The sequence below is a fragment of the Pseudomonas sp. PDM09 genome, from assembly GCF_014852305.1.
Classification (GTDB): domain Bacteria; phylum Pseudomonadota; class Gammaproteobacteria; order Pseudomonadales; family Pseudomonadaceae; genus Aquipseudomonas.
The window spans coordinates 1-461,373 of sequence record NZ_JACVBI010000001.1 but is presented as its reverse complement, the minus strand read 5'-3'; the positions used below and the strand labels follow the sequence as shown (position 1 = coordinate 461,373).

The following is a 461,373-nucleotide window of genomic DNA, read 5'->3' as shown; positions in this document are numbered from 1 at the left end:
TGCCCGACGCCGCGTTCGGTGTAGCGGTCGACGGCAGCGCGAAAGCGCACGATGGACTTGAATTTCGACAGGCAACGGTCGCGCCGGACAAGCGCCAGTTCCAGGTCCAGCACATTGCGTTGCAGGAGGATCGACACCGCCGCGATCCGTCCCGCGAGCATGGCCGCCTCGCCACCGCGAATCCCGCCCATGTCACCGGCCAGATGCACGTGGGGCTCGCTGCTTTGCTGCCAGACATTGGCGCTGACCCGCAAATAGCCGTCGGCACTGAAACTGTGATTCAGGCCCATTTGCTGGCTGAGTTGCGTGCGAGGAATGAAGCCGTAACCGACCGCCAGGGTCTGCGCGGAAACTTGCTCGGCGCGGCTCAGGTCTGCAACCCAAGTGCTGGAGTACGGCGCGACGCTCACCGAGTTCAATTCACCCTCGCCCTGTGCCTCGACCACGCCCCAGCCATAGTGCATGGGGATGCCGTGCAATTTCAGGTACGCAAGCATGCTCAAACCGTCGAGAAACAGCTGTGGCTTGTTCAACAGCGCAAGGCTTTCCCGAGCGATTTTGCCGAACACGCACGCCTCGTAGACCCCGGCGACACTCACCCCGGACGTGTGCAGTTGGCAGGCCACCAGCGGCAACAACGGACCGGTGCCCGCGATCACCACCGGCCCCTGCGGTTTAACAACGCCGCTCTTGATTTGCAGTTGCAGACCACCCAATAGAATCACGCCGGGCAAGGTCCAGCCGGGGAACGGCACGCTGCGTTCATGGCAACCGGCAGCCAGCAGCAGCTGCGAATACTCAATCTCCTGCAAGCGCTCATCGGCGTCCAGCAGCACCAGTGCGCGAGAGCCTTCAGCACCGACCACGCGATGGTTCAGGCGCACGTCGATCAAGCCCGACTGCTCCCGGAAATCTCCATGCAGCTTGGCCAGCGCTTCTGAATAGCGCGGCCCCAGATAATCCAGCTGAACGCCATCACGCAACGGTCCGCGATAGACCACTCCGCCGAGCCGCGAGGCTTCTTCCAGCAAGGTACACCGCACCCCATGCCGGGCCAGTTCAATGGCCGCCGCCATGCCCGCCGGCCCGCCGCCGACGATTACCGGATGCAGGCTCATAGCACCTCCTGCCCGGTGATGCAGTTGACCCGGGTTTCGACGTCCATGCCCTCACGCACGATCGTCTGGCAGGCGCGACGTTTGTGTCGGCCATTGATTCTCACCAGACAGCATTGGCATACGCCCATGCCGCAATAGGCACCGCTGACTTGATCATGATCGTTGCGGGCCACTTGGCGTATGCCCAGTGATTGAATGACCGTCAGGACGGTTTCGCCGATGGCGGCGTTGACGGTTTGGCCATTGATGCGCACGGTCATGTCCGCCTGCATCAGCGGCTGGATATCGAAGGTTCTGTCTTGGCGTTGCATCGCGAGATTCATCCTTGAAAAGTTCAGGTAAGGGTTGCCAGCTCCATGCTGCACTTACACCCTGTCGGCCAACCGGACAGCGCAATCATTGCGCGCTGAAGTACTGAAGCCGATGCCGCAGGAGGGTCTGGATTTTTTATGTTAGGGAATATCGCCGAAGCAAATATTGATCCAGGCCAGTGAAAGCGTGTCCTTTCCCCCTGAGTGACTAGCAGAATGCCTTCATCGAATCGCTACCCGGAGCCCAAAAACAAAACGCCGCTTCTACATGAAGTAGAAGCGGCGCAGGCAAGTGCTTCAGAAGGGGCTCACGTCAGCAACGCAATCAGAATGATGATCGGGATCGGTACGCCAAGAAGGAACAGCAATATAGAGCGCATGAGGGTTCTCCCGGGTTAGCGAACAGGTGGCAACGTCGTGGTTGTGGTGGTCACGTAGGCATCGGTTTCCAGGTACTCCACGGCATCCCGACGACGACCGCCGAAGATCGCGGCGAGGCTGGCAAAAAACGCACCGGCCAGCAGCGCGACAAACATCCACAACGCCGTCAAGGCTGCGACTTTGGCTGCGGTGTCAGCCGCTTGTTGCGCGGCCAGCTTGGCGTCGGCGACGGCTTTCTGGGTGCGGGCATAGACTTCATCGACACGGCGTTCGGCGTCCGCTTGAGTGAGGTTGGTCCGTTGGGCGACCAGTTGTGCCAGGTAGGTCCGATCCTCGGGCGCCAGTTGACCATCGTTACGCAGGCTGCGCGCGAAGATCCGGGTGACGGTGCCATTGACGGCGTCCTCGCTGACAGCGACGGGCCGATCATCACGAAACAGGCTGTCGATGAAGTAACCGTACGGGTCATTGTCGGTATTAGCGACCGCGCTACCGGCAGCCTGGGTCATGGCGCTGGCGGCACCGCCGGCGACCGTTGCCCCGGCCTGCACGCCGCCGCTGACGATGTTGCTGACCGAGCCGACCACCAGGGTCGCGGTCACCAGCGTCGCGATACACCAGGCCAGGAAGCCATGGGCGGTGTCCCGGAAGTAAACCTCATCGCCGTGCAGGTAGGCCCACCTCACCCGCAGGCGACCGGCGATGTAGCCGCCGAGCCCGGACGCCACGATCTGGGTAAAGGCCAGCCAGACAATCGTCGAGATACCCAGGCCCTTGGCGCTGACGCCTTCATGGGCCCACGGCGAAACCGCCGAAAAACCCAGGCCAAAACCAAGCAGCACGAGGATCAGCGACAACGCCGCAGCCGCCGCGGCCCCGGCGAAAATAGCGGCCCAGGACACGCCCGAGAGCGTGCTGAACTCATCTGCGACAGGATAAAAACCATCAGAGGATCTGTTCATTGTTGTAGTGCTCCAGGCAGGTGTTACAACTCGTCAAACGAGCAATTGCAGTCAACGTGCCAGTCGCACTACTTAAATAAATCGTTCTATTTCAAATAGTTGAAAACAATGAACTTCTCAGGGTCATGCAGTTTGCAAGGAGCCAGCCATATCGGCGGGTTTTATGCATTGCGCTAAACGAATTACTTGCGCTTGTAGCTCTTGTTGCCGCTGGGCGTCAGGCAATACACCCCGCCTCTTGGCCCGGTGCAGAACGTGCCGGTGCCGCAGGCGCAGCCATCGGAATCCTGCAACAGCGTCTGCGGACGCGCCTGGCTTTCACTACCAAACATCGCCGAGCAGCTTTTCTTCGAACCACTGATGGAACCGTCATTGCAGAGGAACAGATCGCCGTCGCAACGATCGATGCCGCCCTTCTTCCCCGAACATGGCGTGTTGGCAGCCCAGGCAGATGAGCCGACCATGCACAACAACAGCAAAAACATCGGCATCCAGCCACGAACCATTAAAGTGCGCACAGTACAGCTTCCCTTTAGAGTTATGGCCGGATGATATCAACGTTCCAGCCAGGCTCACGAGACAACATGAAAGTTAATTTAAAAAGTCGCGCGTAATTCTTGGCAAAATGAGCCCCACTTCGTATTGAACCGATTATCAGGCAAGCCCTATGACCCGCATCTTGACCATCGAAGACGACGCTGTGACCGCCCGGGAAATCGTCGCTGAACTGAGTAGCCACGGCCTCGACGTGGATTGGGTCGACAATGGCCGCGAGGGTCTTGCGCGCGCGGTCAGCGGTGACTACGACCTGATCACCCTCGACCGCATGTTGCCGGAGCTTGATGGCCTGGCGATTGTCACCACCCTGCGCACCATGGGCGTGGTCACGCCGATCCTGATGATCAGCGCCCTCTCCGATGTCGATGAACGGGTGCGCGGCCTGCGCGCCGGGGGCGACGATTACCTGACCAAACCATTCGCCACCGATGAAATGGCCGCCCGGGTCGAAGTCTTGCTGCGCCGGCAAAACACCGTGACCGCCCAGGCCACCACGTTGCGCGTGGCGGATCTGGAGCTGAACCTGATCAGCCACGAGGCCAGTCGCGACAGCCAGTTGCTGACGCTGTTGCCCACCGAGTACAAGTTGCTGGAATTTCTGATGCGCAACACCGGGCAGATTCTGTCGCGGATGATGATTTTCGAAGAGGTCTGGGGTTATCACTTCGACCCCGGCACCAACCTGATCGACGTGCACATCGGCCGTCTGCGCAAAAAGATCGACCCGCCAGGCAAAGTCCCACTGATTCGGACGGTGCGAGGCTCGGGTTATGTCATTGCTGAACCCCTCTAAAGGCTGGCGTTCCTCCAGCAGCCGCTTGCTGGCACTCTACAGTTCGCTGTTCGTGGCCTGGAGCGGGATTCTCATGGGGGTCATGTACTACGAGGTGTCCAGCTACCTGGACACCCTGGCCAAGCATTCGTTGATGCAACGTCAGCATCTGTTTTCCCGATTTCAGGGCGCACAACTGGAGGACGCCCTCGCCGCCAGTGTGACCTTCGACGTTCGCGGCATCGATGCCTATGGCCTGTTCGATGACCAGCGGCGCTACCTCAGTGGCCCCTTGCGCCAGATCCCCCAAGGCCTGCCGCTGGACGGCAAGATTCACATCCTCAGCGACTGCGTCGACGCCGATGACCCGACTTTACCCGCCGACAGTTGCGATGCCGCGGCGACCCGGACCCTGGACGGGCGCTGGCTGGTACTGGTGCGGGACAACGGTTCGTTGTTTGCGGTGACCCGGATCATTCTGCACGCGCTGCTGTGGGGCGTGTCGCTGACCATTCTGCCCGGTATCGCCGGCTGGCACTTATTGCGACGGCGCCCGCTGCGGCGGATCCGGGCGATCCAGGCCAGCGCCGAAGCCATTGTCGCCGGTGACCTGACCCGACGCCTGCCGCTGTCCAACCGCCGTGATGAGCTGGACATGCTCGCCGCCATCGTCAACGCCATGCTCGAACGCATCGAGCGCTTGATGAACGAGGTCAAGGGCGTATGCGACAACATCGCCCATGACCTGCGCACACCGCTGACGCGCCTGCGGGCGCAGCTGTACCGGATTCAGCAGCAGGCCGATGACGGTTCGACGCTGGCCGGGCAACTGGATTCGGTGCTCGGCGAGGCCGATACCTTGATGGCGCGTTTTCGTGGCTTGCTGCGAATTTCCGAGCTGGAGGATCGCCAGCGCCGTTCGGGTTTCGTGCAACTGGACCCGGTGCCGTTGCTGCAAGAGTTGCATGACTTTTATCTGCCGCTGGCCGAAGAAGGCCAATTGACCTTTGAACTGCAACTGCCCGAGTCCCTGCCCCGGTTCAACGGCGACCGGGCGCTGCTGTTCGAAGCCGTGGCGAATTTGCTGAGCAACTCGATCAAATTCACGCCGCCGGGTGGCAAGGTGATTTTGCGTGGGATGAATGACGCCGGGCATACACGAATCGAAGTACTCGACTCAGGCCCCGGCATTGCGCTGGCCGAGCGTGAGGCGGTGTTTCAGCGCTTCTATCGCGCCGAGGGCGGTAACCCGCAAAGCGGCTTCGGGCTGGGGTTGTCGATCGTCGCGGCGATTGTCAGCCTGCACGGGTTTACGCTGGAAGTGGGCAGCAGCGAACTGGGTGGTGCGCTGTTGGTGCTGGATTGCCGGCAGAGTTTGATTCCTCAGGCCTGACACCATCGCCATCACAAAGAAGATCCAATGTGGGAGCGGGCTTGCTCGCGAAAGCGTTGTATCAGTCGACATCACTGTCGAATGTCAGACCGCTTTCGCGAGCAAGCCCGCTCCCACAGGGGATTTGCTTGGGCCCGGATACTCGATTCAATACCCCGGAACCTCGCGCAAAAACACCGGCAGGTCGGTGATCGGCGGCAAGGCCGGAATCTCGACGTACATCTGGACCACCCAGCCTCGGTGATAACTGGCGTGGTTGACCACATGCAACAGCATCGCGCCGGCGCTCATGATCCCGCTTTCCCCCGAGACGGAAGTGAATTCGATGGGTTGATCCAGCGAATCGTCAGTCTGGGCCGCACTCCATCCACAGAACCATTGATCGATCTCCTGTTGCGCCATTCGCAGCTCGGGGAGTTCGGTATGGAGCAGGTCATGGGAGGTTTTGAAGTCGTGCCCTCGGCCCTCCAGGTGGGCTTGCCAGATGCAGTCCACCACGTAGATATGGTTCAAGGTGCCGATGATGTTGTTGAACACCGACACCCGTTTGCGGTTGAGCTCTTCCGGTGGCAGCGCCATGAGGCTGTCAAAGAGTCGCTGATCGGCCCAGTGCCTGTAATCGGCGAGCATGCGGGCAGTGCGTACGTTGATCATCAGAGGTCTCCCATGAGGATGGGCGCATTGCCAAGAATAGCCCTCGCGGTGAACGGCATCGCAGACACTGATAACCGGCACCTTCACGGCGACCTGCGTAGCAGCTGGCGAAGCCTGCGTTCGGCTGCGCAGCAGTCGTGAATTCAGGCACTGCGGTCTATCAGGTAAACCGCATGGGCAGGTTTTACGACTGCTTCGCAGCCGAACGCAGGCTGCGCCAGCTGCTACAAGGAATGCGGAGCGGCTAGTATTTTTACCACCCGCTCGGCCAGCGCCAGGCAACTGGTCAGCCCTGGTGATTCGATGCCGAACAGGTTGACCAACCCCGGCACGCCATGCACATCCGGGCCGCTGATGATGAAGTCGGCGGCCGGTTCGCTCGGCCCGCTGATTTTCGGGCGAATGCCGCTGTAGGCCGGTTGCAGGCTGTCATCGGGCAATGCCGGCCAGTAACGCCGGATCGCCTGATAGAAACCTTCGCTGCGGCGGGGATCGACGCGGTAATCGACTTGCTCGACCCATTCGACATCCGGCCCGAAACGCGCCTGACCGCCCAGGTCCAGGGTCATGTGAACGCCCAGCCCGGCGCTTTCCGGTGCCGGGTAAACCAAATGCCGGAACGGCGCCGGACCGCTGAAACTGAAATAACTGCCCTTGCACAGCCAAGCCTTGGGAACGTGCTGCGCTGGCAAGCCTTCGATCCGGCCCGCCACGTCAGGCGCGGACAATCCCGCGCAGTTGATCAACTGACGACAGCTCAACGTCATCGGCTGAGCCCCTCCCATATGCAGCTCGAAACCGTGCCCGGTGCAACGGGCCGATTCCAATGGCGTGTGAAAGGCTATCGAAGTACCGCACGCTTCAGCATCTGCCTGAAGCGCCAGCATCAGGGCATGGGAATCAACGATGCCGGTGGACGGCGACCAGAGCGCGGCAACGCAGGACAACCCCGGTTCAAGCGCCTGCGCCTGCCCGGCATCCAGCCATTGCAGGTCATCGACACCGTTGCGCTGCCCCTGCTCCAGCAATACCTGCAAGGCATGGCGCTGATGGTCATCGGTGGCCACGATCAGCTTGCCGATACGCTGGTAATCGACGCCGCGTTCATCGCAGAAGGCGTACAGCCGTTGCCTGCCCTCCACGCACAATTGCGCCTTGAGACTGCCGCTCGGGTAATAGATCCCGGCGTGGATCACTTCCGAATTGCGCGAACTGATGCCCACGCCAATCCCCTCGCCCGCCTCGACCAGAATCACTTCTCGCCCAGCCTGAGCCAGGGCCCTGGCCACCGCCAGCCCAACCACACCGGCCCCGACCACCACGCATTCGATATCGACGCTCACCTGCCCTCCATTCATTCAAGCCAGCCCTCGCCCCGATAATCGCCATCACAGTTGCATTCTATGCAGGCTTCGCCAGCACCTACAGGGTCGGGTGTTCGTCACATACCACGATCCGGCTGCGTGATCAGCTGACTATGGCGCAAACGTGCGGTTCTGAGCGCTCACCTGTGCCTATATCGAATCGGCAGGGAACTCCTGAGCACAGTCAGGCATCCTAAATTATGTGTTACTTCCTTTACGCTTTCGGAGGACGCCGTCATGCGCCGTCTGTTGCTCATATCTTCACTAGTGCTTTGTTTGCCCGTTGGTTCGGCCATGGCCGATGTAGATGCAAAAGATGTCGCCACTTCGGCTGGGGTCTCCGCATCGCTGTACTCGACGTTCAAGGATGACAAAATCGTGATTCCCGCACGGGATGATGCCTCTAGCTTCGTGGCAAGTGGCGGTACGATTCGCGGCGTTTATCTGGAGTCGGTGCTGAAGGAAATTCGACAGAATCATCCCGACCTCAAGGCAAGCGACGAGGACCTGGCCAAAGCGATCCTCGCTCAATAAAGTCCAGTCAGTCGCTGTAACCTGTAAAAGTCAGCCGTGGGGCTCGCAACACTGGATAGTGTTCGGGCCCTAGGTTGCTTGCGCCCCAGCGGACAGGCGCGCCCAGCCCGCGACCAATTGCGCGCTGATGCTGACACCGCCGCACACCACAATCACTACATCATGGGCCTCGGCGATCGCCGGATGATCGAGGTACGCCACTGCCAATGAAACGCCGCACGCTGGCTCGACCAACTGACGCAAGTCGTTGGCGTAACGGACCACGCCCATGATCGCCTCATCATCGCTGAGCACCACGCATTCGTGCGCAAAATCGAGGATGTGCTGCACCGGCCAGGCCGCCACCTGCGCCGCGCCAAGTGAGGTGGCGACGGTATCGATGCGCGGCAATCTGACCGGGTGGCCGGCACTGATGGCGGCCGCGAAAGACGCCGCGCCCTGGGTTTCGCAAGCAACGATTCGACAATCCATGCGCTGATGACGGATCAGTCCAGTGAGCAGGCCCGCCAGTAACCCGCCGCCGCCCACCGACGTCACTAACACATCGACCTGAGGACAGTCCTCGAGAATTTCATCGATCATCGTGCTGTGCCCTTCCCACAGCACCGGATGATCGAAAGCGGGCACGTATTCGGTGTCCGCGCCCTTTGCGAGTTCTTTCGCCCGTTGATTGGCTTCGTCCCAGACCTTGCCATGAACGATCACCTGGGCACCGGTTTTCCTGATCCTGGCGCGGGTGGTTTCCGGGGTGGTGTTCGGCACCACGATGCAGGCTTTCAGCCCAAGGCTGGCGGCGGCCACGGCGGTGGCCAACCCGGCGTTCCCCCCGGAAGGACAGACCACTTTACGCTTGCCCTGCTCCGCGGCCTGACTGCACAGCAGGCCCATGCCGCGCAGTTTGAACGAGCCGCTGGGTTGCAGGTTTTCCAGCTTGAGCCAGATCCGCCGGGTCGGGGTTGACAGGCCTGGGTGCAGAATCAGGGGCGTTCTGATGTGAAGCATCGTGTGCTCCTTGTGACGCTCCCGGCCCAGCGAAATGTTCAACGCGCCGGGAGTGAATAGATAGAATCATCCTTATCCAAGCTTAGTTCACCCAGCCCCGCGACTACCGTCCTGGCGATAACGCGGTACCGCGTCGAATGACCGAACAACCACTGCCGCAGGCTGCGATTTTTTGATTTTTGAGCGATATTGTCAGGGGCAAAATCAAAAGATCGCAGCCTGCGGCAGCTCCTACATGTCCGTTGTGAAGTCAGTCATGAAAATCTCGGCCAAACTCGCGTTTTTCGCCCTCGTCAGCACCCTTGCCTACCTCGCTCTGGCGGTAGTCGGGCTGGGCGGGTTGGCAGCTTTTTTCTCGCACCCACCGTTGGTGGTCATTGCGTTTGCAACCCTGGTGATGGCGATCGTGTCTTTGTTCAGCGAGGGAAACCTGAGCTCCGGCGAACGTGAAGACCGGGCCAATCGCTGGGTATTGCCGGTTTTCGGGGTACTTGGGCTGTTGAGTGGGTACCTGCCAGCCTACACCGACCGGATCGACTTCTGGACCTTCGGTGGCGAGGGCGTGCGCTGGCTGGGCGCACTGCTGTTCATCGGCGGTGGCGCGCTGCGGATGTGGCCGGTGTTTGTATTGGGCAAACGCTTCAGCGGCCTGGTGGCGATTCAGCCGGGGCACCGGCTGGTCACCGAGGGGATTTATCGGACCTTGCGCAACCCCAGTTACTTGGGGCTGCTGATCAATGGCGTGGGCTGGGCGCTGGCCTTTCGCTCCGGCGTCGGGTTGCTTCTTGTGGCGCTGATGTTGATCCCGCTGATCGCCCGCATTCACTCCGAAGAAGCGCTGTTACGCACGCAGTTTGGCAGTGAATATGAGGCTTACTGCGCCCGTAGCTGGCGATTGATTCCCGGGATCTACTGAACCCACCACAATCTACTGTGGGAGCGGGCTTGCTCGCGAAGGCGGTGTATCAGTCGACATCAATGTTGAATGATGAACCGCTTTCGCGAGCAAGCCCGCTCCCACATTAAATGGTGTACAGGCTGATTTGGCTGTGCAGATCCACTCGCGCCTCGACCGAGTCGTAGCTGGCCAGGGTAGTGTGCGGGGTCTGGAGCGGATGAACATGGGTCGCGGTGATGACCATGACCTGGCCGCCCGCCGCTTCACCCGCACGAATCCCCACGGCGGCGTCTTCGAAGATCAGGCACTCGGTGGGCTCGACCCCTAACCGACTGGCGGCCAGCCGATACCCCGCAGGGTCGGGTTTGCCGGCGCTGACGTCTTCGGCGGTGACCATCACCAAAGGCTCGGGAATGCCCGCCGCCGCCATTCGGCGCAGGGCCAGCGTCCGTGGTGCGGAGGTGACGATGGCCCATTGATTGGCGGGCAGCGACTTGAGGAAACTCGCCGCGCCGGCCACTTCGACAATCCCTTCCACATCCTCGATTTCCGCCTTGGTGATCCACGCGGCTTCAGCTTCAGCGTCTACCCCGGGCAAGGCCAGACGAGTGATAGTGTCGATGGCGCGTACGCCATGGATGGTCGGCAGGAAGGTATCGACATCAACACCGTGGCGCAGGGCCCAGGTGGTCCAGATCCGCTCGGCGGCGGCGATGGAGTTGAGGACAGTTCCGTCCATATCGAACAGAAAGGCGCGGTACGAGGTGTTGAACACGGATGCTGACAAAGGGCGACTTCCAGAACCAGGCGAATGTTGTCAGGCAATGTACATCACCCACGGAGCTGCCGCAGGCTGCGATCTTTTGATTTTGCTTTTAGAACGAAGATCAAAAGATCGCAGCCTGCGGCAGCTCCTACACAGGCCGGTTCGAATGCAAGGCGTTTTGCACACAATCGAGCAACTGTCCCACCGCCCAAGGTTTCTTGATGAACGCAACCCGATGCTTGACCCCCGAACTTTTCGGGGTTTCGAAGCCGGACATGATCATGATCGGTTTGTCTGGCCAACGGTCGCCGAACTGATTGGCCAGGTCCGCGCCATTGAGTTTGCCCGGCATGGTGATGTCCGTCAGCAACAGTCCTACCTCCGGCGCGTGCTGCTCCAGAAACTGCGACGCGGCGTCCGCGCTGATCTTTGGTTCAACCGCAAAGCCTTCCTCCTGAAGAATTTCGCAAAGAAACTCCAGAATCAACGGGTCGTCTTCCACCACAAGAATCAATCCGTCAGACAAGTGCGCGCCCGCCGTCGATACTGGACCCATGACTGTGTCACTCCCTGATTACGTAATTGATTTCGCGGGCTGAAATCCGCCACCTACAGGTATGAGCAGCGGACTTCGTGGAAATTCATTTTTGATACAACCGGATGACGAAATCGGGCGAACTGCAAGCCTTGAGCCCTGTATCGATGCGATGTTCAGCGAGTCCTTGCTCTTGCGTTCGCATCAGACTTGAACGTCGCACAGCAACATGACAGCATTCGCAATTGCAACAACTTCCCATTTGCGAATTATCTTCGTTCGAGGTTTCGTCGTGTCGGGTCAGTCCGCTTCGTCTCTTTCCGAGCTTTACCGTGGGCATCATGGCTGGCTGTTCGGCTGGCTGCGCAAAAAGCTCGGCTGCCCCGACAATGCCGCTGACATGGCCCATGACACCTTCGTCAAACTGCTGGGCCTGGATGCTTTGCCGACATTGCAGGAACCACGGGCCTATCTGCTGGTGGCAGCCAATCGTCTGTTGATCAATCAGTATCATCGCCGCCGGGTCGAAGAAGAAACCCTTCGCAGCATGGTCGTTCTACTCGATCAGCAGACCCAACAAGGCCCGGAACAGATCATTGCCGTGCGCCAATTGCTCGGCAAAGTTCTGCTGCTGTTGCTCGAAGAACTGGAAGAGAAACCGCGCAAGGCTTTTCTGATGGCGCGTGTCGATGGCTGTTCCTATGCCGAAATTGCCAGACACCTTCAGGTCTCCGAAAGCAGCGTCAAGCAGTACCTGGCGAAGTCGCTCGCACACTGCCATGCCCGTTTGTTCGACGCCTTGCCCGAGGGGTTGAGCGATGACTGAAAGCCTCACCCAGGATCAGATCCGCGAGCAGGCGGCCCATTGGCTGGTGCGTCTGGACGAGGCGCCCTCAGCTGAAGTTCTGGCCGAATTCAACGCCTGGCATGCTGCCGATGCGCGCCACGCGCAGCTGTTCGAACAACTTCAGCAGCTTTGGCAATCCTTCTCTCCACCACCAAAAGCCCGGCCCCGTCGCGCCCGCCTGATAGGCGCAGCCCTGTTGTTGCCGGCGGCGATCGCCGTCGGTCAGTGGCTACCCGTGCAGAACTGGATGGCGCCCGCCACGCAGGCAACCGCTTCGCTCCCCGCCCCGCTGATTTTCCACGACAGGCCGCTGCCCGAAGTACTGGCCGAAATTGATCGGCATCGTCGGGGAATTATCTGGGCGTCGGATGCGCAATTGCAAACCCTGCGCTTCACCGGCGTGCTGCCCGCGCAAGACAGCGATGCCGCACTGGCCTTGTTGCAGGCGGTCTTGCCGATTCGTATCGAGACCTACAGCAAATACCTGGTGCAGGTGCGGCAGCGCTGAGCAAAAAAAATCTTCAAGACAACTGCCCGATTTCATTTCAGCCCGGTCATTGGAGTTAATACAGTCGATTCCATGAGCAACAACAATGACCCACCAGACCTTCTCCCTCTTTCGCCTGAGCGCTCTGGCACTTGCCTTGGGCTGCGCCGTTCCGGCCTTCGCCGACTCCGCGACAGACACCTATCACTTCGAACTGGGGAGCCAGCCGCTGGACACGGCACTGACGGCACTGGCCACGCAGACCGGGCTATCCATCGGCGTCGACGCGGCGCTGCTGCGTGGCAAAACGGCGCCGTCGCTCAGGGGCGATTACAGCACCGAACAGGCACTCAATAGCCTGCTGCGCGACAGTGGTCTGCAATGGCGCTTCAGCGGTAAAAACAGCGTCACGCTACGAACGGCTCCGGCGCCGCTGGAACTGGGCAGCGGTTCGCTGGCCCTGTCCGACACCGTGGTGTCCGCAACACGTAGCGAGGCCAGCATCGCCTCGATTCCCGGCACCGTGCAGTTGATTCAAGCAAAGGAGATCGCGCAACAATCCGCTGCCGGGCGCAAGGTGGCTGATATTCTCGGCACGCTGGTGCCCGGTCTGGCGCCCTCCTCCGGCACCATGAGCAACTACGGCCAGACCATACGCGGGCGTAACGTGCTGGTGCTGATCGACGGTGTTTCGCAGAACGCCAGTCGCGACGTTTCACGCCAGCTCAACAGCATCGCACCGTCGAGTATCGAACGCATCGAGGTGGTCTCCGGTGCCAGCAGCCTCTATGGCGCGGGCGCCTCGGGCGGCATCATCAACGTCATCACCAAGCGTAACGAGGGGCAATCCCTGGCGATGAGCAGCCGCGTAGGGCTCAGCACCGCCGACAACTTCAATCGCAAAGGTTTTGCCTACGAAGTGTTCCAGAGCGTGACCGGGCGCCAGAACGCCTTCGACTGGTACGTGTCCGCCGACCTGTTGCAACGCAACGACCAGTTCGATGGCAACGGCAACCGCATCGCCCAGGAAGCGTTTCAGGGCAGCAACATGGACACCGAGAGCCATGACCTGCACGCCAGATTCGGCTTCGATCTGGATGACGATCGACGCCTGAGCCTGTCCGTGCAGGAGTACGAGGACAAACAAGACACCGGCTATGTGGCCGGCTCTCGCAATGGCGCGTCGGTCGCGATCAAAGGCTTGCAATTGAGCGACCAGCCGTTCACCCATAACCAGGCGGTGAACTTCAATTACAGCGATCGCGATCTGTTCGGCCAGCACTTGATGGTGGAAAGCTACTGGCGCAAACAGCAAGCGCGGTTCTTCCCATACAACTGGGGTGCCAACGCCGGGGTCGTGGCGTCCGAGAGCGAAGCCGATGTCTATGGCCTGCGCACCGCCGTGGAAAGTACCCTGCCCTCGATTGGCAGCGCCACCGGCAACCTGGTCTGGGGCGCCGACTTCGAGAACGAACAAATCAGCCAGCAGGGCGACCGTTATCGCGTCGACGGCTTGGCCTACACGCCGACAGGCCAGCGCTATGCATTCGGCCCGGACATTGAAACCAACACCACAGCGCTCTTCGCTCAATCGAGCTGGGATATCGGCGACTGGACCCTGCGCGGCGGTGCGCGGCACGAGTGGATTCACAGCGACGTCGCCGACAGCATCGCCTTCGGTGGCATCTGGCAAGCAGGCGTGACTGAGGTGCTGCCCGGCGGCACGCTGAAGTACGAAGACACCCTCTACAACCTCGGTGCGGTCTACCACATCAGCAGTGCGCAGGATGTGTTTGTCAACTTCAGCCAGGGCTTCTCGCTGCCCGATGTGCAGCGCTTCCTGCGTGATGTGCGCGGCAGTTACAACATCCAGGACCTCAACGCTCAGGCGATCAAGGTCGACAGTTACGAACTCGGCTGGCGCGGTGACTGGGAGTCGTTGCAGGCCAATGTCACGCTGTTCGAGAACCGCTCGGACGTGACGCAGTACTACGACTCCGTCACCCGTGCGCAACGGCTGATCGATCAGAAAGAACGCGTGCGCGGTGTCGAGACCAGCCTGACTTATCACCTCGATCAAGCCTGGTCGCTGGGCGGAACCTACGCCTGGACCAAAGGCGAAACCCGCCAGAACGGCGAATGGCTCGACCTGCCGGCCACGCGCATCTCACCGGCCAAAACCACCGCCTTCGTTGCCTATGAGCAAGAAGACTACAACCTGCGGTTGCAGGCGATGCGCCTGGACAGCTACGACGCCGGTTTCAATGATGGAAACGGCCGTAAAATCGAAGGCTATACCACAGTCGACCTGCTGGCCGGCGTGGAATTGCCGGTGGGCAAACTGGACATGGGCGTCTACAACTTGAGCGATCGCAACTACGAAACGCTCTACATGCAGGCCAATGCGGCCGCGCCTTACCCTCATGCCGAAGGGCGTCGATTGGCGGTCAGCTATTCGGTGGATTGGTAAACGCGCGCCGTTCGTTCGTGGGGGGCGAATTGTGGTTAAAATGCCGCCCCCCATGCATGGCCGACTTTGCCCGATGAACCCAGATGCCCTTTCCGTCCTCCACGACCATTTGCTGACTGCGCTTGCCGCTGCGCCGGCAGAAACCCGTCGGCTGTTCCACGGCCGTGGCCGCTGCTGGCCGGGGCTGGAGCAATTGACCGTCGACTGGCTGCAAGGCGTGGTGCTGGTCTGCGTGTTCAAGGAACCGCAAGCGTCACAACTGGACGATTTGAAGCAGCGGCTGATGGCGATCACGCAGTCGCCTGCATGGACGACATCCGGCGCGCATACCTTGCTGCTGCAACATCGATACCTGCCGGAAAGCACCACCGAATGGCTGCTCGGGGAGCCAATCGAGGAGATGACGATCACCGAGGGCGGCCTGCATTATCGCGTGGACCTGGGCCGCAAACAGAACACCGGCCTGTTCTTCGACATGCGCTACGGCCGCGATTGGGTGCGGGCCAATGCTGATGGCAAGCGGGTGTTGAACCTGTTCGCCTATACCTGCGGGTTTTCGGTGGCCGCCATTGCGGGTGGCGCTACGCATGTGGTCAATCTGGACATGGCTCGCTCGGCCCTGAGCCGTGGCCGCGACAATCATCGGCTCAATGGGCATGACTTGAGCAAGGTGAGTTTTCTCGGCCATGACCTGTTCAAGTCCTGGGGCAAGGTCATCAGCAATGGTCCTTACGATCTGGTGATCATCGACCCGCCGTCCTTTCAGAAAGGCAGTTTTCTGCTGACCAAGGATTACCAGCGGGTGCTGCGCCGCCTGCCGGAATTGCTCAGCCCACAGGGCACGGTGCTGGCTTGCATGAACGATCCGGCGTTCGGTGCGGACTTTCTCATCGATGGCGTCACCCGCGAAGCGCCAAGCTTGCGGTTTGAGCAGCGACTGGAGAATCCGCCAGAGTTTCCGGATGCCGATGTTGAGTGCGGGTTGAAGGCGTTGGTGTTCACGCTGAAAAACTGAGTCACCGCCCGCCCCCTGTGGGAGCGAGCCTGCTCGCGATGACGGTGGGTCAGTCGATAACCGTGTTGAATGATAAACCGCTATCGCGAGCAGGCTCGCTCCCACAAGGTATCAACGCGGCTGCAACACCAGCGCAAACAGCTCTCCATGCCCACTCACATTGAGCTTGTGATAGAGATTGCGCCGATGCACCTTCACCGTTTCCGGGGAAATACCCAGTTGCTGGGCGATGGCTTTGCTGGAGAAGCCCTGGAGAATCAGCCGCGCCGTCTCGACTTCGCGCACGACAAACGCGCATCGAAACGATCCAGCAGGGTCGCCAAGTCGCCAGCCATGGCCTCGGCGGTAGGCCCTTCCGGGGGCATCAGTTGCAGGTGACGGCGCATGGCCGCCAGCACCCAATCACGCACACACAGCAGACGGCCCTGCTCTTCAAGGGTGAACGTCGTCGAGCGCCCCAACGATAAACCGAGCACCCGTCGTCGACGTTGACCATGAACTGCAACTCGTCGCGACCCACCACCGAGCGGAAGTAGCTCAGGTAATACTCGCTCTGCTGAAACTGGTCGGGAGCCACGGCGGCCAGGCTGTGCAAGCCATCGGCAATACCGGCACAAGCGGCCTGGTAGAACGGATCGAGCAGGTACATTAGTCCGCCAATTCTTCATGCTAGTCGGCGCCGCCCTTGGAGTCGAAATCAATCAGCAGCCGTGGCACAGCACGTGCCGCCAGCCGCTTATGAAGGCAAAGGCGCCCCCACCTGCGACCACCTGAGGATGGTCAACAACGACCACATCAGCGAGCTGTTCCTGGCCGCCACCGAAGCCGTGGAAGAAGCCATCATCAACGCCCTGCTGGCCTCGAACACCACCGAAGGCAACGGCCATACGGTGCCGGGCCTGGATGCCAACACCTTCAAAGCGCTACGCCAGGCCGGTTGGCCGGGTGGATTAGACTAATGGTACTTGAGTGCCAGCCACCGGCTTCTTACGATGTTGGTACGTAGCGGTTGGAGGTTTAAAGCCGTTGCGTAGGTGGTGAGTGAACTGAACCCCAATAAGCTCACCACTTGTTTCATGCGCATCTTGAGCCTCTGGCTCTACTTCCTCCCCATCAAAGAGCTTTGAGGCTCTTTTTTTGTCTGTCAAAAAGCGTCGGCGCTGAGCGGTCGGCCCGCGTCGCTGCATCTGGATGCACCGAAAAGAGCGCCAGCGCCAATTGCTGGATGTCGCCTGGCAGCTGGTTCGAGAGGAAGGCACGGAAGCCTTGACCCTTGGCCGGCTCGCCGAACAGGCAGGGGTGACCAAACCGGTGGTTTACGATCATTTCACCACCCGCCCCGGGTTGCTGGCGGCGCTTTATCAGGAGTTCGACGCGCGTCAGACCTCGCTCATGGACGCTGCGCTTCAAACCAGTGAACCGACGCTGGCGAGCAAGGCAATGGTCATCGCGTCTTCATATGTTGATTGCGTTCTTCTCCAGGGCCGCGAGATACCCGGCGTGATCGCGGCGTTGACCAGCTCGCCCGAACTGGAAAAGATCAAGCGCGAGTACGAAGCGATCTTCATGGAGAAGTGCCGCAACGCCCTCCTCCCCTTCGCCGGAACGGGTGAAATCGCGCCAGCGAGTCTTCGGGCGATGCTCGGTGCAGCCGAGGCGCTGTCCCATGCCGCCGCGACTGGAGAAATCACGCCAGTGCAGGCACAGGAGGAACTTTTCGCAACGATCATGGCGATGGTCGAAAGGAGCGCACGCCTCGGGGTCGGCCTCGAAACCTGAACGGCTGGCCCCGCCAAGACAGCAGCGTAATGCCACCTATACTCCAAACCACCTTCCCCCACGGGGGGCTGCGCTACCAACAATAAAAGCAGAGGTGGAACATGGTCTGGCAGCAAATCTACGACCCTTTCGATAATCCGATGCTATCAACCATCATGGCGGCGGTGCCGGTGGTGGTGATGCTGGCCTCCCTGGCGTTTTTCCACATCAAGGCGCATCTGGCGGCGTTGTTGGCCCTGGGCTCGGCCTTGTTGATTGCGATTTTTGCCTTCGGCATGCCGGCGAACATGGCGGGCTCGGCCGCGCTTTACGGCGCCGCCAACGGTCTGCTGCCGATTGGCTGGATCGTGCTCAACATCATCTTCCTGCACCGGCTGACCACCGAGAACGGCTCGTTCAAAGTGCTGCAAGACTCCCTGGCGCGCATCACTGACGATCGACGTCTGCAACTGCTGCTGATTGCCTTCTGCTTCGGCGCTTTCTTCGAAGGAGCCGCCGGTTTCGGCACCCCCGTGGCGGTGACCGGGGCCATTCTGATCGGGCTGGGCTTTTCGCCCCTGGCCGCGTCTGGCCTGGCATTGATCGCCAATACTGCACCCGTGGCATTCGGTGCCCTGGGTACGCCCATCATCACCTTGGCCAAAGTGACCGGGCTGGATGAAATGGAGCTGTCGATGATGGTCGGTCGGCAACTGCCATTTTTTTCGGTGATCGTGCCGTTCTGGTTGATCTGGGCCTTCGCCGGCTGGCGCAAGATGCTGGAAATCTGGCCGGCGATCCTGGTCGCCGGGGTCAGCTTCGCCATACCGCAATTTCTCGTGTCCAACTACCACGGGCCGATGCTGGTGGATGTAATCGCCGCGCTGATTTCCATGGCCTGCCTGACCGGTTTCTTGAAGGTCTGGAAGCCGGCCACTGTGCATACCTCCGCCGCGTTGTCAGGCCGGGCCGACGACTCCAGAGTAGAGCCTGACCCGGATGAGAAACCCAGCGCAACCTTTGCCAGCGACGCCAAACCTGCCGTGATGCGGGCGTGGATGCCATGGATCATCCTCACGGTCTTCGTGTTTGCCTGGGGCACCCAGAGCTTCAAAAACCTGTTCGATACCCGCCCGGTCATGGATCCGCAAACCCACTCGGCCAAGCTCGATCCCCAAGGCAAGCCGATGCGCGAGGCCAACCCGATCTTTGCCCCGACCTTGACCTTCGCCACGATTCACCAACAGATCGAAAAGGTGCCGCCCGTGGTACCTACACCTAAAAAAGAGGACGCGGTCTACAAGTTCACTTGGCTCACCAGCACGGGCAGCGGCATCTTGCTGGCGGCGATCCTCGGCGGGCTGCTGATGGGTTACTCGATCCCGCAGCTGCTGCACCATTACCTGCGAACGCTGTGGGTGGTGCGTTACTCGCTGATCACCATTGTGGCCATGCTTGCCCTGGGCTTCCTGACCCGCTACTCGGGCCTCGACGCCACGATGGGCCTGGCCTTCGCCGCAACGGGCATTTTCTACCCCATGTTCGGCACGTTGCTCGGCTGGCTCGGCGTTGCCCTGACCGGCTCGGACACAGCCTCCAACGTGCTGTTCGGCGGCTTGCAACGGGTAACGGCCGAGCAGTTGGGCCTGAGCCCGGTCTTGATGGCGGCGGCCAACAGTTCCGGCGGGGTCATGGGCAAGATGGTCGACGCCCAGTCGATCGTGGTCGCGTCCACCGCCACCCGCTGGTACGGCCATGAAGGGGAAATCCTGCGCTACGTGTTTTTCCACTCCGTGGTGCTGGCGATTCTGGTCGGCGGGCTGGTGACGTTGCAGGCCTATGTGGCGCCGTTCAGTCATATGGTGGTGGGCGGGCATTGATCGAGGCGAATGCTGTTGGCCATGGCCCGGGTTCACAACCCGGGCCATGGTTCAGGCCGGATAACCGCCGTTTACATCAGGCCGAAACTTGCGCATGGCAACAGTAGGCTAAGCTTTCAGCAGCTCATTGCTCACGATGCTCGATTCTGCAGGTTTTGGTTTTTTCTGGAGAGCGTCTGCAACAGCTACTTCAGACAGGCCCAAACCTTTCACGCAGGATTGACGTGATGACCGAGCCCCTCCTCAGCTTTGATGCACTCAAGCGCGCCGCTGCCTCCGGCGAGATCGATACCGTGTTGGTCTGCATGGTCGACATGCAAGGACGACTGGTCGGCAAGCGATTCCAGGTCGAGTTTTTCATCGACAGCGGCCATGAAGAAACCCACTGCTGCAATTACCTGCTGGCTGACGACATCGACATGGAACCGGTGCCGGGTTACGCCGCGGCCAGCTGGAGCAAAGGCTATGGCGACTTTGTCCTGAAACCCGACATGGCCACCTTGCGTCGCGTGCCATGGCTGGAATGCACGGCGCTGGTGCTCTGTGACGTGCTCGATCATCACCACCGGCGCGACCTGCCCCACAGCCCGCGGGCGATCCTGAAAAAGCAGATCGAGCGCCTGCGCGAACGCGGCTATACCGGCATGTTCGCCTCGGAGCTGGAGTTTTATCTGTTCGACGAAAGTTATGAGGCGATCCACAAGCGCAACTATCACAAGCCGAAAACCGCCGGCCATTACATCGAGGATTACAACATCCTGCAGACCACCCGCGAGGAGCCGGTATTGCGGGCGATTCGCAAGCATCTGCAGGCATCCGGCATTCCCGTGGAAAACTCCAAGGGTGAATGGGGGCCGGGGCAGGAAGAAATCAACATCCGATATGCCGATGCCCTGACCATGGCCGATCACCATGTGATCATCAAACACGCCTGCAAAGAGATCGCGCAACTGCAAGGCAAGGCGATCACGTTCATGGCCAAGTGGCGCTATGACGCCGCCGGTTCCAGCAGCCACGTGCACAATTCGTTGTGGGACAAGAATGCCAAGAAGCCGCTGTTCTTTGATCCCAAGGCCGAGTTCGGCATGTCGAAGCTGATGCGCGCCTGGGTGGCCGGGCAGCTCAAATACGCCAACGACATCACCTGTTTTCTTGCGCCCTATATCAATTCGTACAAGCGCTTTCAGGCCGGCACCTTCGCGCCGACGCGGGCCGTATGGAGCCGGGATAATCGCACCGCAGGCTTTCGTTTGTGCGCGGAAGGCAGCAAGGCCATCCGCATCGAATGCCGCATCGGTGGTGCCGACCTCAACCCCTATCTGGCCTTCGCCGCCTTGATCGCCGCGGGCCTGGCCGGTATCGACGAGAAACTCAACCTGGCGCCGCCCTTCGAAGGCGATGCCTACGTCGACGAGCACTTGCCCGAAGTGTCGAAAACCCTGCGTGAAGCCTGCGCCGCGCTCAAGGCCTCGAGCATGTTGCGCGAAGCGTTCGGTGATGAAGTGATCGATCACTACGTGCACACCGCCGAGTGGGAGCAGAAAGAGTACGACCGGCGCATCACCGACTGGGAACTGCAGCGCGGCTTCGAGCGCTATTGAGCACACACCATGACTGAGATCGTTCAACTCATCTCCCCGGTCGATGGCCGGGTCTACGCCGAACGCCGCCGTGTCGATGCTGCGCAGCTCGAGCAGGCACTGGCGGCGGCCGCAGCCGCCCAGGCGCAATGGCAGCGCCGACCACTGAGCGAACGCGCCGCGTTTTGCAGCGCCGCCGTGGACGCGATGCTGGCGATGAAGGCCGAGATCGTGCCGGAGCTTGCCTGGCAGATGGGCCGCCCGGTACGCTTCGGCGCCGGCGAACTGCGCGGCTTCGAAGAACGTGCGCGGTACATGATCGCCATTGCGCCTGAGGCATTGGCAGCAATTGAACCTGCGCCTGTCGCCGGTTTTCGGCGCTGTATCAAACGTGAACCGTTGGGTACGGTGCTGGTCGTTGCACCATGGAATTACCCCTATCTGACGGCGGTGAATACGATCATTCCGGCGTTGATGGCTGGCAACAGCGTGATCCTAAAGCACGCCACACAAACGCTGCTGGTCGGCGAGCGTTTCGCCGAGGCGTTGCGCCGCGCCCATCTGCCCGAAGGCCTGTTTCACAACCTGCTGCTCGATCATAAACAGACCGCCGCGATCATCGCTTCAGGACGCGTGCAGCAGGTGAACTTCACCGGCTCGGTTGACGCCGGCAAAGTCATGGAAAGCGCCGCCACTGGATGCTTCCTCGGCGTGGGTCTGGAGCTTGGCGGCAAAGACCCCGCCTACGTCCGGGCAGACGCCAACCTTGAGCATGCGGTGGAAAACCTGGTGGACGGCAGTTTCTTCAACTCCGGACAGAGTTGCTGCGCCGTCGAGCGTATCTATGTCGATGAAAAAATCTACCCGGCCTTTGTCGAGCGCTTCGTCGCCTTGACCCGCCAATACGTGCTGGGCAACCCGCTGGACGAAGCCACCACCCTCGGCCCGCTGGTCACGCCGAGCGCCGCTGAATTCGTTCGCGGGCAGATCGCCGATGCGCTGGCACAAGGGGCCAGGGCGCTGATCGATCCAAAGGACTTTCCCGCCGATGCACCGGGCAGCGCCTACCTCGCGCCGCAGGTACTGGTGGACGTCACCCACCAAATGTCGGTGATGCGCGAAGAAAGCTTTGGCCCGGTGGTCGGCATCATGCCGGTGGCCAGCGACGACGAAGCCATCGCCTTGATGAACGATAGCGAGTTCGGGCTCAGTGCCTCGATCTGGACGCAAGACCTCGCTGCCGCCGAACGCATCGGCGACGAGATTGCCACCGGCACCGTGTTCATGAACCGCTGCGATTATCTGGACCCGGCCCTGGCCTGGACCGGGGTGAAAAACAGCGGGCGCGGCGTCACGCTGTCGCACCTTGGCTATGAACACCTGACCCGCGCGAAATCCTTCCATCTGCGCCATGAGATCTGAGCCATGAGCCTGACCGCGAACTGGAACTACCCCACGAGCATCCGCTTCGGCGTTGGCCGCATCGCCGAATTGGCCGAGGTCTGCCGCAGCCAAGGGATCCAGCGACCATTGCTGGTCACCGACAGCGGCCTGGCGCGTGCCCCGATCACCACCGCGGCGCTGGAATCCTTGCGCGCTGCCGGCCTTGGTGTAGCGCTGTTTAGCGACCTCAAGCCGAATCCGATTGAAGCCAATCTGGCAGGAGGACTCGACGCCTGGCGCGCCGGCAAACACGATGGCGTGGTCGCTTTCGGCGGTGGCAGTGGCCTGGACATGGGCAAGCTCATCGCGTTCATGAGTGGCCAGACCCGACCGGTTTGGGATTTTGAAGACATCGGCGACTATTGGACACGCGCCGACGAAAGCAGCATCGCCCCGGTCATTGCGGTGCCGACCACCGCCGGCACCGGTTCCGAGGTGGGCCGTGCGGCGGTGATCATCGACGAGCGTACGCACACCAAACGCATCATCTTTCACCCGAAAATGATGCCGCGGGTGGTCATCAGCGACCCGGCCCTCACCGTCGGCATGCCGGCAAAAGTCACCGCTGGCACCGGCATGGATGCGTTTGCCCATTGCCTGGAATCGTACTGCGCTCCCGGCTTTCATCCGATGGCCGAAGGTATTGCGGTGGAAGGCATGCGGCTGGTGGCCAATGCCCTGGTACGCGCCGTACACACCCCCTCCGACCTCGACGCGCGCGCGCAAATGCTGGCAGCTGCGGCGATGGGCGCCACCGCTTTCCAGAAAGGCCTGGGTGGCATGCACGCACTCGCCCATCCAGTGGGCGCCCTGTACGACACCCACCACGGCATGACCAATGCCACGTTCATGCCCTATGTGCTGAAGTTCAACCGCCCGGCCATCGAGGAACGCATCACCCGCCTGGCGGCCTATTTGCGTCTGCCCTCCCCAGGCTTCGACAGCTTTCTGGCCTTCGTCCTCAAGCTGCGCAAAGACATCGGCGTGCCGCATACGCTGTTTGAACTGGGGGTGGATGACAAGCAGGCCGATCTGATCGCAGACATGGCGATTGTCGACCCCTGCGCCGGCGGCAACCCGCTGCCGTTGACACGAACTGGCGCGGCAGAAATTTTCGACGCGGCGTTTCACGGCCGTCTCTAGAGCAATCGTCTGTCCATGGCCAACGTGTGAGCACGCAACCTGGATGGATTTCAACCGTTAGAGGCAGGAGCAGTACAACAGGGGGTTGAAGACAAACCCATTCGGCAACGCACCACGCGGATGGATGTGGATCAAAACCTGAACAAGAGCACACGTTATGAGTCCAGTAAGCCAACCTGGCGCCACCGCGCCACAAGACGACGACCTCAAGGTGTTGCACAACATGGGCTATGCCCAGCAACTCTCGCGACGCATGGGCGTTTTCTCCAACTTTGCCATTTCCTTTTCGATCATTTGCATCCTCTCGGGTGGCATCAACTCGCTGGCACAGGGCACTTCGGGTGCAGGCGGTGCAGCCATCGGCATCGGCTGGCCACTGGGCTGCCTGATCTCCGGGGTTTTCGCCATGGCCATGGCACAGATTTCCTCGGCCTACCCAACGGCTGGCGGCCTTTATCACTGGGGCTCGATTCTCGGTAACCGCTTCACCGGCTGGCTGACGGCCTGGTTCAACCTGTTGGGGCTGATCACGGTGCTCGGCGCGATCAACGTCGGTACCTATTACTTCTTCTTCGGTGCCTTCGGACCGGCCCTGGGAATGGAAGACACCATCACCACACGGATCACTTTCCTGGCGATCCTGACCGGCCTCCAGGCCTTGTGTAACCACTTCGGCATCGGCCTGACCGCAAAACTCACCGACTTCTCGGGCTACCTGATCTTCGCCACGGCGCTCGCGCTGACCATCGTCTGCCTGATCGCCGCACCCAGCTATGAGTTCGCCCGACTGGTGACCTTCGGCAACTATTCCGGCGAGGCTGGCGGCAACGTCTGGCCACAGGTGTCGAACGGCTGGATTTTCATGCTCGGCCTGCTCTTGCCGATCTACACCATCACCGGCTATGACGCCTCGGCGCATACCTCCGAAGAAACCCATCAGGCATCCGTATCGGTACCGGTCGGGATGGTCAGCTCGGTGGCCTGGTCGTTGCTGTTCGGCTGGGTGATGCTCTGCTCGTTTGTACTGATGCTGCCGAGCATGGACGAAGCGGCGAAGCAGGGTTGGAATGTGTTCTTCTGGGCGATGGACACTCAGGTGAACCCGGCGATCAAGATGGCGCTTTACCTGGCCATTTTCATCTCGCAGGTTCTCTGCGGGCTGGCGACCGTGACCTCGGTTTCGCGCATGATCTTCGCGTTTTCCCGTGACGGCGGCCTGCCCTTCTCCAAAGCATTGGCATCCGTCTCACCGACCCATCGCAGCCCGGTGGCGGCGATCTGGACCGGTGCCACGCTTGCGGTATTGTTCGTGTGGGGATCGTCCCTGGTCTCGATCGGCGAAACGCCGGTTTACACGATCGTGGTCTCCTGCACGGTGATCTTCCTGTTCTTCTCTTTCATCATTCCCATCGTGCTGGGCCTGTTTACCTACGGGACTGCGAAGTGGCCGACCATGGGGCCGTGGAACATGGGGCGCGGGTTTTACTCATTGTTCGCCATCCTCTCCATCCTTTCGATGGTGCTGATCTTTGTCATCGGCATCCAGCCACCGAACGATTGGGCGCTGTACATCACGCTCGGTTTTCTGATTCTGACCGCGATTGTCTGGTTCGCCTTTGAAGCCCGGCGCTTCCAGGGCCCCCCCGTAGGCGACATGATCATCAAGCGTCAGGCAGAAATTGCAGCGGCTGAAGAGGCGTTGAACAAACAGGCTGGAAGCTGATTGTCATAGCCATGAACTAATGCCAGTCAATTAAGCAATCCATGTGGGAGCGGGCTTGCTCGCGAAGAGGGCGTATCAGTCGACATTAATGTCGCCTGGCACGCCGCTTTCGCGAGCAAGCCCGCTCCCACAGGTTTCGCATGCTTAACTGCCACAGCCCTCCTCGCCGGCTCCCTGGCTTGATTTTTCAAATACGAATAATGGCGATAAGGAACTTGAAGCTTATGAAGAAGTAACTGAACAGCACTTCCTTCATCGCCAAACTTAATATTGAACACGTCGCCTCCTAACCCGTCGCGATTAATAAAATAATATTAAAAATTACTCTTCAGTTGCCCATTGCATATTTATCCGCGCCTGCTTAACTGCCAAAACTGCTGATGACAGCAGTGCCCGCAAAACACCACGGAAGGAATCGTTATGAGCAGTTCAACTCGCCATAGCATGCCCCCCTATGGGGTGGCCATCCAAAGCGCGATCAAGGCCGGCAGCCTGCCGGAAATGAAGACGCTATTGAAACAACGCGATGCATCCACACCAGAAAACAAAGAGCTAACTACCGCTTACGAGCAATTGGCAAAGGAAGTCGCACGCCTGGAAAAGCACTAACAGCTATTTCCGCTCCCCTTATTGCAATGGAGGCAATAACCATGTCTGGTTCTAATCAACAGCTTGTCGGTTTGTTCCCGCTCGGTTACCGAATTGGTACTTCGGCACCGGGTGCACAAAGTCTGGCACTCAATCTTTTGGTCTTTACCCCTGACGAGACTGTCAACGGCACCGCCGCAATCACTCAGGCGACCAACCCGCCTCTGGATGTGCATTCCGATGTCTGGGGCGAATACACCTACCTGACGGTCATGTCACCCGGCGTCAGCAAAATCCTGATCACCGCACAAGGCAATCACGGCGGCTCAGGCTCGAACTCCATCGTGAATTTCAAGTTGCGACTGGTGGTGGGCACCGACTGGAAAGAAGGGGTCGCCAACTACTCGTACTTGAATGGTCAGCAGTGGGTCGAGGTCAACAATGCTCCCGCCCACCTCATTGAGGCGGTGCCGTCCCACGTTTCCCCGCTGCCGTTGGAACCCGGCCCGGTGATTCCGCCGGAGTCACCGTATCCGCCAATCATGCCGCTGTACGCCGCACCGATCCAAAGTGCAATGGCCAGTGGTGACCTGGCCCAGATGAAAAACCTGTCGCGCCTGGCCCAGCAGCAACTGGATCAGCAACCCCAACTGCAGACGGCGCTTGAAACGGCCAAGGAAGAAATCAGCCGGCAGGAACGCCGCTGACTCGACCACGAAACATGCCCGACTTGTCTTGAACACAAATAAGGGAGTAGCACCATGTCAATCGGACTTTTTCATACCCGCCTCAACATCAGCAGTCACCTGCTGGGCGCACCGGTTTTAACCCTCGATTTGCTGGTGGATACCGCAAAGAAAAAAGTCAGCGGGATTGCCAGTATTTTCCAAAGCACCTACCCACCCCTCAACTTCCGTGCCCGTGTATGGGGTGAGTACTCCGAGGCCAAACTGGTGCCGACGGCGGAGAACCACATCATCCTCACCTTGGCCGGCAGCCCGAGCGGCCCTCTCAGCCAGATCGCCCAGACCTTCGGTTTGAAGGGCATTTTAGGCGGCGATTGGGCGAGCGGTTATGCCGACTACAAGTACGAGAATCAGGGCCAATGGCATTACGTGAAACACGCGGCGGTCAGCCAGGCTCCCGTTATTGTGCGTCCAGAGCATCCGCACCATGCGGTACCGCTCTACGCCGTCGCGGTACAGCAAGCGCAAGCCAGCGGTGACCTGGCGCAACTGAAGGCCGTGGTCAGCCAGGGTGAACAGCAACTGGCCCACAGCGGTGCGCTGCGCAACGCACTGGACCAGTTGAACGTTGAAATCGCCCGGCTGGAGGCTCGCTAACCCGTCGGCCGTAGCAGCTGCCGAGCCTGCGAGGCTGCGTTCGGCTGCGAAGCCTGCGAGGCTGCGTTCGGCTGCGAAGCAGTCGTGAATTCAGGCACTGCGGTCTATCAGGTAAACCGCATGGGCAGGTTTTACGACTGCTGCGCAGCCGAACGCAGCCTCGCAGGCTCGACAGCTGCTACAGATTGCATTCGGATTGGCCAATGCTCGAGCTCAACAACAAAAGGTAAATCCGGTCGCGCCACTGACCCAAGGAAGGCGCGAACACTTCGATGGATTCGTGCCGCGCACACGTTGGTGCGCAAGGATTTCCCATGTCAGACACTCGCCCTGCCCGCTACCTCAGTGAAACCGACCTCAAACGCTACGTGCCGGTGCATGTGGTCTGGGAAATCACCCTGGCCTGCGATCTCAAATGCCTGCATTGCGGCTCACGCGCCGGCCACAGACGCCCCGATGAATTGAACACCCGGGAATGCCTGGACGTCATCGATTCCCTGGCCGCCCTCGGCACCCGCGAGATCACCCTGATCGGTGGTGAAGCCTATTTGCGCAAGGACTGGACGCAGCTGATCCAGGCCATCCACGATCACGGCATGTATTGCGCCATACAAACCGGTGGACGCAACCTGACGCCCGCGAAAATGCAGGCAGCGGTGGATGCCGGGCTCAATGGCGTGGGGGTTTCACTGGATGGATTGGCTCCGCTGCATGACGCGGTACGCAATGTGCCGGGCTCCTTCGACAAAGCGGTTGATACCCTGCGGCGGGCCAAACAGTCCGGGCTTGCGGTGAGCGTCAACACCCAAATCGGCGCAGCCACGTTGCCCGACTTGCCCGAATTGATGGACCTGATTATCGGCCTCGGTGCCACTCACTGGCAGATCCAGCTGACGGTCGCGATGGGCAATGCCGTCGATCACCCGGAGCTGCTGTTGCAGCCATATCAACTGCTGGAAGTGATGCCGTTGCTGGCGCGTCTGTATCGCGAAGGGGTTGATCGTGGCCTGCTGATGAACGTGGGCAATAACATTGGTTACTACGGGCCTTATGAACACATGTGGCGTGGTTTCGGCGATGAGCGTGTGCATTGGAGTGGCTGCGCCGCCGGCCAGACGGTGCTGGCGCTGGAAGCCGACGGCACCGTCAAGGGTTGCCCGTCATTGGCAACCGTGGGGTTTTCCGGTGGCAACGTTCGCAACATGAGCCTGCACGATATCTGGCACTACAGCGAAGGCATGCACTTTGGCCGCCTGCGCGGTGTCGACGACCTGTGGGGTTACTGCCGAAGCTGTTACTACAACGACGTCTGCCGTGGCGGCTGCACCTGGACGTCGCACTCCCTGCTCGGCAAACCCGGCAACAACCCCTACTGCCATTACCGCGCGCTGGACCTGCAAAAACGCGGGCTGCGCGAGCGCATCGTCAAACTTGAGGACGCGGCGAAGACCTCCTTCGCCGTCGGACGTTTTGACCTGATCACCGAACGCATCGACACCGGCGAGACGGTCAGCAGCGTCAGCGACAGCGGCCAGGTGATCAAACTGGCCTGGGCAAACCAGGGCCAGAAATCGCCGGACGAAGGACGCATTCCACCGCAATTGGCGCTGTGTCGGGGTTGTTTGCAGTACATCCATGCGCACGAAGTGAACTGCCCTCACTGCAACGCCGATATCGCCGCCGCAGAAGCCGTGCACCAGACAGACCGTGCCCGGCAACAAGCGATTATCAACACCCTGACTGGCCTGCTGGGGATGCCGCAAAATACCTTGATGTGACCTTTGTCACGCACATAAAAAACGCCATTCTGGGAATGGCGTTTTGTGCATTGGCCAATCAAAGCTGTCATACAGCTGCGACGCACTCTTTGTAGCAGCTGTCGAGCTCCAGCGAGGCTGCGTTCGGCTGCGAAGCAGTCGTAAAACCAGAGATTGCGATACGTCAGGCAGACCGCGTTAGCCAGATTCACGACTGCTTCGCAGCCGAACGCAGCCTCGCTGGAGCTCGACAGCTGCTACAGGTCGCGTTACGGCTTAACTGACCAAGGCGGCCCTTGCGCAAATCTTGCCTCCAGCCATTCCTTGAAGGCCATGAGCGTTGCCGGCGTAAAAGCTGCCGACGCTCGCACCAGATAAATCCCGCCCTGGGCATCCAGATCCCACTCCGGCAGAACGCGAACCATCTGGCCGTTGGCGATTTCCCGGCTCATCAGCCACTCGCCGGCGCCCAAAATACCGACGCCAGCCTTGGCCGCGGCGAGCAACGCCTCGCCGTCGTTAGAGGTCAAGGTGCCCTTGGTGATGACCTTCTCCTGCCGATCGCCCATCGACAAGCGCCATTCAGGGAATGCCGCCAGACCGGTGAAGCCAAGGCAATTATGATCACTGAGTTCTTTCGGGCTGGCCGGTAAACCATGCTGTTCTATGTAACTCGGTGAAGCGCAGAGAATGCGGCGATGATCGCTGAGCTTCTTCGCGACGAGGCGGTTGTCGTTCAGTTCACCGATACGAATCGCCGCATCGAATCCTTCACCAATAATGTCGACGACGCGATCGCTGTAATCCACCTCGACGGAGACCAGCGGATGAGCAGCCAGAAATTCCGGCAGCATCGACGCCAGCCACAGGCGCCCCATCGCCGCAGGAAAAGCCAGGCGCAAGACGCCACGAACCTGCGCCGCGCCCAGTGACGCTTCCTGTTCAGCCTCGATGATCAACCCCGTGGCGCAGCGCAGGCGTTCGACGAGACGGTTGCCGGCATCGGTCAACCGCACCTGTCGCGTCGTGCGCTCCATCAGCCGCACGCCCAGGCGCTTTTCCATGGCCGCCAGGCGCTTTGAAATCACCGTCGGATGGCGTTGCAACAGGCGTCCGGCAGCCACGAACGAATGCGCCGAGGCGACCGCAAGAAGCGCTGCAATTTCATCGATGTGGCGGCTGTCCAGTGGGTTCACAAAACACTCTTTTGTTCAGGTAAAAACAATCACGGCTTGAGGACGATCGCTCCGCGAGATTGGCCGCCTTCCAGATCGGCATGGGCCTTGGCCACGTCGGCCAATGCATAGCGGCCCCAGATGCCGGGCTTGATTATGCCCGCCTCGACCGCGGCCAGTACATCTTCGGCCCGTTGCCGGTATTCGGCGATATCCGTGGTGTGCGCGGCGAGTGAAGGACGGGTCAGGAACAACGAGCCCTTGGCATTGAGCGTGCCCACTTCGACCGCTGTCGGCGCCCCGGAGGATGCCCCGAAAGACACCATCAACCCACGCGGTCGCAAGCAGTCGAGCGACGCTTCGAACGACACCCGCCCGATGGGATCGTAGACCACATCGGCTTTCTTGCCGTGGGTGATCTGCGCCACATCCGCGGCCAGTGTCTGTGCATTGAACACCAGCACCGCATCGCAGCCCAGCGCCTTGGCTGTCTCGACACTCTCGGCCCGGGACACAATGCCGATGACAAAAGCCCCCAGGTGTTTGGCCCACGTCGCCATGATCTGCCCGAGGCCGCCCGCTACGCCATACAGCACCAGAATGGTGCCGGGGCCGACCGGATATGTCGTCTTCAGCAGGTATTGCGCGGTAATGCCTTTGAACAACACCGCGGCCGCCTCTTCAGCCGTCAATGCGTCCGGAATCGGCACCAGCCGCTCGGCCGGAAACAATCGCGCACTGGCGTAAGCGCCAACAGGCCCCGTTGCGTACGCCACCCGATCACCCACCTTGACGTTGTTCACCCCCGCGCCGATGGCGGCAACCCGGCCCGCCCCTTCAAGGCCCAGACCCGACGGCAATGGTAGCGGTACGGCGCCCTTACGCTGACTCACATCGAGGAAGTTGACGCCAATCGCTTCCTGCTCCAGCCAGACTTCACCCGGCCCCGGCTCACGCGCCGACACTTGCTCGATGGTCATCACCTCAGGTGCACCGGTGTGTGCGATACGAACGACAGAAACCATTGCCTGACTCCTTCACTTCAGCGCAGCCCATCTGCGCCATGTGGGGGAAGTATCGGCATTCGATTTAACGTGAACAATACGACCTCACTGCAGTTCATTACTGCATGCAGTGCAGCAGTGTGAAACTCGCAGCGTCAACGCGACAGCAAGGGCCAGGACGATCAACAGCATGGCGACGGCAAACGTTATCCGCATACCGCTGGCGATGGCGGCGGGAGATGCCGTGGTGATGTCTGCCGTCGCCGAGGCAAAGGCAAACACCGCGCCCATGACCGAGGCGCCGGTGATCAGTCCGAGATTGCGCGACAGGCTGAGCATGCCGGCAATCACGCCGCGCTGGTCCGCATGGATGTCGGTCATGATCGCGGTGTTGTTGGCCGCCTGGAACAACGCATAACTGGCAGTGATTACCGCGATGGGCGTGAGGTAACCGAGGATGCCGAAACCCGCCGGCATCATCGATAAAGCCCCCGTGCCGAGCGCCATTGCCACAAGCCCGAGAAGGGTCATGCGCCGAGTGCCAAAACGATCCACCAGGCGACCGGCCGGTATACCGGTCAGCGCCGCCACCAACGGCCCCACCGACAAGGCGAAACCGACAAGTGCCGTGCCGAGCCCAAGCGCACCCGAGAGATAAAACGGCCCGACCACCAGCGTCGCCATCATCACCGTCGAAACGAGCGTGCTCATGGCCAGGCTTGCGCTCAATCCTGGCTCGCGGAACAGCGCCAATTTAATCAATGGCGAGGCGACCCTGGCCTCAACAAATATGAAAATCCCGGCACCGGCAACAGCCGTCAGCAGCAGCGCGATGTTGACCGGCCCAAAATCACCCTGCCCGATCGTCATGGCGAGCGCATACGCCGCGAGCGTCAACCCCAGCAGCAACGTGCCAGTCTTGTCGAATCCTACCCGCAGCGCTTTCGTCTGCGGTGCATCCGCCGGCAAATAGCGATACGCAAGCCAGATATTCAGAATACCCAGCGGCACGTTGAGCAGAAAAATTGCCTGCCAACCGAAACCGGAAATCAGTAACCCACCCAGTGACGGCCCCAACGTGGTACCGATCGCCGACATCGTGCCAAGCAGCCCCATGGCACTGCCGGTCTGCGCTTTCGGCACCGTCTCACCGACAAACGCCACGGTCAGCGCCAACATGATCGCCGCCCCGAGCCCTTGCACTGCCCGAGCACCGACCAGCCACCCAAGCGACGGCGCGACACCACACGCCAGCGATGACAGGGTGAAAATGCCGATACCCGCCAGCAGCAAACGTCGACGGCCGACGAGGTCACCGAGTCGTCCGACGCTGACAATCAGCGTGGTGATCGCCAGCAGATACGCCAGAACAATCCACTGCACTTGTTGAAAGGACGCATCGAATGCCTCGGCCAGTGTCGGTAAACCCGCGTTGGCGATGCTGGTGTCGAGCGAAGTCATCAACATCGACAGCGAAAGACTGGCGAGCGCCCAGCGGACCGAACCTGATTGAGTGATGAGTTTCATTGTCTGACCACGTTTTTAAAGGTAGATCAGCAGCGTATGCCCGCGCATGACAAGGCGGAAGACGCACGCCTTGCACTTGATAGATGCGTTTGACGCCATGTCATCCCCCACGCCGTGCTAACGTGGAGGCATGACGACTCCCGACCTGAATTTGCTGATTACCCTGGATGTGCTGCTCGCTGAAGGCAGCGTCGTACGCGCCGCCCAACGACTGCGCCTGAGCCCGTCGGCCATGAGCCGGGCGCTGGCGCGATTGCGCGAAACGACGGGCGACCCACTGTTGGTCCGGGCCGGACGCGGGCTGGTGCCGACGCCTCGGGCGCTCGAATTGCGCGAACAGGTCAGTCGATTGGTGCAAGACGCCGAAGCCGTTTTGCGCCCCGCCGAACAGCTCGACCTCAAGCAACTGGGGCGTACATTCACGCTGCGCACCAGCGACGGTTTCGTCGAAAACTTCGGCCCGGCGCTGATTGCCCGCGTCAGTGAACAAGCACCCGGCGTGCGCTTGCACTTTGTGCAGAAGCTGAACAAGGACAGCGCCGCCCTTCGCGACGGTTCCGTCGACCTGGAAACCGGTGTGGTCGGCGGCACAACAAGCCCGGAAGTGCGCACCCGTGCGTTGTTCGAAGATCATTTCATCGGCGTCGTGCGCACGGGGCATCCGCTGAGCCAAGGCGAAGTCACCGCCTCCCGTTATGCCGCTGGCAAGCACATCCTGGTCTCGCGACGCGGGCTCGATAAAGGGCCGATGGATGAAGCCCTGGAAGTGCTGGGACTGGAGCGCGAGATCATCACCATCGTCGGCGGCTTTTCGGCCGCGCTGGCGCTGGCTCGCGCCTCGGACCTGATCGCCACCGTCCCTGCACAACACACCCGAAACCTGCGCGCAGGCTTGTACAGTTTCGACCTTCCGTTCGACCTGCCGCCGATCACCATTTCAATGCTCTGGCACCCACGCATGGATGCCGACTCAGCGCATCGGTGGCTGCGTGAATGTGTTCGGGAGGTTTGTGCGCAGCCCGGTTAAGCGACACGCTTTTGTAGCAGCTGCCGAAGGCTGCGTTCGGCGGCGCAGCAGTCGTGAGCCCTGTTAACGCGTTCTACCAGACGTAGCGCATTCTCTGATTTTACGACTGCTATGCAGCCGAACGCAGGCTTCGCCAGCTGCTACAGGATCGCATTCGGCCCAACTGGCATTGCCCTCAAACTTTCCTCTTCTGCAGCCCCTTCAACCGCAAACTCGCCCGCTGCGCCGCCGCCATTTTTTCCGGACGCTTCATGTGCTTCCATTTTCTGATGTCGTCCTTGGTGCGGCCACAACTGACACACAGCTCACCACTGAGCTGGCAAATGGAAATACACGGATTTTCGATATCCTTGGCCACGCTTCAACCCCGCGTCGAGCGCTTGGGCGCCAGGCGTTGCTGCCAGTTGCCGGCATTGGCGCGCTGACATTGCTCTTCAGAATCGAACTGCACATGGGCCGCTACCGGGCTGATGAGTACATCCGCTTCACTTAACGCCACGGCCGTCAGTTCGACCATGCGCTCGCCCTGCCCGCTCGCCAGCGCCTGATCCTTGTTGGCCTGCGTATCGAAGACCCAGATCACCCGCAGACTGGAAGGAAAGACCGCGTAATCGACTTCGTGGGTCAGCCAGCAGAACCCGACTATTTCCGCTTTGGCGGTTTCACACGCCTCGGTCAGGGTGGCGACCAGGCGACGTTCGATTTTGGCCTGATCGCGTTTGCTTAAAGACATCGGGTAAGGAGTCCTTGGGTGGGTGTCGATGGAAAGGGCTCATCATACCTTCGGTCGCTCGTTTCCTCTCTGCGTCATTGCCCGCCCACGACCCCGGTTGGTGTTCAGTGACAAATAGCGCGGCAGACCTGAAAGCTTCTGTGTTTGTGCTGCCTCTTCGCGAGCAAGCCCGCTTGTATGGAAGGAACGTTTTCATGTGCATGACACAAATCCCCTGTGGGAGCGGGCTTGCTCGCGAAGAGGCCCGATTAAACAGCACAAATCCCGACCCGAAAAATATTCAGAGCCGCCCATGGCTCCCGGTCTTTCTCATTTGTATAAGCGCTACACGGCGCCCATCCGGCGACACTCGCGCCTCAACCCCAAACGGAACAAACCCAAGCTGCGGATACAGAAGCAGTCCTGCCGTATTCTCGTTGAAGCACGAAATCTGTACCTCGCTTGCCCGATGACGCTCAAAGGCCAGCGCCACCATCGTCTCCACCAAAAACTTCGCGACACCTTTCCCCCGCGCCCTGGGCGACACGATCACATTGCCGATCGCGCAAACGCCATCGCGCTCAAACGCATAAAAGTTCGCAAAGCCAACAACAGAACCGTCCCCCTCAACCACCGTAGAGTCTGAACGTAGAGCAATCGATGCACGTAGTTGATCTTCCGTCAGCGGGTAGTTCGCCTTCGGGAACATGTAAAACAGTTCTTGGGCGTTTTGCGGAAAGTCGCAAACAGTCAACACATCTTCAGCATCGACGGGGCGGTGGGTGAGTAGCATGGGTTGGGTTCCATCCAAAGGTTGGTGCGACAGATTACGTTTTGCCGATGCTGGATAAAAGAGACTCGTATCAGCGGTTCCATCTCGAGGGCTCAGGTAAAAGATTCTGCCTATCAAGCGTGAATACTCCACCTATTAGCTGACTGCTTTATAGGCGTCTAACCTTAATGCAGCGCTGGCGTGAGCCGGCCGGTTGAGACTTGATAAAAGATACGAATGAATCAGAAGCGTACTAGGCTTGCCGTGGGCCGCCGTATAGGCAACTCGATTGCCGCTATCCAGATTCCCCTTTGACCACGATGAACGGTTGATCGAACGGCTACAGCCTATGTCATTGATTTCGCTCGTCGCTATTGCGCGCCCACCCCGGGCCGGATAGCCGGATGAATACGACCAAAGGTAGCGCACACATGGCAAATGAATCGAAATGCCCGTTCAATCACGCCGCCGCGGGCGGTGGCACGACGAACCGCGATTGGTGGCCGAACCAACTGAACCTGAAGATCCTGCACCAGAATTCGCGGCTGTCCGACCCCACGGACGAGGGCTACAACTACGCCGAAGCGTTCAAAAACCTGGACTTTCAGGCGCTCAAGCAAGACCTGCATGCCCTGATGACCGATTCACAAGATTGGTGGCCTGCGGACTTCGGTCACTATGGGCCGCTGTTTATTCGCATGGCCTGGCACAGCGCCGGCACCTATCGCGTTGGTGACGGTCGTGGCGGTGCCGGCTCCGGTCAGCAGCGCTTTGCACCGCTCAACAGCTGGCCGGACAACGTCAGCCTCGACAAGGCGCGCCGGCTGCTCTGGCCGATCAAACAAAAATACGGTCGCAACATCTCCTGGGCCGATCTGATCGTGCTCACCGGCAACGTCGCGCTGGAGTCCATGGGCTTCAAAACCTTCGGCTTTTCCGGTGGTCGACCAGACGTCTGGGAACCGGATGAGGCTGTCTACTGGGGCTCCGAAAACAAGTGGCTGGGCGGTGACACCCGCTACGAAAAAGACAAGAAGGAACCCATGCAAGAACCCGGCGAAGGCCCACTCGTTGCTGAGCCGGGGGAAAATGAGGACAGCCGTACCGAGGGAGGACGCAACCTGGAAAACCCGCTCGCCGCGGTGCAAATGGGCCTGATTTACGTCAACCCGGAAGGCCCGGAAGGCAATCCCGATCCGGTCGCTGCTGCGGTGGACATCCGCGAGACCTTCGGGCGCATGGCGATGAATGACGAAGAAACCGTGGCACTGATCGCCGGTGGCCACGCCTTCGGCAAGACCCACGGCGCCGGCCCTGCCGACAACGTCGGTGCCGAGCCCGAAGCCGCAGGCCTCGAACAGCAAGGCCTGGGCTGGAAGAGCACCTTCGGCAGCGGTAAGGGCGGCGACACCATCACCAGCGGCCTGGAAGTGACCTGGACCACCACGCCCACCAAGTGGAGCAACAACTACCTGGAAAACCTGTTCGGTTTCGAGTGGGAACTGACCAAGAGCCCGGCGGGCGCCAACCAGTGGACGGCGAAAGGCGGCGCTGGCGCGGGCATTATTCCGGATGCTCACGACCCGTCGAAGCGGCGTAACCCGACCATGCTGACCACGGACCTGTCCCTGCGATTCGACCCGATCTATGAGCCGATTTCACGGCGGTTCCTGGCGAACCCGGACCAGTTGGCCGACGCATTCGCCCGCGCCTGGTTCAAGCTCCTCCACCGCGACATGGGCCCTCTCTCCCGCTACCTTGGCCCGGAAATGCCCAACGAAGAACTCCTGTGGCAAGACCCGATTCCGGAGGTCGACCATGCCTTGGTCAACGACAGCGACGTCGCCGCACTGAAAGGTAAACTCCAGTCCTGCGGCCTGTCGGTCTCGCAACTCGTATCGACTGCCTGGGCGGCAGCTTCCACCTTCCGCGGCTCCGACAAACGCGGCGGCGCCAACGGTGGACGCCTGCGCCTGGCTCCGCAGAAATTCTGGCAAGCCAACCAACCTGAGCAACTGGCGAACGTGCTGGCGAAACTCGAGAGCATCCAGAACGAGTTCAACAGCGGCGGCAAGAAAATCTCGCTGGCAGACCTGATCGTGCTGGCCGGCTGCGCCGGTGTCGAACAAGCGGCGAAAAATGCCGGCCACACCGTCACGGTGCCTTTCACGCCGGGCCGGATGGACGCCTCGCAAGAGCAAACGGATGTCGAATCCTTCGGGTTCCTCGAACCCGCCGCCGATGGCTTCCGTAACTACCTCAAAACCCGCTACAGCGTACCGGCCGAGGCCTTGCTGATCGACAAAGCGCAACTGTTGACACTCACCGCGCCAGAAATGACCGTGCTCATCGGTGGCCTGCGGGTGTTAAACACCAACGTCGGACAAACTCAGCACGGGGTGTTCACGAAGCAGCCAGAAGCGTTGACCAACGACTTCTTCAGAAACCTGCTGGACATGAGCGTGGAATGGAAACCGGTGTCGCAGGCCAATGAAGAGTTTGAAGGGCGCGACCGGAAAACCGGCGACCTTAAATGGACGGGTACGCGTGTCGATCTGGTGTTTGGCTCGAATGCGCAGTTGAGGGCCTTGGCTGAGGTCTATGCCTGCGACGATGCGAAGGAGAAGTTTGTGAAAGACTTCGTCGCGGCCTGGGACAAGGTGATGAATCTGGACCGGTTTGATGTGAGATGATCTGAGCAATATTGCTGAAAACCTGCAACGCCTCCCTGTGTGGAGGCGTTGTGGTTTTTGCTGATCTATCGGCCAGAAGCTGCCCCCCAAGCAGCCATTGCGGGATTTAGTGCGCCAGAATTTTCGACAGCACATGCTCCAACACCACTTCAAGTGGGTGGCGCAGCTGCCTGTTGGCGCGACGCTTTACCTGACTGCGACAGGAGTAACCCGTTGCCAGTGCTTCTCCCGCCTTGTCCAGCTTGCCGGCCCATGACTGCTCGAAAATGGTCCGCGAGGTGTCCTGGTTGCGGGCTTCATGGCCGTAGGTTCCGGACATGCCGCAACAGCCCGTCGCCTCAGTCACCAACTTGAGGCCAAGCCGGGCAAACACTGCTTCCCATTGCGAAGTACTGGCCGGCACATTGGTCTTCTCGGTGCAGTGCGCCAGCAAACGGAATGTCTGAGTAGCCGGATGCGGGTTTTCAGGCAACACATCGAAGAGCCACTCCTGGGGTAGCAAGACCTTTGGGCAATCATTGAGCCCCGGCACTTTCTGGTATTCCTGGCGGTAGACCAGCGTCATCGCCGGATCCAGCCCCACCAGCGGTACCTCGCAGTCGGCTAGCGCCTTGAGTTGACTGGCGTTGCGGATCGCCGCTTTGGCGAATGCGCCGAGGAAGCCTTGTACATGCAAAGGCTTGCCGTTGGCACTATAGGGCGCCAGAAACACGCGATAGCCCAACTGATGCGCCAACTGGATAAAGCTCGCCAGCAACGGTGTTTCGAAGTAACGGGTGAAAGCGTCCTGCACCAACACCACGCTGCGCTGACGTTGCGCGATGGTGAGTTCGCGCAGGGCTGGCACGCTGGCGACCACCACCTTGCAGCGGGTCAATGTGGCCTGCAAGTCGTAACGGTTGATCAGCGGGCTGTCGAGCATGCCGACGTGTCGCGCAAGCAAGCGGCTCATCCATGTTGAGCCCATTACCGCGTTGTACAGGCCCGGCGCATAGGCCATATAAGGAATGGTGAACTCCAGCGAGCCGATCAGGTAATCGCGAAGCGGACGTTGATAGCGACCGTGATAGAGCTCCAGAAAACGCGATCGGAATTCCGGGACATTGACCTTGACCGGGCATTGTCCGGCGCAGGATTTACAGGCCAGACAGCCCGCCATCGCGTCGTAGACTTCGTGGGAGAAATCCGCCTCGCCGCGCGAGCGTGCCAGGTTATTGCGCATCCTCGTTGGCAAGCCGCTCAACCACGACAACTTGCCCCGCGCCGCTTCCAGTACATCGATATTGGCCGCGCCTTGCAGACGCAACCATTCGCGAATCAATGACGCCCTGCCCTTTGGCGAATGCTGGCGTTCACGGGTGGCTTTCCACGACGGGCACATTGCATCGTCGGGGTCGTAGTTGTAACAGGCGCCGTTACCGTTGCAGTGCACAGCGGTGCCGAAACTTTGCCAGACACGCTCGTCGATTTGCCGATCCAGCTCACCGCGCAGCGTCACTTCGTTAACCTTGAGCAAGCCTTGGGCGGCATCCGGCGGAGTGCAGATCTTGCCGGGGTTGAGCTGATTGTGCGGATCGAACGCGCCCTTGAGCAATTGCAGCGCCGGGTACAGCTCGCCAAAAAACTCAGGGACATATTCCGAACGCAATCCCTTGCCGTGCTCGCCCCACAGCAAACCACCATAGCGCCGGGTCAGCTCGGCCACGGCATCGGAAATCGGCTTGACCAGCGCGGACTGGGCCGGGTCTTTCATGTCCAGTGCCGGGCGCACATGCAACACACCCGCGTCGACATGTCCGAACATGCCATAGGCCAGGCCATGGCTGTCGAGCAAGGCGCGGAACTCCGCGATGTAGTCGGCCAGTTTCTCCGGCGGCACGGCGGTGTCTTCCACAAAAGGCTGCGGGCGAATCTCCCCTTCGACGTTGCCCAGTAGCCCGACCGAGCGTTTACGCATGGCGTATACGCGGGTCACTGCTTCGGCACCTTCGGCCAACGTGTGGCCCAGCCGTTCGATCGTCGTGTCGGCCTGCAGATGCGCCACGAACGACGCCACGCGAGCCTTCACTTGCGTCAGGTCCTCCCCGCTGAACTCCACCAGATTGATACCCAGCGTCGCGCGCTCGGCGTCCGTCGGGAAATACTCGGCGACGCTGTGCCAGACAATGTCTTTCATTGCCAGCATCAACACTTTGGAGTCCACGGTTTCGATGGACAGCGGCTTGTGCGCCAACAGCGCATTGGCGTCGCGCAGCGCATCCATGAAGCTGGCGTAGCGTACGTTTACCAACACCGAGTACTTGGGAATCGGCAGCACGTTGAGCTTGGCTTCGACGATGTAGCCCAACGAACCTTCCGCACCGCACAGCACGCTGTTGAGGTTGAAGCGTCCGTGCTCATCACGCAGGTGCGCCAGGTCGTAACCCGTCAGGCAGCGATTGAGTTTGGGGAACACCGACTCGATCAGGTCGGCCTGGGTTTCCTGAATGTGCCGCGCGGTGCGGTACACCTCGCCGATGCGGCCGGATTGTGCGCACACCACCTCCAGCTCCGCATCGGACAAAGGCTGGCTGTGCAGGCGTTCACCGCCGAGCAGTACGCTGTGCAGTTCCAGAACATGATCGCGGGTCTTGCCATAGGTGCAGCTGCCCTGGCCGCTGGCGTCGGTGTTGATCATGCCACCCACCGTGGCGCGGTTGGAGGTCGACAACTCCGGAGCGAAGAAAAGCCCATGAGGCTTGAGCGCGGCATTGAGCTGGTCCTTCACCACGCCCGCCTGCACCCGTACCCAACGCTCGGCGACGTTGATTTCGAGGACAGCGTTCATGTGCCGCGACAAGTCGACCACGATGCCTTCGGTCAATGACTGGCCATTGGTCCCGGTGCCACCGCCTCGCGGGGTCAGCTTGATCTGGCGAAAGCGTGGTTCGGCCATCAATGTCGCGATGCGCACGATGTCGTCCGCGTCCAGGGGGAACACCGCCGCTTGCGGCAGACGCTGGTAAATCGAGTTGTCGGTCGCCAGCACGGTCCGAGTGGCATAGTCGGCGCTGAGCTGACCGCGCAAGCCACTGTCGCGCAGGGCTTGCAGAAATTCCGGGTACTGTGCCGCGGGTTCAACGGTCGTCAACTGGGCGATCATCGCAGGATGGTCTCTTGTAGGTCTAATCACGGAAAAATCAAAACACTTGTCGCCTGAGCATTAATGGGTCAGCCTCAGGTCGTCGGCTATGCCAATGATCCTGCAGGCTCGGGCACCGGACAAACGGATAATCCTGCCGCTATTGATGACTTTTACGAATGAATTACCGTCACCTCACCCCCTCGATGTCGTTGCTGCTGGCCTTTGAAGCCGCCGCCCGACATGAAAGCTACACCCACGCTGCGCTGGAACTCTCCCTGACCCAAAGCGCAGTCAGTCGCCAAGTCCAGGCGCTGGAGCAGCAACTGGGCCTGACGCTGTTTCGCCGTGAAGGCCGCCAGGTGAAGTTGACCGATGTCGGTCGTCTTTATCAGCGGGAAATGAGCGAAGCGCTCGGACGCATCCGTAGCGCCACGTTGCAGGCCATGGCTTATCAATCCGGCAGCGGCACATTGCGCCTGGCCACATTGCCGACCTTCGGCTCGAAGTGGTTATTGCCGCGCCTTCATGACTTTTATAAAAGCCATCCTGGCATGCTGGTGCACATCAACTCCCGGATCGACGCCATCGACTTTGAAACCAGCGGCATTGATGCTGCGATTGTCGTCGGCAATGCTGATTTACCGGGCCTGATCAGCCATCGGCTGCACACGGAAGAACTGATGGTGATCATTTCTCCACAAGCGGCCAAGGCCCATGACGCCTGGCCTGCGGAGCGCATTGGCGGGCAGACGCTGCTCAATGTCGCGAGTAATTCCAACGTCTGGGGCGAGTGGTTCAGCCACCACGGCTTACCCCATCGAATGATGCGCCTGGGGCCGAGTTTCGAACTCACCTCACACTTGATCCAGGCCGTCAGAGCCGGCATCGGAATAGGTCTGGTGCCTCGTATTCTGGTGGCGGACGAATTGGCCAATTCAGAGCTGATCGGCCTGGACCTGCCCTTCGCCAGTCAGCGCAGTTACTACCTGACCTACCCGCCGCGCAACGAAATGCTGCCGTCACTCATGGCGTTCCGTACCTGGTTGCTGGAACAGATATGAGCGCCCTGGATCTCAAGGCGAGAGACGCCCTCTCCCTACACCGGAGAGATCGTGGCAAGCGCACCAATCAAAATGGTCAACACCAGAAATCCACCCAGGAATAATGCCATCTTGCCCATTGGGCCTCCTACGTTATGAGTTTGCGGTGCAGCGGCTACCGCCGCTGCTGACCGTGCTGTCATTGTGAGCCGCAGGCTGATCCCATTACAGATGCAGATGACGAAGGAAAAACCGTATCAGCCCCGACCTTGACTGATTGACCTGGACAAGAGGACGACTCATCGCGCCACTTTCCGGTTAGCGTTTACCTTGGGTGCGGTACGGCGGGAACGCACGATGGGCCAGAACAATTCTTCTTTCCAGCTTATCGGTGACAAGTGTTCAATGCCGTAGGCTGGCGGACGTCGACGGGTAATTTTTGCGGTTCCGAACAGCACGTCCCAAAAAAACAACAGGTTGCCAAAATTGCCTTTGTAATGGGTAACGCCATCCTCGGCCGTCAAACCGTGATGCGCAGAGTGAGTGGAGGGTGTGGAGAAGGTTCGTTCCAAAACCCAGACAACCGGGCGTAATGCGCGGATGCGATATAGTTTGTCGTCCCACGCAACGCTGCTGTGTGCAGCGAAGATCACGGTCATTTTCAGAATCAGATAACCATAATAAACCGGTGCAAGTCCAAGGTAGATCAACACCCCGGATAACCAGATGCCGGGCATCAGAAGATAGTAAAAACTGTTGTTGCGATAGACGATGCGCACACTCATATAGGGTGCGGAATGATGCGCACGGTGCAATGCATAAAGTGCGGGAACCCGGTGAGTCAGGCGATGCCACCAGTATTGGGTCATGTCATCGAACAGTAAAAACAAGACAAATCCTGCAATCCACGGGATTCCAGCCAATGCGTCCTTCATCTCCGGTACAACCTGACTTGATATCTTGCCGCTTAGCCACATGACTAAAGGGAACGTGATCGCCACCAGGATGCCGGAGCCGACGACTTCGATGAGTACGTCACGTTTACTGCCTGACGACTGACGAAACGAGGAACAGGCAAGCTCCAGCAAAATGAAGGCAAGGAAAATCCCGGCCACTATTACAGCAGGGTTATTGGCGAGCATTGTTATATTCATGGCACTCTCGATTCAGGCCCTTGCGGGCAATGCCATGTGATTAGAAACCCAGGAGCCAGCCCTCCCAATGCGCGAAATGGACAGAATCGAGCTAGAACCGGCCAATCGCCCGCCCCAACGCTTTCATCGAGGCCGGCTGGGCCAAGTGCTGGAGCGTTTCCTTGACAGCCAGGTTTCCCGAAAAAGCACGGATTACAGCCTGATCGAACTGGATCAGCTTTGGCGCGAGGCGGCGCGCATTGATCCGGAGATCGGGTTAAAACTGTTCGAGATGTTCACGCCTCAGGACTGGCACGTCCTGGCTTATCTTTGCCTCTATAGCCCCGACGTTTTATCGTCCATGCACCTTTGGGCCCGGTACGCACCGCTTGCATCGGACACCGACAATGTGAGGTTGGTGAATGACGAAAACGGCGTCGGAATCGAGTTGTGCGTCGATGCGCCAGGCGAGTTGGCGCGGTATGTCATCGAACACTACGGCGTGATGTCCATCGCGCAATTGCGACGTGGAACGGGGCAGGATGTGCAGCCGATTCTGGCAAAATTCATGCATTCACGTCCGTCGTATTACAAGCAATACACCCAGTGGTTTGGAGACCGTATCGAGTTTGACTGCCCGGTTAACCGCTTCTATTTCCATGCGCAAAGCTTGAGTCTACCGATGCAGACCCGTCATCACGGGATGTTGGAGTTACTGACTCAGGAGCTGGATCGACGGATTGCCACGCATCGCAATTTCAGCGGTTGGTCAGCCAAGGTTGCCGAAGGTGCGCGACGCTCTCTGGCCAGCGGTGAAACGCCAAATCTGGACAATCTGGCAAAGACGCTGCACCAGACGCCCAGGACATTACGCAGACGCCTGGAAGAACAAGGCACGACCTTCAGGCAATTACTCGATCAGGTTCGTGCAGAACTGGAACTGCATCTTGAGTTGCAAGGCGAGTCGTTAACAGAGATTGCAGCTCAATTGGGCTACAGCGATTTGACGGCCTACCTCCATGCCCGAAGTCGATGGCGTGACAGGAAATAAGGTGACGGCCAGATTATTTCTAGCCTGTCTTTTGCTTTATTAATCCTGCCCTCAAGTCAACTCCTACGCCGACCGCATGCACCCCTGAGGTACGCCATCATTACCCCGCCCGCCACCAAACGACCATTCATCTGCCGCGGTAGTGGTAATCACCACCATGACGTCTTCAGAGTCGATGCCCGGTGCTCGACTCAGTCTCTCGACCAGGTTGCGATAGAAACGCTGTTTCGTCTCGATGTCCCGAGGGCGGCCGGCAGTAATCGCGATCAGCACAAAGTCATGGCTGCGCGGACCGCCCAGGTAGCCGGGATCAAATATCAGTTCGCCCACTTCATGCTGGTGAATGACCTGGAACCGGTCGGCCATGGGCACTTCGAAGCTTTCTACCAATGCGTCGTGCAGCCCCTGTGAGAGGGCTTGTAAATACTCGGCCGACTTTCCCCGGTGCAATGAAATACGTGCAAATGGCATAACGGTCTACTCCTGAAAAACCCACTGACAGGAGAAAACTATCAAGTCGCGATAATTCCGAATATCCGATTTAATAGCGGCCATAGTCCTGAATTAGTGGATGATTCGATGCGCCGTCCAACCTTCGATCTTGATGTGCTGCGTACTTTCGTAACCGGTGTGGAATTCAACAGTTTTGCCAAAGCGGCGGATCGGCTCAATCGCTCGACGTCTGCCGTGAGCGCACAACTCAAGAAGCTTGAGGAACAGATAGGCACGCCAGTGCTGTCCAAATCCGGTCGAGGGCTGGTGTTGACGCCGGTGGGTGAATCCCTGCTCAGCCATGCCCGCCGACTGCTTGAACTGAACGACAGCATTTTCCAGACGCTGCACGAAAGCCAGACCGCCGCAACGGTACGCCTGGGGCTTCAGGAAGACTTTGGCGAACACTTTCTCAGCGACATCCTGCGACGCTACGTCAAGATGTACCCGAGGGTGAGCCTCGAAGTCAGGATCGCGCGTAATACCGAACTGCTTGCATTGATCGACGGCGGTGGCCTGGACCTGGCCCTGTCTTGGGACACAGGGCACATGTCCCCCTATGCCACACGCCTGGGTGAAACACAGATGTACTGGATCGGATCTCGTGATACGCAACCGCTCAACTGCTCTGTAGATTCTCCCCTGCCATTGATCATGTTCGACGCCCCTTGCGTGTTGCGTAGCGCGGCAACCCAGGCACTGGATGAGGCGCGGATTCCCTGGCGAATCGCGCTGACCAGCCCCAGCGTGGGTGGAATCTGGGCGGCCGTTGCGGCCGGTTTGGGCCTCACGTTGCGAACCCGCATTGGACTGCCAGGACATCTCGCCGTCATTGCCGGCCTACCCACGCTGCCGACCCTCGGCTATGTGCTTTATCGTGGAGCAGAACACCTGGCGCCTGCCACCCGACAACTGGCTGCGTTGATACAAACCAGTCTGGAAGAGCAGGCGTTCAGTATCACTGCAGGCGCCTCCGTTTGATGCTGCCTAAAGCAAATCGCCCAAGGTGTCGTACTTGTAATACTGGCTGTAATTCAGCACATCTCGAGGTGTCACCTTTTCCGGAAAAGGGCTGTACATCGGGTCATCAATCCGATGGAACTTGAGTGTATCCGGGGCATTTCCCGCAGGTACGTATGCGGCGGCGGGATGCTTCGCTTGCCATGCAGCCCAGAGCCGGTCGACGTTGCAATGATGCAGAAAGAACACTGGATCGTTCGGCGAGGACGACAATCCCATGTCTCCACCGACCCACACATGAACGTTGTTATGAATGCGTTCTTCGCCTGCCCATCCCTCGATGCTGTTGCGCGCACCACCGGTGGACTGCGCCGCGTTGTAGGGCGCTCTGTCATACACCGGGTTTTCATGGATGACCTTGCGCACATTGGCTCGGCTGGGCAGTGACCCACCTCTTCCCAGATAGCGCACCAGGGGGCGGTTTACCCCGTCGAGTTCCATGGTGCGGCCATTACCCGTCAATCGCACCCGCCACTGCCCATTCACGAACTGCCCAAGGTACTCATCCGACCAGATGAGTGAAGTTCTCGGGTCCTGGAGTTCCGCGTCAGTGTTCCAATCCCAGTACGGGACTCGAAAGTGCGGGTCGTTTATCGCCTTGCGAAGCAAGGTTTCAAGGCGCACGAGAAAGTAGCGATGCCACGGCAAGAATGATGGCCCGCCATGCGCGGCGTTCCTGGCCATCTGCCCGGCAGGCGTTGAAATCATCATGGCCCGGTGGTGCCAGGCCACGAAGGAGTCATAAATCGAGAGGTTGGCCTGTCCGGGCCACGGATTCTGCGCGGGGTCCTTGAGTCGCTTTACCCCTTCAACGTATTTCTTGAGCGCCGGGAGATCATTGACAGCATTAGACCTGATCATGATGTGCTCCATGAGCATGGTGGTCCGTGTGCTCTCCCCCATCGCCATCACCCTTGGCGAAGGATTCCGGATAGGCATCGATCACGGCTGTCATCAAGTCGAGAGCCGATCCGTAAGTGACGAATGGGGTGGCGTGCGTATGGACCTGGCCCGCATCGTCCACAAACAGATGCGCCTGGACCGGGACTCCATCAACCTCCACCTGGTAAGTGGTCACGATCCGGACAACATGCCCTTTGTGGTTAATCTCGCGAACCGTCCTGGCTTCATGTCCTGCATGCGGGTCCACGTACTCAGGAAACTGCTCCTTGATCCACGCAGGGTGCGTTTTGTCAGGATCGGTGATGGATATCTCCGCAAGAGCACCTATGTCAGGCAGGCTCAATAGCGCATTGGGTTTCGTACCCGTTGGTTCGGGGCTGGAGACATTTTTCCGTGTCATGATTCCTCCTGGAGTGTGCCCCCGGACGGTTGCCCAGACTGGCTGGAGAAAGTGTAGTTGGTCGCTGGCAGGTGGGCTGTCTCACGCAACTGCTCGTGAAGCGCGCACTTTCTCGTATCGCGCGAATCCGATCTTGATGCCGACCAGAATGGGGGCGGCGATTACAAACAGCAGGGCCACGGCGAGGAACGCTGTGTCGAAGGCAATCACCGTGGACTGACTTGTCACCAACCGGCCCAGAAGGCTCGTCGCTGCCCGGCCCGCGGCCACTGCATCCATTCCTTTCGCGCTCAGCATGGCTGTCGTGGTCGTCATCCGCTCGATGACCGCGGCCCCGCCTGGGGTGACGTTGGCGCCGAGGACCACGGCATTGGTGACGACGTTATGGTCGATCAGTGTCTGGAGCCCTGCGACCCCGATAAGGCCACCCAACTGGCGCCCCGTATTGAAAAGGCCTATTCCGCCAGCGAGGTTTCGGCTGTTGAGGTGGCTGAAAGCGATCAGCGTGATCGATAGAAACAGGAAGCCAAGCCCCAGGCCGCGTAACAGGATGGCTGCCATCATGTCGTCCGCGCCGCTTTCGCTGGTCGAACCGGACAGCATCCACATCGCCACCATAATCATCAGGATTCCAAAGGGCACGGTGGCGAACGGCGCAACGCGGTGGGCCTGCATGAGATAAGCAGATATGAGAAGCGCGCCGACAAAAAACGCGCCACTGGGCAACAGCAGCTGACCGGCATCGGTAGGCGTGAACCCGAGGACCGACAGGGCGAACGCCGGAATCAGGAACGCACTGCCGAACAAGGCGGCGCCGGCGACAAAACTGACGATAAAGGCGAAAGAAAAATCGCTCGTTTTGAACAGGGTAAAGTCGAACAGCCCCTGCCCTTTGGCCATCACTTGTTGGCCGAGAAATGCCAGCAGAGCGGCTGCGCCGATCACCGTTAGCCACAGGATGCGCGGCTCCTCGAACCAGTCCCATCGGCTGCCCTGGCTGAGAACGTAGGTGAAACACAACAGCGTGGTAGAGATCAGCGAGAAGCCGATCCAGTCAAACGGACGCTGCCGGATCTTGGCGGGCATTGGGCCGTCTGCGATCAGCACAAGCCCGCTAGCCGCCAAAGCAATCGGGACAACACTGAAGAAGATCCATGTCCAGGATTGGCTATCGATCAACCACCCTTGAAGCGCCGGGGCAAGCGTCGCGGGCGCGACAACGGAGCCCATGGCAAACAGGGCCTGGAGGATGGGCTGACGGGACCGCGGATAAGCGCGAAAGATGATCGCCTGGCCCCCGACCAGCAGGGTGCCGCCGGCGAAGCCCTGAATCACCCGAAGTGCAACCAGCAGATCCAGCCGAGCGGTGATGGCGGCAATGCCGCACGCCAGGCCCATGACCAGGGTTGAGCTGATCATCACATGACGCGGATTAAAACGCTTCAGCAGCCAAGGGGCGGTCATGAACCCGATCAGCTTGAGCGCGATGTAGCCGATATCCAACCAGGCAAATTCATCTGGCGTTGCATAGGTGTCGCCGATGATGTCGCTGCGTCCGAGCGCCAGAACGGTGCTGGCGATCGCTTCCGTCAGCGTGGCAAGCACGATGCCCGCCATCAGCAGGACACCGGTCGTAGCGCTGGCGTTGCTCCGCGTGGCGCTGGCAACCGTGTTCATGAGCCGCCCCCTTGCGCAACCTCAACACGCGCGGACAAACCAGGGACGATGCGGCCCGGCAACGGGTTGTGGGCAAGCCGGATTTTTACCGGAACCCGCTGCACGACACGCACAAAGTTTCCTGTTGCGTTGTCTGTGGGCAGCAAGCTGAACGCGGACCCGCTACCCGGTGCGAAGCTGTCGACCACACCTTCAAGTGCCCCGTCGGGATAGCCATCGACCGTGATGCGCACGCGCTGACCGGGGCGGATATGTTCGAGCTGGGTTTCCTTGAAGTTCGCCACGACCCACACATCATTGACCGGCACTATATCGAGCAACGAAACACCCGGCGTAACGAATCGGCCGACCCGGACCTGACGGTTACCGATAACGCCATCAACAGGTGCGTGGACCACGGTGCTGTCGAGATCGATCTGGGCCAGATCGCGCGCAGCCTGTGCCTGCGCCACAGCAGCAACGGCAGTTTCTCGCTGGGCCACAAGGACAGCGATGCGTTGCTGTTGAGCTTCTACCGTTGCCGACGCTGCCGAGACCGTCGCCTCGGCTCTGGATTGTGCCGTGCCGGTTTCATCGACGAGGGCCTGGCTGACCGCGTTGCTGACGATAAGTTTGCGGCTGCGATCATGGGTCTTGGTTGCCAGATTCATCTCGGCGGCGGCCGAGCGTCGCTGGGCTTCGGCCTGTCGGATCAAGCTACGCTGAAGCTGGGTTTCGGCATCAACATGGGTCAGGCGAGCCTGGGCAGCGCTGACATTGGCCACTGCCTGCGCAAGCCGTGCGCGATAGTCCCGATCGTCAATCCGGAACAAGACGTCACCCGCCCGGACGGTCTGGTTGTCCTCCACTTCTACCGCCGTGACATAGCCGGCAACCTTGGCGGCGAGCGAAGTGAGATCGCCGCGCACATACGCGTTATCGGTGGAAGTCGAACCGCTCGAAAGCGCCATGGCCCATCCGCCGGCCACGACCACCACGGCACCGATGCACAGCAGGATGCCAATCATCTTTCTCTTGCTTTGCCGCGCCACCACGACAGGGATCTCAGCGCTTGCGCCGGTGGCAATGGCAGCCTTGTCCTGAAGCGAGTTCATGTTCTTGTTTCCTGTTCAATGCCAAGGATCCGCAGCAGCCACAGGACGGCAGTGACCTGCCGCCCGGCGGTCGAGCGTCGATGAGCGCGTTGATCGGCTCACTTTTTGACGGGGGTGACGAGCTCCTTTTCGTTGGTGTCGAGGACGAACACCGCCAGCAGGCGTGCAGGTTTCGTATCGCTGGCGTTCGCGCTGACTTCGTGCACGGAGCCCGGCTCCTCTACGAAGTTTTCGCCGACGTTGTAGATCTTTTCCGGCTCGCCTTTGACTTTGATGCGAAACGAGCCCTCCAGGACCGTTGCATAAATGAAGGCCGTCTTCGGATGGGTGTGGGACGGCGACGCGGCGCCCGGCCCATACTCGACCAGCACGCCCTTCATGCTCTTGCCTGGGAGGTTGGGAATGGGGCGGTCGAATACGACCGACACCTTGCCTGCGGGCGGCTCGGCGGCCGACGCTGCGCTGATCGACAGTGCCGCGAAGGCAGCGGCCAAGAGAAATCGGGTAACCATGGCAATGCTCCTTGATGCGTAGATGGTGTGAGCGCGCGGCCCGTTACCGAGCCGTCGACTGACCGAGCCAGTCCTCGAAGCGGATCGTCCCCAGGCGCGGGTTCTGGCCGGGCGTCAGCGATTGATCGTCGAGCACCGAACCGAAGTAGCGCGCATGCACATCCGGCACGACCTTGCGCGTGTCCTGAGTGGCCCGCAGGAAGCGCCTGACCAGTTCGTCGAGCGGCATGGCTTCGGGACCGGCGACTTCGACCGTGCCATTGACCGGCGTTGCCAGCGTGACCTCGGTGAGCGCCGTCACCACGTCGTCGGACGCCATCGGCTGGATCAGCGCCGGCGACAGGCAAATCTCCTCGCCGACGGTGGCCGCTTGCGCAATGCCGCCGACAAACTCGAAGAACTGTGTGGCACGCAGGATGGTGTAAGGAATACCGGACGCCTTGATCAGGTTTTCCTGCGCAACCTTGGCCCGGAAATAGCCATTCTCGGGAAGCCGTTCACTGCCGACGATCGACAGGGCCACGTGATGGCGAACGCCAGCGGCCGCCTCGGCAGCCAGCAGGTTACGGCTCGACGTTTCGAAGAACTCGAGAACGGCCTGGTCTTCCCACGAAGGCGCGTTCGCCACGTCGACGACAATATCGGCGCCATCCATCGCCTGGGCCAGGCCCTCGCGGGTGATGCTGTTCACGCCCGTGCTGGGGGCGGCTGCGAGCACGTCATGGCCGCGCTCGCGGAGGTTCTGCACAAGTTTCGATCCGATGAGGCCGGTGCCTCCAATGACGACGATCTTCATGGTTTCTCTCCGCTTCTCGACGGCAACCATTGCTGTCGATGTAGATCGAGAGTGCCAGCGCGCGTCAGGGACGTCCTTGTACCGGCCTTGAGTTTGCCTTCAAGGAAGCTTGGTTTTTCGTCCAGAAAAACAGTTATTCGACGGGTCTCCCTTGCCGCAAACGGTGCAGCGGGTCAGGCGCTGCCGTATTATCGATACCACTTACCAACCGCCAGCTCAGACACGGAGTCGGGGGCGCTCGACCAGGGGATCCTCACCTTGCAATTCGTGTTTGAAGACTACGTGCTCGATCAGCAGCGCCGGGAACTGACCTTGCGCGGGCAAGTCGTGGCTGTCGGGCCGCAGGTCTTCGATCTACTGCTGCAACTCGTCAGCAACCGCGATCGCGTCATGAGCAAGGACGACCTGCTCAAGGCCGTGTGGAGCGGTCGGATCGTCTCTGAGTCGACCATCACCAGCCACATCAATGCGGTGCGCAAGGCCATCGGCGATACCGGCGAAGAGCAGCGCCTGGTGCGCACGGTCGCCCGCAAGGGATACCGCTTCGTCGGCGAGATCAAGGTGGATGAGGTCGGGGAAACGCGACAGCCTGACATCGAAGAACCCACGCCCGTAGACCTGAAGCAAACGCCTACGCCCACCCTCGTCCTGCCGGACAAACCCTCCATTACTGTCCTGCCCTTCCATAACCTGAGCGGCGATCCGGAGCAGGAGTATTTCGCCGACGGCATGGTGGAGGACATCATCACCGCCCTGTCGCGTATCCGCTGGCTGTTCGTCATCGCACACAATTCAAGCTTCACCTACAAGGGTCGGGCCGTGGACGTCCAGGGCGTCGGCCAGACGCTCGGCGTGCGCTACGTGCTGGAAGGTAGCGTGCGCAAGTCCGGGAACAAGGTACGCATCACCGGGCAGCTCATCGACGCAACAAATGGGACGCATATCTGGGCGGAGCGCTTCGAAGGCATGCTCCACGACATTTTCGAGCTGCAGGATCAAATCGCCGAAAGCGTCGTCGGCGCCATAGCACCGCAGCTGGAACGGGCGGAAATCGAGCGCGCCAAGCGCAAACCGACGGAAAGCCTGGACGCCTACGACTATTACCTGCGCGGAATGCCGAAACTGCACAACGGCACCCGCGAAGCCATCGAGCAAGCGCTGCCGTTGTTCTACAAGGCCATCGAGCTCGATCCGGAATTTGCCTCGGCCTATGGCATGGCAGCCTGGTGCCACTTCTGGCGCAAGCTGAATGGCTGGATGACCGATCGGACTCAAGAGATCGCCGAGGGCGCACGACTTGCGCGTTTGGCGGTGGAGCTCGGCCGGGACGATGCGGTGGCGCTGACGCGAGGCGGACATGCACTTGGCCATCTCGCCGGCGATATCGATGGCGGCATTGCCCTGCTCGACAGGGCACGCCTGCTCAACCCCAACCTCGCCCCCGCCTGGTACCTGGGCGGAATCCTGCGCGCGCTGCGCGGTGAAACAGACGCCGCCATTGCGGATTTAACCCATGCCGTTCGCTTGAGTCCGCTGGATCCGGAAATGTTCAGGATGCAGGTCGGGATGGCGCTCGCGCACTTCTTCGCCGAGCGCTTCGATCCCGCTTCTGCCTGGGCGGAAAAGGCGCTGGGTAACCTGCCCTGCCTCCTCGTGTCGGTTGCCCTGATGGCGGCCAGTCATGCGCTCAGCGGACGCATGGACAAAGCGAAGCAGGCGATGCAGCGTTTGCACGAGCTGGATCCGTCCTTGCGCGTCTCTAACCTGAAGGACTGGTTGCCAATCCAGCGTCCTGAGGATTTTGCACGGTTTGCTGATGGGTTACGGCTGGCTGGGTTGCCTGAGTGACTGCGGCCCGGTGAACTGCGAATGGCTTGCCAAAGCCAACGCGGGAATTCCCTACCGGAGCTGCCGAAGGCTGCTAATGCGAACTGCGATCTGTAGCTGGCTTCGCCAACGCTCCAAGGAATGCGCAGGCTCGCAGATTGCAATATACGAATGGAAGCTACACTGAAGTTGCTTGAATCTTGCATCCCCTCTTTCGGGAGAACCAAGTGGATCTAACGATCGAGCCAGGTTCAAAGCAGCAGAAGCCAGTTTTGGCTGGTACGAAACTGCGACTTAAATGCGTTTTAGTTGTTTGTGCCCAGCTGCGGGGGGCAGTGACATCAACCCCATTGCCGCAGCGAAAAAGCAGTCTATTCGGTGGCATGCGTCACTCGAAGGGGTCATGCAGTGCATTAGCGACCATCTCTAGTTAGCCCGTCACCTCTTGAACGATTCCGTTTCGGTAAGGAGATTCAGATGGTCGACTCCGTCAGCAACATCGACAAAGATGCCCTGCCTCACAAAGATACCCAGATCTCTGCCTCCAGCGATAAGTTGAAGTTTGGAGCATTGATCGCTCTGGTCGTCGGCTCCATGGTGGGCGGCGGGATTTTTTCGCTACCGCAGAACATCGCTAAAAGTGCCAGTGCTGGCGCCACGCTGATTGGCTGGCTGATCACTGGCGTCGGCATGCTGATGCTGGCATTCGTCTTCCAGACACTGGCCAACCGCAAGCCCAAGCTAGATGGCGGGGTTTACGCCTATGCCAAGGCCGGTTTTGGCGACTACATGGGTTTCTCATCGGCTTGGGGTTACTGGATCAGTGCCTGGATCGGCAACGTCAGCTACATGGTGTTGCTGTTCAGTACCCTCGGGTTCTTCTTCCCTATGTTCGGAGAAGGCAACACGCTACCGGCAATCATTTGCGCCTCCGTGCTGCTCTGGCTCCTGCATTTTCTGGTTCTGCGCGGAATCAAGGAAGCCGCCTTCATCAACGTGATCACTACCATCGCCAAGATGGTGCCGCTGGCGCTGTTCATTGTCATTGCCGGCGTGGCCTTCAAGATGGATGTTTTTACCAGCGACTTCTGGGGCGCCGGCAACAGTGACCTGGGCACGGTGATGAATCAGGTTCGCAACATGATGCTGGTCACCGTCTGGGTGTTTATTGGCATTGAAGGGGCCAGCATCTTTTCCGCCCGTGCTGAAAAGCGCAGCGACGTCGGCAAGGCGACTGTGGTTGGCTTCGTCGGGGTGCTGCTTTTACTGGTTCTGGTCAACGTGTTTTCTCAAGGGATCATGGCCCAGGCACAACTGGCCGGCCTGAAAAATCCTTCTATGGCAGGCGTACTGGAACATGTGGTGGGTCACTGGGGGGCAGTACTGATCAGCGCAGGGCTGATCGTCTCGCTGGTCGGTGCGCTGTTGTCCTGGACACTCCTCTGCGCGGAAATCCTCTTTGCCAGTGCCCGCGACCACACCATGCCGGAGTTCTTGCGCAAGGAGAACGCTAACCAGGTCCCCGCCAATGCGCTATGGCTATCCAACGGGCTTATCCAGCTGTTCCTGATTATCACGTTGTTCAACAGTTCCACCTATTTAAGCCTGTTGTACCTGGCAACCTCGATGATCCTGGTGCCGTACTTCTGGTCCGCCGCCTACGCTTTGCTACTGGCCTGGCGTAACGAAACCTATGAGGAGGCTCAGGGTGAGCGGACCAAGGACCTGATAGTCGGGGTGATCGCTGTGCTCTATGCCGTATGGCTGGTGTACGCGGCCGGGGCGCAGTACCTGCTGCTGTCTGCACTGCTTTATGCTCCCGGCGCAATCCTGTTCGCCAAGGCCAAGCGCGAACTGGGCCAACCGGTGTTCACCTCCATTGAAAAGGTCATTTTCGTTGCCGTGATGATAGGTGCGCTGATCGCGGGTTACGGCCTCTACAGCGGTTTCCTCAGCCTCTGAAACAAGGGTTTGCATGGCGGATGGAATGCTCCGTCTGCCATGCAGCTTCAATTAAAACCGAGGCGGACTTTTTCAATGGCATGGGCCATCAGCAATCGGTTGTCCGTCACTTAGCCTGATTCGATGGATAAAGACCGGCAAACCGAGCGATCACAACACCAACGTAAAAGACGCCTGAAAACTCTTCGACCATTACCAGTGAGCGAGCGTGATTGGTCAACGGGAGAATATCTCCGTAACCGGTGGTTGTGAGCGTCGTGAGGCTGAAATAGATTAATTTGAAGAACGTGCCAGTCTGTGCGAAGTCGAGTTGGCCAGGCCCGAATGAACCAGCGCTGGATATCTCCACCAGGGCATAAACGAAAGACCAAACGAAAGCCAGCATGATGTAACCCGCCAGCGCACCATGCAGCTTGCCGGCTGTAATTGGCCCGCGCTTGAGAATGTAGAGAAGCACTCCGCTAAACGAGACGGCAAGAGACGCCGTATACGCGATCCCGGCAAGGCCAAGAATCGCGATACTCTCAGTCCATAACGCCGTCCATTGAAGGCCAACCCCAAGCAACGCCAGGCCCAGTTTGAGAATGAACCCCCGCCGAGTCTGCCTGGTGGCGAAAGCCCCCACGAGCAGCACGATCGAAAAAAGAATGCCGAGCAAGGTACGAGCAAATATACCTTCCTCAAGAAAGGGAAACAGAAGGATCAACCCTAGCAAGAGCAGCAATAGATAGGTGTAGGGACCTTTCCCCATAATCAACCGAGCTAAATCCTCGTCGGGTTCGGCGTTATTTTGCGGATTTGTCATATCGGTTTCCCAGAGGCAAAAGTAACGCTCGATATCTGACTGTGCACAGTTGAAATCTGGCTTGGTTTTAGAGTAGTCGGCGGTGAAATCCTTGAGTGGCGGATATGGGTCGAATTCTGCCTGTAAGGAAAAGGCAGCAGTGGGCCAAAAGCGGTCACTGGACAGCCGGTCCATGACTGAGTAGCGTGCGTCCAAAATATCATCTGATCAGAGTTGGCCCATGGTTTCTTTAGCCGTTCAGGAAGAAGTTCGAGATCGTCTTCGCCGTGCTGAGGACGAGCATGACGTGAAGGTTCTACTGGCCGTTGAATCAGGCAGTCGCGCCTGGGGATTCGCCTCTCCCAATAGCGACTACGATGCACGTTTCATCTACGTCAATAATCCTGACTGGTATCTCTCTGTCGGGCTTGAGGAGCAACGCGACGTCATCGAGTATCCGATCATTGACGACATGGACATCAATGGTTGGGATCTGCGCAAGGCGCTAAGGCTATTCTGGAAGTCCAATCCAGGCTTTGTCGAGTGGCTGCAGTCCAGCATTATCTATGAGCACTCCGGGTCCTTTTACGAGCGGGCAAAGGAATTACTGCCGCAGGTGTACTCGGTTGAAAGTGGTATTTACCATTATCGCAGCATGGCCAAAACCAACTACAGGGGATATCTGCAGGCCCCTCAAGTACCGTTGAAAAAATATTTTTACGTATTGCGCCCATTGTTATCGGTTCGGTGGCTGGAATGGTTTGGTAAACCGGCCCCCATCGATTTTGACAAACTGCGAGAAGTCATCGAAGGAGAGTCCGAATTGCAGCAGGCCATCGATAACTTGCTAGCTATCAAACGCGCGTCTCCGGAAATGGGGCTATCGCCCCAGATCGTGCCTATCCAGCAGTTCGTTGAGCGTGAGCTGCATCGACTAGAGACCATCAAGCCGACCCGTAGCGAACGCAAAGAAGTGGAGCCGTTACTTTCGGAACTGTTTCGCTCTGTGCTCAAAGAAGCCTGGGGATGACTGGCAACCTCACCAAGAACTCCATCCAGAAGAACAGCCGCACAAATACGCAGAAAGGATTGAAGCGTGAGCACAATACGAGACTGGCTAAATAAGCTGAAGAACAAGTCTGCGCCCTCTTCCTCGTGGGCGGATCATCGGCGCAACGAAGCGTTGGAACTGCTCGCGGACGTCGAGAGTAACGGGAGACTGGTGGAACTCAGTACCCACTACAATGGCTTCGTTCGAGAAGTCGTTGTCAGGGAGCTGTGCAGCCATCCTTCCCCCGAAGCGTTAGTTGCTTTGATAGAGAGGCTGAATGATTGGGTTGCGCAGGTTCGCGATCTGGCGGCGGCAGGCCTGAAACATTACCTATCACCCTCCCAGGTTAAGGCATTGCTGTTCGCGCTGGAGCCTCTCATTGCGTTGGCTGCGCGTCGGAGGGTCGACCATGGTCCCACTCTGATGGTCGTACGTGCGGTTCTTCAGTCGCGCGATATCCGGGATGAGGTCTATACAAATTTTCTTGCGCGGCAAGGTAAGCCCGCGCGCTATCTGTTTGCGCTTTTGTTGGAGCAAGATACCGCCCCGGAGACGCTAATACGCAGTGCCCTAGCCCATCGTGAACTGACCGTACGGTTGATGGCGGTGTCTGCTTGCCAGGAGTTACCGGCTGCGCAAGCTCGCCAGCTGCTACATGAAGCCTTGTCACGACCTGGTGCTAAAGTCCGAGTTTGCGTGCTGCGTGCACTGCTCCCATTACTCGATGATACGAAGCCGGTTTTGCGTAAGGCATTGATGGATGCCTCACCTTCGATTCGAGGTTTAGCTCGCTGGGCTGCCCCACATAGCAACGTCGATGCACTTATCGTCCTCACTGAGCAACTGAACCAGGATATGCCCTCGGGGAAGCGGAACTGGCTTGGCGTTCTTGGCCTGGCAGCGGAGCTTAATATCGACCTCCCACAACCGTGGCACAAAGAAGCCCTGCGTTCTGCCTACTCCACCGTGCGGCAAGCGGCTGTGCGTTTGCTTCGGGATGACCAATTAGTCGAGTTGCTCGAAGCGCTTGATGATCCGTCGGACAAGGTGTTTGTCGCTGCGATTGCCCAACTTAACAAGCGGCCTTGGAGTTCGATGAGAGCTGGATTGGACACTAAATCAGATCGAGACTGGTCCTACTTGCCGACGGCGCGACAACAAGCGCTACTCCAGCTGCGACCGGGATGGCAGCAGGTGGCATATTTGCTGGCTCGGGTGGACACAGAGCCGGCTTTGCAAGCTTTCTGGCTTCACCAAGTGAACTTGTGGTGCGATCGCCAGTATCAAATGGTCGATCCCGTTACGCCAAAAGCCGAACGCGAAGCGCTGATGGAGAAACTCCAGAAATTGGCCGCACGCGACCTCATTCGCAGCGATAGCCTCGCTCGTGTTAGCGGATGACAGATGCGTAAAATCGCATATCGACTGTGGCATACTGAATATCCAACTTGGCGGTAGATTCACCGTCATTTCGAGCGGGCGTGCCTTGGAATCGACTGCTGCCCTTCGCGACAGGCTGCGGCCAAAAGCGGCGTTCGATCCACTACCTTCCAGTCGAAAAGCGAAAACCTCACAATCTGTGAAAGCTAGTCTCTAAGGGTACGCATTATTTCCTCCACCACCGGCTTCGTGTATTTCTCACTGGGGTCAGTCTCCGGTGGGTCGTTACTGCGGAACCATTCACCTTGATCGAATGCCTGGTAAAGCGAGAAAGCGGGCTGAGGCATGTCGTTAGTCATGGCTACTTCAACCACAGCATTTATGATCCCGTTCATAACGCCGTCGCAAAAATCATAGCGCAAAGATCCTTGTAGATAGCCTTCCGCAACCGCGACGGACAGCTCGTTCAGCACATCTTGCGGTGCAACGCCGAACCTTTCGCAAATAGGGACAAGATCATTCAGCGTTAAACCGTCTGCTTCCGCTTTCACCGACAGCTCATTGAGTTCGATCTTCGGTAACACCATGATCATGAGCTTCTTCCGGTTAGGTGCGAAGGTAGCGCTTGCATCACTCATAAAGCTTTCGGCCAACGGAGTGGCCGCACAGTGCTGCCACACTTCAACTCCATGCTGCAATACGGTTTCATGGTCGGTCAACTTCAGCTACAAGCAATGTCCGCTTTGGGTTGTCGTCCTTCGCGACAGGCAAAAAACGGCCAGAAGCAGTCATTGGCACACCTGGTCAAAGTGAAACAAGACTCGTGCGTGTACTCCGCGAAAAAAGAAGGCAACATTCACTTCCCCCTCTTACCCAACTCTTGAGCAATGGAGCTTCGCGTCAGTATGGAAACTCAAGAGATCAGACAATGCTTGGCCAGGCCGGCCACAAAATTCGTCGCTGGCGGATTTCGACCTACCAAAGAGACTGAGGAAAGCTGGCTTGGAAAAGTAATTCTTTTCCGGCCAGATGAAGTCATACCAAGAAACAAAGCCGGAGATGAGCTGCATCCATATGCACAGTTTCACCTACCAAGCCTGCCATTTAACAGCCCGGTTCTTAAAGGGGTTCGTACACTTACACTGTTCGTTTCTGATCCCTTTCCAGAACAGTTCGAGCCGATGGGTAACAACTGGCTTATCAGAGAGTATGGGGCTGACGATGTGCTTATCCGTAAGGAGCTGTCGGTAGCGGGCTCGTACATCAAGCCCTTTCCCTTGAAGGCTGAATTGGTGGCAGAGGACTTTCCTCTATGGGATGGAGGCGGAATACCGGCGAACATTGAAGCCGAAATACTCAGGCTTGAGCGGACAGGTGAGATACAGAGCTATTACGATCTTATGACTCACACATACGAACACAAGATCGGTGGATACCCCTCATTCTGCCAGTCTGGCGTTGACCCGGGTGATGATTTTGAGTTCGTGTTCCAGATATCGTCAGACCCAAAAATAAACTTGAATGTGGTGGACGGCGGAAGCCTGATGTTCTGGAAAAATAACACCACTGGCACATGGGCTATTTACTATGACTTCTACTAATCGTCATGATTAAGCGCCCAAGATTAATTGAGATCCATCCACTTCGTAGTCGGCTCACACGCCGGCTTCGACAGCAGATCTCTAAGAGGTCTGCTCTGCCCCCAAATGCGACCGTACCCTTTGCACCATCTTCTCCGACTGACTGCAATGGGTCGATTGCTGCCCATCGCACAGGCAGTAATCGGCCGAGGCTGTGTAAAAACGTTTGAGCGCGACAAGTACCCAAAACTGGACTGAAAAATCGCGCTTCTACGCGAAATCCACATCTGCTGACGTGCCGATAAATTTCAGATTTAACGTAGGCGCGCACACTTCAATTTTTTGCGAAGCGTTTTTACACACTCTGGGCCAAAAGCGGCCAGTCGCATTTTTCTTGATGATAAGCGGCGATCCAGAGTTTCACTTAATGCTTACAGGGGTTGAATGCCTCCAACTCACCACGGGGAAGAGGAACTCCAATGTCCCATGGGGCATAGTTGTTCTGCAAAGGAACATTAGAAGACCAGTTTCCGGTTTCACGCACGAACAAGCCGTCTCGCACAGTAAGCAGCGATATCTTTTGGGACTGTAGGTGCCGAACCACTTGCGCCCTTAGCTTGACATTTATTGCCCCTATAGTTTCGCCTGGGCTCAACGCGTAGTAACGCTCCGCCTCGAACAAATGCACGGGCATTGTGTCCTGCTCCCCCCTCCAGATGTAACTGCATTGCACCTCGGGAGAGAGAAGTTCGCCAGCTTGCCGGTAGCGCTTATTATCGAAAACTACCAAACGCAAACCACCACGCTCCGAAACAAGTAGCCCTTGTTTCGGTTCGGCTGGTTTCGCAACCCCATAAGGTACGGACATCCAGCTTGCCGGCACAACGAGTTCAGGCGCCCCTTCAAGTGAAAGGTCTCTCACCAGTTGTGATGTAGCCTCTGGAGTCCCATAGGGCGCTTGGTATGCGCATCCAACAATCAGCGTCGTGGCAATGGCCAGAGCAATTAAATTCTTCTTCATATAACCCCTCCCTGAAAAGGCTCGTATTCAACACCAATTGGCCCGCCTCGGACCACTAGCCTAATGTGCACGACGAGGTGACTGCATCCGCACTGAGGTCTTAATTAAGCCCTCTATCGGCCAGAAGCGGTCAGTCTTAAGGGAGGAGATAGAACTAACCGCACCAACTAAATCATTCAGTGGCTAGCACCATTCCGACCGAGGGCATCCAACCGTAGATGCCGTTAGAGAGCATTCGCTTCCTTTCCGGCCATACAACACCTGCATACGTTTCATGCTTTGCAGCGTTTGAGGTGTAACGCTTTGCCCGTAAATTTTCCCAAGTTTCGCACTGTTCGCCAGCGCTTCTTCATAGCGCTTTTGAGCTAGCATTTCGCAGCCATCGATATCCGTTTTAAAGCTGACGGTTTGTGCCGGCAGGGAAATTCCCGTAAGAACGGTGATAGTTGAATCATTACGTCGGCAACTCTGGCGCGTTCTTGAGCGTGACCATGGAGAGAGGTAGCAACCTACGCGACCATCTCGGCCGACGAGACCTGCCCGCCCACTGGCGGATGATCTGACCTCACGTGTTCAGGTGGCTCGCCCAATAAGGGAAGCGGTTGAGAACATAGGCTCCGATGGCAACCCACTGGAGGTCTCCAACTTTATGCGCTAGAGGCTTCTTTGATGATCGTCCGCTTTGGGTCGTTTTCAGCCGGTCGCGACAGGCTGAAATCGGCCAAAAACGGTCATTCGTGCGTGTCGCGCTTTGTGCAACATCCATTTATCCCCTCTAGGACTGAATCTACGATTGAACAGATAATGATGCGGTCATTTGCGCGTGACACACCGCCAGAATTTCATCGGCCAGCGCCGAGTCGTCAGGACAGGCGCGCGATAGCATGATCGCACCGACCGCGTGCGCCAGCAGGTCGATCATTTTCACCCTCGCCTCACCCGGCGCCGCATCCGGCCCGGTCGGGTATTTATCGCCGAGCGTTTGCAATGTGCGCTCGATGCCTTCAGCGAATGCCGACTTCAGATCGTCTGACTGACGCGCCGCATCGCCGCACAACGCCGCCATGGTGCAACCCGTGGCGCGCCCGTCGCGATGATCCCTGGACACATACACATCGATGAAATCCTTCACGCTCAATGCTTCGGCGCTGGCCAGTGACTGCGCAAGACTGTTGGCCGAGGCTTCGGCCATCAGGTCTGCCTTCGAACCGAAATGTTTATAGAAACCGCCATGGGTGAAACCGGCGGCGGCCATCAGGTCGGCCACGCCGACACCGTCAAAACCGCGCTCGCGAAACACGACTGAGGCCGTTTCGACGATGTGCTCCCGATTTGCCTGGGCCTGGGCCTTGGACACTCGCATGTTCGATACCTCGCTACCGCTGAAAATTCATCACCTGATGATACATAGATGTTGACCATAATCAAAACCATTGACAGTTTAGATTTCGATCATCATCCTAATCGTAAGCGATATGACCATTTTCCCACGGGCACGGAACAAACACCCATGAGCGACCAGAATCTGTTTACCCCTTACACGCTTGGCGCCCTGACGCTGTCGAACCGCGTGGTTCTCGCTCCACTGACGCGCAATCGCGCAGGCAAAGGCTTTGTGCCGAGTGAGTTTGCTGCTGCCTATTACAGCCAGCGGGCCAGCGCGGGCTTGCTGATTTCCGAAGCCTCGCAGATATCCCAACAGGGACAGGGCTATCAGGACACCCCGGGCATTTACACGCAGTCGCAGATCGAGGGATGGCGCAAGGTGACCGATGCCGTGCACGCCAAGGGCGGGAGAATTTTCCTGCAACTGTGGCATGTGGGCCGTGTTTCCCACGTGGATCTGCAACAGCAAGGCGCAGCGCCGGTAGCCCCTTCCGCGCTTCGTCCCGCGACCAAGGTGTTCGTCAACAATCGCTTCGAGGACGTTTCCGAGCCGCGAGCGCTGGAGATTGACGAACTGCCGGGCATCGTCAACGATTTCCGCCAAGCAGCAGCAAACGCCATTGCGGCAGGCTTCGACGGCGTGGAAATCCACGGTGCAAACGGCTATTTGCTGGATCAGTTCATCAAGGACGGCGCCAACCTGCGTACTGATGCCTACGGCGGCTCGATCGCAAACCGTGCGCGCCTGCTGCTGGAAGTGACGGCCGCGGTGGCCGCCGAGATTGGTGCTGATCGCACAGGCATTCGCCTTTCGCCTGTCTCGCCGGCCAATGGTGTATCGAGCAGTGATCCACAGGCTCAGTTCGATTACATCGTCGATCAACTCAATGCTCTGGACATCGTTTATCTGCACGTAGTCGAAGGCGCGACCGGTGGGCCACGCGACGTGGCGCCCTTTGATTTCGACGCCTTGCGCCAGCGCTTCAAGAACACCTACATCGCCAACAACGGCTATGACCTGAACCTGGCCACGGCACGCCTTACGCATGACAAGGCCGACCTGATCGCCTTTGGCCGCCCTTTCATCGGCAACCCTGATCTGGTGGAGCGGCTCAAGAACGGTGCGCCACTGTCCGCCTTCGACCCCTCCACGCTCTACGGCGGCGGTGCGGCGGGATATATCGACTACCCGACGCTTGTCGAATCAAGCGCTGCCGCGAACCAGGCACAAGCTGATCGGGCCTGATTTCGATCGTGCATCCATCCCCATTCATGTTCCCGAAAAAAGAGCTGACATCATGACTACTCACCCTACCGTTCTCATCACTGGCGCTTCCACCGGCATCGGCGCGGTTTACGCCGAGCGTTTCGCCCAACGCGGGCATGATCTGGTGTTGGTCGCCCGCGACCACTCGCGCCTGGAAACGCTCGCCGCAAAGTTGCGTGGCGAACACAACGTCGCCATTGAAGTGCTTCAGGCCGACCTGACTCAACTCAGCGACCTGCACACCGTCGAAGCGCGCCTGCGGGATGACGGGCGCATCGGCATCCTCGTCAACAATGCCGGCGCCGCACAGTCCGGTAACTTCATCGAGCAAAGCACCGACAGCGTTGCGCAACTGGTGGCCCTCAACACCACCGCGCTGGTGCGGCTCGCCAGCGCCATCGCGCCACGCCTGGCCAAAGCAGGTGAAGGCGCGATCATCAACATCGGTTCGGTGGTGGGTCTGGCGCCTGAGTTTGGCATGTCGGTCTATGGGGCGACCAAGGCGTTTGTGCTGTTCCTGTCCCAAGGCCTAAGCCTGGAACTTTCGCCTCAGGGTGTTTATGTGCAAGCCGTGCTGCCCGCCGCCACCCGCACGGAGATTTGGGATCGCGCCGGTATCGACATCAACACCTTGAGCGAAATCATGGAAGTGGGTGATCTGGTCGACGCCGCACTGGTTGGCTTCGACCGTCGCGAACCGGTGACCATTCCTCCGCTGCATGAAGGCGAGCGCTGGGATGCCCTGCAAACCGCGCGTCAGGGTCTTTTGTCGCAGATCAGGCAGTCCGCCGTGGCGCAACGCTATTTGACTCAAGCCTGAGCCATGACGAGCAGGTCGGCCTCGCCCCGCAATTGGACGGAGTAAACATGACTGTTTTGGCTAGAAGCAATCATCCAGGTTCGCAGTCGTCATTTATCAACGCGGCGAACCAGTCGGTTCTGGTTGGCGGGATACCTTTCGCCTATCGTGATCTGGGACCCAGGACGCAGGTCCCGCTGGTCATGTTCAACCATTGGGGGGCAGTGTTGGATAACTTTGACCCCAGGATTATCGACGGTTTGGCAAAAAACCGGCGTGTCATCACTACTGATTACCGCGGTATCGGTGGCTCGGGCGGCGCCGCGCCATTGACCGTCGGTGAGATGGCTGACGATGGCATCGGCTTTATTCGTGCGTTGGGTTTGGACAAGGTTGACCTGCTCGGCTTTTCACTCGGCGGCTTCGTCGCTCAAGACATCGCCATGAAAGCACCCGAACGAGTGCGCAAATTGATCCTCACCGGAACCGGACCGGCCGGCGGCACAGGCATCGACAGCGTCGGTTCGGTGACCTGGCCATTGATGATCAAAGGTTTGCTGACGTTGCGAGACCCCAAGTTCTACCTGTTCTTTACCACCACGGCCAATGGCCAACGTGCCGCGTCCGAGTATTTGCAACGATTGAAAGAGCCCCGGCAAGACCGCGACAAAGGCCCCACACCCCGCGCGTTTTTACGGCAATTGAAAGCCATAACAGCGTGGGGCAAGCAGGCGCCGCAAGATCTCGGTCGCCTGCGCATGCCGACGCTGATAGCCAACGGGGACAACGACATCATGGTGCCCACCGTGAACTCGATTGAGCTGGCGAAGCGAATCCCCAACGCGCAACTGATCATTTACCAGGACGCCGGGCACGGCAGCATTTTCCAGCACGCTACCGATTTCGTGGCCAAGGCTTCGATGTTCCTCGACACCTGACAGCCTGCACGTCTAATCGCATCAACGTTGTCGGGGCCGCGCCCCATTCTCATTTCACCGACAAGAGCAGCTGCAACATGAAGGCATTTTTTATCGACCGCTACGGCAAGCAGAACGGAACGATTGGCGAAGTGCCCGACCCCGCGGTCGGTGTGCATGACGTTCTGATCCAGGTGCATGCAACGAGCGTGAACCCGTTGGACTCGAAGATCAGAACCGGGGAATTCAAACTGATCCTGCCCTATACATTTCCATTGGTATTGGGCAATGACCTGGCGGGTGTGGTCGTTCGTACGGGCTCGGCGGTGAAGCGATTCAAGCCAGGAGACGAAGTCTATGCACGCCCTCCCGAGGCACGGATCGGGACGTTTGCCGAACTGATCGCCGTGAACGAAAACGCCCTCGCGCTGAAACCCTCGAATCTCGATATGGCCGAAGCGGCGTCCGTCCCCTTGGCCGCCTTGACGGCCTGGCAGGCGCTGGTTGAGACCGCCCAGGTGAAAAAAGGCCAGAAGGTGTTGATTCATGCCGGATCCGGCGGTGTCGGCACGTTTGCCATCCAGCTCGCCAAACACCTCGGCGCCTTCGTTGCGACGACCACCAGTACGGCGAATGTCGAATGGGTGAAAGCACTCGGGGCGGATGTGGTCATCGATTACAAACAGCAGGATTTTGCAAACGAGTTGCGCGATTTCGACGTGGTGTTGAACAGCCTCGGTGCCGATGTACTGGAGAAATCGGTCAAGGTTCTCAAGCCTGGCGGACAGCTCATTTCCCTCTCCGGACCACCGACAGCAGAATTTGCCCAAGAGCAAGGCTTGTCCTGGATGCTACGGCAAGTCATGCGCCTGCTGAGCAGCGGTATTCGCAGAAAAGCCCGCAAGCACGGGGTGACCTATACATTTTTGTTTATGCGTGCCAACGGGGTACAACTGCAAAAAATCACCTCGCTTATCGAAGCTGGCGTCATCAAACCGGTCATCGATCGTTCCTTCCCTTTTGAATCGACTGCAGAGGCGTTGCGGTACGTCGAGCAGGGCAGATCAAAAGGCAAAGTCACCATAACAATCAAATAAGCGCACTACAAAAAATGTCAGTAGATAACGTGCATGCCGCCAAATATCAGACTCCAGAGCTTGAACCAGAGGAGCAACCACCGCACAACAGGCCCACACAGGAGCAGTTGCAACCGGAAGTCGCGCCTGTAGAAAAGCCGATGATCATTTGGCGTAGCTTGATGCTTGAGCAGTAACGAGAAATGGTTCACCACTCTTCAATTGAAACAACCGGTTACCCGTGTTCCGCTGCCAACAATGACCTGAACTGCGAAACGCTCTCTGAAGATAGCCCCGCAGCTTCGAACACGGCGCAGGTAAAGCTAACGGGCGCAGGGCCTGGAGCAGTTATGATGCGGTCGGCAACCACAGCTACTTGGCTGCTTCGATAAAGCGCGGCGCCTTCATAACCGATGGCATTCTGGTGTAAGAAGTCAGCGCTGTTCGAGGTATGAGAAACCGAGTCGAGAAGCCCGGCTCTCGCAAGTGCCAGCGTTCCCCCACAGATACCGGCAATTGTCGCTCCACTTGAACGACTCGCCAGCAGAAAGTCCCGAATATCCGGTGCATCCGCACGCTCCCAGATCATTCCACCGATGACGGCAACAACGTCCGGCTTCCAGTCCAGGCATTGTTGCAAGCTGCTATCCACAGTTACAGCCAATCCACCCTGCGAACGGAACTGGCCCGTAGCAGAGGCAAAAAACCTGACGTCAATCCCGTAAAACGGGGATGCGGTTCCTGCAATGAAAGCGTATTCCCAGTCCGCAAAACCGGGTGTCAGTATCAAGCTCACGCGTGCCATAAGTCAGAATCATCCATGAAAACGAATAACATAAAGCGACAACAAATAGATCTCAACTGATATCAGCTCAACAACCAGCGCGACATCAGACGCGTCGTCAGCGGCATCAACCCATAGACCATACTGAATGGGATGCGGGTGAGTTCGCTGGTTTGACAGGAGCCACCGGCGAAATCTGCGACACGCGAACACCATGAACACGTAGGAGCTGCCGAAGGCTGCGATCTTTTGATCTTAAAAACACAAAAGCCCCGTCCCACCTAAATGGGACGGGGCTTCTTATTGCGCATCACAATGAAACAACACCCTCACCTACTCCTGTGGATCGACCTGATCCAACACCCGATTCACCGACAACTCTGCCAGGGAAATCATCTGCTGGATGGCCAGAGCCATGTTGCATTGCGGGCCGGTGAGACTGAACGCCAACTCACTGGCTATTACGTTGGCGGAGGCGAGGGTTTCGCAGGTATGGGCCAGGAGGGTTTCTTTGTCGACGTTGGGGGCGATGACGAAGATTGAGCTGGGACGGCGGTCGGCCAGTTTTGGTTTTGAGGGTGGTGGCGACAGGTAAAAATCGAGCGCGCGGATCGCGGCGTCGTGGAGTTTTTTTGAGTTGAGGCAAGTGTATGGGGAGACAGGATCGGTTTCTGGAATGCTGGGTTCTTCAGGGGTATCTGTATCGTCGTCAATCATATTGGAACTCTCTATGGATTTGAGTCCCTCCGGATTTGCTACCACACAAATAAGGAGGCGACTGTACACGGGGTGGTAGACCGGTCATAGAAACCCGGCAGGCCGAAGCCTCCCATGCACAGCCGCCACAAAGCAGCCAGCATAAAAAAACGCCCTGAGGCGTTCTGGGTCTATGAAGTATCCGGGCTACCACACCCGTTCGCTGAATTTGCAGCGACAGGCAGAGGTTAGCGAGATGGGTTCCGAAGCGCAAGCCCGCCGGAGTGTGGGAAGTTTCCGAGGGTATCCGAATCGAGTCCACACCGCTCAGAACAAGTCTGCGTTTACGAAACTAAGGATCACTTGATGATGGCATTTTGATTTTTTGCAGTGTACATTTATCTCCAAATCATGGTCGATTGGTGAGAGAAATAAAAATGGATAATTACTTTCAAAATACAATATCAAAAATATATGGCGATGATGACGACTTTATCGTAATTGGGCTGACCGGCCGAACTGGAAGCGGATGTTCCACAGTATCAAACATACTTTCCAAGGAAAAATCCGACATAAAGCATTCGCTTTATACGGGAAACAATCCTTCAACCAATAACGAAAGAAAGCAAAAAGTCGTCTATAAATGCTTTGAAAAAAACTGGACACCATTCATTACTATTCAGGCTAGTACTATATTGATGCTCATGCTGGCTGAGCTTGGCGTCGAAAGATCCTCGACATTCGTTGGTGGAGTCGAGGGATTAGAAGAACAAGTAAAATCAGATATCAACAAGGTACTAAGAAACATTCTAGATAAAAATATTTGCAAGGAGGACATTGGGGCACTGAGATACTTCTATACTGAATTCCTCCCAGAAAAAAATGCCGAATTAAAAAAAATAGTTGGCAGCGCTGGCTATGTGAAACTATTTCAGCAATTAGGGAACAATCTAAGGGACTCAGGCAGTGTCAACTCCAGCAAAGTAGAAAGTGGTAGTTTTTTCTCGTTGGCGGAGAGAATCAACAAAATAATAAAAGAGGTACGTGAAGCTCGGAAAGCTGGAGACAAAACATTTATTATAATTGATGCAATAAGAAACCCATTTGAAGCCATTTACTTTCAAGATCGCTACTCATCTTTTTATTTAATGGCCGTCTCCTGTAATGATGATGAACGTAAACGAAGACTGAGAGGGCTTGGCTATACCGACAGCGAAATCGATAAAATCGACGCCGAAGAGTATGGAGACTTAAAACTCACAGAACAAAAAACTTATGTGAAGCAGGACATCCAAGCGTGCCTACAACGCGCAGACTTACATTTAAGCAATCCAGACTCTGGAAATACAGTTTCACACTTCAACTACCTAGCAGACCAATTAATTACTTTCGTATCCTTGATGATCCGTCCAGGTTTAGTGACCCCTACACCGCTAGAAAGATGCATGCAAATCGCGTATACCGCCAAACTAAACTCAGGATGCATTTCAAGGCAAGTCGGCGCTGTTGTGACTGATGTCAATTTTTCGGTACAGGCGGTCGGATGGAATGATACTCCATTCGGACAAGTACCTTGCAGTTTGCGAAATAGATTTGATCTAGTTAGTGGCTTTGATCAAAGCGCTTATTCTGAGTATGAAAAATACCGATCCAAAATACATAGCAAGATTCACTGCAGAAAATGATAAATTCTTCAAAATTTCCGAGTCAGGCAGGAATATCTCTTATTGCTTTAAAGATGAATACAAAGGATTGACCGGGGATAAAAACCAAGTACACACTCGATCACTTCACGCAGAAGAAAATGCTTTCCTACAAATTGCAAAGTATGGTGGCCGAGGCGTAGAACATGGAAAACTTTTTACAACTGCTAGCCCATGCGAGCTATGCTCAAAGAAAGCCTACCAGCTTGGTATTAAAGAAATTTATTATATCGACCCATACCCTGGCATCGCAATGAGTCATATTTTAATGGGTGGCAGTAGGAATCCTGAATTAATTATTTTTTCCGGTGCTATTGGCAAAGCATTTCATAACTTATACACCCCTAAAATGTCCTACAAAGATGAACTCAATGCATTAGTTTCCTCACCTGCCAAATAGAACAAAAAACGAATACCCATAATTATGAAACCGGAAAAGACCTTTAGACACCGCACTGAAATATTCATAAACAAATCCGCCCTACTTTTCCGAAAATAAAATATTGAGCACTATGCAAAAACTAATCAAAAAAATGCAAAAAGGTGAGTTGCACGTCCATTTGAATGGGTTAGCAAGTACATCATTAGTGCAAAAATTATTAATTGAAGAGAAGGCTGAAATCCCAGCAGGATTCAACTTAAATGTAGACCTGCTAAGAACATCCCCATCCACCGATCTTGAAACATACCTTAAACCTTGGCAAGTACTAAGATTGATCCCAAGAAGCAAAGCAGCCCTCGGTTTAGTGATAGATAGCGCTTTTGAAAATTTGCAGTCACAGAATGTCACATTTGTCGAACTGCGTAACAGCGTGATTTACATAGCCTTACTCAACAACATAACAATTTCGACCGCACTTTCCTGGTTGATTCATGAAATCGATCGAGCTTCTGACAAATACAGTATTAAAGCGGGGCTTATAATTACCATTTCACGAGGAGACTATGCGCCAGACCATTTGCGTTCTTTGATGGAAGCATATGTTCAGCTAGGAAGACCTGACCGTGTAATTGGGTTAGATCTTGCAGGAAATGAAGATACAACTTCTCCAGTTGAGTTAGGGCAGCTTTTCCGCAAAGCAAAAGAAGAACAAGGACTAAAAATAACAATTCATGCTGGTGAGACAGGCAACCCTGAAAATATAAGAGATGCCATAATTAATTTTGATGCCGATAGGATAGGCCATGGCACAGCTGCGTACAAATCGCTAGCTGTAATGGATATGCTAAGAGACAGAGATATCTGCGTAGAAGTATGCCCAATTAGCAACAGACTAACCGGGGCAGTAGGTGCGCACGAATCACACCCTGTCTCTGAGTTTATAAAAATGGGAGTTCCATTTGTTATTTGCTCCGACAACCCGTCGATTCACGATTCAAATATAAATGAAGATTATTTGGAGTTTTACAGAGAGACTCATAATATTGACATTCTTGAAAGCATGCTAAACAGACAAATTAAATATACATTTTTAAGGGGAATAAATTGAAAATACGATTTGTCTCAAAAAATGAATTCAAGGTACAGGAAGTGCAATCAATGCTTGCCGGCGCAGACGTGGAAGTGATTGCAGCAAAATATACAATCAATGAAATTCAAACAGAAGACGTTAATAGCTTAGTAAGAGACAAGCTATTAAAAGCCTTCAAAATTATTGGTAGACCGGTATTTGTTGAGCACACCGGCCTATACATTGAAAGTCTAAACGAATTCCCAGGAGGATTAACTCAGATTTTTTGGGACAAGCTCCAAGCAGACAAATTTTGCGAATTATTCGGAAATGGTGATAACACCAATTTAGTTGCAAAAACAATAATTGGTTACTGTGACTCTAGAAAAATCCATTTATTTGAAGGGGCTATAAAAGGAACGATATCGGAGATACCAAAAGGAAACCGCGACTTCCAATGGGACTGCGTATTTACTCCCGAGGGCGAGTCAGAAACATTCGCGGAGATGGGCAACAGAAAAAATGAAATATCAATGCGCAGAATAGCATTTGACAAATTCAAAACATATCTGGAAAAAGGCGGCAGGTAATGGAAGAACTGATTTCATCTTTCAAACAAGGGAATGTTATTCTTTTTGTTGGTGCGGGTGTATCCATGAATCTCGGATTACCTTCTTGGGGGGCGCTAATTGACAAAATTGCCGAAGAATTAGACTACGACCCTGAAATCTATAAAACATTTGGTGACAACTATGCGCTAGCGGAATACTACAGGATAAAAAAAGGTAGTATAGGCCCACTTCGAAGTTGGATGGATAGAAACTGGCATGCATCAGAAATAAAAATAGGCTCATCTAAGGTGCACGAACTTATTGCAAAATCAGAATTTCCGATTATTTATACAACTAATTACGACCGCTGGCTTGAGTATGCATTTGATCATTACAAAAAGAGCTACACAAAAATCTCTTCAGTAGCTGACCTGACAAAGATAAAGTCAAGCAGCACTCAAATTGTGAAATTTCACGGAGACTTTGACGATGACAAATCAATAGTTCTTGATGAAACAAGCTATTTTGAGCGATTAGAATTTGAAACCCCACTCGATATCAAACTTAGATCTGATGTTCTTGGAAAATCCGTACTATTTATCGGGTACGGATTGGCAGACATCAATCTTAGATTTTTGTTCTATAAGCTTTCAAAACTTTGGAAAGCAAACCACAACGGTGAAGCACAGCCACGATCTTATATTTTTTCACCTAGGCCAAATCCGGTGCAAGAGGCAATTCTTGATCAATGGGGTATCAGCATGCTTTCTTCTAAAATTGAAACACCTGGCGAAGCTCTTGAGGACTTTCTCAGTAACTTTGTTTAGCTAACTCTCTCGCCTCAAAGACATACCAGACAGAATGCGACGCCAATGGAATTCTAGTCACAAAAAAACGCTGACCGATGCCGACTTAGCGGTTTTCTAGTGCATATCTAAAAATTCCAGACGCCTCACCCACTTGGCGAGGCGGTCTTTTACAGAGCATATCGGGTTCCATCCGGCTTGTTGCGAACCATCCCTTCGTCACGGACTTTGACCCCGTAGAACATTGAAGAAAATGACCGGGTACATCGGTTCAAGCAGGCGTTGCTACCAGGACTTTTACGGCGACCAACAGAAATCCTGAGCACAAATATGTTCTATGCAAGAGTGCCCATTATATTCTTACACTAAGTCCCCGCCATTATCTTCAGGATCCAAGTCTAGCGGAATAGGCGCACCATGCACCATTACAGAAGCACTACCGGACCCAATCCCATGCAGGACATATTCCTTCAAATTTGTAAAATCCGCATAATTAGACTCCCCACTATAACCAAACATCCCTGACTCATATTCAACATGCGGGATTTTTTCTCCGTCCTTTACCAGTTCATCTATCCAAAAACACGGCGAACTATTTTTCCTTGGCTGAATGGCACATTTAACGCCTCGAATCCGAGAATAAGCTTGCTCAGCGTAATCCTTCATAAAAAATTCGCCATTAGGTTTAATATCCTGCACCAACCAAGTCAACATATGCCCCATAAACTCTTCCGCGTGACTTTCCGCTGGAATTAAACAGCGAGACCAAAAACAACCGATCTTTGAATTTCTTGCCACTCTACCAAGGTGAACAATAGACTCAAACACAGCCACTACAACTTGAGTAGATTTTAACTTGGCAGCATTACAACCTAAGTATGATAGCGTTTCCATGCATCTATATGCAAAATGGGAATTTCCGCTATTCAAGGCAGCTACGCCCAACTCCTTAATATCATAGGCATAAACCGATATATTATATCCATCTAATGACTTAGAAGTCTCATCAGAGTTATCACTCGCGATATTGTAAATATTTATCTCAACAGTTCGATGGATGCTATTCAGTATTTTTATTGGTTCAATTAAACCATGAGAATCGAGCATCTTTTTTCCGACCCATACGCAGTCGGAAGCAATTGCCCTTGCAACATCCGAACAAGGTTTACTTAATAATTCATCACGCATCAAAAAATCACACAACTCACTCGATAAAGACTGAATAAACATGCCACTATCATCACATTCCACAATAGTAGAAATGACTGAACGCAATCTATTTCGCGCAATAAATTTTATCCCCCCCTCAACCCTATAGCCGTGTTCGCCTTGACACTTGAACAAATAAAAACTTAGAACCAGTTTTAGAATTGAGTTCAGTGACTCCCGAAATACCGTATAATCGTTATTTTCAATAGACAATTTTGTAATTACAGCGACCGAATCCCAAACATCATTTAGCTCAAGCCCTAATGTACGGGGCTCAAACTTATAAGCATGGGTTGGTATTTGATATTTTTCTCGACTTGTTAGATATCTCTGATGCTCTTCAAACTCCTGCTCAATCTCTTTAACCAGAAGACTCAAGTACCGAGAGATAGCTCGATCGACTGTAGATAATTTTATAAATTTTTTCGGACTTAAATACCTGCTTGTAAGTAATGCATTATCTATTGAAGAGAACATTAGTATGGGCAGCGTCCATAATGCCACCCTTCCAAAATATTCAGGAGTAATCAAAAAACAAATCAACGGGAAAAATGGCAAGCACAATAGAGCAATTATATTAAACCACTGCCTATTGCTAATATCACTATAGATCGCTTTGTATTTGGAAAGCTGATAGCCAAAAAAAGTAAAATTTATCGAAAAAATGGTGATCGTAAAATTTACTCCCAACAACCAAGGAGTAATTTTTTGAACGTCTGCCCCCAACGATCCAAAAACCAATAAAATCATAAAGAAGAAAAAAATTAAATACCTCAATCGCCCCCCCTAACTTCTATGCTCAATTAGCGAAAACCAAGATCCAATCCAACCATCACCACACAGTAAATTGACTAAACTTCAGAATCCTCATGAAAATCCACATACATAAACCTATCCCCACTTTTTTATTTTTTACTCGGCAAAAAAATATAAAACCGGCAGATTTATTTCAAGAGCCCCACGGAGCAGTCATCACAAACAAACCCGCCTTCTTTCGCAGAGCTTAAACGACAAACAATTCAACACTCAACGAGTTCGTTGTCTTTTAAAAGCAGAGTACATTCTCTCATGAAGCGGACTTTGCGACATATTATAGTCTTTAGCCGACGGATTAATTAGTTCAACAAGATCGAACTCATTAATCGCCTTATAGACAAACATACTAATATTTACCGACGCCATCTGAATATACTCTATGCAACTTGCATAACGCTGACAAAGATCAGAAATAAACATCAAATCCTGAGGTTCTCTAACCCAATAACTCTCACCCAAATTTTCCACAACCCATGCAGTCGATTGATGAGCAGGATGCACTACCTGGCAAAGCTCCGCATACAACCTTTTAATTGGTAACTCATCACTATCCAACTGCGACATGTACTCACCCGCAGTTGCTGCCCTATGACTAGCCGGAGAGTCCTCCCCCTTATTCAACTTACGAGCAAAGCTAAAATGAATAAGCGCATTTTCCAGTTCTTCGCTCACGGCAAGCTTCTTAGCTGGGCGTCGCCCAAGAGCGTCATCAATATAGCCAGATGAGTTAGCTAAAGTTAATGGAACGGAACCTAATGAGAAATATGTATCCGCTGTAGACTCTAGCAGACCTCTCAAACCCGAGCAAAATGAAATATAATTAGGCTTAATCACCGAATTACTAATACAAGCATCAAACCATTTGTCATGCCTAATCAAGTTTGATGTAGCTGCCCAATGTGCCCGATATAAAATCTCGACCCAGTACACATAGTTAATTTCAACTGAATTTAGCGCTTCAAACTGTTTTAATGGCAAAAAATCATACTTCTTATTATAAGCCCCTTCCAGAAGACTTTTAATTATAGGTGGATAAATATTTCCCGCCTTACCAAAAAAGTTTTCTACGGTTACGTCTTCCATAAAGAAACTTCCTTATTACCCAATAAATTCTCTTACAATATTAACCTGCCTACCAAGGACAAAAGATACCTCAAAAAGACATTAAATTGCCACTATTACGCTCAGTTTTTATACCTTTAAACAGCTTAGGTCATCTTGATGCTTGGTTAGAAGAGCAACACATGCGTCTGTCACCTATTAAAAATGGGACAGATTAAATCTGGCGGGTCTGTTTGGTCCTTAGGCAAGTGATATCCTTCGAATAGCTATCACAAAAACACTCCCCCACAAAAAAGCCCACTGACCGTCACCGATCCAGTGGGCTTTGCGATTACGCTTCTACTTACAAAGCCATATCCGTCGCAGCATTAGCCTTCGGCGCCTTGGCCGGAGCGGCCGGAGCAACAGCCGGGGCCGCCACCTGACCAATCGCCGGCGGCGGAGTCAGCTCCAGCACCTTGGAGGTGTAAGCCCACTCTTCAGCCACTTTCGCAGGGTTGCTGTTCAGCTGAGTGCCATAGCTCGGCACGATCTGGTGCAGCTTTTCCTGCCAGGCTGGCGAGGCAACCTTGTCCTTGAACACTTTCTGCAGCACGGTCAGCATGATCGGTGCGGCAGTCGATGCGCCTGGCGATGCGCCCAGCAGGCCGGCGATGGTGCCGTCTGCGGAAGCAACGATTTCGGTGCCCAACTTCAGCACGCCACCGGCAGCTTCATCACGCTTGATGATTTGCACGCGTTGGCCGGCTTGCCACAGGCGCCAGTCTTCGGCTTTGGCGTTCGGGAAGTATTCTTTCAGGGCGTTGAGACGGTCTTCGTCAGACAGCATCAGTTGGCCTGCAAGGTACTCGACCAGCGGGTATTCCTTGATGCCGACCTTGGTCATTGGCCACACGTTGTGCGTGGTGGTGGTGGTCAGCAGGTCCAGGTACGAGCCTTCTTTGAGGAACTTGGTGCTGAAGGTCGCGAATGGGCCAAACAGGATGACGCGCTTGCCGTCCAGGACACGGGTGTCCAGGTGCGGAACCGACATTGGCGGTGCGCCAACGGAGGCTTTGCCGTAGGCCTTGGCCAGGTGTTGCTCGGCAATGGTCGGGTTTTCGGTCACGAGGAACGAGCCGCCAACCGGGAAGCCTGCGTATTCCTGGGCTTCAGGAATGCCGGACTTCTGCAGCAGGTGCAGTGCACCGCCGCCCGCGCCGATGAAGACGAACTTGGCGTCGGTTTCGGTTTTGGTGCCGTCTTTCAGGTTTTTGTAGCTGACGCGCCAGCTGCCGTCTGCGTTCTTGGTGATGTCTTGCACTTCGCTAGACAACTTCAAGTCGAACTTCGGCGTGGTTTGCAGGTGCGCGACGAACTGGCGGGTGATCTCGCCAAAGTTCATGTCGGTACCGATCGGGCTCCAGGTGGCCGCGACTTTCTGGTTCGGGTCACGCCCTTCCATCATCAGCGGAACCCACTTCTTGATCACAGCCGGGTCTTCGGAGTACTGCATGCCGGCGAACAGCGGGCTCGCTTGCAGGGCTTCGTAGCGTTTCTTCAGGAACTTGATGTTGTCATCGCCCCACACAAAGCTCATGTGCGGAGTGGAGTTGATGAACGAACGCGGGTTCTTCAGCACGCCTTGCTGAACTTGCCAGGCCCAGAACTGACGGGAGATCTGGAAGGCTTCGTTGATTTCAACGGCTTTCGCGATCTGAACGTTGCCCTTGTCATCTTCCGGGGTGTAGTTCAACTCGGCCAAGGCGGAGTGACCGGTACCGGCGTTGTTCCAGCCGTTGGAGCTTTCCTGGGCGACGCCGTCGAGGCGCTCGACCATTTCCATCGACAAGTCGGGTTCCAGCTCATTAAGCCAGACACCCAGTGTTGCACTCATGATGCCGCCGCCAATGAGCAGCACATCGACTTTCTTTGCCTCTTCCGCGTAGGCGGACGTGATCCCCATCGACAAAGCCAGCCCCAGCAGGGCCGTGTTCAGTTTCTTAAACATCTGTAGCACCTATGATAAACGCCATCCGCCTCCAACCCTCAACATGAGCAACCCAAGAGTACGGGTACGCAGGCAGCGTGCCGTGGGCTCCTGCATCTATAAGGATTTGAAGGTGGGCACACAAGGCCGACGTGTCTCCATCGACCTCAGTTATATGTCCCTCGTGCACTGACTTTTTATCATTATTGGCTCAGTTACTTGAGCGACATTGATTCTGTCGGACGTCTGTGGACGTACGAACCGAATAAGTCAAACCAAGTTAATGCGACAGAATATCACGCCTCGGCCAGCCTGCGCGCCCGAAAGGACTCATCAGTCTAGACGGGACGGGGTCCGCGACCGGCGTCTTTGCTCAAACGATCCAGCACAAACGCCTTGGCGTTGCGCGTCATTTGGTCAAGATGCCGGTCGCGCTGCTTCTCTGCATCGATCATCGCCCGCTTGCCGTGTTTGTGCAGCAGATACGTATGTATCTGCCGCACCTCCAGAGAACTGTAGATAGATGTGACATCCAGTAAGCCCATCAAGCCTTCGGTGCCGTGATCACGGGTGTTCATCAGCACCTGAGTGCCACGCACGCCCAGCACCTGGAAGCCCATCGACTCGAACCAGGGCACCTTGGCGACGGTGCAGGTCAGTTCGGCATGCGGGTAGCGATCGAGCATGTCTTGCAGCATCGCCCGGGCGACACCCCGCCGCCGGTGGCTGGCCTGCACCGCCATGTACGCCACGCCGCACGCCTCGGGGTCGTCCTTGACCGGCAGGTACAGTAAAAATCCGATGACCTGCTCAGGGTCTTCATCGTCCGTGGCGACGATCAGCTCGACCGCAATGCCTTTGGCACCGCTGAGCGCTTCGAGGTAGAGATGAACCTCGTAGCCCACCGCGTATTGATAGACGTTGTACAACGGGTTGCTCGGCGCGATGCCCACCATGCTGATGTCGGTCAGGTTGTCGACGACCATCTGCAGAATCTGGCTGTTGATGGGCTCTGGGCATGGGGTGGCAAAGTGGGTGAGCTGGGGCATTGCGTTTTAGACTCCGGGTTAAGCCCGCCATTGTCACAGATCGAGCCCTCGCAGGAAAATCAACGCTCGGGCGCGACAATGCGGAAGCGGATGTTGATGTCGTTGGAGACAACATTGTCCGCCCACTCCCCTTCGCCGATCTTGAAGTCCCTGCGTTTCACAATGATGTCGCCATCGAAGATGCCAATGGCCTTCTCCGGCTTCAGCAATACCTTGACCTGCAACTCACGCGTCATGCCCCTGAGCGTGAGGTTGCCGGTGATCAAGTAGCGATGGTCGCCCAGCGCTTTTACCCCGGTTGATTCAAAGGTCGCCACCGGATACTCCGCCGTGTTGAACCAGGCAGGCTTTTGCAGCTCGCTGTTGGCGTCGCTGCCCCCGGCGTCGATGCTGGCAAGGTCGATGGTCATCTTGGCGTGGGCCGCGGTGGGGTTCGCCGTGTCGAAATCGATTGTGGCGTCGAATTTGCCGAAGGTGCCATACGCCCTGGAGCCGAACTGGTTATAGGTGAAAGAGATCTTGCTGGCGGTGGTGTTCACCTGGGTGTATTCGACGGCGTGGGCGCAGGGCAACGTGCCGACCAGGAGAATGGCGAGCAATGCGGCGAAACGCGGGAATCGAGGGGGCATGGGATTCTCCGGTTGAAGCGCCCTTCAGGGATTGAAGTACCGCACCGACGTGGCTGCGATAGCTGGACTTAAGCAAATAATCGTTGGTTACGCTAGGTCCGGGGATAAATGCGATCTGTAGCAGCTGTCGATTGGAAGTCCTCGGTGTAGAGAACTTCCCTGATTTCTTTAGATGATAACGCCACCAACCCGAAGGATCAGGCACCCGGATGGGTATGGTAGATCTTGCTGACGATGGTCCACTTGCCTTCTACCTTCAGCAGGTTGAAGAAGTCGGTGAAGCGGAACCCCGAGACGTTGTCGGTATCGACCCGCGCACTGGCCGCCGTGCCGACGATGTCGATGCGCACGATGGCGGCTTTGGCTTCCGGGGATGGGCGGAACGCGGTGTCGATGACGTCGTAGAGATTCTGGATCGCGCCGCCGACGAGTTTGTCGCCATCGACGCCGAACATCGTGGCCTGCTCGTTGAAGGCGGGCTTCATCAGTGCGCTGTCGGCCTTGGCGCCACCTTCGTTGTACTGGTTAAGCACATCGACAATCGCGTTGTATTCCTGAACGTAAGTAAGATTGCTCATTGCATGACTCCTGATAAGTAACGGGTGTGGAACCTGTGGGAGCGGGCTTGCTCGCGAAAGCGGACTGACAGTCGACATGGATGTTGAATGTTATGACGCCTTCGCGAGCAAGCCCGCTCCCACAGGGATTGCGTTTAACTGACTGGCATTGCTAGGTTTTCTGCACCACCCGAGCTACACCTGAAGGCTCAATGCTGACCTTTTCCCACTTGGCGATGACCAAGGGGGCAATCGCATTGCCCAGCACGTTCAGGGTGGTGGTACCGCTGTCGATAATCCGGAAGATGCCGGCAATCAGTGCGACCCCTTCCAATGGAAGACCGGCAGATGCCAAGGTGGCGGACAGGATGATGATGGCGAATCCGGGAACCCCGGCGGCCCCTTTGGAGGTCAGCACCATCGTCACCACCAGCAGTATCTGCTGGGACAGCGACAGGTCGATCCCATAGAGTTGCGCGACAAAAATCGTCGCCACGCCGAGGAAGATCGACGCGCCATCCAGGTTGAATGCATACCCCACCGGCACCACGAAACTGACGATACGGCGCGGCACGCCATAGTGTTCCAGCTTGCTCATTAGCTGCGGCATGACCGATGCCGAGGCGGCGCTGGAGAACGCCAGAATCAGCTCATTACGGAAATACTTGATCAGTTTGAAAATATTCTCGCCAATCAGGTAGCAAATGCCGCCCAGCACCACCAGCGCAAAGACAATCAGGGCCAGGTAAACCACACCGATCAACTTGAGCAAAGGCAACAGTGAGGCAAAACCGAAGGTCGCCACAGTAGCGCCGATCATGCCGAACACCCCGATCGGTGCATAAGCCATGACAATACTGACGACCTTGAACATCGCATCAGAGATGCCTTGAACCACCGCCACTACCGGTGCGCTTTTTTCTCTGGGGAGCGAGTTCAATGCCAGGCCAAACAACACGGCGAAGAACAGTACCGAGAGCAACTTCGCTTCCGACATCGCGACAAAAACGTTATCGGGAACGATGTTTTGCAGGATGACAAGAGCGCCCTTCGAAGGCTCCATATTGACCGAAGCGGTGCTGTGGGAAATGCCCGAAATATCAGTACCCGTGCCGGGTTCGAAAATATTGGCGAAACACAACCCCATCACAATGGCCAGGCCGGTAATCGCGAAGAAATACCCCAGCGACTTGACGCCCATGCGCCCAAAAGACTTGTTATCACCGCCGCCGGCAATCCCCAGGATCATGCAGCAGAACACAATGGGAACAACGACCATCTTCATCATCTTGATGAAGATATCGCCAAGGGGTTTGAGGATTTCAGAACTGATCCACCCTTGATACTGCGGGTGTGTATTGAAGTACCAACCGACGAGCACGCCAAGCAACAGCCCGGCAACTATTTGCCAAACCAAAGGGATACGTTTCATGTCTAGCCTTCTTGTTGGAATGAAAGGACTGCGTTACGTAGCAGTTGCTAGAGTCATGAGCTTCCAGCTCATTTGAATTCGAATGGCACAACAAGGTTGTGCCATTACTTCTATTACTTGGCGAAGAGCTGGCTCATATCCTTGAACGCCTTGAACTCAAGTGCGTTGCCACACGGATCGAACAGGAACATGGTGGCTTGTTCACCGACCTGCCCCTTGAATCGAATGTAGGGTTCAATCACAAACTCGGTACCAAAGGACTTCAGGCGCTCGGCCAGGGCTTCCCACTGCTGCCACTCCAGGATGATGCCGAAGTGCGGAACGGGGACGTCGTGCCCGTCTACCGGATTGCTATGCACGCTCTCCTGAGAAGCAGTCTTTGGGTGCTCATGAATAACCAGTTGGTGACCGTAGAAATCAAAGTCGACCCACTGCGTGCTGGAGCGACCCTCTTGCAGCCCGAACACTTCACCGTAAAAGGTGCGTGCCGCCGCGAGGTCATAAACAGGGATCGCCAGGTGAAAAGGAGAAAGGCTCATCGGAATTCCAATCAAGGTGTTTTTATCGGTTTTGTTTTTGAGAACGGAGCCAATCGTAGAGCCGCAGAACAAACAAAAAAATCAATATATATTTCTTAGAAACACAATTAATATTTGTGAATGATCAAAGAACTGAAAACACTTATCGCCGTCGCACGGGAAGGCACCTTTGCCGCTGCCGGCAACAGGATCGGGCTGACGCAGGCCGCCGTGAGCGCCCAGATGCAACGTCTGGAGGCCGAGCTGGGTTTCCAGATTTTCGACCGCAAGGGCCGCTCGGCCCACCTGAATAGAATGGGGCACCAGATACTTCTGCAGGCGCAGGAGCTGCTTCGCCTTTATGACAATCTGGGCTCCACCACGGTTGGGCTGCCGGCCAGCGTGCTGGTGAACATTGGCGCCATCGCTTCCGTGCAGCGTTCGTTCTTGCCGGATGCGCTCGCCAGATTTCACCAACAATGTCCGCAATGCCGAACCCGTGTGATCCCGGGTCTGTCGATGGAGTTGGTCAACCTGGTGGATGCCGGCGAGATCGACATGGCGGTGATCATTCGCCCGCCCTTCTCGCTGCAAAGCGATCTGCGCTGGACGACTCTGGCACTTGAGCCCTATCGGCTGATCGTTCCGCGCGATGTGCCCGGAGAAGACTGGTCGGCACTGCTTTCCAGCCACCCCTTCATTCGCTATGACCGGTCATCGTTCGGCGGCAGGCAGGTCGATCGTTTCTTGCGGCAGATGCATTTCACCTTGCGTGAAGTGTGCGAGCTGGATGAACTGGAGGCCATTATCAAGCTGGTCGAAAACGGCGTCGGTGTAGCGCTGGTGCCGCAGACGGCGACCCATCAGGACTGGCCGGCCGGGGTGCGAGTGCTGGACTTGGGGCAACACACCTTCCATCGTGATATCGGCCTCGTCCATCGGGCTCGGCAAAGTTTTACCGAGCCGGTACGGGCATTGGCCCAACTTATTAGTGAGCAGGTTCAGAGCGGCGCTTGAATCAAATCTTCACAGCCCCTTTCCGACTACGAATAAGCCCCAATCATCCACTTCACTTTTTCCAGCGCCTCGCGCAGTGCACCCATTTCCACGGAGCCCAGCGCCAGGCGAAACGCATGCGGGACGTTGGCCGAAGTGGCGAACGGTTCGGCGGTGGAAACCGACACATTTTCACGCATCAACGCCATGGCGATCTGATCGGCTCTTGCGTCTTCCGACAACGGCAGCCAAAGAAAATACGACGAGGGATGGCGAATGCAGCGCAGCCCCGCCAGTACCTCGCCGGCCACGACTTGCCTCGCTTGCGCGTCCTGGCGCTTCTCGGCTTCCAGTTGCATGACGGTGCCGTCGTCGAGCCATGCAGTGGCGATTGCCGTCATCACGCCTGGGGTATTCCAGGTGGTCGCTTTGACCGTGCGCTCCAGCGCGGGCACGTGTTGAAGGGGGGCGACGACGAAGCCGACGCGCAGTCCGGTGGCCACGCTCTTGGAGAGGCCTGATACGTACACCGTTCTCTCAGGGGCGAGGTCCGCCAACGGCGCGGGAGGATTTTCCGCCAGGAAGGCATAAGCGGCGTCCTCGATGATCAATAGCCCATGACGGCGCGCAATCGTCACCAGACAGTCGCGTTGATCGGCACTCATCACCCATCCCAGCGGATTGTGCAGAGTCGGCATCGTGTACACGGCCCGCACGCGTCTGTGCCGACACAGGCTTTCCAGCGCCTCCAGATCAGGGCCGTGATCGAGCACCGGAATGGGCACGATTTCAAGGTGCAGTGAGTCGGCCAGGGCCTTGAATCCTGAATAGGTCAAGGCATCCGCCGCAATCACGTCACCGGGTTGCAACAGCGCCATCATGGTCACGGCCAGCCCCTGCTGGGCACCGGTAACGATCAGCACCTGCTCCGCCTCAACCGCCAGGCCTCGGACGCGCAGATGGCGCGCCACCGAGGCGCGTTCATGCAGGCGCCCCGCGTGTGGCTGATAGCGCAGCAGCGATTCCAGATCGCCGGCCGATGCGAGCTGGCGCAGGGCATTTCGTAGCAGTTCTGCCTGCCCGGGAAGCGCCGGATAGTTGAAGTTCAGGTCCGTCATGCCGGCGGCAACGCTATGCTGGTCGATACTCTGGCCCGGTGACCACGAGGTTTCCCTCACAAAGGTACCCCGCCCCATTTCCCCGCTGACCAGGCCCATGGCTTCCAGCTCCGCGTAAACGCGGCTAGCCGTCACCAGCGCCAGGCCTTCCGTTGCCGCCAACTGACGGTGGGTCGGCAAGCGTGTGCCCGGCAACAGTCGTCCTGAGCGGATGTCCGCGGCAAATTCATCCACCAGTGATTTGTAGCGGGAACGAGGCATGCGCAAGTGTATCCATGACAATATTTTGATTGTACTGAGTTTCGTCCATAGGATGCCTCCCATGCAACCGGGATAAAGGGAGTCCTCAATGGAACGCACATCGAATCTGCAAACCCACACCACGGAAAAGACCGCGAGCGGCTGGCTCAACGGGTTCATCGGCGTGCTCATTTTCAGCGGCTCGCTGCCGGCGACACGGGTAGCCGTTCTGGAGTTTGACCCGGTCTTTTTGACGGTTGCCCGAGCCAGTATCGCTGCCCTTCTGGCGTTATGCATGCTGCTGCTCTTCAACGAAAAACGACCGGCCAAGAGTCAGCTTCTCTCCCTGGCAATCGTGGCCTTGGGCGTTGTATTGGGGTTTCCACTGCTGACGGCGCTGGCGCTGCAATATGTGACGTCTGCGCATTCCATCGTCTTCGTAGGCCTGTTGCCACTCGCCACGGCAGCCTTCGGCGTCTGGCGCGGTGGCGAGCGTCCCCGGCCGGTTTTCTGGTTCTTCTCAGTGTTGGGAAGCCTGCTGGTGGTGGGTTTTGCCGTTTCCCAAGGCCTGACCGCCTCTCCTGCGGGGGACATTCTGATGTTGCTGGCCATCCTCGCCTGCGGATTGGGCTATGCAGAAGGCGCGAAGCTTTCAAGAACACTGGGGGGCTGGCAGGTGATTTCCTGGGCCCTGGTGCTGTCGCTTCCCGTCATGGTGCCGCTGACCTGGTTCCTGGCCCCGCCTTCGCTCTCGGGAATCACCCCGACCGCATGGATCAGCCTGGCTTATGTCTCGCTGTTCAGCATGTTTCTCGGCTTCGTGTTCTGGTATCGCGGGCTGGCCCAGGGAGGGATTGCCGCCGTCGGTCAGCTTCAGCTGCTACAGCCGTTTTTTGGCCTGGCGCTGGCGGCCACGCTGCTGCATGAGCAGGTCAGCCTTGGCATGTTGGGTGTGACCGTGGCGGTGATCCTTTGCGTGGTCGGTGCGCGCAAGTTCTCGAAATAGACGGCTCGCCGTCAAAAACCGACTGTTGGTCGGTCTGGCGGCCGCAGGAATACTAACCTTTTAAGGTAAGGCCTGAATCTGTCGTGGTGGACCGGCCTCCGAGACGTTCCCGGCCCACCGCAGTGCTCGATAGGAGGAATGAAAAATGGCCAATTTCGAGAAGAAAATGCCGGTGCAGACCGACGACGAAAAAACCGATCAGCAACCAATGGCGACAGACCCTTGGCGGCCCCTGGAAAAACTGCGCCAGCAGGTCGATCACCTGTTCGAAGACTTCAATCGTGGCTCGGGGTTGACCCCTTTCCGGCGTGGGCTGTTCGATGTCGAACCGTTCTGGAGTCGGGAATTTATCGGCCGCAGCCTGCCTGCGGTGGACATTACCGAGAAGGATGAAAGCTTCGAAATCACCGCCGAACTGCCGGGCATGGATCAGGAAAATATCGACATCAAATTGTCCAATGGCAACCTGATCATCAAGGGTGAAAAGAAAGAGGACAAGGAAGAAAAAAGAAAGGGCTATCACTTGTCAGAGCGTCACTATGGCTCCTTCCAGCGGGCATTCAGCCTGCCCAAAGGCGTCGATGCCGACAAGATCGAAGCGAACTTCAGTAAAGGCGTGCTGAGCATTTCGCTGCCGAAGAAGCCCGAAGCCATGAACGCGGACAAAAAGGTGCAAATCAAATCAAGCTGAATCGCCCTTCGCGCGACAGAAAGCCCCTTGCCGGGAAACCGGCCAGGGGCTTTTTTGTGGTCTCGGCGATAATTTCACCCGTGGGCAACCTCAAGTACCTGACGGGTCTGGAGGCCCTGACCGGTCTGGTACTCATCACCTGGACGGCATCCTTTCTGTTTATCGAAATGCAGAAATACTGGAAGCGCAAATAAACCCGCCGCCCTTCCCTTGCACGGACCATTTGGCGTATGACAAGCATCAGACAGTGGTGGTCGACGCTGGACGACTACCGTGCAGATACCGCTCGAACCAGTCGCCAGCCAGCCTGGCGACTGTTTCAAGCGCGCCTGTTTCTTCAAAAAGATGCGTAGCGCCCGGCACGACTTCCAGACGTTTCTCACACCGCAAGGCATGACTGCTTTGCACATTCAGATTGATCACCACCGGATCTTGCTCACCAACAATCTGCAGGGTCGCAGCCTTCACGCGGGCCAGCGTCGCACCCGCAAGGTCGGTCCGCCCTCCTCGGCTCACCACGGCATGCACCACGTCCGCACGCTCGGCCGCTGCCCTTAGCGCTGCAGCGGCACCGGTGCTGGCGCCGAACAATCCGATCCGAAGCTCTTGCAGTTCGGCATCCTGGCCAATCCAGTCGATCACCTTCACCAGTCGTCTGGAAAGCAGTTCGATGTCGAAACGCAGCTCCCGGGTCTGATTATCCAGGTGTTGCTCCGGTTCCGTGAGCAGGTCGAACAGTAATGTGCCCAGCCCTCGCCGGGCCAGCGACTCGGCAACTTGTTGATTACGCGGGCTTGAACGAGTGCTGCCGCTGCCATGGACGAAGACCACCAGGCCGACAGCGTTCTTGGGCAGACGCAAGTCGGCAGACAGCGCCACATCCCCCAGGTCCAGCTTTCGATAGCGAGCTTCAATCATTTCAATCCTCTTCTCCAGCCTGTGGGCAGCTGACGTCTCCAATGAATTAGATTCAGCTCCTGAAGATTCGTTGCTGTCCACTGGTCCTCCCGGGCGCATGCCCCACACAGCCCTTACGCTATGATTCACTCATCGGCTCTGGACGGGAGACTGCCATGCCTGACCTGCCTGCGAGTCAGCGGTTGCGCTTGTACGACAGCGATGAACTCGATTGGGTGCTGCAGGCGATGGCGCGCCAGGCCGCGACCCTGTTGCCGCCCGCTCAAGCGGCATTGGTTGGCATACAGCGTCGCGGTGAGCCTCTGGCACAGCGTTTACAGCAACATCTGTCACGTCAGACCGGCCAGCCAGAGCTGCCTCTCTACCCGTTGAAGGTCAAGCGCTATGCCGATGACCTCAAGGTGCTGCATGCGCACACGGCACTGACCGAGAACCCGCTTCTCAACACCCTGGACCTTGCCAATACCACCCTGCTGGTTGTCGATGATGTGCTGTTTGAAGGCCATTCGCTCCTGCGCACCTGCGCGTACCTGGCACAACTCGGTGCTCGTCGGGTCTACACGGCAGTACTGGTCGACCGGCATGTCTGCCAGCAACCGATCCATGCCGATATTGTCGGCGTGCACCTGCAAGTGGCCGCCCATGACATCGTCGAATGCAACGTGCCGCCCTACGAAATGGAGTTTTGCATTGAAGTGCTGCGTCATGGCGCAGCGCTTCACCCGCGAGGGAGAAGCTGAAGCAGGCTATCTTTATTAAAGGGGGTCGGCCGCTGGTCTGCGCAAACAGGGTGTCATCTTTCAATGACTTTTCATCCCCTGGGCGCCGGAACAACCCTGAACGCACGGTCTCGGCCCATCGTAAACGCCCTGAGTGCCCACTCTGAGCCAAGGCCATGAAAAAGAACGACCAGTGGAACCTGTCCTACTTCGCGATCGCTTTTATCGTGCTGAGCCTCATGCAGATGTTCTTTGGCGAGCGTCAAGCCGTGCAGCCCCTGCCCTACAGCCAATTCCTGCAACTGTTGAACGAGCAAAAAGTCAGTGATTTGCGGGTCGACAAGGACCAGATCAGCGGCAAGTTGCAAGAGCCCATCGACGGACGCGAGCGGTTCTCCACCGTGCGGGTCGACCCGGCGCTGGCGACCGAACTGTCTCAATCGGGCGTCGGTTTTACCGGAACCGCCGAAAACACCTTTATGAACAGCCTGTTGGGCTGGTTGTTGCCGTTTATCCTGATCATGGTGTTCTGGAATTTCCTTTTTTTCGCGGGATGGCAGACAAACAAGGTCTTGGCGGGCTGATGAATGTCGGTAAGTCCCGGGCCAAGGTGTTTGTCGAACGTGACACCGGGGTCACCTTCGCCGATGTCGCGGGCATCGATGAAGCCAAGGCCGAGCTGGTGGAAATCGTCTCGTTTCTCAAGGACAGGGAGCGATACGCACGCCTGGGCGCGCACATTCCCAAAGGCACCTTGCTGGTCGGCCCGCCAGGCACCGGCAAGACCCTGGTGGCCAAAGCCATCGCAGGGGAAGCCGGTGTGCCGTTTTTCTCGATCTCCGGCTCCGAGTTCGTCGAGATGTTCGTCGGGGTCGGTGCGGCACGGGTCCGCGACCTGTTCGAGCAGGCCAGGCAGGCGGCGCCCTGCATCATCTTCATCGACGAACTCGACGCGCTGGGCAAGATGCGCGGCGTCGGTACGCTGGGCGGCAATGACGAAAAAGAACAGACCCTCAACCAGTTACTGGCCGAGCTGGACGGCTTCGATCCCCGTGAGGGCGTAGTGTTGCTGGCCGCGACCAACCGGCCGGAAGTCCTCGATCCGGCGTTGTTGCGGGCCGGGCGCTTCGACCGGCAGATTCTGATCGACCGCCCCGACCGCAAAGGTCGGGAGGCGATCCTCAAGGTTCATATGCAGAAAATCACCGTGGAGCCAGGGCTTGATGGCGCACGTATCGCCGAGATCACCACCGGTTTCACCGGCGCCGACCTGGCCAATCTGGTTAACGAAGCGGCCATCGTCGCCACTCGACGCGGTGCCGAAGCGGTCAGCCTGAACGATTTCACCGCGGCGGTAGAGCGTCTCATCGCGGGGCTCGAACGCAAGAGCAGCCTGCTCGATCCCGACGAGCGCCGAGTAGTGGCCTATCACGAAATGGGGCATGCTCTGGCCGCCAGCACCCTGCCGGCGATGGATCCGGTGCATAAAGTGTCGATCGTGCCCCGCGCCATCGGCTCGCTCGGCTATACCCTGCAACGACCGACCGAGGATCACTTCCTGATCAGTTGCCAGACCCTCAAGGACCGGATTGTCGTGCTGATGGCCGGGCGAGCCGCCGAGGACCTTGTCTATGGCCAGATCTCCACCGGGGCCGCCGATGATCTGGGCCGCGCGACTGATATCGCCCGCCAATTGATCACCCGGTTCGGCATGAGCGCCGAACTCGGACAATCGGTGCTGGAGCGGCAAAACGCAACGTATCTGGGAGACCGCATGGCCACGGTGGGCGAGAAGGATTATTCGGAACAGACCGCCCGGGAAATCGACCTGGGTATCCGCGCCCTGCTCGATGAAGCCTACCAACGGGCCAAGGCATTGCTGGAGAGTCGCCGGGCCGACCTGGATGAGGGGGCCCGCCTGTTGCTGGAAAAGGAAACCCTCACCCCCGAGGAATTCCCGCCGCTGATGCCACTCAAGCCTGCCCCGGCATTACCGAAACTGTGATAACCATCAAGCCCGGTTATCCGGCGCCGATGTCCATTGCCACTGCATCACTTCGGGCATGTCTTGCCCGTGTTCGATGAGGTAAAGCTTGTGTTTCTCCATCGTCGCCCAGTAGCGCGCCCGGGCGGTCTGGAGCTGATCATGCAGCCGGGGCACGCGCTCGATGACATCCAGTGCCAGCTGATACCGATCCAGGTTGTTGAGCACCGCCATGTCGAACGGTGTGGTGGTCGCCCCCTCGTCCTTGAAGCCGCGGACATGAAAGTTTTCGTGATTGGTGCGCTTGTACAGCAGTCGGTGGATCAGCGCGGGATAGCCGTGAAAGGCAAAAATCACGGGCCGGTCGACGGTGAACAGTTCATCGAATGCGTTGTCCGGCAAACCATGGGGATGGTGGTACGACGGTTGCAGCACCATCAGATCGACGACATTGATCACCCTCACCCGCAAATCCGGCACGTATTCGCGCAGCAAGGTGACCGCGGCCAGGGTTTCAAGGGTCGGCACGTCGCCGGCACAGGCCATGACCATGTCGGGATCGCTATCATCCTGGCAGGCCCAGTCCCACCGACGAGCCTTTTCCCGCTCATCGATTGCCCCCGTAAACGCCCGATTGAAGTTGCGATCCAAACTATCCTTTACCCACTATCAGGGGGCTACAAGCGATGCCCGAAACCCGGCCCTACCCACATCATTATCGGGTCATGCGCGCGATGGTTTTGCATGCCCCCGGCCAGCCGCTGCAACGGGAGGAGCGTGCCATCCCGATACCCGACGCACACCAACTGTTAATCAAAGTCCTGGCCTGTGGCGTGTGCCGCACCGACCTGCATCTGGTGGACGGTGAACTACCGCAAGCGGTGCTGCCGCGGGTGCCGGGCCATGAAATCGTCGGTGAAGTGACGGCGGTAGGTGCCAACGTCGCGCCCGACTGGGTCGGTAAGCGCGTCGGCGTTCCCTGGCTCGGCTGGACGTGCGGTGAGTGCACATTCTGCCGCTCGGACCGGGAGAACCTCTGCGATCGCGCCCGGTTCACCGGCTGTCACCTGGATGGCGGTTATGCCGAGTACACCGTTGCCTACGCCCATTTCTGTTTTCCCATCCCGGACGCGCTCTCGGCCGCCGAAGCCGCACCGCTGCTGTGTGCCGGGCTGATCGGTTTTCGCGCCTTGCAAATGGCCAAAGGGGCGCGTCATCTGGGTCTTTATGGCTTCGGCGCGGCGGCGCATCTGGCTATTCAGGTGGCACGGGGCCGGGGGCAGCAGGTGTATGCCTTTACCCGTCCGGGCGACAGCGAGGGCCAGGCCTATGCCCGAACCCTGGGCGCCAAATGGGCTGGCCCCTCGGATCAACCGCCGCCGCACCCGCTCGACGCCAGCCTGATCTTCGCCCCCGTCGGTGCGCTGGTGCCACTGGCGCTGGAGGCCACCGTCAAGGGTGGCTGTGTGATTTGCGCGGGCATTCACATGAGCGACATTCCCAGCTTCCCCTATCGCCTGCTGTGGGGCGAACGCAGTATCCGTTCAGTGGCAAACCTGACCCGCGAGGACGGCACGGCGTTTTTTGCAGAGCTGCGTCATACGCCCGTGCACAGCGATGTCACCTGTTTCGCCCTGGACGATGCCAATCAGGCACTGGCAAACCTGCGGGCCGGTCAGGTCAAAGGCGCGATTGTGCTCATCCCCTGATAGGCGATCTCTGTTTTTTTCAACGGTATCCGCCAACAACGCTAGGCTTACAAACAATGTGGTGATCATCGCCATTTTGCAGGGAGCGCAAAAATGGAAATCATTAACCCTTGGCAAAACCTCTCCCTCAGGATGGCCCAGGGAGGAATGCCGCAATGAAGCTTTCCAATCATTACAAATGGACTGCCTTGGGCGCCATTGCACTGACCCTTTTCAGCGTACTGATATTTTTGCTGATCAAATCCTTCTCGTACGATACGTCGACCTACTTCGAGTCGCGTGACTTCGTTCGCCAACTCAAGCAGTTCGATGCCAATTGGAATTTGAAGATTCTGAGAGCAAAAATCGGCATGAACAACAACCTGCTTCTGGTGGCGCACCCTGAAGCAGAGCAACGATGGGAGCAGCTCGACAACCTCAACGCTGCCAGCCCGCTTTCGCCCCTTTGGCAATCTCGACGCCAGGGTTATCTGGATGCGGTGGAAAACAAAACCCGCCTGGTTGAGCAATTCAAACAGCACAACACGGTGTTGCGAACTTCACTCGATGCCCTGCCTGAGCTGGAAGATGACATTCAGGCGCTGCGGGAAGGTTACAACGACAAACATCCGGCGAGGCATCTTGCGACGGCCGCACTGGTGCTCGATCTTACGTTGGACACCCTCGAATACGCCCTCTATGTCTCCACCAAAAGGGCCGAGGAAATCTCCGAACATCTGAAAAATCTAAATGAATATATCGATCAACTGCCGCCGGAACAGCGCCCGCCTTTCACTGCCTTTGTAGACGCCGTGAACGCAATCGTTCGAGAGCAGCCCATCGTCAATGACCTTCTTGATCGCATCAGTGTGATGCCAGTTGCACAGCAACTGGACAGCATCAACGAATTATTGAACGAGACACAACGGCGCACTGGCGCAACAGACCGCCAATATCATCTTTACCTGGGAATATGCGCCGGCATCATGGCGCTGCTGCTGTTGTACCTGGCCGCCCGCCTGATACGCAGTTATGCCGTAATCAACAAGATGAACAATGAGTTGCAAACGGCAAACGAGCGACTGGAACAACGCGTCGAAGAACGCACCCGCGAACTGCTGGAAGCCGAGCGCGAACTGGTCGATGCCGCGCGGATGGCCGGCATGGCGGAGATCGCGAGCAATGTGCTGCACAACGTCGGTAATGTGCTGAACAGCGTTAACGTCTCGGCAGATGTGATCACCCGCAAATTGGCGGTCAGCAAAACCCTGGGTCTGGGTAAAGCGGTAAACATGATGAACGAGCATGCCGAAGACCTGGGGCAGTTCATGACCTTCGATGAAAAAGGCAAACTGCTTCGCGGTTACCTCAATCAACTGGTCGACTCCATCGCGACCGAGCAATCGAGCATCGTTGACGAACTGTCACAACTCACCAAAAGCATCGATCACATCAAGGACATCGTTTCCACTCAACAGGCCTATGCCGGTGCCGCCAGGTTGGTCGAGCCGTTGAACGTCGTCGATCTGTTCGAGGATGCGTTACGCATGAATTCCGGCGCGTTAAGCCGGCACCATGTCGTCGTCACCAAGGACTACCAGGACACGCCGACGATCATCGGCGACAAACACCGACTGCTGTTGATCCTGATCAACCTGATCAGCAATGCCAAATATGCAATGTCCAAGGTCAGCGATCGTCAGCGCCATATGACGCTGGGCGTGAAGATTGTCGATAACGTAACGCTGCGCCTGAGCGTAGAAGATCAGGGTGAAGGGATCGCTGCCGAAAATATGACCCGCATCTTCAATCACGGCTTCACCACGCGCAAGGAAGGTCATGGTTTTGGCCTGCACAGTTGTGCGCTCGCGGCGGTAGAGATGAATGGGCACCTTCGCGTGCATAGCGATGGACCGGGCCACGGAGCGGTTTTTACCCTGGAGATACCGCTGGAGACAGCGCATGCATTGCCGACCACTGGAATGTCAGTTAGTTAAGCGCAGAACCTGTGGGAGCGGGCTTGCTCGCGAAAGCGGTATGTCAGGCGACATCAATGTTGACTGTGCCGTCGTCTTCGCGAGCAAGCCCGCTCCCACAGGGACTGCGCTTGATTCACTGGCATTAGTCGTCCCGCCAACACGACTACCCCACCAAGGCCATCAACTGTTGACGCTGCGCATCCGTGAGCATCGGGCCTGCACCTGCACCGGCGTTTTCCGCCATGTAGCGCGGGTTGCTGGTGCCGGGGATGACACACGTCACCGCCGGATGAGCCAGCAGGAACTTGAGCGCCAATTGCGCCCAGCTAATGACCCCCACTTGCGCGGCCCATCCCGGCAGCGGTTTGCCTTTCAATCGAGCGAGCAAACCGCCGCCGCCGAAAGGCCGATTGCAGATCACCGCCACACCTCGTTCGCGACACAGCGGCAGGATTCGTTTCTCGACGCCGCGGTCGTCCAGGGCGTAGTTGATCTGCAAAAAGTCCATCGGCTCGGCTTTCAATACGGCCTCCACTTCGTCATACGCCGACGCCGTGTAATGGGTGATGCCGATGTAGCGGATGCGCCCTTCTGCCTTCCATTGGCGCAGGGTGGGCAGGTGGGTTTTCCAGTCCAGCAGGTTGTGAATCTGCATCAGATCGATACGGTCGGTCTGCAACAGCTTGAACGACTGTTCCATCTGCGCGATGCCTTCTTCGCGACCCTGGGTCCAGACCTTGGTGGCCAGAAACGCAGGCGAACGAGGCCGATGGATCGACAGCAATTCACCGGTCGTCTGCTCGGCGCGACCATACATCGGCGAGCTGTCAATCACCGTGCCGCCCTTCTCGAACAACGCGATGAGCACGGCGGGCAGTTGCTTGTAGGCGGAGTCGGAAGGCGCGACATCAAAGCCACGATAGGTGCCCAACCCGACCATGGGTAACGGCTCGTTGCTGGAAGGAATGGCTCGGGTCAGCATGTTCTTGCCTCCTGTTTCCGTCGACGGCGCCGATGCGGCATAGGCCGGATCGAAGGTGAAGACCGCCGAAACACCGGCAGCCAGCGTGAGTATTTTTCTACGGCTGAAAACAATCATAGGCAAAGACCAGTCAGTAACACGCAACCCTGTGGGAGCGGGCTTGCTCGCGAAGACGGCGCCACAGTCAACATTGATGCTGCCTGACACACCGCTTTCGCGAGCAAGCCCGCTCCCACAGGGATTGCGCTTGATTGACTGGCATTGGGCACCTCTCCTGTACAGCTGAATTTGCTGAACTACACTTTGCGGCACTCAAGCAATAGCTGTCTCAAGGCCCAAAGCAGTCAATGTCGTCCACTAAACTTAGTCGAATGTCGCGACCCCTGATGTCTCTCTTCGCTTTCATTGCAATTGCGTACCTGGTGCTCTGCGCGGCGCTGTTCGTATTTCAGCGCGCCCTGATCTACTACCCGCAACCACGCGCCATCGATGCGCCCGAAACGCTGCTGACACTGCAAGTCGCCGATGCACAGGTGCTGGTGACCGTCAGGCCGCACGACGGCCCAAAGGCGTTGATCTACTTCGGTGGTAATGCCGAGGACGTTTCCCGCAGCCTGCCCGGGTTCTCGCAGGCCTTTGCGGATCATGCGATCTACTTGCTGCATTACCGAGGCTACGGTGGCAGTTCCGGGTCGCCGTCCGAGGAGGCGATTCAGCAAGATGCCATGACCTTGTTCGACATGGTCTACAACACCCATCCCACTATCGCCGTGGTCGGGCGCAGCCTGGGTTCGGGCGTCGCCGTGCGCCTCGCCAGCCAACGCCCGGCCTCTCGGCTGATTCTGATCACGCCCTACAACAGCCTTGAAGACCTCGCCGCCCGCCAGTTCCGTTGGTTCCCGGTGAAGTGGCTGCTTCAGGACAGGTTCGAATCCTGGAAATACGCCGCTCACATCACCGTACCGACACTGTTGATTGCCGCCGAGCACGACGAAGTCATACCGCGCTCAAGCACGGACCAGCTCTACACCCATTTCGCCAAGGGCGTGGCCTCGCTGCAAGTGATACCGGACACGGGCCACAATTCGATCTCCGAAAGCCCCCTATACCTGAAGATGCTGGGTGCAGGGCTGTGAGGTCAGCGCATCAGGAGACAGTCACAAAATCGACATGAATGCTTAACGTTTTTTTTACAACCCAGCAGGCACGTTATGCGTGGCTGCGGGTGCTGCGGCTCATGATGAGCATCGCGCGGGCCTTTGATAAAACAATGGAGCAAGGCATGGAGCCAACGGTGGTATCGACCCAAACACATACGCTGATCAGCACGCACTCAGGGGTGAATGTCATGCAAAGGCCTCCTTTGCGCACGGCGGGGATTGGTCGCGCACAGGCGCGGGCCTCATGACGGTTCTGGTCACGGGCGCCGCCGGTTTCATCGGGTATCACACCGTCAAGCGATTGTGTCAGGAAGGCCTTGAAGTGGTCGGCATCGACAATCTCAACGACTACTACAGCGTGGAACTCAAACATGCACGGCTCAAGGCGTTGGAATCCTTGCCGGGCTTTCGTTTCCAGACTCTGGACATCGTCGACAAACCGGCCTTGATGGCGTTGTTCGAAAAACATGCTTTCACCGAGGTTGTGCACTTGGCCGCCCAGGCGGGCGTTCGCTATTCGCTGGACAACCCGGACGTCTATGCACAGTCGAATCTGGCGGGTTTTCTCAATGTGCTGGAAGCCTGTCGGCATCACCGCCCCGCGCATCTGATCTATGCCTCGAGCAGCTCGGTGTATGGCACCAACCGCAAAATGCCGTTCAGTGTCGAAGACGCCGTCGATCATCCCATTTCGCTGTATGCAGCCACTAAACGAGCCAATGAACTGTTGGCGCACAGCTACTGCCACCTCTATGGCCTGAAGGCCAGCGGCCTGCGCTTTTTTACCGTTTACGGGCCTTGGGGGCGCCCCGACATGGCGCTGTTCAAGTTTACCGAGGCGATCATCAAAGGCTTGCCGATCGACCTCTATAACCATGGCCAGATGTCGCGCGACTTCACCTACGTCGACGACATCGTCGAAAGCATCGCTCGCCTACGCCCAAAACCACCGGTGCCGAACGGGTCAGAGGTTGGCGTAAACCGAATCTTCAACATAGGCCGCGGCCAGCCAGTGCCGCTGCTGGAATTCGTCGATTGCCTGGAAGCGGCATTGGGCATCAAGGCCCAACGCAACTTCATGCCGCTACAGGCGGGCGATGTGGTCAAGACCTGGGCCGATATTTCGGCACTGGCCGAGTGGGTCGACTTCCGCCCTCAGGTGACCGTTGAAACAGGCGTTGCGGAATTTGTGAAGTGGTATCGCCACTTCTATCAGATATGAAACGTGAGCCCTTGATAATAAAAGACCAAGGCGCAAGGGGGACTCTATGAGCCAAGATATTTTTGTATCTGTATTGATTCCAGCAAAAAACGAAGCAAACAACCTCAAACCTTTACTTGAGGAAATCCGCACTGCGTTGGCCGATGAGGCTTACGAAATCATTGTCGTGGACGACGGCAGTACCGATTCCACCTTGCATGAACTACGACAGATGAAAAACAACGGTCTGAGCACGTTGCGCATCCTGCGTCATGAGCGTTCGCTGGGGCAAAGCACCTCGCTCTACCATGCGGCGCTCAATGCCCGGGGCCAATGGCTGGCGACACTCGATGGCGACGGTCAAAACGACCCCGCGGACATCCCCGGGATGTTGGCGCTGGTGCGCGGTGAACAGGGTCTGGTCGACGTTCAATTGGTGGCCGGGCATAGGGTCAATCGCCGCGATACCGCCAGCAAGCGCTGGGCCTCGCGTTTCGCCAACGGCCTGCGCAGCCACCTGCTCAAGGACGCCACGCCGGACACCGGCTGCGGGCTGAAGCTGATCGAGCGCGCGGCGTTTCTGCGTTTGCCGTACTTCGACCATATGCATCGGTTCATTCCTGCGCTGATCCAGCGTCACAACGGCCGCATGATCGTCCATCCGGTCAACCACCGGCCCCGCACAGCCGGGGTGTCCAAATACGGCAACATCGACCGTGCCCTGGTGGGCATTCTCGACCTGTTCGGCGTTTGGTGGCTGATCAAGCGCACACGGCTGAATACCAATGCACAGGAGATCGAAGGATGAACCTCTCCCGCGAAACCCTATGGCTGGTGATCGGCTTCGGTGGCCAGGTCGCCTTTACCGGTCGCTTCGTCTTGCAGTGGCTGTACAGCGAATACAAGAAACGCAGCGTGATCCCGGTGAGCTTCTGGTACCTGAGCATCGTCGGCAGCACCCTGCTGTTCGCCTACGCCATTTATCGGCAAGACCCGGTCTTCATTGTCGGCCAGGCCTTTGGCTCCATCGTCTATTTGCGCAACTTGCAATTGATTGCCCGCAGCAGACATTTAAAGGACTGAGCCATGCGCAAAACCCTGTCGCCCGGGATCGAATGCCTGGGCCTGATGCTGCTCGCCTTGCTGTTGATCGGCGCCGGGCTGGGGCTGCGTCAACCGCAGAATGTGGACGAGGAACGCTTCCTCGGCGTGGCCCTGGAAATGTTGCACAACGGCGCGTGGTTCATCCCCCACCGCGCTGCGGAGATATACGGCGATAAACCGCCGATCTTTATGTGGACGGTGGCGTTCTTCGCGTGGCTCACCGGCCTGCCTGCCCTCGCCCTCTATATTCCGGGGCTTTTGTCGGCCACGACGGTCACGGCCGTGGTCTACGATCTGGGCCGCAGGCTATGGAATCAGCGCATCGGTCGGACGGCGGCGCTCTTGTACCTGGCCACCTATCAGACCTACAGCATCCTGCGAACCGGGCAGATCGACAGCCTGTTGATTCTGTTCACGTCGCTGGGCCTGTACGGGCTGGCACGGCATCTGCTGCTTGGGCCGGCGTGGCGTTGGTTCTATGTGGGCTGCGCCGCCATGGGCATAGGCGTGATCACCAAAGGGGTCGGTTTCGTCCCGGTCCTGATGCTGATTCCGTATGCCTACGCGGTGCGCAAAAACTGGTCCGGTGTGGTGGCCATGCCGGGCGAAGCGCGCAAGTGGTTCCTGGGCTTTTTGGTTGCGCTCGGCGCCATCGCCATCTGGCTGCTGCCCTTGGCGCTTTCCATTGTGCTCAATGGCACTGCAGATGAAATCGCCTACGCGCGAGAAATCCTGCTGCGCCAGACCGCAGCACGCTATGCCGCCGCCTGGGATCACCGCGAACCGTTCTGGTATTTCTTCGTCAACGTGATCCCGCAATACTGGCTGCCGTTGGTGCTGGCCCTGCCTTGGCTGGTGCCGGCCTGGCGCCGGCAACTGCGCAAACACGACGGTCGAGTGCTGGTGCTGCTGGGCTGGGTCGTGCTGGTGGTGTTGTTCTTCTGCCTGAGCAGCGGCAAGCGCAAGTTGTACATCTATCCGGCGCTGCCAGGGCTGGTGCTGGTGGCCGCGCCGCTGATTCCATGGCTGCTCAAGCGCTGGTTCGGCAAACGCCCGCGCGGTCGGCGAATATTCCAGGCGCTGGTGGTGACCTGGTTTGTTCTGTGGTTCGCCCGCGGTTTCGTCGAGCCGATCAAGGAAGGTCCCAACCCCCATGAAGCGATTATGGCGCAGGCGGCAACCATGACCCACGGCGCTGACCTGGTGCTGGTCAACTGGCGCGAGGGCCACTGGTTATTCGCCCGGCAGCCGATCGTGCATTTCGGCGTTAGAAACTCCTCGGTCGAACAAGCGGCACAGTGGCTGCGCGACCACCGTGAGGCGTACGCCCTGGTGCCGGACGGAGTGTTGAGCCAGTGTTTCAATCCTGAAGCCGCCCATGCGCTGGGCGAAACGTCTCGTGCGCAGTGGTCGATCGTAGGCGCCGATGCCGATAACGGCCGCTGCCATCCCGGGCAGCCACTCAAGGTCTATCGCTTCAGCTGGGACAAGGAAAAGTCATGAGCAAGGCATGGAAGTCGGGAATATTTTTCATTGTTGTATTGCTTGGCGCCTACGCGGTTTCTGCACATTTTATGGTCCACCGGCAACTGTATGCGCACTGGCAAAACCTCTGGCATGGCAATCAGGCGCCGGACAAAAACATCTGGCTGCCGGACTATAAAGCCGTGATCCAGGCCAAGCCTATTGCGAGCGTCACCGATTTGTCCGGCATCACCTATGACCCGGACCGGGATCGTCTGTTGGGGATCACCAATAGTTCTTCCATGGCGATTGTCACGCTGAGCCGTAACGGCGATCTGCTTGAACGTTATCCGCTGATCGGGTTCCAGGACACGGAAGGCATTGCTTACTTGGGTAAGGGGCGAGTGGTGATCGCCGATGAAGTGTTGCAGCGACTGTACGTCGTCACTTTGCCGAGTACCCCTGGCCCTATCCATGCGCAAAACGCACCGTTTCTCGCCATCGAGATCAACCTGAGCGAACACAACAAGGGCTTTGAAGGCGTGACATATGATCCGGTCAATGATCGCGTCTTCGCGATCAAGGAACGCGACCCGCGGCAGCTGTATTCGGTCACGGGCATGCTCGCGTCCATCGACGGCTCGTGGCAGGTCCGCATCAAGGACTTGACGAACTGGATCGACCGCAGCGTCTTCGGCATGGACCTTTCCGAGGGTTACTACGATCCTCGGACCGGTCACTTGCTGCTGCTGAGCGAGCAGTCCTCCAACCTGACCGAACTCGATCAGGACGGAATTTTCGTCAGCATCCGCTCCTTGCTCGGTTTGACGGATGACCTCGAAAAAACCATACCGCAAGCCGAAGGCATGACCATGGACGCCGATGGCGAGCTTTACATTGTGAGCGAGCCCAATCTGTTTTATCGGTTCAGTAAATCGAAGGCTGCTGTGGCGCATTAATGGGTTTTGTGTGGGATGGGCCGGCCTCTTCGCGAGCAAGCCCGCTCCCACATTTGATCTGCGGCGATCGCAAAAACGGGTTCACAGCAGATCCCCTGTGGGAGCGGGCTTGCTCGCGAAGAGGCCCCCAAGAACACCCTCCTGTTTCCGGTTAAATCACACCGAATCAGGCCGAGTTTCAGCCGCCAACATATGCGCCTTCAAAAACCCGATAAACGCCGTCACCTTGGGTGATGGCAAATGCTCCCGAGCTGTCACCGCATTCAGGTCCTGTGGCGGCCCGATCCATTCCGGCAGCACCCGGCGCAGTCTTCCCGCGTCCACATCGGCCTGCATGCTTTGATCCATGCCCAGGCTCAACCCTTCGCCGGCACACAATGCATCTTTTAGCAGGGCAGGATCATTGGCAATGATGGTCGGCTCAACCCGATAACTGCGCATTTTGGCGCCAGCCTTGCGCAACGGCCAAACGTAACCCACATCGCGCCGAGCCTGATGCAGCACCAATGTGCGGTGTTGAAGCAGTTCGTCCGGCGTCGCCGGCAGGCCGTGGCACTCGATGTACTCAGGCGCGGCGTAGATGCCCGTGGCGTAACTCGCCAGGCGGCGGGCGACCAGACTGGAATCCGGCAAGGCGCCGAGGCGCAGCGCCACATCAACCTCCTCGCCGACCAGATCCAGCGGCACGTGGGACGCCAGAATTTCCAGTCTGATGTGCGGATACGCCTGACGAAAACCGGCCACCAACGGTGAAAACCAACTGACCCCGAACGAGTACGGCACCGTCACCCGTAGCCAGCCGCGCGGATCATCGCGCAGTTGATGCACTGCCAGCTCGGCGTGTTCCAGGGTGGTGGCGATGTCCTTGCACTGGTCAAAGTAAACCGCTCCCGCCTCGGTCAGGCTCAACTGGCGCGTGGTACGGCGCAACAACTGCACACCGATGGCTTGTTCCAACTCGCGCACGCGGCGGCTGACGGTCGTCTTCGGAATCTGCAAGGCGTGGGCCGCGGCGGTAAAACTGCCCAACCTCACCACGCGCACAAACACCAGCGTGTCATTCAAGTCCCGGATCATTCGAGCCACCTGTGAGGTAAAACCAACATGCCTGGATTGTGCCACTGACGGCACATTTCATACCGCTTTTATGGGCTAATCAGCGCCGCGGGCGGCACCTATCATCGGGGCTCTCAACTGGAGAACTCCCATGAATCTGAACGAATATGTAACCTACGACGGTATCGGTCTGGCGCAACTGGTGGCGACTGGCGAAGTCACGTCGGCTGAACTGGCGGAGCTGGCCATTGCCGCCGTGCAACGGGTCAACCCGCAAATCAACGCGGTCATTGAACACTGGTCGCCCACTGTCACCGAGGGTACGGGGCCGCTGGCCGGAGTGCCCTTCCTGATCAAGGACCTGGCGATTACCTCGGCCGGCCGCCGCGTTGAGCTGGGCAGCCGATTGGCCCAAGGCCTGGTGGCCGAGTCGGATTCGTACCTGATGCAACGCTTCAACGCCGCCGGCCTCGCCACCCTGGGGCGCACCACCACCCCGGAAATGGCCTTTAGCACCGAGACCGAATCCGTGCTCCAGGGCCCGACCCGCAACCCGTGGGACACTCGGCTGTCGGCCGGCGGTTCGAGCGGTGGTTCGGGGGCCGCGGTCGCTGCCGGCATCGTGCCGATTGCCCATGCCACTGACGCAGCGGGTTCGATCCGCGTACCGGCATCTTACAACGGGCTGGTCGGGCTGAAACCGACGCGCGGCAGAGTCTCGAACGGCCCGGCGCTCGATGAAGTATTTGCCGGTTTCGGCGTACAACTCGGTCTGTCTAGAACCGTCCGCGACAGCGCGGCGTTGATGGACATCGTCCAGGGCTATGCGCCGGGCGATCCTTACTACACCGCTGCACCGGCCGAAGGTTTTCTGGCGCAGGTGGGACGCGATCCAGGACGCTTGCGCATCGGCCTGCTCGACACACCGTGGAACGGCGCCGCACTGGATCCCGAGATTGCCGAGGCCACCTTGGCCGTGGCCCGTGAACTGGAAGCGCTCGGTCATCGCGTGGAACGAGTGACCGCACCACTCGGTACGTCATGGGATTCATTCGTCCAGGCCAACGCCCACATCTGGTGTGCCACCCTCGTGCGCTGGATCGACGGGCTCGCCGCGACCACTTCACGGCCCATCGACCTGAGCACCCTGGAGCCCGCCACCCTCGCCTGCTACGCGTACGGCCTACAGGCCCGCGCCGTGGAGTTCGCCGGCGCGCTGGAAGTGCGTAACCTCATCGCCCGCAGCGTGGCCGGTTGGTTCAACGACTTCGACGTACTGCTGACGCCGACCCTGCCGCGCCTGCCCCACGCCCTCGACACCTACAGCCGTGGAGCGCAAACCATGGACGGTTTGCAATGGACTGCGCGGGTCTTCGAGCACTCACCGTTCACACCGGTGTTCAATGTGGCGGGGACGCCGGCGATGTCGTTGCCGCTGGCCATGTCCCGCCAGCAGGGTTTGCCCATCGGCCTGCAATTTGCCGCACGATTCGGGGCTGAGGAGGTGTTGTTGCGGTTGGCGGGGCAGTTGGAACAGGCGCTGCCGTGGCATGAGCGCAGACCGCGGATTTGGGTCGGCGATGACTGAGTCAATGCCCCGACAACGACAGGGATGACGGCTGGAGATGTCGATTAAACATTGTCTGTTTATCGGTCTGTGGGTTTTGTAGTGGGTGGGACGGCCTCTTCGCGAGCAAGCCCGCAAGAACACCCTCAAAAAGGCAATCCGCTATACGCAGTCCGTTTGCCAATGCCTGTCAGTTAACAGCCGATGCACTCCCTGTAGCAGCTGGCGAAGCCTGCGTTCGGCTGCGAAGCAGTCGTAAAATCAGGCAAACGGTACTTTCAGGTGGGACCGTGTACACCGATTTGCGAGGACTTCGTCCTCGAACGCAGCCTCGCGGGCTCGGCAGCTGCTACAGATTGGACTGCTACTTACGGATAACTAAACCCCTTAACCAACGTCAACTCCCCCACAACCCGCATTGGCACCAGGAACGTTTCCATCTTCTCGTTCGGCGTCCCCTCTTCCGTAATCACCGTAATCTGCGCCGTGGTCAGCGGCTGGACCGCATCCTCCTGCCCCTCCTCATCACTGCGATACCCGCCACCGTAGTAGTTCACGTAGACCAGGTATTGCCCCTTGATCGGCGCCGGCATGGCGAAGATTTCCGGGCCGTAGCCGGTGGTGACGTCGACGTCGAGTGCGCCGCCGTTGGCCGCGACGCGGTCGCCGTACCAGATGTGGCCACCATCAGGCGTGACGACATGCAGGTCGAGGTCGGTGCCGTCGCTGTCCCAGGCCAGCAGCACTCGCAACTTGGCCGGGGTGGCGCCGCCGCTGGTGTTGAGGAACTGGGTACGGTGGCGTTGTTGACCATCAGGGCTGCGGACTTCAACGCTGTTGCTGCCGTTGGGGAATGAGAACGGACGGTCGAAGCGGCCGGCGGGGTCGAGCTTCAGTGGCATGCTGACACCGTTGACGATCAGCTTGCCTGGCTCATTGCCCTTGGGCGTCGCGTTGATCTGGCCAGTGATACGCGCGGTATTGGCTTGCCCCACTGGTGTGTTCACCGAGGACGCCGGGTAATTAACCGTCTGACGAAAGTTTTCACCTTCGCCTTCGGGCGCACCCGTGCGCCAGCCGCCGATGGGGGTGTCGATTTTGACCGCGCTATTGGCAGCGAACGTGGTCGGCCATACGCAAAAGGAACAAAGGAACAGGAGGACCTGTGGGTAACGGAGTTTCATGGCCTATTCCAGCAAGAGGTGGCGGGCGAGCCCTTCGATGTAGGTTTCATCCTGGCCGTTGGGGTGTGCTTCGAAGGCCAGGTGCAGGTATTCGTGAGTCAGGTCGAGGCGGTCTTGCAGCGACAGCACGCCGCGCACGTAAATGCGCTGGCGTTCGCGGTCGACAAAAGGGCGGCCGAAAGCCAGGCGGCAGACGGCGAAGGTGTTGACTTCGTTGTAGCCAACTTCGCTTTCCAGCTGTGGTCGCCAGCCGCGACGCTGCTTTTGCAGCCAGTCTTGCGCGGCGGGCAATGCATCGCAGGAAGCCACTGGATTGTCCCAGCGGCTGAGGCTGGCGCGCGGGTAAGCGTGCAGCAGGATGGCGTCATAGCGTTGACCGGCATTGGCCTGTTCGACGGCTTGCAGCCAGGAGAGCTTGTCCGGCCCCGGTTGGTCGGAGTGATAGGTGACGTTGCTGCCGGCGAGGACCAGATCGCTGGTCCACGCGGCGATGTTGCGTGATTCGGTCGCGGCCGGGCGTGGGGCGACGCGCTGTCGGCTGCTGCTGTCGTCGATGCTCAGGCAGTCGCCGTTGCGGGTGGCGTTTTGCAGCAGGTAGGTGCGGATCGCGACGCTCAGGGCTTTGGCGGCTTCGGCGGGTTCCGGTCTGGCTTCGCGCTGCAGGACGCGGGCGACGTATTCTTCGCGATCCAGGCGGGCGACGAGTTTGTCTTTGAGCAAGAACAACTCACCGTCGCTGTGGATATCGAGTTGATTGCCGTTGGCGAACTCGACGCGATAGTCGCCTTGCAAAGACCCGGGCGCTAACACGCGATCTCCCGACAGCACACGTTTCAGCGGATAACGCGCGAACAGTCCAACCTCGACGCACTTACCCGCCTCGGCGGGCCATGACGAGGGCAACACCGTTGCCAACGCCGGACCATAAGCGCGCAAGACCATTTGACTGGTACCGCGCCCACCGGCCCAGATCGGCGTGCCGTCCGCCGTCCAGCCAGCGAACCCGCCCTGACGCGACGAAGGATCCTGATCCCCCAACCAGCTCCAGGTTTTCACCCGCAACCGGCCGCCAAGCTCACCGACGACATTGCCGTCAGCGGCATTCAGCACCACATCGAGCAACACCCGCCGCGCCTGATCCTGCGCCGGCATCACGGCCAATACCTTCAGCAACTCAGCCACCGAAACCCGGGTCTGCGGTTGCAACGACGGCAAGTCCAGCAGCCACTTCGGTGCTTGTCTCGCCTGCCAATACTCGCGCCATTCAGCACCGGCAATGCCCAGGCGCGCAGGCTCAAAGTACAACCCACAAGACTTCACCAACGCCTGATCGCGCTCAATCCTGCCGCCCGCCGTGCAGCAATACACTTCTTCCTTCGATTGCCCGCGACACTCATATGCCGGCTCACGCGCGCCGGTGTCCACCAGCCAGCCGTAGACAAACAGCTTCCACAAACTGCCCAGCGGCGTCTGCAGATCAGCAGGCAATGGCTCACGCGCGATCACCTGAGTGCGGTTCAACGAAAGCAATTCATCCTTGAAGCCCAGCCGCAACGGTTCGTCCTGCGCGGTCGCCAGCGCAGGGATCAAACACAACAGCCACATCCAGACCAAACGACGGGTCATGTCAGTGGACCGTGACCTGACCGAGTGCCGGTTTCTGTTCCTGAGCCTGATGCTGTGGCGCATAGACCTGGGTGAAACGCACCGGCGGCAGGTTGAACTGACCCTTTTGCGAGAAGCGCACCAGATGACGCAGGCGCAATTCACCGCTCAAGGCATCCACCGGGATGGCGTAGGCCATTTGCCCCGGTTCGAAACGGGCTTTCTCCAGCGAGGTCGGCTCGGTGCCGGCCTTGCCCATCAGCTTGATGCCCCACGTGGTGCGCTCGACGTCCGCACCCGGTGGCAGCGGCACTTCGAGCATGCCGTAGCGCAGCGGTTTCGCAGCCTTGCTGGTGATGATCACTTCGTCCAGGTACAGGCTGTCGCTGGACAACGGTTTGGTCCCGACCGCTTCGAGTTTGAACTCGAACGCTTCGTCACCCGGCACCAGACGCGACAGACGACGAGTGATGGTGACGGCCATCGGGCTCAACGGCGGTTGCTTGCTCTGGAAGCTCAACGCGGCGCGAAGCGGGCGCTCTTGCTCCCCGGTCAGCGACAACACTGTCGGCACGGGCGCAGCACCCTGCCACGTCCAATACATCTCACCGGTATCACCATACTTTTTCTTCCAGCCTTCACCCGGTGCCAGTGCGATGGTGGGCGAGGCCTGTTCGATGCTGCGTTGCAGCCAGGTCAGCGCCAAGGCGCGTTCCAGGGTCGATTGCTGCGGCAACAAGCGTTGCAACAGCGCTTGCGCGTGAGCCTGATCGAAGGCTTGCAGCGACAGGTTCAACGCTTCGACAAACGGCTGGGAGCTGGCGGCCACTTGTTGTTGTGCTACGTCCAATTGACGACTGAACGCCTCCGGCAGATTGACCTTGGCCTGACGCGCCAACGATGCGGTCAACAGCCGAGCGCTGGCCAGCCCCAATGCCGAATCCGGATCGCTCATGACCAGGCTCTCTTCGCCATCGTCCATCACGCTCGCCGCATGCCCTTCGCCGGCCTTCACCAAGTCGTCGATCAAACCGCTGAGCAGTGTGTTCACCGGCAATTGCATCTGTTTGGCAAACGACAGAATCAACGCCCGCTGCAACAGCGGCGTGTTCTGCGACTGCTTGGCGTACACCTCCAGCACCCGCTGCCAATGCTCCGGCGGCAGGCTCAGTTCCAGCGCTTTGCTGGCGTGCCAGTCGGCGTAGTAGGCATACGCGGTGAGGAACGCATCCGGCTCACCGTCAAAGCCCCACCAGGTGAAGCTCGCCGACGGACCAGCCATTTGCACCAGCCGCAGGCGGCTGTTCTGCATGATCAAACGCAAGCGATCGCGAATCTGCGGGTTCGACGATAAGGTCGGATAAGCGATGCTCAACGGCAGCAAACGGCTGGCGGTTTGTTCGACGCCGCCATACGGATAGCTCAGCAGATCATCGAGGGCCGAACGGAACAGCGCTTGCGGGCTGTCATCCAGACGCAGGCGAATATCGGTCGCGTCTGCCGGCAAGGTCAGCGGCGTATCACCGCTGGCCACGTCCAGGCTTTGGCTTTGCGTTACCTGCCAGCCTTCGCCGGTCGCGGTCAGGCGCACGGCCAGCGCATCAGCGGTTTTGCCGTCCTGCACCAGCTCGGCAGTCCACTCGCCATTGGCCACTGTGAACGCCGGCAAGGCGATGTAGTTGATGCCGTTGTTCAAGGTCACCGGCACGCGCTGTTCTGCACCGCCGTAATGAATCACCAGCTCAGCCTTGACCGGTTTCTCAGCCTGACTGAACGCGAACACACCGAGGTCCGGTTTGTCGCTGTTGCGGAACTTGGTCGGGCCGCTCCACTTCAGATACAGCGGTTTTTCCGAGCGCACGAACTGCTTCTTCTGCCCGACCTGACCGTCATCGGCGATGGCGCGGGCGGTGATGCGCCAGCGCGTCAGCGAGTCCGGCATTTTGAAGGTGAAGCGGGTTTTGCCATTCGCATCGGTGATCAATTCAGGCTGCCACGCGGCGGTGTCGACGTCTTCGCGACGTGGCCGCTCCAGCACTTTCACCCCACGCTCGCTGCGGTTGGCTTTGCCCGGCGCGCCTGGGCTGCCCGGCAATGCCACGTCGTAGCTGATGAACGACAAACTGGCGCTGGTGCGCACGTTGTTGCGGCGTGGGTGATAGAAGAACTGGTCGATGGTCGGCGCGACTTCCGGTTGCAGGGCGTAGACCATCTCGTCCACGACACTGACCGTCAGGTGCGCCGGAATGGCTTTGCCGGCGAACTGCGTAGCGAGATCGACGGTAACCGTATCCCCTGGTTGATACGCTTCTTTGTCGGTGGTAATTGCCACATCGATTTGCGGCGCGACAACTTTGATACCGGCGTTCTGGAAGCTGTACTGACCGCCCTTGGTGTAAAGAACCGAGAACGTCAGGTTCGGCGCGAAGTTGTCCTTCACCAGAATGCGCGCGCGGTATTGGGTTTCGCTGAGTTTTTCCATCTTCAGCCAATCGCTGCCCTTGGACAGCAGCGCCGTGGCCTCGACCTTGTCGCGTTCCAGCGACAACAGCGCATCGATAATCGGCTCGGGGAAAGTGATCAACGCGAGGGCTTCGTCGCCGGCCTTGTACTCGGGTTTATCGAGGACGATTTCCACGGTGCCGGGCACGGCTTTGACGCCATCGCCAGTGACCGAATGACCGGTCGCGCCAAGCACGCGGCCGTGATCATCTTTCAACGTCAGGTTGTAAGTGCCCGGACGGTCGAAGGCCAGGGTGAAGCCTTTATCTTTGGCGGTGAGTTTACCTTCGCCAGTGGTCTGATCCTCCAGACGCACCCAGCTGTAGCTGCTCGGGGTGACCGCTTTGCTCTGCTCGCTGCCACCTTCGTTGGCATAGCTGAAGGCAACCTTGCCGCCCACCGCGCTGAACCGCTGAGGCGCGTTCAGGCGGAAACTCGCAGCACCGCGATCGATGAGGATATCCTTGGTGGTCTTGACCCGATACGCCGCGCCATCGCTGGCGAACACGGTGAGCATGTAGCGGCTCGGTTTCTCGGCGGCGGGCAGGTCGAGGCTGGCGTTGCCCTTGGCGTCGGTGGTCAGTTCGGCGCTGGTCAGCTCCACCGGGAATTGCCCGAGGTATTGCAGCTCGTTATCGACCATCGACAATTGTTGGGCGCGCAGGCTCAGGCTCAACTTGGCGTTGGCCACCGGTTTACCGTCCGGGTACAACAGCACCAGACTGCCCTTCACCGGTTCGCCGGTGCGGTAATCCTGCTTGGCCAGGTTCAGGGAAATTTCGAAATGCGGCTTGATGTATTCAGCGACACGGAAGGCGCTGCTGTAGGCCTGATCCTTGTAGCTGAAACGCAGTTCATAACCGCCCGCCACTGCGTTGTCCGGCAACTGGAAACGGCCCTGAGTACCGGCCTTGGAATCAAGCTTCAGCGCCAACGATTGCAGCGCCGTGCCCGTAGCATCGAGCACAGTCACATTCACGTCGGCAGCAGTCGGTGCCACGGAATCCCGCGCATTCTTGAACTCGCGGCCGACGATTTTCAGCGACACCCAATCCCCCGGCCGATACAGCGGCCGGTCGGTGAATGCATAGAGTTTGGTGTCGTAGATTTCGCTGTCGTAGTAGAAGTTCTCGGAGACGAACACCCCGCCCTCTTCGTCCTCGCCGATCACGAACGAACGCTCGGGGCTGACGTGTTTCAGACGCAGCAAACCGTCGGCGTCAGTCGCGCCACTGCTCATCACGCCCAGGCCGTCGGTCCACAGCACATTGACCTTGGGCACCGAACTGCCTTCGTGTTTGCGCGCGGCCCACACCAGCAATTCATCGCCAGCAATCTTGCTCACGGCCACGGTGTTGGAGACGAAAACCATGGTGGTCGCGCGGTATTTGCCGACCAGTGCTTCCACCAGGTACAGGCCCGGCTTCAGGTTGCCCAACGGGATGTACACGTTGCCCGGCGAGACACTGACGAACTCGCTGGAAGAACCGGCCAGGTTCACGCCCTCAGGCGGCTGGATCGGTTTGGCTTGCCACAGCGGATAACGGAATTGGCTGACCACCGGCAGGCCCGGAATCAAGGCGAATTGCGGCTGTGCGTCGTAAGGCGTTGGCGCGGCGATGGCAGTGCCCATCTTCAGTTCCGGCACTTCCTCGGTAACTTGTTTACGCGATTCGTAGGAAAACGCCCGCTGCATCACCCGACGGGATTTGCGGTACCAGTTGTCCCACAGGTACGCGAGGGTGTTCGACAGGCCTTCGCCCTTGAACTGGCCGTCACTGACCACGCGGTGCAGGTTCTTCTGGCGCTTGAGGAAATCCAGCGGCTTGTCGATGCGATACACACGAATGTCTGCGCCGCCGTAAGGCTCCATGCGGAACCGGCGGTAATCGCGGCCCGGCGCTTCGAGGCGAACCATCGCCTGTTCATCGCTGGCGAAACTGCTGTCGGCCAGCAGGAAAAAACTTTCACCGGCCACCGGCGTGTAGCCGCTTGGCTCGACGGTGTCTTCGGCGTTGACCGTGGATAAAGGCGCCAGAAGGGCCAGCAGCAATGGAATTCGAGAGCAAATGCGCAGCATGCGGGCACCGATCATTGGGAGAGGAAGTTCAGTCGATAGACGCCGATGAAGTTGGGGTTGGCTGCGTCGGGTATCCATCGGGTGTCCTTCCATGTCATGAGTTGTTGCAGGCTTGCGGAGCGCATGCCGTTGTCAGTGGGGGTGGTAGTGCCGGTGTGATAGGCGATGAAGCGGCCCATCCAGATCATCAGGTGCTGGTCGTCGCCCTGATCGAAAAACATCAGGTCGCCGGGTCGGGCCTGGGCCAGATCACGGCCGACCAGATGACTGTTGAACTGAATCAGTTTGATCGCGTTGACGTAAGGCCCGACCTTGCCGCCGCCCTGCTGCCATTGCTGGGCGAGGCTGCGTTGGGCATCGCTCAGTTGCAGTTCCGGCGGCAGGTAGCGGTTGGACAAGCCATTGCTGCGCAGCCATTTATCGTCATGGACTTTCAGCGCTTCGTTGGCGGCAAACCGCACCAGCCCGGCGCAGTCCTGCTGATACCAGCGCGGGCTCGGGCCTTGGGTCAGTTGTTCCTGGGCGATGCGCACGAACCAGGCGCGGAACACCTGGGATTGCTGCGGGTCGAGCGCCGGGGCTTCGCTGGCAAAGGTGCGAGTCCCCAGCAGCAACGCCAGCAGGCCGAGGCCTCGGATGAGTGCGGTCACAGGGCTTTCCACTCCAGCGGCAGCCACTGCCAGTGGCCGTCGGGCTCGCTGCCTTTGGGCAAGGTCAGGGCATATTTGCCATAGCCGCCGAGGGTGCGCAATTTCGGGATCAGGTAGGTTTGCGCGGCGTTGTAGAACACCGGCTCCATGTCTTGCGGCAGGCTGTCGAGGGTTTCCTGTTGCATCAGTTGCGCCATGGAGTCCGGGCCGAAATAGATCGGCATCAGCAGGTCTTTCGGCACGACGTCAGCCATGGGCGGGAAGCGTTTGTCGAGGGTGCCGAGGGCTTTGTCGACCAGTTTGTCGTCCAGGGAGAACAGCAGCGTCGAACCGTGGCGCGCCAGGCTTACGCGCATAAAGGCTTTGCCGGTGATCGCGTCGGGTTGCTCGGCATCCTTGGCTTTATAGGGGCCGAAATTGGAGCTGACCTGGCGCTGCCACTGATGGGTCTGGCCTTCCTGTTTCTCGACCACCGGGAACGCGTGCTCGGCGACGTTGCCTTCGTAGGCGCCGACCATCGAGCCGAACAAGTTGCCCAGGTCGCCGTCGAGCTTGGCGCTGTCATCGTCATTCAGGCTGGCCACCAGCAGCGGCGTGTACAGCCGCGAATCGGCGTACCAGCACAAGCCGGCGGCACCGGCCATGTGTTCGGTCAGGGCTTGGGCCACGGCGTCGTCGGCGCCGAGTTTCACCAGCAGCGGTTTCTGTTGCTCGGCGGCCAGCGGCAAGGTCACGCAGGCACTGGCACCCATCGGCATGGCCTGCCAGATCGGTTTGAAGTCGAAGTCTGGCTGGTTTTCCAGTTCGTCCATGGCGAGGAAGCTGTGCCAGCCCTTGTCGTCCATGTCGAAACGCAGGCCGGCGAAATTCGGGATGAAGCGCTGGTAACCCATGGCCAGAACGCTGGAGTTGACCGAAAGGCGTTGTTTTACCTCAGGCGCGCGGGGTTGCAGGCCGAAGGCTTCGGGGAACAGTTTCTGGCCGCCGAGCAGTGCTTCCAGCGATTCGGTCGAGACCATGCCGGGTTCGTCGACTGGACCGTGGCCGGCGTCATAAAGCTTGGCCGGATTGGACAGCACCACCAGTTTGTCGCCATGAGAGGCGAACAGCAGCGCTTTGCTATTGTTGTAGGTGAGTTGATAAAGCGGCACCACATCGCCGGCGACCTTGATTTCAGCCAGCTTGCTCAGCTGCGTATCACCCAGCGCCACTTTCGCCAGCGGCTCCAGCACCTTGGCCAGCCCGCCGCGATCCATCACCAACAGGAAATCCTTGAGACGCCCATCCGCCCCGCGCCACAGCGCCACGTCCGCCGGTTGATCGAACAGCTGCTCGATCAGGCTGTCCTGCAATTTCAGGTCATGCTCGTAAATGATCCGCCGCAGACTGCCGATCAAACCGAGACGATCGGCGTGGGCCTGGTAATAGAAGACGAAATCTTCGGTCAGGGTTTCCTTGAGAAACGGCACCGCCAGCAGATCCTTGGGCAGTTGGCTCAGGGAATGGGTTTCGAGCAAACCGTCCGGCCGGCCCATGCCCAGTTTGTCACTGGCCAGCTCCGCAGGCGGAGCCTTGGGTTTGTTCAGGAACCACCCCAACCCGCCCGCCACGCCGGCCACCAGGCACAGCCCGATGACCAGCGCCGGCCAGCGACGGGAAGTGTTGGCGGCAGGTGCATCGGCGGCCGGGGGAACGGCTGGTGAAATCGTGTTATCGCTCATGTTCACGCTCATGTTTACAAAGCACAATTCATCCGTGGTGCGGGATGTTTAATAGTTGAAAGTCTTGACCAGCAGCAGGTCGCCGATCGCTCGCAAAGGCACGATGAAGGTCTCGCGTTTTTCGTCGACGGTGTTTTCGTTGAGCACCAGATTGATTTGCGAGGTGATCACCTCGTTCTGGTTGCTGGTCTCATCGAAGTTATAGCCGCCGCTGCCGAAGTTGCCCCAATAGTTCACGTAAACCAGATAAGTGCCATGCATCGGCGCGGTCATGGTGAACATTTCCGGACCGGGACCATCGACCCCGTCCGGGTCCAGGCCGCCGCCATTGCTCATCGCCGGGCGAGCCCAGAAGGCATGCTGGCCGTCGGGGGTAATGATGTGCAGATCGAGTTCGGCCTTGGGATCGTCCCAACCCAGCACCACGCGAATGCGCGCCGGCGTGCGCAGGTTGTTGGCTTCGTAGAATTGAACGCGCTTGAGCGACTTGCCCTCGGAACTGCGCACTTCGACGCTGTTGGACCCGGCGCCGAACGCATACGGCCGGGCGAAACGCCCTTGGTCGTCGGTGTACAAATTAAGGGGGTTGCCGTTGACCGCCAGGCTGTGGGGCGGACGCAACGTGCCGAGAGCCTTGAGTTGGCCTTCGATCATCGTGCGATTGCGCTGCACGCCCCGGTCGATGGGCGGCGTGGGATAGGCGACTCGAGGATTTTCACTACGGTCCAGCAGGCCGTGATAGCGCCAGCCGCCTACCGGTTCCGACAACTCGGCCGTGGGCTCGGCCCATGCCACCTGTGCGCAGACCAGCGTGATCAGCAGTGAAAGAACACAACGCATGTAACGCCTCCTGCCATGCATAACGAAGCCTTGCGCCCGATCCTCGGCGCGTTATTTGAACTGACTGCTGGGAAGGCGCTTGAGTAGCCTCAAATAAGCCTTCGAACTTCAAAACATGATGGGTGCAGACGCCCAATGCCAGTCAGTTAAGCGCAATCCATGTGGGAGCGGGCTTGCTCGCGAAGACGGCGGCACAGTCAACATTGATGTCGTCTGATACACCGCTTTCGCGAGCAAGCCCGCTCCCACAGGTTCCGCGCCTTAACTGACTGGCATTGGGGCAGCGGCTGGCAATATAACATTCCCGCCAATCTGTTTTTCCGGTCTTTTTGTGCGCATCTCTGCATTTTTTCAAGTTGACCCGATCGTCGTCTGAGCGAACCACCTATCGGACAACACGAAGCAATTCCATTGCGGGTCTTTAATGGTTGCAGGATTCAACGTCAGCCCCTCGATCTGTCCGGGACTGACATCGCATCGGGAGACTCGTCATGAAAATCGTCGTCATTGGCGGTACCGGGCTGATCGGCAAACACCTGTGCAAAAACCTGCAAGACCAGGGACATGAAACCCTGGCCGCATCACCGAGCACCGGCGTCAACGCCCTCACCGGCGAAGGACTGCAAACCGCCTTGCAGGGCGCCGACGTGGTGGTCGACGTGGCCAACTCACCCTCCTTCGAAGACGCTGCCGTGCTCGAATTCTTCGAAACCAGCGGGCGTAACCTGCTCGCCGCCGAGAAAACCGCCGGCGTCAAACACCATATCGCCCTGTCGGTGGTGGGCACCGAGCGCATGCTCGACAGCGGTTACTTCCGCGCGAAGATGGCGCAGGAAAAACTCATCAAAGACTCAGGTATTCCCTACACAATATTGCGGGCCACGCAGTTCTTCGAATTCATCGGGGCGATTTCGCACTCGGGCGTTCAGGACGGCGACACCGTCCGCCTGACCTCCGCTGAGTTACAACCGATTGCCGCGGTCGATGTCGCGACGGCGCTGGCAAAGGTCGCCGTGCAAGCGCCGAACAATAATACATTGGAGGTCGCAGGCCCTGAACGCTGGCCGCTGGTGGAATTCGTGCGCCTGTTTTTGCAACACACCAACGACCCGCGCCAAGCCCAAGCGGACGACACGGTCCCCTACTTCGGCGCACCCATCGATGACCATTCGCTCACGCCGGGAGAGCACCCCATCATCGGGCCGACGCGTTTCGAAACCTGGCTCAAGAGCAGCGCTTGATACTCAAATGGGTAATTGCACAGTTTGCCCACCCATTTGCATTCGACCTGACCAGTCATTTGCATCGGATTTTAACCAGCATGCTTCGTGGCCATGACCGGCAGAGAACGACCCATAGCAGACGTCAGATTAAGGGCCACGGATGTAGATGAGCCAGGTTATGAAAGCTGCGAATGGAGAAAGTAGAATCAGGCCGCCGACGGCGACTGCCCAGCCCCAGGCAAAACCACTCTCTCCCTTGAAACGGCCCACTCAACAAGCCCAGCACATAAACGCCAATGCGATGAACTACCAAATCTAAAATGAAGTCCATTTGATCCTCGTGTCTCCTTGTCGGTTTTCCTAGGCTCGTCTGAACGACCGCCTCAGGCCGATTGCTGTCTTTTGCGGAGGGCAGCTTTTGGCCGAGGCTGTGTAAAAACGTTTCTGATCGTAATAGGTGGCTGGATTCGACACAAAAATTGCGCTCCTACGCAAATTTCAGGTCTGCTGAGTTGCCGAGTGCCAGCAATCCTAGAACTCCACTTTGTTGTTCGCGGACTGCGTCAAAAACTCGGTAATCAGTGACGTAACCTGCTGTTGGATTACCTCGCGCGGGCGAGCATTGTCGCCATCCCCGCAAATGATGCCATCGCCAGGAATGTCCTCTTCGAGCAATGCCACTGCACCTGGTTTGCAAATCGGCAAGAAGCTGAAATGGCTGGCGTCACTGATCTCGACATAGCGGCTGGACGCTTGGGGCAGGCGTGTGGCCAGGTTGGCGGACTCCAACTGAGCAGGCAGTTCCACCGATGGTGCGCCGGCAGCGATAACTAGCACCGGCACCGGCAGTGCCGCAAGGCTCTCGTCGGTCATCCCGCGCGAGAGTCCCAGGTCCAAAGAAACCACAGCGGTGACGCGTTGATCGCGCAAATCGCCGGCCAGACCAGCCTTTAATGCCGGAGTACTCTCAGGGTTGATCTTTTGATAATTGGTGCAACTGGATAACTGCGGATGGAGTTTGCAGTCACGGACAAACAGGGCCGGGTCGAAACGAGCACCGGCGATCTCCATTGCAGTCCAGCCGCCGAGTGAATGGCCCACTACAGCAATTTGACGCTTTGCGACCACGCCAAATTTTTCAGGTTGAGTGGTGACCGCCTCAATGGCCCGATGCAGGTCAATGGGCCGCTGCCATAACTGCGCCGCCGCTTGCGGGCTGCGATCATGGGTCGTGGTGCCGGGGTGGTTGACCGCTGCGACAATGTAACCCTGATGGGCCAATGCACTCGCCAACCAGTTCTGATTGTTCCAATTGCCTCTGAATCCATGGGAGAGCACCACCAATGGGTGCTCTCCAGCAGAGGGTGGCGCGTTGCGAACCGCAGAAGCACCGACAAACACCACATCGTCGCCGATCAACTGCGGGGTGACGGTCGTTGTACTGGGATACCAGACGACCATCTCCAGCGGACGCTCATTGTGTGGGTCCGGCAGGGTGGAGGATTGGAAGCCGACAGAGTTGACGTCAGCGAGAGCGCTGGTCGTCAGACAGGTTAAAAGCAGGGCGCCGAGAGCTGTTTTCAATGGGGTTTGTCTTCCTTGATTTAGATAGGGGTTCAGAACCTGAAACCCACCGATAGCGTGCATCACATCTCGCAAGTTATAGAAATCCAGCGCCGTGAGCAGGTGAATCTGCACCGACATTAAAGCCGATACTCCGACTGACATGCATAGTTTTCGTTATCTGCATTGACCGGTCAGCAGCCGGGCTTTCGGGGCAAGTCCGAAGAGCCGCGACGGCCAGCAATCGACCAAAGCTGACGGCCGACCAAGCAAGCTCAGAGCCAAAGATGCATTCCCAATAGGAATGCATTGCATAAAATTAATGAATTTTTATTATCGCCCTGTATGACCTAACTTGATTCAAGGACATGGAGAAGCGCCTTGAAATCATTACCGCTCGACTCAGCTGAAAAATTTGATACCCATCGGGCCAACGAGTACGGAAGACAGAGTCGTATCGCATTAGCAGGCTATGACGCCTGCCACGATCTTGTTGCATGCATGCTAGCGGCAAGCCTCGGCGATACAAATTCGGCGAAAATACTGGTGGTTGGCGCTGGCGGCACTGCGCAGGAAATTGTTGCGATGGCAACGCTGGAGCCTGCCTGGCGCTTCACTGCCGTTGATCCATCCGCGCCCATGCTGGAGGCTGCGAAGCACCAGTTGGAGGCCAACGACTTGCTTGAAAGAACGGACCTGCATCTTGGGCATGTTGAAGACCTGGCAGCAGGCCCGTCCTACGACGCAGCCACCTTGATCGGTGTCCTGCATCATCTCGAAGGTGATGATGCCAAGCACCAGCTTTTACGTTCCATTCGGGCTCGTCTGAAACCCGATGCGCCACTGATTGTCGCGGGAAATCAGTACGCGTATGCCAGCCAACCGCTATTGCTGGCTGCCTGGGGCCAACGGTGGCGGCAGCACGGAGCCAGCCCGGATGAAGTGAAGGTCAAGCAGGGAAAAATCCTCCAGGGCGCTGACCCGCCACATTCTGAGGCGGCGGTTCAAAAACTGTTGAACGACGCCGGGTTCGGGGACGCTACGCGTTTCTTCAGCAGCCTGTTCTGGGGTGCCTGGTTGACGTGCAAAAGGGTTTGAAGGTGGACGCGACAGGCCGCAAATGGCCGATTGCTACCTGTCGAGAAGGGCTGCAATGCGCAATTCTCTGCCGATCACGGTTACGAAGCATGACGGTCAAATACCATGCAACCGGTGGTCAGAAGCGATGCAAATTATTGGTCAGGTCGAATGCAAACAGGTGGTCAAGTGGAGTGCAATTTCGCACTCAAACGAAGGCCCTACACCAACCGCTCAATCTTCTGATGCTGCCAGACCATTTTGTAATACAGCGTCTGCAACATCAGCATGCCCAGATAGGCCACCGGAAACGCCATCCACACACCTTGCAGCCCAAAGCGCGCATCCAGCAGATACGCCACCGGCAACTGCACCCCGACCACGCAAACGATCGAAACCGCCACCGGCACCAACACCGTGCCACTGGCGCGCATGATGCCGCCGACAATCGCCTGAAAGCCAAACACCAGCAGACTCCAAAGCATGATGTGCAACAGGTGTTCCGCCATCGCCCGGGTGGAATCATCCGTGAGGAACAACCCCAGCAACCAGTGCGACAGCAAGTAACCCAACACCACCAAACCACCGGTCAGGCACACGTTGATCAACAGCCCCGTGCGCAAAATCGGCCCCATGCGCTCGATGCGCCCTGCCCCAATCGCCTGCGCGCCGAGGATCGACGCCGTGATCGCAATCGACAATGCCGGGAACTGCACGTAATTGACGATCTGCGTCACCGCCCCGTACGCCGCCGTCGCCTGGGAACCGTGCTGATTCACCAGCGCCAGAATCACCAGCTCCGACAACGACAGCACCACCATCTGCAACCCGGTCGGCAGCCCGATGCGCAACACCTTGCTGAGGATGTCCATGTCCAGCCGCATCGACGCAAACATCTCCCGATCCGGCGCCAACGGATGCCCCTTGCGAATCAATCGCCACGCCAGCCACCCCATCGCCGCCAAGTTACCCGCCAACCCCGCCCACGCCGCACTCTGAATCCCCATCGGCGGCAACCCCAACCACCCGAGAATCAACGCCGGCGTCAGCGCCAGCCCGACACACGTCGACACCACCAGCGCCAACAATGGCGACACCGTATCGCTCACCCCACGCAGCAACTGCGTGAACAACACAAACACCAACAGCGACGGCAAGATCCACATCATCACATGCGCATACGCCACCGCGTCGTCCAGCACATCCACCGGCGTGCCCAAACCCTGCAACGCCGGCCGGGCAAACACACTCCCCAACACCGCCGCCACCAACCCGATCATCGCCCCCAACAGCAACGTCGAACCAGCAATCGCCTTCACCAAATGCAACTCACGAGCGCCCCAGGCCTGACCGATCAACACGCCCGCACCGGCGCCGAGGCCGATGACCAGGGCGATGAAGAAGAACACCACGGGGAACATGCCCGATACCGCCGCGAGAGCCTGGGTGCCGAGCAATTGGCCGATGTAGATGCTGTTGATCGTGCCCGACATGGATTGGAGGAAGTTGGAGAGGACCATGGGGGCAAGGAATAGTAGGTAGGTTTGCCAGAGGGGGTGTTGGGTGGTGGGGGTTTGCATTGAGGTTCCGTCTCGGGTAGGGGCTGGCGTTTGGGAAATTCTACGCTACGGAACTGGGAATAACGCGCTCCTATTTTGCGGATTTGGGGAGCATGAATATTGTTTACTTTCGGCAAGCAGCGGCCACTGGAACGTCGTTTGTAGTGGATCGAACCCTGGATTGCGCAAATATGCAGTCAGCAATTGACTTCACCTAGCGAGACCGCCCTATCTGTTTTTTCCAATGTGGCGGAGGTTAATCTGACCATGGTGCAAGTGGATGCAAACCTGATTACTGGCAAACATTCCACAGTGTTTTCGCACAAAAGTTCGGTTTCCACGGGGCGTTTTCTGCCGACTTTGAGAGGCAGAAAACGGCTAAAAAAACAGACAGAGGAAAGGGGTAAAGATTGTCCCCTTTCTCGGCTCCGAGCCAGGCAGCCTATTGTTTCTACTTGACGAACCTGAGGCACGCAAAACCCGTCTTGATGCGCAACTGTTGAATGGGTTCGACGCTCTCCTGAGTCCCGACTTTTTTGACTACGCCAAGTCCGCAGTAATATTGGTCGCTGGTGAAGATGAGGCACCACTTAACTTGTTGTCCCGCTCGTTCCTGTAACATGCCAGCCCCACCACCACGAGCTTTGAAAATGGATTCTCACTCGATTCTGACGTTTACACTGGTCGCCGCGATTGCCATTGCCAGCCCTGGGCCTGCGACCTTGATGGCGATCAACAATAGCCTGGCCCATGGGCAGCGCAGCGCCATATGGTCATCGCTCGGCAACGCCAGTGGCCTGTTCTGCCTGTCGTCCGCTGCCATGCTGGGGCTGGGGGCGCTACTTGCCAGTTCCGAATGGCTGTTCAACGCGGCGAAGTTCATCGGTGCCGGTTATTTGTTCTACCTGGGCATCAAACAATTGTTCAAAAAGGGCCCGATGCTCCCGGACGGGATTCAGGACGACTTGAAGGAAAGCCGGCCGACTCGCTCCAAACTGTACAAAGCGGCCTTCCTGACGGCGGTGACCAACCCCAAGGCGACGATGTTCTTCACCGCGTTGTTCCCGCAGTTCATCGATCAGAGTGCGGCATTGCTGCCGCAATTTCTGATCCTCACCTCGATCTTCATGGCATTGTCGGTGTCGTCCCTGAGCCTCTATGCCGCGCTCGCCTCGCGGGCCAAGGGTGTGCTGACCCGGCCTGCGCTGTCCCGCTGGGTCAGCCGGGTGGTGGGGTCGACATTCATCGGTTTCGGTGCTGCTATCCTGACCATGCGGCGGCAGGCGGCGTAAGGGAGTCGGGCTTGTAACTCCGGTAACAGGGAAGGCTGATAGGGCGTAAGCGTCTGCCCTGCCCATTGAGCCGCGCCGACTGGATCAAACTCATGATCGCAGCCGCACGTTTGCCACTGCGTTTACGCGCAGCCAGCACATGCTTGTTCGATCCAGACGGCTTTGCTTACGTTCGTCGGCACACTCAGCATGCGAAGGCCAGGTGTTTCATCGGGGTTCTCTGTTCATTCGTGTGTGGCGCGCACCAAATCCGGAAGCCTTTTTCAGTATTCCCGAGCGAGAATCGGGCACGCCTGCGCCGCATTAAAACTGATTTAAATCAGAGTTTAGTGTGAAAAAATTGCAAATTGCAGGCGTTGGAGGGTGATTTGCGCCACAAAATAGAAGCTATTTTGAAAATCCTGGTGAGTTTTATGATTTTCGGTAAGTATCATCGTTTGGACTATAAGCGCCTCGCGACACTCGATCTCAATTCAAACAAAGTAAACTGCGCGTGCTATTCGATACGGGGTTGTCGCTAAAGGCCGAGGCGAAACGGGGCAAACTGCACGGGATTTAGAATGAGCTGAAACTAAACGATTTAGGCTTTCGAAATACTGCAACAGTGGTGTTCAACGCCAGAACAAGGCCCGAACGTAGCAGAATGATAGTGAGGGGTAGACGACGCTATCTCCCATAGATTAGAGTGTTGTCGTATCAGAGCATTGCTGCCATGGAGGCATTTGTGTGTATACGTCTTAACTCCCGCCAAAAAACCTTACTCCGTTCCGCTCATGCGTCTAGGTGCCAGACACTATTGCGCACGATATCTAATTAAAAACAAGCCTCTTGGTTCGACTATCTAAATACTCGACCGCAAACATAGACTTTTAAGCGCCACGACCAATGGAGCAGTTCATTGCTTGTTGCTGCTCGCAATTTCAACCTGTGACGTTGTACGTTATAGCGAGGCTAAACCATGCCTTCTACCAACAATGATTTATCTATAAAACAAAACACCCAGTCTCTAAAAAATTTTTGGGCCGACACCTTCGCGCTAAATACGTTTTGCTACTTAATCTCCATACCTATCGAACTAGGTTTTGCGCAGATGACACTTAGCACACACCTAAGTGCTAGACTCGTAGGGCTTTTCATTATTACCAGCACTGCTCGCCCCTTCGGTATATGGCGCGACTTTGTCTTTAAAAAATTCAAGATTTCCGACAGGGACAAAGGTATAAAACCTTACCTTGTCGATACCTTGGCCTATCTTTCGTTCGAGCTACCACTCTACATAATAAACATGAGCATAAGCGGTGCAACCTTAATGCAAGCCATCAAGGCCGCCTTGATATTTTGTATTATTGCAGGTTTTGTTGGCAGACCTTACGGAATCTATAGAGCACTCATTAGAAAAAAACTATTTAACCTGAACTGAGAACACAAAATGGATATTGACTCAATAGTTCACACCATCACCTCAGAGAAAAATCTAAGAGAAAACATTGTAATCGATTGCGGTCACACGACCATATTCTCATCTCACGACGGCTATTCATTTGGAATACAAGGAGAACCTAGTCCGACGGAGATTCTCACATTCGAACTGGGGATTGCATTACATGACGCCTTAAAGCGTCATAACAAAAACGTATCCATAAACCTGTACCTTTCTGACCTTATAGGCATCAAAGGCGGGAATGATGAACGGCGGAAAATCACTCAAGACATCCAACACCGTGAGAAAGCCGCTTATATCCCCAGTGCCTATCAAAAAATACTTGCCGCAAGTGAAATACCCTTAGAAAAAGTAGCAATTCATTTGCAATCCAAAGGCAACGATCACTTCCGGAAAATCATCCGTCGGACTCGCTCCGGAATTGAACAACTCAAGTCAACCAGTCAAAACTACATCCACGAGGTATTCAATAAAACAAACGCACTATTCCTCTCTACCGAAGATCAGGGTCTATTCTCATTGACCACTCCCTACCTGTTCGACACACACGATGAGGACTCCTATTTTGGAGGGTCATGGTGGAAGAACAACGAGAACCAGATTAAACAGAGCGACCTGGAAAACTGCCCTTTGGCCCGTTTGAAAAAGAACCCGGTGATCAATCTCTACGAAACAGGAGGACGAGTTCTTTGCCCTGCGACCTACGGTGGCTTGCTTTGTCAATTTGACAACTCCGTGGATCATATCGCTATTTACGCAAGAGCAGATGACGAGTTCATTGGAGAGAAGGTGTATCGCGGTGTTATATCGGCAAACTTACTGATCGAAAACTTTTCCAGAAATTGCGCGCAGATCATCATCAACAAAGAAGAGCTGGCCGAGTACACTTTCATTGAAAAAAATCTGATTGGCCGCTCAAGCACAGACAGCATAGAGTTTACGAACCAGATACAAGATATGCTGCACAACAACAACATGGAAATAATATAAGGACATACATGATCTATCTTGACAGCGCTGCCTCTGCATTACCTTTTGAAGATGCTGTGACTTTCTCCCCTGAACCTGGAAACCCATCAAGCGATCACTCTGCTGGCTATGCAGCTAACGCAGTGCTTGAAAAAACCAGATCGCTGCTGAGCGCGATGTTCGGAGGGCGGTCAAGCGAGTATCATTTCTGCTCAGGCGCCACCGAAGCTGCTAACTTAATTATTCAAGGAAGATGCCATTTTCTTAAGACGGCCAATTCAACAAGAAACGAAATAATTGTCAGCGCCATTGAACACCCTGCCATATTCAATACCGTAAAACACATGCGACAGTCCGGCTTTATCGTCCATATTGTTCCAGTTGATCATCGAGGAATTATAGAGACTTCTTTCATATATGATTTGCTCAATGAACATACTTCAATGGTATTAGTCATGGGCGTCAACAATGAAACTGGGGCACGCCAACCTATCGACGATATCGCTAAAAAGGTAAAAACCATAGATCCGGACATCTCCTTCATTTGTGACGGTGTACAGACACTGACCAAAGTCCCCTCCCCCGACTTAACGTATATCGATGCCCTTATTGGTTCTGGCCACAAACTCGGAGCGGCAATGGGGGTCGGTTTCTTTTATTTGAATCATCGTTTTCGACTCTCCCCTTTGCTATTTGGAGGGGAGCAGGAGGCTGGCGTCAGGCCAGGAACGGAAAACATCTACGGCATAGAGTCTTTATATAGAGCTCTCGTACATCACCAAAAAAACGCTGACCACTACCATAATCACGTTCGCGCCTTGAGCCTGCTCCTTCAAAAGACGCTTGAGCAGTCAAACATCTCGTTTTCGATCAATACCCAGGATGGAGAGACTTCGGGTTACATACTCTCTATTTGCTTTAACGGTATCGATGCCAGCAGGGCGATCAAGTTTCTCTCGCAAAGAGGTATTTGCGTCTCGAAAGGCTCAGCTTGTAGCAGTGTGTCTCCTACACCTTCCCGGGTGTTAAGCGCCATGAAGCTCAGTCACGCCCAAATGAGTTCCACCCTACGAGTCTCTTTTAGTCCGCTAAACGTCAAGGAGGACGTTCTCACTTTTTGTGCAGCAATGAGTGAATTGCATTCATATAACGTCGAAACCTCAGCTTTAGAGCAACAAAGCCAGATGTAAGCCTCATCGCTGAAAAAAGCAGTACGATGAATACACTCTGCGTTCATCGTACCGCTGCCTTAATTATGGAATTCCCAACCTTGCAACCGCCAAAATCATCACAGACCACGTTTGAGTGCGCAGCCACGGGGGCGGAATAAATCCGAGAATCATCTGGCCGGCCTCCCCTCCTCACGGAGGTGACGCAAAATACAAGGTGCGAACTTAGATAGTTACTGTTTGGCTTGATCACAGTGTCCATCAGCACCGAACCTTCTCACGCTGATTGTCTACGCCAAGTGCCGGGTGATGTGCCGAACTGGCGTTTGAATGCGCGACTGAACGCAGCTTCGGATTCATAGCCAACTGCAAAGCCGATTTGCGCCACATTACCGCGACCTTCGCGCAGCTGTTGAGCCGCCACGTGCATACGCCAGAGCGTCAGATATTGCATCGGTGGCTGTCCGACCAATGCCGTGAATCGTTCCGCGAATACCGAGCGCGACATGCCCACTTCAAGCGCCAGGGCTTCTGCAGTCCAACCCTCGGTTGGACGAGCATGGAGCAGCGCCAGTGCGCGCCCGATATGTGGATCTCGCAAACCCGCCAGCCACCCGCGCCGCTCAGCGGGGAGACTCGCGACGTACTGGCTGACGGCTTCGACGAATAGCAATTCGGAGAGCTTGGCGATGACCGTTGTCGAGCCGAGGCGCCCCGCCGCAATCTCACTGACAGCGAAACGGAATGAGCTTTCAATCCAGGCTCCCGAAGCCGTCGCGCGCAAGTCTAGTTTCAATAAGGATGGCAGCGATGAAAGCAACGGACTGAAGGGGGTTTCAGAGCCGAGGAATCCGCACAATAGCTGCGTGACCTCGCCGCCCCCGCCGTACTTGATTCGTGAAATAGCGCCGACTTCCGGCGGCTGAATAACTTCGCCCGCCGGCATGGGTGCAATGCTCAGGTCGCTGCCAAAAGAATGAGCGTCATTGTGAGGAAGCAGAACGAGTTCGCCTGCCCGCACGTCAATGGCGGCACCGCCGTCGACTTGTAATTGCATATGCCCTGCAGCGACAAAATGCGACGCAATGATATGTCGAGGTGCCGCCAGGAACGGTTTGCAATCGTCCGCAGAGATTCGTCCCTTGATGCACCAGGGCGCAGTGAATTCCGACTCGAGAAAAACCCCTCCAGACAGCCGAATCACCCGCAACACATCAGAAAACGCATCCAACAATTGCCAGCCCTCCTTTCCGGAGTCCGGAGCATGTAATCAGGCGCACTGGTCATTCATCGCCTGAACTGCGAGGCCTAGATTAGCACCAACGCGGACTCCGTGATCGAGACGTTCCTCAGACACTTCACCGATGGTCATTGGCTCCGACGTTAACCGTAATTGCCCCCTTCCAACTCGACCAGGCAAGCAGGAGATCGATATGAACACCGTTGCTACCATGCCCAGCGCAGATTCGGATAACGCCGCCCGTTATGCTCAACTTGTCAGATCATCGAAGAAAGCGGAATGGCAGATCGATCGTGATTTGCTACAGGACCGGAGTTTCGACTTCTCGCGCAAATTCTTGCCCGACGGACTGTCGCGGATCGACCGCCTGACTTTTCTCGACGCGGATGAGGCGCGCCTGCTCAGTCAGATTCAGGGCCGAACCTATGCGTATATCTTTGGCTTGGTCGAGCGTTTTATCAGCGCCAAAATGCTCGATCAAGGTCGGGCCCATGTCTTTGACGATCAACTCGCACTCGAAGCGCTAGTGCGTTTTTCTAACGACGAGATCAAGCACCAGGAGCTGTTCCGGCGCATGGAGACGATGATTAGTTCGCACTTGCCAGCGGGGTATCGTCAAGTTGCCGATCCAAACGATGTGGCGCGCTCGGTTCTTGCGGCCAGCACTTGGTCGGTGCTGGCGTTGACCTGTCATATCGAGCTGTTTGTTCAGGCGCACTACGTGCAAAGCATCGCCCCGCGTGAGGAGTTGTGCCCACTGTTCAAGGATGTTTTCAAATTTCACTGGAAGGATGAGAGCCGGCACGTCGTACTCGATGAACTGGAGTGGAAGGCGGAGCACGCGAAACTCTCGCCAGCCGAGCGCGACCAGGGAGTAAACGATCTGATTGCGCTGGTGGCGGCCGTCGATGGAATCCTGCAGGCACAATCGGCATCCGATGCCGACTACTTTATTCGCAATGTTTCACGGTCATTCAGTGTCGATGAGACAGCGCAAATCAAAGCCTCCGTGCTGAGCGCCTACCGCTGGCAATACATTATCTCGGGCGTGCAGCATCCACACTTTGGCCGGCTGCTTACGCGCATGACAACACCCGCACAGATGTCCACGATTCAGACCGCACTGGCGCCAATCATGAGCAATTGATCGACAAGGGGCGGCCGACCATACGTCGGCCGCGCGGCTGTGGGATGACGTGTTGAAAACGATTTATCGAGGCTGGCAGCCATGACAATACCGATGTGGATGTTGCTTGGATTTGCGGCCAATGAAATTGCCGAGCTACTGCCACCTAGGTGGCAGCCAGCATGATGACCAATGGGATCTAAGCCGGGATCGTTGATCCAAGGTGCAAAACGGTCGCGGGACCCGCCCTGAAGGTGGGACTGTACGCGTCAGCTGCAATCATATGAGGAGTAATGTCATGAGCTTCCAGAGCTGATTTCGACGCCCATCGCTCAATCAAAACAAATTGGTCTTCGTCGTCGGTGACCCTATGAAGGTCGTATTGCAGACACCCTTCTTCATTTCTAACAAGTGGGGCAAGTTTTTCAAATACATCAACTTGCTCTTGTCCTCGTCCCGCCTGTGTAGAAATCAAAATTACCAGCTTCACTTCACTAGACATAAACATGCTCCATGCTGGTGTTCAGAAATTTGATTGCACATTGCTGTAGGCCATCAGTGTGATGGTCATGGCAGGAAAGCATGATTTCGCCTCATGCAGCAAGCTAGAGCGGACGGTTACTCGCCCTTAGCCTGTAAGAAGGGAGGTGTGTTCGCCCGTCGCTGGCCGCTATTGCTGCCGCATAACTGGCAACCGCCTAGACTGGGTTAACTCACTAACCGAAGGACATAAAATGCTCATTGTCTTCAGCGGCCTTCCGGGTACCGGAAAGACGACTATCGCAAGTGACCTTGCCACCAGAACAAGTGCTGTGTATCTGCGGATCGATACGATTGAGCAGGCTATCCGAAATTCCGGTGCTCTGGCACAAGACGTGGGGCGGAGCGGTTACATGGTCGCTAATGAGCTTGCTCTAAGCAATCTTCGTTTTGGCAGCACGGTCATAGTCGACTGCGTTAACCCAGTAATCGAAAGCCGAAAGGCGTGGAGCGAAATCGCCACACGCTCTGGTGCTCCATTAGTGAATATCCAGGTGGTTTGCTCTGATAAACATGAACACCGGAGACGGGTAGAAACCAGGAAGATTGATATTCCTGGGCTGACGCCACCAACCTGGCAGTCTGTATTGGATCATGAATATGAGGCGTGGGATAACGCCCCGTTTAATATAGACACAGCCCTGACATCTCCAGCGGAGGCAGTGGCAATGATCACCAAACGATTTTTATCCGGGGAGTAGCACCCGCTAAAGCCCAACGTGGCAAGGTGTGATCAACCGACGCGCCGCCACCCACTGATGCGGCAGCAGTTGCCCTATCTCACTCACTCGCTGTGTCGGCAGGCGTGTGGAGCGAATCACAGCCGGACTGAATTGGTGAGCGCTACGTCCCGAACAGGGTCATTCCAAGCGATGGGTGAGAGGAGGAATACTACGATAAGGAAAGCTACCTGGGACAGGTAGAACGGCTCCAGCCACTGTTGCTTCAACGCGACGTAAAAAGTGTTGTGGATTACGTCGACCAAAATAATCGCTGCCGTAAGCACGATTCCGGCTCTTGGCTTGATGAATAGTAGCAATGCTGCAAGCGGGTCAAAAAACGTAAGCGCCCCCCAGAAAATACGGCTGCCCAAGTAAGTGCCAGGCCCGTATCCGTAGTCCCAGAACAATCCATGCGAAACGTCTGCACGGATGTGATTAGCGGTTGCGATCAAAAGGCAGCATGCGAACAAGATTCTGACGGCGAATGACAATTTCGCGGCTATACCGAGCCATGATCTCAGCCCTGAAAGATAAGTCTTAACGTCGTCAGCTTTCATAATCACCGGGGCTCAGCGAAGCTGAAATCTTAGCCCCGCGACGCCAATATACTGATCCTATTTTTGGCTGAGTGCCGCTATCGATACTCCCGAAGCAACGAAGGTGAGTCCTGCCCCTACGTTCAGGCCATTTACCAGTCGTGGCCTCTGACGCAAAAATCGGGACAGTGCAGTGGCAAATACGCCCATAAGTGCGAATCCCACTGCCGTCAGTGCGGCGAACCATATGCCGTACACCAGCATCTGCACGCTCACTGAGCCGCGTTGTGGGTCGACGAACTGAGGGATGAACGCAAGAACGAAAAACCCGGGCTTCGGATTGAGTGCTGCCGAGAGTAATCCCGTGAGGAAAATACTCGGCAGTGATTGCCGAGTCGTTGGCTGGAAGCTAATCAGGCTACGAGAGCGTAGGACTTTTATGCCAAGCCAAAGTAGATAACCGGCGCCGATGAGCTTGACGACCCAGAAGGCAACTGCAGACGTCTGCATAAGCAAAGTCAGTCCGAGTGAAGCAGTTGCCACATGAAAGAGAATTCCCGCCCCGGATGCCATGCCCGATACGATAGCGGCTATCCTGCCCTGACTGAGTCCTCGGCCTACGGCCAGCAGATTGTCCGGGCCTGGTGCGAGTACCAATAGCAAGCACGCGGCAGTATAGGTAAGCCAGATATTGATCGGAAACACGGCATTCTCCTTAAGCTTCACCGAGGCATCCATCCTCACGTAGCGCCAGACTGTGCCCGTACCAGATTGCAAAGTCAAAGCCACTGAATTTGAGAAGATCTATTTACCCTTATTCACCCATTTCGGGGCGTCCCCAAGAGGGAACCTTCGATACTTTCTATGGAAATGGCTTCCAGCAGCACCTGCTCCAAAATGACAAAAAAACACTTGATGTGAGCCTGCTTCAACGCCTGCGGCCGGGTCACCAGAAAGACCTCCATATCTGGAAACTGGATCTCCGGGAACACTTCTATCAGGTCCTTCGCCAGAATACGCGGCAGCACTGCCACGCCCATACCTCGCCTCACCGATTCGAGCTGAGCCGCGAACGAGTTCACGCTGATCTGCGTGCGTTCCAGGCCCGCGGCCTTTGCCACACACAGTTGCGGCAACATATCCAGCGGGGGAAGCAAGGCAATATTGACCGCAGTGGCCGGGGTCACTTCTGGAAACCGCTTCAGATAACTTGCATCGGCGAAGACTCCGTAAGCGAGCCTGCCGAGGGGTCGATAAATCAGCGACGGCTCGCCCAGATGAACTGTGCGTACGGCAATGTCTGCGGCGCCGCGGACGATCTTGTGAAAGTCGGCTGTTATCAGCAACTCCACCGAGCATCGCGGGTGCGCTGAGGTGAAGCGACTCGCTGCCTCCAGCACGCAAGAGGAGAACCCCTCCCCTGCACTGACCACGACAGTGCCAGATAACTCTGTGTGTGGCTCGGACATGCCCGTAACGGTTTGACGCCTCAAGCCCGCTTCCGCAGCCAGGGCAACGTCCACGAGGGATTGGCCTCGTGGGGTCAACCAGCATCCTTCAACGCCCCGCTCCACGAGTGGCTCGCCCAGTGCCCTTTCAAGTTGGGTCAGCCGTCGCGACACAGTAGACGCAGCGATCCCCAGCAATTGGCCGGCCTGAAGAAAGCTGCCGCGTCGCGAGACTGCCAACAGCAGGCGAAGATCGTCCCAGTTTGCTTGCAAAGCCATGCTTCATATCTTCCCTGATTTGCAAATGTGCAAAGCCATTATGCAGCAGTCGCTGTTTTTCGGCAGAGGCGTCAACGGTATATCTACACGTCCTCGAAACGAATGGAACGGACTGTATGACTACTGGCCCCAACGACTTTGCGGAACGCGCCGCCAGCGCCTTCAATCGCCGTGATGTGGAAGCGATGCTTACGCTGGTTTGCGAAGACTTCATCTACTTCGATGGGATGGGGATGCAAACCGGTCGCGAATCCATGCGCAAGCGAGAAATCGCATTACTCGAAGCCTTCCCCGATGCCCAGCTGACCTTCAGCCCATTTGCCGTCAGTGACGATCGTTTGGCACTGACCGCCTTCCTGACCGGCACCTTCACCGCACCATTAGTGATGCCGGACCGGGTGATTCCACCCCATGGCCGCCATATTGCCGTGTACTACGCCGCACACTTCACCTTCAAAGACGGGCTGGCCATCCGTGAAGAGGCCTTCTTCGACAGTGCGGTGTTGATGTCATTTTTTAGCCGATCAAACTGAGGGTTGAACGATGCAAAGCGTATTCGTTACTGGCGCAACAGGCTTGCTGGGCAATAACCTGGTGCGTGAATTGGTCGCTCATGGCTGTACGGTCAAAGCGCTGGTCCGATCAAGGGCCAAAGGTGAACAGCAATTCAACAACCTGCCGGGGGTGGAACTGGTCGTAGGGGACATGGCCGATGTCGACGCATTCGCAGCGTCGCTGCAAGGCTGCGATACGGTATTTCACACCGCCGCATTCTTTCGCGACAACTACAAGGGCGGCAGCCACTGGAAGGAACTCGAAAAGATTAACGTGGAGGGTACGCGACGCCTGCTTGCCCAGGCCTACAACGCTGGTATCCGACGCTTCATCCATACCTCTTCCATCGCCGTGCTCGACGGCGCTCCCGGCACGTCAATCGATGAAACTTGCCTGCGGGCCGACGCCGACGCGGATGACTACTACCGTAGCAAGATCCTCGCCGACCGTGTCGTCTTGTCGTTCCTGGAACGCCATCCCGAGATGCATGCCTGCATGATCTTGCCTGGCTGGATGTGGGGCCCTGCCGATATTGGCCCGACCTCCTCCGGACAGTTGGTTAACGATGTCGTGCGCGGCAAATTGCCCGGATTGATCCCCGGCAGTTTCTCTGTTGTCGATGCCCGCGATGTGGCATTGGCGCAGATAGCCGCAGCCAGACATGGACGGCGCGGTGAGCGCTATCTCGCGGCGGGCCGGCATATGACCATGCGTGAGCTGGTGCCTGTTCTGGGACGTATAGCGGGTGTCAAGACGCCCATTCGACAACTACCGCTGCCCTTTCTATACGCCTTGGCGTCGGTGCAGGAGATTTATGCGCGTGTCACCGGCAAGCCCATTCTGCTGAGCATGGCCACACTGCGCCTGTTGATACGAGAGAAGGACCGCACCTGTTTCAACCACAGCAAGAGTGAACAAGAGCTTGGCCTGAGTTTCCGGGCGCTGGAGCTGACACTCAGTGACACCGTGGCGTGGTACCGCGATCACGGTTGGTTTGAAAAACGCACATCCGTCATGGTCGACGACTGACTTTCGCAGATAAGATGACCGTCGAGCTCCACATTCACCGCATACCAGGACAAGGACGTAAACATTCTGTGAGTAGGAAAATAATCCTGATGCGTCACGGCCAGCCAAAGTTGGTCGCAACCGACAAAATGTCAGCGCTCGATATGAAAGAGTGGATCGAACACTACAACCGATCCGAAATCACCAGCCAGCCCGTCCCGGATGCCAGCATGCAGCTCGCCGCAACCGCCACGGTGATTGTCTCAAGCAACTCGCCTCGTGCGCTGACTTCCGTCCAGGCTCTTGGCCTGAAACCCGCCCTCGTCGACGCACTTTTCTGTGAAGCACAACTGCCTTACGGTCACTGGAAACTGCCACGACTATCGCCGTTTACCTGGGCATTTATCCTTCGTGTTTTATGGTTGTGCGGTTACTCACGCAGCGTCGAATCCGTCGCCACTGCGAAGATGCGCGCCAGCACGGCAGCTAAACGACTTCAGTCCCTTGCTGCCAGCGAAGGACCGGTTCTACTGCTCGGTCATGGCTTTATGAATCGAATGATCGCCAAACAACTGGTGGCAGATGGATGGACTCGCCAAAAACGTAACGGCAGCCAGTATTGGAGTGCGACGGTGTATCAATATGGCGGTGTTTAAAAGGTGCCTATCACCTCGACGTACGTTTTTACACACTCTGGGCCATAGGCGGACCTCAACGATCAATACAAGTAGTAGCCGTCACGCAGGTCACGCCCCTCTTGCCAACAAGGGTACCGTACAGATACTGTCAACTTTATGAATCAGCCACGCATTACCTCGACCACCACTACCACGACCGCCCGGGGCGGGTCGTGAGAGGTGTCGTGAGCCAATAACGCACGAACTTCAAAAGGCCCGCCAGTGATGGACAGGGCCTTTTCTTTTGCCCTTGTGTCGCTGGCCCAAATGCAAGGAAAGCACTATGCATGCACTGTTGATTCTCGATATGCAGGTTGGATTGTTTCATGGCCCGGATAAACCATGGAATGGCGAAGCGCTGCTGAACACTTTGAATAGCCTGTTGAGCAAAGCCCGCAGGGCAGGCGCGCCTATTTTTCTTGCTCGTCACGTAGGTCCGCTCGGCTCGCCTATCGACCCTGGAAGCCCGTTGACACAACTGGTGCAGGAACTGTTACTGGAAGGCGACGAGGTGATCTTCGAAAAAAGCCGACCCAACGCTTTCCACATGACGGACCTCGCCGATCAACTAAAAGCTTGTGGATCTCAAGGCGTGGTTATTGCCGGAATGAAGACCCAGTATTGTGTCGACAGCACCTGCCGCGCCGCACGAGATCTTGGGTTCGATGCAGTGCTGATCGCCGATGGTCATACCTGCACCGACACCCCTGCGTTGAAGGCCGAAAATATCGTCGCTCATCACAATGCAACCCTGGCGGGCCCATTCTGTCGCGTCGTTCACGCTGAGGAATGGCGTTTCTAACCAGCAAAAATACGCGTCGACGGCTCCTTTACCAAACGTTAGTCACTTGCCCAACCTTACCGTTACGGAGCATATAAGATGTCAAACATCGTCGCATGGACCCTGTTCGTCTTGGGCGCCTTCCATATTCCATTCGGTATTTTCAAGTTCAAAACAGCATTCGCCGCCGCTGTAGACTCAGGCTTCGTTGACCAGTTCAGAGCGCACGAAGATCGGCGTACTGCCCTCTGGTTTACCCTGCTGGGGCCGCTCTTTATGCTCGCAGGGCATACAGCGATTCACGCCGTAGCAGTTGCCGATCTCGCGCTACTTAAAATTGTTGGCATCTATGTACTTATGATCTCGATCATTTGCGTCATTGCTGTTCCAAAATCGGGGTTCTGGGCAACGCTGCTGGTTTCTCCGCTGATCATCGCGGCAGGATATGGCTTGTACGCCTGACAAACGGTTCAACTCGTTCGCCCTCTTCCGAAGTCCCACGATTTTTTTCAGCAAATGGAGTCACTTACATGGAAGTCATCAATCAATTACAACCCGCAGAGTGTGAAGGCATGGAGGACATCCGACGCGAAATCGATGCCCTTGATCACGCCGTTATCAAGCTGTTGGGCAAGCGTTTTCAGTACGTGCTGGCGGCCTCGAAGTTCAAGACCTCGGCGACTTCGGTGCGTGCGCCGGAGCGTTTCAAGGCGATGCTGGCGACACGTCGCGAGTGGGCCGAGGCCGAGGGCTTGAGCCCGGATGCCATCGAGAAGATGTACAGCGACCTGGTGAACCACTTCATTGCCGAAGAGATGAAACACTGGGCGGCTCATCAATCCGAAATCTGATCCATAGCGCAACGACCAAGTAGTTCTACCAGAAAGGGACGCGACCTTATGAAACCCGTCAGAATTCGTACCCTCCAAAGTACTGATGCTGAGGCGTTGCTGACATTTGAATTGGACAATCGCGAGTGGTTCGAGCGTTTCATTGACGCGCGCGATGCTGCTTTTTACACGGTGCAGGGCGTCACCGACCACATTGCGGCTTATTTATCTGGTTTTACCGCCGGAACCTGGCACCCATTTGTCCTCGAAGATGTTGACGGAAAAATAGTTGGACGAGCGAACCTGAAAGGCATCGATATGTCCGAGCGGTCGGCAGAAGTTGGCTATCGGATTGCTCAAAGCGCTTGCGGACGGGGACTGGCAACGCTGGCGGTGAGGCATCTGATTCAGGAGGCGCAGTTACATTGGAACCTTAAACAACTGGTTGCCAACGTCTACGCTGGAAATATGGGTTCGGCAAAAGTACTCGAACGGTGTGGCTTTTTGATCGAACCTCTATCCCGGCAAGAAACGACAGAGCATGAATATCGGTTTGATCTTTCGATTTAGATGATTGAAAAACGGGCGCCTTGTCAGGTGTCCGTTTTTTTTACAGTTGATCATCGCAGTTTCTGACGACGAACCTGGCTGATACACAGAGGTCAAAGCAGGTGATGACGTCGCCAATGATCGAAGGCCTCATTCAAGGGCGAAGTCAGTAGCTCACATATTTTAGGGTGCGCCGGATAGTTTCAGCAGGCTCGGATTGTTCCGAGGGGCAAGTGCTGACTGCTGCTCATATCCAATGCTCCCGTATCGGAGTACTAACATGACTCAGTCAATGCGGTTCTTCCTATCGATCGTCCTTGCGACACTGGCATCGGCCAGCTTCTTGAACACTGCTAGTGCGGCAACTGCCGAGGATCTGGATGTCGACTCTCGGCAAGCGTTGCAAACGCTGTACAAGTCCACGCCATTTGCTGAAAGTATTTCGCACAACGCCAAAGCGATTCTTGTCTTCCCGAAAATCATCAAGGCGGGCCTTGTGTTTGGCGGCAGCTATGGTGAAGGCGTGTTGTTGAAGGACAAGAAAGTAGAGAATTATTACAACTCCGTAACCGGGTCCTGGGGGCTGCAAGCAGGCGCCCAGTCGTATGGCTATGCGGTTTTCCTGATGACCGACAAAGCCGTGGACTACATACGCAAATCCAAGGGTTGGGAAGTCGGCGTAGGACCCACCGTTGTAATGGTTGATGAAGGGGTGGCGAAGAATCTGTCCAGCACGACCGTGAAGCACGATGCCTACGCGTTCATTTTCGACCAGCAGGGGTTGATGGCCGGGATCAGCATCGAAGGAACCAAGATTTCGCTGATCAAGCGCTAACACCGGTTGTTTGGCGCAGGGATGCGCCAATCCATAAATGCGCCCTCTTGAAGCCATGCGGGGTCCAGTTGCTGATTCAAGCGACCTGCCCAGTCAACGACCTACACCAGCACGGTTAACCAGGCCGACACCAACAGCAAACAAGCCAGTGCAGTGTTCATACGTTTGAATGCCTGCGGCGAACCAAAAGCCCGGGCACTGCCCACGCCGAGCAACGCCCACAGGGTCATGCACGGTACGGAGACCAACAAAAATATCAGCGACAACACCATCAGCCGCAGGGTCTTGTCACCGCCACCGACAAATACGCTCACTACCGCCACCGCCATCATCCAGACCTTGGGGTTGACCAATTGCAGGGTGGCGGCACCGAACACGCTGACACCTTCGTCGCGCGAGGTGGTCGGGGCCAGGGACGGCGGTGCGCTTTGAAAGATCTGCCAGGCGAGCCAACTCAACCAGAGCACCCCGGCCCACGCCATTGCCTGCTGTACACGCGCAAACCGCAGCAGCGTTTCGCCCACGCCGAGCCCGACCGCAAACACAATCAGCGCCGCCGCCCCGCAAGCAGCAAAAATGATGGGCAGTGTGGCCCCCAGCCCCCGCCGCGAACTGTGGCTCAACACCAGAATATTGGTCGGCCCCGGGGTAATCGAGGCAACGAACGCAAACAGCAGGAAAGGCAGCAACGATTCCATGGCATGGACTCCTTGATCAGATAGGAATCCATGGTCGCGGATCAGCGAAATTCAGTCTGGAAGGTTTGAGCAGCGCTTGCGGTAATCCGCGGGTGTGAGCTGGTAGGCACGGCGGAACCAGCGCCCCATATGACTTTGATCGGCGAACCCGAGGGCACTGGCCACCTGTGCCGGCGACTCGCCCCGAGCCAGCAGCTGTCGCGCCTTGGCCAGGCGCAGCTGGATCAAATAAGCATGAGGCGCCAGCCCAAAGGCTGCCTTGAAGGCCCGCGTCAGACGAAAGCGATCAACACCACAGGCTTTGGCCAGATCATCCAGCCCAATGTCTTCATAGACATGGGCATGCAAATAGTCACGCGCAACCTGGGCCACCCACGGCAGGCGCGGATCAAAAGCCTGACGCTTGCGCCAATCAAGGTGGCCAGTGAGCGCCCCCAACAAGGTGTCGATGGCGCTCTGGCGCACAATGCGCAAATCGCCCTCATGGAGCGCGTGGAAGGCTTGAAAAATGGCAGTGGCCAGGCGCGGATCCTGGCTCAGGGTGTCGGCAAAACCCGGCTGACTGTTGGCCGGCGCATGTTCGAACAACGCGTGCAACTCCCGCTCCAGCCAATGTGGATCGAGGTAGAGCATGGAATAGGTAAACCCCTCCTCGGTCGGCGCGTGCCCATCGTGGATTTCCCCCGGCTCCAGCATGAACACCTTGCCCGGTGTACTGAGGTGGCGAACGCGCCGGCAATTGAACTGCTGCACGCCCTGCTCGGTGACCCCCACCAGAAAACTGTCATGCCAATGCGGATCGTAGGCATGCCCCTGAAAATGGGCACGAATTGATTCAACCCCGGTATCGGCGTCCTGGGATAGCTCAATCCAGTTGCGTCTATCCACGGATAGGCTCCATTGGTAACGGTTCAGCGTTGATCTGTACGGACGACTAAATTACCGCGCAATGGAAATGACGTTTAGAAGATTTGTGCAGGTTCCTCGGCAAATGGCAGCTACGCAAAATCTGAGCCCGGAATCCTCTACTCAAAAAAGTAAAGATTTCAATCTCAAGCGTGTACTTTTCTGCCATGGGAACCATGGTCGACTTTTTCAACAGAATCGGCCAAAAACGGTCATTCAGTTCAAGGTGCCTTGCAGTCCAGCCGACTAAAGTGTCACCGCATGCTTTCGACCAAGGCTGTCACCAAAACCACGGATCACCTCCAACAAGGACTTCACCCGCAGCGGCAGATTCCCGGCCGGGTACACCGCATGCATCTGCGGGCTTTCACCGCCGCTGGAGGTAAGTTTGTACTCGGGACAGACCCGCCGCAGGCGCCCCGCTTCCACTTCGGGCTCCGCAATCCAGTCCGCCAGTCGAGCGATCCCGACGCCCGCCAGCGCCGCCTGGAACACCGCCAAACCGGAGCTGAAACGAAATTTGGGATGAACCCGGAAGCTGATGGCCCGCTCTTCACTGCGAAAATTCCACTCCTTGAGAATCCGCGGCGCCGTGTGCAGGATCAGCGAGTGCGACTCCAGCGCCTCGATGGAGTCGGGTATCCCGCGCCGCTCCAGATACCCGGGGCTGGCATACAGGTAACGTGAATAATTCCAGAGCGGATAGCCGATCAGGTCACTGGATTGCGCAAACGCGCCGCGAATCGAGAAGTCCAGCTTGCTCTTGGCCGGGTCGATGAGCTCATCGGTGAAAATCACATCGACGTTCACGTCTGGATAACGCTCGCTGTACTGCGCGATCAACCGGGGCAATACCCCGTGTCCGAGAAACTCGGGGGCGGAAAAGCGGACCCAGCCGTAGGCCTGGCCGCTAATGCCGGCCAGGTCTTCATCCGCCTCACGTTGCAGATCCAGCATTTTGTAGGCGTGGGGCAACAAGCGTTCACCCGCCTCGGTCAAGCTCACGGCATTGGACGAGCGATTGAACAACTTGACCCCGACACTTTCCTCCAGGGCTTGAACGGCACGGGTCAGCGCGCTGGGGGAGCGCCCCAGAGTACGTGCCGCCGCGATGAAGCTGCGCTTGCGAGCCACCGTCGCGAAGGCTTCAAACTCCCCCAACATATTCAATGCCATGCGCCACCTCGTTGCACTTTTCACAACGTGGTATTGCAACACATTAAAAGCCCTTCCGTTAACCTTCCTGCTCAAGGACGCAGGCAAGCCGATGCGATGAAACACGTAGAAGCCGCCGGACGCTCACCCCCCTTCAACGTCAGAGCCTGATTTCATGATCGATATTGTCATCCTTTGCGTGTTCGCCTTCGCCGCCGGCCTGATCGATGCGGCGGTGGGCGGCGGCGGACTGATCCAGATACCCGCGTTGTTCAACGTGCTGCCCACGGCACAACCGGCGGCGCTGCTGGGCACCAACAAGGTCGCGGCAGCCTGCGGCACCGCATTCGCGGCCCGGTCCTTCGTGCGTAAGGTGGTGATCGACTGGGGTCTGGTGATCCCCGCCGCCTGTTCGGCCTTTGTCATGGCCTTCTTCGGAGCGGCCACGGTGTCGTTCGTGCCCCAGTCGATGATCCGGCCAGCGGTGCTGGTGTTGATCGTGCTGATGGCGATCTACACCTTCTGGAAAAAAGACTTCGGCGCCCTGCACAAACCCATGCGCATTGGTACCAAGGAAAAATTGCTGGCGATCGCCATCGGCGGTGCCATCGGCTTCTACGATGGACTGTTCGGTCCCGGCACTGGCAGTTTCCTGATCTTCCTGTTTATCCGCTGCTTCGCCTTCGACTTCCTTCATGCCTCGGCGTCGGCCAAGCTGGTGAACATCGCGACCAACGTAGCGGCGCTGATGTTCTTCATTCCGACGGGTAACGTGCTCTACCTGATCGCAATCCCCATGGCGGCATTCAACATCCTGGGCGCGCTGACCGGCACGTGGCTGGCGGTTCATAAGGGCGTGCCCTTTGTCCGGACTCTGTTCCTGGTGTTGCTGGTGATCCTGATCAGCAAGCTGTCCTACGACCTGTTCGTGTAAACCTGAAGGAAAACTACATGCATCCGGCGATCTGTAGCAGCTGGCGAAGCCTGCGTTCGGCTGCGTAGCAGTCGTGAATCCGGCTAACGCGGTCTGCCTGACGCACCGCAATTTCTGATTTTACGACTGCTACGCAGCCGAACGCAGGCTTCGCCAGCTGCTACAAGGAGTGCGTCACGCCTTAAACGGCTTAACTGACAGGCATTGTGCTTTGTCGTTGAGACGTGTGCGCTTATGGCGCCGGTTTGCCCGGCATGGACGCGGCACTTGCCCACGACCTTTCAACCATTGCTGGCATCGATAGTCACCATCACGTCAATGAAGTTCTCATAAAAAATCCTCGGCGTAACATCCGCTCCATACCCAACCAATAACACCCCGGAGCACACCATCATGAAACGCCAAATCATCCTCAGTATCGCTTTCTCGGTTTTTGCAGTTAACGCTTTTGCCGCGTCTTCTACTCACCCGGTTGTCGCTGAAGGCGGCTCGGATCGTCTGATCGAAAGTCGCATCGCTGAAGGTGGTTCGGATCGTCTGATCGAGAACCGCGTCGCTGAAGGTGGTTCGGATCGTCTGATCGAGAACCGCGTCGCTGAAGGTGGTTCGGACCGTCTGATCGAGAACCGCGTTGCTGAAGGTGGTTCGGATCGTCTGATCGAGAACCGCGTCGCTGAAGGTGGTTCGGATCGTCTGATTCAGAATCGTGCGGCATGAATGAGTGGCTTTATCGCAACACTCAACCAAAAAACCCGGCCTCATCAGCCGGGTTTTTTCATGCGTTTTTAGTGCCCGACGGGATCATCAAAGATAGTCAGCGCTGGTACTCGAGCATCGCTGACGGGTCTTCACAGTGACATTCTTTTTGATCTAAATAACAGTTCTTTCTACAGCAGCGTTTTGCCTATAACAGTCATTTAGTGTTTGGACATAAGGCCATGAAGAACGCCCAGCCTTAGTCCCGGTTCGGAAGGACTCATGTGCGATATGCCGAATACCTTGAACGCCGCCAGCATGAGCACCAAGCCACCGGGCAAGATATTCAGCCGATGGGGTGGCAAGCCCGCCAATTTGAGTTGTTTAACATGCCCCACTTCCAGCAGACGCAACGATAAGCGCAACAGGCCGCCGTAGGTGATACCGCTTTGACCATTGTCATTCAAGCCATTGGCCTTGAGCACTTTGGCCAGCATCCGTGCAGTACCTGAAGAGCCAATAGTTTGCTGCCAACCCAGCGCGCGATAACGACGGGTAACTTTTTCAAACTGCAGAGTGGCCACGCGCTCGGCCTCCAGGAGCGCCTTCGTCGATATACAGCCGCCCTGAAAATAACGCGCGCCAAAAGTGCCGCTGCCAATGGCAATGCTCTCGGTCAAGAGAGGCTGAGTGCCCTGCCCCAGGATCAATTCAGTAGAGCCGCCGCCGATATCCACGACCAGGCGCATACTTTCTGTAGTGGGTATCGTATGGGCAACACCGGCGTACACCAGTTGCGCCTCTTCATGCCCAGAGATGACATCTATACGAAAACCCAGGTGCCGCTCCGCGCTGGCCAGAAACAGTTGGGCATTATCGGCTTCGCGGACGGCACTGGTCGCCACTGCCCGCACTCGACCAGCCTCAAAGCCGCGCAGTTTTTTGCCAAATCGCGCGAGCGCTTGCCATCCCCGATCCAGCGCCAACTCGTCCAGCGCCCCTCCCTGAAATCCTTCCGCCAAACGGACAGGCTCTCGCAAGGTTTTCACTTCCTGGATCATGAACCCCTGATTGCGCCTGACCGACTGGCCGATCATCATGCGAAACGCATTGGACCCCAAATCAATGGCCGCAAACAGGGAGGCGTCTCCTTTCATAGGGGGATTCCTGGCAAATGCATCAGCCCGCAGACGGCGTTCCGTCTGAGCGCTCAAGACGGTTTGCGAGGAGCTTGCCATTCGTTCGATGACACCGTGATGACACCCTCTAACCTTTTCGAAAGAACAGACACCGGGCAAACCTGCCTGGGTAACCGTGATTTGCCACTCAATAAACACGACAAGGAATGCCCGCTTATGAAATTTGGCTACATGATCATCTACGTCCCGGACGTTGTTGCCTCACTCCAGTTCTTTTCGTCAGCCTTCGGGCTTGGCGTTCGCTTCCTCCATGAATCCAACACCTACGGCGAACTCGAAACAGGGGAAACTGCGCTGGCATTCGCCGCCGATGAATTGGCAGCGATGAACTTCAGCACGGGGCATGTCTCGGCACACTCGTCCCCCAAACCACTTGGAATCGAAGTAGGCCTGGTGACCGAGGACGTTCCGGCAGCGCATGCCAGAGCGTTGAAGGCGGGAGCCAGCGAAATCTCTGCACCAAGCGCCAAGCCCTGGGGACAAATCATCTCCTACGTTCGATGCCCCGACGGAACGTTGGTAGAACTCTGCACACCGGTACAGCAATAATCGGGGATCGGTGAGTCGGCATCGCCTCTATAGGCGATGCTGGCGAGTCCCTTTTTGAACGTCCAAAACCGCGCAGCATAAAGCTGCCTTCATCACAGAACAGCATGACTTCAGCCAACAAACCCTACCCCTTCGCCTTGCGCTGAATCATCAAGAACGACCGTCCGTAACTCTGCCCCGGCAGCCTCGAACCCTTCGCTATTCTTAACCACATACCACCGCTGGCACGGCTGAACGCACGGCTTGCGGCATCATCGTCAGGAGTAAGGATCCGGGTAAGGAGCACGCCACCTCAACAGAGTATCGAATAATGAAAATGCTACTGATGGTCGAGTTTCCCCATGAGCCTTTCAACGCGCTTGTCAGGTCGGGGAAAGTCGGCGAAATCATGAACCGCGTGCTGGAAACCATTAAGCCGGAGGCGACTTATTTCACTGAGCAGGATGGAATGCGAAGTGGGATTTTTCTGATCGATGTAGAAGACCCTTCCGAGATTCCCGGCTATGCGGAACCCTTCTTTCTCAACTTCCAGGCCAACTGCAAATTCCGAGTGGTCATGAGTGCGCAGAACCTGCAAGACGCGGGTCTGGAGGAGCTCGGAAAAGCCTGGGGGTGAGGTGCGATCAGTGAATCGGGTGATGGCATTTGGATTTGCCTCACCCTCGGCTGATGTACTCCGAATACCTACAAAAAAAGCCCGGATCAATCGTCATGCCATTCAGTTAAGCCGTAATGCGATCTGTAGCAGCTGGCGAAGCCTGCGTTCGGCTGCGTAGCAGCCGTAAAACCAGAACTTGCGGGGCGTCAGACAGACCGCGTCAGCCGGATTAACGACTGCTTCGCAGCCGAACGCAGCCTTCGGCAGCTGCTACAAGGAGTGCGTCGCGGCTGAAATGGCTTAACTGACCGGCATTACGAGCTGAACCGGACTCTTTCACATCAAAGCCCACTCGCCGGGCAGGCGGAGTACTGCGCTTACTGAACAGTTTTCAGCTTGATCACATCACCGGAGATCTTGGTGGTGTAACCGGTCAGAGCCCAAGCCCAGAACCAGTTTTCCTGCACTTGGGTGTTGATCATCGCGTCGCCGCCACGGGCTTTGATCGCAGCGTTCTGAGCGCGGATGAAACGGTTGTTCTGCTGAATCGGGATGAGGCCGAACAGCAGGAGGCCAGTGGCGGTCGCTTCACTGTGGCCGACAACGGTGTACTGGTTGCTGTCGTACTGCTGAGTCTTCATCGGGGTGCCGGTGCAACCCGCCAGAACCAGACCGAACATGGCTACGACAACTACTTTGCTGAGGTAATTCACTGAGTCACTCCATTAGAAATACCCGGGATCCGTCTCTCGGGCAGCACATACTTTAACGGATGAAGTGGCTCATTGATATCACTTGTACAGACTTTATGCGGTATCCAAAAACGGGTTGATAAGACACCGATTACTGCGGCTGAAATGTCTGAAGGTAGGCCAAAAGGTTTTCGATCTTCTGCGGATCGCTCAGGCCCCAGAAAATCATCCGGGTTCCGGGGACTACTTCTTTTGGCGCTTCGATGTAGGCGGTCAGTGTTTCGCGAGTCCAGACAAGGCCTGATGATTTCATCGCGGATGAGTATTGGTAGTCCGTCGTGCTTCCCGCAGGGCGTCCGAAGATGGCATTGAGTTGCGGACCAAAAGAGCCCCGTGCCGAAGTCCCTACCTGATGACAGCCGCCGCAGATACGGTTAAACAGTTTCTGACCGGCTTCAGCATCCCCCGCCGCTTCGGCTTGCATGCTGAATAACCCGGTAGTGAGCATCAAGGCGAAGGTAAGTACGGCGGCATTTTTCATGTGGTGCTCCCAATCAGGTGTTGCTGACAGCAAAAACGGGCGGCTATTTCATCATGACTGGCTGCTACACCGAAGCCTTGAAGTTAATCTATAACCCTCTTCGTCCCTTTAACGTCGTTGCAGGAGAGCCAGAATGAAACCCGTCGAACCCTTTTATCGGGACGCCGGCAAGGGACCGGGCATTGTCTGCTTTCATGCCAATGCGAGTCACTCGGTGCAGTGGCGTGGACTGCAAGATCACCTGGCCGCAAAGTTTCGGGTTCTGGCGCTCGATTCGTTTGGCGCCGGCAAGAGCCCGGCGTGGCCCAGCGATCGAATCGTCACCCTCAGTGAAGAAGCGCGCTTCGCCGAACCGGTACTCGCCCGTGCCGGCGGACCGCTCATTCTGGTCGGTCATTCTTATGGCGGGGCGGTGGCATTGATCGCGGCGTTGCAGAACCCTGGCCGGGTGCGCGCCCTGGCTTTGTATGAGCCAACATTGTTTGCCCTGCTCGACGCCGAATCGCCCCCACCCAATGAGGCAGATGCCATTCGTGAAGTCGTCGCAAACGCCGGGCTGGCACTTGAGGCGGGTAACCTGGACGCAGCGGCCCGGCACTTCATTGACTACTGGATGGGTGCCGGGGCCTGGGAGCAAACCCCGGAACAACGCAAGCCTTCCATCGCCGCCGCGGTGGCCAATGTGCAGGGCTGGGCTCACGCGCTGTTGAACGAGCCGACGCCATTACAGGCGTTCCGCTCGCTCAACCTGCCGGTGCTTTTCATGGTCGGCAAGGATTCACCGGCATCCTCACGGGCAGTGGCGCGGCTGCTGACCGGCACACTGCCGAACGTTGAAGTGGTGGAACTCGAGGGGCTCGGTCATATGGGGCCCATTACGCATCCTGAGGTCGTCAATCAGGTCATCGTGCAATTTATTGAGCGCATTTGACCTGACTTCACACCGCTACAGTGCAGGACGTTGCAGTTTGACCCACTCCTGCACCGTAGGCCGCTGCCATTGACGCTGCGCGTATTCCACCAGCGCGGATGGCACGGCGTCACCGTTGAGTATCAGCCGGTTGAGCATCAACGCCAGATCCACATCGGCGATCGACCATTGCCCGAACAAGTACTCGCGACCGTCAACCAGCAGCGCTTGTGCGGCACCGATCAGCTTGCGCTTTGCCGACTCGGCAGCGGGCGACAAGGGCGCTGATTTGAGGCCATAAAACACCACCAGTGTGGAACGTTCCTGCCGGATGGGCAGCAGGTCACTACGCAGCCACGCCTGGATTTGTCGTGCCTTCGCGCGCTGCCTCAATTCTTGCGGGTAAACCGGCGTCTGAGGAAAAACGTCTTCCAGGTATTCAGTGATCGCCGACGATTCAGACAAGGCAAAATCGCCATGCACCAGCGTCGGTACGCGCTGGGTCAGCGAGAGGCTGGCATAGTCTTCGGACTGGTTTTCGAAGACGTCGAGGTCCAGCGGACTCAGTTCGAATTCGATGCCCTTTTCGCGAAGGGCCACGAAAACCGACATGGCATAGGGGCTGGTGAATTGAGCATCAACGTACAGGCGCAGGCGGGAATCATTCACGAGGACATCTCCATAGGGTGAGCAAACACGCTACGAGATCCGATGCCATAAAGAAAATGCATGATTTTTATGGGGGCATTCCTGAGCGGAATACCGGGTTGGCGGGCAATCGCTGAAATGACTGCCCCAGCGCATGAATGATCCAATTGCGCTTTTCGCATGAAAAAAGTCATTTGTGCACCTATCTCGCTCACAATCCTCGCCCTAAAGTGCATCGATCTACTCAACCCTCGGCATCCTTATGAATCTCTGGTTTCGACTGTTCCTGATGCTGTTTCGTCGCCCATGGCGCAAGCCGGTTGATGGGCTGGCCACTACTGTCATCCGCATGCGCGTCTGGCCGCTTGATCTTGACCTCAACCGACACGTCACCAATGGCCGCTATTTCACCTTGGCCGATATAGGGCGCATGGACTTCGTCCTGCGCAGCGGCGCCTATCGAGTGGCCCTGCGCCATAGGGCGGTGCCGATCGTCGGGGATACCTGGGGCAAGTTTCGGCGGGAGCTGAAGCTGTTCGAATCGTTTGAGATTCATACCCGAATGCTCGGCTGGGACGATAAGTGGAGCTTTATGGAACACCGCTTCGTGAGCAAAGGACGGGTGATCGGCGTCGTCATCATGCGAGGGCTGTTCCGCGCGGCCAAAGGCACGGTCCCACCTGCCGAGTTTGTCCGGGAACTGGGATTGGCTGAACGGTCACCCGAGATGTCGCCGTGGCTGACAACCTGGTCGCAAAGCTGCGACGATATGAGCCGCCAGCTCCGAGAGGAAGAAGGTCTGACGGCTCAACTGCGTCCTGTCCCTGAACCCTAGCAGGTGGCCAAATAATAACTAATATTCACCTCAATCCCCTGCGAAGGACTGCAACCATGAGCCGGCTCGAGCTACTGACCAAATGGAATCGCATGATCGTTCGGTTGCAGATTGAACACGAAATCAGTGCCCGGGATTTCGAGAAATTCAGCTGGAAACTGGGCATCCCCTGCGTGGTGCTGTCGGCGATCGTCAGCGCCAGCGTCTTTGGCTCGATCAGTGACTCCTCGCCCGTATGGCTCCAATACGTAGCCGGTGTCCTGTCACTCCTGACCCTGGTGTTGAGTTCGGTTCAGACCTTCCTGAACTTTGACACCCGGGCTGCCGGGCACAAAGACACCGCCGAGAAACTCGGGGCGATATCGCGTGAGATTCAGGACGAAATCGCCAGCGGCAAGGACGAAGCGATCCTGGGCCCAATCGTTTTTGACATCCGCAAGCGCATTGATTCGATTCTGCTTGATGCGCCGACCTTGCCCAAGTCGACGATAAGGAGACTGGGGGATGTTCGCGTCTACACAGAGCCACCGCCAGCGGGGCAAGACACCGTCCCGGCTTGATCAACGGCCAGACTTGGCCCGCAGCATCGTGAAAGGAGGCGTTTGAAATGCAACTCATCACGTTGAAAATCGACAAGCCGCAAGAGACCAACTTCATTTTGGGGCAGACGCACTTCATCAAGTCCGTCGAAGACATCCACGAAGCGTTGGTCAATGCCGTGCCAGGTATCCAGTTTGGCGTGGCCTTTTGTGAAGCCTCCGGCAAATGCCTGGTGCGATGGTCCGGCACCGATACCGCCATGATCGAACTGGCGCAGAAAAATGCGCAAGCCATCGGCGCGGGCCATAGTTTCATCATTTTCCTGGGCGACGGTTTCTATCCGCTAAACGTGTTGAACACCGTCAAAATGGTGCCAGAGGTGTGCCGTATTTTTTGTGCAACGGCCAATCCCACCGAAGTGATTCTCGCTGAGACGGAACAGGGACGCGGGATTCTGGGCGTGGTGGATGGCTTCTGTGCCAAAGACATTGAAGGTGATGAAGACATTCTGTGGCGCAAGAACTTGTTGCGGCAGATCGGCTACAAGTTGTGATTTGAGTCCTCAGTTAAGCCGTAATGCGATCCGTAGCAGCTGTCGAGCTCCAGCGAGGCTGCGTTCGGCTGCGAAGCAGTCGTTAATACGGCTGACGCGTTCTGCCTGACGTACCGCAATCTCGGGTTTTACGACTGCTTCGCAGCCGAACGCAGCCTCGCTGGAGCTCGACAGCTGCTACAGCGAACGCAGCCTTCGGCAGCTGCTACAAGGACTGCGCCGCGGCTGAAATTCATTACGCCTTGTGCAGCCTTGCACCTCACCTGCCAGAATTCTGCACCAGTTGCTCAACAAAAAACTCCACATGCCCTCTCGGATGAGTGGGCAACGGCCAGCTATCGACATTGTGAGCCAAGGCCTGGAAGGCTTGAGCGCATTTGGAACGGGGAAAGGCTTCAAACACCGCACGCCCCTTCTGCACGGCTTTGTGCGCACATTCATCGTTGGGTATCGCGCCGACGTATTGCAGCGAGACATCGAGGAACATGTCGGTAATCTTTTCCAGCTTGGCAAACAGATTGCGGCCTTCCGACGGACTGCCCGTCATGTTGACCAACACCCGAAAACGGTGCAGACCGTAGTTCAGGTTGAGCAGCTTGATCAGCCCGTAGGCGCCGCTGATCGAGGTGGGTTCATCGCACACGACCACCATCACTTCCTGCGCCGCGCGGATGAAGTTGACCACTGAGCCACCAATACCGGCGGCGGTATCGATCACCAGCACATCCAGCTTGTCGCCAATATCGCTAAAGGACTGGATCAGTGCACGGTATTGCGCAGGCTCCAGATGAATCATGCTCTGCAAGCCCGAAGAGGCCGGGGCAACACGAATGCCTCCAGGCCCAGGCAACAGTGCCTCGGACAGTTCGCAACGCCCTTCGATGACATCGGCCAGCGTGTAGCGCGGCGTCAGCCCCAACAGAATATCGATATTCGCCAGGCCCAGATCGGCGTCCAGCAATACGACACGCCGCCCCATTTTGGCCAGCGCCAACGAGAGGTTAACCGCCACCGTTGTCTTGCCCACGCCACCTTTACCGCCAGTTACAGCGATAACTTGCACGCAATGCACATCATCCATTTTGTCTTCCTTCCTTGCGCATCGTGTGCCAGTACGTCATGGCCACCGTCCAGATGCCGCAAGAATAGCTGAAAAGCGCGAAATAGCCGCGTTGTCTTCCGACGAGAGGCACTTCGCCACCTGCCATCGAACCTTTTCAACGAAAACGCCGCTAATTCGTTGATTCAGAGAATGACACTGCGCTCCTGAATGCTTGCTGGCAGATGTACCGATAGAGGCGGCTGAACTGGTGCCATACTCTCAGGCGCCCTGCTCACCCCATAGATGACGAAACTACCAAGACGTCTAAATCCAGACGTCATTGATTGCGGTTCTTTCTCCCTCCTGATCGCCGGTATTCAGCACGCCACGCGGCTCGATCAGTAACATCTTCACCTCTCGCCCGGCGTAAGGCTTGTGTTCGACGCCCTTGGGGACAACGTACATTTCTCCCTGCCGAACCACGACGGCCCCCTCTCGAAGATCAATGCGAAGCTCGCCTTCAAGGACGATGAAGGTTTCATCGGTGTCGGCATGGGAATGCCAGACAAAATCGCCTTCGATTTTCACCACCTTGAACTGGTAGTCGTTCATTTCGGCAATAACTTTGGGCGCCCATTGCTCGCTGAACAAAGCAAATTTCTCGGCAAAGTTAATCGCGGTGCAGGTTGTCACGCCGGGTTGGGAATGCATTTGAGTCGCCCTCACTAGACACGTTATCGAGGTCTGACTTTAGGAGAGGATCAGCACTGCGTATTGCATGATTGTGCAAGTCGAGCGCCCTTAAACAAGGCCCAGCCTTTTCATCCATCGACCGGGTGAGACACCATACGTCTGGACGAACTGACGCGTCATGTGGCTTTGATCGAAAAAGCCTGCGCAGACGGCCGCCTCTGCCATCGAGTAGCCGCCGAACATCAGTGCTCTTGCCAGATCGAGACGTCGTTGAGTCATGTATCGATAGGGGCTAGTACCGTACAGCGCACGAAAATCACGGCTCAGGCTCCAGCGGTCTCGACCACTGGCCTGCGCTAACTCCTCCAGGGTAATGACTCGATCCAGCGACTCATGAATCAGCGCACGCGCGCGTTCGGCCGCTGCGAAATCAAACGACTTGCGCCGCCCGCGTTGCCCCGAGTTCACATCCAACGCCTGCGCGAGATCGTAAATGGCATCGTCTTCTTCCAGGGGCTCGATGCAAGCATCGAGGTTTTGCAGTAGCACCTGGGTCGCAGCATAAAGCCGTGGGTCGTTGGATATACCACCCTCGATGAAGGGCAAGGGCTTGCCGCCTAATACTTGCTGAATCAAAGCAGGTTCGATGTAGATCATCCGATAATGAAAACCCGCTTCGGTGCCGGCTTCACCGTCATGCACCTCGTCCGGATGCAAAACGATGGTTTTCCCGGGCAGGCTGTGACGTTTGGTGTTGCGGTACTGGAAGCTTTGTACACCCGACAGCGTTCGTCCGATGGCATACGTATCGTGGCGATGCGGCGTAAACCCATGGCCGCCAAAAAAGGCTTCGATACGCTCCATCTTCAACGGCTGAGCCGAGCGCTTTACCCAATCCTTGTCACCCCTGGCTTTCGTCATGTCCCTGTACCACCTGAATGATGTCAGTACGGTACCAGTCCGCGTGTCCGATGTCCTCCGACGGGCTGACCCGTGCAAGCCTGAATCAGCCCCCACGGCGGCGGTGCTAAATTTGTCTCTTCCCCTCGTGAACCAGTCTTCAGACCCGCAGTCTTAGCCGTGCCGTAAAAGAAGCTCACCCAACGAAGCGCTCCTACGGTCATTGCTCGTTCCTGTCCCCTTATCGTCGTCATCTCATCAGAGCTGTCCGTTCATGCGCCCAACCGTCCGCCGCTGTCGCTTTATCTCGCTGTGCCTGATGCCTTTGCTCCCGCTACTCGCCAGCCCCGCCCATGCCAGTGGGGAGCGGCAACTGGTGGAGGTCATCAACGACTACCGCGCCGATCCCGATCGCTGCGCAGGGCGTACGGTCAAGCCGTTGAGGCCGTTGTCGCTGAAATCGAACCTGGCCTTGCCGGTCGGTTATGGCGGCGGTTTGCGCAGTGCCTTGAAGGCCAACGGCTATCAAGCGGTGACGGTGCGCACCCTTCGCGTGGTCGGCGCGCAAGATGCCGATGAGGCGTTTGACATGCTTGAGAGCGACTATTGCGGGGCGCTGCTCGATACTCAATTCGCCGATATCGGCGTCACTCGCGCCCGCAGCGAATGGCAGATAGTGCTGGCGCAACCGGTGTTAGACGGACGTGCCGGTGATTCGCGAGCGGCGGGCAAGGCGTTGCTGGCACAGGTCAACGCGGCACGGGCCAAGCCGCGCATGTGCGGGCGTCAACGCTTTGCCGCCGCACGACCGTTGGCCTGGAATGCCGCCCTCGGGGCCGCCGCGCAAGGCCACAGCAAGGCAATGGCCTACGGCAATTACTTCGCCCACCGGGATCCTGACGGTGATATGCCATTGGATCGGGCCAAAGCCGCCGGCTATCGAGGCCGGCAGATCGGCGAAAACATCGCCGCCGGGCAAAGCTCACCGAACAAAGCGATGGCCAGCTGGCTGGCCAGCCCCGGGCACTGCGCCAACCTGATGAACCCGATGTTTACCCAGGTCGGCGCAGCCTATGCCGCCGATTCGCGCAGCGATAAAGGTGTTTATTGGACGATGTTGTTTGGTGCGCCTTGAATCAGGCGCGTTCCATAACCCCTGAAATACCAGTCGGTTGATCGCAAAACTCGTAGGAGCCAGGCTTGCCGGCGAAGGCGTCCTTCAGATCGCCTTCGCCGGCAAGCCTGGCTCCTACAAAAAGCGCTCGCGAAGGCGGCGGCACAGTCGGCATTGATGTCGTCTGACACATCGCTTTCGCGAGCAAGCCCGCTCCCACAGGTTCCGACGGTGTTCTTCAGACTCGGGGCATTATTCAAATACTCGACGGCGCTGCCACGCTTTGCCGCCCTTTGAAGGCCAGCGAAAAACAGAAAAATATCGCCAGCGCGAACCCTGCCGGGAACAGCCAGATGTTTTTCCAGTCATGGCTGTCAGCCGACGCATAGTGATCGGTGACCGCCCCGGCCACCCAAAAGCCAATCAGCATGCCCACGCCGTACGTCGCGAGCGTGATCAGCCCTTGCGCGGAGCTTCTGAAACGCTCCGACGCTTTGGCATCGGTGTAGATCTGCCCCGAAACAAAGAAGAAGTCGTAGCAGATGCCGTGCAAGGCGATGCCGGTGAACAACATGAAAGCGAGGTCCCCGTTGTTGCCGTAGGCGAACAACAGGTAGCGCAACGCCCACGCCAGCATTCCCACCAACAGCGCGATCTTGATGCCGAAACGCTGGATGAACAGCGGCAGGAGCAACATGAACAGCACTTCCGAGACTTGCCCGATCGCCATCTTGGCGGTTGGATTGGTCACGCCGATTTCCGCCAGAAACGGGTTGGCATTCTGGTAATAAAACGCCAATGGAATACAGATCAGAATAGAGGCGATGAAGAACACCAGGTAACTGCGGTCCTTCAACAAACCCAAGGCGTCCAGCCCCAGCATTTGCTTTAAGCCGACACTGCCCGGCTCAGGTTTGAGCGGCGCGGTACGCGGCAGGCTGAAGCTGTAGATTCCGAGCACGAATGAGGCAATGGCCGACATCAGAAACGTGTTGCGCAAGCCACCGGATGAGATCGCTTGTTGCGAATCCCAGGCAAACACAAAGCTGATCACCACGCCCGCCACAATCCAGCCGATGGTGCCCCACACTCTGATCCGCGAGAACTCCAGGGCCGGGTCGCGCATCTGCCGGAACGCCACCGAATTCACCAACGCCAGCGTCGGCATGTAGATCATCATGTAGGCCAGCACGAACGGGTAAAACCCACTGAAGTCAGGCGCTCGATAGAGTTGCAACAGCAGCACCGCGCCGATCAGATGCAACACCGCAAGAATGCGCTCGGCATTGAAGTAGCGGTCGGCAATCAAACCGATCACAAACGGCGCGATGATCGCCCCCCAGGACTGCGTCGAGAACGCCATGCCGATCTGCCCGCCACTGGCCCCCAGGTTACTGGAGAGGAAGGTGCCGAGGGTCACGAACCATCCGCCCCAGATAAAGAACTGCAGGAACATCATTACGCTTAATCGCGCACTCATCATGGTCATATCAATCACCGTCTTATTGTTTTTTTTGGAGAAAGGGGCAAACAGGTTTTCAGGCGTCGGGCAAACCCAATAGCCGTCGATTGAAACGCTCGTCGGACGCCACGCTGGCGAAATCGTCAAACGCCTTTCGGGTTTTGCTGATCATGTGCTGCCGGATGAACGCCGCGCCTTCTGCGGCGCCCTGCTGCGAATCCTTCAGGCAACACTCCCATTCCAGAACCGCCCAGCCGGCAAAGTCGTACTGCGTTAACTTGCTGAAAATCGATTTGAAATCGATCTGCCCATCGCCCAAGGAACGGAAGCGGCCAGGCCGCTCGACCCAACCTTGATAACCGCCGTAGACACCCGAACGGGCATCGGGCCGGAACTCGGCGTCCTTGACGTGGAACATGCGGATGCGCTCGTGGTAGCGATCGATGAAGCCCAGATAGTCCATTTGCTGAAGCAGCAGGTGGCTCGGGTCGTAGAGGATCGCGGCGCGCGGATGGTGATCGACGGCCTCAAGGAAACGCTCGAACGAGGCGCCGTCGTGCAGGTCTTCGCCGGGATGGATCTCGTAGCAGAGGTCGACACCGGCCTCTTCGAAACAATCGAGGATCGGCAACCAGCGCCTGGCCAGTTCGGCAAACCCCTGTTCGACCAGACCGCTCGGGCGTTGCGGCCATGGGTAGACGTAAGGCCAGAGCAACGCACCGGAAAACGTCGCGTGCGCCTTCAACCCCAAGCGCTGGCTGGCGCGCGCGGCGAGCTTCAACTGATCGATGGCCCACTCGGTGCGTGCCTGAGGCTGGCCGCGCACATGCGCGGGGGCGAAGTCATCGAACAACGTATCGAACGCCGGATGCACCGCCACCAGTTGGCCCTGCAGATGCGTCGACAACTCGCTGATTTCGACACCTGCCTGGGCGCAGACGGCTTTTAACTCATCACAGTAATCCTGGCTTTCGGCGGCGCGCGCCAGGTCGATGTATTGCGTGCCCAGGGTCGGCAATTGAATGGCTTTGTAACCCTGCGCTGCGGCCCAGCGGGCAATGTTGGCGAGCGTGTCGAAGGGCGCTTCGGCGGACATGAACTGCGCGAGGAAAATACCCGGGCCGCGCAGGCCTGCCGGTGTTGGGGAAGTGTGGTTCACGGGAGGGTTCTCCGGATTCATGGGTTGCAGACCAGTTGGGTCCACTTCGCGTCGCCGCGATGATTGGCGACCACCGCCTCGATGAACGCCATGCCACGCAACCCGACGTCGATGCCTGGCACGCCGGGGGCATCGTTGCCTTCGATGTTGCTGCGGATCGCGGTGGCGAAATCACCATAGAGATTGGCCATGGCCTCGAGATAACCTTCAGGATGCCCGGCAGGCAAACGCATGCGCTGGCTGGCGGCGTCGCATAACCAGGGCTGACCGACACCGGAACGAAGGATGCTCAACGGTTGATCGAGGGAACGATGGATCAGGCTCGCGGGCTCTTCCTGTCGCCACTCCAGCCCGCCCTTGTCGCCATAGACGCGGATTTTCAACGGGTTCTCTTCGCCGGCGCAGACCTGGCTGGCGATCAACACCCCGCTGGCCCCGGCGGCCATCTTGAACAGCATCGCCGCGTCATCGTCCAGTTGCCGCCCGGCAACGTGCGCACCCAAGGTTGCGCACACCTGTTCAATGGGTTGGTCCGCGACGAATTCGGCCAGTGAAAAGGCATGGGTGCCGATGTCGCCAATGCAGCCGCCCAACCCGGACTGCTCGGGCTGATCGCGCCAACTCGCCTGCTTGTTGCCCTGCCCGGCCACATCCCGACTCAGCCAGCCCTGCGGGTACTCGACGATGACCTTGCGCACAGCGCCGATCACGCCGCTACGCACCATCTTGCGCGCCTGCCAGACCATCGGATAACCCAGATACGTGTGGGCCAGTCCATAGAGGCGGTCGCTGCTCTGCACCACCGCCTTGAGCGCCAGCAACTCGGACAGATTCAGTGCCGCGGGCTTTTCGCTGAACACATGAAAACCTACGCTCAATGCCTGACTGGCGATCGGCGCGTGCAAGTGATTGGGCGTGACGATGACCAACAGCTCCATGCGCTGGTCGGCAGGCAGTGCGCGCTCGATATCGAGCATCTTCTGCCAGTCGCTGTAGCAGCGTGAGGCGGACAATCCCAACGCGGCGCCGGTGTCCTGATTGTTGCGGGCGTCTCGGCTGAATGCACCGCACACCAGTTCAAAACGACCATCGAGGCCGGCGGCCTGGCGGTGGGCTTTGCCGATGAAGGCACCCTCGCCGCCCCCGACAAACCCCATTCTTATTTTTGCCGTTGCAACATTCATCGCGAATTTTCTCTTGTTCGGGCGGATTAACGCTTCAGGTTTAACTATGATGTAACCGGTTACATCATGCCGGAAATTTAGGCTCAGTTACTTCAGGTGTCAAACCCGGGATTAAAAATGAAGCTCATTTCAGCGCACGGCCGGACTGCGGTAAGCTCGCCGGTCACGCTTACATCTGCCGGTTCGATAACGAGGTTGTCTTGTCCAATATCCGTGAAGTAGCCCGGCTGGCCGGCGTCTCGGTGGCCACCGTGTCCAGAACGCTGAAGTCGCCCGAGCGCGTACTCCCGGAAACCCGGGACAAGGTCAATGCAGCCGTGGAACAGGCCGGCTACCGGCCGAACCTCATGGCCGTGCAGTTTCGTTCGCGCAAAACCGGCAATCTGGTGATTCTGGTCCCGGCCATCGCCAACACGTTTTTCGCACGGGTGATCAGCGGTGCCCAACAGGCGGCGCAGGCGGCCGGTTATCGACTGCTGTTGTGCGACACCCAGGGCCGCGAGGAAATCGAGCGAGAATTTGCCGCGCTGGCGTACGCCCACCAGGCCGATGGCGTGATTCAGTTGCGCGCCTACGACCCTTTTGAATCGCCCTTCCCCAACGGCGAATCACCGCCCTTGGTCAATGCCTGCGAGGTGATTCAAGGCGGGCGGCATCCGACCATCAGCCTCGACAACCGGGCAGCGGCCAAGGCCATGACGGAGCATCTGATCGATCGGGGCCATCGCCGGATCGGCCTGATCAAAGGCCCGAAAAGCAGCCCGCTCACACGCGACCGAGTGGCCGGTTATCAAGATGCATTGCACCAGGCCGGTATCGCCTCGGACGCGCAATTGATCTGCCACGGGGACTTCACGTTGAAGGCCGGTTTTGATGGCGCGGGAATGCTGCTGGAACTGCCCGACCGTCCAACCGCGTTCTTTTGCGAAAACGATGAAATGGCGATCGGTGCGTTGAAGCGCATCAAACAACAGGGTTTGCGGGTACCCGAAGATATTTCTCTGGTCGGTTTCGATGACATTCCGTTCGCGGCCTACTGTGATCCCGCGTTGACGACCATCGCGCAACCCGCCGAAATCTTTGGCCAAAAAGCCGTTGAAATGCTGATCGCCCTCATCGAAAAAAAGCCCATCCCGGACCGCCATGTGGTGCTGCCGTTCACATTAACCGTGCGTAACAGTACGACCGCCCGAAAGGGATGAGGGAGAAATCATGGACATCAAAACCGACCTGCAACGCATCGCACTCCAGGAAGAAACCCTGAAGTTTGAGCGCTTCGACAAAGCGACGGCCTGGGACTTGGGCACCCGTTTGAAAACCGCCTGCGAGGAGCAAGGCGTGTCCGCCACGATTGAGGTCAGGCTGGCGCGGGACACGGTGTTTTTCTACTCGATGCCCGGAACCTCTGCCAGCAATGCCGACTGGGCACGACGCAAGCGAAATGTCGTGGAACTGATGGAACTCAGCTCATACCGCGTAGGCCGGTCCTTTGCGCTTCAGGGCGACTCACTCGAAGGTTTGATGGGGTTACCCCTGCGTGATTACGCCGATCATGGCGGCAGCTTCCCGATATCGGTCAAAGGCGTCGGGTGCATTGGCGCCGTCACCGTTTCAGGGCTGCCCCAGCGTGAGGATCATGCCCTGGTGGTTCAGGTTTTGGCGCAGATGTGTGGGGCCGACCCGAGCGAACTCGCGCTTGAGGATGAGCCAGTCAGTTAAGCCGCAATGCGATCTGTAGCAGCTGGCGAAGCCTGCGTTCGGCTGCGTAGCAGTCGTAAAATCAGAGACCGCGGTGTGTCAGGCAGACCACATCAGCCAGATTCACGACTGCTGCGCAGCCGAACGCAGCCTTCGGCAGCTGCTACAAAGAGTGCGTTGCGGCTGAAAGAGGCTCACCAGGCAAGGCTCACCTGATCAGCCATAGTGTGCTCTCCCAACAGATCGATTATTTCGGTTGCGCCACCGTGCGCAAATAAGGTTTCAGCGTTTTGAAGCCATCCGGATATTTCTTCCTGGCGTCCTCATCGGAGACCGAAGTGGGAATGATCACGTCCTCGCCCGGACGCCAGTTCACCGGGGTGGCGACGGTGTGCTTGGCGTTCAATTGCAGAGAATCGAGCAGACGCAGCACTTCATCGAAGTTGCGCCCGGCACTCATTGGGTAAATCAGCATCGCCTTGACCTTTTTATCCGGGCCGATGATGAACACTGAACGCACCGTAGCGTTGTCCACGGCAGTCCGTGCACCACCACTGGCATTCGGATGAATCATGTCGTAGAGCTTCGCCACCACCAGATTCTCGTCCCCGATCATCGGATAGTTGACCGCATGCCCCTGGGTCTCTTCGATGTCTTTGGCCCAAGTCTGGTGATTACTGACAGGGTCGACGCTGAGCCCGACGATCTTGGTATTGCGCTTATCGAACTCCGGCTTTAGCCCTGCCATGTAGCCAAGCTCAGTGGTGCACACCGGGGTGAAGTCCTTGGGGTGCGAAAACAGGATCGCCCACTTGTCACCGATCCACTCGTGGAAATGCAGCGGGCCTTCGGTGCTTTCGGCAGTAAAGTCCGGTGCTTCGTCGCCAATACGGATTGCCATGATCGTTCTCCTTACTGTTGAGTCGTAGGGAAGCCGCTGGCTGCTGCTCCAACGGCATTCAGGATCTGTGTTGAACCTGTCAACGCGGATCAGTATAGGAGACGCTTTGAACACACGGGCTCAGAAGGTCTTGCTGGCACTGGCTACCACGGTGGCCGTGCACAGATCGCCATAGCCGTACCAGCTCGCACATTCGCTTTTCGACAGGTCGGTATCGATGTAACTGAGGCCCCAGGTCACGCCGACGAAATCACGGGTCAGTTTGGCTTCCCACTCGGTGTAGGCATCGCGACTTTCACCGTTGGCGGACCAGAAAGCCGGGTCTTTGACATCGTTGCGCCCCACGCGCAGGTCCAGGCCGAGCTCGGCCGGCAATTCGATTTTGTAGCTGAGGTAGGTGTAGAGGGTGTCCTGGTCCTCGCCAAAGAAGTTCGGCGTATTGTTTGAGTAGTTGGCGCCGAGCTTCACGCCATAAACGTCAAGGATGGCGTAGACCTCACTCATGTTGAATTGGCCTTCCTTTGGATAGTCGTACTTGAGGTACCCCAGATCCAGACTGATTGCCTCGGTCGCCTGCCAGTAGTAGCCCGCGTAGTACTCGAGTTCCTGCCGGGTTTTGTAGGGGCCGCCGAAATCGACATTCGAGGTCCAGGCGCCAACGTACAAGCCGCTGCTGTGCACCAGCGTGGCGCCGGCCTGAACCGCCGGATCACCCAGGGTTTGCGAAATGCCTCGGGTGCGGTAGTCACTGACAACGCCCAGGGTCATGTCCAGGCTGAAGTCATCGTTAAGTGTCAGTGCCTGGCTGGTCAGGGGAGCCAATACAAGGCCGGCAAGGGTCAATGCTGAGCGTACGTTCATACAAGTCTCTTATTTTTATGGATCAGCGGGTGATGTCGGGCATGGCGTTGCCCAGCCCCTCGCAATGCGAGGAGCGGGAGCATTTTTTCGGTACTGCAGGCGGGTAGTCGTCAGGACGCGGGCGCGTAAACCTGCTTGCCAGCGAAGAAAGTCTTCAGGACCTTGGTGTCGAACAGTTCGTCGTCGCTGACCTTGAACACATCACGGTCGAGGATGATCAGATCGGCTTGTTTTCCGGGCGCCAGCGAACCAATCTGTTGCTCCAGCCGCAGGGCTTTGGCGGCATTGAGGGTGTAGGCGTAGAACATGGTCTGGCGATCAATGCTTTCTTTGGCATTCAATACACCCAGCGGCCCTTTGCGAGTGCTGGCCTGGGCGATGGCATTCCACGGGTTGGGGCTGGACACCGGCCAGTCACTGCCACCGGCGATGACCGCACCGGCGTTATGCAGGGACCCGGCGGGATACTGATAACCGTAAGCGAACGCGCTGATATACGGTTTGACCAACTCCACCGTGTAAGACTCGCCGGTGGCCCACAGCAGCTGCATGGAAGCGATCACGCCAAGCTGCTTGAATCGCGGAAACTCCTTTGGATTGACCAGTTGCAGGTGAGTAATGCTGTGGGCCATCGGTGTCGGGTTGAGCTTGCGCGCGTATTCAATGCCATTGAGTGACTCACGTACGGCACGGTCGCCGACCGCATGCGTGTGCACAATCCAGTCACGCTTCTCCGCCGCGACCACCAATTCACCGAAGTGTGCCGGGTCGATCAGCAACTGACCGTTTTTTTGACTGTTGGTGAACGGAACAATCACCGCTGCCGTCTGCCCTGGAAACTCCAGGACGCCGTCAGCGAAGACCTTGATACCAGGGAAGCTCAGGTTGGGCACGCCCTCGAATTTCTTCATCACCTTGGCCAGCACTTCCAGATCGGCCGGCCGGCTTTTTGGGTTGGCCAGCAGCAGCGCCGCAACGTGGGCATTGAGCTCGCCCTTCTGCGCCAGTTCGCGGTAAAGCGGCAGAACACCGTAACTCTGCTCGGTGGCCTGGAAATCGAACAGCGAATCACCACTTCCGGCATTCGCTGCCGCGTCCATCCAGGCGGTAACGCCATATTGATTATTGACCTTCACCGCCTCGCGGGCAGCCTTGAGCATGACCTCGTTGCCGGGCGCGGGGATCTGACTGCGTACCTTGTCCCAGCGCGACTCGGCGAACAAGCCATTGGGAGTGAAGTCCGCTGCGTGCCCCACGAAGCTGCGGTCCTGTTCCGACAGACCTTTTACCAATGCCGCGTCGATCTTCAGGCGCTTGAGCATCGCGTTATTGGCCCAGCCGGTATGTCCGTCAATCCCGCTGAGGACCACCGGTTGGTCCGCCCAGCGTCCCTGATTGAAGCGCTGACCGAGCTCGCGGCTTTTCTCCCAATAGGCCGAACTCACCCCGGCAATGCTGATCACGTCACCGGCCCGTGCTCGCCCCGCTTCATCCTGCTCGATCACCCATTGCTCAAGTTCTGGCAACGGCTTTACTTCATCCAGCAGGTTGGCCCCCTGGCTGTTGAAGGCCGCAACGACCGGGTGACTATGGGTATCAATCATTCCAGGCATCAGCACTTTGCCCGCCAGATCGATTCGTTGCGTCTGGGCATCGGCCAGGGCGTTGATCTCGGCATTGCTGCCCACTTTTAGAATCTTGCCGTCTTGCACTGCCACGGCCTGAACCAGTGCTTGACCGGGTTCGGCGGTAAAGACCTTACCGTTGAACAGCACAAGATCAGCAGCGGCCATGGCCTGCGCCGAGGAAAGGGCCAGGGCTGCGGTCAACAGGTTGGGAATGAATAGTCGCATCGGAACACTCTCTTGTTTTTATCGGGCGATTCGGGATGTGGACGCTTGTGACAATGCCTTCGGATCAAGTCCAACGAACGGCGCATTGGCCCCGCTCAGGAAGTGGCCCGAACAGACGGCCGCAAGCCTCTGACAGGCAGGCCTACCCTATAGGGCGCAAGCGTCGGATGGACCTCTACAAATGAGGAGGGGTGAGGCAATTAAATGACCGGCGTCCGATCTGGATAGCGGCGGAACCTGTGGGAACGGGATTACTTGCGAAGACAGTGGCGCATTCAACATAGACCGAAGAGGCTTGTTTAAAAGACCTGAAAGTTACTTCCTGCAAGCTACAAAACCTTGCGCCGTTGCCTACGGCTGCACCAGAATCCGCTGGCTTGTGCGGCTGTGGGTCGGGCTATATCGTTTCCCTATCACTGAAAAACAGTGATCGGGTTTGGTAGCCCGCCCTGTAACAGCCGTATGGCAACACCTTATGCCGTCTCTTTTTTGGGGCTCGGCTTTATATGGTGGTCATGCGTGGGGCTCCTTTGTGAGCGCCGGGTTTCCTGTTGCAGCCGGTCTACCAACCCGCGTATGGCCGCCACTCTTCGTTTGGTAGCGAGGGTGATGGCTCCTTAAAATCTGCAACAAGGAGTTTTCATCTATGTTCAAAGTCACACCCAATCCGCCGGACACTGATCCGATCTCCCCGTACGAACCCGATTCAAAGAAGCTCAACGAGGCCGCCGAGCGGGCTCTGAACTTCCACTTCCCGTCGAATGCCGACATCAAAGCCACTGCGCGCACACCCAGCACTATGTTCTCCGTGGACCCACAGGCCACAGCCGAAACCCTCGCGGTTTTTTTGGTCGAGACACTGGCCTCGGTCGATGTGATGGTCCATCAGTTGGTGGATCATCTGGAGGGTGAGTCGCGCTACGCCCTGCTGGGCATTTCAAACAGCATCATGGTGGCGGAGATCACGGCGAACCGGGTGCTGGATAAAATCAATACACCTTAGAAATATGAACTCCACTCCCCTTGTAGGAGCGAGGCTTGCCCGCGAAGAACGATAACGCGGTGTGCCAGACCTGACGCCTTCGCGGGCAAGCCTCGCTCCTACAAAGGGCGCGTGTTGCAGGCAAACGTTGTTGAATTAGGTCCTTCCTGCCATTTGGCACTATAGTTTATGCCAGATGACAAAGCGGCGGAGACTGCCATGAGCGCCAAGAAAAAAGATGTTGTTGTCGACGAGGCTGTCAAAGATGCCAGCCCAAAAAGAAAGGTTAAACCACGCGAATCCAATGTTGCCGTAACCGTCTTGAGTAATGGCGTGGCAATGCCGGGTTCGAGTCGTGTGCCCCCAATGGTTGCGGTCTTGCTTTCTGGAAAAAACAGCGATGATCGTATGGAGATTTACAGGGCCGTTAAAAACGGTTTCCCGCTGCAGTCGGTGCTCGACATGATCGAAAACAGCGAGGTGTATAAGCAACGCGGCGTGCTGTCGAAAATCGTTGGCGCGTCGGATCGCACGCTTGCGCGGCGGTTGAAAACGCCCAATGAAGCGTTGACCGCGGAGCAAAGCACGCGAGCGCTCAACTATGCGGAGGTCTTGGAAAAGGCAACAGACGTGCTGGGGTCGCGTGAGCTTGCCGAACAGTGGATGGTCAAACCTGCGCGGGGCCTGGATGGTGAGGTACCCATCGATTTGATTTCAAATTCGGTCGGGTATGAATTGGTGACTGACTTTCTGACGCGCATTGAGTACGGGGTCTATTGATGGCTAAAGACCCTTTGAGCAGTGAGATTCACTTCTGGCGCCTGGATCCTGCTGAGCATGCCCCCACCTGGAATTCGGGTATTGGGGCTGAAAAGGTGGGTGGCCGCTGGAACCCTAAAGGTATGGCCACGGTTTACGCAGCCCTGGATGCCTCTACGGCCATCCTTGAAGTTGCGGTGCATAAAGATTTCGATGCGCTGGATTGCAAGCCCCATCGTCTTACGCAGGCCCGTGTGCTGAACTCTTCCAGGATTTATGTCGTGCAGCCCGACAGCATTGCAAACTCTAATTGGCTGGTACCGGGTACCCCGAGTCGCAGCCAGCAACAGTTCGGTGCGGACCTGTTAAATGTGTACCCTTTTGTGTTGGTCCCTTCTAGTGTCTCGCCGCATAGCTGGAATTTGTTGATGAACCCGCAATTGGCTAATGGGTTGTACGAGTTGGTGTTACAAGAGCCTTTTGCCCTTGATGGGCGGCTTAATAAGCCTTTGCCATAAAGGTGTCTTCGCTGACGCCTTCGCGGGCAAGCCTCGCTCCTACAGGGCGCGCGTTGTAGGCGAATTTAATCGCGGCGCGGCGTATCCGCAAGCGAGGTCGCGGAACGCAGGACTGAACCCAGTTCCACCTTGCTCTTCACGCCCAGTTGCAGGTAGCAGTTGCGCAGATAGGTGCGCACTGTCGCAGGGCTCAATTCAAGGATTTTGGCAATTTCCTTGTAGGAATGGCCGGCGGCGAACAGCATCGCTGCCGTTCGCTCCCGTGGCGCCAGCATCGCCCCGCGCGACTGGGCTTCGAGCGACAGGATGACGTGCTCGGCGTTGGGGCTCAGTGTCAGGGCGCAGCGGCCCAGACGCATGACGCAGGGTGCCTTTGGCAGTTGCGCGATCACCTGCGCGGGAAGCATTGAACCGTTCCAGCCGGGTAGCTCACGTTCAATGGCTGCACACAGCGTTGCTCCCACGTACAGCAAGCTGCCGTCCATGCGCGCGACACCAAAGTCAGACGCGCCGTTGCCCGTGTCGAAGCGGATCATGTCCTGCACCTGGAATCGCCACAGCTGCAACAGATGGTCGCAGAAGGCCGAAAACAGATCGGCCTCGCTGTCGTTGAAAGCCCAGGCATCAATGCCTCGATAGAGGCAGACGAAGAACATCAAGCCGCTTTCGGGTAACTCGAAGGTGATGCACATCAGGTAGTAGAGGTCGTGGCGCCGAGCGAAGGCGTTCACTTCTTCATTGGGGTCGGTGAAGCCGCTGTCGCGCACAACCTCACCGGGTCGGCTCATGGTGTCATCGGAGAATTTGTCGTTGCGCGCACAGGTGTGCCACTCGGCGGTAAACGACTCGGGCAGATTGATTCGCCCGTGCATCCAGTTTCTGGTCGAAACATCGACGCCCGGCGCAGACATCTCGCCCCACCAGGCTGAAGCGAAGGGCACTAGTTGGCTGAACGCCTGCAGGCCGTCGGTGATGAAGCAGGAGGCACCGCGATCTCGGGCAAGACGCCCCAGGTGCAAGATGCAAAGGTTGAACGCTTGCAGCGTTGCCATCGACGCCTTGGCGCCGACCTCATCACCCTCCTTCATCGTTCTGATCCTGCTCGCTACATGGCGTATTATTTTTTTGACCATGCCATAGGCGCAGTGATTGCGTCCAGCGCCCTGGCGCGCTAGCTCGCCCGCCATGGGGCCGGCGCTGTTTTCAGATTTTGATTTCACTGGCCGGCATCACGTCGATCCGCGCCACGGAGCCGGTCAGGTGCGCCAGATCCTTGTTGTGTTCGGCGATGATGTCTTCGGCGCTCATCGCGCCGTTGTCGATGGTGGAATGGGCGTCGGCCACCAGCACGACGTCATAACCCAATTGATGCGCCTGACGAACGGTGGCGTTGATGCAGTAGTCGGTTTGCAGGCCGCAGATGATCAGGCGGTCGGCGTCCTGCTCTTGCAGCTGTTCATGCAAGTGGGTCTGGTAGAACGAATCCGGGGTGGTTTTGCGCAGCCGCAGGTCTTGGGGTGAAGTCTTCAGACCATCGGCCAGTTGCCAGCCTTCGCTGCCGTATTGCAGCAGGTCGCCCTCTTCTTCGTGCTGGATCAGGATGACCGGAATGCCGGCGGCCCGGGCTTTGGTGCTGAGGTCGTTGATGGTGTCGATGACGCGCTGGATGTCGAAGCATTCATACTCGCCGGTGCACAGCGCGCGTTGGACATCGATGATCAGGAGTGCGGTGCTCATGGCTTCCTTCCTTGATAAGTCGGTGGCTCGGAGACGGATTTCAACTCCCTTCTTCATGTAGCAATTGTCGTGCTGTAGCAGCTGTCGAGCTCGCGAGGCTGCGTTCGAGCGCGAAGCGGTCGCGAACCAGCAAATGCTGGCTTACCTGAATAAACGCGGTTGCCGATTTTACGACTGCTTCGCAGCCGAACGCAGCCTCGCGGGCTCGGCAGCTGCTACGGAGATCAGGGCCACCCAGGGAGCTGAAATGGCCGGTGATCGCCTGTTTCAGTAACCGAGTGACAACCCGGTATTACGCCGTGGATCGTTCGCGCCATAGAAGCGGTTCTTGCCCACTGGCTTGCCTTCCAGCGAAGGCGCACCTACCAGAATAGCTGCGATATGGTTCGGGTCCTGCGGCCCGGCAAATTTGTGCCCCCAGCTTTCGAGCATCTTCTTGGTGTCCGGGCTGGTGGCGAAGTTCTCCAGGTTGGTTTCTTCCGGCAGCCATTGCTGGTGGAAACGCGGCGCATCCACCGCTTCCTGGATGTTCATGCCGTAGTCGATCACATTGAGGATAGTCAGCAGGGTGGCGGTGATGATGCGGCTGCCACCGGGAGTGCCGACGACCATGACAACTTTGCCGTCCTTGGTGACGATGGTCGGGCTCATGGACGACAGCGGCGCCTTACCGGGGGCGATGGCATTGGCTTCGCCCTGCACCAGACCGTACATGTTCGGCACGCCGATTTTCGAGGTGAAGTCGTCCATTTCATCGTTAAGGATGACCCCGGTTTTGCTCGCCATGACGCCGGCGCCGAACCAGTCGTTGAGGGTGTAGGTCACCGACACCGCATTGCCCCATTTGTCGACGATCGAGTAATGGGTGGTATTGCTGCCTTCGTGGGGCGCTACGCCGGGTTTGATCTCGCGGGACACGCCGGCCTTTTGCGGATCGATGACTTCGCGGATTTTGGTCGCGTAGTTTTTATCCAGCAGATGGGCGATCGGATTTTTCACGAAGTCCGGGTCGCCGAGGTAGCTGTTGCGGTCCACATACGCGTGACGCATCGCTTCGATCTGGTAGTGCATCGCCTGAGCCGAGCGGAAGCCCAGGTCTTTCATCGGGTAGCCGTCGAGGATGTTCATGATCTCGCAGATCACCACGCCACCGGAGCTTGGCGGTGGCGCCGAGACCACATGATAGCCACGGTAATCGCACTCGATCGGCGCCAGTTCGCGGGTCTGGTATTTGTCGAGGTCGGCCTGGGTGATGATGCCCTTGTTGGCCTGACTGGAGGTGACAATGGCGTCGGCCACCCAGCCTTTATAGAAACCGTCGGCGCCCTTCTCGGAAATTTCCCGCAGGGTTTTGCTCAAGTCTTTTTGTACGAGTTTCTGGCCCACCTGCATCGGCTCGCCATTGCTCAGGAAAATCGAGCCCGAGTCGCGCATGTCTTTCTTGAAGACGTCCGTGGCGTACTCCAGCAAGTCGACATCGCCCTGCTCCAGCACAAAACCGTCTTCGGCAAGCTTGATCGCCGGGGCGATCACTTCCTTGCGGGGTTTGGTACCGTATTTCTTCAGGGCCAGTTCCATGCCCGAGACGGTGCCTGGCACGCCAACGGCAAGATGGCCGCGTGTGCTCAGGTCCGGGATGACGTTGCCCGCTTTGTCGAGGTACATGTCGGGGGTCGCGGCCAGCGGGGCTTTTTCACGGAAGTCGAGGAAGGTCTTGCGCCCGTCCGCCAATTGAATCGTCATGAAACCGCCGCCGCCCAGGTTGCCCGCCGCGGGGTACACCACCGCCAGCGCATAACCTACTGCAACGGCGGCATCGACGGCGTTGCCACCATTCTTGAGCACATCGACGCCGACGTGGCTGGCCAGATGCTGGGCGGTGACGACCATGCCGTTTTCGGCCGCGACCGGGGCAACGGAGGCCGCGTGGGCGGTCAGGCAGCTCAGCGCCAATGCGGTTGCCACGAGCGATTTGGTAAAAGGTTCGAACTTCATGAGTCGGTCTCTTTTTGTTTTTAGGTTCTGTTCAAAAACAGCGGGAACGGTTCAAGAGCAGTAGGCAAGTATGGCTGGGATTGCGTATTGCGCCTCCCCGACGAGGCAGTATGCTGGGCCCCCTGTTCAGCACTTTTGCGGAGTCCGCCGGCATGTCCTACACCTTCACCACCCTGGCGTCTCCGGTCGGCGAATTGAAACTGGTGGCGAAAGGTGCACGACTGGCGGCCATCCTCTGGGAAAACGACAAACCGGGCCGGGTAAGGCTGGGGCCGATGACTGAAGCAGCGGACAACCCGATCCTGGTGCGCACCGCACAGCAGTTGCAGGAATACTTCGCTGGCACGCGTAACCGTTTCGAACTGGAACTGGATTTTGCCGGGACGGAATTTCAGCAGAAGGTATGGCACGCGCTGCTGACCATTCCGTTTGGCGAAACGCGCAGCTACAGCGAGATTGCCCGGCAGATCGGCAATCCCAGCGCGGTTCGCGCGGTGGGTGCAGCGAATGGCAAGAATCCGATTTCGATTATCGCGCCGTGTCATCGGGTGATCGGTGCGTCGGGGAAACTGACGGGGTTTGCCGGTGGGCTTGAGGCGAAAGAGCGGTTGCTGACGCTGGAGGGGTACGAGTGCCACGGGGCCGGCAGGATGGATGATTTGTTTATCTAACGGCCCCTACAAAAAGACAGGGAATATCTCTCAGCAATTACCTAAATCGTCGCCCGCAATTCCCGTGGCGACAGGCCATAGTGTGAGCGAAAGCGCACTGCAAAACGTGAGGCCGAGGCGTAACCGCTGGCACCGGCAATTTCACCGATGGGGCGAGACGTGGTTTGCAACCATTGCAGCGCCGTCGCCAGCCGAACGTTTTCCAGAATATTCCTGAAACTGCTCCCCTCATTGGCCAGTTGGCGACGCAACGTCGACTCCCCCAGGTTCAGGTGTTGTGCCACGTGCGCAACAGTCCAGTCTCTCTCCGGGCTGCCCATTACCAGTTGCTGCACCCGTTCGCACAGTGGATCGTTGCGATCCATCAGCAGCGGCCCGGCCTGGCCGCCGAGGCACAGGCTCAGGAGAACCGCTTCCCCATAATGGGTGCGCAATGCATCCGGCGCGTTTGCATTGATGGAGGCCAATAACTGATCCCATGCCTGTGTCGTATGCCGATCCAGAGGGACACATAGGTCTGTCTTCAGGGCGCGGCGATGGCTGATGATCTGCTGACCATATCGGCTGCTGAAGTTACGCAGTGTCGAACCGGGAAAGGTCACCACATCGGCAATGTAGTGACCGTGAAGGCCGGGGAAGTTCGAGATGCCAAGCTCGCGCCCGGCCGGCATCAGAATCAGATGCTGCGGCCCGGCACGCATTTCCCGGTCATCCCATTGCAGCAGTTTTTCCCCCTGCCGCACTCGACACAAGGCGGTAGCGAATATCGACACCCGTTGCAATGTATGGGGCTGTCGCGCCCGTATGACACACGCATCGATAATGTTTTCCCGGTGCTGTATGCCGACACAAGGGCGCATTGTTCTTAACGTCCGTAAGTTGAAGTAATGGTCGCTTTGGCCAAGGCGTTGGCATTGAGCATATAGCCCACCAAGGCGCCACTGGCCTGGTTGTCGAGCGGTAGCTTATCGACTTTCAACGCCCATACGGTGAATTGATAGCGATGGGGCTTGTCGCCTACAGGCGGGCAAGCCCCGCCAAATCCCGGCTGGCCATAATCGGTTCGCCCTTGTACTGCACCGGCAGGCAGGTTCGAACCGACCCCTCTTGGCAAACTGCTGGTTGAAGCGGGCACGTTGACCACCGTCCAATGCCACCAGCCGCTGCCGGTCGGCGCATCAGGATCGTAGACCGTGATCGCGTAACTTTTGGTGCCCGCCGGGGCGTTGCGCCAGGAAAGCTCGGGCGAAGTATTACCACCTTCGCAACCGAAGCCCTGGAACACCTCGCGACTGGTCAACGGGCGGTTTTCAGCAATATCCTGGCTCGTCAGCGAGAAGTCGGCAGCGTGTCCCGTGAGCACGACCCCCATGGACAATGCGGATAGGATTATTCTGATGTTCATCGTGACCTCATCTGAGTGTTGGCGTGAGGCACGAGTTTAGAGAGAGCAAAGGCTGGTTACTGTGCCGAAATGCTCAACCATTGTGCCTGAACGCTCTCTCGATTCAGAGGCCAATCCAATCCTGCTCAAACCGCTCCGAAGATGTTTTTCATCGCCGCATACTGCAGCAGCATGATGGTCTTGGCATCGCAGATCTCCCCGCGATAGAACGCCGCCAGCGCCTCGTCGAACCTCCACTCCAGTACTTCCAGTTCTTCGGTTTCTTCCTCCAGCCCGCCGCCATCACTGACCTTCGAAGACGCGTCGTACTCAGCGATGAAGAAATGCAGCTTTTCAGTCACCGAACCGGGGCTCATGTAGGCTTCGAAAACCTTCTGCACATGGTGGACGCGATAGCCGGTTTCCTCCTCGGCCTCAGCACGAATGCGCTCTTCAGGCGCAACGCCTTCCAGCAGCCCCGCTGCCACTTCAATCAACAAACCATCGTGGCCGTTGACGAACACCGGCAACCTGAACTGACGGGTCAGCACAACAGTTTTCTTCTCACGGTTGAACAGCAAAATCGCCGCACCGTTGCCCCGGTCGTAGACTTCGCGAGTCTGACGCTGCCAGTCGCCGTTGTTGCGCAAGTAATCGAAAGTGATTTTCTTCAGCAGATACCAGTCGTGGGACAACACCCGGGACTCGATGATGTTGACCCGCTCGGCTGTGTTCGACATGACAATCCATCCTTATGTTCGTCAGAAAGCGTCCATGTTAGGCGAAAACAGAAAAGCCCGGCGACTGCCGTAATGGCGCTCCCAAGAGAATCTTGAGTCAGAGAAACCTGTGGCGAGGGAGCTTGCTCCCGCTGGGCTGCGTAGCGGCCCCAAAAATCTGACAACCATTGCGATTTTTGTGAGCGCTACGCACTCAAGCGGGAGCAAGGTATCCGTCCGGTCAACACACCTTCCTGACCTTCAGCCAATCTGCTCGAACCGCCGCCTGGTCACGAACAGCCCCGCGCCCACCGGCACGGCAAGGACCGACATCAATCCCAAGTCAAAGCCCAGCAACTGGGTCTGGCTCACTGCAACGCAGCCGATTGCGCCTGCCACCACCAGCGTCACCCCTAGCCACTTGCGCAGCGGGTACGGCTTAAGAAACCGATCAAGTAGAAAGGCCAGCACCACAACGATGACCGTCTGGGTAATTTCGGACATGTGCTGCCCCACTCAGGTCTTGATGATCAGGGATTCGGAAGAGCGCTGTGGGCCAATCCCACCATTGACCTGCGCCTGGATGCTGACGATTACGTCGCCAGCATGGTAGGTGGGCAGAGTGTCATTGACGTACGAGCGCACACCCGCCGTTACAACAGTACCTGCGGCGACACTGCCTGCAGGTCCGGCTAAACCGCCCACAGTACCGGCAGCGCCACCGAAGGCGGAGGCGGCCAGGTTGGCGATCTTGGTGCGTTGGGCATTGAGGGCATCGCCCTGTTGCCGGGTCAGCGGCTTGGAGATGCCGATCATCATCACGCACGGCAGGCTCTTGGCCTGCATCTTGTCGTACACCTCGACGACCTTGCTGTTGACCTCATAGTGGGCGCTTTTCGCCTCGCCAAAATGCAGCTCGCGCAGGCGTCCGCGTTCGCTGTCGGTGAGGGTGATCTGCGAGACGTTGAAGACGATCCCGTGAGTGCCCATGTATTGGAAAGTCCCTTCCAACTTCATAGTGCGCATCCTTTCGAGGCAAAGATGGCGATTCTCTACAAGGAGCGCATTGGATTCAAATCATTTCACCTTGCCGGCAAGGTGTGTTGGCTCCCTCGCCACAAGTTCTTACTGACTCAAGACTCTCTTGAGTGAACCGCATTGCGGCGCTTTCATCCTCAGGAAAGTTGCGCCTTGTATTCTTTCTGATACTGCCCGGCCAGGGTTTCTTTCTGTTGCTCGTCGAGCAACTTGCCGGCCATCTGGAAGAACTTCTGCTCCTCCTCTTTCAAGTGGTGATGGACCTTCTCCGAAAGCTTTTTCGCCGTTGCCAACCAGGATGGACTGGACATTTCGGTCGCATCCAGCGCTTCCATCATCTCGTCCATTTCGTGGTGTTCGGAGATGGCGTGGCGGCTTAGATCCACGCCGTTGTCGAACTCCATCAGCGGCATGTAGAAATGGCGTTCTTCGGCGGTTTCGTGGGCCTTAAGCTCGGATTTGAGCCGTTTGTAAGCATCAACCCGTTCCGGGGTGTCGCCCTGAGTTTGAATCAGCGCATCGGCATAGCGGCGCTGACGGTCATGGCTTTCACGCAAGGCTTCAAAGATATTCACGGGCTGTCCTCAATGGCTGCGTTCAACAACGATGCTGTTCAGGCTAGACATTCCTGGAGCCCCGGGGGTTCCTTCGGTTGCGGGGGATAGAACAATCGCCACAACCGGGATAGGCTCCGTGTTCACTGCCATAAGGATGTGTAGCCTATGACCCTGCGAATCGAATTGTCGAAAAATGCCTCCCAGGAAGAACGCGAGGCGATCCTCACACCGCTGCGCGCCTATAACGCCTCAAAGGCCGGGGCCACGGTGTCAGAGCAGATTGCTTTGCTGGTACGCAATGACAGCGACGAGATTCTCGGCGGGCTTTATGGCCGAGTGTTTTACCGGTGGTTTTTCATTGAGTTGTTGTCGGTGCCGGAGCTGGCCCGGGGACAAGGGATGGGCTCGAAGCTGATGCAGATGGCCGAAGACCTGGCGCGGGAAAAGGAATGCGTGGGGATCTGGCTGGACACTTTCGACTTCCAGGCGCCGGAGTTTTACAAGAAGCATGGTTACAGCGAGTTGGGGCACATCGCCGATTACCCGCCGGGCCATAAGCGCTTCTTTTTTCAGAAGCGCCTCATTAACACTGATTAAGACGCGCAACCTGTGGGAGCGGGCTTGCTCGCGAAGCTTTTGGCGCCCCTGAAGGCCCCTTCGCGAGCAAGTCGGATCGCCGCACCGCCGCTCCCACATTGGAATGGCATCGGCCGATCGTCTGGGGATTGAGCCTCAAACTGCAGACTGCTCAGAGACAGGTCGCCAACGCCGCCAATCGGCGTTTGGCGACAAAATCGTCATGCTGCGCGTAGTAGCTCAACGCTGTACCCGAGGCGTCGGTGCTCACGTCCACGAAGGACTCGGCTGAACGGGTGTAGACCGTCGAGCCACCCTTCTTGCCCGGCTGCAAATAAGCGCCCGCATCGACGCCAAACACCGCTTCGTCCTGCCAGGCAAACTGCACGCACTGGGCGACGATTTTTTCCGGTTTGTCCGAGGTCAGGGTTTTGTACGGGGTTTTGGTGCGGGCGTCATTCATCGCCGATCCGGCGCAGCCCGCCAGCAAGGTTGCGGCCAGCGCCATCATCAGAATTCGCATTGCATTCGCTCATCAGGAAAAAGCGGACTGTATCACTGCGACGCAGCGTATCGTTCTGCTTTACTTCATTTATACCGCGACACCGCGCAACGATTCGCGCACCCTGTCGCGCCATTAACGCCGCATCGCCCATTTTTTCCGGGCGCATTTTTCTGGAAAGGTCATGACACCCAACGCCGAATACTACAAACCGACCGCTGAATACGCCGACAAGCTGATCAGCCAGATCGGTCAGACGCCGTCCTGGATCGCCAAGCGAATTGGCGTCACCGACAAGCGTATTCGCTACATTCTCGATGGCGAAAGAACCGTTAAAGGCGAAACCACGCCGATCCAGATGACCTACCCCGAGCAATTTGCTCTGGAGTGTCTGGCCGCGGCTGCCAAGGCGAGCAAAAAGCAGTCTTCCAAGGAGTGACCATGGCGGCAACCGAACAGCAACACGAGCAGGCGCTGAAAAAGTTTCTCGATGAGCGTCCTGAGCTGCGCATCGAACTGGACAACCTGAATCCACTGTTGGCCCAGGCCAAGGGCGTGACAGTGGCGCAGTACCGCGACGAGCGTTTGCATGAAGCGTTCGAAGCCGAGGCTGAGCGCCTGGGTTTGTTTGCCTGGGAGCTGACGCTGCAACTGACGGCCGCCACGCCTGAGGATTACCAGGCCCAACGCCTGGAGGTGCACAAGGAAGTCGCGGAGATGGCCGGCATGGACTGGCTGGAGTATTGCGAGTTATATGGGTTAACCAAATAATCTCGCGGTTCAAGGAAGCCTTCATCGATGCTGCCTTCGCCCTCAAGTACCCGGGCCACACCGGGCCATTTGCATACCCATAAATGGCGCGGGCGCATCGGCCTGGCGCTGGTCGCCGGTTTGTCGGTGCTCGCCGGCATGACCGATGCCATCGGCTTCATGGCCAGCGGCGACTTCGTGTCCTTCATGAGCGGCAACACCACACGCCTTGCCGTAGCGATCAGCGATGGCGATCTCGGGCTGACCCTGCGTCTGCTGATTCTCGTGGCCACGTTCGTCATCGGTAATGCCTTGGGCATTGTCGTCAGCCGGTTCGGTGGCCGACGGGCGCTGCCATTGATGCTGTGCATCGCCACGTTGCTGTGCGGCGCCGCAGCCTGGCCCTATGACATGCAACTGCCGGCGCTGTTGGCGACGATCATTGCCATGGGCATGCTCAATGCCGCCGTGGAAGAGGTGAACGGCCTGCCGGTCGGCCTGACCTACGTCACCGGCGCGCTGTCGCGGTTCGGCCGAGGGCTGGGGCGGTGGATGCTTGGCGAGCGGCGCAATGGCTGGCGGGTGCAGTTGGTCCCGTGGACCGGGATGTTTGCCGGCGCGGTGCTGGGTGCTTTACTGGAACATCATCTTGGGCTCAAGGCGCTGTTTGTCAGTGGGTTGCTGGCCGGGGCGCTGGGGGTGCTGTCATTGAAGATACCGCGGCGTTGGCAGTTGGGTTATATGCCGCGCTGAGCAGGTGATCAGATCCTGAATTTATGTTGCCGGGAAGTCCGTCTTCGCGAGCAAGCCCGCTCCCACACTGGATCTGCGGCGGACCACTGTTTTGTGTTCGACATAAATCCAGTGTGGGAGCGGGCTTGCTCGCGAAGGCAGCGACTCGGTCTTCAGGTAAACGCCCTTCGCCGCCCCGCCGATAAAGCTTTATCATGGCCGCAGTTTTGCTGATCGAGCCCATCATGAAATTCGCCATTGCGCTGTTTTCCGCCGCCCATGCGCCCTCCTCGCGCCGCGCCTTGCTGTTCGCCCAGGCCGCGCTGGCCGGCGGGCATGAGATTGTCCGGCTGTTTTTCTATCAGGATGGCGTCTATAACGCGTCCGGCAGCGTGGTCACGCCTCAGGACGAGCAGGATTTGCCCAAGCAATGGCGTAACTTTGTCAGCGAGCATCAACTCGATGGCGTGGTCTGCATCGCCGCCGCCCTGCGCCGTGGGGTGTTGAACGAGGAAGAAGCCCAGCGCTATCAGCGTGAAGCGATAGCGGTGGGTGCGCCGTGGGAATTGTCCGGTCTCGGCCAGTTGCATGACGCGGTGCAGGACGCTGACCGTTTGATCTGTTTCGGAGGCGCGTGAGATGGCTAAATCCTTGCTGATTATCAGCCGTCAGGCGCCGTGGTCCGGGCCGAATGCGCGTGAAGCGCTGGACATCGTGCTGGCCGGCGGTGCCTTCGATCTGCCGATCGGCCTGCTGTTTCTCGATGACGGCGTGTTCCAGCTCGCCAATGAACAGAACGCCAAAGCCCTGCAACAGAAAGACCTGAGCGCCAACCTGCAAGCCTTGCCGATGTTTGGCGTCGAAGACCTGTTCGTCTGCGGCGAAAGCGCCGCGACCCGTGGCCTGGACCCTGAAAACCTGTCACTTGAAGAAGCCCAGGTGCTGACCGCCCAGGAAATCACCGCCCTTATTGACCGTTACGACCAGGTGATCACCCTCTGATGTCGACTTTGCATGTGTTGTCTCATTCCCCTTTCGGCGACGACCGCCTGAGCAGTTGCCTGCGCGTGATCGGCGTCGACGATGCGCTTTTGCTGAGTGGCGATGCGGCTTATGCCTTGCAGCCAGGCACCGCGCCATTCAGCGCGCTGCACGCCCGCGGCCTGAAGTTGTTCGTACTGGCCGAAGATGCTCAAGCACGGGCGTTGCAAATCCCGGACTGGGCCGAGGCCATCGACTACCCGGCCTTCGTCGAACTGTCGATTCACTACGACAAGGTCAACAGTTGGCTATGAGATCCCTGACGGTCGGCGCCCGCGCCATTGAACTGGACAAGGACGGTTTCCTGGTCGAACTGAGTGACTGGTCTGCCGAGGTGGCCGCCGCCCTCGCCGCTGCCGAAGACATTGAGTTGAGCCCGGAACACTGGGAGATCCTCGAACTGCTGCGCAGTTTCTACGACGAATTCCAGCTGTCCCCGGCGACCCGCCCGCTGATCAAGTACACCGCATTGAAACTCGGCCCCGACAAGGGCAACAGCCTGCACCTGAACCGACTGTTCAAAGGCACCCCTGCCAAACTCGCCGCGAAACTGGCGGGCCTGCCCAAACCGACGAATTGCTTATGACCGACTATCCAGCACTGACCCTCGAAACGCCCGCCGAGCACCCGTTCGCCCAGTTCGTGCGGATCCTTGGCAAGGGCAAACGCGGTGCCCGCAACCTGACCCGCGAAGAAGCCCGCGAAGCCATGGGCCTGTTGCTCGACGACAAGGTCGAAGACACCCAGCTCGGCGCCTTCCTGATGCTGTTGCGGCACAAGGAAGAAAGCGCCGAGGAAATGGCCGGGTTCGCCGAAGCCGTGCGTGAACGCCTGAATCCGCCAGCGCTGGCGGTTGATCTGGACTGGCCGACGTATGCCGGCAAGAAGCGTCACTTGCCGTGGTACCTGCTGGCGGCCAAGTGCCTGGCGCAGAACGGCGTGCGCATCTTCATGCATGGCGGCGGCGCGCACACGGCCGGTCGGCTGTACAGCGAACAACTGCTCGAGACGCTGAACATTCCACTGTGCCGCAACTGGCAGCAGGTCGGCGCAGCGCTCGATCAGGGCAGTCTGGCGTTCATGCCATTGGTGGACTGGGCCCCGCAACTTCAGCGGATGATCGACCTGCGCAACACCTTGGGCCTGCGCTCGCCGATCCATTCCCTGGCGCGGATTCTCAACCCATTGGGCGCCCGTTGCGGCCTGCAGAGCATTTTCCACCCCGGCTATCAGGCCGTACATCGCGAGGCCAGCGGTTTGCTCGGCGACACTGCCATCGTGATCAAGGGCGATGGCGGTGAAATCGAGATTAACCCGGATGCCGACAGTCATCTGTATGGCACCACCGGCGGCGAAAGCTGGGATGAAGAGTGGCCGCAGATGTCGACCCAGCGCCACGTCAAACCGGCCAGCCTGGAACCGGAGCATTTGAAAGCCGTGTGGCGTGGCGACGTGGTCGACAGCTACCCGCAAATGGCGTTGATCTCGACCATGGCCCTGGCCTTGCGCGGCCTCGGTCAGCCCCGCGAGCTAGCGTTCGAAACCGCCCAGCAGTATTGGGACGCCCGGGATCGATCGATTTAACCGATCATAAACGCCCAACCTTTGCGCTTTTTGTTCGAACCTATGCGCATAGACTCCTCTCCAACGCTTATCGGTTGAGGAGTTTTGAACATGGGTTTGTTAGTCGAAGGCCGCTGGCAAGATCAGTGGTATGAAAGCAAGGACGGCACGTTCCAGCGTGAACAGGCGCAGCGTCGCCACTGGCTGACCGCCGACGGCAAGCCAGGCCCGACCGGTGTCGGTGGTTTTGCCGCCGAGGCCGGTCGCTATCATCTCTACGTCTCCCTCGCCTGCCCGTGGGCTCACCGCACGCTGATCCTGCGCAAACTCAAAGGCCTTGAAAGCCTGATCGACGTGTCGGTGGTCAGTTGGTTGATGCTGGAAAACGGCTGGACCTTTGACAAGAACCTGGGCTCGACCGGCGACAAGCTCGATCACTTCAATTTCATGCACCAGCGCTACACCACCGATACCGCCGACTACACCGGTCGCGTCACGGTGCCGGTGCTGTGGGACAAACAGACAAATCGCATCGTCAACAATGAGTCGGCGGAGATCATCCGCATGTTCAACAGCGCGTTCGATGAGTTGACCGGCAACGACCTGGATTTCTACCCGGCGCCCTTGCGAAACGAAATCGACGCCATGAACGAGCGGATTTATCCAGCGGTGAACAACGGCGTCTATCGCGCCGGGTTCGCCACCTCGCAGCAGGCTTATGAAGAAGCGTTCGATGAATTGTTTGCTGAGCTGGATCGGCTGGAGCAATTGCTGGGCGCGAATCGATACCTGACGGGTGAATACCTGACGGAAGCGGATATTCGGCTGTTCACTACGATGATTCGTTTCGATGCGGTGTACTTCGGGCACTTCAAGTGCAACCTGCGACGGATTGCCGATTATCCGAATCTGTCGAGCTGGCTACGGGAGATTTATCAGTGGCCGGGGATAGCCGAGACGGTGAGTTTTGAGCACATCAAGAATCACTACTACGGCAGCCACAAGACCATCAATCCGACCGGGATCGTGCCTAAAGGGCCGGCGCAGGACTTCACTGCGGCTCATGATCGGGCGCGGTTGAAGGGGAAAGGGGTTTGGCGTAAAGCTGAGGTCTGATCTGAGCATGGGGGTGGTTTTGAGGGCCTCTTCGCGAGCAAGCCCGCTCCCACATTGGACCGTGTTCAGCCACAGATTCATGGCCAGACACAGATCAAATGTGGGAGCGGGCTTGCTCGCGAAGGGAACAACTCGGTCCTCAGACCTGCGCCTGAGCCCCTTCGAACCACGCCAGTTTCTCGCGCAGTTGCACCACTTCCCCGACGATCACCAGCGTCGGCGCATGCACTTCATGCTCCGCCACCAGCCGTGGAAGGTCGGCCAGGGTGCCGGTAAACACCCGCTGATTGACCGTGGTGCCCTGCTGGATCAACGCCGCCGGGGTATCAGCCGCGCGACCGTGCTTGATCAACTGCTCGCAGATGATCGGCAGGCCCACCAGCCCCATGTAAAACACCAGGGTTTGCGCCGGCGCGACCAGGTCAGCCCATGGCAAATCGGTGGAACCGTCCTTGAGGTGCCCGGTGACGAACCGCACCGACTGCGCGTAATCGCGGTGAGTCAGCGGAATCCCGGCATAGGCCGCGCAACCACTGGCTGCGGTAATGCCCGGGACGACCTGGAACGGAATGCCATGGGCCGCCAGTTCTTCGATCTCTTCACCGCCGCGCCCGAAAATGAACGGATCGCCGCCCTTCAACCGCACCACGCGCTTGCCGGCCTTGGCCAGATCCACCAGATGCTGGTTGATCTGTTCCTGAGGCACGGAGTGATCGGCGCGGCGCTTGCCGACGTAGACTCGCTCGGCATCGCGACGGCACAAATCCAGAATTGCCGGCGCCACCAGACGGTCATACAGCACCACATCGGCTTGCTGCATCAGGCGCAAAGCGCGGAAGGTCAACAGGTCGGGGTCACCCGGCCCGGCACCCACAAGATAAACCTCGCCGGTAGCGACAGGCGCTTCGCCATTGATTTTCGCCAGCATCAAGCGCTCGGCCTCGGCGCCCTGCCCGGCCAGTTGCCGGTCGGCAATCGGGCCCTGGAATACATCCTCCCAGAACGCCCGGCGCTGCTGCACATCCGGAAACAGGCCTTTGACCTGAGTGCGGAAACGCGCCGCCAGACCGGCCAGTTGCCCGTAGGTGGAAGGAATCCAGGTTTCCAGCTTGGCCCGAATCAACCGCGCCAGCACCGGCGCATCGCCGCCGCTGGACACCGCAATGATCAGCGGAGAACGATCGACGATCGCCGGGAAGATCACGCTGCACAGGGCCGGCGCGTCCACCACGTTGACCGGCACGCAACGCCGATGAGCATCGGCGGAGACTTGCGCGTTCAGCGGTTCGTCGTCGGTGGCGGCGATGATCAGCCCGCAACCGTCCAGATCCGCCTCGACGTAGCCACGCACCAGGCACTCGCCACCGCTGCCGACCACCAGCTCACGCAGTTGCGGTTCGATTTGCGGTGCAACCACTCGCAGCAGCGCACCGGCTTCGGCCAGCAGGCGGGATTTGCGCAAGGCAATCTCCCCTCCGCCGACGACCAATACACGACTGCCGCGAAGGTTATGAAACAGCGGCAGATAGTCCATTTAGCCGATGACCTCAAGGCCACCCATGTACGGCTTGAGCACCTCAGGCACACGGATCGAACCGTCGGCCTGCTGGTAGTTCTCGAGCACCGCCACCAGGGTACGACCAACCGCCAGGCCGGAACCGTTCAGGGTGTGAACCAGCTCAGGCTTGCCGGTTTCCGGGTTGCGGAAACGCGCTTGCATGCGGCGGGCCTGGAAATCGCCGCAGTTGGAGCACGACGAAATTTCGCGGTATTTGTCCTGGCTTGGAATCCACACCTCCAGATCGTAAGTCTTGACCGCGCTGAAGCCCATGTCGCCGGTGCACAGCGCCAGGGTGCGATAGGGCAGTTCCAGCAGTTGCAGGACTTTCTCGGCATTGGCGGTCAGGCCTTCCAGCGCTTCCATCGAGGTCGATGGTTCAACGATCTGCACCATCTCGACCTTGTCGAACTGGTGCTGACGGATCATGCCGCGAGTGTCGCGACCCGATGCACCGGCCTCGCTGCGGAAGCACGGTGTGTGTGCCACGAATTTGATCGGTAGCAGTTTCGAATCGACGATCTCGCCAGCGACGATGTTGGTCAGCGACACTTCAGCGGTCGGGATCAGGTACAGATCGGCTTCGCCTTCGCGGCTGATTTTGAACAGGTCTTCTTCGAATTTCGGCAGCTGACCGGTGCCCTGCAACGCAGGCGCCTGCACCAGGTACGGGGTGTAGGCCTCTTCGTAACCGTGTTCGTTAATGTGCAGGTTGATCATGAACTGCGCCAGCGCACGGTGCAGACGGGCGATCGGGCCGCGCAGCAGGGCGAAACGGGCGCCGGACAGCTTGGCGGCGGTTTCGAAGTCCAGCCAGCCGAACTTCTCGCCCAGGGCCACGTGGTCCTGAACCGGGAAATCGAAGGCCTTAGGCGTGCCCCAGCGGCGCACTTCAACGTTGCCTTCTTCGTCATCGCCGACCGGCACCGATTCGTGCGGCAGGTTCGGGATGCCCAGCAGGATCGAATCCAGCTCGGTCTGGATCGCGTCCAGCTCGAGTTTACCGGTGCTCAACTCCCCCGCCATGCGCTCGACGTCCGCCATCAACGGCGCGATGTCTTCGCCGCGCTGCTTGGCCTGACCGATGGACTTGGAGCGCGCGTTACGTTCAGCCTGCAGAGCTTCGGTGCGGGTCTGGACGGTCTTGCGCTGTTCTTCCAGCGCTTCGATGCGCGCAACATCCAGGGCAAAGCCACGGGATGCCAGGCGGTCCGCTACGTCCTGAAGGTTGCTACGTAACAGTTTGGAATCGAGCATGTCGGTTTCTCGTTATCAAAGTTTGGTCAAGGACAGGCCAGCCCAGGTGGCGAGCAGCCCGCCGAATACGCTGATGACCGCATAGCCCAGGGCCAGCGGCACTTGCCCGGTTTCCAGCAGGCGCACCGTATCCAGTGAAAAGGATGAAAAAGTCGTCAGCCCCCCGAGGAAGCCGACCATCAACCCAGCGCGCACCGCAAACGGTACCTCCGGGCGAATCAAAAACAGACCGTATAGAACGCCGATCAGCAAACAGCCCACGATATTAACGGCCAGCGTCGCGGTATAGAAGTGCCGCGGCCAATTCGCGTTGATCCAGTTACCGGTGGCGAAGCGCAATAGCGTGCCGGCGACACCGCCGACAGAAACGGCAACGATCAATGGAATCACTATTTTCTCCGCTGCCGGGGGCTTAGACGATCAAGCTGCGCGAGGTGATTAAGCTTTTCGCCGATTTTCAGTTCCAGGCCGCGGGGCACGGGCTGATAAAACCGTTGCGGTTCGAGCTCGTCCGGGAAGTAGTCTTCGCCAGCGGCGTAGGCATCCGGTTCATCGTGGGCATAACGGTATTCATCGCCATAACCCAATTGCTTCATCAACTTGGTCGGCGCATTGCGCAAGTGCAGCGGCACTTCGAGCGAGCCGTGTTCGGTGGCGCTGCGCATCGCGGCTTTGAAGCCCATGTACACCGCATTGCTTTTCGGCGCGCAGGCCAGGTACGTGATGGCCTGGGCCACTGCCAACTCACCTTCGGGGCTACCGAGCCGCTCCTGCACTTCCCACGCCGCCAGGCACAGGCTCAGGGCGCGAGGGTCGGCATTACCGATGTCTTCGCTGGCCATGCGCACCACACGCCGGGCCAGGTACAGCGGGTCGCAACCGCCGTCGATCATCCGCGCGAACCAGTACAGCGCGCCATCGGGATTGGAGCCGCGCACCGATTTATGCAGTGCGGAGATCTGGTCGTAGAAGGCTTCGCCGCCCTTGTCGAAGCGCCGGCGGGTATCGCCGAGCAGACTTTGCAGCAGGTCGACGCCGATTTCGCTGTTGTCTTCGGCCAGGTCGGAGGCGTTTTCCAGCAGGTTGAGCAGACGCCGGCCATCGCCATCGGCGGCGGACAACAGCATCTGGAAGCCCTCGTCGCTGAGGGTCAGTTGCCGCTTGCCCAGTCCGCGCTCTTCGGTCAGCGCGCGGTGCACCAGCTTGCGCAGGGCGGCTTCGTCGAGGCTTTTGAGCACATAGACGCGTGCCCGGGACAGCAGCGCGTTATTGAGTTCGAACGAGGGGTTTTCGGTGGTCGCGCCGATGAAAATCAGCGTGCCGTCTTCAACGTATGGCAGGAACGCATCCTGCTGGGACTTGTTGAAGCGGTGCACTTCGTCGACGAACAGGATGGTGCGTTTACCGTACTGCCCGGCCTGCTGCTTGGCGACTTCCACCGCCTGGCGGATTTCCTTCACGCCGGCCAGCACCGCCGAAACCGTTTCGAAGTGCGCATCGGAGACTTCCGCGAGCAGCCGCGCCAACGTGGTTTTACCCACCCCCGGCGGCCCCCAGAAAATCATCGAATGCAGGGCGCCCTGCTCCAGCGCTTCACGCAAAGGCTTGCCGCGAGCGAGCAGGTGTTCCTGACCGACGTACTCGTCCAGATTGGTCGCGCGCAGGCGTGCGGCCAAGGGCTGAGCAATCGGGGCGCTGCGAAACAGGTCCATCACTACTTATGAAACCTCACTGGGTCCTGATGCCGATCAGTCAAAGCACTAACACCGCAATCCCCGTGGGAGCGGGCTTGCTCGCGAAGAGGGAGTGTCAGTCGCCATCAATGCTGTCTGACACACCGCATTCGCGAGCAAGCCCGCTCCCACAGGTTATGCGTCTTACTCCTGGATCACGTCCGCCCCTTTAGGGATGTCGAACTTGAATTTGGACGCCGGAATCGGCTCGTTGGCCTTCACGCCAGTGAACAGGATATTGGTACGCTGACCGACGCTATCAATCAGTTGCATGTCATTGACCAGACCGTTGCGGAACGACAGACGCAGGCTGTCGAACAGGGTGTCTTTGGTTTTCGGCTTCAGGGTGAAGTCGATCACGCCGCCGGCTTCCTTGGCGCTGATGTCGAAGCTCTGGCTGATCTTGGACACATCACCGGACAACAACAGGGCCGGAGTCTGGGTCAGGCGCTGGTCGAGGGTCTTGATGGTGACCTGCTCCAGGTCCGGGTCCCACAGGGAAACCTTCTTGCCGTCGGACACCATCAGTTGCTCTTGCGGCGCATCGGTGTGCCAGTAGAACAGACCCGGGCGCTGCAAGGACATTTGACCGGCGGTTTCCTGCAACTGGGTGCCGCTGCCATCAAGCGTCAGCTGGGAGAAACGCGCGGTCAGGGTCTGGGATTTTTCCAGCAGTTGAGTCAGACGCGCCACGTCCTTGTCATCGGCGTGGGCCGAGAGCGTGGTCAAAGCCAGTACCGGCAGCAGCAACATGCGGATAAGACGCATGGGAGTCCTCATAAACATTCGTGGGAGTGCGGGCGGCGTCTCAAGACACCGCCCCTTTCAAAACCGGATCAGTCGCGCACCGGGCCAGGGGCCAGGACTTCACGCGAACCGTTGGTGTTCATGGATGTCACGACCCCGGCCATTTCCATGGCTTCGATCATGCGCGCCGCGCGGTTGTAGCCGATTTTCAGCTTGCGCTGAACCGCAGAGATGGACGCACGACGGCTTTCCAGGACGAACTGCACCGCTTCATCGTAGAGCGCATCGGTTTCGGCATCATCGTCACCGCCACCGCCGCCGTTTTCAAAGCCGCTACCGGGCTCTTCGACACCGGCGAGGATGTCGTCGTTGTATTCCGGCGCACCGCGCAGTTTCCAGGCTTCAACCACCCGGTGAACCTCGTCATCGGACACGAACGCGCCGTGAACACGAATCGGCAGACTGGTGCCCGGCGGCATGTACAACATATCACCGTGGCCCAGCAGTTGTTCGGCGCCGCCCTGGTCGATGATGGTCCGCGAATCGATCTTGCTCGATACCTGGAACGCCATACGGGTCGGAATGTTCGCCTTGATCAGACCGGTGATCACGTCCACCGACGGACGCTGGGTCGCGAGGATCAAGTGGATGCCGGCCGCACGGGCCTTCTGGGCGATACGGGCGATCAGCTCTTCAACCTTCTTGCCGACGATCATCATCATGTCGGCGAATTCGTCGACGACCACGACGATGGTCGGCAGTTTTTGCAGCAGGGGTGCCTCGTCGTGGATGCTTTCGCGCTTGTACAACGGATCGCTCAACGGCTCGCCGGCGTCCTGGGCTTCCTTGACCTTGGCGTTGAAGCCCGACAGGTTACGCACGCCCATTTTCGCCATCAGCTTGTAGCGCCGTTCCATCTCGGCGACGCTCCAGCGCAAGGCGTTGGCGGCGTCCTTCATGTCGGTGACCACCGGGCACAGCAGGTGCGGAATGCCTTCGTAGATCGACAGTTCAAGCATTTTCGGGTCGATCATGATCAGCTTGGCGTCTTCCGGGCCGGACTTGAACAGAATCGACAGGATCATCGCGTTCACCCCCACCGACTTACCGGAACCGGTCGTACCGGCCACCAGCAAGTGCGGCATTTTCGCCAGGTCGGTGATCACCGGCTTGCCGCCGATATCATGACCTAGGGCCAGGGTGACCGGGGACTTGAAGTTATCGTACTCAGGGGTCGACAAGACCTCGGAGAACCGCACGATCTGCCGGTCTTCGTTAGGGATCTCGATACCGACCGTGGTCTTGCCCGGAATCACTTCCACGACACGCACGCTGGTCACGGCCAGGGAACGGGCCAGGTCTTTCGCCAGGTTGGAGATGCGGCTGACTTTGACGCCGGCCGCTGGCTGGATTTCGTAACGGGTAATGACCGGGCCCGGGTGAATCGAATCCACCGAGACCTCGACGCCGAATTCCTTGAGCTTGATTTCCAGCAAGTGGCCGACAGCTGCGAGGGATTCGGGCGAATAATTGAGTTGTTTCTTTTCCGCGGGGTCGAGAATCGAGATCGGCGGCAAGGTGCCTTCCACGGCGCTGTCGACGAACAACGGCGCCTGCTTCTCTTTTTCCACGCGCTTGCTGGGAGCGGCCGGTTTGGGCGGAGCCGGGGCAATCACCGGCGGTACCTGCTTCTCGCGTTCGGACATGTGCTTGCTCAAGGCTTGCTCACGCTCGATCAGGCGCTCCTTGACCTTGGCCTGCTCGCGTTTGTCGGTGACGGTCGGCGCGACCACGTCATGCACGCGATCGTCGACTTCACGCAGTTGGGCGACCAGTTGCTTGCGTTCCATACGGGCCGCCCACCAGCGATTGGCCGCGCCTTGAAACAGTTCGAACAGATCAAGGGTGATCTTGCCGGTGACGTCCATCACCTTGAACCACGACAGGTCGGTGAACACCGTCAGGCCGAACAGGAACAGCGCGATGAACAACAGGGTGCTGCCCTGGATGTTCAGCGCGTTCCGGGCCAGATCGCCGAGGCTTTCACCCAAAGCACCACCCGCGCCGGCCGGCAGACCGGTCGCCGCATGGAAATGGATGTGGGCCAGCGCTGCACCCGACAGCACCAGAAATACCAGGCCGATCAGGCGCCAGGAGAACAGCCAGCCACTCCACTGCCACGGTTCGTGGCGCTGGCGGAAGATCTGATACGCCTTGACCGCCAGCAACAGCGGGAAAATGTAGGCGAAGTAACCCAGGACCATGAACAGGATGTCGGCGCTGTAAGAGCCGGCCGGCCCGCCGAAGTTCTGCACATCGTCGATCTTGCTGTTATGGCTCCAGCCCGGATCGTCTTTGCCATAGGTCAACAAAGCCATCATCAGGAACAGGCACAAGGCGCCGATGGCGATCAATGCACCTTCCTTGAGCCGGTAGTGCAATTGCTGGCGCCAGAGCGGGACGACTGTTTTAGGTGCTGCGGTGGATTTCTTCAAAACGCTTCTTTTCCTGCGCCCATGGCGCGTCCATCTGTTGAATGACTATAAAAACTGCCCAATCCAGGCAGGTAAAAAAGTTAACAGGCGCAACTGGGACTACTTTTAACACTGCGCCCCGGTTTTTCGAAATACGGCATGCACCGCTTTTTTGATACAAACACTGTTACAAGCGAGCATTGTACGGGTTTGTTCACCCGATGCCATGCTTGAGCCCCCTGGGTGCAGCATAGCCAACAGCACAGTACGCGCAGTCCAATTTGAGCATGCATTCTCTTTTGTGACAAAGGCTTATGAGGTGTTTTTATGACTGAAGCGAAGCATTCCCGCCTGATCATTCTGGGTTCCGGCCCCGCCGGTTACAGCGCAGCCGTTTATGCCGCTCGCGCCAACCTCAAACCCGTTGTCATTACCGGCATACAGGCAGGTGGCCAGCTGACCACCACCGTCGAAGTCGACAACTGGCCCGGCGACGTCGAAGGTCTGACCGGCCCGGTACTGATGGAACGCATGCAAAAACACGCCGAACGCTTCGACACAGAGATCGTTTACGACCACATCCATACGGCCAAGTTGCAACAGCGCCCGTTCGAGCTCATCGGCGACAGCGGCACCTACACCTGCGATGCGCTGATTATCGCCACCGGCGCTTCGGCCCAATACCTGGGGCTGCCATCGGAAGAAGCCTTTGCCGGCAAAGGGGTTTCGGCCTGCGCCACCTGCGATGGCTTCTTTTACCGCAATCAGGTGGTCGCGGTGGTCGGCGGAGGTAACACGGCCGTTGAAGAAGCACTGTATCTGTCGAACATCGCCAAGGAAGTCCACCTGATTCACCGTCGCGACAAACTGCGCTCGGAGAAGATCCTCCAGGACAAGCTCTTCGAAAAAGCCGCCAACGGCAATATCCGCCTGCACTGGAACCAGAATCTGGACGAAGTATTGGGCGATGCCAGCGGCGTGACCGGTGCCCGCCTGCGGCACAGCCATACGGGCGAAACCAATGACTTGCCGCTGGCCGGCGTATTCATCGCCATTGGCCACAAGCCCAATACCGACCTGTTCCAGGGCCAGCTGAAAATGCGCGACGGTTATCTGCTGATCAAGGGCGGCAGCGAAGGTGATGCCACCGCCACGGACATTGCAGGCGTGTTCGCCGCCGGTGACGTGGCCGATCATATTTACCGCCAGGCGGTGACGTCCGCCGGGGCCGGCTGCATGGCCGCGCTGGATGCCGAGAAGTATCTCGATGACATCCCCACCGTTTGACGGTTAACCTCCTCAGGCGGGCTCAACGGCCCGCTACCACCCTCCCCTTCTGCAAGCCCGGATGCCATGCTGACTTGGTTACAACGCAACACCCTGACCTTCCCGCCGCTGGAAAAAGCCATGCGCGACCCCAACGGGCTGCTGGCCGCGGGCGGCGATCTGTCCGCCGATCGCCTGATTCAAGCCTATCGTCACGGCTGCTTTCCGTGGTTCTCGGAGGGCCAGCCGATTCTCTGGTGGTCGCCGGACCCGCGCACAGTACTGTTTCCCGACGAACTGCATGTCTCCCGTAGTTTGAACAAACTGCTGCGCCAACAACGCTATCAAGTGACCTTCGATCGGGATTTTGCCGCGGTCATCCGCGCCTGCGCCGCACCGCGCGAGTACGCTGACGGCACCTGGATCACCCAAGCGATGCAGGATGCCTATGTCGAACTGCACAGGCGTGGTTACGCCCATTCGGTGGAAGTCTGGGACGATGGCGCGCTGGTCGGCGGGCTCTACGGCCTGGCTATGGGGCAGTTGTTTTTTGGCGAGTCGATGTTCAGCCGCGCCGACAACGCTTCCAAATATGGCTTCGCCACCCTGGTGCGACACCTGAAAGACTCAGGTTTTGTGCTGATCGATTGCCAGATGCCTACCGATCATCTGCACAGCCTGGGTGCCCGAGCGATTCCCCGCCGCGAATTTGCCGGCTACCTTGCGCGACACCTGGATCAACCGGGCCGCGCCACTTGGGTTTGCTGAGCGACATTGGCGCGTGTGGCTTACACTTAATGCGGGGAAACTCATTGAGAGCGCCCCCTAATCAAAAGCTTATCCCGAGGGTTGATCATGACCGAGTTGGCGCGTTTGAAGTTTTATGCCACTCAGCCCCACTCTTGCAGCTATCTGCCCGAGGAGCAGGCCACGACGCTGTTCCTCGATCCTAGTCAGCCCATGGATGTGCATGTCTACGCAGATCTGTCGGAAATGGGCTTTCGTCGTAGTGGCGATCATCTCTACCGGCCGCATTGCCAGCATTGCAATGCGTGCGTACCGGCGCGCATTCCTGTGGCGCAATTTACCCCCAACCGTCAGCAAAAACGCATTCTCAAACGCAATGCCGACTTACAGGTGCGTCCGGCCAGACCAAAGTTCAGCGAAGAGTACTTCGACCTGTATCAGCGCTACATCGAACAACGTCATGCCGACGGCGATATGTATCCGCCGAGCCGCGACCAGTTTTCGACCTTCCTGGTACGTGATCTGCCATTCTCCCGCTTCTACGAATTTCGTCTCGAAGGCCGCCTGCTGGCCGTGGCCGTCACTGACTTGCTGCCCAACGGCCTGTCGGCGGTCTACACCTTCTATGAACCCGCGCAGGAGCGTCGTAGCCTGGGGCGCTATGCAATCCTCTGGCAAATCGGCGAAGCCCGACGCCTGGGGCTGGAAGCCGTCTATCTCGGCTACTGGATCAAAAACTGCAAAAAAATGAGCTACAAGACCCAATATCGCCCTATCGAACTGCTGATTAATCAGCGTTGGGTCATCCTGAGCTAGTGCCCTGTCTCGCAAATACTGTTCCTTTTTGACGGCGTCTGTTGTCATCATGCTGCGTTGCCGCTCCTTGCCATAGCGGGCTATGACTCGTCGCGGCGCCTTGCCTGACGACAACAGCCACTCGCCAAAAGAGGAACGTATTTGTGAGACAGGACACTAACCCCTTGGCTTAAACCCCATTTTTCGGGCACAATGCACGCCGCTTTTGCCTGGCGCAGTTGCACCGGGCCATTCATTGGACACCGAGGGCTTTACTGCATGTCGAAAGAAGACAGCTTCGAAATGGAAGGCACTGTCGTCGACACCCTGCCCAACACCATGTTTCGTGTGGAGTTGGAAAATGGGCACGTCGTAACCGCGCATATCTCCGGCAAGATGCGCAAGAACTACATCCGTATTCTTACCGGCGACAAAGTGCGCGTCGAGCTGACGCCCTATGACTTGAGCAAAGGGCGCATCACCTACCGCGCTCGCTAATCAAGTCAATACAAAACGCCCGGCTATGCCGGGCGTTTTTGTTTGCGGATCGTTCCCACGCTCTGCGTGGGAATGCCTCAACGGACGCTCTGCGTTCGGCTTTTGAAGGGACGCGGAGCGTCCCGGACTGCATCCCCACGCGGAGCGTGGGAACGATCATGGCAGGCAGCAAAAAGGCGCCAATCGGCGCCTTTTTGCTTTGCTGCGGTTTAACGTCAGGCCATTTCAGCCGTAGTCTCGAACTCGAAGGTCAGCTCGCCGTCCTTGAGGTCGATGTGTACCACACCACCATGGTCGGCCAGTTCGCCAAAGAGGATCTCCTCGGCCAGTGGACGCTTGATCTTGTCCTGGATCAAACGCGCCATTGGACGAGCGCCCATTGCCGTGTCGTAGCCACTCGCTGCCAGCCAGCCACGCGCTGCGTCCGTCACTTCCAGCTGCACGCGCTTGTCTTCCAGCTGCGCCTGAAGTTCGGTAAGGAACTTGTCCACCACGCTTTTGATGACCTCATGGCTGAGGCGACCAAACTGGATAATGGTGTCCAGACGGTTACGGAATTCCGGCGTGAAGCTCTTCTTGATCACTTCCATCGCATCGGACGAGTGGTCCTGATAGGTGAAACCGATCGAAGCACGCGCCGCAGTTTCGGCACCGGCGTTGGTCGTCATGATGACGATCACGTTACGGAAGTCCGCCTTGCGCCCGTTGTTATCGGTCAGCGTACCGTGGTCCATGACCTGCAACAGCAGGTTGAAGACTTCCGGATGTGCCTTCTCGATTTCATCGAGCAACAGCACGCAGTGAGGCTGCTTGGTGATGGCTTCGGTCAGCAAACCGCCCTGATCGAACCCGACATAGCCTGGAGGCGCACCGATCAGACGCGATACGGTGTGGCGCTCCATGTACTCGGACATGTCGAAGCGAACCAGCTCGACACCCAACGCCTTGGCCAGTTGCCGCGCGGCCTCTGTTTTACCTACACCGGTCGGCCCTGCGAACAGGAACGAACCGACTGGCTTGTCAGGCGACTTGAGGCCGGCACGGGACAGCTTGATCGCAGTCGACAGCGAGTCGATCGCCGCATCCTGGCCAAAGACCGTGAGTTTCAGGTCACGCTCAAGGTTACGCAGCAGCTCTTTGTCGGAACTGGTGACGTGTTTTGGTGGAATTCGCGCGATTTTCGCAACGATGTCCTCGACCTGAGGCACTTCGATGCGTTTCACGCGTTTCTCGATCGGCTGCAGACGCTGGTAGGCGCCCGCCTCGTCGATGACGTCGATCGCCTTGTCCGGCATGTGCCGGTCATTGATGTAACGCGAGGCCAGTTCCGCAGCGGCGCGCAGGGCTTCATCGCTGTATTCGATGTTGTGGTGCGCTTCGAAACGTCCTTTCAGGCCACGCAGGATGCCAATGGTGTCTTCCACCGAAGGTTCCGACACATCGACCTTCTGGAAGCGCCGAGCCAGGGCACGGTCCTTCTCGAAGATCCCACGGAATTCCTGGAACGTGGTCGAACCGATGCAGCGAATGTCGCCCGAAGACAGCAATGGCTTGAGCAGGTTCGAGGCATCCATGACGCCACCGGACGCAGCGCCCGCACCGATGATGGTGTGGATCTCGTCGATGAACAGAATCGCCTGCGGACGTTTTTTCAGCTCATTGAGCAACGCCTTGAAGCGCTTCTCGAAATCGCCGCGGTATTTGGTCCCGGCCAGCAAAGCCCCCAGATCGAGGGAATACACCACGCTGTTGGCCAGCAGATCCGGCACCTGGTTGTCGACAATGCGTTTGGCCAGGCCTTCGGCAATCGCAGTTTTACCCACGCCGGCCTCGCCCACCAGCAGCGGGTTGTTTTTGCGGCGACGCGCGAGGATCTGCGCGACGCGCTCGACCTCCAGCTCACGGCCTACCAACGGATCGATACGACCCTGGCGCGCGAGTTCGTTGAGGTTGCTGGCATAAGCATCCAGAGGATTGCCTGAAGAAGAAGACTCACCGCCCTCGTCGTCCTGCATATCTTGTTCACCTTCAGAGTGATCGCCATGCCCTGGCACTTTTGAAATGCCATGGGCGATGTAGTTGACGACATCGATGCGCGCAACGCTCTGCTGTTTCAGCAGAAACACTGCCTGACTCTCTTGCTCACTGAAGATTGCGACCAGCACGTTAGCGCCAGTCACTTCGCGTTTGCCCGAGCTCTGTACATGAAAGACAGCACGTTGCAGTACACGCTGGAAGCCCAGGGTTGGCTGGGTTTCACGATCCTCGTCATGAAGAGGGATCAATGGCGTGGTGGAGTCGATGAACTCCTGCAGATCATGCTTGAGTTTGTCGAGGTTTGCGCCGCAGGCACGCAAAACGGTGGCGGCAGCCTCATTATCCAATAGGGCCAGCAGCAGGTGTTCGACCGTCATGAATTCATGACGCTTCGAACGTGCCTCCTTGAAGGCAAGATTGAGGGTGACTTCGAGCTCGCGGTTTAACATAGCTTCACCTCATACCCAAGTGGTCGGCGATTAACCGTCCTTCTCGATTTCACAGAGTAGCGGATGCTGGCTTTCCCTGGCGTACTGGTTGACCTGCATGGCCTTGGTCTCCGCGATGTCGCGGGTAAACACTCCACATACTGCCCGTCCTTCTGTATGGACGGCCAGCATGACCTTGGTCGCCAGCTCGCGATTCAGGTTAAAAAACACCTCGAGCACTTCGACGACGAAATCCATCGGTGTGTAGTCATCGTTGAACAAAACCACCTTGTACATCGGTGGCGCCTGTAGAGCAGGCTTAGCCTCCTGAACAGCAATGCCTGCGGAATCGTCGTCGTGTAAATCAGGGCGATCCTGATTGAATGTTAGTCGAATCTGGCTGATTGCATGCATGGAAAGAAAGGTTCGTCAGTTGTGCAAATACAGTGGTGGGGGCTGTTATGAACGTTTTCAACTCCGACTGCCCGGTCACCTTGACTATCGGAAAATCGGTGTTACAAACAATAGAGCCCACAGTGGGTAAAAAAGGTCCGCGGAGTCAATCCTATTTGCAAGATAGACTGCGGATTAACTGGATGATACTCCAGTGATGGAGTCTGTTGCAGAGGGATATGGGTATGGCTGTCGGTAAGGTGAAATGGTTCAACAATGCCAAGGGGTTCGGTTTCATTAACACCGACGCCAGAGAAGGTCGCGACGAGGATGGCAAGGACATCGATTTCTTTGCCCACTATTCGGCTATTGAAATGGACGGATACAAAACCCTCAAGGCTGGGCAAATTGTTAGCTTTGAGATCCTCCAGGGCCCCAAAGGACTGCATGCAGTAAAGATCACATCTGTCACCTCTCCGAACGAACAGAGCGCCACTGCCATCCGGCAAGAAACAGTGTCGAGCTGACGCAGCTCATCCAGTCATAAAAAAACCGCCCGAAGGCGGTTTTTTTGTCAGCTGGTTTACATGTGCGAGATCAACGCATCACCAAACGCGGAAGACGACAGCAGTTTCGCGCCCTCCATCAGACGTTCGAAGTCATAGGTCACGGTTTTCGCGGAGATCGCGCCGTTGGTGCCTTTGATGATCAGGTCGGCCGCTTCGGTCCAGCCCATGTGACGCAGCATCATCTCGGCGGACAGGATCAACGAACCCGGGTTGACCTGGTCCTTGCCGGCGTACTTAGGCGCAGTACCGTGGGTGGCTTCGAACATGGCCACGGTGTCGGACAGGTTGGCACCCGGCGCGATACCGATACCGCCCACTTCGGCCGCCAGGGCGTCGGAGAGGTAGTCGCCGTTGAGGTTCAGGGTCGCGATAACATCGTATTCAGCCGGGCGCAGCAGGATCTGCTGGAGCATGGCGTCGGCGATAGCGTCCTTGACGATGACGTTCTTGCCGGTTTTCGGGTTCTTGAACTGCATCCACGGACCGCCGTCGAGCAGAGTCGCGCCGAATTCTTCAGCGGCCACTTCGTAGGCCCATTCCTTGAAGGCACCTTCGGTGAACTTCATGATGTTGCCTTTGTGCACGATGGTCAGCGAGTCACGGTCGTTGTCGACCACATACTGCAGAGCCTTGCGCGCCAGACGCTTGGTGCCTTCCAGGGACACCGGCTTGACGCCGATACCGCAGTTTTCGTCGAAACGGATCTTGGTGACGCCCATTTCTTCTTTGAGGAACTTGATGACCTTGGTCGCTTCCGGCGAACCGGCTTTCCATTCGATACCGGCATAAATGTCTTCCGAGTTTTCACGGAAGATGGTCATGTCGACATCGCCTGGCTTTTTGACCGGGCTCGGTACGCCTTCGAACCAGCGCACCGGGCGCAGGCACACATACAGGTCGAGTTGCTGACGCAGGGCCACGTTCAGCGAACGGATGCCACCGCCGACCGGGGTGGTCAGAGGGCCTTTGATGGAAACTACATAATCCTTGACCGCGTCCAGGGTTTCCTGAGGCAGCCAGGTGTCCTGATCGTAAACCTGAGTCGCTTTCTCCCCGGCGTAGACTTCCATCCAGGAAATTTTGCGCTCGCCGCCGTAAGCTTTCTTAACAGCAGCATCGACAACCTTGATCATGACCGGGCTGATATCAACGCCAATACCATCGCCTTCGATGAAGGGGATGATCGGGTTGTTAGGAACATTGAGAGAATGGTCTGCGTTGACGGTGATTTTGTCGCCGACGGCTGGAACCTGAATCTTCTTGTATCCCATGCTGTACTCCATTGTTTGGATTGAACATCTGGCTGCGTTCGAGCGTACCCCAGTTAAATCGGCGCGCAAACCCTATGTTCCGCCCATCTGCCGCAAAGCTGCACAGTTCGCGACGTACAAGCCTGAAAGCAAAGGGAAAAGCGCCAAACTCAAGCACGGCGAACGACTCTACGCGTCACACTCGCCTGCGACCTTTAGACCAATGGACGAAAAACGTTGCATATGAACCATCGGCAGATTGCCAGCTACCTATGTATAATGCCGCCGCTGACCACAGAGTCACGACGGCCGACCGCTCTATCACACGACGTTGGGCCCGAATAAGCCGGATTGTTACCGCAGTCCACCCGCTTGACGCTCGACTGATGCACCCAACATCACCGCGAAGAAACCTCGACATTCGGCTCATGGATGACTTTGAACGAACGCGCTTACCCGGCGCCCCTCGAGTTTCTGCGCACGCTTTAGCAAAGAAGAGAGAGTTAATCCGAATATGCCCACCCGCTCGAAGATCATCTATACCTTCACCGACGAAGCCCCAGCCCTCGCCACCTATTCACTGTTGCCTATCGTAGAGGCTTTCACCGCCTCGGCTGATATCGCCGTTGAAACCCGCGATATCTCTCTTGCAGGGCGCATTCTGGCCAGCTTCCCCGAGCAATTGGGTGACAAAGCCGTAGCCGACCACCTCGCCGAACTGGGCGACCTGGCCGTTACACCTGAAGCCAACATCATCAAGTTGCCGAACATCAGCGCTTCGGTTCCGCAACTGCAGGCCGCGATCAAAGAGCTGCAAGCCCAGGGCTTCGCACTGCCGGACTACCCGGAAACCGTGACCAGCGATGCCGACAAGCTCGCCAAGTCGCGTTACGACAAGATCAAGGGCAGCGCCGTGAACCCGGTTCTGCGCGAAGGCAACTCCGATCGTCGTGCACCGCTGTCGGTCAAGAACTACGCGCGCAAGCACCCGCACAAAATGGGCGCCTGGGCCAAAGACTCCAAGTCCCACGTGGCTCACATGAGCACCGGCGATTTCTACGGCAGCGAAAAAGCCGCCCTGATCGACGCCGCTGACGCCGTCAAAATCGAACTGATCGCTCAAGACGGCACCACCACCGTTCTGAAAGAAAAAACCACCGTGCAAGCCGGTGAGATCCTCGATTGCGCCGTTCTGAGCAAAAACGCGCTGCGCAGCTTCATCGCAGCCGAGATCGAAGACGCCAAACAAAAAGGCGTTCTTCTGTCGGTTCACCTGAAAGCCACCATGATGAAGGTCTCCGACCCGATCATGTTCGGCCAGATCGTTGCCGAGTTCTATAAAGACGCCCTGGCCAAGCACGCTGACGTGCTGGCCCAGATCGGCTTCAACCTGAACAACGGCATCGGCGACCTGTACGCTCGTATCAAGGCTTTGCCTGCCGAGCAACAAGCGCAGATCGAAGCGGACATCCAGGCGGTCTACGCCGTTCGTCCATCGTTGGCCATGGTCAACTCCGACAAAGGCATCACCAACCTGCACGTGCCGAGCGACGTTATCGTCGACGCCTCGATGCCAGCGATGATCCGTGACTCCGGCAAAATGTGGGGCACCGACGGTCAGCTGCACGACACCAAGGCTGTGATCCCGGATCGTTGCTACGCCACCATCTACCAGGCGGTGATCGAAGACTGCAAGGCTAACGGCGCCTTTGATCCAACCACCATGGGCAGCGTGCCAAACGTTGGCCTGATGGCGAAGAAAGCCGAAGAGTACGGCTCCCACGACAAGACCTTCCAGATCAAGGCAAACGGCGTAGTTCGGGTTTCCGACAGCGCTGGCCGCACTCTGCTGGAACAGACGGTTGAAGCCGGCGACATCTTCCGCATGTGCCAGACCAAAGACGCGCCGATCCAGGACTGGGTCAAACTGGCCGTCAACCGTGCCCGTGCAAGCGCAACTCCGGCGATTTTCTGGCTGGACCCAATGCGCGCCCACGACGGCGTAGTGATCGAGAAAGTTCAGGCTTACCTGAAGGATCACGATACTTCTGGCCTGGACATCCGCATCATGTCGCCCGTCGACGCGATGAAGTTCACCCTGGACCGCACACGCGAAGGCAAGGACACCATCTCGGTGACCGGCAACGTATTGCGCGACTACCTGACCGACCTGTTCCCGATCATGGAACTGGGCACCAGCGCCAAGATGCTGTCGATCGTTCCACTAATGAACGGCGGTGGCCTGTTCGAAACCGGCGCCGGCGGTTCGGCACCGAAGCACGTTCAACAGCTGCTGGAAGAAAACTTCCTGCGCTGGGATTCCCTGGGCGAGTTCCTGGCCCTGGCTGCTTCCCTCGAGCATCTGGGTGTTACCTACAACAACCCTAAAGCGCTGGTGCTGGCCAAGACCCTGGATCAGGCCACTGGCCAGTTCCTGGACAACAACAAGTCGCCATCGCGCAAGGTCGGCAACATCGACAACCGCGGCAGCCACTTCTACCTGGCGCTGTACTGGGCACAAGCCCTGGCCGCCCAGACCGAAGACACTGCACTGCAAGCGCAGTTCGGCGAACTGGCCAAAACCCTGACCGAGAACGAAGCGACCATCGTTGCCGAGCTCAACGCCGTCCAGGGCAAGCCAGTGGACATCGGCGGTTACTACCACGCCAATGCCGAACTGATCAGCAAGGCCATGCGCCCGAGCAACACCTTCAACGCCGCGATCGCTGCGCTGGTTTAAGGTTGTAAGGATGCAAAGAAGCCCCGGCCCAGTGCCGGGGTTTCTGTTTCTGGCGCTCACACCCTTCCAATGTGAACATTGGTCCAATGTGGGAGCGGGCTTGCTCGCGAATGCGGTTTATCATTCAACATCTTTATTGACTGACCCACCGCTTTCGCGAGCAAGCCCGCTCCCACAGGAGCCGCGTTTCACTATTCAAAATTCAAGGAAGTCTTATGGACTGGCTACCCCACATCACCGTCGCCACCATCGTCGAAGACAATGGTCGCTTCCTGATGGTCGAAGAGTTCAAGCACGGACAAACGGTACTCAACCAACCCGCCGGCCATCTGGACCCGGACGAAACCCTGATCGAAGCCGCCGTGCGCGAAACCCTTGAGGAAACCGGCTGGGACGTCGAGCCGACAGGCGTGGTGGGCATTTACCTCTACACCGCGCCAAGCAACGGCGTGACTTATCAGCGGGTCTGCTTCACCGCAAAACCGCTCAAACACCACCCCGACTATCAGTTGGATGATGGTATCGTCGGCGCAAAATGGCTGACGCGTGACGAACTGCTGCAACAGCGCGCAAACTGGCGCAGTGAGCTGATCATCCGCTGTATCGATGATTATCTGGACGGTAAACACTTCAGCCTCGAGCTGATCCGCCCTTCTCTTTAGCCTTGCAGGCTTGAGCCTGCTAGAATCGCGTCCTTTTTCAAGACACTCATTGAATCCCTATGCGTGATCCAGCCCCTTCTGACACACAAAAGAAGCGCGTCATTGTCGGCATGTCCGGCGGCGTGGACTCTTCCGTTTCCGCTCTCCTGCTGATCGAGCAGGGTTATGAGGTGGAAGGCCTGTTCATGAAGAACTGGGAAGAAGACGATGGAACGGAATACTGCACCGCCATGGATGACCTGGCGGACGCTCAGGCCGTGTGCGACAAGATTGGCATCAAGCTGCACACCGCCAACTTCGCTGCCGAGTACTGGGACAACGTGTTCGAGCATTTCCTGGCCGAGTACAAGGCCGGTCGCACGCCGAACCCGGACATCCTCTGCAACCGTGAAATCAAGTTCAAGGCGTTCCTCGACTACGCCATGATGCTCGGCGCCGACCTGATCGCCACCGGCCACTACGTGCGCCGCCGTGACATCGATGGCCGCACCGAATTGCTCAAGGGCCTGGATCCGAACAAGGACCAGAGCTATTTCCTGCACGCTGTCGGCGGCGAACAGATCGCCAAGACCCTGTTCCCGGTCGGCGAGCTGGAAAAACCCGAAGTGCGCGCGATTGCCGAGAAACACGACCTGGCCACCGCGAAGAAAAAGGATTCCACCGGAATCTGCTTTATCGGCGAACGCCGCTTCAGCGATTTCCTCAAGCAATACCTGCCGGCCCAGCCAGGCGAGATCAAGACCACCGAAGGCGAAGTCATCGGCCGTCACCACGGCTTGATGTACCACACCATCGGCCAGCGTCAGGGCCTGGGCATCGGCGGCCTGAAAGACGCTGGCGACGAGCCGTGGTATGTGCTGATCAAAGACCTGGAACACAACGAGCTGATCGTTGGCCAGGGCAATGATCACCCTTATCTGTTCTCCCGCGCCCTGCTCGCCTCGGACATCTATTGGGTCAACCCGATCGATTTGACCGAGCCGCGCAAACTGACCGCCAAGGTGCGCTATCGTCAGAGCGACCAGCCTTGCACGCTGGAGAAGACCGCCAACGGCTACCGCGCGACCTTCGATGACCCGCAACGCGCGGTCACTCCAGGCCAATCCGTGGTGTTCTACGACGGTGAAATCTGCCTCGGCGGCGGCGTGATCGAAGTGGCCGAACCCTGGACCAGCAAGGGTCAGCGCTCATGAGCCCGACTCAAGAGCAACTGACAGCCCTGGGCGGTGTGTTTCTCGCCGCCGTACTGGTCGACAAAATAGCCAAGAGTGGCCAGACCAATGAAGCCGGCCTGACCTGCATGCTCGGCAGCCTGTTGATTCGCGACCCCAAGGACACGCTGGAAGTCTATGGCGGTGACGATATCAATTTGCGTGAAGGCTACCGCGCATTGATCGGTGCCCTGGAGCGCGATCCCAGCACCCTCCAGCGCGAACCGCTACGCTACGCCCTGGCGATGCTGGGGCTGGAGCGTCAGTTGGCCAAGCGCGACGACATGCTGGAAGTGATCGGCAAGCGTTTGCCGCAGATTCAGTCCCAGGTCGAGCACTTCGGCCCGGCTCATGAAAACGTGATCGCCGCCTGCGGTGCGTTGTACCAGGACACCCTGAGCACCCTGCGCCAACGGATTCAAGTGCATGGTGACATGCGCAACCTGCAGCAACCGAGCAATGCCTCGAAGATCCGTGCGCTGTTACTGGCCGGAATTCGATCGGCGCGCCTGTGGCGGCAGTTGGGCGGTCATCGCTGGCAGTTGGTGATCAGCCGGCGCAAATTGCTTAAAGAGCTTTACCCGCTGATGCGCAGCAGCTGAACCGCGCCCGCAATACCGTTTTGTAGTCAGTAACGCGTAATACGCCGGTCAGTTGGCAACGGACCGGCGGATTTTTTTCATGTATGATACGCGCCCCATTTCGTTGCCCGACTGTCCGAGAACACCCCATGCAGCTCTCTTCGCTCACTGCGGTTTCCCCTGTTGACGGCCGCTACGCCGGCAAAACCCAGGCCCTGCGCCCGATTTTCAGCGAATACGGCCTGATCCGTGCTCGCGTTCTGGTTGAAGTGCGCTGGCTCCAGCGCCTGGCCGCTCACCCTGCCATCAGCGAAGTGCCGGCGTTCTCTGCCGAAGCCAACGCGGTGTTGAACACCTTGGCGGAAAACTTCTCTCTGGAGCACGCCGAGCGTGTCAAAGAGATCGAGCGCACCACCAACCACGACGTCAAAGCCATTGAGTACCTGCTCAAAGAGCAAGCGGCCAAGCTGCCGGAACTGGCTGCCGTCAGCGAATTCATCCACTTTGCCTGCACCAGCGAGGACATCAACAACCTGTCCCACGCCCTGATGCTGCGCGAAGGCCGTGATGATGTGATGCTGCCGCTGATGCGCCAGACCGCCGAAGCCATCCGTGAACTGGCGATCCGCTTTGCTGACGTACCAATGCTGTCGCGCACCCACGGCCAACCGGCCTCGCCGACCACCCTGGGCAAAGAGCTGGCGAACGTGGTTTACCGTCTGGAGCGTCAGATCGCTCAAGTCGCCGCCGTTCCGCTGCTGGGCAAAATCAACGGCGCTGTCGGCAACTACAACGCTCACCTGTCGGCCTACCCTGAGATCGACTGGGAAGCCAACGCCCGCGCCTTCATCGAAGACGAGCTGGGCCTGGGCTTCAACCCGTACACCACGCAGATCGAACCGCACGACTACATCGCCGAGCTGTTCGACGCAATCGCGCGCTTCAACACCATCCTGATCGACTTCGACCGCGACATCTGGGGCTACATCTCCCTGGGTTATTTCAAACAGCGCACCATCGCTGGCGAAATCGGTTCCTCGACCATGCCGCACAAGGTCAACCCGATTGACTTCGAAAACTCCGAAGGCAACCTGGGCATCGCCAACGCACTGTTCCAGCACCTGGCGAGCAAGCTGCCGATCTCCCGCTGGCAGCGCGACCTGACCGACTCCACCGTACTGCGCAACCTCGGTGTCGGCTTCGCCCACAGCGTGATTGCCTACGAAGCCAGCCTCAAAGGCATCAGCAAGCTGGAGCTCAACCAGCAGAAGATTGCTGCTGACCTGGACGCGTGCTGGGAAGTATTGGCCGAGCCGATCCAGACTGTGATGCGCCGCTACAACATCGAAAACCCGTACGAGAAATTGAAAGAGCTGACTCGCGGCAAGGGCATCAGCCCTGAAGCGCTGCAGACCTTCATCGACGGCCTGGACATGCCTGCGCAAGCCAAGGCCGAGCTGAAACTGCTCACCCCGGCCAACTACATCGGCAACGCTGTAGCGCAAGCCAAACGCATCTGATCGACCGCTTTACCCGTTTGAGACGCCCGGCAGCGCCGGGCGTTTTTATTCCCGTCTGAAAAGTGCTTTTTTTCAATAGGTTACACATGAATCCTGATATTCCTCTTCAACTTCTGGGCGGCATCACGGCGCGCGAATTCCTGCGTGACTACTGGCAGAAAAAACCCCTGCTGATCCGTCAGGCGATCCCTGATTTCGAAAGTCCGATCGACGCCGACGAACTGGCCGGCCTGGCGCTGGAAGAAGAAGTCGAATCGCGCCTGGTGATCGAGAACGGCGAGCGCCCTTGGGAATTGCGCCGTGGTCCGTTCGCCGAAGACGAATTCAGCAAACTGCCGGAACGTGACTGGACCCTGCTGGTTCAAGCGGTCGACCAGTTCGTGCCGGAGGTCGCTGAGCTGCTGGAGAACTTCCGCTTCCTGCCAAGCTGGCGCGTCGACGATGTGATGATCAGTTTCGCCGCCCCGGGTGGCAGCGTGGGTCCGCACTTCGACAACTACGACGTGTTCCTGCTGCAGGGCCACGGCAAGCGCAACTGGAAAATCGGCCAGATGTGCGACTCCGAGAGCAAGCTGCTGCCACACGCGGACCTGCGCATCCTCGCCGACTTCGAAGCCACCGATGAGTGGGTTCTGGAGCCGGGCGATATGCTCTACCTGCCGCCGCGCCTGGCCCATTGCGGCGTTGCGGTGGATGACTGCATGACCTATTCGGTTGGTTTCCGCGCGCCGAGCGCCGCCGAAGTGCTGACCCACTTCACCGATTTCCTCAGCCAGTTCCTGTCGGACGAAGAGCGTTACACCGACGCCGACGCCCTGCCGGCGGTCGATCCTCATCAGATCCAGCACGACGCCCTTGATCGCCTGAAAAGCCTGCTGGCCGAGCACATGAGCGACGAGCGCCTGCTGCTGACCTGGTTCGGCCAGTTCATGACCGAGCCACGCTACCCGGAACTCGTGGTTGGCCCGGAAGAAATCGAAGAAGACGACCTGCTCGCCAGCCTCGAGCAAGGCGCGATCCTGATCCGCAACCCGAGCGCGCGCCTGGCCTGGTCGGAAGTTGATGACGACCTGCTGCTGTTTGCCAGCGGCCAGAGCCGTTACCTGCCGGGCAAACTGCGCGAGCTGCTGAAAATGATCTGCGCCGCCGACTCCCTGCATACCGACAACCTTGGCGAGTGGCTGAACGACGAAGACGGTCGCGGCCTGCTGTGCGAGCTGGTCAAGCAAGGCAGCCTGGGGTTTGCTGATGAATAAAATTCACGTACGTGTCGCAGACTGGCAAAAGGACAACGCCGAGATCCGGCGCATTCGTGAGACGGTGTTCATCGCCGAGCAATCCGTTCCGCCTGAGCTGGAATGGGATGCTGATGACGCAACGGCAGTCCACTTTCTGGCCTTTGAAGGCGACTTCCCAATCGGCACCGCTCGGCTGCTGCCCGATGGTCACATTGGTCGGGTGTCGGTACTCAAAGACTGGCGCGGCTTGAAAGTCGGCGATGCGCTGATGCAAGCGGTGATCGGTGAAGCCGAGAAGCGCGGGCTGAAGCAGCAGATGCTGAGCGCGCAAGTGCAGGCCACGGCGTTCTATGAGCGTTTGGGCTTCAGCATGGTCAGTGAGGAATTCCTGGAAGCCGGGATTCCGCATGTGGACATGGTGCGTCACTCCGCCTGAGCCCCTGTAACTGATCATTCCCACGCTCCGCGTGGGAAGAATGCCTCTTGGGACGCTCCGCGCCCCCCCTCGCGGCAGTGACGCGGAGCGTCACAGGCTGCATTCCCACGCGGAGCGTGGGAACGATCACGCCCCGCCATCCTCGGATGCCGGGGCGTTTTGCTGTCTACGATTCAACTTGCCCCACCGCGGGCCGACAAACTGGCAATATCAAGACTTTAAAGGCCGGAGATAACGGATATGTCCCTACGCACCCTGCTCACAACGCTGCTGCTGACCTGCAGTTTTTCGGTCATGGCCGCCACCGAGATCGTGCCCCTGAACTATCGCACCAGCGCCGACCTGCTGCCGGTGGCACAGGATTTCATCGGCAAGGACGGCCAGGTCAGCGCCTATGGTAATCAGCTCATCGTCAATGCAGAACAGCGCAAGATCGACGAACTTAAGGCCTTGATCAGCCAACTCGACGTGGCCGCCAAGCGCTTGCTGATCACCGTCGATACCAACGAAAACAACTTCCAGGGTGATCAGGGTTATTCGGTGAACGGTGCCAAGCCGAGCCAGACTCGCATCATCAACCGCAGCACCGACAGCCGCGACGGCGGTATCCAGCAGGTTCAGGCCAGCGAAGGCACACCCGCGCTGATCCAGGTCGGCCAGAGCGTGCCGCTCACCAGTACCCAGACCGACAGCTATGGCGACCTGCGCAGCCAGACCGAATACCGCAACGTCACCCAAGGCTTCTACGTGACTGCTAGCGTCACCGGCGACATCGTTCATCTGGCAATCAGTACCAACCGTGACCGGATGAGCCAGGAACGTCCCGATGTAGTGAACGTGCAAAGTACCGACACAACTGTCAGCGGTCGATTGGGCGAGTGGATCACCCTGGCCGGCGTGAATCGCCAGACTCAAGCTGACAAACAGGGCCTGACCCGCAGCTACTCTACGCAGGGCCGAGATGACATGACCCTGCGGGTGAAAGTCGACACACTGGACTAAAGCACCAAAAACTGACTGATTAGTCGTATTAGACTAAAGATGTAGTGCTTGAAAAAAAGCACTACAAAACGTTTGACGAGCCAAAAAAGCAAAGGCATGATGGCCTCGCTCCCGCTAATCAGAGGCCCTGGCAAGGGCTTTCGAGTCGCTGTTCGCACCTACCCCGCGAGCCGATTCGTGTCTGTACCGCCCACAAGGTGTGTTTGACGAGGTTGCCGACTGGAACGAAGTTGTCCCGAGGGACGGAAGCGTAATTAGGTAACCCGGCTCCACACTGAAGTTCGCACCAAGGCCCACGACGCCCGAATGCGCCCGACAGTTCGCCCTTACCTGCTCACTTTCCCCTCGAGCCCATCGTTCATCCCGTCGCCATCCCCGCCGAACCCGACTTGACCGCCTAAGCTTCTGGTCAGCGAGCAGCCTTTTACGCCCCTTTGAAATGCGCATTTGGCAGGAGCAGGAATTTTCACCAAGAACGACTTTTTATCAAAGACGCGACGAGGTTTATCTCCATGGCACTGACACGCGAACAGCAAATTGCAGCCCTCGAAAAAGATTGGGCTGAAAACCCGCGCTGGAAAGGCGTGACACGCAATTACTCCGCTGCTGACGTCGTCCGTCTGCGTGGCTCGGTTCAACCTGAGCACACCTTTGCAAAAATGGGCGCCGAGAAGCTTTGGAACCTGGTCACCCAGGGTGCCAAGCCGTCCTTCCGTCCTGAGAAAGATTTCGTCAACTGCATGGGCGCCCTGACCGGCGGCCAGGCTGTGCAACAAGTCAAGGCCGGTATCCAGGCGATCTACCTGTCGGGCTGGCAAGTAGCTGCGGACAACAACTCCGCCGAATCGATGTACCCGGATCAGTCGCTGTACCCGGTGGATTCGGTTCCAACCGTGGTCAAGCGCATCAACAACTCGTTCCGTCGCGCTGACCAGATCCAGTGGAAAGCCGGCAAGAACCCGGGCGACGAAGGCTACATCGACTACTTCGCGCCGATCGTGGCTGACGCTGAAGCCGGCTTCGGTGGTGTACTGAACGCTTACGAGTTGATGAAGAGCATGATCGAAGCAGGCGCCGCCGGCGTTCACTTCGAAGACCAACTGGCTTCCGTGAAAAAATGCGGCCACATGGGCGGCAAGGTACTGGTTCCTACCCAGGAAGCTGTGCAGAAGCTGACCGCTGCTCGTCTGGCAGCTGACGTTGCCGGTACACCGACCATCATCCTGGCTCGTACCGACGCCAACGCGGCTGACCTGCTGACGTCCGACTGCGACCCGTATGACCAGCCATTCGTGACTGGCGAACGCACCCAGGAAGGCTTCTACAAAGTACGCGCCGGTCTCGACCAGGCCATCGCTCGCGGCCTGGCCTACGCACCGTTCGCCGACCTGATCTGGTGCGAAACCGCCAAGCCGGATCTGGACGAGGCTCGTCGCTTCGCTGAAGCGATCAAAAAGGAATACCCGGACCAACTGCTGTCGTACAACTGCTCGCCTTCCTTCAACTGGAAGAAAAACCTGGACGACGCGACCATCGCCAAGTTCCAGCGCGAACTGTCCGCCATGGGTTACAAGCACCAGTTCATCACCCTGGCCGGCATTCACAATATGTGGCACAGCATGTTCAACCTGGCGCACGACTACGCCCGCAACGACATGACTGCCTATGTGAAGCTGCAAGAGCAAGAGTTCGCTGACGCTGCCAAGGGTTACACCTTCGTGGCTCACCAGCAGGAAGTGGGCACCGGCTACTTCGACGACATGACCACCGTGATTCAGGGTGGCACGTCCTCGGTGACCGCGCTGACCGGTTCGACCGAAGAAGAACAGTTCCACTGATCTGCTTCATCTGAGTAAACGGCCGTTGCGGACCGAATAAAAGCTAACCGCAACGCTGCACATCTGACGCCCCGACTGGTTCGGGGCGTTTTTTTGTCTGCGTTTTTTTGACCACTGCAAAACCCTGTGGGAGCTGGGCTTGCCCGCGATGGCGGCCTGTCAGTCAACACCTACTGTGTCTGATACACCGTCATCGCGGGCAAGCCCGGCTCCCACAGGGAACGGGTCAACCCACAAAATTTTCCGAAACACATTGATCCAGAGCAGTTTCACGACCCGGAGAATCAGGTAAAACGACCGTGCTCGCTACTTGCAGTAACGCGCATATAAGACAACTTCCCAGCCATTCACCCGTTAAACAGTTTGAAAACCGCGACAAATAATATTGATTATCATTTAGCGGCAAGTATGTTCGTTACATTCCCTACAAAACATATTTGACAAAACCCCCGCTAATGCCCGAGCGGCATGGGCTACAGGGCTTTGGAGGCACGCTATGTCCTTATTCTTGTAAATAATTTCGCTATCTGAATTTTACTTGCTCGGTGTTTAGCCATAAAATCACCGCGATTGATTGCTGCGACATATCGTCACTGCTTTGTTTCTTTTCAAGCTCAGAGACCTTTGCTCTCTGTTAAGGATTTCCAGCATGCCCGAAGCGACCGGACTCATGGCCCACAACTGGGGCTTTGCCATTTTCCTTCTGGGTGTCGGCGGCCTTTGCGCCTTCATGCTCGGCGTCTCCAGCCTCCTCGGGTCAAAAGCCTGGGGCCGCAGCAAAAACGAACCGTTCGAGTCCGGCATGCTACCTACCGGTGGCGCCCGCTTGCGGCTCTCAGCCAAATTCTATCTGGTCGCGATGCTCTTCGTGATCTTCGATATCGAAGCCCTTTTTCTCTTTGCCTGGTCTGTGTCCGTCCGCGAAAGCGGCTGGACCGGATTCGTCGAAGCTCTCGTTTTCATAGCAATTCTGTTGGCAGGTCTTGTCTACCTATTTCGAGTGGGCGCCCTTGACTGGGCTCCGGCAGCTCGTCTGAAGCGGCAAGCGAAGCTGAAACAATGAGGCTTTGGCAATGCAATACAATCTCACCAGGATCGACCCCGATGCTCCTAACGAGCAGTATCCGATTGGCAAACGGGAAACCGTTTCCGATCCGTTAGAAGATCAAGTCCACAAAAACATTTTCATGGGCAAGCTCGAAGACGTGCTCAACGGCACGATCAACTGGGGGCGCAAGAACTCCCTGTGGCCGTATAACTTCGGTCTTTCGTGCTGCTACGTGGAAATGACCACCGCCTTCACGGCGCCCCACGACATCGCGCGCTTTGGCGCCGAGGTTATCCGGGCATCGCCGCGTCAGGCGGATTTCATGGTTATCGCCGGTACCTGCTTCATCAAGATGGCGCCGATCATTCAGCGTCTCTACGAGCAAATGCTCGAGCCCAAATGGGTCATCTCCATGGGTTCGTGCGCCAACTCCGGTGGCATGTACGACATCTACTCCGTCGTTCAAGGGGTGGACAAGTTCCTGCCCGTGGACGTCTACGTGCCTGGCTGCCCGCCCCGCCCTGAAGCTTTTCTGCAAGGCTTGATGCTGTTGCAGGAGTCGATTGGCCAGGAGCGTCGTCCACTTTCCTGGGTCGTTGGTGATCAAGGCGTCTATCGCGCCGAGATGCCTTCCGAAAAGGAAAAGCGCCGCGAACAGCGTATTCAGGTAACCAACCTGCGCAGCCCCGACGAAGTCTGATCCAGATCTGTTCTTACAAAGAAACGAGAAACTGGCTTCATTCTTTACGTTGACCGAAAGCGATAAATAACCATGACTACAGGCAGTGCTCTGTACATCCCGCCTTACAAGGCAGACGACCAGGATGTGGTCGTCGAACTGAACAATCGTTTTGGCCCGGAGGCGTTCAGCGCCCAGCCGACCCGCACCGGCATGCCGGTGCTTTGGGTTGCCCGCGCCAAACTCGTCGAAGTCCTGACCTTCCTGCGTAACCTGCCCAAGCCGTACGTCATGCTCTATGACCTGCACGGCGTGGACGAGCGTCTGCGCACCAAGCGTCAAGGGCTGCCAAGCGGCGCCGACTTCACTGTGTTCTATCACTTGATGTCGATCGAACGTAATAGTGACGTAATGATCAAGGTCGCCTTGTCCGAGAGCGACCTCAGCGTGCCGACCGTTACCGGTCTGTGGCCGAACGCCAATTGGTACGAGCGTGAAGTGTGGGACATGTACGGCATCAACTTTGCCGGTCACCCGCACCTGACCCGCATCATGATGCCGCCGACCTGGGAAGGTCACCCGTTGCGCAAGGACTTCCCGGCCCGCGCCACCGAGTTCGACCCGTTCAGCCTGACCCTGGCCAAGCAACAGCTTGAGGAAGAAGCCGCGCGCTTCAAGCCTGAAGACTGGGGCATGAAGCGTTCCGGTGCGAACGAGGACTACATGTTCCTCAACTTAGGTCCCAACCACCCTTCGGCGCACGGTGCGTTCCGCATCATTCTGCAGCTGGACGGTGAAGAGATCGTCGACTGCGTGCCGGACGTCGGTTACCACCACCGTGGTGCCGAGAAGATGGCCGAGCGTCAGTCCTGGCACAGCTTCATTCCGTACACCGACCGTATCGACTACCTCGGCGGCGTGATGAACAACCTGCCGTACGTGCTTTCGGTCGAGAAGCTGGCCGGCATCAAGGTGCCCGAGAAGGTCGACGTCATCCGCATCATGATGGCCGAGTTCTTCCGGATCACCAGCCACCTGCTGTTCCTGGGGACTTACATCCAGGACGTCGGCGCCATGACCCCGGTGTTCTTCACCTTCACCGACCGCCAGAAGGCGTACACGGTGATCGAAGCCATCACCGGTTTCCGTCTGCACCCGGCCTGGTACCGCATCGGTGGCGTCGCTCACGACCTGCCGCGCGGCTGGGAAAAACTGGTCAAGGATTTCGTCGAGTGGATGCCCAAGCGTCTGGACGAATACCAGAAAGCCGCACTGGACAACAGCATCCTGCGTGGCCGGACCATCGGCGTCGCCGCCTACAACACCAAGGAAGCCCTGGAATGGGGCGTCACCGGTGCCGGCCTGCGTTCCACCGGTTGCGATTTCGACCTGCGTAAGGCTCGCCCTTACTCCGGCTACGAAAACTTCGAATTCGAAATCCCGCTGGCGGCCAATGGCGATGCCTACGACCGTTGCATCGTTCGCGTCGAAGAAATGCGCCAGAGCCTCAAGATCATCGAGCAGTGCATGCGCAACATGCCGGAAGGCCCGTACAAGGCGGATCACCCGCTGACCACGCCGCCACCCAAAGAGCGCACGCTGCAACACATCGAGACCCTGATCACGCACTTCCTGCAAGTTTCGTGGGGCCCGGTCATGCCGGCCAACGAATCCTTCCAGATGATCGAAGCGACCAAGGGCATCAACAGTTATTACCTGACGAGCGATGGCGGCACCATGAGCTACCGCACCCGGATTCGTACTCCAAGCTTCCCGCACCTGCAGCAGATCCCTTCGGTGATCAAAGGCAGCATGGTCGCGGACTTGATCGCGTACCTGGGTAGTATCGATTTCGTTATGGCCGACGTGGACCGTTAAGCATGAACAGCACGCTTATCCTGACAGACCGTTTCGCCCTGAGCGAAACCGAGCGCTCGGCCATCGAGCATGAGCTGCATCACTACGAAGACCCGCGCGCGGCGTCGATCGAAGCCCTGAAGATCGTCCAGAAGGAACGTGGCTGGGTGCCTGACGGCGCGCTCTACGCCATCGGCGAGATCCTCGGCATCCCGGCCAGCGACGTTGAAGGCGTGGCGACGTTCTACAGCCAGATCTTCCGTCAGCCTGTGGGCCGTCACATCATTCGCGTCTGCGACAGCATGGTCTGCTACATCGGCGGCCACGAGTCGGTGGTCAGCGAAATCCAGAGCAAGCTGGGCATCGGCCTGGGTCAGACCACCGCCGACGGTCGCTTCACCCTGCTGCCGGTCTGCTGCCTCGGCAACTGCGACAAGGCGCCGGCGTTGATGATCGACGACGACACGTTCGGTGATGTGCAGCCTGCCGGTGTTGCCAAATTGCTCGAGGGCTACGTATGACCCTGACTTCCTTCGGTCCTGCCAACCGCATCAAGCGTTCGGCCGAGACTCACCCGCTCACCTGGCGTCTGCGTGACGACGGCGAAGCCGTTTGGCTCGACGAGTACCAGGCCAAGAACGGTTACGCCGCTGCGCGCAAGGCCTTCGCCGACATGGCCCAGGACGACATCGTCCAGACCGTGAAAGACTCCGGCCTCAAGGGCCGCGGCGGTGCAGGCTTCCCCACGGGCGTGAAGTGGGGCCTGATGCCCAAGGACGAATCCATCAACATCCGCTACCTGCTGTGCAACGCGGATGAGATGGAGCCGAACACCTGGAAAGACCGCATGCTGATGGAGCAACTGCCCCATCTGCTGATCGAAGGCATGCTGATCAGTGCTCGCGCGCTGAAAACCTACCGTGGCTACATCTTCCTGCGTGGCGAATACACCACCGCCGCCAAGCACCTGAACCGTGCCGTGGAAGAAGCCAAGGCAGCAGGCCTGCTGGGTAAAAACATCCTGGGCAGCGGCTTCGATTTCGAACTGTTCGTCCACACCGGCGCCGGGCGTTACATCTGCGGTGAAGAAACCGCACTGATCAACTCCCTCGAAGGCCGCCGCGCCAACCCGCGCTCCAAGCCGCCCTTCCCTGCCGCCGTGGGCGTGTGGGGCAAGCCGACTTGCGTGAACAACGTTGAAACCCTGTGCAACGTGCCGGCGATCATTGCCGACGGCGTGGACTGGTACAAATCGTTGGCCCGCGAAGGCAGCGAAGACATGGGCACCAAGCTCATGGGCTTCTCCGGCAAGGTCAAGAACCCGGGCCTGTGGGAATTGCCGTTCGGCGTCACCGGTCGCGAGTTGTTCGAAGACTACGCCGGCGGCATGCGCGACGGTTACAAGCTCAAGTGCTGGCAGCCAGGCGGCGCCGGTACCGGATTCCTGTTGCCGGAACACCTGGACGCACAAATGTATGCCGGCGGCATCGCCAAAGTGGGCACCCGTATGGGTACCGGCCTGGCCATGGCGGTGGACGACAGCGTCAACATGGTGTCGTTGCTGCGCAACATGGAAGAGTTCTTCTCCCGCGAATCCTGTGGCTTCTGCACCCCGTGCCGTGACGGTCTGCCGTGGAGCGTCAAGCTGCTGCGCGCGATCGAGAACGGTGAAGGCCAAGCCGGCGATATCGAGACCCTGCTGGGTCTGGTCGGTTTCCTCGGCCCGGGCAAGACCTTCTGTGCACACGCACCGGGTGCCGTGGAGCCGTTGGGCAGCGCCATCAAATACTTCCGCCATGAGTTCGAAGCCGGCATCGCGCCTACCAGCGCCGTCGTCCCGCCTCTGGCAAAGCCGATCGTAGTCGGCGCGTAAACGCTTAAAAAAGCGAAGGGTCCGTGCCCTTCGCTTTGTCGTGTGATGACGCCGTAAACGGCTGTGTTGATTCACACGAATAACAAGATTCCATTAGCCACGCCCGCTGACACCGGGCCAACGAAGAACTTTGAACCATGGCCACTATCCACGTAGACGGCAAAGAGCTCGAAGTCGATGGGGCAGACAACCTGTTACAGGCGTGTCTGTCGCTAGGCCTCGATATCCCTTATTTCTGCTGGCACCCAGCCCTTGGCAGCGTTGGCGCTTGCCGCCAGTGCGCGGTCAAGCAGTACACCGACGAGAACGACAAGCGTGGTCGGATCGTCATGTCCTGCATGACCCCCGCCACCGACGGCAGCTGGATCTCCATCGACGACGAAGAAGCGAAAGTGTTTCGCGCCAGCGTCGTCGAATGGCTGATGACCAACCACCCTCACGACTGTCCGGTCTGTGAGGAAGGCGGTCACTGCCACCTGCAAGACATGACAGTGATGACCGGCCACAACGAGCGCCGCTATCGCTTCACCAAGCGTACTCACCAGAACCAGCAACTGGGGCCGTTCATTTCCCACGAAATGAACCGCTGCATCGCTTGCTATCGCTGCGTGCGCTTCTATAAAGACTACGCCGGCGGCACCGACCTCGGTGTATTCGGCGCCCACGACAACGTGTACTTCGGGCGCGTTGAAGACGGCACCCTCGAAAGCGAGTTCTCCGGCAACCTCACCGAGGTCTGCCCGACCGGTGTGTTCACCGACAAGACTCACTCCGAGCGCTACAACCGTAAGTGGGACATGCAGTTCTCGCCGAGCATCTGCCATGGCTGCTCCAGCGGTTGCAACATTTCCCCGGGCGAGCGTTACGGCGAACTGCGTCGCATCGAAAACCGTTTCAACGGTTCGGTGAACCAGTACTTCCTGTGCGACCGTGGCCGTTTCGGCTATGGCTACGTCAACCGCGAAGACCGCCCGCGTCAGCCACTGCTGGCCAACGGCGCCAAGCTGGGCCTGGACGAAGCACTGGATAAAGCCGCTGACCTGCTGCGCGGTCGCAACATCGTCGGTATCGGTTCGCCACGCGCCAGCCTCGAAAGCAACTACGCGTTGCTTGAACTGGTTGGCGCCGAGCACTTCTACTCCGGCATCGAAGCCGCTGAACTTGAGCGCATTCGCCTGGTTGTGCAGGTGCTCAAAGACAGCCCGCTGCCGATCCCGAACATGCGCGACATCGAAGATCACGATGCGATTTTCGTCCTCGGCGAAGACCTGACCCAGACTGCTGCGCGCATGGCCCTGGCCCTGCGTCAATCGGTCAAGGGCAAGGCCGAAGACATGGCCGACGCCATGCGCGTTCAGCCATGGCTCGATGCCGCAGTGAAGAACATCGGTCAGCACGCGCTGAACCCGCTATTCATCGCCAGCCTGGCTGAAACCAAGCTCGACGACGTGGCTGAAGAATGCGTTCACGCCGCTCCAGACGACCTGGCCCGCATCGGTTTCGCCGTGGCTCACGCCCTCGATGCCAGCGCGCCGGCCGTTGAAGGCCTGGACGCTGAAGCCCTTGAACTGGCTCAGCGCATCGCCAACGCCCTGCTCGCTGCCAAGCGTCCGTTGATCATTGCCGGTACCTCGCTGGGTTCCAAGGCGCTGATCGAAGCTGCAGCGAACATCGCCAAGGCCCTGAAGCTGCGCGAGAAGAACGGTTCCATCAGCCTGATCGTGCCAGAGGCCAACAGCCTCGGCCTGGCCATGCTCGGTGGTGACTCGGTCGACGCAGCCCTGCAAGCGGTGATCGACGGTAAGGCCGACGCCATCGTCGTGCTGGAAAACGATCTGTACACCCGTACCGACAAAGCTCGTGTCGATGCTGCCCTGAACGCCGCGGAAGTGGTAATCGTGGCGGACCATCAGAAGACCGCCACCAGCGATCGCGCGCACCTGGTGCTGCCAGCTGCCAGCTTCGCTGAAGGCGACGGTACGCTGGTCAGCCAGGAAGGCCGCGCCCAGCGTTTCTTCCAGGTCTTCGACCCGACTTACCTCGACGCAAGCATTCTGGTTCACGAAGGCTGGCGCTGGCTGCATGCCCTGCGTTCGACCCTGCTGAACCAGCCGATCGACTGGACCCAACTGGATCACGTCACCGCTGCCGTTGCTGCGAGCAAGCCGCAACTGGCGCGCATCGTCGATGCCGCACCGTCCGCCGCGTTCCGCATCAAAGGCCTGAAACTGGCTCGCGAACCGCTGCGTTACAGCGGCCGGACTGCCATGCGCGCCGACATCAGCGTGCACGAACCGCGTACTTCCCAGGACAACGACACCGCGTTCTCGTTCTCCATGGAAGGTTACTCGGGCTCGGTCGAACCGCGTCAGCAAGTACCCTTCGCCTGGTCTCCGGGCTGGAACTCGCCGCAAGCCTGGAACAAGTTCCAGGACGAAGTCGGTGGTCACATCCGCGCTGGCGACCCGGGCACTCGCCTGATCGAAAGCACCGGTGATTCGCTGAACTGGTTCGCCAGTGTTCCGCGCGCGTTCAACCCGGCTCCGGGCACCTGGCAGGTCGTGCCGTTCTTCCACCTGTTCGGCAGCGAAGAGAACTCTTCCAAAGCCGCTCCGGTCCAGGAACGCATTCCAGCCCCTTACCTGTCGCTGGCCAAGTCCGAAGCCGATCGTCTGGGCGTCAATGACGGTGCCCTGCTGAGCCTGAACGTGGCTGGCCAGACCCTGCGTCTGCCGCTGCGTATCAACGAAGAGCTGGGCGCCGGTCTGGTCGCCTTGCCGGCCGGTATCGCCGGTATTCCGCCAGCGATCTTCGGCAAATCCGTTGACGGTCTGCAGGAGGCAGCGCTATGACCTGGTTCACTCCTGAAGTGATCGACGTAATCATCGCGGTCCTCAAGGCCATCGTGATTCTGCTCGCCGTGGTGGTGTGCGGCGCGCTGCTGAGCTGGGTCGAGCGTCGTCTGCTCGCCCTCTGGCAGGACCGTTACGGTCCGAACCGCGTCGGCCCGTTCGGCGCGTTCCAGATCGCCGCCGACATGATCAAGATGTTCTTCAAGGAAGACTGGACCCCGCCGTTCGCCGACAAAGTGATCTTCACGTTGGCGCCGGTCGTGGCCATGAGCGCCTTGCTGATTGCCTTCGCGATCATCCCGATCACCCCGACCTGGGGCGTGGCGGATATCAACATCGGCATCCTGTTCTTCTTCGCCATGGCCGGTCTGTCGGTCTACGCGGTGCTGTTCGCCGGCTGGTCGAGTAACAACAAGTTCGCCCTGTTGGGCAGCTTGCGGGCCTCGGCACAAACCGTGTCGTACGAAGTGTTCATGGGCCTGTCGCTGATGGGCATCGTGATCCAGGTCGGCTCGTTCAACATGCGCGACATCGTTGAATACCAGGCGCAGAACCTGTGGTTCGTCATTCCGCAGATCTTCGGTTTCCTGACTTTCTTCATCGCTGGCGTCGCCGTGACTCACCGTCACCCGTTCGACCAGCCGGAAGCGGAACAGGAACTGGCCGACGGTTACCACATTGAATACGCCGGCATGAAATGGGGCATGTTCTTCGTCGGTGAGTACATCGGCATCGTGTTGATTTCGGCGCTGCTGGTGACCTTGTTCTTCGGTGGCTGGCACGGTCCGTTCGGCATTCTGCCGCAGATCCCGTTCATCTGGTTCGCACTGAAAACCGCGTTCTTCATCATGTTCTTCATCCTGTTGCGCGCCTCGATTCCGCGCCCACGGTATGACCAAGTGATGGATTTCAGCTGGAAGTTCTGCCTGCCGCTGACCCTCGTCAACATGCTGGTGACCGCTGCGGTCGTGTTGCTCAACACGCCCGCCGTCGCGGCTCAGTGAGGATAGAGAATCATGAAGTACATTTTTGACATCGTGCATGGCTTCTTCACCCAGCTTCGCAGCCTGGTGATGATCTTCGGCCACGCCTTCCGCAAGCGCGACACGCTGCAATACCCGGAAGAGGCGGTGTACCTGCCGCCGCGCTTCCGTGGCCGTATCGTGCTGACCCGCGACCCCGACGGCGAAGAACGTTGTGTAGCCTGCAACCTGTGCGCCGTGGCGTGCCCGGTCGGTTGCATCTCGCTGCAGAAAGCTGAAACCGAAGACGGTCGCTGGTACCCGGACTTCTTCCGCATCAACTTCTCGCGCTGCATTTTCTGCGGCCTCTGCGAGGAAGCCTGCCCGACCACCGCGATCCAGCTGACACCGGATTTCGAAATGGCCGAGTTCAAACGTCAGGACCTGGTGTACGAGAAAGAAGATCTGCTGATCTCCGGCCCCGGCAAAAACCCTGATTACAACTTCTATCGTGTTGCAGGTATGGCGATTGCCGGTAAGCCTAAAGGCGCCGCGCAGAATGAAGCCCAGCCGATCAACGTGAAGAGCTTGCTGCCTTAAGGAAGAAAGATGGAATTCGCTTTCTATTTCGCATCGGGTATCGCTGTTGTGTCCACGCTTCGCGTGATCACCAACACCAACCCCGTGCACGCCCTGCTCTACCTGATCATTTCGCTGATCGCCGTGGCCATGACGTTCTTCGCCCTCGGCGCACCGTTTGCCGGTGTACTGGAAGTGATCGCCTACGCCGGCGCCATCATGGTGCTGTTCGTGTTCGTGGTGATGATGCTGAACCTGGGCCCGGCCTCGGTTCAGCAAGAGCGCGTCTGGCTCAAGCCCGGCATCTGGCTGGGCCCGGTCGCACTCGGCGCCCTGCTGCTGGTTGAACTGCTGTATGTGCTGTTCAGCGATGCCAGCGGTCAGGCCATCGGCCACACCACCGTAGACGCCAAGGCCGTGGGCATCAGCCTGTTCGGTCCGTATCTGCTGGTGGTCGAACTCGCCTCGATGCTGCTGCTCGCCGCAGCGGTTACGGCATTCCACTTGGGCCGCAACGAAGCCAAGGAGCAATGACGATGCCTGCTATCCCTATGGAGCATGGTCTGGCGGTTGCCGGCATCCTGTTCTGCCTCGGTCTGGTCGGCCTGATGGTCCGGCGCAACATTCTCTTCGTGCTGATGAGCCTGGAGGTCATGATGAATGCCTCCGCGTTGGCGTTCATCGTTGCCGGTAGCCGCTGGGGTCAACCGGATGGACAGATCATGTTCATCCTGGTGATCAGCCTTGCAGCCGCCGAGGCCAGTATTGGCCTGGCGATTCTGTTGCAGCTGTATCGCCGCTTCCACACTCTCGATATCGACGCTGCCAGCGAGATGCGCGGATGAACCTTCTCTATTTGACTTTCCTGTTCCCCCTGATCGGTTTTGTGCTGCTGGCGTTCTCCCGGGGACGCCTCTCGGAAAACCTCTCGGCGCTGATCGGCGTCGGTTCCATCGGCCTGTCAGCGATCGTCGCGGCCTATGTGATCTGGCAGTTCAATGTTGCGCCACCGGAAGGTGGTCACTACACCCAGATGCTGTGGCAATGGATGGCGGTGGAAGGCTTTACGCCGACCTTCACCCTCTACCTGGACGGCCTGTCTGTGACCATGCTCGGCGTGGTGGTGGGCGTGGGCTTCCTGATCCACCTGTTCGCGTCCTGGTACATGCGTGGTGAAGCCGGTTACTCGCGCTTCTTCGCTTACACCAACCTGTTTATCGCCAGCATGCTGTTCCTGGTCCTGGCCGATAACCTGCTGTTCGTGTACTTCGGCTGGGAAGGCGTGGGCCTGTGCTCGTACCTGTTGATCGGTTTCTACTACAGCAACCGCAACAACGGTAACGCGGCACTCAAAGCCTTCATCGTGACCCGCGTCGGCGACGTGTTCATGGCCATCGGCCTGTTCATCCTGTTCCAACAGTTGGGCACGCTGAACATCCAGGAACTGCTGGTCAAGGCGCCTGAGCACTTCAAGGCCGGCGACTTCTGGATCGTTCTGGCGACCCTGATGCTGCTGGGCGGCGCTGTCGGTAAATCCGCGCAACTGCCGCTGCAAACCTGGCTGGCGGATGCGATGGCCGGCCCGACTCCGGTTTCGGCACTGATCCACGCCGCGACCATGGTGACCGCCGGTGTCTACCTGATCGCCCGTACCCACGGTCTGTTCGCCCTGGCGCCGGACATTCTGCACCTGGTGGGTGTTGTGGGTGGCGTGACGCTGGTGCTGGCAGGTTTTGCCGCACTGGTGCAGACCGACATCAAACGTATCCTCGCCTACTCGACCATGAGCCAGATCGGCTACATGTTCCTGGCGCTCGGCGTAGGTGCGTGGGACGGCGCGATCTTCCACCTGATGACCCACGCCTTCTTCAAGGCGCTGCTGTTCCTTGCATCCGGTTCGGTGATCGTTGCCTGCCACCACGAGCAGAACATCTTCAAGATGGGCGGCCTGTGGAAGAAACTGCCACTGGCCTACGCCAGCTTCATCGTCGGCGGCGCGGCCCTGGCGGCCTTGCCTCTGGTGACTGCGGGCTTCTACTCCAAGGATGAAATCCTTTGGGAAGCGTTCGCCAGCGGTAACCAGGGTCTGCTTTATGCCGGTCTGGTCGGTGCCTTCATGACCTCGCTGTACACCTTCCGCCTGATCTTCATCGCGTTCCACGGTGAAGCGAAGACCGAAGCCCACGCCGGTCACGGCATTGCTCACTGGCTGCCACTGTCGGTGCTGATCGTACTGTCGACGTTCGTCGGCGCGATGATCGTTCCGCCGCTGCACGGTGTACTGCCACAAAGCGTCGGCCATGCCGGCGGCGAAGCCAAGCACAGTCTGGAAATCGCCTCGGGCGCCATCGCCCTGGCCGGTATCCTGCTGGCCGCGCTGCTGTTTCTCGGCAAGCGTCGCTTCGTCACCGCCATCGCCAACAGCGGCGTCGGCCGCTTCCTTTCGGCCTGGTGGTTCGCTGCCTGGGGCTTCGACTGGATCTACGACAAACTGTTCGTCAAGCCTTACCTTGCGATCAGCCACATTCTGCGCAAAGACCCGCTCGACCAGACCATCGGTCTGATCCCGCGTATGGCCAAAGGCGGTCACACCGCCCTGAGCCGCACCGAGACCGGTCAATTGCGTTGGTATGCCGCCTCGATGGCTGCTGGTGCCGTGCTGGTAATCGGCGCCGTCGTGCTGGTAGCGGTCTGATATGAACCTTGCGAACTTGCGAAAGGAAACGAGCCCGTCATGATTCTGCCCTGGCTAATCCTGATCCCCTTCATCGGCGGCCTGCTGTGCTGGATGGGTGAGCGCTTCGGCGCCACCCTCCCCCGCTGGATTGCGCTGATCACCATGTCCCTGCTGCTCTCCCTCGGCCTCTGGCTGTGGGCCAACGGTGACTATTCATTTGCACCGGCGCCTGGCGCCGATCCGACCTGGGCGATTGAGTTCAAGCACGTCTGGATCCAGCGCTTCGGCATCAACGTGCACCTGGCCCTCGACGGCCTGTCGCTGTTGATGATCCTGCTGACCGGCCTGCTGGGTGTCCTCTCGGTACTCTGCTCGTGGAAAGAGATCCAGCGTCATGTGGGCTTCTTCCACCTGAACCTGATGTGGATCCTGGGCGGTGTCGTTGGCGTGTTCCTCGCCCTCGACCTGTTCATGTTCTTCTTCTTCTGGGAAATGATGCTGGTGCCGATGTACTTCCTCATCGCGCTCTGGGGTCACAGTTCTTCGGACGGCAAGAAAACCCGGATCTACGCGGCGACCAAGTTCTTCATCTTCACTCAGGCTTCCGGCCTGATCATGTTGGTGGCGATCCTGGGCCTGGTACTGGTCAACTTCAACGACACTGGCGTGATTACCTTCAACTACGCCGATCTGTTGAAAACCAAGATGTCGACGACCACCGAGTACATCCTGATGCTCGGCTTCTTCATCGCCTTCGCGGTCAAGCTGCCAGTCGTACCGTTCCACTCCTGGTTGCCTGACGCTCACGCCCAGGCGCCGACCGCGGGTTCCGTGGACCTGGCCGGTATCTTGTTGAAGACTGCGGCGTATGGCCTGCTGCGTTTCGCCCTGCCGCTGTTCCCGAATGCCTCGGCCGAGTTCGCGCCGTTCGCCATGACCCTGGGTCTGATCGGGATCTTCTACGGTGCCTTCCTGGCTTTCGCACAAACCGACATCAAGCGTCTGATCGCCTTCTCGTCCGTTTCCCACATGGGCTTCGTGTTGATCGGCATCTACTCCGGCAGCCAACTGGCGCTGCAGGGCGCAGTGATGCAGATGCTGGCGCACGGTCTGTCGGCCGCGGCACTCTTTATCCTCTCCGGTCAGCTGTACGAGCGTACCCACACCCGCGATATGCGTGAGATGGGTGGCCTGTGGTCGAAGATTGCCTACCTGCCGGCCCTCAGCCTGTTCTTCGCCGCCGCGTCCCTGGGCTTGCCGGCGACCGGTAACTTTGTCGGTGAGTTCCTGATCCTGATCGGCACCTTCGCCAGCGCGCCATGGGTCACCGTGATCGCCACATCCGGCCTGGTGTTCGGTTCGGTCTACTCGCTGATCATGGTCCACCGTGCCTTCTTCGGCCCGTCGAAATCGGACGCGGTGCTGCATGGCATGGACGGTCGCGAACTGATCATGGTGGTTGGGCTTGCGGCGCTGCTGATCTACATCGGCGTGTACCCGCAACCGTTCCTCGATACCTCTGCCGCGACGATGCATGGCGTGCAGCAGTGGCTCGGCACCGCCTTCACTCAACTCGCTTCGGCCCGGTAAGAGCGCTATGGAATTCACGACTCAACACTTTATCGCGCTTGCGCCGTTGTTGATCACCAGCGCCACGATCATCGTGGTGATGCTGGCTATCGCATGGCGCCGCAACCACTCACAGACCTTCCTGCTGTCTGTGGCAGGTCTGAACCTGGCTCTGCTGTCGATCCTGCCAGCCCTGAAAGTCGCGCCGCTGGCCGTGACGCCATTGCTGCAGATCGACACCTTCGCTTGCCTGTACATGGCGCTGATCCTGGTCGCCACCCTCGCCTGTGTGACCCTCGCCCACGCCTACCTCGGCGATGGCGGTTCGGGTTACCCGGGCAACCGTGAAGAACTTTACCTGCTGATCCTGATGTCCGCCGCCGGTGGCCTGGTCTTGGTCAGCGCGCAGCACCTGGCTGGCTTGTTCGTCGGTCTGGAACTGCTCTCGGTACCGGTTTACGGTCTGGTGGCGTATGCCTTCTTCAACAAACGTTCGCTGGAAGCCGGCATCAAGTACATGGTGCTGTCGGCTGCCGGTTCCGCGTTCCTGTTGTTCGGCATGGCCCTGCTCTACGCCGACGCCGGCAGCCTGAGCTTCAACGGCATCGGTCAGGCCCTGGCGGCCACCGGCCTGCCAAGTTCGCTGGCTCAAATGGGCCTGGGCATGATGCTGATCGGCCTGGCGTTCAAACTGTCGCTGGTACCGTTCCACCTCTGGACCCCGGACGTTTACGAAGGTGCTCCGGCACCGGTGGCAGCGTTCCTGGCCACCGCGTCGAAAGTCGCTGTGTTCGCGGTGATGGTGCGTCTGTTCCAGATCTCGCCAGCGGCGAGCAGTGGCGTGCTGAGCGATGTGCTGACCATCATCGCCATCGCGTCGATCCTGTTCGGTAACCTGCTGGCACTGACCCAGAGCAACCTCAAGCGTCTGCTGGGTTACTCGTCCATCGCCCACTTCGGCTACCTGCTGATCGCCCTGGTGGCGAGCAAAGGCCTGGCCGTGGAAGCCATCGGCGTGTACCTGGTCACTTACGTGATCACCAGCCTTGGTGCATTCGGCGTGATCACCCTGATGTCCTCGCCGTACAACGGCCGTGACGCCGATGCCCTGTACGAATACCGCGGCCTGTTCTGGCGCCGTCCGTACCTGACCGCCGTCCTGACTGTGATGATGCTGTCCCTGGCCGGTATCCCGCTGACCGCGGGCTTCATCGGCAAGTTCTACATCATCGCGACCGGTGTCGAGTCGCAGCAATGGTGGCTGGTCGGCTCCCTGGTACTGGGCAGCGCCATCGGCGTCTTCTACTACCTGCGTGTGATGGTCACCTTGTACCTGATGGAACCGAACCTGCGTCGCCACGATGCGCAACTGCACTGGGAACAACGTGCAGGCGGCGTGATGCTGCTGGCGATTGCCGTACTGGCGTTCTTCCTCGGCCTGTATCCACAGCCGCTGCTGAATCTGGTTCAACAGTCGGGGTTGGCGGGTTGATCGCGTAAGCGATACTCGGCAACAAACAAAAACGGCACCTTCGGGTGCCGTTTTTGCGTTTGGGGATTCAACATCAAAAGATCGCAGCCTTCGGCGGCGCCCACAAGCGCGTAGGAGCTGCCGAAGGCTGCGATCTTTTGATCTTCATTGCTCCCCCTCTCCTCCCCCGATATCCAGAATCGCCTCGCGGATGAATCAGCCGCGTCCTACATCCAGATCCTGCCTTCGACTTTAACGTAATGACTTGACCGAATTGGGCAGGAACAGAAGCCTTGACCTATTCGATTCTTGTGATAAAAATATACGCAGGTAACGTACAGAACATGGATGCTCTTTTTATCGAATTACCCGTATTTCAAAAGCATCGAAGTGACTACCTGGATGATGATCTGTTTCACCGTTTCCAGCAGGAGCTGCTGCAAAACCCGGAAGCGGGAGATGTCGTCGAAGGCACCGGAGGCCTGCGCAAAATTCGAGTGGTGGATGAGCGGCGAAACAAGGGAAAGCGCGGTGGGCTGAGGGTGATTTATTACTGGTGGTCCGGTTTCGACCAATTCTGGCTCTTTACCTTGTATGGCAAAAACGAACAGGACGATCTGACGCCACAACAGAAAAAACTGCTTAAAGAAATGCTTTATCGAGAAATCAAAGCGAGAACGAGCGATGAAACGTGACATTTTTTCCGAGCTGGTAGAGGGGTTTGAAACCTTGGCCGATGAGCGCCAAGGTAAAGTCACTCTACGCACGCACAAAGTAAAACTGGCCAAACTGGCTCCGATTACGGCAGAGGAAGTGGTTGGCATCCGCCAGCAACTGAATCTCTCCCGGCCGGTATTCGCGATGTACTTGCGCACCAACACCCGGACGCTGGAGAACTGGGAACAAGGACGGGCGAAACCTAATGCTCAGGCGACAACGCTGATCCGGCTGGTTGAGCGTTTTCCGGAAACGGTTGAACAACTGGCGGCGCTGACTTGAAGTGTTTGCGGCGTACTCAATGACGCCATCGCGAGCAGGCTCGCTCCCACAGGGGACTACGTTCTGTCAGAAAGAATGCGGTTCAATGTGGGAGCGAGCCTGCTCGCGATGGCGGTGGCACAGAGACAAATAAAAACGGCACCTTACGGTGCCGTTCGCCTTTCACATTACAGACGCTTACTTACGCGCCGCCTCCCACGATTTCAGCAGTTCGGCATAGCTCACGGTTTCGCCTTTAGGCTTCTCGTTCGCCAGTTTCGCTTTCGGCGCACCCGGCTGATCGAACCAGTACTGCGCATCTCGCTCAGGATTCATTTTCGGCCCGCAGGTCGGTTGTACCTTGGAGCGTTCCAGACGGGTCATGATCGCATCCTGATCCTTGGCCAGACCGTCCAATGCCTGTTGTGGCGTTTTCTCGCCACTGGCCGCTTCCGCGATGTGGCTCCACCACAGTTGTGCCAAACGAGGATAGTCCGGCACGTTGGTCCCGGTCGGGGTCCATTGCACGCGGGCCGGGCTGCGATAGAACTCCACCAGACCACCGAGTTTCGGTGCCAGGTCGGTCATGGCTTGCGAGTTGATGTCCGACTCGCGAATCGGCGTCAGGCCGACGATGGTTTTCTTCAGGGATACGGTTTTCGAGGTCACGAATTGCGCGTACAGCCAGGCCGCGAGTTTTTGCTTTTCAGGCGTGGACTTGAGGAAGGTCCAGGAACCGGCGTCCTGATAGCCGAGCTTCATGCCCTCCTCCCAGTACGGACCTTTCGGCGAGGGTGCCATGCGCCATTTCGGCGTGCCGTCGGCGTTCATCACCGGCAGGCCCGGTTTGGTCATGTCGGCGGTAAACGCGGTGTACCAGAAGATCTGCTGGGCGATGTTGCCCTGGGACGGCACCGGTCCGGATTCGGAGAAGGTCATGCCCGCCGCTTCCGGTGGCGCGTATTTTTTCATCCAGTCTACGTACTTGGTGGTCGCATACACCGCCGCCGGGCCATTGGTATCGCCGCCGCGGGTCACGCTGGAGCCGACCGGATGGCAGTCTTCGACACGGATGCCCCACTCGTCCACCGGCAAGCCGTTGGGAATGCCCTTGTCGCCAGCGCCGGCCATGGAGAACCAGGCATCGGTAAAGCGCCAGCCGAGGGATGGGTCTTTCTTGCCGTAGTCCATGTGGCCGTAGACGCGTTTGCCGTCGATTTCCTTGACGTCTTCGCTGAAGAATTTGGCAATGTCTTCATAGGCCGACCAGTTCACCGGTACGCCCAGTTCATAACCGTATTTTTCTTTGAATTTCGCTTTCAGATCCGCACGCTCGAACCAGTCGGCGCGAAACCAGTAGAGGTTGGCGAACTGCTGGTCGGGCAGTTGATAGACCTTGCCATCCGGCGCGGTGGTGAACGAGATACCGATGAAGTCTTTGATGTCCAGGGTCGGTGAGGTGTAAGCCTTGCCTTCGTTGGCCATCAAGTCGGTGATCGATTCGGTCTTGCCGTAGCGAAAGTGCGTACCGATCAGGTCCGAGTCGTTGACCCAGCCGTCATAGATGTTCTTGTCCGATTGCATCTGGGTCTGCAGCTTTTCCACCACGTCGCCTTCTTGCAGCAAGTCGTGGGTCAACTTGATCCCGGTGATCTCGGTAAAGGCCTTGGCCAGCGTTTTGGATTCATATTCGTGGGTCGCGATGGTTTCCGAAACCACCTTGATGCTCATCCCGCGAAACGGCTCGGACGCTTTGATAAACCACTTCAGCTCTTCGAGCTGCTGGGCTTCGGTCAGGGTGGACGGTTTGAACTCGCTGCCAATCCATTTCTTGGCGGCGTCTTCATAGGCATCGGCCCAGGCCGCAGCGCTCAACCCGCTGAGTGCCAGCATGGCTGCCAATGAAACGCTATGTCGCAGCTTATTGTTTTTGTCGAACATAGAGACCTCCTGTTTAGGTTTCGGAGCAACATTGCCGATCGATTTCGACTAGCCCCAACGCATCACAGCCAACAGCCACACCAGAGACAACGCGAACGCTACCCAGATGCTCCAGTCGGTGACGCCGATTACCAGCAAATGCAGGTAGGCGCTGCCGAGAAGACCGATAAACAGCCGATCGCCACGGGTAGTGGCAATCGGCAAAAAACCACGCCGAGGGATACTCGGCGAACGCAATTCCCAGGTCGTCATGCCCGTCAGGATCAAGGCAATGACGCTGAAGAACGCCGCCGTGGGGCCCGTCCAACTCATCCATTCCATCATCAGTTCCTCATACCCGGCCCAGGGCAAAGCCCTTGGCCACGTGGTTGCGAACAAACCAGATCACCAACATGCCCGGCAGGATAGTCAACACCCCCGCTGCCGCCAGCACGCCCCAGTCGATGCCGGACGCCGAGACCGTGCGGGTCATCACCGCCGCGATGGGTTTGGCGTTCACTGAAGTCAGGGTTCGCGCCAGCAACAGCTCGACCCAGGAAAACATGAAGCAGAAAAACGCCGTGACACCGATCCCGGAGCCGATCAGCGGGACGAAGATCTTCACGAAGAACTTGGGGAAACTGTAGCCGTCGATGTAGGCGGTTTCGTCAATTTCCTTGGGAACGCCGGACATGAAGCCTTCAAGAATCCACACCGCCAACGGCACGTTGAACAGACAGTGAGCCAGCGCAACCGCGATATGGGTGTCGAACAGCCCGATCGAGGAATACAACTGGAAGAACGGCAGCAGGAAAACTGCCGGTGGCGCCATGCGGTTGGTCAGCAGCCAGAAAAACAGGTGCTTGTCACCGAGGAAACGATAGCGTGAAAACGCATACGCCGCCGGCAGCGCCACGCTCAGGGAAATCACCGTATTCAGGCTCACGTAATACAGCGAGTTGAGATAACCGGTGTACCAGCTTGGGTCAGTGAAGATCACCTTGTAGTTGGCGAAGGTGAAATCCTGAGGAAACAGGGTCAGACCACCGAGGATTTCGGTGTTGCTCTTGAAGGACATGTTCAGCAGCCAGTAGATCGGCACCAGCAGGAACAGGATGTAGATCAGCAACGGGATAAGCTTTCTCTTGCTCATGGCAGGCCTCATCGATTGGCGTCAGAGTGAGTCATGGCGGTATAGAACAGCCACGACACCAACAGGATGATCAGGAAGTACACCAGCGAGAAAGCCGCCGCCGGGCCGAGGTCGAATTGCCCTACGGCCATTTGGGTCAGCGTCTGACTCAAGAAGGTCGTGGCATTGCCCGGACCGCCACCCGTCAGTACGAACGGCTCGGTGTAGATCATGAAGCTGTCCATGAACCGCAGCATCACCGCGATCAGCAGCACGCTCTTGAGCTTGGGCAACTGGATGTGTCGGAAAACCGCCCAGGCCGACGCTCGATCAATCCGCGCCGCCTGGTAATACACATCCGGAATCGCCCGCAAACCGGAGAAACACAACAGCGCCACCAGCGATGTCCAGTGCCACACGTCCATCACCAACACCGTGACCCAGGCGTCCATGGTATTGGACGCATAGTTGTAGCTGATGCCCATGGCATTGAGGCTCGAACCGAGCAAACCGATGTCAGCCCGGCCGAAAATCTGCCAGATGGTGCCGACCACGTTCCATGGAATCAGCAGCGGAATCGCCAGAATAATCAGCACAACCGACGACCAGCGGCCCTTGGTCGGCATGGTCAGGGCGATGGCGATGCCCAAGGGGATTTCGATCAGCAGCACGCAAGCGGAGTAGATGAACTGGCGCAGCAGCGAGTCATGCAACCGTGGGTCGAGCAGCACTTGCTTGTACCAGTCGGCACCGACGAAGTAACGGCTGGACTGGTCGAAGATGTCCTGCACCGAGTAGTTGACCACGGTCATCATCGGGATCACCGCACTGAACGCCACCAGCAGAAATACCGGCAACACCAGCCACCAGGCCTTGTTGTTCTGCACCTTGTTCATGGCAGCACCTCCAACAGGTAATCATCGGCATAGACCATCAGCCATTGCGCCGGAAAACTGATGTATGCCGTGCCTTCGGGCACCGGTTTGTCTTCGGCCAGGCGTACTTTCAGCGGAGCGCCGTCGAGGTTCAGGGTCATGATCTTGTAGGTGCCCAGGTCTTCGACGTGTACGACCTGTGCCTGCATCGCGTCATCACAGGGTTCGTCCCACACATGGACGAACTCCGGACGAATACCCACCTTCAGGGTTTTCCATTCGGACTCGGCGATTCGTTTCTGCATCGCGTCGGACAACGGCAAGTGGGTCCCGGCAAAACCGACACCGCCGGCTTGTGGCTGGACCTCGATCAGGTTCATCCCCGGGCTGCCGATGAAATAGCCTACAAAGGTGTGGCTCGGCCGCTCGAACAATTCCCGTGGCGTACCGAACTGCACAATTTGGCCGCCGTACATCACGGCGATCTTGTCGGCGAAGGTCGAGGCTTCGAGTTGATCGTGGGTGACATAGACCATGGTGATGTTGAACTGCTCGTGGATCTGCTTGAGCTTGCGCCGCAGTTTCCATTTCAGGTGTGGGTCGATCACTGTCAGCGGTTCATCGAAGAGGATCGCCGACACGTCATCGCGCACCAGCCCACGGCCCATGGAGACTTTCTGCTTTTCATCGGCAGTGAGGTTGCGGGCCTTCTTGTACAGCAATGCCTGAAGGTCGAGGACTTCGGCGATTTCCTGCACCTTGGTGTGAATTTTCGCTTCCGCCATGCCCTGATTGCGCAATGGAAAGGCCAGGTTATCGAACACCGTCATGGTGTCGTAGACCACCGGAAACTGGAAAACCTGGGCGATGTTGCGCTTTTCCGGGGTCAGTTCGTTGACCACTTTACTGTCGAACAGTACTTGGCCCTGGGACGGGCTGAGTAACCCGGAAATGATGTTGAGCAAGGTCGACTTGCCACACCCCGAAGGCCCGAGCAACGCATAAGCACCGCCCTGCTCCCAGACGTGGTCCATCTCGCGGATCGCGTAATCCTCGGGGCCGGTTGGCGTAGGGGTGTAGCTGTGGGCAAGGCTTTGCAAACGGATTTCGGCCATCAGGCAACCCTCGCAATGCGGCGACCGGGCGCCTGGACCAGCCGCCCCTGCATATCGAACACAAACAGTTTATGGGTCGGGATATAGATGCGAATCGGCGCATCGACGTCGTATTCGTGAACACCCGGCAAGTGCAGCACCAGCAGGAAATACTCGTTGCGTACGTGCAGGAAGGTTTCCGAACCGCTGATCTCGGCCACCTCGACGGTCACCGCCAACTCCAGATCGTCGTCGTTGCTCGGCACCAGCGAAATGTGGCTAGGGCGCACACCAAAACGGAACTCGCCCTCGCCCACCGGCCGCAGATCGACGTTCAACGGGAAGTGCACGAAGTTGGCGAAACTGACTTCGTTGCCGGCAATGCGCCCCGGCATCAGGTTGATCGGCGGTTCGGAGAACAACTCCGCCGCCAGCACGGTTTGCGGCTGGTGATACACCTCGGAGGACTTGCCGCTCTGAATCACCCGACCTTCGTGAAGAATCGTGGTGGTGCCGCCCAGCGCCAGGGCTTCATTGGGTTCGGTGGTGGCATAGATAGCGATGGTGTGATGGGCCGCGAACAGCTCGCGCATTTCCTGGCGCAGCTCTTCGCGCAGCTTGTAGTCGAGGTTGACCAGTGGCTCATCGAACAGAATCAGCTCGGCGTCCTTGACCAGCGCCCGGGCCATGGCCGTGCGCTGTTGCTGGCCGCCGGAGAGTTCCAAAGGATGGCGCTGGAGGAATTTCTCGATGCGTAGCATCTTCGCGGTTTCCAGCACTTTGCTTTGGATCAGCTCGTTGGAAACGCCGCCCTGACGCAGTGGCGAGGCGATGTTCTCGAACACCGTCATGGTCGGGTAGTTGATGAACTGCTGATAGACCATCGACACATTGCGCAAACGCACCGGGCGTTGGGTGACGTCGACGCCGTTCATCAGGATGCGGCCGCTGTCGGGCTTGTCCAGACCGGCCATCAGGCGCATGAGGCTGGTTTTGCCGGACAGCGTGCGACCGAGCAAAACATTGAACGATCCGGGTTCGAAGTTAAGGCACGCATCGTCGATCCAGGTCTGACCCTCGACGGTACGGCTGACGTGCTCCAGGATTAGTGACATGGCTCGGCCTTTTTATTATTGGAGTCAAGCGACCGGAGCACTACAGCGACATTCGTGCCAGAAATTCCAAGCGGTTGATCTGGCTTGAAAATCCGTCAAATGGAGGAAAAACCGCGTTCGTAGCTGAACAGAAATGAACAACCGCGACTGAACAATTGAACAGTTAAAAGATTGACAATGAACAAATGTGAACAACACTCTACGGATGCTTTACTGCGGGAAATTCTGAATTGCGCACGCCCTGTGTAGCAGCTGGCGAAGCCTGCGTTCGGCGACGCAGTCGTCGTGAAATCAGGCATCGCGGTGTATCAGGATGACCATGCAAACAGGTTTTACGACGACTGCGTCGCCGAACGCAGGCTTCGCCAGCTGCTACATGAATCGCGTTACTCATAACAAAAATAATAATGCTCAGAGATCGACTGCCATGGCCGCACCTGCCCCGCCGCTCTCCCACGACGCCATCATCCAGGACTCCTGGTCCCGCTGCCGCGCGTTCGGGCTCGATCATCAGAGCGCACCAGCGTTCGATCAACTGCCGGCCGATGGCATCGCCCAGTTGCTGGAGAGCCAGCATTCACTGGTGCAGACCACCCATCAGGAAGTCCTGCCGTATTACGAGAACATCCTCAGCAACTCCAATTGCCTGATCATGCTCGCCGACAATCAGGGCCAGGTGCTGACGTCCTGGGGCACCCAGCGTTTCATTGAGCCGAGCCTGACCCGCGGTTTCAGCGCCGGCGCCAGCTGGATGGAACGTTGCAGCGGGACCAATGCGATCGGCACTGCGTTGGCCTGCGAGCAGGCCGTGCACATCGAGCACGATGAACATTTTCTCAAGGCCAACCGCTTCATGACCGGCTCCGCCGCGCCGATTTTCGATGCCGAGCGCAAGGTGATCGCGGTGCTGGATGTGTCCAGCGACAGCTACCTGCCGCCGTCACACACCTTGGGCATGGTCAAGATGATGAGCCAGACCGTGGAGAACCGGCTGATCCTCAACCTGTTCCACGGCCAGCATTTTCAACTGACCTTCAACACCGGGCTGAACAACCTCGACAGCCAATGGGCCGGGTTGCTGATCTTCGACGAAACCGGTCAGGTGCTGTCGGCCAATCGCCGGGCCGACAACCTGCTGGGCATCAGCCTGTCGCGAGTCAGCGTCGAAAGCCTGTTCAAAGTCTCATTGCTGGAACTGCTGAACCAGCCGGACGGCCTGCCGTTTGCCCTGCAAGCCTCGGGGCGCAACCGTTTCCAATGCCTGTTAAAGCGGCCGAAACAGGCGCCGATTCGGGCTCGTCTGTTTTCTGAACCTGAGCGCGCTGAACCCACGGCGCCAGCGCCCACCGCGATCAGCCTCAACACCCTGCATTTTGGCGACAGCCGCGTGGAAAAAGCCGTGCGCCAGGCCGAGCGTTTGCTGGAAAAAGACATTCCGCTGTTAATTCACGGAGAAACCGGCGTCGGCAAGGAAGTCTTTGTCAAAGCCCTGCATCAGGCCAGTTCACGCAGCAAACAGCCGTTCATTGCCGTCAACTGCGCAGCGATCCCCGCCGAACTGGTGGAATCCGAGCTGTTTGGCTATGAGAAAGGTGCGTTCACCGGCGCCAATCAGAAAGGTAGCATCGGGCTGATCCGCAAGGCCGACAAAGGCACCCTGTTCCTCGATGAAATTGGCGACATGCCACTACCGACCCAAGCCCGGCTGTTGCGGGTATTGCAAGAGCGTTGCGTGCAACCGGTGGGCAGCAGCGAGTTGTTCCCGGTGGACATTCGGATCATTTCGGCGACCAACCGCTCGTTGCGCGAACAGGTTCAGCTGGGGCGGTTTCGTGAGGATTTGTATTACCGCATCGGCGGTTTGACCCTGGAACTGCCGCCACTGCGGGAGCGCAGCGATAAGGAAGCGTTGTTCAAACGGCTGTGGGAACAGCACCGCGAACCGAGCCAATGGGCTGGCTTGAGCCGTGAAGTGATGGAGCTGTTCAGCCGTCATCCGTGGCCGGGGAATTTGCGTCAGGTCAGCAGCGTGATGCAAGTAGCGCTGGCCATGGCCGAGGAACAACCGGTGCGGCCGGAGCATTTGCCGGATGATTTCTTTGTCGATCTGGAGATGGAGCCGGTGGATTCGCCGGAGCCAATAACCGTCGACCTCAATGATGCCGAGGAATTGAATCGGCAATTGCAGGCGGCTGGGGGGAATATTTCCCATTTAGCCCGCAGGCTCGGGGTTAGTCGCAACACCCTTTACAAGCGATTGCGCCAGGCAGGCGACTGATCGTTCCCACGCTCCGCGTGGGAATGCCTCAACGGACGCTCCGCGTTCGGCTCTCGAAAGGGACGCGGAGCGTCCCGGGCTGCATTCCCACGCAGAGCGTGGGAACGATCATCAGTCAGCCAATCGCCAGGTCGTCCCGCCCTTGCCGTCTTCCAGCACCACGCCCATGGCGGTGAGCTGGTCGCGGATGCGGTCGGATTCGGCCCAGTCCTTGTTGGCACGAGCCGTCAAACGAGCCTGGATCAGTGCATCAACCTCAGCCGCATCGACCCGCCCTTCGGCACCGGCCTGCAGGAAGTCATCGGCTTCAAGCTGCAACACACCCAGCACGCTCGCCAATTCTTTCAAACGAGCCGCCAGACCGGCCGCTGCATCGAGATCGCTCTCGCGCAGACGGTTGATCTCGCGGACCATCTCGAACAACACCGCACAGGCTTCCGGGGTACCGAAGTCGTCGTTCATCACCTGAGTGAAGCGCTCGACAAAGGCTTCGCCACCCGCCGGTGCCACGTTCGGCAGGCCTTTCAACGCGTGGTAGAAACGCTCGAGCGCGCCTTTGGCGTCCTTGAGGTTGTCTTCCGAATAGTTGATCGCGCTGCGGTAGTGGCTGGACACCAGCAGGTAACGCACGACTTCCGGATGGTACTTTTCCAGCACGTCGCGAATGGTGAAGAAGTTGTTCAAGGACTTGGACATCTTCTCGCCATTGATGCGAATCATGCCGCAATGCATCCACGCGTTGGCGTAGGTCTTGCCGGTGGCCGCTTCGCTCTGGGCGATTTCGTTTTCATGGTGCGGGAACTCGAGGTCGCTGCCGCCGCCATGAATGTCGAAAGTCTCACCCAGGCAGCAAGTCGACATTACCGAGCACTCGATGTGCCAGCCCGGACGACCGTCACCCCACGGCGAAGGCCAGCTCGGCTCACCCGGCTTGGCGCCTTTCCACAGCACGAAGTCCAGCGGGTCCTGTTTCGACTCGTCGACTTCGATCCGTGCGCCGATGCGCAGGTCTTCGATCTTCTTGCGCGACAGCTTGCCGTAGCCCATGAACTTGGCGACGCGGTAGTACACGTCGCCATTGCCCGGTGCGTAGGCGTAGCCCTTGTCGATCAAGGTCTGGATCATCGCGTGCATGCCTGGGATATGGTCGGTGGCACGCGGCTCCATGTCCGGCTTCTTGATATTCAGGCGCGCTTCATCTTCGTGCATCGCCGCGATCATGCGCTCGGTCAAAGCTTCGAACGACTCGCCGTTCTCGTTGGCCCGATTGATGATCTTGTCGTCGATGTCGGTGATGTTGCGCACGTAGGTCAGGTCGTAACCGCTGAACCGCAACCAGCGGGTCACCAGGTCGAACGCGACCATGCTGCGGCCATGGCCCAGGTGGCAGTAGTCGTACACGGTCATCCCGCAGACGTACATGCGCACCTTGTTGCCATCCAGCGGCTTGAAGACTTCTTTGCTCTTGGTGAGCGTGTTGTAGATCGTAAGCACTTTATGTTGTTCCTTGAATCACTGGCCCCACGAATCACGCAAGGTCACGGTACGGTTGAACACCGGAGCGCCCGGTTTCGAGTCCTTGATATCCGCGACGAAGTAACCTTCGCGCTCGAACTGGAAACGGTCTTCCGGCTGTGCATTGCCCAGCGAAGGCTCGGCACGACAACCAGTGAGAACTTGCAGCGAGTCAGGGTTGATGTTGTCCAGGAAACTGGCGCTGTCTTCGGCCTTCTCAGGGTTGGCCGAACGGAACAGGCGATCATACAGACGCACTTCGCACTCGACGCTGGCGGCGGCCGGCACCCAGTGAACCACGCCTTTGACCTTGCGGCCTTCAGGGTTCTTGCCGAGGGTTTCCGGATCGTAGGAGCAACGCAGTTCGACGATGTTGCCCTCGGCGTCCTTGATCGCTTCGTCGGCACGGATCACGTAGCTGCCGCGCAGACGCACTTCGCCGTTCGGCTCCAGGCGCTTGTAGCCTTTTGGCGGTTCTTCCATGAAGTCTTCACGGTCGATGTAGAGCTCACGGGCGAACGGCAGAACGCGCACGCCCATGTCTTCTTTCGGGTGGCACGCCAATTCGAGGTTTTCGACCTGGCCTTCCGGGTAGTTGGTGATCACGACTTTCAGCGGACGCAATACGCACATGGCGCGTGGGGCGCTGTGGTCGAGGTCGTCACGGATGCTGAATTCAAGCATGCCAAAGTCGACCACGCCGTCGGAACGGTTGGTGCCGATCATTTCGCAGAAGTTGCGGATCGATTTCGGTGTGTAGCCACGGCGACGGAAACCCGACAGCGTGGACATGCGCGGATCGTCCCAACCGTGAACGTGCTTTTCATCGACCAGTTGCTTGAGCTTGCGCTTGCTGGTGATGGTGTAGTTCAGGTTCAGGCGGCTGAACTCGTACTGACGCGGTTTCGCCGGTACTGGCAGGTTCTCGAGGAACCACTCGTACAGCGGACGATGGCTTTCGAACTCCAGGGTGCAGATCGAGTGGGTGATGCCTTCGATGGCATCCGACTGTCCGTGGGTGAAGTCGTAGTTCGGGTAGATGCACCACTTGTCACCGGTCTGGTGGTGATGCGCGTGACGGATGCGATACATGATCGGGTCGCGCAGGTTCATGTTCGGCGAGGCCATGTCGATCTTGGCCCGCAGCACGCGTGCGCCGTCCTTGAATTCGCCGGCCTTCATACGGGCGAACAGGTCGAGGTTTTCTTCAACCGAGCGGTCACGGAACGGGCTGTTCTTGCCCGGTTCGGTCAGGCTGCCACGGTATTCCTTGGCTTGCTCGGGGGTCAGGTCGTCGACGTAGGCCTTGCCGGCCTTGATCAGCTCTACCGCCCAGTCGTGCAACTGGTCGAAATACTGCGAGGCATAGCGCACTTCACCGGACCATTCGAAGCCCAGCCATTTGACGTCGCTTTCGATTGCGTCGATGTATTCCTGGTCTTCCTTGGCCGGGTTGGTGTCGTCGAAACGCAGGTGCGTGACGCCGCCGAATTCCTGAGCCAGACCGAAGTTCACACAGATCGACTTGGCGTGACCGATGTGCAGGTAGCCGTTGGGCTCAGGCGGGAAACGGGTGACGATCTGCGTGTGCTTACCCGAGTCCAGGTCCGCCTGGATGATCGGGCGCAGGAAATTGACCGGCACGGCAGGGCCGGTCTTGGAATTCGAGGTAGGGTCGACAGTGGGCTTGCTCATAGGATCCTTGAACGTACAAGTGCGCGGCCAGTTGGCCAAATCAAAGCGGCTGTTATAAATCAAAGGGGCTTATCATAGCCGATGCTGTCAAGTGGCTGACAGAGCAGGCCGGCAATCGGCTGCATTTAATCGGCTGGCAATGAAAAACAGCCTCGAAATTCGCGCCCGGCACGCTAAACTGCGTGCCTTGGCCGACACTGGCCGGACTGGTTGAGGGCCTGAACGCCCCGAAACCCACGAATTCATAGAAAAAAGAGTACCGATCATGACCCAAGTCAAACTGTCCACCAACTTCGGCGACATCGTCCTGGAGCTGAATGCTGAGAAAGCCCCGATCACCGTGGCCAACTTCATCGAGTACGTTAAAGCCGGTCACTACGAAAACACTGTTTTCCACCGTGTCATCGGCAACTTCATGATCCAGGGCGGCGGTTTCGAGCCAGGCATGAAAGAAAAGAAAGACAAGCGCCCAAGCATCCAGAACGAAGCCGACAACGGCCTGCCGAACGTGAAGTACAGCGTGGCCATGGCCCGCACCATGGAGCCGCATTCGGCTTCCGCCCAGTTCTTTATCAACGTGGCTGACAACAGCTTCCTGAACCACAGCGCCAAGACCGTTCAGGGTTGGGGCTACGCTGTATTCGCCAAAGTAGTCGAAGGCACCGACGTGGTCGACAAGATCAAAGGCGTGGCCACGACTTCCAAAGCCGGCCACCAGGACGTACCCGCAGAAGACGTGATCATCGAGAAAGCCGAGATCATTGAGTGATACTGCTGATTTCAGACTTGCATCTGGAAGAGGAACGCCCGGACATTACCCGGGCGTTTCTGGATTTGCTCGCTAGACGTGCCCGCTCAGCGAGTGCGTTGTACATTCTGGGCGACTTTTTCGAGGCGTGGATTGGCGACGATGCCATGACGCCGTTCCAGCGTTCCATCTGCCAGGCCCTGCGCGACCTCAGCGACAGCGGCACGGCCATTTTTCTGATGCACGGCAATCGCGACTTCATGCTCGGCCAGGCTTTCTGCAAACAGGCCGGCTGCACGTTGTTGAAAGACCCGAGTGTCGTGCAGTTTTACGGCGAGCCGGTGCTGTTGATGCATGGCGACAGCCTCTGCACCCGCGACGTCGGCTATATGAAGCTGCGACGTTACCTGCGCAACCCGATCACCCTGTTTATCCTGCGGCACCTGCCCTTGCGCACGCGCCATAAACTGGCGCGCAAGCTGCGCAGTGAAAGCCGTGCGCAGGTGCGGATGAAGGCCAATGACATTGTTGATGTCACACCGGAAGAAGTGCCGCGGGTCATGCAGCAATATGGCGTGAAGACCTTGATCCACGGGCATACCCATCGCCCGGCCATCCACAAGTTGCAGATTGGCGAGCAGGCGGCCAAACGCATTGTGTTGGGGGATTGGGACCGTCAGGGCTGGGCGTTGCAGGTGGATGAGCAAGGGTTTGCGTTGGCGCCGTTCGACTTCGCCCCGCCGCCACAACTGGCAGCACCCGCAAACTAACGGCCGAACACAAAACCCTTGTGGGAGCGGGCTTGCTCGCGAAGGCGGACTCACATTCAGCATCTCTGGTGACTGTCACACCGCTTTCGCGAGCAAGCCCGCTCCCACATTGACCGCGTTTTGCCTCAATGTCCTGCCGAGGCTGGCCCCGCCTTTGCCGCAAACGGCGGTTTCGCAAGCCACACCAGCAGAATCAACCCCATGAACGCCCACCCCAGCAACGTGAAGTAATCCACGGTGGAGAGCATGTACGCCTGGCTGGTCAGCACATGATCCAGTTGCGCGTAAGCCGGGTTACCCGCCCCGCCGAGCGTGTTCAACGCCTCCCGGGTCGCCGGCTCATACGTGGTAATGCTTTCACTCAAATATGCATGGTGTTGATCGGCCCGGCGAATCCAGATCCAGGTGGTCAACGATGCCGCAAAACTACCGCCCAGGGTCCGCAGGAAGGTCGCAAGGCCTGCGCCGTCGGCAATCTGGCTCGGCGGCAAGTCCGACATCAAAATGCTCAGGGTCGGCATGAAGAACAGCGCCACGCCAATGCCCATGAACAATTGCACCAGCGCGATGTGCTGGAAGTCCACTTCGTTGGTAAACCCGGCGCGCATGAAGCAACTCAAACCGATGCAGAGGAACGCGCCACCAGCCAATAGTCGGAGGTCGAACTTGTGCGCGTACTTGCCGACAAACGGCGACAGCAGCACCGGCAAAATACCGATCGGCGCCACCGCCAATCCGGCCCAGGTGGCGGTGTAGCCCATCTGGGTTTGCAGCCATTGTGGCAGGATCAGGTTGATGCCGAAGAACCCGGCATAACCGCCCACCAGCACAATGGTGCCGATACGGAAGTTGCGGTAAGCGAACAGCCGCAGGTTGACCACCGGGTGTTTGTCGGTCATTTCCCAGATCACGAACACCGCCAGCGCAATCACTGAAATAGCCGCGCCGACGATGATGAAGTTCGATTCGAACCAGTCCAGATCATTGCCCTTGTCGAGGATCACCTGCAACGCGCCGACACCGATAATCAAGGTGATCAAACCGACGTAATCCATTGGCTGGTAACTGGTCACCACCGGCCGCGCCTTGAGTTGCTGGCGCACGACCATCACTGCGAAAACTCCGATCGGTACGTTGATAAAGAAAATCCATGGCCAGCTGTAGCTGTCAGTAATCCAGCCGCCGAGGATCGGCCCTGCAATCGGCGCCACCACCGTGACCATCGCCAGCAACGCCAGGGCCATGCCTCGCTTGGCGGGTGGATAGACTGCGATCAACAGCGTCTGGGTCATCGGGTACAAGGGACCTGCCACCAGGCCTTGAAGCACCCGAAAGCCGATCAGCTCCGGCATCGAGGTTGAGATGCCACAGAGAAACGAGGCCAGCACGAACAGGATCGTCGCCCAGAGAAACAGCTTCACCTCGCCGAAACGCCGGCTGAGCCAACCGGTCAGCGGCAGCGCGATGGCGTTGCTCACGGCAAACGAGGTGATGACCCAGGTGCCCTGCTCCGAACTCACGCCCAGGTTGCCGGAAATCGTCGGCAAGGCCACGTTGGCGATGGTGGTGTCGAGCACCTGCATGAAGGTCGCCAGCGACAGGCCGATGGTGCTGAGCAGCAGGCTGGGCGGCGTGAAAGACGCGTTATTGCTCATCGCAAATCCTTTGAAACCTGATTGGCACGGCGCCTATTACTGACGCAGCTGACCTTATGGGAGCGAGCCTTTGTGGCGAGGGAGCTTGCTCCCTCGCCACAAAGGCTCGCTCCCACAGGGTCGGTGTGATGACCAATCAACGGTGCGCGGTTTTACTGACCGCAGCGCTGTTGTCATGGATCAGCTGGGTGATCATCGCGTCGGCCTCGGCCAACTGACGGTCGTAGATGCCGGTGCTGAACGAAGCCTTTTGCGGCGACTGTTGCGCCAGCACCGGACCGCTCTGGTCGCGCAGGTTCACATCGACCTGAGTCGACAGGCCAACCCGCAATGGGTGCCTGGCCAGCTCTTCGGCGTTGATGTGAATGCGTACCGGCACCCGCTGGACGATCTTGATCCAGTTACCGGTGGCGTTCTGTGCCGGCAGCAAGGCAAACGCACTGCCGGTCCCGGCGCCGAGGCTGTCGATGGTGCCGCTGTATTTGACGTCGCTGCCGTAGAGGTCGGCCTCGATGTCCACCGGCTGACCGATGCGCATGTCACGCAGTTGGGTTTCCTTGAAGTTGGCGTCGATCCACAGCTGATCCAGCGGGATCACCGCCATCAGCGCGGTGCCCGGCTGGACCCGCTGGCCCAGTTGCACGCTGCGTTTGGCAACGTAACCGGTGACCGGCGCGATCAAGGTGCTGCGGGCATTGTTCAGGTACGCCTGACGCAATTGCGCGGCAGCGGACATCACGTCCGGGTGCGACGACACCACGGTGTCATCAACCAGCGCGCTGGTGGTCATGAGCTGTTGTTTGGCGTTGGCCAGGGCGTTCTGCGCCGAGGTCAGGTCATCACGGGCGTGGGAAAGTTCTTCCTGGGAAATCGCCCCGCCAGCGGCGAGGTTTTTCCGGCGATTGAAGTTGTCCTGGGCCTTTTGCACTTCGGCCTGTTGCGCATTGACCTGGGCTTTCATTCCGTCGACATTGCTGTACAAACCGCGCACCTGGCGCACGGTGCGAGCCAGATTGGCCTGGGCACTTTGCAGACCGACTTCCGCGTCGTTCGGGTCGAAGTTGACCAGCACCTGGCCTTCGTGGACCAGATCGCCATCGTCGGCACCGATGCTGACCACTGTGCCGGTAACCAACGGAGTGATTTCCACCACGTTGCCGTTCACATAGGCGTCGTCGGTGCTTTCATTCCAGCGACCGTAAAATTCTTGATAACCCCAGACGCCGAGCCCGGCGAGGATCACCACGATGGTCAGTGCAAACAGCATCACTTTGCGCTTGCGTGGATTGCTCGTGTCTTGAGCGTTGTCAGGGGCTTGGGATGTATCGACGGTGGCCATGACGGGTACCTTGAATTAGTTGTGCTGCGTGGCTGGGGTTGCGTTGGCTGCGGTCAGGGTTTCGCCCTGGAAGCCGCCGCCCAGCGCTTGCATCAGTTGAATCGACAGGTCGATCTGCTCGGCATTCAGGTTGGCCAGTTGACGCTGGGCCTGGAGCAATTGCTGCTCGATGCTGAGCACATCCAGGTAATTACCGATACCGGAACCGTAGCGCTGGACCACGGTGTTGTAAGAATCCTGGGCAATGTCGGTGGCGTGCTGTTGGGCGCCGATTTGCCGGCCGATATCGCGCAACTGGTTGATGGTGTCGCTGACATCGCCCAGGGCTTTCACCAGACTTTTGTTGTACTGCGCCACCGCGAGGTCGTAATCGGCGTCGCGGGAATCGAGGTCGGCACGCAGGCGGCCACCGTCGAAAATCGGCACCGAGATCGTCGGCGCGACATTGAAGAAGCGACTGGCGGAACCGAACATCGCATCGCCCAGCAATGATTCGACACCGGCCGCCGCGCTCAGGTTGAGGTTGGGGTAAAACTGAGTCTTGCCCGCCGCGATGTTTTTGCTCGCGGCTTCAACCCGCCAGCGTGCCGCCACCAGGTCCGGGCGACGACCGAGCAACTCCGCCGGCAGCACCGACGGCAACGCCACGGCGCTGGTCTGGAGAACTTTCGGTCGGGCGATTTCATTGCCGCGATCCGGGCCTTTGCCCAGCAGCACCGCCAAGGCGATTTTCGCGCTTTGCAGGCGTTTCTCGGCGTCGATCAGGCTGGCTTCGGCGCTGGCTTCCAGGCTTTCGGTCTGCTGGAACTGGTACTGGCTGTCGATCCCCGAGCTCAGGCGACGCTGGCTGAGGTCGAGCATTTGTTGGGTGCGCTTGAGGTCTTCGCTGGCCAGGTCATGGATGATGTGCGCCTGCCCCAGATCGCTGTAGGCGCGGGCGACATCGGCGGACAAGGTCAGCTGCGCGGCCTGCTGATCGACTTCGGCGGCACGGGCCTGGCCCAATGCGGCTTCCCAGGCAGCGCGCTGGCCGCCCCAGAGGTCGAAGTTGTAATTGAAACTCGCACCGAGATTACGCACGGTGGAATAGGTGCCGCCCTGCCCGCTCGGGTCCTGATCGCGAGCCGGACGCGAACGGCTGACGCCGGCGCTGGCATCGAGGGTCGGCATCCGCGCGGCGTCGGCGGCATAGGCAGCGGCGCTGGCCTGATGGGCGCGGGCGTCGGCGATTTGCATGTCGGGGCTGTCGTGCAAGGCTTCGCGGATCAGACCGTCGAGTTGCGGATCGCCGAGGCTTTTCCACCAGTCGCTTTTCGGCCACGCCGCGGGCGACAGCGTCACGCCGTTGAGGGATTGCCCGGCCTTTAGATTTTTCGCATCGAGGCTGACGCCTTCGGTGGTCAGGCCGCTGTAACTGGCGCAGCCGGCGAGGCTCATGGCCAACAGCACCAGGCTCAGGCCGCTACGCAGGCTTTTACTGTTCATGGCCACCTACCCGCAGCAGGGTGATCGAGTCACCCGCGGCTACCAGAATTTTCTTCAGGATCTGTTCCAGGGTTTTCAATTCTTCCGGGGTGATGGCGCCGGCCAGTTCATTCATGGCGTCGGCGCCGATCTGCGGCAACTGATCGGTCAGTTGCTGGCCCTGTTCGGTCAGCACCAACTGAACCTGACGCCGGTCTGCCTCGGAGCGTTGGCGGGCGAGGAAACCTTTCTGTTCCAGACGATCGAGCATGCGGGTCATCGAACCGCTGTCCAGCGACAAATGACGGCACAGTTCGGCCGGGGTATCGACACCGAACTGGGCCATGATGATCAGCACTTTGAACTGCGCGGCGGTGATGCCGTGGGGTTCCATGTGCGTGTCGATGATCCGGTCCTTGAGCAGCGCGGCACGCCCGAGCAAAAGGCCGAGATGGCAATTATGGAAATCGTATGAGGTGAAATGTTTCATCTGACCACCGATTAGCTGCCTAGGCAGAGAATGTATGTCGAGATGTTACTGCCTAGGCAGAGAATGTCAACGCAATAGTTAGGATGCTTTGTATTTGGCTGATAAGTGGCGACGGGATTTGTAGTGACCGCACTGCCGCCTTCGCGAGCAAGCCCGCTCCCACATTTGATCGCATGCTTATGTAGCGACTCGGTCGAATGTGGGAGCGGGCTTGCTCGCGAAGGCCGCGACTCGGTTATGAAGTGGGGCGGGCCTAGAAATCCCGCTTGTAGAAGATGTCCAGCGAACTGGCCACGCCGCTGGCGGCTTCGAGGTAGACCTTTTTGCTCAGTTTGTAGCGCAAGGCGATGGTGTTGGCCGGTTCGAACACCCCGACGCCATAACGCAGGCTGAGCTTTTCCGAAATATTGCCGCTGGCCACCACGGCGGTGTTGGCGCCGCTGCCTTGGGTATCGAGCTGGAAGTCTTGAATGCCCAGATCCTTGGCCAAGCCGCTGGTCACCCCGGAGCTGCCCATCAAGCCCAACCCGAGGGCGGCTTGGGCGAGCATATTGTTGTCTTCACCGGTGGTGCTCAGCGGACGCCCCAGCACCAGATAGGACAATGCCTGCTCCTGACTCATCGCCGGTTCGGAAAAGATCTGCGTGGTCGGCTGCTCGGCGCTGCCACTCAGGCGAATGCCGGCAATGACATCGTCGGTCTGGCGAATCGCTTCGATGTCCAGATACGGCTGATCGATGGGACCGGCAAACAACAGACGCGCCCGGCGCACCGTCAGTCGCTGACCGTAGGCGCGGTAACGTCCGTCGTTGAGCCACAGCTCGCCACGGGTGTCCATGTTGTCGCCAATGTGCACCTGACCTTGCAGGTTGGCGGTCAGGCCGAAGCCGGCAAAGCTGAGTTTGTCCTGCCCGACCACCACATCGATGTCCATCGCCATGGCCATCGGTGGTTTGCCCTCTTCAGTCTGCTGACCGACGATCACCGTGTCATCGGAGACCTTGACGGTCGATGGCGGCAGTTCGCGCACGGTGATTTCACCCTTGGGCACCAGCACTTTGCCGACGATTGCCAGTCTGTCGTCCTTCATGGAGATCTTCAGGTCCGGTGCGACTTCCAGCGCGGCGTAGGGCTCGACGGTGACCGGCAACTGCGAGCCCTTGAGTGCCAGATCCACCACCAGCGCCTGACCCCAGGCGATGTTGCCATTGAGGCTGCCCTGCCCGCTCTTGCCGCTTTTCCAGCCGCCATTCAGTTGCACGGTTTCGCCGGCAATCACAGCTTGAAGTTGCAAGGCTTCGAGCGCCATCGGCAGCTCAGGCCCGGAGATCTCACCGTCGCGCAGCTCAAGGTTGCCATTGACCAGCGGCGCCAGCAGTCCGCCAGACAGTGTGCCGCTGCCGTTCAAATGCCCGGAGAGTTTCTCGACCATCGGTACAAACGGCCGCGCCACCGACAAGTCCAGACCACTGAGACGGAATGAGCCGGACAGCGGTTTGTTCTTCGGTATCGGATTGATCTGCGCCTGAACCATCAGCTCACCGAGCTTGCCGCCGACAAAGTTGAGGTCGGTGTCGATGCGTTTTGGCGTGAGTTTGCTGGTGAGCTTCAGGGTCTGGTATGGGAAGTCCAGCCATTGTTCCTTCTCGCGCATACGCAAGGTGCCGCCGCTGGCGTCGATGCTGATCTGGCCGTTCGGACCGCTGGCCGGCAAGTCCAGTTGCAGGTCGGCGTTGAGCTTGCCCTTCCAGGCGAAATCCTTTGGTAGCCATTGCGCCAGGCTGTCGATGGGGAACTGCTTGAGGTGGTAACGCAGTTTCGGCTCGGGCATCAAGCGCTGGTCTTCGCCGCACAGGCTGGCCGGGCCAGACATCCAGCAATGGGCGCCGAAGTTTATTTTGCCGTCCGCCAGTCGCTCAAGCTTCGCCGGATTTTGCAGTTTCCAGGCCTGACCGCCGGCCTGGATATCGCCACTGGCCAGACGCCCACGCCAATTGCCCTTGTCCAGCGTGCCATCAAGACCGAGCGCCAGTTTCAGCTTCGGTCCTTGCAGATCGAGGGCGAGCTTCTGGTTTTTGATGTCGCCCTGACCGCTGGCGGTCAACGTGCCCAGTGAGGTGTCGCCGGTCTGGATGCCGCTGCCCTTGAGGTCGATTTTCGCCCGCTGGGCGCTGTCGAGGGTGGCGTCCAGATTTAGGCTTTGCAGGCGATTGTCTTCGAACGCCAGTTGCGTGCCTTGCAGACCGAGCTTGCCTTGTGGCGCTTTGAGCGTGCCGGCGACATCGACCCGACCATTGAGCTGACCGCGCAGTTGCGGCCAGAGCTGGGCCAGACGCGGCAGCTTGATGTCGAGCTGGCCGGTGAGCTTCTGTTGCAGGCTGCCTTTGCCGTTGATGCTGTTGTCGCCGAGGCGAATCTGCAAGGTATTGAGGTTCCACTGCTCGCCGGCGCCATCGGCCTTGGCTTGCAACACCGCCGGTTGCCCGCGCAGCTTGCCTTTCAGGTCCAGATCGGCGGTCAGGCTGAGTTGTTCATTTTTCATCTCGCCTTTGCTGCGCAATGGCCCAGCCAAGGTGCCCGGCAATTCCGCGAGCCAGTACGCCGGGTTGATTGCCGAGAGGTCCAGCGCCGTATCCCAGGCGATACCGTCGGCGAACTGCAGATTCAGGTGCCCTTCGGCCTTGCCCTGCCCGGCTTCGAGTTTGAATTGCGGCAGGTGGATTTTGCTCAAGTCGCCGCTGAACGGGCTGTTCAGACTGAACGCCCCCGCCGGGCCATCCAGTGCGGCTTTGAAGTTACCGATGTAGTTGCCGTCGGTGTAGGAGACTTCACCGTTGAAGCTACGCAGCGCCACTTGCGGCTCGTCGATCAGCGGATAGAGACGGCGCCACGGGAAATCCAGCCAGTCGATTTTCGCTTCAGCACTCAGGCCTTTGCTCCAGTCCACTTGCCCGGTGAGTTTGAGGCTCTGTTTGTCGTTGGCCGTCAAATCAAGACCGGCGATCTGCGCGCCCTTGGCGTCGACCTTGCCTTGCAGCAACAGAGCAACCGGGCCTTGCTCTGCGGGTAACGTGGCTTTGCCGAGCAATTGGTAACCGTTTTTCAGGTCGCCGTCGCCGGTGAGCTCCAGTTGATTGAGTTGCAGGGTGTCCGGCAGATCGGCGCTAGGTTTGAAGCCGTCGGCGGTGATGCGCACGTTGGCCGGGAGGTTTTCAACGAGCGGTTGCAGTTCACCGGTGAGTTGCCCGTTCAGGTAGCCGCTGCTGTCGGCTTTCAGGTTCAGGGTTTTCAGCAGATCGCCGTCGACCTTCAGGGTCAGTGCCCATGGTTCGGTACCCGGAGACGGTAAAATCAATTTGCCTTCAGCGGTCAGCGGCCAGTTGCCGCTTGGTTGCAACAGGCCGGACAGGTTCAGGCTCAGCTCATCACGCTGCAAGTGCACCGAGTCGATCTGCAAACCTTTCTCGGTCCAGTGCGCCGCCAGTTGCAGCCCCTTGAGTTCTTCACTGCCGTTGAACAGCAGGCGGCCGATTTTGACGTCGCCCAATTCGATGGCCAGCGGCAATTTCAAGTCCGGCAGACTGATCGGCCCGCTGCTTTCCTCTTCCACGCCCGGCGGGAATTGCAGGCTGACCTGCTCGGCCTGCAATTGCTCGATGCACAACGTCATGCGCATCAGGCACAGCGGCGACCAGGCGAAAATCGCTTTGTCCAGCTCGACCCGGCTGCTGTCCTGCTGCCACTCCAGATGATCGGCGCTCCACTGCCCCCCCAAACGGCCCTGGAAATTCGCCACGGTCAAACCCGGCACAAACCCGAGCGCCCAGCGACTGCCCGTCGGAGTACCCAGCACGGTGACCAGTGTCAGCACGATCAGCATCAGCAGCGCCGGGATCGCCAGCAGCGTTATTTTCAAACCACGCTTCACAGCTCAGGCCCCATGGAAAAGTGCAATCGAATGCCGCCGTCGTCGTCCATCGCGTGGGCCAGGTCAAGGCGAATCGGCCCCACCGGCGAAACCCAGCGCACACCAATACCGACCCCGGTTTTGAGGTTCGGCAGTTCGAGTGTGTTGAAGGAGTTGCCCTGGTCGATGAAGGTAGCGACCCGCCATTTTTCGGCGACCGAGTATTGATACTCGACGCTGCCGGCCACCATGTAGCGGCCACCGATACGGTCGCCATCGGAGTTTTCCGGAGACAGGCTCTGGTAGTCGTAACCGCGCACGCTCTGATCGCCACCGGCGAAGAAGCGCAAGGACGGCGGAACGGATTTGTAGCCGTTGGTGGCGCTGCCGCCGACCTGCACCCGACCGAGCAAGCGGTGTTTGTCGAAGACCGTGGTCAGGCCTTTAACCAGCGCCGTGCCGTAGAGCAAGTTGGTGTCCGAACCCAACCCTTCCTTGGCGACTTTGGTTTCGAATTGCAGGCGATAACCGTTGTGCGGATCGATGCGGTTGTCACTTTTCAGGTACGAATAGCTCACGCCGGGCATCAGCAAGGTGCTGAGCCCCGAATCGTCACCGAGTTGGTATTCCTCACGCTGCCATTTGAGTGATACCACCCGCTGCCAGCCGCTGGGCAACTTGCTGTGCCATTCGGGGCCGAGGGTCAGCAGTTTGCTGAGGGTATCGGTGCCAGCGATTTCTTCATATTGATAACCACCGGCAAAACGCAGTTTGTCGGTCAATGGTGGGTCCAGCGGAACGTCGTAAAACAGCCCGACGTTCTGCCGTGGCGCCGAAATCTCGGCCTCCCAGCCGTAACTATGCCCTTGAGGATTGACCCAATGCCGCGTCCAGTTGGCTTTGACCCGTGGACCGACGTCGGTGGAAAAGCCCAGACCGAGGCCCATGGTCCGTGGCTTGCGGGTTTCCAGTTTGACCGCCACCGGGATCACGTCATCCTTGGACGCGGTCGGCGCCGCGTCGACGCGCACGCCCTCGAAATAACCGCTCGATTGCAGCGCCTGATTGAGTTCGGCGATCAGTTCGGAGTCATAGGGCGCACCGGCCTTGAACGGCACCATGCGTTGCAGCAGGTCTTCATCGAACGGCGTGTCGCCTTCAAAACTGACCTTGCCCAGCGCATAGCGCGGGCCGCTGTCGTAGATCAATTCGATGTCGGCGACGCCGGCGCGCGGGTCCACCAACAGTTTCTGGCGGGTGAAGCGCCCACTGAAAAAGCCATAACGCGAGGCCTGGTTCTGGATCAGCCGCTTGGCGTCTTCGTAACGGCCATGGTTCAGCACCGCGCCGGGTTTGAGCAGATCGCTTTTCGGTACTCTAAAGGATTTGAACGAGGCCGCCGGGCCGTCGATGCGCACCGTGACGTTGCGCAAATGGATCGGCTCACCGGGGTCGATGTTCAGCACCAGGCGCGGCGTCTTGCCACCCTTCACGTCGCTGTCGATTTGCGGCTGGTAATAACCCAAGGCCTGGGCGGCCTTGCGCGCCTGTTCTTCGGCGCCGCGACTGAAGCGCAGCAAGGCTTCTTCATCGCGATCGCCGAGGCTACCGATATAGCCTTCTATATTGGCCTTCAGTTCATCGTTGGACGGTTTGATCCGCACATCCAATTCACTTTGCGCCAGCGCCGCGCAGCTGGAGATCAGCATCAGCACGCCACTGGTAAATCTTCCGGAAAACTTCATAGCGCGGATGCTATCACGAGCCTGGGGGCCTGATAGAGCCTGACCTGCCGTGAAAGTTCTACTGTTATGCCGTTGCCGTTTGTAACACCTGCGGATTCGCGTGGAAAAACACGTGTTCAAGAATCGGGCCTACTGCTACTTCGCCGATTTCCTCATAGCCCTGTCGCTTATAGAACTCCAGATAACGAGGATTCCCGGTGTCGAGGATCACGCCTTGGGAGTGTTCATCGACCGCGCACCAGTTGTGCACCGCTTGCAGCAATTGTTCGCCGAAGTGCTTGCCCTGGAATTGTGGATGAACCCCCAGCAGCGGCAGGACATGCACCGAGTCAGACGGCACGCACGCCATCACGGCGGCGTGGTAATCGAGGTAGCGTCGGGTACAGCGAAACCCGGTGCTGAGCACCATCCGCAGACGCCAGGCCCAGCTTTCGGTGATACCCAGGCGGCGTTGCGGCGGTGCGATCAGGGCGATGCCGATCAAGCGGTCATTCACTAGCAGGCCGATGGCTGGCAACTCCTGAAGAAAGTGTTGCTTGACCAGTTCGCGCACCGTGGCCCGTACTCGCTGTTCATAGCCGGGACGTTCGGCTTCGAACAGGTAGCCGAACGTCGGCTCGTGCCGGTACGCCTGATACAACAAGGAGCGTGCTTCGCGGGAATAGCCGCTGTCGAGCATGTGAATATCGGCGATGACGGTCGAGGTTTCGGGCATAACGGTAGTTCTCCCCTGGGCGCGGCTCAAAAATGGCGGCGCTCTTATTGTTACGAGCGTGTTGGCGCTGGCACAGTTCCTGACTGATCCGAAATCAGTGGTGGTACTTAAACCGTCATCGCGAGCAGGCTCGCTCCCACAAGGTATAGACCAGACTCATAACCTGTGGGAGCGAGCCTGCTCGCGATTGGGCCATAACGTCCCACACAAAGCTGACGGGCAAAAACGAATCGCCTCACCCCAAGGCTGGCCCCATTCCTACATGTCAGCTAGCATCGCATTTTTGCCAGGACTGCCGACCATGAAGATCGTCTCCTTCAACATCAACGGGCTGCGCGCTCGCCCGCATCAGCTGGCGGCGCTGATTGAAAAGCATCAACCGGACGTGATCGGCCTGCAGGAAACCAAGGTCCACGACGACCAGTTCCCCCTGGCCGAGGTTCAAGCACTGGGTTATCACGTGCATTTCCATGGGCAAAAAGGCCATTACGGCGTGGCCCTGCTCTCGCGCCAGGAACCGATTGCCTTGTACAAAGGTTTCACCACTGACGAAGAAGACGCCCAGCGACGCTTCATCTGGGGCACTTTCGCCGACGCCAATGGCGTGCCGGTGACCATCATGAACGGCTATTTCCCACAGGGCGAAAGCCGCGATCACCCCACCAAATTCCCGGCCAAGGAACGTTTCTACAGCGATTTGCAGCAATTGCTGGAAAGCCAGTTCAGCAACGACCAGCCGATTGTGGTGATGGGCGATGTGAACATTTCCCCCGAAGACTGCGACATCGGCATCGGCCCGGACAACATGAAACGCTGGCTGAAAACCGGCAAGTGCAGCTTCTTGCCCGAAGAACGCGAATGGATGGCCCGCTTGAAGAATTGGGGCCTGGTGGACAGCTTCCGTCACCTGAACCCGGACGTTGCCGACCGTTTCAGCTGGTTCGACTACCGCAGCCGCGGTTTTGAAGATGAACCCAAGCGCGGGCTGCGGATTGACTTGATCATGGCCTCCCATGGATTGTTGCCGCGAGTGAAGGATGCCGGCGTGGATTACGATTTGCGCGCAATGGAAAAGCCCTCCGATCACGCACCGATCTGGCTTGAGTTGAGCTGATCCGGTTTTGCTGATCATTCCCACGCTCTGCGTGGGAATGCATCCCGTGACGCTCTGCGTCACATTCAAGAGCGGAACGCGGAGCGTCCTCGACGGCGTTCCCACGCAGAGCATGGGAACGATCACTGTCATCGTTCAGAAACCTTACTGACTTATTCTCCCGGCACTTTCTTTGGCTTCATTAGGTGCCGGCATGACGCTGCGCGTGTTGTTCCTGTTGCTGCTCGGCGCTGTGCTGCCGTTGCCGGTGTCGGCCAGCGATTTGCCGATGCCCGAGCGTGGCCCGGTGTTACGCATCCAGGGCTCCAACACCATTGGCGCAGCATTGGGCCCAGCGCTGGTCGAGGGCTTGATGCGTGAACAGGGCTTGCTCAAGATTCATCGCGAAGCCCCGGACAAAGCCAACGAACAACGCATCGTCGGCGAAACCGTTCAGGGACGCCGAGTCGAGGTGGAGGTCGCTGCCCATGGTTCCAGCACCGGGTTCAAAGCCCTGAGAATCGCCTCTGCCGATCTCGCGGCTTCGTCGCGCCCGATCAAGGACAACGAACGGCTGGATCTTGAGCCGCTGGGCGACCTGAAAAGCCCGATTGCCGAGCAAGTCATCGCCATCGACGGGCTGGCAATCATCCTTCATCCGCACAATCCGCTGAAGCAACTCAACACCGTACAACTGGCGCGAATCTTCAGCGGCGAAGCGAAAACCTGGGAAGCACTCGGCGGCACCGGTGGGATGATTCATCTCTATGCGCGGGATGATCAATCAGGCACCTATGACACGTTCAAGGAACTGGTCCTCAGCCCGCGTGGGAAAACCCTGAGCGGCAACGCGAAACGCTTCGAATCCAGCGAGCAATTGTCCGACGCCGTCAGTCTGGACCCGCAAGGCATCGGCTTCATCGGTTTGCCTTATGTGCGCCAGGCCAAAGCCGTGGCCATTGTCGATGGCGACTCCCAGGCCATGCTGCCGGTCAATAGCCTGATCGCGACGGAAGATTACCCGCTATCCCGTCGGCTGTTCTTTTACCTGCCGCCGAATGGGAAAAATCCCTGGGCCAAGGCCTTGGTGAAGTTTGCCCAAAGCAGCAAAGGTCAGGCGATCGTCGCAGCCAATGGCTTTATCGCACAGACTGTGCAGGCCATGGCCGTCACGCCGAATGCGTTGATGCCCGAGGGTTATCAGGCACTCAGCCGTCATGCCCAGCGGCTGACGGTGAATTTCCGCTTCGAAGAAGGCAGCGCGACGCTGGATAACAAGGCCCGACAAGACCTGTCGCGGGTACTCGACTATATAAAGCAGCACGACAAAATCAATCGGCAGGTGACGCTAGTCGGGTTTGGCGACGCCAAGAGCGACCCGGCGCGGGCCGATCTGCTGTCGAAACTGCGGGCCATGGCGGTGCGGCGAGAGCTGGTGAAAAGCGGCGTGGTGTTTCGCGAGATTCGAGGTTTCGGCGCCGAGATGCCGGTAGCGACCAACAGCGGGGATGAGGGGCGGATCAAGAATCGGCGGGTTGAGGTTTGGGTGTATTGAACCAGACACCCTCGCGGTGAAAGGTCTGACGCATTCGCGAGCAAGCCCGCTCCCACAGGTGACCGAGTTCTCTCAAGGGAGTGCGGTCAAATGTGGGAGCGGGCTTGCTCGCGAATGGCAGGCGCCGCGGATTTACTGACCGCTACGCATCATTTCCTTCGGCACATATTTACCGATCTCGAACTTGCCGATCGCCGCGCGGTGCACTTCGTCCGGGCCGTCGGCCAGACGCAGGGTGCGTTGCATGGCGTACATGTAGGCCAGCGGGAAATCGTTGGAAACCCCTGCCCCGCCATGGATCTGGATCGCCCGATCGATCACCCGCAATGCCACGTTCGGCGCCACGACTTTGATCTGCGCGATTTCGCTCTTCGCCACCTTGTTGCCGACGGTGTCCATCATGTACGCCGCTTTCAACGTCAGCAGGCGCGCCATGTCGATCTCCATCCGTGAGTCGGCGATCTTGTCGATGTTGCCGCCCAGACGCGCCAAGGGTTTGCCGAACGCGGTGCGGTTGACCGCACGCTTGCACATCAACTCCAGCGCACGCTCAGCCATGCCGATCGAACGCATGCAGTGGTGAATCCGGCCCGGGCCGAGGCGACCCTGAGCGATTTCGAAGCCGCGTCCTTCACCCAACAGGACGTTTTCGTACGGCACCCGGACGTTTTCGAACAGTACTTCGGCGTGACCGTGAGGCGCGTCGTCATACCCGAACACCGGCAGGGGACGCACAATCTTCACGCCAGGGGTATCCACCGGCACCAGAATCATCGAGTGCTGCGCATGGCGCGGTGCATCCGGATTGCTCAGGCCCATGAAGATCAGGATCTTGCAGCGTGGATCGCAGGCGCCAGAGGTCCACCATTTCTTGCCGTTGATCACCCACTCATCGCCATCACGCACAGCGCGGGCGGCCATGTTGGTGGCATCTGACGAGGCCACGTCCGGCTCGGTCATGGCGAACGCCGAGCGAATCTCGCCGCGCAACAGTGGTTCAAGCCAGCGTTGCTTCTGCTCTTCATTGGCGTAACGCACCAGCACTTCCATGTTGCCGGTGTCTGGCGCGGAGCAATTGAACGGTTCAGGACCGAGCAGCGAGCGGCCCATGATTTCCGCCAATGGCGCGTATTCGAGGTTGGTCAGGCCGGCGCCGAGTTCGGATTCAGGCAGAAACAAATTCCACAGGCCTTCAGCTTTGGCCTTGAGTTTGAGTTCTTCCATGATCGCTGTCGGCTGCCAGCGATCGCCCTCGGCGACCTGGCGTTCGAACACCGCTTCAGCGGGATAAACGTAAGTGTCCATGAACGCGGTCACGCGCTCACGCAGTTCTTGCACTTTGGGCGAATAAGCGAAATCCATGGGCAGCTACCTTCTAAAGGGAGGTTGTTCAGGTCATGCAATCGATGCTAGAACAGCGTTGATAATTTACCTAGCCTATTCTCGGCGTGTATTAACATTCATCACCGATATATGATCGACTGATCGAGCCACCTTCCTAAAACAAGAAGCAGAGAGCGCAGCGCAATGAATCTGAGCAAGGTCGACCTCAACCTTTTCATCGTCTTCGACGCGATCTACACCGAAGCCAACCTGACGCGCGCCGGGCAGATTGTCGGCATCACTCAACCAGCCGTCTCGAACGCTCTGGCCCGCCTGCGCGAGACCTTCAACGATCCGCTTTTCGTGCGTACCGCCCAAGGCATGGTGCCCACACCGATGGCGCAGAACATCATCGGCCCCGTGCGCAACGCCCTCTCCTTGCTGCGGGTGTCGGTGCAGGAAAGCCGCATCTTCAACCCGTTGCAGGCGGTCAAGACTTACCGCATCAGCATGACCGACCTCACTGAAGCGGTGATCCTGCCGCCGCTGTTCCAGCGCCTGCGACGCCTGGCGCCGACGGTGATCATCGAAAGCTTCCTGTCCAAACGTCGCGAAACCACCAAGGAACTGGCGGCCGGTCGTCTCGATTTCGCGGTGGATGCGCCACTCAACACCGACCCGCAGGTGCGTCACGTCAAGTTGATGGAGGACCGTTACGTGTGTGCCATGCGCAAGGGCCATCCGTTGGCGGGCAAAGAGAAATTCACCCTCGACGATTATCTGTCCCTGACCCACATCCATATCTCCAGCCGGCGCAGCGGTCTGGGTTATGTCGATCTGGCCCTGGGCAAAATGGGCATCCAGCGCAAGATTGCCCTGCGCTCCCAGCATTACCTGATGGCGTCCCAGGTGCTGCAACAGACCGACATGGTCATGACCGTGCCGGAACGCTTCGCCCGTCGCCATGACCTGTACGCGGTGAACCTGCCGGTCAAAGAAGTTCCGCCGGTGGAAACTCACCTCTACTGGCACGAAAGCACTGACCAAGACCCGGCCAACCGCTGGATGCGCGAGCAAATGATCGAGTTGTGCCAACAGGTTACGGCGCATGAGAAGAAGCTCGATAAGGTGTAGGGCTTTGGACCGCGTCATCGTTCTTCGCGAGCAAGCCCGCTCCCACAGGTGATCGCATTCCCCTGAGAGAACGCGGTCACCTGTGGGAGCGGGCTTGCTCGCGAAGAGGCCGGTGATAACAACGAAGATCCATGCCCCTTGACGTAAACGTCAACCTGACATTAGCTTAGCGCCATGACCTTTTTCGAGCGCTTCCATGAGCAGCCAGACCTATAGCATTTCCGACCTCGCACGCGAGCTCGACATCACCACACGGGCCATTCGCTTCTATGAAGAGCAAGGCCTGCTCAGCCCCGAGCGCCGCGGCCAGGAGCGCATTTATTCGCCCCGTGACAAGGTCAGCCTGAAGCTGATTCTGCGGGGCAAGCGCATTGGTTTTTCCCTGGCCGAATGCCGCGAGCTGATCGAGCTCTATGACCCCTCCAGCGGTAACACCAAGCAACTGCACAGCATGCTGGCGAAAATCGCCGAGCGTCGGGAACAACTCGAACAGCAATTGCTGGACATCGAACAGATGAAACTGGAACTCGATACGGCCGAAGAGCGCTGTACTCAGGCGCTGGAACAGACAATCAAGAGCCAGCAGGCCGTCCAATAACCGTACAACGATTTAATGTGGGAGCGGGCTTGCTCGCGAAAGCGGTCTGTCATTCAACACTGGTGTCGGCTGGCCCGACGCCTTCGCGAGCAAGCCCGCTCCCACAGTAGATCGTCGTTCGCCCACTACTACAGGTGAATCCTCCATGTCCCTACCCACCCACGTACGCCTGGTCGAAGTCGGCCCCCGCGACGGTTTGCAAAACGAAGCCCAGCCCATCAGCGTTGCAGACAAGGTGCAACTGGTCGACGCACTGACCGCCGCAGGCCTGGGCTATATAGAAGTTGGCAGTTTCGTCTCACCCAAATGGGTGCCGCAAATGGCCGGTTCCGCCGAGGTCTTCGCGCAGATCCAGCGCAAGCCGGGCGTAACCTATGGCGCCCTCGCCCCCAACCTGCGGGGCTTTGAAGATGCCATCGCCGCCGGGGTCAAGGAAGTCGCCGTGTTTGCCGCAGCGTCCGAATCGTTTTCCCAGCGCAACATCAATTGCTCGATCAGCGAGAGCCTCGAGCGCTTCGTGCCGATCATGGACGCCGCCAGACAACATGGCGTCAGCGTGCGCGGTTACGTGTCCTGCGTGCTGGGCTGCCCTTACGAAGGGGACATCGCACCGGAACAAGTCGCCCGGGTTGCTCGTGAGCTCTATGCGATGGGCTGCTACGAGGTTTCGCTGGGAGACACCATCGGCACCGGCACCGCTGGCGCGACCCGCAAGATGTTCGAAGTGGTATCGGCCGATGTACCACGTGAAAAACTGGCCGGGCACTTCCACGATACCTATGGCCAGGCCATGGCCAACATCTACGCCAGTCTGCTGGAAGGCATCGCGGTGTTCGACAGCTCCATCGCCGGCCTCGGCGGCTGCCCATACGCCAAGGGCGCCAGCGGAAATGTCGCGACCGAAGACGTGGTTTACCTGCTCAACGGCCTGGGTATCGAGACCGGAATCGACCTGGATGCCTTGATTCGAGCCGGCCAACAGATTTGCGCGGTGCTGGGGCGCCCTACCGGTTCGCGCGTGGCCAAGGCCCGCAGCGCACAGTGACAGTGTGAATGTGTCCGGGTGTTACCGCGTGTTCTGAAACGTGGGCGGAAACGAGTAACACGGAAACAAATTGTCGGGTTTGGGTTGGATGAAAAACCCTACGAAAAACTCAAAGCATTGAATTTAAAGGGTTTTTAAAAGTTGGCACGGCTTCTGCTATCTCTATGGCATAACAAGAATAAAAACTGCAAACCAATAAAAATAAGACGTAACGACTCTGACATAACAAGAACAACACGGCAGAGACGCAGCTAACAGATTTTTTTGGAGAGGATGTGCTTTTCAGGGTGCTTTTCGAAGTAACCCGCAACCGGGCAGAGAACAATAAAACTACCTTCAGGTAGCTCCCGAACTGGTTGGATCGCTTAGCGAAAAAGTAGATCAGCGCTCAAAAAAATACGTTTGCTCTTGATCCCGGATGGGGATCGACAAAAACAGCGGTAAAGGGCCACGGTTGCCAAAAACAACAACAGACCGCCCCTCAATAATAAAAAAAGAGCACGTACGACAAAATTAAAGGGGAGCTTCGGCTCCCCTTTGTGCTTTCTTGCCTTCCGGTTTTTCTCGATCCAAATGTGGGAGCGGGCTTGCTCGCGAATGCGGTGGATCAGTCACCATCAGTATTGACTGACACACCGCATTCGCGAGCAAGCCCGCTCCCACACTGGTTATGTGTCAGTCTTTGTTGATGCGCAGCTCCTCAATGCTGATCTCACGCATCCGGAACTTCTGGATCTTGCCAGTCACCGTCATCGGAAACTCCTCGACGAACTTGAAGTAACGCGGCGTCTTGAAGTGCGCTATGCGCTCCTTGCACCAGGCTTGCAGTTCCTGCTCGGTGGCGCTGTGGCCGGGGTGGAATTTGATCCAGGCGACGATCTCTTCACCATAACGGGAACAAGGAATGCCGATCACCTGCACGTCGGCGACCGCCGGGTGGGTGAAGAAGAACTCTTCCAGTTCCCTTGGGTAAACATTCTCACCGCCACGGATGATCATGTCTTTGTTACGCCCGGCGATGCACACGTAGCCTTCGTCGTTCATGCTCGCCAGATCGCCGGTGTGCATCCAGCCCGCCTCATCGATAGCCTCGGCGGTGCCTTGCGGGTTATTCCAGTAGCCGAGCATCACGCTGTAGCCCCGAGTACACAGCTCTCCGATAGTGCCGCGCGGTACCAGGTTGCCCGCCTCATCGATGATTTTGCTTTCCAGTTGCGGCTGGGTTCGGCCAACGGTGGTGACGCGCAATTCCAGCTCGTCTGACGGACCGGTCTGCAAAGACACAGGGCTGGTTTCCGTCATGCCGTAGGCAATCTGCACTTCGCTCATGTGCATTTCATTGATAACCCGGCGCATCACCTCGATCGGACAGGTCGCCCCGGCCATGATCCCGGTGCGCAGGCTCGACAAATCAAACTCGGCGCGCTTGGGCTGATCGAGCATGGCGATGAACATGGTTGGCACGCCGTAAAGCGCGGTGGCTTTTTCTTCGGCGACGGTGCTCAGTGTCAGCAATGGATCGAAGGCGTCGTTGGGGTAAATCATGGTGCTGGCGTGGGTGACGCAACCAAGATTGCCCATGACCATGCCAAAGCAGTGATACAGCGGCACCGGAATCACCAGCCGATCATTGACCGTCAGCCCGAGGCTTTCGCCGACCATGTAGCCATTGTTGAGAATGTTGTAGTGGCTGAGGGTCGCGCCCTTGGGGAAACCGGTGGTGCCGGAGGTGTATTGGATGTTTACCGCTTGATCGAAATGCAGACTGTCCTGGCGTTCGCGCAATTGCTCGATTGACACGCTGGCCGCCAGATCGGTCAGCTGCGACCACGGCAGGAAACCTGATGGCGGTTGCGTATCCAGGCTGATCACCCCGCGCAGTTCCGGCAGACGTTCGCTCTGCAACTGGCCGATGGATTGCTCCGCCAGTTCCGGAACCAATCCTTGCAACATGCCGTGATAGTCGGAGGTCTTGAAGGCCCCGGCACAGACCAGCCATTGGCAACCGGACTGCTTCAACACGTATTCGAGTTCGGAACTGCGGTAAGCGGGATTGATGTTGACCAGGATCACGCCGATTTTCGCGCTGGCGAACTGGCTGATGCACCACTGGGCACAGTTCGGCGCCCAGATGCCGAGTCGATCACCAGTCTGCAAGCCCAGCGCCAAAAATGCTCTGGCGTGCAGGTCAACAGCTTCTGCCAACTGCTGCCAGGTGTAACGCAGTTGTTGATGGCGCACGACCAGCGCCTCCCCGTTCGGGTATTGCGCGACCGTGTTATCGAACGCCTGCCCGATGGTCATCGCCAGCAAGGCTTTGTCCTGGGAACCACGGGTATAGCTGCGCTGCGGGCTTGCACTGGTTTGATCCATGACGACCCCTATTGTCTTTATTAGTGGGTTGCCGAACGTCACCTGTGGGAGCGGGCTTGCTCGCGAATGCGGTGGGTCTGTCGACATGAATGTTGAATGACAAACCGCTTTCGCGAGCAAGCCCGCTCCCACAGAGTCGGTCCGCTTTACCGTGTCGAAACTGGCTCTACTCTCGCTCAAGTTGACGTTAACGTAAAGGGTCATTGACAGCCATTCGTCACAGGCTTACGTTAACGTAAAGGTGAGAGCCGAATCACTGCCCTCCCCACCCTACAAAAAAGCCAAAAGGTGCCCCATGAGCTACCCATCCCTGAACTTTGCCCTCGGTGAAACCATCGACATGCTGCGCGATCAGGTTCAGTCCTTCGTCGCCAAAGAGATCGCCCCGCGCGCCGCTCAGATCGACATTGACAATCTGTTCCCCGCCGACCTGTGGCGCAAATTCGGCGACATGGGCCTGCTGGGTATCACCGTGCCTGAAGAGTACGGCGGTGCGGGCCTGGGTTACCTGGCGCACGTCGTCGCCATGGAAGAAATCAGCCGTGGTTCGGCCTCGGTCGCCCTGTCCTACGGCGCCCACTCCAACCTTTGCGTCAACCAGATCAACCGCAACGGCACTCACGAACAGAAAAGCAAATACCTGCCGAAGCTGATCAGCGGCGAGCACATCGGCGCCCTGGCCATGAGCGAACCGAATGCCGGTTCCGACGTGGTCTCGATGAAACTGCGCGCCGACAAACGTGGCGACCACTACGTACTCAACGGCAGCAAAACCTGGATCACCAACGGCCCTGACGCCAACACCTACGTGATCTACGCCAAGACCGACCTGGAAAAAGGTCCGCACGGCATCACCGCGTTCATCGTCGAGCGTGATTCCAAAGGCTTCAGCCGCAGCAACAAATTCGACAAGCTCGGCATGCGCGGTTCGAACACCTGTGAGCTGTTTTTTGATGACGTGGAAGTGCCGGAAGAAAACATCCTCGGCGTGCTCAACGGCGGCGTGAAAGTGCTGATGAGCGGCCTCGACTACGAGCGCGTGGTGCTTTCCGGCGGCCCGACCGGGATCATGCAGGCTTGCATGGACCTGATCGTTCCGTACATCCATGACCGCAAACAGTTCGGCCAGAGCATCGGCGAATTCCAGCTGATCCAGGGCAAAGTCGCCGACATGTACACCCAACTCAACGCCAGCCGCGCCTACCTCTATGCGGTGGCCCAGGCCTGCGAGCGTGGCGAAACCGCGCGCAAGGACGCCGCCGGCGTCATCCTCTACAGCGCCGAATGCGCAACCCGAATGGCCCTGGACGCGATCCAGATTCTCGGTGGCAACGGCTACATCAACGAATTCCCCGCCGGTCGTCTGCTGCGAGACGCCAAGCTGTACGAAATCGGCGCCGGCACCAGTGAGATCCGTCGCATGCTCATCGGTCGCGAACTGTTCAACGAAACCCGCTAAACGGAGCTGCACATGGCTATCCTGCATACCCAGCTCAACCCCCGTTCGGCGGAGTTCGCGGCCAACAGCGCGGCAATGCTCAAGCAGGTCGACGCCCTGCACACCCTGCTCGCGCAAGTACAGCAAGGTGGCGGCCCGAAGGCTCAGGAGCGGCATACATCGCGGGGCAAACTGCTGCCCCGTGAGCGGATCAATCGCCTGCTCGATCCGGGTTCGCCATTTCTGGAAATCAGCCAATTGGCGGCCTACGCGGTGTACGGCGAAGACGTTCCCGCCGCTGGCGTGATTGCCGGTATCGGCCGGGTGGAAGGCGTCGAATGCATGATCGTCGCCAACGATGCCACCGTGAAAGGCGGTTCTTATTACCCGCTGACCGTGAAAAAACACCTGCGCGCGCAAACCATCGCCCAACAGAATCGCTTGCCCTGCATCTATCTGGTGGACTCCGGCGGCGCCAACTTGCCGCGTCAGGATGAAGTGTTTCCGGACCGCGAACACTTCGGGCGGATCTTCTTCAACCAGGCCAACATGAGCGCCATGGGCATTCCGCAGATTGCGGTGGTCATGGGCTCGTGCACCGCCGGTGGCGCTTATGTACCCGCGATGGCCGACGAGGCGATTATGGTTCGTCAGCAGGCAACGATTTTCCTTGCCGGCCCACCGCTGGTGAAAGCCGCGACGGGTGAAGTGGTCAGCGCCGAAGACCTCGGCGGTGCCGATGTGCACTGCAAGATTTCCGGTGTCGCCGACCACTACGCCGAGAGCGATGAACACGCCCTCGCCTTGGCCCGGCGCAGCGTCGCCAACCTCAATTGGCGCAAGCTCGGTGAACTGCAACAACGCACGCCGATCGCGCCGCTGTACAGCAGCGACGAGTTGTACGGCGTGGTGTCGGCGGACGCCAAGCAACCCTTCGACGTGCGCGAAGTGATCGCCCGGCTGGTGGACGGCTCGGTGTTCGATGAATTCAAGGCATTGTTCGGCACGACATTGGTGTGCGGCTTTGCCCACCTGCACGGTTACCCGATTGCGATCCTCGCCAACAACGGCATCCTGTTCGCCGAAGCCGCGCAGAAAGGCGCGCACTTCATCGAACTGGCCTGCCAGCGCGGCATCCCGTTGCTGTTCCTGCAAAACATCACCGGTTTCATGGTCGGCCAGAAATACGAAGCCGGCGGCATCGCCAAGCACGGCGCGAAACTGGTGACCGCCGTGGCCTGCGCCAAGGTGCCAAAATTCACCGTGATCATCGGCGGCAGTTTCGGTGCCGGTAACTACGGCATGTGCGGTCGGGCTTACGATCCGCGCTTCCTGTGGATGTGGCCGAACGCCCGGATCGGCGTGATGGGCGCCGAACAGGCGGCGGGCGTGCTGGTGCAGGTCAAGCGTGAGCAAGCCGAGCGCGGTGGCCATGGTTTCAGCGCCGAGCAGGAAGCCCAGATCAAGCAACCGATCCTCGATCAGTACGAAGAGCAGGGTCATCCCTATTATTCCAGCGCTCGACTATGGGACGACGGTGTCATCGACCCGGCGCAGACACGCGACGTGTTGGCCCTGGCCTTGTCGGCATCGCTGAATGCGCCAATCGAACCGAGCCGCTTCGGCGTGTTCCGGATGTGATTTTTTGTGGGAGCGGGCTTGCTCGCGAAGGATTCACCGCGGTTTACCTGATGCACCGCGTTATCGTTCTTCGCGAGCAAGCCCGCTCCCACATGAGTTGTGGAGACGTAACACATGAGCGACTTCAACACCCTCGAACTGCTGACCGACCCGCGGGGTTTTGCGACCTTGTGGCTCAGCCGTGAAGAAAAGAACAACGCCTTCAACGCCGAAATGATCCGCGAACTGATCCTCGCGCTGGACAAAGTGTCGAGCGATGCCAGTCTGCGTTTTCTGTTGATCCGCGGACGCGGCAAGCATTTCAGCGCCGGTGCCGATCTGGCCTGGATGCAGCAATCGGCCGAACTCGATTACCACACCAACCTGGATGACGCCCGGGAACTGGCGGAGTTGATGTACAACCTCGCCAAACTGAAAATCCCGACGCTGGCCGTGGTGCAAGGCGCGGCGTTCGGCGGCGCGCTGGGCCTGATCAGTTGCTGTGACATGGCCATCGGCGCCGATGACGCACAGTTCTGCCTGTCGGAAGTGCGCATCGGCCTGGCGCCGGCGGTCATCAGCCCGTTCGTGGTGCAAGCTATCGGCGAGCGAGCGGCACGCCGCTATGCGTTGACCGCAGAACGTTTCGGCGGGCAACGGGCTCGGGAAATCGGCTTGTTATCGGAGAGCTACCCGATGGCTGAACTGGAACAGAAAGTCGATCAGTGGATCGACAACCTGCTGCTCAACAGTCCGGCGGCCATGCGCGCCAGCAAGGACTTGCTGCGTGAAGTCGGCCATGGCGCGCTGACTCCGGCGCTGCGACGCTACACCGAAAACGCCATCGCCCGAATCCGCGTCAGTCCCGAAGGCCAGGAAGGCCTGCGTGCCTTCCTGCAAAAACGTCCGCCGAACTGGCAAGCCGAAACCACCCTCAAGGAGCCGCGTTGATGAGCGCACCTGTTCTCACCACCTTGCTGGTGGCCAACCGCGGCGAAATCGCTTGCCGGGTGATGCGCACTGCCAAAGCCCTGGGCCTGACCACCGTGGCCGTGCACAGCGCCACCGACCGGGATGCCCGGCACAGCCGCGAAGCCGATATCCGCGTTGACCTGGGCGGCAGCAAAGCCGCCGACAGCTACTTGCAAATCGACAAACTGATCGCCGCTGCGAAAGCCAGCGGCGCCCAGGCGATTCATCCGGGCTACGGCTTTCTTTCGGAGAACGCCGGGTTCGCCCGCGCAATCGAAGCGGCCGGCCTGATCTTCCTCGGCCCGCCCGCCTCGGCCATCGACGCCATGGGCAGCAAGTCCGCGGCCAAAGCCCTGATGGAAACTGCAGGCGTGCCATTGGTGCCCGGCTATCACGGTGAAGCCCAGGACCTCGAAACCTTCCGCGACGCCTGCGCACGCATCGGTTATCCGGTGCTGCTCAAGGCCACGGCGGGCGGCGGTGGCAAAGGCATGAAAGTGGTCGAGGACGTCAGCCAACTGGCCGAAGCCCTGGCCTCGGCGCAACGTGAAGCGCTGTCCTCGTTCGGCGACTCGCGGATGTTGGTGGAGAAGTACCTGCTCAAGCCACGCCACGTGGAAATCCAGGTGTTCGCCGATCAGCATGGCAACTGCTTGTACCTCAACGAACGTGATTGCTCGATCCAGCGTCGGCATCAGAAAGTCGTCGAAGAAGCCCCGGCTCCGGGTCTGAGCCCGGAACTGCGTCGAGCCATGGGCGAAGCCGCTGTGCGCTCGGCACAGGCCATCGGTTACGTCGGCGCCGGCACCGTGGAGTTTTTGCTGGATGCGCGCGGTGAGTTCTTCTTCATGGAGATGAACACGCGCCTGCAAGTTGAACACCCGGTCACCGAAGCGATCACCGGCCTCGATCTGGTGGCCTGGCAGATTCGCGTGGCCCGCGGTGAAGCGCTGCCGATGACTCAAGACCAGGTGCCGCTGATCGGCCATGCGATTGAAGTGCGGCTGTATGCCGAAGACCCGGGCAACGATTTTCTACCGGCCACCGGGCGTCTGGCGTTGTATCGTGAATCCACTGCAGGACCGGGGCGTCGCGTCGACAGTGGTGTCGAAGAAGGCGACGAGATTTCGCCCTTCTACGACCCGATGCTCGGCAAGCTGATTGCCTGGGGCGAAGACCGTGAACAGGCACGGCTGCGTTTGCTGAGCATGCTTGATGAGTTTGCCATCGGCGGGCTGAAAACCAACATCAACTTCCTGCGCCGAATCATCGGCCACCCTGCATTTGCCGCGGCGGAGCTGGATACCGGTTTTATTCCGCGTTATCAGGAACAACTGCTGCCAGCACCTTCGGACCTCAGCGACGAGTTCTGGCAAGCGGCCGCGCAGGCATTTGCCCAGAGCCAGCCGAGCACGACCCGCACTGATGACCTGAGTTCGCCTTGGGGTATCGGCAACGGATTCCGTGCCGGACTGCCAACAGAAATCACCCTGCATTTGAGTTGCGAAGAGCAAGACCGGGCGCTGACTTTGGGCGATGCCGACGCTCATACCGCGCAGCTCAAGGGTGAATACCTGCTGACCGAACACAACGGCTTGCGCCGCCAGCATCGGGCAATCCGCCGGGGCGATACGCTGTATCTGCAATGGGACGGTGAGCTGCGCCGCATCGAGTCGTATGACCCGATCAGTGCCGTCGAAGCCAGTCACAGCCATCAGGGCGGACTCACCGCGCCTATGAACGGCAGCATCGTGCGAGTGCTGGTGGAGGCCGGGCAAACGGTCGAAGCCGGGGCGCAATTGGTGGTGCTGGAAGCGATGAAAATGGAGCACAGCATTCGCGCGCCCCACGCTGGGATTATCAAGGCGTTGTATTGCCAGGAAGGCGAGATGGTCAGTGAAGGCAGTGCGTTGGTGGAGTTGGAACACGCGTGAAATGAAGATCGGTCCTACGCGTTGCGAGGACCGATCTGATTAGAATTTGGCAGTCGCCTGAACCACTACGCCGATAATTCGGCATTCCTCGGTGAAAAGGGCTTTCGGATAGGTCGGATTGAGCGGGACCAGGTAACGCTGCCCGCCCTCTTCGATCAGTTTGCGAAAAACCGCCTCGGCGCTGCCGGGCCATTGGGCGATCACCAGTTTGCCAGGCTCGGGCACGATGGCCGGGTCCACCAGAATCAACATGTCCGCGGCAATGCTCAGCCCCGTGGGTGCGGTCATCGCATCGCCAACCACCACCAGCCAGAACGCTGCGCCCTGGGCATGGTAATCGGACAACTCGAAGCGCGGCTTGCTGACAGTCGATGAGGCACCGTAAGCCGATAGTTCTCCATCGCGCACCTCTCCGGTTTCCCGCCAGTCACTGACCGGGTAGCGAAAGTACGGGTTGTACTTTTGCGTCAGAGAGATCTCCTCATCCTGTGAGACCTGCGGTTCCCTGATCACCATCGCGACTTCCAGATAGTCCATCCCCAGCGCCTTCAAGACACGGTTCATCTCTTGGATGCGGGGCTGACGACGTTTATTCAGCCAATGGCCGACGCCGCCCTGGGACATTCCGATGCGCTCGGCGAGTATTTCTTGAGTGACTTTGAGTTCACTCATTTTGGCCTTGACCAATTCAATCCATTTATCCATGTGCGGCACGATACGTGGGGTACTCCGACCAACAAAACACAAATTGTAGTATTTAAATTCAAGACACAAATACAGTACGTACTAAGCTGGGCTCACGGATTTGAATCTTTCACGGAGCTTGCCATCGTCATGACCATCCCCAGCATTACCCTGCCCGACATGCAATTCGACACCACACTCAACTCGCCAAAAGGCTCGGCTGCCGCGCAGCGGGCACTGGACTATTACTTGAAACCAGCTGTGTCAGAACAGTCCGGCGAAGAACGTTTCTTCGATGTGAACCGTAACATCAGCAGCGAAGAGGCATTGGTCCATGCTTCGGATCTGTTGCGATGTGCCGCCGCCACCGCGCATGAATCAGCCAACCAGCTGCAGGGCGCAAGCCGGGATCTGGCGTTTTCGACAGTCCATATGATCGATATGGCCAAGGCGATGGTCGATCGATCCCTGGAAGGGGCACAGCAGGGCTGAGGCTAATACGCAGGAGTAGAAAGGAAAGAATTTTCCAATCATGCAGATAAAAACATTTGACTTGCAAATGATAATAATTATTATTGCAAGCAACTGGTCGCGAGATCAGTCGATGGACCAGGGACCTTAGGTCGGTCTCCTGGACTATCTCCTCATCAGGCTAATCACGGTTTTTGACCCGGCTTTTTGCCGGGTCTTTTTTTGCCAGTTATTCTGGCTTTGGCTTCAGGCTAATGAAGTCTGTGGTGCTGCAAAATTCGATTGGCGCGGATGATATCAAAAGAATATCTGTTGGCAAGAGAGGCCCGGTAGCATTGGGCCAAACTAACGCAAAATAGCACTTGAGAATCACTTGCACAGTCTCTAAGCTGCATCGGCGTCAAGGAGGACGCCCCCCCTTTTCACCCTCGCAATTTCCCCCGGTTTTTCCCTCCCTTGCGTGTAAAGTAGCAGCCATAAAAACATATTCAGGAATTGATTATGGCCGTGGCTAGATCTTCTTTCGACATCAACGCGAACTTCGACAGTGGCAACATCGAAGTGCTGGACATCAGCAATCCTTTGCAAGCACTGCTGGCGATCAAGCCAGACACTCGCAGCCAGCATTTCCAGTGGTTCCACTTCAAGGCCAGCGGTCTGCACGTCGGACAGGAGCATTGGTTTCGCCTGAACAACGCCAGCAAATCCTCGTACAACAAAGCCTGGGATGGCTATCAGGCGGTAGCGTCCTATGACCATGTCAACTGGTTCCGGGTGCCGACCATCTTTGAAGGCGACTGCCTGCGTTTCAGCCTGGAAGCCACTGCCACCCATGCCTGGTTCGCCTACTTCGAACCTTACAGCCGGGGCCGTCATGACTGGCTGATCGAACAGGCATTGACCAAAGCCGGCACCGAACTGCTGGCCACCGGCAAGAGCGTTGAAGGTCGCGACATCCAGTTGTTGCGCAAAGGGACGGGGGCCGAAAGTCAGCGCAAGGTCTGGATCATCGCCCAGCAACACCCCGGCGAACACATGGCTGAATGGTTCATGGAAGGCGTGATCGAGCGTCTGGAAAAACACGACGACCCCGTGCTGAAAAAACTCCTGGCCAGCGCCGACCTGTACCTGGTGCCGAACATGAACCCGGACGGCGCTTTCCACGGTCATTTGCGCACCAACGCCATGGGCCAGGACCTGAACCGCGCCTGGCAGAACGCCAGCCAGGAAGTCAGCCCGGAAGTGCTGTTCGTTCAGCAACAGATGGAAAAGTATGGCGTCGACCTGTTCCTCGACATCCATGGCGATGAAGAAATCCCCCACGTGTTCACCGCCGGTTGCGAAGGTAACCCGGGCTATACGTCGCGGATCGAAAAACTCGAAGAACATTTCCGCAGTCATCTGAAACATCAGACCAAAGACTTCCAGACCAAGTACGGCTACACCCGCGACGAGCCGGGCAAAGCCAACATGACCCTGGCCTGCAACAGCGTCGGTCAGAAGTTCGACTGCCTGTCGCTGACCCTGGAAATGCCCTTCAAAGACCACAACGACGCACCGAACCCGCTGACCGGCTGGTCCGGCAAACGCTCCAAGCAATTGGGCAAGGACGTGCTGACGACCATCGCCGACATGGTCGATACCCTGCGCTGATTGTCCTTTAACGTCAAAAGATCGCAGGCTTCTGCCGAAGGCTGCGATCTTTTGACGTTTTCACTGGGCAGCGATCCGCACACAATCCTCCGGTCCCAACAAACGCCCATCCTCGGCACGCAACTCCAGCGGCCGCACCGGTCGACCGTTCTCACGATCGACAACCCGCGAATGCGTCTCCCCCGCCTCAAAGAAAAACGCCTCGCCCCACTGCCGCAATCCGATGATCAACGGGAACAGGCCCTTGCCCTTCTCCGTCAGCACGTATTCCTGATACGCGCTGCCGTCCGACGCTGGCACCAGATCGAAAATCCCGTGAGCCACCAACGTGCGCAGGCGTGCCGAGAGAATGTTTTTGGCCATGCCCAGATTGCGCTGGAATTCACCGAATCGCCGCAAGCCATCGAACGCATCGCGCACGATCAATAACGACCACCAATCACCAATCGCGTCCAGTGAACGAGCGACCGGGCATTCGGCGCCTTCCATGCTTGTACGTTTAACCATGACCGCGTCCGCCGGCAAACAAATGTGGTTGCAATATAAAACCAGATTACCTACCGTACAACTGGTTTTATTTTGAAACCACACAAGGAAGCCCGTGATGAAGCCTGACCATCCGTTAAGCGGCGCAGTGGTGCTGCTGTTTGCCCTTGCCTGCGGCCTGGCCGTCGGCAATGTGTATTACGCACAACCGCTGCTCGATGCCATGGCCGAAGCCTTCGCCATGGACCCGGCAACCATCGGTATCGTCGTCACCCTTACCCAGATCGGTTATGGCGTGGGTCTGTTGCTGCTGGTTCCGCTAGGGGATCTGCTCAACCGCCGCCGGCTGATCGTCGTGCAAACCCTGCTGTCGGCGCTGGCTTTATTGATGATTACGTTTGCCTCGAACAGCATCTGGCTGTTGCTCGGCATGGCGCTGACCGGGTTACTGGCGGTCGTGACACAAATCCTGGTGGCCTACGCAGCGACTCTGGCCATCCCGGCGCAACGTGGACGTGTGGTGGGCGTGATTACCAGCGGCATTGTCGTCGGCATTCTGTTGGCACGAACGGTGTCGGGCGGCATGGCCGATCTGGCCGGTTGGCGTTCGATTTATCTGCTGTCCGCCGGGTTGACCCTGGTGATGGCGCTGCTGTTGTTTCGTGTGCTGCCCAAGCACGAAGAGGCGCGACCGGATAGCGCTTACGCTGCGTTGATCGGCTCGGTCTTCACGCTGTTCAAGGAAGAACCGGTATTGCGTCAACGGGCCATGCTTGCCCTGCTGACCTTCGCCAGCGCCATGGTGCTGTGGACGCCCTTAGTGCTGCCGCTGAGTGCCCCGCCGCTTTCACTTTCCCACACCGAAATCGGACTGTTCGGCCTGGCCGGAGCCGCCGGTGCGCTAGCCGCTGCCCGTGCCGGGCATTTGGCCGACCGCGGTTTGGGCCAATGGACCAGTGGACTGTCGTTGCTGCTGATGCTCGCCTCATGGCTGCCCATCGCACTCACCCAATCCTCGCTATGGGCGCTGCTGCTCGGGGTGATTACGCTGGATCTGGGTTTACAAGCCGTTCATGTCACCAGCCAAAGCATGATCTACAGCGTGCGTCCCGAAGCGCAAAGCCGACTCACCGCTGGCTACATGCTGTTCTATTCGATCGGCAGCGCCTTGGGCTCTATCGGTTCGACGGCGATGTACGCCTGGGCGGGATGGATCGGGGTGTGCTGGCTGGGTGCGGGCATCAATGCCGTGGCGTTGATTTATTGGTGGCTGACGTTGGCCACGAAGAACCAACCTGTGGAAGCAACTTCACGCTGACGCGTAGGAGCTGCCGCAGGCTGCGATCTTTTGATCTTGGGGACACCTTCGATTCTTAAGATCAAAAGAAAAGATCGCAGCCTGCGGCAGCTCCTACATTGACCGTGTACATCCGCAGAATTTGGCTGCAGCTGTTGGGATCACCCGCGATCCTTACCCCGCAGCATGCTGTTCAGCACATCGTCGCGGCGCACCCAACCGTGAAACAACGCCGCCGCCAAATGCAGCAGCACGGTCAGGAACAGCAGATACGCCAGATACCCGTGCGCCTTGCGCAGGAACGCAAACACCTGCGCATTCGCCGGCAGAATCGACGGCAACTGCAACGAACTACTGAGCATCACCGGATCACCGGCTGCCGAAATCATCGCCCAGCCCAGCAGCGGCAAAATCAGCATCAAGGCGTACAGCAAAAAATGCGAAGCCTTGGCCGCGAATGCTTGCCAACCCGGCAGGTCCGCAGGCAGCGGTGGTTGGCGGGTCGAAAAACGCACGGCCAGGCGCACGATTACCAGCAACAGAATCGCAACGCCCAAAGGTTTGTGCAGATGGATCAGCCACTGATGGCGCTCGGACACCGAGGCCGCCATACCCGCGCCGATAAACAGCATCGAGAGGATCATCAGCGCCATCAGCCAGTGCAACAGCCGCGCCAATGGCGCGAAATGGTTCGGTTGAGCGCTCATTATTGAGACTCCTGTTTGGCGTTGGGCAACTGCTTCACTTCGCTGGTGCGGCGCAGGTAGGAACGGGCGTAACCCGCTGAGCGAGCGGCAAGCAGCGGGTCGTCGGAGCCTTCGATACCGCTGGGCAACACCAGCGGATCGTAGTTGATGTCACGGCACTCGCCATCGAGTTGCGGCTGAGTACTTTCGAGCACCAGCGTGCCGGCGTTCAGCACTTTTCGGCCGTCGGGCCACGCTTTGCTCGCGTCGTTGACCGGGTCCCCAGGGTTCGCCAAGGTGATGTTCAACTGCCAACGCAGCGGTCCGGCGGACAAACGCTGCACCAGATCTTTCTCTAGGAAATCACCGCCCTCGGGAGCCATCGCACCTGCCGCGTCCTGAGCAACCGGCGTCATGCTCCAACGCACCGCCTGCCGTTGCCCGGCCGCGTTCACCAGGTAAAACGCGTTGACGCTGTTATAGGTTTGCGTCGCGTAACTGGCCGACGGTTTGGCGGTTTTGATCCAGGCCAGAAACGGCGCGGCTTCCGGGTGAGAACCGAAAAACGCTGGAACAGCCGCCGGGTTTGGTTTGCCGGTAGACGGATCCGGTGACTGTGCTTGTTGCAACTGATAGAACGCCTCGGGCGTGCCCACCGGGAAAACCGGCATGCTGTTCATCCCGGTGCGCCACTGCTGGCCGTTAGCCTGAGTAAAACGCAACGCCAGGCTGCGGATCGGCACGCTGTTGTCCGGCGCGTAAGGGTTACCGGCAGGCAGCGCGAAACGCCCGACCACCGGGGTCCGCGCTTCGTTGAACACTTGGGCGCTGGAATACTCGCGCGCTTGGCTGCTGCTCTCAAAATGCCCGATCACGCACACGCCTTTGGCGTGGTTACGACGGAATCCCGGGTGTACGCCGTTGTTTTTCTCCAGCACATTGACCAAGGCTTTCGGCGTCAGGCGCTGTGGGTCGAGTGTGCCGTTGACGTAGGCAAAAGCCCCGGCCAGCGCGGCGACCACCACGGCAATGCCGGTCAGGCGCAACGTCAGGCTCGCGGCACTCAGCGGTGGCCGGTCAGGCCCCGTTGGCGGTGATGAGCGATCTACCATGAATGACTCCAGGGCCATCGGCCACAAGTGAGAAGAATCAGGCAGACGAATCGCGCCAAGGTTTATTCCATCGCCCGGTGTTTATTTTTCCAGGCATGGAATAACCTCGAATGCCGGGCGTCTTCCTGAACACTCACCACAGCGTAGTGACTGGTCAGAACTTCATGAACGATATCGACGAACAACTCAGGGAAGTCATTCCCAGGCTGCGGCGTTTCGCCGTATCGCTGACGCGCAACCCCAGCAGCGCCGACGATCTGGTGCAGGCCTGCCTTGAGCGCGCGCTGTCGAGTTGGGGCGACAAACGTCCCGAGGGCGACTTGCGTGCCTGGCTGTTTTCGATTCTTTATCGGCAGTTTCTCGACGCTCATCGCCGCTCCCGGCGTTATGCGCGCATGCTCGAACTCTTTACCGGCCGTGACGATGCGCAGCCTTCGGCAGAGCGCACCGTGATCGCCCAATCGACCCTGCAAGCCTTCGATCAGCTCAGCACCGAACAGCGCGCACTGCTGCTTTGGGTATCGGTGGAAGGCTTGAGTTATAAGGAGGTCGCCGAGATTCTCGACGTCCCCACCGGCACCGTGATGTCGCGCCTGTCCCGCGCACGCCAAGCCTTGCGCCAGCTCAGCGACGGCGAAATCAACCGCCCTTCCCTGCGGAGACTCAAATGATCAGCATGCCTCCCAGCGAGCGTGACCTGCACGCCTACGTCGATCACCAACTCAGCGATGCCGACCGACATCGGGTGGAGACTTATCTGGCCAACAACGGCGAAGTGGCCGCGCAAGTACGCGCCTGGCAACACGATGCCCAACAGTTGCGCGCGGCCCTGGGCGGCGCCTTGCAGCAACCGGCCAACCCGCAACTCGACCCGGCAATGATTCGCCAGCGAGTCAAACGCCAGTCACGCCGCCATCTGGCCAGCGCCGCAGTATTGCTGATCGCGGTCAGCCTCGGCGGATTGGGCGGTTGGCAGGCGCGACAAATGACCCTGGTCAGCGCCCCGCTGCCGATGACCGACGCCATGCAAGCCTACCGGCTGATTGCCCAGCAAGGCATCCTGCCGGCGGACTACAAAGTCAGCAATGACGGCGATATGCAAGGCTGGCTCGATCAGTACTTCAGCCAGGCCCAACGCCTGCCGAACCTGACCGCTGCCGGATACACACCCATCAGCGGGCGGCTGCTCAGCACCGAACAAGGGCCGGCGGCAATGGTGGTTTATGAGGATCAGGCCGGCCACAAAGTCAGCTTCTACGTCCGCCCGCCAGGACCTAAAAACTTCCTCCTCCCTCGGGGTAGCCGCAGCGATGGTGAGTTGCAGGCCGAGTACTGGTCGGGGGCCGGGTACAACTATGCGATGGTCAGCCCAAGTGACACGCCGACGGCGCAGATGCTCAAGCAAACTGCGCAGTTCTGATCACCACCGCCAATCCCTGTGGGAGCGGGCTTGCTCGCGAAGGCGATTTAACATTCAACGTTTATGTTGACTGACCCGCCGCCTTCGCGAGCAAGCCCGCTCCCACAAGGGGTCGGTGGAGGCCTGAGATTGTGCTTACCCCTGCCCAAACACCTGCGAAGGCCTGCGCAACAGCGGATCAAACGGATTGATCCGCGGCCCGATCAGCGCGGCTTCGCGCTTGAGCATCTCCACCACTGTCGGCAAGCGATCCGGCCCCAGGCGATCGCTGACCGTGGCCACACTCAACGCCGCCACCGCCCGACCTTCGCGATCAAGAATTGGCACGGCCACCCCGGCCATGCCTTGCAATACGCCGGTATTGCGCCCGGCGTAACCAAGGGTGCGCACATTCTCGACTTCCGAGCGCAGGAACACCTCGTCATACAGGTGAAAATCCTTGAGCCGCGGCAAGTTGTAATGAATCACCGTGTCGCGCTCCTCTTCCGGCAGAAACGCCAGAATCGCCAGACTGCCTTGCCCTACGCCGAGCGCCACCCGCCCGCCGATGTCACCGGTAAACGTGCGGATCGGAAACGGCCCTTCACTACGGTCCAGACAGATCGCATCAAAGCCGCTGCGCGCCAGCAAAAACAACGAGTCCCCCAACGACGCCGACAGCCGCAGCAATGCCGGCCGCGCCAGCTCGCGCAAATTGCCGGTATTACCGGCGCGGGCCGCCAAGGCAAAAAACTCCAGGCTCAGGCGATAGCGTTTGCTGCGCACGTCCTGCTCGACCATGCCCTCGTCCATCAGGCTGCGCAGCAAGCGGTGGGTGGTTGGTTGCGACAAACCAATGCGCTGCGCCAGTTGCGTCACGCGCTCTCCGCCCTCGATGGTATCCCCCAGACTGCGCAGCACCGCAAACAGTCTTGAGACGGCACCGACGCCGACTTCATTTTTGTTTTCATTCCGCTCAATGGAATCAGACATGTGATTTCTCGACAATAAATTTACTCACTGAATGAAACTGAAAATAGTCATCGCTTCAGTGAAATAGGCCATTGAGCCCATCCTATTCTTCGTCCTACTCTGCGTCCATCAGGGGCGATTCGAACAACAGCGGCAGCCGACAGAAGTCGAGCGCCAACGCACCCCGGCAACACCCTTTTCGTATCTGCCCATACAAAAAAGCGCGCCTTTGGCGACGCATAACAATCTCAGGTGGAGCGCAGTCATGGCCTTCGTGCAACTTGAAAACCTCGGCAAACGTTACGGTGAGATCGACGCGGTCGTCGCCACCAATCTGTCGGTGGAAAAAGGCGAGTTCGTTTCCTTGCTCGGTCCCTCCGGCTGCGGCAAAACCACCACCCTGCAAATGATCGCCGGCTTCGTCGAAGTCAGCAGCGGGCGCATTGTGCTGGACGGTCGCGACATCACCCACGCCAAACCCGCCAGTCGCGGTCTGGGCGTGGTGTTCCAGAGTTACGCGTTGTTCCCGCACATGACTGTGCAAGACAACGTCGCCTTCGGCCTGCGCATGCGCAAAGTGCCCAACGGCGAGTTGCAGCAACGGGTGGATCGGGTGCTGAAACTGGTGCGTCTGAACCAACACGCCGAGCGTTATCCACGGGAGCTTTCCGGCGGTCAGCGCCAGCGTGTTGCGCTGGCCCGGGCGTTGGTGATCGAGCCGCCGGTGCTGCTGCTCGACGAACCGCTGTCCAACCTCGACGCCAACCTGCGCGAAGAGATGCAGTTCGAAATCCGCCGCATCCAGCGTGAAGTCGGCATCACCACGCTGATGGTCACCCACGACCAGTCTGAAGCACTGTCGATCAGCGACCGGGTGGTGGTGATGCAGGCCGGGCGCATCACTCAGATCGACGCGCCCTACACCCTCTACGAACACCCGCGCACCGAGTTCATTTCCGGCTTCGTCGGCAAGGCCAACCTGCTGCCCGGCGAACGGGACAGCGCTGGCGTTGTGCAGGTCTGCAGTCGTGGCGACGGCGAACTGACCCTGAGCCTGCGCCCGGAAAAAATCGATCTGCGTGATGTTGGCCATGGTCGTTTGCAAGGCAAGATCGTCAGCCGCTTCTTCCTCGGTAGCCAATGGCTGTACGGCGTATCGACATCGTTGGGCGAACTCAGCGTGGTGCGCCGCAACGACGGTTCGGCTCCCTTGATCGAAGGCACGGCGGTCGGCCTCGACTGGGACTCGGCGCTGCTGCGGGTGCTGAGAGTCGATGAGGTGTCGGCATGAGTACGCTTGTCGTCATTCGCCAGGGACGCCAGGGTTATTGGCTGTCAGCACCGGCCCTGGCCTTGTACCTCGGTTTACTGGTCATCCCGTTGGGCCTGACGCTGGTGCTGTCGTTCAACGTTTTCGACTACAGCTCGGGGATCAACAGCGACGCCTACACCCTCGATCACTACAGCAGCCTGCTGGGCGATCCGTACTTCTACGAGATCTTTCTGAGGACGTTCTGGATCAGCGCCCTGACCACCCTGCTCTGCGTGGTGATCGGCGTGCCCGAGGCCTACATCCTCAGCCGCATGGGCGCGCCGTGGCGCTCGATCTTCCTGATTCTGATCCTCACGCCGTTGCTGATTTCGGTGGTGGTGCGCGCCTTCGGCTGGAGCCTGTTGCTCGGCGCCGACGGCCTGGTCAACCAGACCCTGCAAGCCTTCGGTGGCTCGCCGATGAAGTTGCTTTATACGCCGTTCGCCGTGGTGATCGCCCTGGTCCACGTGATGCTGCCATTCATGATCATTCCGGTCTGGACCTCGCTGCAGAAACTCGACCCGGCCGCCGAACAGGCCGCGCTGTCACTGGGCGCCAGCCACCTCACGGTGATGCGCAAAGTGGTGCTGCCGCAAATCATGCCCGGCGTGCTCTCCGGCACCTTGATCGTGTTCGGCCTCGCGGCCAGTTCATTTGCCATTCCCGGACTGCTCGGCGGACGCCGGATAAAGATGGTCGCCACGCTGATCTACGACCAGTACCTGTCGGAGCTGAACTGGCCGATGGGCGCGTCCATCGCCGTCGCGCTGCTGTTGCTCAACCTGCTGATCATGCTGTCGTGGAACCGGATGATCGAAGGCCGCTACAAGAAGTCATTGGGATAACTCGTCATGTCCAGAAACGGTCCTTTCGCCCTGCTGTTCCATACCCTTGTGGTGCTGTTCATGCTCGCGCCGCTGGTGGTGGTGTGCCTCGTCGCCTTCACCCCGGAAAACACCCTGAGCCTGCCGACCACGGAGTTTTCCCTGCGCTGGTTCCGTGCAGTGTTCGAGCGCGCAGACTTTGTCGATGCCTTCTACAACAGCCTGATCCTGGCGTTCTGCGCCGCCACGCTGGCGACGCTGATCGCGGTGCCGGCAGCCCTGGCGATCACTCGATTCGAGTTCCCCGGCCGGGACTTTTTCAACGGGCTGTTCTTGTCGCCGATCATCATTCCGCACCTGGTACTGGGCGTCGCGTTGCTGCGGTTGTTTGCGTTGATGGGTGTCAACGGCAGCTTCGCCTGGCTGATCTTCGCCCATGTGCTGGTGATCACGCCGTACGTGCTGCGACTGGTGTTGGCCTCGGCCATCGGCCTGGACCGCAGTGCCGAACACGCCGCGCAATCCCTGGGCGCCGGACGCTTCACGTTGTTCCGGCAAATCACCTTGCCGATGATTTTGCCGGGGGTCGCCGGTGGCTGGCTGCTGGCGTTCATCAACAGCTTCGATGAGGTCACGTTGTCGATCTTCGTCACCTCGCCGGCCACGCAAACCCTGCCGGTGCGCATGTACGTGTACGCCACCGAATCCATCGATCCGATGATGGCGGCGGTGTCGGCCCTGGTGATTGCGCTGACGGCGTTGACGATGATTCTGCTCGATCGGGTCTACGGCCTGGATAGGGTGCTGGTGGGTAAACAATGAGGTCGCCATGGCTCTGCTGAAACGACTGGCCGAAGGCGACCGCCCGGCCCTGGACTTTATCCTCGACGGCAAGCCTGCCCGTGGCCTGCTCGGCGACACCCTGCTAACGGCCGTGCTGACCTGCAGCGAACACCTGCGCGGCAGCGACTTCAGCGCCGAACCCCGCGCCGGTTTCTGCCTGATGGGCGCCTGCCAGGACTGCTGGGTACGCCTGGGCGATGGCCGCCGGGTGCGGGCGTGCTCGACGCTGCTCGAAGCCGGCCAACACATCCGCCGCGAACCGGGGCGATCGGTATGAAGACCCAATCTGCCTGCACAAACCGGATTCCCTGTGGGAGCGGGCTTGCTCGCGAAAGCGTCGTGTCAGCCACCACACCTATTGAATGTGCCGCCCCCTTCGCGAGCAAACCCGCTCCCACAGGATTGCAGTGTCGATCACTTATGAGGTGGGCATGAAACCTGTAGTCATCATCGGCGCAGGCCCCGCTGGAATCCGTGCGGCGCAAACCCTCGTTGCCCACGGCGTGCACCCCGTGCTGCTGGACGAAGCCGCCCGCGGTGGCGGGCAGATTTATCGGCGTCAGCCGGCGAATTTCAAGCGTTCGTCGCTCAAGCTGTATGGCTTCGAAGCACGCAAGGCCAACGCGCTGCACCAGACAATCGACGCACTGCGCGAGCAACTCGATTACCGCCCCGACACACTGGTGTGGAACGCCGAGGCCGGCGCGCTCGACACCTTGCATGAGGGACGCGCTATGCGTGTCGCCTTCTCCCGGGTGATTGTCGCCACGGGCGCCACCGACCGGATTCTGCCCGTGCCAGGCTGGACGTTGCCGGGGACATACAGCCTCGGTGCGGCGCAGATTGCCTTGAAGTTTCAGGGCTGTGCCATCGGCGAACGGGTGGTGTTCGCCGGCAGCGGGCCGTTGCTGTATCTGGTGGCGTACCAATACGCCAAGGCCGGCGCCAACGTGATCGCCGTGCTCGACAGCTCGCCCTTCAGCGCTCAGGCCCGCGCCCTGCCCGGTCTGCTGGCGCAACCGACCACGTTGGCCAAAGGCATTTATTACCGCACCTGGCTGACCGCCCATGGCATCCCGGTGCACCAGGGCGCTACCTTGAAACGCATCGATGGCGAACACCGCGTGCAATCGCTGAATTGGCATAACGCAGCAAGTGAACATCGAATCGAATGCGACGCCGTAGCCTTCGCCCACGGCCTGCGCAGTGAAACCCAACTTGCCGACCTGCTGGGCTGCGAATTCACCTGGAACCCACTCAACCGCGCCTGGCTGCCGCAACGCGACCGCGCCGGTCGCAGCAGTGTCGCCGAGGTGTACCTGGCCGGTGACGGCGCCGGCATCATGGGCGCCGACGCCGCGGAAATGGCCGGTGAACGGGCAGCCCTGGCGCTGCTTGAAGACATCGGTTACCTGATCCCGCCACAGCGTGCCACCCAGCTGGAACAGTCGCTGAACACTATCGGCAGATTCCGCCAAGGCCTGGAGCGCGCCTTTGTCTTTCCCGAAAGCTGGGCCACCGACGCCGCGGATGAACTGATGATTTGCCGCTGCGAAGAAGTGCGCGCCGGCGACATCCGTCAGGTGGTGCGCGACGGCCATTGGGAGATCAATCGGGTCAAGGCCCATTGCCGGGTCGGCATGGGGCGCTGCCAAGGACGGATGTGTGGCGCCGCCGCAGCGGAAATCATCGCCTGCGAAAGCCAGCGCAACCTGTCCGACATCGGCCGGTTGCGGGCTCAGGCGCCGATCAAACCCCTGCCATTCGGTCTGGAGGTCGAGCCATGATCGAGGTCGATGCAATCATCATTGGCGGCGGCATTGTCGGGGCTTCCGCCGCCCTGTTCTTGAGCAAAGCCGGCCGTCGCGTCGTATTGCTGGAGCGGGACTTTTGCGGTTCGCACTCCAGCGGTGTGAACTACGGCGGCGTGCGTCGTCAGGGCCGGCCGCTGTCGCAATTGCCGCTGTCGCAACGGGCTCACGAGATCTGGGGGCAACTGCCGCAGTTGATCGGCATCAACGGCGAGTACCAGCGCAGCGGTCACCTGAAGCTCGCCCGCAGCCTCAACGACCTGCTCGCCTTGCAGGATTACGCCGCCAGCAGCCAGGGGTTCGGTCTCGATTTGCAGGTACTCGACCGCAATCAGTTGCGCGCACGTTTCCCCTGGGTCGGAGAGGTCGCGGTCGGTGCCTCGTTGTGCCCGGACGACGGCCACGCCAACCCGCGACTAGTGTCTCCGGCCTTCGCGCAGGCGGCGCGTCGGCACGGTGCGCAAATCCATGAACAATGCGCAGTAACGGCGGTGGAGCATGACGGTCAGCGCTTTCACGTCAGCACTCAATCCGGCCTCGAGCTGCACGCCCCCTGGCTGCTGAATTGCGCCGGTGCCTGGGCCGGAAACCTCGCCGCGCAATTCGGCGAAGCAGTGCCGATGCACGCCGGGCACCCGGCAATGCTGGTCACCGAACCGTTGCCGCTGGTGATGAATGCCAGCACCGGGGTCGAGGGCGGTGGCATCTATGCCCGTCAGGTCGCTCGCGGCAATTGTGTGTTGGGCGGCGGCCAGGGCTTTGCCCTCGATGACGCACGCGCCCGGCCTGGTCAGAACGCCGTCATCGAGATCTTGCGCCAGGCCGTCGAACTCTACCCGTTTCTCGAAGGTGCCCAGGCGATTCGCACCTGGAGCGGCACCGAAGGTTATCTGCCCGATCGCCAACCGGTGATCGGCCACAGCAGCACCCAACCCGGTCTGTTGCACGCGTTCGGCTTTGCCGGCGCAGGCTTTCAGATCGGGCCCGCGGTGGGCCAGGCGCTCACCGAGATCATCTGTAGCGGCGCGTCAAAGACGTCGCTGGATGCGTTTTCCATCACCCGGTTTCACTCCATCTCCGTTGCTTGATAGAGGAAGGTCGCGCCATGAATCATTTCAAACGCAGTGCACTGCTCGGTTTCTCTTGCTTGGGCGCCATGCTCACGGTCAACCAGGCCCAGGCCGAACCGACGCTTTACCTGGGCATGAACGGCGGAACCATGGAGCGGCTCTACGCCGACAAGGTGCTGCCGGCTTTCGAGAAAGCCAATAACGTCAAAGTGGTGATCGTGCCGGGAACCTCCGCCGATATTCTGGCCAAGGTCCAGGCCAGCAAAGGCAACCCGCAGATGCACGTGATGTTCCTCGACGACGGCATCATGTACCGCGCCATCGCCATGGGCTTGTGCGACAAACTCGAAGACAGCCCGCCCCTGGCGCAGATTCCGGCCAAGGGTCGCATCAAGGATCAAGCCGTGGCGGTCAGCCTTGGGGTCACCGGGCTGGCGTACAACACGCGGCTGTTCAAGGAAAAAGGCTGGAGCGCGCCGACCTCATGGATGGACATGGCCGACCCGCGTTTCAAGGACAAACTGGTGTTTCAGTCGATGGCGTCTTCGACCTTCGGCCTGCACGGTTTTCTGATGTTCAACCGGATTCAGGGCGGCAGCGAAACCGACGTCGAACCGGGGTTCAAGGCGTGGCCGAACACCGTCGGGCGTAACGTGCTGGAGTACATTCCGAGTTCAGCGAAGATCTCCGAAATGCTCCAGACCGACGAAGCGGCGCTGTTCCCGCTGACGCCGACCCAGGTCACCGCGCTGAAACTCAAGGGCATGCCGGTGGAATATGCACAGCCCAAGGAAGGCTCCGTGGTGCTCAACGTCGCCGAATGCGCCATCGCCAACAACACCCAACCGGAACTGGCGCAGAAACTCGCGGCCTTCCTGCTGACGCCCGAAGCGCAAGCCGCCGCGCTTGAAGACGGCGATCAGATTCCGTCCAACCCGAATACGCCAACCACCGACAAGACCCGCGGTCAGGTCGAGGCGATGAAGCAGTATTTGACGACCGCGATCGCCATCGACTGGGATCAGGTCAACGAACAGCGCCCGGCGTGGAATGCCCGGTGGAATCGCAGTATCGAGCGCTAACGAAAATCCTGTAGGAGCGAGCGGTGCGGCGATCCTACAGGTTCTGCATCTTGACTTACTGGTCTTAGGCCAAGCCCAACTTTCCCGCTATCATGTCGCCCATTTCCAGGCCCCCACGCCCTCCTCCTGATCAATAGCGAACCTGTCCATGGATACCCTCGCCCAACTGCGCGCCGGCCAACTGTCGGGCATCACCCGTCTGGATCTGTCCTGCGGCCTGACCGAGTTCCCCCAGAAAATCTTCGACCTGGCGGACTCGCTCGAAGTGCTCAACCTCAGCGGCAACGCCTTGCGCAGCCTGCCAGACGACCTGCACCGCCTGACCCGTTTGCGCGTGCTGTTCTGCTCGGACAATCAGTTCACCGAACTGCCCGCTTGCCTTGGCCAGTGCACCGCGCTGACGATGATCGGCTTCAAGGCCAACGCCATCGAAAACGTGCCGGGCGCCGCCCTGCCGCCGCTGTTGCGCTGGCTGATCCTCACCGATAACTGCATCACGGAGCTGCCGACCGAACTGGGTGAGCGCCCGCATCTGCAAAAGCTCATGCTCGCCGGCAACCGGTTACAGCGTCTCCCCGAAAGCCTGAGTCATTGCCATCGACTCGAGCTGATCCGCATCGCCGCCAATCAGCTCACCGAGCTTCCCGAGTGGCTGCTGACCCTGCCGAGCCTGACCTGGCTGGCGTACGCCGGTAACCCGCTGGAAACCGAAGCCGACGCGGCTGCGCTTGAAGCCACGGCGAGCATTCCCTGGTCCCAACTGAACCTGGAGAAAAAACTCGGCGAAGGCGCGTCGGGGGTTATCCATCAGGCGTTGTGGGAACAGACGAAACAGGTCGCGGTAAAGCTCTACAAAGGAGAAATGACCAGCGATGGCTCGCCGTTGCACGAAATGAACGCCTGCATCACCGCCGGCATCCACCCCAATCTGATCCGGGTCGAAGGGCGAATCGTCGGCCATCCGCAAGCGCAGGCCGGGCTGGTGATGCAACTGATCGATCCGAGTTATCGCAACCTGGCCGGGCTGCCGAGCCTGGCGTCCTGCACCCGCGACGTCTACACCGACGACACCCGGTTCAGCGCTGGCGCGGCACTGCGCATCGCCAGTGGCATTGCTTCAGTGGCTGAACATTTGCACCGCCAAGGCATCACCCACGGCGACCTCTATGGTCACAACATCATGTGGAACGAGCATGGCGATTGCCTGTTGGGCGACTTTGGCGCGGCGTCTTTCCATGCCACTTCGGACAGCCTTGAAAGCCGCGCGCTGCAACGGATCGAAGTGCGGGCGTTCGGGGTGCTGCTGGGGGAATTGCTGGAGCGCATCAACTCGGGGTTGAGTGATGAACAGCGGGGTGCGTTAGAGGGTCTACAGCAGCGTTGCTGTCAGCCGAATGTGCTGGCGCGGCCGGGGTTCAGCGAGGTTGTGCAGGCGTTGAAGGGACGGTGACCGCTGCGCGGTCAATCGCGAGCAGGCTCGCTCCCACATAGGATTTGTGAACGCCACAGATCGAATGTGGGAGCGGGCTTGCTCGCGAAGACGGCCTGCCAGGCAACAAAAGCCGTCAATGACACACAGACTTAACCCGCCAACCCGACAAACATGTCCTGCACGTCATCATGGTTATCGAGGCCTTCGAGGAACGCTTCGACTTCTGCCATCTGCTCATCGCTCAAACCACTGACCGGGTTCTTCGGCTGGTAGCCCAACTTGGCCGACAACACGGTGAAACCCTGCTCCGGCAGCGCTTTCTGTACCGCATCCAGGTCTGCAGGTTCGGTCAGGAACAGCGTCGCGCCGTCTTCACCTGGCTCGAAATCCTGGGCACCGGCTTCGATCGCCGCCATTTCCGGGTCGGCGTCAGGGCTGTCCGGGGACGCCTCGATCATGCCGACGTGGTTGAAGTCCCAGGCCACCGAACCGGAAGCGCCCAACTGGCCCTTACGGAACGCGACGCGGATTTCAGCGACGGTGCGGTTGATGTTGTCCGTCACGCATTCAACGATCAGCGGCACCTGATGCGGTGCGAACCCTTCATACGTCACGCGATGGTATTGCACGGTTTCGCCGAGCTGGCCGGAGCCTTTCTTGATCGCGCGTTCCAGGGTTTCGCGGGGCATCGAGGCTTTTTTCGCCTGTTCGACCACCAGACGCAGGTGTGCGTTGGTGGTGGTATCGGCACCGTTGCGGGCAGCGATGGTGATTTCTTTCACCAGTTTGCCGAAGATCTTGCCTTTGGCGTTGGCTGCCGCTTCTTTGTGTTTAACCTTCCACTGTGCGCCCATTACTCACTCTCTTGATCTGTGGCGCCGAGACATCTATTGGCCGACGCGTTGCGCAAGTTTATACGGCCTAAAGACGCCAATCGACCAAAAATTCCAAGATCTTCACCCCGTGACGAATCGACATCTTCATCAGTGTTTGTAGGGCGATTCTGAAAAGTCGATTTGCGGTGACGCTTCAGGGCTGTGGTTTCGTACCCTCTGCGCCCATCCTCCCTGGCAGAAGCGCGTTCGATGCACAACGACAAGGAAAGCCCCTTTACCCTGACACTGCTCGACGGCGGTTTGAGTCTGCAGGTGTTGCAGTTCAGCGGCCGTGAAGGTCTCAACCAGCCCTATCGATTCGACATCGACGTGATCGGCCTCGCTCCGGCGATGCACCTCGACCAATGGCTGCAACAACCGGCGTTTTTGCGGCTGGCGGATGACCAGGGCATTCACGGCGTGATCCACAGCGTCAGTCGCGAACATCGCGGCCCGCACCGGGTCGGCTATTCCCTGGTGTTGACGCCCCATCTGCAACACTTGGATCGACACAGTGTGCGTCGGGTGTTTCATCGTCTCAGCGTCCCCGCGATCGTGCGCCAGTTGCTGGAGGAGCATCAGTTGCCCGAGCACAGTTATCGTTTCGAACTGGCAAACGGCGGCTACCCGCCCCGGCCTTTTTGCATTCAGTACGATGAGAGCGATCTGGCCTTCCTGCAGCGGCTGTGTGAGGAAGAAGGCATCCACTATCACTTCGAACATCAGCCCGATGGACACGTACTGGTGCTGGCCGATGACAGCTTGAGTTTCCCCCAGGAGCCACTGTTGATGCCGTTCCAGGACGACGTATTCAACGACTCCGTCTTGCCGGTCATCAGCGAACTGTTCCAGCGCCATGAGCCGGTCCCCGCCCCGGCACGATGGGAAGCCAGAAACCGCGGCGCGCCGATGGTCGGCGATGGAGCGGCTAATCACATGCTCGCCAGAACGGGCCCGGTAACGGAACGCCCTGCACCTGCACAGCTTCATCATGACCAGCTCAGCCGTCGACGGCTGGAGCGCTTGCGTTGCCCGCAACGGCAGATCCACGGCCAAAGCAACCAGAGCGAACTGCGCAGTGGACGGATCCTGCAAGTGGCGCAGCATCCGCTCTCGAGTTTCAACGATCAGTGGCTGCTCACCGATATCCGGCACCAGGGGCAGCAACCCTCGATTCTCGCCGAGGATCAGCCCGGCAGTGCCCGGCGCTATAGCAATCAGTTCACGGCCATTCCCTGGTCAACGGTCTTCAGGCCGGCGCTTAAACAGATCAAGCCGAGCATCCCGGGCTATCAGATCGCCCGGGTACTCGGCCCCGCCGGGCAACCGGCGGCACTCGATGATCAAGGCCGGATACAGGTCAGGTTATGGCCGACGCCGGCGTTCGAGGCGGATGAATCCGTCGGTCTCTGGCTACCGATCGCCCTCGCGGCGCCGGACGGTCGGATCGATCCGGCCAGGCTGCCCACGGCCGGCTCCGACGTGCTGATCAGTTTTCTCGACAGCGATCCGGACCGGCCAGTGCTGTGTGCCGGCATGGGCCATCCAAAGCCTTCCCGGCCTGCTTCCGAGCCACGCCGCGATGGCCGTCTGCTGCTCGATTGGCTGGTCAACCGCTCGGATCTCGCCCCTTGAGTTTCATCCCTTGTCGGCGCACCGGGAGTCTGGTGTAGGCAGGTCCGGCCTCTTCGCGGGCAAGCCCGCTCCCACAGTGGATCTCTGTCGTACACACAATTTGTGTCTGCTGAAGATCAAATGTGGGAGCGGGCTTGCTCGCGAAGGCCGCACCTCGGTTTATCTGCCAGGCGCCAACCCAAAAAACGCCTGGATCAAGCGCAAATCCCGCCGCCGCTCCATGCACCCGATCATGTGCCGATTGACCAGACCCTCGCCAATAATCGGCACCGCCGCCACCCGCGGGTCATGGCTGACTTCCAGCGACGACACCACGCCCACGCCCAACTCTGCGGCCACGGCCTCGGTCACTGCCTCGCGACTGTCCAGTTCCAGTAACACCCGTGGATTGACCCTGGCCTGAGCGCATGCCTCGTCGAACGTGCGTCGGGTAATCGAACTCGGTTCACGCAAGACCATGATCACCTGGTCCAGCTCCTTGAGCTGCACCCCTTTCGACTGCTGCGCCCACAGATGACCCGCGGGCACCAACGCGCAAATCCTCGACTCGCTCAACGCCTGCAGGTGCAGCCCCTTGCGCGGTTCGACCTCGGTCAGCACCGCCACGTCGGCATGCTCCGACAACAACGCCGCCAATGTTTCCTGAGCATTGCCCAACCGCAGGTTCACGGTGATCCCCGGATAACGCGCACGCAAACTGGCGAGCATCGGCATGACCATATGCGGCCCGTCCGCCGCCACTTCCAGGCGCCCGGTCAGCAGCTGCCGGTTGGCCTCCAGCATCACCTGCGCTTCTTCGGCCAAGCCAAACATCGCCCGGGTGATTGCTGCCAGTTTGGTGCCCTCTTCCGTCAGCTCGACGCGCCGCGCGGTACGTCGCAACAAGGTGATCTGGTAGTGCTCCTCCAACGCCTTGATGTGCCCGGTGACCGCCGGTTGGCTGATAAACAGGCGTTCGGCGGCACGGGTGAAGCTGCCTTCCCGAGCCACAGCGTCGAAGGCACGCAGCTGAAACAGATTCATGAATAACTCTCACTGATGGCTGGCATAACAATAAACAATTTGATTGATAGCTCACCGAATTGCAATTTATGTCCCGTAGCTTCATCCCACTGAGCTTTTGCGAGGACACAAGAATGAGTACTGCCGAGCCCATCCTGCTCACCCCCGGCCCATTGACCACATCGAGCCGCACCCGTCAGGCAATGATGGTCGACTGGGGCTCATGGGATGACCGCTTCAACCAACTGACCGCTAGCCTCTGCGAACAACTGCTGACAATCATCAACGGCGGCGACAGCCATCACTGTGTGCCGTTGCAAGGCAGCGGCACGTTCGCGGTCGAGGCAGCCATCGGCACATTGGTGCCTCGCAACGGTAAAGTTCTGGTGCTGATCAATGGCGCCTACGGCAAGCGTCTGGCGAAGATCTGCGAAGTGCTCGGCCGCTCGTTCAGCACCTTCGAAACCGCCGAAGACGAACCGACCACCGCCGTCGACGTCGACCGCCTGCTGCGGGCCGATGCCAGCATCACCCACGTCGCGCTGATTCACTGCGAAACCAGCACCGGTATCCTCAACCCGCTGGCTGAAATCGCCCACGTTATCGAGGAACACGGCAAACGCCTGATCATCGACGCCATGAGTTCGTTTGGCGCCCTGCCGATTGACGCCCAAGATGTGCCGTTCGATGCGCTGATCGCCGCCTCGGGCAAATGCCTGGAAGGTGTGCCGGGGATGGGCTTCGTTTTTGCGCGAAAAGAAGCGCTGGCCAATGCCGCCGGCAATTCGCACTCACTGGCAATGGACTTGTTCGACCAGCACACCTACATGGCCAAGACCGGCCAATGGCGCTTCACCCCGCCGACCCACGTGGTCGCGGCGCTGCACGAAGCGCTGCTGCAATACAACGAAGAAGGCGGCTTGCCCGCACGGCATCAGCGCTACGCCAATAACTGCCAGGTGCTGCTCGATGACATGGCCAAACTGGGACTGCGCAGCTTCCTGCCCGCCGCGATCCAGGCGCCGATCATCGTCACCTTCCACGCGCCGAAAGACCCGCGCTATCAGTTCAAGGAATTCTACGAGCGGGTCAAGGCCAAGGGTTTCATCCTCTACCCCGGCAAACTGACCCAGGTCGAAACCTTCCGCGTCGGCTGCATCGGCCACGTCAACCAGGCCGAAATGCACGCAGCAGTGGCGGCGGTCGCCGAGGTGCTGCGCGAGATGGAAGTCATCGACATCTGATTCACCTCAATCCCCTGTGGGAGCGGGCTTGCTCGCGAAAGCGGACTGACATTCAACATTGATGTCGACTGACACACCGCCTTCGCGAGCAAGCCCGCTCCCACCAAAAACAGCTCCCCTCTTAGCCAGTTGCCACAGGAATTTGCTCACCATGAACTACAGCAACCCAACCAAACTCCAAGCCGCCATCCTCGACTGGGCCGGCACCGTGGTCGACTTCGGCTCTTTCGCCCCGACGCAGATTTTTGTCGAAGCCTTCGCCGAGTTCGACGTCCAGGTGTCCATCGAAGAAGCCCGCGGGCCGATGGGCATGGGCAAGTGGGACCACATTCGTACCCTGTGCGATCAGCCGCAAGTCGCCAAGCGTTACCGCAACGTGTTCGGTCGCACCCCGACCGACGATGACGTCACCGCCATTTACAAACGCTTCATGCCGCTGCAGATCGAAAAAATCGCCGAACACTCGGCCCTGATTCCCGGCGCCCTGGACACCATCGCCAACCTGCGCCAGCAAGGGATCAAGATCGGCTCATGCTCCGGCTACCCGAAACAAGTCATGGACAAAGTCGTCGAACTGGCCGCCACCAACGGCTACGTCGCCGATCACGTAGTCGCCACCGACGAAGTGCCCAACGGCCGCCCATGGCCGGCTCAGGCACTGGCCAACGTGATTGCCCTGGGCATCGACGACGTCGCGGCCTGCGTGAAGATCGACGACACGGTGCCGGGCATTCTCGAAGGTCGCCGCGCCGGCATGTGGACCGTGGCGTTGATTTGCTCCGGCAACGCGCTGGGTCTGGACTACGAAGGCTATCGCGCCCTGAGCAGCAATAAACTGGCCAGCGAACGCAAGCGCATTCACGCCATGTTCGAAGGCTCGCGGCCGCACTACATGATCGACACCATCACCGACTTGCCCGAGGTGATCGCCGACATCAACAAGCGCCTGGCCAACGGCCAGATGCCGCAAACCAACTGATTGCATCCCTCTCCCCACAAAAAAGCGCCAGTTCCTTTAACGGAACTGGCGCTTTTTTGTGGTCGATCACTTGATCCTGAGCATTGAACAGCCCATTGGTCTCAGGCAAATCCCCCAAACAGGATTACAGTTAACCCACGCCGTCGAACAAGAACGGTGACTTCAGACCAGACCTGTGAGGAAACACCGTATGCCCTGGAAGAATTCCGAATCACGCTACAGCACCGTATCGATCGCGCTGCACTGGTTGATGCTGGTTCTGCTAATCGTGGTTTACGCCTGCATCGAATTGCGCGGGATATTCCCCAAAGGCAGTGGCGGCCGGACGCTGATCAAGGAAGCCCACTTCATGCTCGGCCTGACGGTGTTCGTGCTGGTCTGGCTGCGGCTGTTCGCCCGCAGCCTGGGGCCCGCGCCGCAGATCTTTCCCGCCTCGCCTCGCTGGCAAACCCTGCTCGCCAAACTGATGCATTGGGCGTTGTATATTTTCATGGTCACCATGCCGATTCTGGGCTGGCTGATTACCAGCGCCGAGGGGCATCAGGTGATGTTCTATGGCTTCGATCTGCCGTTGCTGATCGAAGAGAACAAACCGCTGGCCAAGCAGCTTGAGGGCTGGCATGTGCTCGGCGGGACGATCGGCTATTGGCTGATCGGCCTGCACGCTCTGGCCGGGCTTTATCATCACTATGTGGTGCGCGATAACACCTTGCTGCGGATGATGCCCAAGCGCGGTTGAGTTCGGTAAGTCAAGACGCAGAACCTGTGGGAGCGTGGCTTGCCCGCGAAGAACGATGACGCGTAATACCTGAAAACCGCGGTGCATTCTTCGCGGGCAAGCTTCGCTCCTACAGGATTTAGCCCTCTCGCCGTGAACTGAAACCCCGACGACCCTGCAAGCCACCGGTATGGATGAAGATCAGTCGCGTGCCCCGGGAAAATTTACCTGCCTCGATTTGTTGCTTGAGCGCCAGCAACGCTTTGCCGGTGTACAGCGGCTCGAGAGGAATGCCACTGGCCTGTTCGGTCTGCTCGATGAACTCGAGTAACAGCGGATCGACCTTGGCAAAACCACCACGGCTGGCGTCCAGCAGTTCATAGGCGGGATCGATCAGTCCGGCGTCCTGCACAATCATCTCGACCTGCTGCGCCACGCCATGGTCGTCAGGCACCGCCAGCGCGCCATACACCGGATGTTCGCCCGCCTCGGCCAGAACCAGACCGGCCAGGGTGGTACCCGTTCCGCAGGCCAGCCACCAGCCATCATAATTGCTCCAACCCAAAGCACTCAGTTGCTGGCAGGCCATCTCCTTCAGCCGCATGCAACCCTTCGCCCCAAGCAAACCGCCGCCACCTTCCGGCACTGGATGTAGCTCGGGGTATTGCTCCCGCCATGGCTGCCAGAAGCCCGGTTCATGTCGCGCGCGATAACCGCCATAACCCAACCAGTGCAAGTGCATGCCGAATGCCTGCAAGTCCTTTACCGTCGGAGTGTCTTGCGGATGCCCACGCAGCAGTCCGACCGCGGTGAAACCAAAGCGTTTGCCTGCAGCGGCCAATGCATGGAGATGGTTGGAATGGGCACCGCCCAGGCTGATGATGCCTTGGGCGCCATTCTGGTCAGCGGCTTTGAGGTGTTCGATGAGTTTGAACCACTTGTTACCGCTGATCAGCGGGTCGATCTGGTCCAGACGCAGGATCGCGACGTCGATGCCGGCAGTGGTGAGCCAGTCCAGGTGAAGGGGCTCGAGGGGGGCTTGGGGTTGCCAGTTGCCAGGAGGAGAAAGCATTGACGCCTGATTGTTCTCAGAAAGAGTCCGCATTCTAGTCGCTCAAAGCAACCCATCGCGAGCAGGCTCGCTCCCACATTGGATTTGCGTCGGTCACAAAATACGTGAACACCACAAAACCTGTGGGAGCGAGCCTGCTCGCGATGGCCATTGGCACGTTAAACCTGCGTATTACAACTCAGCCGCCAACCGCGAACCCTGGTTGATCGCGCGCTTGGCATCCAGCTCCGCCGCCACGTCCGCTCCGCCGATCAAATGCACGTTCTGCCCGGCCGCGAGCAAACCGTCCTGCAACTCACGCAACGGATCCTGTCCGGCGCAGATCACGATGTTGTCCACCGGCAGCACCTGCGGTTCGCCGCTTTCACCGATACGGATGTGCAGGCCTTCGTCGTCGATCTTCAGGTACTCGACGCTGTTAAGCATCTGCACCTGCTTGTTCTTAAGACCCGTGCGGTGAATCCAGCCAGTGGTCTTGCCCAGGCCATCGCCGACCTTGGATGTCTTGCGTTGCAGCAGGAACACTTCACGGGCCGGCGCATGCGGTTCAGCCTTGATTCCCGCAACGCCGCCGCGCGCTTCCAGTTGTGTATCGATGCCCCATTCTTTCCAGAAGGCTTCGCGGTCCTGACTGGTGGCCACACCCTCGTGAACGAGGAATTCCGACACATCGAAACCGATACCGCCGGCGCCGATCACCGCGACGCGCTTGCCCACCGGTTTGCGCTCGAGGATCACGTCCAGGTAGCTCAGCACCTTGGCGTGCTCTACGCCCGGAATCGCCGGCACCCGTGGCGCAATGCCGGTCGCCAGGATGATTTCGTCGTAACCGCCCTCAACCAGCTGCGCCACATCCACACGGGTGTTCAGGCACAGTTCGACGTTGGTGGTCTGCAATTTGCGGTTGAAGTAGCGCAGGGTTTCGAAGAACTCTTCTTTGCCCGGCACGCGCTTGGCAATGTTGAACTGGCCGCCGATTTCGCTGGCCGAATCGAACAACGTCACCTGGTGACCACGTTCAGCGGCCACAGTGGCGGCGGAAAGACCGGCAGGGCCAGCACCGACCACGGCGATTTTCTTGATCTGCCGCACCGGCAGGTAATTGAGTTCGGTTTCATGGCAGGCCCGTGGGTTCACCAGGCAACTGGTCAACTTGCCGCCAAAGGTGTGATCCAGGCACGCCTGATTGCAACCGATGCAGGTGTTGATTTCATCGCCACGACCGGCCGCAGCCTTGTTGACGAAATCCGGATCGGCGAGGAACGGGCGCGCCATGGACACCATGTCGGCATCGCCTTCGGCCAGAATCTGCTCGGCGACTTCCGGGGTATTGATACGATTGGTGGTGATCAGCGGAATGCCCACCGAGCCACGCAGCTTGGCCGTGACTTTGCTGAACGCCGCACGCGGCACCTTGGTGGCGATGGTCGGAATCCGCGCTTCGTGCCAGCCGATGCCAGTGTTGATGATCGTTGCACCGGCCTGCTCGATGGCCTTGGCCAATTGCACGATCTCTTCCCAGCTGCTGCCGCCTTCCACCAGGTCGAGCATCGACAGGCGGAAGATAATGATGAAGTTCGGGCCGACCGCTTCGCGCACCCGGCGGACGATTTCCACCGGCAGGCGCATGCGGTTTTCGTAAGCGCCGCCCCAGCGGTCAGTGCGATGGTTGGTGTGGGCCGCGAGAAACTGGTTAATGAAATAACCTTCGGAGCCCATGATCTCGACGCCGTCGTACTCGGCTTTTTGCGCCAGGCTCGAGCAAGTGACGAAATCGCTGATCTGCTTCTCGATGCCTTCTTCGTCCAGCTCTTTAGGCTTGAACGGGTTGATCGGCGCCTGAATCGCGCTCGGCGCCACTTGTTTCGGGCTGTAGGCATAACGCCCGGCATGGAGAATCTGCATGCAGATCTTGCCGCCCGCCTCATGCACTGCTCGGGTGACGATCAGGTGTTTGAGTGCTTCTTCCTCGGTGGTCAGCTTGGCCGCGCCGGAATAAACCCCGCCCTCATCATTCGGGCCGATACCGCCGGTGACCATCAGACCTACGCCACCACGGGCACGCTCGGCGAAGTACGCGGCCATGCGCTCGAAACCGCCGGGCTTTTCCTCAAGCCCCGTGTGCATCGAGCCCATCAGGGTGCGGTTGCGCAACGTGGTAAAACCCAGGTCCAGCGGGGCCAACAGGTGCGGGTAATGAGCGGCGGCCATCGGTAACTCCACAACGAGCGATCACGGAAAAAATGCAGGAGCTCTTCGGCCCCCGTCAGTCATGTTCGACAGACTAAGAGTCGCACCGCTGTCACTCAATGACCGTAACTGACAACTTATTGATCCAAATGTGCAGCGCCTCTTGGCAAGCGCGGGGATGGGCCCTACCCTAGTCGCGAACCCCGCACACGGCCGTTGACTGTTTCCCCATGCGCAAACTTTTGTACCTGACCTTTTCCATGGCGTTGATCGCCGTCCTCACGACCTACGCCATGTGGGCCGCGGACCGTCCGGTGGGTCATTACCTGTCGGATTTGCGTATCAGCCTTGCGGTCGATCAGGGCACCCCCGCCGATCGCGGCAATCTGCTGGGTATCCAGCCCGAGCTGTTCCCCACCGATTATCAAAGCCCCGAACGCCTGCACCGCAAGCTCGCGGCTTATTTGCAGAAGGCTCAGGATCAGGGCCTGCTGAATGAAAAGACCATCGTCGTACTGCCCGAACATGTCGGCACCTGGCTGATGATCAGCGGCGAAAAAGACGAGTTGTACCAGGCCACCACCCTCAAGGAAGCGATGAACTGGCTGGCGGTGAGCAACCCGTTGCAGTTCATCCGCGCCCTGATCAGTGCCGAGGGCGGTAGCCGTCTCGACGATGCGCACTTGCGGATGAAAGCCAAGAAAATGGCCAAGAGTTACCAGGCGCTGTTCGGCGGCTTGGCGAAAGAATTCCGCATCACTCTGGTGGCGGGTTCCATCGTGTTGCCCGAGCCGAGTGTCAGCGATGGCACCCTGAAGATTGGCCGCGGTGCCCTGTACAACAGCAGCGTGGTGTTCAGTCGCGACGGTTTGCCGATCGGCCAGCCGCAGCGGCAAATGCACCCGACTTTCGCTGGTCACGACACCGTCGATGCCAATTCCGAACACACGATCAACGTCGTCGACACACCGGCCGGACGCTTGGGCGTGTTGATCGGCAGCGACAGTTGGTATCCGGAAAACTATCGCAAACTTGACGATCAAGGCGCGCAACTGGTGGCGGTCCCGGCGTTCGTCGTCGGGCGCGGGTCTTGGGACCAACCGTGGCGCGGCTACAAAGGCCAGTCCACGCCTAGCTCTGTCAGTCTCAAGGCTGGCGAACTCAGCGAAGGTCAGGCCTGGCATCGGCTGACGCTGATTGCCCAACCGTCCGGCAGCCAGACCATCGCCGGCATGAGCGTGTTCCTGCGCGGTCAGTTCTGGGACAAGGGCAGCGCCGGTCAAAGTTTCCTCAGCAGCAACGGGCAACAATTCGCCGACGGCGATGCCCGGGGCGCGCGTTTGCTGAACCTCTGGCTGTAAGCCGATGAAACCGCAGCCGATGCGCCTCGGGGATTTGTCGGTGGGCTTCGTCCATAGCCTGGCCGACGCCGTGCGCAGCCATGGCCTGGACCCACAACCGCTGCTCGAACAGTACGGCCTCGACGCCGCACGACTGGCCGAGGCCGGCGCCCGCCTCTCGATCCCGCGCTACATGCGCCTGGGTCACGGGGCCATTCAACTGACTGACGACCCGGCACTGGGTTTGCGTATGGGCCAGCTCAGCCGTCTGAGCCAGGCCGGCCTGGCCGGAGTCACCGCCGCCCAGGCCCCCACCGTGCGGGAAGCGGCGCGCTGCCTGATACGCTTTGAAGCGCTGTATGGCTCCAACTATCGCGGCCAATCGAGCTTTCATGAAGACGCCCAGGGCGCCTGGCTGCGGTTCTATTCGATCAGTCCCTACAATGCCTACAATCGCTTCGTGGTGGATTCGATCATCGCCGGCTGGTTGCAGCAATTGTCCAGCGTAAGCCCTGCCCCGCTACGCGCCGAACGGATCGAGATCGAGTTTGAAGCGCCGGATTACCGCGAGGCCTACGCCGTGTTGGGGGATTGTCCGATTCAGTTTGGCGCCGAACAGAATCAACTGCGCCTGAACCTGGACAGCCTCGCCCAGCGCAATCCGCAGCACTGCCCCAGTACCTGGCGGCACCTGCTGCAATTGTGTGAACGGGAACTGGAGCAACTGACACGCACCCGCAGCCTGCGTGAACGCATCACTCAGTTACTGGGGCCGTTGCTCAATGGTGGTCGGGAACCCGACCTGGAAGAAGTGGCGGCACGCCTGAAGCTGCCGACCTGGACCTTGCGTCGCAAACTCGCCGAGGAAGGCACGCAATTTCGTGCAATTCTCAACGACACGCGCCGCGACCTCGCCATGACTTACATCCGAGACACCGAACTGGCGTTCGGGGAAATCGCCTACCTGCTGGGATTTGCCTCTGCCGAAGCCTTTCAACGGGCTTTCAAACGCTGGAACGGCCAGACCCCCGGCGAGTTTCGCCGCAGTCATCGCCAATCCGCGTAAGGTTAGGAGGCGTACTCAATAAGTTTCCCCGCTGCGCCCCCTAAAGCTCGGTAGCGTCTTCGGCTGGTTCCAGCGGGTCCAGTTCAAACGCCTGGTATTCGAGTAGTTCTTCTTGATAATCGTCCATTATTAAACCCCCATCGCTTGTTGAAAAAATCGCTTGAATAAATGACCAGCGCCCTGAGCATAAAGTGCCCGCATGAAAGAAAAATGACGGGCACATGACACTACATCTCTACTGAATAAAACGTAGCAGGTGGTCAGGAATTTATCACAGGATTTTTTCGATACGAGCGGTAGGAATACGGCCCGATTTGATGTGGATCAATCTTGAAAGGTGTTGCGGGATCGGAGTCGTCTGACCCGATCCCATAACATTGGCCAATTACTGCCCGGAGACAGGCATGGCCGAAATTGGCTCAGTTGGTGCTGGCATCGTGCTTGAATCCGCCGGTGGAGCCACTGTTTCGGTGGACGAACTCGGCTCGCTGCTCTGCACCGGGGTAATCGGCGCCGTTTCAGCAGGTGGCACAACAGGCTCCGAACTGGCTGGAGCGGTTTCAGCGGGTGCAGGTTCGGCTGCCGGCGCTGGAGCAGGCGCAGGTTCTGCCGCTGGGGTCGAGGTCGGCGCCAACTGAGCCGGCGCAGCCTTGGCTTCGGGCACACCCAGATCAGTCTTCGGCTTCTCGGTAATGTGTGCCGCCTTCTTCGCCTCCGGTGGCAGGAACAACTCGACCAAGGCAAAGAAACGCTCGTAGAACTTGGCCGAGGACACGGTTTCACTGGCGACCTTGACCATCGAATCGTCAGACGAGCCGATCGGCATCGATACCGAGCCCAACACGCCGACACCGAGGCTGGCGGAGTTGTTGGTCTTCTTCAACGCATAACGGTCCTGCAGGGCGTTGGCGAACATTGTCGCGTGATGCCCTTCGCTGCCGTCATCGGCACAGACCACGCTGAAGCTGATCTCCATGTGGGTCTCGCCAGTCTGCTGGAAGCTCTTGTGTCCACTGACCAGCTTCGGATCGGCGCTGGTGATGATGTAACCCTGGCTGAGCAAAGCCCGACGGGCGGCCTCGCAGGTTTGCGCATCGGTCACCGGGTAATTGCGCGAGAACGTTCCGGAGTCATCGAAGTTCTCATGCTCGTAGATGGCGGCTTTCTTCGACGAACAACCGGCAGCGGCGGCCAGCACCAAGGCCAGCCCGACAACACGCATGGGAATTGATTTAAACATTGAACATCCTGAGGAAAACGGTTCGGGGCGTATTGTGCAACAGATCGATGCTTAGCGTCGCACCGTTTGGTGTCTTGAAACAGTTACAAGTCTACTGACTGTTACTGACAGGAAAAAGTCGCGCGGTAAATAAGCAGGCGACGGGTAGCTCATGCCGTTTTTGTTTCACCCATAAAAAACCCCAGCCTTACGGCCGGGGTTTTTGTGTCGCGCAAAGCTCAGTCAAGCATCAGAAACGCTTGATCTCAGCCTCGCTCTCCAACAGTTTGCGGTAAGCCGCGAAGTCTTGCTGGCCAATGCGCGAAGCGAGGAAGCGACGGTATTGAACCTTCTCTTCTTCGGTCGGCGCCGCAGCTTCGTTCACGCCGTTCAGACGCACGATCACCAGGCTACCATCGGCCAGGGTCACGCTGCTGAAGGTCGGCTTGTCTTTGGCAACCGGCTTGGGCATGCGGAACAGCGCTTGCAGCACAGTTGGATCGACCCCTTCCTGAGCACGCGTCGCAGCTTGAGTCACTTTCCAGTTCTGGCCATCGATCGCCTGGTCCAGTGCAGTCTTGCCATCGCGCAGGCTGACGATCAGTTGATCAGCCTTGGTCTTGGCGGCAGCACTGGCATGCTCCTTGGTCAGCTGCGCACGGATGCTGGCAGCCACGCTTTCCAACGGCAGTTGCTCAGGCTTGCGGTGTTCCTTGGCGCGCAGCACGATCACGGTTTCCGGGTCCAGCTCGATGGCGGTGCTGTTGGCACCCTCATCCAGCACTTCAGGACTGAACGCAGCGGTCACTACGGCACGGTTGGCCGCAATTCCTTCGCCACCTTCCCGGCCGAATGGCGCAGACGTGTGGACAGTCAGCTTCAGGTCTTGTGCTGGCTGGGCCAGATCGGAGGCCTCGAACGACGAGTCTTCCAATTGCTTGGTCGCCTCGACGAAACGCTGCTCGACCTGCTGGGTTTTCAGCTCGCGGGTCAGCTTGTCTTTCAGGCTGGCAAACGTCGGCACTTCAGGGGCTTCAACGCCCAGCAGCTTGATCAGGTGGAAACCGAAGTCAGTGCGAACCGGCTCCGAAACCTGATCCTTGGCCAACGAATACAGGGCTTTTTCAAACGCTGGATCGTAGACGCCTGGACCTGCATAACCGAGGTCACCGCCGTTGTTCGCCGAGCCTGGATCCTGGGAGAACTCCTTGGCCAGAGCCTCGAATTTCTCGCCTTTGGCCAGACGCGCCTGCACTTCTTCGATTTTGGCCTTGGCTTGCGCCTCGCTCACCTTATCGTTCACTTCGACCAGAATATGCGCAGCCCGGCGTTGCTCGGACAGGTTCGCGGTTTCTTTCTGATACGCCGCTTGCAAGTCTTCGTCCTTGACGCTGACCTGATCAAAGAAGGACGCCTTCTTCAATTCGAGGTAGTCGATGACCACCTGATCCGGCGTCATGAATTCCTTGGCGTGTTCGTCGTAGTAGGCTTTGACTTCGTCGTCAGTCAGTTTCACCGCCGCAGGATCTGCCTTGACGTTCAAGGTGGCGAAATCGCGGGTCTGTTTTTCCAGACGGGCGAAGGCCAGAACCTGTGCATCGGTGACAAAGCCGCTACCGGCCAAGCCAGCACGTAGCTGACCGATCAGCATTTCCTGAGCCAGCATCTGGCGAAATTGCAGACGGCTATAGCCCAGTTGACGGATCACCTGATCGAAGCGATCGGCGTTGAATTTGCCTTCCACCTGGAATTCAGGCGTTTGCAGGATCACCTGATCCAAAGCCGCTTCGGAGAAAGCGAATTTCGATTTTTCTGCGCCTTGCAGCAGCAGTTTGCGATCGATCAGGCCTTTGAGGGCCGATTCGCGCAGCATTTTTTCGTCGAGCAAGGAAGCATCGAAATCCTTGCCAAGCTGTTGCATGAGCTGACGGCGTTGCATATCAACCGCCTGGTTCAGCTCGTTTTGACTGATTTCTTCACCATTGACCTTGGCCGCATCCTGGCTGTTGGTCGTCGCCTGGAAAATGGCCTCGATACCGGTGAAAGCCATCAGTACAACGATGATCCCGATAATGGTCTTGGCAATCCAGCCTTGTGAATTGTCCCTGATATTCTGCAGCATGCGTCCCCCAGAAACGGTTGAACTTCAAAATTAGGCAACCGTGGAGCGTGGGTAGAATCCGGATAGAAGAAAGGCGCATCCGAGGATGCGCCTTCTCGTAACTGGCGGAGCGGACGGGACTCGAACCCGCGACCCCCGGCGTGACAGGCCGGTATTCTAACCGACTGAACTACCGCTCCGCTGCCAAGTCAGGAATGACCCCGACCCGGATAGGCAATAACCTGAATCGAACTTAGTTGACAGCTTCTTTCAGTGCTTTACCGGCTTTGAAACCTGGTTTTTTGGCAGCAGCGATTTCCAGCGTCTTACCGGTCTGTGGGTTACGACCGATGCGAGCTGGACGATCGGTTACGGAGAAGGTACCGAAACCAACCAGAACAACAGAGTCGCCAGCCTTGAGAGCGCCAGTGACGGATTCGATTACAGCGTCCAGCGCACGGCCAGCAGCAGCTTTCGGGATATCAGCGGATGCAGCGATAGCATCAATCAGTTCCGACTTGTTCACTCTAAGTCCCCTTATATCTATTTGAGTTTGATTCTAAGTTTTTTGGTGAAAGCAAAAAAACGAGTGCTGAATGGCCTACAGACACTTAAGAGCCGCTTTATAACAAGGGCTCTAAAAAACTGTCAACAAGCCCCCCAGGCAAATGCGTACTAATGCGTGCTAATTCTTTCCTTAGAGTCAGTCTCGCGCTTTTCATCCTTTGCAACGATCTCCGGAACCACATCCGGCAAGGGCTCCGGCGCGTATTGCAGCGCAATTTGCAGGACCTCGTCAATCCATTTAACTGGTTTAATCTGTAGATCTTGCTTGATATTGTCAGGAATTTCCTTCAGATCGCGTACGTTCTCTTCAGGAATGATCACCGTCTTGATTCCACCACGGTGAGCAGCCAGCAGTTTTTCTTTCAAACCACCAATCGCCAACACCTGACCACGCAAGGTGATTTCACCGGTCATGGCAACATCTGCGCGTACAGGAATGCCAGTCAATGCTGACACCAGGGCCGTGCACATGCCTACACCGGCGCTAGGGCCATCTTTCGGCGTTGCCCCTTCAGGCATATGGATATGGGTGTCGCGCTTCTCGTGGAAGTCCAGAGGAATCCCCAGGCTCTTCGCACGACTGCGGACAACGGTCAGGGCTGCGGTGATCGATTCGACCATCACGTCACCCAGAGAACCGGTTTTGATCAACTGGCCTTTACCTGGCACGACCGCGGCTTCGATGGTCAGCAACTCGCCACCCACCTGAGTCCACGCCAAGCCTGTGACCTGACCGATCTGATCCTGCGACTCAGCCAGGCCGTAGCGGAATTTACGCACGCCCAGGAAGTGCTCGAGCATGTCGGCAGTGACCTTCACCGAGAAGCGTTTTTCCATCGCATGTTCTTTGACCGCCTTGCGGCAAACCTTGGCAATCTGGCGCTCCAGCCCACGTACACCGGCTTCGCGGGTGTAGTAGCGGATGATGTCGCGGATCGCTTCGGCGTCGAATTCCAGCTCGCCTTTCTTTAGTCCGTTGGCCGTAATCTGCTTCGGCGAAAGGTATTTGACAGCGATGTTGATCTTCTCGTCTTCGGTGTAACCCGGCAGACGAATCACTTCCATCCGGTCCAGCAGCGCTGGCGGAATGTTCATGGAGTTGGAGGTGCACAGGAACATCACATCGGACAGGTCGTAATCGACCTCCAGATAGTGATCGTTGAAGTTGTGGTTCTGCTCGGGATCGAGCACTTCCAGCAACGCCGACGCCGGATCGCCACGCATGTCGCTGCCCATTTTGTCGATTTCATCGAGCAGGAACAGCGGGTTGCGGACGCCCACCTTTGTCATTTTTTGAATCAATCTTCCTGGCATCGAACCGATATAAGTCCGGCGATGACCACGAATTTCCGCCTCATCGCGCACGCCACCGAGGGCCATGCGCACGAATTTGCGGTTGGTGGCGTGAGCGATCGACTCCGCCAGAGAGGTTTTACCCACCCCGGGAGGACCGACCAGGCACAGCACCGGACCACGAATCTTCTTCACGCGCTTCTGCACGGCGAGGTATTCGAGGATCCGCTCTTTGACTTCTTCCAGACCATAGTGGTCGGCGTCGAGAATATCTTCGGCACGGGCAAGATCCAGACGCACCTTGCTCTGGGCCTTCCACGGCACTTGAACCAGCCAGTCGATATACGAACGCACCACCGTCGCTTCCGCGGACATTGGCGACATTTGCTTGAGCTTGTTCAGTTCGGCCTGAGCCTTGGCCAACGCGTCTTTCGGCAGGCCGGCGGCATCGATACGCTTCTTCAGCTCTTCGATTTCGTTGTGGCCTTCGTCGCTGTCGCCCAGTTCTTTCTGAATGGCCTTCATCTGCTCATTCAGGTAGTACTCGCGCTGGCTGCGCTCCATTTGCTTTTTAACGCGGCCGCGAATGCGTTTTTCGACTTGCAGCAGATCGATCTCGGCATCCAGCAACGCCAGAACGTGCTCGACCCGGGCCGACAAATCGATGATTTCGAGGATTTCCTGCTTCTGCTCGATTTTCAGGGCCATGTGCGCGGCCATGGTGTCAACCAGGCGGCCTGGCTCGTCGATGCTGTTAAGCGACGACAGGACTTCAGCGGGGACTTTCTTGCCCAGCTGCACATATTGTTCGAACTGAGCCAGCAGGCTGCGGACAAACACTTCCGACTCGCGCTCAGGCGCGTCGACTTCGTCGATCAGCGAAACTTCGGCACGGCAGTGGCCGTCGACTTCGCTGAAGCGCTCCACGGCGCCCCGCTGCTCGCCTTCGACAAGAACCTTGACCGTGCCGTCAGGCAGCTTGAGCAGCTGCAGAACGGTGGCGATGGTGCCTACGCGATAAAGTGCTTCTTCACCGGGATCGTCGTCAGCAGGATTTCGCTGAGCCAGCAGAAGGATCTGCTTGTCGCCCGTCATCGCTGCCTCGAGGGCTTCGATGGATTTCTCGCGCCCCACGAACAGCGGGATAACCATGTGCGGATAAACCACGACATCACGCAATGGCAGGAGAGGCAATTCGATGGTTGTCTTCATGATTTCGCCTCTACGGCGGCCATAAGGCCGTAAACAGATGGAAGTAAGCTTGAAACCAAGATGGGGGCTGTTTTCAAAAAAAACAAGCGGATAAAAAAACCACTTTAAAGATCGCCGCTTACGGTAGCGCCTGCGTGGGCCCGGATACATCCAAAAAGGTCGGATGTCATGCTGCCTTCACAGCGGTTCGACGATCCGACAAGCCAGCGCCCACAATAGCAAAGGGGCCCGAAGGCCCCTTCTTTATTTCAGCAGTGTGACGCTCAGGCGTCTGGCGCTGCCTTGGCAGCCGGCTCACTGTTTTCGTAGATATACAGTGGCTTGGACTTGCCTTCTATAACGCTTTCATCGATCACTACTTTACTCACCTCGGACTGCGAGGGGATTTCATACATAGTGTCGAGCAATACACCTTCGAGAATCGAACGCAGACCACGGGCACCGGTTTTGCGTTCCAGGGCACGTTTGGCGACCGATTTCAGCGCGTCAGCCCGGAATTCCAGATCCACGCCTTCCATCTCGAACAGCTTGGCATACTGTTTGGTCAGAGCATTTTTCGGCTCGGTGAGAATCTGCATCAACGCAGCCTCATCAAGCTCGTCCAGCGTAGCAAGTACCGGCAGACGACCAACGAACTCCGGGATCAGACCGAACTTGACCAGATCGTCAGGCTCGACTTCACGCAGGGATTCACCGACTTTCTTGCCTTCTTCCTTGCTGCGCACTTCCGCGTTGAAACCAATGCCACCCTTGGTGGAACGGTTTTGAATAACCTTTTCCAGACCGGAGAACGCACCACCGCAGATGAACAGGATGTTACGGGTGTCGACCTGAAGGAATTCCTGCTGCGGATGCTTGCGACCACCTTGAGGTGGAACGGAAGCGACCGTACCTTCGATCAACTTGAGCAGGGCCTGCTGTACGCCTTCACCGGAAACGTCCCGAGTGATCGACGGGTTGTCAGATTTACGTGAGATCTTGTCTATCTCATCGATGTAGACGATACCCATCTGGGCTTTTTCTACATCGTAATCGCACTTCTGCAGCAGCTTCTGAATGATGTTCTCGACATCTTCACCTACATAACCCGCCTCGGTGAGGGTGGTTGCGTCGGCGATGGTGAACGGAACGTTCAGCAAGCGGGCCAGTGTTTCGGCAAGCAGGGTTTTACCCGAGCCTGTCGGGCCGATCAGCAAGATGTTGCTTTTGCCGAGTTCGACGTCGTCATTCTTTTTGTCACGCTGGTTCAAACGCTTGTAGTGGTTGTACACCGCTACGGCCAGAACCTTTTTCGCACGCTCCTGACCAATCACGTACTGATCAAGGATGCCGCTGATTTCTTTAGGCGAAGGCAATTTATGCGCGCTGCTTTCGGCCTGGGCTTCCTGCACCTCCTCACGGATGATGTCATTGCACAGGTCGACGCACTCGTCGCAGATAAAGACCGAGGGGCCGGCAATCAATTTGCGTACTTCATGCTGGCTTTTGCCACAGAAGGAGCAATAGAGCAGCTTGCCGTTGTCCTCGCCGTTGCGGGTGTCAGTCATTCGTTCGATCCAAATCCGATAGGCTTGCAACACAAGATGAAGGCTATTGCGGGCTTTTTCAAGCCCGCCGGTGATCAGACCAGCTGACCAACCCTATTTTGAGCTGCTTATTATTAAGCGGGGCGCTGGTTGATCACTTCATCGATCAACCCGTATTCACGCGCAGCTTCAGCGCTCATGAAATTATCGCGGTTGGTATCGCGCTCGATTTCTTCAAGAGTGCGCCCGCTATGCTTGGCCATCAGCGTGTTGAGGCGCTCACGAATGAAGAGGATTTCCTTGGCATGGATTTCGATATCCGAAGCCTGGCCTTGGAAACCGCCCAGTGGCTGGTGAATCATCACACGCGAGTTCGGCAGGCAGTAACGCTTGCCCTGGGCACCGGCCGTCAGAAGAAACGCGCCCATGCTGCACGCTTGACCGATACAAGTGGTCGACACGTTTGGCTTGATGAACTGCATGGTGTCATAGATCGACATGCCCGCCGTGACCGAACCGCCCGGGGAGTTGATATAGAGATGGATGTCCTTGTCCGGGTTTTCCGCTTCAAGGAACAGCAGTTGCGCACAGATCAGGTTGGCCATGTAGTCCTCTACCGGACCAACCAGAAAAATCACTCGCTCCTTGAGAAGGCGCGAGTAGATGTCATAGGCGCGCTCGCCACGAGCAGACTGCTCGACAACCATCGGGACCAGGCCGCCTGCGGCCTGGATATCAGAGTTCTGCTGAATATAGGAATTACGGAACATGCTCTGCAGTCACTCCCAAATAGTTATGTCTTGAATACGCATAAGCCAGCACGAAGGCTGGCTTATGGTGTGTGCTTCTTACCGCAAAAACGATCAGTCGGCTTGTGGAGCTTCTACCGGCTTGACAGCTTCTTCGTAAGAGACCGATTTGTCGGTCACGCTAGCTTTCTGCAGAACAGTATCCACAACTTGTTCTTCCAGCACAACCGAACGGACTTCGTTCAGTTGCTGGTCGTTCTTGTAGTACCAAGACACAACCTGCTCAGGCTCCTGGTAAGCCGAAGCCATTTCCTGAATCATCTCGCGAACGCGGGCTTCGTCAGGCTTGAGGTCGAATTGCTTGACCACTTCAGCCACGATCAGACCCAGCACAACGCGGCGCTTGGCTTGCTCTTCGAACAGCTCGGCCGGCAGTTGGTCAGGCTTGATGTTGCCGCCGAACTGCTGAACAGCCTGCACGCGCAGACGGTCAACTTCGTTGGACAGCAGAGCCTTTGGCACTTCGATCGGGTTGGTGGCCAGCAGACCGTCCATAACCTGATTCTTGACCTTGGATTTGATCGCCTGACGCAGTTCGCGCTCCATGTTCTTGCGAACTTCGGTGCGGAAGCCTTCCAGACCGGTTTCCTTGATGCCGAATTGAGCGAAGAATTCTTCGGTCAGCTCTGGCAGTTTAGGCTCGGAAACGGTGTTCACGGTCACGGTGAACTCAGCGGCTTTGCCTGCCAGGTCGAGGTTCTGATAGTCCTCAGGGAAGGTCAGGTTCAGAACGCGCTCTTCGCCGGCTTTAGCGCCGACCAGACCGTCTTCGAAGCCTGGGATCATACGACCGGAACCCAGCACCAGCTGGGTGCCTTTGGCGGAACCGCCAGCGAACACTTCACCGTCGACCTTGCCGACGAAATCGATGTTCAGTTGATCTTCGTTCTGAGCAGCGCGATCGGCGACTTCGAAACGGGTGTTCTGCTTGCGCAGGATTTCCAGCATCTTGTCCAGATCGGCATCAGCCACGTCAGCGCTCAGGCGCTCGACAGCGATACCTTCGAAACCGGCAACGGTGAACTCCGGGAACACTTCGAATACGGCTACGTATTCCAGGTCCTTGCCTGCTTCCAGGGATTTAGGCTCGATCGAAGGCTGACCAGCCGGGTTCAGCTTCTGCTCAACCACAGCTTCGTAGAAAGAAGACTGGATCACGTCGCCTACAGCTTCCTGGCGAGCGTCAGCACCGAAACGGCGCTTGATTTCGCTCATTGGCACTTTGCCTGGACGGAAGCCAGCAATCTTGGCCTTTTGGGCGGTCTGCTGCAGACGCTTGTTGACCTGGCTCTCGATGCGCTCAGCCGGCACGGTGACGCTCATGCGGCGCTCAAGAGCAGTAGTATTTTCAACAGAAACTTGCATGGATATTCCTCGTTGCACAGACGTTAGCCGGCCGTTTCCGACCCCAGAATCAAGGGCATGCATTCTAGTGGGTCAAACTCAAGAAGTCACCCTACTGAAAACGGGTAAAAAAGCAGCAGGCAATTTATAGGCGGGGACAAACGGTTGTGCCTCGCCCTGTTAGCAAATACAGCCAGTCATGCCAAGGCTCTGCACCAATCCTTCTATATATAGAAGGAATCGGCAATCCATCCCTGACAGCCGACCCCGCGAGGGGATCGGCGGGCAAATCGTGCATCATCGAGAAACATAAATACGATGAAACGACCCGCCCCTGCGACCCACAACCTGCAGTCGTCGACACTCAAACAACTGAAACAAAAAAGGCGCCAGACTGTTAAATCTGGCGCCTTTCGAAATATGGGGTGGACGATGGGGATCGAACCCACGACAACGGGAGTCACAATCCCGTGCTCTACCAACTGAGCTACGCCCACCATATTGCGTGACAAAGAAGCCAAACAACTTCTTTGCTGAGCCCCAACCAAGCCAAGCGGCAAGAGTGAAGCTTTATTTGGTGCGGATGAAGAGACTCGAACTCTTACGCCTCGCGGCGCTGGAACCTAAATCCAGTGTGTCTACCAATTCCACCACATCCGCGGATTGAAGCTGTTAAAGCAAAGGCGCCAGACTGTTAATCTGGCGCCTTTCGAAATATGGGGTGGACGATGGGGATCGAACCCACGACAACGGGAGTCACAATCCCGTGCTCTACCAACTGAGCTACGCCCACCATATCGCGTTACTTGTGCCAAAGTTGCCTAATGGCGCACCCGGCAGGACTCGAACCTGCGACCATCCGCTTAGAAGGCGGATGCTCTATCCAGCTGAGCTACGGGCGCCTTGTTAATCTGTACCCTTGAAGGACTACAAACTAAGTGCTTTTCAGCCTTGCGGAAGCGTAACTCCGCTCGACCTTCTCAACCAGTGCTAGGCTGTGCCCGACAAGTGCGACGAATAGTATAGAGCCCCCCAGAGGTCGTCAAATCCTTTTTAAAAAAAATTCATTTAATTAAAGGGGTTAGGGGAATTTGCAGACCAAGCGCCTTTGCCCTCACCTCATGACATGCGAGAATGCGCTCTCTTTTTTTCCCCTCTCGATGGTTAATCACGCGCAATGACTGCACAACTAATCGACGGCAAATCGATCGCCGCCAGCCTGCGCCAGCAGATCGCCAAACGAGTCGCCGAGCGTCGCCAGCAAGGTCTGCGCACGCCTGGCCTCGCGGTGATCCTGGTCGGCAGCGATCCTGCCTCTCAGGTTTATGTCTCGCACAAGCGTAAAGACTGTGAAGAGGTCGGCTTCCTTTCCCAAGCCTACGACCTGCCTGCCGAAACCACTCAAGAAGCACTGACCGATCTGATCGATCGCCTGAACGATGACCCGGCGATTGACGGCGTTCTGCTTCAACTGCCCTTACCTGAGCATCTGGACGCCTCCAAATTGCTGGAACGCATTCGTCCTGACAAGGATGTCGACGGTTTCCACCCTTATAACGTCGGCCGTCTGGCCCAGCGTATTCCGCTGCTGCGTCCGTGCACACCTAAAGGCATCATGACGCTGCTGGAAAGCACCGGTGCCGATCTATACGGAATGGACGCGGTCATTGTCGGGGCTTCCAACATTGTTGGTCGCCCGATGGCAATGGAACTGCTGCTGGCCGGTTGCACCGTGACCGTTACCCACCGCTTCACCAAGGATCTGGCGGGCCATGTCGGTCGCGCCGACCTGGTGGTGGTTGCCGCCGGCAAGCCGGGCCTGGTCAAAGGTGAGTGGATCAAGGAAGGCGCGATCGTGATCGACGTTGGTATCAATCGCCAGGAAGACGGCAAGCTGGTCGGTGACGTGATCTATGAAACCGCCCTGCCCCGCGCCGGCTGGATCACTCCGGTACCGGGTGGCGTTGGCCCGATGACCCGCGCATGCCTGCTGGAAAACACGCTGTACGCCGCGGAAACACTGCACGGCTGAGTTCACGCTGGCTTGCAGCGCCGCATAAAGGAACCCCGCCAGTCGCGGGGTTCTTTTTGCCTGCAGAAAAAGCTCGACCACCCGCCGGAAAAGCCCGCTTTTATCAGGCGGCCAGGCACTTTCATCTGAACATCGAACAACCATCGACAGTTCTTCAGCCATACTCCTAAAATGCGTCGCTTTTTAAAGAAACAGCCCGTTACAAAACGGTATATCCACCCTTTATGAGTCCGCCAGCGTGAAAATCCGTCTTTCAATCCTGAGCCTGTTTTTTGCATTTACAGGGACTTTCACCACGCCAACGATCAACGCTGCAGAAACCACTGCCGCACCCCGAGACACTTCACAACTGAAAATCGCTTCCGGCAGTGTCTTGCTGATGGATATGCAAAGCAACAAAGTGATCTATGCCAGCAACCCTGACGTCGTAGTGCCAATCGCATCCGTCAGCAAACTGATGACTGGCCTGGTGGTGGTAGAAGCCCGGCAGAACATGGACGAGTATCTTTCCATCAACATCAGCGACACCCCAGAAATGAAAGGCGTGTTTTCCCGGGTCAAACTCAAAAGCGAATTGCCACGCCGAGAGATGCTGCTGATTGCCCTGATGTCCTCGGAAAACCGTGCCGCTGCGAGTCTGGCCCATCACTATCCGGGCGGCTATGTCGCGTTCATTGCCGCCATGAACGCCAAAGCCAAAGCGCTGGGAATGACCAGCACCCACTTTGTCGAACCGACGGGCCTCTCTCCTCGCAATGTGTCCACCGCTCGCGATTTGAGCAAACTGCTGATCGCCGCACACAAGTATCCGCTGTTGACTCAATTGACCACCACCAAGGAAAAAACCGTTTCGTTCCGCAACCCCAACTACAGCTTGGGTTTCCGCAACACCGACCATTTGGTCAACAAGCCTAACTGGGACATCAAACTGACCAAAACCGGCTTTACCAACGCGGCCGGTCACTGCCTGGTGCTGGTGACCCACATGGGAGATCGGCCGATGGCGCTGGTGATTCTCGATGCCTTCGGCAAGTACACGCACTTTGCCGATGCCAGCCGGATTCGCAGCTGGGTCGAAACCGGCAAGAGCGCCAACGTGCCGTCCGTAGCCCTGCAGTACAAATCCGACAAGAATCTCAAGCATCGCCAAAGCGGTGTGGTTGAAGCATCGAAGTAAACTCCAAACGCCTCCAAACGAAAGCCCCGAATAAAAAGCCCCGAATATTCGGGGCTTTTTATTCGGGATTAATCATTGGGCAACGGCATCTGATCGTCATCCGGAATGCCGTCCCCCGCACTCGGGTCTTTCCAACCTTGCGGATGCTTTGTGGGCACCACGGTCGGTCTGGCTAATGGATCCCGTAACGGACTGTCCGGGTCCATCACCGGATCCAGATCCGCCTCGGGGGTTGTTGGAACACTGTCTGGAGGATCTGGACGTTTGTCGTCGAAGCTCGAATCGGTAGACATATGCACCTCTGACTAGGTCTTGGGTTTCAGATCGCCCAGTGGATCGTAAGGCTTCGCGGGAGCCTTCTTGCCCGCCTCACCCGGTTTTATATCCTTGGGCGCCTTGGCAGGGCCGATGGGATCGACCTGAGGATCGGCGAGGTCCGGAGAATCAGGGTCGAATCCCAACTCATTATCGGACGAATGCTCGGATGAGTGCGGGCCGACAGGGGTATTGGAATGAGCCATGGGCGCCTCCTGGTCACGACCCGGCAAAGTAATCCGGGCCCTTTACATGAGAGGCCAATAACCCTGAGTGGTGCCCTGCAAGATGACGAACGGAAACTACTGCGCGCTCAACGCTTTTTTCGCCCGGGCTGCCGCCTGTTCCTGACCTGACTGGGCAAGATCGCTCGCCGCTTTCAGCCAGCGCTGCTGATCGACATTGGCCGGAATCTCGTCCGGCTTCTGAATCAATACGGCCCAGCCACCGGCATTCTCGAACGCCGATTCAAAGGCGCTGAACCCCATCAGCAACCGACGCTCCATCCCGGCGCGCAGCAACACCGTCTGCTTCTGACGATTGTAACCGGCGAGAATGGCGTATCGCGGCTCTGCCCAAAACGCCGAGCCTTCCGTGAAGCGCACCATCACCGGATAACCGGCGGCGACCTGGGTCAGCAGCGCCGGCAAATTTTTGTCGAGGGGGTAGACCACCATCCCGTATTCGCGGGCGAGATTCTGCATGTTCTGCTGCAACCGGTCTTCGGCACCCGGCAAATGCAGAGGTTTGTCGAGCAGCCCCGGGGTTATCACGATGCCCTGCCGGGACAGCAGACTAGCCAGCACCTGAGGCCCGCTTTGATAACTTTGCCCACGGTAGAACGTACCGCTGAGTTCGACCCGCTCCGGCAGACGCTTGATCTCAGGCGCCACGCTCCCCGCACAGCCAGCCAGGCCGGCAACGCAGCCAACGATCAGCACCAAAGATCGAATTCGAGAAAATACCCGCACCATCATCACTCTCTTGTTCAGACGCCAGGCAATCGCACAGCCGGCTTGGCCGTCGATCATAGGATGCCGCGCGACAGCGGTATAGCCTTAACCGGCAGTTGATTGCATTCGATAGAGCGAACTGGTTGGTGACAGGCGACTTTTGGTCAATAGCCTGAAATACAGCAGCGGCTAGACTGTCACTTACCAAGGACGAATGTGTGCCCGATGCAGGGCAAAGAGGAGGCACTGATGAGCCTGACAATGACCATTGTAATGTTGATCTCCGGCTGGCTGGCCGTGGCCGCCGCCATGCTGTGGGGCGTTTTGCGTATTACCCGCCGACACCATCACCACCCGGTTCAATCGGCGCCTGTGGCGAACACCGATCAGCCGGCTGCCCACCCCGCCACTGCGCACTGACCGGCGCTTTTCGGTCGTCCAAACTAAAACGGCCGCCTGGACTCTTTCGAGTTCAGGCGGCCGTTTCATTTAACGAAGGTTACGCTTGAGCGGCGATGCGCTTCTGCCTGGCCCGACGCGACAGCATGTTCAAGCCTTCGATCGTGGCCGAGAACGCCATGGCCGCATAGACGTAGCCTTTCGGTACGTGGGCGCCAAAACCTTCGGCGATCAGCGTCATGCCAATCATGATCAGGAAGCCCAGCGCCAGCATCACCACTGTCGGGTTGTCGTTGATGAACTTGGCCAGAGGGTCAGCCGCCAGCAACATCACCAGTACCGACACCACCACCGCGATGATCATGATCGGCAAATGCTCGGTCATGCCGACGGCGGTAATGATGCTGTCGATGGAGAACACCATGTCCAGCATCAGGATCTGCCCAATCGCAGCAGCAAAACCCAGGGTCACGGTCGAGGTGGCCGAGGTCGGATCATCCGGCGCCGGGTCCATGCTGTGATGGATCTCGGTGGTCGCCTTCCACAACAGGAACAGGCCGCCGGCGATCAGGATCATGTCTTTCCAGGAGAACGCATGGCCGAGAATCTCGATCACCGGCTCCGTCAGCTGGACGATGAACGCGATGGTGCTCAACAGTGCCAGGCGCAGGATCAACGCCATGCCGATACCAATCCGTCGCGCCTTCTGGCGATGCTGTTCGGGCAGCTTGTTGGTGAGGATCGAGATGAAGATCAGGTTATCGATGCCGAGCACGATTTCCATCACCACCAGCGTGGCCAGGGCGACCCAGGCAGTGGGGCTTGCAGCAAGTTCTAAAAGGTATTCCATGGGTCAGTCCTGACTCGTTTGAACGGTTTAGATTTCCTGGGACGAAGAGTCGGTTTTGTCCGTCTCTTTGGTTGGTTGTTCTTTCTTGCTGATCAAACCGCCCGTGGCATCGCTGAGCGCTTGCTCGGCCGCTTTGTGGGTATCGTCAATCGCCTGTTTGGCGGTTTCGGCAGCCTTGCCCATCAATTGCTGAGCGCTTTTCTCGGCCTGGTCGCAACCGGCCAACACCAGTAAAGACGTGATCAGCAGTGCCGTGGTTTTAAGCTTCATGATGCTTCCCTCGATAGAACAGACAGAACCGAAAAGGCGATCCGTCGATAGCGAGGCATTCTAAGGAAGCAAACACTTCAGGAAAATTCGTATTTTTAGCGGTTATACTTCGGCTATAACGAATCCAGACAGTGTATGGCGTATGCCTGTAGGAGCTGTCGAGTGAAACGAGGCTGCGATCTTTTGTTTTTAACAAGCAAGATCAAAAGATCGCAGCCTCGTTTCACTCGACAGCTCCTACGACAGCTTCTACAGATGATGTGAACAACGGGATTTCACCAACATGCTTAATTATCGACAGCTGCATTACTTCTGGGTGGTGGCCAAGACCGGCAGCATCGTGCGCGCCTGCGAGCAATTGAACCTGACGCCACAGACCATCAGCGGGCAGATATCCCTGCTCGAGCAAACCTATGGCATCGAGTTGTTCCGCCGGGTCGGCCGACAGCTGGAACTCACCGAAGCCGGACGTCAGACGCTCCCTTACGCCGAGCAGATGTTCCAACTCGGTGGCGAACTGGAGTTGATGCTGCGGGCGCAGCCCAATGAGCAACAGATTCTGTTTCGGGTGGGCGTCGCCGATGTGGTGCCCAAATCCATCGTTTATCGCCTGATCGCACCGACCATGGAGTTGAGCGAGCCCCTGCGTATCACCTGTCGCGAAGACAAACTGGAACGCTTGCTTGCCGACCTGGCGATTCAACGCCTTGATCTGGTGATCTCCGACAGCCCGATGCCCTCGAATCTGGACATCAAAGGCTACAGCCAGAAGCTCGGCGAATGCGGCATCAGCTTCTTCGCCACCGCCGAACTCGCCGCGCGATATGGCCAGGACTTCCCTCACAGCCTGCACGGCGCCCCACTGCTGATTCCCGGACCGGAAACCGTGGTGCGCAGTCGCTTGCAACGCTGGTTTGCCGAACAGCAGATCCAGCCACGGATCGTCGGCGAATTCGACGACAGTGCCCTGATGCAGGCCTTCGGCCAATCCGGCAGCGGGATATTCATCGGCCCGAGTGTGATTGCCGACGAAGTGAAACGCCAATGCGACGTGGAGTTGATCGGCCAGACCGACGCGGTGCGCGAGTCGTTCTACGCCATCTCAGTGGAACGCAAGGTCAAGCACCCCGGCATTGTCGCCATTACCGAAGGTGCCCGACGCGAGTTGTTTGTCGAGATGTGAGGCGTCAGGCGCAGATTTCGCGAGGTTTGAAGGTCATCAGCGCCATCGCCAACAGAATCGAGACCAAGATAAAACCGGCCGCCGCGAAACCCAGGCCACCCAGGCCCACACTGTCGATCACTCGCCCACCGACCATCGCGCCCAGACCGATTCCGAGGTTGGCCCCGGCAATGTTCAGCGATGCAGCAAAGGCCGGAGCTTCAGGCGCAGCCTTCATCAGGCGCACGTGGCTGACCAGGAACAGCGCGGCCTGAGTCACACCCCAAATCCCCATCGCTGCCGCCAGACCAAGGGGTGAATGAATGTTCGGCACCAAGGCCACCATGCCGGCAATCATGAACGCACAAAACGTCACAGAAGCGATCAGCGGATGCCGATCCACCGCACGACCGCCCAACGAGTTGCCGATCAAGCCGACCGCGCCAAAGCCCATCAGGCACCAGCCGACCACCGTGCCGTTGAAACCGGCGAGCCGCTCAAGAATGTCCGCCAGGTAGGTGTACGCGGTGAACATGCCGCTGAACACCAGGATCGACAACAGCACATGCCCCAGCATTAACGGGCTGCGCAGAATTTTGAACTGCGAGCGAAAACTCACCTGATGCTGGTGCAGGTTGGTTTTCGGCAGGTAAATAAACAGCAGCAACGCCTTGGCAAACGCGATCACCGCCAGAATGCCGAAAGCACTGCGCCAGCCGAACGCATCGGAAATCAGCGTACCCACCGGAATGCCGAACACCGTGGCGCAGACGATACCGAAACCGATCTTGGAGATGGCCCGCCCGGCATAGTCCGGCCCGACGATGTCCACTGCAGTTTCACTGGCCAATGCCCAGAACACCGGCAGCCCCAGCGCCGGAATCAATCGCGCAATGGCCATCACCCCGATGTTCGGCGCCAGTGCCGCCAGCGTGTTGGCCAGGCCGAACATGATCAGCACGCTGATAAACAGTTTGCGCCGTTCAAACCTGGCGAAGTACGCCGTCAGGAACGGCCCGAAAGCGGCTACGGTAAAGGCGAACAGGGTCACCAGCAAACCCGCTTGAGGGATGCTGACGTCCAAGTCACGGGCGATTGCCGGCAACAGACCGACGATAATGAACTCCGTGGTCAGCACCGTAAAACCGGCGGCGGACAACAGAAGAATGGGCAACAGCATGCAGAACTCCAGGAAAACGACGACACCAGCGACAGCCCGAAGGCTCACTGGCAGAACTTGAAAATGAGGATGGCGAAGCTTAACAGAGTGTTTGCGGACGAGGTTGCACGAACCTGCAAATCGCGTTGAGCAATCGGGTGGCAGATCGTCACAGGCCTGAAGGATCACGGCTACGCTGTGATAAAGTCCGCGACCTGCGGTACTTACACTTTGCTCATCGGCCATTCACTGGCATTGATGTAGCGACCTTCGGTTCCCTCCATGTGGCCTGCCCGGCTTTTTGCTGCATGAGCACAACCCTGCACCCTAATAAAATCAGAGATGCCGTTATGACCGCTTCATCCCCTTCTCTCTTGCAACGCCTGAAACGCAGCAGCCTGGTCACGCAAATCATCATCGGCCTGATCGCCGGGATTGCCTTGGCGTTGTTCGCGCCTGAGCTGGCCAAGTCCACTGCCTTCATTGGCAAAGTGTTCGTCTCGGCGCTCAAGGCTGTTGCGCCGATTCTGGTGTTCGTGCTGGTCATGGCCTCGATTGCCAACCATAAGCACGGCCAGGAAACCCACATCCGGCCGATTCTGTTTCTGTACCTGCTGGGCACCTTCGCGGCGGCCGTGGTGGCGGTGATTGCCAGTACGCTGTTTCCGTCGAGCCTGGTGCTGTCGACCCAAGACGTTGCGGTGACCGCACCGGGGGGCATCAGCGAAGTGTTGCAGAGTCTGTTGCTCAGCGTAGTCGACAACCCGGTCAGTGCGCTGATGAACGCCAACTTCATCGGCATTCTGGCTTGGGCGATCGGCATGGGTGTTGCGATTCGCCATGCCGGCGAGACGACGCGCGAAGTACTGGGCGATCTGTCCAATGGCGTGACCTTGATCGTGCGTCTGGTGATTCGCTTTGCGCCATTGGGGATCTTTGGCCTGGTGGCCTCGACCCTCGCCACCTCCGGTTTCGGTGCCTTGATCGGTTACATGCATCTGCTGGCTGTGTTGTTGGGCTGCATGCTGTTCGTGGCGCTGGTGATGAACCCGGTCATTGTGTTCTGGAAGCTGCGTCGCAACCCGTATCCGCTGGTATTCACCTGCCTGCGCGAGAGCGGCATCACCGCCTTCTTCACCCGTAGTTCGGCGGCGAATATTCCGGTCAACCTGGAGCTGAGCAAGCGTCTGGGCCTGCACGAAGATACCTATTCGGTGTCGATCCCGCTCGGCGCCACCATCAACATGGCCGGCGCCGCGATCACCATCACCGTGTTGACCCTGGCCGCCGTGCATACCCTGGGCATCGCCGTGGACATTCCGACAGCCATCCTGCTCAGCATCGTCGCGGCGATCTGTGCCTGTGGCGCCTCGGGCGTGGCCGGGGGTTCGTTGTTGCTGATTCCACTGGCGTGCAGCCTGTTCGGCATCCCGAGTGAAATCGCCATGCAAGTGGTAGCGGTCGGCTTCATCATCGGTGTGTTGCAGGACTCGGCGGAAACCGCGCTGAACTCCTCCACCGACGTACTGTTCACCGCGGCGGCGTGCCAGGGTGAGGAGCAGAAGACCCAGAAAGCCCGGGAAGCCCAGCGTCTGGCGTAACAACGCACCTGTAGGAGCCAGGCTGCCGCTCCCACATTTCGCCGACAAGCCTGGCTCTCGGCAAAACGAAAAAGCCCGCCAAGGCGTAAACCTTGGCGGGCTTTTTTGTATCTGGGCGGTTTAGAACGCGCCCATGTAATCGCGCTTGCCCACTTCCACGCCGTTGTGACGCAGCAGTGCGTAAGCGGTGGTCACGTGGAAGAAGAACTGCGGCAAACCATAGCTCAGCAGGTAAGCCTGGCCAGTGAAGCGCTTCTCTTTAGGCGTGCCTGGACGGGTAACGATCTCGATGCCTTCCTTGCCGTCGATCTGCTCGGGTTTGATCTCGCCGATGAAAGCCAGGACCTTGGCGATCAACGCTTGCAGTTCGGCGAAGGTGGTTTCGGTGTCATCGTATTTCGGCAGTTCGACTTCAGCCAGACGCGCCGAAACACCTTTAGCGAAATCGACGGCGATCTGCACCTGACGCACCAGCGGGAACATGTCAGGGTACAGACGGGCTTGCAGGAACGCATTCGGGTCGATGTTTTTCGCGCTAGCGTGGGCTTCGGCCTTGCTCAGGTTGTTGCTCAGGGCATTGAGCATTTGCTGGAAAACCGGAACGGAAGCGGCGTACAGGGAAATAGTCATGATGGTCTCGTGTGGTGACAGGAGTAAAAACCTGGAGCGATTATAGCCATGCCCGACCGCCCTGCGGCTTGTCTTTTATCCTGCAAGGATTAGGCTAGGCGGCTTCGACTGCATGCTTCGACTGCATAGGGAAAAGCGCGATGAGCACTGAGCAAGAAACGACCTCCGACGAACCGCGGCTCAACAGCACGGAAATCCGCATTCTGGGCTCGTTGATCGAGAAACAGGCCACCAGCCCGGAAACCTATCCGCTGACGCTCAATGCGCTGGTGATTGCCTGCAACCAGAAAACCAGCCGCGAACCGGTAATGAACCTCAGCCAGGGCCAGGTTGGCCAGAGCCTGCGCGTTCTGGAAGGTCGCGGCTTCACAAGACTGGTAATGGGCAGCCGCGCCGACCGTTGGGAGCATCGGGTCGACAAGGCGCTGGAACTGGTGCCGGCGCAGGTGATTCTGACGGGGCTGTTATTTCTGCGCGGCCCGCAGACGGTCAACGAACTGCTGACCCGCAGCGGCCGCATGCATGACTTCGAAGATGCCGAGCAGGTGGTGCATCAACTGGAGCGCTTGATCGCCAGGGGTCTGGCGCTGTTGATCCCGCGCCAGGCCGGCCAGCGCGAAGACCGTTACATGCATGCACTGGGCGATCCGGCGGATATCGAAGCGATCCTGGCTGCCCGGCAGAACCCGGCGGAACGTGGCACCAGCAGCGGTGTGTCGGTTGAGCGAATCGAAGAGCTTGAAGCGCGGATTGCGGCGCTGGAAGAGCGCTTGGCACGCCTCGAATAGCCCCTTGGCCGATGCGCTGTAGCCTTTAGCCCTGTAGCAGCTGCCGAGCCTGCGAGGCTGCGTTCGGCTGCGCAGCAGTCGTAAACCCTGCACGCACGGTTTTCCTGAAGTACCGAGTCGTCTGAATTTACGACTGCTATCGCAGCCGAACGCAGCCTCGCAGGCTCGGCAGCTGCTACAGGGCTGCGTTGCTACAAGGATGTGCTCAACGCTGACGGCCTACTCGCCGTCCCAATAATCCACGCCATCGGCCTGCCTGGCGACGGCGACGAAGCCCGAAGCATTGCCTTGGGCATCGACCTTGAAGTCGTCCATCACCACGTATTTTCCGGAATCCGGGTATTCGCAAATGTCCGGTGATTGCTGACTGCTGACCGCCAGATAGCGCAATTCGCCGTTGCTGGTGTTGATGATCTGGTGCGCGGCTTCAGGACCACCCGCCGGGCAGGCAATCACATCACCAGCGCGGATCGGAAAGCGTTCGGCACCCAGGCGAATCTCCCCCTCCCCGGCCACGATGTAGAACATCTCCTCGTTGACCCGATGGTTATGAAAAGGACTGCCACGCATGCCAGGCTCCAGGGCATACAACCGATAACCCAGCTTTTGCGCGCCCAGTTGCTGGCCGATGCGTGCTAGGCGTTGCTGATAGCGGCCGGCAGCGTCTCCGGTGGGAGCAAACTCTTTGGGCAGCGGTAAAAGTTCGGCCTGATCCAGGTTGAGAATGGCGGGATGCATGAAAACCTCGGTCACGGTGGCTGGAGAGCAAGTCTTCGCTTGCTGGTGGCCAGTATAGGCGGGGATATTCGTGGGCAAGGCTAGGGCAGGCTGGAAACCGAGTCGCGGCAATCGCGAGCAAGCCCGCTCCCACAGGTGACCAAGTTGGTCCAGACTAATGCGGTCAAGTGTGGGAGCGGGCTTGCCCGCGATTGGGCCAGTACAGTCAACTGTCAGCTGCGGGCAAACGCCACGGCTTTCTGGAACTGCTCATCGGTCGGCCGCACACCGGTGTACAACACGAACTGTTCCAGTGCCTGGATCGCAATCACTTCCAGCCCGGTGATCACGCGCTTGCCTTCGGCACGACCGCGCACGATCAACGGTGTTTCCGAGGGGATCGCCACCACATCGAAGACAGTTTCCGCCGCAGCGATAACATCAGGCTCAAACGCCAGTTGATCGGCCTCCGGCCCGCCGGTCATGCCGATGGGCGTGACGTTGATCAGCATCTGCGGGCGTTGAGCGCCCAACTCCGCCTGCCAGTGATAACCCAACGATTCAGCCAAAGCACGCCCGGCGCGCTCGTTCCGGGCGACAATCAGGCCATTTTTGTAGCCGCCATCGCGCAAGGCACTGGCCACAGCCTTGGCCATGCCGCCGCTGCCGCGCAGGGCAAAGGTCGAATCCTCGGGAACCTGATGGGTTTCAAGCAACTGGGCAATGGCGATGTAATCGGTGTTATAGGCCTTGAGATGACCGCTGGTATTCACAATAGTATTGATCGATTGGATGGCCTCAGCCGATGCATCCAGCTCATCGACCAACGCAATACAGGCTTCCTTGAACGGCATCGATACCCCGCAACCCCGGATGCCCAAGGCGCGAATGCCGCCCACAGCGCCCGGCAAGTCCTGGCTGCTGAAGGCCTTGTAGTAAAAATTCAGGCCCAGTTGTTCGTACAGATGGTTATGAAACCGCAGGCCAAAATTGCCGGGGCGCCCCGAGAGTGACATGCACAGCTGAGTGTCTCTGTTGGGGTTCATCTGCATTGGAATCTCCTTCAATAGCACTTTCGGATGGACGGGATTAGCCACTTCAGCGGTTCTGATTGATCATAAAAGCCAGTCTGCACCTGGCACACAGCCGTAAAGAAGCCGGTACAGACCTTACACAAAATTTACCCAACGGCTGTGCTGATTTTCAAAAAAATGCTGTCTTAGAAGTATCCCCGCGACAACTTGTGTCTATTGCAGACGCGAGCGCCGGGTCGAAGAACCGAGGACTTATCATGATCCGTAAAATCCCCACAGTAGCCTTGCTGATCGGTGCTCTTGCTATCGCAGGGCAGGCAGAAGCAGGTGGTCATGGTCATGGCGGCTGGGAAGGTCCGGCTGTGTTTGGTGCGATCGTCGGCTCGGCAATCATTGGCTCCGCAATAATCGGCCGCGACCGTCCAGTGTATGTGGAGCAACCGGTCTACGTTCAGCCACAACCGGTGTACGTGCAGCCACCGCCTGTTTATTACCAACCGGCGCCGGTCTACGTTCAACAACCGATGTACTACCGCCCGGCACCGATCTATTACGGTCCGCCACGCGGGTATGGTCCACCACGCGGCTACTACGGCCCTCCCCATGGTTATTATCGTGGCGACCGCTGGTAACACGCACATCAGGCCCCGCTATAAAAGCGGGGCCTTTTTTGTGACCACTGGCCGGACGAAGTCTGAATAAATCTCGTCAAGGTCGCTGTCGGGACAGTACCGGCAGGTAAAGTTGGTCATATTTATGTCATGTCCGATCCGCAAGCTTGGATCTGTCCGTAAACAACAGGTTGATAAAAACAAGGACGACCTTCATGCCCACACAAAACCCGCATCGCATTGTCGGCTTGTGCACTTCCGGCAAGGTGTACAACGCACTGACCGAACTCAAGCACCTGGAAGGCCATCGCAGCGCAAAATTCCTCTCGCTACTGGCAGAAAACCTGGTGCGCAAAGGCCTGCTCAATGAGCAGGAAGTGGTGCATATGCTTGATCAAGTGGTGGATTGACCGCAGGACTCATTGGCATCAATGACGACTATCGAAAGCGTTGATTGTCCGTTCAAGCGTCCGATCCGTAAGGTAGCTCCATAGATTAATGGAGGTACTTATGGCTCAGGTTCAGATCATGTCCGTTATCGGCAGCGCCGTTCCCGCACAGCTCAGAGCGCGAGGATTGCTTGCCTGTTGGTATCTGGTGCAGGACGGCGAACCGATCAGCGGCCCGCTCACCTCGCTTCCCGCCGCCCAAGCCCTGTCACAACGTATCGACGCAGGCCAGCTCAGCGCTTAAGGCAGCTGAACCTTGGGCTTGGAATCGATGAAAATCGCCCAGCTCGACACGAACAGCGCCGCGATCAACGGCCCTATGACAAAACCGTTCAGGCCAAAAAGCGCGAGGCCGCCCAAGGTCGAGATAAGGATCAGGTAGTCCGGCATTTTGGTGTCCTTGCCCACCAGGATCGGTCGCAGAACGTTGTCCACCAGGCCGATCACGAACACTCCGAACAAGGTCAGCACCGTGGCCTGCCAGATCGCGCCGCTGAACAGGAAATACGCCGCCACCGGTATCCAGACGATCCCCGCCCCCACCGCCGGCAACAGCGACAGAAACGCCATCAACACCGCCCAGAGCAGCACGCTCGGGATGCCCAGAAACCAGAAAATAAAACCACCCAATGCCCCTTGCGTGATCGCTACCACCACATTGCCCTTCACCGTGGCCCGCACCACTCGATTGAACTTGAGTTGCAAACGACGTTTCTGGTTGTCTTCCAGCGGTATCGCCGCACGTACTTTACGTGCCAGTTCGGACCCGTCCCGCAGGAAGAAAAACAGCAGGTACAGCATGACGAAAAAGCTCACCACGAATTCGAACGTGCCCTGACCAAAGTTGAACGCCTTGGTCGCGACAAACTGGCTGCCTTGCATCGTGCTCTTGATGATGTTCTCCCGAAGCCCGCTCAGCTCACCCATGCCGAAACGGTCGAGCAAGTACTGAACATAGGGCGGCAGACTTTGCTTGAACTGCGACACATAGCCGGCGATGTCCAGTTCGCCGCTTTCGATTCTGTTGTAGAGTGCCGCGCCTTCCTGAACCAGCAAGGTACTGATGGTGATTACCGGCAGGATCGCGATCACCACGCAGAGACTCAAGGTGAACAGGGCCGTCAGGTTGCGTGGCCAGCCGAACCTCTGTTGCAACTGATGCTGCAAGGGTGAAAAAAGAATGCCGAGGATGACCGCCCAGAACACCGCGCCATAGAGCGGCAGCAGAATCCATATGAAGGCAATGCTCACCAGGGTCAGCAAGACCATCAGCGAGGTGTTTTGCAGCTTCGTTTCGTTCATGTCCGATCCATGTCAGTGCACAGGGGCGCCAACGCGCGTCTTGATGTTTAGTCCGCCACGGCTCGCGCGAGTGCCATCCGTTTTTCATCAAGCATAGATCCAGATCAATAAACCCCGCGGGCAAGCCGCTTACCCTTGCCGGCTTTTGCGATCGACACTGCCATGACCAGCACCATAACGCTCACGCCCCCGGAACTGCTCGCCCCCGCCGGCACCCTGAAAAACATGCGTTATGCCTTCGCCTATGGCGCCGATGCGGTGTACGCCGGCCAGCCGCGCTACAGCCTGCGGGTGCGCAACAACGAATTCGATCACGCCAACCTCGCGCTCGGCATCGCCGAGGCCCAGGCTCAGGGCAAGCGTTTCTATGTGGTGGTGAACATCGCCCCGCACAACGCCAAGCTCAAAACGTTCTTGAAGGACCTGGAACCGGTGATCGCCATGGCGCCGGACGCGCTGATCATGTCCGACCCAGGCCTGATCATGCTGGTGCGCCGGCACTTCCCGCAGATGCCGATCCACTTGTCAGTGCAGGCCAACACGGTGAACTGGGCCAGCGTCGAGTTCTGGCAGCAACAGGGCTTGAGCCGGATCATCCTGTCCCGCGAACTGTCGCTGGAAGAAATCGCCGAAATCCGCCAGCAGGTCCCGGCGATGGAGCTGGAAGTGTTCGTCCACGGCGCGTTGTGCATGGCCTATTCCGGGCGCTGTCTGTTGTCGGGCTATATGAACAAGCGCGACGCCAATCAGGGCAGTTGCACCAACGCCTGTCGCTGGAAATACTCGGCGACACCGGCCAGCGAAAATCAGCTCGGCGAAATCGTTCAGCAGTTCCGCCCCGAACCGACCCTGGGCATCGGCGCGCCGACCGATCAAGTGTTCCTGCTGCAAGAAGCCAATCGCCCTGACGACCTGATGCCGGCGTTCGAGGATGAACACGGCACCTACATCATGAACGCCAAGGACCTGCGCGCCGTGCAGCATGTCGAGCGCCTGACGCAGATGGGCGTACATTCATTGAAGATCGAAGGCCGGACCAAATCGCACTTCTATTGCGCGCGCACCACCCAGGTGTATCGCCGCGCAATCGATGATGCGGTGGCTGGCCGAGCGTTTGATCGCAGCTTGATGACTGATCTGGAATCCCTGGCCCAACGTGGTTATACCGAAGGTTTTCTGCGTCGACATGTGCATGACGAATATCAGAATTACCAGAACGGCAGCTCGGTTTCAGAGCGTCAGCAGTTCGTGGGTGAGCTGACTGGCGAACGCCGGGATCGGCTGGCCGAGGTGCGGGTAAAGAATCGCTTTGGTATGGGCGATCACATGGAACTGATGACGCCCAAGGGTAATTTCCACTTCGACTTGCATCAGTTGCAGAACGTCAAAGGCGAGGCCGTTGAAGTGGCGCCGGGGGATGGGCACACGGTGTATTTACCGATACCGGACGCGGTGGATCTGCGCTTTGGGTTGTTAATGCGCGATGTCAGCATGAGCTAGAAAACCTGAGCGACAAGCCCCCTGTAGGAGCGAGGCTTGCCCGCGAAAGCGATGTAATGACTTACGAATACCGCAACGCCGTAGCCGGCTCGACTTTCGCCGCCCGCCATGCCGGATACACCGTCGCCAAAAAGCTCATGATGAAACCGGCGGAACAGATCAACAACACATCCGCACCCTGCAGTTCCGATGGCAAGTTACTGACAAAGTACACATCGGAACTGAAGATGTGCTGCCCGCTGACCCGCTCCATCCAGCCCACCAGCTCACTGACGTTCAGCGCTGCGATCACGCCCAGTACGCCGCCAATCAAGGTGCCGACAACCCCGATCACCGTGCCCTGCACCATGAAGATCGCCATGATCTGCCGAGGCGTCGCGCCGATGGTGCGCAGGATTGCGATGTCCGCGCCCTTATCGTTCACCACCATGATCAGGGTCGCAATGATGTTGAACGCCGCCACCGCGACGATCATCAGCAACAGTAGGCCGATCATGGTTTTTTCCATCTTCATCGCGCTGAACAGACTGCCCTGGGTGTGGGTCCAGTCGTCAGCCTTGTAGGCAGCGCCCAGGCCTGTCGCGATCTCGCTCGACACTTGTGGCGCGGCGTACAGATCCTTCACCGCCAGGCGCACGCTCTGCACTTGATTGGGCTGCCAATGTTGCATTTGCGCGGCATCGGCGAGGTGAATCAGCGCCATTGAGCCGTCCAGCTCGGCGCCAACCTTGAACACGCCCACCACGTTCAGCCGCTGCATGCGCGGAGTGATGCCGCCCGGTGCGGTGCTGATTTCCGGCACGATCAGGGTGATCTTGTCGCCGACGTTCAAGCGAAAGCGCCGCGCAGTGATCTCACCGATCACCACGCCAAACTCGCCGGGCTTCAAGGCGTCCAGACGCCCCTGAACAATGTGGTTGGCAACGATCGACACCTTGCCTTCCAGCGCCGGGTCGACACCGCTGACCTGAATCGGCTGCATCGTGCCCTTGTAGGACAGCATGCCTTCCATCTCGGTGAACGGCACCGCCGCCGTCACTTCAGGATTCTTCATCGCCGCGGCGGCCACCGGCTGCCAATCGTCTATAGGGTTCACGCCGACGATGGTCGCGTGGGGCACCATGCCGAGAATGCGCGAGCTCATTTCGCGCTGGAAGCCGTTCATTACCGACAACACCACGATCATCGCCAGCACGCCCAGGGCGAGGCCGATCATCGAGGTCATCGAGATGAAGGAAACAAAGCGATTGCGGCGCTTGGCGCGGGTATAGCGCGCGCCGATAAAGATCGATAACGGTCTGAACATTCGCTGGGCACCGTATAAAAATAAAAGACCCGACGTACTGTTCAGTACGTCGGGTTTCGGTCAATCAGATGGGTGTCAGGTAACCTTCCTGCAAATGCAGGACGCGATCCATCTGGCGGGCCAGGTTCATGTCATGGGTCACCACCAGGAACGCGGTGCGCATCGAGGTGCTGAGTTCCAGCATCAAATCCTGAATGCCCTGGGCGGTGTGGGAGTCGAGGTTGCCGGTCGGCTCGTCGAGCATCACCAGGCCTGGCTTGTTCACCAGGGCACGGGCAATGGCCACACGCTGGCGTTCGCCACCGGACAATTCCGCCGGTTTGTGCTCCAGACGATGGCCCAGCCCTACCCGCTCCAGCAACGCCGTCGCACGCTGACGCGCTTCCGGGATCGCGGTTTTACCGATCAGCAGCGGCATGCAGACGTTTTCCAGCGCGGTGAACTCAGGCAGCAAGTGGTGGAACTGGTAAACGAAACCCAGCGACCGATTGCGCAGCAGGCCACGGGCCTTTTCATTCAGTGCCGAGAGTTCTTCACCGGCCAGCCAGACGCTGCCCTTGGTCGGCGTATCGAGACCGCCCAGCAGGTTGAGCAAGGTACTTTTGCCCGAACCCGAGGTACCGACGATCGCCACGCGTTCGCCGGGATGCAATTCCAGTTGCAGACCCGCCAGAACCTCTACCGATTCCGGGCCTTCCACGTAGGATTTGCCCAGGTTGCGGCAGCTCAAGATTGCTTTATCACTCATGCCCGACTCACTCATAACGTAGCGCCTCCGCAGGCTGGGTGCGCGCGGCACGCCAGGCTGGATACAGGGTGGCGAGGAAACTCAGAACCAACGCGGCGGCGCAGACCATCAACACGTCCTGGCTCTGCACTTGCGACGGCAGGTAATCGATGAAATACACGTCGGCGTTCAGGAATTTGTGGCCGATCACCCCTTCAAGGGCGGAGATCGCGGCGCTGACGTTCAGCGCGGCGAAGATCCCGACCACCGCGCCAATCAGCGTACCGACCACGCCAATGACCGTGCCCTGGACCATGAAGATCGCCATGATCTGCCCCGGCGTAGAGCCCAGGGTGCGCAGGATCGCGATATCTCCTTTCTTGTCATTCACCACCATTACCAGCGTGGAGATGATATTGAACGCCGCCACGGCGACGATCAGCAGCAACAGCAGGCCGATCATGGCTTTTTCCATGCGGATCGCTTGATACAGATTGCCGTGGGTGCGGGTCCAGTCTCGGGCGTAATACTGGTCTTCGCCAAGTTGCTGAGCGATGGTCCACGCCACGCGTGGTGCCTGGAAAAGATCGTCGAACTTCAAGCGCAGGCCCTGGACCTGATCCGGCTTCCAGCGGTGCAGCTTCGCCAGATCCTGCAGGTTAGTGATGCCCAGATAGCCGTCGATCTCACCGGCCCCGACGTGGAAGATGCCGACCACGGTAAAGCGTTTCATGCGCGGGAACATCCCGGCCGGGGTCACGGTGACTTCCGGCGCGACAAACGTCAGTTTGTCGCCGACCGCCACGCCGAGCTTGGCAGCGGCCTTGTCGCCGATGACGATGCCGAAACTGCCCGGCGCCAGGTCATCGAGTTTGCCCTGCTGCATGAAGTTATCAATGATCGACACCTGCCGTTCCTGCACAGGGTCGATGGCATTGAGCAGCACCTTGGAGACCTTGCCGTTGTTGGTCAGCAGGCCCTGCATCTGGACGAAGGGCGCAACCGCGGCCACCTGCGGGTTCTGCTTGACCTGGGCGGCCAGACTTTGCCAGTCGCTGATCGGCTCACCGGACTCGATGGTCGCGTGGGGCACCATGCCCAGCACGCGGGTGCGCATCTCATGATCGAAGCCGTTCATGACCGACAGCACGACGATCATCACGACCACGCCAAGGGCGAGTCCGATCATCGAGGTCAGGGAAATGAACGACACAAAATGATTGCGACGCTTTGCACGGGTATAACGCGTGCCAATAAATACGAAGAGAGGTCTGAACATGTCGGGGCTTGTTCGGAGGGAAAAGGAACGTCCTTGTGGCGGGGGTCGATAACCAGCTTTACACTCAGACCACCGCCGCTACCATGGGTTCGCCATGTCGACATTAGATGAAGAAGATCGCCGCGAATACTACCGTATCGAGGACACGATCGCACTGGAAATTCGGCCCCTGTCTGCTCCCGAAGCCGCAGGCCAGGAAGTGTTGCAGGATGCTTCCCCACTATTCAACCTGCTCAGCGAACTGCACCTGAGCGAATTCGAGTCGCAACACCTGTTGCGACAGATCAGCGAACGCGACCGGACCATCGCCGCGTTCCTGAAATCCCAGAACAAACGCATCGATCTGCTGAGCCAGGTCGTCGCCCTGACCGTGCTCGGACAGATCGGCGAACCGCAGCCGGTCATCCTCTCCGAAGGAGGTATCGACTTCCAGCATCCGACGCCCATCGCCACTGGCGCGCACCTGTCGGTCAAGCTGGTACTCATGCCGCAAGCCCTTGGCCTGCTGCTGCGTGCCCGCGTCACCCATTGCGACCGCAAGGGCGAAGGCTACGATGTCGGCACCGAGTTCGAATACCTGTCCGATGCCCAGCGGCAATTGCTGGCCCGTTACATCTTGCAGCGACAGGCACAAGAACGACGCCTGGCCCGCGAACAAAACGAATCAGGCATTTAATTTAAGGAAGAACCGTGACTCTCATCTACGGCCATCGCGGCGCCAAGGGCGAAGCACCGGAAAACACCCTGACCAGCTTTCAGGAATGCCTCAAGCACGGCGTACGCCGTTGCGAACTGGACTTGCACCTGTCCAAGGATGGCGAGTTGATGGTGATCCACGACCCGACCCTCAAACGCACCACCGAGCGTCGCGGCAAAGTAGTCGAACATACCGCCGCGGAGCTGGTGACCTACGACGCGCGCAAGGGCGGCCCGGGCTGGATCAAACCCTGCCCGATTCCAACGCTGGAAGAATTGTTCGAGAAATGTGATTTCGATCACTGGCAACTGGAAGTCAAAAGCGCTTCACGCACCCGCGCCGCGACCACCGTGCTGGCGATTCGTGAAATGGCGCAGCGTTTCGGTATGCGGGACAAGATCACGATTACGTCAAGTTCACGCGAAGTGTTGAAAGCCGCGCTGGACCTGGTGCCGGACGTGTCTCGCGGTTTGGTGGCCGAGTACGCCTGGCTCGACCCGTTGAAGGTCGCGCAAAACTATGGCTGTGGGATTCTGGCGCTGAACTGGACCCTGTGTACACCGGAACGCCTGCAGAAGGCGCAGCGTCAAGGGCTGCATGTGTCGGTGTGGACAGTCAACGAGCCCGCGCTGATGCGCAGACTCGCCGACTTCGGCGTTGACAGCCTGATTACAGACTTTCCCGGTTTGGCCACTGCCACGCTCGAGAATTGCTGAAATCGGTCTCCCCGGCCGGCTCAGGCCACCGGCCGGAGCCGCTCAAAAAAGCCGGTTGAGGCCATCGTACGCCGCTACCCGATAGGCTTCAGCCATGGTCGGGTAGTTGAACGTCGTGTTGACGAAGTACTTCAGGGTGTTCTGTTCGCCCGGCTGACTCATGATCGCCTGACCGATGTGCACGATTTCCGACGCCTGATAACCGAAGCAGTGAACGCCCAGTACTTCCAGGGTATCGCGATGGAACAGGATCTTCAGCATGCCTTGCGGTTCGCCGGCAATCTGCGCACGCGCCATGCCCTTGAAGAACGCCTTGCCCACTTCATACGGCACCTTGGCCTGAGTCAGCTCCTGCTCGTTCTTGCCGATCGAGCTGATCTCCGGAATGGTGTAGATGCCGGTTGGCACGTCGTTGACGAAGCGCCAGCTGCCATTGTCGACAATGCTGCCAGCGGCCGAACGCCCCTGGTCGTGCGCAGCACTGGCCAGGCTCGGCCAACCGATCACGTCACCGGCGCCGTAAATATTCGGCACGCAGGTGCGGTAGTTTTCGTCGACTTCGATCTGGCCACGGCTGTTGACCTTCACGCCGATATTTTCCAGACCCAGCTGATCGGTGTTGCCGGTACGACCGTTGCACCAGAGCAAGGCATCGGCCTTGATCTTCTTGCCGGACTTCAGGTGCAGGATCACGCCGTTGTCCACGCCTTCGACGCGGTCGTAGTCTTCGTTGTGGCGAACCGTGATGTTGTTATTGCTGAAGTGGTAACTCAGCGCCTGGGAAATTTCCGAGTCGAGGAAGCTCAGCAACTGACCACGGTTGTCCACCAGCTCGACCAGCACACCCAGACCACTGAAGATCGAGGCGTATTCGCAACCGATCACACCAGCGCCGTAAACGATGAGTTTGCGCGGGGTATGGCCGAGGCTGAGGATGGTGTCGCTATCGTAGATACGCGGGTGATGGAAATCGATGTCCGCCGGGCGATAAGGACGCGAGCCGGTGGCGATGATAATGTGCTTGGCCACCAGTTTTTCAACCACGCCGTTGGCGCAGACCACTTCGATGGTTTGCTCGTCAGCGAAGCTGCCGGTCCCGAAGAACACGTCGACGCGGTTACGGGCGTAGTAGCCGGTGCGCGAGGCGACTTGTTTGGAGATGACTTTTTCGGCGCTTTTCAAAACGTCCGGGAACGAGAACCAGCGCGGCTCACCAATGGCCCGGAACATCGGGTTGGTGTTGAACTGCATGATCTGCCGGACCGAGTGACGCAAGGCCTTGGACGGGATGGTGCCCAGGTGGGTGCAGTTGCCGCCGACCTGGCGACGGCTATCGACCATCGCCACCTTGCGCCCTGCTTTGGCGGCATTCATTGCCGCGCCTTCTCCGGCCGGGCCGGAACCCAACACCACCACGTCGTAGTTGTAGACAGCCATGCATACTCCTCAGAACAGGCCGCGGCGCCCTCGGCACCTGCGGCTAAATCACGCCGATCTGCGGCGTGAAGGAACAATTTGGGGCCAGTGCAGAACCCGGACACAGTCTATAGAAGCGTCAACGCCGGGCACATTAACCCTTGGTCGCGTCGTAGGCTAGTTTTGCCTGCACTACAACGCCATCAAAAACGCTTTTGATGCCGTAATCACTTGGTTTTCTCACCCACCAGGCGCTCAAAAGCCTGATTGGTGCGTGTGACGAAACCTGTATCGGCACGAATCACAAAGAATGCACCAATGTCATGGGTTTGGGCATAGTCCCAACCCCGTTCAGGACCGAGAATCAGCAACAGCGTCGATAGGCCATCGGCCATTAACGCTGAAGGATGAATCACTGTGACTGACGCCAGGGTGTGTAGGACCGGAGCTCCGGTACGGGCATCGAAGGTGTGGGAATAGCGCTGGCCACCCTGCTCGAAATAATTACGGTAGTCACCGGAGGTGGACACGCCATAGCCGTCGATGGCGATGACTTTTTGCGCGACTTGCTGATCGTCTCGGGGCTCTTCCAGGGCGATGCGCCAAGGCGAGCCATCGAGTTTTTTGCCGGCGGCCTTGAGTTCGCCAGTGACTTCAGTCAGGTAACTGTGGATACCCATTGCTTCGAGTTTCGCGGCAATCGTATCGACCGCGTAACCGGCAGCTATGCTGTTGAAGTCGAGCTCGACTGCCACGTCCTTGCACAACTGATCACCGTCGATGCGCAAGTGGCTGTGGCCGACGCGTTGCTGCACCTCGGCGAGCGCCTCGGCACTCGGCACTTTTTCCTCTCGCGCTTGCGGTCCGAATCCCCAGAGGTTGAGCAGCGGCTCCACCGTCAGGTCGAAGGAGCCATCGCTTAGCGAAGACAGTCGCTCGCCGACGCGGACCAGTTCGAGGATTGGCGCGGGCATTGTCTGACAGCGGTTAGCGGGCAAATTATTGAATCGTTCAATGTCGGAGTCGCTGCGATAGGTCGACATTTGCTGATCGATTTCAGCGAGGATTTTTTCAACCTGGATGCGGACTTCCGCCGGAGCGGGAAGATGGGCACGGCGCACGTACTTGATCGAATAGCTGCTGCCCATGGTCGGGCCGCTGAAACTCTCCATCGAATCGCTATTGCCGCAGCCAGTTAAGGCGCCTATCAGGACAACAACACTGCACCATCGCCATTTCAACAAACCCTGCCCCTCCTTGAAACCACGCCAAGACCGGCCATTATGCACCACCCCTTGTAGGAGCGAGGCTTGCCCGCGAAAGCGATGTGTCAGGCAAATCGCCTTCGCGGGCAAGCCTCGCTCCTGCGCGATCCCCACAAACAAAAACGCCCCAACCAAAGTCGGGGCGTTTTCATGTGCGGCTAAGGCTTAGCGCGGGAATGCTGGCGGGTTTACACCGGCCATGTCTTCCATCACGCGAACGACCTGGCAGCTGTAACCGAACTCGTTGTCGTACCAGACATACAGAACAACGCGGTTGTCCTGAACGATGGTCGCTTCCGCATCCACAACACCTGCGTGGCGCGAGCCAACGAAGTCGGTGGAAACCACTTCCTGCGAATTGACGTAGTCGATTTGCTTGTGCAGATCGGAGTGCAGCGCCATGTAGCGCAGGTACTCGTTCATCTCTTCACGGGTGGCGGCTTTCTCAAGGTTCAGGTTGAGAATGGCCATCGACACGTTCGGCGTCGGAACACGGATCGCGTTACCGGTCAGCTTGCCGGCCAGCTCAGGCAGCGCCTTGGCAGCAGCGGTGGCAGCACCAGTCTCGGTGATAACCATGTTCAGCGCGGCGCTACGGCCACGGCGATCACCCTTGTGGAAGTTGTCGATCAGGTTCTGGTCGTTGGTGTACGAGTGAACGGTTTCGACGTGACCGTTGATGATGCCGAACTTGTCATTCACAGCTTTCAGCACCGGCACGATGGCGTTGGTGGTGCAGGAAGCGGCGGACACGATCTTGTCGTCAGCGGTGATTTCACCGTGGTTGATGCCGTGAACAATGTTCTTCAGCTTGCCTTTGCCAGGCGCGGTCAGAACAACGCGGTCGATACCCGGGCAGGACAGGTGCTGGCCCAGGCCGTCGGCGTCACGCCATACACCGGTGTTATCCACCAGCAGCGCGTTTTTGATGCCGTACTGGGTGTAGTCCACTTCAGTCGGGTTCTTCGCGTAGATAACCTGGATCAGGTTGCCGTTGGCGGTGATGGTGTTATTGGCTTCATCAATGGTGATGGTGCCATTGAACGAACCGTGTACCGAGTCCCGACGCAGCAGGCTGGCACGCTTGACCAGATCGTTCTCGGCGCCCTTGCGGACAACGATGGCGCGCAGACGCAGGCCGTCGCCACCACCGGTTTTCTCGATCAGGATGCGCGCCAGCAGACGGCCGATACGACCGAAGCCGTACAGGACAACGTCGGTGCCGGTACGGCCGGAACCATTCTGCTTGCCGACCACATCGGCCAGTTCGTCACGGACGAACGCTTCGGCGGTACGGCCATTACCTTCGGCTTTGAATTTGACAGCCAGCTTGCCCAGGTCTACCGAAGCAGCGCCGAGCTTGAGCTCGCTCATTGCCTTGAGCAGCGGGAATGTTTCGTGGACGGACAATTCACTGTCATCGGACTGGCGATGGCGAGCAAAGCGGTGAGCTTTGAGAATCGCGATGACAGACTGGTTGATCAGACTGCGGCCATAGATCGAGCTCACCACGTTGTTATTGCGGTAGAGCTGACCGATAAGCGGAATCATCGCTTCTGCGAGTGCTTCACGGTCGATCCATTCACCAAGACACTGGTCGGGCTTCTGAGTCACGGTAACCTTCCACATGTAGGGGCAGAAAAAAGGGGCTACATTATGCCGCCGAGTGGCTCCTGTAGCAATGCGCGCCTGTCGCACTGGCGGTAACAAAATCCTGTTCAAAAAAATTACGCCCCGCTCAAGCCCAGTAAAACCGGGGTCTCCAGCATCGTCAATTTTTTGGAGACATCGCCGCCTTGTCCGTAACCATCCGTAACACGCGTTCGTTTTGCCACTACATAATCAGTAATTTTCACTAAAAAACCACTCGATTTTGTCATTACCACTACATTTTGCCCAACCCGCGTAATAGACATATCTGCAACTGACAGCCGGCACCTGAGGCCGTTACAATTGTCGACTTTGTCGCAACGCTTGGAGCTCAACCTTCCGTGCCCGTTCTGCGTCTACCGCTTCTCCCTGCCGCGGCAGGTAAACAGCACTGGGGCAACCTGCCCGGTGCCGCCCTGAGCCTGGCCATTGCCGAGGCCGCCAGCGCTGCCAAGCGCTTTACCCTGCTACTGACCGCCGACAGCCAGAGTGCCGAACGGCTGGAACAGGAGCTGAGTTTCTTCGCCCCGGATTTGCCTGTTCTGCATTTCCCAGACTGGGAAACCCTGCCCTACGACCTGTTCTCGCCACACCAGGACATCATCTCTCAGCGCATTTCCAGCCTTTATCGGCTGCCGGAGCTGGAGCATGGAGTGCTGGTCGTGCCGATCACCACGGCCCTGCACCGCCTGGCACCGACCAAATTTTTGCTGGGGAGCAGCCTGGTGCTGGACGTCGGCCAGAAGCTCGATGTCGAGCAAATGCGCACCCGGCTTGAAGCCAGCGGCTATCGTTACGTCGATACAGTTTATGAGCACGGCGAATTCACCGTGCGCGGCTCGCTGATCGATCTGTTCCCGATGGGCAGCAAACTGCCCTTCCGCATCGATCTGTTCGACGACGAAATCGAAACCCTGCGTACCTTCGATCCGGAAAACCAGCGCTCAATCGATAAGGTGGACACTGTTCGCCTGCTGCCGGCGCGGGAGTTCCCGCTGCAAAAGGACGCGGTCACCCGTTTCAAGGCGCGCTTTCGCGAGCGCTTCGATGTCGACTTCCGTCGCTGCCCGATCTTTCAGGATTTGAGCAGCGGGATTACCCCGGCCGGTATCGAGTACTACTTGCCGTTGTTCTTCGACGAAACCTCCACCCTGTTCGATTACCTGCCTCAGGACACGCAAGTGTTCTCTTTGCCTGGCATCGAACAGGCGGCGGAGAATTTCTGGAACGACGTGCGCAATCGTTACGAAGAGCGCCGCGTCGACCCATCCCGTCCGTTATTGCCACCGGCCGAGCTGTTCTTGCCCGTGGAAGATTGTTTTGCTCGCCTGAAGAGCTGGCCTCGTGTGGTTGCCAGTCAACAGGACGTGGAAACCGGTGTCGGTCGCGAGCGCTTCCCGGCTCAGTCGCTGCCGAACCTGGCCATCGAAGCCAAGGCCACTCAGCCGTTGGCGGCGCTGGCCGGTTTCCTCGACGAATTCCCTGGCCGCGTGCTGTTCACCGCCGAGTCCGCGGGCCGTCGTGAAGTGCTGCTGGAATTGCTGGAACGCCTGAAGCTGCGGCCGAAAACCGTCGACAGCTGGCCAGACTTTGTTGCGAGCAAGGAGCGCTTGGCGATCACCATCGCACCGCTCGACGAAGGACTGTTGCTGGACGATCCAGCCCTGGCCCTGGTCGCTGAAAGCCCGTTATTCGGCCAGCGCGTGATGCAGCGTCGCCGTCGCGAGAAACGCGCTGACGCCAACAACGATGCAGTGATCAAAAACCTCACCGAACTGCGCGAAGGCGCGCCGGTGGTGCACATCGATCATGGTGTCGGCCGCTATCTGGGGCTGACGATCCTGGAAATCGATAATCAAGCCGCCGAATTCCTGACCCTTGAATATGCCGAGAACGCCAAGCTGTACGTCCCGGTCGCCAACCTGCATTTGATCGCCCGCTACACCGGCAGCGACGATGCCTTGGCGCCGCTGCACCGCCTCGGCTCCGAAACCTGGCAGAAAGCCAAACGCAAAGCCGCCGAACAGGTGCGCGACGTGGCCGCCGAGTTGCTCGACATCTATGCCCGTCGCGCCGCTCGCGAGGGTTATGCCTTCGCCGACCCCAAAGCCGATTACGCGACCTTCAGCGCCGGTTTCCCGTTCGAAGAAACCCCGGACCAGCAAACCACCATCGAAGCGGTGCGCGCAGACATGCTCGCGCCGAAACCGATGGATCGCCTGGTCTGCGGCGACGTCGGTTTCGGCAAGACCGAAGTGGCGATGCGCGCGGCGTTCATCGCGGTGCATGGCGGTCGTCAGGTGGCGATTCTGGTGCCAACCACCCTGCTCGCCCAGCAACATTACAACAGCTTCCGCGACCGCTTCGCCGACTGGCCGGTGAGCGTGGAAGTGATGAGCCGCTTCAAGTCGACCAAGGAAGTCAACGCCGCGGTCGCGGACCTGGCCGAAGGCAAGATCGACATCGTCATCGGCACACACAAGCTGCTGCAAGACGACGTCAAAATCAAAAACCTCGGGCTGGTGATCATCGACGAAGAGCACCGTTTCGGTGTCCGTCAGAAAGAACAGCTCAAGGCGCTGCGCAGTGAAGTCGACATCCTGACACTGACCGCCACGCCAATTCCGCGCACGTTGAACATGGCGGTATCGGGCATGCGCGACCTGTCGATCATCGCCACGCCGCCGGCCCGCCGCCTGTCGGTGCGCACGTTCGTCATGGAGCAGAACAAGAGCACGGTAAAAGAAGCCCTGCTCCGTGAGTTGCTGCGTGGCGGCCAGGTCTACTACCTGCACAACGACGTGAAGACCATCGAGAAATGCGCCGCCGACCTCGCCGAACTGGTGCCGGAAGCACGGATCGGCATCGGCCACGGGCAGATGCGTGAACGCGATCTCGAACAGGTGATGAGCGACTTCTACCACAAGCGCTTCAACGTGCTGATCGCCTCGACCATCATCGAGACCGGCATCGACGTGCCGAGCGCCAATACCATCATCATCGAGCGTGCCGACAAGTTCGGTCTGGCGCAGTTGCATCAATTGCGTGGCCGCGTCGGTCGCAGCCACCACCAGGCGTATGCTTACCTGCTGACACCGCCGCGCCAGCAGATCACTCCCGATGCAGAAAAGCGTCTCGAAGCGATTGCCAACACCCAGGACCTCGGCGCGGGCTTCGTGCTCGCGACCAACGACCTGGAAATCCGCGGTGCCGGCGAACTGCTGGGCGACGGTCAGAGCGGGCAGATCCAGGCCGTCGGTTTCACGCTGTACATGGAAATGCTCGAGCGCGCGGTGAAGTCGATCCGCAAGGGCGAACAGCCAAACCTCGACCAACCGCTGGGCGGCGGTCCGGAAGTCAATCTGCGTGTACCGGCGCTGATCCCCGAGGACTATCTGCCGGATGTTCACGCGCGACTGATTCTCTACAAACGCATTGCCTCGGCCACCGATGAGGAAGGCCTCAAGGACCTGCAAGTGGAGATGATCGACCGTTTCGGCCTGCTGCCGGAGCCGACCAAGAACCTGGTGCGGATAACGGCGCTGAAATTGCAGGCCGAACAGTTGGGCATCAAGAAAGTCGACGGTGGTCCGCAAGGCGGTCGTATCGAGTTCGCGGCACAGACCCCGGTCGACCCGCTGACACTGATCAAACTGATCCAGAGCCAGCCCAAACGCTACAAGTTCGAAGGCGCCACGATGTTCAAATTCCAGGTCCCCATGGAGCGCCCGGAAGAACGTTTTAATACTGTAGAGGCGCTATTCGAGCGCCTCATTCCGACCACTGCTTGAAGGACGCCGCATGCGCCTGTTTCGCTCACTGACCTTGTTGATGTCGTTGTTTTCGCCGTTCGCCTCGACGGCGTTTGCCGATGATCTGTATCAGGTTGAAATGATTCTGGTGCGGCAAAACGCCGTGCCCGCCATCGTCAGCCGCGCCGCGCCGGAAGACTGGGATGCCGGCGCCCAACGCATCAGCCCCGACAGTTTTCGCACGCCGAGCCTTAATCCCGAAGTGGAAAAGCTCACCGCCAGCAATGAATACACAGTGCTGATGCACAAGGCCTGGCAACAAAAGCTCGGCGAAGAAGCCAGCAAAGTCGCGATCAGCGAAGGCACCGAGCAGTTCGGCCAGTTCCCGATCGAAGGCACGCTGAGCCTGAAACTGGGGCGTTTCACCGACGTCGATGCAGACTTCTGGGTCAATAAGATTGATGCCAACGGCCTGGTCACCGCCAGCGAACGCCTGAAGCAGGAAAGCCACACCAAGAACGGTCAACTGAACTTCCTCGACAACGGTCACCTGGGCCTGCTGATCAAGATCACCTCGCTGACCGCCCCTGCACCTCGGCCAGTCCCCGATGTAACTCCGGACTGATATGCCCCCGACCCTGAGCAAACCCCTGGCAACATCCTGGGTCAGCCGATTCAAGGAACAGAGCCTGGAGCGTGGCCGCCGCTACGCGCTGGAAAACCGCGTCAGGATCGTCGAAGTCGGCGACGCCACCATCACCGCCAGTTGCGAAGGCTCTGGCGGCAACGTTTACCGTCAGACCATTCGCCTGCGCGAGTCGGCCAAAGGCACCTTGCTGATGATCGACGCCACGTGCACCTGCCCGGTTCATAGCAACTGCAAACATTGCGCGGCGGTGTTGCTGCAAGTGCAGGAAACCCTCGCCTACCCGGCGGCGGCGAAAGACGCCGAACTGCTGGAAAAACTTCAGGCTGTCCTGGAAAACCGTAGCCCGAAAGCACCGCCGCAAGTGCTGGTGGACAACGTGCAACCGGTGCCGCGCCTGTGGCTGGCAAGTATCGAATTCAGTGCCTTTGAACCACGCAACGGCAAGATGCAGCGTTACATCCAGCATCGCGCGGCGCTTTCCTTCAGTTATCTGGACGAATACGTCAGCGGACAGAAAAACACTGACATCCTGATTCGTCAGGAGACACAGACGCTGCGGATAAAACGTCACCCGGAAGTCGAGCAGGCCTACAGGGAACAGCTGCGAATCCTCGGTTTCAAGATCGCCACCCGACAAAGCAAGGCCTTGCCCGAAAGTGCCGGCGAACTCTACGAGATGGTCAACGACAGCGCCTGGCTGACCTTCACCCTCAACGAGCTGCCGAAGCTGCGCACCCAAGGGTGGGAGTTGCAGATTGACGAGGACTTCGGCTTCGACCTGACCGCAGTTGAAGACTGGTACGCCACCGTCGAGCAGGCACCGGAGCGCGATTGGTTCGACCTGGAATTGGGGATCATCGTCAACGGCGAACGGCTGAGCCTGTTGCCGATCCTGTTAAACCTGATGCGCTCCCATACCGAGCTTCTCAACCCGGAACGCCTCGCCCGACGCCGCGACGACGAATTGATTCTGGTGAACATCCCGCAGCGCCGCAGCACCGACCAAGGCCCGCTGCAGGTCGCCCTGCCCTTCGGCCGCTTGAAACCGGTGCTGGCCACTCTCGGCGAGTTTTACCTGCAAGAGCCCGGTGAAACCACGCTGCGCCTGAGCAAGGCCGACGCCACGCGACTGAATCCGCTGGAAGGCCTGCCGCTGCTCTGGGAAGGTGGCGAGCAGATTCGCACCTTTGCCCAGCGCCTGCGTGACATCAAAGACCACACCGCAGTGGCACCCGAAGGCTTGAATGCCACCTTGCGCCCGTATCAGCTGGAAGGCCTGAGCTGGATGCAGTCGTTGCGGCAACTGGAAGTCGGCGGGATTCTCGCGGACGACATGGGCCTGGGCAAAACCCTACAGACCCTGGCACATATTCTCAGCGAGAAGAATGCCGGGCGTCTCGATCGGCCGTGCATGGTGGTCATGCCCACCAGCCTGATCCCCAACTGGCTCGACGAAGCCGCGCATTTCACGCCTCAGCTCAAAGTGCTGGCGCTGTACGGTGCCAGTCGCAAGAAGCACTTCGGCGATCTGGCCGACTACGACCTGATTCTGACCACTTATGCGCTGCTGCCCAAGGACGTCGAACGCCTCGCCGCGCAGCCGTTGCACGTATTGGTGCTGGATGAAGCGCAGTACATCAAGAATCCCAACAGCAAGGCCGCCCACGCCGCCCGCGAGCTGAATGCTCGCCAGCGCCTGTGCCTGAGTGGCACGCCACTGGAAAATCACCTCGGTGAGCTGTGGTCGCTGTTCCACTTCCTGCTGCCCGGCTGGCTCGGTGACGTGAAAAGCTTCAACCGCGATTACCGCGTACCGATAGAAAAGCGTGCCAGCGACGTAAGACTTCAGCACCTCAACGGTCGGATAAAACCGTTCCTGCTGCGCAGAACCAAGGAACAGGTGGCCACCGAACTGCCGCCGAAAACCGAGATCGTCCATTGGGTCGAGCTCAACGAAGCGCAGCGCGACGTGTACGAAACCATGCGCCTGGCCATGGACAAGAAAGTCCGCGACGAGATCACTCGCAAAGGCGTGGCGCGCAGCCAGATCATCATTCTTGAAGCCCTGCTGAAGCTGCGCCAGGTGTGCTGTGATTTACGCCTGGTCAACGATGCTGCCCTGCCCGCGCGCGGTAGCACCTCCGGCAAGCTTGATAGCCTGATGGAAATGCTTGAAGAGTTGTTCGAGGAAGGTCGGCGGATTCTGCTGTTTTCGCAGTTCACCTCAATGCTGTCGTTGATCGAGGACGAGCTGAAAAAACGCGGCGTGGCGTATGCGATCCTGACCGGACAAACCCGCGACCGACGCACGCCGGTGAAGGAATTCCAGAGCGGCAAGCGGCAGATCTTTCTGATCAGCTTGAAGGCCGGCGGTGTGGGGCTGAACCTGACCGAAGCCGACACGGTGATTCACTACGATCCATGGTGGAACCCGGCGACGGAAAATCAGGCGACGGATCGTGCCTATCGCATTGGTCAGGAGAAGCCGGTATTCGTCTACAAGATGATTGCCAGGGGCACGGTGGAAGAGAAAATTCAGCATCTGCAGAAGGAAAAATCCGATCTGGCCGCAGGCGTGCTGGATGGGCGCAAAACCGGAGACTGGAAGTTGCAGAGCGATGATATCGAGGCGCTGTTTGCGCCGTTGCCGGAAAAAATTGATAAGTAGCGGCGATTATTGAATTGCCATCGCGAGCAGGCTCGCTCCCACATTAATTTGTATTGTCTCCATTATGGTGGGCAAACACAGATCCAATGTGGGAGCGAGCCTGCTCGCGATGGGGGCGACTCGATGTAACGACTGATTAACCCTTAAGTACCCGCGCCAACGTCGACTTCACCTTACCCATCCCGTCACGCAATGCCTGCTCGATCTCGGTCATGGTGATCACCGCTGTCGACTTTCCTGCCGCCAGGTTCACCACCAGCGCCAGACAGGCGTAATCCAGTTCCAGCTCGCGGGCCAACGCCGCTTCCGGCATTCCGGTCATGCCGACAATGTCGCAACCGTCACGTTCCAGCCTCGCAACTTCAGCCACTGTTTCCAGACGCGGGCCCTGAGTGCAGGCGTACACGCCTTGGCTGCTGTAGCCAACGCCTTCAACCGCCAACGCCGCGATCAATTGCTGACGCAGGGGTTCGCTGTAGGGATAGCTGAAGTCGATGTGTGTGACCTGTTCCAGGTCATCGGCGAAATAGGTGTGTTCGCGGCCGCTGGTGTAGTCGATCAATTGATGTGGCACGCAGAAATGTCCGACGCCCATCGCAGTGTGAATCCCGCCCACGGCGTTGACCGCGAGAATCGCTTCGGCACCAGCCTGCTTCAAGGCCCACAGGTTGGCGCGGTAGTTCACCTGATGCGGCGGGAAACGGTGTGGGTGCCCATGACGCGCGAGAAACAGCACTTCCTTGCCGGCATACTCACCGATCTGCACTTCGGCCGAAGGCGTGCCGTAAGGCGTGTCCACCGCCAATGACTGACGAATGCTCAAGCCTTCGAGTTGAGTCAGGCCGGTGCCACCGATAATCGCGTAAACCGTCATGACGAAAATCCTCAATCAATCAATTGAGCTTCTTTGAGCGCGCCGATGGCCGCTAGCCAGCGCGGGTCTTGACGGTATTCGGTGCTGGCATACGCCTGCCCGCGCATCCGCGTAATACGCGCCGAAGGTTTGACCTTCAAACGCTGGGCGGCGCTCAAGGCCAGCTCGGCAGCTGCGCGATCGTTGCACACCAGACCCATGTCACAACCGGCGGTCAATGCCGCTTCGATGCGACTGGCGGCATCGCCGACCACATGGGCACCGGCCATCGACAGGTCATCACTGAAGATCACGCCATCGAACTGCAGCTCCCCACGCAGGATGTCCTGCAACCAGCGACGGGAGAAACCCGCAGGCTGGGAATCGACTTGTGGATAAATCACGTGGGCTGGCATGACGGCGGCCAGTTGCTTGCTCAATCGCGCAAACGGTACAAGATCGTTGGCGCGGATTTCGTCGAGGCTGCGCTCGTCGTTGGGAATCGCGACGTGGGAATCGGCTTCGGCCCAGCCATGCCCGGGGAAATGCTTGCCAGTGGCGGCCATTCCGGCGCTGTTCATGCCACGGATGAATGCACCGGCGAGCAAGGCTGCACGCTCGGGATCACCTTCGAACGAACGAGTGCCAACCACTGCACTGCGCTGGTAATCCAGGTCCAGCACGGGGGCGAAGCTCAGGTCGAGACCGACTGCGAGCACTTCGGTCGCCATGATCCAGCCACACTGCTCGGCCAGGTCCTCGGCATTCGGATTATCGGCGATGGCGCGCATGGCTGGCAACCGCACGAAGCCCTGACGAAGCCGTTGAACCCGACCGCCCTCTTGATCCACCGCCAGCAGCAGATCGGGACGAATGGCGCGGATCGAAGCGCTCAATTCGCGCACTTGGCGCGGGTGTTCGATGTTGCGGGCAAAAATGATCAGGCCGCCCACTTCGGGCTGGCGCAACAATTGGCGATCTTCAGCCGTCAGCCAGGTACCGGCGACGTCCACCATCAACGAGCCTTGCAGGCCAGCAGTCATAGAGATTCCTTGATTACGATAAACCCGGCTCGCACGAATTCGCCGCCATGGGCTGTGCCCGGCGGGTCGGCGATTTCAATGACGAGCGGGTTCAGAACGAGAGTCGGCATGGGCGGCTAGCTTAGCGGATGTCCGCTGCCGCGCCCACCCATGTGCGGTTAAACCTTGGCGGCGACCGGGGCCGATTTGCTGCGTGGACGCAACTGCGCGGTGGCCATGGCAGTGTCAGTGACGCCGGTTTCTGCCCGCATGCCAGCGGCCAGGAACGGCACCATCAGACGCATCACCTGTTCGATGGAAGTGTTGACGCCGAAGTCGGTCTCGGCAATCGCACGCAAGGCCTTGATCCCCGACATACTGAATGCCGCGGCACCCAGCATGAAGTGCACACGCCAGAACAGTTCGATCGGGGGAATGCGCGGCGCGGCCTCGTTGACCAGCATCATGTAGCGGCGGAACACCTTGCCGTACATATCTTCCAGATAACGACGCAAGTGCCCTTGGCTCTGACTGAACGCCAGCCCCAGCAAACGCATGAAGATGGACAGGTCGTTGCCGCTGCGCGGCTGCACCACCAGAGCTTGCTCGACCAGAATCTCCAGCAACTCTTCAAGGGTCGGCTTGTTCTCGGGTTTGGCCTGACGGCGCTCCAGCTCTTTATCGAGACTGAGGCAGAATGGCCCGAGAAAACGCGAGAAGACCGCCTGGATCAGCGCCTTCTTCGAGCCGAAGTGATAATTCACCGCCGCCAGATTGACACCGGCCTTGCTGGTGATCAGACGCAACGAGGTTTCAGCAAAACCTTTTTCCGCGAACAACTGCTCGGCAGCATCGAGAATGCGTTCAACGGTTTCCGACTGGGCCATGGCTACTCCGCCTGACAAACACTTGTTTGAAACATACGTTTCAGCCCTGGCCTTGTCAAGTCTGGCGGTTCGTTTTGGGAATGGTCGGTCAGGTATTTAACCATACAACAGCAGCGCATCAATCAGCGAGCGAAATGACCGTCCAGCGCCCGGCGAAAAAAGGGGCATTGCCAAGACCGGTTCACTGTATATAATCCCAGTCACTGTATAAAAAGACAGAGCGATCAATATGCTAAAGCTGACGCCACGCCAAGCAGAGATTCTGGCCTTCATCAAACGTTGCCTTGAAGACAACGGCTACCCGCCGACCCGCGCGGAAATCGCTCAGGAACTGGGTTTCAAGTCGCCCAATGCGGCGGAAGAACACCTCAAGGCGCTGGCCCGCAAGGGGGCGATCGAGATGACTCCGGGTGCCTCCCGCGGCATCCGCATCCCCGGCTTCGAAGCCAAGGCCGACGAGTCCAGCTTGCCGATCATTGGCCGGGTGGCTGCCGGTGCGCCGATCCTCGCCCAGCAACACATCGAAGAATCCTGCAACATCAATCCTTCATTCTTCCATCCTCGCGCTGACTATCTGCTGCGGGTCCATGGCATGAGCATGAAAGATGTCGGCATTTTCGACGGCGACCTGCTGGCCGTTCATACCACCCGCGAAGCTCGCAACGGCCAGATCGTGGTGGCGCGAATCGGTGACGAAGTGACCGTCAAGCGCTTCAAGCGCGATGGCAGCAAGGTCTGGTTGATTGCCGAAAACCCTGAATTCGCCCCTATCGAAGTCAACCTGAAAGATCAGGAGCTGGTCATCGAAGGCTTGAGTGTCGGCGTGATTCGCCGCTAAAGGAGACTTTATGCAGTTCCCACATACTCCACAGCAAGCCCAACTGCCGTTGTTTGAGGCGTTCATGGCGCAGCCATTGACGCCGATCCTGAAGGACGTAGTCGAATCGCCCTGGAGCGCCGAACCCGAAGTCTTCAGCGAGCTGTCACTGCGCGGCGCGGCCGGGAACTGCCTGAACCTTCTGGCACCGATTCTCCGGGAACTGAGCCAGGATCAGGATGCACGCTGGCTGACACTCATCGCCCCGCCTGCCAGCCTGACACAAGCCTGGTTACGGGACGCCGGTCTGAACCGTGAGCGTATTCTGCTCCTGCAACCGCGCGGCACGCAGAGCGCTCAGCAGTTGACCTGCGAAGCCTTGCGACTTGGCCGCAGCCATACAGTCGTCAGTTGGCTTAACCCGCTGAGCACAACGTCGCGGCAACAGTTGATCAGCGCTGCCCGTATCGGGGATGCGCAAAGTCTGAATATTCGACTGGGTTAACTGACAAACACGGTGCGCGCTGAACGGCGCGGGGCTTCTCCAGGGATAGAGAAGCCGATCTGTAGAGGTATTCGAAGAATCCGACGGGCGGGATCAATGAAGAACCCGTGGCCCCTCTTCCTTATCAAATTCGCCTTCCACCAGGCGTCCTGCCATCTGAACACCGACACTCAACATCGCCTTGGCGACTTCCACATGCTGGCCTTGCAGGAAAACCTTGGCATCCTCGGAGAAATCCAAAGTAACCAGAGAACCCTCGTCCTCGGCCCTGCGCAGCTCGATTCGGCCGTCTGGTAACTCGACAATTTCTAGAAAGGACGTTGGCATAAAGGTCTGTTCTCCACGAAAGGCGGGGATTATATAGGCATCAGCCAAGCTTCGCTCGGGATCTTGACCAAATGCCATCACGAAGAGAAATTTCTGACATCACTCTTCCTTGAGCGGACCCGTCCCTAAACACTCAATCTTTCAGCACTCGTTCAACCCTTCGCGAAACCGAATCGCCAGACCTTTAAGGTTCTGACGCCAGCTCTCCAGCTCTTCCCGACTCAGCTCTTCCGGCGCCTCTTCTTCATCCAGATTAACGGCCTGGATTAGCGGCTGCGTCACATCACCCTTGGGCTTATGCGGCGCGCGAGGCGGCTGAAACAGTGCGGCATGTGCCGACAGCAATTTGGCCAGCCAGGTTTCAGGGTTTTGGGCCAGTTCGACCATCTCGGCCATTTCCGGAATAGCGATGGTTTCGAGCACTTCGCGGGTCAGCAGCATCTCTGCCCGCGGCGCATTGGCCTGAGGCAGGCGATAGAAACCGGCGATTTCATGGCACAGCCCCAACAGCGCACCGTACAGGTGAAACAACGCCGATTCGCGCCCGGCCTGAATCAGCGCGAGGGAGTTCATCGCCCGCCCCTCTTCGGCTTTGGCAAGCGCTTCCAGCGACAGGCCGGCGAAATAAATCTTCTGGTTGGTACGGGTATAGAGTTCGTGGGCCATGACGGCAGTCTCCACAACGAAATTATTGCTTCACGCAGGTCAGACAGTGTCGTGGATCACCTGAGCTTCCCGCAAGCCCAAAACAAAAGGCCGCATGAAAACCCGTGGGTTGTCATGCGGCCTTTTGCGTACAGCCTTTTAAGCCTTGGCTGATGGACGCTTGTCTTCAACCGTCCACTTGCCGCCGTCGTAATACGCCTTCCAGCCAGTCGGTTTACCGTCAACCTCAGTCTGCACGTATTGCTCTTTGGTCTTGCGGCTGTAACGAATGACCGAAGGAAGGCCGTCCGGATCTTTCTTCGGCGCTTCGCAGAGGAAATGGTACTTCGGATCGATCTCATCCTTGTGCGGCACGATCTCCATGACCAATGGAGCACGGGTCTCGCGGTTTTTCGGGAACTGGCTGGCCGCCAGGAACAAGCCGGAAGCACCGTCGCGCAAGATATAGGTGTCGTTGACCTTTTCGCATTTGAGCTCAGGCATCTTCACCGGGTCCATCTTCGGCGGCGCCGCGTCACCGCTTTTCAGCAGCTTGCGGGTGTTCTTGCAGGTGGCGTTGGTGCAACCGAAGAACTTGCCGAAACGGCCGGTCTTGAGCTGCATCTCGCTGCCGCACTTGTCGCACTCCAGGCTCGGACCTTCATAGCCTTTGATGCGATAGGTGCCCTCTTCGATTTCGTAGCCAGAGCAATCCGGGTTGTTACCGCAGATGTGCAGCTTGCGCTTCTCGTCGAGCAGGTAAGCGTCCATGGCCGTGCTGCAGATCGGGCAGCGATGCTTGCCACGCAGGACCAGCGACTCGGACTCACCCTCGTCGTCCGCAGCGATTTCATCGCCCGGCACCAGGTTGACGGTGGCCTTGCAACGCTCTTTCGGCGGCAGGCTATAGCCCGAGCAACCGAGGAATACGCCCGTCGAAGCCGTACGGATCTGCATCGGACGACCGCACAACACGCACGGAATGTCAGTCATCACCGGCTGATTGGCGCGCATGCCGCCTTCGGCACTTTCGGCTACTTCGAGTTTCTTCTTGAAGTCGCCATAGAACTCGTCGAGCACGTTTTTCCAGTCGCGTTCGCCCTGAGCCACGTCATCGAGGTTCTCTTCCATACCGGCGGTGAAGCCGTAGTCCATGAGATTGGAGAAGCTCTCGGCCAGACGCTCGGTGACGATGTCGCCCATCTTTTCCGAATAGAAACGACGGTTGTGCAGCGCCACGTAGCCGCGGTCCTGGATGGTCGAAATGATCGCGGCATAGGTCGAAGGACGACCGATGCCGCGCTTTTCCATTTCTTTAACCAGGCTCGCTTCCGAGTAACGCGCCGGCGGCTTGGTGAAGTGCTGGGTCGGATCAAGCTTGATCAGCTTCATCGCGTCGCCCTGGGCCATGTCCGGCAGCACGTCGTCATCGCCAGGCTTGGCAATTTGCGGCATGACGCGGGTGTAACCGTCGAACTTCAGGATGCGGCCCTTGGCACGCAACTCGAAGTCGCCGGCACCAACGGTGACCGTGGTCGACAGGTATTGCGCCGGCAGCATCTGGCAAGCGAGGAACTGGCGCCAGATCAGCTCGTAGAGCCGTTCTGCATCACGCTCCATGCCCGACAGCTTGCTTGGCTCGGTATTGGCGTCGGACGGACGAATCGCTTCGTGAGCCTCTTGTGCGCCTTCCTTGCTGCTGTAGACGTTCGGGTTTTCCGGCAGGTATTTCTTGCCGAACTCGCCTTCAATATAGGTACGTGCCATCGTCACGGCATCGGCCGAGAGGTTGGTGGAGTCGGTACGCATATAGGTGATGTAGCCGGCTTCGTACAAACGCTGGGCCATCATCATGGTTTTCTTCACACCGAAGCCCAGGCGGTTACTCGCGGCCTGTTGCAGGGTGGAGGTGATGAACGGTGCCGACGGCTTGCTGCTGGTCGGTTTGTCTTCACGTTTGACGATGCTGTAGCTGGAAGCCTTGAGCTTTTCCAGCGCGGCCATGGCCTGGGTTTCGTTGAGCGGCTTGAAGGCTTCGCCTTTCTCGCGGGCCACGTCGAAGCGCACGGTCGCACCCTTGGCAGTGCCGAGGTCGGCATGAACTTCCCAGTACTCTTCCGGGTTGAACGCGCGGATTTCACGCTCACGCTCGACCACCAGCTTCACGGCAACCGATTGCACGCGACCGGCGGACAGGCCACGAGCGACCTTGGCCCACAGCAGCGGCGAAACCATGTAACCCACCACGCGGTCGAGGAAACGACGCGCTTGCTGGGCGTTTACTCGATCGATGTCCAGCTCGCCCGGTTTGGAGAAGGCTTCCTGGATCGCTTTCTTGGTGATTTCGTTGAACACCACGCGCTTGTAGCGGCTGTCGTCACCACCGATGGCTTCGCGCAGGTGCCAGGCAATGGCTTCCCCCTCGCGATCCAAGTCGGTTGCGAGATAGATGGTGTCAGCATCTTTGGCGAGCCGGCGCAGCTCTTCGATGACTTTTTCCTTGCCCGGGAGGATCTCGTACTTGGCTTTCCAGCCATGATCGGGATCGACACCCATGCGCGAGACCAGCTGCTTGCGCGCTTTCTCTTTCGGCGTGAGCACCGGACCTTCACCTGCGGCGGCCTTGCCGCGCTTGGCGGCTGGCTCTTTGCTGGCGCTAGCCGAACCGCTGGTGGGCAGGTCTCGGATATGGCCGATACTCGACTTCACCACGTATTGGTTACCCAGATACTTGTTGATGGTCTTGGCCTTAGCCGGGGATTCCACAATGACCAGCGATTTGCCCATGGATCAGAAAATTCCTGAATTCTAGAAGTGAAAGGCGGTTGGCGCCTGACGCGGCACCGCTATATATAGTGGCTACAAGGTGAGGTCAAGCGCAGGGTTCTGCGCGCACTCCCCTTATGGCTGTGGAAAAACGCTCGGTTCGGCTTGCACCAAAGCAAAGCGTGGCACCTGTTCGCCGTCAACCTCGACCGACTCCAGGAACATGCTCAAGGGACGCACCCAAAAGCCGTAATCGCCATACAGGGCTTGGTAGAAGACCACTTCCTCTTCGGTTTCCGAATGCCGCGCAACAGCGAATACGCGGTACTGCGGACCTTTGTAATGTTCGTAGAGCCCAGGTTGTATCGGCATGGTTTGGCCCTCACTGAAATTTTTTCAAAATAAAAACAAAATAAATCCGGAAAAACAAAAACCGGGGCACTTGGCCCCGGCTTCCATCAGCGAAACGCTTAAACGCGTTCGAAGACGGTGGAGATGCCTTGGCCGAGACCAATGCACATGGTGGCTACCCCGAAGGTACCGCCATTCTGCTTCATCACGTTCAGCAAAGTGCCGGAGATACGGGCACCAGAGCAACCGAACGGGTGACCCAGGGCGATCGCGCCGCCGTGCAGGTTAACCTTCTCGTTCATCTTGTCGAGCACTTTCAAATCTTTCAGCACTGGCAGCGCCTGTGCGGCGAAAGCTTCGTTGAGCTCGAAGAAGTCGATATCGTTGATACCAAGACCCGCGCGCTTCAGTGCTTTCTGCGTTGCCGGTACTGGACCATAGCCCATGATCGCCGGGTCCACACCTGCCACTGCCATCGAACGGATCACCGCCATCGGCTGGATGCCCAGGTCTTGGGCACGCTGCGCCGACATCACGATCATGCACGAAGCACCGTCGGTGATCTGCGACGAAGTACCGGCTGTCACGGTGCCGCCCTTCGGGTTAAACGCTGGCTTCAGAGCCGCCAGGCTTTCCAGGGTGGTTTCCGGACGAATGGTTTCGTCGTAGTCGAACAGTTTCAGGAAACCGTTCTCGTCGTAGCCCTGCATCGGGATGATTTCGTCTTTGAACTTGCCTTCCAGAGTCGCCTTGTGGGCGAGCTGGTGGGAGCGCACGCCAAAGGCGTCCTGTTGTTCGCGAGTAATGCCGTGCATTTTGCCGAGCATTTCCGCGGTCAGGCCCATCATGCCCGAGGCTTTCGCCGCATACAGGGACATGTGCGGGTTCGGATCGACACCGTGCATCATGCTCACGTGGCCCATATGCTCGACGCCACCAACCACGAACACGTCACCGTTACCGGTCATGATCGCTTGCGCAGCGGTGTGCAGAGCACTCATCGACGAGCCACACAGACGGCTGACGGTCTGGCCGGCCGCGGTGTGAGGGATCTGCGTCATCAGGGACGCCATGCGGGCGATGTTCCAGCCCTGCTCCAGGGTCTGGTTCACACAGCCCCAGATCACGTCTTCAACTTCGCTCGGGTCGACCTTGACGTTGCGCTCCAGCAATTTGCTGATCAGGTGCGCCGACATGTCTTCGGCGCGGGTGTTGCGGTGCATGCCGCCCTTGGAGCGGCCCATCGGCGTACGACCGAAGTCGACAATCACGACGTCTCTAGGATTCAAGCTCATATACTTTCACTCTCGCTCTAGTGTGGGCGCTTAACCGAAGAAGCTCTGACCGTTTTTGGCCATTTCACGCAGCTTCGCGGTCGGGTGGTACAGCGCGCCCAAATCAGCGTACTGGTCAGCCAGGGCAACGAACTCTGCAACACCGATCGCGTCGATGTAGCGCAGCGCCCCGCCACGGAATGGAGGGAAACCAATGCCGTAGACCAGACCCATGTCGGCTTCGGCGGCGGTTTCGACGATGCGGTCTTCCAGGCAACGCACGGTTTCCAGGCACAGCGGGATCATCATCCAGTTGATGATGTCTTCGTCAGTGACTTCGCGCTGTTCGAACACGATTGGCTTGAGCACTTCCAGTACCGAAGGATCGGCGACTTTCTTCTGCTTGCCGCGCTTGTCGGTCTCGTAGGCGTAGAAGCCCTTGCCATTCTTCTGGCCCAGGCGCTTGGCTTCGTAGAGCACGTCGACGGCCGAACGACGATCGTCCTTCATGCGATCCGGGAAGCCTTCAGCCATGACGTCACGACCGTGGTGACCGGTGTCGATGCCGACCACGTCCATCAGGTAGGCCGGGCCCATCGGCCAGCCGAATTTTTCCATGACCTTGTCGATGCGCACGAAGTCCACGCCGGCGCTGACCAGTTTGGCGAAACCGCCGAAGTACGGGAACAGCACGCGGTTGACCAGGAAGCCCGGGCAGTCGTTGACGACAATCGGGTTCTTGCCCATTTTCTTGGCGTAGGCAACGGTGGTGGCAACGGCCACTTCGCTGGACTTCTCGCCACGGATCACTTCAACCAGCGGCATCATGTGTACCGGGTTGAAGAAGTGCATGCCGACGAAGTTTTCCGGACGCTTGAGGGCTTTGGCCAGCAAGGTGATGGAAATGGTCGAAGTGTTGGACGCGAGGATGGTGTCCTCTTTGACCTTGTCTTCAACTTCGGCCAGAACGGCTTGCTTGACCTTCGGGTTCTCGACAACGGCTTCGACGACCAGGTCGACGTGACCGAAATCGCCATAGGACAGGGTCGGACGAATGCCATTGAGCACTTCGGCCATTTTCGCCGGGGTCATGCGACCTTTATCAACGCGGCCCACCAGCAGCTTGGCGGCCTCGGCCAGACCTTGCTCGATGCCGTGCTCGTTGATGTCTTTCATCAGGATCGGCGTACCTTTGGAGGCCGACTGATAAGCGATACCGCCACCCATGATGCCGGCGCCCAATACCGCGGCCTGCTTCACGTCTTTGGCGATTTCGTCGTAGGCCTTGGCCTTTTTCTTCAGCTCCTGATCGTTCAGGAACAGACCGATCAAGCTCTGCGCGGCAGAGGTCTTGGCCAGTTTGACGAAACCGGTGGCTTCGACTTCCAGCGCCTTGTCGCGACCGAAGTTTGCAGCTTTCTGGATGGTCTTGATCGCTTCGACCGGTGCCGGATAGTTCGGGCCTGCTTGACCGGCCACGAAACCTTTGGCGGTTTCGAACGACATCATTTGTTCGATGGCGTTGAGCTTGAGCTTTTCGAGCTTCGGCTGACGCTTGGCCTTGTAGTCAAATTCGCCAGAGATGGCGCCCTTGAGCAGGTTCAGAGCCGCTTCCTGCAATTTCTCCGGAGCGACCACGGCGTCGACAGCACCGACTTTCAACGCGTCTTCAGCGCGGTTTTCCTTACCGGCGGCAATCCACTCGATAGCGTTGTCGGCCCCGATGATGCGCGGCAAACGCACAGTACCGCCGAAACCTGGGTAGATGCCCAGCTTGACTTCCGGCAGACCGATTTTGGCGGTATTGGCCATGACGCGGAAATCTGCCGCCAGGCACATTTCCAGACCGCCACCCAGTGCGATGCCATTGATCGCGGCGACAGTCGGGACGTTGAGGTCTTCGAAATCGCTGAAAATCTTGTTGGCTTCGAGGTTGCCAGCAACAAGCTCTGCATCCGGCAGCTTGAAGTTGTCGACGAATTCGGTGATGTCGGCGCCGACGATGAACACGTCCTTGCCACTGCTGACGATTACACCCTTGATCGAAGCATCTGCCTTGATGGTGTCTACAGCCTGACGCAGTTCGTTCAGGGTAAGACGGTTGAACTTGTTGACGGACTCACCCTTGAGGTCGAATTTCAATTCGACGATGCCACTTTCAAGAGCCTTAACCGTGATGGCTTTACCTTCGTAAATCATCAACTGATCTCCACGATATGGAAGCTGAACAGTACACGTCGGACGCAGGCGATCGGCTCGGCAAGGACGTTTATCATCGATGCTACGCCAATTCACCCGGCACACCCGCCAACGCGATAGTCGGGATTCTGTAGGAGCGCTCTGTAATACAAACGCTCAATTCATACGCCCGTTTGATTTGGGTATGTCACCTTCACGGAATTTCCGGCAATTGTCAATCGCCCAAAATACTGGTTGAAACGCGACTTTCCGGTCACTTCCGTACCACGAAGCCCTGCAACACGCTGATGCATGTGAGGCCATTCATAGAATCAATAGTTAGAAAAGTCGCCCTAATTACCGGCAGCCTGTGTTTAACAAGCTACGCTGGCGAGACCCTGAAGAAAAAATTTGAACGCTTTGACGAATGCCCAGCGTAAGATCAGCGCACAAAGAATTACCGGCCTGCCTGGCCAACCTCAGCCCGATGATGATGTCGGGCTTTTTATTGCCTCTGTAGCAGCTGCCGAGCTTGCGAGGCTGCGTTCGGCGACGAAGTCGTCGTAGACCCTGAGCGCACGATCAGCCTGATGTACCACGGTGCATGATTTACGACTGCTTCGCAGCCGAACGCAGCCTCGCAGGCTCGGCAGCTGCTACAGGTCGGGTTTCAGGCGAGTGCTTTGAGCGTGGCATCGATCTGTTGCAGAACCTCGGCCTCGCCCTTCTCGCCCCAATACAGGGCAATCATTTGCTTGTCTGCTTCGACCTTGTAGACGTTGGCAGGCAATTTTTCGAATTGATTCAGCAGCATCCCATCCTCACAGACCTCCTGCCACTGATTGACCCACACACCCGGCGCCTTCTGCCAGTAACTCCAGCACGCCGGTCGCGTGCCACGGCGCGGCCGATGGTACTGGGCGCAAGGGCTCGGTGGCTCCTCGTTCAGCCAGTGCGGCCACTCCTGGGGCGTCAGCTGCATGGCCAGGCCAATGCGTCGCGCCTCCATACGCAGGGCCATGCGCCCGCTCTGAGTACGAGAGGGTCGCAACCAGGCCAGCGGGCTCAAGACCACCAGCAGGATTGACACCACTATCCAGACCGTCATATGTGTACTCCCGATTCTTGATGAGCCCATTGAGTCACTTTGAAACCAATGCGCTTGAAACCAGCCATACTTACCAATATTGCAATCCTCAGGAGGAGCACCTCATGCCCTACCACCACATTCTGGTCGCTGTAGACCTAACGGAAGAGTGCGATCCTGTCATCCACCGAGCTCGCGAGCTCTCGGTGAGCAATGGCGCAAAGCTGTCCCTGGTGCATATTGTCGAACCGATGGCGATGGCCTTTGGCGGCGACGTGCCGATGGACCTTTCCCAATTGCAACAGCAACAGTTCGATCAGGCCAAGGAACGCCTTGAGCGATTGATCGTGAAATACCCGGAACTCTCCAAGGAATACAGTCACTTGACCTACGGCCAGCCGCGCCAGGAGATTCACCACCTCGCCAAGGAGCAAACGTGCGACCTGATCGTGGTGGGCAGTCATGGCCGACATGGTCTGGCACTGTTGCTCGGCTCCACCGCCAATGACGTACTGCACGGTGCGCCTTGCGATGTGCTGGCGGTGCGCCTGATCAAAAGCTGACAACACGGAACAATGTGGGAGCGGGCTTGCTCGCGAAGGCGGACATTCAGTCAGCATTGATGTTGAATGTAAGTCCCTCTTCGCGAGCAAGTCGAATCGTCGCACCGCCGCTCCCACAGTGAAGCTATGTCGGCCAGTAGATCGCATTTCATACGAAAAGCCCGGCGTTCATCACTGAACGCCGGGCTTTTTTATCGCCGGATCAATCAGGCATCCAGCTCGGCCCAGCGCTCGACCATCACGTCGAGTTCAGCCTGCAACTGCTCAAGCTGAGCGATCACTGCAGCTGTCTCGGCAACAGGACGCTGATAGAAGCCGGCATCCGCCATCTGCGCTTCAACCACCACGATCTGTTGCTCCATGGCTTCGATCTGACTTGGCAACATTTCCAGCTCACGTTGCAACTTGTAGCTGAGCTTTTTCTTTGCCACCGGCGCCTCTACTGCCGCAGCGACTGGCACTGGTTCAGCAGTGACGACAGCCGAGTTCAGGTCGGCCTTGCCGGACTTGCTCTCGGTCACGCCCAACAGGCGCGGCGAGCCGCCCTGACGCAGCCAGTCCTGATAACCACCGACGTATTCGCGAACCTTGCCTTCGCCTTCGAAGACCAGGGTGCTGGTGACCACATTGTCGAGGAATGCCCGGTCGTGGCTGACCATCAGCACGGTACCGTTGAAGGTCAGCAAGACCTCTTCCAGCAGCTCGAGGGTTTCCACATCCAGGTCGTTGGTCGGTTCGTCGAGTACCAGCAGGTTCGCCGGCTTGCTGAACAGTTTGGCCAGCAACAGACGCGCACGCTCACCACCGGACAGCGCCTTGACCGGCGTGCGGGCACGCTGCGGGCTGAACAGGAAGTCGCCGAGGTAGCTCAGCACGTGACGGCTCTGACCGTCGATATCGATGAAATCGCGACCTTCGGCCACGTTGTCGATCACGGTTTTTTCCAGGTCCAACTGATGGCGCAACTGGTCGAAGTAGGCCACGTCGATGCGCGTCCCCTCTTCCACCTTGCCGCTGGTCGGTTGCAGACCGCTGAGCATCAGTTTGAGCAGCGTGGTCTTGCCGGTACCGTTGGCGCCAAGCAGACCGATACGATCGCCGCGCGTCAGGACCATCGAGAAATCCTTGATCAGGAACGGGCCACCCGGGTGAGCGAAGCTCACATTCTCGAGGACCATCACCTGCTTGCCGGACTTGTCGGCGGTATCCAGCTGAATATTGGCCTTGCCGGTGCGTTCACGACGCTCGCTGCGTTCGACGCGCAGGGCTTTCAATGCGCGAACACGGCCTTCGTTACGGGTGCGGCGAGCCTTGATGCCCTGGCGGATCCAGACTTCTTCCTGGGCCAGCTTCTTGTCGAACAGCGCGTTGGCGGTTTCTTCAGCAGCCAGAGTCGCCTCTTTGTGCACGAGGAAACTGGCGTAGTCGCCATTCCAGTCGATCAGGCCACCGCGATCCAGTTCCAGAATGCGGGTCGCGAGGTTCTGCAGGAAGGAACGGTCGTGCGTGATGAACAGCACGGCGCCCTGGAAATCCTTCAGTGCTTCTTCGAGCCAGGCAATGGCGCCGATGTCCAGGTGGTTGGTCGGTTCGTCGAGCAACAGCAGATCCGGTTCGGAAACCAGGGCCTGAGCCAGCAAGACACGGCGACGCCAGCCGCCGGACAGTTCGGCGAGGGTCTTGTCAGCCGGCAGTTGCAAACGGCTCAAGGTGCTGTCGACCAGTTGTTGCAAACGCCAGCCATCGCGGGCCTCGAGGTCGTGCTGGACGTGCATCAGCTTGTCCAGATCGGCGTCGGTAACGATGTTCTGGCTCAGGTGGTGATACTGCGCGAGCAGCTCGCCAACACCGTCCAGGCCTTCGGCAACCACGTCGAACACGGTCCGCTCGTCGGCTACCGGCAATTCTTGCGGCAATTCGCCAATTTTCAGGCCAGGTGCGCGCCAAACAGAGCCCTCATCGGGCTTCTGGTCGCCCTTGACGAGCTTCATCATGCTGGATTTGCCAGTGCCGTTGCGGCCGATGATGCACACCCGCTCACCACGGGCGATCTGCCAGGACACCTTGTCCAACAACGGCATAGCGCCGAAAGCAAGGGACACATCGCTGAATTTGAGCAGGGTCATGAGCTTCTCCAAAAACCGGGCGCGCATTCTACCTGACTTGAGGCTTCAGAAGGCCGGCAATTTCAATGTCGAAGCACTCTGCACAACAATTGTTGCGAACTTGTGCCGACAGCTCGGCAAAGCTTTCGCCCGCTGCTGGCAAAAGGCTAAGCTACAGACAATTCAGTGCCGCTCTCGCCGGCACTTGTCATGATTTCTCTGCCCGGACGTCTCATGCGCAGTCGCCTTTTCAATCTTTTTTCGTGTTTGCTTCTTACAGCCGCTGCCGCTCAATCCGCCCAGGCGGTGGACCTGTCCACCCAACGCCAGTATTACGATGAAGCCAAGCGTGCCTTGGCCAAAGGCGATTCCGGCCCTTATTTCCGTTACAGCCAGGCTCTGAGCGATTATCCGCTGGAGCCGTATCTGGCTTATGACGAATTGACCGCGCGCCTGAAAACCGCGAGCAACGCCGAAATCGAGAAATTCCTCGCCGAACACGGTGACCTGCCGCAAGCCAACTGGATGAAGTTGCGCTGGCTGCGCTGGCTGACCGAACGCGGCGATTGGGCAACCTTCGTCAAGTATTATGACCCCAAGCTCAATTTCACCGAACTGGACTGCCTGAACGCGCAGTATCAGATCAGCCATAACCGCAAGGCTGAAGGCTATGCCAACGCCGAAAAGCTCTGGCTGAGCGGTAAAACCCAGCCCGACGCCTGTGACGGTTTGTTCGGCATGTGGGCCGCCGAGGGTCAACTGACTGAGCAGAAACGCTGGGAACGCACCAAGCTCGCCGCCCAGGCACGCAACTATCCGCTGGCCAACAGCCTGATCAATGGCCTGACGACACTCGCCCCACGCGGTCGACTGCTGCTGGATGTGGCGCAGAATCCCGAGCTGCTCAATCAGCCGTCGCGCTTCACCCCGGCCGATGAACCGATGTCCGACATCGTCAGCCTCGGCCTGCGCCGTCTGGCTCGTCAGGATCCGGACAAGGCCATGGCCCTGCTCGACGGTTACGCCAACAGCATGCACTTCTCCCGCGACGAAAAAGTCGCGATTGCCCGGGAAATCGGGCTGACCCTTGCTCGTCGTTTCGACGGCCGCGCGCTGGACGTAATGACCAAATACGACCCGGAACTACGGGACAACACCGTTTCCGAATGGCGTTTGCGCCTGCTGTTGCGCCTGGCCCGTTGGGAAGATGCCTATGAGCTGACCCGTCGCCTGCCTCAGGACCTGGCCACCACCAACCGCTGGCGTTACTGGCAGGCTCGCAGCCTGGAGCTGGCGCAGCCACAGAATCCGCAAGCGCAGACGCTTTACAAGGGCCTGGCTCGCGAGCGCGACTTCTACGGTTTCCTGGCGGCCGATCGCTCTCAATCCCCTTATTCGCTGAACAACAAACCGCTGGTGCTCAGCCAGGCGCTGATCAACAAGGTGCGCAATACCCCGGGCGTGCGACGCGCCCTGGAATTCCATGCCCGCGGGCAGATTGTCGACGGTCGTCGCGAGTGGTACCACGTCAGCCGGCACTTCAGCCGTGACGAAATGGTCGCCCAGGCGAAACTGGCTTACGACCTGAAGTGGTATTTCCCGGCGATCCGCACCATCAGTCAGGCGAAGTACTGGGACGACCTGGATATCCGCTTCCCGATGGCCCACCGCGAAACCCTGGTCCGTGAAGCCAAGGTCCGTGGCCTGCACTCGAGCTGGGTATTCGCCATCACCCGCCAGGAAAGCGCCTTCATGGCCGATGCGCGCTCCGGCGTCGGCGCCAGCGGCCTGATGCAACTGATGCCCGGCACCGCCAAGGAAACCGCGCGCAAGTTCAGCATTCCCCTCGCTTCGCCGCAGCAAGTGTTCGATCCGGACAAGAACATTCAGCTCGGCGCCGCTTACCTGAGCCAGGTCCACAGCCAGTTCAACGGCAACCGCGTCCTCGCCTCCGCCGCCTACAACGCCGGCCCCGGCCGCGTACGGCAATGGCTGCGTGGCGCCGATCACCTGAGCTTCGATGTGTGGGTGGAAAGCATTCCGTTCGACGAAACCCGCCAATATGTGCAAAACGTGCTGTCGTACTCGGTGATCTACGGCCAGAAGCTCAACTCACCACAACCGTTGGTGGATTGGCATGAGCGGTATTTTGACGATCAATAAGCGGTAATGCCGGATATGCCGGATAAGTGTAGGAGCCATAGCTCCTACACAGTTCCTACAGGTGAAGATCGGTTTCAACCTTGCCGTCATTGAACTGCAACGCCGCCAGCCGTGCATACAGTGCATTACTTGCAATCAACTCCTGATGCGTCCCCACCGCCACCAGTTTCCCCTGATCCATCACCGCGATCCTGTCGGCGTTTTTCACCGTGGCCAGTCGGTGGGCAATGACCAGTGTGGTGCGATTTTTCATCAGGCTGGGCAGGGCTTGCTGGATCAGGTGCTCGCTCTGGGCGTCGAGGGCGCTGGTGGCTTCGTCCAGCAGCAGGATCGGCGCGTCCACCAGCAGCGCCCGGGCGATGGCCAGGCGCTGGCGTTGCCCGCCGGATAAACCGAGACCAGCGTCGCCGAGGTGAGTCTGGTAGCCGTTGGGCATTTGCTCGATGAAGTCGTGGGCGTAGGCGATTTTCGCGGCTTCCTGGACCTGAGCCAAAGTCGCCGTCGGGCGGCCGTAGCGAATGTTCTCTTCGATGCTGCCGAAGAACAGCGCCGGGGATTGCGAGACGAGGGCGAAGCAGCGACGCAGGTCCAGAGGGTCGAGTTGGGTCAGCGGCACGCCGTCCAGCAGGATGTGTCCTTCGATGGGGTCGTAAAAGCGCAACAACAGGTCATACACAGTCGACTTGCCAGCGCCGGACGGCCCGACCAATGCAAGCGTTTCGCCGGCGTTGATCGTCAGATTAAGGCCATCGACAGCATAGCTTTGCGGACGCGATGGGTAGGAAAAGCGCACATCTTGTAGCACCAGATCGCCCTTCACCCGTTCAGGCAACGTCACCAGCCCCTGGGTCGGTGGCTGGATGATGTTTTCCGAACGCAGTAACTCGGCAATCCGTTCCGCCGCCCCTGCTGCACGCTGCAGTTCGCCGATCACTTCACTCAGTGTGCCAAAGGCACCGCCTACGATCAGGCTGTAAAAGACGAACGCTGCCAGCTCACCCGCGGAAATCCGTCCGGCGATGACATCCATGCCGCCGACCCAGAGCATCACCCCGACCGCGCCCAACACCAACAGGATCACCAGGGTAATCAGCCAGGCGCGCTGGAAAATGCGCTTGCGGGCAGTGTTGAAAGCTTCTTCCACCGTCGTGGCAAAACGCTGCTCATCCTGAACCTGATGGTTGTAGGCCTGCACGGTTTTGATCTGGCTCAGGGTTTCGGAAACATAGCTGCCGATATCGGCAATCCGGTCCTGGCTCAGACGCGACAGGGTGCGCACCCGGCGGCCAAAAATCAGGATCGGTGCGACCACCAGCGGCAACGCGACCACCACGATGCTGGTGAGTTTGGGGTTGGTGATAAACAGCAAGACAATCCCGCCGATCACCATCAGCCCGTTACGCAGGAACAGCGACAGCGAAGAGCCGATCACCGATTGCAGCAGCGTGGTATCGGCGGTCAGCCGCGACTGGATTTCGGAGCTGCGGTTATCTTCATAGAACCCCGGGTGCAGGTAAACCAGATGATTGAATACCCGTCGGCGGATGTCGGCGACAACGCGCTCGCCTATCCAGGACACCAGGTAAAACCGTGCAAAGGTGCCAATCGCCAGACCGACCACCAGCAGCATGAACACGCCGATGGATCGGTTGAGCAAATGCGGCGACTGGGTCATGAAACCCTGATCCACCAACAGGCGAATCCCCTGCCCCATGGACAAGGTGATGCCGGCAGTGACGATCAGCGCCAGCAAGGCACCCAAAGCCGGCCAACGATAAGGCGCGAGGAAACGGCTGGCCAGACGAATGGCGCGGCGGTGACGGGAAGAGAGCATGAAGATCATCCGATGGCGCAACCAATGGTTTTAACTCGACCAAGCCTACACCGGTCAATGGGGTTGAACGCTGTAAATCATAATGAGTCAGGTTAATTATGACCGCCAAGACTAGTGGCTAGAGATTATTGGTCTAAAGTCCGGGTGGAAACATCAGGGTATTTCTGATGGACTGAGGATGCCGACCTGAAGATCGCAGGGAGTTGTCACAGCCCGGTCACCTGGCGGTTCTACAGTAAGCACACAACCTGAAGAGGAGACAGGCCATGTCCTTGCAAAACAGCAGCGATGACAAGATTCCAGTGATCCGCACGCAGCCAGACCAGTCTCTGGGTTGCTCGATTATTGATAAGGATGGGCGCGAAGTACCGATCACTGAAAACATGATCCAGGACGCTTGCCGCGAACTGGAAAAGCGATTGGTCAAGCCTGCCGAACAAGAGTGATATAGCCACCGTCTTCTTGACCCGGCTCTTTTAGCCGGGTTTTTTATGGGTGTTTATCGAAGAATTGCGGTGCCGCCATTCGCGAGCAAGCCCGCTCCCACATTTGATCTCTGCCGTACACAACACGTGTGTTCGCTGAAGATCAAATGTGGGAGCGGGCTTGCTCGCGAAAGGGCCAACTCGGTCTCTTATAGAACCGAAGCACCCAACGCCGCCACGATCCGCTGCAACGCCGGCGAATCCCCCTCGATTCGCACCTTCAACCCATCGATCTCACGCCGCAGCGGATAATGCTTGCGCAGTGCATCGAACGCCGCACGCTGCTCGCTCACATGACCTACAAGGCTGCGACGGAAATTCGCATCGTCACGGCGCGGGTCGTACACGCCACGGCACAACATCGCCAGCGCCCAGGCCGGATCGCTGTCGGCGTTCAACGTCACCGCCGACAACCATGGTGCCGGCAGCAAATCGTTCAGGCGGACCTGTTCCGGTTGCCCAAGGAACTCGCAAAGCGCCTGATAGATCTGCGCCGTCCCGCGCTGTCTGCCGTCGAGGCTGTAACCGGCAATGTGCGGTGTCGCCAGCACACACAACTCGGCCAATGCCACATCGACCTCAGGTTCCCCCTCCCAGACATCCAGCACCGCTTGCAGGTCTTCACGCTCCAACAGCACCTGGCGCAAGGCGGTATTGTCGATGACCGGGCCACGACTGGCGTTGATCAGCCAGGCGCCGGGCTTGAGTTGGTTCAAGCGGTTTTTATCGAACAGATGCCAGGTCGACTGAGGGCCTTGCTTGTCCAGCGGAGTGTGCAGACTGATGACGTCGCATTGCTCGATGATCTGCTCGAGGCTGACATAATCGCCCCCTTCGGCCGCTTGCCTTGGGGGATCGCAGACCAGCACGTTCCAGCCCAGACCTTGCAAAACCTTGACCAGCCGCCCGCCCACTTCACCGGCGCCGACCACACCGTAGGTGCGTTGAGTCAGGTCGGCACCTTCGATTTCGGCCAGGGTCAGCAGGCTGCCCAGCACGTAATCGACCACACCCCGGGCATTGCAGCCTGGCGCGCTGGACCAGGTAATGCCGGCCTGTCGGAAGTAATCCAGATCCAGGTGATCGGTGCCGATGGTGCACGTGCCGACAAAGCGCACCTTGCTGCCTTCGAGCAATGCGCGGTTGACGTTGGTCACCGAGCGCACCAACAGCACATCGGCCTGCTCGACAGTGGCGCGGTCGATGGCACGTCCCGGCACCCGGCGGATTTCACCGAAACCTGCGAAGAAGGCATCGAGTAGCGGGATATTTTCGTCGGCAACAATCAGCATGGCAGGCTCCTTTGGCGGATCGGCAGTTTAGGCGCAGATGAGGGTGTGGGCCAGCGGGCATTGTTCACCTTCAATGTGAAGGGACCACTCATCCTGTGGGAGCGGGCTTGCTCGCGAAAGCGGCGTGTCAGGCAACATTGATGTCAACTGACACTCCCCCTTCGCGAGCAAGCCCGCTCCCACAGGGGATATCGCAACGTCCGAAAACCATTTACAAATCCCTAACACAGGACTTTTCCTGACCACTGCGTCAAGGCGTAGAATGCGCCGCCTCGCGCATCAAAATCTTTTGGACGTTTCGCCTTGAATTCCGTGACTGACCGCCCCGCTGCTATTTCTCTCAACCGCCCGGCCCGGGTTCGCCTGGAGCTGAAAAACCTGCTTGGCCTGGCGTTGCCGATCATGATCGCGCAACTGGCGACCACCGCCATGGGCTTCGTCGATGCGGTAATGGCCGGTCGTGTCGGGCCTCGAGATCTGGCGGCCGTCGCGCTGGGCAACTCGATCTGGGTGCCGGTGTTTCTGCTGATGACCGGCACACTGCTGGCCACCACCCCGAAAGTCGCTCAGCGCTTCGGCGCCGGCACCCACAGCGAGATCGGCCCGATCGTGCGTCAGGCCTTGTGGCTGGCGCTGGTAGTGGGCTTGATGGCAACCGGCATGCTGTTCAGCGCCGAACCGATCCTGCACATCATGAAGGTCGATCCCGAGCTGATCGGCCCATGCATGCAGTATCTGCACGGCATCGCCAGCGGCCTGCCTGCCGTCGCGTTCTATCACGTGCTGCGCTGCTTCAGTGATGGCCTGGGTCGCACCCGCCCGGCCATGGTCCTTGGCCTGTGTGGGCTGGCGCTGAATATTCCACTCAATTACATCTTCATCTATGGCCACTTCGGTGTGCCGGCCATGGGCGGTGTCGGCTGCGGCTGGGCCACGGCGATCGTGATGTGGGTGATGGCGCTAGGCATGGCCGGCTGGGAGCGCTGGGCGCCGGCCTATCAGTCGAGTGAGTTGTTCAGCCGTTTCGACTGGCCACAGTGGTCGGTGATCAAGCGTCTGCTGGGCATCGGCCTGCCAATCGGCATCGCGGTGTTCGCGGAGTCGAGCATCTTCGCCGTGATCGCCCTGCTGATCGGCAGCCTCGGCGCCACCGTGGTCGCCGGGCACCAGATCGCGCTGAACTTCAGCTCGCTGGTGTTCATGATCCCCTACTCCCTGGGCATGGCCGTGACCGTGCGTGTCGGCCAGGCACTGGGCCGTGAGGAACCACGCGAAGCCCGGTTCGCCGCCGGTGTCGGCATGGGCACTGCCCTGGCTTATGCGTGCTTGTCGGCGAGCCTGATGCTATTGCTGCGTGAACCCATCGCTGCGATTTACACCGCCGACCCGACGGTGATTCAGGTGGCCGCGATGTTGATCGTGTATTCGGCGCTGTTCCAGTTTTCCGATGCGATCCAGGTGACGGCGGCGGGCGCATTGCGCGGCTATCAGGACACGCGGGTGACGATGATCCTGACACTGTTCGCGTACTGGGGAATCGGTTTACCGGTGGGTTACGCCCTGGGCCTGACCAACTGGCTCGGCGCGCCGAGTGGCCCGAGCGGGCTGTGGCAGGGTTTGATCGTCGGCTTGAGTTGCGCAGCGCTGATGCTGTCGATCCGCCTGACGCGCAGTGCACGCAAGCGGATCCGCATCAGTCGTTCGGCGGGTTAAGCGAGCGCAAAAAAGGGCCGGCAGATGCAGGTAATGCCAGTCAGTTAAGGTGCGAAACCTGTGGGAGCGGGCTTGCTCGCGAAAGCGGTGTATCAGGCGACATCAATGTTGACTGTGCTGCCGTCTTCGCGAGCAAGCCCGCTCCCACAGGGATTCGGGCTTAACTGACTGCCATTGTGCATATGCAGGCTCTTTTTTTGGCCCGTTAAGCGAGTTTCTTGCGGATCCAGTAGAGGTAGGTGCCTGCCTCTTCGTGCTGCGCGACCAGTTCGTGGTCGAGAAACACGCAAAACTTGGGAATGTCGCGACGGGTCGACGGGTCGGTGGCGATCACCTTCAGCAGGCCGCCAGGCACCAGATCACGGATGTGCTGGTGCAGCATCATCACCGGTTCCGGGCAATTGAGGCCGGTGGCGTCGAGGGTGCCGTCTACCGGCGTATCGATCATTTCACTCATGGTTTACTCCTGAAACTTGCCGGCATTGTCGCGCATTGCCGGGTGTCTAGTCACTGGCAGCTGATCGTTCCCACGCTCTGCGTGGGAATGCATCCCGTGACGCTCTGCGTCCACATCCAAAGGCGGAACGCGGAGCGTCCCCGGCGGCGTTCCCACGCAGAGCGTGGGAACGATCGGACCACAAAGTCAGCGGGACTTGGGTTTCTTCATGTCCAATCGGCGAAGATGGCAGGTCACTTCTTCACGGTCGTGATACAGCTGCTTACAGCCGATCTCGACCCGAATACCTCGTGCTTTGAACCCGTCGGCAATACGTTCCAGCAAGCGCTTCACTTCGGCATAGCGCTGTTTCATCGGCAGCTTGAGGTTGACCACCGCTTCGCGGCAATGCCCCTCGCCAATCCACTCTTCCAGCATTGCCGCGTTGCGCGCAGGTTTCTCGACGATGTCGCAGACCATCCAGTCGACCGGTTGCTTGGGCTTGAAGGTGAAACCGTCAGCCATCAGATGCTGCACCAAACCGGTGTCCATCAGGCTTTCGGCCATCGGGCCGTTGTCGATGGCGGTCACCAACATGCCGCGATTGACCAGTTGCCAGGTCCAGCCACCGGGTGCAGCGCCGAGGTCGACACCGGTCATGTCACTGTGCAAGCGCTCGTCCCACTGGTCGCGGGGAATGAAATGGTGCCAGGCTTCTTCCAGCTTGAGGGTCGAACGGCTCGGCGCTTCACGCGGGAATTTAAGGCGTGGAATGCCCATTGGCCACATCGCCGAATTGTTCGATTCCGCCAGGCCCATGAACACTTCGCGACCACTTTTGAAGGTCAGCAACAACCGCGGTTTGTTGGCGTCTTCCACCAGTTTGCCAGCGGCCATCAGCGCCTTGCGCAGGTGGCCTTCGAACTTCTTGCAGAAGTTCGACAGTTCCTTGCCATCGTTGGTGTCGACCATTTCCAGCCACAGGCTGCCGCACAGCGGGAAGTCCGCCATGTGCGCAAGGATCACGCTGATGCGGTCGGTTTCCGGCAGATCGATGAAGATCCCGCGAGCCCACTGGCGAGGGAAGATCAGATCGGCGAAACGCTGGCCACGCATCAGGCGCTCGGCGCCGTCTTCTTCGGTGCAGATAAATTCGGCGCAGGCGCTGGCGGTTTTGGCCTTGGCATAACCGGCCACGTTCAGCCGCGCGGCATGTTCGGAAATCTCGGAACAGACTTCGCTTTCGAAGCCCGGCCGGCAATGCATAAAGAGGGTGTTCATTCTTACTCCTGGGCAGTTGGCGAAGAATTCAGCCACTGCGCGATGCCCAGACTTGCGTTGAAGCAAAGCCTGTCACGAAAACCGGCGCATGATAGCCGAGATCGGAACCTTGGACTTGCCCGTAGAGTCCAGTTATTAGCCTTAACGTATAAACAGGGCTAGGTTTAGAGCTCTGTCCTTCCCGTCAGTCCGTAGCCGTGCGGATTTAAAGGAGTCATTTCAATGCCATCCCTCGATAGCCTGAGAACCCTTAAAACCTTACAAGTCGACGACAAGACCTATCACTATTTCAGCCTGCCCGAAGCCGCCAAAAGCCTGGGCGATCTGGACAAGCTGCCGATGTCGTTGAAAGTGCTTCTGGAAAACCTGCTGCGCTGGGAGGACGAGAAAACCGTCACCGGCGCTGATCTCAAGGCGATTGCCGCCTGGCTCAAGGAGCGCCGCTCCGATCGCGAAATCCAGTACCGGCCCGCGCGGGTATTGATGCAGGACTTTACCGGCGTCCCCGCCGTGGTCGACCTGGCCGCCATGCGTGCTGCGATGGCCAAGGCCGGTGGCGACCCGCAGCGAATCAATCCGCTGTCGCCGGTGGACCTGGTGATCGACCACTCGGTGATGGTCGACAAATACGCCAGTGCAAGCGCCTTCGGACAAAACGTTGACATCGAAATGCAGCGCAACCACGAGCGTTATGCCTTTCTGCGCTGGGGTCAGAGCGCCTTTAACAATTTCAGCGTGGTGCCACCGGGCACCGGCATTTGCCACCAGGTCAACCTCGAGTATCTGGGCCGCACGGTCTGGACCAAGGACGAGGACGAGCGCACCTATGCCTTTCCGGACACTTTGGTCGGCACCGACTCCCACACCACCATGATCAACGGCCTCGGCGTACTCGGCTGGGGCGTCGGCGGGATCGAAGCGGAAGCAGCGATGCTCGGCCAACCGGTGTCGATGCTGATTCCGGAAGTGATCGGTTTCAAACTCACCGGCAAGCTCAAGGAAGGCATTACCGCCACCGACCTGGTGCTGACAGTCACCCAGATGCTGCGCAAGAAAGGTGTGGTGGGGAAATTCGTCGAGTTCTACGGCGACGGTCTCGCCGATTTGCCGCTGGCCGATCGCGCGACCATCGCCAACATGGCCCCGGAGTATGGCGCCACCTGCGGCTTCTTCCCGGTGGACGAGGTGACACTGGAGTATTTGCGCCTGTCCGGCCGCACCCCGCAAACCGTGAAACTGGTGGAGGCCTACAGCAAGATCCAGGGCCTGTGGCGCCTGCCCGGCAAGGAGCCGGTGTTCACCGACAGCCTGGCCCTGGACATGGGCAGCGTCGAAGCCAGCCTCGCCGGGCCGAAACGCCCACAGGACCGTGTCTCGTTGCCGAATGTCGCGCAAGCGTTCACTGACTTTCTTGGCCTGCAGTTCAAACCTTCCAGCAAGGAAGAAGGTCGCCTCGAAAGTGAGGGTGGCGGTGGCGTCGCGGTAGGCAACGCCGATCTGGTCGGCGAAGCGGATTACCACCACGAAGGGAGTACTTATCGGCTGAAAAACGGTGCGGTGGTGATCGCCGCGATTACCTCCTGCACCAATACCTCCAACCCCAGCGTGATGATGGCGGCCGGGCTGGTGGCGAAAAAAGCCGTGGCGAAAGGCCTGAAACGCAAGCCATGGGTCAAGAGTTCGCTGGCTCCCGGTTCGAAAGTGGTCACCGACTACTACAAGGCAGCGGGCCTGACCCAATACCTTGATCAGCTCGGTTTTGCCCTAGTCGGTTATGGCTGCACCACCTGCATCGGCAACTCCGGACCATTGCCGGAGCCGATTGAAAAAGCCATTCAGAAAGCCGACCTGACTGTCGCCTCGGTGCTCTCGGGCAACCGCAACTTTGAAGGTCGCGTGCATCCGCTGGTGAAAACCAACTGGCTGGCCTCCCCGCCTCTGGTCGTCGCCTATGCATTGGCCGGGACGGTGCGCATCGACATCAGCAGCGAGCCATTGGGCAACGACAAGGACGGCCAGCCGGTTTATCTGCGAGACATTTGGCCGAGCACCAAAGAAATCGCCGACGCGGTGACTCAGGTGAACACCGCCATGTTCCACAAGGAGTACGCCGAAGTGTTTGCCGGCGACGAACAGTGGCAGGCGATCGAAGTGCCGCAGGCGGCGACTTATGTGTGGAACAACGATTCAACGTATATCCAGCATCCGCCCTTCTTCGATGACATCGGCGGCCCTGCGCCGGTGGTCAAGGACGTCGAAGGGGCGAAAGTCCTCGCGTTGCTTGGCGATTCGGTGACCACCGACCACATTTCCCCAGCCGGTAACATCAAGGCAGATAGCCCTGCCGGCCAGTACCTGCGCGAGCAAGGGGTGGAACCGCGTGACTTCAACTCCTACGGCTCCCGTCGCGGTAACCATCAAGTGATGATGCGCGGCACCTTCGCCAATATCCGGATTCGCAACGAGATGCTTGGCGGCGAAGAAGGCGGCAACACGATTTATATTCCGACCGGGGAGAAGCTGCCGATCTACGACGCGGCCATGCGGTACCAGGCGTCGGGGACACCGCTGGTGGTGATTGCCGGGCAAGAATACGGCACCGGCTCGAGCCGCGACTGGGCGGCCAAGGGCACCAATCTGCTGGGCGTGAAAGCAGTCATCGCCGAGAGCTTCGAGCGAATTCACCGTTCCAACCTGGTCGGCATGGGTGTGTTGCCGCTGCAGTTCAAGCTGGATCAGAACCGCAAGAGCCTGAACCTCACCGGCAAGGAAACCCTGGACATCCTTGGCCTGACGGGCGTTGAACTGACTCCGCGGATGAACCTGACACTGGTCGTCACCCGTGAAGACGGCAGCACGGAAAAGGTCGAGGTGTTGTGCCGGATCGATACGCTCAACGAGGTGGAGTACTTCAAGGCCGGGGGGATTTTGCATTACGTGTTGCGGCAATTGATTGCCTCGTAACAGCCTGCTGATAAAACACCGCCTTCGGGCGGTGTTTTTGTTTACGCGGTGTGCGTCTCTATAATCGCCCCGCTCATTGAATCGGCGTCGTTCACCTTTTTGTGTCCGGCCGAGATCCCTTGTGGGAGCGGGCTTGCTCGCGAAAGCGGCGTAGCAGTCAACATTGATGTTGGATGTGATGGCCTCTTCGCGAGCAAGCCCACTCCCAGAGGGGGACCGAGGCAAATTGCAGATTCTCTGAAACAAGGACTTAACATGATCGCTCTGCCATGGACTTATCTGGCACTTCTCTCCATTGGCTACGGCCTGGCTTTGATCTACGGCCATCTCGGCTGGCTCGCTGCTATCTCTTTCGCGCTGCTGCTGATTGCCGGTTTCGCCGTTCGCCAACAACAGATCCCCATTGGCCGCTACCTCGGCCACGGCTTGTTCATCGTCCTGGCGGTAGCGCTGGCAATGCACTGGCTTCCCGGTTTCTTCAACGGTCGCGCGATTGATCCCCAGCGTTTCACCGACGATGCCGTGCCGTTTGCGATGTACCTGAATCAGGACAAACCGCTGATCGGTTTCTGGCTGTTGCTGATTTGCCCATGGATTGTCGGCCGGCGCTCGTTGCGGCTGTCCGTTTATGCCACCGCCCTCGCCCTGACCGTAAGTGCCGTGCTGGCCTTGGGTGGCGCGCTGTTGCTGGGCGTGATCAGTTGGGCACCGAAGTGGCCGGATCAGGCCTGGTTGTGGGTGTTGAACAATCTGCTACTGGTGACGCTGGTGGAGGAAGCGTTGTTTCGCGGCTACATCCAAGGCGGTCTGAGCCGGCAGTTCAAACACCTGTCTTACGGCGACAACCTCGCGTTATTGCTCGCCTCAATGCTGTTCGGCCTCGCTCATCTGGGTGCCGGTTGGCAATGGGTGTTGTTGGCGGGCCTCGCGGGGGTCGGTTATGGCCTGGCCTACCGTTTCGGCGGATTGGGCGCGGCCATCGCCACCCACTTTGGTTTGAATCTGCTGCATTTCGGGCTGTTCACTTATCCGATGCTCGCTGGCTGACGCAATGGTCGTTTTGCGACGCGTCACTGATTTATGAAAAAAACACTTCAATAAATGCCTGACGATGCCGACAACCTCTCAAAGCCTTGCGGATTGAAAAAGCCATGCGTAACAACCAGCCCATTACCCAACGCGAACGGACCTTTCCGGCTCAGCAACGGTTGATTTCCACCACCGATGCCAAGGGCGTGATCACCTACTGCAACGACGCTTTCGTCGAAATCAGTGGGTTTTCTCGTGAGGAACTGATCCGTGCGCCGCATAACCTGGTCCGTCACCCCGACGTCCCGGCTGCGGTGTTCGCGCATATGTGGGGCACACTGAAGCAAGGCTTGCCATGGATGGGCATTGTCAAGAATCGCTGCAAGACCGGTGACCACTACTGGGTTAACGCCTATGTCACACCGGTGTTCGACGGCAACCAGCTGGTCGGTTACGAGTCGGTGCGGGTCAAACCCACCGCCGAGCAGATCCGCCGCGCCGAAGCGCTCTACCAACGCATCAACCAGGGCAAATCAGCCATTCCTCAAAGCGACAAATGGCTGCCGGTGCTTCAGGACTGGCTGCCGTTCATTCTGGTCAGCCAGTTGAGCTTCATGATCGGCGCCACTCTGACGTCTCAATGGGGCTTCGCCCTCGCCGCCGGCCTTTCGGTGCCGTTGGGCTTGATGGGCTTGAGCTGGCAACAGCGCGGTATCAAGCGTTTGCTGCGCCTGGCCGAGCAGACCACGTCCGACCCGCTGATCGCGCAGATGTATACCGACAGCCGTGGCGCCCAGGCGCGCCTGGAGATGTCGATCCTCAGCCAGGAAGCACGCCTGAAAACCTGCCTGACCCGCCTGCAGGACACCGCCGAACACCTGACCGAGCAAGCGAAACAATCCGACACCCTGGCGCACAACAGCTCCACCGGCCTGGAACGTCAACGCGTGGAAACCGAGCAAGTGGCGACCGCTGTGAATCAGATGGCGGCCACCACTCAGGAAGTCGCCAGCCACGTGCAGCGCACTGCTGACGCCACTCAGGAAGCCAATCGCCTGACCGGTCGCGGTCGCGACATCGCCGGGGAAACCCGCGAAGCCATTCAACGCCTGTCGGTGGTGGTCGGTGAAACCGGCCTGACGGTCACGCAACTGGCCAAGGACAGCGACGAAATCGGCGGCGTGGTCGATGTGATCAAAGGCATCGCCGACCAGACCAACCTGCTGGCCTTGAACGCTGCGATTGAAGCCGCGCGTGCCGGCGAAATGGGCCGTGGTTTTGCGGTGGTGGCCGACGAAGTGCGTCAGCTGGCACAACGCACCAGCGAATCCACCGGGCAGATTCACGCGCTGATCGCCAAGCTGCAGCAAACCGCCAGCACCGCGGTGCAAACCATGGAAGCCGGGCATCGTCAGGCCGAAGAAGGTGTAGCGCGGGTATTGGAAGCGGATCAGGCGCTGGTGGGCATCAGCGAAGCGGTGGCCAACATCACTGACATGACCACCCAGATCGCTGCCGCCACCGAAGAGCAAAGCGCCGTCGCCGAAGAAATCAGCCGCAACATCAGCAATATCTCGCAACTGGCTGACCAGACATCGGAACAGGCACAGCACTCTGCGCTGTTGAGCGAAGAACTGACCAAGACCGCGAATACCCAGTATTCGTTGGTGGAGCGGTTTAATCGCTGATTGCTGCGGGAAAGACAAAAACCCGGAAGGTGAAAGCTTCCGGGGTTTTTGTTGCCTGGCAGATCGCTTTCGCGGGCAAGCCTCGCTCCTACAGGTCATGCGTCGATCATGCGAGCACTGATTACCTGTAGGAGCGAGGCTTGCCCGCGAAGAGGCCCGAACTGGCACTGCAAATCTCACTGAAGAAACTCGGAAACCTTCCCCGCCGCAGCCGCCAAATGCTGCTCATGACTAAACCCCGAAGCCTTCAACGGCTTCAAATCATGATCCGCTGCCTCCAGCCAGATCACCTCGATTCCCGGCGCCAACTCATACCCTTCGACCGCAGCCCGATTACCCAGCGCATCGCGCTCACCCTGCACAATCAACGTGCGAGTCTTCAGCTCCGCCAAATGCTCGACCCGCGGTTTTTCCGGTTTGCCGACGGCGTAAAACGGGTACCCCAGGCACACCAGCGCATCCGCTCCCAACTCATCGGCCAACAAACTCGCCATCCGCCCGCCCATGGACTTGCCGCCAATGGCCAGGCGTCCAGCGACATGGCGTCGCACCACGGCATACACCTCACGCCAGCATTCCTGCAATTTGGGCGCCGGGTTCGGGGGACGTTTACCGCCATCAATACGCCGCTGCGCCATGTAGGGAAACTCGAAACGCAACACGTTGACCCCATGCGCGGCAAGGCGCTCAGCCATGTCGCTCATCCAGCCGCTGTCCATCGGCGCACCGGCGCCGTGAGCGAGAATCAGCGTCGCCGAGGCCGGCGCCGTGGCGGCATTCCACAACCATCCATGATCTCGCACACACTGCGCCCATTGATCCCCGTCAATACTGGCCTTGTGCTCTTTGTCCATGCTTGCCTCGCTTTTAGTCTGCCTATAACTCCAGGCGAAGGGAGCGTCTGCCGTGCGGCTTACTCGCAAAGGCAGGCCCTCACTTCGGCTGAACCGTGGATGGGGAACCATGAACACTTCTATCAGTACCGCCTACAACTACAAGGTGGTCCGCCAATTCGCCATTATGACGGTGGTGTGGGGCATCGTCGGCATGGGGCTCGGGGTTTTTCTCGCCGCCCAATTGGTCTGGCCTGAACTCAACTTCAACCTGCCGTGGACCAGCTTCGGCCGTCTGCGCCCGCTGCACACTAACGCGGTGATCTTCGCCTTCGGCGGTTGCGCCCTGTTCGCCAGTTCGTTTTATTCGGTACAACGCACCTGCCAGACCCGATTGTTCGCGCCGAAAATCGCCGCGTTCTGCTTCTGGGGCTGGCAACTGGTGATCTTGCTGGCGGCCATCAGCCTGCCACTGGGTTACACCAGTTCCAAGGAATACGCCGAACTGGAATGGCCGATCGACATCCTGATCACCATCGTCTGGGTGGCTTATGCCGTCGTGTTCTTCGGCACGATCATGCAGCGCAAGACCAAACACATTTATGTCGGTAACTGGTTCTTCGGTGGTTTTATCATCACCGTGGCGATCCTGCACATCGTCAACAACCTGGAATTGCCGGTAAGTTTCACCAAGTCCTACTCGCTGTACGCCGGTGCGACCGACGCCATGGTGCAGTGGTGGTACGGACACAACGCCGTAGGCTTTTTCCTCACCGCCGGTTTCCTCGGGATGATGTACTACTTCGTGCCGAAACAGGCCGAGCGTCCGGTGTATTCCTATCGCTTGTCGATCGTGCACTTCTGGGCGCTGATCACCCTGTACATCTGGGCCGGCCCGCACCACTTGCACTACACCGCGCTGCCGGACTGGGCGCAATCGTTGGGCATGGTGATGTCGCTGATCCTGTTGGCACCGAGCTGGGGCGGGATGATCAACGGCATGATGACGCTGTCGGGCGCCTGGCATAAGTTGCGCAGCGACCCGATCCTGCGCTTCCTCGTGGTGTCGCTGGCGTTCTACGGCATGTCGACCTTCGAAGGGCCGATGATGGCGATCAAAACCGTGAACGCCCTCTCCCACTACACCGACTGGACCATCGGCCACGTTCACGCCGGCGCCCTCGGTTGGGTAGCGATGATCTCCATTGGCGCGCTGTACCACATGATCCCGAAAATCTTCGGTCGCACGCAGATGCACAGCATCGGCCTGATCAACGCGCACTTCTGGCTCGCGACCATCGGCACCGTGCTGTACATCGCGTCGATGTGGGTCAACGGCATCGCCCAGGGCCTGATGTGGCGCGCCGTCAACGAGGACGGCACGCTGACCTACTCCTTCGTCGAAACCCTGGTGGCCAGCCACCCAGGCTTCGTCGTGCGTCTGGTAGGCGGTGCGATTTTCTTCAGCGGCATGTTGCTGATGGCCTACAACACCTGGCGCACCGTGCGGGCCTCGCAGCCTGCCGAAGCCGCCGCTGCCGCGCAGATCGCCTGAGGAGGCCGCCATGAAACACGAAACAATCGAGAAAAACGTCGGCCTGCTGATGTTGCTGATGGTGCTGGCCGTGAGCATCGGCGGCCTGACCCAGATCGTCCCGCTGTTCTTCCAGGACGTGACCAATAAACCGGTGGAAGGCATGAAGCCCTACACCGCGCTGCAACTGGAAGGTCGTGACATCTACATCCGCGAAGGCTGCGTCGGTTGCCATTCGCAGATGATCCGTCCGTTCCGCGCCGAGACCGAACGCTACGGCCACTACTCGGTGGCCGGTGAAAGCGTCTGGGATCACCCGTTCCTGTGGGGCTCGAAACGTACCGGCCCGGACCTCGCCCGGGTCGGTGGTCGCTACTCCGAAGACTGGCACCGCGCGCACTTGTACAACCCGCGCAACGTGGTGCCTGAATCGAAGATGCCGGCCTACCCGTGGCTGGTGGACAACAAGGTAGATAGCAGCCACACCGAAACCAAGATCCGCGCCATGCGCACCCTCGGCGTGCCGTACACCGATGAAGACATCACAGGTTCAGTCGCCTCACTCCAGGGCAAGACCGAAATGGACGCATTGGTCGCTTACCTGCAAGTGCTCGGCACATCCATCAAGAGCAAGAGGTGAGCCATGGCCATGCCCTTTGAAATCGTAAGCGTAATGAGCAGTGGAATGATCCGCGGCCTGGGCACGGTCGTGGTGTTCGTGGCCTTTGTCGGCCTGACGCTGTGGGTGTTCAACCGCAAGCGCAATCCGGAATTCGCCGAAGCACGCCTGCTGCCGTTCGCCGATGAACCGCTACCCGAAGTCGCCACCCAAGAACCTGAAACAAGGAGTACCCGGCCATGACCACCTTCTGGAGTACGTGGATCTGCGTACTGACCATTGGCAGCCTGATCGGCCTGACCTGGCTGCTGATCGGCACCCGCAAGGGCGAAACCAAGGGCAGCGTCGACCAGACCATGGGCCACAGCTTCGACGGCATCGAGGAGTACGACAACCCGCTGCCGCAGTGGTGGTTCATGCTGTTCGCCGCAACCTTGGTGTTTGCCGTCGGTTATCTGGTGCTTTACCCGGGCCTGGGCAACTGGAAAGGCATCTTGCCCGGTTATGAAAACGGCTGGACCGGAGTCCACGAATGGGAAAAGGAGATGAACAAGGCTGACGCGAAGTTCGGGCCGATCTTCGCCAAATTTGCTGCCATGCCAGTTGAAGAAGTGGCCAAGGACCCGCAAGCGCTGAAAATGGGCGGTCGTCTGTTTGCGTCCAATTGCTCGGTGTGCCACGGCTCGGATGCCAAGGGCGCGTTCGGTTTCCCCAACCTGGCGGACAACAACTGGCGCTGGGGCGGCGATGCCGAAATGATCAAAACGACTATCATGGGCGGTCGCATGGCCGCGATGCCCGCCTGGGGAGAAATCCTCGGTGACGCCGGCGTGAAGAACGTCGCCGCCTATGTACGTCATGAACTGGCCGGCCTGCCTTTGCCTGCAGACAACAGTGCCGACCTGCATGCCGGACAGCAAGCGTTCAGCACTATGTGCGTAGCCTGTCATGGGGCAAACGGCAAGGGCACTGAAGCCATGGGGGCGCCGAACCTGACGCAACCGGCCGGATTTATCTACGGTACAAGCCTGGCGCAACTGCAACAAACAATTCGTCATGGCCGCCAGGGCCATATGCCGGCGCAGAACGAACTGCTCGGCAACGACAAGGTGCAATTGCTGGCCGCTTACGTATACAGCCTGTCTCAAGGTCTGAGCACCGAGCGTTTACAGGCTGAAGGCAAAAGCGAATAAATCTCGTCCGCGCAACGCCGCATTCACCCGGATGCGGCAGTTCCCTGCCCCTTTGCGACGCATTGTCGCACCCTCCCTTGGTCTTCCTTTCGGTTCGCCGGATTCGGGTCTAAGCTTCCCTGCGATGCGGACTGGCCAGCGCCGGTTCCAGGTCGATTCAACCCGATGTGTTCGACGAACTTGCTCGATGACAGGCCGCAAAGGCTGGTAGACACCGGCTATCGTCCCCGTTGCCCTCTGTTACCCGATCGTCGTGTTTGAACATACCCCGTTACAACTGACCTGAACCCCTCGCCTCTTTGATCCGTTGCGACATTTTGTCCGAGGGCAATTTTGTCCTTACGCGGCGCATGGAAAGGCCGCAGAATCAGCTTTTGAAAGCATTGACCTACGTCATGGCGCGTTGCAATGACCCCCCGCTTTCTACATACTTGCGGCCGATTTTTACTCCTAATAAAACACCCAAACCGTGGAACCTTAGAATGAGCACAGCAATCAGTCCGACTGCTTATAACTATAAGGTAGTCCGCCAGTTCGCCATCATGACGGTGGTCTGGGGGATCCTTGGCATGGGGCTCGGTGTCTTCATCGCCTCGCAACTGGTCTGGCCGGAGTTGAACTTCGGTCTGGCATGGACGAGCTTTGGACGCCTGCGCCCGCTGCACACCAACCTGGTGATTTTCGCCTTCGGTGGGTGCGCTCTGTTTGCCACTTCCTATTACGTCGTGCAGCGAACCTGCCAAACGCGACTGATTTCCGACAGCCTCGCGGCCTTCACCTTCTGGGGTTGGCAAGCGGTGATAGTCGGCGCGATCGTTACCTTGCCGATGGGTTTCACGACCACCAAGGAATACGCGGAACTTGAATGGCCTCTGGCTATTCTGCTGGCCATCGTCTGGGTCACCTACGGTCTGGTGTTCTTCGGCACCATCGTCAAGCGCAAGACCAAGCACATCTATGTCGGTAACTGGTTCTACGGTGCCTTCATCGTCGTGACCGCGATGCTGCACATCGTCAACCACGCGTCCCTGCCGGTCAGTTTCTTCAAGTCCTACTCGGCTTACTCGGGTGCGACTGATGCGATGATCCAGTGGTGGTACGGCCACAACGCGGTAGGTTTCTTCCTGACCACCGGCTTCCTGGGGATGATGTACTACTTCGTTCCGAAGCAGGCCGAGCGTCCGATCTACTCCTATCGTCTGTCGATCGTGCACTTCTGGGCGCTGATTACCCTGTATATCTGGGCCGGTCCGCACCACCTGCACTACACCGCACTGCCGGACTGGGCTCAGTCCCTGGGCATGGCGATGTCGATCATCCTGCTGGCACCCAGCTGGGGCGGCATGATCAACGGCATGATGACCCTGTCGGGTGCCTGGCATAAGCTGCGCACCGACCCGATCCTGCGCTTCCTCGTGGTATCGCTGGCGTTCTACGGCATGTCGACCTTCGAAGGCCCGATGATGGCCATCAAGACCGTCAACTCGCTGTCGCACTACACCGACTGGACCATCGGCCACGTACACGCCGGCGCTCTTGGCTGGGTAGCGATGATTTCGATCGGCGCGATCTACCACATGATCCCGAAACTGTTCGGTCGTACGCAGATGCACAGCATCGGCCTGATCAACACGCACTTCTGGCTCGCGACCATCGGTACCGTTCTGTACATCGCGTCGATGTGGGTCAACGGCATCACCCAAGGTCTGATGTGGCGTGCAATCAACGACGACGGCACCCTCACCTACTCGTTCGTTGAAGCGCTGCAAGCCAGCCACCCAGGTTTCATCGTTCGCGCCCTGGGCGGTGCGTTCTTTGCCAGCGGCATGCTGTTCATGGCCTACAACGTATGGCGTACCGTACGTGCCTCGAACCCGGCTGAAGCCAAAGCTGCTGAACAGATTGCTGTAGTTGGAGCTCACTGATGAAGCATGAAGCAGTCGAGAAGAATATTGGCCTGCTGGCCTTCTTCATGGTTATCGCCGTCAGCATCGGCGGCCTGACTCAAATCGTTCCGCTGTTTTTCCAGGACGTCACCAACAAGCCGGTCGAGGGCATGAAGCCGCGTACCGCCCTTGAGCTGGAAGGCCGCGACGTGTACATCGCCAACGGTTGTGTCGGCTGCCACTCGCAGATGATCCGCCCGTTCCGTGCTGAAACCGAACGTTACGGCCACTATTCGGTCGCCGGTGAAAGCGTTTGGGACCACCCGTTCCTGTGGGGTTCCAAGCGTACCGGTCCGGACCTGGCCCGTGTCGGTGGTCGTTACTCCGATGACTGGCAGCGTGCGCACTTGTACAACCCGCGCAACGTGGTGCCTGAGTCGAAAATGCCGGCCTACCCGTTCCTCGTGGAAAACAAGCTCGACGGCAAAGACACCGCCAAGAAAATGGAAGTCTTGCGCACGCTCGGCGTCCCTTACACCGACGAAGACATCGCCGGTGCCAAGGATGCTGTGAAGGGCAAAACCGAAATGGACGCGCTGGTGGCCTATCTGCAAGGCCTGGGCACCATCATCAAAAGCAAACGGTGATTTAGATGGATATCGGGATGATTCGTGGCCTGGGCACCGTTGTTGTGATGGTGGCCTTCATCGGTCTGGCGCTGTGGGTGTTCAGCCCCAAGCGCAAGTCGGAGTTTGAAGACGCGACCTTGCTGCCTTTCGCGGATGATCCCGAAGCCATCAAGCACGTCGAGCAAGCTTCTAGGAGTAACAAAGAATGACTACGTTCTGGAGTCTGTACGTCACAGTCCTCAGTCTCGGCACCATCTTCGCCCTGACCTGGCTGCTGCTGTCCACCCGCAAGGGCCAGCGCAGCGAATCCACCGATGAAACGGTCGGCCACTCCTTCGACGGGATCGAGGAGTATGACAACCCGCTGCCAAAATGGTGGTTCATGCTGTTCGTGGGCACCATCATCTTCGCCCTCGGCTACCTGGTGCTGTACCCGGGCCTGGGTAACTGGAAAGGCCTGTTGCCGGGTTATAACTACCTCGATAACGAGAAGCAGACCGCGTTCGCCAACGGCCAGACTGGCTGGACCGGCGTTCACGAATGGGAAAAGGAAATGCTCAGGTCGGACGCCAAGTTTGGCCCGATCTTCGCCAAGTTCGCTTCCATGCCAATCGAAGAAGTTGCCAAAGACCCACAAGCCCTGAAGATGGGTGGCCGCCTGTTCGCCTCCAACTGCTCGGTCTGCCACGGTTCCGACGCCAAAGGCGCCTATGGTTTTCCTAACCTGACCGACGCCGACTGGCGCTGGGGCGGTGAAGCGCAAACCATCAAGACCACCATCATGGGCGGTCGTCACGCCGTGATGCCGGCTTGGGCTGAAGTGATCGGCGAGCAAGGCGTTGCTGACGTTGCCGCGTTCGTACTGACCAACCTGGATGGCCGCAAGCTGCCTGAAGGCGCCAAGGCTGACCCGGTTGCCGGGCAGAAACTGTTCGCCGCCAACTGCGTGGCGTGCCACGGCCCGGCCGGCAAAGGTACGCCAGCCATGGGCGCCCCTGACCTGACCCACCCGGCGGCGTTTATCTACGGTTCGAGCTTCGCTCAACTGCAGCAGACCATCCGTTACGGTCGTCAGGGCCAGATGCCTGCGCAAGAACAGCTGCAAGGCAACGACAAGGTTCACCTGCTGGCCGCTTACGTCTACAGCCTCTCTCACGGTGAGAAAGCGCCGGAAGCGGACGCCCAGTAAGGCAAACGCCTGATGCAATAAAAAAAGCCCCGCCAGTGATCTGGCGGGGCTTTTTTTATGGGCGATTAGCGAAAATTGATTTCACAGGAATCGTATCGATCAGCGTCCGGCTCTGCCATTGATTATCCTTCACCAGATAGATCTGCAACTGCTTGCGATCCTCGGTAAAGCTGGTGATCAGGTAGGTTTGCTGAGAGGTACTGCCGCTCAGATACATCGGCACATTTCCCAACCAATAGGAATCACCTCCGTTTTTGTGCAAATGACCGGCAAATATTGCAGTCACTTGATACTTGCTGATCATTTCGCGAAAGCGCTTTTGTTGCTCAGCGTCCCCCTTCATCTCGAACGGCTTATGCATATTGATGATGATGGCGTAGCCCTGAGCTCTAGCCAGCCTAAGATCGGTCTCAAGCCAGTCCAATGCGCTGGTGATGTCGAACGTCGTCGGGTTCAACTCGTGGGAAATTTTCGTCGTGTAAGTGGGCTCGTTATTGAGCTGCACCATGTGAACTTCACCGATATTCTTTGAATAAGCGAGGCTGCCCGAATACCGCGTATCAAGGAACCAGCCAGTAACTTTCAAATCAAAGCTATCCACCTTGCCCGCATGATGCTTATTAAACTCGACTATACTGCCCGCCGCACAGTTATTACTAAAACAATCATCCACGTTATTTTCATAATCGTGATTACCCAAACCGTACAGATAATCACCCTTGAAGTGCTTCTCTAATGCCGACTTCATATACGATCGTTGCCAGCCATGGCCGAAAGCGGTTATGTCACCGTTGATCATCAGGGGCACTTGTGATTGCCCCCCCTGATTGTTTCGAAAGTCAGCAATACTTGCAAGCTGGGTTTCCACCAACCATTTGGAACGTACAGCGAAGTCCGCATCGGATTCAGGCGCCCTGATATCTGTTTTGTCTGTCCACGGATATTGCGTATCAGAGGCAAACACCATATACCGAGGAGTACCCTGTATCGCATGAGCTAAAGTAACCGAAGACAACAAACACACTCCCAGCAAAAACCTTACAACTTTATTAGAAACCATAGCATTAAAACTCCATTTAAATTAGACATATCCAAGCGATATCAATATCGCGAAACAACAACATATTTGAAAAAATAAAAAACTTCAAAGGCACAACCAGCGCCAATTAAATAAATATATTTCAATCACACAAAAAACCGAAGCCAACTTTAACTTTAGCCAACCTGAATTTATTAATATTTCATCTCGGACAACTACACACGCAGAGGTTGAAACCTTGCCGTTTCAGACGCTACGGCAGCGCAAAGGCTATGAATCGCCTAGACTCTAATCTGCAAAGCGAAAAATCGACGAAACCCACAAGTCAATTGATTCAAGTCACTACACCATCAATTGAATTTGCCCAACGCGACCAAAGGTCGCACCCTTGATCTAGAGCGACAGGCGTATCATTGCGCCACTGCAACACCTCTTTTTGACCGCGGTCGGCACGTACTGACCGAGGCATTTTTCCACTGCCGTGGGATGCAACGATGAGCAATCAGATTCCGGTACACGACGTCACTCCGCCTGCCAAGAACGCGAACAACAGCGTCGACCTCTACGCCTCTCGAGAAAAGATCTACACCCGCGCCTTCACCGGCCTGTACCGCAATTTGCGGATGATCGGCGGGGCCGGGCTGTTTCTGCTGTATTTCGGCACGGTGTGGCTGAACTGGGGCGGTCATCAGGCCGTCTGGTGGAACCTGCCGGAGCGTAAATTCTTCATTTTTGGCGCGACCTTCTGGCCTCAGGACTTCATCCTGCTCTCGGGCATTCTGATTGTCAGTGCCTTTGGCCTGTTCTTCATCACCGTGTATGCCGGTCGAGTCTGGTGCGGCTATACCTGCCCGCAAAGCGTCTGGACCTGGATCTTCATGTGGTGCGAAAAGGTCACCGAAGGCGACCGCAACCAGCGTATCAAGCTCGACAAGACGCCGATGAGCGCCAACAAATTCCTGCGCAAGTTCAGCAAGCACACAATGTGGCTGCTGATCGGTTTCGTGACCGGCATGACCTTTGTCGGTTACTTCTCGCCGATTCGCGAACTGGTGATCGAGTTCTTCACCGGCCAGGCGGATGGCTGGTCGTATTTCTGGGTCGGCTTCTTCACCCTCGCCACTTACGGCAACGCCGGCTGGTTGCGCGAGCAGGTATGCATCTACATGTGCCCGTACGCACGCTTCCAGAGCGTGATGTTCGACAAGGACACGCTGATCGTTTCCTACGACCCGCGCCGTGGCGAAAGCCGTGGCCCGCGCAAGAAAGGCATCGACTACAAGGCTCAGGGCCTGGGTGACTGCATCGACTGCACGATGTGCGTCCAGGTCTGCCCCACCGGTATCGACATCCGCGATGGTCTGCAAGTCGAATGCATCGGCTGCGCGGCGTGCATTGACGCCTGCGACAGCATCATGGACAAGATGGATTACCCGCGCGGCCTGATCAGCTACACCACCGAGCACAACCTATCGGGGCAAAAAACCAATAAACTGCGTCCACGCCTGATCGGCTATGCCACAGTGCTGCTGGCGATGATCGCGCTGCTGGTGACTGCATTCTTCATGCGCTCGCTAGTCGGCTTCGATGTCAGTAAAGACCGCGTGTTGTACCGCGAGAACGCCGAAGGCCGGATCGAAAACGTCTACAGCCTGAAGATCATGAACAAGGACCAGCACGACCATACCTATGTGCTCGAAGCTACCGGCCTGCCGGACCTCAAGCTGCAAGGCAAGCGCGAGATCAAAGTCGCCGCCGGGGAGATTTTCAGCCAGCCGGTCGAATTGTCCAGTGCACCGGAACAATTGCCGTCGAGCACCAACGAGGTGACATTCATCCTCAAGGATGCCGATGACGCTAACGTCCACGTTGAAGCCAAGAGCCGATTCATCGGCCCACAAACTCGTTGAGAGAAATGACCATGCCCGCTGCAACTGCCGCAAGTCCCTGGTACAAGCACCTTTGGCCGTGGATCATCATCGCCATCCTGGCTTGCTCGGTGACCTTGACCCTGTCGATGGTGACCATCGCAGTGAACAACCCGGACAACCTGGTCAACGACAACTATTACGAGGCCGGCAAGGGTATTAACCGTTCACTGGACCGTGAACTGCTGGCCCAGACCCTGCAACTGCGTGCCAGCATGCACCTGGATGACGTGACCGGCGAAGTCGACCTGCGCCTGAGCGGTAACAGCCAGCCGAAAACCCTTGAACTGAACCTGATTTCACCCACCCAGCCGGAAAAAGACCGCAAGATCACCCTGGCCCGCAGTGAAACCGAACAGGGCCGCTACATCGGCCAGTTGAGCGACAAGATCGAAGGTCGTCGCTTCGTCGAACTGCTGGGCGTACAGGATGAGAAGATCTGGCGCATGTTCGAAGAAGAACAGGTCAGCCATGCCAAGGATCTGTTGCTGGGCGATGAGCCGCTGCAGGGCGCGGAAGACCTGAAAAAATAAGCCTTACCCTGATCGTTCCCACGCTCTGCGTGGGAACGCAGCCAGGGACGCTCTGCGTCCCAGCCGAAGCGGACGCGGAGCGTCCGGAGAGGCATTCCCACGCGGAGCGTGGGAACGATCATCGGAACACGCCTCATGACCAGTCCAACCCCCTGCTACCACTGCGCCCTGCCCGTCCCGGCCGGCAGCCGCTTCACCGCCGCCGTCCTCGGGGATACCCGCGAGTTCTGCTGCCCGGGTTGCCAGGCAGTGGCCGAGGCCATCGTGGCCGGTGGGCTGGAGAGCTATTACCAGCATCGCAGCGAAGCCTCGGCCAACCCCGAAGCCTTGCCGGTGCAGTTGATCGACGAACTGGCGCTGTACGACCGCGCCGATGTGCAACAACCCTTTGTCCGCCACGAAGGCGAACTCGCCGAAACCACACTGTTGATGGAAGGCATCAGTTGCGCTGCCTGCGGCTGGCTGATCGAAAAGCATCTTCGCAGCCTGCCAGCGGTGGCCGAAGCACGCTTGAACCTGTCCAACCACCGCCTGCATGTGCGCTGGGCCGATGCGCAATTACCGCTGAGCCAGGTGCTCAGCGAATTGCGCCACATCGGTTACGCCGCCCACCCCTATCAGGCCGACCGCGCCAGTGAACAACTGGCCAGCGAAAACCGTCTGGCGCTACGTCAACTCGGCGTTGCCGGACTGCTGTGGTTCCAGGCGATGATGGCAACCATGGCCACCTGGCCGGAATTCAATATTGACCTCAGCCCCGAGCTGCACACCATCCTGCGCTGGGTCGCGCTGTTTCTGACCACGCCGATCGTGTTCTACAGCTGCGCGCCGTTCTTCAAAGGGGCGATGCGCGACTTGCGCACCCGCCACCTGACCATGGACGTCTCGGTGTCACTGGCGATCGGCAGTGCCTATATCGCCGGGATCTGGACCTCGATCACCGGGGTAGGCGAGCTGTACTTCGATGCAGTAGGGATGTTTGCACTGTTCCTGCTGGCCGGGCGTTATCTGGAACGTCGAGCCCGGGAACGCACCGCCGCCGCGACCGCTCAGCTGGTCAATCTGTTGCCGGCCTCCTGCCTGCGGATGAGCGCCGACGGCCAGAGCGAACGGATTCTGCTCAGCGAATTGCGCGTAGGCGATCAGGTGCTGGTGCATCCCGGCTCGATCCTGCCGGCCGATGGCAAGATCCTCGACGGTCAATCGAGCATCGACGAATCCCTGCTGACCGGCGAATACCTGCCACAACCACGGACCCCGGGCGATGCCGTCACCGCCGGCACCTTGAACGTTGAAGGTGCGCTGACCGTGGAAGTCCTGGCGCTGGGTCAGGACACACGACTGTCGGCCATCGTCCGCCTGTTGGATCGCGCCCAGGCCGAAAAGCCACGACTGGCGGAAATCGCCGACCGCGCCGCGCAATGGTTTTTGCTGTTGTCGCTTATCGCGGTGGCTGCCATTGGCCTGCTGTGGTGGGAACTGGATTCTTCGCGGGCGTTCTGGATTGTCCTGGCGATGCTGGTTGCGACGTGCCCGTGCGCCTTGTCGCTGGCCACGCCAACCGCCCTCACCGCCGCCACCGGCACGCTGCACAAACTCGGTCTCTTGTTGACGCGTGGCCATGTGCTGGAAGGTCTGAACCAGATCGACACGGTGATTTTCGACAAGACCGGCACCCTCACCGAAGGTCGCCTGGCCTTGCGTTCGATCCGACCACTTGGAGCCTTGACCAGTGATCAATGCCTGAGCCTCGCCGCCGCTTTGGAAAACCGCTCCGAGCACCCGATTGCCCGGGCTTTTGGCCGCGCGCCGCTGGCCGCCGAAGAAGTTCACAGCACACCGGGGCTGGGCCTTGAGGGATTGGTCGGCGCACAACGCCTGCGCATTGGCCAACCGGGGTTTGTCTGCGAACTCAGCAGCGCTCAAACACCTGTAATGCCCGATGAGCCTGGCCAATGGCTGTTGCTCGGCGACAGTCAGGGGCCACTGGCCTGGTTCGTACTCGATGACCGTTTACGTGCCGACGCGCCTGCCCTGCTGGCGGCCTGCAAGGCTCGTGGCTGGCGCACACTGCTGCTGTCCGGCGACAGCTCGCCGATGGTTGCCAGCGTCGCTGCCGAGCTGGGCATCGACGAGGCCCGAGGCGGTTTGCGTCCGGACGATAAATTGCAGGTGCTGCAACAACTGCACAAGGAAGGTCGCAAGGTGTTGATGCTCGGTGACGGGGTCAATGATGTGCCGGTGCTGGCCGCCGCCGACATCAGCGTGGCGATGGGTTCGGCCACCGATCTGGCGAAAACCAGTGCCGATGCGGTGCTGTTGTCGAACCGCCTCGACGCGCTGGTGCAAGCCTTCAGCCTGGCCCGCCGAACCCGTCGGGTCATCATCGAGAATTTGCTGTGGGCAGCGCTGTACAATGGCCTCATGTTGCCGTTCGCCGCCCTCGGCTGGATCACTCCGGTATGGGCAGCGGTTGGCATGTCGATCAGTTCGTTGACCGTGGTATTGAATGCCCTGCGCCTGACTCGCCTGCCGAGCGCGCCGGCTGCCCGCACCACGCCAGAAACCCGTCCGCTGCCGGCCTGAGCCGCGCGGGCATGGAGTCCAGATGCCAGCTCTCTACGTGATGATCCCGGCCGCGCTGCTGATCGTGGCCATCGCTATCTACATCTTCTTCTGGGCAGTCGACAGCGGTCAGTACGACGATCTCGACGGCCCGGCCCACAGCATCCTGTTCGACGATCAGGACCCGAACCACAAGGCAGCGGTCGACGAGGCCGGCGGCCATCCGGCCAAACCGGACGACAAGGCGCCGCCCCATGCTTGAGTTGGCGCCACTGCTGGTGTCTGCGCTGATCCTCGGCTTGCTCGGCGGCGGGCATTGCCTGGGCATGTGCGGCGGCTTGATGGGCGCGTTGACCCTGGCGATCCCCAAAGAACAACGCAGCCGACGCTTTCGACTATTGCTGGCCTACAACCTGGGGCGCATTCTCAGCTACGCCGCGGCCGGCCTGCTGATCGGCCTGGCCGGTTGGGCCGTGGCCAATAGCCCGGCGGCGATGTTCATGCGCATTCTCGCCGGACTTCTGCTGATCGCCATGGGCCTGTACCTGGCCGGCTGGTGGAGTGGCCTGACCCGCATCGAAAGCCTCGGCCGTGGCCTGTGGCGGCATATCCAGCCGGTGGCCAACACATTATTACCCGTGTCGAACCTGCCCCGCGCCCTGCTGCTGGGCGCGCTATGGGGCTGGCTGCCGTGCGGGCTGGTTTACAGCACATTGCTGTGGTCGGCGAGCCAGGGCAATGCGCTGGACAGTGCATTGCTGATGCTGGCATTCGGGCTGGGCACCTGGCCGGTGCTGCTCGCCACAGGGCTTGCCGCCGAGCGCGTCACGGCGCTATTGCGCAAACGCAGCATCCGCATGACCGGTGGCTTGTTGGTGATGGTGTTCGGCATCTGGACCTTGCCGGGGCCGCATCAGCATTGGCTGATGGGGCATTAGCTCGGCGGTGCGCCCTTCGCGGGCAAGCCTCGCTCCTACAGGAGTCCGCGATCCCTTGTAGGAGCGAGGCTTGCCCGCGAAGAGGCCCTCACTGACAACACAAATCCCGACCCTTGATGCAAATCAAGATGCCTTTGCGCACTTCTCCCTAGACTCGCCGACATTGCCAGCCTATCCGGGGGAATGCCCGCATGCTCGACGCCATTCGTTGGGACACAGATCTGATCCGCCGTTATGACCTGGCGGGACCGCGCTATACCTCGTACCCGACCGCCGTGCAATTCGACAGCCAGGTCGGCACCTTCGACCTGTTTCATGCCCTACGCGACAGCCGTAAAGCCCTGCGGCCGCTATCGCTGTATGTGCACGTGCCGTTCTGCGCGAATATTTGCTACTACTGCGCCTGCAACAAAGTCATCACCAAGGACCGTGGACGCGCCCTGCCCTATTTGCAGCGCCTGGAACAGGAAATCCAGCTGATTGCCTGCCACCTCGACCCGACGCAAAAAGTCGAGCAACTGCATTTCGGCGGCGGCACACCGACCTTTCTCAGCCACGACGAACTGCGCCAGTTGATGGCTCAGCTGCGCAAGCATTTCAATCTGCTGGACGACGATTCCGGCGACTATGGCATCGAAATCGACCCTCGCGAGGCTGATTGGTCGACCATGGGCCTGCTCCGGGAACTGGGTTTCAACCGGGTCAGCATTGGCGTTCAAGACCTCGATCCGGCAGTACAACGGGCGGTCAATCGCCTGCAAAGCCTGGAAGAAACCCGTGGGGTGATCGACGCTGCCCGGACCCTGCAATTTCGCTCGATCAACATCGATCTGATCTACGGCCTGCCCAAGCAGACGCCCGAGAACTTCGCCCGCACCGTCGACGAAGTCATCAGCCTGCAACCGGACCGGCTCTCGGTGTTCAACTACGCCCATCTGCCGGAACGCTTCATGCCGCAACGGCGGATCAATGGCAACGATCTACCGGCACCGGCACAGAAGCTGGAAATGCTCCAGCGCACCATCGAACAACTGACGGCTGCCGGTTACCGCTACATCGGCATGGACCATTTCGCCCTGCCTGACGATGACTTGGCGATTGCTCAGGAAGAATCGACGCTGCAACGTAACTTCCAGGGCTACACCACGCATGGTCATTGCGATTTGATCGGCCTGGGGGTATCGGCAATCAGCCAGATCGGCGATTTGTACTGCCAGAACAGCAGCGACCTGAACCAGTACCAGAACGCATTGGCGTCCGCTCAACTGGCCACCAGCCGTGGCCTGATATGCACCGCTGACGATCGCTTGCGCAGAGCCGTGATTCAGCAGTTGATTTGCCATTTCAGCCTGGAATTCCTGGAAATCGAGCGAGTCTTCAATATCGATTTTCGTGGTTATTTCGCCGAGCTTTGGCCACAGCTATTGGATATGGCCGAAGATGGGCTGATCGAGTTGGACAACGAGCGGATCACCGTACAGCCCGCAGGCCGGCTGCTGGTGCGTTCGGTGTGCATGGTTTTCGATGCGTATCTGGAACACACCAATCGTCAACGCTTTTCACGAGTGATCTAAGGCCTTGCGGTTAAATTGTCGCAGGCTGGCCCGAATGTCCTCCCGTGAGTTACCCTTACGGCTTATGTGTGTTTTCCCACAAGGATTAAAGAAATGTCCGAGCCAGTAAAGCTGCGCGCTCATAGCCAGGCCCATTGCAAGGATTGCAGCCTGGCACCTCTCTGCCTGCCACTTTCTTTGAATCTGGAAGACATGGATGCGCTGGACGAAATCGTCAAACGAGGTCGCCCGCTGAAAAAAGGCGAATTCCTGTTTCGTCAGGGCGACACGTTCGATTCCGTTTATGCAGTACGCTCCGGCGCCCTCAAGACCTTCAGCCTGAGCGATGGCGGCGAAGAACAGCTCACTGGCTTCCATTTGCCGAGTGAACTGGTCGGCCTGTCGGGCATGGACACTGAAAAGCACCCCGTCTCGGCGCAAGCCCTGGAAACCACTTCGGTGTGCGAAATCCCTTTCGAACGCCTCGATGAACTGGCTCTGCAACTGCCGCAACTGCGCCGTCAGTTGATGCGGGTGATGAGCCGCGAGATTCGTGATGATCAGCAAATGATGTTGCTGCTGTCGAAGAAAACTGCCGACGAGCGCATCGCCACGTTCCTGGTCAACCTGTCGGCCCGTTTCCGCGCTCGGGGCTTCTCGGCCAACCAGTTCCGGCTGAGCATGTCGCGCAACGAAATCGGCAATTACCTGGGCCTGGCGGTGGAAACCGTGTCGCGGGTGTTCACCCGCTTCCAGCAAAACGAACTCATCGCCGCCGAGGGCAAGGAAATACATATCCTCGACCCGATCCAGCTCTGCGCCTTGGCCGGCGGCTCGCTCGACGGCTGATCCTGGCAATGGCGGCTGAGCGAAACGGTTCAGCCGCCGTTATACTGCGACGTTTGCAGCCCGCCAGGACACTTCGACGATGGTCTTCGACTCCTTCGACATCAAATCCCTGATCCGTCCCGTGATCGACTTCCCCAAGCCGGGCGTGATCTTTCGCGATATCACTCCGTTGTTCCAGTCACCCACGGCCCTGCGCCTGGTGATGGACAGCTTCGCCCATCGTTACGTCGAAGCCGACTTCACCCACATCGGCGCCATGGATGCCCGTGGCTTCCTGATCGGTTCAATCCTGGCCTATCAGTTGAACAAACCGCTGGTGCTATTCCGCAAGCAGGGCAAACTGCCGGCCGACGTGTTGGCCGAGGGTTATCAGACCGAGTACGGCGAAGCCTTTCTCGAAGTCCACGCCGACAGCCTGTGCGAGGGTGACTCGGTAGTGATGTTCGATGACCTGATCGCCACCGGCGGCACGCTGATCGCGGCGGCGAACCTGATTCGGCGCATGGGCGCGCGGGTGCATGAAGCGGCGGCGATCATTGATTTGCCGGAGCTGGGTGGTTCGCAGCGTTTGGAAGACATGGGGATTCCTACGTTTTGCCTGACGCAGTTTGCGTTGAGCGATAAGTAAGGCGGCGTCTGCACTGACACGTTCGCGAGCAAGCCCGCTCCCACATTGGATCTCTTGCGTACACAAATTCTGTGAACGACAGAGGCCCAATGTGGGAGCGGGCTTGCTCGCGAAAACGCCAGTCGCCACACCGCAGATTAGAGCCCCATCTGCTTGCTGATGATCTCATTCATCACTTCCCGCGTTCCCCCACCAATCGACAAAATCCGATTATCGCGATACAGCCGTTCCACCAGGCTCTCGCGCATATAACCCAGGCCACCGAGGATCTGCACGGCGTCGTTGGTAATGCGATCAGCCGTGTCGGTAGCAAAATTCTTGGCCATGGAAATCTCCTTGATCACGCTCTGCCCAGCGGCCATTTTCGCTGCCTGGCGGTAGGTGAACTCCCGTGACACCTCCAGCGCCGTGGCCATTTCCGCGAGCCGGTGCTTGAGCACCTGGAACTTGCCGATGGGTTTGCCGAAGGCTTCACGCTGACGAGCCCATTTCAGGCTCTCCTCCAGCGCCAACTGCGCGGTCATGTTGGCCATCAGTGCCAGGGCCAGACGCTCACTCTGGAAGTTGCCCATGATGCAGGCGAAGCCCATGTTCTCGGCACCGATCAGATGACCTGCCGACACCCGGCAATCATCGAAAAACAGTTCGGCGGTGTCTGACGCCCACCAGCCCATTTTCTTCAACTGACGACTGACGGTGAAACCGGGCGTGCCCTTCTCGATCAGCAGCAAACTGATGCCGCCAAAACCCGGCTCGCCGGTGCGCACCGCGACGGTGTAGAAATCCGCGCGAACGCCGCTGGTAATGAAGGTTTTGCTGCCGCTGACCCGGTAAAAGTCGCCGTCTCGCACGGCGCGGGTTTGCAGGTTGGCGACGTCGGAGCCGCCGCTGGGCTCGGTGACAGCCAGGGCGCTGATCTTCTCGCCCGCCAGCACCTGAGGCACAACGCGATCGCGGACTTCGGGCCTGGCCCACTTGAGGATCGGCGGCAGACCAATGTCCAGCGAGCCCAGCCCTGCGACCAGACCACCGGAACCACAGCGCATCAACTCTTCACTGGCAGCGATCTTGGCAAACAGGTCCCCTTCATGGCTACCGCCCAAGGCTTCGGGATAACCAATACCCAGAATCCCCGCCGCGCCGGCCTTCAGGTAGAGTTCACGAGGGAAGCTTTCGGCTTCTTCCCACTGGTCGATGTCCGAAAGAATCTCACGCTCGACGAAACGTCTGACGCTGTCGCGGACCAATTGGTGGCTGGGGTCGAAATATTCCTGAAAGGCAGGCATCGGCGAGCTCCACTGAAGGTTCAGCGAAGTTAACCGAGCGCTTGCTTGGTTTTCAAGGGGGGCTGTGTGAATCAAGGAAACCGAGGCGAGCCATTCGCGAGCAAGCCCGCTCCCACAGGGGATTTGCGGCGTACACAAATCAAATGTGGGAGCGGGCTTGCTCGCGAAGGCGTCAGTCCAGACAGCACCGTTACAGTGAGATCGGCTTACGCCCGGCAAACGAATGCGCCAATGTCCCGCCGTCCACCAGTTCCAGCTCGCCACCCAACGGTACGCCATGGGCGATGCGCGAGGCGATCAGGCCTTTGTTGCTCAGCAACTGGGCGATGTAATGCGCCGTGGCCTCGCCTTCCACCGTCGGGTTGGTGGCGAGGATGACTTCGGCAAACGTGCCCGCTTCTTCGATCCGCGCCATCAATTGTGGAATGCCGATGGCATCCGGCCCTAATCCGTCGAGGGGTGACAGATGGCCTTTGAGCACGAAGTAGCGACCGCGGAAACCGGTCTGCTCCACCGCATAAACGTCCATCGGACCTTCCACCACACACAGCAAAGTGTCGTCGCGGCGTGGATCGGCGCATTGCGGGCACAGATCGTCTTCGGTCAGCGTGCGGCACAAGCGGCAGTGGCCCACTCCTTCCATGGCCTGGCTCAGCGCCTGGGCCAGTCGCAAACCGCCGCTGCGATCACGCTCAAGCAGTTGCAACGCCATGCGCTGGGCAGTTTTCTGACCCACACCCGGCAAAATTCGCAGGGCATCGATCAGTTGGCGAATCAAAGGGCTGAAGCTCATGGGGAAAAATCCGACATAACAACGAGACGCGGTTTATACCCGCGCCTCGAATGAGCGTCAATTACTCACCTGTTTTCGATGTTTCTTGCGATGGATCGAGTCGATCTTCTTCGCGGGCAAGCCTCGCTCCTACAAAGGGAGCCCAGAAACAAAAATGCCAGGCGCGATGCCTGGCATTTTTTTGTAACCCATCCGACGCGCGTTGGCGAATCAGAATGGCAGTTTCATACCCGGTGGCAATTGCATGCCAGCGGTCACGCCGGACATTTTGTCCTGGCTGTTGGCTTCGATCTTGCGCACGGCGTCGTTGACGGCTGCGGCGAATACCGCTTCCAGCATTTCCTTGTCGTCTTCGCTCAGACCTTCGACCAGGCTTGGGTCGATGGTTACGCGCTTGACGTCGTGACGACCGGTCATCACCACGGTGACCATGTCGCCGCCGGCTTTACCGGTGACTTCGGCGTTGGCCAGCTCTTCCTGCATCTTGGCCATTTTTTCCTGCATCTGCTGCGCCTGCTTCATCAGGCCGGCCATGCCACCTTTCATCATGGGAATCACCTCAAAAGTACTTGGATAAAAACAGCGCCCGGCGAATGTGGCCAAGCGCCTTCAGTTATTAGCCCTGACTGACCAGGGCCTCGACAGGTTCAATAGTATCGTGACGGACCACCGCCTCGAACTGCTGCATCATTTGCTGGATGAACGGATCGCCGTGGATCGATTCCTCGGCCTCACGCTGACGATTGGCACGACGCCGGGACGAGGCCTGAGCCGGGGTTTCCTGCTCGGGCTTGATCAGCTCCATGTTCAGGGTCAGCGTGCGCCCGTGAAACTGGTTCAATGCATCGTTGAGCCGACGTTGTTGTGTCGCGTTGAACAAGGCGCTGTGGGCCGGGTCCAGGTGCAACAACCAATGGTCGCCATCGACGGCGATCAGCGTGCAGTTGGCGGCGATGCTGGCGGTCATGCCGGATACCGGCAGTTTCGGGAATATCTCCAGCCATTGCAGGGCAAGGCCGGTGGCCGGCATCGCGGCCGGTTCTGGCTCGGGTTCCGGCGCAGGTTCGGCAGTGTGCTCACTGGCCAGTTCATCGAGGTAGCTGTAGGCCGAGTCCATGTCCGGCTCGATGTAGTCCTCGTCCAGCGGCGGCTCGTCGTCCTGATCCAGACCTGGCGTGGCGGCATCGACTTCAGCCACGGACGGTTCCGGGATCGGCGCAGCGGCCCATTCCGGCGCATCCGGCACCACACTGTCCGGCGTCGGCATGGGCATCGGTGGCAATTCGGGTTGTTCGCCAGCCGTTTCCAGCACCGGCTCGATGGCAGGCTGATGGACAACTTCGGGCTCTACCGGGTCGTTCCACGGCAGATCGACGACCTCTTCGACCGCTACGGGTTCGACAACAGGCTCAGGCTCGGGCGCGATCACGGGCGCGACCGGCTCAGGCACAGCTACCGGGACAGGGGGTGGTGCAACCACAGGCGCAACCGGAGGCGGTGTAACGGCCGTAGTGACTACCGGCGCAACAACTGGCGCGGCAGCCACTGAGTTTGCGGAATCAACTGTGGCCTGGCTGATCCCCACTGGCTTTAGCGGTTGCCTCGGCGCGTCCGCAGTGTCTGCCGGCCGGAACGCGAGCATTCGCAGCAGGACCATCTCGAAGCCACCGCGCGGGTCCGGCGCCAGCGGCAAGTCCCGCCGACCGATCAGGCCCATCTGGTAATAGAACTGCACATCTTCGGCCGGCAATGCCTGGGCCAAAGCCAATACGCGATCACGGTCGCCATGGCCGTTGTCGACGCCTTCAGGCAAGGCCTGGGCGATGGCGACACGGTGAAGCACATTGAGAATTTCCGAGAGCACGCCGTTCCAGTCAGGGCCTTGTTCGGCCAGATGACGCACGGCTTCGAGCAAGGCCTTGGCGTCGCCTTCGATCAGCGCATGCAAAACGTCGTAGACCTGGCCGTGATCGAGCGTACCGAGCATGGCCCGCACGTCGGCGGCCATGACCTTGCCTTCACCGAAAGCAATGGCCTGATCGGTCAGGCTCATGGCATCGCGCATCGAACCGTCGGCGGCGCGGCCCAGCAGCCACAGCGCGTCGTCTTCGAACGGCACGTTCTCGACGCTCAGCACGTGGGTCAAATGCTCGACCACCCGCTCCGGGGTCATGTTCTTCAGGGAGAACTGCAGGCAACGCGAAAGAATCGTTGCAGGAAGTTTCTGCGGATCGGTGGTGGCCAGGATGAACTTGACGTAGGGCGGCGGCTCTTCAAGGGTTTTCAACAGCGCATTGAAGGAATGGCTGGAGAGCATGTGCACTTCGTCGATCAGGTAAACCTTGAAGCGCCCGCGGCTCGGCGCGTACTGCACGTTGTCGAGCAGCTCGCGGGTGTCTTCGACCTTGGTCCGGCTCGCGGCGTCGATCTCGATCAGGTCGACGAAGCGGCCTTCATCGATTTCGCGGCACACCGAGCACTCGCCGCAGGGGGTCGAAGTGATACCTGTTTCACAGTTCAGGCATTTGGCGATGATCCGCGCGATGGTGGTCTTGCCGACCCCGCGGGTACCGGTAAACAGGTACGCGTGGTGCAGCCGCTGGCTGTCCAAGGCATTGATCAGAGCCTTGAGCACATGGGTCTGGCCGACCATTTCGCCGAACGAGCGCGGACGCCATTTACGTGCAAGAACCTGATAACTCATCGAAAACCGTCGCAACGAAGGAACAGAAGCGGCTAATGCTAGCGGAGCAAGGCCAAAATTGCATCCGGTGTGCTCGTCTATTCTGGCTAAGCTGCACTTTAAGGGGCTTTTATTGGCTCAGGTTTGAGCCGTACCGGAGCATTTATGCGTTTTGCCTTGGGGGCACTGCTGTTGGTCAGCCTGAGCGTCGCAGCCGCCGAGGCGCCGTTGCGCTTTGTCGTGTCCGATAGCTGGGCCATGCCCATGGTACAACTCGAGCGCGGCCGGCCGACCCAGGGCATTTTGTACGACATGATGCTCAGCCTGGCGACACAAGTCGGCATGCCGGCAGAATTTCATGTGTTGCCTCGGGCACGAGTGCAAAACGCCATGGACCATGGCGAAGTCGATATCCGCTGCCATGTCTCACCGTCCTGGTTGCCGAACCTGTCCGGGCACTATAGCTGGAGCGTTCCGCTGCTGGTCCAGCGTGACTTGCTGATTGGTCGGCGCGACTCACCCACATCCGTCAACCTGGCGGCCCTGTCGCGACAGTCGATCGGCACCGTGCGCGGCTATAACTACCCGACTATGCAACCCTTGTTCGATTCCGACCGCCTGAACCGCGAAGACGCGCGCAATCAGGAACAGGTACTGGAAAAACTGCTGGCCGGACGCTACCACTACGCCGTGAGCAATCAATGGACCCTGGACTGGTTCAACCAGCGCTTGCTGCCCGACCGGCAACTACAAAGCGTAGCGCTGGTGCACGAACAAACCGTCGGCTGCTATGTGCGCAATGACCCCAAGATGCCCGTGCAGCGCATTCTGAACGCCTTGCTGCAAATGAAAACGTCTGGGGAGATCAATGACATCATCCGGCTCTATACCGGCAATCCTGGTCAGTAGCAGCTGCCGAAGGCTGCGTTCGGCTGCGCAGCAGTCGTGAGAACAGGCCCTGCAGTCTTTCAGTTAAAACGCGAACTCAGGATTTTACGACGGCTGCGCCGCCGAACGCAGGCTTCGCCAGCTGCTACAGGGCGCCGACGGCTCAGGCTGTCTGCTCGAGTGCCTGCCATTGCAACGGGGCGACAAAACCCGCCACCCAGGCCGGCACCTCACCGGGCGGCATGGGGCGCGCGATGAAATAGCCTTGAGCGACTTCGCATCCCAGCCGCAACAGCAATTCACCGTGCTCAACGCTTTCCAGCCCCTCGGCAATCACCTGCCGGCCGAACGCGCGGGCCAGGCCAATCACCGCAGTGGTCAGGGCCAGGTCGTCACGATCATTCAGAATATCGCGCACGAACGACTTATCGATTTTGATGGTTTGGGTGCGTAAACGCTTGAGGTAACTCAAGGACGAGTAACCCGTGCCGAAATCCCCCAGGGAAAACTGCACCCCCAACGCCTGACAGGCCTGCAAACAGGCACTGACATGCTGGATATTCTCGATCGCCACCGACTCGACGATTTCCAGATCGAGCATCTGCGGGGCGACCTGGGCATGTCGAGCGAGTACCTGCCTGAGCCGCTCGACGAAATCGGCGCGCTGAAAATGTCGCGCCGCTATATTGATACTGACCGGCCAGCCCTGCCCCGCTTGCTGCCAACGGTGCAATTGCGACAGAACCTGATCCATCACCCATTCACCGATATCGATGATCAGGTCGGTGTCCTCCACCAGCGGCAAAAATTCCCGAGGTGGCACCATGCCGTTTTGCGGATGCTCCCAACGCAACAACGCCTCGAACCCGACGACCACGCCACGGCGCATGTTCACCTTGGGCTGGAAATGCAGGCGTAACTCACCGGCGGCCAGCGCCTGACGCACCCGTTCTACGGTCTGGTGAGTGGCCTTGACCTCCTGATCCCGAGAGACATCGAATAGATGAAAGCGGTTTCGCCCGCTCTGCTTGGCCACGTACATCGCTTGATCGGCATGACGCAGCAGGGTTTCGGCATCTTCGTTGTCGTGGGGAAACAGGGTGACGCCGATACTGGCGAACACATTGATGCCTTTGCCGTGCAGCGTGTAAGGCGCCGAAATCGCCCCCAACACGCGATTCAGCGCTGCGCACAATTCCGGCAGATCACGCACATAACGCAGCACCAGTACGAACTCGTCACCGGCCAGTCGCGCCACGACGTCTTCGCCGCGCACAATGTCGCGTAAACGCTTGGCCACTTCCACCAGCAACATATCGCCACTGGCGTGACCGTAACCGTCGTTGACCGCCTTGAACCCATCGAGGTCAAGCATGCACACCGCCAACGGAATGTTTTCATGCCGGGAGAATTCCAGCGCCTGATCCAGCAAGTCCGACAGGAACGCGCGATTGGGCAGCCCGGTCAGCACGTCATGGCCGACCCGCCATTGCAAGGATTGCAGGAGTTGGCGTTTTTCGCTGATGTCGAAACGAATCGACAAGTATCGGTGAACGCGCCCGGTGGCGTCATCGAGCACCGGCACCATGGTGCTGTCGACCCAATACAGGCTGCCATCCTTGGCGCGATTACAGATCTCACCCTTCCAGATATTGCCCAGGGCGATGGTGCGCCACATGGCGGCGAAGAAATCGGCGGAATGCAGGCCGGAGTTCAGCAGGCGATGGTTCTGCCCCAGCAGTTCCTCGCGGCTGTAGCCGGACACGGCGCAGAACTGATCGTTGACATAGGTAATCCGGCCGTCCAGATCGGTCTCGGAAAAAATGGCGGCTGCATCCACGGCCCTGCGGTATTTCTCATCCATGAGTCAGGCTCACTGTCGCTAGCGGTGGTACCGCTCGACCAGCGCAGGATGCCCGGTAGAGGTGTTTTGAGACGTACTGCGCAGAGACACGTTATCACTCCATGAACAGCATTTGATGACCCCGGACCGCCGAAGATCCAGGGCATAGTAGCAACACCGACTCTGGTAATATTTCGCGAGGCTTCAGACCGTCAGCGGCCTTTGTGCATACCCGGCAGGGAACGCAATGCTGGCTTTTTCATATCGCCTAAACTTCAGATAGCAGATCACCCCAAAACCCTTCGAAGCGGCGATTCTACGAAATGCATCACATTTTGCAAAGCAAGGTGATGGATCATGCAGTTGCCTAATGCAAAAATCTATCGTTAAGTTCTTGATTCTAAATGGGAATTGAGCGATGCAAATTTCAAGTTTGGGTCCGGCCATCCGACGCTACCGTAAGGTCGCAGGGCTTACTCAGGCTGAACTCGGCGAAAAAACCGGTTTTGACCCCAAAACCATCAGTCGCTTCGAAACAGGCACCTATACCCCCAGCGTGGAAGCATTGTTTTTGCTTGCCGACGTGCTGGGCGTGAAGCTGAAAGCCTTTTTCGCAGATCTGGAAGACGAAGATGAACAGCGGGCGTACCTGTTCAGCGTCATACACAAAGCCACCCCGAAGGATCTGGGAAAGCTGATCGCAGCGGTTGACCAGGCCTTGTCCAAGCCTAGTGCCAGTAAATGAAAAAAGGAGGCCGATCTGTCGAATGCGACAGATCGGCCTCCTTTTTTTGTATCCCACGCTTTAATTCGGAAACGACGAAACACCGCCCTGGATGAGCTCCATCGCAGGGGGAAAAAGTATTTTTAGATAGAAAACACGAAAGAGGGTTCGTGCTGCGTTATGGAGGCAACCCCACCAGCCACACCCCGGCACACAATGTTCCCGCTGTGGCTGCTTCCTTCCGGATCTGACCAGGTTCACGGGTAATCGTTGCGGGGGGACCGATGGGGTCACCATAACGACGCTCACCTGACGGCGAGCCGCGCCATTGTACCTATCTGAGACGAAGTTACAACCGTTCGCGGAGATTAAAAAATATGAGTCCGGTCAAGGACATGCGCTGACCTTTAAAGATCGCAGCCTGCGGCAGCTCCTACATGGATCGGCGTACACCTGTAGGAGTTGCCGAAGGCTGCGATCTATTGATCCTATTGCGCCAACACCTCATCCGCCCTGCCGCCCTCTTGCTGGATCACCAGATGAATGAAGTGCAGCTTGGCAATCACCGCCGGCGGCAGGACGAACGGATAGAAATCCGGCTGGCCCATGCTGCGTGACAATTCGTTGAGCATGCCGGCCAGTTCGATCCATGCGTTGACGAATGACAGGAACGCCGTGCCACCGGGATGCTGTGGGTCGAATAGCGTGCTCGGCGGAAACGGCTGGTAATCGAAATCCATTTCCTGCGCACTCATGCCAAACCCCAGGGCGGTGTCTACTGCATCCATCATGTGCAGGTAGTGAGCCCAGGTTTCCGCCCAGTCTTCCCAGGGGTGCATGGTGGCGTAGGCGCTGACGTAATAATGCTGCCAGTCAAGCGGCGCGCCTTGCTGATAATGCTGTTCAAGGGCCTCGGCATAGCTTGCTCGCTCGTCACCGAACAGACCGCGGAACGCCTCCAGCCAATGACTGTTGGCGACCAGGCGGTCCCAGTAGTAATGCCCTGTCTCGTGACGAAAGTGACCGAGCAGCGTGCGATAAGGTTCGTGCATCTGCACGCGGACCTGCTCGCGATGGGCATCGTCGGCTTCCTTGATATCGAGGGTGATCAGACCGTTGGCGTGCCCGGTGGTCGGTGGCTTGCCTTCGAGGTCGATACCGATGAAATCGAAAGCCAGACCGATGTCTTCGTCCATGGATTTCGGAATGACTGACAAGCCCAGGCTGATCAACTGCGCTACCAGACGACGCTTGGCGATTTCCACTTTGCGCCAGCGCTCGTGATTCTCGGGGATCGACAGGTCAGGGATGGTGCGATTCAGGCTACAGGCAATGCACAAGGCATCATGATCATTGGCCGGCAGTAGCCAGTTGCATGCGGCTGGAGAATCGAGATTGGCGCAGCGACGGAACACACCCGCATCGGGATCGGCGTCGAGCAACCAGGTATCCGCTTGCGGGCCGGGCTGCAACGACGACAAGCGACTCTGCTGCGGCTGATAGCCCAGCGCTGCCGAACAGGCCAGGCACTGACTGTTGCGAAAGAACAGCGACTGCCCACAGCGGCAATGCCAGACCTTGCTGTTGCGCGAACGCTCGCCCATGAAGGGTGCGGCGATGCGTGAACTGAGCTGTTCGAAAAAGCGGTACATGGCGATCTCTCCCTGGGGCCTGCCAAGACTAGATCATTCTTGTACCGTGATCGTTCCCACGCTCTGCGTGGGAATGCCGCCCCGGACGCTCCGCGTCCGTTGTGACGCAGAGCGTCACGGGATGCGTTACCACGCAGAGCGTGGGAACGATCAACAGCTGCCGAAGGCTGCGATCCTGGCGAACTTAAATGTCGATACCGTGTTTCTTCAGAAACTCGACAAACGCCTCTTCATCCAGCACCTTCAACCCCAGCTCATTGGCCTTGGCCAACTTCGATCCCGCGCCCGGCCCGGCAACCACGCAATGGGTCTTGGCCGACACGGAACCGGCCACCTTGGCACCGAGGCTTTCAAGTTTGTCCTTGGCGACATCGCGACTCATCAGCTCCAGCGAACCCGTCAGCACCCAGGTCTGCCCAGCCAGCGGCAACCCTTCGACGACTTTCTTTTCACTCTGCCAATGCATGCCGAAATCGCGCAGCTGCTTTTGCGCAGCCTCGGCGAGCTGACGATTTTCCGTGCCTGCAAAGAACTCGCGAACCGAAGTCGCCTGTTTCTCCGGCAGCGCCTGACGCATGTCCAGCCAATCAGCGCTCATCACCGCTTCGAGCGAGCCGAACTTGTCCGCAAGCTTCTGCGCCCCGCCCGGCCCGACCGAAGGGATGTGCAATTTGTCGAGGAAGCCGCCCAGCGTGGTACTGGCGGAAAATTCGGCACCCAACTCGCCCTGATCCTGAATCTGCAGGCCGTGCTTGAGCAGATCCGCGATCACCTGCCGGTTGTGCGCATCTTCAAAGAAGCTGTGAATCTCGTGAGCCACTTCCAGCCCGACATCCGGCAGGTACGTGAGCACTTGCGGCAACGCCTGCTGCACCCGCTCCAGCGAACCGAGAGAGCGCGCGAGGACCTTGGCCGTCTCTTCGCCGACATCGGGAATGCCCAAGGCGTAGATGAACCGCGCCAGACTCGGCTGCTTGCTGTCTTCGATGGCGCCGAGCAGGTTCTTGCTCGACAGTTCGGCAAAGCCTTCCAGGTCGACGATCTGCTCGAACGTCAGGGCGTAGAGGTCAGCCGGCGAATTCACCAGGCCTTCATCCACCAATTGCTCGACGCTCTTCTCGCCCAACCCTTCAATGTCCATGGCGCGGCGCGAGACAAAGTGAATGATCGCTTGCTTGAGCTGTGCACCGCAGGCCAGACGGCCGACGCAGCGATACACCGCGCCTTCGCTGATGGTCTCGCGACCCTTGCTGCGCTTGACCAGTTGCGTGCGCTCGACATGGGACCCGCAAACCGGGCACTGCTCGGGAATCTGCACCGGCCGGGCATTCTCCGGACGGCGCTCGGTGACCACTTGCACCACTTGCGGGATCACGTCACCGGCGCGGCGGATGATCACCGTGTCACCGATCATCAGGCCCAGCCGCGCCACTTCATCCATGTTGTGCAAGGTCGCGTTGGCCACGGTGACACCCGCGACCCTGACCGGTTTCAAGCGCGCCACCGGCGTCACGGCACCGGTGCGACCGACCTGGAATTCCACGTCGAGCAACTCGGTGAGTTCTTCCATGGCCGGAAATTTGTGGGCAATCGCCCAACGCGGTTCGCGGGCGCGAAAGCCCAGTTCACGCTGGGACGCAATGCTGTTGACCTTGAACACCACGCCGTCGATTTCATACTGCAGCGCATTGCGACGCTCACCGATGTCGCGGTAGTAATCCAGGCATTCTTCGATGCCATGCGCCAGTTTCAACTCATGACTGATCGGCAGGCCCCAGGTTTTGAGTTGCTGCAGATTGCCAATGTGCGTGTCGGCAATATCCGCCGAAATCTGGCCAATGCCGTAGCAGCAGAACTCCAGCGGACGGTTGGCGGTAATCTTCGAATCCAGCTGCCGCAAGCTGCCCGCCGCCGCGTTACGCGGGTTGGCGAAGGTCTTGCCGCCGACTTCCAGTTGCGTGGCGTTGAGCCGCTCGAAACCGGCCTTGGACATGAACACTTCACCCCGCACTTCCAGGGTCGCCGGCCAACCGGTGCCATGCAGCTTGAGCGGAATATTGCGCACGGTGCGCACGTTGACGCTGATGTCTTCGCCGGTGGTGCCATCGCCGCGAGTGGCGCCGCGCACCAGCACACCGTCCTGGTACAGCAGACTGACCGCCAGGCCATCGAGCTTGGGTTCGCAGCTGTACTCCACCGCCGCGCCAGCGCCGAACAAATCGCCAACCGGCAAGTCCAGCCCTTCCGTCACCCGGCGATCGAATTCGCGCATGTCGGTTTCTTCGAACGCATTGCCCAGGCTGAGCATTGGCACTTCGTGACGCACCTGAGTGAACGCCGACAGCGCCGCGCTACCGACACGCTGAGTCGGCGAGTCGCTGGTGATCAATTCGGGATGGGCCGCTTCGAGGGCCTTGAGCTCGTGGAACAAGCGATCGTATTCGGCGTCCGGAATGCTCGGTTCGTCCAGCACGTGGTAACGATAGTTGTGCTGATCGAGCTCGGCGCGCAGCTCTAGAATGCGGTTTTTGGCGGCGGTCATGGGTGTTCTCTCATAAAGCAAAAGAGCAGCCGAGGCTGCTCTATCTCATCTCTTCAAGATCAAGAGATCGCAGCCTCGTTTTACTCGACAGCTCCTACAGAAAATCGCGACCCCTGTAGGAGCTGTCGAGTAAAACGAGGCTGCGATCTTTTGACTTTAACGCTTCTGGGTCAAAGCGCGACGCTCGAACTCGACGATACGCTGACGGTAGTGCTCAATCGTTTGGGCGGTCAGCACGCTGCGCTGGTCGTCTTTCAGTTCGCCGTTCAGCTCCTGGGACAGTTTGCGAGCCGCAGCCACCATCACGTCGAAGGCTTGCTTGGGATGACGCGGGCCTGGCAGACCGAGGAAGAAGCTCACCGCCGGGGTGCTGAAATGATCGATATCATCCAGATCGAAGACACCCGGCTTGACCGCGTTGGCCATGGAGAACAGGACTTCGCCGTTACCGGCCATGCTTTCGTGACGGTGGAAAATGTCCATCTCGCCGAAACGCAGACCGCTTTCCAGAATGTTCTGCAGCAGTGCCGGGCCCTTGAAGCCAGCCGGGTCGCGGCAGATCACGCTGATCACCAGCACTTCTTCGGCTTGCGGCTGATCTTTCTCGGCCGAGCTGCCAGCCTTGGTGTCATCCGGGAAATCGTCGTCACGGCTGTTGAAGCTCGGGCCGCCGTCCAGATCCAGATTGAGATTCAAGTCGCCTTGCGACGGCTCGCCATGGCCACGCTTGCCGCGCTTGGAACCCGACTCGCGAGGTTCACGGGCAGGCATGCTCACCGACGGCAGATCATGCTCGTCCAGTTGCGGTTCTTTATGGGTATCCAGCACGCGGGGCGGGCCCAACAGCTCGGCGCTGGTGTCCTCATCCGGCAAATTGGACAAACTTCGGTCAAGACGGAATTTCAGTTTTCCCTTGCCGCCGCGCATGCGACGCCAGCCATCGAAAAGAATACCGGCAATGACAATAATGCCGATGACGATCAGCCACTCGCGCAGACCGATTTCCATGTAATCCCGTGCCTCTATAAAAAATGCTGAAAAATAAGGGGTTTACATTGTGTAAACCGCTTTAAAACGTGGCGCCAACTCTATGTTCTGACAGGCGTTTTGCCCACGTATACGAAAAATTGACATTAAACTAGCACGACCAAAGGCAACTTTACACCGTCTCTCACAGTGGCTTGCGCGAATTATGTCGATTGGCCAGCAAGTCAAGGCAGGTAAAAAGCCCTACAGCTCAAAAATACTTGCCCTACACGCAATGACTCAGGCGTCCACCATGGCCATCGCCTCCTCCACATCCACTGCCACCAGACGTGAGCAACCGGGCTCGTGCATCGTCACCCCCATTAATTGATCGGCCATTTCCATAGCGATCTTGTTGTGGGTGATGTAGATGAACTGCACCGTCTGCGACATTTCTTTGACCAGCCGTGCGTAGCGTCCAACGTTAGCGTCATCCAATGGCGCGTCAACCTCATCGAGCATGCAGAACGGCGCCGGATTCAACTTGAAGATGGCAAATACCAGAGCCAATGCGGTCAGGGCTTTTTCGCCACCGGAGAGCAAATGGATGGTGCTGTTCTTCTTTCCTGGCGGCTGCGCCATGATCGTTACCCCTGTATCGAGTAGATCTTCGCCCGTCAGTTCCAAATACGCGCGTCCTCCACCGAAAACTTTTGGGAAAAGGGCCTGTAAACCGCCATTGATCTGATCAAAGGTATCTTTGAAGCGGTTTCGGGTTTCCTTGTCGATCTTGCGAATGACGTTCTCGAGCGTGTCCAGCGCTTCCACCAAATCGTCGTTCTGAGCATCCAGATAACGCTTACGCTCGGATTGTTGCTGGTATTCGTCGATGGCTGCGAGGTTGATCGCGCCGAGGCGCTGAATCCGCGCGGCAATGCGCTCGAGTTCTTCTTCGGCGTCTTTCTCGTTGGCCCCGGCCAGCAGCGTGGCGAGCACGCCGTTGAGATCGTAGCCGTCTTCGAGCAATTGATCCTGCAAAGTCTTGCGCCGCACCGTCAGCGCTTGCCATTCCATGCGCTGCTGCTCGAGCTGGCTGCGAATCAACTGCGATTGCTGCTCGGCCTGAGTGCGGCGCTTCTCGGCATCGCGCAGTTCGCGGTCGGCATCTTCCATGGCCATTTGCGCGGTCTTGAGTTCTTCGTCAACCGTCATGCGCTTGTCGAGCAGCTCTTCGAGTTTCAGCCGCAGCTCTTCCAGCGGCGCCTCGCCCTCTTCCAGATTGAGGCTGAGCTGTTCACGCTTCTCGGTCAGGCGCTCGGACTGCATCTCCAGCCGTTCAAGGGCCTGACGAGTGGAGTCGTGTTGCGCCTTCAGCGAACCGAGGCGCACCGCCAATTGATGCGCATGATCCTTGTGCTGTCGGGCTTCTTGACGCACCCGGTCGAGGCGTTCGCGCAGGCTGTCGCGCTGGGCCAACAGCAACTCACGCTGCTCGGTGTCCAGCGCCATGCTGTCGAGGGCTTCCTGCAATTGCAGGCGCGCTTCGCCGATGTTCTCGTGTTCCAGGGCGCGCTGTTCGCTCAACTCGGCAAGTTCTTCATCGAGACGGGTGCGGCGCAGGGTCAACTGCTCGACCTTGGCTTTGCCGGCGGACAGCTGGGCTTTCAATTCGCCTTGCTGACGGGCCTCGTCTTGCAGCAATCGACGCAGATGTTCGCGGCCGTTTTCCTGCTGACGCTGTTGCGCCCTGAGATTCTGAAGTTGGGTTTCCAGGGTTTCGACCGTGGCTTCGCGCTCTTCGCGTTCAAGGCCCAAGCGCTGGATTTCCTGGCCACGGGCGAGTACGCCGCTTTCGGCTTCACTGGCCCGACGTACGCGCAAAAAGTGTCGGCCGACCCAGTAACCGTCGCGGCTGATCAGGCTTTGCCCGGCAGCCAATTGCCCGCGCAAGGCCAGGGCCTGCTCAAGGCTGTCGACCGGTTTGACCTGCCCCAGCCATGGCGACAAATCAATCTGCGCCTCGACCTTGTCGAGCAAACTGCCGGGCACTCGCACGCCATCGGTGGCCGGGCTGAGCAGGCGCAAATCGCCTTGGGCAAACCCGGCCAGATCGAAGTCACCGAAGTCATCCACCAGCACCGCTTGCAGATCGGCGCCGAGCACGGTTTCCACCGCCAGTTCCCAACCGGCCTCGACCTTCAGGCCTTCGGCCAGACGCGGACGATCGGCCAGATGCTGTTCGCGCAGCCATTCGGCGGTGCCGGTGCCGGGATCGAGCGCGGCTTGCTGCAAGGCTTCCAGCGACGCCAATCGCCCGTTGAGCCGCTGCAAATCACCTTGGGCTTGCTGCTGCGCCGAAAGCGCTTGCTGCAACTCCTGACGCAGTTGCTCAAGGCGTTCGACCTGAGCTTCTTCGCTGGCCTGCAAGTCTTCGAGCGTGGCCTCGGACGCAGCCAATTGCTCGCTGAGTTCCATGATCGCCGCGTCTTCCGGGTCCGCCGATAGCAACGCACGCTCTTCACCAAGACGCTTCTGACGATCGGCCAAACGTTCCAGGCTGGTTTCCAGCTGCTGGATCCGCGACTGCTGAACTTCAGCCTGACGGCGCGGCTCGGCAGCGGTGAGGTTGAACGCGTCCCACTGTTCCTGCCAGCCATGCATGGTGGTTTCGGACTCTTCGAGCGCGGCAGCAGCTTCTTCGGCGGCGGCGCTGGTGACTTCCTGTTCCGGGGTGAGCATGTCCAGCTCTTCGCCCAAGGTCAGCAGCAAGGTGCGGTCGTGGCCCAGGTGAGACTCGGTTTCCAGCCGCGCGCGCTCGGCTTCCCTCAGGTCGTCTTGCAACTGCCGCAAACGTTGTTGACCGTGCTGGATGCTCTGCTCGACCCGGGCGATGTCGCCACCGACCGAATAGAAACGCCCTTGCACCAGATTGAAGCGTTCGGACAGATCGTGATGCCCGTCACGCAGGCGTTCGATGGCCGCATCGGCATTGCGTTGCTCAGCCACCAGGGCTTCGAAGGTGATTTCCTGGGTGCCGATGATCGACTCGCGCTGGCCGACCTGTTCGTTCAACGCCTGCCAGCGCAGAGCCGACAGCTGGGCCTTGAGCTGGCGCTCTTCGCCTTTGTATTCCTGATATTTCTTGGCGGCCTCGGCCTGGCGGTGCAAGCGTTCAAGCTGACGCTCGAGCTCTTCGCGCAGGTCGGTCAGGCGGGCAAGGTTTTCGTGGGTGCGGCGGATACGGTTTTCAGTCTCGCGCCGACGTTCCTTGTACTTGGAAATACCAGCGGCTTCTTCGATGAAATTGCGCAGGTCTTCGGGCTTGGACTCGATCAGCTTGGAGATCATGCCCTGTTCGATGATCGAATAACTGCGCGGGCCAAGACCGGTGCCGAGGAAGATATCGGTGATATCGCGGCGGCGGCATTTGGTGCCGTTGAGGTAGTAGGTGGTCTGGCTGTCGCGGGTCACTTTGCGGCGAATGGAAATTTCCGCATAGGCCGCCCATTCGCCGAGCAGGGTGCCGTCGGAGTTATCGAACACCAGCTCGATGCTGGCCTGACTCACCGGTTTACGGCTGGTCGAACCGTTGAAGATGACGTCGGTCATCGACTCGCCGCGCAAGTTCTTGGCCGAGCTCTCGCCCATCACCCAACGCACGGCGTCGATGATGTTCGACTTGCCGCAACCATTGGGCCCGACCACGGCCGCCATGTTACTGGGGAAGTTCACTGTGGTCGGGTCGACGAAGGATTTGAACCCCGCCAGTTTGATGCACTTGAGCCGCACGCTTAAGCGACCGTCAGGGCAGAAATCACCAGATCGCAACTGCGCTGGGCATACGCCGTCAGCACCACGCGGATCTGAGGAAAGTCACGAGCCAGCACGGCAGCGAGCAAGCGTTCGAACAGCTCGAGGAATTCGCTCATCGAGGCCTTGCGCTGATCCAGCGCGAGGAAATACGCGCGGCTCATGGCCGGCTGCAGATTCTCGACGGTTTCCTGCAAGTACGGGTTGTTGGCGAACGGATAGGCGGCGCGCATCACACTGAAGCTGTCGTCGACGAACGTGCGGATGTCCTGGCGTTCGTAGCTGGCGGTCAGGCGCTGCTGGATCTCCACGAACGGCGCCATGTCGGCCTGGACTTGCCAGCCGCTGGCCACGGCGTTGCCGAGCAGAATGTACAACTCGCTCATCAGCGTGCACAGGCTTTGTACCTTGTGCGCCGTCAGTTCGGTCACGTGGGCGCCACGTCGCGGCAAAATCGCGATCAAGTGGCGGCGCTCGAGGATCAGCAAGGCCTCACGGACTGAACCGCGGCTGACATTGAGCGCCAGCGTGACCTTCTGTTCCTGGATGCGCTCCCCCGGCTTCATTTCGCCGCGAATGATACGTTCGGCGAGGTGGTGAGCGATTTGCTCGGCGAGGCTGTCCGGCGCCTTGAACGTCATGGTTGTCCTTCAAACTCTTCGATCTGCACAAGCGGCGCAGTGTAGCGCAATTGATGGGTCATGGCGGAGTGCCCACCCAGCGGTTTTTGGCACGATTCACGCAAACAGCAAGCTATCCCGTGAGGGTCAATAATGAAGGAACGAGTCGTTGATCGACAAAATGCCATTTCCTGACCTTTAAGTCAGAAAATCATTGACCGAAAAGTCAGACCTGATAAATTCGGCTCATGTCGGTTAACAACAATAATGAGTTTGCGAGGCCTTCCGTGATCCAGTTTTTACTAAACCAGGAACTCCGTAGCGAGCACGCCCTGGACCCGAACCTGACCGTGCTCAATTACCTGCGCGACCATGTGGGCAAACCCGGCACCAAAGAAGGCTGCGCCAGCGGCGACTGTGGCGCCTGCACCGTGGTGGTCGGCGAGTTGCAGAGGGACGACGATGGCCGCGAACACATTCGCTATCGCAGCCTCAACTCGTGCCTGACATTCGTCTCCTCCTTGCACGGCAAGCAACTGATCAGCGTCGAAGACCTCAAGCACCAGGGCGAGCTGCACAGCGTGCAAAAAGCCATGGTTGAGTGCCACGGTTCGCAGTGCGGCTTCTGCACCCCGGGATTCGTGATGTCGTTGTTCGCGCTGCAAAAGAACAGCGACCAGCCCGACGCCCATAAAGCCCACGAAGCGTTGGCCGGCAACCTCTGCCGCTGCACCGGTTATCGGCCGATCCTGGCCGCCGCCGAGCAATCATGCTGTGGCAAACAACCCGACCAATTCGATGCTCGCGAAGCGGAAACTATCGCTCGCCTGAAAGCCATCGCCCCCACCGACATCGGCGAGCTCAATAGTGGCGACAAGCGCTGCCTGGTGCCGCTGACCGTGGCCGATCTGGCCGACCTCTATGACGCTTATCCACAAGCTCGCTTGCTGGCCGGCGGGACGGATCTGGCGCTGGAAGTCACCCAGTTCCACCGCACCTTGCCGGTGATGATCTACGTCGGCAACGTCGCTGAAATGAAACGCATCGAACGCTTCGACGATCGCCTGGAAATCGGCGCCGCCACCGCCCTCTCCGACTGCTATGACGCCTTGAAGGCCGAGTACCCGGACTTCGGCGAATTGCTGCAACGCTTCGCTTCCTTGCAGATCCGCAACCAGGGCACCCTCGGCGGCAACATCGGCAACGCCTCGCCAATCGGCGACTCACCACCGCTGCTGATTGCCCTCGGCGCGCAGATCGTCCTGTGCAAGGGCGAAACTCGCCGCACCATGGCCCTGGAAGATTACTTCATCGATTACCGGGTGACCGCGCGTCAGGAAAGCGAGTTCATCGAAAAGATCATCGTGCCGCGGGCCAGCGTTGAACAACTGTTCCGCGCCTACAAGGTATCCAAGCGTCTGGACGATGACATTTCCGCCGTTTGTGCAGCGTTCAACCTGCGCATCGACACCGGCGTGATCGCCAACGCCCGCGTTGCTTTCGGCGGCATGGCGGCCATTCCAAAACGCGCCAAAAACTGCGAGGCCGCGCTGGTTGGTGCGCCGTTCAACAACGCCACCCTCGAACGCGCATGCGCTGCACTGGCCGAGGACTTCACGCCGCTCTCGGACTTTCGCGCCAGCAAGGAATACCGTCTGCTCAGCGCGCAGAACCTGCTGCGTAAATACTTCATCGAACTGCAAACACCGCACATCGAGACTCGGGTGACCGCTTATGTCTAATCATCACGCTGTAGAGAAGACCCAAGCCGAACTGGCTGAATTGTTCGCCAAGGACCTGACCACCGGTGTCGGCCGCAGCGTCAAGCACGACAGCGCCGACAAGCATGTGTCCGGCGAAGCGCAGTACATCGACGATCGGCTGGAATTCCCCAATCAGCTGCACGTTTATGCACGGCTGTCAGACCGCGCCCACGCAAAAATCATCAGCATCGACACCAAGCCTTGCTACACCTTCGAAGGCGTGCGCATCGCAATCACCCACGAAGATGTGCCAGGCCTGAAAGACATCGGCCCACTGCTGCCGGGCGACCCATTGCTGGCCATCGATGACGTGCAGTTCGTCGGTCAACCGGTACTGGCCGTTGCGGCGAAAGACCTGGAAACCGCACGCAAAGCAGCGATGGCCGCGATCATCGAATACGAAGATCTCGAACCCGTTCTGGACGTGGTCGAAGCCCTGCGCAAACGCCATTTCGTGCTCGACAGCCACACACATCAGCGCGGCGATTCGGCCACCGCGCTTTCTACTGCCGAACATCGCATTCAAGGCACGCTGCACATCGGCGGCCAGGAACACTTCTATCTGGAAACCCAGATCTCTTCGGTGATGCCGACCGAAGACGGCGGCATGATCGTTTATTGCTCGACCCAGAACCCCACCGAAGTGCAGAAACTGGTGGCGGAAGTGTTGGACGTGTCGATGAACAAAATCGTCGTTGATATGCGCCGCATGGGCGGTGGTTTCGGCGGCAAGGAAACCCAGGCGGCAAGCCCGGCGTGCCTGTGCGCGGTGATCGCGCACCTGACCGGCCAGCCGACCAAAATGCGCCTGCCGCGTGTTGAAGACATGTTGATGACCGGCAAGCGTCACCCGTTCTACGTCGAGTACGACGTGGGCTTCGACAGCACTGGCCGCCTGCACGGCATTGCACTGGAACTGGCCGGCAACTGCGGTTGCTCACCGGATTTGTCGGCGTCAATTGTCGACCGCGCGATGTTCCATGCCGACAACTCTTATTACCTGGGCGACGCGACCATCAACGGTCACCGCTGCAAAACCAACACCGCGTCGAACACCGCTTACCGTGGTTTCGGTGGCCCGCAAGGCATGGTCGCCATCGAAGAAGTGATGGACGCGATTGCCCGGCATCTGGGCCTCGATCCGCTGGCCGTGCGCAAGGCCAACTACTACGGCAAGACCGAGCGCAACGTCACCCATTACTACCAGACCGTCGAGCACAACATGCTCGAGGAAATGACCGCCGAACTGGAAGAAAGCAGCCAGTACGCCGAGCGTCGCGAAGCGATCCGTCGCTACAACGCCAACAGCCCGATCCTGAAAAAAGGCCTGGCGCTGACCCCGGTGAAGTTCGGTATTTCCTTCACCGCCAGTTTCCTCAACCAGGCCGGTGCACTGATTCACATCTACACCGACGGCAGCATCCACCTGAACCACGGTGGCACCGAGATGGGCCAGGGTCTGAACACCAAGGTTGCGCAAGTCGTGGCTGAAGTGTTCCAGGTGGAAATGGACCGCGTACAGATCACCGCGACCAACACTGACAAGGTCCCGAACACCTCGCCAACCGCTGCTTCGAGCGGCGCCGACCTCAATGGTAAAGCGGCGCAAAACGCGGCTGAAATCATCAAGAAACGCCTGGTGGAATTCGCCGCGCGGCAATACAAGGTCAGCGAAGAGGACGTGGAATTCCACAACGGTCACGTGCGGGTTCGCGATCACATCCTGACGTTTGAATCGCTGATCCAGCAGGCGTATTTCGCCCAGGTCTCGCTGTCGAGCACCGGCTTCTACAAGACCCCGAAAATCTACTACGACCGCAGTCAGGCCCGTGGTCGGCCGTTCTACTACTACGCCTTCGGTGCGGCCTGCGCCGAGGTGATCGTCGATACCCTGACCGGCGAGTACAAGATGCTACGCACCGACATTCTGCATGACGTCGGCGACTCGCTGAACCCGGCGATCGACATCGGTCAGGTCGAGGGTGGTTTCATCCAGGGCATGGGCTGGCTGACCATGGAAGAACTGGTGTGGAACAACAAAGGCAAACTGATGACCAACGGCCCGGCCAGCTACAAGATCCCGGCGGTGGCAGACATGCCATTGGACCTGCGGGTGAAGCTAGTGGAGAACCGCAAGAACCCGGAAGACACGGTGTTCCATTCCAAGGCCGTGGGTGAGCCGCCGTTCATGCTCGGCATTGCCGCGTGGTGTGCGATCAAGGACGCCGTGGCCAGCTTGGGCGATTACAGGCATCAACCGAAAATCGACGCACCGGCGACGCCGGAGCGGGTGTTGTGGGGGTGCGAGCAGATGCGCCAGTTGAAGGTGACCAAGGCTGCCGAAGCCGAGGCCGAGTTGGCTCCGCTCTAAACCGCGGCGCGGCCAATCGCCAGCAGGCTGGCTCCCACAGGATTTGCGTTGAATCCAGATTGTGTGGACACCACAAACCCTGTGGGAGCTAGCCTGCTAGCGATGACGGCCGAACAGACAACAAAGATGTTGAGGTGAATATGTACAACTGGATCGACGCCCTCGCCGACCTGCAAACCCGGGGCGAACCCTGTGTGTTGGTGACCATCATCGAAGAGCTCGGCTCGACGCCGCGCAATGCCGGCTCGAAGATGGTCATCAGCGCCACGCAAGCCTTCGACACCATCGGTGGTGGGCATCTGGAATACAAGGCCATGCAGATCGGCCGCGAGATGCTTGCCAGCGGCAAGCAGGACACCCACCTTGAGCGCTTCAGCCTCGGCGCCAGCCTGGGCCAGTGCTGCGGCGGCGTGACGGTGTTGCTGTTCGAACCGATGGGCCAGGTCCAGGCGCAGATCGCCGTATTCGGCGCCGGCCACGTCGGCCGGGCGCTGGTGCCGCTGCTCGCCAGCCTGCCCTGCCGGGTGCGCTGGATCGACTCGCGGGAAGCTGAATTCCCCGATCAGATCCCCCACGGCGTGCGCAAAATCGTCACTGAAGAACCGCTGGATGAAGTGGATGATCTGCCCGCCGGCAGCTACTGCATCGTCATGACCCACAACCACCAGCTCGACCTTGAACTCACCGCCGCGATCCTCAAGCGCAATGACTTCGCTTACTTCGGCCTGATCGGTTCGAAGACCAAACGGGTGAAGTTCGAACACCGCCTGCGTGACCGCGGTTTCGACAGCGCCGTGCTGCAACGCATGCGCTGCCCGATGGGCATCGGCGAAGTCAAAGGCAAGTTGCCTGTGGAAATCGCCATCTCCATCGCCGGCGAAATCATCGCCACCTATAACGCGAATTTCGGCCAGCACACCGCCAGCGCCGGATCATCGATCGCCAAACTGCTGCCTGCTTCACGCCGCAGCCAAGCTTTGAACTGAAAGCTTCGAACTGAACAGCTTCGAACTAATTGAGAACGCTCATGCCTCTGACTCGCAAAGCCTACCGCGCCGCCCTCCTGCACAGCATCGCCGATCCCGCCGAAGTGGGTATCGAAGCTTCGTACGAGTATTTCGAAGACGGCCTGCTGGTAGTCGATAACGGCCAGATCAGCGCCATCGGCCACGCCAGCGAATTGCTGCCGACCCTGCCGGCCGACATCGAGATCACCCATTATCAGGACGCACTGATCACTCCGGGCTTCATCGATACCCACATTCACTTGCCGCAAACCGGCATGGTTGGCGCCTACGGCGAACAGCTTCTGGATTGGCTGAATACCTACACCTTTCCCTGTGAAAGCCAGTTCGCCGACAAGAACCATGCGGACGAAGTCGCGGACATTTTCATCAAGGAACTGCTGCGCAACGGTACCACCACCGCACTGGTGTTCGGCAGCGTGCATCCGCAATCGGTGAACTCGTTTTTCGAAGCCGCCGAACAGCTGGACCTGCGCATGATCGCCGGCAAGGTGATGATGGACCGCAACGCGCCGGACTACCTGACCGACACCGCCGAATCGAGCTACGTCGAAAGCAAGGCGCTGATCGAGCGCTGGCACGGCAAGGGCCGCTTGCACTACGCGGTCACTCCGCGTTTTGCACCGACCAGCACCCCGGAACAACTGACCCTCGCCGGCCAGTTGCTCAGCGAATACCCGGATCTGTATATGCAGACCCACATCAGCGAAAACCTCAAGGAAATCGAGTGGGTCAAGGCGCTGTTCCCGGAGCGCAAAGGTTACCTGGATGTCTACGATCACTACCAATTGCTCGGTGAACGCTCGGTATTCGCCCACGGCGTGCACCTGTGCGACGACGAGTGCGCGCGGCTGGCGCAAACCGGGTCGGCCATCGCCTTCTGCCCGACCTCGAACTTCTTCCTCGGCAGCGGCTTGTTCAATCTGCCGATGGCCGAGAAGCACAAACTCAATGTCGGTCTCGGTACCGACGTCGGTGGCGGCACCAGCTTCTCGCTGCTGCAAACCCTGAACGAAGCCTACAAAGTCATGCAACTGCAAGGCGCGCGGCTGAGCCCCTTCAAGTCGCTGTACCTGGCCACCCTCGGCGGCGCCCGCGCGCTACGTCTGGAAGACAAGATCGGTACCTTGCAACCGGGTACCGACGCGGACTTCCTGGTGCTGGACTACAACGCCACGCCACTGCTCAGCTATCGCCTGAAACAGGCCAATAACATTGCCGAGACGTTGTTTGTATTGATGACGCTGGGGGATGACCGGACTGTTCTGCAGACGTATGCGGCGGGGAATCTGGTGCATCAGCGTTAAGCTATTCCGGGGGCTGATCGTTCCCATGCTCCGCGTGGGAATGCCTCTAGGGACGCTCCGCGTCCAGTGACGCGGAGCGTCACGGGCTGCATTCCCACGCAGAGCGTGGGAATGATCTGTAACATTTGAAATGCATTCCCCTGCTCGCGATGGGCGCGACTCGGTCTATCAGAGTTTCGCGACCGGCCGCCCAGGAGCGTGGGAACGATCAGCGTCAGGAAGTCAGAGCTTGGCAGTCGAGCGCCCAGGCTTCCTGGTCTGCAACAAATGCGAAAACACCGCATGCAAATCATCCGACGCGCTTTCTTCGTCGAGGTTGAGTTTGCTGTCGATGTGGTCCATGTGATGCATCATCAAATCCACCGCCAGCGTCGCGTCCCGCGCTTCGATCGCGTCGATCAACTGGGTGTGCTCATCATAAGAACAGTGGGAACGGTTGCCGCTCTCGTACTGGGCGATGATCAACGAAGTCTGCGACACCAGGCTGCGCTGGAAGCTGATCAGCGGGGCATTTTTCGCCGCTTCGGCCAGTTTCAAATGGAACTCGCCGGACAGACGGATACCGGCACCACGATCGCCACGGGAAAAACTGTCGCGCTCGTCGTTGACCATCTGCCGCAATTCGAGAAGTTGCTCGGCGGTGGCGTGCTGAACCGCCAATTCAGTGATCGCCCGCTCCACCAGACGCCGCGCCAGAAACACCTGACGGGCCTCTTCGACACTCGGGCTGGCGACGACAGCACCGCGATTCGGTCGCAGCAACACCACGCCTTCATGGGCCAGGCGCGACAGCGCGCGGCGAATGATGGTGCGGCTGACCCCGAAAATTTCCCCCAGCGCTTCTTCGCTCAACTTGGTGCCGGGCGCCAGACGCTGTTCGAGGATGGCCTCGAAGATATGCGCGTAGACCATATCGTCCTGGGTACCGCTGCGCCCGGCTTTGCCTGCTCGCGGTTGTTTCTTGAGGGGTTGCAACTGTTCGTTCATGGGCACTCGAGTCGGGAGAACTGCGGCGAATTGACCGTGACTGTAATACGGCACAGTGGGTCGCTGGCAAGTATCGCGTAAAAAACACCGCGATTGTACACAATGGAAGGTGGCAACACGACTGTACGGCTGTTTGTCGCCCTCGCTGTATCGCAACGACCGGTTACTTTTCAGTTTAGGCTTGAACGCAGAATCCGCAGCCTGAACACAATCCCTTGTGGGAGCGTGGCTTGCCCGCGAAGGCGCCGTGTCATTCAGCATTGATGTCGACTGACACTACGCATTCGCGGGCAAGCCACGCTCCCACAGGGTTCAGCGTCGCTTCGGACATCTTCATGTATAAGGAACACCGCTTTCATGACCGACGCCACGCACACGCAGCTTCGCCCTCTGACTGACACATCACCCTCGGCCATCGTCGCCGGGTTCATTGCCATGATGACCGGCTACACCAGCTCACTGGTGCTGATGTTCCAGGCCGGGCAAGCAGCAGGCCTGACCAGCGGGCAGATTTCGTCGTGGATCTGGGCGATCTCTATCGGCATGGCGGTGTGCTCGATCGGCTTGTCCCTGCGCTACTGCACCCCGATCACCATCGCCTGGTCGACCCCCGGCGCGGCGTTGCTGATCACCAGCCTTGGCGGTGTCAGCTACGGCGAGGCCATTGGCGCCTATATCACTTGCGCGGTGCTGGTGACCCTCTGTGGCCTGACCGGCAGTTTCGAACGGCTGGTGAAAAAGATACCGGCCTCATTGGCGGCGGCGTTGCTGGCGGGGATTCTGTTCAAGATCGGCAGCGAGATTTTCGTCGCCGCCCAGCACCGCACTGCGCTGGTCCTGGGAATGTTCTTCACCTATCTGGTGGTTAAGCGCCTCTCGCCGCGCTACGCCGTGCTCGCCGCGCTGTTGATCGGCACTGTGCTGTCAGGATTTATGGGGTTGCTGGATTTCAGTGGCTTCCATCTGGAAGTCGCGACACCGGTCTGGACTACACCGCATTTCTCCCTGGCCGCGACCATCAGCATTGGCATTCCGCTGTTCGTGGTGGCGATGACCTCGCAGAACATGCCGGGTATCGCCGTATTGCGCGCCGATGGCTACAACGTGCCGGCCTCACCGCTGATCACCACCACCGGTATTGCCTCGTTGCTGTTGGCGCCCTTCGGCTCCCATGGGATCAACCTGGCCGCCATCAGCGCGGCAATCTGCACCGGGCCGCATGCCCATGAAGATCGCAACAAGCGCTACACGGCCGCCGTCTGGTGCGGGATCTTCTACGGGATTGCCGGGGTGTTCGGCGCGACGCTGGCGGCGTTGTTTGCCGCACTGCCTAAGGAATTGGTGCTGTCGATTGCCGCGCTGGCGCTGTTCGGCTCGATCATCAATGGGTTGAGCATTGCCATGGCGCAAGTGCAGGAACGGGAAGCGGCGCTGATTACCTTTATGGTCACGGCGTCGGGGTTGACGCTGTTTTCCATCGGTTCGGCGTTCTGGGGGATTGTGGCGGGGGTGTTGACGTTATTGATCTTGAATTGGCGTCGAGGTTAAAAGATCGCAGCCTCGTTTCACTCGACAGCTCCTACACAGCGCCTAGCTTCGAATGCGTTGCCCTGTAGGAGCTGTCGAGTGAAACGAGGCTGCGATCCTTTGATCTTCAAAAAAAACGGCGACTCTTGGGTCGCCGTTTTTTTGAACATCAAGCTACCGGATTGATCGGCTTTTCCGGGTACCAGACGTCGATCAGCGGGCTGACGGTTGCTTCGGTCAGTTCGCTGCGGCCTTTGAGCCAGGCTTCAACAGCAGCACGCTGCTCTTCGGAGACCGAGCCACGCTTTTGCAGGCAAACCAGACCGAAGTCGTCGCCGCCAACATAGCCCAGACCGTTGGCTTCCATGGCTTCTTTCAGGAACGCGTCGAGGAAAGCATCAATGGCTTCATCAGCCAAATCTTCTTTGAAATCCAGGTTCAGTTCGAAACCCAGCTCTTGAAATTCATCGACGCACAGTTTTTTGCGCAGACGCTGGGAACGGTTAGTCGCCATTGGAACAATCCTCATAAGTATTAACGGGCCGCACTTTAGCAGTTTAAGGCGCCGATTGCCCGTCCCAGAATGCCGCTACACCTACCGCCGGTAAAAAAATAGCCGATTAGACGACCGGGGTACGGCACAAGCTGTTGCACCTTGGGGCATAATGCCGACACTTTCATGACCGCTGAGGGAATTTATCTCCATGCCCTCGTCTTTTTTCCCCTCGGCTGTAGGGTTTTATTTCAAATGATCAAATCTTTGCGTCCATTGCTGCTGGCCAGTCTTCTTTTGCCCCTGGCTCTCCCCGTTTCCGCCGCCTCGATCAATACCGCCCTGTCGCCCAACGTCGAAAAGGCTCTCAAGGCCAGCAAACTGCAAGACAGTGCCCTGTCGCTGGTAATGATCCCGCTCAACGGCCCGGGCACCCCAACCATTCATAACGCTGATGTTTCGGTTAACCCGGCCTCGACCATGAAGCTGGTGACCACGTACGCCGCGCTGGAAATGCTCGGCCCGAACCACCAGTGGAAAACCGAGTTCTACACCGACGGCACCCTCAGCGGCGGCATCCTCAACGGCAACCTCTACCTCAAGGGTGGCGGCGATCCGAAGCTCAACATGGAAAAACTCTGGCTGCTGATGCGCGATTTGCGCGCCAACGGCGTGACCCAGGTCACCGGCGACCTGGTGCTGGACCGCGGTTTCTTCGTGCAACCACAACTGCCTGAATTCAACGACGACGGCAACGACGAGAACAAACCGTTCCTGGTCAAACCCGACGCGCTGCTGGTCAACCTCAAGGCCCTGCGCTTCGTGGCCCGCAACGACTCGGGCAAGGTCCTGGTGTCGGTCGAGCCACCGATTGCCAGCATCCGCATCGACAATCAGGTCAAGGCGCTCAACTCCAAGCAATGCACCGGTGGCGTGCGTTACAACCCGGTGCCCCAGGCTGATGGCAGCGTCACCGTGACCGTCGGCGGTCAGTTGGGCGAAGGCTGCAGCTCCCAGACCTACCTGTCGCTGCTCGACCACGCGACCTACACCGCTGGCGCTGTGCGGGCGATCTGGAAGGAACTGGGCGGCAGCATCCAGGGCCAGGATCGTCTGGCACCGACGCCGAGCAACGCCAAGGTGCTGGCCCGGGCCTACTCGCCAGACCTGGCGGAGATCATTCGCGACATCAACAAATACAGTAACAACACCATGGCTCAGCAGTTGTTCCTGAGCCTGGGCCAGAAGTTCCGCACGGATGCCGACGGTGACGACGCCAAGGCAGCCCAGCGCGTGGTGCGTCAGTGGCTGGCGAGAAAAGGCATCACTGCGCCGCACCTGGTGATGGAGAACGGCTCCGGCCTGTCCCGCGCCGAGCGAGTGAGTGCCCGTGAAATGGCCGCGATGCTGCAAGCCGCCTGGCGCAGCCCGTATTCCGCCGAGTTCATCAGCTCGATGCCCATTGCCGGCACCGACGGCACCATGCGCAAACGCCTGAAGACTACCGCGATGCGCGGTGAAGCCCACGTCAAGACCGGCACCCTGAACACCGTGCGCGCCATCTCCGGCTACAGCCGCGACATCAATGGCAATACCTGGGCGGTGGTGGCGATCCTCAACGACAAGGCACCGTTTGGCGCCTCCTCGGTGCTGGATCAGGTGCTGCTGGACCTGTATCGCCAGCCGAAACTGCCGGAAACGGCTTCGGTGTTGTAACCCCCAACCTGATCGTTCCCACGCTCTGCGTGGGAATGCAGCCGGTGACGCTCCGCGTCCCTGCCGAAGCGGACGCGGAGCGTCCATTGAGGCATTCCCACGCAGAGCGTGGGAACGATCACACAGCCCCCTCGCCACAATTCGCTCCCACAGGGTCCGCATGCTGTCCTAGCTCATCTGCCCCTCAACCCGATCCCTTCCCGCCTGCTTCGCCGCATATACCCCTGAGTCCGCCCGCAACAGCAGCGCATCCGCGCCCTCTCCGGCCCGCCAACTGGCAATCCCGAAACTCGCGGTGACGATCCCGACCTCGTCGATCGGCGCACTGCGCAACCCTTGCCACAACTCCACGGCCAGCACGTGGGCCTGTTCGCCGTTGATATCCGGACAGAGCACCATGAACTCTTCGCCGCCCAGGCGACAAAACACATCAGTGCACCGCAGGCGACCGCCAATGCGCTCGCACACGGCCTGCAATACCCGATCACCCACGGCATGACCGTGCTGATCATTGATGCGCTTGAAGTGATCGATGTCGAGCATGATCACTGACAACTCGCCACCGCCGCGCTCGACCCGCGCCATTTCGGTGGTCAGGCGCTCCTGGAAGTAACGACGGTTATGGATCCCGGTCAGGGAGTCGGTCACTGACAGTGCGCGCAACTCCTCCTCCACGCGCTTGAGGTCGGAAATATCCGAGATGAAACCATGCCATAGCACACCGCCACCGGGCAGTTCTTCAGGAGTCGCTTCACCGCGGACCCAGCGCAGACCACGCTGGGGCAATTGCACGCGGTACTCTTCACGCCAAGGGCTGAGGGTGTCAGCCGAGGCCAGGATCGAAGCGCGGACCCGACGCGCGTCCTGAGGATGAATCCGCGCGAACACCGCTTCGGCGTTGAGCAACAACACGTCCGGCTCGAGTTCGTAGATATCGCGCATACCGTCGCTGGCGTAGATCACGCTGAAGCGCCCATCGAATTCCATCTTGAACTGGTAGATCCCGCCGGGCACATGGGCGCTGAGTTTCTTCAACAACAGGTCACGTGCCGCCAGGGCTTCGTGGACGCGCTTGCGCTCGGTGATGTCGATACAAATCGCCAGGTGCCCGACCCACAAGCCTTGCTCGTCGAGTACCGGGGTCGCCAGCATGTTCACCGTCAAGTGACTGCCGTCGTGGCGCACCAGCGTCCACTCACGGGCTTCGTGACCGCCCTCTTCCCCGCCTTCGACCAGCATCGCCTGACACGTCGGGATGGGCTTGCCATAGCGCGCGCTCAACTCGGCCGAGCGCGCTTCGAGTTCCCGGGGCAGATGCAGGCTTTCCAGGGTCATATGGCCTATCACCTGCGCACTGCAATAGCCGAGCATTTGCTCTGCACCGGCGTTGAAGGTGCTAATCACCCCGCGCAAGTCGGTGGCGATGATCGCCACCTGAGTCGCGGCATCCAGCACACCGCGCAACTGGCCATGGGTGCCGCGCAACTCTTGCTCACGGTCGTGAAGTTCCTGGGTCCGCTGCTCCACCATTTTCAGCGCTCGCTGACGCTGGCTGACCAACACATAGAGAAACACACTGAGCAGCAGGCTGAGCAAACCGCCGAGTACCACCAGGCTGGCCACCGAGGAATGGTTGGCTTTCAGGAACGCGGCGCTGGGACGCATATCCACTTGATAGTCATGGTCGGCCAGACGTAGCAAACGTGTGGAGGACAGGTCACTGGCCCCCGCCGTGTTGGTCGACTCATACAACACTTCATGCTGATCATCGGTGGACAAGTCGAGGATACGCACCGAGAGAGAGTCATGATTCTCTTCCGGCAGCCCGTCCGCCAACAACTGACGCATGCTGATCACCGCCATGACATAGCCGGCGGGCGCAGCATTGGGGATGTTCTGATGGATGACCGGAGCCACTAGCAACACGCCCCGCGAATAGGCGGGCTCGATGCCTACCAGATGCAACGGTTGCGACACGGCCATGCGGCCATTGCGATCGGCGCGTTCCAGGGTCGAACGGCGCAGGGGCTGGGCCAGCAGGTCGTAACCCAGCGGCGTGGGCAGTCGGCTTTGGGTTTGGGTGTAAAGCACTGGTACGTACTCGTCCCGCTCTACGGCAGGTTGCAACTGGCCGTCGGCGGCAAGTTCGCGAAAGGTGAAGCCGCTCAAGCCTTCTTCTCGCACCTCGCGTTCAAGCAGAGGACGTTCGGCGCGGGAAACCCGGGGGGCCCAGGAGTAAGCCTGGGTGCGACGCAAAAGAGGTTTGGCGTAACCGTCGAATTCCTCGCGGGACACCGATTCGGAATTGACGAAGAACCGACGCAGGCCGTCAAGGCGCTGCTCCTGATCTTCGAAACGTTCTTCGATACGGCTGTAACGTTCACTGGCGAGCAGCTGGAAACGTTGCCGCAATTGCTGATGAAATTGATTGAACGTCGCCCAGGCCAGCAATCCCGTGAGAATCCCGCCGACAAGCAATGCCAACAGTGCGACCAGCCAGGCCGAAACATCTTCGCGGATAAAACCCAGGATCTTGGGGCGCACGGCGTGCAGCGACATAGATACAACTCAAAACGCCAGGTGCCGGAAAAGCCCATTGGCCATGTGTTGAGTTATAGCTATTAGCCACTAATTTGACCAGCACTGAAAGAACCCAAGAGCCTTTAAAAATCAAGGCTCTGGATCCAATCAGGCTCAAGTGTCAGCGAGCAGTGATCTTCCACGCACGGTGGATCTTGCCATTACGGGCAAAATCCGGATCGATGGTCTGGGCGGTGATTTCTTCAACGGCATAACGCTCGGTGAGGTTTTCCTCAAGCGTGAACTTGCGGAAGTTGTTGGAGAAGTACAACACCCCGCCCGGCGCCAGACGTGCCATCGCCAAGTCGATCAACTGCACCTGATCACGCTGCACGTCGAAGATCCCTTCCATGCGCTTGGAGTTGGAGAAGGTCGGCGGGTCGATGAAGATCAGGTCGTACTCGTCACGGCAGGCATCGAGCCAGACCATCACATCGCCCTGTTCCAGACGGTTCTTGTCGGAAAAACCGTTCAGCGACAGGTTGCGACGCGCCCAATCCAGATAAGTTTTCGACAGATCGACGCTGGTGGTGCTGCGCGCACCGCCCTTGGCTGCATGAACGCTGGCGGTCGCGGTGTAGCAATACAGGTTGAGGAAGCGCTTGCCGGCCGCCTCTTTCTGGATTCGCATGCGCATCGGCCGGTGGTCGAGGAACAGCCCGGTGTCGAGGTAGTCGGTGAGGTTCACCAGCAGCTTCACGCCGCCTTCGTTGACCTCGTTGAACTTGCCCTGTGCGCTCTGGCGTTCGTACTGCTTGGTGCCGCTCTGACGCTCGCGACGTTTGACCACCACGCGGTTCTTGTCGATGTTCAGCGCCTGCGGGATCGCCGCCAGGGCATCGAACATCCGTGCCGAGGCTTTTTCCGGATCGATGGATTTCGGTGCAGCGTATTCCTGAACGTGGACCCAGTCGTGATACAGGTCGATGGCCATGGAATATTCCGGCATGTCGGCATCGTAGACGCGGTAGCAGTCGATACCTTCACGCTTGACCCACTTACCGAGGGCCTTGAGGTTTTTTTGCAGACGGTTGGCAAACATCTGCCCGCCTTCGCTCAAGCGCGGTTGCTCGATCACCACCGGTGCCGGTTTGATCGGGTTGCCGTTCTTGTTGTACTTCTCGTACTTGCCCGGCGCTTCGATGTTCGATGGAGCGTCGGATTCGGCCTGTTCGCGCTCGATCTGGCGCTGTTCCGGAGTGCGACGCTCGCCGGTGACAAACTGGTCCGGCGTGACCTTGATCAGCAGCAACTTGCACGGCAGGGCGCCGTTCCAGAACGAATACTGTTTGTGGCTGCGGATGCCCATGCGCTTGCCCAGGTCCGGGGCGCCGGTGAACACCGCCGCTTCCCAGTTCAAGCAGGCCTGACGCAGACGTTCGCCGAGGTTCTGGTAGAGATAGAGCAAGCTCGCCTCATCGCCCAGACGCTCGCCGTACGGAGGGTTGCAGATCACCAGGCCTTTCTGGTTCTGGTCCGGGCGCGGCTCGAATGTCGCGACTTCGCCCTGGTAGATCTTGATCCACTCACTCAGGCCGGCACGTTCGACGTTATTGCGGCCCGGTTGAATCAGGCGCGGGTCAGCTTCATAACCGCGAATCCACAGCGGTGGCTTGGCCAGACCGGCTGCGGCGCGTTCGGTGGCTTCTTCGTGGAGCTTTTTCCACAGCGCCGGCACGTGACCGAGCCAGGCGGTGAAGCCCCACTGCTCACGACGCAGGTTCGGCGCCATGTCGGCGGCGATCATCGCGGCTTCGACCAGGAACGTACCGACACCGCACATCGGGTCAGCCAGTGCGCCGCCATCGGCGGCAATCCGTGGCCAGCCGGAACGGATCAGAATCGCCGCCGCGAGGTTTTCCTTCAGCGGCGCCGCGCCCTGCTGCAAGCGGTAACCACGCTGGTGCAGGCTGTGACCGGAAAGGTCGAGGGACAAAATCGCTTCGCCACGGTCCAGGCGCAGGTGAATGCGCAGGTCCGGGTTGAGCTTGTCGATGGACGGACGATCGCCCTGGGGGGTGCGCAGTTTATCGACGATCGCATCCTTGACCTTCAAGGCGCCGAAGTGCGTGTTATCAATGCCCGAACCGTGACCGCTGAATTCGACGGCCAGGGTGCCATCGTTGAGCATGTGGTCTTGCCACTCGATATCCAGCACGCCGTGGTAGAGGTCTTCGGCGTCCTTCATCGGGAAGCGCTTGAGCACCAGCAGCACCCGATTCGCCAGACGCGACCACAGGCACAGGCGATAGGCGGTTTCCATGGTGGCCATGCCGCGCACAGCCGAGGTGTGCTCACGTGCTTCCTCAAGGCCAAGCCCGACGGCTTCCTCGATGAGCAGGCCTTCAAGGCCTTTGGGGCAAGTGAGGAAGAGTTCGAAACGATCGGACATGGTAATTCCAGAGCCTTTAGCTAAGTGAACCGGCAACGCATTGCCGATCCGGTTTTCAATCAGGCGCTTTTCTAACAGAGCGCCCGCGTGGCACGAAGGTGTGCCGTCCCCACCCTGACTGCACGGGTTAAAAGAGCTTAGATGCCAGGGCAGATAAAAAAGTTGATGCAACAAAATGTCATAAGTCGACCCTTCGTCGAATAGTCCCCAGGTGAACGGGTGTCATTCTCGTTAAAGGCCTCAACCCTCTCATTCCGTGCAGGGCCGATCATACCGGGGTTTGGCCAACAAACACGGGACAAATATCGTGTTACTTATGGCCATAGCATCTTTATGGTTACGTTCTTATGACAAAACGATCATTCCCTCGATGTGACGCATTGGTTAGAACTCAACTCAGGTTGACGTCGCAACGGCGTCAACACCTTGGCTCGCGACGCCGGCAGCGAGCCGCCAACGGCAGGATTTTTCTGCCTGACCTCGATTGAGGTCGACGCGATAAATACAGTCAACAAGTGAGGGAAACACCCTATGAGAAGACTTAAGCGTGATCCGTTGGAAAGAGCATTTTTGCGCGGATATCAATATGGCGTTGGTGGTAAATCCCGTGAGCTTTGCCCTTTTACTCTACCGTCGGTACGCCAAGCCTGGATCAATGGCTGGCGAGAAGGACGCGGCGACAACTGGGACGGTATGACCGGCACTGCGGGAATCCACAGACTCAACGAACTTCACGCCGTCGGCTAATACAGGGCACACACTCCGACACGACAATCTGATTACGTAATGACTTAACCACGCACGTCCCATCCGGACGGCGGGCTTCGGCCCAGGGGCTCCTTCGAGGAGCCCTTTTTTATGCCTGCATTTTGCCGAAACACCCCCCGTTGTAGCAGCTGCCGAGCCTGCGAGGCTGCGTTCGGCGGCGAAGCCGTCGTGAAATCAGACACTGCGGTATTACGGGTATACCGTGCATGCAGGGTTTACGACGGCTTCGCCGCCGAACGCAGCCTCGCAGGCTCGGCAGCTGCTACAGGTCAGCGCAGGGCCGCTATGGCATCCACCGATTCACGAATCAGCGCCGGGCCTTTGTAGATGAAGCCGGAGTAGAGCTGCACCAAACTCGCACCCGCGGCAATTTTCTCAGCCGCGTGCTTGCCTTCGGTGATGCCGCCCACGGCGATGATCGGCAGACGACCGGCCAGTTCCGCCGCCAGCACTTTAACGGTGTGCGTGCTCTTGTCGCGAACCGGTGCGCCGGACAACCCGCCCGCCTCGTCACCATGCTCCATGCCTTCGACGCCAACGCGGCTCAGGGTGGTGTTGGTGGCAATCACCGCGTCCATCCCGGTTTCGATCAACGCTTGGGCGACTTGGGCGGTTTCTTCATCAGTCATGTCCGGCGCGATCTTGATCGCCAACGGAACATGCTTGCCGTGACGCAAGGCCAGTTCCGCCCGGCGGGTGGCCAGGTCGGCGAGCAATTGCTTGAGCGAATCACCGAATTGCAGACTGCGCAGGCCGGGGGTGTTCGGTGAACTGACGTTGACCGTCACGTAGCTGGCGTGGGCATAAACCTTGTCCAGGCAGATCAGGTAGTCATCGACCGCACGTTCAACCGGCGTATCGAAATTCTTGCCGATGTTGATGCCCAGCACGCCCTTGTACTTGGCCGCCGCCACGCGAGCGAGCAAGTGATCGACGCCGAGGTTGTTGAAGCCCATGCGGTTGATGATCGCCTCGGCGTCCGGCAAGCGGAAAATCCGTGGTTTCGGATTACCCGGTTGCGGACGCGGCGTGATGGTGCCGATTTCGACGAAGCCGAAACCCAATTGGGCAAAACCATCGATCGCCGCGCCGTTCTTGTCCAGACCGGCCGCCAAACCCACCGGGTTCGGGAACTCCAGGCCCATGACCGTTACCGGCAGTTTCGCCGGTGCCTTGCACAGCAAGCCGTTAAGGCCCAAACGCCCGCCCGCGCCGATCAGGTCCAGGGACAGATCGTGGGAGGTTTCCGGGGAAAGTTTGAACAACAGCTGACGGGCCAGGGTGTACATGGGCAGGCTTGACTCGGTTGGCGATGAGAGGCGGCGATTATAGCCGTGCATCGGGTCCACAGGCGAGGCGCGCAACAAAATCAGCCAGCGATGGCATATGCCTTGCACCAATCACAGGCATCAGCACTCATGCCAACGGCGGGATGAGTGGAAGGACAATGGCGTCGTCACCCGGCTTTGCCCACGCAAAGGCCTTGGGACGACGCTTTTTTTTGGAAGGTGCGAAATCGATGAACGAACCATCAGCCGGCCCACTGGCCTGGGTCAACGGCAGCGATGCCCCGGAAAAGACTGAAATCAACCTCGGCTTCATGGCCCTGAGCGACTGCGCCTCAGTGGTGGTCGCCGCCACTCAGGGCTTTGCCCAACCCTACGGCCTGACCCTGAACCTCAAGCGCCAATCGTCCTGGGCCAACCTGCGGGACAAACTGGTCAGCGGCGAACTCGACGCCGCCCACAGCCTGTACGGCCTGATCTACGCCGTGCACCTGGGGATCGGCGGCGTAGCCTCCACCGACATGGCCGTGCTGATGGGCCTGAACCAGAACGGCCAAAGCATCAACCTTTCCCACGGCTTGCAGGCCCTGGGCGTGACCAGTCCTGAAGCACTGGACCGGCACGTGCACCAAAGTCGCCCAAAACTGACCTTCGCTCAGACTTTTCCCACGGGCACCCACGCCATGTGGCTGTATTACTGGCTCGCGAGTCAGGGCATTCATCCGTTGCAGGATGTCGACAGTGTGGTGGTGCCGCCGCCGCAAATGGTCGCGCACCTGCAAGCCGGGCGCATCGACGGTTTCTGCGTCGGCGAGCCGTGGGCGGCCAGTGCGGTGCAGCAGAATCTCGGGTTTACCATGGCCACCAGCCAGACCCTATGGCCCGATCACCCGGAAAAAGTCCTCGGCTGCACCCGCACCTTTGTCGAGCAATACCCCAACACCGCACGGGCATTGGTGATGGCGATCCTCGAAGCCAGCCGATTCATCGAAGCCAGCCATGAAAATCGCCGCAGCACCGCGCAACTGTTGAGTGCGCCTGAGTATCTGGATGCACCGCTCGACTGCATCGAACCACGCTTGCTCGGTGACTACGCCGACGGTCTGGGCAATCGCTGGCAAGACCCGCACGCCATGCGTTTTCACGGTGGTGGCGAGGTCAATTTTCCGTATTTGTCCGACGGTATGTGGTTCATGACCCAGTTCCGTCGCTGGGGTTTGTTGCGTGACGACCCGGATTACCTAGGCGTGGCCCGTCAGGTCCAACAACTAGACTTATACCGTGAGGCCGCCACCGCTGTCGGTGTGCCCGCCCGGAGTCAGGAAATGCGCAGCAGTCAACTGATCGACGGCAAAGTCTGGGACGGCTCGGACCCGGCCGGCTATGCCCGCAGCTTCACGCTGCACGCCATGAGCGACAGCGCTCCCCTTCTCGCCAGCCGCTGACAGGAGCCTACGAATATGTTGCGTATCCTGCTGATCAATGACACTGCGAAAAAAGTCGGGCGCCTGAAGGCGGCTCTGACCGAGGCCGGGTTCGAGGTCATCGACGAGTCCGGCCTGACCATTGACCTGCCCGCGCGCGTCGAAACGGTGCGTCCGGACGTGATTTTGATCGATACCGAGTCACCGAGCCGCGATGTGATGGAGCAAGTGGTGCTGGTGACCCGTGACCAACCACGTCCGATTGTGATGTTCACCGACGAGCACGACCCCGACGTGATGCGCCGGGCGATCAAGTCCGGCGTCAGTGCCTACATCGTCGAAGGCATTCACGCACAACGCTTGCAGCCGATTCTCGACGTGGCCATGGCGCGCTTTGAAAGCGACCAGGCCCTGCGCGCGCAACTGCACGCCCGCGACCAGCAACTGGCCGAGCGCAAGCGCATCGAGCTGGCCAAGGGGCTGTTGATGAAGATGAAGGACTGCAACGAAGAAGAGGCCTACACCCTGATGCGCCGCCAGGCCATGAGCCGCCAGCAGAAGCTGATACAGGTGGCGGAGCAGATCATTGCCATGAGTGAGTTGCTTGGCTGAAGCCCTGCTGTGAATGATCGATCGCCTTCGCGAGCAAGCCCGCTCCCACATTTGATTCGTGTCGAACTTCAATGTCGTGAACGACACAATTCCCCTGTGGGAGCGGGCTTGCTCGCGAATGGCCGCGACTCGGTCTCCCTTGTTGGCACAGATCTCGCTAGGTAATCCCTGCAAGGTAACCAACGGCGGTTGCCCCACCTACGACGAAGACGTCGCTCACCTCATTCGCCCCCTGGCGGATCGGGTAGCGGCGTTTTTCCGTTTTGGCCCCAGAGACCGGGGCTGGTGGTGCGGCCGTTGCGGCGCCCCACCTGCAAGCTCATGACTCCTTCTTGATACGCCTGACAGCTGAGGTGCGCGATGAATTCAAGCTTCTGGAAATCCGGCCATACCCCGACACTGTTCGCAGCCTTCCTCTATTTCGATCTGAGCTTCATGGTCTGGTACCTGCTCGGCCCTTTGGCAGTGCAGATCGCCGCTGATCTGCACCTGACCACCCAACAACGCGGGCTGGTGGTGGCCACGCCGATTCTGGCCGGGGCCATATTGCGCTTTTTGATGGGCCTGCTGGCTGATCGTTTGTCGCCAAAAATCGCCGGGTTGATCGGCCAGGTGATCGTCATCTGCGCCCTGTTCGTCGCCTGGAAAGTCGGCATCCACAGTTACGAACAAGCGTTGTTGCTAGGCCTGTTCCTTGGCGTGGCAGGTGCGTCATTCGCCGTCGCCCTGCCATTGGCCTCGCAATGGTATCCGCCCCAGCACCAAGGCAAAGCCATGGGCATCGCCGGTGCCGGTAACTCGGGCACCGTCCTCGCTGCCTTGATCGCCCCGGTACTGGCCGCTGCATTTGGCTGGAGCAACGTGTTCGGCTTCGCCCTGATCCCGTTGGTCCTGACCCTGATCGTCTTCGCCTGGCTGGCCAAAAATGCACCGGAGCGCCCGAAACCCAAGTCCGTGTCAGACTATTTCAAGGCCCTGGGTGATCGCGACAGCTGGTGGTTCATGTTTTTCTACAGCGTGACCTTTGGCGGTTTCATCGGCCTGGCCAGCGCCCTGCCCGGCTACTTCAACGACCAGTACGGCCTGAGCCCGGTGACTGCCGGCTACTACACTGCTGCTTGTGTGTTCGGTGGCAGCCTGATGCGTCCATTGGGCGGCGCGCTGGCGGATCGCTTCGGCGGGATTCGCACCTTGCTGGCGATGTACACCGTGGCAGCGATCTGCATTGCAACGGTAGGTTTCAATCTGCCGAGTTCCTACGCCGCGTTGGCGCTTTTCGTGTGCACTATGCTCGGTTTGGGTGCAGGCAACGGTGCCGTATTCCAGTTGGTCCCGCAGCGTTTTCGTCGGGAGATCGGTGTGATGACCGGGCTGATCGGCATGGCCGGCGGTATCGGTGGCTTCGCACTGGCCGCCGGCATGGGCGCGATCAAGCAAAGCACCGGCAGCTATCAAATGGCCTTGTGGTTGTTCGCCAGCCTCGGCGTACTCGCCTGGTTTGGTCTGCATGGTGTGAAACGTCGCTGGAGAACCACTTGGGGTTCGGCAGCCGTTACCGCAGCACGGGTGTGAGGACTGAATGAGCCTGCAACTGAGCTTCGCCGAACACAGCGCCATCGGCCCCCGCGAGGAGAACCAGGACGCTGTGCGCCTGGTCACTCCGGCCCCGGCGCTGGCGGCAAGCAAGGGTTACCTGTTCGCCATCGCCGACGGTGTCAGCCAATGTGCCGATGGCGGGCTCGCAGCCCGTTCGACCTTGCAGGCCTTGGCGCTGGACTACTACGCCACCCCGGAAACCTGGGGCGTCGCCCAGGCATTGGACCGTCTGCTACTGGCGCAAAACCGCTGGTTGCAGGCGAACGGCGGCGGGCAACCGCTGCTGACTACCGTCAGTGCCTTGGTGATGCGCGGCAGGCGTTTCACTCTGGCTCATGTGGGTGATTGCCGGGTTTATCGCTGGCACGCCGACACACTGCAACGGGTGAGTGAGGATCACGTCTGGGACCAGCCGGGCATGCAGCATGTGCTCAAACGTGCCCTTGGGCTGGATCAACACCTGGTGCTGGACTTTCTCGATGGTGAACTGCGCCTGAACGAGAGTTTCGTGCTGCTCAGCGACGGCATCTGGGCCGTGCTGGGCGACACGGCCATTGCCGCGATTCTGCGCGATCAACCCGACCTGAACAGTGCCGCGCAGACCCTGGTCAACGCTGCACATCTGGCCGGCAGTCAGGACAACGCCAGCGCCCTGTTGGTGCGGGTCGATGCCCTCGGTGAAACCAGCATTGGCGACGCGCTGATTCATCTGCAGCAATGGCCACTCCCGCCTGCGCTGAAACCGGGCCAGACGTTCGAAGGCTGGCAGGTCGAAGGGATCCTCGGCCAGAGCCAGCAATCGCTGCTCTACCGGGTGCGCGACGCACAACAACAGCCCTGGCTGCTGAAAACCTTGCCCAGTGCGCTCCGTGACGATCACCAGGCCGGGCAGGCGTTGTTGTCAGAGGAATGGTTTCTCAAACGTGTGGCCGGGCGGCATTTTCCTGAAGTCCATGCCGCCAGTCAGCGTCAGCATTTGTACTACGTGATGCGTGAATATTCCGGGTCTACCTTGGCAGAGCTGCATGAGCGTGTCGCTACGCTGCCATTGGCTCAATGGCTGGATCTGGCCGAACGCCTGCTGCGGGCCATCGGCATATTGCATCGACGGCAAATTCTGCATCGCGATATCAAACCGGAGAACCTGCTGCTGGGGGACGACGGTGAGCTGCGCCTGCTGGATTTCGGCCTCGCCTACTGCCCCGGGCTGTCCGAAGATCAAGCCTGCGCCCTGCCCGGAACGCCCAGCTATATCGCGCCGGAAGCCTTTCGAGGTGATCCTCCTACACCACAACAGGATTTGTATGCGGTGGGCGTGACCTTGTATTACCTGCTGACCGGGCATTATCCCTACGGCGAAATCGAAGCATTCCAGCGCCCTCGGTTTGGTGTGCCTGTCAGCGCCAGTCGCTACCGGCCCGACCTGCCGGAATGGATCGCGCAAAGTCTGGAGCGCGCGGTGGCGGCGGCTCCGGATCAGCGTTTTGAAACGGCGGAAGAATGGTTGTTGCTACTGGAACAGGGAGAACGCCGCAGTTTGAGCGTGCGCCCCAGACCGTTGCTGGAGCGCGAACCGCTGAAAGTCTGGCGGACGTTGGCGCTGGTGTCGTTGCTGGTGAATCTGGTGCTGCTGTTTTTGCTGTTTCATGGTTAAAAGATCAAAAGATCGCAGCCTGCGCCAGCGCCTACTGGTGCCCACGATCTCCTGTAGGAGCTGGCGAAGCCTGCGATCTTTTGATCTTTTCTGCTTCAAAACCGGGCATGGCGCATTGATCCGGTGCACGCAAACACCCTCCTCCCACGGTGAGAGCCCATAAATTCCGCATTTGGGCGACTTGGCACAACCACTGCATTACCTTTCCCAACATACATAAAGCCCAACCTTCAACGTAGAAGGCTGCGCTGCCCGAGAGAACGGGACAAGGACAAAGGCGTCCTCGCTAGTTAACTAGCGGGACGCCTTTTTTTGTTTGCGCAAAATTTTGTCGAGCAAGGCCTGAATGCCCTGATGAGGCAGGCCCGAGCTCCCCGGAGAACCTGATGAAAAAACTAAAACTGGTGATGATCGGCAACGGCATGGCCGGGGTACGTACCCTGGAAGAACTGCTCAAGCTGAGTAATGAGCTGTACGACATCACGGTCTTCGGCGCCGAACCCCATACCAACTACAACCGCATCCTGCTGTCGCCCGTATTGGCTGGCGAACAGACCTTCGAAGAGATCGTGCTCAACGATCTGGACTGGTACCTGGAAAACAACATCAAGCTGCTGCTCAACCGTAAAGTGGTGGAGATCGACCGGGTCAAACGTCGGGTCATCGCCGAAGACGGCACCGAGGCCGAATACGACCGCCTGCTGATTGCCACCGGTTCGACCCCGTTCATCCTGCCGATCCCCGGCAACACCTTGCAGGGCGTGATCGGCTACCGCGACATTGCCGACACCCAGGCGATGATCGACACCGCCAAGACCCACAAGCACGCCGTGGTCATCGGCGGCGGCCTGCTGGGTCTTGAAGCCGCCAACGGCCTGATGCTGCGCGGCATGCACGTCACCGTGGTGCACATCGGCGAATGGCTGCTGGAGCGGCAACTGGACAAAACCAGCGGCCAACTCCTGCAAACCGCCCTGGAAGCCCGTGGCCTGCATTTCCGCCTGTGCGAACAGACCCAGGCCCTGCACGACGCCGGCAATGGCCGGGTCGGCTCGGTTGAGTTCAAGAACGGCGACATCATCCCCGCCGACCTGGTGGTGATGGCTGCTGGGATTCGTCCCAACACCGAACTCGCGGAAAAATCCGGCATCCCGTGCAATCGCGGGATTCTGGTCAACGACACGATGCAAACCTACGACCCTCGGGTCTACGCCATCGGCGAATGCGCCAGCCACCGTGGCATCGCCTACGGCCTGGTCGCGCCGCTGTTCGAACAGGCCAAGGTCTGCGCCAACCACCTCGCCCAGCTGGGTTTCGCCACCTACAAGGGTTCGGTGACGTCGACCAAATTGAAAGTCACCGGTATCGACCTGTTTTCCGCCGGCGACTTCATGGGCGGCGAAGGCACCGAGACCATCACCCTCTCCGACCCGATCGGCGGCGTCTACAAAAAACTGGTGATCAAGGATGACGTGCTGGTCGGCGCCTGTCTGTACGGCGATACGGCAGACGGTGGCTGGTATTTCCGGCAGATCCGTGAGAACCACGCCATCGGCGAGATCCGCGATCACCTGATGTTTGGCGAAAACGCCTTGGGCGATGTAGGACACCAGGGCCAGGACAAAGCCATGAGCATGGCCGACACCGCCGAAGTCTGCGGCTGCAATGGCGTGTGCAAAGGCACCATCGTCAAGGCGATTCAGGAACACGGGCTGTTCAGCGTCGATGATGTGAAAAAGCACACCAAGGCCGCCAGTTCTTGCGGTTCCTGCGCCGGTCTCGTCGAGCAGATCCTGATCAATACCGTGGGCGGTGCGGCGGACGTCAAGCCGAAAAGCGAGAAAGCCATCTGCGGTTGCAGTGACCTCAACCACGGGCAAATCCGCCAGGCCATCCGCGACCAGCACCTGCTGACCATCGCCGGCACCATGAGCTACCTGAACTGGCGCACCCCGAACGGTTGCGCCACGTGCCGTCCGGCGCTCAACTACTACCTGATTTCCACTTGGCCGGGCGAAGCCAAGGACGATCCACAATCGCGCCTGATCAACGAACGCGCCCACGCCAACATTCAGAAAGACGGCACTTACTCTGTAGTCCCGCGGATGTGGGGCGGTGTGACCAATCCTTCAGAGCTGCGGCGCATTGCCGACGTGGCCGATAAGTACAACGTGCCGATGGTCAAGGTCACCGGCGGCCAGCGTATCGACTTGCTAGGGATCAAAAAGCAGGACCTGCCAGGTGTATGGAAAGACCTGGACATGCCGTCCGGCCACGCCTACGGCAAATCCATCCGCACCGTAAAAACCTGTGTTGGCAGCGAGTTCTGCCGCTTCGGCACCCAGAACTCCACGCAACTGGGCATCGAGCTTGAGCACGACCTGTTCAACATGTGGTCGCCGCACAAAGTGAAACTGGCCGTCTCCGGTTGCCCACGCAACTGCTCGGAAGCGGGGATCAAGGATGTGGGAATTATCGGCGTGGATTCCGGCTGGGAGATGTACATCGGCGGCAACGGCGGGATCAAAACCGAAGTCGCGGAGTTCTTCGTCAAGCTCAAGACCGCCGAAGAAGTGCGTGAATACAACGGCGCGTTCCTGCAGCTCTATCGCGAAGAAGCTTTCTACCTCGAACGCACTGTGCACTACCTGCAACGGGTCGGCATGGAACACATCAAGAAAGCCGTGCTGGAAGACCCCGAGCGGCGCAAAGCGCTCAACGATCGTCTGCAATTCTCTCTGTCATTCGAACAGGACCCGTGGAAGGAACGCCTGGAGCAACCGCTGTTGAAGAAAGAATTCGACGTCATCACGGTGAAGAATCTGGAGGTGCCGGTATGAACTGGCTGGATATCTGCGCACTGGAAGAAATCAACGCCCTGGGCTCGCGGATCGTTGCCGGCCCGAAAGGCGACATCGCGATTTTTCGTACCAGCGACGATGAGGTTTTCGCCCTCGACGACCGCTGCCCGCACAAGGGCGGGCCACTGTCCCAAGGTTTGATCTACGGCAAACGAGTCGCCTGCCCGCTGCACAACTGGCAGATCGACCTTGAAACCGGCGAAGCCCAGGCCCCGGATATCGGCTGTGCCCACCATCACTCGGCACGGGTCGAGAACGGCCGGGTGCTGCTGGCGCTACGGGAAGCAAGCTGATGGACCGTCAAATCACTGCCTCCACTTGCTGCTACTGCGGGGTCGGCTGCGGCGTGCTGATCGAGCACGACGGCGAGCGCATCCTCGGCGTCAGCGGCGATCCGGCGCACCCGGCCAACTTCGGCAAATTGTGCAGTAAAGGTTCGACCTTGCACCTGACTGGCGACCTGACGGCACGGGCGTTGTACCCGGAACTGCGCCTGGGCAAAGGCCTGGCCCGCAGCCGCACCGACTGGGACACAGCGCTCGATCACGCCGCCAGCGTCTTCGCCGAAACCATCGCCGAGCATGGCCCGGACAGCGTTGCGTTCTATATCTCCGGACAGTTGCTGACCGAGGATTACTACGCCTTCAACAAACTGGCGCGAGCGCTGGTGGGCACCAACAACATCGACAGTAATTCACGGCTGTGCATGTCTTCAGCGGTGGTCGGCTACAAGCGCAGCCTCGGCGCCGATGCTCCGCCCTGCAACTACGAAGACCTGGAACTGAGCGACTGCGTGATGATCGTCGGCAGCAACATGGCCTACGCCCACCCTGTACTGTTTCGTCGCCTGGAAGAAGCCAAATCCCGTCGCCCACAGATGAAAATCATCGTCATCGACCCACGGCGCACCGACACCTGCGATTTGGCTGACCTGCACCTGGCGATTCTGCCCGGCACCGATGTCGCCCTGTTCCATGGGATTTTGCATCTGTTGCTGTGGGAAGACTGGGTCGACCGCGATTTCATCAAGGCCCACACCGAAGGCCTGGCCGAACTGAAAAACCTGGTGCGTGATTACACCCCGACAATGGTGTCGCAACTCTGTGGCATCAGCGTCGAGCAACTGCATCAATGCGCGCAATGGGTCGGCACTTCACCGAGCTTTCTGTCGCTGTGGTGCATGGGGCTGAATCAGTCCACTGCCGGCAGCGCGAAGAACAGCGCGTTGATCAACCTGCACCTGGCTACCGGACAAATCGGCCGGCCGGGTGCAGGACCTTTCTCGCTGACTGGTCAGCCAAATGCCATGGGCGGCCGGGAAACCGGCAGTTTGTCGAACCTGTTGCCAGGCCATCGCGAAGCGGCCAATGCCGACCACCGCGCACAAGTAGCCGAATACTGGGGCGTTGATCAACTGCCCGCGAACACCGGCCTGACGGCCATCGAGCTGTTCGAGCAGATGCGCAGCGGCAAGATCAAAGCCCTGTGGATCGCCTGCACTAACCCTGCACAGTCGCTGCCGGACCAGACCGCTGTGCGCGAGGCACTGCAAGCCTGTCCGTTCGTGGTGTTGCAGGAAGCCTTTCGCACCACCGAAACCGCCGCGTTCGCCGACCTGCTGTTGCCCGCCGCCAGTTGGGGTGAAAAGGACGGCACGGTCACCAACTCCGAACGGCGCATTTCCCACGTCCGTCAGGCTATCGGCGCACCCGGTGAAGCACGGCCCGACTGGTCGATCACCATGGATTTCGCACAGCGCCTGGAAAAACATCTGCGCCCTGGAGCCACCAGCCTGTTTGCCTTTGAAACCCCGGCGCAGGTCTTCGACGAATACAAACACCTGACTCGCGGCCGCGACCTCGACCTCTCCGGAATCAGCCATGCGCTGATCGACCAGCTCGGCCCGCAGCAATGGCCCTTCCCCGCCGGGGCCCGCGAAGGCACGGCGCGGCTGTATCTCGACGGAGTTTTCCCGACCGCCAGCGGGCGTGCACAGTTCATCACCGACCCGTATCGCGCCGCCAAGGAACAACGCGATGCGCGCTTCCCGCTGACCCTGATCACCGGCCGCCTGCGCGATCAATGGCACGGCATGAGCCGCACCGGCACCGCCGCGCAGCTATTCGGCCATGTCAGTGAAGCCGTGTTGAGCCTGCACCCGGATGAACTGCGTCGGCATCGTCTGCAACCTGGCGATCTGATCAATCTGAAAAGTCGCCGGGGCTCGGTGATCGTGCCGGTCAGCAGCGATGACAGCGTACGTCCGGGCCAGGCATTTCTGCCGATGCATTGGGGCGACCGCTTTCTCAAGGGCGGCGTGAATACCCTCACCCTCCCCGCCTTCGACCCATTGTCGAAACAACCGGAACTCAAACACAGCGGTGTGCGACTCGAGCCTGTGCAATTGCCCTGGCAGCTTTTCGCTCTGATAGAGGGTGATGTTCAACAGCATTTGGAGACGCTACGACCGCTCTGCGAGGCGTTTTCCTACGCAAGCCTCAGCCTGACCGGCCGTGAGCGTCCTGCACTGCTGATACGCGCTGCCAGCGCCACCGCGCCAGACCCGCAGTTGTTGCGTGATATCGATCAGTGCCTGGGGCTCAACGACGGCCCGGTATTGGCCTACGACGATCCTCGGCGCTCGATCGGCAAGCGGGTACGGATCGAGGACGGTCGGATCACCGCGATTCGCCTGGCCGGTGAAACGTTGGCCCAACACTGGCTGCAAAGTCTGTGGCTCGAAGGTCGCGCCGACGAACAGCTACGCCGTTGGCTGCTGGCGCCTTTGAGTGCGCCACCGGGCGCCGCTGCCGGACCGGCATCCGGCACCAAAACCCTGTGCAACTGCATGAACGTCAGCCAGAACGCGGTGTGTGCCGGCATTGGTCGTGGCCTGGATTTGCAGGGTTTGAAACAAGAACTGGGCTGTGGCACGCAATGCGGCTCCTGCGTCCCGGAAATCAAGCGTTTGCTGGCCGCCACCGCGCAGCCAGTCGCCGTCATCTCGTGAGGAAAACACTATGAGCGCAAAAGTCTGGCTGGTGGGTGCGGGTCCTGGCGACCCTGAATTGCTGACCCTCAAGGCGGTTCGAGCGTTGCGCGAAGCGGACGTGGTGCTGATCGACGATCTGGTCAATGAGGCAGTGCTGGAGCATTGCCCGAACGCGCGAATCATTCCTGTCGGTAAGCGCGGTGGCTGTCGCTCCACGCCTCAAGCCTTCATTCATCGCTTGATGTTGCGTTATACCCGTCACGGCAAATGCGTGGTACGGCTCAAGGGTGGTGATCCGTGCATCTTCGGGCGCGGCGGTGAAGAAGCGCAATGGCTGCGTGAGCGTGGTGTCGAGGTTGAGCTGGTCAATGGCATCACCGCGGGTCTTGCCGGCGCGACCCAATGCGATATTCCGCTGACGCTGCGGGGCGTCGCGCGTGGCGTGACACTGGTCACGGCGCACACTCAAGATGACAGCAGCCTGAACTGGCAGGCCCTGGCTCAAGGGGGCACCACGCTGGTGATCTATATGGGCGTGGCGAAACTCAGTGAAATTCGTGAGCAACTGCTGGCCGGCGGAATGGCTGCCGATACGCCTGTGGCGATGATCGAAAATGCTTCCCTGCCGCACCAACGGGAATGTCGGAGCGACTTGGCAGCCATGGAAGACGATGCCTGCGACTTCCGACTTAAAAGCCCGGCGATTCTGGTGATCGGTGCGGTGGCGACCTGCGATGAGATCAAAAGATCGCAACCTGCGGCAGCTCCTGTATTGGCTCGGTGTTTATCTTTGTAGGGATCAAAAAGATCGCAGCCTGCGGCGGCTCCTACATGGATTTGGCATTTATCCCTGGAGCTGCCGCAGGCTGCGATCTTTTAGAAACAACGCAAAACCAACGCTGAAACCCAAATCGCAGACAAAGAAAAGCCCGGCCTAAGCCGGGCTTTTCCAGAGCTGCGAGCTAATTACTTAGCGCTAGCTTCAACCTGCGCTTCTACGCGACGGTTTACAGCGCGACCAGCGTCAGTTTTGTTGTCAGCAACTGGGCGGGATTCGCCGTAGCCAACAGACTGAACGCGGGACGATTCAACACCGTACTGGTTGGTCAGAACTTGCTTAACGGCGTTTGCACGACGCTCGGACAGTTTCTGGTTGTAAGCGTCAGGACCGACGGAGTCAGTGTGACCTTCAACAGTAGTAGTGGTGGATGGGTACTGCTTCATGAAGTCAGCCAGGTTCTTGATGTCGCCGTAGCTGTTAGGCTTGACTACCGACTTGTCGAAGTCGAACTTCACGTCCAGCTCAACACGAACAACTTCAGCAACTGCTGGGCAGCCATCAGCGTCAACAGTTACGTTGGCTGGGGTGTCCGGGCACTTGTCAACGTTGTCGCAAACGCCATCGTTGTCGCTGTCAGCGCAAACTTCAGCTGGTGCTGGAACTGGAGCAGCAGCAGGCTTGGAGCCGCCACCGAAGTTCACACCGATACCGACGCTAGGAGCCCACTCGGTGTCGCCCTGGTCGATGTTGTATTGAGCTTCAACGCCAGCACGGGCGTAGAAGTTGTCGGTGAAGTACAGCTTGGCACCGCCGCCAACGTTGGCGAAGGTGGAACCGTTACGACCACCGGAACCGTTCTGACCGATGCTCTGGTCGGAGAAGCCAGCCGATACGTACGGACGCAGCATGTCGCCCGGGTTGTTGAAGTGGTACAGAGCATCCAGAGCGGTGTTCGAGCCCTTGATGTTACGGCCATCTTCAGCACGTGCGTTGTGCACTTCGTCGTAGGCCAGACGCAGTTCAACGTCGTCGGTCAGGAAATAACCGATCGAACCGCCGAACAGGTTGCCGTTGTTCTTGAAGTCACGAGCGCTATCGAACATTTCTTTCTTAGCGAAGCCTTCGATTTCAACTGCGCCTTGGCCTTGTGCCAGAGCGCCGAACGAAGTGGCAGCAATAAGAGAACCAATGGCCAAGCCCAAGGTGTTTTTCAGTTTCATCCGTTAAATCCCCATCTGGTGATTGTGAAGCAGTCCCGCAAACCGGGGGACAACTCGGCGGCAAGTCTATCAGAACTTGCCTACACGTAAGAGATATTTGCGCCGAACTAAGTTTCAGCAATGCCTGCAAATTTCTCACGCAATTTGTCTAGAGCGCGTTTGTAACGCATTTTTGTTGCACTCAAACCCATGTGCATTATGTCTGCGATCTCCTGAAATTCCAGCTCTGCGACAAATCGTAGCACCAGAATTTCCCGGTCGATCGGGTTCACATACACCAGCCAGCGATCAAGTCCACCCTTTTCCTCGGGTTTCGGCATCTTTTCTTCAGATGCTTCCTCGAGGGGGTCCAGACTCAAAGCGTCCATCAAGCGACGCTTTCGCCGTTCTTTCCGATACTGCGTGATGCACTCGTTGTACGTGATGCTATATAGCCATGTCTTGAACTTCGATTTCCCCTCGAAGTTCTTCAGGCCGTAGAGCACCTTCAACATCACTTCCTGACAGACATCGTCTGCATCACGATCGTTCCCAAGATACCGTGCACAAACGTTAAATAATGTTCGCTGGTAACGCCGCATCAGTTCTTCATAAGCGCGCGTTACGTGAAACAGCTCGGTATGCGAGCGCGCGACCAACTCCTCATCAGAGAGCTCGCGGGGGTCGTAGCGCGTGGAGAGCGATTGAGCTTTATTCAAAACAAGTCTGGCCGACAGTCAGGTCAATGTCCGCCGCAGTCCTTCAGGACATTTTGCGGCGGCATACATTAGCAGGATTTGCCGGGTTAGCGGCTACTCACATGCTGCTCCAAGAGAATCCGATTCGAGAGAGAGACTAGCTCACCCTCATCGGTCAGCACGGTGGTTTTAACCGTGCCGATCTCTTCGATCTGACCTTCGACCTCGCCAACTCGCACTTGTTGCCCAACCTGATACAACTCACGCACATAGATTCCCGCAAGAATCTGACCGGCAATTTCCCGGCTTCCCAACCCCATGGCCAGCGCAACCGCCAGACCAACGGTAATCAAGACGATCACGATCACATGGTTGAGCAGGTCAGTCTTGACCTCCAACTGGCTGATCGCAACCGAAATACTGATGATGATCACCAGGCCCTGGGCAATTCGCCCCAGGCCCGCGGCGTAATCAAGCCCTACGCCTTCAGCCGCGCCACGCACCAGCCCATTGGCCAGTTGCGCCAGCAAGACACCCACCAGCAGTACCAGCGCAGCGCCGAATACTTTCGGCAAATACAGCGCCAACATGTCCAGCGTAGCCGAAACTCGCTCAAGTCCAAGCGATTCTGCGGCCGAAACCAGAAAAATCAGCAGAACGAACCAATACACGATTTTGCCGATCAACGTCGAGATAGGTACCTGAAGGCCTGCTCGGGACAGCAATTTGGTCAGCCCGGTGCCGCCCATCAGGCGATCGAGGCCCAGTTTGGCAAGCAATTTGGAGAGCAGTGTGTCCAGCAGTTTGGCCACGACAAAACCCAGCAGCAGCACAACCAGTGCGCCAAACAGGTTCGGAATGAAGTTTGCAACCTTGGTCCATAACGCAGTCATTGCAGTGACGAGGCTCTGAGTCCAGAGATCAAGTTCCATATTCAATCAGCCTTATCAGCAGTGCGAGCGGTAGGTTTACGAAGACGGGAAACCGGCGAGATATGGGCCGATCCGTTATTCAGGGCGATCATCAGCGCGGGCAACCAGCGGCCCAGCAGGCTGAACAGATCGCCGGCACCGACCTGGCGGTTGGCGGTTTTCAGCACGCGGCCCAGGCAGGCATCGTCGTCACGGCTGGACGGCGAAGCTTTGAGCATGTCACGCAAAGACTGTTCAAACGGATCGTGCATACGCACCTCTCGTGATATCTGTGAAAGACGCGGTCAAATTTGGTCGGGTCACATGACTCATCATCAGAACCAGCGCAAACGTCGGAATAGCCACCACTGTCCCAGCGCTACCGAGCCTGCCAGCAAGCAGGCGATCAGGAAGCCATAAGGGCTGGTGGAGAACGGAATACCGCCGACGTTGATACCCAAAAGACCGGTCAGGAAACTCATCGGCAAAAAGATCCCGGTGATGATCCCGAAGCGGTACATCGTGCGATTCATGCGCACGCTCAGACGCCGGTCTTCGGCCTCCAGGACCAGCCCCACGCGCTCTCGGGTCAATTCCAGCTCCTCGAGATAACGGGTCAGGCTGTTGTTCAATTCGTTCCAGTAATCGCCATCGTCTTCAACGAACCACGGTAGTTTTATTCGCGTCAACTGACCGAAAATATCCCGTTGCGGTGCCAGAAAACGTTTCAGTGCGGCCGCTCTGCGACGGATCTGCAAAACAGCCCCATGCTCCGGCGTATACCGTTCGTCGGTATCCAGCTTTTCTTCTTCCTCATCGACGATTTCCGAGAGGCAGCTGACCAGATCCTGCACTTTGTTAGTGAGGTACTGCGCCATATAAAGAATGAGTTCGGAGGCGGTTCTCGGCCCTTTGCCTTCAGCCAGTTGCGCCAGCAACTCATCGGTGGCGCGCGATGGCCGCAGACGCAGCGAGATCACCCGCTGGGCCGCCCCGAAGATCCGCACCGAGACCATGTCTTCCGGCTCGGCACCTGGATTGAGGTTGATTCCGCGCAGAAACAGCAACAGCTCGGAGTCCGGCAGCGGCAAAAGACGCGGCCGGGTGTTCTCTTCCAGCAACAAGTCGCAACTAAATTCACTCAGACCGCTGTATTTACGCAACCAGGTCTGGGTTTGCGGGTGACTGCGATCCCAGTGCAGCCACAGGCTTTCATGGGCCTGCAGTTGCAAGTCATCGAGTTCAGTCCGGGCTATCGAACGCGCACCGCCTTTACCGTCCAGCACCAGGGCATGCACCAGCCCCCACTGCGCGTTTTCCTCCTCGAACATCCTCACCCCTTTAATGAAACGCGCTTTATTCAGGCATCTTCAGCGGGCTTGGCGAAATGATCACGCCGTTGTTATCCGCATAAACATAGTGACCCGGGTGGAAAGTCACACCCGCGAAGGTCACGGCAATATTGAGTTCACCCACACCGCGCCGGTCGGTTTTCATCGGGTGACTGGCCAGGGCCTGAACCCCCAGATCGGTTTGCGCGATGACGTCGACGTCGCGAATGCAACCGTAGATCACCAGCCCTTCCCAACCGTTACTGGCGGCTTTCTCGGCCAGCAGGTCGCCCAACAGCGCGCGGCGCAGGGAACCGCCACCGTCGACCACCAGCACTTTACCGTTACCCTTGAGCGCGACTTGCTCCTTGACCAGCGAATTATCTTCGAAGCATTTGATGGTCACGATTTCGCCGCCGAAAGAATCACGGCCACCGAAATTGCTGAACATCGGTTCCAGCACCTGCACCAGCTCCGGGTAGGCATCGCAAAGATCAGGCGTGAGGTAATGGTTCATCGAGAAACTCCTGTGAAAAGGAAGACAATCGAGTAGGCAGCATACGCGGACCAAGGCTCAACGGCTGCAAACGCGCCGATCGAGTCAATCACCAAAAGTGACCAGAACCGCTTAATGCGTCATATCTTAGCCGCAAGCCGTTCCGAGCGAAATGCCCTTGTTAGAGCATCAGGCTCAAATTGCCGCGGCCAAATCCGGCTTTCCACCCAGCAAAGGCGTCTGTTGATCTGCCAGCCAACGCGCCACCAAAGGCCAGACTTCCGTCTGCGCAGCCTTGCTGACAAGCATTTCCACATGACCGAAATTATCGCCAAAGCCTTGCTCGCGGCCAAGGGTGATGAATTGCTTGTGCTCGGAGCCGACCTGATCGAACAGCTTGCGGCAGGCCCAGGTCGGGTCCTGATGATCGCCCGCGGCACTCACGGCCAACACCGGTAACTGAACCTCGGCCAAACCCGCCCACCAGTCCTTGTCGGCATCGCCAAAACGCCCGAACAGCCCGTACCAGCGCATGCTTTCCAGGGCCAGGCCAATCGGCTCGTCCTCCGGGCCGCGCTTAAGGCGTGAACCTGACAGTTGGGCAAACCGCTTGAGGATGAAGCGCCCGCTCCACTCCACCGGTGGAAACTTCAACGGCCAGTAGGTACGGCTGACCTGCGTACCGAAGAACGCCGCAGACGCGACGACAGGCTCGCCGATGTATTCTCCACCCAGCGCCGCCGCCAGCGTAATGCCACCCAGCGAGTGACCGATCCAGTGTGGGACCTGGCCGCTTTGCTCGCGAACGAATGCGCCAATGGCCGGCAAATCGTAACGCGCGTAGTCGGCGACGCGGTTTTTGCGATAGTCCTGATTGCGCTGAGACAGCCCATGACCGCGCATTTCCGGAATCCACACATCGAACCCCAGACGCGTCAGATAAGCCCCCAACCCCAAACCTTTGGGAGAGAACCAGAATCGTCGATTGGAAAAGCTGCCGTGCAACAGAATCACCGGGACGCCACGCACCGCCGGCTCATCGGCCAGGCCCAAGCGCGTCACAGCCAGTTCGACGGTACCGTCGGGGCTGTTGCCGGGTTTCAAACGATAGACGTCTTCGCTCAGATCACCGCGCCGTTCGGCGCTGATCAGGGCGACAGGAAATAGGTTGCTGCTGCTTTGCATAATGCTCTTGCACAAAAAAGGGCGGCATCCAGAGGAGCCCGCCCTACTTGAATATCTGAAAGAGCCGGCCAGTGTGGGAGCGAGCCTGCTCGCGAAGGACGCCAGAACAACGCGTTTATCCAGCAAGTACGCGTTATCGTTTACGACCATCGCGAGCAGGCTCGCTCCCACAGAGAGCGGCCCGTCCACACCATCAGGCCGAAGCCTGACCCTCAGCCAGGAAAAACCAGGTTTCCAGCACGGAGTCGGGGTTCAGCGAAACGCTTTCGATGCCCTGCTCCATCAGCCATTTGGCCAGATCAGGGTGGTCCGAAGGGCCCTGACCGCAGATGCCGATGTACTTGCCGGCCTTGTTGCAGGCCTGAATAGCATTGGCCAGCAGCTTCTTGACCGCAGGATTACGCTCGTCGAACAGGTGCGCGATGATCCCGGAGTCACGGTCCAGACCCAGTGTCAGCTGGGTCAGGTCGTTGGAGCCGATGGAGAAGCCGTCGAAGAACTCGAGGAACTCTTCAGCCAGGATCGCGTTGGACGGCAGCTCGCACATCATGATGATGCGCAGACCATTCTCGCCGCGAGCCAGGCCATTTTCGGCCAACAGATCGATCACTTGGCTGGCTTCGCCGAGGGTACGAACGAACGGAACCATGATTTCAACGTTGGTCAGGCCCATCTCGTTGCGCACGCGCTTGAGAGCACGGCACTCAAGTTCGAAGCAGTCACGGAACGATTCGCTGATGTAACGCGAAGCGCCACGGAAGCCCAGCATCGGGTTTTCTTCTTCCGGCTCGTAGAGCTTGCCACCAATCAGGTTCGCGTATTCGTTGGACTTGAAGTCCGACAGACGCACGATGACCTTTTTCGGGGTGAACGCAGCGGCCAGGGTGCTGATGCCTTCAACCAGTTTGTCGACATAGAAGTCAACAGGATCGTTGTAACCGGCGATGCGCTTGTCAACGCTGTCCTTGATGTCCTGTGGCAGACCGTCGTAGTTCAACAGCGCTTTCGGGTGAACACCGATCATGCGGTTGATGATGAATTCCAGACGGGCCAGGCCCACACCGGCGTTCGGCAGCTGCGCGAAGTCGAAGGCACGGTCCGGGTTGCCGACGTTCATCATGATCTTGAACGGCAGATCCGGCATGGCATCCACGGAGTTTTTCTTGATGTCGAAACCCAGTTCGCCTTCGAAGATGTAACCGGTGTCGCCTTCAGCGCAGGAAACGGTCACGCCCTGGCCGTCTTGCAACAGTTGGGTGGCGTTGCCGCAACCGACCACGGCCGGGATGCCCAGCTCACGGGCGATGATTGCCGCGTGGCAGGTACGACCGCCACGGTTGGTGACGATGGCGCTGGCGCGCTTCATCACCGGCTCCCAGTCCGGGTCGGTCATGTCGGAGACCAGTACGTCGCCGGGCTGGACTTTGTCCATCTCGGACACGTCCTTGATGATGCGGACCTTGCCGGCGCCGATGCGCTGGCCGATGGCACGACCTTCCACCAGCACGGTGCCGGTTTCTTTCAACAGGTAGCGTTCCATGACATTGGCCGAAGTGCGGCTCTTCACGGTTTCAGGACGGGCCTGAACGATGTAGAGCTTGCCGTCGTCGCCGTCTTTGGCCCATTCGATGTCCATCGGGCACTTGTAGTGCTTCTCGATGATCATCGCTTGTTTGGCCAGCTCGCTGACTTCAGCGTCGCTCAGACAGAAACGGGCACGATCGGCCTTGTCGACGTCGATGGTCTTGACCGATTTACCGGCCGTGGCGACTTCGCCGTAGATCATCTTGATGGCTTTGCTGCCCAGATTGCGACGCAGGATGGCCGGACGACCGGCTTCCAGCGTGCCTTTGTGGACGTAGAACTCATCCGGGTTCACCGCGCCTTGCACGACGGTTTCACCCAGGCCGTAAGCGCCGGTGATGAACACCACGTCACGGAAGCCCGATTCGGTATCGAGGGTGAACATCACGCCGGCGGTGCCGGTTTCGGAGCGGACCATGCGCTGCACGCCAGCCGACAGGGCAACCAGCTTGTGGTCGAAGCCCTGGTGGACGCGGTAGGAAATCGCGCGGTCGTTGAACAGCGAAGCGAACACCTCTTTGGCGGCGCGAATAACGTTTTCGACACCACGGATGTTCAGGAAGGTTTCCTGCTGGCCAGCAAAGGAAGCGTCCGGCAAGTCTTCGGCGGTAGCGGAAGAGCGCACGGCAACGGCCATGTCAGGGTTGCCGGCCGACAGCGTGGCGAACGCAGTGCGGATCTCGGCGTTGAGCTTCTCGGGGAATTCGGCTTCCATGATCCATTGACGGATCTGGGCGCCGGTTTTGGCCAGGGCGTTGACATCGTCGACATCCAGCGCGTCGAGGGCTGCGTGGATCTGATCGTTCAGACCGCTCAGTTCCAGGAAATCACGATACGCCTGAGCTGTCGTGGCGAAGCCACCGGGCACCGATACACCGGCACCTGCAAGGTTACTGATCATCTCGCCCAGGGATGCGTTCTTGCCCCCCACATGCTCTACATCATGGACGCCGAGCTTATCGAGGGAAACTACGTACTCTACCAAGGTGATCTCTCCACTAACTGTGTTGGAAAAGCTCAGAAGCCGGCGACTCGGGGGAGCATTTGCCGGCTGTATGGCCTGGACCTGGAAAATAAGTGAGAATGCTGGCCACTGGCGGCCGACAAATCGCGCCTACTATATCCAAGAATCGTCACTAGCTTAAGGCTCAAGGTGCAAATGAAACGATCTGCTTTCTTTATCTCCGATGGCACGGGCATTACGGCCGAAACCCTCGGTCAAAGCCTGTTGGCGCAGTTCGAAAACATTACCTTCAGCAAAATCACGCGGCCCTACATAGACAACGCGGATAAAGCGCGGGCCATGGTACAACAAATCAACAAAGCCGCCGAAAACGATGGTTTTCGTCCGATTATTTTCGACACCATCGTCAATCAGGACATTCGTGAGATCCTCGCGACATCGAATGGTTTCATGATCGACATTTTCTCGACCTTCCTGGCGCCACTGGAACAGGAACTGACCGAGCATTCTTCCTACACCGTCGGCAAATCCCACTCCATCGGTGGCAACTCCAATTACATGGAGCGCATCGAGGCGGTGAACTTCGCCCTCGACAACGACGACGGCGCCCGCACCCACTATTACGACAAAGCTGACCTGATACTAGTGGGTGTGTCGCGCTGTGGTAAAACCCCGACGTGTTTGTACATGGCCATGCAATTCGGCATCCGCGCGGCCAATTACCCGCTGACCGAAGACGACATGGAGCGCCTGCAACTGCCAACCGCCCTGCGCGCCCATCATCACAAGCTGTTCGGCCTGACCATCGACCCGGACCGGCTTACAGCCATCCGCAATGAGCGCAAGCCCAACAGCCGCTATTCGAGCTACGCGCAGTGCGAATTCGAAGTGCGCGAGGTGGAGAATCTGTTTCGCCGCGAGAACATTGCCCACATCAATTCCACGCATTTCTCCGTGGAAGAAATCTCTGCGAAGATTCTGGTAGAGAAAGGTGTGGAGCGGCGGTTCAAGTAGTTCTTCAGCGCCTGCCAGGCCGCCTTCGCGAGCAAGCCCGCTCCCACATTTGATCTTCAGCGAACACAGATTTTGTGTACGACAAAGATCCAATGTGGGAGCGGGCTTGCTCGCGAAGAACGATAACTCGGTCTCCTAGATCACAAACAAATCCACAAACCGGTTCACCGGAGTCGCTTCAAGCGCAGCCTGGTCCTTGCACAATGCAAAGATCTCGGCACTGCGCTGAGCCGTGAAGCGCGTCGCCAGATTGGCTTTGAACTTGTCTTCCAGCAGCGGAATACCATCGATGCGGCGACGGCGATGGCCGATCGGGTACTCCACTATCACGTTCTCGGTGCTGGAGCCGTCCTTGAAGAACACCTGCACCGCATTAGCGATGGAGCGTTTATCCGGCTCCAGGTATTCGCGGGTGAAACGCGGGTCTTCGACGATGACCATTTTGTCGCGCAGCACGTCGATGATCGGATGCACGGCGTGGAAGTTGTCTTCGTATTGCTCGGCCACCAGATTGCCGAACACCAAGGGTACGGCGATCATGTACTGGATGCAGTGGTCGCGGTCCGCGGCGTTGGCCAGCGGGCCGACCTTGGAGATGATGCGGATCGCCGATTCGTGGGTGGTGATGACGATCTTGTCGATTTCGTGCAGGCGATTCCTGACCAATGGGTGCAAGGTGACGGCGGCCTCGCAGGCAGTTTGCGCATGAAACTCGGCGGGAAAGCTGATCTTGAACAGCACGTTTTCCATCACGTAACTGCCGAACGGCCGGGAGAAGCTGAAGCCACGTTTGTCTTCAGGCTTGAGCGCCAGATCGTTGTTGGTGTGGCTGAACAACACGTCGTAGAACCCCCATTGTCTGGCGGTCAGCACACCGGGAATACCCATCTCCCCACGCATCGCAATGTCCGCAAGACGCACGCCACGACTGGACGCATCCCCCGCGGCCCAGGATTTACGCGACCCGGCATTGGGTGCATGCCGGTAAGTACGCAGCGCCTGGCCGTCGGCAAAGGCATGGGACAACGCCGACAGTAGTTGCTCGCGATTGGCGCCCATGAGCTTGGCGGTGACGGCGGTCGAGGCGACTTTCACCAGGATGACGTGATCGATACCGACACGATTGAAGGAATTTTCCAGCGCAATCACGCCTTGAATCTCATGCGCCATGATCATCGCTTCCAACACCACACGAATGGTCAGCGGTGCATCGCCATTGGCCAGGCGTTTTTGCGACAGGTGGTCAGCCACCGCGAGAATGGCACCGAGGTTATCGGACGGATGCCCCCATTCGGCGGCGAGCCAGGTGTCGTTGTAATCGAGCCAGCGCACGATGCAACCGATGTCCCACGCCGCTTTGACCGGATCGAGACGGTAACTGGTGCCCGGCACGCGAGCGCCAAAAGGGACGACCGTGCCTTCGACGATGGGTCCCAGGTGTTTGGTGCATTCGGGAAAACGCAGCGCCAGCAGACCGCAGCCGAGGGTGTCCATCAGGCAATTGCGGGCGGTATCAAGCGCCTCGGTAGAGTCGATTTTGAAGTTGAGGACGTAGTCAGCGATGTCCTGCAGGACCGTGTCGTAGTCGGGGCGGTTGTTCAGGTCGACGTTGGCGCTCATGTTCGATTCACTCGGTCAGTGGTTCGCTGATGGGACCTCGGTTCAGGATCAATCTTAGTTGGTGACGCCATTCTTGTTATTGAAATGCAATTAACTGTGGGAGCGGGCTTGCTCGCGAAGAGGGAGTGTCAGTCGAAATCAATATTGCCTGATACACCGCCTTCGCGAGCAAGCCCGCTCCCACATTGGTTCAGTGTCGGGTTAGAAAGAGTCCCCCGGCACGCGGACATAACCTTCCATCAACACCCGCGCACTGCGGCTCATGATGGCTTTGTTCACGGTCCATTCACCGTTGACCTGACTGGCCTCGGCGCCCACGCGCAACGTGCCGGAGGGATGACCGAAGCGCACGGCGTTGCGTTCGATGCCGCCCGCCGCCAGGTTCACCAACGTGCCGGCAATTGCCGCCGCCGTGCCGATGGCCACCGCTGCCGTGCCCATCATCGCGTGGTGCAGTTTGCCCATGGACAGCGCGCGCACCAGCAAATCAATGTCGGTGGCGGCGATCTTTTTGCCGCTGGAGGCAATGTAATCCGCCGGTTTGGCGACGAACGCCACCTTCGGTGTGTGCTGACGCTTGGCCGCTTCGTCCAGATGCTCAATCAGCCCCATGCGCAACGCACCGTAAGCGCGGATGGTTTCGAACATCGCCAGGGCCTTCAGGTCGCCGTTGATCGCGCCCTGCAACTCGGTGCCGGTGTAGCCGATGTCTTCGGCGTTGATGAAAATGGTCGGGATGCCAGCGTTGATCAGGGTCGCCTTGAGTGTACCGACGCCCGGCACTTCGAGGTCATCCACCAGATTGCCGGTGGGGAACATCGAACCCCCTTCACCCTCTTCTTCCGCCGCCGGGTCGATGAATTCGAGCTGCACTTCGGCTGCCGGAAAGGTCACGCCGTCGAGTTCGAAATCGCCGGTTTCCTGGACCTCACCGTTAGTGATCGGCACATGGGCGATGATGGTCTTGCCGATGTTAGCCTGCCACACGCGCACCACCGCCACGCCGTTGTGCGGAATGCGGCTGGCGTCCACCAGGCCATTGCTGACCGCGAACGAACCGACCGCCGCCGACAAGTTGCCGCAGTTGCCACTCCAGTCGACGAAAGGCTTGTCGATGGAGACCTGACCGAACAGGTAATCGACGTCATGGTCGGCCTTGAGGCTTTTCGACAGGATCACGGTTTTGCTGGTGCTGGACGTGGCACCGCCCATGCCATCGATTTGCTTGTCGTATGGGTCGGGACTGCCGATCACTCGCAGCAATAACGCATCGCGAGCCGGGCCGGGAATCTGTGCCGCTTCGGGCAGGTCTTTCAGGCTGAAGAACACGCCTTTGCTGGTGCCGCCACGCATATAGGTGGCGGGGATTTTAATTTGAGGTGCGTGAGCCATTGGTGCTCCTACTCCTTATCGTAAAGGCAGGCGGACACAGGCCTGAAACCCCGTGTCCGCACTTCGTGATTTAGACGGCGACCGCCGATTCTTCGAGGAAGTCCTGGGCGAAACGCTGCAACACGCCGCCGGCCTCGTAGATCGACACTTCTTCGGCGGTGTCGAGGCGGCAGGTCACCGGCACTTCGACGCGTTCGCCATTCTTGCGATTGATCACCAGCGTCAGCGTCGCACGCGGAGTGCGGTCGCCGATCACGTCGTAGGTTTCGCTGCCGTCGATGGCCAGGGTGTGACGGTCGGTGCCCGACTGGAACTCCAGCGGCAACACGCCCATGCCCACCAGGTTGGTGCGGTGGATGCGCTCGAAACCTTCAGCGGCAATCGCTTCCACACCCGCCAGACGCACACCTTTGGCTGCCCAGTCCCGGGACGAACCCTGGCCGTAGTCGGCACCGGCGATGATGATCAGCGGCTGCTTGCGCTCCATGTAGGTTTCGATGGCTTCCCACATGCGCATCACCTGGCCTTCGGGCTCGACCCGCGCCAGGGAACCCTGCTTGACCTTGCCGTTTTCCCGGACCATTTCGTTGAACAGTTTCGGGTTGGCGAACGTCGCGCGCTGCGCGGTCAAGTGGTCGCCGCGGTGGGTGGCGTAGGAGTTGAAGTCTTCTTCCGGCAGGCCCATTTTCGCCAGGTATTCACCGGCGGCGCTGTCGAGCATGATCGCGTTGGAAGGCGACAGGTGATCGGTGGTGATGTTGTCCGGCAGCACCGCCAGCGGGCGCATGCCCTTGAGCGGACGCGCGCCGGCCAGCGCACCTTCCCAGTAAGGCGGACGACGGATGTAGGTGCTCATTTCGCGCCAGTCATACAGCGGCGCGACCTTCGGACCGGTGTCTTCGTGGATGGCGAACATCGGGATGTACACCTGACGGAACTGCTCCGGTTTCACCGAGGCCTTGACCACCGCGTCGATTTCTTCGTCGCTCGGCCAGATGTCTTTCAGACGGATTTCCTTGCCATCGACCACGCCCAACACATCTTTTTCGATGTCGAAACGGATGGTCCCGGCAATGGCGTAAGCCACCACCAATGGCGGCGAAGCCAGGAACGCGTTTTTCGCGTACGGGTGAATCCGCCCGTCGAAGTTACGGTTACCGGAGAGTACGGCCGTGGCGTACAGATCGCGGTCGATGATTTCCTGCTGGATCACCGGGTCCAGCGCGCCGGACATGCCGTTGCACGTGGTGCAGGCGAAGGCCACGACGCCGAAGCCCAGTTGCTCCAGTTCTGTAGTCAGCCCGGCTTCATCCAGATACAGCGCCACGGTCTTCGAACCCGGCGCCAGCGAGGATTTGACCCATGGCTTGCGGGTCAGCCCGAGCTTGTTGGCGTTGCGCGCCAGCAGGCCAGCGGCAATCACGTTGCGTGGATTGCTGGTGTTGGTGCAACTGGTGATGGCGGCGATGATCACTGCGCCATCCGGCATCTGGCCAGGCACGTCGTCCCACTGGCCGGAGATACCTTTGGCGGCCAGATCCGAAACCGCCACACGGGCATGCGGATTGCTCGGGCCGGCCATGTTGCGCACGACGGTGGACAGGTCAAACGTCAAGCCGCGCTCGTATTGCGCCCCCTTGAGGCTGTCAGCCCACAGGCCGGTGGTCTTGGCGTAATTCTCGACCAGCTGCACTTGCTCGTCTTCACGGCCGGTGAGTTTCAGGTAGTCGATGGTCTGCTGGTCGATGTAGAACATTGCCGCCGTGGCGCCGTATTCCGGGGCCATGTTGGAAATGGTCGCGCGGTCGCCCAGGGTCAGCGCCGAAGCCCCTTCACCGAAGAATTCCAGCCACGCGCCGACGACTTTTTGCTTGCGCAGGTATTCGGTCAGCGCCAGCACCATGTCGGTGGCGGTGATGCCCGGTTGCAGCTTGCCAGTGAGCTCGACACCGACACTTTCCGGCAGACGCATCCACGATGCGCGACCCAGCATCACGCTCTCCGCTTCCAGGCCACCAACACCAATGGCGATCACGCCCAGCGCATCGACGTGCGGGGTGTGACTGTCGGTGCCGACGCAGGTATCGGGGAAGGCCACGCCATCGCGGACCTGAATCACCGGCGACATTTTCTCCAGGTTGATCTGGTGCATGATTCCGTTGCCCGGCGGGATCACGTCGACGTTCTTGAAGGCTTTTTTGGTCCAGTTGATGAAGTGGAAACGGTCTTCGTTGCGACGGTCTTCAATGGCGCGGTTCTTCTCGAACGCTTCCGGGTCGAAGCCGCCGCGCTCAACGGCCAGGGAGTGGTCAACGATCAGCTGCGTCGGCACCACCGGGTTCACTTGCGCCGGGTCACCACCTTGCAGGGCGATGGCATCGCGCAGGCCGGCGAGGTCGACCAAGGCAGTCTGGCCAAGAATGTCATGGCACACCACGCGGGCGGGGAACCATGGGAAGTCGAGGTCGCGTTTGCGCTCGATGAATTGTTTGAGCGATTCGGTGAGCGTGGCCGGGTCGCAGCGACGCACAAGGTTTTCCGCCAGCACGCGGGAGGTGTACGGCAGGGTGTCATAGGCGCCAGGCGAAATGGCCTCGACCGCCGCGCGGACGTCGAAATAATCCAGATGGCTGCCGGGCAGCGGTTTGCGGAATTTTGTGTTCATCGTCAGGACTCGGTCACGGTGGTTTCAAAAGGTGGGGCCTGGCGCGGCTACTGAACTGAACCCAATCTAATGTGGGAGCGGGCTTGCTCGCGAAAGCGGAGTGTCAGTCGACATCAATGTTGGATGCCAGTCCGTCTTCGCGAGCAAGCCCGCTCCCACACTGGTTCCCGGTTCATTCAGTAACCAGCGCGGTAGCCCCCACCATTCAGCGTTGTTCGATTGGCACGAACTTGCGCTGTTCGACGCCGACGTATTCGGCGCTCGGGCGGATGATGCGGTTATTGGCGCGTTGTTCGAACACATGCGCCGCCCAGCCGGTCAGGCGCGAGCAGACGAAGATTGGCGTGAACAACTTCGTCGGAATGCCCATGAAGTGGTACGTCGACGCATGGTAGAAGTCGGCGTTCGGGAACAGTTTTTTCTGTTCCCACATGGTCTTGTCGATGGCTTCGGACACCGGGAACAGCACCGTGTCGCCCACTTCGTCAGAGAGCTTTTTCGACCAGGCCTTGATCACCTCGTTGCGCGGATCGTTGTCCTTATAGATCGCGTGGCCGAAGCCCATGATCTTGTCCTTGCGCGCAAGCATGTCGAGGGTGCCTTCGACGGCCTCTTCCGGCGACGAAAAGCGCTCGATCATTTCCATCGCCGCTTCGTTGGCGCCGCCGTGCAGCGGGCCGCGCAGGGAGCCGATGGCCGCCGTGATGCAGGAATACAGATCCGACAGCGTCGAGGCGCACACCCGGGCGGTGAAGGTCGAGGCGTTGAACTCGTGTTCGGCGTAGAGGATCAGCGAAACGTTCATCACCTTGACGTGCAACTCGCTCGGTTTCTTGTCGTGCAGCAGGTGCAGGAAATGGCCGCCGATGCAGGCTTCGTCGGTCACGCAATTGATACGTTTGCCGTCGTGACTGAAGCGATACCAGTAGCACATGATCGCCGGGAACGCGGCCAGCAAGCGGTCGGTTTTGTCGTGCTGCTCGGAGAAGTCCTGCTCCGGTTCGATGTTGCCCAGAAACGAGCAACCGGTGCGCATCACGTCCATCGGATGGGCGTCGGCGGGGATGCGTTCCAGCACTTCTTTGAGCGCTTGCGGCAGGTCGCGCAGCTTGCTCAGTTTCTCGGTGTAGGCAGCCAGTTGTGCCTTGGTCGGCAGTTCGCCGTACAGCAGCAGGTAAGCCACTTCTTCGAATTGTGCGTCTGCCGCCAGTTCGCGAACGTCATAGCCGCGATAGGTCAGGCCTGCGCCCGACTGGCCCACGGTGGACAGTGCGGTTTGCCCGGCCACCTGGCCACGGAGCCCGGCGCCACTGAGTACTTTTGCTTCGGCCATTGCTATCTCCAATTTTTTTGAATTTGTCAGGGAATCGGCAAATTGTGTTTCATCAGGTTCTTTGTGATGCCGAAAGATCGCAGCCTCGCTTCGCTCGACAGCTCCTACACCGCGTTCACAACAGCCCTGTAGGAGCTGTCGAGTGAAACGAGGCTGCGATCTTTTGATCTTTTGATCTTTATTTCTTCGCCGCAAACAACGCATCGAGCTTCTGCTCAAAGGTGTGGTAATCGATGCGATCGTAAAGCTCCATGCGCGTCTGCATGGTGTCGATCACGTTCTGTTGCGTGCCGTCGCGGCGGATCGCCGTGTAGACGTTTTCCGCAGCTTTGTTCATGGCGCGGAACGCCGACAGCGGGTACAGCACCAGCGACACGTCGGCAGCGGCGAGTTGCTCGGTGGTGTACAGCGGCGTCGCGCCGAATTCGGTGATGTTGGCCAGGATCGGCGCTTTCACGCGGCTGGCGAACAGTTTGTACATCTCAAGCTCGGTGATCGCTTCCGGGAACACCATGTCGGCGCCGGCTTCGATGCACGCCGCGGCGCGATCCAGCGCAGATTCAAGACCTTCCACCGCCAGCGCATCAGTGCGCGCCATGATCACGAAGCTGTCGTCGGTGCGGGCATCGACGGCCGCTTTGATGCGGTCGACCATTTCCTGCTGCGAGACGATCTCTTTATTAGGACGGTGACCGCAGCGCTTGGCGCCGACCTGGTCTTCGATGTGAATCGCCGCTGCGCCAAACTTGATCATCGACTTCACGGTACGGGCAACGTTGAACGCCGAGGAACCGAACCCGGTGTCCACGTCCACCAACAGTGGCAAGTCGCAGACGTCAGTGATGCGGCGCACGTCGGTCAGCACGTCATCCAGACCGGTAATCCCCAGGTCCGGCACGCCGAGGGAGCCGGCAGCCACCCCGCCACCCGACAGGTAAATAGCCTTGAAACCGGCGCGCTTGGCCAGCAATGCGTGGTTGGCGTTGATCGTGCCAACCACTTGCAGCGGATGTTCGCTGGCGACCGCATCGCGGAAACGCTGGCCTGGAGTGCTCTTGTTGGAACTCATGACTCACCTCGTTCAGTGGCTGTCGGGTTAGCGCCGTCCTGGTAGTGACGGGCGATATTGCGTTTGGAGGCGCCGATGTGACGGCGCATCAACAACTCGGCCAATTCACCGTCACGGTCGGCGATGGCATCGAGAATTCGGTGGTGTTCGGCAAACGCCTGGCGCGGCCGATTGGGCGTGGTGGAAAACTGGATGCGGTACATGCGCACCAGCTGATAGAGCTCACCGCAAAGCATCTGGGTCAGGGTGCGGTTGCCGCTGCCCTGGATGATCCGGTAATGAAAGTCGAAATCGCCTTCCTGCTGGTAGTAACCGACACCGGCCTGAAACGCCGCATCGCGCTCGTGTGTTTCGAGCACCCGGCGCAGTTCGTCGATTTCTTCGACCGTCATGCGTTCAGCCGCCAGACGGCACGCCATGCCTTCCAGGGATTCGCGAATTTCGTAGAGTTCCAGCAGTTCGGCGTGGCTCAGCGACACCACCCGCGCCCCGACGTGCGGCACGCGAACCAGCAGGCGCTGGCCTTCCAGACGGTGAATGGCCTCACGCAGCGGCCCGCGGCTAATGCCGTAGGTGCGCGCCAGCTCCGGCTCGGAGATCTTGCTGCCCGGGGCGATTTCGCCCTTGACGATGGCCGCCTGAATACGTCGGAAGACGTTTTCGGAAAGTGTTTCCGAGTCGTCCTGAATCGTGACCGGGGGATCGAGTTGATCCAGCATATTGTCGACACCTTGAAAACCAATGCCGCAAAAACTAGCGAATATGGCCGTTCACGTCAAAGGATAATTCGATATTGTCGACAATCGTCTAATAACCACGCTGCACCATAAGGAAGCAACACCTCAAGTTATAGCCGCCGGCCAGCGCTGGCGCCATAAACCCACCGTGCTAGAATGCCGCCCGCATTTGCTTGTCATCTGCATTGCCTGTCATAAAAAGCAGATAGGCATACGAGGGAGCTTGTGCAGCAATGCCAGGGCCTTGAATTGAAGAACGGACCGCTGCGCACCAGGATTTATGAGACTCAAGCCCTTCACCACATTCCTTTGTCTTTTTGGCCTGCCAGGTTTCGCCGCGGCCGGGGAAAAGACTGTGTACGGCCTCAATGAGTACGCTTCGCTGGACGGCATCAATCTGGAAGTCGCCGCCAAACTCGACACCGGGGCGAAAACCGCTTCGCTGAGTGCCCGCGACATCAAACGTTTCAAACGCAATGGCGAATCCTGGGTGCGCTTCTATCTGGCTATCGACGCCGCGCATTCGCACCCGATCGAACGACCGCTGGCCCGTGTCAGCAAGATCAAGCGCCGGGCCGGTGACTACGACCCGGAAGAAGGCAAAAAGTACACCGCCCGTCCGGTCATCGAGCTGGATATCTGCATGGGTTCGGCTTTACGCAGCATCGAAGTGAACTTGACCGACCGCAGTGCCTTCCAATACCCGCTCCTGATCGGCTCCGAAGCGCTCAAACGCTTCGATGCGCTGGTCGATCCCAGTCTTAAATACGCTGCTGGCAAACCCGCCTGCGCCACCGACGCACATACCGCAGAGTAATTCCAATGCGCTCTCTTACCCTCCATCTGAAACTGCTGATCGCCATCCTGGTGGTGCTGGGCATTTCAGTTACGGCCTATCAGATTTTCGTGCTCGGAATTCCGGTGACCGAAGACGCTACCGACGACTTGTGGAACATCGACGCCAAGGTCGAGTTCGTCGCCAATGCCAAGGATCCGATCAAGATTCAGATGTTCGTGCCACCGCTGAGCCGCGACTACGTGAGCCTCAACGAGAGTTTCATTTCCAATAATTACGGCGTGGCGGTGAACCGTGTCGACGGCAACCGCAAGGTCACCTGGTCGGCGCGCCGCGCCAAGGGCAACCAGACCCTTTATTACCGACTGGTGCTGACCAAGCGCTACAGCGGCGAAAAATCCAAGGTCAAAGGCCCGACCTTCCGCGACAGCATCGCCGTCGAAGGCCCGGAAAAAATCGCCGCCGAAGCCCTGCTCGCGCCGATCCGCCAACACTCGGCAGACGTTGAAACCTTCATCGGCGAAGCCATCAAGCGCGTCAACAACCTTAACGACGACAACGTGAAACTGCTGCTGGGCGGCGATCCGTCCACCGCGAACAAAGCCAAAATCGTCGAGTTGGTACTGTCCATCGCCCACGTGCCGATCGAAAAGGTCCACACCGTCCGCCTGGTGGCCGATCAACCACAGATGCCTGAACTCTGGTTGCGCAGCTTCAACGGCACCGACTGGCTGTACTTCAACCCGGAAACCGGCGAACAGGGCCTGCCCACCGACCGCTTGCAGTGGTGGACCGGCGATGAAAACCTGATCACCGTCGATGGCGGCAAAAAAGCCACCGTCACCTTCAGCCTGAACAACAGCGAAATGAACGCCATTCGCCTGGCCAAGCTGACCGACGAAAACTCCGACGCCAATTTCCTCGAATACTCGCTGTACGGCTTGCCGCTGCAAACCCAGCAGACGTTCATGATCATGGTGATGATCCCGATCGGCGTGCTGGTGATCCTGATTCTGCGCAACCTGATTGGCATTCAGACACTCGGCACCTTTACCCCGGTGCTGATCGCCCTCGCCTTCCGGGAAACCCAGCTCGGTTTCGGCATCGTGCTATTTACGATCATCACGACATTGGGCCTGTCGCTTCGCTCCTACCTTGAACATTTGAAGCTGCAAATGCTGCCGAGGCTATCGGTGGTGCTGACCTTCGTGGTGGTGCTGATCGCGGCGATCAGCCTATTCAGCCACAAACTCGGCCTGGAACGCGGCTTGTCGGTGGCGCTGTTCCCGATGGTGATTCTGACCATGACCATCGAACGCCTGTCGATCACTTGGGAAGAGCGCGGGGGCGGCCATGCCATGAAAGTGGCGATCGGTACCCTGTTCGCCGCCTCTTTGGCGCACCTGATCATGAGCGTGCCTGAGCTGGTGTACTTCGTGTTCACCTTCCCGGCGATCCTGCTGATTCTGGTGGGCTTCATGCTGGCGATGGGTCGCTATCGCGGTTACCGCCTGACCGAACTGGTGCGCTTCAAGGCTTTCCTCAAGAAGGCTGACGCCTGATGTTCGGTCTCTGGAAAACCTGGAAAGCCCTGGAGGCCCGGGGCATCATGGGGATCAATCGGCGCAACGCAGACTACGTGCTCAAGTACAACAAGCGCAGCCTGTACCCGATCGTCGATGACAAGATCATCACCAAGGAGCGCGCCATCGCCGCCGGCATCCACGTGCCGGAGCTGTACGGGGTGATCTCCACCGAGAAAGAAATCGACAACCTCAGCGAGATCATCGGCGGGCGCACCGATTTCGTGGTCAAACCGGCCCAGGGCGCCGGCGGTGACGGCATTCTGGTGATTGCCGACCGCTTCGAGGGTCGCTATCGCACGGTGTCGGGCAAGATCATCAGTCACGAGGAAATCGAGCATCAGATTTCCAGCATCCTGACCGGCCTGTATTCGCTCGGCGGTCACCGCGACCGCGCGCTGATCGAATACCGCGTGACCCCGGACCAGATCTTCAAAAGCATCAGCTATGAAGGTGTGCCGGACATTCGCATCATCGTGCTGATGGGCTATCCGGTGATGGCCATGTTGCGCCTGCCGACTCGCCAGTCCGGCGGCAAGGCCAACCTGCACCAGGGCGCCATCGGCGTCGGTGTCGATCTGGCCACAGGCCTGACATTGCGCGGCACCTGGCTGAACAACATCATCAACAAACACCCGGACACCACCAACGCAGTGGACGGCGTGCAACTGCCCTACTGGGACGGTTTCATGAAGCTCGCGGCCGGCTGCCATGAGCTGTGCGGGCTGGGTTACATCGGTGTCGACATGGTGCTCGACCAGGAAAAAGGGCCGTTGATTCTTGAGCTTAACGCCCGGCCCGGGTTGAACATTCAGATCGCCAACGACTGCGGGTTGACGTTGCGTACCCACGCGGTCGAAGCACGGCTGGAAGAATTGAAGGCTCGCGGGGTTGTTGAGACGGTTCAGGAGCGGGTTGAGTTTGTTCAGGAAATGTTTGGGCATATTCCAGCGGTTGAGGGCTGATCCCTTACACTGATCGTTCCCACGCTCTGCGTGGGAATGCATCCCGTGGCGCTCCGCGTCACAGGCGGACGCAGAGCGTCCGTGGCGGCATTACCACGCGGAGCGTGGGAACGATCAACAGCCCTCAACCCTGTCGCCAACCTGCCAATCCCCGACATACCCTCTAGGAGCAAATCCCGCAGAGGACTACAATCGCTCCCCCGCCTCGATGGCTGATCTGCCCTGCCCATGCTGACCTGTTCCGTACACCCGCTGCCCTATCGCGCCAACCCCGCCGAATACTTCGCGGCGATTCGTCATGCCCCCGGTGCCGTGCTGCTCGACAGCGGCCGGCCGAGCGCCGAGCGTGGGCGCTTTGACCTGCTCAGCGCCTGGCCGCTGGAACAACTGGCTGTGTTACCGGATGAAAGCGGCAGCCATTTCCTGCAACGCCTTCGCGACACTCTGAAGCGACTCGGTAAAGCCTCTGCTCCTTTCGACCTGCCTTTCGCCGGTGGCCTGATCGGTTATCTGAGCTATGACTTCGGCCGGCATCTGGAAAACCTGCCGAGCCAGGCACGGGACGATCTGCAATTGCCCGACGCACGTTTCGGGCTGTACGACTGGGCTCTGATCAGTGATCACCACCTGGCCACCAGCCAACTGGTGTTCCACCCGGCGCTGATCGACAGCGAGCGGCAGCGGCTGCTCGAATTGTTCACGCAACCTGCACCTCAGAAAATCGAGCCTTTCAAACTGGACAGCCCGATGAGCGCCGACCTGAGCGCCGACGACTATCGACAAGCCTTCGAACGCATTCAACAGTACATTCAGGCCGGCGACTGCTATCAGGTCAACTTCGCCCAGCGCTTTCGTGCGCAATGCCAGGGCGATCCATGGGCCGCGTACTGCGCGCTGCGGGCGGCGTGCCCGACACCTTTTTCCGGTTTCCAGAGCCTGCCCGACGGCGACGCCGTGCTGAGCCTGTCGCCGGAGCGTTTCGTCAAAGTCAGCGAACGCCACGTCGAAACCCGCCCGATCAAAGGCACCCGCCCCCGCGGCCTGACTGCAGTTGAAGATACGGCGAACGCCGCCGAACTGCTGGCCAGCCCCAAGGACCGCGCGGAAAACCTGATGATCGTCGATTTGCTGCGCAACGACCTCGGCCGTACCTGCCGCATCGGCTCGGTGCGGGTGCCGGAGTTGTTCAGCCTGGAAAGCTATCCGAACGTGCATCACCTGGTGAGCAGCGTTACCGGCGAGCTTGCGGATAACAAGGATGCGCTGGATTTGATCGCTGGCAGCTTCCCCGGCGGCTCGATTACCGGAGCGCCAAAGATTCGCGCGATGCAGATCATCGATGAGCTAGAGCCGACCCGTCGTGGATTGTATTGCGGTTCATTGCTGTACCTGGACGTGCGCGGCGAGATGGACAGCTCCATCGCCATCCGTAGTTTACTGGTCAAGGATGGACAGGTGTGCTGCTGGGGTGGCGGCGGAATCGTCGCGGATTCGGACTGGCAGGCGGAATATCAGGAATCGATAACCAAGGTGAAGGTGCTGCTCGATACACTGCAAAACCTTTAAAAGCATCGCGGGCAAGCCCGCGATGGGGCCATCCCTGACAACTACAAACTCAACGCCCGATTCGAAGCCTTGATGAACTCCTGCTTCAACTCCGCAAAGCTGTGCACCGCCGGGAACTGTGGAAACTCGCGAATCACATTGTCCGGCGCATGGAACAGAATCCCGGCATCCGCCTCGCCCAGCATCGTCGTGTCGTTGTAGGAATCCCCTGCCGCAATCACCCGGTAGTAGAGGCTCTTGAAGGCCAATACCGACTGACGCTTTGGATCTTTCTGACGCAACTGATAGCCCGTGACCCGACCGGCATCGTCGGTAATCAGACGATGACAAAGCAAGGTCGGGAAGCCCAGTTGACGCATCAGCGGTTGGGAGAATTCGTAAAAAGTGTCCGACAGAATCACCACTTGAAAGCGCTCACGCAGCCAGTCGACGAATTCGCTGGCGCCTTCCAGAGGCTTGAGCGTGGCGATCACTTCCTGGATGTCGGAAAGCTTCAGGCCGTGCTCGTCGAGAATCCGCAGGCGCTGCTTCATCAACACGTCGTAGTCGGGAATGTCCCGAGTGGTGGCCCTGAGGGAGTCAATCCCGGTTTTTTCGGCAAAGGCGATCCAGATTTCCGGGACCAGCACACCTTCAAGATCCAGACAGGCAATTTCCACAAGACACTCCCATTTTGTACTGTTTATAGAGTCGAGCGAGCAAAAGGACTGCCGAACTCTAGCGGCTCGCCTTCCTCTGTGCAACGCAGAGGGCGCACCAGCCGCCGCAGGATTTTGTTACCATCAGGCATATATAGAGCGCCCAGCGCCACCGACCTGTAGGAAGCCGCCCTGATGAGCCCATCGTTCGATGTCGTGGAACTCGCCACGACCTATGCCAACAAATCCGCCCAGGACATCCTGAAACTCGCGTTCGCTGAGTTCGGCGATGACCTGTGGATATCTTTCAGCGGCGCCGAGGATGTGGTGCTGGTGGACATGGCCTGGAAGCTGAACAAGAACGTCAAGGTGTTCAGCCTCGACACCGGTCGCTTGCACCCCGAGACCTACCGCTTCATCGAGCAGGTGCGCGAGCACTATAAGATCGATATCGAAGTGGTATCACCGGACTACACCAAGCTCGAACCTTTCGTGAAGGAAAAAGGCCTGTTCAGTTTCTACAAGGACGGTCATGGCGAGTGCTGCGGCATCCGCAAGATCGAGCCGTTGCGTCGCAAGCTCTCAGGCGTGACCGCCTGGGCCACCGGCCAGCGTCGGGACCAGAGCCCGGGCACCCGCAGCGCGGTCGCGGTGCTGGAAATCGATACCGCGTTCTCCACCCCGGAACGCACGCTGTACAAATTCAACCCGCTGGCGCAAATGACCAGCGAGGAGATCTGGGGCTACATTCGCATGCTGGAGCTGCCGTACAACAGCCTGCATGAGCGCGGCTTCATCAGCATCGGCTGCGAGCCTTGCACCCGTCCGGTGTTGCCGAACCAGCATGAGCGCGAAGGTCGTTGGTGGTGGGAAGAAGCCACGCAGAAAGAATGCGGGCTGCATGCCGGGAACATCATCAGCAAATCCAAGGCTTAAAAATCACAGTCTTAAACCGCGTTATCGTTCATCGCGGGCAAGCCTCGCTCCCACAGGTTTTGTGTCGTTTACATCATTACGATACGACTCAAAACCCTGTGGGAGCGGGCTTGCTCGCGAAGGCCGCACCTCGGTTCTAAATCAGACTCACAGAGCACTGAACCGCTGCCCCAACCCCTGCTGCGAAAACTGCTCAATAATGAAATCGACAAACACCCGGGTCTTGCCCGGCAGCAGTTTGTGCTCGGCGTAATAAATGGAGATGTTGCCGTCGTCGACGTACCAGTCAGGCAACACCCGCTGCAACGTCCCCGCCTCCAGATAACCCACGGCAAACGGCATGCTCACCAACGCAATGCCCAACCCCTGAGCCGCCGTGGCGCAGGCGGCTTCCGAATCGCTCATGGTCATCCGCGCCTTGAGCGTCAGCGGGCTGTGTTGCCGGGCGCGACTGGTCAACTGCCAGGAACGCACGCGTCCCGTCTGCGGCGAGCGTATCAAGATGCCGTCGTGGTATTTGAGGTCGTCGGGGTCGACGATCGCCTCGTGCTTCGCGAGGTACTCGGCTGAAGCCACCAACACCCGATGGGCGGGCGTCAGCTTGCGCGCCACTACGCCCTGCGGCAGTTCGAATCCACCACCAATCGCCGCATCGAATCCCTGGCCGATCAGGTCGACCTGACGGTTATCGAAATGCCAGTCCGGGTTGATCGCCGGAAAACGCCGTAGAAACTCGCCCAGCAACGGCACGATGTACAAGCGCCCGAACACTGTGCCCATGCTGACTTTCAATGTGCCGGCGGGACGTCCTTCGGCGCTGGCCAGGTTGGCCACGGCATTCTGGATCGTGTGCAGGCTGGCGCTGACTTCGCCGAGAAACAGCTGACCGGCCTCAGTCAGCGTCAGGCTGCGCGTGCTGCGCTGGAAAAGCCGCACACCCAGTCGCGCCTCCAGCTTGGCAACGCTCTTGCCCACCGCCGCCGGTGTCAGGCTCAAGCGCCGCGCCGCTTCGGCGAAGCTGCCAACCTCGGCGCTACGCACGAAGCATTCGATACTGCTGAAGGTTTCCATAAGCGTCACTATAAACTTCTGGTTTACACAGACTATAGCAATGACGGTCTACCCGCGAAGTAGTGCGAAGCCGATACTCGACTCCAACAACAAGGCAGCCCGCCTTGAATTTCTGGAGATCGACATGACCACTCAACACCTCAGCGGTAAAGTAGCTCTGATTCAAGGCGGTTCACGCGGCATCGGTGCTGCCATCGTCAAACGCCTGGCCGCCGAAGGCGCTACCGTCGCCTTCACTTACGTCAGCTCTACCGCAAAAGCCGAAGAGCTGCAAAACAGCATCACCAGCGCAGGCGGCAAAGCCTTGGCCATCAAGGCCGACAGCGCCGATGCCGTCGCGATTCGCAATGCCGTTAAGGTCACCGTCGAAGCCTTCGGTGGCCTGGACATCCTGGTCAACAACGCAGGCGTTCTGGCCATCGCACCGCTGGAAGACTTCAAACTCGAAGACTTCGACCAGACCCTGGCGATCAATGTGCGCAGTGTATTCATCGCCACCCAGGAAGCGGCCAAGCATATGACCGAAGGCGGTCGCATCATCAACATTGGCAGCACCAATGCCGAGCGCATGCCCTTCGCCGGTGGTGGCCCGTACGCCATGAGCAAATCGGCGCTGGTCGGCTTGACCAAAGGCCTTGCCCGCGACCTCGGCCCACGGGGTATCACCATCAACAACGTGCAACCGGGCCCGGTCGACACCGACATGAACCCCGCCAGCGGCGACTTTGCTGAAAGCCTGATCCCGCTGATGGCCGTGGGTCGTTACGGCAAAGTGGAAGAAATCGCCAGCTTCGTCGCTTATCTTGTCGGTCCCGAAGCCGGCTACATCACCGGTGCCAGCCTGACCATCGACGGCGGTTTCGGCGCCTGATACAGGTCACTGTGGGAGCGGGCTTGCTCGCGAAGGCGTCGTATCAGTCGACATTGATGTTGCCTGACACTCCCTCTTCGCGAGCAAGCCCGCTCCCACATCAGATAGGTGTTAAGCCCACTCAAGTGCCGGCAGGCCACATGCGCTGGGCTTGAACGCCTTCAATGTACGAAGAATGCCATCGGCGTGTGCGTACTTTTCGTCGGCCATCGCCGCATCCGGGATCGCAATCGCCGTCATCCCCGCCGCTTTCGCCGCCGTGACACCGAACGGCGAATCCTCGAACACCAGGCAATCCTCAGGCGCGACACCCAGGCGCCGCGCCGCCGTCAGGAAGATATCCGGCGCCGGTTTGGCCGCGCCCACTTCCGGGTCATCCGCGGTGACGATGAAGTCGAACAGCGCAAACCAGTCGCGGTGCAAGGTGGTTTTCTGGGCGAACGACTGACGTGAAGAACTGGTGCCCACCGCAATAGGAATGTTGTTGGCCTTCAAGTGCCGAACCAGCTCCTCTGCGCCAGGCATCGCCAGCGCCGTCGGAAAACGCTCGCGCATCAGCGGTTCGCGGATCACCAGAAACTCTTCGGCTGTAATTGGCAGGTCCAGCGCCTCGACCACATAGCGCGCCAGATCACCCGCGCCACGACCGATGATGTTCTGTTTGACGCTCCAGTCGAAGGTCCGGCCATAACGCCCGGCAATAATGGACGTGACCTCGGTGTAAATGCCCTCGGTGTCCAGCAGCAAGCCGTCCATGTCGAAAATCACGGCCTTGATCGGGCCGAACTCATCCAAGGGTGCATTCATCGCATCTGATCCGTTTTCTCATGACATCCCAGGAGCGGCTAAGGCACGCCGGGTCCGTGATGGATTAAAGGGTTCAGCAGCATAGCGAGCGCGGTTGGCAGAGAGCAACGGGCAATGCCTGGCGGACACAAAAAACTGTGTCGGGACGCCCGCGATGATTTAGCGATTTCCCCTACACCAAACACCTCTTTTCCCGACTTCTTTTCTCGTTGATCCCCCGCAAAGTCCTGCGCTCCAGATTAATCAGCGCGAGGGACTGCGAATGTTCGAACCTGACAAGGTCCTGGCCTTGAACAATGCCATCGGCTTGCTGGTGGTCGCCGCCATGAACCCCGAGCAGCCGGACGTCGAAGCGTTGCTCGGTGATTTTCGACTCTGCCTCAACGACTACGAGCCCTGGGCGGAAAACTTCTGGACCGGTGGGGCACTGGATGTCGAGCAGGTGTTCAAGGTCGGTAACGAAGTCCGGCTCAGCGCCCCGAAGGACTCCACTACCCCTGTCAGTTCAACGCTCGCCATGTGCCCCGCCAGCGGTCCGTTGACCCTGGTTCATATGTTTGAGGCCGCGCGTTTCGTGCCGATCGGCGATACGCCGGTGATGCTCGAACCGGTTATCTCGCAGCGTAATGGTGAACTGACGTTCGGTGAGCCCGTCCACGAAACCATCGGCCCCAGCGGCATCCTCGAAATCCCCGACTGCTGGCGCGGCCAGCGTTATCGCATCACCTTCTTTCCCACTGTTTGCGCTGATCACGTCAAAGCGCTCTATGCCTCCTATCAAGTCGTGATCAGCGAGCTGGAAGGCTGGTTGCGCAATGAATGGTCGAGCGAATTCGAGCCTTTATGGGCAGGCTTCTCCGAGGCAACCTTCACTCAGCGCTACGGCCTGCTGCAACAGGCCGACTGGCGCGGCCTTGAGCGTGCGCTGCAGGGTTTGTGGGATGACGTGAAGCAGGTCTACGCCCTGGTGGCAGATCTGCAAGCCAACAGCGAAAAACTCCTTGAGTACCTGACCCAAAGCGAGCTCGAGACGCTGCTGAATGCCTCGGCAGAAGCCATCGCCAATGTGTTGCTGATGTTGAGCGATGAGCCATTGATGTTCATACATCTCGCGGCCTTTACCAGTTGGCTGAGGATGCTGCCGCCGCAGTACGTCGCCGAAGTCGTGGCGCAAATTCGTACAGAACTGTTGATCAGTTTCCTGCTGGTGCGCCTCACCGGCCCTACGGGCCTGACGCTCGGCATGAGCGCCAAAGTACTGGACAAGATCAAGTCCCGGCAGGCGCGACAGTGGTTGGCGGCGGCCAGTTTGCGCCTGGCCGAACTAACGGCCAAATCTGACCTGACAGCCCACGCTGGCGTGCTCAAACCGCTCGTGGTCAGCGCGCGGAATGCACCACTGAAACCGGCGCCGACAGTTCCGCTACAGATCAGCGCCGGCGACTCACCGGTTGTGCAGGTGAACAATCCAGTCGCCATCGCTCGCGACAAGTCCAACGCCATGACCCGGCTGGGGCGTCACGAACCTCACGACGATGCATCGAGTCAGGCGAAAAACCCCAACGGCGACAGCACCGATTGCGCGGCACTGACCTGTACCAGCGGCTGCCCGGTGTCGATGGTCACCGGTGAAGAGCTGCTGACCCTCACCGACGGTTCGCTGGATGGGCTTCTGCCGTTTGCCTTTACCCGGTTGTATCGCACCAGCGCGGTGGAGATCGATTGTGGGCTGGGCTGGGGCTGGAGCCATTCGCTGGCACAGCGGTTGGAGCTGGACGATGAACAGGTCGTCTGGATCGACCATGAAAACCGTCGCACCACCTTTCCGTTGCCGAGCGTCGAGCGCCCGACGATTCATAACAGCCTGTCGCGGGCAGCGATTTACCTTGGGAATGAGTCGCAAGAGTTGATTCTCGCGTTGGCCGGCGAGACGAGCCGGTTCTATCACTTTCGAGAGGGTCGTCTGACGGCGATCAGTGATGCCTACAACAACCGCCTCCACATCACTCGCGACCGTCAGGATCGCATTCAACGCCTCGATAACGGCGCCGGTCGTTCCCTGCTGTTGCGCTACGAGCGCAGGCACCTCGTCGCCATTGAATATCAGTCGTTTCATCCCACCGATGCCGTGGGTGAAGCCTGGCATACAGAGCAGACGCTGGTTTTCTATCGCTACGACGCCCGCCAACGCTTGATCGAAGCGACCAATGCCGCCGGTGAAAGCGAGCGTTACGATTACGACGACCAGCACGTGATTCTGCAGCGGCAACTGGCCGGTGGCGCGAGTTTCTTCTGGGAGTGGGAAAGGTCTGGCAAGGCCGCGCGATGCGTGCGGCATTGGGCGTCGTTTTCCCAGATGGACACGCGTTATGTCTGGGACGACCAGGGCGGCGTCACCGTCCAGAACATCGATGGCAGCCAAGAGGTTTATGTCCACGATGATCGGGCGCGGCTGGTGCGCCGGGTCGAGCTGGATGGCGGCGAACACCTTAAGGCCTATGACGACAATGGCCGTTTGGTAGCCGAACAGGATCCGCTCGGGGCGATCACTGAATACCGTTACGACGAAGTCGGACGGTTGGTCGCGCTGGTTCCGCCGCAAGACGAGCCAACATTCTACGAATACCGCAATGGTTTCCTGCACGCGCGCTATCGCGGCAAAGCGGTGTGGAAGTATCAACGCAATGCCCAGGGGGATGTTACCGAAGCCACCGATCCGGACGGCCAGGTCACTCACTACCACCACGACGCTCAGGGGCGTTTGCTGTCGATCCGCTTCCCGGACAACAGCCGGCATGTCTTCATCTGGAACGGGCTGGGACAATTACTCGAAGAGACCTTGCCGGACGGCAGTCAGCGGCGCTTTTCCTATGATGCGCTAGGCCGACAGACGACCCGTCAGGACGAACACGGTGCGCTCACCCGGTACCAATGGGATGTCGTCGGGCGACTGGTTCAGACGACCCGTCCCACCGGCGCCAGTCGCGCCTTCAGTTACAACGCCTATGGCAAGATCACCGCCGAGCGCGATGAACTGGGCCGCATCACTCGCTACGAATATGCCGACGATTTGCACCTGGTCAGCCGTCGGATCAACCCCGATGGCACGCAACTGCGTTATCGCTACGATAACGCGCAGCTGCTGCTCACTGAGATCGAAAACGAAGCTGGCGAACACTATCGCCTGGACTACACGCCCAACGGCCTGATCCGGCAAGAAACCGGCTTCGACGGCCGCCGCACCGCTTACAGCTACGATCTCAACGGCCACCTGCAGGAGAAAACCGAGTTCGGTGATGACGACTCGCAGTTGATCACTGGCTATCAGCGGGACTCGGCTGGACGTCTGTTGGTCAAGACCCTGCCCGATGGCATCCAGGTTCGATATCGCTACGACTCACTGGGCCGACTGCTTAGTGTCGATGATGGCCACGACCATCCGCTGGAATTCGAGTACGACGCCCGGGATCGGCTGATCACCGAGCACCAGGGTTGGGGCACCTTGCGTTATCGCTACGACGGCTGCGGCCGACTTAACCACCTGCGCCTGCCGGACAACAGCAAACTCGATTATCACCACGCCAAGGGTGGCGCGCTGACGGCCATTGACCTCAATGGCACACGACTCACCACCCACCAGTTTGCATTCGGCCGCGAGCAGCAACGCCAACAAGGTCAGCTCACCAGCGAATACTCCTACGACGATCAAGGCCGACTGAAAGCGCATGCCGTCAGCCAACAGCAACAAGCGCTCTACCGTCGCGACTATGCCTACAGCCCCAGCGGCAATCTCGACCATATTGCCGACACCCGCCATGGCCAACGCAGCTACCAGTACAACTCGCTCGATCGACTGATCCGCGTCCGCCACTCTCGCGACGACCTACCGGAAAGCTTCGCCCACGACCCGGCCGGCAACCTGCTGATGCAGGACCGGCCCGGACCGGCCACCGTCAAAGGCAACCGCCTGTTGATGCAGGGCGACTGCCACTTCGATTACGACGCCTTCGGCAATCTGATCCGCGAACGCCGCGGCACCGCGCAAAAACTCGTCACCGAGTACCGCTACGACGGCCAGCACCGGCTGATCGGTGTCACCCTGCCGGATGGTCGTTGCGTGAGTTATCGCTACGACGCCTTCGGTCGCCGCATCAGCAAATCCGTCGACGGCAAAACCACCGAGTTCTTCTGGCAAGGCGACCACCTCGTCGCCGAACACAGCCAGGATCACCATCGCAGCTATATCTACGAACCGGGCAGCTTCCGCCCACTGGCCATGCTCGACGGCAAAGGCCCGCGCCAGGCCTGCCCGTTCTACTACCAACTTGACCACCTCGGCACACCGCAAGAACTCACCGACTACAGCGGCGACATCATCTGGGCCGCCCGATACACCGCCTATGGCCGCCTCACCCGCCTCAACCGCGACACCCACCAGGTCCTCGATCAGCCGCTGCGCTTTCAAGGCCAGTATTTCGACGCGGAAACCGGCCTGCATTACAACCGGCACCGCTACTACAATCCGGACATCGGACGGTACCTGACACCGGACCCGAGCAAGTTGGCGGGTGGGTTAAACGGGTATCAGTACACGCGCAATCCCACGGGTTGGGTTGACCCGTTGGGATTGAGTGATTGTCCTGGAGGGGATGGGTGTAAGAAGCCGTCGTTTGGGGATGAAGATCCGGGTAAGGTGGGGGTTGATGAGGGGGAACCCGGAACCCCAAATCCAAAACAAGAGAACTATTATTTATACCGTGGTGACGACCGAGAACCATGGGAAATTTTTGAGGCAGGATTTGAGCCCTTGGGAGACAGTACAGATCTGTTTCTGCATGCATCAGATAACAGAAGCCCTCCCAGTTATTTTGTCAGCACTACGACAAACGAAAAAGAGGCAAAAAAGTTTGCCACAGGCTACGGTCTTGCCGACGGCTATATATATGTTCTGAAAAACATTCGCGGCATCGATGTAAATAAAGAACTGGGCATGATGTCACCACATCGGCGTGAGGCTGAGATAGCAATCCCAGGAGGAATAAAAAATCACGACATTGTGGGCGCCACCCCCGTCTATGATGATGGTAGCTATAAGGGCTACTCGATACCCAACCCTTTCAGGAAGCAACCATGAAAACAATAGAGATTTTAATAAACAATCATGGCGTCATAGAAAGGGCCACAATCGAATGCGATAGAAAAAAACCGACACTCACATTCACGATGCAAAGTGGATTAAAAAAAATTTATACAGCCTCTGACCTTTACGTATGCTTTGGCATGTTAAGAGCCGACCATCCCGAGATAAAATTCTTGTGCAAAGGCGCCAAATTAAATGTTCATCCTTCACGAATGTCATCCCAAATGTCTAGCGGCTTGGTCGCATACGAACTTAAACTTGGAAAACCTAGCGAAGAAGAGGACATAGTACGAATTTTCGACTACGAAGACAAAAATATTACTAGCAATATTGAAGAGCAAAGAACCTTCTATAAAAACTGGGTCGAGTCATTAATTATTAAAATGCAAAAAAAACCTGAAGATAATCCTCAATAAAACAACCAACAATATAGAATCATGAACTCACGCAAGACGCTGATTGCGCAAAGCGTCAAGCATTAGTTACGTCTGTGCAAAACACCCAAAGCCCAGCTCGACGCTGGGCTCAGTTCTAAACAGTCTGACTCAGCCGCCAGAACCACCGACCTTACCTCCACTTCCTGCTCCGTCAGCGGTCTCATTTATCTCAAAATCACCTGACTCTCCAGACCCACTTCCAGAACCACTCCCCATCGAACTTCCACCGCTCATCGACCCACTTCCCTCCCCCGGGCTGGTGCTACTCCCGTTGGCATCACCACCATTCCCACCACCAATGGTGTCCGGTGGTGGCACCTTCCCATCCGAGGCGCCCGCATTCATTTCCGAATATGGCGGCATCCCGCCCTTGTCGACCGGCGCATCGCGGCCAGAAGATTGAGCAAACACCGCCAATGAACTGATCGACAATAAGCCGACCACCGTCAGGGTCGTCAGTTTTGACCTGATCATGGCGCACCTCCTTTAAAGAGTGCTTTACCTGATGTTTAAAGGTGCCGCGCAATCGACGAGCGGCGATGGATCGCTGCGCAGGTTTCAGCTCGGTTCTCCCGATAGATCGTCACCGGCAATGTCCGGGTCATCGGGATTGGCTTCCACATCCCCGCGCTTCACATCATCGGTATCGGTGGGCACCTGCTCCACGCCGGTGTCGTCATCGTCGGGCGGGCGCTGATCGCGACTCAGGGAGTCGGTGGGTGAAGGCAGCGGATATTCGGGGGTATCGTCGTCGATATCGGAGTCTTTTGGATCAGCGTTCATAACGCACCTCTCAATGGACCTGAAAAGCAGATCCTGATATTTCGAGGACAACACGATAGATGCGGTTCGATCAGAAGGACGATCGGTCGGCCGGACCGCTAGGCACGATCACTCGTCGTCTTCCTCGTCGTATTCGTCGTATTCGCAATTGCCCACATCGCCTGCGTCATCGGCATCGTTGAGCGGCACCGTGGCGTCGTCCATCAGAGACCCCGGATCTTCGTTGCCAGGATCATTGATCGGACCTTCATCTTCCATGCCTTCGGTTTCCGGAGTCATGACATGCCTCACAACGTTCAGGGGTGTATAAAGTTCGAGGCGTCCTACGGGCAAACGTTCCAGAGTCCTGGTGACAGATCGAGTAGGAGGCGGCTTCACAGCCGCCGTCCTCTCACACCACCGTACGTACGGATCCGTATACGGCGGTTCAAGTTATGCGATTAAGCCGAGTTATCGTATCCAGTATTGAGACCAGTCCAAGC

The 461,373-nt window shown here is 58.8% G+C and carries 408 protein-coding genes, 5 tRNA genes, 1 other RNA gene and 5 pseudogenes (1 of these 419 only partly in view); 220 read left to right on the top strand and 199 right to left on the bottom strand.

Features of this window, described 5'->3' with window-relative positions; translation table 11 throughout:
• The 4 genes from hcnB to IB250_RS02075 form a co-directional block, all read right to left on the bottom strand.
• On the bottom strand, positions 1–1,118 hold the 5' portion of the coding sequence (gene hcnB, locus IB250_RS02090) for a cyanide-forming glycine dehydrogenase subunit HcnB (RefSeq protein ID WP_192342771.1). It extends 292 nt beyond the left edge of the window; only the first 1,118 of its 1,410 coding nucleotides appear in the window; the start codon lies at positions 1,116–1,118; the stop codon falls past the left edge of the window.
• Entirely contained in the window at positions 1,115–1,429 is a 315-nt protein-coding gene (locus IB250_RS02085) for a (2Fe-2S)-binding protein (protein WP_192342770.1), read from the bottom strand. The genes hcnB and IB250_RS02085 overlap by 4 nt, the downstream gene beginning before the upstream one ends.
• Before the next feature lie 395 nt (positions 1,430–1,824).
• The gene (locus IB250_RS02080) at positions 1,825–2,772 is read right to left on the bottom strand and encodes a hypothetical protein (protein ID WP_192342769.1); all 948 of its coding nucleotides are present in this window, start codon (positions 2,770–2,772) and stop codon (positions 1,825–1,827) included.
• Positions 2,773–2,954: 182 nt separating this feature from the next.
• Positions 2,955–3,278, bottom strand: coding sequence for a hypothetical protein (locus tag IB250_RS02075; protein ID WP_192343197.1), 324 nt, complete (start codon positions 3,276–3,278; stop codon positions 2,955–2,957).
• A 161-nt stretch (positions 3,279–3,439) separates the two neighbouring features.
• Here IB250_RS02075 and IB250_RS02070 point away from each other — a divergent pair, with 161 nt between their 5' ends.
• Both IB250_RS02070 and IB250_RS02065 read left to right on the top strand, forming a co-directional pair.
• On the top strand, positions 3,440–4,123 hold the full coding sequence (locus tag IB250_RS02070; protein ID WP_192342768.1) for a response regulator transcription factor: 684 nt from the start codon (positions 3,440–3,442) through the stop codon (positions 4,121–4,123).
• A complete protein-coding gene (locus IB250_RS02065) occupies positions 4,101–5,495 on the top strand; it encodes a sensor histidine kinase (RefSeq protein WP_192342767.1) in 1,395 nt (464 codons plus the stop codon). The genes IB250_RS02070 and IB250_RS02065 overlap by 23 nt, the downstream gene beginning before the upstream one ends.
• Positions 5,496–5,642: 147 nt before the next feature.
• Here IB250_RS02065 and IB250_RS02060 read toward each other — a convergent pair whose 3' ends face one another.
• Positions 5,643–6,149 carry a DinB family protein gene (locus IB250_RS02060; protein WP_192342766.1) on the bottom strand — a complete coding sequence of 169 codons (507 nt, stop codon included), beginning with the start codon at positions 6,147–6,149 and terminating at the stop codon, positions 5,643–5,645.
• A gap of 224 nt (positions 6,150–6,373) precedes the next feature.
• Positions 6,374–7,492, bottom strand: a complete 1,119-nt coding sequence (locus IB250_RS02055; RefSeq protein ID WP_192342765.1) for an NAD(P)/FAD-dependent oxidoreductase — start codon at positions 7,490–7,492, stop codon at positions 6,374–6,376.
• Between the two features lie 258 nt (positions 7,493–7,750).
• On the opposite strand from IB250_RS02055, the gene IB250_RS02050 reads away from it, so the two are divergent.
• On the top strand, positions 7,751–8,047 hold the full coding sequence (locus IB250_RS02050; RefSeq protein ID WP_008012177.1) for a DUF2388 domain-containing protein: 297 nt from the start codon (positions 7,751–7,753) through the stop codon (positions 8,045–8,047).
• A 69-nt stretch (positions 8,048–8,116) separates the two neighbouring features.
• On the opposite strand, the gene IB250_RS02045 is transcribed toward IB250_RS02050, so the two are convergent.
• Positions 8,117–9,049 (bottom strand): pyridoxal-phosphate dependent enzyme, encoded by a 933-nt coding sequence (locus IB250_RS02045; RefSeq protein WP_192342764.1) that lies wholly within the window; start codon positions 9,047–9,049, stop codon positions 8,117–8,119.
• A 256-nt stretch (positions 9,050–9,305) separates the two neighbouring features.
• Between IB250_RS02045 and IB250_RS02040 the strand changes: the two genes are divergently transcribed.
• Positions 9,306–9,965, top strand: coding sequence for a methyltransferase family protein (locus tag IB250_RS02040; protein ID WP_192342763.1), 660 nt, complete (start codon positions 9,306–9,308; stop codon positions 9,963–9,965).
• 106 nt (positions 9,966–10,071) lie between these two features.
• On the opposite strand, the gene IB250_RS02035 is transcribed toward IB250_RS02040, so the two are convergent.
• Together IB250_RS02035 and IB250_RS02030 are read right to left on the bottom strand one after the other, a co-directional pair.
• Positions 10,072–10,734, bottom strand: a complete 663-nt coding sequence (locus IB250_RS02035) for an HAD-IA family hydrolase (RefSeq protein ID WP_192342762.1) — start codon at positions 10,732–10,734, stop codon at positions 10,072–10,074.
• Between the two features lie 127 nt (positions 10,735–10,861).
• A complete protein-coding gene (locus IB250_RS02030) occupies positions 10,862–11,269 on the bottom strand; it encodes a response regulator (RefSeq protein ID WP_192342761.1) in 408 nt (135 codons plus the stop codon).
• A gap of 271 nt (positions 11,270–11,540) precedes the next feature.
• On the opposite strand from IB250_RS02030, the gene IB250_RS02025 reads away from it, so the two are divergent.
• The 4 genes from IB250_RS02025 to IB250_RS02010 all read left to right on the top strand — a co-directional run bounded on the left by IB250_RS02025 (position 11,541) and on the right by IB250_RS02010 (position 16,067).
• The gene (locus tag IB250_RS02025) at positions 11,541–12,074 is read left to right on the top strand and encodes a sigma-70 family RNA polymerase sigma factor (RefSeq protein WP_192342760.1); all 534 of its coding nucleotides are present in this window, start codon (positions 11,541–11,543) and stop codon (positions 12,072–12,074) included.
• On the top strand, positions 12,067–12,603 hold the full coding sequence (locus tag IB250_RS02020) for a FecR family protein (protein WP_192342759.1): 537 nt from the start codon (positions 12,067–12,069) through the stop codon (positions 12,601–12,603). Before IB250_RS02025 ends, IB250_RS02020 begins: the two co-directional genes overlap by 8 nt.
• Positions 12,604–12,688: 85 nt before the next feature.
• The gene (locus tag IB250_RS02015; RefSeq protein WP_192342758.1) at positions 12,689–15,052 is read left to right on the top strand and encodes a TonB-dependent receptor domain-containing protein; all 2,364 of its coding nucleotides are present in this window, start codon (positions 12,689–12,691) and stop codon (positions 15,050–15,052) included.
• A gap of 73 nt (positions 15,053–15,125) precedes the next feature.
• Positions 15,126–16,067: a class I SAM-dependent methyltransferase gene (locus IB250_RS02010; RefSeq protein ID WP_192342757.1), complete on the top strand. Its 942-nt coding sequence runs from the start codon at positions 15,126–15,128 to the stop codon at positions 16,065–16,067.
• Between the two features lie 111 nt (positions 16,068–16,178).
• Here IB250_RS02010 and IB250_RS02005 read toward each other — a convergent pair.
• A pseudogene (locus tag IB250_RS02005) lies at positions 16,179–16,784 on the bottom strand (helix-turn-helix transcriptional regulator); the annotation flags it as partial.
• On the opposite strand from IB250_RS02005, the pseudogene IB250_RS02000 reads away from it, so the two are divergent.
• The 11 genes and pseudogenes from IB250_RS02000 to IB250_RS01950 form a co-directional block, all read left to right on the top strand.
• A pseudogene (locus IB250_RS02000) lies at positions 16,784–17,026 on the top strand (P1 family peptidase); the annotation flags it as partial. The pseudogenes IB250_RS02005 and IB250_RS02000 overlap by 1 nt on opposite strands.
• A 232-nt stretch (positions 17,027–17,258) precedes the next feature.
• Entirely contained in the window at positions 17,259–17,846 is a 588-nt protein-coding gene (locus tag IB250_RS01995; protein WP_192342756.1) for a TetR/AcrR family transcriptional regulator, read from the top strand.
• 101 nt (positions 17,847–17,947) lie between these two features.
• Positions 17,948–19,705: an L-lactate permease gene (locus IB250_RS01990; protein WP_192342755.1), complete on the top strand. Its 1,758-nt coding sequence runs from the start codon at positions 17,948–17,950 to the stop codon at positions 19,703–19,705.
• Positions 19,706–19,932: 227 nt separating this feature from the next.
• On the top strand, positions 19,933–21,306 hold the full coding sequence (locus IB250_RS01985) for a glutamine synthetase family protein (protein ID WP_192342754.1): 1,374 nt from the start codon (positions 19,933–19,935) through the stop codon (positions 21,304–21,306).
• Between the two features lie 9 nt (positions 21,307–21,315).
• On the top strand, positions 21,316–22,707 hold the full coding sequence (locus tag IB250_RS01980) for an aldehyde dehydrogenase family protein (protein WP_192342753.1): 1,392 nt from the start codon (positions 21,316–21,318) through the stop codon (positions 22,705–22,707).
• A gap of 3 nt (positions 22,708–22,710) precedes the next feature.
• The gene (locus tag IB250_RS01975) at positions 22,711–23,871 is read left to right on the top strand and encodes an iron-containing alcohol dehydrogenase (RefSeq protein ID WP_192342752.1); all 1,161 of its coding nucleotides are present in this window, start codon (positions 22,711–22,713) and stop codon (positions 23,869–23,871) included.
• A 157-nt stretch (positions 23,872–24,028) separates the two neighbouring features.
• The gene (locus tag IB250_RS01970) at positions 24,029–25,594 is read left to right on the top strand and encodes an amino acid permease (RefSeq protein WP_192342751.1); all 1,566 of its coding nucleotides are present in this window, start codon (positions 24,029–24,031) and stop codon (positions 25,592–25,594) included.
• Positions 25,595–26,014: 420 nt separating this feature from the next.
• Entirely contained in the window at positions 26,015–26,203 is a 189-nt protein-coding gene (locus tag IB250_RS01965) for a DUF1843 domain-containing protein (RefSeq protein ID WP_008012203.1), read from the top strand.
• A gap of 41 nt (positions 26,204–26,244) precedes the next feature.
• On the top strand, positions 26,245–26,889 hold the full coding sequence (locus tag IB250_RS01960; RefSeq protein WP_192342750.1) for a DUF1842 domain-containing protein: 645 nt from the start codon (positions 26,245–26,247) through the stop codon (positions 26,887–26,889).
• Positions 26,890–26,943: 54 nt separating this feature from the next.
• Positions 26,944–27,525 carry a DUF1842 domain-containing protein gene (locus IB250_RS01955; RefSeq protein ID WP_192342749.1) on the top strand — a complete coding sequence of 194 codons (582 nt, stop codon included), beginning with the start codon at positions 26,944–26,946 and terminating at the stop codon, positions 27,523–27,525.
• 314 nt (positions 27,526–27,839) lie between these two features.
• The gene (locus IB250_RS01950) at positions 27,840–29,303 is read left to right on the top strand and encodes a GDL motif peptide-associated radical SAM/SPASM maturase (RefSeq protein ID WP_192342748.1); all 1,464 of its coding nucleotides are present in this window, start codon (positions 27,840–27,842) and stop codon (positions 29,301–29,303) included.
• A 248-nt stretch (positions 29,304–29,551) separates the two neighbouring features.
• Here the strand turns inward: IB250_RS01950 and IB250_RS01945 are convergent, their stop codons facing one another.
• The 3 genes from IB250_RS01945 to IB250_RS01935 all read right to left on the bottom strand — a co-directional run bounded on the left by IB250_RS01945 (position 29,552) and on the right by IB250_RS01935 (position 32,988).
• On the bottom strand, positions 29,552–30,478 hold the full coding sequence (locus IB250_RS01945; RefSeq protein ID WP_192342747.1) for a LysR family transcriptional regulator: 927 nt from the start codon (positions 30,476–30,478) through the stop codon (positions 29,552–29,554).
• A 29-nt stretch (positions 30,479–30,507) separates the two neighbouring features.
• Positions 30,508–31,482 carry a quinone oxidoreductase family protein gene (locus IB250_RS01940; RefSeq protein ID WP_192342746.1) on the bottom strand — a complete coding sequence of 325 codons (975 nt, stop codon included), beginning with the start codon at positions 31,480–31,482 and terminating at the stop codon, positions 30,508–30,510.
• An 84-nt stretch (positions 31,483–31,566) separates the two neighbouring features.
• Positions 31,567–32,988 carry an MFS transporter gene (locus tag IB250_RS01935; protein WP_192342745.1) on the bottom strand — a complete coding sequence of 474 codons (1,422 nt, stop codon included), beginning with the start codon at positions 32,986–32,988 and terminating at the stop codon, positions 31,567–31,569.
• Between the two features lie 130 nt (positions 32,989–33,118).
• Here IB250_RS01935 and IB250_RS01930 point away from each other — a divergent pair, with 130 nt between their 5' ends.
• Entirely contained in the window at positions 33,119–34,015 is an 897-nt protein-coding gene (locus tag IB250_RS01930) for a LysR family transcriptional regulator (protein ID WP_192342744.1), read from the top strand.
• Positions 34,016–34,190: 175 nt separating this feature from the next.
• On the opposite strand, the gene IB250_RS01925 is transcribed toward IB250_RS01930, so the two are convergent.
• The 3 genes from IB250_RS01925 to IB250_RS01915 form a co-directional block, all read right to left on the bottom strand.
• A complete protein-coding gene (locus tag IB250_RS01925) occupies positions 34,191–34,373 on the bottom strand; it encodes a DUF1289 domain-containing protein (protein ID WP_192342743.1) in 183 nt (60 codons plus the stop codon).
• Positions 34,374–34,376: 3 nt separating this feature from the next.
• A complete protein-coding gene (locus tag IB250_RS01920) occupies positions 34,377–34,748 on the bottom strand; it encodes a hypothetical protein (RefSeq protein WP_192342742.1) in 372 nt (123 codons plus the stop codon).
• Positions 34,749–35,028: 280 nt separating this feature from the next.
• Positions 35,029–35,520 carry a GNAT family N-acetyltransferase gene (locus IB250_RS01915; protein ID WP_192342741.1) on the bottom strand — a complete coding sequence of 164 codons (492 nt, stop codon included), beginning with the start codon at positions 35,518–35,520 and terminating at the stop codon, positions 35,029–35,031.
• A 383-nt stretch (positions 35,521–35,903) separates the two neighbouring features.
• On the opposite strand from IB250_RS01915, the gene katG reads away from it, so the two are divergent.
• Positions 35,904–38,192 (top strand): catalase/peroxidase HPI, encoded by a 2,289-nt coding sequence (gene katG, locus IB250_RS01910; RefSeq protein WP_192342740.1) that lies wholly within the window; start codon positions 35,904–35,906, stop codon positions 38,190–38,192.
• 106 nt (positions 38,193–38,298) lie between these two features.
• On the opposite strand, the gene IB250_RS01905 is transcribed toward katG, so the two are convergent.
• Positions 38,299–41,334, bottom strand: a complete 3,036-nt coding sequence (locus tag IB250_RS01905) for an FAD-binding and (Fe-S)-binding domain-containing protein (RefSeq protein ID WP_192342739.1) — start codon at positions 41,332–41,334, stop codon at positions 38,299–38,301.
• Positions 41,335–41,492: 158 nt separating this feature from the next.
• Here IB250_RS01905 and IB250_RS01900 point away from each other — a divergent pair, with 158 nt between their 5' ends.
• Complete coding sequence (locus IB250_RS01900; protein ID WP_192342738.1) at positions 41,493–42,377, top strand: LysR substrate-binding domain-containing protein; 885 nt, start codon at positions 41,493–41,495, stop codon at positions 42,375–42,377.
• Positions 42,378–42,655: 278 nt separating this feature from the next.
• Here IB250_RS01900 and IB250_RS01895 read toward each other — a convergent pair whose 3' ends face one another.
• A complete protein-coding gene (locus IB250_RS01895; RefSeq protein ID WP_192342737.1) occupies positions 42,656–43,510 on the bottom strand; it encodes a sterol desaturase family protein in 855 nt (284 codons plus the stop codon).
• A gap of 67 nt (positions 43,511–43,577) precedes the next feature.
• Between IB250_RS01895 and IB250_RS01890 the strand changes: the two genes are divergently transcribed.
• A complete protein-coding gene (locus IB250_RS01890; protein WP_192342736.1) occupies positions 43,578–44,540 on the top strand; it encodes an AraC family transcriptional regulator ligand-binding domain-containing protein in 963 nt (320 codons plus the stop codon).
• A 63-nt stretch (positions 44,541–44,603) separates the two neighbouring features.
• On the opposite strand, the gene IB250_RS01885 is transcribed toward IB250_RS01890, so the two are convergent.
• Complete coding sequence (locus tag IB250_RS01885) at positions 44,604–45,011, bottom strand: tautomerase family protein (protein ID WP_192342735.1); 408 nt, start codon at positions 45,009–45,011, stop codon at positions 44,604–44,606.
• Positions 45,012–45,119: 108 nt separating this feature from the next.
• On the opposite strand from IB250_RS01885, the gene IB250_RS01880 reads away from it, so the two are divergent.
• The gene (locus IB250_RS01880) at positions 45,120–46,013 is read left to right on the top strand and encodes a LysR substrate-binding domain-containing protein (RefSeq protein ID WP_192342734.1); all 894 of its coding nucleotides are present in this window, start codon (positions 45,120–45,122) and stop codon (positions 46,011–46,013) included.
• A 6-nt stretch (positions 46,014–46,019) separates the two neighbouring features.
• Here IB250_RS01880 and IB250_RS01875 read toward each other — a convergent pair whose 3' ends face one another.
• The 6 genes from IB250_RS01875 to IB250_RS01850 form a co-directional block, all read right to left on the bottom strand.
• The gene (locus tag IB250_RS01875; protein WP_192342733.1) at positions 46,020–46,913 is read right to left on the bottom strand and encodes a tyrosinase family protein; all 894 of its coding nucleotides are present in this window, start codon (positions 46,911–46,913) and stop codon (positions 46,020–46,022) included.
• On the bottom strand, positions 46,900–47,355 hold the full coding sequence (locus IB250_RS01870) for a hypothetical protein (RefSeq protein WP_192342732.1): 456 nt from the start codon (positions 47,353–47,355) through the stop codon (positions 46,900–46,902). The genes IB250_RS01875 and IB250_RS01870 overlap by 14 nt, the downstream gene beginning before the upstream one ends.
• An 81-nt stretch (positions 47,356–47,436) precedes the next feature.
• Entirely contained in the window at positions 47,437–49,032 is a 1,596-nt protein-coding gene (locus IB250_RS01865) for a DHA2 family efflux MFS transporter permease subunit (RefSeq protein WP_192342731.1), read from the bottom strand.
• Entirely contained in the window at positions 49,029–50,126 is a 1,098-nt protein-coding gene (locus IB250_RS01860) for an HlyD family secretion protein (RefSeq protein ID WP_192342730.1), read from the bottom strand. The genes IB250_RS01865 and IB250_RS01860 overlap by 4 nt, the downstream gene beginning before the upstream one ends.
• A 98-nt stretch (positions 50,127–50,224) precedes the next feature.
• Entirely contained in the window at positions 50,225–50,638 is a 414-nt protein-coding gene (locus IB250_RS01855) for a cupin domain-containing protein (RefSeq protein WP_192342729.1), read from the bottom strand.
• A 43-nt stretch (positions 50,639–50,681) separates the two neighbouring features.
• Positions 50,682–51,434 carry an SDR family oxidoreductase gene (locus IB250_RS01850; protein ID WP_192342728.1) on the bottom strand — a complete coding sequence of 251 codons (753 nt, stop codon included), beginning with the start codon at positions 51,432–51,434 and terminating at the stop codon, positions 50,682–50,684.
• A gap of 258 nt (positions 51,435–51,692) precedes the next feature.
• Here IB250_RS01850 and IB250_RS01845 point away from each other — a divergent pair, with 258 nt between their 5' ends.
• Entirely contained in the window at positions 51,693–53,282 is a 1,590-nt protein-coding gene (locus IB250_RS01845; protein WP_192342727.1) for a winged helix-turn-helix domain-containing protein, read from the top strand.
• A 513-nt stretch (positions 53,283–53,795) separates the two neighbouring features.
• Complete coding sequence (gene arcD, locus IB250_RS01840) at positions 53,796–55,223, top strand: arginine-ornithine antiporter (RefSeq protein WP_192343196.1); 1,428 nt, start codon at positions 53,796–53,798, stop codon at positions 55,221–55,223.
• A 106-nt stretch (positions 55,224–55,329) separates the two neighbouring features.
• Here the strand turns inward: arcD and IB250_RS01835 are convergent, their stop codons facing one another.
• Positions 55,330–56,028, bottom strand: a complete 699-nt coding sequence (locus tag IB250_RS01835; RefSeq protein WP_192343195.1) for a two pore domain potassium channel family protein — start codon at positions 56,026–56,028, stop codon at positions 55,330–55,332.
• Between the two features lie 220 nt (positions 56,029–56,248).
• Between IB250_RS01835 and IB250_RS01830 the strand changes: the two genes are divergently transcribed.
• Positions 56,249–57,037: a DNA polymerase beta superfamily protein gene (locus IB250_RS01830; RefSeq protein ID WP_192342726.1), complete on the top strand. Its 789-nt coding sequence runs from the start codon at positions 56,249–56,251 to the stop codon at positions 57,035–57,037.
• 66 nt (positions 57,038–57,103) lie between these two features.
• Positions 57,104–58,459, top strand: coding sequence for a HEAT repeat domain-containing protein (locus IB250_RS01825; protein ID WP_192342725.1), 1,356 nt, complete (start codon positions 57,104–57,106; stop codon positions 58,457–58,459).
• 185 nt (positions 58,460–58,644) lie between these two features.
• Here the strand turns inward: IB250_RS01825 and IB250_RS01820 are convergent, their stop codons facing one another.
• Positions 58,645–59,157, bottom strand: coding sequence for a hypothetical protein (locus IB250_RS01820; protein ID WP_192342724.1), 513 nt, complete (start codon positions 59,155–59,157; stop codon positions 58,645–58,647).
• 186 nt (positions 59,158–59,343) lie between these two features.
• Here IB250_RS01820 and IB250_RS01815 point away from each other — a divergent pair, with 186 nt between their 5' ends.
• Complete coding sequence (locus tag IB250_RS01815; RefSeq protein ID WP_192342723.1) at positions 59,344–60,039, top strand: DUF1963 domain-containing protein; 696 nt, start codon at positions 59,344–59,346, stop codon at positions 60,037–60,039.
• A 403-nt stretch (positions 60,040–60,442) separates the two neighbouring features.
• Here IB250_RS01815 and IB250_RS01810 read toward each other — a convergent pair whose 3' ends face one another.
• Positions 60,443–61,039 (bottom strand): hypothetical protein, encoded by a 597-nt coding sequence (locus tag IB250_RS01810; protein ID WP_192342722.1) that lies wholly within the window; start codon positions 61,037–61,039, stop codon positions 60,443–60,445.
• 787 nt (positions 61,040–61,826) lie between these two features.
• Positions 61,827–62,402: a TetR/AcrR family transcriptional regulator gene (locus IB250_RS01805; protein ID WP_192342721.1), complete on the bottom strand. Its 576-nt coding sequence runs from the start codon at positions 62,400–62,402 to the stop codon at positions 61,827–61,829.
• A gap of 147 nt (positions 62,403–62,549) precedes the next feature.
• Here IB250_RS01805 and IB250_RS01800 point away from each other — a divergent pair, with 147 nt between their 5' ends.
• The 4 genes from IB250_RS01800 (at position 62,550) to IB250_RS01785 (ending at position 66,505) form a co-directional block, all read left to right on the top strand.
• Complete coding sequence (locus tag IB250_RS01800) at positions 62,550–63,671, top strand: alkene reductase (RefSeq protein ID WP_192342720.1); 1,122 nt, start codon at positions 62,550–62,552, stop codon at positions 63,669–63,671.
• Positions 63,672–63,723: 52 nt separating this feature from the next.
• Positions 63,724–64,512, top strand: coding sequence for an SDR family NAD(P)-dependent oxidoreductase (locus tag IB250_RS01795; RefSeq protein WP_123494049.1), 789 nt, complete (start codon positions 63,724–63,726; stop codon positions 64,510–64,512).
• 47 nt (positions 64,513–64,559) lie between these two features.
• The gene (locus tag IB250_RS01790; RefSeq protein WP_192342719.1) at positions 64,560–65,429 is read left to right on the top strand and encodes an alpha/beta fold hydrolase; all 870 of its coding nucleotides are present in this window, start codon (positions 64,560–64,562) and stop codon (positions 65,427–65,429) included.
• A gap of 77 nt (positions 65,430–65,506) precedes the next feature.
• A complete protein-coding gene (locus IB250_RS01785; RefSeq protein ID WP_192342718.1) occupies positions 65,507–66,505 on the top strand; it encodes an NADP-dependent oxidoreductase in 999 nt (332 codons plus the stop codon).
• Positions 66,506–66,719: 214 nt separating this feature from the next.
• On the opposite strand, the gene IB250_RS01780 is transcribed toward IB250_RS01785, so the two are convergent.
• On the bottom strand, positions 66,720–67,289 hold the full coding sequence (locus IB250_RS01780; protein WP_192342717.1) for a DJ-1/PfpI family protein: 570 nt from the start codon (positions 67,287–67,289) through the stop codon (positions 66,720–66,722).
• Positions 67,290–67,601: 312 nt separating this feature from the next.
• Positions 67,602–67,985 carry a DUF6124 family protein gene (locus tag IB250_RS01775; RefSeq protein WP_192342716.1) on the bottom strand — a complete coding sequence of 128 codons (384 nt, stop codon included), beginning with the start codon at positions 67,983–67,985 and terminating at the stop codon, positions 67,602–67,604.
• A 416-nt stretch (positions 67,986–68,401) separates the two neighbouring features.
• Here IB250_RS01775 and IB250_RS28555 point away from each other — a divergent pair, with 416 nt between their 5' ends.
• From IB250_RS28555 to IB250_RS01755, 5 genes are all read left to right on the top strand, one after another.
• Positions 68,402–69,649: a hypothetical protein gene (locus tag IB250_RS28555; protein ID WP_225603247.1), complete on the top strand. Its 1,248-nt coding sequence runs from the start codon at positions 68,402–68,404 to the stop codon at positions 69,647–69,649.
• On the top strand, positions 69,600–70,067 hold the full coding sequence (locus IB250_RS28550) for a hypothetical protein (protein ID WP_225603246.1): 468 nt from the start codon (positions 69,600–69,602) through the stop codon (positions 70,065–70,067). The genes IB250_RS28555 and IB250_RS28550 overlap by 50 nt, the downstream gene beginning before the upstream one ends.
• Before the next feature lie 112 nt (positions 70,068–70,179).
• Entirely contained in the window at positions 70,180–71,157 is a 978-nt protein-coding gene (locus IB250_RS01765; protein WP_192342715.1) for an adenosine deaminase family protein, read from the top strand.
• Positions 71,154–71,708, top strand: a complete 555-nt coding sequence (locus IB250_RS01760) for a non-canonical purine NTP pyrophosphatase (RefSeq protein WP_192342714.1) — start codon at positions 71,154–71,156, stop codon at positions 71,706–71,708. Before IB250_RS01765 ends, IB250_RS01760 begins: the two co-directional genes overlap by 4 nt.
• Positions 71,708–72,496 carry an SIR2 family NAD-dependent protein deacylase gene (locus IB250_RS01755; protein ID WP_192342713.1) on the top strand — a complete coding sequence of 263 codons (789 nt, stop codon included), beginning with the start codon at positions 71,708–71,710 and terminating at the stop codon, positions 72,494–72,496. Before IB250_RS01760 ends, IB250_RS01755 begins: the two co-directional genes overlap by 1 nt.
• A gap of 339 nt (positions 72,497–72,835) precedes the next feature.
• On the opposite strand, the gene IB250_RS01750 is transcribed toward IB250_RS01755, so the two are convergent.
• The 8 genes from IB250_RS01750 to IB250_RS01715 form a co-directional block, all read right to left on the bottom strand.
• Positions 72,836–74,461 carry a hypothetical protein gene (locus IB250_RS01750; RefSeq protein ID WP_192342712.1) on the bottom strand — a complete coding sequence of 542 codons (1,626 nt, stop codon included), beginning with the start codon at positions 74,459–74,461 and terminating at the stop codon, positions 72,836–72,838.
• A 249-nt stretch (positions 74,462–74,710) separates the two neighbouring features.
• A complete protein-coding gene (locus IB250_RS01745; RefSeq protein WP_192342711.1) occupies positions 74,711–75,583 on the bottom strand; it encodes a hypothetical protein in 873 nt (290 codons plus the stop codon).
• 322 nt (positions 75,584–75,905) lie between these two features.
• Positions 75,906–77,552 (bottom strand): malate dehydrogenase (quinone), encoded by a 1,647-nt coding sequence (gene mqo, locus IB250_RS01740; RefSeq protein WP_192342710.1) that lies wholly within the window; start codon positions 77,550–77,552, stop codon positions 75,906–75,908.
• Positions 77,553–77,869: 317 nt separating this feature from the next.
• Positions 77,870–78,580 (bottom strand): GNAT family N-acetyltransferase, encoded by a 711-nt coding sequence (locus tag IB250_RS01735; RefSeq protein ID WP_192342709.1) that lies wholly within the window; start codon positions 78,578–78,580, stop codon positions 77,870–77,872.
• A gap of 59 nt (positions 78,581–78,639) precedes the next feature.
• Positions 78,640–79,209 (bottom strand): YceI family protein, encoded by a 570-nt coding sequence (locus IB250_RS01730; protein ID WP_123494033.1) that lies wholly within the window; start codon positions 79,207–79,209, stop codon positions 78,640–78,642.
• Between the two features lie 197 nt (positions 79,210–79,406).
• Positions 79,407–79,787 (bottom strand): nuclear transport factor 2 family protein, encoded by a 381-nt coding sequence (locus IB250_RS01725; protein WP_192342708.1) that lies wholly within the window; start codon positions 79,785–79,787, stop codon positions 79,407–79,409.
• 151 nt (positions 79,788–79,938) lie between these two features.
• Positions 79,939–81,198, bottom strand: a complete 1,260-nt coding sequence (locus IB250_RS01720; RefSeq protein ID WP_008013631.1) for a cation:dicarboxylate symporter family transporter — start codon at positions 81,196–81,198, stop codon at positions 79,939–79,941.
• A 113-nt stretch (positions 81,199–81,311) separates the two neighbouring features.
• Positions 81,312–81,737, bottom strand: coding sequence for a VOC family protein (locus IB250_RS01715; RefSeq protein WP_008013629.1), 426 nt, complete (start codon positions 81,735–81,737; stop codon positions 81,312–81,314).
• A 120-nt stretch (positions 81,738–81,857) separates the two neighbouring features.
• On the opposite strand from IB250_RS01715, the gene IB250_RS01710 reads away from it, so the two are divergent.
• Positions 81,858–82,733: a LysR substrate-binding domain-containing protein gene (locus tag IB250_RS01710; protein WP_192342707.1), complete on the top strand. Its 876-nt coding sequence runs from the start codon at positions 81,858–81,860 to the stop codon at positions 82,731–82,733.
• Between the two features lie 26 nt (positions 82,734–82,759).
• On the opposite strand, the gene IB250_RS01705 is transcribed toward IB250_RS01710, so the two are convergent.
• Complete coding sequence (locus IB250_RS01705; protein ID WP_192342706.1) at positions 82,760–84,091, bottom strand: PLP-dependent aminotransferase family protein; 1,332 nt, start codon at positions 84,089–84,091, stop codon at positions 82,760–82,762.
• Between the two features lie 88 nt (positions 84,092–84,179).
• Between IB250_RS01705 and IB250_RS01700 the strand changes: the two genes are divergently transcribed.
• From IB250_RS01700 to IB250_RS01690, 3 genes and pseudogenes are all read left to right on the top strand, one after another.
• Entirely contained in the window at positions 84,180–85,076 is an 897-nt protein-coding gene (locus IB250_RS01700; protein WP_192342705.1) for a DMT family transporter, read from the top strand.
• Between the two features lie 145 nt (positions 85,077–85,221).
• Positions 85,222–85,767 carry an Hsp20/alpha crystallin family protein gene (locus IB250_RS01695; protein ID WP_192342704.1) on the top strand — a complete coding sequence of 182 codons (546 nt, stop codon included), beginning with the start codon at positions 85,222–85,224 and terminating at the stop codon, positions 85,765–85,767.
• 71 nt (positions 85,768–85,838) lie between these two features.
• Positions 85,839–85,961, top strand: a pseudogene (locus IB250_RS01690) (two pore domain potassium channel family protein); the annotation flags it as partial.
• A 46-nt stretch (positions 85,962–86,007) separates the two neighbouring features.
• Here the strand turns inward: IB250_RS01690 and IB250_RS01685 are convergent.
• The gene (locus tag IB250_RS01685; RefSeq protein WP_192342703.1) at positions 86,008–86,685 is read right to left on the bottom strand and encodes a dienelactone hydrolase family protein; all 678 of its coding nucleotides are present in this window, start codon (positions 86,683–86,685) and stop codon (positions 86,008–86,010) included.
• A 155-nt stretch (positions 86,686–86,840) separates the two neighbouring features.
• On the opposite strand from IB250_RS01685, the gene IB250_RS01680 reads away from it, so the two are divergent.
• Together IB250_RS01680 and ftsH are read left to right on the top strand one after the other, a co-directional pair.
• A complete protein-coding gene (locus tag IB250_RS01680) occupies positions 86,841–87,425 on the top strand; it encodes a phosphoribosyltransferase family protein (RefSeq protein WP_192342702.1) in 585 nt (194 codons plus the stop codon).
• Positions 87,426–87,580: 155 nt separating this feature from the next.
• A pseudogene (gene ftsH, locus IB250_RS01675) lies at positions 87,581–89,409 on the top strand (ATP-dependent zinc metalloprotease FtsH).
• Between the two features lie 6 nt (positions 89,410–89,415).
• On the opposite strand, the pseudogene IB250_RS01670 reads toward ftsH, so the two are convergent.
• Positions 89,416–89,979 (bottom strand): annotated as a pseudogene (locus IB250_RS01670) (phosphoketolase); the annotation flags it as partial.
• 134 nt (positions 89,980–90,113) lie between these two features.
• On the opposite strand from IB250_RS01670, the gene IB250_RS01665 reads away from it, so the two are divergent.
• Entirely contained in the window at positions 90,114–91,097 is a 984-nt protein-coding gene (locus IB250_RS01665) for a zinc-dependent alcohol dehydrogenase family protein (protein ID WP_192343194.1), read from the top strand.
• A 155-nt stretch (positions 91,098–91,252) separates the two neighbouring features.
• On the top strand, positions 91,253–93,073 hold the full coding sequence (locus IB250_RS01660; protein ID WP_192342701.1) for a DAHL domain-containing protein: 1,821 nt from the start codon (positions 91,253–91,255) through the stop codon (positions 93,071–93,073).
• Positions 93,074–93,218: 145 nt separating this feature from the next.
• Here IB250_RS01660 and IB250_RS01655 read toward each other — a convergent pair whose 3' ends face one another.
• Positions 93,219–94,037 carry an aldo/keto reductase gene (locus IB250_RS01655; RefSeq protein WP_192343193.1) on the bottom strand — a complete coding sequence of 273 codons (819 nt, stop codon included), beginning with the start codon at positions 94,035–94,037 and terminating at the stop codon, positions 93,219–93,221.
• Between the two features lie 347 nt (positions 94,038–94,384).
• Between IB250_RS01655 and IB250_RS01650 the strand changes: the two genes are divergently transcribed.
• Positions 94,385–95,173 (top strand): alpha/beta hydrolase, encoded by a 789-nt coding sequence (locus IB250_RS01650; RefSeq protein ID WP_192342700.1) that lies wholly within the window; start codon positions 94,385–94,387, stop codon positions 95,171–95,173.
• 73 nt (positions 95,174–95,246) lie between these two features.
• On the opposite strand, the gene IB250_RS01645 is transcribed toward IB250_RS01650, so the two are convergent.
• Complete coding sequence (locus IB250_RS01645) at positions 95,247–95,387, bottom strand: hypothetical protein (RefSeq protein ID WP_192342699.1); 141 nt, start codon at positions 95,385–95,387, stop codon at positions 95,247–95,249.
• A gap of 54 nt (positions 95,388–95,441) precedes the next feature.
• Here IB250_RS01645 and IB250_RS01640 point away from each other — a divergent pair, with 54 nt between their 5' ends.
• From IB250_RS01640 to IB250_RS01620, 5 genes are read left to right on the top strand one after another with little or no spacing between them, the layout of a single operon-like run.
• Complete coding sequence (locus IB250_RS01640; protein WP_192342698.1) at positions 95,442–96,419, top strand: NAD-dependent epimerase; 978 nt, start codon at positions 95,442–95,444, stop codon at positions 96,417–96,419.
• 46 nt (positions 96,420–96,465) lie between these two features.
• Complete coding sequence (locus IB250_RS01635; RefSeq protein ID WP_192342697.1) at positions 96,466–97,206, top strand: glycosyltransferase family 2 protein; 741 nt, start codon at positions 96,466–96,468, stop codon at positions 97,204–97,206.
• The gene (locus tag IB250_RS01630; protein WP_123722127.1) at positions 97,203–97,481 is read left to right on the top strand and encodes a lipid-A-disaccharide synthase N-terminal domain-containing protein; all 279 of its coding nucleotides are present in this window, start codon (positions 97,203–97,205) and stop codon (positions 97,479–97,481) included. The genes IB250_RS01635 and IB250_RS01630 overlap by 4 nt, the downstream gene beginning before the upstream one ends.
• A 3-nt stretch (positions 97,482–97,484) precedes the next feature.
• A complete protein-coding gene (locus IB250_RS01625; RefSeq protein WP_192342696.1) occupies positions 97,485–99,005 on the top strand; it encodes an ArnT family glycosyltransferase in 1,521 nt (506 codons plus the stop codon).
• On the top strand, positions 99,002–99,925 hold the full coding sequence (locus IB250_RS01620) for an SdiA-regulated domain-containing protein (protein ID WP_192342695.1): 924 nt from the start codon (positions 99,002–99,004) through the stop codon (positions 99,923–99,925). The genes IB250_RS01625 and IB250_RS01620 overlap by 4 nt, the downstream gene beginning before the upstream one ends.
• 156 nt (positions 99,926–100,081) lie before the next feature.
• On the opposite strand, the gene IB250_RS01615 is transcribed toward IB250_RS01620, so the two are convergent.
• Positions 100,082–101,002 carry a LysR family transcriptional regulator gene (locus IB250_RS01615; RefSeq protein ID WP_192342694.1) on the bottom strand — a complete coding sequence of 307 codons (921 nt, stop codon included), beginning with the start codon at positions 101,000–101,002 and terminating at the stop codon, positions 100,082–100,084.
• A 130-nt stretch (positions 101,003–101,132) separates the two neighbouring features.
• Here IB250_RS01615 and IB250_RS01610 point away from each other — a divergent pair, with 130 nt between their 5' ends.
• Positions 101,133–102,569, top strand: coding sequence for an amidase (locus IB250_RS01610; RefSeq protein WP_192342693.1), 1,437 nt, complete (start codon positions 101,133–101,135; stop codon positions 102,567–102,569).
• A gap of 347 nt (positions 102,570–102,916) precedes the next feature.
• Here the strand turns inward: IB250_RS01610 and IB250_RS01605 are convergent, their stop codons facing one another.
• The 6 genes from IB250_RS01605 to IB250_RS01580 are packed head-to-tail and all read right to left on the bottom strand — an operon-like array spanning position 102,917 to position 113,130.
• Entirely contained in the window at positions 102,917–103,732 is an 816-nt protein-coding gene (locus IB250_RS01605) for a YfaP family protein (protein WP_192342692.1), read from the bottom strand.
• Positions 103,733–103,735: 3 nt separating this feature from the next.
• Positions 103,736–105,358: a DUF2300 domain-containing protein gene (locus IB250_RS01600; RefSeq protein WP_192342691.1), complete on the bottom strand. Its 1,623-nt coding sequence runs from the start codon at positions 105,356–105,358 to the stop codon at positions 103,736–103,738.
• A 1-nt stretch (position 105,359) separates the two neighbouring features.
• Positions 105,360–109,934 (bottom strand): alpha-2-macroglobulin family protein, encoded by a 4,575-nt coding sequence (locus IB250_RS01595; RefSeq protein ID WP_192343192.1) that lies wholly within the window; start codon positions 109,932–109,934, stop codon positions 105,360–105,362.
• The gene (locus IB250_RS01590) at positions 109,931–110,569 is read right to left on the bottom strand and encodes a DUF1175 family protein (protein WP_192342690.1); all 639 of its coding nucleotides are present in this window, start codon (positions 110,567–110,569) and stop codon (positions 109,931–109,933) included. Before IB250_RS01590 ends, IB250_RS01595 begins: the two co-directional genes overlap by 4 nt.
• On the bottom strand, positions 110,566–112,290 hold the full coding sequence (locus IB250_RS01585; protein WP_192342689.1) for a DUF2138 domain-containing protein: 1,725 nt from the start codon (positions 112,288–112,290) through the stop codon (positions 110,566–110,568). Before IB250_RS01585 ends, IB250_RS01590 begins: the two co-directional genes overlap by 4 nt.
• 48 nt (positions 112,291–112,338) lie before the next feature.
• On the bottom strand, positions 112,339–113,130 hold the full coding sequence (locus IB250_RS01580) for a YfaP family protein (RefSeq protein WP_008008415.1): 792 nt from the start codon (positions 113,128–113,130) through the stop codon (positions 112,339–112,341).
• Between the two features lie 491 nt (positions 113,131–113,621).
• Between IB250_RS01580 and IB250_RS01575 the strand changes: the two genes are divergently transcribed.
• Complete coding sequence (locus tag IB250_RS01575; RefSeq protein WP_192342688.1) at positions 113,622–114,371, top strand: SDR family oxidoreductase; 750 nt, start codon at positions 113,622–113,624, stop codon at positions 114,369–114,371.
• Between the two features lie 513 nt (positions 114,372–114,884).
• On the opposite strand, the gene IB250_RS01570 is transcribed toward IB250_RS01575, so the two are convergent.
• Positions 114,885–115,937 carry an alpha/beta hydrolase family protein gene (locus tag IB250_RS01570; protein ID WP_192343191.1) on the bottom strand — a complete coding sequence of 351 codons (1,053 nt, stop codon included), beginning with the start codon at positions 115,935–115,937 and terminating at the stop codon, positions 114,885–114,887.
• 360 nt (positions 115,938–116,297) lie between these two features.
• Between IB250_RS01570 and IB250_RS01565 the strand changes: the two genes are divergently transcribed.
• Positions 116,298–117,014, top strand: coding sequence for a class I SAM-dependent methyltransferase (locus IB250_RS01565; protein ID WP_192342687.1), 717 nt, complete (start codon positions 116,298–116,300; stop codon positions 117,012–117,014).
• A 200-nt stretch (positions 117,015–117,214) separates the two neighbouring features.
• Here IB250_RS01565 and IB250_RS01560 read toward each other — a convergent pair whose 3' ends face one another.
• Positions 117,215–118,573, bottom strand: coding sequence for an MATE family efflux transporter (locus IB250_RS01560; RefSeq protein ID WP_192342686.1), 1,359 nt, complete (start codon positions 118,571–118,573; stop codon positions 117,215–117,217).
• Positions 118,574–119,202: 629 nt separating this feature from the next.
• On the opposite strand from IB250_RS01560, the gene IB250_RS01555 reads away from it, so the two are divergent.
• The 4 genes from IB250_RS01555 to IB250_RS01540 all read left to right on the top strand — a co-directional run bounded on the left by IB250_RS01555 (position 119,203) and on the right by IB250_RS01540 (position 123,444).
• Positions 119,203–119,844 (top strand): LysE family translocator, encoded by a 642-nt coding sequence (locus tag IB250_RS01555; RefSeq protein ID WP_192342685.1) that lies wholly within the window; start codon positions 119,203–119,205, stop codon positions 119,842–119,844.
• A 958-nt stretch (positions 119,845–120,802) separates the two neighbouring features.
• Positions 120,803–121,264, top strand: coding sequence for an L-alanine exporter AlaE (alaE, locus tag IB250_RS01550; protein ID WP_123493947.1), 462 nt, complete (start codon positions 120,803–120,805; stop codon positions 121,262–121,264).
• 9 nt (positions 121,265–121,273) lie between these two features.
• Positions 121,274–122,275, top strand: coding sequence for a hypothetical protein (locus IB250_RS01545; RefSeq protein WP_192342684.1), 1,002 nt, complete (start codon positions 121,274–121,276; stop codon positions 122,273–122,275).
• Positions 122,276–122,283: 8 nt separating this feature from the next.
• A complete protein-coding gene (locus IB250_RS01540; protein WP_192342683.1) occupies positions 122,284–123,444 on the top strand; it encodes a cysteine desulfurase family protein in 1,161 nt (386 codons plus the stop codon).
• A 256-nt stretch (positions 123,445–123,700) separates the two neighbouring features.
• On the opposite strand, the gene IB250_RS01535 is transcribed toward IB250_RS01540, so the two are convergent.
• Positions 123,701–124,657, bottom strand: a complete 957-nt coding sequence (locus IB250_RS01535; RefSeq protein ID WP_123493933.1) for an AraC family transcriptional regulator — start codon at positions 124,655–124,657, stop codon at positions 123,701–123,703.
• A 199-nt stretch (positions 124,658–124,856) separates the two neighbouring features.
• On the opposite strand from IB250_RS01535, the gene IB250_RS01530 reads away from it, so the two are divergent.
• Positions 124,857–125,810: a diiron oxygenase gene (locus IB250_RS01530; protein WP_192342682.1), complete on the top strand. Its 954-nt coding sequence runs from the start codon at positions 124,857–124,859 to the stop codon at positions 125,808–125,810.
• Positions 125,811–125,988: 178 nt separating this feature from the next.
• On the opposite strand, the gene IB250_RS01525 is transcribed toward IB250_RS01530, so the two are convergent.
• On the bottom strand, positions 125,989–126,291 hold the full coding sequence (locus IB250_RS01525; RefSeq protein ID WP_123493929.1) for a putative quinol monooxygenase: 303 nt from the start codon (positions 126,289–126,291) through the stop codon (positions 125,989–125,991).
• 232 nt (positions 126,292–126,523) lie between these two features.
• Here IB250_RS01525 and IB250_RS01520 point away from each other — a divergent pair, with 232 nt between their 5' ends.
• The gene (locus IB250_RS01520; RefSeq protein ID WP_123493927.1) at positions 126,524–127,030 is read left to right on the top strand and encodes an AAA family ATPase; all 507 of its coding nucleotides are present in this window, start codon (positions 126,524–126,526) and stop codon (positions 127,028–127,030) included.
• A gap of 635 nt (positions 127,031–127,665) precedes the next feature.
• Here the strand turns inward: IB250_RS01520 and IB250_RS01515 are convergent.
• Positions 127,666–128,292 (bottom strand): LysE family translocator, encoded by a 627-nt coding sequence (locus IB250_RS01515; protein ID WP_218394514.1) that lies wholly within the window; start codon positions 128,290–128,292, stop codon positions 127,666–127,668.
• Between the two features lie 113 nt (positions 128,293–128,405).
• Positions 128,406–129,314 (bottom strand): LysR family transcriptional regulator, encoded by a 909-nt coding sequence (locus IB250_RS01510; RefSeq protein ID WP_192342681.1) that lies wholly within the window; start codon positions 129,312–129,314, stop codon positions 128,406–128,408.
• Positions 129,315–129,430: 116 nt separating this feature from the next.
• On the opposite strand from IB250_RS01510, the gene IB250_RS01505 reads away from it, so the two are divergent.
• The 8 genes from IB250_RS01505 to IB250_RS01470 all read left to right on the top strand — a co-directional run bounded on the left by IB250_RS01505 (position 129,431) and on the right by IB250_RS01470 (position 134,549).
• A complete protein-coding gene (locus IB250_RS01505; RefSeq protein ID WP_192342680.1) occupies positions 129,431–129,847 on the top strand; it encodes an ester cyclase in 417 nt (138 codons plus the stop codon).
• Between the two features lie 10 nt (positions 129,848–129,857).
• Positions 129,858–130,898, top strand: a complete 1,041-nt coding sequence (locus IB250_RS01500) for an SDR family oxidoreductase (protein WP_192342679.1) — start codon at positions 129,858–129,860, stop codon at positions 130,896–130,898.
• Positions 130,899–130,987: 89 nt separating this feature from the next.
• Positions 130,988–131,533, top strand: coding sequence for a histidine phosphatase family protein (locus IB250_RS01495; protein WP_192342678.1), 546 nt, complete (start codon positions 130,988–130,990; stop codon positions 131,531–131,533).
• A gap of 304 nt (positions 131,534–131,837) precedes the next feature.
• Complete coding sequence (locus tag IB250_RS01490; RefSeq protein WP_192342677.1) at positions 131,838–132,356, top strand: isochorismatase family protein; 519 nt, start codon at positions 131,838–131,840, stop codon at positions 132,354–132,356.
• A gap of 78 nt (positions 132,357–132,434) precedes the next feature.
• Complete coding sequence (locus IB250_RS01485) at positions 132,435–132,797, top strand: DUF6463 family protein (RefSeq protein ID WP_192342676.1); 363 nt, start codon at positions 132,435–132,437, stop codon at positions 132,795–132,797.
• 68 nt (positions 132,798–132,865) lie between these two features.
• Positions 132,866–133,186, top strand: coding sequence for an isochorismate lyase (locus IB250_RS01480; protein ID WP_192342675.1), 321 nt, complete (start codon positions 132,866–132,868; stop codon positions 133,184–133,186).
• 48 nt (positions 133,187–133,234) lie between these two features.
• Entirely contained in the window at positions 133,235–133,735 is a 501-nt protein-coding gene (locus IB250_RS01475; RefSeq protein WP_192342674.1) for a GNAT family N-acetyltransferase, read from the top strand.
• A gap of 259 nt (positions 133,736–133,994) precedes the next feature.
• Entirely contained in the window at positions 133,995–134,549 is a 555-nt protein-coding gene (locus tag IB250_RS01470; protein WP_192342673.1) for a YSC84-related protein, read from the top strand.
• Between the two features lie 101 nt (positions 134,550–134,650).
• Here the strand turns inward: IB250_RS01470 and IB250_RS01465 are convergent, their stop codons facing one another.
• From IB250_RS01465 to IB250_RS01455, 3 genes are all read right to left on the bottom strand, one after another.
• Complete coding sequence (locus IB250_RS01465) at positions 134,651–135,247, bottom strand: LysE family translocator (RefSeq protein ID WP_123493911.1); 597 nt, start codon at positions 135,245–135,247, stop codon at positions 134,651–134,653.
• 51 nt (positions 135,248–135,298) lie between these two features.
• Positions 135,299–136,135, bottom strand: coding sequence for an AraC family transcriptional regulator (locus IB250_RS01460; RefSeq protein ID WP_192342672.1), 837 nt, complete (start codon positions 136,133–136,135; stop codon positions 135,299–135,301).
• A gap of 264 nt (positions 136,136–136,399) precedes the next feature.
• Complete coding sequence (locus IB250_RS01455) at positions 136,400–137,329, bottom strand: LysR family transcriptional regulator (RefSeq protein ID WP_192342671.1); 930 nt, start codon at positions 137,327–137,329, stop codon at positions 136,400–136,402.
• 154 nt (positions 137,330–137,483) lie between these two features.
• Between IB250_RS01455 and IB250_RS01450 the strand changes: the two genes are divergently transcribed.
• Both IB250_RS01450 and IB250_RS01445 read left to right on the top strand, forming a co-directional pair.
• The gene (locus IB250_RS01450; protein WP_192342670.1) at positions 137,484–138,242 is read left to right on the top strand and encodes a sulfite exporter TauE/SafE family protein; all 759 of its coding nucleotides are present in this window, start codon (positions 137,484–137,486) and stop codon (positions 138,240–138,242) included.
• A 393-nt stretch (positions 138,243–138,635) separates the two neighbouring features.
• The gene (locus IB250_RS01445; protein ID WP_192342669.1) at positions 138,636–138,959 is read left to right on the top strand and encodes a hypothetical protein; all 324 of its coding nucleotides are present in this window, start codon (positions 138,636–138,638) and stop codon (positions 138,957–138,959) included.
• 200 nt (positions 138,960–139,159) lie between these two features.
• Here the strand turns inward: IB250_RS01445 and IB250_RS01440 are convergent, their stop codons facing one another.
• Positions 139,160–140,095 (bottom strand): Ppx/GppA family phosphatase, encoded by a 936-nt coding sequence (locus IB250_RS01440; RefSeq protein WP_192342668.1) that lies wholly within the window; start codon positions 140,093–140,095, stop codon positions 139,160–139,162.
• A gap of 198 nt (positions 140,096–140,293) precedes the next feature.
• Between IB250_RS01440 and IB250_RS01435 the strand changes: the two genes are divergently transcribed.
• The gene (locus IB250_RS01435) at positions 140,294–140,686 is read left to right on the top strand and encodes a VOC family protein (protein WP_192342667.1); all 393 of its coding nucleotides are present in this window, start codon (positions 140,294–140,296) and stop codon (positions 140,684–140,686) included.
• Between the two features lie 310 nt (positions 140,687–140,996).
• On the top strand, positions 140,997–141,302 hold the full coding sequence (locus IB250_RS01430; protein ID WP_123493870.1) for a panthothenate synthetase: 306 nt from the start codon (positions 140,997–140,999) through the stop codon (positions 141,300–141,302).
• A gap of 359 nt (positions 141,303–141,661) precedes the next feature.
• Here IB250_RS01430 and IB250_RS01425 read toward each other — a convergent pair whose 3' ends face one another.
• Together IB250_RS01425 and IB250_RS01420 are read right to left on the bottom strand one after the other, a co-directional pair.
• Positions 141,662–141,997 (bottom strand): hypothetical protein, encoded by a 336-nt coding sequence (locus IB250_RS01425; protein WP_192342666.1) that lies wholly within the window; start codon positions 141,995–141,997, stop codon positions 141,662–141,664.
• Positions 141,998–142,127: 130 nt separating this feature from the next.
• Positions 142,128–142,517 (bottom strand): c-type cytochrome, encoded by a 390-nt coding sequence (locus IB250_RS01420; protein ID WP_192342665.1) that lies wholly within the window; start codon positions 142,515–142,517, stop codon positions 142,128–142,130.
• Positions 142,518–142,650: 133 nt separating this feature from the next.
• Between IB250_RS01420 and IB250_RS01415 the strand changes: the two genes are divergently transcribed.
• The gene (locus tag IB250_RS01415; RefSeq protein ID WP_192342664.1) at positions 142,651–143,448 is read left to right on the top strand and encodes an alpha/beta fold hydrolase; all 798 of its coding nucleotides are present in this window, start codon (positions 142,651–142,653) and stop codon (positions 143,446–143,448) included.
• A gap of 15 nt (positions 143,449–143,463) precedes the next feature.
• On the opposite strand, the gene yfcF is transcribed toward IB250_RS01415, so the two are convergent.
• Positions 143,464–144,096, bottom strand: coding sequence for a glutathione transferase (gene yfcF, locus IB250_RS01410; RefSeq protein WP_192342663.1), 633 nt, complete (start codon positions 144,094–144,096; stop codon positions 143,464–143,466).
• Between the two features lie 241 nt (positions 144,097–144,337).
• Here yfcF and IB250_RS01405 point away from each other — a divergent pair, with 241 nt between their 5' ends.
• From IB250_RS01405 to IB250_RS01395, 3 genes are read left to right on the top strand one after another with little or no spacing between them, the layout of a single operon-like run.
• Positions 144,338–144,910, top strand: a complete 573-nt coding sequence (locus IB250_RS01405) for a thioesterase family protein (RefSeq protein ID WP_192342662.1) — start codon at positions 144,338–144,340, stop codon at positions 144,908–144,910.
• 56 nt (positions 144,911–144,966) lie between these two features.
• A complete protein-coding gene (locus IB250_RS01400) occupies positions 144,967–145,470 on the top strand; it encodes an SLATT domain-containing protein (RefSeq protein WP_192342661.1) in 504 nt (167 codons plus the stop codon).
• 47 nt (positions 145,471–145,517) lie between these two features.
• Complete coding sequence (locus IB250_RS01395) at positions 145,518–146,003, top strand: adenosine-specific kinase (RefSeq protein ID WP_192342660.1); 486 nt, start codon at positions 145,518–145,520, stop codon at positions 146,001–146,003.
• Positions 146,004–146,262: 259 nt separating this feature from the next.
• Here the strand turns inward: IB250_RS01395 and IB250_RS01390 are convergent, their stop codons facing one another.
• The 3 genes from IB250_RS01390 to IB250_RS01380 all read right to left on the bottom strand — a co-directional run bounded on the left by IB250_RS01390 (position 146,263) and on the right by IB250_RS01380 (position 148,659).
• The gene (locus tag IB250_RS01390; RefSeq protein WP_123493855.1) at positions 146,263–147,084 is read right to left on the bottom strand and encodes a MinD/ParA family protein; all 822 of its coding nucleotides are present in this window, start codon (positions 147,082–147,084) and stop codon (positions 146,263–146,265) included.
• 285 nt (positions 147,085–147,369) lie between these two features.
• On the bottom strand, positions 147,370–147,756 hold the full coding sequence (locus IB250_RS01385; protein ID WP_123493853.1) for a cupin domain-containing protein: 387 nt from the start codon (positions 147,754–147,756) through the stop codon (positions 147,370–147,372).
• A 90-nt stretch (positions 147,757–147,846) separates the two neighbouring features.
• Positions 147,847–148,659 (bottom strand): AraC family transcriptional regulator, encoded by an 813-nt coding sequence (locus IB250_RS01380; protein WP_192342659.1) that lies wholly within the window; start codon positions 148,657–148,659, stop codon positions 147,847–147,849.
• Positions 148,660–148,912: 253 nt separating this feature from the next.
• Here IB250_RS01380 and IB250_RS01375 point away from each other — a divergent pair, with 253 nt between their 5' ends.
• Entirely contained in the window at positions 148,913–149,773 is an 861-nt protein-coding gene (locus IB250_RS01375; protein ID WP_192342658.1) for a CAP domain-containing protein, read from the top strand.
• A gap of 235 nt (positions 149,774–150,008) precedes the next feature.
• Here IB250_RS01375 and IB250_RS01370 read toward each other — a convergent pair whose 3' ends face one another.
• From IB250_RS01370 to IB250_RS01360, 3 genes are read right to left on the bottom strand one after another with little or no spacing between them, the layout of a single operon-like run.
• Complete coding sequence (locus tag IB250_RS01370; protein WP_192342657.1) at positions 150,009–151,241, bottom strand: nucleoside permease; 1,233 nt, start codon at positions 151,239–151,241, stop codon at positions 150,009–150,011.
• 49 nt (positions 151,242–151,290) lie between these two features.
• Complete coding sequence (locus IB250_RS01365) at positions 151,291–152,394, bottom strand: sugar phosphate isomerase/epimerase family protein (protein WP_192342656.1); 1,104 nt, start codon at positions 152,392–152,394, stop codon at positions 151,291–151,293.
• Positions 152,391–153,557 carry a Gfo/Idh/MocA family protein gene (locus tag IB250_RS01360; protein ID WP_412548327.1) on the bottom strand — a complete coding sequence of 389 codons (1,167 nt, stop codon included), beginning with the start codon at positions 153,555–153,557 and terminating at the stop codon, positions 152,391–152,393. The genes IB250_RS01365 and IB250_RS01360 overlap by 4 nt, the downstream gene beginning before the upstream one ends.
• Positions 153,558–153,757: 200 nt before the next feature.
• On the opposite strand from IB250_RS01360, the gene IB250_RS01355 reads away from it, so the two are divergent.
• Both IB250_RS01355 and IB250_RS01350 read left to right on the top strand, forming a co-directional pair.
• Positions 153,758–154,759: a LacI family DNA-binding transcriptional regulator gene (locus IB250_RS01355; protein WP_192342655.1), complete on the top strand. Its 1,002-nt coding sequence runs from the start codon at positions 153,758–153,760 to the stop codon at positions 154,757–154,759.
• 10 nt (positions 154,760–154,769) lie between these two features.
• On the top strand, positions 154,770–155,276 hold the full coding sequence (locus IB250_RS01350; RefSeq protein WP_192342654.1) for a heme-degrading domain-containing protein: 507 nt from the start codon (positions 154,770–154,772) through the stop codon (positions 155,274–155,276).
• A 226-nt stretch (positions 155,277–155,502) separates the two neighbouring features.
• Here IB250_RS01350 and IB250_RS01345 read toward each other — a convergent pair whose 3' ends face one another.
• The 3 genes from IB250_RS01345 to IB250_RS01335 form a co-directional block, all read right to left on the bottom strand.
• Entirely contained in the window at positions 155,503–156,156 is a 654-nt protein-coding gene (locus IB250_RS01345; RefSeq protein WP_192342653.1) for a peroxiredoxin, read from the bottom strand.
• Positions 156,157–156,276: 120 nt separating this feature from the next.
• Positions 156,277–157,017, bottom strand: a complete 741-nt coding sequence (locus IB250_RS01340; RefSeq protein WP_192342652.1) for a TorF family putative porin — start codon at positions 157,015–157,017, stop codon at positions 156,277–156,279.
• 110 nt (positions 157,018–157,127) lie between these two features.
• Positions 157,128–158,870 (bottom strand): amidohydrolase, encoded by a 1,743-nt coding sequence (locus IB250_RS01335; protein WP_192342651.1) that lies wholly within the window; start codon positions 158,868–158,870, stop codon positions 157,128–157,130.
• A 646-nt stretch (positions 158,871–159,516) separates the two neighbouring features.
• On the opposite strand from IB250_RS01335, the gene IB250_RS01330 reads away from it, so the two are divergent.
• From IB250_RS01330 to IB250_RS01320, 3 genes are all read left to right on the top strand, one after another.
• Entirely contained in the window at positions 159,517–159,873 is a 357-nt protein-coding gene (locus tag IB250_RS01330; protein ID WP_192342650.1) for a DUF6124 family protein, read from the top strand.
• Between the two features lie 198 nt (positions 159,874–160,071).
• Positions 160,072–160,632, top strand: a complete 561-nt coding sequence (locus tag IB250_RS01325; protein WP_192342649.1) for an antitoxin Xre/MbcA/ParS toxin-binding domain-containing protein — start codon at positions 160,072–160,074, stop codon at positions 160,630–160,632.
• The gene (locus IB250_RS01320; RefSeq protein ID WP_192342648.1) at positions 160,632–161,129 is read left to right on the top strand and encodes an RES family NAD+ phosphorylase; all 498 of its coding nucleotides are present in this window, start codon (positions 160,632–160,634) and stop codon (positions 161,127–161,129) included. Before IB250_RS01325 ends, IB250_RS01320 begins: the two co-directional genes overlap by 1 nt.
• 65 nt (positions 161,130–161,194) lie before the next feature.
• Here IB250_RS01320 and IB250_RS01315 read toward each other — a convergent pair whose 3' ends face one another.
• The 3 genes from IB250_RS01315 to ggt all read right to left on the bottom strand — a co-directional run bounded on the left by IB250_RS01315 (position 161,195) and on the right by ggt (position 164,861).
• Positions 161,195–162,217, bottom strand: coding sequence for a helix-turn-helix transcriptional regulator (locus IB250_RS01315; RefSeq protein WP_192343189.1), 1,023 nt, complete (start codon positions 162,215–162,217; stop codon positions 161,195–161,197).
• A gap of 115 nt (positions 162,218–162,332) precedes the next feature.
• Complete coding sequence (locus IB250_RS01310) at positions 162,333–162,866, bottom strand: cysteine hydrolase family protein (RefSeq protein ID WP_192342647.1); 534 nt, start codon at positions 162,864–162,866, stop codon at positions 162,333–162,335.
• A gap of 267 nt (positions 162,867–163,133) precedes the next feature.
• Positions 163,134–164,861, bottom strand: coding sequence for a gamma-glutamyltransferase (gene ggt / locus IB250_RS01305; RefSeq protein ID WP_008068370.1), 1,728 nt, complete (start codon positions 164,859–164,861; stop codon positions 163,134–163,136).
• A 152-nt stretch (positions 164,862–165,013) separates the two neighbouring features.
• Here ggt and IB250_RS01300 point away from each other — a divergent pair, with 152 nt between their 5' ends.
• Positions 165,014–165,532, top strand: coding sequence for a methylated-DNA--[protein]-cysteine S-methyltransferase (locus IB250_RS01300; RefSeq protein ID WP_192343188.1), 519 nt, complete (start codon positions 165,014–165,016; stop codon positions 165,530–165,532).
• A gap of 41 nt (positions 165,533–165,573) precedes the next feature.
• Here IB250_RS01300 and IB250_RS01295 read toward each other — a convergent pair whose 3' ends face one another.
• The 6 genes from IB250_RS01295 to IB250_RS01270 form a co-directional block, all read right to left on the bottom strand.
• Complete coding sequence (locus IB250_RS01295) at positions 165,574–166,392, bottom strand: helix-turn-helix transcriptional regulator (RefSeq protein ID WP_192342646.1); 819 nt, start codon at positions 166,390–166,392, stop codon at positions 165,574–165,576.
• A 5-nt stretch (positions 166,393–166,397) separates the two neighbouring features.
• Entirely contained in the window at positions 166,398–166,937 is a 540-nt protein-coding gene (locus tag IB250_RS01290) for a kinase inhibitor (protein ID WP_192342645.1), read from the bottom strand.
• A 125-nt stretch (positions 166,938–167,062) separates the two neighbouring features.
• Positions 167,063–167,656 carry an NUDIX domain-containing protein gene (locus IB250_RS01285; RefSeq protein WP_192342644.1) on the bottom strand — a complete coding sequence of 198 codons (594 nt, stop codon included), beginning with the start codon at positions 167,654–167,656 and terminating at the stop codon, positions 167,063–167,065.
• A 240-nt stretch (positions 167,657–167,896) separates the two neighbouring features.
• On the bottom strand, positions 167,897–168,139 hold the full coding sequence (locus tag IB250_RS01280; protein ID WP_123493819.1) for a hypothetical protein: 243 nt from the start codon (positions 168,137–168,139) through the stop codon (positions 167,897–167,899).
• A 12-nt stretch (positions 168,140–168,151) separates the two neighbouring features.
• Positions 168,152–168,652, bottom strand: a complete 501-nt coding sequence (locus IB250_RS01275; protein WP_192342643.1) for a hypothetical protein — start codon at positions 168,650–168,652, stop codon at positions 168,152–168,154.
• Positions 168,653–168,810: 158 nt separating this feature from the next.
• Entirely contained in the window at positions 168,811–169,248 is a 438-nt protein-coding gene (locus IB250_RS01270; protein ID WP_192342642.1) for a hemerythrin domain-containing protein, read from the bottom strand.
• Between the two features lie 147 nt (positions 169,249–169,395).
• Here IB250_RS01270 and IB250_RS01265 point away from each other — a divergent pair, with 147 nt between their 5' ends.
• The gene (locus IB250_RS01265) at positions 169,396–169,827 is read left to right on the top strand and encodes a GNAT family N-acetyltransferase (RefSeq protein ID WP_192342641.1); all 432 of its coding nucleotides are present in this window, start codon (positions 169,396–169,398) and stop codon (positions 169,825–169,827) included.
• Between the two features lie 151 nt (positions 169,828–169,978).
• Here the strand turns inward: IB250_RS01265 and IB250_RS01260 are convergent, their stop codons facing one another.
• Positions 169,979–170,329, bottom strand: coding sequence for a hypothetical protein (locus IB250_RS01260; protein WP_123493811.1), 351 nt, complete (start codon positions 170,327–170,329; stop codon positions 169,979–169,981).
• Between the two features lie 163 nt (positions 170,330–170,492).
• Between IB250_RS01260 and IB250_RS01255 the strand changes: the two genes are divergently transcribed.
• From IB250_RS01255 to IB250_RS01215, 9 genes are all read left to right on the top strand, one after another.
• Complete coding sequence (locus IB250_RS01255) at positions 170,493–170,747, top strand: hypothetical protein (protein WP_008008546.1); 255 nt, start codon at positions 170,493–170,495, stop codon at positions 170,745–170,747.
• 2 nt (positions 170,748–170,749) lie between these two features.
• On the top strand, positions 170,750–171,079 hold the full coding sequence (locus IB250_RS01250; protein WP_038982575.1) for a DUF6388 family protein: 330 nt from the start codon (positions 170,750–170,752) through the stop codon (positions 171,077–171,079).
• A 27-nt stretch (positions 171,080–171,106) separates the two neighbouring features.
• Positions 171,107–171,811 (top strand): YoaK family protein, encoded by a 705-nt coding sequence (locus IB250_RS01245; RefSeq protein WP_192342640.1) that lies wholly within the window; start codon positions 171,107–171,109, stop codon positions 171,809–171,811.
• 224 nt (positions 171,812–172,035) lie between these two features.
• Positions 172,036–172,428, top strand: a complete 393-nt coding sequence (gene tusD, locus IB250_RS01240) for a sulfurtransferase complex subunit TusD (RefSeq protein WP_192342639.1) — start codon at positions 172,036–172,038, stop codon at positions 172,426–172,428.
• Position 172,429: 1 nt separating this feature from the next.
• Positions 172,430–172,792 (top strand): sulfurtransferase complex subunit TusC, encoded by a 363-nt coding sequence (tusC, locus tag IB250_RS01235; protein WP_192342638.1) that lies wholly within the window; start codon positions 172,430–172,432, stop codon positions 172,790–172,792.
• Positions 172,792–173,085, top strand: a complete 294-nt coding sequence (gene tusB / locus IB250_RS01230; protein ID WP_192342637.1) for a sulfurtransferase complex subunit TusB — start codon at positions 172,792–172,794, stop codon at positions 173,083–173,085. Before tusC ends, tusB begins: the two co-directional genes overlap by 1 nt.
• Positions 173,082–173,417: a TusE/DsrC/DsvC family sulfur relay protein gene (locus IB250_RS01225; RefSeq protein WP_123493803.1), complete on the top strand. Its 336-nt coding sequence runs from the start codon at positions 173,082–173,084 to the stop codon at positions 173,415–173,417. The genes tusB and IB250_RS01225 overlap by 4 nt, the downstream gene beginning before the upstream one ends.
• Positions 173,414–174,415 carry a glycosyl transferase family protein gene (locus tag IB250_RS01220; RefSeq protein ID WP_192342636.1) on the top strand — a complete coding sequence of 334 codons (1,002 nt, stop codon included), beginning with the start codon at positions 173,414–173,416 and terminating at the stop codon, positions 174,413–174,415. Before IB250_RS01225 ends, IB250_RS01220 begins: the two co-directional genes overlap by 4 nt.
• A 90-nt stretch (positions 174,416–174,505) precedes the next feature.
• Positions 174,506–175,510 carry a glutathione S-transferase family protein gene (locus tag IB250_RS01215; protein WP_192342635.1) on the top strand — a complete coding sequence of 335 codons (1,005 nt, stop codon included), beginning with the start codon at positions 174,506–174,508 and terminating at the stop codon, positions 175,508–175,510.
• A gap of 139 nt (positions 175,511–175,649) precedes the next feature.
• Here the strand turns inward: IB250_RS01215 and cysG are convergent, their stop codons facing one another.
• The 6 genes from cysG to IB250_RS01185 form a co-directional block, all read right to left on the bottom strand.
• Entirely contained in the window at positions 175,650–177,044 is a 1,395-nt protein-coding gene (gene cysG, locus IB250_RS01210; RefSeq protein ID WP_192342634.1) for a siroheme synthase CysG, read from the bottom strand.
• Positions 177,045–178,325 carry a serine--tRNA ligase gene (serS, locus tag IB250_RS01205; protein ID WP_192342633.1) on the bottom strand — a complete coding sequence of 427 codons (1,281 nt, stop codon included), beginning with the start codon at positions 178,323–178,325 and terminating at the stop codon, positions 177,045–177,047. It lies immediately after the preceding gene.
• A 15-nt stretch (positions 178,326–178,340) separates the two neighbouring features.
• Entirely contained in the window at positions 178,341–178,715 is a 375-nt protein-coding gene (gene crcB / locus IB250_RS01200) for a fluoride efflux transporter CrcB (RefSeq protein ID WP_008008558.1), read from the bottom strand.
• A complete protein-coding gene (locus IB250_RS01195) occupies positions 178,715–180,037 on the bottom strand; it encodes a replication-associated recombination protein A (RefSeq protein ID WP_008008559.1) in 1,323 nt (440 codons plus the stop codon). Before IB250_RS01195 ends, crcB begins: the two co-directional genes overlap by 1 nt.
• Before the next feature lie 165 nt (positions 180,038–180,202).
• Positions 180,203–180,826: an outer membrane lipoprotein chaperone LolA gene (gene lolA, locus IB250_RS01190; protein ID WP_007904916.1), complete on the bottom strand. Its 624-nt coding sequence runs from the start codon at positions 180,824–180,826 to the stop codon at positions 180,203–180,205.
• 68 nt (positions 180,827–180,894) lie between these two features.
• Entirely contained in the window at positions 180,895–183,300 is a 2,406-nt protein-coding gene (locus IB250_RS01185; protein WP_192342632.1) for a DNA translocase FtsK, read from the bottom strand.
• Positions 183,301–183,606: 306 nt separating this feature from the next.
• On the opposite strand from IB250_RS01185, the gene trxB reads away from it, so the two are divergent.
• The 4 genes from trxB (at position 183,607) to infA (ending at position 186,585) form a co-directional block, all read left to right on the top strand.
• Entirely contained in the window at positions 183,607–184,566 is a 960-nt protein-coding gene (gene trxB, locus IB250_RS01180; RefSeq protein WP_008068332.1) for a thioredoxin-disulfide reductase, read from the top strand.
• A 66-nt stretch (positions 184,567–184,632) separates the two neighbouring features.
• Complete coding sequence (aat, locus tag IB250_RS01175) at positions 184,633–185,313, top strand: leucyl/phenylalanyl-tRNA--protein transferase (protein WP_192342631.1); 681 nt, start codon at positions 184,633–184,635, stop codon at positions 185,311–185,313.
• 87 nt (positions 185,314–185,400) lie between these two features.
• Positions 185,401–186,108: an arginyltransferase gene (locus tag IB250_RS01170; protein ID WP_192342630.1), complete on the top strand. Its 708-nt coding sequence runs from the start codon at positions 185,401–185,403 to the stop codon at positions 186,106–186,108.
• A gap of 258 nt (positions 186,109–186,366) precedes the next feature.
• A complete protein-coding gene (gene infA, locus IB250_RS01165; protein WP_002553999.1) occupies positions 186,367–186,585 on the top strand; it encodes a translation initiation factor IF-1 in 219 nt (72 codons plus the stop codon).
• A gap of 215 nt (positions 186,586–186,800) precedes the next feature.
• Here infA and clpA read toward each other — a convergent pair whose 3' ends face one another.
• Together clpA and clpS are read right to left on the bottom strand one after the other, a co-directional pair.
• Positions 186,801–189,071, bottom strand: coding sequence for an ATP-dependent Clp protease ATP-binding subunit ClpA (gene clpA, locus IB250_RS01160; RefSeq protein WP_007905018.1), 2,271 nt, complete (start codon positions 189,069–189,071; stop codon positions 186,801–186,803).
• Between the two features lie 30 nt (positions 189,072–189,101).
• Positions 189,102–189,464: an ATP-dependent Clp protease adapter ClpS gene (gene clpS / locus IB250_RS01155; protein ID WP_015094394.1), complete on the bottom strand. Its 363-nt coding sequence runs from the start codon at positions 189,462–189,464 to the stop codon at positions 189,102–189,104.
• 224 nt (positions 189,465–189,688) lie between these two features.
• Here clpS and IB250_RS01150 point away from each other — a divergent pair, with 224 nt between their 5' ends.
• The gene (locus IB250_RS01150; protein WP_192342629.1) at positions 189,689–189,970 is read left to right on the top strand and encodes a cold shock domain-containing protein; all 282 of its coding nucleotides are present in this window, start codon (positions 189,689–189,691) and stop codon (positions 189,968–189,970) included.
• Positions 189,971–190,026: 56 nt separating this feature from the next.
• On the opposite strand, the gene icd is transcribed toward IB250_RS01150, so the two are convergent.
• The gene (icd, locus tag IB250_RS01145; protein ID WP_007905029.1) at positions 190,027–191,283 is read right to left on the bottom strand and encodes an NADP-dependent isocitrate dehydrogenase; all 1,257 of its coding nucleotides are present in this window, start codon (positions 191,281–191,283) and stop codon (positions 190,027–190,029) included.
• 493 nt (positions 191,284–191,776) lie between these two features.
• Between icd and IB250_RS01140 the strand changes: the two genes are divergently transcribed.
• From IB250_RS01140 to IB250_RS01025, 24 genes are all read left to right on the top strand, one after another.
• Complete coding sequence (locus tag IB250_RS01140; RefSeq protein WP_192342628.1) at positions 191,777–194,002, top strand: NADP-dependent isocitrate dehydrogenase; 2,226 nt, start codon at positions 191,777–191,779, stop codon at positions 194,000–194,002.
• A 215-nt stretch (positions 194,003–194,217) separates the two neighbouring features.
• Positions 194,218–194,664, top strand: coding sequence for an NUDIX hydrolase (locus tag IB250_RS01135; RefSeq protein ID WP_192342627.1), 447 nt, complete (start codon positions 194,218–194,220; stop codon positions 194,662–194,664).
• 59 nt (positions 194,665–194,723) lie between these two features.
• Positions 194,724–195,857: a tRNA 2-thiouridine(34) synthase MnmA gene (gene mnmA / locus IB250_RS01130; RefSeq protein ID WP_123493781.1), complete on the top strand. Its 1,134-nt coding sequence runs from the start codon at positions 194,724–194,726 to the stop codon at positions 195,855–195,857.
• Positions 195,854–196,477 carry a high frequency lysogenization protein HflD gene (gene hflD, locus IB250_RS01125; protein ID WP_008068314.1) on the top strand — a complete coding sequence of 208 codons (624 nt, stop codon included), beginning with the start codon at positions 195,854–195,856 and terminating at the stop codon, positions 196,475–196,477. The genes mnmA and hflD overlap by 4 nt, the downstream gene beginning before the upstream one ends.
• 128 nt (positions 196,478–196,605) lie before the next feature.
• Positions 196,606–197,976: an adenylosuccinate lyase gene (purB, locus tag IB250_RS01120; RefSeq protein ID WP_123493780.1), complete on the top strand. Its 1,371-nt coding sequence runs from the start codon at positions 196,606–196,608 to the stop codon at positions 197,974–197,976.
• Between the two features lie 86 nt (positions 197,977–198,062).
• Positions 198,063–199,232, top strand: coding sequence for a cupin domain-containing protein (locus tag IB250_RS01115; protein WP_192342626.1), 1,170 nt, complete (start codon positions 198,063–198,065; stop codon positions 199,230–199,232).
• Positions 199,225–199,650, top strand: a complete 426-nt coding sequence (locus tag IB250_RS01110; RefSeq protein WP_095631549.1) for a GNAT family N-acetyltransferase — start codon at positions 199,225–199,227, stop codon at positions 199,648–199,650. The genes IB250_RS01115 and IB250_RS01110 overlap by 8 nt, the downstream gene beginning before the upstream one ends.
• A gap of 240 nt (positions 199,651–199,890) precedes the next feature.
• Positions 199,891–200,652, top strand: coding sequence for a secretin N-terminal domain-containing protein (locus IB250_RS01105; protein ID WP_192342625.1), 762 nt, complete (start codon positions 199,891–199,893; stop codon positions 200,650–200,652).
• Positions 200,653–201,164: 512 nt separating this feature from the next.
• Complete coding sequence (gene aceA / locus IB250_RS01100) at positions 201,165–202,490, top strand: isocitrate lyase (RefSeq protein WP_095053167.1); 1,326 nt, start codon at positions 201,165–201,167, stop codon at positions 202,488–202,490.
• A 649-nt stretch (positions 202,491–203,139) separates the two neighbouring features.
• Positions 203,140–203,553: an NADH-quinone oxidoreductase subunit A gene (locus tag IB250_RS01095; RefSeq protein WP_007940868.1), complete on the top strand. Its 414-nt coding sequence runs from the start codon at positions 203,140–203,142 to the stop codon at positions 203,551–203,553.
• 10 nt (positions 203,554–203,563) lie between these two features.
• Positions 203,564–204,238: a NuoB/complex I 20 kDa subunit family protein gene (locus tag IB250_RS01090; protein ID WP_007905053.1), complete on the top strand. Its 675-nt coding sequence runs from the start codon at positions 203,564–203,566 to the stop codon at positions 204,236–204,238.
• A gap of 72 nt (positions 204,239–204,310) precedes the next feature.
• Entirely contained in the window at positions 204,311–206,095 is a 1,785-nt protein-coding gene (nuoC, locus tag IB250_RS01085) for an NADH-quinone oxidoreductase subunit C/D (protein WP_192342624.1), read from the top strand.
• 2 nt (positions 206,096–206,097) lie between these two features.
• Complete coding sequence (nuoE, locus tag IB250_RS01080; protein ID WP_007905058.1) at positions 206,098–206,595, top strand: NADH-quinone oxidoreductase subunit NuoE; 498 nt, start codon at positions 206,098–206,100, stop codon at positions 206,593–206,595.
• Positions 206,592–207,947 (top strand): NADH-quinone oxidoreductase subunit NuoF, encoded by a 1,356-nt coding sequence (gene nuoF, locus IB250_RS01075; protein WP_008014896.1) that lies wholly within the window; start codon positions 206,592–206,594, stop codon positions 207,945–207,947. The genes nuoE and nuoF overlap by 4 nt, the downstream gene beginning before the upstream one ends.
• Positions 207,948–208,084: 137 nt before the next feature.
• The gene (nuoG, locus tag IB250_RS01070) at positions 208,085–210,799 is read left to right on the top strand and encodes an NADH-quinone oxidoreductase subunit NuoG (protein WP_192342623.1); all 2,715 of its coding nucleotides are present in this window, start codon (positions 208,085–208,087) and stop codon (positions 210,797–210,799) included.
• Positions 210,796–211,803 (top strand): NADH-quinone oxidoreductase subunit NuoH, encoded by a 1,008-nt coding sequence (gene nuoH, locus IB250_RS01065; protein WP_008014900.1) that lies wholly within the window; start codon positions 210,796–210,798, stop codon positions 211,801–211,803. The genes nuoG and nuoH overlap by 4 nt, the downstream gene beginning before the upstream one ends.
• 12 nt (positions 211,804–211,815) lie before the next feature.
• Positions 211,816–212,361, top strand: a complete 546-nt coding sequence (nuoI, locus tag IB250_RS01060; protein ID WP_008014903.1) for an NADH-quinone oxidoreductase subunit NuoI — start codon at positions 211,816–211,818, stop codon at positions 212,359–212,361.
• Positions 212,362–212,370: 9 nt separating this feature from the next.
• The gene (gene nuoJ, locus IB250_RS01055) at positions 212,371–212,874 is read left to right on the top strand and encodes an NADH-quinone oxidoreductase subunit J (protein ID WP_095631557.1); all 504 of its coding nucleotides are present in this window, start codon (positions 212,371–212,373) and stop codon (positions 212,872–212,874) included.
• A gap of 2 nt (positions 212,875–212,876) precedes the next feature.
• Positions 212,877–213,185 (top strand): NADH-quinone oxidoreductase subunit NuoK, encoded by a 309-nt coding sequence (gene nuoK / locus IB250_RS01050; protein ID WP_133838688.1) that lies wholly within the window; start codon positions 212,877–212,879, stop codon positions 213,183–213,185.
• Complete coding sequence (nuoL, locus tag IB250_RS01045) at positions 213,182–215,035, top strand: NADH-quinone oxidoreductase subunit L (RefSeq protein ID WP_192342622.1); 1,854 nt, start codon at positions 213,182–213,184, stop codon at positions 215,033–215,035. Before nuoK ends, nuoL begins: the two co-directional genes overlap by 4 nt.
• Positions 215,036–215,074: 39 nt before the next feature.
• Positions 215,075–216,607, top strand: a complete 1,533-nt coding sequence (nuoM, locus tag IB250_RS01040; protein WP_123493768.1) for an NADH-quinone oxidoreductase subunit M — start codon at positions 215,075–215,077, stop codon at positions 216,605–216,607.
• A gap of 7 nt (positions 216,608–216,614) precedes the next feature.
• Positions 216,615–218,078 carry an NADH-quinone oxidoreductase subunit NuoN gene (gene nuoN, locus IB250_RS01035; RefSeq protein ID WP_123493766.1) on the top strand — a complete coding sequence of 488 codons (1,464 nt, stop codon included), beginning with the start codon at positions 216,615–216,617 and terminating at the stop codon, positions 218,076–218,078.
• Between the two features lie 323 nt (positions 218,079–218,401).
• The gene (locus IB250_RS01030) at positions 218,402–218,752 is read left to right on the top strand and encodes a toxin (protein WP_052967031.1); all 351 of its coding nucleotides are present in this window, start codon (positions 218,402–218,404) and stop codon (positions 218,750–218,752) included.
• Positions 218,742–219,056: a helix-turn-helix domain-containing protein gene (locus IB250_RS01025; RefSeq protein ID WP_192342621.1), complete on the top strand. Its 315-nt coding sequence runs from the start codon at positions 218,742–218,744 to the stop codon at positions 219,054–219,056. Before IB250_RS01030 ends, IB250_RS01025 begins: the two co-directional genes overlap by 11 nt.
• Before the next feature lie 177 nt (positions 219,057–219,233).
• On the opposite strand, the gene IB250_RS01020 is transcribed toward IB250_RS01025, so the two are convergent.
• Genes IB250_RS01020 through IB250_RS00995 form a run of 6 tightly spaced genes read right to left on the bottom strand, consistent with a single transcriptional unit; the run spans position 219,234 to position 225,171 of the window.
• Positions 219,234–220,976: an extracellular solute-binding protein gene (locus IB250_RS01020; RefSeq protein WP_123496647.1), complete on the bottom strand. Its 1,743-nt coding sequence runs from the start codon at positions 220,974–220,976 to the stop codon at positions 219,234–219,236.
• 48 nt (positions 220,977–221,024) lie between these two features.
• Positions 221,025–221,297: a DUF2160 domain-containing protein gene (locus tag IB250_RS01015; RefSeq protein ID WP_032830117.1), complete on the bottom strand. Its 273-nt coding sequence runs from the start codon at positions 221,295–221,297 to the stop codon at positions 221,025–221,027.
• Between the two features lie 10 nt (positions 221,298–221,307).
• A complete protein-coding gene (locus IB250_RS01010; RefSeq protein WP_007896138.1) occupies positions 221,308–222,108 on the bottom strand; it encodes a carbohydrate ABC transporter permease in 801 nt (266 codons plus the stop codon).
• 8 nt (positions 222,109–222,116) lie between these two features.
• Positions 222,117–222,983, bottom strand: coding sequence for a carbohydrate ABC transporter permease (locus IB250_RS01005; protein ID WP_007896139.1), 867 nt, complete (start codon positions 222,981–222,983; stop codon positions 222,117–222,119).
• Complete coding sequence (locus IB250_RS01000; RefSeq protein WP_192342620.1) at positions 222,980–224,077, bottom strand: ABC transporter ATP-binding protein; 1,098 nt, start codon at positions 224,075–224,077, stop codon at positions 222,980–222,982. The genes IB250_RS01005 and IB250_RS01000 overlap by 4 nt, the downstream gene beginning before the upstream one ends.
• Positions 224,077–225,171: an ABC transporter ATP-binding protein gene (locus IB250_RS00995; protein WP_008014313.1), complete on the bottom strand. Its 1,095-nt coding sequence runs from the start codon at positions 225,169–225,171 to the stop codon at positions 224,077–224,079. The genes IB250_RS01000 and IB250_RS00995 overlap by 1 nt, the downstream gene beginning before the upstream one ends.
• 427 nt (positions 225,172–225,598) lie before the next feature.
• Between IB250_RS00995 and IB250_RS00990 the strand changes: the two genes are divergently transcribed.
• Complete coding sequence (locus tag IB250_RS00990; protein WP_192342619.1) at positions 225,599–227,449, top strand: sigma-54-dependent Fis family transcriptional regulator; 1,851 nt, start codon at positions 225,599–225,601, stop codon at positions 227,447–227,449.
• A 111-nt stretch (positions 227,450–227,560) separates the two neighbouring features.
• Here IB250_RS00990 and cysS read toward each other — a convergent pair whose 3' ends face one another.
• A complete protein-coding gene (gene cysS, locus IB250_RS00985) occupies positions 227,561–228,943 on the bottom strand; it encodes a cysteine--tRNA ligase (protein ID WP_192342618.1) in 1,383 nt (460 codons plus the stop codon).
• A gap of 18 nt (positions 228,944–228,961) precedes the next feature.
• Entirely contained in the window at positions 228,962–230,659 is a 1,698-nt protein-coding gene (locus tag IB250_RS00980; RefSeq protein ID WP_192342617.1) for a glutamine--tRNA ligase/YqeY domain fusion protein, read from the bottom strand.
• 265 nt (positions 230,660–230,924) lie between these two features.
• Here IB250_RS00980 and IB250_RS00975 point away from each other — a divergent pair, with 265 nt between their 5' ends.
• Positions 230,925–231,428: a peptidylprolyl isomerase gene (locus IB250_RS00975; RefSeq protein WP_123496635.1), complete on the top strand. Its 504-nt coding sequence runs from the start codon at positions 230,925–230,927 to the stop codon at positions 231,426–231,428.
• Positions 231,425–232,177 carry a UDP-2,3-diacylglucosamine diphosphatase gene (gene lpxH, locus IB250_RS00970; RefSeq protein ID WP_192342616.1) on the top strand — a complete coding sequence of 251 codons (753 nt, stop codon included), beginning with the start codon at positions 231,425–231,427 and terminating at the stop codon, positions 232,175–232,177. The genes IB250_RS00975 and lpxH overlap by 4 nt, the downstream gene beginning before the upstream one ends.
• A gap of 125 nt (positions 232,178–232,302) precedes the next feature.
• Here lpxH and IB250_RS00965 read toward each other — a convergent pair whose 3' ends face one another.
• The 7 genes from IB250_RS00965 to IB250_RS00935 all read right to left on the bottom strand — a co-directional run bounded on the left by IB250_RS00965 (position 232,303) and on the right by IB250_RS00935 (position 243,492).
• Complete coding sequence (locus IB250_RS00965) at positions 232,303–233,832, bottom strand: DHA2 family efflux MFS transporter permease subunit (protein ID WP_192342615.1); 1,530 nt, start codon at positions 233,830–233,832, stop codon at positions 232,303–232,305.
• A gap of 136 nt (positions 233,833–233,968) precedes the next feature.
• Positions 233,969–235,171 carry an HlyD family efflux transporter periplasmic adaptor subunit gene (locus IB250_RS00960; RefSeq protein ID WP_192342614.1) on the bottom strand — a complete coding sequence of 401 codons (1,203 nt, stop codon included), beginning with the start codon at positions 235,169–235,171 and terminating at the stop codon, positions 233,969–233,971.
• Between the two features lie 15 nt (positions 235,172–235,186).
• Positions 235,187–236,656 carry an efflux transporter outer membrane subunit gene (locus IB250_RS00955; RefSeq protein ID WP_192342613.1) on the bottom strand — a complete coding sequence of 490 codons (1,470 nt, stop codon included), beginning with the start codon at positions 236,654–236,656 and terminating at the stop codon, positions 235,187–235,189.
• A complete protein-coding gene (locus IB250_RS00950) occupies positions 236,646–237,125 on the bottom strand; it encodes a MarR family winged helix-turn-helix transcriptional regulator (protein WP_007896150.1) in 480 nt (159 codons plus the stop codon). The genes IB250_RS00955 and IB250_RS00950 overlap by 11 nt, the downstream gene beginning before the upstream one ends.
• Positions 237,126–237,378: 253 nt before the next feature.
• Positions 237,379–241,053, bottom strand: coding sequence for a translocation/assembly module TamB domain-containing protein (locus IB250_RS00945; protein WP_192342612.1), 3,675 nt, complete (start codon positions 241,051–241,053; stop codon positions 237,379–237,381).
• Positions 241,050–242,777: an autotransporter assembly complex protein TamA gene (locus tag IB250_RS00940; RefSeq protein WP_192342611.1), complete on the bottom strand. Its 1,728-nt coding sequence runs from the start codon at positions 242,775–242,777 to the stop codon at positions 241,050–241,052. Before IB250_RS00940 ends, IB250_RS00945 begins: the two co-directional genes overlap by 4 nt.
• A gap of 64 nt (positions 242,778–242,841) precedes the next feature.
• Positions 242,842–243,492, bottom strand: coding sequence for a GNAT family N-acetyltransferase (locus tag IB250_RS00935; RefSeq protein WP_192342610.1), 651 nt, complete (start codon positions 243,490–243,492; stop codon positions 242,842–242,844).
• Positions 243,493–243,793: 301 nt separating this feature from the next.
• On the opposite strand from IB250_RS00935, the gene xthA reads away from it, so the two are divergent.
• Entirely contained in the window at positions 243,794–244,606 is an 813-nt protein-coding gene (gene xthA / locus IB250_RS00930; protein WP_123496618.1) for an exodeoxyribonuclease III, read from the top strand.
• A 193-nt stretch (positions 244,607–244,799) separates the two neighbouring features.
• Entirely contained in the window at positions 244,800–246,140 is a 1,341-nt protein-coding gene (locus IB250_RS00925; protein WP_192342609.1) for a substrate-binding domain-containing protein, read from the top strand.
• A 132-nt stretch (positions 246,141–246,272) separates the two neighbouring features.
• Here the strand turns inward: IB250_RS00925 and IB250_RS00920 are convergent, their stop codons facing one another.
• Positions 246,273–247,502 carry an acyl-CoA dehydrogenase gene (locus tag IB250_RS00920; protein ID WP_030130892.1) on the bottom strand — a complete coding sequence of 410 codons (1,230 nt, stop codon included), beginning with the start codon at positions 247,500–247,502 and terminating at the stop codon, positions 246,273–246,275.
• Positions 247,503–247,667: 165 nt separating this feature from the next.
• Between IB250_RS00920 and IB250_RS00915 the strand changes: the two genes are divergently transcribed.
• From IB250_RS00915 to IB250_RS00905, 3 genes are all read left to right on the top strand, one after another.
• Positions 247,668–248,597 (top strand): LysR family transcriptional regulator, encoded by a 930-nt coding sequence (locus tag IB250_RS00915; protein WP_007904083.1) that lies wholly within the window; start codon positions 247,668–247,670, stop codon positions 248,595–248,597.
• A gap of 196 nt (positions 248,598–248,793) precedes the next feature.
• Positions 248,794–249,195: a MerR family transcriptional regulator gene (locus tag IB250_RS00910; RefSeq protein ID WP_008068244.1), complete on the top strand. Its 402-nt coding sequence runs from the start codon at positions 248,794–248,796 to the stop codon at positions 249,193–249,195.
• A gap of 145 nt (positions 249,196–249,340) precedes the next feature.
• A complete protein-coding gene (locus tag IB250_RS00905; RefSeq protein WP_063343084.1) occupies positions 249,341–250,240 on the top strand; it encodes a hydroxymethylglutaryl-CoA lyase in 900 nt (299 codons plus the stop codon).
• A 675-nt stretch (positions 250,241–250,915) separates the two neighbouring features.
• Here IB250_RS00905 and IB250_RS00900 read toward each other — a convergent pair.
• Complete coding sequence (locus IB250_RS00900) at positions 250,916–252,613, bottom strand: AMP-binding protein (protein WP_192342608.1); 1,698 nt, start codon at positions 252,611–252,613, stop codon at positions 250,916–250,918.
• 295 nt (positions 252,614–252,908) lie between these two features.
• On the opposite strand from IB250_RS00900, the gene IB250_RS00895 reads away from it, so the two are divergent.
• The 4 genes from IB250_RS00895 to IB250_RS00880 all read left to right on the top strand — a co-directional run bounded on the left by IB250_RS00895 (position 252,909) and on the right by IB250_RS00880 (position 258,577).
• The gene (locus IB250_RS00895; protein ID WP_007904074.1) at positions 252,909–254,072 is read left to right on the top strand and encodes an isovaleryl-CoA dehydrogenase; all 1,164 of its coding nucleotides are present in this window, start codon (positions 252,909–252,911) and stop codon (positions 254,070–254,072) included.
• Between the two features lie 12 nt (positions 254,073–254,084).
• Positions 254,085–255,692, top strand: coding sequence for a carboxyl transferase domain-containing protein (locus tag IB250_RS00890; RefSeq protein ID WP_192342607.1), 1,608 nt, complete (start codon positions 254,085–254,087; stop codon positions 255,690–255,692).
• Positions 255,693–255,806: 114 nt separating this feature from the next.
• Entirely contained in the window at positions 255,807–256,622 is an 816-nt protein-coding gene (locus IB250_RS00885) for a gamma-carboxygeranoyl-CoA hydratase (RefSeq protein WP_192342606.1), read from the top strand.
• Positions 256,622–258,577 (top strand): acetyl/propionyl/methylcrotonyl-CoA carboxylase subunit alpha, encoded by a 1,956-nt coding sequence (locus IB250_RS00880; RefSeq protein ID WP_192342605.1) that lies wholly within the window; start codon positions 256,622–256,624, stop codon positions 258,575–258,577. The genes IB250_RS00885 and IB250_RS00880 overlap by 1 nt, the downstream gene beginning before the upstream one ends.
• A gap of 39 nt (positions 258,578–258,616) precedes the next feature.
• On the opposite strand, the gene IB250_RS00875 is transcribed toward IB250_RS00880, so the two are convergent.
• Entirely contained in the window at positions 258,617–259,282 is a 666-nt protein-coding gene (locus IB250_RS00875; RefSeq protein ID WP_192342604.1) for a LexA family protein, read from the bottom strand.
• A 129-nt stretch (positions 259,283–259,411) separates the two neighbouring features.
• Between IB250_RS00875 and IB250_RS00870 the strand changes: the two genes are divergently transcribed.
• Positions 259,412–259,753, top strand: coding sequence for a DUF6124 family protein (locus IB250_RS00870; protein ID WP_192342603.1), 342 nt, complete (start codon positions 259,412–259,414; stop codon positions 259,751–259,753).
• Positions 259,754–260,233: 480 nt separating this feature from the next.
• Complete coding sequence (locus IB250_RS00865; protein ID WP_192342602.1) at positions 260,234–261,385, top strand: M14-type cytosolic carboxypeptidase; 1,152 nt, start codon at positions 260,234–260,236, stop codon at positions 261,383–261,385.
• 60 nt (positions 261,386–261,445) lie between these two features.
• On the opposite strand, the gene IB250_RS00860 is transcribed toward IB250_RS00865, so the two are convergent.
• Entirely contained in the window at positions 261,446–261,892 is a 447-nt protein-coding gene (locus IB250_RS00860) for a winged helix-turn-helix transcriptional regulator (protein WP_192342601.1), read from the bottom strand.
• Positions 261,893–261,989: 97 nt separating this feature from the next.
• On the opposite strand from IB250_RS00860, the gene IB250_RS00855 reads away from it, so the two are divergent.
• Positions 261,990–263,189 carry an MFS transporter gene (locus IB250_RS00855; RefSeq protein ID WP_192342600.1) on the top strand — a complete coding sequence of 400 codons (1,200 nt, stop codon included), beginning with the start codon at positions 261,990–261,992 and terminating at the stop codon, positions 263,187–263,189.
• A gap of 140 nt (positions 263,190–263,329) precedes the next feature.
• Here the strand turns inward: IB250_RS00855 and IB250_RS00850 are convergent, their stop codons facing one another.
• Together IB250_RS00850 and IB250_RS00845 are read right to left on the bottom strand one after the other, a co-directional pair.
• On the bottom strand, positions 263,330–263,875 hold the full coding sequence (locus tag IB250_RS00850; RefSeq protein ID WP_192342599.1) for a cytochrome b: 546 nt from the start codon (positions 263,873–263,875) through the stop codon (positions 263,330–263,332).
• Entirely contained in the window at positions 263,875–264,966 is a 1,092-nt protein-coding gene (locus IB250_RS00845) for a catalase family peroxidase (protein WP_192342598.1), read from the bottom strand. Before IB250_RS00845 ends, IB250_RS00850 begins: the two co-directional genes overlap by 1 nt.
• Positions 264,967–265,130: 164 nt before the next feature.
• Between IB250_RS00845 and IB250_RS00840 the strand changes: the two genes are divergently transcribed.
• The gene (locus tag IB250_RS00840; protein WP_192343187.1) at positions 265,131–265,637 is read left to right on the top strand and encodes an RNA polymerase sigma factor; all 507 of its coding nucleotides are present in this window, start codon (positions 265,131–265,133) and stop codon (positions 265,635–265,637) included.
• Positions 265,634–266,386: an anti-sigma factor family protein gene (locus IB250_RS00835; protein ID WP_192342597.1), complete on the top strand. Its 753-nt coding sequence runs from the start codon at positions 265,634–265,636 to the stop codon at positions 266,384–266,386. Before IB250_RS00840 ends, IB250_RS00835 begins: the two co-directional genes overlap by 4 nt.
• 135 nt (positions 266,387–266,521) lie before the next feature.
• On the opposite strand, the gene IB250_RS00830 is transcribed toward IB250_RS00835, so the two are convergent.
• On the bottom strand, positions 266,522–267,358 hold the full coding sequence (locus IB250_RS00830) for an IclR family transcriptional regulator (protein ID WP_192342596.1): 837 nt from the start codon (positions 267,356–267,358) through the stop codon (positions 266,522–266,524).
• Between the two features lie 244 nt (positions 267,359–267,602).
• Here IB250_RS00830 and IB250_RS00825 point away from each other — a divergent pair, with 244 nt between their 5' ends.
• The 8 genes from IB250_RS00825 (at position 267,603) to IB250_RS00790 (ending at position 275,729) form a co-directional block, all read left to right on the top strand.
• A complete protein-coding gene (locus tag IB250_RS00825; RefSeq protein ID WP_192342595.1) occupies positions 267,603–268,628 on the top strand; it encodes an ABC transporter ATP-binding protein in 1,026 nt (341 codons plus the stop codon).
• On the top strand, positions 268,625–269,494 hold the full coding sequence (locus tag IB250_RS00820; RefSeq protein ID WP_192342594.1) for an ABC transporter permease: 870 nt from the start codon (positions 268,625–268,627) through the stop codon (positions 269,492–269,494). The genes IB250_RS00825 and IB250_RS00820 overlap by 4 nt, the downstream gene beginning before the upstream one ends.
• Positions 269,495–269,500: 6 nt before the next feature.
• On the top strand, positions 269,501–270,295 hold the full coding sequence (locus IB250_RS00815) for an ABC transporter permease (RefSeq protein WP_007896923.1): 795 nt from the start codon (positions 269,501–269,503) through the stop codon (positions 270,293–270,295).
• Between the two features lie 7 nt (positions 270,296–270,302).
• Positions 270,303–270,593: a (2Fe-2S)-binding protein gene (locus IB250_RS00810; protein WP_192342593.1), complete on the top strand. Its 291-nt coding sequence runs from the start codon at positions 270,303–270,305 to the stop codon at positions 270,591–270,593.
• A 154-nt stretch (positions 270,594–270,747) separates the two neighbouring features.
• Positions 270,748–272,103: an NAD(P)/FAD-dependent oxidoreductase gene (locus IB250_RS00805; RefSeq protein WP_192342592.1), complete on the top strand. Its 1,356-nt coding sequence runs from the start codon at positions 270,748–270,750 to the stop codon at positions 272,101–272,103.
• A complete protein-coding gene (locus tag IB250_RS00800; protein ID WP_192342591.1) occupies positions 272,100–273,215 on the top strand; it encodes an NAD(P)/FAD-dependent oxidoreductase in 1,116 nt (371 codons plus the stop codon). The genes IB250_RS00805 and IB250_RS00800 overlap by 4 nt, the downstream gene beginning before the upstream one ends.
• A 17-nt stretch (positions 273,216–273,232) precedes the next feature.
• Entirely contained in the window at positions 273,233–274,279 is a 1,047-nt protein-coding gene (locus IB250_RS00795; RefSeq protein WP_192342590.1) for an ABC transporter substrate-binding protein, read from the top strand.
• Between the two features lie 148 nt (positions 274,280–274,427).
• The gene (locus IB250_RS00790) at positions 274,428–275,729 is read left to right on the top strand and encodes a leucine-rich repeat-containing protein kinase family protein (RefSeq protein WP_192342589.1); all 1,302 of its coding nucleotides are present in this window, start codon (positions 274,428–274,430) and stop codon (positions 275,727–275,729) included.
• A gap of 131 nt (positions 275,730–275,860) precedes the next feature.
• Here IB250_RS00790 and IB250_RS00785 read toward each other — a convergent pair whose 3' ends face one another.
• Complete coding sequence (locus IB250_RS00785; RefSeq protein WP_007903391.1) at positions 275,861–276,565, bottom strand: YebC/PmpR family DNA-binding transcriptional regulator; 705 nt, start codon at positions 276,563–276,565, stop codon at positions 275,861–275,863.
• A gap of 231 nt (positions 276,566–276,796) precedes the next feature.
• On the opposite strand from IB250_RS00785, the gene IB250_RS00780 reads away from it, so the two are divergent.
• Complete coding sequence (locus IB250_RS00780) at positions 276,797–278,221, top strand: type VI secretion system Vgr family protein (protein WP_192342588.1); 1,425 nt, start codon at positions 276,797–276,799, stop codon at positions 278,219–278,221.
• Between the two features lie 159 nt (positions 278,222–278,380).
• Here the strand turns inward: IB250_RS00780 and IB250_RS00775 are convergent, their stop codons facing one another.
• On the bottom strand, positions 278,381–279,244 hold the full coding sequence (locus tag IB250_RS00775; RefSeq protein ID WP_192342587.1) for a LysR substrate-binding domain-containing protein: 864 nt from the start codon (positions 279,242–279,244) through the stop codon (positions 278,381–278,383).
• Between the two features lie 113 nt (positions 279,245–279,357).
• On the opposite strand from IB250_RS00775, the gene IB250_RS00770 reads away from it, so the two are divergent.
• From IB250_RS00770 to IB250_RS00760, 3 genes are all read left to right on the top strand, one after another.
• The gene (locus tag IB250_RS00770) at positions 279,358–280,467 is read left to right on the top strand and encodes a 2-aminoethylphosphonate--pyruvate transaminase (protein WP_192342586.1); all 1,110 of its coding nucleotides are present in this window, start codon (positions 279,358–279,360) and stop codon (positions 280,465–280,467) included.
• Between the two features lie 151 nt (positions 280,468–280,618).
• The gene (gene phnX / locus IB250_RS00765) at positions 280,619–281,446 is read left to right on the top strand and encodes a phosphonoacetaldehyde hydrolase (protein ID WP_192342585.1); all 828 of its coding nucleotides are present in this window, start codon (positions 280,619–280,621) and stop codon (positions 281,444–281,446) included.
• Between the two features lie 190 nt (positions 281,447–281,636).
• Positions 281,637–282,185: a cytochrome b gene (locus tag IB250_RS00760; protein ID WP_192342584.1), complete on the top strand. Its 549-nt coding sequence runs from the start codon at positions 281,637–281,639 to the stop codon at positions 282,183–282,185.
• Between the two features lie 118 nt (positions 282,186–282,303).
• On the opposite strand, the gene IB250_RS00755 is transcribed toward IB250_RS00760, so the two are convergent.
• Both IB250_RS00755 and IB250_RS00750 read right to left on the bottom strand, forming a co-directional pair.
• Positions 282,304–283,236 carry a 1-aminocyclopropane-1-carboxylate deaminase/D-cysteine desulfhydrase gene (locus IB250_RS00755; RefSeq protein WP_192342583.1) on the bottom strand — a complete coding sequence of 311 codons (933 nt, stop codon included), beginning with the start codon at positions 283,234–283,236 and terminating at the stop codon, positions 282,304–282,306.
• 171 nt (positions 283,237–283,407) lie between these two features.
• Positions 283,408–285,447: an NADPH-dependent 2,4-dienoyl-CoA reductase gene (locus IB250_RS00750; RefSeq protein ID WP_192342582.1), complete on the bottom strand. Its 2,040-nt coding sequence runs from the start codon at positions 285,445–285,447 to the stop codon at positions 283,408–283,410.
• A gap of 209 nt (positions 285,448–285,656) precedes the next feature.
• Between IB250_RS00750 and IB250_RS00745 the strand changes: the two genes are divergently transcribed.
• Together IB250_RS00745 and IB250_RS00740 are read left to right on the top strand one after the other, a co-directional pair.
• Positions 285,657–286,787: a nitrilase-related carbon-nitrogen hydrolase gene (locus IB250_RS00745; protein ID WP_192342581.1), complete on the top strand. Its 1,131-nt coding sequence runs from the start codon at positions 285,657–285,659 to the stop codon at positions 286,785–286,787.
• A gap of 4 nt (positions 286,788–286,791) precedes the next feature.
• A complete protein-coding gene (locus IB250_RS00740; RefSeq protein WP_192342580.1) occupies positions 286,792–287,832 on the top strand; it encodes an AraC family transcriptional regulator in 1,041 nt (346 codons plus the stop codon).
• 385 nt (positions 287,833–288,217) lie between these two features.
• Here the strand turns inward: IB250_RS00740 and IB250_RS00735 are convergent, their stop codons facing one another.
• From IB250_RS00735 to IB250_RS00680, 12 genes are all read right to left on the bottom strand, one after another.
• Positions 288,218–289,072, bottom strand: a complete 855-nt coding sequence (locus IB250_RS00735) for a DUF2242 domain-containing protein (RefSeq protein ID WP_192342579.1) — start codon at positions 289,070–289,072, stop codon at positions 288,218–288,220.
• A 229-nt stretch (positions 289,073–289,301) separates the two neighbouring features.
• A complete protein-coding gene (locus tag IB250_RS00730) occupies positions 289,302–291,173 on the bottom strand; it encodes a SurA N-terminal domain-containing protein (RefSeq protein WP_123496544.1) in 1,872 nt (623 codons plus the stop codon).
• Between the two features lie 102 nt (positions 291,174–291,275).
• Positions 291,276–291,352: transfer RNA gene (locus IB250_RS00725), tRNA-Asp, on the bottom strand.
• Between the two features lie 53 nt (positions 291,353–291,405).
• Positions 291,406–291,678, bottom strand: a complete 273-nt coding sequence (locus IB250_RS00720; RefSeq protein WP_002552737.1) for an HU family DNA-binding protein — start codon at positions 291,676–291,678, stop codon at positions 291,406–291,408.
• 149 nt (positions 291,679–291,827) lie between these two features.
• Complete coding sequence (gene lon, locus IB250_RS00715) at positions 291,828–294,224, bottom strand: endopeptidase La (RefSeq protein ID WP_008073094.1); 2,397 nt, start codon at positions 294,222–294,224, stop codon at positions 291,828–291,830.
• Between the two features lie 263 nt (positions 294,225–294,487).
• Positions 294,488–295,771, bottom strand: coding sequence for an ATP-dependent Clp protease ATP-binding subunit ClpX (gene clpX / locus IB250_RS00710; protein WP_007946893.1), 1,284 nt, complete (start codon positions 295,769–295,771; stop codon positions 294,488–294,490).
• 113 nt (positions 295,772–295,884) lie between these two features.
• Positions 295,885–296,520: an ATP-dependent Clp endopeptidase proteolytic subunit ClpP gene (clpP, locus tag IB250_RS00705; protein ID WP_007901795.1), complete on the bottom strand. Its 636-nt coding sequence runs from the start codon at positions 296,518–296,520 to the stop codon at positions 295,885–295,887.
• A gap of 93 nt (positions 296,521–296,613) precedes the next feature.
• Positions 296,614–297,924 carry a trigger factor gene (gene tig, locus IB250_RS00700; protein WP_008073093.1) on the bottom strand — a complete coding sequence of 437 codons (1,311 nt, stop codon included), beginning with the start codon at positions 297,922–297,924 and terminating at the stop codon, positions 296,614–296,616.
• 400 nt (positions 297,925–298,324) lie between these two features.
• A tRNA-His gene (locus IB250_RS00695) sits at positions 298,325–298,400 on the bottom strand.
• 78 nt (positions 298,401–298,478) lie between these two features.
• Positions 298,479–298,563, bottom strand: a tRNA-Leu gene (locus tag IB250_RS00690).
• Positions 298,564–298,620: 57 nt separating this feature from the next.
• A tRNA-His gene (locus IB250_RS00685) sits at positions 298,621–298,696 on the bottom strand.
• A 32-nt stretch (positions 298,697–298,728) separates the two neighbouring features.
• A tRNA-Arg gene (locus tag IB250_RS00680) sits at positions 298,729–298,805 on the bottom strand.
• A 275-nt stretch (positions 298,806–299,080) separates the two neighbouring features.
• Here IB250_RS00680 and folD point away from each other — a divergent pair.
• Both folD and pbpG read left to right on the top strand, forming a co-directional pair.
• Positions 299,081–299,935: a bifunctional methylenetetrahydrofolate dehydrogenase/methenyltetrahydrofolate cyclohydrolase FolD gene (folD, locus tag IB250_RS00675; RefSeq protein ID WP_192342578.1), complete on the top strand. Its 855-nt coding sequence runs from the start codon at positions 299,081–299,083 to the stop codon at positions 299,933–299,935.
• 238 nt (positions 299,936–300,173) lie between these two features.
• Positions 300,174–301,112 carry a D-alanyl-D-alanine endopeptidase gene (gene pbpG / locus IB250_RS00670; RefSeq protein ID WP_192342577.1) on the top strand — a complete coding sequence of 313 codons (939 nt, stop codon included), beginning with the start codon at positions 300,174–300,176 and terminating at the stop codon, positions 301,110–301,112.
• A 68-nt stretch (positions 301,113–301,180) separates the two neighbouring features.
• Here pbpG and IB250_RS00665 read toward each other — a convergent pair whose 3' ends face one another.
• From IB250_RS00665 to IB250_RS00655, 3 genes are all read right to left on the bottom strand, one after another.
• On the bottom strand, positions 301,181–301,405 hold the full coding sequence (locus IB250_RS00665; RefSeq protein WP_095633955.1) for a hypothetical protein: 225 nt from the start codon (positions 301,403–301,405) through the stop codon (positions 301,181–301,183).
• 12 nt (positions 301,406–301,417) lie between these two features.
• Positions 301,418–301,633 carry a DUF6021 family protein gene (locus IB250_RS00660; RefSeq protein WP_123496536.1) on the bottom strand — a complete coding sequence of 72 codons (216 nt, stop codon included), beginning with the start codon at positions 301,631–301,633 and terminating at the stop codon, positions 301,418–301,420.
• 96 nt (positions 301,634–301,729) lie between these two features.
• Positions 301,730–302,458, bottom strand: a complete 729-nt coding sequence (locus IB250_RS00655; RefSeq protein WP_192342576.1) for a peptidase C39 family protein — start codon at positions 302,456–302,458, stop codon at positions 301,730–301,732.
• A gap of 171 nt (positions 302,459–302,629) precedes the next feature.
• On the opposite strand from IB250_RS00655, the gene IB250_RS00650 reads away from it, so the two are divergent.
• Positions 302,630–302,800 (top strand): hypothetical protein, encoded by a 171-nt coding sequence (locus IB250_RS00650; protein WP_225603244.1) that lies wholly within the window; start codon positions 302,630–302,632, stop codon positions 302,798–302,800.
• Positions 302,801–302,879: 79 nt separating this feature from the next.
• Here IB250_RS00650 and IB250_RS00645 read toward each other — a convergent pair whose 3' ends face one another.
• On the bottom strand, positions 302,880–303,629 hold the full coding sequence (locus IB250_RS00645) for a TerC family protein (protein WP_123496530.1): 750 nt from the start codon (positions 303,627–303,629) through the stop codon (positions 302,880–302,882).
• A gap of 27 nt (positions 303,630–303,656) precedes the next feature.
• Positions 303,657–303,899: a hypothetical protein gene (locus tag IB250_RS00640; RefSeq protein WP_192342575.1), complete on the bottom strand. Its 243-nt coding sequence runs from the start codon at positions 303,897–303,899 to the stop codon at positions 303,657–303,659.
• Positions 303,900–304,182: 283 nt separating this feature from the next.
• Between IB250_RS00640 and nhaR the strand changes: the two genes are divergently transcribed.
• Complete coding sequence (gene nhaR / locus IB250_RS00635) at positions 304,183–305,082, top strand: transcriptional activator NhaR (RefSeq protein ID WP_123496526.1); 900 nt, start codon at positions 304,183–304,185, stop codon at positions 305,080–305,082.
• Positions 305,083–305,086: 4 nt separating this feature from the next.
• Here nhaR and IB250_RS00630 read toward each other — a convergent pair whose 3' ends face one another.
• Entirely contained in the window at positions 305,087–306,241 is a 1,155-nt protein-coding gene (locus tag IB250_RS00630) for an MFS transporter (RefSeq protein WP_192342574.1), read from the bottom strand.
• A gap of 329 nt (positions 306,242–306,570) precedes the next feature.
• Between IB250_RS00630 and sstT the strand changes: the two genes are divergently transcribed.
• Complete coding sequence (sstT, locus tag IB250_RS00625; protein WP_192342573.1) at positions 306,571–307,821, top strand: serine/threonine transporter SstT; 1,251 nt, start codon at positions 306,571–306,573, stop codon at positions 307,819–307,821.
• A gap of 120 nt (positions 307,822–307,941) precedes the next feature.
• Here sstT and IB250_RS00620 read toward each other — a convergent pair whose 3' ends face one another.
• Positions 307,942–308,451, bottom strand: a complete 510-nt coding sequence (locus IB250_RS00620) for a DUF1993 family protein (protein WP_192342572.1) — start codon at positions 308,449–308,451, stop codon at positions 307,942–307,944.
• 140 nt (positions 308,452–308,591) lie between these two features.
• On the opposite strand from IB250_RS00620, the gene IB250_RS00615 reads away from it, so the two are divergent.
• Positions 308,592–309,239 (top strand): YceH family protein, encoded by a 648-nt coding sequence (locus tag IB250_RS00615; RefSeq protein WP_192342571.1) that lies wholly within the window; start codon positions 308,592–308,594, stop codon positions 309,237–309,239.
• 219 nt (positions 309,240–309,458) lie between these two features.
• On the opposite strand, the gene IB250_RS00610 is transcribed toward IB250_RS00615, so the two are convergent.
• Complete coding sequence (locus IB250_RS00610; RefSeq protein WP_192342570.1) at positions 309,459–309,977, bottom strand: cupin domain-containing protein; 519 nt, start codon at positions 309,975–309,977, stop codon at positions 309,459–309,461.
• A gap of 212 nt (positions 309,978–310,189) precedes the next feature.
• Complete coding sequence (locus tag IB250_RS00605) at positions 310,190–311,008, bottom strand: shikimate 5-dehydrogenase (RefSeq protein WP_192342569.1); 819 nt, start codon at positions 311,006–311,008, stop codon at positions 310,190–310,192.
• A 239-nt stretch (positions 311,009–311,247) separates the two neighbouring features.
• Here IB250_RS00605 and IB250_RS00600 point away from each other — a divergent pair, with 239 nt between their 5' ends.
• From IB250_RS00600 to IB250_RS00590, 3 genes are all read left to right on the top strand, one after another.
• On the top strand, positions 311,248–311,622 hold the full coding sequence (locus IB250_RS00600) for a hypothetical protein (RefSeq protein ID WP_192342568.1): 375 nt from the start codon (positions 311,248–311,250) through the stop codon (positions 311,620–311,622).
• 194 nt (positions 311,623–311,816) lie between these two features.
• Entirely contained in the window at positions 311,817–312,011 is a 195-nt protein-coding gene (locus IB250_RS00595; protein ID WP_030131554.1) for a hypothetical protein, read from the top strand.
• 100 nt (positions 312,012–312,111) lie between these two features.
• Positions 312,112–312,294 carry a hypothetical protein gene (locus IB250_RS00590; protein WP_192342567.1) on the top strand — a complete coding sequence of 61 codons (183 nt, stop codon included), beginning with the start codon at positions 312,112–312,114 and terminating at the stop codon, positions 312,292–312,294.
• Here IB250_RS00590 and IB250_RS00585 read toward each other — a convergent pair.
• Positions 312,291–313,352 carry an AI-2E family transporter gene (locus IB250_RS00585; protein ID WP_192342566.1) on the bottom strand — a complete coding sequence of 354 codons (1,062 nt, stop codon included), beginning with the start codon at positions 313,350–313,352 and terminating at the stop codon, positions 312,291–312,293. The genes IB250_RS00590 and IB250_RS00585 overlap by 4 nt on opposite strands.
• Positions 313,353–313,514: 162 nt before the next feature.
• Between IB250_RS00585 and yegQ the strand changes: the two genes are divergently transcribed.
• Positions 313,515–314,852 carry a tRNA 5-hydroxyuridine modification protein YegQ gene (gene yegQ / locus IB250_RS00580; protein ID WP_192342565.1) on the top strand — a complete coding sequence of 446 codons (1,338 nt, stop codon included), beginning with the start codon at positions 313,515–313,517 and terminating at the stop codon, positions 314,850–314,852.
• A 61-nt stretch (positions 314,853–314,913) separates the two neighbouring features.
• Here yegQ and IB250_RS00575 read toward each other — a convergent pair whose 3' ends face one another.
• The 3 genes from IB250_RS00575 to IB250_RS00565 all read right to left on the bottom strand — a co-directional run bounded on the left by IB250_RS00575 (position 314,914) and on the right by IB250_RS00565 (position 318,164).
• Positions 314,914–316,158, bottom strand: coding sequence for a lipoprotein-releasing ABC transporter permease subunit (locus IB250_RS00575; RefSeq protein ID WP_192342564.1), 1,245 nt, complete (start codon positions 316,156–316,158; stop codon positions 314,914–314,916).
• A 64-nt stretch (positions 316,159–316,222) separates the two neighbouring features.
• A complete protein-coding gene (gene lolD / locus IB250_RS00570) occupies positions 316,223–316,906 on the bottom strand; it encodes a lipoprotein-releasing ABC transporter ATP-binding protein LolD (protein WP_020700644.1) in 684 nt (227 codons plus the stop codon).
• Positions 316,907–316,913: 7 nt separating this feature from the next.
• Positions 316,914–318,164, bottom strand: a complete 1,251-nt coding sequence (locus IB250_RS00565) for a lipoprotein-releasing ABC transporter permease subunit (RefSeq protein ID WP_192342563.1) — start codon at positions 318,162–318,164, stop codon at positions 316,914–316,916.
• A gap of 94 nt (positions 318,165–318,258) precedes the next feature.
• Here IB250_RS00565 and IB250_RS00560 point away from each other — a divergent pair, with 94 nt between their 5' ends.
• Positions 318,259–318,840 (top strand): PilZ domain-containing protein, encoded by a 582-nt coding sequence (locus tag IB250_RS00560; protein ID WP_123496503.1) that lies wholly within the window; start codon positions 318,259–318,261, stop codon positions 318,838–318,840.
• A 14-nt stretch (positions 318,841–318,854) separates the two neighbouring features.
• Positions 318,855–319,577 carry a glycerophosphodiester phosphodiesterase gene (locus IB250_RS00555; RefSeq protein WP_192342562.1) on the top strand — a complete coding sequence of 241 codons (723 nt, stop codon included), beginning with the start codon at positions 318,855–318,857 and terminating at the stop codon, positions 319,575–319,577.
• A 42-nt stretch (positions 319,578–319,619) separates the two neighbouring features.
• Here IB250_RS00555 and sthA read toward each other — a convergent pair whose 3' ends face one another.
• The 3 genes from sthA to IB250_RS00540 form a co-directional block, all read right to left on the bottom strand.
• The gene (gene sthA / locus IB250_RS00550) at positions 319,620–321,014 is read right to left on the bottom strand and encodes a Si-specific NAD(P)(+) transhydrogenase (protein WP_008073074.1); all 1,395 of its coding nucleotides are present in this window, start codon (positions 321,012–321,014) and stop codon (positions 319,620–319,622) included.
• Between the two features lie 206 nt (positions 321,015–321,220).
• Positions 321,221–322,165 (bottom strand): FAD:protein FMN transferase, encoded by a 945-nt coding sequence (locus IB250_RS00545; protein WP_225603242.1) that lies wholly within the window; start codon positions 322,163–322,165, stop codon positions 321,221–321,223.
• Positions 322,166–322,423: 258 nt separating this feature from the next.
• Positions 322,424–323,887: a glyceraldehyde-3-phosphate dehydrogenase gene (locus IB250_RS00540; protein ID WP_008073072.1), complete on the bottom strand. Its 1,464-nt coding sequence runs from the start codon at positions 323,885–323,887 to the stop codon at positions 322,424–322,426.
• A gap of 362 nt (positions 323,888–324,249) precedes the next feature.
• On the opposite strand from IB250_RS00540, the gene mfd reads away from it, so the two are divergent.
• Genes mfd through IB250_RS00525 form a run of 3 tightly spaced genes read left to right on the top strand, consistent with a single transcriptional unit; the run spans position 324,250 to position 330,977 of the window.
• Positions 324,250–327,699 carry a transcription-repair coupling factor gene (gene mfd, locus IB250_RS00535; protein ID WP_192342560.1) on the top strand — a complete coding sequence of 1,150 codons (3,450 nt, stop codon included), beginning with the start codon at positions 324,250–324,252 and terminating at the stop codon, positions 327,697–327,699.
• A 10-nt stretch (positions 327,700–327,709) separates the two neighbouring features.
• Complete coding sequence (locus IB250_RS00530) at positions 327,710–328,285, top strand: CsiV family protein (protein WP_192342559.1); 576 nt, start codon at positions 327,710–327,712, stop codon at positions 328,283–328,285.
• 1 nt (position 328,286) lies between these two features.
• Positions 328,287–330,977 (top strand): DEAD/DEAH box helicase, encoded by a 2,691-nt coding sequence (locus IB250_RS00525; RefSeq protein WP_192342558.1) that lies wholly within the window; start codon positions 328,287–328,289, stop codon positions 330,975–330,977.
• A 136-nt stretch (positions 330,978–331,113) separates the two neighbouring features.
• Here the strand turns inward: IB250_RS00525 and IB250_RS00520 are convergent, their stop codons facing one another.
• The 3 genes from IB250_RS00520 to IB250_RS00510 form a co-directional block, all read right to left on the bottom strand.
• A complete protein-coding gene (locus IB250_RS00520; protein ID WP_192342557.1) occupies positions 331,114–331,851 on the bottom strand; it encodes an S-methyl-5'-thioinosine phosphorylase in 738 nt (245 codons plus the stop codon).
• Between the two features lie 11 nt (positions 331,852–331,862).
• Positions 331,863–332,873 (bottom strand): beta-N-acetylhexosaminidase, encoded by a 1,011-nt coding sequence (gene nagZ, locus IB250_RS00515; protein WP_225603240.1) that lies wholly within the window; start codon positions 332,871–332,873, stop codon positions 331,863–331,865.
• A gap of 158 nt (positions 332,874–333,031) precedes the next feature.
• Positions 333,032–333,739 carry a TetR/AcrR family transcriptional regulator gene (locus IB250_RS00510; RefSeq protein WP_007907768.1) on the bottom strand — a complete coding sequence of 236 codons (708 nt, stop codon included), beginning with the start codon at positions 333,737–333,739 and terminating at the stop codon, positions 333,032–333,034.
• A 229-nt stretch (positions 333,740–333,968) separates the two neighbouring features.
• On the opposite strand from IB250_RS00510, the gene lexA reads away from it, so the two are divergent.
• Both lexA and sulA read left to right on the top strand, forming a co-directional pair.
• Positions 333,969–334,577, top strand: coding sequence for a transcriptional repressor LexA (gene lexA, locus IB250_RS00505; protein WP_007907770.1), 609 nt, complete (start codon positions 333,969–333,971; stop codon positions 334,575–334,577).
• Between the two features lie 10 nt (positions 334,578–334,587).
• Positions 334,588–335,061, top strand: a complete 474-nt coding sequence (gene sulA / locus IB250_RS00500) for an SOS-induced cell division inhibitor SulA (protein ID WP_192342556.1) — start codon at positions 334,588–334,590, stop codon at positions 335,059–335,061.
• A 93-nt stretch (positions 335,062–335,154) separates the two neighbouring features.
• Here sulA and IB250_RS00495 read toward each other — a convergent pair whose 3' ends face one another.
• From IB250_RS00495 to IB250_RS00465, 7 genes are all read right to left on the bottom strand, one after another.
• Complete coding sequence (locus IB250_RS00495; protein ID WP_007907774.1) at positions 335,155–335,388, bottom strand: hypothetical protein; 234 nt, start codon at positions 335,386–335,388, stop codon at positions 335,155–335,157.
• Positions 335,389–335,529: 141 nt separating this feature from the next.
• Complete coding sequence (locus tag IB250_RS00490; protein ID WP_008073064.1) at positions 335,530–336,054, bottom strand: DUF6586 family protein; 525 nt, start codon at positions 336,052–336,054, stop codon at positions 335,530–335,532.
• Between the two features lie 138 nt (positions 336,055–336,192).
• Complete coding sequence (topA, locus tag IB250_RS00485; protein ID WP_123496489.1) at positions 336,193–338,820, bottom strand: type I DNA topoisomerase; 2,628 nt, start codon at positions 338,818–338,820, stop codon at positions 336,193–336,195.
• A gap of 114 nt (positions 338,821–338,934) precedes the next feature.
• Complete coding sequence (locus IB250_RS00480) at positions 338,935–339,171, bottom strand: DUF1653 domain-containing protein (protein WP_007907781.1); 237 nt, start codon at positions 339,169–339,171, stop codon at positions 338,935–338,937.
• 98 nt (positions 339,172–339,269) lie between these two features.
• Positions 339,270–340,445, bottom strand: a complete 1,176-nt coding sequence (gene fadA / locus IB250_RS00475; RefSeq protein ID WP_008007076.1) for an acetyl-CoA C-acyltransferase FadA — start codon at positions 340,443–340,445, stop codon at positions 339,270–339,272.
• Positions 340,446–340,475: 30 nt separating this feature from the next.
• On the bottom strand, positions 340,476–342,623 hold the full coding sequence (fadB, locus tag IB250_RS00470; RefSeq protein ID WP_192342555.1) for a fatty acid oxidation complex subunit alpha FadB: 2,148 nt from the start codon (positions 342,621–342,623) through the stop codon (positions 340,476–340,478).
• Positions 342,624–343,272: 649 nt separating this feature from the next.
• Complete coding sequence (locus tag IB250_RS00465) at positions 343,273–343,710, bottom strand: hypothetical protein (protein WP_192342554.1); 438 nt, start codon at positions 343,708–343,710, stop codon at positions 343,273–343,275.
• Positions 343,711–343,814: 104 nt separating this feature from the next.
• On the opposite strand from IB250_RS00465, the gene IB250_RS00460 reads away from it, so the two are divergent.
• Positions 343,815–344,252, top strand: coding sequence for a universal stress protein (locus tag IB250_RS00460; protein WP_030128421.1), 438 nt, complete (start codon positions 343,815–343,817; stop codon positions 344,250–344,252).
• A 206-nt stretch (positions 344,253–344,458) separates the two neighbouring features.
• Here IB250_RS00460 and IB250_RS00455 read toward each other — a convergent pair whose 3' ends face one another.
• Positions 344,459–346,378 carry an ATP-binding cassette domain-containing protein gene (locus IB250_RS00455; protein ID WP_192342553.1) on the bottom strand — a complete coding sequence of 640 codons (1,920 nt, stop codon included), beginning with the start codon at positions 346,376–346,378 and terminating at the stop codon, positions 344,459–344,461.
• A 213-nt stretch (positions 346,379–346,591) separates the two neighbouring features.
• Between IB250_RS00455 and IB250_RS00450 the strand changes: the two genes are divergently transcribed.
• Positions 346,592–348,520, top strand: a complete 1,929-nt coding sequence (locus IB250_RS00450; protein WP_192342552.1) for a transglycosylase SLT domain-containing protein — start codon at positions 346,592–346,594, stop codon at positions 348,518–348,520.
• Positions 348,521–348,575: 55 nt separating this feature from the next.
• Here IB250_RS00450 and IB250_RS00445 read toward each other — a convergent pair whose 3' ends face one another.
• Positions 348,576–350,363, bottom strand: coding sequence for an ABC transporter transmembrane domain-containing protein (locus IB250_RS00445; RefSeq protein ID WP_192342551.1), 1,788 nt, complete (start codon positions 350,361–350,363; stop codon positions 348,576–348,578).
• 257 nt (positions 350,364–350,620) lie between these two features.
• Here IB250_RS00445 and IB250_RS00440 point away from each other — a divergent pair, with 257 nt between their 5' ends.
• On the top strand, positions 350,621–350,800 hold the full coding sequence (locus IB250_RS00440) for a PA1571 family protein (protein ID WP_095634240.1): 180 nt from the start codon (positions 350,621–350,623) through the stop codon (positions 350,798–350,800).
• Between the two features lie 188 nt (positions 350,801–350,988).
• Here the strand turns inward: IB250_RS00440 and pdxB are convergent, their stop codons facing one another.
• Positions 350,989–352,131 (bottom strand): 4-phosphoerythronate dehydrogenase PdxB, encoded by a 1,143-nt coding sequence (gene pdxB, locus IB250_RS00435; RefSeq protein WP_192342550.1) that lies wholly within the window; start codon positions 352,129–352,131, stop codon positions 350,989–350,991.
• 303 nt (positions 352,132–352,434) lie between these two features.
• On the opposite strand from pdxB, the gene IB250_RS00430 reads away from it, so the two are divergent.
• Positions 352,435–353,844 (top strand): MATE family efflux transporter, encoded by a 1,410-nt coding sequence (locus tag IB250_RS00430; RefSeq protein WP_192342549.1) that lies wholly within the window; start codon positions 352,435–352,437, stop codon positions 353,842–353,844.
• A 205-nt stretch (positions 353,845–354,049) separates the two neighbouring features.
• On the opposite strand, the gene tusA is transcribed toward IB250_RS00430, so the two are convergent.
• Complete coding sequence (tusA, locus tag IB250_RS00425; protein WP_007907805.1) at positions 354,050–354,301, bottom strand: sulfurtransferase TusA; 252 nt, start codon at positions 354,299–354,301, stop codon at positions 354,050–354,052.
• A 186-nt stretch (positions 354,302–354,487) separates the two neighbouring features.
• Positions 354,488–355,561: a 23S rRNA (cytidine(2498)-2'-O)-methyltransferase RlmM gene (gene rlmM, locus IB250_RS00420; protein WP_192342548.1), complete on the bottom strand. Its 1,074-nt coding sequence runs from the start codon at positions 355,559–355,561 to the stop codon at positions 354,488–354,490.
• Positions 355,562–355,783: 222 nt separating this feature from the next.
• Between rlmM and acnA the strand changes: the two genes are divergently transcribed.
• From acnA to IB250_RS00405, 3 genes are all read left to right on the top strand, one after another.
• Positions 355,784–358,525, top strand: coding sequence for an aconitate hydratase AcnA (acnA, locus tag IB250_RS00415; protein WP_192342547.1), 2,742 nt, complete (start codon positions 355,784–355,786; stop codon positions 358,523–358,525).
• A gap of 255 nt (positions 358,526–358,780) precedes the next feature.
• Complete coding sequence (locus tag IB250_RS00410) at positions 358,781–359,572, top strand: CPBP family intramembrane glutamic endopeptidase (RefSeq protein ID WP_192342546.1); 792 nt, start codon at positions 358,781–358,783, stop codon at positions 359,570–359,572.
• Positions 359,573–359,676: 104 nt separating this feature from the next.
• Positions 359,677–361,242: a methyl-accepting chemotaxis protein gene (locus IB250_RS00405; RefSeq protein ID WP_192342545.1), complete on the top strand. Its 1,566-nt coding sequence runs from the start codon at positions 359,677–359,679 to the stop codon at positions 361,240–361,242.
• 176 nt (positions 361,243–361,418) lie between these two features.
• On the opposite strand, the gene IB250_RS00400 is transcribed toward IB250_RS00405, so the two are convergent.
• On the bottom strand, positions 361,419–362,096 hold the full coding sequence (locus tag IB250_RS00400) for an alpha/beta family hydrolase (protein ID WP_192342544.1): 678 nt from the start codon (positions 362,094–362,096) through the stop codon (positions 361,419–361,421).
• Positions 362,097–362,205: 109 nt separating this feature from the next.
• Between IB250_RS00400 and ccoN (IB250_RS00395) the strand changes: the two genes are divergently transcribed.
• The 8 genes from ccoN (IB250_RS00395) to ccoP (IB250_RS00360) all read left to right on the top strand — a co-directional run bounded on the left by ccoN (IB250_RS00395) (position 362,206) and on the right by ccoP (IB250_RS00360) (position 369,125).
• Positions 362,206–363,630: a cytochrome-c oxidase, cbb3-type subunit I gene (ccoN, locus tag IB250_RS00395; RefSeq protein WP_074875101.1), complete on the top strand. Its 1,425-nt coding sequence runs from the start codon at positions 362,206–362,208 to the stop codon at positions 363,628–363,630.
• Between the two features lie 10 nt (positions 363,631–363,640).
• The gene (ccoO, locus tag IB250_RS00390; RefSeq protein ID WP_074875099.1) at positions 363,641–364,249 is read left to right on the top strand and encodes a cytochrome-c oxidase, cbb3-type subunit II; all 609 of its coding nucleotides are present in this window, start codon (positions 363,641–363,643) and stop codon (positions 364,247–364,249) included.
• Positions 364,250–364,258: 9 nt separating this feature from the next.
• Positions 364,259–364,471: a cbb3-type cytochrome oxidase subunit 3 gene (locus IB250_RS00385; RefSeq protein ID WP_305729659.1), complete on the top strand. Its 213-nt coding sequence runs from the start codon at positions 364,259–364,261 to the stop codon at positions 364,469–364,471.
• Entirely contained in the window at positions 364,468–365,421 is a 954-nt protein-coding gene (gene ccoP / locus IB250_RS00380; protein ID WP_192342542.1) for a cytochrome-c oxidase, cbb3-type subunit III, read from the top strand. Before IB250_RS00385 ends, ccoP (IB250_RS00380) begins: the two co-directional genes overlap by 4 nt.
• A 482-nt stretch (positions 365,422–365,903) precedes the next feature.
• Positions 365,904–367,346, top strand: a complete 1,443-nt coding sequence (ccoN, locus tag IB250_RS00375) for a cytochrome-c oxidase, cbb3-type subunit I (protein ID WP_007905436.1) — start codon at positions 365,904–365,906, stop codon at positions 367,344–367,346.
• Positions 367,346–367,954, top strand: coding sequence for a cytochrome-c oxidase, cbb3-type subunit II (gene ccoO, locus IB250_RS00370; protein ID WP_009042961.1), 609 nt, complete (start codon positions 367,346–367,348; stop codon positions 367,952–367,954). Before ccoN (IB250_RS00375) ends, ccoO (IB250_RS00370) begins: the two co-directional genes overlap by 1 nt.
• Before the next feature lie 5 nt (positions 367,955–367,959).
• Positions 367,960–368,145 (top strand): CcoQ/FixQ family Cbb3-type cytochrome c oxidase assembly chaperone, encoded by a 186-nt coding sequence (locus IB250_RS00365; protein WP_003175465.1) that lies wholly within the window; start codon positions 367,960–367,962, stop codon positions 368,143–368,145.
• Complete coding sequence (gene ccoP, locus IB250_RS00360; RefSeq protein ID WP_192342541.1) at positions 368,142–369,125, top strand: cytochrome-c oxidase, cbb3-type subunit III; 984 nt, start codon at positions 368,142–368,144, stop codon at positions 369,123–369,125. Before IB250_RS00365 ends, ccoP (IB250_RS00360) begins: the two co-directional genes overlap by 4 nt.
• A gap of 55 nt (positions 369,126–369,180) precedes the next feature.
• On the opposite strand, the gene IB250_RS00355 is transcribed toward ccoP (IB250_RS00360), so the two are convergent.
• The gene (locus IB250_RS00355; protein WP_192342540.1) at positions 369,181–370,185 is read right to left on the bottom strand and encodes a metallophosphoesterase family protein; all 1,005 of its coding nucleotides are present in this window, start codon (positions 370,183–370,185) and stop codon (positions 369,181–369,183) included.
• A gap of 473 nt (positions 370,186–370,658) precedes the next feature.
• Between IB250_RS00355 and ccoG the strand changes: the two genes are divergently transcribed.
• The 8 genes from ccoG to IB250_RS00315 all read left to right on the top strand — a co-directional run bounded on the left by ccoG (position 370,659) and on the right by IB250_RS00315 (position 379,158).
• Entirely contained in the window at positions 370,659–372,074 is a 1,416-nt protein-coding gene (gene ccoG, locus IB250_RS00350; RefSeq protein WP_192342539.1) for a cytochrome c oxidase accessory protein CcoG, read from the top strand.
• An 11-nt stretch (positions 372,075–372,085) separates the two neighbouring features.
• The gene (locus IB250_RS00345) at positions 372,086–372,625 is read left to right on the top strand and encodes a FixH family protein (protein WP_192342538.1); all 540 of its coding nucleotides are present in this window, start codon (positions 372,086–372,088) and stop codon (positions 372,623–372,625) included.
• Between the two features lie 135 nt (positions 372,626–372,760).
• Complete coding sequence (locus IB250_RS00340; protein WP_192342537.1) at positions 372,761–375,211, top strand: heavy metal translocating P-type ATPase; 2,451 nt, start codon at positions 372,761–372,763, stop codon at positions 375,209–375,211.
• 22 nt (positions 375,212–375,233) lie between these two features.
• Entirely contained in the window at positions 375,234–375,452 is a 219-nt protein-coding gene (gene ccoS, locus IB250_RS00335) for a cbb3-type cytochrome oxidase assembly protein CcoS (RefSeq protein WP_008075166.1), read from the top strand.
• The gene (locus IB250_RS00330) at positions 375,445–376,128 is read left to right on the top strand and encodes a sulfite exporter TauE/SafE family protein (protein WP_192342536.1); all 684 of its coding nucleotides are present in this window, start codon (positions 375,445–375,447) and stop codon (positions 376,126–376,128) included. The genes ccoS and IB250_RS00330 overlap by 8 nt, the downstream gene beginning before the upstream one ends.
• A 191-nt stretch (positions 376,129–376,319) precedes the next feature.
• Positions 376,320–377,702, top strand: a complete 1,383-nt coding sequence (hemN, locus tag IB250_RS00325; protein ID WP_192342535.1) for an oxygen-independent coproporphyrinogen III oxidase — start codon at positions 376,320–376,322, stop codon at positions 377,700–377,702.
• A 93-nt stretch (positions 377,703–377,795) separates the two neighbouring features.
• The gene (gene fnr / locus IB250_RS00320; RefSeq protein WP_008075169.1) at positions 377,796–378,530 is read left to right on the top strand and encodes a fumarate/nitrate reduction transcriptional regulator Fnr; all 735 of its coding nucleotides are present in this window, start codon (positions 377,796–377,798) and stop codon (positions 378,528–378,530) included.
• Positions 378,531–378,609: 79 nt separating this feature from the next.
• Positions 378,610–379,158 (top strand): adenine phosphoribosyltransferase, encoded by a 549-nt coding sequence (locus IB250_RS00315; RefSeq protein WP_008075170.1) that lies wholly within the window; start codon positions 378,610–378,612, stop codon positions 379,156–379,158.
• A 137-nt stretch (positions 379,159–379,295) separates the two neighbouring features.
• On the opposite strand, the gene IB250_RS00310 is transcribed toward IB250_RS00315, so the two are convergent.
• The 4 genes from IB250_RS00310 to dnaX all read right to left on the bottom strand — a co-directional run bounded on the left by IB250_RS00310 (position 379,296) and on the right by dnaX (position 383,941).
• The gene (locus tag IB250_RS00310) at positions 379,296–380,444 is read right to left on the bottom strand and encodes an acyl-CoA dehydrogenase family protein (RefSeq protein ID WP_192342534.1); all 1,149 of its coding nucleotides are present in this window, start codon (positions 380,442–380,444) and stop codon (positions 379,296–379,298) included.
• A gap of 190 nt (positions 380,445–380,634) precedes the next feature.
• On the bottom strand, positions 380,635–381,237 hold the full coding sequence (gene recR, locus IB250_RS00305; RefSeq protein ID WP_123496446.1) for a recombination mediator RecR: 603 nt from the start codon (positions 381,235–381,237) through the stop codon (positions 380,635–380,637).
• 210 nt (positions 381,238–381,447) lie between these two features.
• Positions 381,448–381,786 carry a YbaB/EbfC family nucleoid-associated protein gene (locus IB250_RS00300; protein ID WP_007905413.1) on the bottom strand — a complete coding sequence of 113 codons (339 nt, stop codon included), beginning with the start codon at positions 381,784–381,786 and terminating at the stop codon, positions 381,448–381,450.
• 67 nt (positions 381,787–381,853) lie between these two features.
• Complete coding sequence (gene dnaX, locus IB250_RS00295) at positions 381,854–383,941, bottom strand: DNA polymerase III subunit gamma/tau (protein ID WP_192342533.1); 2,088 nt, start codon at positions 383,939–383,941, stop codon at positions 381,854–381,856.
• Positions 383,942–384,085: 144 nt separating this feature from the next.
• Between dnaX and IB250_RS00290 the strand changes: the two genes are divergently transcribed.
• Positions 384,086–384,829, top strand: a complete 744-nt coding sequence (locus IB250_RS00290; protein WP_192342532.1) for a substrate-binding periplasmic protein — start codon at positions 384,086–384,088, stop codon at positions 384,827–384,829.
• A 142-nt stretch (positions 384,830–384,971) separates the two neighbouring features.
• Here IB250_RS00290 and IB250_RS00285 read toward each other — a convergent pair whose 3' ends face one another.
• Positions 384,972–386,672, bottom strand: coding sequence for a putative bifunctional diguanylate cyclase/phosphodiesterase (locus IB250_RS00285; protein WP_192342531.1), 1,701 nt, complete (start codon positions 386,670–386,672; stop codon positions 384,972–384,974).
• A gap of 397 nt (positions 386,673–387,069) precedes the next feature.
• On the opposite strand from IB250_RS00285, the gene IB250_RS00280 reads away from it, so the two are divergent.
• Positions 387,070–387,396 carry a helix-turn-helix domain-containing protein gene (locus IB250_RS00280; protein WP_007905395.1) on the top strand — a complete coding sequence of 109 codons (327 nt, stop codon included), beginning with the start codon at positions 387,070–387,072 and terminating at the stop codon, positions 387,394–387,396.
• Between the two features lie 169 nt (positions 387,397–387,565).
• Here IB250_RS00280 and ffs read toward each other — a convergent pair.
• The 6 genes from ffs to IB250_RS00250 form a co-directional block, all read right to left on the bottom strand.
• Positions 387,566–387,662: signal recognition particle sRNA small type (gene ffs / locus IB250_RS00275), an RNA gene on the bottom strand.
• 201 nt (positions 387,663–387,863) lie between these two features.
• The gene (locus tag IB250_RS00270) at positions 387,864–389,027 is read right to left on the bottom strand and encodes a putative zinc-binding metallopeptidase (protein ID WP_192342530.1); all 1,164 of its coding nucleotides are present in this window, start codon (positions 389,025–389,027) and stop codon (positions 387,864–387,866) included.
• Positions 389,028–389,211: 184 nt separating this feature from the next.
• On the bottom strand, positions 389,212–391,569 hold the full coding sequence (gene ligA / locus IB250_RS00265) for an NAD-dependent DNA ligase LigA (protein WP_192342529.1): 2,358 nt from the start codon (positions 391,567–391,569) through the stop codon (positions 389,212–389,214).
• Positions 391,570–391,725: 156 nt separating this feature from the next.
• Positions 391,726–392,577, bottom strand: coding sequence for a cell division protein ZipA (zipA, locus tag IB250_RS00260; protein ID WP_192342528.1), 852 nt, complete (start codon positions 392,575–392,577; stop codon positions 391,726–391,728).
• Positions 392,578–392,835: 258 nt separating this feature from the next.
• A complete protein-coding gene (gene smc, locus IB250_RS00255; RefSeq protein ID WP_192342527.1) occupies positions 392,836–396,324 on the bottom strand; it encodes a chromosome segregation protein SMC in 3,489 nt (1,162 codons plus the stop codon).
• A gap of 2 nt (positions 396,325–396,326) precedes the next feature.
• Complete coding sequence (locus IB250_RS00250; protein ID WP_192342526.1) at positions 396,327–396,986, bottom strand: GntR family transcriptional regulator; 660 nt, start codon at positions 396,984–396,986, stop codon at positions 396,327–396,329.
• A gap of 266 nt (positions 396,987–397,252) precedes the next feature.
• On the opposite strand from IB250_RS00250, the gene xdhA reads away from it, so the two are divergent.
• From xdhA to guaD, 4 genes are all read left to right on the top strand, one after another.
• Positions 397,253–398,707, top strand: a complete 1,455-nt coding sequence (xdhA, locus tag IB250_RS00245) for a xanthine dehydrogenase small subunit (RefSeq protein WP_192342525.1) — start codon at positions 397,253–397,255, stop codon at positions 398,705–398,707.
• On the top strand, positions 398,700–401,099 hold the full coding sequence (xdhB, locus tag IB250_RS00240; protein ID WP_192342524.1) for a xanthine dehydrogenase molybdopterin binding subunit: 2,400 nt from the start codon (positions 398,700–398,702) through the stop codon (positions 401,097–401,099). The genes xdhA and xdhB overlap by 8 nt, the downstream gene beginning before the upstream one ends.
• A 140-nt stretch (positions 401,100–401,239) precedes the next feature.
• Complete coding sequence (xdhC, locus tag IB250_RS00235; RefSeq protein WP_192342523.1) at positions 401,240–402,085, top strand: xanthine dehydrogenase accessory protein XdhC; 846 nt, start codon at positions 401,240–401,242, stop codon at positions 402,083–402,085.
• Positions 402,086–402,126: 41 nt separating this feature from the next.
• Positions 402,127–403,431, top strand: coding sequence for a guanine deaminase (guaD, locus tag IB250_RS00230; protein WP_192342522.1), 1,305 nt, complete (start codon positions 402,127–402,129; stop codon positions 403,429–403,431).
• A 222-nt stretch (positions 403,432–403,653) separates the two neighbouring features.
• Here guaD and IB250_RS00225 read toward each other — a convergent pair whose 3' ends face one another.
• On the bottom strand, positions 403,654–404,418 hold the full coding sequence (locus tag IB250_RS00225; protein WP_123496423.1) for a GntR family transcriptional regulator: 765 nt from the start codon (positions 404,416–404,418) through the stop codon (positions 403,654–403,656).
• Between the two features lie 357 nt (positions 404,419–404,775).
• Between IB250_RS00225 and IB250_RS00220 the strand changes: the two genes are divergently transcribed.
• Positions 404,776–405,966 carry a benzoate/H(+) symporter BenE family transporter gene (locus IB250_RS00220; RefSeq protein WP_192342521.1) on the top strand — a complete coding sequence of 397 codons (1,191 nt, stop codon included), beginning with the start codon at positions 404,776–404,778 and terminating at the stop codon, positions 405,964–405,966.
• A 148-nt stretch (positions 405,967–406,114) separates the two neighbouring features.
• Here the strand turns inward: IB250_RS00220 and IB250_RS00215 are convergent, their stop codons facing one another.
• A complete protein-coding gene (locus IB250_RS00215; protein ID WP_007896965.1) occupies positions 406,115–406,459 on the bottom strand; it encodes a YggL family protein in 345 nt (114 codons plus the stop codon).
• 234 nt (positions 406,460–406,693) lie between these two features.
• Here IB250_RS00215 and dacB point away from each other — a divergent pair, with 234 nt between their 5' ends.
• Positions 406,694–408,154: a D-alanyl-D-alanine carboxypeptidase/D-alanyl-D-alanine-endopeptidase gene (dacB, locus tag IB250_RS00210; protein WP_038979930.1), complete on the top strand. Its 1,461-nt coding sequence runs from the start codon at positions 406,694–406,696 to the stop codon at positions 408,152–408,154.
• 168 nt (positions 408,155–408,322) lie between these two features.
• Here the strand turns inward: dacB and IB250_RS00205 are convergent, their stop codons facing one another.
• Complete coding sequence (locus IB250_RS00205; RefSeq protein WP_192342520.1) at positions 408,323–410,713, bottom strand: GGDEF domain-containing protein; 2,391 nt, start codon at positions 410,711–410,713, stop codon at positions 408,323–408,325.
• A 142-nt stretch (positions 410,714–410,855) separates the two neighbouring features.
• Entirely contained in the window at positions 410,856–413,126 is a 2,271-nt protein-coding gene (rlmKL, locus tag IB250_RS00200) for a bifunctional 23S rRNA (guanine(2069)-N(7))-methyltransferase RlmK/23S rRNA (guanine(2445)-N(2))-methyltransferase RlmL (RefSeq protein ID WP_008074082.1), read from the bottom strand.
• A gap of 531 nt (positions 413,127–413,657) precedes the next feature.
• Here rlmKL and rmf point away from each other — a divergent pair.
• A complete protein-coding gene (rmf, locus tag IB250_RS00195) occupies positions 413,658–413,873 on the top strand; it encodes a ribosome modulation factor (protein ID WP_003223300.1) in 216 nt (71 codons plus the stop codon).
• A 290-nt stretch (positions 413,874–414,163) separates the two neighbouring features.
• Here rmf and IB250_RS00190 read toward each other — a convergent pair whose 3' ends face one another.
• Entirely contained in the window at positions 414,164–415,183 is a 1,020-nt protein-coding gene (locus IB250_RS00190) for a quinone-dependent dihydroorotate dehydrogenase (RefSeq protein ID WP_038980250.1), read from the bottom strand.
• Positions 415,184–415,413: 230 nt separating this feature from the next.
• On the opposite strand from IB250_RS00190, the gene IB250_RS00185 reads away from it, so the two are divergent.
• From IB250_RS00185 to cobA, 8 genes are all read left to right on the top strand, one after another.
• Positions 415,414–416,625: a CmpA/NrtA family ABC transporter substrate-binding protein gene (locus tag IB250_RS00185; protein WP_192342519.1), complete on the top strand. Its 1,212-nt coding sequence runs from the start codon at positions 415,414–415,416 to the stop codon at positions 416,623–416,625.
• A 15-nt stretch (positions 416,626–416,640) separates the two neighbouring features.
• The gene (locus IB250_RS00180; protein ID WP_008006986.1) at positions 416,641–417,216 is read left to right on the top strand and encodes an ANTAR domain-containing response regulator; all 576 of its coding nucleotides are present in this window, start codon (positions 416,641–416,643) and stop codon (positions 417,214–417,216) included.
• Between the two features lie 360 nt (positions 417,217–417,576).
• A complete protein-coding gene (locus IB250_RS00175; RefSeq protein WP_192342518.1) occupies positions 417,577–418,788 on the top strand; it encodes a nitrate/nitrite transporter in 1,212 nt (403 codons plus the stop codon).
• A gap of 7 nt (positions 418,789–418,795) precedes the next feature.
• Positions 418,796–420,466: a bifunctional protein-serine/threonine kinase/phosphatase gene (locus IB250_RS00170; protein WP_123496411.1), complete on the top strand. Its 1,671-nt coding sequence runs from the start codon at positions 418,796–418,798 to the stop codon at positions 420,464–420,466.
• A 386-nt stretch (positions 420,467–420,852) separates the two neighbouring features.
• A complete protein-coding gene (nirB, locus tag IB250_RS00165; protein WP_192342517.1) occupies positions 420,853–423,306 on the top strand; it encodes a nitrite reductase large subunit NirB in 2,454 nt (817 codons plus the stop codon).
• Positions 423,303–423,620, top strand: a complete 318-nt coding sequence (gene nirD / locus IB250_RS00160) for a nitrite reductase small subunit NirD (protein WP_140679783.1) — start codon at positions 423,303–423,305, stop codon at positions 423,618–423,620. The genes nirB and nirD overlap by 4 nt, the downstream gene beginning before the upstream one ends.
• Positions 423,620–426,337 carry a nitrate reductase gene (locus tag IB250_RS00155; RefSeq protein WP_192342516.1) on the top strand — a complete coding sequence of 906 codons (2,718 nt, stop codon included), beginning with the start codon at positions 423,620–423,622 and terminating at the stop codon, positions 426,335–426,337. The genes nirD and IB250_RS00155 overlap by 1 nt, the downstream gene beginning before the upstream one ends.
• A gap of 10 nt (positions 426,338–426,347) precedes the next feature.
• Positions 426,348–427,115 carry a uroporphyrinogen-III C-methyltransferase gene (gene cobA / locus IB250_RS00150; protein WP_192342515.1) on the top strand — a complete coding sequence of 256 codons (768 nt, stop codon included), beginning with the start codon at positions 426,348–426,350 and terminating at the stop codon, positions 427,113–427,115.
• 170 nt (positions 427,116–427,285) lie between these two features.
• Here cobA and IB250_RS00145 read toward each other — a convergent pair whose 3' ends face one another.
• The 8 genes from IB250_RS00145 to ppsA form a co-directional block, all read right to left on the bottom strand.
• Entirely contained in the window at positions 427,286–428,320 is a 1,035-nt protein-coding gene (locus IB250_RS00145) for an OmpA family protein (RefSeq protein WP_008074091.1), read from the bottom strand.
• Positions 428,321–428,427: 107 nt separating this feature from the next.
• Positions 428,428–429,018 (bottom strand): RNA polymerase sigma factor SigX, encoded by a 591-nt coding sequence (gene sigX / locus IB250_RS00140; RefSeq protein ID WP_032830573.1) that lies wholly within the window; start codon positions 429,016–429,018, stop codon positions 428,428–428,430.
• Positions 429,019–429,104: 86 nt separating this feature from the next.
• A complete protein-coding gene (locus tag IB250_RS00135) occupies positions 429,105–429,929 on the bottom strand; it encodes a mechanosensitive ion channel family protein (RefSeq protein WP_007902078.1) in 825 nt (274 codons plus the stop codon).
• Positions 429,930–429,931: 2 nt separating this feature from the next.
• Positions 429,932–430,180, bottom strand: coding sequence for a hypothetical protein (locus IB250_RS00130; protein ID WP_007902080.1), 249 nt, complete (start codon positions 430,178–430,180; stop codon positions 429,932–429,934).
• Positions 430,181–430,243: 63 nt separating this feature from the next.
• Positions 430,244–431,239: a zinc transporter ZntB gene (locus IB250_RS00125; RefSeq protein WP_192342514.1), complete on the bottom strand. Its 996-nt coding sequence runs from the start codon at positions 431,237–431,239 to the stop codon at positions 430,244–430,246.
• A gap of 25 nt (positions 431,240–431,264) precedes the next feature.
• A complete protein-coding gene (gene rraA / locus IB250_RS00120; protein WP_007902085.1) occupies positions 431,265–431,756 on the bottom strand; it encodes a ribonuclease E activity regulator RraA in 492 nt (163 codons plus the stop codon).
• A 174-nt stretch (positions 431,757–431,930) separates the two neighbouring features.
• Positions 431,931–432,920 carry an alpha/beta fold hydrolase gene (locus IB250_RS00115; RefSeq protein ID WP_192342513.1) on the bottom strand — a complete coding sequence of 330 codons (990 nt, stop codon included), beginning with the start codon at positions 432,918–432,920 and terminating at the stop codon, positions 431,931–431,933.
• 193 nt (positions 432,921–433,113) lie between these two features.
• Positions 433,114–435,489 (bottom strand): phosphoenolpyruvate synthase, encoded by a 2,376-nt coding sequence (gene ppsA, locus IB250_RS00110; protein ID WP_192342512.1) that lies wholly within the window; start codon positions 435,487–435,489, stop codon positions 433,114–433,116.
• A 174-nt stretch (positions 435,490–435,663) separates the two neighbouring features.
• On the opposite strand from ppsA, the gene IB250_RS00105 reads away from it, so the two are divergent.
• Positions 435,664–436,482: a pyruvate, water dikinase regulatory protein gene (locus tag IB250_RS00105; protein WP_007902088.1), complete on the top strand. Its 819-nt coding sequence runs from the start codon at positions 435,664–435,666 to the stop codon at positions 436,480–436,482.
• 135 nt (positions 436,483–436,617) lie between these two features.
• Here IB250_RS00105 and prpD read toward each other — a convergent pair whose 3' ends face one another.
• The 6 genes from prpD to IB250_RS00075 form a co-directional block, all read right to left on the bottom strand.
• The gene (gene prpD / locus IB250_RS00100; RefSeq protein WP_192342511.1) at positions 436,618–438,102 is read right to left on the bottom strand and encodes a 2-methylcitrate dehydratase; all 1,485 of its coding nucleotides are present in this window, start codon (positions 438,100–438,102) and stop codon (positions 436,618–436,620) included.
• Positions 438,103–438,303: 201 nt separating this feature from the next.
• On the bottom strand, positions 438,304–439,494 hold the full coding sequence (prpF, locus tag IB250_RS00095) for a 2-methylaconitate cis-trans isomerase PrpF (protein ID WP_192342510.1): 1,191 nt from the start codon (positions 439,492–439,494) through the stop codon (positions 438,304–438,306).
• A gap of 70 nt (positions 439,495–439,564) precedes the next feature.
• Positions 439,565–442,159, bottom strand: coding sequence for a Fe/S-dependent 2-methylisocitrate dehydratase AcnD (gene acnD, locus IB250_RS00090; RefSeq protein WP_192342509.1), 2,595 nt, complete (start codon positions 442,157–442,159; stop codon positions 439,565–439,567).
• A 205-nt stretch (positions 442,160–442,364) separates the two neighbouring features.
• Positions 442,365–443,492 (bottom strand): 2-methylcitrate synthase, encoded by a 1,128-nt coding sequence (prpC, locus tag IB250_RS00085; protein WP_192342508.1) that lies wholly within the window; start codon positions 443,490–443,492, stop codon positions 442,365–442,367.
• Between the two features lie 178 nt (positions 443,493–443,670).
• Entirely contained in the window at positions 443,671–444,561 is an 891-nt protein-coding gene (prpB, locus tag IB250_RS00080) for a methylisocitrate lyase (RefSeq protein ID WP_007902093.1), read from the bottom strand.
• Positions 444,558–445,277, bottom strand: coding sequence for a GntR family transcriptional regulator (locus tag IB250_RS00075; RefSeq protein ID WP_177319500.1), 720 nt, complete (start codon positions 445,275–445,277; stop codon positions 444,558–444,560). Before IB250_RS00075 ends, prpB begins: the two co-directional genes overlap by 4 nt.
• A 301-nt stretch (positions 445,278–445,578) precedes the next feature.
• Between IB250_RS00075 and IB250_RS00070 the strand changes: the two genes are divergently transcribed.
• The 4 genes from IB250_RS00070 (at position 445,579) to pabB (ending at position 450,208) form a co-directional block, all read left to right on the top strand.
• Positions 445,579–446,115, top strand: a complete 537-nt coding sequence (locus IB250_RS00070; RefSeq protein WP_007902103.1) for an ATP-dependent zinc protease — start codon at positions 445,579–445,581, stop codon at positions 446,113–446,115.
• Positions 446,116–446,120: 5 nt separating this feature from the next.
• On the top strand, positions 446,121–447,656 hold the full coding sequence (locus IB250_RS00065) for an inactive transglutaminase family protein (protein ID WP_192342507.1): 1,536 nt from the start codon (positions 446,121–446,123) through the stop codon (positions 447,654–447,656).
• Positions 447,656–448,642: an alpha-L-glutamate ligase-like protein gene (locus IB250_RS00060; RefSeq protein WP_192342506.1), complete on the top strand. Its 987-nt coding sequence runs from the start codon at positions 447,656–447,658 to the stop codon at positions 448,640–448,642. Before IB250_RS00065 ends, IB250_RS00060 begins: the two co-directional genes overlap by 1 nt.
• Positions 448,643–448,870: 228 nt before the next feature.
• Complete coding sequence (pabB, locus tag IB250_RS00055) at positions 448,871–450,208, top strand: aminodeoxychorismate synthase component I (protein ID WP_192342505.1); 1,338 nt, start codon at positions 448,871–448,873, stop codon at positions 450,206–450,208.
• Positions 450,209–450,249: 41 nt separating this feature from the next.
• Here the strand turns inward: pabB and thrH are convergent, their stop codons facing one another.
• On the bottom strand, positions 450,250–450,867 hold the full coding sequence (gene thrH, locus IB250_RS00050) for a bifunctional phosphoserine phosphatase/homoserine phosphotransferase ThrH (RefSeq protein ID WP_008074130.1): 618 nt from the start codon (positions 450,865–450,867) through the stop codon (positions 450,250–450,252).
• Between the two features lie 174 nt (positions 450,868–451,041).
• Here thrH and IB250_RS00045 point away from each other — a divergent pair, with 174 nt between their 5' ends.
• A complete protein-coding gene (locus IB250_RS00045; protein ID WP_008074131.1) occupies positions 451,042–451,782 on the top strand; it encodes a phosphoadenylyl-sulfate reductase in 741 nt (246 codons plus the stop codon).
• 147 nt (positions 451,783–451,929) lie between these two features.
• On the opposite strand, the gene IB250_RS00040 is transcribed toward IB250_RS00045, so the two are convergent.
• Positions 451,930–452,853, bottom strand: a complete 924-nt coding sequence (locus IB250_RS00040; RefSeq protein WP_192342504.1) for a LysR family transcriptional regulator — start codon at positions 452,851–452,853, stop codon at positions 451,930–451,932.
• A gap of 124 nt (positions 452,854–452,977) precedes the next feature.
• Here IB250_RS00040 and IB250_RS00035 point away from each other — a divergent pair, with 124 nt between their 5' ends.
• Positions 452,978–453,724 (top strand): 3-oxoacyl-ACP reductase family protein, encoded by a 747-nt coding sequence (locus IB250_RS00035; RefSeq protein ID WP_123496375.1) that lies wholly within the window; start codon positions 452,978–452,980, stop codon positions 453,722–453,724.
• A gap of 111 nt (positions 453,725–453,835) precedes the next feature.
• Here the strand turns inward: IB250_RS00035 and IB250_RS00030 are convergent, their stop codons facing one another.
• Complete coding sequence (locus tag IB250_RS00030) at positions 453,836–454,531, bottom strand: HAD-IA family hydrolase (RefSeq protein WP_192342503.1); 696 nt, start codon at positions 454,529–454,531, stop codon at positions 453,836–453,838.
• Between the two features lie 262 nt (positions 454,532–454,793).
• Here IB250_RS00030 and IB250_RS00025 point away from each other — a divergent pair, with 262 nt between their 5' ends.
• The gene (locus IB250_RS00025) at positions 454,794–459,665 is read left to right on the top strand and encodes an RHS repeat-associated core domain-containing protein (protein ID WP_192342502.1); all 4,872 of its coding nucleotides are present in this window, start codon (positions 454,794–454,796) and stop codon (positions 459,663–459,665) included.
• The gene (locus tag IB250_RS00020; RefSeq protein WP_192342501.1) at positions 459,662–460,087 is read left to right on the top strand and encodes a hypothetical protein; all 426 of its coding nucleotides are present in this window, start codon (positions 459,662–459,664) and stop codon (positions 460,085–460,087) included. The genes IB250_RS00025 and IB250_RS00020 overlap by 4 nt, the downstream gene beginning before the upstream one ends.
• A 129-nt stretch (positions 460,088–460,216) precedes the next feature.
• On the opposite strand, the gene IB250_RS00015 is transcribed toward IB250_RS00020, so the two are convergent.
• From IB250_RS00015 to IB250_RS00005, 3 genes are all read right to left on the bottom strand, one after another.
• Positions 460,217–460,582: a hypothetical protein gene (locus tag IB250_RS00015; RefSeq protein ID WP_192342500.1), complete on the bottom strand. Its 366-nt coding sequence runs from the start codon at positions 460,580–460,582 to the stop codon at positions 460,217–460,219.
• 84 nt (positions 460,583–460,666) lie between these two features.
• A complete protein-coding gene (locus tag IB250_RS00010) occupies positions 460,667–460,891 on the bottom strand; it encodes a hypothetical protein (protein WP_123360066.1) in 225 nt (74 codons plus the stop codon).
• A 108-nt stretch (positions 460,892–460,999) separates the two neighbouring features.
• Positions 461,000–461,170: a hypothetical protein gene (locus IB250_RS00005; RefSeq protein WP_007902135.1), complete on the bottom strand. Its 171-nt coding sequence runs from the start codon at positions 461,168–461,170 to the stop codon at positions 461,000–461,002.
• Positions 461,171–461,373: the final 203 nt, after the last annotated feature.

What these genes read in the sequence shown, in the direction of transcription:
- xdhC (WP_192342523.1), top strand. Translation starts at nt 401,240, where the DNA reads ATGTACAACTGGATCGACGCCCTCGCCGACCTGCAAACCCGGGGCGAA.
- IB250_RS01650 (WP_192342700.1), top strand. Translation starts at nt 94,385, where the DNA reads ATGTCGTCCACTAAACTTAGTCGAATGTCGCGACCCCTGATGTCTCTC.
- tusC (WP_192342638.1), top strand. Translation starts at nt 172,430, where the DNA reads ATGGCTAAATCCTTGCTGATTATCAGCCGTCAGGCGCCGTGGTCCGGG.
- IB250_RS00545 (WP_225603242.1), bottom strand. Translation starts at nt 322,165, where the DNA reads ATGGAGAGTTTCAGCGGCCCGACCATGGGCAGCAGCTATTCGATCAAG.
- IB250_RS01600 (WP_192342691.1), bottom strand. Translation starts at nt 105,358, where the DNA reads ATGACCCGTCGTTTGGTCTGGATGTGGCTGTTGTGTTTGATCCCTGCG.
- alaE (WP_123493947.1), top strand. Translation starts at nt 120,803, where the DNA reads ATGCCTTCTACCAACAATGATTTATCTATAAAACAAAACACCCAGTCT.
- IB250_RS01220 (WP_192342636.1), top strand. Translation starts at nt 173,414, where the DNA reads ATGACCGACTATCCAGCACTGACCCTCGAAACGCCCGCCGAGCACCCG.
- IB250_RS02070 (WP_192342768.1), top strand. Translation starts at nt 3,440, where the DNA reads ATGACCCGCATCTTGACCATCGAAGACGACGCTGTGACCGCCCGGGAA.
- IB250_RS00885 (WP_192342606.1), top strand. Translation starts at nt 255,807, where the DNA reads ATGAGCGACTTCAACACCCTCGAACTGCTGACCGACCCGCGGGGTTTT.
- IB250_RS01735 (WP_192342709.1), bottom strand. Translation starts at nt 78,580, where the DNA reads ATGCCCCAGCTCACCCACTTTGCCACCCCATGCCCAGAGCCCATCAAC.
- IB250_RS01870 (WP_192342732.1), bottom strand. Translation starts at nt 47,355, where the DNA reads ATGACACGGAAAAATGTCTCCAGCCCCGAACCAACGGGTACGAAACCC.
- IB250_RS01395 (WP_192342660.1), top strand. Translation starts at nt 145,518, where the DNA reads ATGCAACTCATCACGTTGAAAATCGACAAGCCGCAAGAGACCAACTTC.
- IB250_RS02080 (WP_192342769.1), bottom strand. Translation starts at nt 2,772, where the DNA reads ATGAACAGATCCTCTGATGGTTTTTATCCTGTCGCAGATGAGTTCAGC.
- tusD (WP_192342639.1), top strand. Translation starts at nt 172,036, where the DNA reads ATGAAATTCGCCATTGCGCTGTTTTCCGCCGCCCATGCGCCCTCCTCG.
- IB250_RS01685 (WP_192342703.1), bottom strand. Translation starts at nt 86,685, where the DNA reads ATGATTGAAGCTCGCTATCGAAAGCTGGACCTGGGGGATGTGGCGCTG.
- IB250_RS00645 (WP_123496530.1), bottom strand. Translation starts at nt 303,629, where the DNA reads ATGGAATACCTTTTAGAACTTGCTGCAAGCCCCACTGCCTGGGTCGCC.
- nuoM (WP_123493768.1), top strand. Translation starts at nt 215,075, where the DNA reads ATGATTCTGCCCTGGCTAATCCTGATCCCCTTCATCGGCGGCCTGCTG.
- tusB (WP_192342637.1), top strand. Translation starts at nt 172,792, where the DNA reads ATGTCGACTTTGCATGTGTTGTCTCATTCCCCTTTCGGCGACGACCGC.
- tig (WP_008073093.1), bottom strand. Translation starts at nt 297,924, where the DNA reads ATGCAAGTTTCTGTTGAAAATACTACTGCTCTTGAGCGCCGCATGAGC.
- IB250_RS01645 (WP_192342699.1), bottom strand. Translation starts at nt 95,387, where the DNA reads ATGACATTCACCCCTGAGTGCGTGCTGATCAGCGTATGTGTTTGGGTC.
- IB250_RS00920 (WP_030130892.1), bottom strand. Translation starts at nt 247,502, where the DNA reads ATGGATTTCGCTTATTCGCCCAAAGTGCAAGAACTGCGTGAGCGCGTG.
- IB250_RS00565 (WP_192342563.1), bottom strand. Translation starts at nt 318,164, where the DNA reads ATGTTCAGACCTCTCTTCGTATTTATTGGCACGCGTTATACCCGTGCA.
- IB250_RS01805 (WP_192342721.1), bottom strand. Translation starts at nt 62,402, where the DNA reads ATGCGAGTGTCCAAGGCCCAGGCCCAGGCAAATCGGGAGCACATCGTC.
- IB250_RS00880 (WP_192342605.1), top strand. Translation starts at nt 256,622, where the DNA reads ATGAGCGCACCTGTTCTCACCACCTTGCTGGTGGCCAACCGCGGCGAA.
- IB250_RS01990 (WP_192342755.1), top strand. Translation starts at nt 17,948, where the DNA reads ATGGTCTGGCAGCAAATCTACGACCCTTTCGATAATCCGATGCTATCA.
- IB250_RS00065 (WP_192342507.1), top strand. Translation starts at nt 446,121, where the DNA reads ATGCGCTCTCTTACCCTCCATCTGAAACTGCTGATCGCCATCCTGGTG.
- hemN (WP_192342535.1), top strand. Translation starts at nt 376,320, where the DNA reads ATGCTCGACGCCATTCGTTGGGACACAGATCTGATCCGCCGTTATGAC.
- IB250_RS01775 (WP_192342716.1), bottom strand. Translation starts at nt 67,985, where the DNA reads ATGATTGACGACGATACAGATACCCCTGAAGAACCCAGCATTCCAGAA.
- IB250_RS01875 (WP_192342733.1), bottom strand. Translation starts at nt 46,913, where the DNA reads ATGATCAGGTCTAATGCTGTCAATGATCTCCCGGCGCTCAAGAAATAC.
- IB250_RS00815 (WP_007896923.1), top strand. Translation starts at nt 269,501, where the DNA reads ATGTCCAGAAACGGTCCTTTCGCCCTGCTGTTCCATACCCTTGTGGTG.
- IB250_RS01430 (WP_123493870.1), top strand. Translation starts at nt 140,997, where the DNA reads ATGAAAATGCTACTGATGGTCGAGTTTCCCCATGAGCCTTTCAACGCG.
- IB250_RS01930 (WP_192342744.1), top strand. Translation starts at nt 33,119, where the DNA reads ATGACGACTCCCGACCTGAATTTGCTGATTACCCTGGATGTGCTGCTC.
- ccoG (WP_192342539.1), top strand. Translation starts at nt 370,659, where the DNA reads ATGAGCAATCAGATTCCGGTACACGACGTCACTCCGCCTGCCAAGAAC.
- IB250_RS01435 (WP_192342667.1), top strand. Translation starts at nt 140,294, where the DNA reads ATGAAATTTGGCTACATGATCATCTACGTCCCGGACGTTGTTGCCTCA.
- IB250_RS00825 (WP_192342595.1), top strand. Translation starts at nt 267,603, where the DNA reads ATGGCCTTCGTGCAACTTGAAAACCTCGGCAAACGTTACGGTGAGATC.
- IB250_RS00735 (WP_192342579.1), bottom strand. Translation starts at nt 289,072, where the DNA reads ATGTTTAAATCAATTCCCATGCGTGTTGTCGGGCTGGCCTTGGTGCTG.
- ccoN (WP_074875101.1), top strand. Translation starts at nt 362,206, where the DNA reads ATGAACACTTCTATCAGTACCGCCTACAACTACAAGGTGGTCCGCCAA.
- IB250_RS01520 (WP_123493927.1), top strand. Translation starts at nt 126,524, where the DNA reads ATGCTCATTGTCTTCAGCGGCCTTCCGGGTACCGGAAAGACGACTATC.
- cobA (WP_192342515.1), top strand. Translation starts at nt 426,348, where the DNA reads ATGAGCGCAAAAGTCTGGCTGGTGGGTGCGGGTCCTGGCGACCCTGAA.
- IB250_RS01505 (WP_192342680.1), top strand. Translation starts at nt 129,431, where the DNA reads ATGACTACTGGCCCCAACGACTTTGCGGAACGCGCCGCCAGCGCCTTC.
- IB250_RS00980 (WP_192342617.1), bottom strand. Translation starts at nt 230,659, where the DNA reads ATGAGCAAGCCCACTGTCGACCCTACCTCGAATTCCAAGACCGGCCCT.
- nuoF (WP_008014896.1), top strand. Translation starts at nt 206,592, where the DNA reads ATGACCCTGACTTCCTTCGGTCCTGCCAACCGCATCAAGCGTTCGGCC.
- acnD (WP_192342509.1), bottom strand. Translation starts at nt 442,159, where the DNA reads ATGAACACAAAATTCCGCAAACCGCTGCCCGGCAGCCATCTGGATTAT.
- ccoO (WP_074875099.1), top strand. Translation starts at nt 363,641, where the DNA reads ATGAAACACGAAACAATCGAGAAAAACGTCGGCCTGCTGATGTTGCTG.
- IB250_RS00480 (WP_007907781.1), bottom strand. Translation starts at nt 339,171, where the DNA reads ATGCCGATACAACCTGGGCTCTACGAACATTACAAAGGTCCGCAGTAC.
- IB250_RS01455 (WP_192342671.1), bottom strand. Translation starts at nt 137,329, where the DNA reads ATGGCATTGAATATGTTGGGGGAGTTTGAAGCCTTCGCGACGGTGGCT.
- IB250_RS01260 (WP_123493811.1), bottom strand. Translation starts at nt 170,329, where the DNA reads ATGCGAATTCTGATGATGGCGCTGGCCGCAACCTTGCTGGCGGGCTGC.
- IB250_RS01010 (WP_007896138.1), bottom strand. Translation starts at nt 222,108, where the DNA reads ATGAGCAAGAGAAAGCTTATCCCGTTGCTGATCTACATCCTGTTCCTG.
- IB250_RS01855 (WP_192342729.1), bottom strand. Translation starts at nt 50,638, where the DNA reads ATGGTTACCCGATTTCTCTTGGCCGCTGCCTTCGCGGCACTGTCGATC.
- IB250_RS01330 (WP_192342650.1), top strand. Translation starts at nt 159,517, where the DNA reads ATGTTCAAAGTCACACCCAATCCGCCGGACACTGATCCGATCTCCCCG.
- IB250_RS01850 (WP_192342728.1), bottom strand. Translation starts at nt 51,434, where the DNA reads ATGAAGATCGTCGTCATTGGAGGCACCGGCCTCATCGGATCGAAACTT.
- IB250_RS01295 (WP_192342646.1), bottom strand. Translation starts at nt 166,392, where the DNA reads ATGCGCCCTTGTGTCGGCATACAGCACCGGGAAAACATTATCGATGCG.
- IB250_RS00925 (WP_192342609.1), top strand. Translation starts at nt 244,800, where the DNA reads ATGACGCTGCGCGTGTTGTTCCTGTTGCTGCTCGGCGCTGTGCTGCCG.
- IB250_RS01745 (WP_192342711.1), bottom strand. Translation starts at nt 75,583, where the DNA reads ATGGAAGACGTAACCGTAGAAAACTTTTTTGGTAAGGCGGGAAATATT.
- IB250_RS00915 (WP_007904083.1), top strand. Translation starts at nt 247,668, where the DNA reads ATGAATCTGAGCAAGGTCGACCTCAACCTTTTCATCGTCTTCGACGCG.
- nirD (WP_140679783.1), top strand. Translation starts at nt 423,303, where the DNA reads ATGAACTGGCTGGATATCTGCGCACTGGAAGAAATCAACGCCCTGGGC.
- IB250_RS01380 (WP_192342659.1), bottom strand. Translation starts at nt 148,659, where the DNA reads ATGACGAAAGCCAGGGGTGACAAGGATTGGGTAAAGCGCTCGGCTCAG.
- IB250_RS00870 (WP_192342603.1), top strand. Translation starts at nt 259,412, where the DNA reads ATGACCATCCCCAGCATTACCCTGCCCGACATGCAATTCGACACCACA.
- katG (WP_192342740.1), top strand. Translation starts at nt 35,904, where the DNA reads ATGAATACGACCAAAGGTAGCGCACACATGGCAAATGAATCGAAATGC.
- IB250_RS00770 (WP_192342586.1), top strand. Translation starts at nt 279,358, where the DNA reads ATGAGTACTGCCGAGCCCATCCTGCTCACCCCCGGCCCATTGACCACA.
- IB250_RS01780 (WP_192342717.1), bottom strand. Translation starts at nt 67,289, where the DNA reads ATGGCACGCGTGAGCTTGATACTGACACCCGGTTTTGCGGACTGGGAA.
- aat (WP_192342631.1), top strand. Translation starts at nt 184,633, where the DNA reads ATGCTGACTTGGTTACAACGCAACACCCTGACCTTCCCGCCGCTGGAA.
- IB250_RS01795 (WP_123494049.1), top strand. Translation starts at nt 63,724, where the DNA reads ATGACTACTCACCCTACCGTTCTCATCACTGGCGCTTCCACCGGCATC.
- IB250_RS00450 (WP_192342552.1), top strand. Translation starts at nt 346,592, where the DNA reads ATGCGCAGTCGCCTTTTCAATCTTTTTTCGTGTTTGCTTCTTACAGCC.
- IB250_RS02040 (WP_192342763.1), top strand. Translation starts at nt 9,306, where the DNA reads ATGAAAATCTCGGCCAAACTCGCGTTTTTCGCCCTCGTCAGCACCCTT.
- IB250_RS00935 (WP_192342610.1), bottom strand. Translation starts at nt 243,492, where the DNA reads ATGCCCGAAACCTCGACCGTCATCGCCGATATTCACATGCTCGACAGC.
- IB250_RS01755 (WP_192342713.1), top strand. Translation starts at nt 71,708, where the DNA reads ATGGAAGAACTGATTTCATCTTTCAAACAAGGGAATGTTATTCTTTTT.
- IB250_RS00805 (WP_192342592.1), top strand. Translation starts at nt 270,748, where the DNA reads ATGAAACCTGTAGTCATCATCGGCGCAGGCCCCGCTGGAATCCGTGCG.
- IB250_RS00460 (WP_030128421.1), top strand. Translation starts at nt 343,815, where the DNA reads ATGCCCTACCACCACATTCTGGTCGCTGTAGACCTAACGGAAGAGTGC.
- xthA (WP_123496618.1), top strand. Translation starts at nt 243,794, where the DNA reads ATGAAGATCGTCTCCTTCAACATCAACGGGCTGCGCGCTCGCCCGCAT.
- IB250_RS00205 (WP_192342520.1), bottom strand. Translation starts at nt 410,713, where the DNA reads ATGTCGCTGCACGCCGTGCGCCCCAAGATCCTGGGTTTTATCCGCGAA.
- IB250_RS00615 (WP_192342571.1), top strand. Translation starts at nt 308,592, where the DNA reads ATGAGCACTGAGCAAGAAACGACCTCCGACGAACCGCGGCTCAACAGC.
- IB250_RS01660 (WP_192342701.1), top strand. Translation starts at nt 91,253, where the DNA reads ATGAAGCTTTCCAATCATTACAAATGGACTGCCTTGGGCGCCATTGCA.
- IB250_RS00655 (WP_192342576.1), bottom strand. Translation starts at nt 302,458, where the DNA reads ATGATCGACGGCCAAGCCGGCTGTGCGATTGCCTGGCGTCTGAACAAG.
- IB250_RS01975 (WP_192342752.1), top strand. Translation starts at nt 22,711, where the DNA reads ATGAGCCTGACCGCGAACTGGAACTACCCCACGAGCATCCGCTTCGGC.
- IB250_RS00495 (WP_007907774.1), bottom strand. Translation starts at nt 335,388, where the DNA reads ATGCCAACGTCCTTTCTAGAAATTGTCGAGTTACCAGACGGCCGAATC.
- IB250_RS00900 (WP_192342608.1), bottom strand. Translation starts at nt 252,613, where the DNA reads ATGGATCAAACCAGTGCAAGCCCGCAGCGCAGCTATACCCGTGGTTCC.
- IB250_RS00520 (WP_192342557.1), bottom strand. Translation starts at nt 331,851, where the DNA reads ATGACGGTTTACGCGATTATCGGTGGCACCGGCCTGACTCAACTCGAA.
- sthA (WP_008073074.1), bottom strand. Translation starts at nt 321,014, where the DNA reads ATGGCTGTCTACAACTACGACGTGGTGGTGTTGGGTTCCGGCCCGGCC.
- nirB (WP_192342517.1), top strand. Translation starts at nt 420,853, where the DNA reads ATGAAAAAACTAAAACTGGTGATGATCGGCAACGGCATGGCCGGGGTA.
- trxB (WP_008068332.1), top strand. Translation starts at nt 183,607, where the DNA reads ATGACTGAAGCGAAGCATTCCCGCCTGATCATTCTGGGTTCCGGCCCC.
- IB250_RS01610 (WP_192342693.1), top strand. Translation starts at nt 101,133, where the DNA reads ATGAATCTGAACGAATATGTAACCTACGACGGTATCGGTCTGGCGCAA.
- IB250_RS01710 (WP_192342707.1), top strand. Translation starts at nt 81,858, where the DNA reads ATGATCAAAGAACTGAAAACACTTATCGCCGTCGCACGGGAAGGCACC.
- IB250_RS00185 (WP_192342519.1), top strand. Translation starts at nt 415,414, where the DNA reads ATGAACGAACCATCAGCCGGCCCACTGGCCTGGGTCAACGGCAGCGAT.
- IB250_RS00875 (WP_192342604.1), bottom strand. Translation starts at nt 259,282, where the DNA reads ATGGATAAATGGATTGAATTGGTCAAGGCCAAAATGAGTGAACTCAAA.
- IB250_RS01465 (WP_123493911.1), bottom strand. Translation starts at nt 135,247, where the DNA reads ATGGAATCGTTGCTGCCTTTCCTGCTGTTTGCGTTCGTTGCCTCGATT.
- dnaX (WP_192342533.1), bottom strand. Translation starts at nt 383,941, where the DNA reads ATGAGTTATCAGGTTCTTGCACGTAAATGGCGTCCGCGCTCGTTCGGC.
- pabB (WP_192342505.1), top strand. Translation starts at nt 448,871, where the DNA reads ATGCTGACCTGTTCCGTACACCCGCTGCCCTATCGCGCCAACCCCGCC.
- IB250_RS00620 (WP_192342572.1), bottom strand. Translation starts at nt 308,451, where the DNA reads ATGACTATTTCCCTGTACGCCGCTTCCGTTCCGGTTTTCCAGCAAATG.
- IB250_RS00975 (WP_123496635.1), top strand. Translation starts at nt 230,925, where the DNA reads ATGACCCAAGTCAAACTGTCCACCAACTTCGGCGACATCGTCCTGGAG.
- ccoN (WP_007905436.1), top strand. Translation starts at nt 365,904, where the DNA reads ATGAGCACAGCAATCAGTCCGACTGCTTATAACTATAAGGTAGTCCGC.
- IB250_RS01705 (WP_192342706.1), bottom strand. Translation starts at nt 84,091, where the DNA reads ATGCCTCGTTCCCGCTACAAATCACTGGTGGATGAATTTGCCGCGGAC.
- IB250_RS01980 (WP_192342753.1), top strand. Translation starts at nt 21,316, where the DNA reads ATGACTGAGATCGTTCAACTCATCTCCCCGGTCGATGGCCGGGTCTAC.
- infA (WP_002553999.1), top strand. Translation starts at nt 186,367, where the DNA reads ATGTCGAAAGAAGACAGCTTCGAAATGGAAGGCACTGTCGTCGACACC.
- IB250_RS00280 (WP_007905395.1), top strand. Translation starts at nt 387,070, where the DNA reads ATGCAAATTTCAAGTTTGGGTCCGGCCATCCGACGCTACCGTAAGGTC.
- IB250_RS00405 (WP_192342545.1), top strand. Translation starts at nt 359,677, where the DNA reads ATGCGTAACAACCAGCCCATTACCCAACGCGAACGGACCTTTCCGGCT.
- IB250_RS00860 (WP_192342601.1), bottom strand. Translation starts at nt 261,892, where the DNA reads ATGGTTAAACGTACAAGCATGGAAGGCGCCGAATGCCCGGTCGCTCGT.
- IB250_RS01405 (WP_192342662.1), top strand. Translation starts at nt 144,338, where the DNA reads ATGAATCTCTGGTTTCGACTGTTCCTGATGCTGTTTCGTCGCCCATGG.
- IB250_RS01920 (WP_192342742.1), bottom strand. Translation starts at nt 34,748, where the DNA reads ATGTCTTTAAGCAAACGCGATCAGGCCAAAATCGAACGTCGCCTGGTC.
- IB250_RS00445 (WP_192342551.1), bottom strand. Translation starts at nt 350,363, where the DNA reads ATGATCTTCATGCTCTCTTCCCGTCACCGCCGCGCCATTCGTCTGGCC.
- IB250_RS01970 (WP_192342751.1), top strand. Translation starts at nt 24,029, where the DNA reads ATGAGTCCAGTAAGCCAACCTGGCGCCACCGCGCCACAAGACGACGAC.
- IB250_RS00180 (WP_008006986.1), top strand. Translation starts at nt 416,641, where the DNA reads ATGTTGCGTATCCTGCTGATCAATGACACTGCGAAAAAAGTCGGGCGC.
- IB250_RS00560 (WP_123496503.1), top strand. Translation starts at nt 318,259, where the DNA reads ATGTCGACATTAGATGAAGAAGATCGCCGCGAATACTACCGTATCGAG.
- IB250_RS00650 (WP_225603244.1), top strand. Translation starts at nt 302,630, where the DNA reads ATGAGCCTGACAATGACCATTGTAATGTTGATCTCCGGCTGGCTGGCC.
- IB250_RS01480 (WP_192342675.1), top strand. Translation starts at nt 132,866, where the DNA reads ATGGAAGTCATCAATCAATTACAACCCGCAGAGTGTGAAGGCATGGAG.
- IB250_RS01475 (WP_192342674.1), top strand. Translation starts at nt 133,235, where the DNA reads ATGAAACCCGTCAGAATTCGTACCCTCCAAAGTACTGATGCTGAGGCG.
- IB250_RS00850 (WP_192342599.1), bottom strand. Translation starts at nt 263,875, where the DNA reads ATGAGCGCTCAACCGAACCATTTCGCGCCATTGGCGCGGCTGTTGCAC.
- tusA (WP_007907805.1), bottom strand. Translation starts at nt 354,301, where the DNA reads ATGAGTGAAATGATCGATACGCCGGTAGACGGCACCCTCGACGCCACC.
- IB250_RS01415 (WP_192342664.1), top strand. Translation starts at nt 142,651, where the DNA reads ATGAAACCCGTCGAACCCTTTTATCGGGACGCCGGCAAGGGACCGGGC.
- sstT (WP_192342573.1), top strand. Translation starts at nt 306,571, where the DNA reads ATGACCGCTTCATCCCCTTCTCTCTTGCAACGCCTGAAACGCAGCAGC.
- IB250_RS01860 (WP_192342730.1), bottom strand. Translation starts at nt 50,126, where the DNA reads ATGAACTCGCTTCAGGACAAGGCTGCCATTGCCACCGGCGCAAGCGCT.
- IB250_RS00955 (WP_192342613.1), bottom strand. Translation starts at nt 236,656, where the DNA reads ATGAACAGTAAAAGCCTGCGTAGCGGCCTGAGCCTGGTGCTGTTGGCC.
- IB250_RS01935 (WP_192342745.1), bottom strand. Translation starts at nt 32,988, where the DNA reads ATGAAACTCATCACTCAATCAGGTTCGGTCCGCTGGGCGCTCGCCAGT.
- IB250_RS01905 (WP_192342739.1), bottom strand. Translation starts at nt 41,334, where the DNA reads ATGATCGCCCAGTTGACGACCGTTGAACCCGCGGCACAGTACCCGGAA.
- IB250_RS00990 (WP_192342619.1), top strand. Translation starts at nt 225,599, where the DNA reads ATGGCCGCACCTGCCCCGCCGCTCTCCCACGACGCCATCATCCAGGAC.
- IB250_RS00605 (WP_192342569.1), bottom strand. Translation starts at nt 311,008, where the DNA reads ATGCAGATGAACCCCAACAGAGACACTCAGCTGTGCATGTCACTCTCG.
- IB250_RS00855 (WP_192342600.1), top strand. Translation starts at nt 261,990, where the DNA reads ATGAAGCCTGACCATCCGTTAAGCGGCGCAGTGGTGCTGCTGTTTGCC.
- IB250_RS00285 (WP_192342531.1), bottom strand. Translation starts at nt 386,672, where the DNA reads ATGGATGAGAAATACCGCAGGGCCGTGGATGCAGCCGCCATTTTTTCC.
- IB250_RS01485 (WP_192342676.1), top strand. Translation starts at nt 132,435, where the DNA reads ATGTCAAACATCGTCGCATGGACCCTGTTCGTCTTGGGCGCCTTCCAT.
- prpD (WP_192342511.1), bottom strand. Translation starts at nt 438,102, where the DNA reads ATGAGCGCCAACGTCGACCTGAACAACCGCCCCGACTACGACACGGTC.
- IB250_RS01640 (WP_192342698.1), top strand. Translation starts at nt 95,442, where the DNA reads ATGACGGTTCTGGTCACGGGCGCCGCCGGTTTCATCGGGTATCACACC.
- IB250_RS00820 (WP_192342594.1), top strand. Translation starts at nt 268,625, where the DNA reads ATGAGTACGCTTGTCGTCATTCGCCAGGGACGCCAGGGTTATTGGCTG.
- IB250_RS02060 (WP_192342766.1), bottom strand. Translation starts at nt 6,149, where the DNA reads ATGATCAACGTACGCACTGCCCGCATGCTCGCCGATTACAGGCACTGG.
- rmf (WP_003223300.1), top strand. Translation starts at nt 413,658, where the DNA reads ATGAGAAGACTTAAGCGTGATCCGTTGGAAAGAGCATTTTTGCGCGGA.
- IB250_RS01810 (WP_192342722.1), bottom strand. Translation starts at nt 61,039, where the DNA reads ATGAAGAAGAATTTAATTGCTCTGGCCATTGCCACGACGCTGATTGTT.
- IB250_RS01915 (WP_192342741.1), bottom strand. Translation starts at nt 35,520, where the DNA reads ATGCTACTCACCCACCGCCCCGTCGATGCTGAAGATGTGTTGACTGTT.
- IB250_RS01470 (WP_192342673.1), top strand. Translation starts at nt 133,995, where the DNA reads ATGACTCAGTCAATGCGGTTCTTCCTATCGATCGTCCTTGCGACACTG.
- IB250_RS01625 (WP_192342696.1), top strand. Translation starts at nt 97,485, where the DNA reads ATGCGCAAAACCCTGTCGCCCGGGATCGAATGCCTGGGCCTGATGCTG.
- IB250_RS00525 (WP_192342558.1), top strand. Translation starts at nt 328,287, where the DNA reads ATGCCCCCGACCCTGAGCAAACCCCTGGCAACATCCTGGGTCAGCCGA.
- acnA (WP_192342547.1), top strand. Translation starts at nt 355,784, where the DNA reads ATGCCATCCCTCGATAGCCTGAGAACCCTTAAAACCTTACAAGTCGAC.
- IB250_RS00775 (WP_192342587.1), bottom strand. Translation starts at nt 279,244, where the DNA reads ATGAATCTGTTTCAGCTGCGTGCCTTCGACGCTGTGGCTCGGGAAGGC.
- IB250_RS00800 (WP_192342591.1), top strand. Translation starts at nt 272,100, where the DNA reads ATGATCGAGGTCGATGCAATCATCATTGGCGGCGGCATTGTCGGGGCT.
- IB250_RS00895 (WP_007904074.1), top strand. Translation starts at nt 252,909, where the DNA reads ATGAGCTACCCATCCCTGAACTTTGCCCTCGGTGAAACCATCGACATG.
- IB250_RS02045 (WP_192342764.1), bottom strand. Translation starts at nt 9,049, where the DNA reads ATGCTTCACATCAGAACGCCCCTGATTCTGCACCCAGGCCTGTCAACC.
- nuoI (WP_008014903.1), top strand. Translation starts at nt 211,816, where the DNA reads ATGAAGTACATTTTTGACATCGTGCATGGCTTCTTCACCCAGCTTCGC.
- clpX (WP_007946893.1), bottom strand. Translation starts at nt 295,771, where the DNA reads ATGACTGACACCCGCAACGGCGAGGACAACGGCAAGCTGCTCTATTGC.
- mnmA (WP_123493781.1), top strand. Translation starts at nt 194,724, where the DNA reads ATGCGTGATCCAGCCCCTTCTGACACACAAAAGAAGCGCGTCATTGTC.
- phnX (WP_192342585.1), top strand. Translation starts at nt 280,619, where the DNA reads ATGAACTACAGCAACCCAACCAAACTCCAAGCCGCCATCCTCGACTGG.
- IB250_RS01995 (WP_192342756.1), top strand. Translation starts at nt 17,259, where the DNA reads ATGCACCGAAAAGAGCGCCAGCGCCAATTGCTGGATGTCGCCTGGCAG.
- IB250_RS00455 (WP_192342553.1), bottom strand. Translation starts at nt 346,378, where the DNA reads ATGACCCTGCTCAAATTCAGCGATGTGTCCCTTGCTTTCGGCGCTATG.
- IB250_RS01835 (WP_192343195.1), bottom strand. Translation starts at nt 56,028, where the DNA reads ATGACAAATCCGCAAAATAACGCCGAACCCGACGAGGATTTAGCTCGG.
- aceA (WP_095053167.1), top strand. Translation starts at nt 201,165, where the DNA reads ATGGCACTGACACGCGAACAGCAAATTGCAGCCCTCGAAAAAGATTGG.
- pdxB (WP_192342550.1), bottom strand. Translation starts at nt 352,131, where the DNA reads ATGCTGATTGTTGCCGACGAAAATATCCCGCTACTCGATGCCTTCTTC.
- fadA (WP_008007076.1), bottom strand. Translation starts at nt 340,445, where the DNA reads ATGAGCTTGAATCCTAGAGACGTCGTGATTGTCGACTTCGGTCGTACG.
- IB250_RS00145 (WP_008074091.1), bottom strand. Translation starts at nt 428,320, where the DNA reads ATGAAACTGAAAAACACCTTGGGCTTGGCCATTGGTTCTCTTATTGCT.
- IB250_RS01360 (WP_412548327.1), bottom strand. Translation starts at nt 153,557, where the DNA reads ATGAATGTTGCAACGGCAAAAATAAGAATGGGGTTTGTCGGGGGCGGC.
- IB250_RS01900 (WP_192342738.1), top strand. Translation starts at nt 41,493, where the DNA reads ATGAATTACCGTCACCTCACCCCCTCGATGTCGTTGCTGCTGGCCTTT.
- nuoC (WP_192342624.1), top strand. Translation starts at nt 204,311, where the DNA reads ATGACTACAGGCAGTGCTCTGTACATCCCGCCTTACAAGGCAGACGAC.
- IB250_RS01700 (WP_192342705.1), top strand. Translation starts at nt 84,180, where the DNA reads ATGGAACGCACATCGAATCTGCAAACCCACACCACGGAAAAGACCGCG.
- ggt (WP_008068370.1), bottom strand. Translation starts at nt 164,861, where the DNA reads ATGAAGTTCGAACCTTTTACCAAATCGCTCGTGGCAACCGCATTGGCG.
- IB250_RS01090 (WP_007905053.1), top strand. Translation starts at nt 203,564, where the DNA reads ATGCAATACAATCTCACCAGGATCGACCCCGATGCTCCTAACGAGCAG.
- IB250_RS00115 (WP_192342513.1), bottom strand. Translation starts at nt 432,920, where the DNA reads ATGCAAAGCAGCAGCAACCTATTTCCTGTCGCCCTGATCAGCGCCGAA.
- IB250_RS01400 (WP_192342661.1), top strand. Translation starts at nt 144,967, where the DNA reads ATGAGCCGGCTCGAGCTACTGACCAAATGGAATCGCATGATCGTTCGG.
- IB250_RS01345 (WP_192342653.1), bottom strand. Translation starts at nt 156,156, where the DNA reads ATGGCAATCCGTATTGGCGACGAAGCACCGGACTTTACTGCCGAAAGC.
- IB250_RS00740 (WP_192342580.1), top strand. Translation starts at nt 286,792, where the DNA reads ATGAAACCGCAGCCGATGCGCCTCGGGGATTTGTCGGTGGGCTTCGTC.
- topA (WP_123496489.1), bottom strand. Translation starts at nt 338,820, where the DNA reads ATGGGCAAATCGCTGGTCATTGTGGAATCCCCGGCTAAGGCCAAGACC.
- IB250_RS01965 (WP_008012203.1), top strand. Translation starts at nt 26,015, where the DNA reads ATGAGCAGTTCAACTCGCCATAGCATGCCCCCCTATGGGGTGGCCATC.
- IB250_RS00530 (WP_192342559.1), top strand. Translation starts at nt 327,710, where the DNA reads ATGCGCCTGTTTCGCTCACTGACCTTGTTGATGTCGTTGTTTTCGCCG.
- IB250_RS00910 (WP_008068244.1), top strand. Translation starts at nt 248,794, where the DNA reads ATGAGCAGCCAGACCTATAGCATTTCCGACCTCGCACGCGAGCTCGAC.
- IB250_RS00640 (WP_192342575.1), bottom strand. Translation starts at nt 303,899, where the DNA reads ATGAAGCTTAAAACCACGGCACTGCTGATCACGTCTTTACTGGTGTTG.
- IB250_RS00220 (WP_192342521.1), top strand. Translation starts at nt 404,776, where the DNA reads ATGACCGACGCCACGCACACGCAGCTTCGCCCTCTGACTGACACATCA.
- IB250_RS01445 (WP_192342669.1), top strand. Translation starts at nt 138,636, where the DNA reads ATGAAACGCCAAATCATCCTCAGTATCGCTTTCTCGGTTTTTGCAGTT.
- fnr (WP_008075169.1), top strand. Translation starts at nt 377,796, where the DNA reads ATGTCCGAGCCAGTAAAGCTGCGCGCTCATAGCCAGGCCCATTGCAAG.
- IB250_RS00865 (WP_192342602.1), top strand. Translation starts at nt 260,234, where the DNA reads ATGGCCGTGGCTAGATCTTCTTTCGACATCAACGCGAACTTCGACAGT.
- IB250_RS00600 (WP_192342568.1), top strand. Translation starts at nt 311,248, where the DNA reads ATGATCCGTAAAATCCCCACAGTAGCCTTGCTGATCGGTGCTCTTGCT.
- IB250_RS02065 (WP_192342767.1), top strand. Translation starts at nt 4,101, where the DNA reads ATGTCATTGCTGAACCCCTCTAAAGGCTGGCGTTCCTCCAGCAGCCGC.
- folD (WP_192342578.1), top strand. Translation starts at nt 299,081, where the DNA reads ATGACTGCACAACTAATCGACGGCAAATCGATCGCCGCCAGCCTGCGC.
- IB250_RS00845 (WP_192342598.1), bottom strand. Translation starts at nt 264,966, where the DNA reads ATGGTAGATCGCTCATCACCGCCAACGGGGCCTGACCGGCCACCGCTG.
- IB250_RS01340 (WP_192342652.1), bottom strand. Translation starts at nt 157,017, where the DNA reads ATGAACGTACGCTCAGCATTGACCCTTGCCGGCCTTGTATTGGCTCCC.
- IB250_RS00005 (WP_007902135.1), bottom strand. Translation starts at nt 461,170, where the DNA reads ATGACTCCGGAAACCGAAGGCATGGAAGATGAAGGTCCGATCAATGAT.
- ligA (WP_192342529.1), bottom strand. Translation starts at nt 391,569, where the DNA reads ATGACCGCCGCCAAAAACCGCATTCTAGAGCTGCGCGCCGAGCTCGAT.
- IB250_RS00385 (WP_305729659.1), top strand. Translation starts at nt 364,259, where the DNA reads ATGCCCTTTGAAATCGTAAGCGTAATGAGCAGTGGAATGATCCGCGGC.
- clpS (WP_015094394.1), bottom strand. Translation starts at nt 189,464, where the DNA reads ATGCATGCAATCAGCCAGATTCGACTAACATTCAATCAGGATCGCCCT.
- IB250_RS01950 (WP_192342748.1), top strand. Translation starts at nt 27,840, where the DNA reads ATGTCAGACACTCGCCCTGCCCGCTACCTCAGTGAAACCGACCTCAAA.
- IB250_RS01555 (WP_192342685.1), top strand. Translation starts at nt 119,203, where the DNA reads ATGGATTCTCACTCGATTCTGACGTTTACACTGGTCGCCGCGATTGCC.
- IB250_RS00730 (WP_123496544.1), bottom strand. Translation starts at nt 291,173, where the DNA reads ATGCTGCAGAATATCAGGGACAATTCACAAGGCTGGATTGCCAAGACC.
- IB250_RS01615 (WP_192342694.1), bottom strand. Translation starts at nt 101,002, where the DNA reads ATGATCCGGGACTTGAATGACACGCTGGTGTTTGTGCGCGTGGTGAGG.
- IB250_RS01115 (WP_192342626.1), top strand. Translation starts at nt 198,063, where the DNA reads ATGAATCCTGATATTCCTCTTCAACTTCTGGGCGGCATCACGGCGCGC.
- purB (WP_123493780.1), top strand. Translation starts at nt 196,606, where the DNA reads ATGCAGCTCTCTTCGCTCACTGCGGTTTCCCCTGTTGACGGCCGCTAC.
- IB250_RS01680 (WP_192342702.1), top strand. Translation starts at nt 86,841, where the DNA reads ATGCCTGACCTGCCTGCGAGTCAGCGGTTGCGCTTGTACGACAGCGAT.
- serS (WP_192342633.1), bottom strand. Translation starts at nt 178,325, where the DNA reads ATGCTCGATTCCAAACTGTTACGTAGCAACCTTCAGGACGTAGCGGAC.
- IB250_RS01375 (WP_192342658.1), top strand. Translation starts at nt 148,913, where the DNA reads ATGCGCCCAACCGTCCGCCGCTGTCGCTTTATCTCGCTGTGCCTGATG.
- prpF (WP_192342510.1), bottom strand. Translation starts at nt 439,494, where the DNA reads ATGGCTCACGCACCTCAAATTAAAATCCCCGCCACCTATATGCGTGGC.
- nuoN (WP_123493766.1), top strand. Translation starts at nt 216,615, where the DNA reads ATGGAATTCACGACTCAACACTTTATCGCGCTTGCGCCGTTGTTGATC.
- rraA (WP_007902085.1), bottom strand. Translation starts at nt 431,756, where the DNA reads ATGAACCATTACCTCACGCCTGATCTTTGCGATGCCTACCCGGAGCTG.
- IB250_RS00315 (WP_008075170.1), top strand. Translation starts at nt 378,610, where the DNA reads ATGGTCTTCGACTCCTTCGACATCAAATCCCTGATCCGTCCCGTGATC.
- IB250_RS00010 (WP_123360066.1), bottom strand. Translation starts at nt 460,891, where the DNA reads ATGAACGCTGATCCAAAAGACTCCGATATCGACGACGATACCCCCGAA.
- IB250_RS01595 (WP_192343192.1), bottom strand. Translation starts at nt 109,934, where the DNA reads ATGATCGGTGCCCGCATGCTGCGCATTTGCTCTCGAATTCCATTGCTG.
- IB250_RS01985 (WP_192342754.1), top strand. Translation starts at nt 19,933, where the DNA reads ATGACCGAGCCCCTCCTCAGCTTTGATGCACTCAAGCGCGCCGCTGCC.
- IB250_RS01135 (WP_192342627.1), top strand. Translation starts at nt 194,218, where the DNA reads ATGGACTGGCTACCCCACATCACCGTCGCCACCATCGTCGAAGACAAT.
- IB250_RS01255 (WP_008008546.1), top strand. Translation starts at nt 170,493, where the DNA reads ATGACACCCAACGCCGAATACTACAAACCGACCGCTGAATACGCCGAC.
- IB250_RS02010 (WP_192342757.1), top strand. Translation starts at nt 15,126, where the DNA reads ATGAACCCAGATGCCCTTTCCGTCCTCCACGACCATTTGCTGACTGCG.
- IB250_RS01895 (WP_192342737.1), bottom strand. Translation starts at nt 43,510, where the DNA reads ATGAATATAACAATGCTCGCCAATAACCCTGCTGTAATAGTGGCCGGG.
- IB250_RS01310 (WP_192342647.1), bottom strand. Translation starts at nt 162,866, where the DNA reads ATGAGCACCGCACTCCTGATCATCGATGTCCAACGCGCGCTGTGCACC.
- IB250_RS00355 (WP_192342540.1), bottom strand. Translation starts at nt 370,185, where the DNA reads ATGGTTTCTAATAAAGTTGTAAGGTTTTTGCTGGGAGTGTGTTTGTTG.
- zipA (WP_192342528.1), bottom strand. Translation starts at nt 392,577, where the DNA reads ATGGAAATCGGTCTGCGCGAGTGGCTGATCGTCATCGGCATTATTGTC.
- IB250_RS28550 (WP_225603246.1), top strand. Translation starts at nt 69,600, where the DNA reads ATGAAAAATACCGATCCAAAATACATAGCAAGATTCACTGCAGAAAAT.
- mqo (WP_192342710.1), bottom strand. Translation starts at nt 77,552, where the DNA reads ATGTTTAAGAAACTGAACACGGCCCTGCTGGGGCTGGCTTTGTCGATG.
- IB250_RS00785 (WP_007903391.1), bottom strand. Translation starts at nt 276,565, where the DNA reads ATGGGCGCACAGTGGAAGGTTAAACACAAAGAAGCGGCAGCCAACGCC.
- IB250_RS02015 (WP_192342758.1), top strand. Translation starts at nt 12,689, where the DNA reads ATGACCCACCAGACCTTCTCCCTCTTTCGCCTGAGCGCTCTGGCACTT.
- nagZ (WP_225603240.1), bottom strand. Translation starts at nt 332,873, where the DNA reads ATGACTGCTGGCCTGCAAGGCTCGTTGATGGTGGACGTCGCCGGTACC.
- IB250_RS01490 (WP_192342677.1), top strand. Translation starts at nt 131,838, where the DNA reads ATGCATGCACTGTTGATTCTCGATATGCAGGTTGGATTGTTTCATGGC.
- nuoH (WP_008014900.1), top strand. Translation starts at nt 210,796, where the DNA reads ATGACCTGGTTCACTCCTGAAGTGATCGACGTAATCATCGCGGTCCTC.
- IB250_RS00250 (WP_192342526.1), bottom strand. Translation starts at nt 396,986, where the DNA reads ATGACGTTCAAGGCGCCGGACAGCCTCGCCGAGCAAATCGCTCACCAC.
- IB250_RS01365 (WP_192342656.1), bottom strand. Translation starts at nt 152,394, where the DNA reads ATGAATCCGGAGAACCCTCCCGTGAACCACACTTCCCCAACACCGGCA.
- IB250_RS01280 (WP_123493819.1), bottom strand. Translation starts at nt 168,139, where the DNA reads ATGTCCGAAATTACCCAGACGGTCATCGTTGTGGTGCTGGCCTTTCTA.
- IB250_RS01790 (WP_192342719.1), top strand. Translation starts at nt 64,560, where the DNA reads ATGACTGTTTTGGCTAGAAGCAATCATCCAGGTTCGCAGTCGTCATTT.
- IB250_RS01545 (WP_192342684.1), top strand. Translation starts at nt 121,274, where the DNA reads ATGGATATTGACTCAATAGTTCACACCATCACCTCAGAGAAAAATCTA.
- IB250_RS00755 (WP_192342583.1), bottom strand. Translation starts at nt 283,236, where the DNA reads ATGCTTTCTCCTCCTGGCAACTGGCAACCCCAAGCCCCCCTCGAGCCC.
- IB250_RS00310 (WP_192342534.1), bottom strand. Translation starts at nt 380,444, where the DNA reads ATGCCTGCCTTTCAGGAATATTTCGACCCCAGCCACCAATTGGTCCGC.
- guaD (WP_192342522.1), top strand. Translation starts at nt 402,127, where the DNA reads ATGCCTCTGACTCGCAAAGCCTACCGCGCCGCCCTCCTGCACAGCATC.
- IB250_RS01720 (WP_008013631.1), bottom strand. Translation starts at nt 81,198, where the DNA reads ATGAAACGTATCCCTTTGGTTTGGCAAATAGTTGCCGGGCTGTTGCTT.
- IB250_RS00035 (WP_123496375.1), top strand. Translation starts at nt 452,978, where the DNA reads ATGACCACTCAACACCTCAGCGGTAAAGTAGCTCTGATTCAAGGCGGT.
- IB250_RS01320 (WP_192342648.1), top strand. Translation starts at nt 160,632, where the DNA reads ATGGCTAAAGACCCTTTGAGCAGTGAGATTCACTTCTGGCGCCTGGAT.
- recR (WP_123496446.1), bottom strand. Translation starts at nt 381,237, where the DNA reads ATGAGCTTCAGCCCTTTGATTCGCCAACTGATCGATGCCCTGCGAATT.
- IB250_RS01635 (WP_192342697.1), top strand. Translation starts at nt 96,466, where the DNA reads ATGAGCCAAGATATTTTTGTATCTGTATTGATTCCAGCAAAAAACGAA.
- IB250_RS01785 (WP_192342718.1), top strand. Translation starts at nt 65,507, where the DNA reads ATGAAGGCATTTTTTATCGACCGCTACGGCAAGCAGAACGGAACGATT.
- IB250_RS00510 (WP_007907768.1), bottom strand. Translation starts at nt 333,739, where the DNA reads ATGGCCCAGTCGGAAACCGTTGAACGCATTCTCGATGCTGCCGAGCAG.
- IB250_RS02020 (WP_192342759.1), top strand. Translation starts at nt 12,067, where the DNA reads ATGACTGAAAGCCTCACCCAGGATCAGATCCGCGAGCAGGCGGCCCAT.
- IB250_RS01390 (WP_123493855.1), bottom strand. Translation starts at nt 147,084, where the DNA reads ATGGATGATGTGCATTGCGTGCAAGTTATCGCTGTAACTGGCGGTAAA.
- IB250_RS00490 (WP_008073064.1), bottom strand. Translation starts at nt 336,054, where the DNA reads ATGGCCCACGAACTCTATACCCGTACCAACCAGAAGATTTATTTCGCC.
- sulA (WP_192342556.1), top strand. Translation starts at nt 334,588, where the DNA reads ATGCAGTTCCCACATACTCCACAGCAAGCCCAACTGCCGTTGTTTGAG.
- IB250_RS02050 (WP_008012177.1), top strand. Translation starts at nt 7,751, where the DNA reads ATGCGCCGTCTGTTGCTCATATCTTCACTAGTGCTTTGTTTGCCCGTT.
- IB250_RS01300 (WP_192343188.1), top strand. Translation starts at nt 165,014, where the DNA reads ATGTCCTACACCTTCACCACCCTGGCGTCTCCGGTCGGCGAATTGAAA.
- IB250_RS01020 (WP_123496647.1), bottom strand. Translation starts at nt 220,976, where the DNA reads ATGTTCGACAAAAACAATAAGCTGCGACATAGCGTTTCATTGGCAGCC.
- IB250_RS01885 (WP_192342735.1), bottom strand. Translation starts at nt 45,011, where the DNA reads ATGCCATTTGCACGTATTTCATTGCACCGGGGAAAGTCGGCCGAGTAT.
- IB250_RS00025 (WP_192342502.1), top strand. Translation starts at nt 454,794, where the DNA reads ATGTTCGAACCTGACAAGGTCCTGGCCTTGAACAATGCCATCGGCTTG.
- IB250_RS01325 (WP_192342649.1), top strand. Translation starts at nt 160,072, where the DNA reads ATGAGCGCCAAGAAAAAAGATGTTGTTGTCGACGAGGCTGTCAAAGAT.
- IB250_RS01730 (WP_123494033.1), bottom strand. Translation starts at nt 79,209, where the DNA reads ATGCCCCCTCGATTCCCGCGTTTCGCCGCATTGCTCGCCATTCTCCTG.
- IB250_RS28555 (WP_225603247.1), top strand. Translation starts at nt 68,402, where the DNA reads ATGGATAATTACTTTCAAAATACAATATCAAAAATATATGGCGATGAT.
- hflD (WP_008068314.1), top strand. Translation starts at nt 195,854, where the DNA reads ATGAGCCCGACTCAAGAGCAACTGACAGCCCTGGGCGGTGTGTTTCTC.
- IB250_RS00130 (WP_007902080.1), bottom strand. Translation starts at nt 430,180, where the DNA reads ATGCACGATCCGTTTGAACAGTCTTTGCGTGACATGCTCAAAGCTTCG.
- ccoP (WP_192342542.1), top strand. Translation starts at nt 364,468, where the DNA reads ATGACCACCTTCTGGAGTACGTGGATCTGCGTACTGACCATTGGCAGC.
- IB250_RS01495 (WP_192342678.1), top strand. Translation starts at nt 130,988, where the DNA reads ATGCGTCACGGCCAGCCAAAGTTGGTCGCAACCGACAAAATGTCAGCG.
- IB250_RS01420 (WP_192342665.1), bottom strand. Translation starts at nt 142,517, where the DNA reads ATGAAAAATGCCGCCGTACTTACCTTCGCCTTGATGCTCACTACCGGG.
- IB250_RS00760 (WP_192342584.1), top strand. Translation starts at nt 281,637, where the DNA reads ATGCCCTGGAAGAATTCCGAATCACGCTACAGCACCGTATCGATCGCG.
- IB250_RS00795 (WP_192342590.1), top strand. Translation starts at nt 273,233, where the DNA reads ATGAATCATTTCAAACGCAGTGCACTGCTCGGTTTCTCTTGCTTGGGC.
- IB250_RS01350 (WP_192342654.1), top strand. Translation starts at nt 154,770, where the DNA reads ATGGACATCAAAACCGACCTGCAACGCATCGCACTCCAGGAAGAAACC.
- lon (WP_008073094.1), bottom strand. Translation starts at nt 294,224, where the DNA reads ATGAAGACAACCATCGAATTGCCTCTCCTGCCATTGCGTGATGTCGTG.
- IB250_RS01800 (WP_192342720.1), top strand. Translation starts at nt 62,550, where the DNA reads ATGAGCGACCAGAATCTGTTTACCCCTTACACGCTTGGCGCCCTGACG.
- IB250_RS00125 (WP_192342514.1), bottom strand. Translation starts at nt 431,239, where the DNA reads ATGTTCGAGGAGGAAAACGCGCAGTGGGGGCTGGTGCATGCCCTGGTG.
- IB250_RS01000 (WP_192342620.1), bottom strand. Translation starts at nt 224,077, where the DNA reads ATGGCCGAAATCCGTTTGCAAAGCCTTGCCCACAGCTACACCCCTACG.
- IB250_RS01095 (WP_007940868.1), top strand. Translation starts at nt 203,140, where the DNA reads ATGCCCGAAGCGACCGGACTCATGGCCCACAACTGGGGCTTTGCCATT.
- fadB (WP_192342555.1), bottom strand. Translation starts at nt 342,623, where the DNA reads ATGATTTACGAAGGTAAAGCCATCACGGTTAAGGCTCTTGAAAGTGGC.
- IB250_RS02085 (WP_192342770.1), bottom strand. Translation starts at nt 1,429, where the DNA reads ATGCAACGCCAAGACAGAACCTTCGATATCCAGCCGCTGATGCAGGCG.
- IB250_RS00940 (WP_192342611.1), bottom strand. Translation starts at nt 242,777, where the DNA reads ATGAAGTTTTCCGGAAGATTTACCAGTGGCGTGCTGATGCTGATCTCC.
- IB250_RS01830 (WP_192342726.1), top strand. Translation starts at nt 56,249, where the DNA reads ATGGTTTCTTTAGCCGTTCAGGAAGAAGTTCGAGATCGTCTTCGCCGT.
- IB250_RS00630 (WP_192342574.1), bottom strand. Translation starts at nt 306,241, where the DNA reads ATGCTGTTGCCCATTCTTCTGTTGTCCGCCGCCGGTTTTACGGTGCTG.
- IB250_RS01025 (WP_192342621.1), top strand. Translation starts at nt 218,742, where the DNA reads ATGAAACGTGACATTTTTTCCGAGCTGGTAGAGGGGTTTGAAACCTTG.
- IB250_RS00890 (WP_192342607.1), top strand. Translation starts at nt 254,085, where the DNA reads ATGGCTATCCTGCATACCCAGCTCAACCCCCGTTCGGCGGAGTTCGCG.
- IB250_RS01105 (WP_192342625.1), top strand. Translation starts at nt 199,891, where the DNA reads ATGTCCCTACGCACCCTGCTCACAACGCTGCTGCTGACCTGCAGTTTT.
- cysG (WP_192342634.1), bottom strand. Translation starts at nt 177,044, where the DNA reads ATGGACTATCTGCCGCTGTTTCATAACCTTCGCGGCAGTCGTGTATTG.
- IB250_RS00225 (WP_123496423.1), bottom strand. Translation starts at nt 404,418, where the DNA reads ATGAACGAACAGTTGCAACCCCTCAAGAAACAACCGCGAGCAGGCAAA.
- IB250_RS01150 (WP_192342629.1), top strand. Translation starts at nt 189,689, where the DNA reads ATGGCTGTCGGTAAGGTGAAATGGTTCAACAATGCCAAGGGGTTCGGT.
- yegQ (WP_192342565.1), top strand. Translation starts at nt 313,515, where the DNA reads ATGACCAGCACCATAACGCTCACGCCCCCGGAACTGCTCGCCCCCGCC.
- IB250_RS01015 (WP_032830117.1), bottom strand. Translation starts at nt 221,297, where the DNA reads ATGGAATGGATGAGTTGGACGGGCCCCACGGCGGCGTTCTTCAGCGTC.
- nhaR (WP_123496526.1), top strand. Translation starts at nt 304,183, where the DNA reads ATGCTTAATTATCGACAGCTGCATTACTTCTGGGTGGTGGCCAAGACC.
- nuoG (WP_192342623.1), top strand. Translation starts at nt 208,085, where the DNA reads ATGGCCACTATCCACGTAGACGGCAAAGAGCTCGAAGTCGATGGGGCA.
- IB250_RS00465 (WP_192342554.1), bottom strand. Translation starts at nt 343,710, where the DNA reads ATGACGGTCTGGATAGTGGTGTCAATCCTGCTGGTGGTCTTGAGCCCG.
- nuoJ (WP_095631557.1), top strand. Translation starts at nt 212,371, where the DNA reads ATGGAATTCGCTTTCTATTTCGCATCGGGTATCGCTGTTGTGTCCACG.
- IB250_RS00155 (WP_192342516.1), top strand. Translation starts at nt 423,620, where the DNA reads ATGGACCGTCAAATCACTGCCTCCACTTGCTGCTACTGCGGGGTCGGC.
- IB250_RS00270 (WP_192342530.1), bottom strand. Translation starts at nt 389,027, where the DNA reads ATGTACCGCTTTTTCGAACAGCTCAGTTCACGCATCGCCGCACCCTTC.
- IB250_RS00345 (WP_192342538.1), top strand. Translation starts at nt 372,086, where the DNA reads ATGCCCGCTGCAACTGCCGCAAGTCCCTGGTACAAGCACCTTTGGCCG.
- IB250_RS01525 (WP_123493929.1), bottom strand. Translation starts at nt 126,291, where the DNA reads ATGTCTAGTGAAGTGAAGCTGGTAATTTTGATTTCTACACAGGCGGGA.
- IB250_RS00995 (WP_008014313.1), bottom strand. Translation starts at nt 225,171, where the DNA reads ATGTCACTAATCCTGGAGCACGTCAGCCGTACCGTCGAGGGTCAGACC.
- IB250_RS00175 (WP_192342518.1), top strand. Translation starts at nt 417,577, where the DNA reads ATGAATTCAAGCTTCTGGAAATCCGGCCATACCCCGACACTGTTCGCA.
- nuoL (WP_192342622.1), top strand. Translation starts at nt 213,182, where the DNA reads ATGAACCTTCTCTATTTGACTTTCCTGTTCCCCCTGATCGGTTTTGTG.
- IB250_RS00170 (WP_123496411.1), top strand. Translation starts at nt 418,796, where the DNA reads ATGAGCCTGCAACTGAGCTTCGCCGAACACAGCGCCATCGGCCCCCGC.
- IB250_RS01290 (WP_192342645.1), bottom strand. Translation starts at nt 166,937, where the DNA reads ATGAACATCAGAATAATCCTATCCGCATTGTCCATGGGGGTCGTGCTC.
- IB250_RS01250 (WP_038982575.1), top strand. Translation starts at nt 170,750, where the DNA reads ATGGCGGCAACCGAACAGCAACACGAGCAGGCGCTGAAAAAGTTTCTC.
- dacB (WP_038979930.1), top strand. Translation starts at nt 406,694, where the DNA reads ATGATCAAATCTTTGCGTCCATTGCTGCTGGCCAGTCTTCTTTTGCCC.
- IB250_RS00575 (WP_192342564.1), bottom strand. Translation starts at nt 316,158, where the DNA reads ATGTTCAGACCGTTATCGATCTTTATCGGCGCGCGCTATACCCGCGCC.
- IB250_RS01225 (WP_123493803.1), top strand. Translation starts at nt 173,082, where the DNA reads ATGAGATCCCTGACGGTCGGCGCCCGCGCCATTGAACTGGACAAGGAC.
- IB250_RS00400 (WP_192342544.1), bottom strand. Translation starts at nt 362,096, where the DNA reads ATGGACAAAGAGCACAAGGCCAGTATTGACGGGGATCAATGGGCGCAG.
- IB250_RS00590 (WP_192342567.1), top strand. Translation starts at nt 312,112, where the DNA reads ATGGCTCAGGTTCAGATCATGTCCGTTATCGGCAGCGCCGTTCCCGCA.
- IB250_RS00135 (WP_007902078.1), bottom strand. Translation starts at nt 429,929, where the DNA reads ATGGAACTTGATCTCTGGACTCAGAGCCTCGTCACTGCAATGACTGCG.
- IB250_RS00745 (WP_192342581.1), top strand. Translation starts at nt 285,657, where the DNA reads ATGCGCAAACTTTTGTACCTGACCTTTTCCATGGCGTTGATCGCCGTC.
- IB250_RS00810 (WP_192342593.1), top strand. Translation starts at nt 270,303, where the DNA reads ATGGCTCTGCTGAAACGACTGGCCGAAGGCGACCGCCCGGCCCTGGAC.
- IB250_RS01655 (WP_192343193.1), bottom strand. Translation starts at nt 94,037, where the DNA reads ATGCTGACCCGAGCCATTCCTTCCAGCAACGAGCCGTTACCCATGGTC.
- IB250_RS01510 (WP_192342681.1), bottom strand. Translation starts at nt 129,314, where the DNA reads ATGGCTTTGCAAGCAAACTGGGACGATCTTCGCCTGCTGTTGGCAGTC.
- IB250_RS00015 (WP_192342500.1), bottom strand. Translation starts at nt 460,582, where the DNA reads ATGATCAGGTCAAAACTGACGACCCTGACGGTGGTCGGCTTATTGTCG.
- IB250_RS01865 (WP_192342731.1), bottom strand. Translation starts at nt 49,032, where the DNA reads ATGAACACGGTTGCCAGCGCCACGCGGAGCAACGCCAGCGCTACGACC.
- IB250_RS01440 (WP_192342668.1), bottom strand. Translation starts at nt 140,095, where the DNA reads ATGAAAGGAGACGCCTCCCTGTTTGCGGCCATTGATTTGGGGTCCAAT.
- IB250_RS01370 (WP_192342657.1), bottom strand. Translation starts at nt 151,241, where the DNA reads ATGACCATGATGAGTGCGCGATTAAGCGTAATGATGTTCCTGCAGTTC.
- IB250_RS01265 (WP_192342641.1), top strand. Translation starts at nt 169,396, where the DNA reads ATGACCCTGCGAATCGAATTGTCGAAAAATGCCTCCCAGGAAGAACGC.
- IB250_RS01890 (WP_192342736.1), top strand. Translation starts at nt 43,578, where the DNA reads ATGCGCGAAATGGACAGAATCGAGCTAGAACCGGCCAATCGCCCGCCC.
- IB250_RS01560 (WP_192342686.1), bottom strand. Translation starts at nt 118,573, where the DNA reads ATGCAAACCCCCACCACCCAACACCCCCTCTGGCAAACCTACCTACTA.
- IB250_RS01285 (WP_192342644.1), bottom strand. Translation starts at nt 167,656, where the DNA reads ATGTCGAACACAGCCGAGCGGGTCAACATCATCGAGTCCCGGGTGTTG.
- rlmM (WP_192342548.1), bottom strand. Translation starts at nt 355,561, where the DNA reads ATGAACACCCTCTTTATGCATTGCCGGCCGGGCTTCGAAAGCGAAGTC.
- IB250_RS02030 (WP_192342761.1), bottom strand. Translation starts at nt 11,269, where the DNA reads ATGGGTCCAGTATCGACGGCGGGCGCGCACTTGTCTGACGGATTGATT.
- IB250_RS00290 (WP_192342532.1), top strand. Translation starts at nt 384,086, where the DNA reads ATGCGTTTTGCCTTGGGGGCACTGCTGTTGGTCAGCCTGAGCGTCGCA.
- IB250_RS00040 (WP_192342504.1), bottom strand. Translation starts at nt 452,853, where the DNA reads ATGGAAACCTTCAGCAGTATCGAATGCTTCGTGCGTAGCGCCGAGGTT.
- IB250_RS00665 (WP_095633955.1), bottom strand. Translation starts at nt 301,405, where the DNA reads ATGTCTACCGATTCGAGCTTCGACGACAAACGTCCAGATCCTCCAGAC.
- IB250_RS01530 (WP_192342682.1), top strand. Translation starts at nt 124,857, where the DNA reads ATGAACACCGTTGCTACCATGCCCAGCGCAGATTCGGATAACGCCGCC.
- IB250_RS00780 (WP_192342588.1), top strand. Translation starts at nt 276,797, where the DNA reads ATGCACAACGACAAGGAAAGCCCCTTTACCCTGACACTGCTCGACGGC.
- IB250_RS00830 (WP_192342596.1), bottom strand. Translation starts at nt 267,358, where the DNA reads ATGTCTGATTCCATTGAGCGGAATGAAAACAAAAATGAAGTCGGCGTC.
- clpA (WP_007905018.1), bottom strand. Translation starts at nt 189,071, where the DNA reads ATGTTAAACCGCGAGCTCGAAGTCACCCTCAATCTTGCCTTCAAGGAG.
- IB250_RS00030 (WP_192342503.1), bottom strand. Translation starts at nt 454,531, where the DNA reads ATGAATGCACCCTTGGATGAGTTCGGCCCGATCAAGGCCGTGATTTTC.
- IB250_RS00410 (WP_192342546.1), top strand. Translation starts at nt 358,781, where the DNA reads ATGATCGCTCTGCCATGGACTTATCTGGCACTTCTCTCCATTGGCTAC.
- IB250_RS00965 (WP_192342615.1), bottom strand. Translation starts at nt 233,832, where the DNA reads ATGAGCAATAACGCGTCTTTCACGCCGCCCAGCCTGCTGCTCAGCACC.
- lexA (WP_007907770.1), top strand. Translation starts at nt 333,969, where the DNA reads ATGCTAAAGCTGACGCCACGCCAAGCAGAGATTCTGGCCTTCATCAAA.
- IB250_RS00045 (WP_008074131.1), top strand. Translation starts at nt 451,042, where the DNA reads ATGAGCCCATCGTTCGATGTCGTGGAACTCGCCACGACCTATGCCAAC.
- IB250_RS01385 (WP_123493853.1), bottom strand. Translation starts at nt 147,756, where the DNA reads ATGCATTCCCAACCCGGCGTGACAACCTGCACCGCGATTAACTTTGCC.
- IB250_RS00365 (WP_003175465.1), top strand. Translation starts at nt 367,960, where the DNA reads ATGGATATCGGGATGATTCGTGGCCTGGGCACCGTTGTTGTGATGGTG.
- IB250_RS00610 (WP_192342570.1), bottom strand. Translation starts at nt 309,977, where the DNA reads ATGCATCCCGCCATTCTCAACCTGGATCAGGCCGAACTTTTACCGCTG.
- IB250_RS01500 (WP_192342679.1), top strand. Translation starts at nt 129,858, where the DNA reads ATGCAAAGCGTATTCGTTACTGGCGCAACAGGCTTGCTGGGCAATAAC.
- lolA (WP_007904916.1), bottom strand. Translation starts at nt 180,826, where the DNA reads ATGCGTCTTATCCGCATGTTGCTGCTGCCGGTACTGGCTTTGACCACG.
- IB250_RS01215 (WP_192342635.1), top strand. Translation starts at nt 174,506, where the DNA reads ATGGGTTTGTTAGTCGAAGGCCGCTGGCAAGATCAGTGGTATGAAAGC.
- IB250_RS01005 (WP_007896139.1), bottom strand. Translation starts at nt 222,983, where the DNA reads ATGAACAAGGTGCAGAACAACAAGGCCTGGTGGCTGGTGTTGCCGGTA.
- IB250_RS00595 (WP_030131554.1), top strand. Translation starts at nt 311,817, where the DNA reads ATGCCCACACAAAACCCGCATCGCATTGTCGGCTTGTGCACTTCCGGC.
- IB250_RS00540 (WP_008073072.1), bottom strand. Translation starts at nt 323,887, where the DNA reads ATGTGGAAGGTTACCGTGACTCAGAAGCCCGACCAGTGTCTTGGTGAA.
- IB250_RS01695 (WP_192342704.1), top strand. Translation starts at nt 85,222, where the DNA reads ATGGCCAATTTCGAGAAGAAAATGCCGGTGCAGACCGACGACGAAAAA.
- IB250_RS01195 (WP_008008559.1), bottom strand. Translation starts at nt 180,037, where the DNA reads ATGGACCTGTTTCGCAGCGCCCCGATTGCTCAGCCCTTGGCCGCACGC.
- IB250_RS00190 (WP_038980250.1), bottom strand. Translation starts at nt 415,183, where the DNA reads ATGTACACCCTGGCCCGTCAGCTGTTGTTCAAACTTTCCCCGGAAACC.
- IB250_RS01630 (WP_123722127.1), top strand. Translation starts at nt 97,203, where the DNA reads ATGAACCTCTCCCGCGAAACCCTATGGCTGGTGATCGGCTTCGGTGGC.
- IB250_RS01170 (WP_192342630.1), top strand. Translation starts at nt 185,401, where the DNA reads ATGACCGAGTTGGCGCGTTTGAAGTTTTATGCCACTCAGCCCCACTCT.
- IB250_RS01140 (WP_192342628.1), top strand. Translation starts at nt 191,777, where the DNA reads ATGCCCACCCGCTCGAAGATCATCTATACCTTCACCGACGAAGCCCCA.
- IB250_RS00440 (WP_095634240.1), top strand. Translation starts at nt 350,621, where the DNA reads ATGTCCTTGCAAAACAGCAGCGATGACAAGATTCCAGTGATCCGCACG.
- IB250_RS00215 (WP_007896965.1), bottom strand. Translation starts at nt 406,459, where the DNA reads ATGGCGACTAACCGTTCCCAGCGTCTGCGCAAAAAACTGTGCGTCGAT.
- lolD (WP_020700644.1), bottom strand. Translation starts at nt 316,906, where the DNA reads ATGAGTGATAAAGCAATCTTGAGCTGCCGCAACCTGGGCAAATCCTAC.
- IB250_RS01880 (WP_192342734.1), top strand. Translation starts at nt 45,120, where the DNA reads ATGCGCCGTCCAACCTTCGATCTTGATGTGCTGCGTACTTTCGTAACC.
- IB250_RS00840 (WP_192343187.1), top strand. Translation starts at nt 265,131, where the DNA reads ATGAACGATATCGACGAACAACTCAGGGAAGTCATTCCCAGGCTGCGG.
- xdhB (WP_192342524.1), top strand. Translation starts at nt 398,700, where the DNA reads ATGTCTAATCATCACGCTGTAGAGAAGACCCAAGCCGAACTGGCTGAA.
- ccoO (WP_009042961.1), top strand. Translation starts at nt 367,346, where the DNA reads ATGAAGCATGAAGCAGTCGAGAAGAATATTGGCCTGCTGGCCTTCTTC.
- IB250_RS01315 (WP_192343189.1), bottom strand. Translation starts at nt 162,217, where the DNA reads ATGAAGGAGGGTGATGAGGTCGGCGCCAAGGCGTCGATGGCAACGCTG.
- IB250_RS00950 (WP_007896150.1), bottom strand. Translation starts at nt 237,125, where the DNA reads ATGAAACATTTCACCTCATACGATTTCCATAATTGCCATCTCGGCCTT.
- IB250_RS01335 (WP_192342651.1), bottom strand. Translation starts at nt 158,870, where the DNA reads ATGCGACTATTCATTCCCAACCTGTTGACCGCAGCCCTGGCCCTTTCC.
- IB250_RS00585 (WP_192342566.1), bottom strand. Translation starts at nt 313,352, where the DNA reads ATGAACGAAACGAAGCTGCAAAACACCTCGCTGATGGTCTTGCTGACC.
- IB250_RS01540 (WP_192342683.1), top strand. Translation starts at nt 122,284, where the DNA reads ATGATCTATCTTGACAGCGCTGCCTCTGCATTACCTTTTGAAGATGCT.
- IB250_RS01715 (WP_008013629.1), bottom strand. Translation starts at nt 81,737, where the DNA reads ATGAGCCTTTCTCCTTTTCACCTGGCGATCCCTGTTTATGACCTCGCG.
- IB250_RS01110 (WP_095631549.1), top strand. Translation starts at nt 199,225, where the DNA reads ATGAATAAAATTCACGTACGTGTCGCAGACTGGCAAAAGGACAACGCC.
- IB250_RS00070 (WP_007902103.1), top strand. Translation starts at nt 445,579, where the DNA reads ATGAGACTCAAGCCCTTCACCACATTCCTTTGTCTTTTTGGCCTGCCA.
- IB250_RS01030 (WP_052967031.1), top strand. Translation starts at nt 218,402, where the DNA reads ATGGATGCTCTTTTTATCGAATTACCCGTATTTCAAAAGCATCGAAGT.
- IB250_RS01940 (WP_192342746.1), bottom strand. Translation starts at nt 31,482, where the DNA reads ATGGTTTCTGTCGTTCGTATCGCACACACCGGTGCACCTGAGGTGATG.
- IB250_RS00750 (WP_192342582.1), bottom strand. Translation starts at nt 285,447, where the DNA reads ATGGCCGCCGCTCATTACCCGCACCTGTTGGCCCCGCTGGACCTGGGT.
- IB250_RS00105 (WP_007902088.1), top strand. Translation starts at nt 435,664, where the DNA reads ATGAAACGATCTGCTTTCTTTATCTCCGATGGCACGGGCATTACGGCC.
- ccoS (WP_008075166.1), top strand. Translation starts at nt 375,234, where the DNA reads ATGCCAGCTCTCTACGTGATGATCCCGGCCGCGCTGCTGATCGTGGCC.
- IB250_RS01725 (WP_192342708.1), bottom strand. Translation starts at nt 79,787, where the DNA reads ATGAGCAATCTTACTTACGTTCAGGAATACAACGCGATTGTCGATGTG.
- IB250_RS00330 (WP_192342536.1), top strand. Translation starts at nt 375,445, where the DNA reads ATGCTTGAGTTGGCGCCACTGCTGGTGTCTGCGCTGATCCTCGGCTTG.
- IB250_RS01580 (WP_008008415.1), bottom strand. Translation starts at nt 113,130, where the DNA reads ATGCGTTGTGTTCTTTCACTGCTGATCACGCTGGTCTGCGCACAGGTG.
- IB250_RS00020 (WP_192342501.1), top strand. Translation starts at nt 459,662, where the DNA reads ATGAAAACAATAGAGATTTTAATAAACAATCATGGCGTCATAGAAAGG.
- IB250_RS00790 (WP_192342589.1), top strand. Translation starts at nt 274,428, where the DNA reads ATGGATACCCTCGCCCAACTGCGCGCCGGCCAACTGTCGGGCATCACC.
- IB250_RS01605 (WP_192342692.1), bottom strand. Translation starts at nt 103,732, where the DNA reads ATGAAACTCCGTTACCCACAGGTCCTCCTGTTCCTTTGTTCCTTTTGC.
- IB250_RS01765 (WP_192342715.1), top strand. Translation starts at nt 70,180, where the DNA reads ATGCAAAAACTAATCAAAAAAATGCAAAAAGGTGAGTTGCACGTCCAT.
- IB250_RS01585 (WP_192342689.1), bottom strand. Translation starts at nt 112,290, where the DNA reads ATGAGCGATAACACGATTTCACCAGCCGTTCCCCCGGCCGCCGATGCA.
- prpC (WP_192342508.1), bottom strand. Translation starts at nt 443,492, where the DNA reads ATGGCCGAAGCAAAAGTACTCAGTGGCGCCGGGCTCCGTGGCCAGGTG.
- IB250_RS01960 (WP_192342750.1), top strand. Translation starts at nt 26,245, where the DNA reads ATGTCTGGTTCTAATCAACAGCTTGTCGGTTTGTTCCCGCTCGGTTAC.
- rlmKL (WP_008074082.1), bottom strand. Translation starts at nt 413,126, where the DNA reads ATGTCCGATCGTTTCGAACTCTTCCTCACTTGCCCCAAAGGCCTTGAA.
- IB250_RS00300 (WP_007905413.1), bottom strand. Translation starts at nt 381,786, where the DNA reads ATGATGAAAGGTGGCATGGCCGGCCTGATGAAGCAGGCGCAGCAGATG.
- IB250_RS00660 (WP_123496536.1), bottom strand. Translation starts at nt 301,633, where the DNA reads ATGGCTCATTCCAATACCCCTGTCGGCCCGCACTCATCCGAGCATTCG.
- IB250_RS00835 (WP_192342597.1), top strand. Translation starts at nt 265,634, where the DNA reads ATGATCAGCATGCCTCCCAGCGAGCGTGACCTGCACGCCTACGTCGAT.
- IB250_RS01620 (WP_192342695.1), top strand. Translation starts at nt 99,002, where the DNA reads ATGAGCAAGGCATGGAAGTCGGGAATATTTTTCATTGTTGTATTGCTT.
- IB250_RS02075 (WP_192343197.1), bottom strand. Translation starts at nt 3,278, where the DNA reads ATGGTTCGTGGCTGGATGCCGATGTTTTTGCTGTTGTTGTGCATGGTC.
- IB250_RS01575 (WP_192342688.1), top strand. Translation starts at nt 113,622, where the DNA reads ATGAAAATCGTCGTCATTGGCGGTACCGGGCTGATCGGCAAACACCTG.
- ccoP (WP_192342541.1), top strand. Translation starts at nt 368,142, where the DNA reads ATGACTACGTTCTGGAGTCTGTACGTCACAGTCCTCAGTCTCGGCACC.
- IB250_RS00905 (WP_063343084.1), top strand. Translation starts at nt 249,341, where the DNA reads ATGTCCCTACCCACCCACGTACGCCTGGTCGAAGTCGGCCCCCGCGAC.
- nuoK (WP_133838688.1), top strand. Translation starts at nt 212,877, where the DNA reads ATGCCTGCTATCCCTATGGAGCATGGTCTGGCGGTTGCCGGCATCCTG.
- IB250_RS01815 (WP_192342723.1), top strand. Translation starts at nt 59,344, where the DNA reads ATGGAAACTCAAGAGATCAGACAATGCTTGGCCAGGCCGGCCACAAAA.
- icd (WP_007905029.1), bottom strand. Translation starts at nt 191,283, where the DNA reads ATGGGATACAAGAAGATTCAGGTTCCAGCCGTCGGCGACAAAATCACC.
- IB250_RS00340 (WP_192342537.1), top strand. Translation starts at nt 372,761, where the DNA reads ATGACCAGTCCAACCCCCTGCTACCACTGCGCCCTGCCCGTCCCGGCC.
- IB250_RS00960 (WP_192342614.1), bottom strand. Translation starts at nt 235,171, where the DNA reads ATGGCCACCGTCGATACATCCCAAGCCCCTGACAACGCTCAAGACACG.
- IB250_RS00060 (WP_192342506.1), top strand. Translation starts at nt 447,656, where the DNA reads ATGTTCGGTCTCTGGAAAACCTGGAAAGCCCTGGAGGCCCGGGGCATC.
- prpB (WP_007902093.1), bottom strand. Translation starts at nt 444,561, where the DNA reads ATGAGTTCCAACAAGAGCACTCCAGGCCAGCGTTTCCGCGATGCGGTC.
- nuoE (WP_007905058.1), top strand. Translation starts at nt 206,098, where the DNA reads ATGAACAGCACGCTTATCCTGACAGACCGTTTCGCCCTGAGCGAAACC.
- IB250_RS01450 (WP_192342670.1), top strand. Translation starts at nt 137,484, where the DNA reads ATGATCGATATTGTCATCCTTTGCGTGTTCGCCTTCGCCGCCGGCCTG.
- clpP (WP_007901795.1), bottom strand. Translation starts at nt 296,520, where the DNA reads ATGTTCCGTAATTCCTATATTCAGCAGAACTCTGATATCCAGGCCGCA.
- IB250_RS01275 (WP_192342643.1), bottom strand. Translation starts at nt 168,652, where the DNA reads ATGAAGTTGGAAGGGACTTTCCAATACATGGGCACTCACGGGATCGTC.
- IB250_RS01245 (WP_192342640.1), top strand. Translation starts at nt 171,107, where the DNA reads ATGCTGCCTTCGCCCTCAAGTACCCGGGCCACACCGGGCCATTTGCAT.
- IB250_RS01955 (WP_192342749.1), top strand. Translation starts at nt 26,944, where the DNA reads ATGTCAATCGGACTTTTTCATACCCGCCTCAACATCAGCAGTCACCTG.
- IB250_RS01665 (WP_192343194.1), top strand. Translation starts at nt 90,114, where the DNA reads ATGCGCGCGATGGTTTTGCATGCCCCCGGCCAGCCGCTGCAACGGGAG.